This is a genomic window from Bradyrhizobium sp. 187, assembly GCF_023101005.1.
GTDB classification, from domain to species: domain Bacteria; phylum Pseudomonadota; class Alphaproteobacteria; order Rhizobiales; family Xanthobacteraceae; genus Bradyrhizobium; species Bradyrhizobium canariense_D.
Window position 1 is genome coordinate 5,665,711 of sequence record NZ_CP064693.1, and the last position, 457,215, is coordinate 6,122,925.

Genomic DNA, 457,215 nt, shown 5'->3' on the forward strand with positions numbered 1-457,215 from the left:
AGCAGAGTATCCGGATCCAGGCCTCCGGCGGCCTGACCGAAGCGGACATCCAGAGGATGGTCAGGGAGGCCGAAGCCCATGCCGACGAGGACAAGCGGCGCAAGGAGCTCATCGAAACCCGCAACCAGGCCGACGCGGTGATCTACAGCACCGAGAAGGCCCTGAAGGAGTCTGACGGAAAGATCCCTGCCGACGTCAAGAGGGAGATCGAGCAGGCGATCGCCGAGGCAAAGCAACGGCTGGGCGCCGAGGACGTGACAGCGATCCAGCAGGCAACCCAGCGCTTGCAGCAATCGGCATCCAAGATCGGCGAAGCCTTGAACCGCGCAGCGTCCCAAGGCGGCGCTCCCGGCGGCAGACAGGCGGGATCGTCTGGCAGCGGCGAGGACGTCGTCGACGCGGAATTCGAAGAAGTCGATCCCGGCGATCGAAAGGCTTCTTGAAGCCTTCCAATCGGCCCGAACGCCACAGATGGAGCACGACATGGCTACCAAGACCATGGATGATGGGCTCGGCGAGCTTCCCGCGGGTGAGCGCAAGGAAAGCGACCAGCCGCAGGAGACCACCGCCGATCGCGACCGCCTGATGCGTGCGCTTGCGGACGCCGAGAACACGAGACGCGTCGCCGAGCGTCGCGTCCAAGACGCCAGGCAATATGCGATCGCCGACTTTGCCCGCGAACTGCTACAGGTCGCGGATAATCTGCGGCGAGCCATCGACACTGGCTCGCCGAACCCGGGAGCCAAGGACGACGACGGCCTGCTGGGCGGAGTCGTCGCCACCGATCGTATCCTGACACAGATCCTGAAGCGCTTCGGTGTCGAAGAAATCGAGGCTCTGAATCGGCCATTCGACCCGATGAAGCACGAAGCAGTTATGGAAACCGATCGGCCCGATCAGTCTCCCGGGAACGTCGTGGACGTTTTGGAGAACGGCTACATGCTTCACGACCGTCTCTTGCGGCCGGCCCGGGTCGTTGTAGCCAAATCGCCTAGATCACAATCGCCGTCACCCCCGCAACAATGAACGGCCCCCGCTCGGGCCGGCCGACGCATAACAGGAGCTGGTGTTGGCTGCAGACCCATATGCAACGCTGGGCGTCAAGAGAGACGCGACACAGGCTGACATCCAAAAGGCCTACCGGCGGCTCGCGAAGAAGCTGCACCCTGATCTCAACCCCGGCAACAAGACGGCAGAGGACAAATTCAAGGAACTCTCTGCCTCCTACAATCTGCTGAACGATCCGGACAAGCGCGCCCGCTTCGACCGCGGCGAGATCGATGCATCAGGTACCGAGCAGCAACCCCGGCGATACTACCGGGATTTCGCTGATCGGGATGGCGGGTCGGGCTACACCAGTGGTGCCGGCTTTGCCGATTTCAGTGACTTCGCAGGCAGCGATGACATTCTCTCCGAGATCTTTGGACGTGCCGGCCGCGCCACCCGGCGCGGACGCGGGGCTGACGTCCGATATCACCTCGAGCTCAACTTTCTCGATGCCGTCAACGGCGGCAAGCAATCCATTGTCCTGCCCGACGGGAGTACGCTCGAGGTCAACATTCCTCCTGGCACCAGCGACGGCCAGATTCTCCGCCTGAAGGGGAAGGGTCGTCGGGGCGCCGGAGACAGTCCGCCAGGCGACGCCCTGATCGAGATCAGTGTCCTGCCGCACCCCTACTTCGTCCGCAAAGGCGACGACATCCACCTGGACCTGCCGATCTCACTGAAAGAAAGCGTGCTGGGCGCAAAGCTCAAGGTACCAACCGTGAGTGGCGCCGTCGCGGTCTCCGTGCCAAAATGGTCGAGCTCGGGCCGGGTTCTTCGGATCAAGGGACGCGGCGTGCCGCGGGCCGATGGCAGCAGAGGGAACCAGTACGTCACGCTGAAACTGATTCTGCCGAAAAAGCCAGACCCGGATCTCGAACGGTTTGTGAGTGAGTGGCAGCCTTCTGATAGCCCAAGACAGTCGATGGGAGTGTGACAATGCAGCTCCAAGAATTCGCCGATCGATGTCACCTCGATTCCTCTACGATTGAAGCCTGGTTGGATGCAGAATGGCTGGTAGCGCATCGACCAGGGCATCCGTTTTCCGAGCAGGATCTCGCCCGTGCACACCTCATCCAGGATCTCAAGGGCGACCTGGGTGTCAACGACGAAGGTATCGCGCTGGTCCTGTATCTGCTGGATCAATTATATGGGCTACGCTGCCTGCTCCGGGACATCCAGGCCATGCGGAGTACGGCTTCCGAACGCTCCAATTGATGCGTTTGCGGGCTTCGCCAATCTTTTTGAACGCCAGGGATCATGCAGTCACTTCTCTCAACACTTCACGATGCAGCGATGTCACGGGATGCCTGGCCACAAGCGCTTCGAAGGCTGATGGATGAGGCGGGCGTGGCGGGTGCGGCGTTGATTGTCACGAATAAGACAACCGGTACGGTCGATGAAGCCCTCTTTTTCGGTCTCAGCGCCGAGTTCAAATCCCGCTACGTCGACCACTACGCCGCGCTCGATCCATACTCGCCACTGCTGGATGCACACTGGATAATGCTCTCCACATGCCTTCCAGAGGCACTTTTGCGGAGAAGCGAGTGGTACAACGAGTTCGTGTTGCGCTGCGGCGTTCGGGACATCCTGGGAACGCGGCTCACGGACACTGCGGGTCATTCCGTCATACTTGGCGTTCACCAGCGGATCGGACGTCATTTTTCTCAAGATGTTGAACCGCTGATCGCCACGATCACGGAACCCCTGAGGTATGCGGCGCGCTGCTATCTCGATCGCCTGAACGGAGGACAGCAAGTTGGGGATCCGCAAACGACGACACCCGCAGAAGGAGGCCGCTTCTTCTTTCATATTGAGAACGGAGCGAACTATCCCGACGAATGCGGAAGCGTTTTCCAATCGCCCCGCCACGCCGCGGAACAGGGACTGACCATTGCTCGTGAGTTGGCGCGGGATGGTGACTGGTCTGGCTTTTCTGTCGTTGTCACCGATGAACTAGGACGAACGATCACGCGCGTACCAATTGAATCTTGACCGTGAGCCGGGGGCCGGCGAACCAAGCCGCCATCTCAAGCCGGCCTCCTCCACGTCGATGGTCTCTGTCGCCTGCGCGACCACACCTCAATATTCTCCGACGTTAGGGCATTGACGATTGTCAGCGCGATGTACCAATCCGCCGCTAGATTACGGTGTAGAGATCCAGAGATCTTCGGACACTTCGATACTGAAGGCTTGAATCAGGTAACTCCTTCGACGTGAGGCAATATGGTCACCGCTACAACGCACGTCCGCGCGCTCCACGCGGTTCCAAATGGGAAAGCGACCCCCCTCTTCCAAGAATACCGGCTCGGGCCGTTCAGGCTGCCCCATCGAGTGGTCATGGCGCCATTGACCCGTTCAAGAGCACGACAGCCCGGCAATGTGCCGTCCCAGCTCGCGGCCTGTTACTATGCGCAGCGCGCGTCTGCCGCCCTGATCATAAGCGAAGCCACCCAGATCTCGATGCAAGGCCAGGGCTATGCCTGGACGCCGGGTATCCATAGCCGCGAACAAGTCGAAGCCTGGCGACAGGTCACGAAGGCTGTGCACGATGCTGATGGACTGATCTTCAACCAACTTTGGCACGTCGGCCGCATTTCACATCCGGCCCTGCAGCCGGACAACATGCTTCCCGTAGCGCCCTCGGCAATCACGCCCGCGGGCAAGGCCTTCATCGAAAACGAGCGGGGCGAGGGAGAACTGGTTCCATTTGTGCGTCCACGCGCGCTGACTTTTGAGGAGATGCCATACCTTATCAGACAGTATGAGCGCGCGGCGAGGAATGCGGAGGCCGCCGGGTTCGACGGCATCGAGATTCATGCGGCCAACGGCTACCTGATCGACCAGTTCATCGAGAGCAGCACCAACCGTCGCAGCGACGCCTATGGCGGCCCAGTTCAAAATCGGGCGCGTCTTCTGCTTGAAATCACGGAAGCCTTGATTCCCATTCTCGGGGCGGACAGGATCGGCGTCCGCCTCTCGCCTCTCGGCAAGATGAACGACATCAGCGACGACGCTCCGGAATCGACGTTCGCTTACATCGCCGAGCAACTCTCCGGCTATGGTTTGGCCTATCTGCACATCGTCAATCCGGCGCTCGAGCAGATGCAGAAGGGCGAGAAGCCGGAGCCTTACGCCCTCAGCATGGCTCGACTGATCCGGAATAAGTATCAGGGAACACTCATCGTGGCCGGGGGCTTCCACGCCGATAGCGCCACGCAATGGCTGCGCGATGGCCAGGCCGATTTGATCGCCTTCGGCCGCAAGTTCATCGCCAATCCCGACCTGCCTGAACGGCTGCGCGTCGGTGCGCCACTGAACGTGGACGACCCGACGACCTACTATGGTGGCGGCGAGAAAGGTTACACGGACTATCCTTCACTGGAACAGGACCGCGGCGAAAAGGCGAAAGCCTGTGTCGACCAGCGTTGGCGATAATGCAGCAGAGGAGCCGGTCCTCATGAGACTATTGATCGTCCTCACGTCGCACAGCCAGCTCGGAAACACCGGAAGGATGACCGGCTTCTGGTTTGAGGAATTCGCTGCACCATATTACATTTTCAGGAGCTCCGGGGCCGAGCCGACGCTTGCGTCTCCTAATGGAGGCTTGCCTCCAGTGGATCCCAGGAGTGAACGACCTAAGATGCAGACCGACGCGGCCATTCGGTTCCAGGCAGATGGTTACGCACAGGCCGAGCTCGCGAATACCAGAACATTGTCGAGTATTTCAGTCACCGATTATGCCGCTGTCTTCTATCCTGGCGGTCATGGCCTGTTATGGGATCTGGCCAATGACCCGCATTCGATCACAATCATCGAGACCTTATTTTACACGGGGCGTCCCGTCGCACTGGTTTGCCACGGGGCCGGCGCCTTGCGCTACACCAGGGCCGCGAATGGGCGGCCCCTCGACGCCGGCAAATCCGTCACCGGCTTTTCCAACGCCGAGGAGGTCGCGATGGAGCTGACTGAGGTTGTTCCCTTCCTGGTCGAGGACATCCTGAGGAATAACGGCGGCAACTATTCCAAGCACGACAAGTGGCAGCCTTACGCCGTGTCTGATGGCGATCTCATCACAGGACAGAATCCCGCGTCGTCGAACACCGTGGCCAATGCGCTGGTCGAACGGTTGCGGACTAGTCGCGCCAGCGGCAAGCGAGCTGATCGTGCTCCAAAGGGAAACTCGGCCTGACGATCTCGCGCAGTGAGAAACGGCGACATGACACGACGCGTCATGCCTCAACGAGCGCCTTCAAGCGACCGAACTTTTCCAGCGGAAGGAGTTGATCGAAGGCCGCGGCATTCCCTGCCGCGCCTCCTTCCGCTCTTCCGGCCGCTCCTACCCGGCGCGGATCGTCAGCGATCCCTCCTTCCGCGATTTCTTCTTATCTATTGACGGGTATCATGGTCGCAATTTGCGCCTTGCAGAAGAATATCAAAAGATTCAAACAGGCGCGAGCACCACCGATGGGCAGAATCTTCAGGTCAAATCATTGTCCGGAATGCGCGAAGATACTGTGCATGGTTCACAAGCGCGCCGCCGATGCCAAGCGCATAGGCGTCGCTTGCAGTGATCCGATGCAGCGGCGGGATATTTCGAACCTCCTCAACAGCGAATTGCAGCCGCCACGTGAATTCCCCTGGACACCGGCCGAGAGTGGGAGATCACAATAATCAGCGTGTCATTTATCGAAACCTCTGTCAGATACGCATCAATGCGCCAGATACACGCAGCCATGGACCATTTCCATCGCGGTGATTTCGAGTGCGCCGCGACCTTGGCCGCCGCTGCCTCCGGAATGCTGCCGGCTATCGACAATGCCACCCTGCCCGCGTCGGAAGCACGTTCAGCGCGCGCCGAGACCGTTGGTCACTGGCTCGCGCATGGCACGATCCTCGATCGGACCGGCAATCGTCGGCGGAAAGAGAGTATCGTTATACGAACGGCGGAGGTAGGGATTGCGATCCATGTGGCGATCACGAGGTTTGACGTCGCCTTTCCGGATCAGAAAACGCCTCAGATGATCAGCTTCCGGCGCGTGTATCAATTCTGCAAACCGCCCGAGCACGATGAGAAGTCGCGTCATTATCCCGCCCGCCGAATCAGTTCTGACGGCGCTGGCCGAACAATTGCAACAGCATCATGAAGAGATTTATGAAGTCGAGCTAGAGCGCCAGCGCCCCAGGATCGCGGTGCCCGCACTGATGCGTTCAAGCCCGAAGCTTAGAACGAGCACAAAGCCGAGGGGCGCCAGCATGACGAGCCAGAGCAGCGGTGTTCCGGCGATCGCCTGATAGAAGCCGGAAACAGCGGCAGCATAGGCGACGAGGGCGGTCAACATCAGCCCCGCTGACATATAGCCATAGATGCGCTGCATGTGCTGGCGGAGACCGGCTTCGATCCGAGCTTCCGGTGCCGTGCCGAATGTTGATCGTTGATCATTGGCGGCATAGCGGCTCATTACTCGTTCCTGCAAGTTCGTTTCAATGCTGTGGGCGCGATCACGTATGTCGTCTCGGTCATCTCGTTCCTCACGGTTCCGCTCATCGGGCGTGCAGAGCGCGTTCGCAACGGACCTGGTCGGCGGTATAAGATGGCGCATTGGGGTCGAAAGAAAACCACCCCGCCTTGCGATAGAGTTCGCTCCGCTCTGCAAGATCTACGGCGCCGCGGTTCATCAGCGCTCCGATGCGGGGACATCCTCCTGCGGCACTCGTGTGGTGACCAGCGTTCCGCCCCGCCGCACGACCTCGACAAAAACCTGCGCAGCTCCTTCGTTGATTCCCGCGTTCGTCAGCGCGCCCGGGAGGCCACCCGTGACTCCACCGATCGCAATGCTGCACAACATGGGCGCGAGGCAGCCCGCCCCGACCACAGGACCAACCCCGGGCACGGCAACTATTGTAATAAGGCCTGCGGTTGCGGCGGTCGCACTGATCGCCGTACTTTCAATCCCGGTGCCTGCATCGCTGTTTTCGCGCTGCCTGCGCAGTGGCACCGCGTCAGGCCTCGCCGGGCCACGATACCAGGCATCGCAGTTATTGGAAATCAGACCGGTGTCCGAAAGCGGAACGCCGGACACTTCCAATAAGAGGATCACGCGGTTGGCATGTCATAGGCATCGTAGAGGCGACAGATAGTGGTTAGCATGATGCAAACCCTTGCGAAGCCGGCATATCCCGCCGCTCCCCGTTTGTGGGTGCTGCACCTTCACATCGCCATAACTGTCATACTTTGACGGCTATCAACTAAAATCCCCAGAGTCAGCCCCATGCTGCGCAGCCCTCCGGAAAAGCACGCAGTACTTTTCGTGTAGAAGCAAACACTCGAGACAGGATATTCGCCGTCCAGTGGCAACCGTGGAAGGCGCCCAATAGCTGCAGGCACGCCTAGCGTTATTTGCTTACGCCGGAGTGATCTGGCCCGATCATCGTGCGGTGTTTGCCCCGCGCCGTGATATGCGGCCCCTGCCGGGAGCGTGCACGTGGCGTGGCGCCCTGGCATCTTCGTGGCATTGCCCGTCTTCTACGGAATCAACGGCGAAGGCGCCACAGAGACTTTGATCCTCGCGGTTTGGCGAGGCGTAACGCGAGGGCGCGATCAAGCGCTACGCAGACCGGGGGCGGGTAGGCTAAGGTGGGCTGGCTCCTTCTTCCTTCACGCTCTGCGCCGCCGCCAGCCAGTTCTGCCACATCGCCGGATCGACCGGAGACCCATCGGCCCATTTCAAGCCGGCAAGCAGAAACGCGATTTCCTCCTGGGGTTTGTCTACGCGACGCCAGACCGCCTCCACGAATGATGGCCAGACCAGTTATCCTTGACTTTCACTTTATCGACTAGGGCCATAGATGACGTTGACGCCTGTCAAAGCGCGTGCACGGGACCGAGATAGCCCCTTGGCGTGACATGATTTATGCAGTGGCACGTCGTCGCAAGCATCTGAAAGGGGGCGCCTGCTGTTCGGCGGCACCACGAGCCGGTCGCTGGCATAAGGCACCCTCTTCTGCAATTCATGAGGCTGCAGGCGCGGCTGAAGGCGCATGCTGGCGCAACCATTCGCGCAATGCCTCGACGCCCAGTGCGCCGGCGCGTCGAGCGACGACGTTACCTCCGTGGAACAGCATCAGGGTCGGAATGCTTCGAATGTTGTAGCGAGCCGACAGTTCCGCTTCCGCCTCGGTGTCAACCTTCAGGAAGCGAAGCTCGGGTTCGAACTCGCCGGCGGCGCGCTCGAATACGGGCGCCATCGCTTTGCAAGGCCCGCACCATGCCGCCCAAAAATCGACCACAACCGGAATATCGTTGCGCTGGATGTGAGTGGTGAAGCTGCGCGCGGAAACCGGCATCGGATGTCCAGTAAAGAGGTGCTGTCGACAGTGTCCGCATTTCGCTTGGCGCGCATCCCTCCGGGCCGGAATGCGGTTAATGCACGTGCAATGCGGGCAAACGATGTGGCGGTCCTCTTTGCTCATGGCTCAATGTCTCCCGAATCAGTGCGACGCCAGAGGTTGCTTGCGATCGGGCGGCGGAAAGGTTTCATCGAGCTCGGCCAGATCTTGAGGCGTTAGGCGAACGTCGAGTGCGCCACTGTTTTCGCGCACATGCTCCGGCTTGCCTGATTGCGGGATCGCACATACGCCATCCTGGCGCAGCACCCAGGCCAGCGCCACTTGTGCCGGTGTCGCGCCGAGACGCGCTGCAATCGCCTTGAGCGTGACGTGATGCAACACACGACCCTGCTCGATTGGCGAATAGGCCATGACCGGCAAGCCGCTGCGCTGGCACAAAGGCATGAGATCGTACTCGATGCCGCGGTGCGCGAGATTGTAGAGCACCTGATCGGTCGCGACATTTGCACCATTGGGCAAGTCGACCAGCTCCTGGATGTCGGCGACGTCGAAATTGCTGACGCCCCAGTTTCGGATCTTACCCGCGCCCACCAGGGTTTCGAAGGCATCGACGGTCTCTTCGAGCGGAACCGACCCCCGCCAATGCAGCAGATAGAGGTCGATCTCATCCACCCGCAGCCGAGCCAGACTGCGGTCGCAGGCCGCCACGGTGCCGTGCCGCGTGGCGTTCTGAGGTAGCACCTTGCTCACCAGAAAAATCTGGTCACGCCGTCCCTTGATCGCCTCGCCGACGAGACGCTCGGCACCACCGTCCGCATACATCTCAGCCGTATCGATCAGGGTCATGCCGAGATCGATGCCGAGACGCAGCGCGTTGACCTCCTTCGATCGATTCAGCGGATTCTCCGCCATGCGCCAAGTCCCTTGGCCGAGTTTGGGAATATGTTCACCTGAAGGAAGCACGATTGTCCGGGTGGTCTCCATCAGAGTCATAGGGGGCACTCCCTTGTCTTTCACAACAGGACTGATTTTCATGCATGCTCCGGCGTGACCGATATTGCAAAACTTGAACATCGCCCCTGCCGAGATCGATGGACGAGATCACCGGCAGATGACCCCGATATCGATGTTAGGTGCGACAGACTACAGCAGCAGCTCGAAGATCCGCGAGGCGAGTTCCCAGTGCCTGGTCTGCGGATTTTTCAAGTCCGGCTCGATGATCTTCAGTGCTCGTGCGACCGCGACGCCAAGCCCCCCGGCAAGGTCCGGCAGCATTGCTTCGGTCTCGTCGCTATAGGTGAATTGCAGCGGCGGCCGATGAGCGAGACGGTCGAGAATCGGCGCCAGCTCTATCGTTTCATCCATTTTTCTGAATTGCTCGATACATTCCTGGAGCCCGGCGGTGATCGGGAGATTCCAGGGCTCGATCAGGACGTCGCCGCCAGCTTTGGCATCGGCCTCGGCGCGCATTAGCAGCCGATAAATCCTGTGATCGATGAACTGCTCGTAGCGCTTGAGGTCGGCCTTGTCCAAGTTTAGACCAGCCGCCTCGCGAAATAGTCGCTGGAACTGCCGCACGCCCTCTGGGCGCGGCGGCGGCATCTTGTCAGGGGGAAGTTGCGCGATCATCGGACACGTTTGCCATTCTTCACCGCCAGTCGCATTGACAGGCGTCATATCCACGGAGTTCTTTCGCCTCCGGCCGCTTAGTGATCGTCGACGCTGCTACGCCATAGACATCGCTACAGCGGCCGGACAGGTGCGGGCGAGGCATGACATCGGGAGGCTCTCGCGAGCGGATAGGCCATCTCGACCGCTATCTCATCTCCATCATGCCGCGGCGGCCTGCACCGGCTCTCCGCTTCGGCTGGTCCGCGCCGTCTCGAGAAAGGCGTGAATCTGCTGCACAACGGTGGCTCCCTCGCCGATCGCCGCGCCAACGCGCTTGACGGATCCGAAACGCACATCACCCACTGCAAACACACCCACCACGTTCGACTCGAGCGATGCGGGCAGGCTTGCGCCGTCAGCCGATAGAAGGTCGTCAGGAGGTATGTCTGTGCCTGTTCGCACAAACCCCTTGCTGTCGCGGCTGACGTTGCAACCGCTCAGCCACTCTGTTGCGGGCTCCGCACCGATGAACATGAAGACGTTGCGAATCGTTTTCTCGACTTCCGCGTTGGTCCGCTTGTCGCGCCAGCGGACCCGATCGAGTTGGCCCTGCTCCTTACCCGACAACCCTACGATCTCGGTGCAGGTGAGCAACTCGATATTCGCTGTCGCTGCGATCCTGTCGATCAGATATTGCGACATACTCTCGGAGAGGCTGGGTCCCCGCACAAGCATCCACACTTTCTTGGCATAGCGGCTTAGAAACACAGCCGCTTGCCCCGCGGAGTTGCCTCCGCCGACCAGCGCCACCTCCTCGTTTCGGCATAGACGAGCTTCGATCGGCGAGGCCCAGTACCAGACTCCCCGCCCCTCAAAATGCTCCAAATTCGATATGTTTGGCCTACGATAGCGCGCGCCACTCGCGATCACTACGCTCAGCGCGGTGACGCTCCGACCGTCGGAGAGCTCGATCGCGAACGGATGGTGCTCGCAACGAAGGTTCGTGGCCGTCTCGGGGATGATCATCTCGACTCCGAACTTCTGTGCCTGCACATAGGCACGCCCGGCCAGCGCCTGGCCTGAAATTCCCGTCGGAAATCCCAGATAATTTTCGATACAGCTGCTGGCACCGGCCTGCCCCCCGAACGCCCGTGCGTCGAAGACGCCGACTGACAAACCCTCGGATGCCGCATACACGGCAGCCGCAAGTCCTCCTGGGCCGGCACCGACAATTGCTACGTCGTATCGGCGCCCTTCGAGATCCGGGGGTACCATCCCCAGGGCCCGCCCCAAGTCAGCTTCACTCGGATTTTTCAGGATTGCCCCGTTCGGACAGACCACCAGCGGCAATTCTTCCGACTTGCAAGGATAGTGCTTCAAAAATGCTTGCGCATCCGGATCCTTTGTGGGGTCGAGCACCTGGTGCGGATAGGCGTTGCGCGTTAAGAATTCCAGCAGACGCACCATTCCGGGATGGCCGTCGTGCCCGATGAGACAAGGGCCGCCGGCGCCGGCCTCGATAAGGAACACCCGTCGCAAAATAAGAGCGCGCATGATGCGCTCGCCGAGTTGAACATCGGCGATCAGCAAGGCGCGAAGTCTCGCCGGCAGAACAAGCAGCGCTTCAACGGGCTCGGTTGCACGCGCGTCGACCAGGGCGGGTCCACCGGAGAGTTGGGCGACTTCGGCGATGATTTCGCCTGCACCCAATTCCAGAATTTTCTCCGTCCGGCCAGGTCGGTTGCGAGCTTCGATGGATACCCGGCCAGAAATCATGACGAACATGCCCGCCGGACTCTCACCCGTCCGGAATAGATATTGATTGACGTCATAATGCTTTATCTCGCCGAACCGGCGCATGCGATCGATCTCGTCCGGCGCGAACTTGGGAAACATGTGCTCGTGGCGGGACTCAAGCATGCTGTTGCCGCTCGTCTGGAGACCGGCGACAACCGGGTTGGATAGGTCATCCATCCTATGCGCCTTTCAGAACCACGGCCCCTGCACGGCGGAAGCATTCCAGGGAAAACCCCGCGGCGCGTGCTGGGCGCTCAGCCACTGGTCCGTCGTAAAAGCCTCGATCGCCCAAGAGCCATTGAATCGGCCAATGCCGGAATTTTTCTCGCCGCCAAACGGACAGGTCGGCAAGTCAATGACGGGTTGATCATTGACATGAGCCATACCGACCTGCATTCGCTGGGCAAAGTGCACGCCCCGGTGCACATCGCGCGTGAATACGGCGCCGCTCAATCCAAAACTTGTTTCATTGGCCACAGCCAAGGCTTCTTCGGCACTGCCGACCCGGAGGATCGGCGCCACCGGGCCGAATATTTCTTCTGCGGCAAGCTCCATCCGGTTAGTGACGTTTACGAAGACATGCGGCGGCAACACGAGTCCGTCCGGCTCGCCTCCGAGCACCTGTTTGCAGCCGTCCTCGCCGGCGCGGCGAACGCGTTCCATCAGCTTGTGAAGCTGCGAGTTGTTGATGATCGGACCAATCATGGTATCGCCATCGCGGGGATCGCCGGTTTTCAATTTCGCCCACCCGCTCCGTAAAGCGCTCGACGAACGTGTGATAAACGGGCTCCTCGACAATGAGGCGGTTTATGGCGATGCAGATCTGGCCCTGGTGCAGAAACTTGCCGAACACTGCGGCCTCAACGGCCTGATCCAGGTCGGCATCCGCGAGCACAACGAAGGGAGCATTGCCACCGAGCTCCAGATCGACGCGCTTGATGATCGGGGCCTTCGCCGCAAGTTCCGCGATCCCGCGGCCGACCGGCGTCGAGCCGGTGAACGAAATGACCCGTGGAACGGGATGACTGACGAAAGCGTCGCCGATTTCGCTGCCGGCGCCGACAACGACGGTCAGGAGCTCCGCCGGCAGGCCGGCCTCCTCGTAGATTTTGGCCAACAACAATCCGCCTGTTACGGGCGTATCACTTGCCGGTTTCACCACAACGGCATTTCCTACCGCGAGCGCCGGCGCGACAGTGCGATTGCTCAGATGGAGCGGCCAGTTCCAAGGGCTGATCGCCCCGACCACTCCGACCGGCTTGCGCCGCATCTGATTTTCCTTGCCCGGAATGTCGGACGGAATGTAGCGGCCTTCGACGGCATGGGGCACCGAGCTCGCCCACAGCATGACCGTGTGAGTCACTTCCCACTCGAGGTTCGCCTTCAGTCGCGTGCTGCCGGATTCCTTGATCAGCCAATCGACGATTTCGCCACGGCGCACTTCCATCACGTCTGCCGCGCGGCGAAATACCTGCGCCCGCACAGCCGGTGATGAGGCGGCCCACTCCACCTGAGCCTTGGCACCCGCTGCAAACGCCGCATCAAGATCGTGACGATCGGCCTGCTTGATTTCGAGGAGGACATCGCCGGTAAACGGATTCGTGTCGACCAGCCTGTGCTCTGCCTTACCATGGCGCCAGTTCCCGGCGATCGGCAGCAGTTCGAACTGATCATAAGGTTGCGGATCTCTCGTTTGAGCTTTGGTGTCGTCCGATAGTCTGGCTTCGTGTCGGTCGGAACTACGGCTGGCACTGCGCGCGACCATGTCCATCTCCCTAGCAGGTTGGCTTTCTCACCTGACGATGACGCGTAGAGCGACGCTTCACCTTGACAGCCGTCAACGCAAACGCCGGAAAGCATCGTGCATCATCAACTGTCGCCTACGGTTCGCCCACGCGTTGGGGGCATCCGATTGGGCGGCGTGGTGCGGCGCATCAATAAAATCTTGGGATCGGACCTAGTTGCGGCGTCGGCCTGTCCGACAAGTCAAAGATCATTTCGTCGACATAACACCAGCCCCAGCCTTCGGGCGGATCATAAGCTTCGATGATTGGGTGACCGGTTGCACGAAAATGCTTCGTCGCGTGCCGATTGGGCGACTGATCACAGCAACCGACATGACCACAGGTTCGGCAGACGCGCAGGTGCAGCCATGGGTCGCCCAGTTGCAGGCATTCTTCACACCCAAGAGAACTGGGAACAACGTCATGAATTCCGGCCAAGTGCCTGCAACGCTGTGCCATGTCATCCTGCTCAATATCTTTCTGCTGCGTTCTGTCTGATCTCAATCCCCGCCCGTTGCAGAGCGAGCCGCCCCAGCCCTACCAGTTCTGATACTCCCGGCGCAGCACGCTAGCCGCGTCCAGGCAGACCGTTCATTGCAATCTCCGTTTCGGAGATGGCGCGTTGAATTGTGCTATTTCCGCCGTCTGCGGCGCCTTGCCGTTGAACGTCAGGACATTGCCTTCCGCCGAGATCGCGACCTTGTCGCCGTCCTTCACCTCGCCTGCGAGGATCATCTCGGCGAGCGGGTCCTGGACGTAACGCTGGATCACCCGCTTCAGCGGCCGCGCGCCGTAGGCGGGATCCCAGCCCTTGGCTGCGAGCCAATCCCTCGCGTCCGCATCGAGCGTGAGCGTGATCTTGCGATCGTCCAGCAGCTTTTCAAGCCGGGCGAACTGGATCTCGACAATGCGTCCCATCTCGCTGCGCTGCAGCCGGTGGAACAGGATGATCTCGTCGACACGGTTGAGGAATTCGGGGCGGAAATGCCCGCGCACCATCCCCATCACCTGCTCACGCACGGCAGCCGTGTCCTCGCCCTCCGGCTGGTTCACCAAGAACTCCGAACCGAGGTTCGAGGTCATGATGATCAGCGTGTTGCGGAAATCAACGGTGCGGCCCTGACCGTCGGTCAGCCGGCCGTCGTCGAGCACCTGCAGCAGCACGTTGAAGACATCGGGATGCGCCTTCTCGATCTCGTCGAACAGCACGACTTGGTAGGGCCGGCGCCGCACCGCGTCAGTAAGCGCGCCGCCCTCGTCATAGCCGACATAGCCGGGAGGCGCGCCGATCAGCCGCGAGACCGAGTGCTTCTCCATGTATTCGGACATGTCGAGGCGGACCATCGCGGTCTCGTCGTTGAAGAGGTACTCGGCGAGCGCCTTGGTCAGCTCGGTCTTGCCGACGCCGGTCGGCCCCAGGAACATGAACGAGCCCATCGGCCGGTTCGGGTCTTGCAGCCCTGCGCGAGAGCGGCGAACGGCGGTCGCGACCGCACGCACGGCCTCGGCCTGGCCAACGACGCGCTTACTCAGCGCCTCCTCCATCTTCAGAAGCTTGTCCTTCTCGCCCTCGAGCATCTTGTCGACGGGCACGCCAGTCCAGCGCGAGACCACCTGCGCGATGTGGTTGGCGGTGACCGCCTCCTCCACCGTGGCGCCCGCATTCTCGTTGGCCTCGATCTCGGCGAGCTGCTTCTCCAGCGCCGGAATCTTGCCATAGGCGAGCTCGCCGGCCTTCTGGAATTCGCCGCGCCGCTGCGCATTGGCAAGCTCGACGCGGAGCCCATCAAGCTCAGCTTTAAGCTTCTGGGCGTTGGAGAGCTTGTTCTTCTCCGCGCTCCAGCGCGCGGTCAGCGCCGCCGACCTCTCCTCGAGGTCCGCAAGCTCCTTCTCGAGCGATTGCAGCCGCGTCTTGGAGCCGAGATCGCTTTCCTTCTTCAGCGCCTCCTGCTCGATCTTGAGCCGGATGATTTCGCGGTCGAGTGAATCAAGCTCTTCGGGCTTGGAATCGACCTGCATCTTCAGCCGCGCCGCAGCCTCGTCCATGAGGTCGATGGCTTTGTCGGGCAGGAAACGGTCGGTGATGTAGCGGTTGGACAGCGTTGCGGACGCGACAAGCGCGGAATCAGTGATCCGCACGCCGTGATGCTGCTCGTACTTGTCCTTCAGGCCGCGCAGGATCGAGATGGTGTCCTCGACCGAGGGCTCGCTGACGAAGATCGGCTGGAAGCGCCGCGCCAGCGCGGCGTCCTTCTCGACGTGCTTCTGATACTCGTCGAGCGTGGTCGCGCCGATGCAGTGCAGCTCGCCGCGCGCCAGCGCCGGCTTCAGCAGGTTGGAGGCATCCATTGCGCCGTCGGCCTTGCCGGCGCCGATCAGCGTATGCATCTCGTCGATGAACAGGATGAAATTGCCCTCGCTCGCGGTGACCTCCTGGAGCACGGCCTTCAGGCGCTCCTCGAACTCGCCGCGGTACTTTGCGCCCGCGATCAGGGCGCCGAGGTCGAGCGACAGCAGCTTCTTGTCCTTGAGGCTCTCGGGCACGTCGCCATTGACGATGCGCAGCGCCAACCCTTCCGCAATGGCGGTCTTGCCGACGCCGGGCTCGCCGATCAGGACGGGATTGTTCTTGGTCCGGCGCGAGAGCACCTGGATGGTGCGGCGGATCTCCTCGTCGCGGCCGATGACCGGGTCGAGCTTGCCGTCGCGCGCGGCCTGGGTCAGGTCGCGGGCATATTTCTTCAGCGCGTCATAGGCGTTCTCGGCCGTCGCGGAATCCGCGGTGCGGCCCTTGCGCAGGGATTCGATCGCCGCATTTAGGTTCTGTGCGGTGACGCCGCCCTTGGCTAGCAGCTGGCCGGCCTCGCTGTTCCTGTCGATGGCGAGACCGAGCAGGAGACGCTCAACCGTGACAAAGCTGTCACCGGCCTTCTCGGCTGCCTTTTCAGCGGCGTCGAGGGCTCGCGCGAGTTCGGGTGCAAGATAGACCTGCCCGGCACCGCCACCGGAGACCTTTGGCACCTTGTTCAGGGCATCCTCGGTCGCCTTCAGGATTGCACGGGAATTGCCGCCGGCGCGGTCGATCAGACCGCCAGCAAGGCCCTCGCTGTCATCAAGCAGGACCTTCAGCAGATGCAGGGTGGAAAACTGCTGATGACCTTCGCGCATCGCCAGCGACTGCGCGGATTGGATGAAACCGCGCGAGCGCTCGGTATACCGTTCAATATTCATCATCGTCTTCCTTCGGCGATGCCGCTCCGCCTCCGAGTGCGATCAGCAAAAGGAGGGTACCGGTTTTGCGTTCCATCGCGATCAAGGTAGTGAAGATCCACCATCAATCGCCAAACCGCACGCCGTTCAGTGAATTATGCGAAAGGCGCGCATACGGCATGCTCTCTGGGTTTCCGCAAGCTCGCACTGACATTCGTCAACTCGCCAAGCGGCTTTCAGCGCCAACGCTGGCGCTCCACCGCTCTGCGACAAACATGGACTTGAAGCTTCGTCGGGCTATGCGCGATAAGACTGGCCTGGTCCGGTTCGCGACTGCACCTCGCGGATAAAATCATGCGGGCTCGTGAAGAACGAGTTCTCGATCAAGACGCCGCCGACGATGACCATAGGATGCGTTCGCAAAATATCGATGGCATGCGGCGCCGTCAGCAGATTGACGTCGAAGGTGCAAATCACCGGGTCGTCGTAATTCGGCAGAACGCTATTGAGTAGCATCTCGTATTCGGCCCATTCGATGCCGCTCTTCCAGTCGTCCACGGCCATTTCGGCGTGCGCGATCATCCGCGTCAACGGGAAGCCGAGCCCGGCGCCGGCCTTCAAGGCCTCCTGGATTAGGACGAGCATGGCGTCCTGGTCGAAGCGTCCGGTCTTGAGATAGGTGTCCTCCGGCAGCGCGACTTCGAGCTGACGGCTTTTCATCGTCTTCTCCACGTCGACGCCGGCGTTGCGCAACCAATTGAGGTGATCCTCCCTGTGCTGAGAAGGGAGGACATGAAACGCGCGCTGGCCGCAGTTGATGCCGTCGCAAATGAACGGCAGCAACGCGTCGTATTCCTCCACTGCCGAACTGAAGAACGCGCAGACATGCCGGTGCTCGCGCAGCATGGATCGTCTAAAAGGAATGGGCTCGGCAGTTGAATTCATGTCAGCCTCTTGGTTGAGCGTCCTCTGCGACCTGCTTGCCGTGAAAGTGCCGGCTCGGCACCAGGCCCTCTCGTTGCTCCAGGCTGTCCGCAACCTGGACGGCGAGCCGATCCAGCGGAGCATGATCGAACTCGCTCTCTATCTGCCGTTCGCGAAAGTGGGTTGTGAACACGCCCCAGAGGTGGCCGCTGCTGCTGATGAGCGGCGTCGATTGTACGGCAGCAATGCCGCCGGCACGCAGCATATCGAGTTCGCGCGTGCCCACAAACAGGTAGCTCGTTGAGACGTCCTCGACAAACGCGCGCATGCGCCGCATGAGCGCGACAGCGCATGTGGTGTTAGTGTCGCGGCGCACAACGCCGAAAAAAGCCAGGGCTTCGGTCGAGAATCCGCGGCTGGCAACAATTGTCAGGCAGTCAGCTCTTTCGTCGAAGCGCTGCACCGTGCCCATGTCGGCACCCGTTATGCCGATCGCGATATCGAGGACCTGCAGCAGGTCCGCGCCCACATCCTTGGAATTTCTCAGCCGCTGCAGGATGGCGTCGATTTGTTGCCCAGTTGCAGCGTCGAGCGGCTCCTTGAGGTTTGCCATGGCCTTTGCTTCCGCGGGCCGTGCCGCGGCAACATTGTCGCGGCTAAGATGCGGAAATGTAAGGGGAGATAGTGGCCAAGCAGATTAAGTAATTCTACGTAATCATTTATGCCTGCCGGCGAAATCCGACAATAATCAAAGCGCGTTTGCACGACATCTTGCTGGTCAGTCCCCGCGTGACCGCCCATTCCCGTCCAGTTGAGGTTTTTTTAAGAGGTTTGCCTGTCCCTTGGAAACGAAACTAAGGCTCGCTATTCCGGATCAGGAGAGCTAATAGTTCTCATCACTGAGAGACTTAATGGCTTCAGTGGCTGAGAGACGCTCCGGCGCTCCCGCCCAACCTGCACAGGGAGCCTCGTCATGTCTGAGTGCGCCAATCGCATTCTCAACGCGGTCCCGCAAAATTTCTTTGCGAGCATTGAGCCGCACCTCGAGCCGGTGAAGCTATCCTTTGCAGAGCTGGTCGTTGAAACCGATCAGTCGGCAGCATAGTGTACTTCCCCTTCATCGGTGTGGTTGTGGATTTGATCGGGCGACATGCCTTGGGTCAATATGCTTTCCGAGCCGCAAGAACTCAGGCGCTGCATCCGCGATCTCGTCGCGCTTTCGACGCTGCCGGCAATCTGGAAAGACTACGATACGCGGCAGATCGCCGACAGCGCGGCGGCCGCCTTGCTTTCGATGCTCAATGCCGACGTCATTTACGTGACTGTGCCGGGGCTGCGCGACGAGGCTGCGGCCGACGTGATGCGCACGAGCCAAGCGGTACCCGTCGGGTCGTCCGGTCACATTGAACGCATCCTCCGCGGCGCGTCGCGCGGAAGGCACCAGCAGATATCCGCAATCGACAACCCACTCGGGAAGGGAACGTTACGGATCGTGGCCGCGCCGATGGGCTTTGGCGGAGACGCCGGGATCGTCGCAGGTTCCGTCAATCCGCAATTTCCGAGCGAGACGGACCGGCTCCTTCTCGGAATTGCGGCGAACCACGCAACGCTCGCTATCGAACGCCGGCACGCGGAGGCCGAGCAACGGCGTTTGACGACCGTGATCGAACGGTCGTCCGAGTTCATTGGTTTCGCCGATCTAGAGGGCACGCCGCAATATCTCAATAGCGCGGCCTACGAACTCCTCGGCCTTTCAGGCATCGAGGAAGTGCAGCGGCTTAGCATCTTCGATTTCATGGCACCCTATGAGCGGACTCGGGCGCTTCACGAGGCGCTTCCAATGGTGATGAGAACCGGACGCTGGCTCGGGGAACTCCACCTCCGCCACTTCAGAACGGGGGAGATCATTCCATTCCTGGTCGATTGGTTCCGCATCGACGACAAGCGCACGGGCTGTCCTACGAACATGGCGACCGTCAGCCGCGATCTGAGGCCTCAGAAAAAGCTGGAGGGTGATCTTCGACGCCTCAACGGGTCGTTGGAGCAGCGGGTGACGGAACGGACATCGGAATTGGCGGAGGCGCTTGAGCGACTGACGATTGAAGCTGAGGAGCGCGCGCGCGCGGATGCCCGCGCGCAGAAGCTACAAGCGGAGCTCCATCATGCGTCGCGGCTGAGCGCCGCGGGTCAGATGGCCGGCGCGTTGGCGCATGAATTAAACCAGCCGCTGACCGCGCTGACCAATTTGGTCAACGCGGGGCGTCGGATGATGGCAAACGCGCCCTACAGAGTCGACCCTGTACGCGATGTCCTTGGCGAAGCCGCCGAGCAGGCCCTCCGCGCCGGCGAGATCATTCGGCGGCTGCGAGAGTTCGTTGCGCGCGGCGGGACGGACATGCGCATCGAAAACCTGCCGGACCTGATCCGTGAAGCCAGTCATCTTGCCTCGGCAGGAGCCGGACCCAATGGCGTGAAGGTCCGGCTGAGCTTCGATCCTCGCGCCAAGGCAGTGTTTGCAAACCGAATTCAACTACAGCAAGTGATGCTTAATCTGATACGCAATGCGCACGAGGCAATGGGGCAGAGCGAATGGCGCGAGTTGGAAGTGGTCACAGCGCGTCTCGATGACGAGTCGATTGAGATCGCTGTAGCAGATCGTGGCTCGGGCCTGCCAGACGATATTGTCGAACACCTCTTCGAGCCATTCCGCACCACGAAAGTCAATGGCATGGGACTGGGACTCTCGATCTCCCGCTCGATCGTCGAGACCCACCGCGGAAAGCTGGGATATGAGCCCAATTGCGGCGGCGGAGCAATCTTTCGTGTGACGCTGCCCGTCCCGCCGGAGTGATGAGCCCACCGATGGCCGCCGAACGGTTCATTTACGTTGTTGATGACGACCCGGCGATCTGCCGATCGTTGGAGCGGCTGCTGGACGCGGTCGGTTTCCAGGTGGAGTCGTATGCAACGCCAAAAACGTTCCTCGACGTCGCGGGCAGCTTACTCGCGGGCTGCGTCTTGCTGGATCTTCGTATGCAGGAGATGGACGGCTTCGAGGTTCATGCTCGCCTTCGGCTGATAAACCCGGACTTGCCGGTCATTGTGGTGACGGCTCAAGGCGACGTGCAGACCGCGGTCCGAGCGATGAAGGCCGGAGCGGTGGACTTCATTGAAAAGCCCTACAGCGACGACGCCCTGATAGCGGCGATTGAGTCCGCGCTGAAGACCAGCGCGGCGAAGGGCCGGACCGATGAAATTGCTGCGGCGGTAGCGTTGATCAATACGCTCAGTCCACGCGAGCGGCAGGTTCTTGAGGCGCTCGTGGCCGGGCAGCAAAACAAGGTCATCGCGTTCGATCTTGGTATCAGTGTGCGCACGGTCGAGGTTCACCGCTCACGTATGATGGACCGGTTGCGCGTGCATCAGTTCGCCGAGGCTGTCCGGCTTTTAGTCCTCGCGAGCTTTGCAGAGCGGGCGTGAGCGGATATCCGGAATCTCATCGATTCGATGCATTGGTAGCCAGCGGCGGCCGGGTCCCGATATCGATGGTGTGTCCGATGCCCATCAAGCCTGTCCTTCCACGCGCGTTTAAACTTGCGGCCCGCCATAGCAGGTTAGATCGGCCTTGGGTACGGGGCTTTCTTGAAGCCGTTTTATACTGGCGGAGAGGGAGGGATTCGTATCCCTCTTCCGGGGCTCAGCGCCCCTTTTTCATCGGCGGCGACCTACCGTTTAGGAAACTGTGTCACGCCATGGGAAATCAAGAGCTTATCTACCCGTGCTGCGCATCTGTTGCAGCCATTTTCCCCGCCCCCGGCTGGTCCGCGCCGAATGGCAAAAGCGACGTGCAATCGAGGATTGCTGCTCGACCGAGGTCGATTGAAACCGCTAACTCCGCAGGCTCAGCGGGACCTCTAACCACTCGTCGCGGCGACGCCATACCTCGCAGGCAGGTCGACCGTGAGAATTGATCAACGACCAGCTCGGATGTATCAATGAGACATCCCTCGCGTCGAAACATCGATCGGCCAAGTCTGGGAAATCAACGGGTTGCGCTGGATTTAGTAGCGGGAGACCGCTACAGCCCCAAACCCACTGTTTCGGACATCCTGTTTTCTTACGCCGCGGGTTCACATGGGCGCATCTCAAGTTCGCGTGCGGCCCGCTGCCGCCCATTCACGTCATTTCGTTCGCGCCGTCCTCAATCTCCTCGCGCTGCCGGAATACCAGCGCCTCTCTTCCCGCCGGATTCACGTCGAGAGGCCGTCTGCGACCGGAACGCATCAAGCCAAAAGGCCCCGGCGTAAGGCGAGAGCAACGGACAGGGCAATCGAGACCGCTCCAGGTTTGCGGCGTGCGTTCTCGAGATGAAACACGACGGTGCGTCGTCTTTCCCTGCGCCGCCCGTCAAAGCGGTTAGCCTAACTCGGCTCAACGGAACCGATTGGATGTGCAAGCGTTTCAGCTAGCGTCAGCCAACCGATACGCAGGTCACCTCTGCTTCGCACGTCTTCCATTCTCATCCCCGGCGATACTGTCTGGCGACGATGCAGAGCAGACCGCGTCGCGATCCTGAACGATGCTGCCGAATATTTTGCGGCACTGCGGGCCGCGCTGCTCCTCGCCGAGCGCGAGGTATACATAATCGGATGGGACATCCATAGCGAGACACATCTCGTGGGTCCCACCGGTCGCGTGAATGATGGCCTTCCGCCAATGCTTGGACCATTCCTGAAAGCGTTGATCGAGAAGAAGCCAAAGCTCGTTGTCAACGTTTTGGATTGGGACTTTGCTACTCTGTATGCCGCCGAGCGTGAATGGAATTCAGCGGAAAAATTCAGCTCCGGCACCGGTGGCCGCATTCGCTTTTGCCTTGATGACAGCCTGCCGCTTGGATCGGCGCAGCATCAAAAGATCGTCGTGATAGACGATCTCGTCGCCTTCATCGGAGGCCTGGATCTCACGGTGCGGCGCTGGGACACGAGCGAGCACGCCGCCAGCAATCCGCTTCGCCTCGATCACGAAGGAAAGCCCTACCCGCCATTTCACGACGTGCAATGCATGGTCGACAGCGATGCCGCGGCAGCGCTGGGCGAAGTCGTCCGGGCGAGATGGGGCGCCGCCGGTTGCGCCGGGCCGGACGCCCAGCGGCAGAGCGGCAATCGATGGCCGAACTTCGTCGCCGTCGACGGACGCGATCTCATGGTCGGCATCGCCAAGACCGCACCGCAAACCGCCGATCAACCCGGAATCACGGAAGTGTCGCGGTTGTTCGAAGCCTCGATCGCAACGGCCAACCGGCTGATCTACATCGAGAACCAATTCACCAGCGCCAACGAAATCGCGCTTGCTCTGGCGCGTCGCATGGCAATCGTGCCTTCGTTGAAAGTGCTGATCGTCGCGCCGCGGGAGCACTCGTCCTGGTTCGAATCGCAGGCTATGCAGGGAGGCCGGCTCAGCTTCATGTCTCCGTTCGTCGCCGCCGGCATAACCGAACGGCTGCGCATCCTCCATCCCACTACGGAGCAGCCCCAATTTGATGCCGCTGCCATCATGGTTCACAGCAAGGTCATGATCGTCGACGACGGCTTTCTTCGTGTTGGCTCGGCGAACCTCAATAACCGCTCGCTGGGGGCCGATTCCGAATGCGACCTCGCCTTTGAGGCAACCTGCGATGAGCACGAGACGTTCGTCCGCGGCGTACGGCATCGATTAATCGGCCACTTCCTCGGGCTTGAGGCGCGTGAGATCGCCTCCAATGAGCAGGACCTTCTGGGGTTCATCGACCGTCACCGATCGTCCGCGGCCGGCAAGAAGCTGGTGCCGATTGAAGAGGAAAACATCTCCACGCGCGCCATGACGGAGCTTGTGCAGCCGATCGCCGATCCCAGGAGGCCGCTCGAACTGCGGCGCACTGCGCGCCGGATGTGGACGGAACGGACAATGATCGCGGTCGCCGGCATTGCGCTGTCGCTCGTCGGACTGACGCTCGCATGGCAATACACGCCGCTCAATGCCTTCACGGAGGTCGGTTACGTTACCGGCGTCATCTCGCAAAATACACAGTGGAAATTCGCTCCGCTGTTTGCGATCGCAGCGTTCGTGCTGGGCGGGCTCGTCGTGTTTCCGGTCCTCGTTCTCATCGCCGCGACAGCGGCCGCGTTCGGCCCATGGCTCGGCATTGCGAGTTCCCTCGCCGGCGTGCTGCTGAGTGCATCGCTTCTGTTCATGATCGGCCGCTTCATGGGACACAAGCGGCTGCAATCGCTGATGGGCACGCGCGCTCTGCGATTCAGAATCGCATCGTAGGCAAGGGGGTGGTTGCCGTCGCCTTGATCCGCATGGTGCCGCTCGCGCCGTTCTCGCTCGTCAATCTACTTGCCGGGGCCAGTCAGCTGACCCGCGCGATTTTCTGATCGGTAGTATATTGGGAATGGCACCAGGCATTGCCACCATGGCGGCCCTCGGTGCGCAGATCGCGGACTTTGCCCGCAACGCATCATGGTCTAGCGCGGCGCTACTCGGCGTTACCATCGCGGCCTGGATCGGCGTTTGTCTGGGCGCGCAGTTCGTGGTCACCTGGCTTGCCGGGCGCAGGCGGTGACCGGCTCTCTTCGCGTCATGACATGGAACGTGCACGGCACGTTCAACCTCAATCCCGAGTTCGATCTGGAAGGTGTCAGCGCCATCATAAAAAAATGGTCGCCGGATGTGGTCGCCTTGCAGGAGGTCGATTCGCGCGGACGCAGCGACGATCCCTTCACAAAGCTCGCAGATGTAGTGGGAGAACATCGTGCAGAAGCCCGCTCGATCGTTACCGCGGACGGCGACTACGGCCAGGTCCTGCTCAGCAGGCTTCCATTCGCAGCCCCGCCCGTGATTACAGACGTCTCCTATCAGGAACAGGAACCGCGCCGCGCGATCACGGTCCGCATCCGGACATCCCGCGGCGAGGTCACCGTCGTTGCCACCCACCTCGGTCTTTCGATCCATGAGCGCCAGGCGCAGGCCCGCGCGATCGCCCGCCTCGTCGATAGTCCTTGGACAGTGGTGGTCGGCGATTTCAACGACTGGCTTTGGGTTAAATCCGTACGGCGCGCATTGGCTGGGCGTTGCCCGGTGCGTACGCGCCTGCGAACATTTTCGTCATGGCTGCCAATCCTACGCCTCGACCGCATTTACACCACGGCTAACGGCGAAATCCTGGAGGCGTGGACCGATGAGGACGCGAAGGCCTATTCGGATCATCTGCCGGTCATCGCGGATATTGCATTTTCCGGCACTACTGCCTCGGGTAGCGCAAAAGAGCAAAATTGACGAGCAACGCGTAACCGTCCGGCGGCGCCCGGTCTGGAGCGGCACGTTGGTCAGGCAAGTTAGACGCCTGGCCGCAATCGCTACAACCTTCGCAAACCGCGCTGTTGTCGAACACTACTTGTCGGGGTCGGGATGACGGGCGATGCAGATTCAGGATCACGGGCTGGATTTCGGCACTCGACTAGTGGCACGGGTTTCAGGTGAGGCTGGCGGCAAGCGCAGCGGCCTCGGGAACAAGTTCAGCGGCAATTTCAAACGAGCGCAGTCGCGCCGTATGGTCGTAGATCTGGGCCGTCAAAATGAGCTCATCCGCCCGGGTCTCGGCAATGATCCGAACCAGCCCGCTTTTCACGGTGGCGGGGCTGCCCACAGTCGAATAAGCCAGCGCCTCCTTGACCATCGACCGCTCTGCGGGCGAGCTGCGCTGATCCATGTCGTCGACCGGCGGCGGCAGCGGTCCTGGTGAGGCCCGCCTTAAGTTGATGAACTGCTGCTGCCACGATGTGAATAGATACTGCGCCTCCGCATCAGTATCCGCCGCAAAGACATTGACGCCTACCATGGCGTACGGCGCTTGCAGAAATTGCGACGGCTGAAACCGGGCGCGGTATATGTTCAGGGCGTTGAGCAGCTCTCCGGGCGCAAAGTGCGACGCAAATGCAAATGGGAGGCCAAGCGTCGCAGCGAGTTGCGCGCTGTACGTGCTGGAACCCAAGAGCCAGACCGGCACCCTGAGTCCGGCGCCGGGAACGGCCCGCACCGCCTGACCAGGTTGCGCCGGTCCGAGCAGCGCCATCAGTTCCATGACGTCGCGGGGAAAGCTTTCGGCGCCTGCCGCCAGGTTTCGTCGCAAAGCACGCGCCGTTAGCTGGTCCGTTCCGGGAGCGCGGCCGAGACCAAGATCGATGCGGCCCGCGTAAAGGGACTCAAGCGTTCCGAACTGCTCGGCAATGACCAGAGGCGCATGGTTCGGCAGCATGATGCCGCCGGAGCCAACCCGGATTGTCTTGGTGCCCCCGGCAATGTAGCCGATCACCACCGCAGTCGCAGCGCTTGCGATGCCCGGCATGTTGTGATGCTCGGCCAGCCAGAAGCGCCTGTAATTCCAACGCTCGGTATGCCGGGCGAGATCGAGCGAGTTGCGGAAGGCCTGCGCGGTGTCGCTGCCTTGGTTGATCGGCGCAAGGTCCAGTACTGAAAAGGGAATCACAATCGCCTCCAGCTTTCCCTTCCAGGTTCTCAAGCCAGCACGTCGTCAACTTTCGCGGCGCTGGCCGAACAATTGCATCAGCACCATGAACAGGTTGATGAAATCAAGATAGAGCGCGAGCGCGCCCAGCACCGCCTTTTTGCCAGCTGTTTCGCGCGATTCAGTATCGAGATACATCTGCTTGATCCGCTGGGTGTCGTATGCGGTCAAGCCGACGAAAACGATCACGCCGATGATCGAGATCGCGAACTGCAGCGCACTTGAGCCGATAAAGATGTTGACGAGAGACGCGATCACAATGCCGATCAGGCCCATCATCAGGAAGGACCCAAAGCCCGATAGATCGGACCGGGTCGTGTAACCGTAGAGGCTCATCACGCCGAAGGTCGTTGCCGTGATGAAGAACACGCGCGCGATCGAGGCTCCCGTGAACACCAGAAAGATGCCACCCAACGACAGCCCCATGACGGCGGCATAGAGCGCGAACAGCAGCATCGCCGTATCTGCACTCATGCGCTGGATGAGAAAACTTAGGACCAACACGAAGCCGAGCGGCGCCAACATCACCAGCCAGATTAGCGGCGTCCCTGCGATGGCTTGATAGAAGCCGGAAGCCGCGGCGGCATAGGCCACGATACCCGTCAGCGCGAGGCCGCCGGCCATATAGCCGTAGACCCGCTGCATGTGGACGCGCAGCCCTGCCTCGATTTGGGCATCCAGTGACGGCGGAACACCTGCGCCGCGCGACGGTCGTTGCGGGTTGTAGTCGTAATAGCTCATGGCTTGCTCCGCACCTTGGCTTATTGCCGCCGGGGGGCAATCGCGCCTGACGCGCCCGTATTGCGCATGCAGGGCAGCTGCAAACCTCATCGGCGGTGTATGGCGCTTCTCAGTCGAAAGCTTCCCAGCCTGGCTTTCCGGTAAAGCGTGCTCCTGAAGCCCGATGTATCGATGGAGGCCAGTCTCACTCATCGTCCGCAGAGCGCCTTGACGAATGTCAGTAATATCAGCATTTAGTCGCTGCTATGCGATGCGCTTGGCATTCACACGCTGAGCATTCATCTATCCCTGCTCGAGAGCGGCATCGAGTGCGAAGCTTCAGGAAGGAGCGCTTGCGCACGCGCTCGGCACCGTCTCTGTGGAATTGCCGGCGTGGCTGTCTGTACGCAGGTGGTTCAGTCGCTTTTGGCCATTTTGGCAGCGTTCAAGAAGCCAGCCGGGATTTCGCCACTTCCACCGCCCGCAGCCAGTCTTGCCACGCCGCCGGATCAACCGGTGTCCCGTCTGCCCATTTCAGGGCTCCGATAAGGCGCTCCAATTCCGCCGAAGTCCCACCCTCACGCTGCCGTACCTCTTCCAAGAAGACCCGCATCGCATCATATGCCTCGACCAACGTAATGGTCTCAGTCGCATTCATGATAGTCTCGCCCTTCGAGCCTGCTGCATACGATTCATGGCCTCTCTCCGTTAGAGAATTACCTGGTCCATCAACCACGCTACGCTCCTATTTGGGGGGACCGCTGCTTCCCCTGGTGCTGTAAGCACGGGTGTCATTATTGGGCTCGGGCGCCGCAGGAACGGGGCTCACGCTAGGTTGCGTATATGCGCTTCGCGGTGTGTCGGAGGCCTGGCGCTGCCGTCGTCCGCTACTGGTCCCCTCCATAGCCCAGAGCATCAGAACGACGCCAAGGCAAACCATCCCGATCACGAAGATGATCGCATAGGGTACATCTCTGTTCATGCGGTGCTCCTTTTGGTATGGCGCTGCTAACTTCCCTATCGACCATAGCTGTCCGACCGCGAGGCGCATGACCGTATGCAACTGCTGCGGGTGTGAAGAAAAGATCGCCTGCGAGGCATTCCTACACGTTCCCTCACCAGAAGCCGATGGGAGCGATGCCATCGCATGCGATGCGCTTGGGCGCCTTGACGATCGTCAAGGCCGCCGTCGAACTCTCAGCCGACAACGAGACAATGAGGACCGAAACAGCAGAGTTAGGCGAGCGACGAATCCGAATTGCAACTTAGGCGATTGACATTCGTCAACGACACATGAGCCCCGATCACGCACCACAGATGGCAAGCGGAGGTCGTCATGGGCATCGAGAAGATGCATCCACCAAAATACTGGGAGATGCGCGCAGAGGAGTTCCGCGCGAAGTCGGACAAATGCGAGCATAAGCAGGTCAAGGAATCGCTCCGTAAGATCGCCAACACCTATGACGGACTCGCCCAGCGGGCCAAGTTGATCCGCACCGTTCAGGACGCCGCAGAGTAATGCGGCCTCCACCTATTGGGAACTATCGCATTTTCAGCGAGTGTTCATCGCGTCCGCTCTATCGATGGAGATGGTGGTTTCCGGGGTGATCCCTGGTGCACCGGGAGTACCGAGGCCACTGGGACTCCGGCGCTTCGGCGTCGGAGTTTCCCGGCTTACCCCCAAAGTTCACTTTTGAACCAAGCCGCCTACCGTTCGTTAACCCTCGAATGGAGAAGGGCGGCTTCAATGCCTCGCTATTTCTTTCATCAGCATCTGGGTGGCCAAAAGACTGAAGATACGCGTGGGGAACTATTCCCGAGCGATGCCACAGCCTGTCACCAAGCCGCGCAGCGGATGCCGGCCGGCCTGAAAAGAGCTGCGGTGCGTTCCCGCAACACCTATCTCGCCACCGAAGTAACTGACGGCAACCGAACCCTGTTCGTGGTGAGGGGAACAGTCATTATCGAACGGCGGTAAGGCCGCCTCTGCGGCGGCCAACGCTCTTGGCGTCACCGTGCCCGCGACCCGATTCAGTTGTGCTCCTCCAGTTGGGCGGAGCTGCCATGGACCGGACAGTTTGCGTCGGGAGCCGCAAGCATGCCGGCGGGCTCCAACTCCTCCGCCTTGGTCTCGTGGTAAATCACGTGGCATATGCAACCAAGCTGAAGCGCTTCCGTGGTTCCTGGTGGTGGTACGGAGTAGTCCTGTGTGTGCTGTATGAGCTGCTGCCGGTTTGATGGACACCGGGTTAAGCTAATCCCACCTTGCGCTCGAACTCAACAGGGCTGAGGTAACCGATCGTCGAGTGACGTCGGGTCGTGTTGTAGAACCGCTCGATGTAATCGAACACATCTGCTCTGGCCTCGTTCCTGGTGCGATAGGTTTTGCGCTCGGTGCGTTCGGTTTTCAGCGACGAGAAGAAGCTCTCCATCGCCGCGTTGTCCCAGACGTTGCCGGACCGACTCATGCTGCAGACGATGCCGCTATCAGCCATCAAGCGCTGGAACTGCTCGCTGACGTACTGGCTGCCGCGATCGGAATGATGCATCAGGGCATCCGGCTTGCCGCGCCGCCAGACCGCCATCAACAGGGCGTCCGCAACCAACTGGGCGGTCATGCTGGCGTTCATCGACCAGCCGACCACCCGGCGCGAGAACAGGTCGATCACCGCCGACACATAGAGCCAGCCCTCAGCCGTCCAGATGTAGGTGAAGTCGGCGATCCACTTCTGGTTCGGGCGCTCGGCCTCGAACTGCCGATCCAGAAGATTCGACGCCACGTTCGCAATCTGGCGATGGCCTGCGTCCTTCGGCAGACGCCGGCGTCGTGGCCGCGCCCGCAGGGCCTGCAGGCGCATCAGCCGTTCGACCCGGTGCAGGCCGCATTCGACGCCGTCCGCCAGAAGGTCTCGCCAGACGCGCCGCGCGCCGTAAGTCCGGTCACTGGCAAGGAAGCTGACCTTGACCTGCTGGCCTACGGTCTCGTCGCTCCGGGATCTGGCGCTGGGCGATCGGTTCAGCCAGGCATGAAAGCCCGACCGCGACACGCCCATCGCTTCGCATAGCCATGCCACCGGCCAGATGCCCCGGTGCTTCGCGATGAAGCCGAACTTCATGTCGCTTCCTTCGCGAAGTAGGCAGCGGCCTTTTTTAGGATATCCCGCTCCGCCTTCAGCTTGTTGACCTCGCGCCGCAGCCGCTCGATCTCCAATTGCTCAGGCTTCAGTTGCCCGTGGCCGGGGAACGACTGCGCAGCGTCGAAGCCGAACTCCTTCACCCATTTGCGCAGCACGTTCTCATGAACGCCCAGGTCTCGGCCAGCTTGCGCCACAGATACCCCGCGCTCCCTGACGAGCTTGACCGCCTCGATCTTGAACTCTCGACTGAACTTCCGTCTCTGCATGACCCACCTCTGGCTCGATAAAACACCCAATCTCGGTGTCCATCAAACCGGCAGCAGCTCAGTACTCGCATAATAATCTCCGATCGTACCGCAGCGGCAGTCTGCACCGGCTGGTCGCTTCGATTGGTCCGCACCATCTCCAGAAACGCGCGAAGCTGCTGCGCGACGGTCGCCGCCTCACCGATCGCTGTGCCGACGCGCTTGTCGGAACGCACATCGCCCACCGCGAACACGCCTGTCACGTTCGTCTCGAACTATGCTTGCCGATCTTGCGTGAGCAGTAGGCAACAGGCAACCTCATCCCTCCGAAACTGTTCCCATTTTCGTTGATGCGGCAGATCCTCCCCAAAGGTTGCCGGCGCGGTGATTTCGAGCGTGTGGCTACGCATACCGACGCGGTCGCGATCACACCGATTCCTTGGCGGCTACCTGGCGCTCGGCCGCCCGCTCGGCAAGCCGATCGTACTCCTCGGCAATCTTCAGCAGGCGATCGCGCGAGTGTCTCATGCTGAATTGCTCCGCCTTGTCTCTCGTCCTCTCAGCGCGTTCTTGCCAATGTCGCGGATCAAGCACGTCTGTCATGTTCGGCATCTCCGTACTCATTTTTGTAGACAGCAACGTTACGACCCAGCGGCATTTACATGTCGCAACTACAACCGCAATTTGTTGAAACTACTTAACTGCGGTGTAGGCGAAGCGTCATGGCCCGCCTTATCGCCGCCGCGTCCAGCAAGCGGTGGATCGGGAACTGAAATCAGAGAGCGATAGTTGCGCATGACAATGACGGTCAGAGCGGCCGCCAGCTGCGGCCATCGCGCTTCAACAATTCGAATGCCCCCGGGGGACCCTCGCTGCCGGCGGGATAAAATTCCAGCCCCTTCGGGCCCGCTTTTTTCCAGGCATCGAGGAACGGCTGCACCGCCCGCCAGGCGGCTTCGACACCGTCAGCCCGTTGAAACAGAATGTTGTCACCAATCATGCAGTCGTAGATCAGGGTCTCATACCCCGTCGCTGGTTCGATCTTGAAGTAGTCTCGGTAGCGGAACTTCATTTGTACGCCGCCGGTCCTGATCAAGGGCCCCGGCACCTTGGTGTTGAATTGCAGCGTAATGCCCTCTGTTGGCTCGATACAGATGACGAGATAGTTCTCAGCCAGCTGCTGGACGTGCGTAGACTGAAACATCGCAAAGGGCGCCTCGCGGAATTTTATCGCAACTTCCGTGCGTTTCATGGCAAGCGCCTTGCCGGTGCGCAGGTAAAAGGGGACGCCGGCCCACCGCCAGTTGTCTATATGCAGCTTCATGGCGACGTAAGTCTCCGTCACGCTATCCGGCTTTACATTTGGGGTCTTTCGATAATCCGAAATCTCGGTATCGCCAATCGTCCCGGCGATATACTGCCCACGCACGGAGTTGTTCAGCGCATCGTCCTCGCTCTGGGCCTGGATCGCAGCCAGGACCTCGTCCTTTTCTGAACGGACGTTGTGGGCATCGAAACGTGTCGGAGGCTCCATTGCGATCAGCGATAGCAGCTGAAACAGGTGGTTGGGCACCATATCGCGCAGCGCGCCAGTCGCGTCATAGAAGCTGCCACGGTGGCCAACGTCGATCTTCTCAGCCACGGTGACCTGCACATGATCGATATGATGGCGGTTCCAGATCGGCTCAAAAATTCCGTTTGCGAAGCGCAGAACCAGAATATTTTGGACTGTCTCCTTGCCCAGGTAATGATCGATTCGGTAGATCTGGGGTTCATCGAGAATGCTCAGCAGTTCCGCGTTCAGTGCGTGCGCTGACGCTAAGTCCGTCCCAAATGGCTTTTCCACCACCAGCCGTCGCCAGGTGCCGTCTTCTTCCTTCAATAAGCCGACACGACCGAGCTGGCGCGCGATCGGCGCGAAAGCATCAGGCGGTGTCGCTAAATAGAATAGCCGATTGCCGCCGGTATTGCGCGAGGCCTCCAATTGTTCGAGCCGCTCCTTCAACCTGTCGAAGGACAGGGCGTCCCCAGGGTCGGCTGCGACGGAGGTGACACATTCGAGAAGGCGATGCGCGACCTTTTCATCCACGGGGCGGGTTGCGAACTGACGCAACCCCTTCATGAGCTTCTCGCGCAGCGCTTCGTTCGACATGGGATACCGCGCGACGCCGACGACGCAAAATTGTTCCGGCAATAATTCGGCTGCCGAGAGGTTGTACAGCGAAGGGATCACCAGCCGGTTGGTCAGATCCCCAGTCACACCGAAGATGACAAGGGCACAGGATCGTGGCTTCTGGTTGGGCTGGTGGTCTATCACGAACAGCTGACCGTGAATTGGTGAAATGGTGCGGGCTTCCCCGAGCCGAGACCGCCGTGCTGCTGGAGCTGTCGGCGGCCCTCAAACGGGCGGGCGACCGCCATCCACTCTAGTGGAAGGAGTTCAAGCGGCTCTCTCCCGATGCCCTAAAGCGGCGCGCGCTGCCTTGACGGCCGTCAATATATCGAGCGCCTATGGGCGATTGCGACCGAGGCGCACAAAGTGCGCAGACGACAGAGTCAGAGAATACGGAATCGAGAAGGACCGCAGTCCAGATCACGTCATGCTACCCGGCAGGAAGCATCGAATCGTGGTGCCCAACGATCCCTTGATCGGCCAGACCATCGCCCTGCCAGCCCGGTTCGGCTCGGTGAGCACGGCATCATCGGGAACCACGATCCACTCGTTGTCGATGCGGACACGAAAATGACCGTCTTTCGATTCCCAATCCGGGTCGGCAATCGCAAGACCGTCACTAACCGAGCAACATGGACCTTTGCCGGACTTGAGACTATCGAACCATGGCTTGAGTGGAGATTGCGAATAGCGGCCGTCGTCACGGGCTTGGGCGGTGCCGGTCAGCAGCGAGACGAGAATGATAAGGCTCAATCGGCGCAAGGAAGTTTCCATGATTTCGTGCCAAGAGCTGGTAAGGCCGTGAGCTGTTAAGGCCATGGCGAACGCGCCTAGCGGCTCGTGTTTCAAGGGAGCTATATGATCCACCGGGTCCGGCCTTGATAACAGTCAACCTGGCAGATCATTACCGCGGCTGTGCAAACGAGCTTACGGTCTCGCGTGGGTTTTGGCCACGCACCCGCCCTTTGGCCTCGCAGTTCGCCCACCAGAGCGGTCTGGCCGATAGCAAGCGCCGTGTGCAGCTCTGCCCCGACGATGGCGCCCGCGCCGAATGCAACCCCCATTCGCTCCAGGTATCCGCAAGAGTTGGTTGATGAAGCCGCCCTTGCCCAACCGGAGCAAGGTCGACCAGTATCTGCAATGACGAGCGTCAATGCAGCGAGCGCGATTGTAGCGTAGGTGCTGCAATAGAGTGCAAAACCCTTGGGCCAACGATTAGCGAACCGGGGGCCAAGCAACTGAGCTTTGCAAAGGCAGCACGGTTGGCAATGGAGAAGACGATATGGTGACCACAACGCAACGCGCATCCGCGACCGAGCGCGGAACTACATCCTCACTGATCGCAAGTGACCGCGTGGAGGGAACTGCGGTCTACGACGCACAGGGAAAGCGTATCGGAAAGGTCGAACATCTCGTGATCGACAAGTCCGGCGGTCGCGTCATCTACGCCGTCCTGAGTTTTGGAGGCTTCCTTGGTATCGGCGCGAACCACTATCCGATTCCCTGGCAGATGCTGGATTTCGATGAGAAGCTCGGCGGATACCGCGTGGGCATCACCGAACAGCAACTCAAGAACGCTCCGAAAATCGAGCAAGGGGAAAGCTGGGGGCAAGCGAACCGCGACTGCGACGAAGAGGTCTATGGCTATTGGGAGCGACCCGCACCAGAGCAGACTTCGTCTCTCATATCTAGCGACAGCGTCGAAGGAATGCCGGTCTTTGACCTACGCGGCAAGCGCATCGGCAAAGTCGAGCGCCTGATGATCGACAAGCTCACCGGCCAGATCGCCTACGCGATCCTGAGTTTCGGCGGCTTCCTCGGCATCGGCGATGATCAGTATCCGATACCCTGGTCGATGCTGACCTACAACGAAAAGCCCGATGGCTTCCAAGTCGACCTCACCGAAGAGGAGCTCAAGAACGCCCCGAAAATCGAACCAGGCGAAAACTGGGAGCAAACATCTCGGACCCGCAATCAGGACGTCTACGACTATTGGGAGGTCAGGTACTATTGGATTGCCGGATCCGATATTGCGTGAGCCCTATCATTGGCCCAGTCAATGCAGGCATCCGGGCCTAATGCCATGTGGTGGCCAAGCCTCCAGCTGCCACAGCCCAAGACCGCGTGATCTAGCACGAGCGTTATCGACAATCAGCGCATCCGCGGTCGCGGCCCCAGGGCAAAAGTTCAGCGGTAGGATGGCCCAGGAGTAACCTATGGATGGGAAGCGAGCAAAGGCCAAAAAAAGACGGCAGCGCTTCAAACAGGAAGCGCCGCTAAGCGATCGGTTGCTGAAGTTGGCCGCGAACGCTCGGCACGAGGCGGCTCGACTTCCTCTGGGAAGCCAACGTGATCATCTGCTAAGAAAAGCCAAACAAGCCGAGGTTGTCGCATCCCTTGACCAGTGGCTATCACTGCCCCGCAAGCAAGCGCCTCAAGCCCACAGTGAAGGACGCGCGTCTACCACCGCCACTGGATCCTTCTACAATCGCGCGGCTGCTTCCGAAAGTCCACGCGCGCCTTTTTGCGCCGCTGGACTCAAGCGAGTGTGAGGCGCTGATCCCACTTTTGAGCAGGCTGCGGTAGATCAACTCGCCCCGGTTGACCGTCGTCATGGTGGAACCAAACGCAGCAGCCTAGATTACCCAATCCCGACGGGTGGGGGGACCAACAGGAGAGTCTCCCATGAGGATAAATTGGCTTTACACGACGGCGATGGCATTGGTGATTTGCGCCGGTCCCGCGATTGCGCAATCACCGGAAGGTTCGCAGAAGCGCGAGGAGAGCCCACGCGCCCAGTCACCGGCATCTCAGTCTAGGGAAATGGACCGTCCAGCCGCCCAGTCGAAGGAGATGGATCGCGGCGGCGCGGCGGATCGCATCAAGGAGCGCGCGCAGTCCGAGCCGAAGGGCGGCGCCCATGACATGCAGCGCGGTGAGGCCCCGTCGCCGGCCGAGAGCAGCAAGGAGGCGCAGAAGCCGCAGGGCCGCGAGTCCAATGAGCCGACACGGCAGAGTCAGGATCAGCCCAGCCGTGGCAAGCGCGCGCCCTCGAGCACGGCGCAGCAGAAGGACCTGCAGCAGGGCCGCGATGGCAAGCCGGCTGCCGACCAGAGGCAACAGGCTGAGGAAAAGCTGCGGGGCCGCGAGGGTCAGCCCAAGCAGGACCGCGCGCAGGACGCCACCAGGCCGGCCGATGCGAAGCAGCAGCAGACCCAGCAGCAGATCGATCGAGATCGCAAAGAGCAACTCGATCACGCCGCCCAGCCCTCCAAGTCCTCGCCGCAGCAGAGCGCGCGGCCGGCCGACAACACACAGACCCAGCAGACCGGCCGGGCCCCGGATCAATCGAACCGCCAGACTTCCTCGGGTGCGATCAACGACGATCAGCGCAGGCGAGTCGTCGATCAGCTGCGGCAAGACAGGACTGCCACCAGCCAGAATCTCAATGTCCAGGTCAATGTCGGCACGCGGTTGCCGCGGGGTGTACAGGCGCGCCGGTTGCCGCCCGATATCGTGCGGATCATGCCGCAATACCGGGACTACGAGTACACGGTGATCGACAATCGCGTTGCCATTATCGATCCGCGGCGGCGCGAGGTCGTCGATATTCTCGACGAAGGACCGGGTTACAGCAGGGCGGCCGCCTACAGCCGCGACCGTGTTGTCGTCAGCGATGACACGCGTAGGCGGTTCAGGGAATTGGTGCGCAGCTCTTCGACGACGGTCGGCTCGACCTCGCCTTCAGCCGGCGGAGGCGGAACCTCCGCGTCGAACTGCCTGTCGCTACAGCCGGTGCCGGAAGAACTGGCGCGCAACCATCCAGAGCTCGCCAACTACCGCTATCTCGCCATCGGCGACGAAGTTGTGCTGGTTGACCCGCAGCAGCAGAAGGTCGTCCAGGTGATCGACTAAGGCTGGCTGTTCTCCCTCTCTCCGTTCTTCACGGGGAGAGGGAGAAGTGAGAGGCTGCACGTTTCCGCGCTATCGCGGCCCAGCTCGGTGCGTCGATAAGCGTTGGTGTGAACATTGACGGCAAAACTGACGGCCATCAATGAACGTCAAGCAATGATGCCTGATGCTCCAGTGCCAGGGAGGCGCTGAAGAGGAGCAACCCTGAGGTGAAGATATTGATCGTACTAACCTCGCACGACCGACTTGGAGACACTGGCAAGAAGACCGGCTTCTGGTTCGATGAGTTCGCTACGCCCTACTACATCTTTAGGGATGCCGGCATCGTTCTTACACTTGCGTCTCCCGAGGGGGGCCTGCCGCCGGTCGATCCAAGAAGCGAGCGGCCCGAGGCGGAGACCGCAGCGACTATTCGCTTTCGGCGCGACGGTTACGCGCAAGCCGAGTTGGCGAACGCCCGGATGCTGTCTGGCATTTCGGCCCGCGACCATGATGCCGCCTTCTATCCAGGAGGCCACGGCCCCTTGTGGGATCTCGCCAATGACCCCCACTCAATCGCGTTGATCGAAACCATGTTCCGCACGGGTCGTCCTCTAGCGCTCGTCTGCCATGGCCCCGGCGCCTTGCGCTACACCATGGCTTCAAATGGCCGTCCACTTGTCGCCGGCAAATCGGTCACCGGCTTTTCCAACCTCGAGGAGGCCGCAATTGAACTGACGGACGCCGTACCGTTCTTGGTCGAAGATATGCTGAGGAACAACGGCGGCAACTATTGCCGGAAAGACAAGTGGCAGCCCTATGCCGTTTCCGATGGCGATCTGATCACGGGACAAAATCCGGCATCCTCGGAAGCCGTTGCGAAAGCTCTACTTGATCGATTACGGATCAAGGGTCAGGCCACGAAAGGTGGCAAGGCCTCGACCAGGAACACCTGAGTGGTAAGGGAGATGCGACGCCGGCCGATCGGACAAATCAAATGGGAGCTCGTCACCGTGGAAACCAAATCTTTCTTGAGCGCCGAAGACATCCTGCGTTGGCGCCACAACCTTAGGTGACTTACCGCTCGCACTCGCGTTAGAAATAATCCCCCCAGCTAAGGAGAACTTCATGAAATTCCGTCCGCTCCATGACCGCGTCGTGGTCAAGCGCATCGAAGCCGAAGAGAAGACCAAGGGCGGCATCATCATTCCCGACACTGCCAAAGAAAAGCCCTCCCAGGGCGAGATCACCGCCGTAGGCCCGGGCGGCCGCGACGAAGCCGGCAAGCTAATCCCGGTCGATCTCAAGGTGGGCGATCGCGTGCTGTTCGGCAAGTGGTCTGGCAATGAGGTCGTGCTCGACGGCCAGGATCTGCTGATCATGAAGGAGAGCGACATCATGGGCGTCCTCACCGACGTTCCCGCCGCCAAGAAGAGCGCTGCTTAGGCGCTTAGCCCGCTCCCTCATCCTGAGCAGCGAGCTTCTCGCAAGATATGCTGCAAGCTCAAATCTCATCCCTCGAGAACCCGACGAGCCGCTTGGCCTCCAGGCGACGACGCCTGAGCCGTGCGCGAGCAGGTGATGCGAACTGTGCGGGCAAATTTCCAGCCGGAGCTCCTCAAACGCATCGACGGGATCTCCTGTTCCGCCGGTTGCAGAAGAGCGAGACGGGCCCGACTGTCGAGATACAGCTCGGTCGCGTCGAGAAGCTGCTGGAAGCCGGGCCTTAGCGTCGACCCGCAACCTCGTCGATGCGGCTCAGGAGATCTGCTGGATCTTCATAGACGCGGAACGCTCCGGATTGTCGCAACTCGTCAGGCCCGTAGCCGCCGCTTAAAAGACCTATACCCAACGCGCGACATCGGATCGCCGCCAACATGTCCCAGACACTATCGCCAACAACGACTGCGGTTTCGATGGGAACGCTCAGCCGTTCGGCAGCCGTCAAAAACAAATCCGGATCGGGCTTGGCATGTTTGACTTGATCACGCGTCACGACTGGAACCGCATCCCGATCGACCCCAAGCGAAGTCAGATTGACGGCTGCGGTTTCCACGCGGCCGCTGGTCGCAATCGCCCATGGAATGCCGGCCTGCGACAACCACTTCAACAATTCGCGAGCTCCAGGCAACGGCCGAATCCGATTTGACTGCTGTCGGTAGGCCGCAGCATGGGCGTGGCGAAGCCGCTCAACGCGTTCAGTGCCAATTTCGATGCCGGTTTCGCGAAGAAGCTGATTGATGAATAAGCCTCCGCTCATTCCTATCTTGCGATGGATGCGCCAAACCGAGAGTTCGATGCCCTCTGCATCGAGCGCCTCCTTCCATGCAAGAACATGCTGATAGACGCTATCAACCAGCGTGCCATCGAGATCAAACAGGAAGGCGGGTTCGATATTTGATGAGTGTTTCGACATTCTATTCGTCAAGCCTCGACGCCAATCCATTCACACCAAACGGTGAGCAGAGCCGCCATAATCACCGGAAAGCGAAGGTGGACTCTACGTGCCGCTCGACCGAAGCCCACTGCCATCGCTCGGTGTGAGTTCATTGAAGCCGCATAATGACTCGCGAGTGTTTCGCCGAAACAAATGACCGGTTGCAGTAGACAGACTACAATTAAATGCCTCTGCACACATTGACGACTATCAAATGCCAGCGCCGTCGCGCCCCGGTTCCGGGGACGAGCGTGTCTGCGAGTTTAGTCTCGCGATTCCCTGCACCGGCAGAGGCTATGCGCCTGCTCGGCTTGCGGCCGAGGTTTTGATGACCATCAATGACAAGGAGCGCGCGTGGAGTTACTTCAAATCGTCATGAACCCTAGTGCCGCATCCGGCTTAGCCGATGGCACTCTGGTTCTGACGGCGCTGGAGAAGCCGTGATCGAACTCCATCGAGATCTACGGAAATTTACTGCCGACAGCTTGACAACGATCAAGGCTCGATCCCCGCGCCGCGCGGAGATTAGAGTGACAACGGAGCTGACGCGCGTAAGTGTCCCGGCTGCAATGGTCGCCGACACAGCACGTGCTTCACCGACGCAATGGTGTCGTCACTTATTCAGTAGCCATCGCTGTGACGCGCCCGAAAGGTACGGCTCGGATCCATCACAATCGAGGAGACCACCATGAACCGACTTCTCTCTTCCGGCGCTTTACTCGTGATTCTCGGCAGTACCGTCGCCACAGCTCAGAACGCAAGCGACACTACTCAAAGCAACAACGCTCACGGGGCGCTGAACCCGGCACAGCAACAGATGGTCAGCAACAGCCTCTCCAGCACGCCCTCGCAATCCGCGCCATCGGGCGCGCAGCCGCAGGTCGGTGACAAGGTTCCGGAGTCCATGTCGGCGCAATCCATGCCGCATAACGTCGTTGACCAGGTCCCCGAGGCGAAAGAACTGCTCTTTGTCAAGCTGCCAGACCGTATCCTGCTCATCGACCCCGACACCAAGCTGATATCCGAAATTGTTACCGAGCCGGCCACCACAGGATCGACGGCCGGCAACCAGGGTCGGTAGGACTACCAGTGCCTCGGCCAACGGCCTGGCCCAACCTTGAAGGCGAAGGAGTTTTGATGAACATTCCCCACTTCCCGCTGCTCCTGGTAGCCACCTTGGCCGTCGTCACGCTTTCGGAGGAGATCGATCACGCAGCCGCCCAAGAGATCGGGCTGACGCCTCTGGAGGCGACGGAAGTCGCCAAAGGCTATAGTGCCGAGGCGCTCAAATTCCGGTCTGTGGTCGGCGACAAGCACGACAGGATAGGAAGAATCAGCGACTTCATCTTCGGCAAAGACGGCAATATTTATGTGGTCGTTGCGGTAGACGATTCGACGGGCCTGCCTGGCCATCCCGTGGCCATTCCACTCCGTCAATTCAAGCTGGACGAGTCGCCCGACTATGCGGTTCTGCCGGGCGCAAGCCGCACCTCGCTCGCAAAGCTGCCGGTTTATGTCGGGCACTGATAGCGTGGTCCGAACCTTTGCAATGAATCAGAAAAGAACGGCAGCTCCCGACTGCCTCGCCGATATGGGTAAAGGCGGCCCAGGCTAGGCCGTGAGGCCGTCGCGCACGACCCAGACACCGAGCGTCAGGAGACCCACGGCGGCGATGGTCAGCATGCCCCCCCGCAGACGCGATCCAGAAGGTATGCGACTTGTCTGATCGACCAAGCGCGCCGTGATGACGGTCCAACGAGAGGAGCGCATGCCGTTGGCGGGCGTTGATAGCGATCAACTGCAGCTCGTGCCCTTCTGGCGCGGAAACAGCCAATGGGTTGACGGTCGTCAAGGCGCAACTTGCAGCCGGTGGGTTACGGTCTTGGTGAGGCAATCACGCAAAGCACGTCTCAAGTTCGGAGAATGCCATGGCCAGCACCACAATGAATTCACCGTTCGATACTTCCTCCGTCGCTGCCAGCGATGGGCTCGCGCGAAACTGGTGGCTGTTCACACTTCGCGGCATCTTCGGAGTCGTGTTTGGCTTGACTGCTTTGCTCTTTCCCGGACCAACCATGTTGTCCCTCGTGATCTTGTTCTCGGCCTATATGCTGTTAGACGGAGCGGCAGGCATCATTTCCGCGGTCCGTGCAATGCGCCGCCGAGACCAATGGGGCTTCTTGATCTTCGAGGGTCTCCTCAACATTGCCGTTGGCATGGTCGCTTTCCTCTGGCCCGGCGTCACCGTGGTTGCGTTCGTGCTCCTTGTCGCTGCATGGGCCATCATCTCCGGTGGATTGATGATGGCGGCCGCGTTCCGACTGAACATCAGCCACGGGCGATGGTGGTTGGTGCTCGGCGGATTGTGTTCGCTGATTTACGGGGCGCTGCTGATCGCTATGCCGCTCATCGGTGCGGTCGTGCTCACGTGGTGGATGGGCGCATATGCACTCGTATTCGGTATCTCTTTGATCATTCTGTCGTTCCAGCTCCGCTCCAGGCATCGGCATGCGGCCACGCCCAGCACGGCGGGTACTCAGGCATAGGTGTGACATTTATGACTTCCGCCACACCCAAGCCGAGCCAGCCGGATGGTCCGCCACAGGACCGTCTGGTCGGTGTTGCCGAGAAGGCCAATGGCGAAGAGTTACTGGAGGAAAGCCTGATCGAAACCTTCCCGGCAAGCGACGCACCATGCTGGACCGCCTTGACGCGCGTCGGGCCGCCTGACCGAAAAGGCCACCATGTGAAGCGCAAAAAGAAGCGGCTTGATCTCTCTCATAAGAAAGAGGCCGCCAAATGAGGCGCCCTGATAGGACTACTCAGGCGATCGACCTTCACCTGCCCAAGGCCTTATTGATTACTTCCTTTGCCTCCTCAAATGCTGATGAAACGCTAGTGGCTCGAATGTTCAAGGCCACCCAATCAATTTCCGGCAGCGTCGGGTTTGTCCGACAGATCGCGGCGTGCCAAAGTGCGGGGTTGTTCGTGACCCGGATTTCGTAGCCGTGAAAGGTCTGTTGTTCGGTATGCATATGAACTCTCCAAACGCCCCGCTCAGAACATGGGGTTTGGGCGGCGACCGGAAAGGGGCCAACCATTAAATTAGAAAGGGGCCACCACCTAAACAGGAGTGGGAAAGGTGTCACCCCGCAAGCGCATTCAGTAAACGTGCGATTTATTTGAAATGTTAGGCTTTGCGTACGCAGTCAAGATTGGAGGCCGACGACCGAGCCGACCATTTGGAAATGGCGGTCCCGACATGCCGGGGTCCGGGCGTATAGCCCAGCACACCAAGCGGCAGGTTGTTCGGTTACACGATCGGTCTATGAAAGATTCGATGTTCGTCGGCATCTGCAGTGCTTGAGCCGGATCCGTCCATTGCTGGACGCAACCTTCTGCGCGGCGGCAAGGCAGGCGGCCGAGGTGTGTGAATCTGATGCGGGAAAGCGTGCCGAATATTGACGGCCGTCATGGCGCGTCGACGCCAAAACGCGAGACTTAGGGGCGTACCGCAGCGACGATGCACGAGAGCGTGCGCCCGCTCTAGGGAGCCAGCAGGTGACTGCCCGTTTCTCTCGTGCTCACGTCCTAGAGTGGGCCCTGCTCCGAACGAGGTCATGATGATGGCCAGAGGACCAGATGTCACAATAGGGATCCCAGGCGCCACTAGCGAAGGGCACCAAGTCCATGAACACCACAGCCATCATGAACAGAACGCAAATCGGTCGGAAGGATTTCGTGCATTCGAGTGCTGGCCATCCGGACCCCTCCTCTGCGATCGTTAGTCCTTCCCAGAGCGTGATCGAGATCTCAACCTTGCGAGGCGTCCATGCCGAACAAAAAGCCGTACATCAGGTTGCCGAACCGCGCAGTCGTTTTTGTCGGAGACGGCAGCAAGGCCCTGTTTCTTCTTAATGAGGGGAATGGTCTCAAACCACGCCTCGTGGTCCAACAGGCGTTTGAAGATGAGAACCCGCCGACTCATGAACAAGGATCGGACAAGCCCGGACGAGCCCTGTCTGGCACCGAGCCGAACCGCAGCGCGATGGAGCAGACCGACTGGCATGACATCGAGAAGCATAGGTTTACCCGCACCGTCGCCGGTGCTTTGGATCGCTTTCTCAGTGAGCTAAAAGCAGAGCATGTTGTAATCGTAGCACCGCCGCGAACACTCGCAGATCTGGGTCGATCATTATCTCAAACAGTCCAAGACTCCATTGTTGCGGAGCTTGCAAAGGACTTGACCGGCCTGAGCGTCAGCGACATCTCGCAATATCTCGCCGCCCGATCATAGCGGGCTCCAATTGCTGGCCGGCGCCCCCCGCTGCTCCCGAGCCCCGATTTCACGCTGTACCGGGTGATGTTCTCGCTGCTCATCGGCGCCGTGTTGTTGGCGCTAACGTTCTACGGCATGACGAACCGCTGGTCGTGGCATCAGGACAGCGAGCCGAATACCGTCCGCCGGCTGCGGTTAAGTGAATTGAAAGCGAAGGATTGCCGTCAATGGAGCGCGCTCCGGCAATTGTTCTCGCGATGCGGCTAATACCCTCGCCCCAGTGCATAGCGCGCGCCGTGCCACCTCATCGACGACGCTGTAGACCTCCGCATCATCAGAAGCGGCATAAGTCACGCTGCCGTCGATATCGCTGACGAGCCCTGGCACGACGGCGTCGAAGTCGACAAGCAACTGCTCTATCGCACCCGCGGTTGCTGCGTGGGCCGCGTAAGAAATATCCGTTGTGCCGCGCCGCGGCTTCAACTCGTCATACCGCGCGACCAAGTCCCTAATTTCCCGCGCGGTCGAACGATCGAGGATCGGGATCGCCTGGTCCTCTAGCACGGGGTCGGTAGATCGGTCAGGATTGCCCTCTATAACTTCCTCGGATAACTCCGGATAGTCGCAGATCGCACGGAACATCGAAGCCAGCGGCTCGGTCGCCGCGAGGATGAGCGGCGCCGTATGTCCGCGTAATGTATCGCGGACGGCGTGGTCCACTTTCTCAACATACTGGTGTAAGAGCACTTTCTCGCCCTCAAGATTCTGCAAATGCCCGCGCGGCGCGCGGACATGGAATGATGGACGTTGCGTTGCCTCTTCCGCATTCTTTGGCAGTCCTGGCACCCATACCCGCAACGGCGGCAAATTGGCAAAGACGTGAATCAGTCGGACGCTCTCTTTCGCAAGTGCAAGCACGAAGGCATCGTGCCGCGAGGTCATCGCCCGCAACAGCGGCGTCAGGTGCAAGCGATCCGCGACCTCGGCGAGCGGCTTTGGCGCTTCCGCCAGACGGAAGGTGCGCAAGGTTTCAGGCAGCGCGAGCACCGCAAGTCCGTTACCCTGATGGTTCCAGAACGAGAGAGACTCGTCCGCCTTCGCCCGCTGGCGCTGCCGGACTTTGTCTTGATCCGGGTCATGTTGGCCGCCGGCGAACTGATCGAAGCGCTGTTCGAACGCTTCGATCACACGCTTGTCCGCGCCAGCGTCGCGCAATTGCGCGAGCGCCTGCTTCGTCATATCCATGAACAGGGTACGATTCGCCTCGGCCCTCTCGCGCCAAGGCGAGACGTTGGCATGTAAAGGGAAACACAGAACTGGGCCCTTAGCTGCGCTAGATCCCTGAACTCTGCTACGGTTGGTAGATCGATGTGAAGCATCGGGTCCTCGAGGGTGCCGGTAAACAATGCAGATTCTCGCAACATCATCGCCGAATGACGTTGACGAACGTCAATCACGGAAGCTGCTTGAGCGCCTAAGCAAATGCGCCGCAGGCAGCCAATCCGATCAGGGTGTAACCCCACGCCAGCAAACCCCAATCCCGCATCGACTTGCGCGCCGCCGCCGAGCCTTTTCTCAGGTGGAATGGCGCACAGCCAGATGCTCAAGCACGTAGTAATCGTAGGGCCAGCTTGTCAGGATCGTGAGGCCGCCGATGATCCAGCGCACGTCACCGCCGATCCAATACATTCAGTGCGACATGAAGACCGGAACCGTCATCGACTTCAAAATGGCGCGGGTGACCCCGCCAAGAATGATTTCGCGCGGCTTGGCATGACCATAGCCACCCATCACGATCAGGGTTCCGGACTCGTCTGCGACATGAGACAGGATCGCGTCTGCCACCTCGATATCCGGTGCCGGGATGATTTCAATCTCGACCTTGACGTCGTGGCGCGCCAAGTGGCTTGCCATTTCGACCCCGCGAATCTCGGTGGTCTCATTCTTCGTTTTGTCGTTCTCGATGATCAGCAGATCAACCTGGCCCGCCCTCGCCAGCAGCGGTAGCGCATCGTTGATCGCCCGCGCCGCAGTGAGGCTGCCGTCCCAGCAGCATACCACGCGGTCGAGCTTCAATCCGTTCTGATCGATATATGGCACGACGATGACTGGACGTCCCGACTCGAAGAGCGCGCTTTCGATCATGTCGTCATTGCCTACCCCGTCTGGGCTGGACTGAAGAAACGTGCTGAGATCGGAGCGTCGAGCGATCGCCGCGAACAGCGTGGGCGCCTCCGGCCATACGGTCCTGACGAGACGATGTTCCGCCGACAGCAGGCGACTCCTTGCGGCCTCGTCAAACCTCCTGATTGCTGCCTCCGCGGCTTTCTTGCTCTCCTCCACCATCATTGCGACGATATTGGGCGGCATTTCCAGCATCACATAGCCTGGAAAGTCCGGCGCATAGACAAAGGCCACGCCTGCAATATGAGCATCGAATGCTTCGGCGACCGTGATCGCGAACTTGCGCGCTCGGTCTCGTGAAACGTCATGCTCCAGGTTGACGACGATATCCTTGATCATCGAGAAGTTTCCTCTCCGTGAGGCGCACGCTTCAGGCGTCAGTAGCAATCCTCGTCGCGACGAACGCACGTTCCAGCCCCATCCATCCTTAGAAGCGCTCACGCCGGAAGACACAGCGCAGTCCGTGGCGACTCATAGTAATAATGAGGCGCGGCGAGTGCGGCGCCGATCAATACGCCCGCCGCCCAGCCCCTACAACGGGAGCGACGGGAAAACCGTCATGCCATCGCGCCTGTGCCGCGGTCGGAGAAATGGCAGCGCCTGTGGCCCCGCAGCATTCGTGATTAGGTTGTTCTTCGTCACAGAGGTCCACTTGTTTTGACCGCGATCTGATCCGCCTCCGTTGATAATAGTGCGGCATCTTCACATCATTATGCCGGCCGTACCCTGACGGTTATCAATTGCCCTCCCCGGAGTCAGCCCCATGCTTGTTGAGTCCTCTAGAGCAGGGTACTCTTCGTGAAAAATGAAAGCACATCGAGGCAGGATGTTCGACGCACGGCGGCAGCGGTGGAAACGTCCCAGTTGCCGCAGGTACGGCTATCCGGTACCGATCGATTGGAAACCTTCAGCGACGGCGTACTCTCGATAACAATCACGCTACTGGTCGCCGAAATCGTCCGGCCCGAACATGCTCCCGGTCAACTCTTTGACCGACTGGTCGAGCAATGGCCCAGCTACATCGCTTTCCTCGCGTCGTTCTTTTACACGGGGGTCATCTGGCTCAATCATCGCGCGGTGTTTGCCCGCGTGCGCTACTGCGACCGCGGCCTGCATCTTGCCAATCTATTTCTGCTGCTGACATCCGGGCTTATCCCGTTCCCGACCGCGATCCTTTCGTCCTCGATGCAGATCGGCAATGAGTTTGATGCAAAGATTGCCGTCGTGCTCTATGCCGCTATTGCCGGCAGCATGTGCCTGGCGTGGCTCATCTTGTTTCACGTTCTGAGCATTCATCCCTGGCTCGTCGAGCACCACATCGGTTCTGATTTCTTTCCCAAGGAGCGATTGCGCGCCATCCTTGGCGTCGTCTGCTACACGGTGGCGGGCGTGGCGGGGCTGTCGATGCCGAAGCTCGCTTTGGTTATCTTCCTGGCGCTGCCCGTCTTCTACGGGATCACCAGCGAAGGCCTCACGGAGACCCGGATACGCTTGCAGTTTGGCAAGGCCCAGCGCGAGGCTGCGATCAAGCGCGACGCAGACCGCGCCGGATAGCTACTATGGTTTTTTTGACTGTCTCTTCCTTCACCGTCTACGCCGCCGCTAGCCAGTCCTGCCACATCGTCGGATCGACCGGAGTCCCATCGACCCATCTCAAGCCGGCAAGCAGGAACGATCTGCACCTGAGGCGTGCCCAGCCAATGCCAGACGGATTCCAGGAAGATACGCATTGCATCGTAAGCCTCGGCCAGGGTGATTGTGTCGGCGGATTGCATCATGGCCGCATCAGCCATCCTGATCATTCACTTTGCCTGTCGGCTACGCTAAGTGGCTAACGTTGACGCCCGTCAAGGCGCGCGCGCATTGATCGCGGCATTAACCCTCTCGGCTACGGCGATCGGGGAAGAGAGCGCAAGATATCAAAGACAGTTGCGGACGTTCTCGTTGGTGTACTCGAACAGATCGGCGTCAAACACATCTTCGGCTTGATTGGCGACTCGCTCAATCCGCTTGCCGATGCCGTGCGCCGCAGCAAGGTCGAATGGATCGGCGTCAGGCACGAGGAAGGCGCGGCGCTGGCGGCTGCGGGACAAGCAAAGTTGACCGGACAGCTCGCGGTGTGCGCGGGCACGACGGGTCCAGGCAGCAACCACCTTGTCGCCGGCCTCTATGAGGCCTGCCGCGATCACGCTCCAGTGCTGGCGCTCTCAGGCGATATGCCGCGCAAATTCCATGGCACCGACTACATCCAGACCACCGAGCCCGATCTCCTGTTCCGGGACGTGTCGCTTTACACCGAAACGATTGCGTCCGCGGCGCAGGCCGGTCCAGTGATCCATCAGGCGATGGCGGCAGCCTATGCAGGGCCTGGTGTCGCGCATCTGACGCTCCCGCAGGATGTGCTGGCCACGAAGGCCGAGGGCAGTGTTGCCAGCATCGCCACCCTCCGACCGCGGCCGGAGTTTGCAGCAAACGAGCATGACGTTGCCGAGTTGGCGCGCCGAATCGATGCCGTCGACCGCATCGTGATCATGTGCGGCGCCGGCTGCCGCGGTGCGATCGAAGAACTGCAGAAGCTCTCGGACCGTCTCAAGGCACCGCTGGTCCATTCGTTTCGCGGCAAGGAGTTGATGGCCTATGACGATCCCCGCTGGATGGGCGGACTCGGCATCATCGGGACCAGGCCGGTCTACGAAGCGGTGCGGGATTGTGAGCTCTTGCTGATGGTCGGTACCGACTACCTTATTCCAACTTCCTGCCCGACAAAGGAAAGGTGATTCAGGTCGACGTGCGACCGCAAGTTCTGGGCCGGCGCGCGCCGACGACGCTTGGCGTCACCGGCTCTGCGCGGCCAACGCTGGCGCTACTGCTCGGCAAGGTCGCCCCAAAAACTGATGGCCTGTTCTGGGACCTTGTTACGCGAGAACGACGGAAATGGGACGAGATGCTCGACAAGCAGGCCGACCTGCGCCGCAGCAAGGACAAGCTTCATCCACAAGTGGTGGCGCGCGCCGTCAGCGATCTCGCCAACCCCGATGCGATCTTCGCTGTGGACACCGGGCTGAATACGCTGTGGTCTGCCAACTGGATCCGACAGACCGGCTCGCAGCGGATTCTCGGCTCCTTCAACAATGCTGCCGTCGGGAACATGCTGATGGGCGAATTCCTCACGGCAGTTTAACATAAGCTGGCGGTCAAGGTGGTCATCTACAACAACTCATCGCTCGGCCTAATCAAGCTCGAGGCCGAGAGCGTCGGTCTCGTGCCGTTCCGCCGGGCGATCGAATTTCCTAATCCGGATTTTGCCGCACTGGCGCGGGCCTGCGGAGGGCACGGCTTCCTAGCAAGGAAAACCAGAGCGGATCCGCTGAAGGCTAATGACGCCGTACAGCACCTCCGGCATCATGGCATCGATGCCGTCAAATATCGCTCAGTCGGCGAGGAAGATGATACGGCCGACATCCTGGTAGCCGAATGCCGCAGCCTCGGTGCGAACCTGTTAGTGATGGGCAGTTACGGTCACTCAGGCTTGCACTGTCGAGACCGATTCCGATATCCTGATCACCGTTGCTCTCCCCGGCGTCGACGAGAATACGGTGAAGTTATCGGTCGAATCCGACAGCGTTCTTGTGGTGGGATTGCGCCGTCCGAGCTCGATCCCGTGATCGTCGCCGTCGGCCCCGGTGGCCGCGACGAAGCCGGCAAGCTGATCCCGATCGACCTGAAGGTTGGCGATCGCGTGCTGTTCGGCAAGTGGTCCGGCACCGAGGTCGTGCTCGACGGTCAGGAGCTGTTGATCATGAAGGAGAGCGACATCATGGGCGTTCTCACCGACGCCTCGGCAAAAAAGAAGGCCGCCTAACCAACCGCTCTCACCGCTCACCCCTGAGGAGCGCCTGCCGGCGCTCTCGACAAGGGTGAGACAGAACCAAGTACTGAGGGAAACCCATTATGTCAGCCCAAGAAGTCAAATTCGGCGTCGACGCTCGTGACCGCATGCTCCGCGGCGTCGAGATCCTCGCCAATGCCGTGAAGGTCACGCTCGGTCCGAAGGGCCGCAACGTCGTGCTCGACAAGTCGTTCGGCGCTCCCCGCATCACCAAGGACGGCGTCACCGTCGCCAAGGAGATCGAGCTCGAGGACAAGTTCGAGAACATGGGCGCGCAGATGGTGCGCGAAGTCGCCTCCAAGTCCGCTGACGCGGCCGGCGACGGCACCACCACCGCCACCGTGCTCGCGGCCGCGATCGTGAAGGAAGGCGCCAAGTCGGTCGCCGCCGGCATGAACCCGATGGACCTCAAGCGCGGTATCGACCTCGCGGTTGAAGCCGTGGTTGCGGACCTCCAGAAGAACTCCAAGAAGGTCACCTCGAACGACGAGATCGCCCAGGTCGGCACCATCTCGGCCAACGGCGACGCGGAGATCGGCAAGTTCCTCTCCGACGCCATGAAGAAGGTCGGCAACGAGGGTGTCATCACCGTCGAGGAAGCCAAGTCGCTCCAGACCGAGCTCGACGTCGTCGAGGGCATGCAGTTCGACCGCGGCTACATCTCGCCCTACTTCGTCACCAACGCCGACAAGATGCGCGTCGAGATGGACGACGCCTACATGCTCATCAACGAGAAGAAGCTCTCCTCGCTGAACGAGCTGCTGCCGCTGCTCGAGGCCGTGGTGCAGACCGGCAAGCCGCTGGTCATCATCGCCGAGGAGGTCGAAGGCGAGGCTTTGGCCACGCTTGTTGTGAACCGTCTCCGCGGCGGCCTCAAGGTCGCAGCCGTCAAGGCTCCGGGCTTCGGCGATCGCCGCAAGGCACAGCTGCAGGACATCGCGATCCTGACCGGCGGCCAGGCGATCTCGGAAAACCTCGGCATCAAGCTCGAGAACGTCACGCTCAACATGCTCGGTCGCGCCAAGAAGGTGATGATCGACAAGGAGAACACCACCATCGTCAATGGCGCCGGCAAGAAGGCCGACATCGAGGCGCGCGTGGCCCATCAAGGCGCAGATCGAGGAGACCACCTCGGACTACGACCGTGAGAAGCTCCAGGAGCGTCTGGCCAAGCTCGCTGGCGGCGTCGCGGTGATCCGCGTCGGCGGCGCGACCGAGGTCGAGGTGAAGGAGCGCAAGGATCGCGTTGATGACGCGATGCATGCGACCCGCGCGGCTGTCGAGGAAGGCATCGTCGCGGGCGGCGGCGTCGCCCTGCTCCGTGCCTCCGAGCAGCTCAAGGGCCTGCGCACCAAGAACGACGACCAGAAGACCGGCGTCGAGATCGTGCGCAAGGCGCTCTCCGCGCCCGCTCGCCAGATCGCGATCAACGCCGGTGAAGACGGCTCGGTGATCATCGGCAAGATCCTGGAGAACAAGGCCTACAATTACGGCTTCGACTCCCAGACCGGCGAATATGCCGACCTCGTCAAGAAGGGCATCATCGACCCGACCAAGGTGGTCCGTACCGCGATCCAGAACGCTGCCTCGGTTGCAGCGCTGCTGATTACCACGGAAGCCATGGTCGCCGAGCTGCCCAAGAAGGGCGGCGCCGGTCCCGCGATGCCCCCGGGCGGCGGCATGGGCGGCATGGACTTCTGAGCCCAGTCGTTCGCCCCAAATCATATAGGGACAACCTTGTGGTCTGTCAGACCACTCCATGCAGATTTGCAGCGCGGAGCGTCTCGGCCGAGGCGTGTCGTCGTGCTTTGATCTTCAGCTTTTGCGTTTGGCCCAGCATCTGGGGACGTCGAACTCTCATGCGGTTTCCTAGTAAAGGAAGCCCGGAGAACGTTTGCCGAGTCTCATACGCCTCCGGGGGCAGACGTCCGTCCTGCTATGCGCCGCTCGGTGATGCTTTGTGACAACAAAGAACGGGTAAAATAGCCAAATTCTCTCGCTGACGCGCGCCTGTATCCGTCACCCCCCAGCTTGCTATCCGTCAATGCAAACGATCGGACCGCGAGGGATATTGTGCCCTCACAAGCGGAGTGGCAAACATGGATACGGTACAAATTTTTCTAGGTCTATTGCTCCTGCTGTTACTCGGTGGCGTTGCGTATTACCTCTCGCAGCATAGATCGCACGCCCTGCGGCCGGCTCCCGCAACGCGGCGACAAGCCGACTTGGGACGGCAATCTGATATCCAGCGGGATTTTCAGCGCGTCTTTTCCATGACAAGCGCCCAAGGGAAGGAGGGTCTGATCAAGCGCTGGATGGATCGGACCGGCTGCGACCGCACGGAAGCCATGCGGCTGGCAACGGAAGAGTGGCGGCGGGATAACCGCTGAAAGCGGGGTCTGTCTCCAAGTCAGATTGGCAGGCCGAGCTGTGCCTCGTCATCTCGGACAAGCAGGTCATGCGACGGCCGTGTGCCGCGCCAGTTTCGATAACGGTACACCGGCAGTGGCAGATCGCGCGACCGGCTTGCTCAACGAAGAACGATTTTGCGAAGGCAGCTGCGTTTGGGAGCACGCGAAGCTTGTAGGGATTGATGACACCGTCAGGCAGCAGCGCGTCCAAATCTGCTGGCTTAGCCTGCTCAAGCGCCAGATCGAACAGAAATTCCACGCTCCACTTCGACCTTCTCGAAGCCGTCAGTGACCAGGATGGCTACATTCCCTCCTTTGAGAGTGTCTTTCGACAGCCGCGGCGGCTTTCAATCGTCGGCATCTGCAATCTCCCTGTCGGCGTCAGGCGATCTCTTTCCTAGTGCGCCATCAGCAGCGGGATCGGCGATTCATGCATCAGACTGTAGGTCACCCCGCCGAGCAGCCGCTCCAACATGCGCATGTGGCTATATCCGCCCATGACAATAAGGTTGGCCTTGCGGCGCTCGGCCTCCGCCATCAGTTGCGGGCCGACTTCGCTAGAGCGGCACTTGATGCGATGCAGGCTGGCCTCGATTCCATGATGCCGAAGATGATTGACGGCATCGATCCCCATCACGGCATCCTCCTCGGTTGGCCTTTCGCCGGTCGCAACGATGACCGACACCTTTTCGGCCTTGTGCAGAAACGGCATCGCTTCGGCAAGCGCACGAGCGGATTCCCGGCTCCCGTTCCAGGCGACCATAATACGGTCGAATGCGATCTTCAGCCGCTCCGTCTCAGGAACGAGATAGACGTTCCTGCCCGAGCCGAACAGCACGCCTTCGACGAGTTGCTCCGGATCCATCGCGCCATTGGGACGAAGCGCCACGAAGGTGTCGGAGGAGCGCGCTTCTCGCGCGGCAATTCTGGCGACGTCGTCGGAAAGCACATCGAACCGCCGGATCTCGACCGCCCGATCCAGCACACGCAGCCGTTTGGCCAGCGCATCCTCCATCGCGTCGCCAGTTTCGCGCGCATGCTCGACAATCGCGGCGGTGGTGTCGCCCTCGATCGGCCCCGGCAATGGCAGAACGTTGAGATACAGCCCGATGACGACACGGGCCTCGAGCTGGCGGGCTATATCGGCGACGGCTGCCAAGCGGATTTCGTCGGAGGCGCCGCCGTCCAGCCACACCATTACATCCCTGATCATTGCTCTCTCCTTCCTCACGACAGCCGTCGCGATATTTGGCTACTCTGCCGTTCTCGCAGTTCGAGGATCGGCCGCAACTCGATCTCATGCTCGAGCCTCTCGAATTGGTCGATGCATTCGATCAGTCCGGCAGGTCGAACGGCTCCAACAGCAAGCGGCCGTTCGCCTTGGCGGCCGTCCTCGGCGCATGATACAGTGCGCAGGCTGGCCTCCCCATTGATGGTCGTCAGCTACGCGCAATTTTTCTTGCACGGCATACAATCTTTATCGCGCCGCATTTCTCGATGTTGCAATATCATTATGTATTCACGATCGCGGGTTGTCATAAATTACGACTTCCCCGCGACGCGAGCGCGACGCTATTGACGGACTGCTGGCCGGTTCAACCGAACAAGCTGATCGCCTATGATCTCGGAATCAGCGTGCGCACACGGTCAGGGTTCATCGAGCGCGAATGATAGAGCGCCTTAGAATACGCCAAGCCACTGAGCTCATTCGCCCCGGAAGTGTGGCACGGCTAGGTTCGACTACCATCATCAGAGTGTTAGGCTGCGATCAAACCCGGTTTGCGGCCTTGCGGCGTCTTTCCGCCATGCTCCTCCAAGGCAGTTCTGTCGAGAATCTTGATCTTCCGCGTGCCCACCAGGGCAATAATGCCGCGCTGCTGCAGATCTGTGATGGCTCTACAAACCGTTTCGACCGAGACCGACAGGTATTCGGCGATGTCATACCGGGTGATCGGAAGTTCCACCTGTCCCTTTTGATCGGACGCCCGCTTCTCAAGAGCCAGTAAAAACCAGCCGAGTTTTTCAACGGCGGTGACACCCCCAAGAATCATGAGCTGATCCCTGGTTCGCCTCAGCAACTGGGACGAAAGTCCTCGCAATTCCCGCGCAAGCTCCCGGTCACGGTCGGCAAGCAAATCGACACGTTCAGCAGGATAGCTCGCAAGAACCGTCGGTTCCGCGATCGCCTCGACCGTTTCCTCCCTTTGATCGTCAGAAACAAAAAAGAAGTCGCGCGGCAACATGAGTTCGAGAATCTGTCGCCGTCCGTCGGGCCGGATCTTGCTGCGGCGAACTGCTCCAGCGATGAGGTAGCACCAGTGCCCGGCAGTTTCCGGACGATCCGGAATTTCCTGATCACGATGGCATTTCAAGATTGTGGCGGACCCATCAAGTCGCCTCAACGCATGAGGCTCAACCGACAGCATTCGACGATAGTGATCTGCCGCGTGCATTGTAACCTTCATAGGCGTCACCTTTTCTGGCAAGCAGCTCATTTGTGTCCTGAGAAATTCTCACCGAGCGAGACCAAACTATGGTCCGCCCTAACAACCCAGAAATTGAGCAAATCTGCGTAAGTAATAATACCTAACGCTCTCAGGCGTGAGGGGCCGAGCAAAGCCCGCGCGGAGACAAAGATGATCAAGCGCATCCGCACTCCTCCGCCACCGGCGCGAACGGATAAACAATCCAAATTGACAATAGTCAGCGCCGCACTGGACGTGCGGAGCTATTCCCTCCGCATCGCAATCAGACGAGAATTTGGCTGGTGTTGGCAGTAGGCACCCCGTCCTACCTCGTCTTCGACAACAAGTTGATTATGTCCGTTGCGCTTGGGACCGATTTTGATTTGCGTTTTGGCTAGTGGAATTGCCAACAATGCGGTGCGCCGCGCCTGCAGCCAGAACTCGCGCGGGACCGGAAGCGTTCTCTGAGTGGAAGAAGCACAGAGTGTCCGTTCCATTCGCTGCGACGGACACCGGGCGCGGCGATGAACGCCGCGGGAGTGCCCTTAGTGTAGCTTGTGCACTAAGCATGATCGATGCGGGGAAGAAACGAAGTACAGAAGTTGACGGTCGTCATGGCTTCGACAGTTCCCATTTCTAAACTGGGGCGATCGGTAATTTGGTCAGCCGACGCGCAATTGAAGCAACAAGGAGACGGCGAAAATGAAATCCGACAGCGAAATCGAACGTGATGTCCGCGACGAGTTGAAATGGGATCCAGATCTCGACGCCTCCGATATCGCCGTTTCGGTCAAGGATGGCGTGGTGACCCTCACGGGCTTCACCCATAGCTATGCCGACAGGCTTGAAGCGGAGTCGGCAGTAAAGCGCGTGGCCGGCGTCAAGGCTGTGGCGAATGACATTGAGGTTCGGCTGCCTTCGATAGATCAGCGCCCCGATCCGGATATCGCGCGAGATGCGGTCGCGGCGCTGAAGCAGGAGTTGCCGATCTCCCATGAGAAGATCAAGGCTGTCGTCAAGGACGGGTGGATCACATTGGAAGGCGCTGTCGAGTGGCAATATCAAAAGACGGCCGCTGAAAACGCGGTGCGGAAGATCAACGGCGTCAAGGGCGTGACCAACGTCATCACCGTGAAGCCCAATCTTGAGCCGACGGAAATCAAGCGCAAGATCATGGACGCCTTCAAGCGGAATGCGGAGGTTGATGCGGACCATATTTCCGTCGAAGCGAATGGCGGCGAGGTAGTCCTGAAAGGCACCGTTCGCTCCTGGATCGAACGCGAGGAAGCGGAGCGCGTTGCCTGGTCGGCACCGGGCGTCACTACGGTCGACGATCGCATCGTGGTCAGCCCCTACTAAGCCATTGCCCGCGCGCTGTCCGCGGGACTCATATCGCAAGCAAACCACAAGTCGCCCAAACGAATAGGAGAGCCCCCATGAGGTTGAGATCACTGGTCCCGTTTCGAGAACCCGGCGCGCTGATGCAGCCCGATTTCGGTTTGTTCGGCCTGCATCGCGAGATAGACAGGTTGTTCAATGAAGTCGCCCAGGGCATTGGCCAAAACGGCGCGCAGCTTGTCCCGAAGATCGAGGTCTCGGAAAACGATAGGTCGATTGAGGTCAGCGCTGAAATGCCTGGCCTCGAACGCAAGGACGTCGAGATATCGATCGACGACGACTTGCTCACCATTCGCGGCGAGAAGAAAATCGAGGACGACAAGACGGACAAGAACGTCCAGCACAGCGAGCGCAGCTACGGCGTGTTCTTGCGCGTGCTGCAGCTTCCGCCGGGAATCGACCCGTCGAGCGTGCAGGCGACCATGTCAAACGGGGTCCTGAAAATCTCGATTCCCAAGCCGGCCAAACCCGAACCGAAGAAAATCGAGGTCAAGGAAGGTAAGGAAGAAACCAGACAAGCCGCTTGAAGTCCCCAGGCGGCTTGCGGGACGCGCCTGCCGTTTCCCTCCCAACGGGCAGGCGCGCCCCGCCTCGATCCGGAGCTGGGCGCAACAGCACCCGCGAGGGATCGAAGCGCTGCTCGAAAACGGCAATGTCCCTCCTATCGGTTCCAGCCCCCAGCTGCGCCAGCGCTCCCCGGCAAGATCCTCAGAAATAGGACGATCGACCGACCTGGGCGTCCGTACCGAGACGCGACGTGGGCATATAAGGCGGGACACAGTACGTCGGTGATGTGAAGCATGGTTGTCTCATCTCACCAGCGGAAGACCTCCTGTATAGCCGTGCCACAAACTTCGCCTGCGAAGCTGACGAACGTCAATGAGCCGGCAGTTCAAGCACCCAGGCGAACGAGCAACAGGCAGCGAAACCGATCAACGTGGGCCCCCATTCCAGCAATCCCCAATCCCGCATCAGCTTGCGGACAGGGGAGATCACCTGTCCAGGTGGCATGGCGCAGAGCCAAATGTTCATCGGCATCATCACGAAATATGCATATGGCCAGCTCGCCAGGATCGTGATGCCGCCGATGATCCAGCGCACGTCGCCATCAAGTCTGAATTGAATGGAAGCGAGGACTGCGGACGCGACCGCGAGGACGGACAGCGTGAGCTGTGCCGCGACGAAAGCTAAACGTCCATTCCTTTAACATCGCGCGGCCGCCAAGCTTCAGACGGGCTGGCTGCTCGACTACCCCGATATAGAACGTCGCCCCAAGAAAGGCGGCGGCGACAGCGAAGGCGTAAAGACCAGGCCGCATGCTGCGGACTCCCGACACAGATCCAGAAACTGGATGATCAATGCGACATGAACACCGGAACGGTCATCGACTTCAACATGTCACGGGTAACATCGCCGAGAATGAACTCGCGTATCCGGGCCTGGCCATAGCCGCCCATAACGATCAGACTTGCTGAGCCGTAGATTTTCTCCGGCGCACCCGCTCCTAGGCAAAGCTCAGTAGCAGTCCTCTACGCTGCGAAATCGCCAAGCCCATCCATCCCAGACCCGTTCGCGTCTGACGATACAATGCGGTCCGTAGAAGACGGGCTCATAAGCGTAATACGGCCTTGGTGCCGCGAGCGCAGCGCCAATCAGAGCCCCTGCCGCGAGCCCGCCCACCACAGGAGCAACCGGGAAACTATGGTGCCTCCAGTGAGCTTGCGCCGATGACGAACTCGCAATTGCGGCAAGCGCAAAAGACGTTCCAGTGGCGAGCGTGATCAGAGCCTTCTTCATCGCAGATCTCCACTTTGTTTGCATGACGAATTGAGTATCCAACCCGAAAAGCGCAGTTTACGTACACTTAGTCCATCTAGCCCATCGCCATGGAGATGCTACCCGCGTGCTCCGCTCGCGCATTGGCGTTCGTCAACGATTGCCCGGACAATTTCCGAGATCAGAGCACCGATCTTGGGAGCAGACCGCGTTGGTGCTTGTCGTCGCTTGGCAAGTTGAACGAAAAATGCAGAACGGAAAAGAGCTCGGCCGGCGCGCGCTCAAATTGGTCCGCGTACCCTCAAAGAAGTATCAAGACACAATTATCTCCGCCCGCGCGACGACCCCTCGCTGGCGCAGGATCGCGGCGAACAACCGAAAGCCTGCGTCCATCGGCGTTGCGGTGAGCGCGGTGGCTGCCTCGCGCTCGGCGCGCGCCTGCGGCTCAATAGTACCGGGGGATCGGTCCGAGATGCGGCGTCGGCCGGTCCGAAAGATCAAACATGGCCTCGTCGACGTAGCACCAGCCCCAGCCCTCTGGCGGATCATACGCCTCGATGATGGGATGTCCGGTCGCGCGAAAATGCTTGGTCGCGTGCCGATTGGGCGATTCATCGCAGCAGCCGACATGCCCGCACCTTCTGCAGATACGCAGATGCACCCACTGTGAGCCCGTCTTCAAGCATTCCTCACAGCCAGGTGCGCTCGGAACAACGTCGCGGATTGTCGCCAGATGTCGGCAGAAGATCGCCATTGCTCACCTCTCAATCAGAGATCAGTTTATCGCAAGTTGGCGCACGCGAAATTGACGACCGTCAAAGCGCAACGGTTTCCGACAAACGTGAAATGATCGCTACAGGGCGGCAGCGTCAATCAAACGTCCCCCTCGGACGCGATGAACCAGCCGCCTGCATGTCTCTTCCTAAGTAGACGCGGTGCTCAGGAGCGGCAAATGCCACAAACCGTCTCGCAGCGCCTGGTCGGAGTAACCGAGCGCCAAAAACGCCCGCAGATCGGGACTCATGATCTTGCCGCAGTTCATGACATGGATCCAAGAGCATGTCGCAGCCGTGAGCGCGTGAGCCGCGGCGATCGCAAAGATCATTCGCCGAATAGCTTGGATAGCCATCCTTTTGCGACGCTTTTTCGAGTGATTCTTCCGTCAGGAAGATGAATGACAAGGTCGACCGCCCGTTCTTGCGCGATCTGCTGGGCGACCAGCTCCGCCTCTTCGCGCGTAGCACAATGAGCGACTTCACTGCCTGCGTCGGTTCGTACGATCCAGCCCTCGAAATTGGCGCTGGGGATGACATGAATCGCGGCATCTGACATCATCTGAACTCCACGTGGGAATCTGAAAGCTGGATAATGCCAGAAGCGTTGAAGCACGCTGACAGACGTCAATCGTTCACGCGCCGAGGTCCAACGCGCGCGGTAGGTCTGGCGAATTGAGAGGCTCGTTTGAATTCCGGACCGGCTTCATTCCAGTGCTGACGTCTGCAGCGGGAAAGATTTACGTAGCGCGCATCCGCGAGGCCTTCATCCTGCGGCCAATTCCGGTGATCACTTTCCTGTTCGCGCTCGGCATTGGCGCGCACCTGCATGGGCGAGCCAACCAGGCCCTGCCTTATGTCGTGTCCGGAAGCATGGGCGTGCCGATGCTCTATCCAGCGTCGGAATCCTGTCGCAGGCCGTCGAACCTCGGTTCCGCGCCGCGCATGCGGCACGCCGACGTGCTCGCCCTGCTGACGATCAACTAGACTATGTCTTTGAAGCTTTTGGCCTCGCAGGCGACATCAAAATCGTCCCTCGCAACCGGGCGCATTGGAATTTCCTGCCCGCGCGCACGAAAACCTCAGCACGATTCAATCAAATTGGCCCTTGCGGGTAGCAATGTTCAACGCCGTCCCTGCCGTGATAGCCTTGTCGAGTTCTCGCCTCACACCGTTGTCCGGAGTGAACATGAGCTACGTCATTTCACTCCGTTCAAGCTTCGCTCGTTCGCTCGAACAGGCACGCGGATGGTTCCAGCGCTCGTTGCGGCCGCGGACAGGCGGCCCGGACAACAGGCAGGACGATCTCTACGAGATTTTCCTGTTCGGACCTCGCGGCTGACGAAAGGCACTCGCCGCGCGTCTGACTTTTCCGTCACACTGAGGTTTCTGACATGACCAACGCTGCGTTGCAGCTCGCGTACTGGCCGCCGTCTCGACGCCATCGATCGCAAGATTTTGGTGGTTCTCCAGGAGGACGCTTCGCTCTCAGTTGCGGAAATCGGCGAGCGGGTCGGCCTTTCCTCGGCGCCGTGCTGGAAGCGCATCCAGCGCCTCGAGGCCGACAGCGTGATCCTGAGACGGGTTGCGCCGGTCGACCAGAACAAGATCGGGCTTGGCCTTTCGGTGTTCGTCTCGGCGGAAAGCGCCGACCACTCGGATGCCTGGCTGAAGCGCTTCGCCGATGCGGTCCGCGCCATGCCCGAGGTGATGGAATTTTACCGGATGGCCGGCGACGTCGACTACATGCTGCGCGTCGTGATCCCCGATATGCAGAGCTATGACGTGTTCTACAAGGAGCTGATCCACGCCGCGCCGCTCAAGAACGTCACCTCGCGCTTTGCGATGGAGAAGATCAAATCGATTACGGCGCTGCCGATCCCGCCGGTGGCAGCGGATTAAGGTCTCACCTTCCTCGATGCCAGGTCATCTGCGACTAAGGAGCTGTGCGCAATTTTTGCTTCCGGCGCCCCTATCAGACCTTTGCGCGGCCCGCGAAGCTCCGATTAGCATTGTGAACGTTCTGCGTACAACCGCCCAGGACACCAGCTTGAATGCTGCGCACAACTCACTTTGCTGGAGCATCGCCTTCATCGGCATAGTTCCCATAATCTCACCTTCGATGATCAATCCCTCAGCGTGCGGCTTGATCGATCGCACCTCGATCAGCAGGTTCTTGTCGAGCGTATAGAATTTCATCCTTGCCCCTCACACAAATCATCGAATTCGATGCCGAGATCACGACATATCCGGATCGCAGTCGCACGCCCGCCACCGGTGATGCCGCCGGGTGGATGCATGAATGTTCCTGCGAGGTAGAGACCCTCGGCGCCCGGCACGGCATATTGCGACAGCTCCGGCGTCGGCCGGTGACCGCCGATCTGATAGAAGCCCTTGCTGACGCCGCCGACGTCACCGTGCTGGAACGTCGGCGTATAGCGCTCGGCATCGACAGGACTCAGGAAGGCACTGCCAACGATATTGTCTTCGGTCAAATTCGTGCAAAGGGCACTGATCTTTTCATGAATGAAGTCCCGGAACATGGACTTGCGCTCGTCGAAAGCCGCGGCGCCGCCCTCCCGAGGTGCATAGGGACTGAAGCACCCTCCAGCCCCACTGCGGCCATCCCGGACAAATCAGAAGCTGGTTTTCGAATCTTCCGGTGTTCCGACGGTAGAACGCCCCGTTCCGAAAATGGACTCCGTACAAGTACCGGAATTCGCTGTTCAGACGATTGCACCTAGAGAGCGAACATGGCATGGCTCGCTTTCCAGCCCCCATGCTCCCGGCAGCCGATCCAATTGCGGATTAGAGCGCCGGGAGTGCTAGGGCCGCCGGCGTATTTACGGGCCGCGGCGCGCACACACCCGGGCTTCCGCATCCGCCGGAAACCGCGCACATTGCGACAGTTTGTTGGCTTTATCGCGAACACGCGCAAAGGCCGCTGCATTGGCGCAGCGGCCATCCGGGAAAAATGGTTTCGGAATCAAATTACCAGCCCCGGCGCGTCTTGAGTGTGGCGACTTGCTGTCAGCAATTGGAGTCCAAAAACCTGTTCCGCATAGCGGAACAATTGTGACGTTGCTCTCCCGCCACAGCCGCCGTGAAAAGAAGATCCCGCCAGCGTGAACCGGCGGGAGTGGTCTGAAGATGATTCTAGACCGGCGGGCACCGGTCGCTTAGGAATCAAAGCTAGCATGTGGGTCCGCCAGTGTGAACCGACGCATCGCCTGGTTTGGTTTCTGAACAAGATGCGGGATAGGCTCGGTAGCGGCCGGCTCACCTCCAGGCAGATTACCGAGATTTTCGCGGCCTGATTCCAGCAATGAAACACGTCACCGAACGCCCTGTTGCCGATCCGCACGCCGCCGCCCGCCAGCTCGTCCAGCTGGCTTCGAGTCGAGCCGGTCCAGGCCGGCCGGATCCACATCGAGAAGATCAACTATCCTTTCCTCTACACGCTTAAAGGAAGCGGCGCAGAGTTCGGTGCGGGCATCAGGTGCGCTGTCGAAAAGGGTTGGCTCGAGTCGCACGAGAGCGGGACCTACGTCCGGCTGCTGGCGCCCGGGCAGGATGCGTTGTCGCCCCGTTAGGAACCGTGCCCCGATTTCGAGCTGGCGGAGCGGTCCCGGCCTATAATGCTCCAGCCCCCCAGCCCGGGGCCGTCTCTTGTGCTCTGTCCAAACCGATACAATGAAGATACCGAGAGGCAAGTTTACAGGCGAGCGTGTCGACGCTCTTCAGGCCGAACATTTCATCAAGTGCCCGGCTTGCGGCGGCTGGATCGATATGCGCGTCCTAGGATCAGTTTTCAACCATGAGGGGCCGCTGCCCCATCCTGGCCAGGATCAGGCACAATCGGGCCGGAGTAAGCGATCTATGCCCCTAGAGATATCCTCCTTCATCCGACGATTGGAAAACAATGCCAGCTTCTGTTCGTCGAGATTCCAGGCACGCATCGTTGAACACGCCCAGGGTAGGCTTGCTCCGTCCACGGCTGATCCAGGATTTCGATCTCCTGCACATTGGCACTAGCAGGCAGATCCATCCGCCCTGTTCGGATTTGTTTCGCTTCCGAGCGCCATCCAGTGCCAGCGCAAATGCTCGCTCCTCGCCGCCGGCGTGGCCCAGGATATAGGGACAGACGGTTTGCTGCCTTCCGCCGTAGCTCAATCGAACCGGTCTGCGCTGCAATATCGCTGCCCTCAACGTGCGGAAGGCTGGGCTGTGACCTGTCCGTATGATGTTAAATCGGTGCTTGAGATCGCGCCCGTACCGATGTTCCGCAAACTTCGGATTGAACGTTGCGGCGCGGGTGATCTTGCTTCGCTCCATGAAGGCGATGCTGGTGCGATCGACAAAGGAAAGCTCTTGACTGGTTCCGATCTGCGAAGCGGCCTTGAGGTCGTCTGCCGTGAGGGTTGCAACGCGAGCGCCCGTGTCGCGCAGTCCCTCCCAGAATTTGTCGGCAACCTTCGCGCCGAAGTGCGCTCTGAGCAATTGCCAGGTTTCCGCCAGCACCTGATCGGTGAGAACCCAGCCCTCGGTGCTTGAGAGGATTGACTTGGCGAGCTCGTTGTTGCGGTCGCGCTGCGCTGCTGCCGCGAACCAGACGGTGCTGTCGACGAATGTGCTCACGTCTCATTCCTCGATCGGATATTCCGCGATCTTGCCATTCTGGGCATTCTGCTCAAGCCATTGCTCCGCGGCCCGCTTGGAAGCGAACAGCATGATTCCGGGGTCTCCGATCGCTCTGGAGTCCTCGTCCGCCACCAGAATCCAGACGGACTGTTGCCGCGGACCGCCTTCGATTTCGTACTCCCAGGCAACCCCTTCGGGATCGTGCTTGTCGAACCATCTGTCGGCGGCATCCGCGGATGCGAACACTTTCAGCCACTCGGGATCGCCGACGTTCCGCCGCTCTCCCTCATTGAAGTCGTCAAGATAGATCCAGACAGTCCGTCCCGTCCTGCGTAACTTGGCCCAATGCGAAACCGCAGCGTTGACCTTTTGTCGGTCGGTGCGGTCCTCTTCCGGCAGGAGCATTACGCTCGCGTGCACGTCGGACGAAAGCCCGGTCCGGTCGCCCGGCGGCTTGTGGATCCATTCGATCCACTGGTCGAATGCGTCGTTCATGACGGCTGTCTCCTCTTCACCCGAAACGGGTTCTCGATGGTGAAGGCGTCCGGCGCGATCCCGCTCTCGATGCGCTTCCAGGTCACGGGCGCTGCGATCGGAAATCCCTCTCGGGCTCGCGGGGAATGTGAGCAGACAGGAGGTAGCGGTCTGGATGGCGCGCTGCGAGGGCGGAGACCAGCTGATGCGCGACCCAGTGCGCCCTGTCGTGCAGCACCGGCCGATCCACTGGGGCCATCAGGTGAATACCTTTGCCGCCGGTGAGCTTGGGCCAGGTCTCGAAACCCGCGCGCTTCATCAGCGCTCGCAGATCGAGCGCGGTCTCCACGACGGCGTCCCAATCGACGCCCTCTCCGGGATCGAGATCGATCACGATGCGGTCGGCATGTTCGAAGTCCTCGGCTGTCGCATTCCAAGGGTGCAGCTCGACAGCGCCGATCTCGACGAGACCAAGGAGGCCATCGAGGCTGTCGACCCACAGGCGAGTGCCTTGGCCGCCCTCGCGCTTCTGAATGTGGAGCTGGTGCACGGTGGCCGGAATGTCCTTCGGCAGCAGCCCCTTGTGATAGAAGGTCGTGCCGTGCACGTGACGCACCAGCTTGAGCGGACGATGCCCAAGGTGCGGCAGCGCCTTCTTCCAGACCCAGGTCCAATATTCTGCGAGTTGTTCTTTAGACGGAGCAACGGCTTCGGGCAGAAGCTGCAGGATGTTCTCTCGGGGGACGCCCAGCTTCGGCCGGCCCGCGACGGATGGCACCAGCCGCGGCGCCTTGACCTTGCGCACCGTAAGATCATCGCTGCCCGGAAAGGTGAAACTGCGCGGACCTTCTCGCCGGCTTTGAGCGCGTCCTCTATTTCCGTCGAACCACCCAGCGGCTCATAGCTCAGACCCCCGTGCTTCAGTAGCAAATCGAGCTTTGCTTCAACTCTTTCCAGCGAGACCAGTCGCCGCTGCAGGCCTGTTATTCTCAAGCGAAAATAGAACCCCAGCGCCACGAGCATCGCGAGCACAAGGGCGGTAGATGTAGCAATCGTTTCCATGAAGGGCTCAATTTAGCGTCGGGCGATCATCCCTCCGCATACGATTCCAGATAGCCGCAGGCCGAGCACCGATAGGTCGTCACGTAAGCGCCTTCCTGCCGAACATGAACGACTCGCGGTACGTGGCGGGCGGCACTCCCGCAAACCAGAGCAATTGCCCACGCCCCAGGCTGGGAATGAAGCCCAGCTCCATCGTCTTCTCGCATTTCGGGCAAGCTTTCTGCTCTGTCATTTGGGGATCGTAGACGGACTACCGAACGTTACAAGGTCCTGAGCAGCGCGCTCCTCTCATCTGAGCGCCGCCACCGTTCAGTGAGCCGGGGCAACATCGGTCCGTGCTCTTCGCGGCAGCTTTTCCTAGGTCTCGCAGCACGCAGGAACGTCGCCGATTAGGCGCGGTTGTCCAGCGGGGCGGCCGAGAACGCCGACGATGCTTGAAACCGATACCTTGCTGGTTAAGTGCCCGAACTGCGGCGCCTGCCGATGGCCGCAAACCTGCCGAAAAACCTTTCACCCGGTGTCGAGCTCGAGTTCAGATGCTCGCGGTGCGCTCAGCATGAGCTCGGGCGTTTGCGGCGTCCGAGCTTATCAGGCCCAGCCGAGCGGGTGACGTGAGACCAGCAGCAAAATGGATCTACACGAACAATGGCCGCGGAACGGCCATTCACTTCGCGACTTGACCATCGCGAGCGTCGAATTTTCGGAGGAGAGATCATGAAGACCATCTTTGCGGCTGTCTGCCTGCTGTCACTGGCGTTGGCCTCGCCGGTGCAAGCGAAGGGGTGCATCAAGGGCGCGATCGTCGGTGGTGTTGCCGGCCACATGGCGGGCCATGGCAAGCTCGGCGCGGTGGCGGGCTGCGCGGTGGGCCATCATGAGGCTAACAAGCAGAACGGCAACAAGCCGAACAACTCGAACGCGCAAGCTCCGTCCGGGCAGAAGTAATCTATCCAGGTTGCCGCCGGGGCTTCTTCGGCCCCCGGCGAGCGCGAGCCTACCGACCGCGACAACCAGCTCGGGCCGCATCTCTCGCCTGGTCGGGAGAAGGTCGATGGCGGCGTGCGTGGCGCAGGCAGCGGTCGGTCGGTCGCTCCGGATCCAGAGGGACCCTTGTCATCGTACCGTTTCGAGCTCCAGCAGGCGCCGCATGGTGAACGAGTTGGCCTTCTCGGCGAGGGTCAAGACCCGATGGGCGAGACCCGGATAATTGTTGCTCCATGACGCACCCCAGCAACATCACCGATCACAGGAATTGAGTACGTCCGGCGCCGGCGAGTCAAGGCGCCGGAAGATGCCCCGAGCGCGGCGTCGGTCACGTGGTCGACGCTACCCGGAGCACGTCCCGCTCTCGGCAAAGATCGTCCACCTTCGCCCGCATCCTCGAGAGCAGCAGTTCGGCTGAGGCGGTTGCGACGTCGGACCTGGGCAGCGGAAGCGGGGCGCGTTTCGGTCGAGAGCTGCCCAATAACCAGCACGACGGTGTCAGCTCACCTCTCGAAAGGAGACCTCGCAACGCGCCCGGCTGAGGTCAGCCAAGGGCCAACAAGAGAGGTCACCGACGACTTGGCAGCATTCGTTGCATGACGCCGTCTCGGTAAATGAAAATGTGGGCGAAGGCTGCGGCCACATGAACGCCGATTGCGATCAGCAACGCCCACTCCGCAATCTGATGCCAGCCGTCGATCTGATGGATCGCGACCGGGTTTTTCCCGGCCAGCATCGGTAGCGGGATGAGATTGAAATAGGAGACCGACCAGCCCCGGAACGATGTGAACAGCCACCCTGTCATGGTTGCAGCGAGAACCAGGACATAAAGCAGCCAATGCACTGCCTCTGAGGACACTCGCTGCCACGGCGGAAGTGAACTCTCCGGCGCCACCGGATGGGTGATACGCCAGACAAGCCGTAACAAGATCAACGCGAGGATGGTCAGACCCAATGAGATATGGAGCGTCATGGCCCTGCCCGGCGGACCCGCATGAACGTCCGGCATAAGCCAACCAAGCGAAAACTGAACGGCCAGCAGGGCCACGACGAGCCAATGGAGCACTTTGGCCGGGGTACCGTAGCGCAGCCGATTAGTCATAAGGCCCTATCTCGATATCTGGAAGCCGCGCTGCGTGCTGTCTCTCCAGGACGTAGGACGGTACGGCGCCCGGCACAACAGATACCGCCATCTGTCGTTCCCAATAGCCATGATGGCGCGCGCGGCCGCACGATCAACTATTCATTCCGGCGCTCATTCTCGCGCGAAGCGATCGATGCACGGTTCGTGGCCATGGCCATCGACACCGTCTTGTGGTTGTCGTTCGTCAACCTGCACTTCGATCACATTGCAGGAAGGCGAAACCTTCACCAACGCCGTCGTAACAACGAGGTGTCAACGACGCGGTCTTGAAGGGTTAGGTTACGGCGCGAAAGAAGATCAATTGCAAAAAGATCCCTTAGCGTCGCCACGCGGATCTCGCTGCATGAGAGACTCGGCTGGCTACTGCGCCGACTTCTCCGAACTGATGCGCCACACCGCGTTGCCAGTATCGTCGGCGACCAGCAGTGCGCCCGTGCGGTCAAGCCCTACGCCCACGGGTCGCCCTCGCACCGTTCCGTTGTCGTCGCCGAGAAATCCGGTGACGACCGGGACGGGTTTGCCTTCAGGTCGACCGTTCACCAAGGGCACGAAAATGACCTGATAGCCGTTGACAGGGCTGCGATCCCAGCTGCCGTGCTCCCCGACGAAGATGCCGTTGCTGAATTTGGGTGAGAGCTTCTCGCCCTGGCTGAACACAAGGCCAAGCGCAGCCACATGCGAACTCAGGCCGTAGTCGGGCTTGACCGCTTTGGCCACCAGGTCGGGCCTCTGCGGATGGACTCTGACATCAACGTGCTCGCCCCAGTAGCTGTAAGGCCAGCCATAGAAGGCTCCCTCCTGCACCATGGTAAGGTAGTCCGGGACTAGGTCTGGGCCGATCTCGTCCCGCTCGTTCACGACCGCGAACAGCCGGCCTGTCTCCGGATCGATTGCCAGATTGGTTGGGTTACGCGTGCCCGAAGCATAAACGCGCTTGGCACCGGTCAGGCGGTCGACCTCGTAGATCGCAGCCCGGCCTTCTTCGACGTCGAGGCCGTTTTCGGTAATGTTGCTGTTGGATCCGACGCCGACATAGAGCTTGGATCCATCCGCGCTGGCGACCATCGATTTGGTCCAGTGGTGGTCGATTGGTCCCGCCGGAAGGTCAGCAAGCTTCGAGCCTGGCTCCTTGATTTGAGTCTGCCCCAGAGCGTACTTGAACGCCATGATCGCGTCGGTGTTGGCGACATAGAGGGTGCCGTCCACGTAAGTCACGCCGTAAGGCGAGTGAAGGTGGTCGACTAAAACCGTTTGCTCCTCCGGCTTTCCGTCGCCGTCGGCATCGCGAAGCAGGGTGATGCGATTGCCGCCCTTGCCGGCGGTTCCGGCTCTCGCCTTCACCTTGCCTTGGATGAAGTCCTTGGGCCGGAAAGGTGTGGTGCCGGGGCTGTTACCTTCGACGACCAGGATATCACCGTTCGGCAGAGGGTAGACGATGCGCGGATGCAACAGCCCTGTTGCCATCGCCTGAATTTTTAATCCACCCGAAACGGTCGGGGTCTCCCCCGGTTTCCAGCCCACCTCCTTGGGAACGCTCATGGGCGGCAACAGATAGTTCTGAGGCTCAGGGAGATAGGGATCTGCCCCGTACTGCCGTATGGGATCACCGCCTTGATCGCCGCAGGCGGTCAGCGCGACCAAGGCGCAAAGGGCCGGCAAGGCTCTGAGCAGTGCATGAGTCACGGTCTGTCTCCCGTCGCGAAGGTACGAACCGCGGTCACCTTCCAACCGCGGACGGCGGCCATAAGCAGCAGAATCGTCACGATTCCGGAGAGCGACATCCCCTGCGGCACGACCGAGGTCCAGGCGTCGCGGCTGTGGATGAAAACATTCAGGAGAGAGAGAAGGGCGGCCGCCGCGACGAGTAAGAAGGAGATCCAATTGATGCGTCCCGCACGGCCCGTCAGTAAATCGATGATCAGGGCGATCGTGGCGATGAGAGCCAGAACCAGACCGGCAGCAATCAGCCACGCTGACGAGTTGGCCCACTGCCAATTCGATGTGTCCCAGTACATGATGTCGGTGGCCAGCCCGGCGATCAGCAGCGTTGCCCCGGCGGCGATGAAGCTTGGGTGCAGCAGTGATCTCGGACAGGCTTCGGGCCCCGGTCTTGCCATGTACCCTCCGAATTGGATTGACGGCTCGCGCCGAGCGACGTGCGGCGCTCCTCGGAACAGGTGGTCGCCACGTGCTGAAGACCCCGTGGCGAATCCCGTTCAGCGCAGAAGCATGATCAGGATGATGAGCGGGATCGGAATTCCGACGAGCCAAAGCAGAATGGGCATGGTTATATCTCCTTAGTTTCTCGCCAGTGATGATTGAACGGTTGCGTAGCGCTTCTTGCCCCATGTCCCGTCCCGAACTCCGCCGCCTTCCATGGCGGCCAGGGTCCCGGAGAACGTCCCGATGAACAGCGACAGCGCCAGCCAGATTGCCAACTGCATCGCTGCCTTTCGGGCGGCATCCAAATCCGACTTGGCCTGAGTGACGACGTCGTTCACGCGCTTCTCGGCATCGGCCTGGCTGAGGCCGGTGCGCGCGGCCACCACCTTGGCGATATAGGCCTTGTCGTTCGCGTTCACATCGCTTCCGGCACGGAAGTCGGTGGTCAGCAGACGAACCATCTCTGGCCGCGGATCGGATTGGCCCTGTGCCTGTGCGGACGGATCGTTGGGACGCAGCAGCGTGGCGACGTAACCCGCCATAGGCCCGGAGTTCGCCGCGCTTGCCGCGCCCTGAGTGGCGCCGCCGAGGGCGTGGCCGAGAAGTGTGCTGGCGGGCGAGGCCAACAGCACCGCTCCGAGCACGGACGCGACAGCCCAGGCCAGGAAGCCGTGGGCCGTGTCCCGGAACTGAACCTCGGTCGTGTGGACGCCGACCCACTTCGTCCGGAGACGCCCGGCGAGATGGCCGCCGATCGAGGAGGACAGCATCGCCATCACGATGAAGTAAAGCCCCGTACCGATCTTGAATGTCGTCGCCGAAACGCCGGAATTGCCCCACGGCGACACGACCGTGAAGCCCATTCCGGCGCCGAAGGACAGCAGAACGAGGGTCAAGGCCATGGAGGCTGCCGCGCCCGCCAGCACCGCCGCCCAGGAAACACCGGCTACCGTCGGCTCGACATCCTCGGCCGGAGCACGTTCCAATCCTTCAGCCATCGCGATCTCCAGTTTGCTCCTCGTTCTGCCCAAGAAATGCGCAGGTCGTCGGTAAGTTCCTAGAATGAAACTTGGGAGCGGGCTGTATTTTCCCCGATCGGGTCGAGCCCGCCGCACAATCAGAGGTCCTCGCGCAGCCCCTTGAAGAACGGGTGCCGGACTTGCCCTGCGGCAGACTTCGCCCGGTACTCGATCTCGGCCAGCAGCTTTGGCTCGACCCAGACGCCCTTGTGTGCGATCCGCTTGGCGTATGGCTGGGGTTTCCGGACGAGCGGCTCCAGCCGTCTCCGGAGTTCGCCGGCCTTGTCGAAGCCGTGGTCGACCTTGCCCGCTAGACGAGATCGTCGCCTTTGCGGCGGCCGACGTAGAGGCCGTCCCACTCCGCGCCGTCCAAGACGAAGTCGATCTTGGCCACTATTTGAGCCAGATCGCCGCCGCCGTCATGAACACCTGCGCCGTCGAGGGAATTCGGCTCGATCAGAAAACGGACTACGCGCCGGTCTCGGTCAACACCGCGCTGTCAGTGGGACTTGTCGTGAACGAGCTTCTGACCAACTCCTTCAAATATGCCTTCCGTGGCCGCGACCGCGGCGTGATCACGGTCGAATGCGTGCGCCACAGTGAGGACCGCTAACGTGTCGTCATCGCCGACGACGGGCGTCGGGCTGCCGGAAGGCGGCGTTTGGCCGGTTCCGGGAAAGATCGGCGCGCTTATCGTCCAGACTCTGAGAGAAAACGCGAAAACTGACTTCGACGTCCAAAGCACGCCGGGCCGGGCGTTCGAATGACGATGAACGTCGATCGAAAGGCGGCCACGCGCAATCATCCGTGAGGGAGGCTGTTTCCGCCGAGGCCGCCCGGTGGAGCATCGCGCGTCCGCGACAGCGGTTCGTACGTCACCGCAACCAATCATCGCAGGGCAAATCAGAGCACGATCCCAGAGCATGATGGTCGAGATCCGTCTCGGATTGGGGGTCACCGCTTCTACGCCTCAGTCGGATCGAACCTCGTCGTCGCGTGACGCACAGCCAGAACGGCTTGAGAGCGGATAGTCCGTCGTTGGCCCTGATCGCCTCCCGACTCGCCGCGGGTGCCGTTGCCTCCGATCTGCAGTCTCGGGCGCGGCCTGCCGACGAGTTCGTTTGGACCGCCTCTTCTGGGACAATGGGTTCGCGTTGCCGACGGCGGACGATTGACCCTCCGCCGCTTCAACGGCATCGAATTCGCGTCGAAGGTCGGCAATGCCCTGTCCTGTCGATCAATGCGCCAAGCGCGATTTCGTTGCGGCCGCGGCAAGGTCAAATGCAAGGCCGCTGGTCAGCCAAGCGCGGCGCGTTACGCGTCGACGCATGATTCGACCTCATTTAAGAAGACCGTTCGGCGTCCGAGCACCTTCGAGCATTCGCGACCAAGGATCTCGATTCCCGTCGTGACGCAATTACCACTCAATAGCTGGATTTTTACGTATCATTAAATGGCACCGTATTCGCGATCCCGAACGGTCTCTACCGGCAAGTCATGACGGCTTGCACGCCGGCAATAAACACATCAATCGCCTTCTCATATGACTGCTCGTAGGAATAGACGCGCGAAAACGATCCCATGATCTCGTGCAGAACGAAGCCGCGCACAAGACTTTTTAGCATCCCGCTGGCGTCATCCGCGCCGCTACCGTGAACTCCGCATTCGACAAACAGTTCTGCCATGAAGTCCCGGATTTGGTTGTCAGCGGAACGCCATTCCGTACAATCGGTCACAGGCGCGCGAAGCGCTGCTGCCCAAAATGCCGGACGTTCGACCGCGTATTGACGCATCTCTATTGCGACTGACCTGAGGGCCGCAAACGATGTCCTTCCTGCGCGCGCCTTTCGAAGTCGATCCAGCAGATCTCGATGAGCCTTGATTGCAATAAAGCGCCGGACCTCTGCAACCATGGTTCTCTTTTCACCGGAAAACTGCTCTAGCTCCGCCGCGAGATCATTGGCGAGTGCTTTTTCCCACGAGACCGATAGCAGTCGATCGAGAGAAGAGTCGCGTGAACGCATCATCGATCGCCCTCCGATTGAAGCGCGAAACTGGGTTGCGTTCGTTGAAATTCAACCTCAATTTCGGTCCCAAGCGTCCAGACCCGCTTGCATCGTCGTAACACGGACCTCGGCGGCGGTGTAAATAGGAGGAGGAACTCGGTTAGCTCCTTGGGGTTCGCGACATAGAGTCGCGCGCCGTTGTGCCAAACGCTCAAAACCTGGCACTCCATGGACCACGCCTCATCAAGGGACATGCACGTTGCGTAAAGAGGCGGATTGAACGATACCCGTTTCGGGTCCGTTCGAAGTGCGGGGAAGCCGATAGTTTGCCTCCGAGTTCCGGATTGTTCATTGCTGTAGCTGAGGCCTAGTGGGGCCCGTTGGGCAGAGTTGGAACCCAAAGTAGTCTCCGACTTCCCGTCAATCGAATTCACTCGTGACGCATCGTTGGCGCTCATCATTTCCCACCATCATCAGCGAAAACTTTCGTTGGCGCTTTTGTTAATGTACCAATGAAGTGGTCACCCCTTGAAAGGGAAGCGGCCGATCAGGCACAACTGACCATAATGGCCGCCAATGTCAGCCGATCGGTCGTACTGGCGCTATTGATCGGCTGCATCACCGTTAAGGAGTGCTTTCGTGGAAACGATCTTCTCGACTGACCAAGTTCATCCGCGCGAGCGGTACGACTATTGGCATAGCGTCGCGTGCAAGAAGATCGTTGACCATGATTCGGTGCCGGAAGACCGACTTAATTTTGATGCGAGCATCGAGTTGGGCACGCTGGGCAATCTAGGACTTGTCCGATTTCATAATTCGCCGATGCGGGTAAGTCACACGCTAACGCATGTCGCCCAAGTCGAATCCGACCGCCTCTTTGTATGTTTTCAGGTTGAGGGCGCAGTCTTCATCATGCAGAACGGGCGGGAGGTCACTCTTGAAGCCGGGACTCTGACGCTAGTCGATCCAATGCTTTCTTACGATTGTACTTTTTTTCGCGGCTCCAAGCTTCTCGTATTGAAAGTCCCGCGGCGAGAGCTGCGAGCCCGTCTTGGCAGGAACCTCGAATTGATTACGCGGCTCGTTACCCCAGCTCGAGTGGATGACAGCTTGGCACTCTCGCTGACGGCAATGCTGCCGTCGCTTGCAGGAAAAATGAGCACGGTCACCGAAGAAATGGTGGGAAACCATGCGGTGGACCTTATTAGCCTTTCAATCGCGAGGACGATGGAGAGTGATGCCGTTCGCATCTCCTGCCCGAAGACGGTGTTGCTGGCCCGTCTTCGGGCGGTGATCGAAGCGAGGCTGACCAATCCTCATCTGGACGCGCGAGAAGTTGCCGATGCGGTGGGAATCAGCGTGCGATATGCCAACGAGTTGTTCTTTGAACAAGATACCTCGATCAGGCGCTTGATCATCGCACGACGGCTTGGGCGCTGCCGAGATGCGCTTGAAGATGCGACTCAGTTTCATCGAACTGTGAGTGATATTGCGTACGGCTGGGGATTTTCCGACATGACCCACTTTGGGCGCCGCTTCAAAGAAACCTATGGAATTCTGCCAAGCGAATGCCGAATCCTTGCTCGTCAATCTGCAGAACGTGCCAGCTTGTAAGCTTTTGCACTACCGCGGCCACCAGGTCTCACCCGAACGTCTCGGAGAGCTTTGACGCACATATAAGGTAGTATTGCGCGCGCACGTCGTGCTTAACCTTTTTGAGTTCCTGAATCGCATCCTTAAGGTATTCTGTACGGCGCCACTCCGCAGAGGAAGCGTTCGCCCGCGCCCGTTCACGCGCATCGCGCGCGCGCTCCCGACGTTCGCGACGCCGCCTTGACCGCTCGGCCGGCTGCGGCAGCGGCAGCAGCGGCGCGTCTACGGCCGGTACATCCTCTATCGCCTGGTCGGCGACCGGGCGCGCCTCCATGAATTCCAGCACCGTCCGCCCCTTGACGGTGATCTTCCAGCCGCCGCTCTCGCGCGCGACCGGGCCTTGCGAAAAGATGGCCAGGTCCGGCACGCGCGCGGCCAGCCGCTTGGTGCGGTCGGCCCAGTCCCGACCGCTGGTCGCCAGGATCGCCATGTCGCGCTTGAGGTCGGCCATCACGGCAAATCCGTCCGGGTAGCTCTCCGGGATATTCAGCACCGTGACCTGAAAATTCACCCCCGCCTCCCCGCCCGGTCAGCGCCACATGGTCGGGACTTGCGAGAGAGCTTGGCGCCCGACCTGCCTGAGACCTTCGGGCGACACCTCTCCGCGCGTAGCAGCTTCCAGAATCTTCGCAGCGACTTGGGTGCGCACTCCGTTCTCGCGGCGCGGAACGCTCTCGCAGACTTCGTCGAGGACCGCGCGCAAAAGCGCGGTAGTGGAGGTGTCGAACATGAAATGCCCCATGCGGGAAAGCCCGATCCTAGCGCAATTTTTCGCTTTTGGAATTCGGAATCTTGAACACCCGCGAGTGGTCAGAGTAGCTGCCCCAATCCCTACAGGCGATCTCCATCCCCAAGCCGGCCGATCCAACATAGGGGAGAGCAGATGGAGGAGAAGACGCTCGGTCTTCTGCCAATCCGCTTTCAGAACTACGGCGTGAATTTCGCGGCGACCTACATCGGCGAGGTGCTCGGCAACGCGTCCGGAGGATCGAAACAGGGCACGATCTACGAAGGCCGCCTGAACCTCGCCGTGGACGTCGATCTGCAGAAGCTCGTCGGCATCGACAAGCTCACCTTTCACGCCAACATCTTCCAGATCCATGGCGACGGGTTGTCGCGCTCCAATCTCGAAGGAACGAGCATCCGGCAGCCTCCGTTATCTCACATCGATGTTGCCAAAAGGAGGAGACGATGGAAACGGAAAGGCGTGAAACAGGAACGCTGATCGGCAGCGATAAGGTCGAGGGCACCGCGGTGTACGGCGCCGACAATCAGAAGATCGGCTCGTCGAACGCGTGATGATCGACAAGGTCAGCGGCCAAGTGTCGTATGCGGTTCTCAGCTTCGGTGGCTTTCTCGGAATCGGCGACGATCATTACCCGCTGCCCTGGCAATCCTTGAAGTACGATACGGGCCTCGGCGGCTACCGGACCAATCTCACCGCAGAACGGCTGGAGGGAGCGCCGAAATACGGCAACGACAACGATTGGAATTGGGAGGACCCCGGACGGACGAGAGCGGTGAACGATTATTATTCCGGCTTCTAACCGATCCCGGCGACCGGGGCCGCCGCCGGCTTCGAATGACTTCATCAGGAAATGGCTTCGCGACCTGCGACGCGTGGTCGGCGCTAAGCCTGGGCGCGGAACTCGCGGCCGGCTGTGGTTCGCTTGAGTCCGTCGGCAGGCCAGGTGTCAATCGGCTGACGATCGGTTTCGGCGCGCGAGGCTCCCGCCGGGATTTTCTAGCTTCGCCAAACGAGACGCGGAGGCGAGCAGCATCAGCAACAGCGCGCGATTCGCCTGGTACCCGGCGGCCGCCCGGCTGCGCTCCGACCCCTGCATGAGGGCGCGGCCCTCTGTTGTGCAGAGATGCCACCTGCATGCCTGGCGGCGCGGTCTCAGCCGGATTTCAAAAAGCGGCAGCTCGTCCGGCAGCCTCGGATTGGGACGGCGAGATGGAAGTGATGCGCGTTCGTCCATCCCGCGCGGACAGCTATGAACGGTTGTTTCATGACGCCGGCGTGGAGCGGGGCCTGGTTGAATTCCGTCGTCACGAAGCGCTTCGGCGCCGGCTGATCGAGCCTCGCCTCGAACGGTTCATCGGCGTGATCTACCGGCCGGTTGCATTACGCCGAGGCTTCGCTACTCAGCAATTCGATGGCTTCGTCTGGCTGGACGAGACGCGTGCGGTAACGCGTCTTGGGCCGAAACACCGGCGGACCGGGTTCCGGATACCTATCCATTCGGACTTCGACGCGCCGGCGCCCAGCCATGCTCCTCGCGTTTTTGGATGGCGCCGGCCTCCTACAGCAAGAGGATCGCCCTACCGCGTAGCGTGCGAATCGCCCGTGGTCCTTCCTTCGTCCTCAGCATCGAGATCGCTCCTGGGGTTCGTTCCCGGCGGTTAGCATGATGCAAGTTTCGCAATCGGCAGGGCCGGAGCTTGCCCCTAAGATGGGGCCGTTGCGAAGCTCGCCGAAGGGAGCTGTCCGCGATGGAACCCCAACGCGAAGATGGCCGCCGAGCAGTTCGGATACACGACGGCAGGACTATTCGGATATTGGCACACGACGAGTGGCTACTCTGGCGGCGAGGCAGAGTACGCCCGCGTTCCTCTGGCGGACATCGGGCCCATAGTTGTGCCGCAAGGGCGAAGCGCAGCACGCCACGCCCGATCGCTACGTGCTTGCGTCGCATCGTCGTGAGTCCATTACGACTTGTTTTTCTCGGCGTACTCGGCGTTGCCGACGCGGATGAGCGTCTTCTTCAGAAGGCTCACGATCATCGCCAGCACCCAGTTTCATGTCCGCGGCGACGCGGGCACGCAGGGCTGGCAGGACCGCCGCGAACTGCATGACATGTTCGCACTTGTTTTGCTTCCGAAGCTCCGCCATTTCGGATGACAGCGGTACGCTTGCGCCCCGCGCATCCCCCAAGGTCTGCTGTGGCAGAGCTCCGGCCGGAAACAGAACGAGATGTTGTTGCATTTTTCGATTTGCTGAACTAAGACGTGCTCAGGGGAAATGCAGTCTCCCCTTGAGGCCTCGGTCTAAGAACTGTGCAACTCGAATTGTCGAGGAATTGCACATGGACCAGAGCAGACCTCCCATTCCTCCCAGTGTTTTTCTTCTGCGGTCTGCTTCCGAGCGGACTTCTGCAGATATTGAACCGCCGCCCGAATCCTGCCGAAACGATCCAGCCGATGGATCTTCGGTCGCCGTCTATTACCGGAACGAGGATGAAGTACGCGAAGGGTTCCTGATTGCGCTGCGCGCAGCGGGAATTGCTGGTGACGAGCAACACTCCGAGGCGGCAACGCCTCCCTTCTGCGGCACAAAACCATGAGGAGGCTCTATTTCGCCTGTCTCCTACCTATGAGCATGCTCTTGTTTGCGTGCGGACCGACGGCATCGCGTCCTTCGGCCGATGCCGTCACGTTCGATACGGCAGAACGGCTTGCCGATTTTGATTTTGGCGCCTCACGCGACGGCGGCCCTGGCAAATGGTCCGTCATTGATAACGACGCAGGTCGTGGGTTGGCGCAGACCGGCCCCGAGCCAAACGAAAACCGATTGGCGTTCGCCTTTTACCGGCCCTTCTCCGGACGTGACGTCTACGTGTCGACGCGCTTTCTGACTAATTCAGGCAAGAACGAACAAACGGCCGGCCTGGTCGTTCGGTTCAGGTCGCCTGACGACTACTACGCGGTTTGCGCCGACGCGCTCGAGAACAACGTCACCCTGTACCGCGTCGCCTCTGGAAGGCGAGAGACGATCGGAGGCATGGACGTCAACGTGTCGGGCGAAGCGCGGCATACGCTCGGTATCGCGGCGAACGAGGACCGCCTCACGGTGTTTTTCGACGGCAAGGAGCTTTTTGTCGCGATCGACAGAAGGTTTCCGGGCCCACCTGGGAAGGTCGGCTTGTGGACCCATACCGACAGCATGACCCTGTTCGAAGCTCTCGAAGTCTCAGCCCTTCATTAACTGGGAAAACCAGACGACCAAAGGAAAATTACGATGCGCTACCAACTCGCACCGCTTCATTGCCGCCCCTGGACGTTGAACGGGATCTCCGCACGCCTCATCGAAAGCCACTACGAAAACAACTACGGCGGGGCCCTCAATCGCTTGAACGCCATCTCCGAGGAGATCGAGCGCCTCGATCTCGGTGACACTCCCAACCCGTCGCTCGCCCGGCTGAAGCGCGACGAGATTGTCGCGCTCAACTCGACGCTTCTGCACGAATTGTATTTTGCCAGCCTCGGCGGCGACGGACGCGTCGTGCCGGACGACCTCGCAAGCGCCATCGCAAAGGATTTTGGATCGGTCGATCGCTGGCGCCAGGAGTTCGTCGGCATTGCGTCCGCACTGGCCGGCGGCTCGGGCTGGGTGCTGCTGACCTACGTTCCGCGCGACGGACGGCTCATCAATCAGATTGCTTCGGAACACAGTCAAAGCATCGCTGGCGGCGTCCCGATACTGGCCCTCGATATGTACGAGCACGCCTTCCACCTGGAATTCGGCGCGAACGCCGGCGCCTACATCGCTGCCTTCATGCGCAACATCGATTGGCCCGCCGTAAAGCAGCGCTACGAGGATGCCATCAAGGTCTCGCCTCCGCGGCCGCTCGAACAAAAGGAGTTTGGCGACGTGCCGTCGATTTCCGCGGAGGAAGTCCGGGAGATGATGAAGTCGGGGACGCCGGTTCAGATCATCGATACGCGCCCCAAACACTACACAACGAAGGCTCAGGACATCATGGATGGAGCCGTATGGCGCGATCCCGAACGTCTCGACGACTGGATCGGCACCCTGTCGAAGACCGAGCCCGTCGTCACGTTCTGCGTCTACGGCTTCCACATCGGCTGTCAGACGGCCTCGGCGCTGCGCAAGGCCGGTTTCGATGCCCGCTACATGGCGGGCGGACATTATGCCTGGAAGGCAATCAAGGGCCCGGTGAAGTTCTTTGAGTGACCTGGATCTTGTCGGTTCGATATCGCGGGAAGAAGGCCGATGCTGATAAGCGGCGAAAACGAGTCGCAGAACGCAAAGCCAGAGGGTTAGTTGCCCGCCCCAACGTCTGGCTCATCATCCCCTCGGCCCCATAAGAGTGCAAGAGCCGTGCGGGGAGCGGTTCACTTAAGACGATGCGAACCACAGCCCGAGATAGTATTTATCTTCGTTCATTTCGCCCCCTTGTAGTCGACAAGGAAAAGCCAGCACCTTTTCAGTCCATGGCGGTCCACGGATCGACGCTCTCGCTTATTACCTCAACAAGTATAGTCTAACTAAAGGGAGCTATCGCCGAAAGTTGGTGGTGGCGGGAAATGCTTTAATACGGCTCGTTCTTGAAAACGGCGGTCCCGACCAATAGCCGTTTATTGCCCGCTAGGTTCGAGGGATTCCAGCCGAGTCCGGTGACGATCTGCGGTCACTGATAGAACATTCGCACCACCACCACGTCGCCCGGCCCGCCCGGGCTGTATTTGAGATTCGAGCTGGTGAAATTACCGCCGTTGTCGATCGGACTACTTAGGTTGATGCTCGTAAAGGACGAATAACTCTGGACGTCGATGGAGATACCACTGCAGCTAAACAGGGCCGGGATCTGTCCGCAGACGTAGTTCGAGAACTGGCTCGACGTATAGCCAGCTGCTTGAACTTGTCCGGTCAGGACCATCCGTGCCGATTCAACCGTCACGCTCTGGAGCAATTGACCCGCGAGGAACAGGATCCCGGCCTCCAAAATGGCAAACAGGAGCCCGAAGAAAACAGGCGTGATAAATGCAAACTCAACCGCGGTGGACCCCAAGCTGTCGCGTCGGAACCGACGAAGCAAGCGGCGGACCGAAACGGTGGATGAGGCGGCGGCTAATGGCATCAAGCATTCCCTAGCGGAGGCTTAGGCTCAAGAAGTAGCAAGGAATCATTGTCGATTAGTTTGCGATCGTTGCGTAAGCCTGCCAACCTATCAACCTGTCATCGACACCGCTTATTTCGAATGGTCCAGTAAGCGTCGCCGCGTCTAACCGGCGTTTGATCAGGCTTGCGGGCAGCTGGTGGGAAGAGGGCTCGCGGTATTATAGAAGACGCATTGTGACATTCGGGGGCGAGTGTAGGCGAAGTCGCTCAAGACCACTCCGCCCTTGTTCATGAGGTAGCCAATCGTCGGTACGTAGACGTATGTCACGCTTGAGTAAATCACGTACGTGTTGGCGACCTGAAGCGAAGCGGGAATGTTCACTACCGTTCCTGGCGTGGGGGCCGACGAGCCATCGCTATTCACAGCCCATTGGATCCGCGCCTGCAGGCTTGGATTGACCCATAACTGGACGATCGACATCTTGAGATGAGGATCGGTTGGACTCGTCGCGTACGGGTACAAGACCCCGGTCGATGCGGCGAAGAAATTAGTCAAATCCGAATCTTGGACGGACTTAGATTGAGCGGCCGGCCGTGACAGATTTGCGATCGATGGGAACCTAGAAATTCGTCGCTTGGTTAAACTCACGGGTTGAGCGAGCTGAGCGGCCTGGTCTAACCTTCCCCCAGAGCCTTCCCACCGGGCCGCATTTCCACGAGATTGTCGCGATGCCGATGCGAGACACACCAACCATATTGCCCGCAGTTCAGGCGATGATCTGTATTGTTGGGTTGAGCATGGCACTCGTTGGCTCGTGGATGATCTGGGGACCCGCGAGCATTCTCGTTGTGCTCGGAGGTGCGCTCTTTGTTTTCGGTCTCGCGTCGATCGGTTAGCAAATCGGCCCGCGCCGCGGGGTCCGCACCTAGCGTGGCGCCCTGATCGGATATGTCTTTGATTGCGCAGCACCGCCGCCACGTGCCGTCGATCGCCATCATCTGAGCGGAACGCACCGAGGCCTTTCTCGAAGGAGCTGAAGCGCTATTTGTTGACGTCGCCGAGAAGGCGCTTGCGAGCGCGCAACTTGCTGGCAGCGATGTCGACACTGTCCTGACCGTTTCTTCAACGGGAATCGCGACACCAAGTCTCGAGGCGCGCGTCGCCCGCCGGATGGGCTTCCGGTCCGACGTAATGCGTGTACCGGTGTTTGGTCTTGGCTGTGCGGGCGGGGTTTCGGGTTTATCCATTGCGTCGCGCCTGGCCCAGGCGCAGCCAGGCACCAACGTGTTGCTGGTCACGATCGAGCTCTGCTCACTTGCACTTCGCCTGGACGAACTTACCAAGGCTAACATTGTTGCCGTGAGCCTGTTCGGCGACGGCGCTGCTGCAATCGTGCTGCGCGCGGGCGATAGCGGCGCGACGCAGATCGAGGCTGCCGGCGAACACCTTTGGCCGGATACGCTTGGCATCATGGGATGGAGTGTCGACCCGGAAGGATTCGGCGTCATCTTTCGCCGCACTATACCTGACTTCGTCACGAGGCATCTCAACCCCGCCGTCACGGAAATTCTCTCCAGCATGCGCCTTTCGATGGACGACATTGACCGGTTCATCTGCCATCCCGGCGGCGCGAAGGTTATAGATGCATTGGAAAGCGCGCTCGCGCTCGACCAAGGAACGCTTTCCCATGAACGGCAGATTATCGCCGACTTTGGCAACATGTCATCACCCACGGTATTGTTTGTGCTTGAGCAGGCTCGCGCGAAGGGGCTGCCGGCGCGGTCGCTGTTAACGGCGCTCGGACCCGGCTTCACCGCGAGCTGTGTCACGCTACGGCACACTGCGTGACGTCTGCTGAACTCATTCTCGGCGCCATCACGCTGCAGCGCGTGGGCGAACTCGTCATTTCGCGCGCCAACACTCGCAAGCTCCTGGCTGGCGGCGCCGTTGAGGTGGCATCCTGGCATTATCCGTTGATCATCACGGTTCATGCAGCCTGGCTATCGTCGCTGTGGGTGTTGGGACGTGATCAACCGGTGAATGTCGTTGCCTTGGCCGGTTACCTTATCCTTCAGTGCCTTCGCTTCTGGGTCATCTGGACGCTCGGCTCGCGATGGACGACGCGGATAATTGTTCTGCCCGGACAGCCGCTCGTGTCGGCGGGGCCCTATCGATTTTTGTCGCATCCTAACTATGCCGTGGTCGCTGGCGAGATCGCCGTGCTCCCTTTGGTTCTAGGTCTGCCGCGGCTGGCCGTCGTCTTCACCATCCTTAACGCTACGGCTCTCGCGATCCGCATACGGGCCGAAAACCGCGCTCTCGCCGCATCCCGTGAGACATTGTGCGTGGCGCATCATGACTGAGCGGGTTACCGAGCCGAGCGCGGCGACGTGGCTTGGATTCGTCCTGATGTGCCTTGGCATGTTCATGGCGATCCTCGACATTCAGGTCGTCGCCACTTCGCTGCCCACGATCCAGAGTACACTTGCAATATCGCGGGAGGCGATGAGCTGGATTCAAACCGCGTATCTGATCGCCGAGATCATCGCCATTCCACTGACTGGATGGCTTACGCGCGCTTTGACGCTGCGATGGCTGTTCGTTGTTGCGATCACCCTTTTTACCCTCGCCTCTATCGGTTGCGCGTTCAGCCACAGTTTCACGACGCTTGTCAGCTTTCGCGTGCTTCAGGGTTTTGCTGGCGGCATGTTGATCCCGGCGGTTTTTTCCGCTGTCTTCCTGCTGTTTCCGATCCGTTTGCATCCCGTTGCCACCACCATGGCCGGCATCATGGCTGTGCTGGCGCCTACGGTCGGGCCCGTGGTCGGTGGCTGGATCACCGACACATGGTCCTGGCATTGGCTATTTCTGATCAATGTCGCCCCTGGTGTGATCGCCGCGCTCGCCACGCCAATGCTGCTCCCGCGCGAACGACCGCGGTTTTCCGATCTGACCACACTCGACGTGCCTTCTCTCGCACTTCTTGCGGTTTCGCTTGCATGCCTGGAGATCGGCCTGAAGGAAGGCCCGCAATACGGGTGGCTTTCGCCATTCTGCTCTATCCTGATCGTCTTGAGTGCTGCTGCGGCAACTGCCTTCGCGATCCGAACACTCAGAGCCGCACATCCGGTGGTCGAACTGTCGACATTCAGATCTCGCTCCTTTGCGATCGGTTGCGCATTGAGCTTCCTCCTCGGAATTGGATTATTTGGATCGGTCTATCTCATGCCGGTCTTCCTCGCCTATGTTCGACATCATGACGCATTTGAAATCGGCACGATCATGCTCGTCACTGGCGTTTCGCAGCTTGCCACCGCGCCGGTTGCGGGCCTGTTGGAAAGCAGGTTCGATCCCCGTTGGTTGTCGGCGGCGCGGTTTGGGCTGTTCGCCATCGGACTGGGTTGCAGTGCATTCGAGAGCCGTGTCGCCGACTTCCAAGAAATGTTATGGCCGCAAGTTTTGCGCGGCGTTGCGATCATGTTCTGCCTGCTGCCTCCAACCCGGCTGGCGTTGGGTTCGCTGACTGCATCACAGATACCCGACGCAAGCGGCCTGTTCAATCTGATGCGAAACGTCGGGGGCGCAATCGGTATCGCGCTGATCGATACGATCCTTTACGGGCGCACTGGCGGGCACGCCGACGCTTTGCGCGAGCGTCTGATTGCGGGCGATGTAACTGCGGCTCAGGCGATCGGGCTTGACCTGACGTTGTTTACTCATCGCCCTCCCCAGGTCTCCGATGCCACGATTGAAGCCTATTTGCGTCCCATGGTCGAAAGGCGGCTTTCGCGCTCAGTGCCAACGAAGCCTGGGCCTTCCTCGCTTGCGTGGCGCTGCTCGGACTATTGCTCATCCCGTTCGCGGCCGGTCGATCGGCAGGCACTGATGCAGGCACAGACCAACTTGAACATCGAAGCCACATTGCGCTGGGGCCGCCTCCAACGCTGTAAGCAATCAACATGATAAGATGTGATCGTTGGCGCCGTCATTTTGGCTCATCCGGATCAAAAGCTCCGGCCGGCAGCCACGATCCGGTGTGTCGCGCTTCGTGCGTGCCTATCTCAGCTGCCGTGTCAGTCCTGGCATTTGGGTGGGCTCCCTGCTCGCGAGGAGTCTTCCGAATCCGCCAATCCTTGCTTCATTAGCGCAACATCTCTCATCTTATCACCCTGTACCGCCATGATCGTGTCTCGGTCTTTAGGATCGCCTGGAGTGATAAGGCTCCGACCACGACTATAGGAGACTAACAAATTCTTTCACTCCGCTACTTTCCCACCGACATGAGGAGGCGGTCCCTTGCGCCGGAATACCTGACTAGTGGCTCTGCACAGTGATTTTGACAGGTTGGGTCCGGGCGGTCAGATTAGCTCGGGCAGGAGTTTCGGATCAATGAGGACCTCGATACTGCTAGGCGTCCTTGGCTGCCGTCTGATGAGGCCGGCCCGTTTCAGCGTCAGCACCATCTGGTGAACCGAAGGCGGGCTGACGCGGAAATAGTCCTGCATGCGGCTCGACTGTGTACCGGACCAAGCGACGCTTCGTGGAAGGCAATCTGGATCGGGCGCTGAGCGAAGAGATACCTTCTGGGGCGGAACGCAAACTCACGGGCAAGGAAGAAGCCTTGCTAGTGGCGACAGCCTGCGCCAGTCCGCCAAAGGGCCGTACCCGCTGAATGCTCGAGCTGCTGGCGGCTGCGCAGATCAAGCTCACCGAACACAAGAGCCTGTCGCACGAGACGGTTCGGCGGCGCCTGGCCGAGAATGGCCTCAAGCCTGGCGCAAAGACATGTGGTGCATTCTGCAAGTCGACGGCGAATACGTTGCCCGCATGGAGGACGTGCTTGACCTCGATGCCGAGGCGCCCGACCCAAGACGGCCAGCGGTGTGCTACGGCGAAAGCCCGGTGCAACTGATCGGCGAGGCGCGTCAGCCCATAGTGGCGCGACCGTCACGGACGGCACCTGCCGGCCTGCTTCAAGACGCCGCACGGGAGCCAGCTCGATGGAACCTCTAGTCCCCGCGAACGGCCAAGAGGAGGATAACCCGTGGGCAGTTCACGCTATTTACGCTTTTCTTACCCTCGATTGTAACGAGGTCTTCTCGGTTTTGCCGCATCTTGCATCCTTGGGAGGACTCATGAGCACGTCAATCCGAGGGACACGGCTGCGTGCGCTGCTGCGCCGTTGGCGGGGCGCGCCGCTGACCTGGCTGATCGTGGGCGGGTTCGTGCTCATGGCTGCTACCGCCATCGGCACCGCCCTGACCGTCGAGCGTTTCAGACAGAACGCGATCGAAAGTGGTCGCGACAGCCTGGAAAGCGCGGTGCGGCTGCTGGCTGGGCACTTCGATCGCGAATTCGAGCATTTCTCGGTTCTGCCGACGAGCATCATCGCAGAAATGGAAAGCCACGGCATCGAGTCGGCCGATGTTTTCCGCGGCGAGATGGCGACGCTCGCGATGCATGAGATGCTCCGCGCCAAAGCCACCGGCTGGTCCGACGTCGCCGGCGCTAATTTGTTCGATTCCAATGGCGTGCTGATAAACTCATCGAAGCGCTGGCCGATCGCTGATATAAGAATTTCCGACCGGAGGTATTTCAACCGTCTGAAGGATAATCCGGCCTCGAAGGAGGAGGTCGAGCTTGTTCGGGGCCGGTTTGGTAGCGGGCCTGGCATCGTGTTCGCACGGCGTGTATCCGGCCTCAATGGGGAATTCCTCGGCGCCGTGACGCGCGCGATCACACCGGACCAGTTGGAATCGTTCTTCGCCACGACCCGGCTCGGCGAGGAATCCTCCATAGCAATGCACCATCAGAACGGTCAGTTGCTGGCACGCATTCCGCGGGCCGAAGCGATGATTGGACAGAATTTCCGCAAGGCGCCGGCCGGGCAGATCGCGGTGTTCGAGCATCCGTTCGTCACTACGCAGCTCCGAAGCCCAATTGACGGCAGGGAACGCATTGTCGCCTCACGCATGTTAACCCGTGAGCCGCTGGTCGTTGTCGCGACGAAATCGCTTGACGCTACGCTCGCCAGTTGGCGCACGCAGACAAAGTTCTTCGTGGCCCTCGCAGTTCTGTCGAACGCCTTGCTTGTCGCGACGCTTTACTTGGTCTTCCGTCAGATGACGCGCAGGCTCTCGCTAGAGAAGCAGCGGCTCGATACCGCGATGAACACCATGACGCAGGCCCTCCTGATGTTTGACCAGGACGAGCGGCTTATCGTCTGCAATCGTCGCTATCTTGATATGTACGGGCTGTCGGCCGACGTCGTGAAGCCCGGCGTCCATTTCCGAGACGTCATCCAGTACCGGCACGATACTGGATCGTTCCAGGGCAATGTCGAGGCCTATTGCGATGGTATTTTGAGCGCAGCTGGCCGTACGCAGAGCTCAGTGGTCGAGACCAACGACGCCCGTCTGATTGAGATCAGGAATCAGCCAGCGGCCTCCGGCGGTTGGCTTGCTACCCACGAGGACGTCACGGACCGGGTCCGGGCCGAGGAGCGCATTGCGCACATGGCGCATTACGATACCCTCACTGATCTTCCCAACCGCGTATTGTTGCGAGGACATCTAGAGAGCCGGGTCGCGGAGCTTGCCGAAGGCAAGCCGTTTACGATCCTCTACATCGACATCGACGAGTTTAAGGATGTGAATGATTCGCTGGGTCACGAGATCGGAGACGAACTGTTGCGGCAGGTCGCAACCCGCCTGCGCAGCTGTGTCACCGCCAACGACCTGGTAGCGCGGCTCGGGGGCGACGAATTTGCGATCATCAAGGCAGGCACCAGCGATCAGGTCGAGCTGACCATGCTGGCGGAGCGGATCCTGACGGCGCTGCGCGTACCTATGAACTGCAAGGGCCAGGAGATTCCGGTCGAGGCGAGCATCGGCATCGCAATCGCGCCGGATCACGGCGACAATCTTGACGACCTGCTGAAATGCGCGGATCTCGCAATGTACGCGGCGAAATCCGAGGGACGCCGAAGTTTCCGGTACTTCGTGCCCGAATACGACGCCAAAGTCCGTCGGCGACGCGAGCTTGAGTTTGATCTTCGTCAAGCGCTTGCGCGCGACGAGTTCGAGGTGCATTATCAGCCACTGGTCGACCTCGCGGCCAACGTGGTGACCGGCTGCGAGGCGCTGCTACGATGGCGGCATCCTGAGCGCGGCACGGTTTCACCGGCGGAATTTATCCCAGTCGCGGAAGAAACCGGACTGATTGGCGAGATCGGCGAATGGGTGCTGAGGCAGGCTTGCGCGGAGGCAACGATCTGGCCCGACCAAATCCGTGTCGCGGTCAACGTCTCACCGGTGCAGTTCCGCTCCAAGACGTTGGCGTTGAAGGTTGCAGCCGTGCTGGCGGACAGCGGCCTTGCCCCTGGACGACTAGAACTCGAGATTACCGAGATGGTCCTCATTCGTGATGATGAGGAAGCGCTTACGATCCTGAAGCAACTTCGCCAACTCGGCGTACGCATCGCGCTCGACGACTTCGGTACCGGCTATTCGTCACTGAGCTATCTACACCGCTTCCCCTTTGACAAGATAAAGATCGACCGCAGCTTCATCAGTGACATCGGCGAGCCCGACGGCTCCTGCCCGATCGTGCAAGCTGTCGTGACAATGGCCGCGGCTCGCCACATGGCGACGACCGCAGAAGGCGTCGAGACCGAGGCGCAGCGCGAAATCTTGAGACGGCTAGGCTGTAGCCAGATGCAGGGCTACCTGTTTAGTCCGGCCGTACCGGCATTGCAGGTGAGACAATTGCTTTCGGCCCAGCAAGCTTTGCGACCTGAGGGGCCGAGACCTCCTGCGGACTGTCTCCCCTTACGTGGTGTAGCTGGCGGCGGGCCATCCCGTTCACCGGCGAGGGCCGGACAGGTGAGCTGATGATAGCCGGGCGGCTGACGCTTGGATCATCGCTCAACGTGACCAGGCTTCGTGCGCCGCGGCGGTGGAGTTGCTTTCTTTGCTGCAGATTAAACGGCTACTATCCGGATCACCCCATAATCACGAGCTTTGAGCCGGGCGAGCGTTGGTTTTACGACTATCGTACAGGAGAGACCTTCGCCGGCCCAAATCTTCACCCCTAGCTCGCGTCCATTAGATCAAGTTGTGCCCGGACCGCCTGAAGCGCTGCCTTGAAATTGGCAAACGCTACTTCATGAGTAAGTAGCAGCTCCTTGCTGCCATCTCATTGGCCCAGCAACGGCGATATCTCGCTGAAGTGGCTCAGTGGGACATAGCGGACTAGATTTTCCTCTCGCCGACGACATGTAGCTGACATCTGACGCTGCTCAAGAGACGAGCGAGAAACAGGTTAATACCGCTTTGCGCAGTTGATGTACTAAACTTGGGCGACTGACACGTTTTGCCGAGGTTTTTCATAAGTAGACGAGCATCTCAGCACTGATAACCCTTGCTCGAAAAGCTTATCAGTGCGCGAACTGACTCCGTTTTACTCGAAACACTATCAGGTGGCGAACCGAATCCATATGGAGCCCAACATTGCCGCATAAGCCAACAGCACCCTCGCCCGGAAGGGTTACTGCTGAGCATTACCCTTTTGTGTTCACCCACACCGGCAACACCGATCACTCGGCAGCAACGACCCTCGATTTCTTATCGAGCACTGTGTCGATAGTTTCCGGCTCGAGGTCTTCGGTAAAGTCCTTTTCCTGACGATCGCGTCCCGCATGCCGTTTAGGGTTGAACCAGTGCGAGATCCGGTCAAGATAAAGATAAACCACCGGCGTGGTGAAAAGCGTCAGGACCTGACTGACCAGCAGACCGCCGACCATGGAGTACCCGAGCGGTTGACGGAGTTCCGAGCCGGTCCCGTGTCCGAGCATCAGCGGCACGCCGCCCAGCACGGCCGCCATCGTCGTCATCAGAATCGGGCGGAAGCGCAGCAGGCAGGCCCGGCGAATGGCTTCGACCGGCGACAGGCCCTGATCCCGCTCCGCCACGATGGCGAAGTCGACCAGCATAATGCCGTTCTTCTTGACGATTCCGATGAGCAGGACCAGCCCGATGAGCCCGATCAGACTGAAGTCGAAATGGAAGATTAGGAGCGTTGCCAGAGCGCCGACGCCGGCCGACGGCAGGGTCGACAGGATCGTCAGAGGGTGAATGTAGCTCTCGTAGAGCACGCCGAGAATGAGATAGACCACGATCAGCGCCGCCACGATCAGCAAGGGCACGGAGGAGAGCGACTCCTGGAATGCTTTCGCCGTGCCTGCGAAAGTGGAGGTGATGGCGGCCGGCACGTTCATCTGCCTTTGCACCGCATCGATCGCCTGCGTCGCCTGGCCGAGCGCGATGTTGGGCGCGAGGTTGAAGGAGATCGTCACCGCTGGAAACTGGCCCTGATGGTTGATGGCCAGCGGACGCACCGGAGCCGTGGTCCACTTCGTGAACGCCGACAGCGGCACCTCTCCCCCCGTCGTCGGGGAACGCAGGTAGATCTGCTCGAGCGTGGACGGGTTCTTCTGCAGCGAGGGCAGCACTTCGAGGACGACATAGTAGGTGGACAATTGGGTGAAATAAGTCGCGATTTCCCGCTGCCCGAATGCGTCATACAGGGTCGCGTCGATGACGTCGGGGGTGAGCCCGAAGCGGGCGGCCTGATTGCGGTCGATCGACAGCGTCAGCGTGGTGCCTGACGTCTGCTGGTCGGATGCGACGTCGCGCAGCTCAGGCATCTGCTGCATCTTCGCGAGCAGCCTGGGGGCCCATGTGTTGAGCTGGTCCATGTCGGTCGACTGCAATGTGAACTGAAATTGCGTCCGGGACGCCCGGCCGCCGACACGTACGTCCTGCGCCGACTGGAGGAAGAGACGCGCGCCCTGAACCTTCGCCGTCTGGGCCTGCAGGCGACGGATGACCTGGTCGGCCGAGGCGGTGCGCTCGTCGCGCGGCTTCAACGTGATGTACATGGTGCCGTCATTGAGCGTATTGCCGCTTCCGCCCATCCGCATCGCCATGTGGTCGATCGCCGGATCCTTCAGCACGACAGCGCCGATCTCCTGCATGTGCTTCGCCATGTCAGCGATCGACACGTCTTGCGACGTTTCGACGATGCCGGTGATTAGCCCGGTATCCTGTTGCGGAAAGAACCCCTTCGGGATGATCACGAACAGATAGACCGTCAGCGCGATGGTCGCGAAGAAAACCATCAGGGTCGCGAAGCGGAAGCGCAGCACCACGTCGAGGCCGCGCGCATAGCCGTTCACGAGGGCCTGGAACATCCGCTCGCTGAGCATATAGAGCCTGCCGTGATGTTCCTCGTCGTGCGATTTGAGGAAGCGCGAGGCCATCATCGGCGTCAACGTCAGCGACACCAGAGCCGACACGACGATCGTCATCGCGAGCGTCACCGAGAATTCGCGGAACAGGCGGCCGATGATGCCGCTCATCAGCAATAGCGGGATCAGCACCGCGATCAGCGAAATCGAGATCGAGATGATCGTGAAGCCGATTTCGCTCGCGCCCTTGAGCGCGGCGGCCATCGGCGTCTCGCCCTCCTCGGTATAGCGGGTGATGTTCTCCAGCATCACGATGGCATCGTCGACCACGAATCCGACTGCGATGGTGAGGGCCATCAGGGACAAATTGTCGAGGCTGTAGCCGGCTATCCACATCAGCGCGCATGCGCCCAGCAGCGCCAGCGGCACCGTGATCGACGGGATGATGGTGGCCCAGACGCTGCGCAGGAAGACGAAGATCACCATCACGACGAGGCCGATCGTCAGCAGCAGCGTGAACTGCACGTCCTTCACCGCCGCGCGGATCGTCTGCGTGCGGTCCGACAGCACCGAGACCTTGATGGCCGGCGAGATGCCGGCCTGCAGATGCGGCAGTTGCTTCATGACGTTGTCGACGGTGTCGATGACATTGGCGCCGGGCTGCTTGAAGATGACGAGGAAGACGCCGGGCTTGCCATCAACCCAGCCGTATTGGGTATTGTCCAGCGGCGCACTCACGGCATGGCCGATGTCGCCGACGCGGACGGGACTGCCGTTCCGATAGGCGATGACGATGTCGTTCCAGGCCTCGGCCTTGGTGAACTGGTCGTTGGCATAGACGGTGTAGGTGCGGGTGTCTCCGTTGAGGGTTCCCTTGGGATTGTTGACGGTGATGACCGCGAGCGGCGTGCGCACGTCCTCCAGCGACAGGCCCTTGGCGACCAGCTTGGCGGGATTCATCTGGACACGGATCGACGGCGCCTGCTGGCCGCCGACGCTGACCTGGCCGACGCCGCCGATATGGCTGATGGCCTGCACGAGCTTGGTGTAGGTCTCGTCAGACACCTGCGTCATCGGCAGCGTCGTCGATGTGGCGCCGAGCGTGAGAATGGGAGAGTCGGCCGGATTGACCTTCCTGTAGGTCGGCGCGCTCGGCATGTTCTTGGGCAACTGCCCGCTCGCCGCATTGATGGCGGCGAGCACGTCGGACCCCGCACCGTCGATATTGCGCGAGAGATCGAACTGCAGAACGATCTGGGTCGAGCTGGTCTGGCTCGAGGACGTCATCTCCGAGACGCCGGGAATCAGGGCGAATTGCGATTCAAGCGGCTGCGCCACCGAGGACGCCATAGTTTCGGGGTCCGCGCCGGGAAGGCTGGCGGAGACCTGGATGGTGGGGAAATCGACTTCCGGCAGAGGCGCCACCGGCAATTGCGGATAGGCGATGATTCCGACGAAAAGAATGCCGACCATCAGCAGTGACGTCGCGATGGGAAGGCGAATGAAAGGAGCCGAGATACCGCCAGCCATATCAGTCAGCCGATCTGGTCTTGGGCTGGATGGCTGTGGCGCTCGCGTCCATCGTTGGCGCGGCCTGCGGCTTTTCGTCGACCAGCGCACCATCGAACAAGCGCGACTGCCCGGCCACGACGATCCTATCTCCGACGTTCAGGCCTTCGGAGACCACGGCGTTTGGGTCGCCGCTCTGGCTGACCTTGATCGGCCGGGCGCTGACCTTGCCGTTGTCGCCGATCACGTAGGCGAACAGACCCGTCGGCCCGTGCTGCACGCCATCCTGCGGCACGACGATGACCTGCTTGCGCGTGTCGATCAGCATCCGCGTATTGACGGACAGGCCGGGCCACAAGGCGTTGTCCTTGTTGTCGAAACGCGCTTTCAGGCTGATGGTCCCGGTGGCCTGGTTCACCGAATTGTCAATGATCACGAGCTTACCTTGCGACAGCGTCCTGGCTCCGTCCGAGGTCAGCGCCTCGACGGGCACCTCGCCGGCCTCGTAAGCATTGGAAATGGCCTGTAATTGCTCTTCCGGCTCCGTGAATTGCACGGCTATTGGCTGCAGCTGGGCAATGGTGACGATCCCCGTCGTATCCGCGGCATGCACGATGTTGCCGGGGTCAACCAGGCGGAAACCCGTTCGTCCGCTGATCGGCGCCTTGATCGAGGTGTAACCGAGATTGGTCTGCGCATTGTCGATGGCGGCCTGGTCGCCCTTCACCTGCGCAGTCAACTGATCGACCAGCGCTTGCTGGGCATCGAGATTCTGTTGGGTCTCGAATTGTTGTTTCGCGAGCTTCTGAAATCGCTCCAAGTTCAGCTGGTCGTTCCTCAGGTTGGCCTCGTCCTGGGCCTTCTTCGCCACCGCCTGCTCGAGAGCCGCGGTAAAGGGGCGTTGGTCGATCTCCAGAAGCGGATCACCCTCCTTCACCATCTGACCTTGCTTGAAGAACACCTTCGTGATCTGACCGTCGACACGGCTCTTGACCGTTACCGTCCGGAACGGCGAGACGACTCCGAGACCGTAGGTGTGCACGGGAAAGTCGGCCCGCTTCACCTCGAACGAGGTTACGGGAATCTTTACCGCTGCTTGACTGGAAGCACTTTGCGCGGCCGCAGCGACGGCCTTCACGCCTCCGAGGAGCTCATACCACAGGCCGCAGGCGACAGCAGCTATCGCAACGATTCCAAACAGCGCAACGCTAAACTTCGGTCGCCTTGTCAAATCGATAACCCTCTAACTGATTTTACCTGCCTTCAGGTGAACCGACTGATTGCAGGTGAAATCGCCGCCTGGAATTGAAAGTATCGCGTAAAAGATCCTTGCGTCAAAATGACGATCGCGTGGGAGACTCTGTACAAATTTTCATGTTCGCTTGCCGAGAAACGTAGTCGCTCAAATCGAAAAACGTCCAGCGAAGGAAAGGCAGAAACAAACAGAAACTGAGATGTGGAGACACGATGAGATTGCCGCAGCACTCACGTTGAATTGCGGCAGCAATCAAGAATTTCAGGAACGTCCGCCTCAAGTCCGGCCCTATCATCACAATTCAACAAGCGCTGTTTGGCGGGAACGAGGCGCAAGATGAAGGCGAGTCAACCGAACCACCGGGGAAATGTCGAGCTGTTTCGAACGCGATCAGGAGACGGCAGAGATCAAGTTGAAGATGCGCGGTCCGACAACATCTTTCGCATGCTCGACCTCTCGAAGTTCGAGCACAATCGCCACGCTGTCGAGAGTGGCGCCAGCATGCGTGCGAATATCGCGGCAATGGTTTTGCTCGGGCTTCTTGTATTCATTGCAACAGAGGATTTTTCGAAACTCGAGCAATCTAACCTGCGCTTGGATAAATCGGAGTACCGAAATTGAAAAGCAGCCTGTTGCCTCTTCGCCGATCAGCGTCGGCCAAATCTACGGTTACGACGCCGCCAGCGGACAGCAAACTCCGACTAGGTTCATTTCCTAATCCGATAACCCAGATCAGGCGGCGTCGCGATGGGTCTAGCTCGTTCGCCGGCATCCCTTCTGCTCAGCAGAGACTCATGCTGTAGTAGGCAGCGCCGCAACTGATAAGCTTTCGTATGAAACCTTATCAGTCCGCGAACTGACTCCACCGCGGACCAGGACGCGGGCGAAATCCCGACATATCAATAAAACAGAACAAGCTTGGGAGACTTAGGATCAACCTGCTTGCGTGGGCCCGAGCCACACGGGCCAGGCAACTGCCCAACGGAGATGATCGATTCGTCGGTGAAGCCAGTCCCACACAGCACTCAGCATACTTCGAAGCGTACGTATCCTTCCAACGCCGAAGGCAGTCTAATCTGATTTGGTCTTGCTGCCGCCGATGCGCCCCGGTGGTGACTTGACCGGCGGGCTCAGCTTGAGGTCGGTTTTGTGTTGTGAGCAAGTTGGGGCTCGACCGAACGGCAGACGTCACGACAGGAACCGCGCGATTCCTTCGCGGATACAAGCCAGAATTTCGTCCTGTCGCTCCTCGAGACGGGATACCGGGCCGCCGATGCCAAGCACCAGGTCGCGTCCAAAATCGCGTTTTGGCAGCAGGACTGCAATGACTCCGGCATCCTGAACGATGATGTGTCTTGAGAACATGTAGCCGTCGCGCCGGATGCCGTTGACGATCTTCATCAGCCCGTTCAGTTCGAAGTGCTCTTCCCGCGGGCAAACGGCATTGATGCGGCGCAGGAGCCGTTCAATCTCGACGTCGGTATGACCGCTGAGCAGCGTGCGTCCGATTCCGCTGATCGCAAGCGGGCGGATATCGCCGGACTTCACCTCGAAGCGCAGACGCTTGCTGGTCTGCAGAGCGTGAATGTATTGGGCATGCAGATCGGATTGCGTGCTGATGCTGACAAGTTCGTCGAGCTTCTCATGGACGAAATCGACCATCGCAAGGATGGCACTGTCACCGAACAGCCCGGTGTCCAGCCACCGCCCCATCTGGGCGATGCGCATCGTCGGCATGTAGGTGCGATTGTAGCTGTCGTAGAACAGGTATCCCAGCATCGCCATGCTCTTCAGCAACGCCGCGGCGCTGGACGTGGGATAGTCGCACTTCTTCGCGACTTCCTTCAGCGAGATGGGGCGTTTCACATCCTCGAAGTACTCGAGGACTTCGAATATCCGCTTGGCCGATTTGATGCTGGAATTTGTCATTTGCACATATGTGGAAATATTTCTGATCAGCCGATGAGAGGCTTATCTATAAGCTCGAACATAGCACCGTCAGGTCTAGGCATTTAGCGCTTGAGCGCCTCGGCCGCAACAGTTTTACATACATATGGAAATAGAACTACATATCTGTAAGTAATAGACTCGGCGGCCTTCGGCTCCTAATGTTCTTCCCGGCCGGCAAGGCCGCGGCGTCACAGCCGCTCAAAAACAAAAATGCCCACCACGGGTGGCGCATGCCTGCAGGGAGACGTCATGGAGCCGGAAATGAAATTGTCTGCCGCGATCGACTGATGTCGGCCGACTCGGCACGTCGGCGGGCTTGCCGTCGCCACGTCGAACCTCCTCGCGAACATTCTTCCAAAGATCAATCATCGCGCTCGCGACGGCGACGCTTGCCAAACCAGCGTGGCAGCGCCGGCAACACCTCTCAGAACCGAACACGGATTTGCTTGCATGGATTATCGATTGCCCGAAGGCAGCTGCGATTGTCATTTTCACATCTACGGCCCGTTCGATCGCTTTCCGCCCGGAAACGAGGGACGCTTCACCGCCGCGCGGCCGTTCACGATCGAAGACGCCTTTGCCATTTGGGACAAGCTCGGCATCACGCGCGGTGTCATCGTTCATGCGGTGGGATCGGGAGACGACAACGCCGTCACTTACGACGCGCTGCGTCGCTACCCCGACAGGCTTCGTGCCGTCGCGATCCTTCGTCCCGACGTCTCGGATCGGCGGCTCGATGAACTGACCGACGCCGGCTTCAAGGCAGTGCGTGTCACCATGATCCGGCAGGACGGCAAGCCTGTTTCGACGCTCGGCACCAGCTACGACGATCTGGTCAAGCTCGCTCCCCGTATCGCCGAGCGAGGCTGGCATGCCCAGCTCTGGATCGAGAGTTCGGATCTGGCGGCCGCTGCAGCCGAGCTCGAGAAGCTGCCGCTGACCTACGTGATCGACCACATGTCGCGGACCATGGCCGACAAGGGGCACGAGCACCCGGATTTTAGCGCCTTCACCGACCGGCTGAAGACCGGCCGCTACTGGACCAAGATCTCCGGCGCGGACCGCAACACGCGTATCGGCCGTCCGTATGCGGACACGGCACCTTTCATGCGCGCCATCGTTCAGGCGGCGCCCGATCAGGTCGTGTGGGGCAGCGATTGGCCCCATGTCGGCCACAGCGCCGAGACGATGCCGGATCTTCAGGATTTGCTTCGGCTGCTGCACGAATGCGTCCCCGACGAAGCCGTCCGCCGCAAGATCCTGATCGCCAATCCGGCGCGGCTCTACAATTTCTGACAGCACCGAGGAAGCCTTGGACAACAACAAAACCTTGCCGCTCGACGGCGTGATCGTCATCGACCTCGGCCAAGTCTATCAGGGACCGTATGCTGGCTTCCTGCTGGCGCAGGCCGGCGCGACCGTCATCAAGGTCGAACCGCCGAACGGCGAGCCGGTGCGTCATCGCGCCCGCATCAGCAAGGGCAACGCCGTTCCGTTCGCGATGCTCAATGCCAACAAGCGGAACATTAGCCTGAACCTGAAGTCGCCGGACGGGGTCAAGGTCCTGAAGGAGCTCGCGGCGAAGGCCGACGTGCTGATCGAGAACTACGCCCCAGGGGTGCTCGATCGACTGGGCGTCGGCTATTCCGCGCTCAGCGCCATCAATCCGCGGCTGATCTACGGCTCGGCCACCGGCTACGGCCTGTCGGGTCCCAGCCGGGACAATCTGGCGATGGACCTCACGATCCAGGCGGTGTCGGGCATCATGAGCGTAACGGGCTTTGCCGATGGTCCCCCTGTCAAGGCCGGCCCGGCCATCACCGACTTCATCAGCGGCGTGCATCTGTACGCCGGCATCCTCACGGCGCTCTACGATCGGGAGAAGAGCGGCCGCGGCAGGCTGGTCGAGATCGCGATGGTCGAGACCGTCTATCCGGCAATGGCCTCGAACCTGGCCGATGTCTTCAACCGCAAGGCGGCCGGCCCCCGCACCGGCAATCGTCACGGCGGGCTCGCTGAGGCGCCCTACAATGTCTATCCCGCATCCGACGGCTATGTCGCCATCATCAGCGTCAACGAATCCCACTGGGCCGGACTGACCCGCGCGATGGGGCGGCCGGAGCTGGCCGACGATGTCAGGTTCAAGACCGTGCTCGATCGTTTGAAGCATATCGATCTGACCGACCAGGTCGTGTCCGAATGGTCCTCGCAGCTCCCGCGCGACGAGATCGTCGAGCTTTGCCGCGTCAATAGGGTGCCCTGCGCCGCCGTTCGCGACCTGCGCGAGGTGACCGAGGACAAACACCTTCACGCGCGCGGCATGTTGCGCGAGATTGCGCATCCGGAATATGGCGACATCCTCGTTCATCGCAGTCCGCTCGTGCTGCACGATACCGCAGTGCCGGACTACATCCCGTCCGCGCGCCTCGGTCAGCACAATGACGAGATCCTGTCGGAATATCTCGGCTTGTCCGGCGGCGAGATCGATGCGTTGCGCCGCTCCGGCGCCATTGCACAAGCATGACGAACGTCGAGGGGCGAATGACCCGGTCCGCCAATTCAGGGGAAGATCACAATGGTCAAGCTGTTTGAAAGCATTGCATTCCGCGGCGTCGAGCTCAGCAACCGGATCGTCGTCTCGCCAATGGGGATGTATTCGGCGGTAAACGGCTACATCACGCCCTTCCATCTGGTTCACTATGGCAAGTTCGCCATGGGCGGGGCCGGGCTTGTCTTCGTCGAGCAGACGTCGGTCAGCCGAAAGGGTCGCATCACCAACGGCGATCCCGGGCTGTGGGAGGACGGCCAGATCGACGGCATGCGCCAGATCGTTCATGTCATCAAGTCGCAACGCTCAAAGGCCGCAATCCAGATCAATCACGGCGGACGCAAATCGAGCCAGCAGCGCGCGTTCCGGGGCAATAGCCATTTGACGGACCGCGATATCGAAATGGGTGAGGAGACCTGGGTCCCCACGGGGCCGTCGGACGTCGCATTCTCCGATGGCTTCCAGACTCCCATTCCTCTCAGCAAGGACGGACTCACCGGCGTGCGCGATGCCTTCGTCGCGACGGCGCGCCGGGCTGTGCTGGCGGGTTTCGACGTCATCGAGCTTCACATGGCGCACGGCTATCTCCTGCAATCGTTCCTGTCGCCGCTCGCCAATTTCCGCACCGACGAATATGGCGGCAGCCTGGAAAACCGGATGCGGTTTCCGCTCGAAGTCACGCGCGCCGTGCGAGCCGCGCTTCCGTCAGCGACGCCTCTTTTCGTGCGCATCTCGGCCACGGACTGGATCGACGGTGGCTGGGAAATCGAAGACAGCGTCATCTTCTCCCGAAAATTGAAGGAGCTGGGCGTCGATCTGGTCGACTGCTCGACGGGCGGCAATCTGCGCGCCGGATCGACGAACGCTAATCTCGGTCGCGGTCCAGGCTACCAGGTGCCGTTTGCCGAACGAATTCGCCACGAGGCCGACATCGCGACCGGCGCGGTCGGCATGATCCGGACCCCGGATTTTGCCGAGAAGATCCTGCAGGACGGCCGTGCCGACCTTATCTTCATGGCCCGCCAGATGCTCTACGATCCGTTCTGGGCGCTTCACGCCGCAGAGCATTTCGGGCTGACCGGAACTTTCGAGACATGGCCCGAACAATATGGCTGGTGGCTTGCCAAATGGGGCGGAGCGCTTCGCGTCAATGGCGAAAGTCTCGACGGGGTCGAGCGATACCGCGAGGCGGCCGAATAGAACCGCGCGCGGACGCAACATCAATCCTGATTTCGAACGTCAAAAAAATCCAAAGGGAGTGAGAAAATGAGAAGTGTGCTGGCAGCGTCCATGGTTTTCCTGAGTCTTGCTTCGGCTCATGCGCAGGCGCCTGCGTCGAGGCCGGTCAAGCTCGGCGTGCTCAATGATCAGTCCGGTCAATATGCGGATGCCGCGGGCCCTGCGTCGGTTGAGGTTGCCAAGATGGCGATCGCCGATTTCGGCGGCAAGCTGCTGGGGCAGCCGATCGAGCTGGTCGTCGCCGACCACCAGAACAAGACCGACATCGCCTCGGGCATCGCCCGGCGCTGGATCGACACCGAAAACGTCGACGTCATTCTCGACATCGGCAACTCGGCGGTCGCACTCGCACTATCCGATCTGGTCCGCGACAAGAACAAGATGATGATCGTGTCGTCGGCGGGCGCCTCGACGATCACCAACGAAAAGTGTTCGCCCAACACCTTCCAGTGGACCTACAACACCGCCACGCTGGCGCGCAGCACGGCGAAGGCGTTGCTCGGCCAGGGCGGCAACGAATGGTTCTTCCTGACCGCCGACTATGCCTTCGGTCACGCCTTCGAAGCGGATGCGTCGGCCGTGGTCAAGGCGAACGGCGGCAAGGTCGTCGGTTCGGTACGCCACCCCTTCAATACCAGCGACTTCTCGTCGTTCCTGCTTCAGGCCCAGAGCTCCGGCGCCAACGTACTCGCGCTCGCCAACGCTAGCGGTGATACCTCCAACTCGCTCATGCAGGCGCACGAATTCGGCCTGCTCGGCCTCAAGAGCAAGATGAAGGTGGCGGCGCTGCTGTTCCAGATCACGGACGCCAAGTCGGTCGGTCTGAAAAACATGCAGGCTCTGTACACGTCGGAAGCCTTCTACTGGAACCGCAACGACGCCTCGCGCGAATTCGGCAAGCGCTTCTTCGACAAGGTCGGGCGGATGCCGACCATGGTTCAGGCCGGAATGTACTCGGCAACCCTGCACTATCTGAAGGCCGTCGAAGCCGCCGGAACGCTCGACACGGCCGCCGTGCTGGCGAAATTCCGTTCAATGCCGGTGAAGGATTTCTTCTCGGAGAACGGATCTGTCCGCGAGGACGGCATGCACATCCACGACTATTACCTGCTGCGGGCAAAGACGGTGGAGCAGTCCAAGGGGCCGTGGGACTTCTACGAGGTCGTCGCAACGGTCCCGGCCGAAGACGCCAACATTCCGCGCGAACAGAGCAAGTGTTCGCTGATGAAGAAGTCCTGATCTCCAGGCTTCGTGAAGGATCGTTGAGCGGCAGCCCGGTGCTGCCGCTCAACGGGGCGGCTTCCAGCGCTCGGTCGAGTTGAAATGCCCGGCTTGGCTTCCGGTCCCCCAGAATTTGTGCTTATATGGCGACGAGCCTGAATTTAGGATCTCTGACAACACGATCCGGAAAAGGGTGGTCCATGACCGATCAGGCGCGAGAAGCTGTCGAGCTGCTGCTCAAGAACCGTCAATTGGACAATCGGCAATCCTATCTCGTACGCGGCCGCCGGTACGAACAACTCTCGGCCGACGATCTTTGCAAGCTCTGGGCGGAGCAGATGAACCGCTGGGCCGACGACTCGATCGCGTTCGATCAGAGAGCGCTCAACGATCTTGGGGTCGAGATGGGATTGCGGGAGATAGCACCGCCCCTCGATCAGATCGCGGAAGCGAGGCAGAAGATTCTTGCGAAATCGGGCAAAGCGTTGGCGACAATTCTTGCAGACCATCGGGACACAGAATAGCGGTGGTCAAGGGACGCGTGAACGACGCCGTCGAGCCCACAAGGTATCGTCAGCGCCTGTTTCACATCCATAGAAATGCGACGCCGTCCCTGACTTGCATTGGCATATGCGGGCCAGCTCCCTAATCTGAAGTCAACAAGGGAGGTCGGGATGAACGAAACGCTGCTGTTCTCACCACTACGTATCCGCGATGTCGAGCTCAAGAACCGGATAGTCGTCCCGCCGATGCTGCAATACGTTGCAGAGCACGGTTTTCCGACGCCTTGGCATCTCAGCAACGCCGGCAAGTTCGCGGCCGGCGGCGCGGGTCTCGTGATCGTGGAATCGACCAAGGTCGAACGTCGCGGATGCGGGACGGTCGGAGACCTCGGCATCTGGGACGACAAATTCATCGCGCCACTCCGCCAGATCGCCAGCCTCATCAGGTCGAACGGCGCGACGGCCGGCATCCAGCTCGGACATACCGGCCGGAAAGGCAAGGCCAAGCGGCCTTGGGAAGGCGACGGCACGCTGTCCGCGGACGAACTCGCGGGCGTCGAGGACGTCAGCGGTTGGGACCTGATCGGTCCGAGCCCGCTGTCGTTCGGCAAAGGCTATGTGACGCCGCGTGCGCTGGAACGCAGCGAAATTCCTGATGCTATCGACAGCTGGGGCAAGGCGGCGGCGCGCGCCGACCAGGCCGGCTTCGACGTCATCGAGCTACATGCCGCCCACGGCTATCTGATCCATTCGTTCCTGTCGCCGGAGGCGAACCAGCGAACGGACGACTATGGCGGCAACGAAGCCAACCGCATGAGATTTGCCGTCGAGGTCGCCGAGGCCGTCCGCGCCAATTGGCCGGCCTCAAAGCCGCTGTTCGTCCGCCTGTCGATCGAGGACGAGGCTGGCTGGGGACCAGCGGAGAACGCCCGGCTGGTGCAGATCCTGAAGACGAAGGGCGTCGACGTCATCGACTGCAGCACCGGCGGCCTCAACAGCAAGGTCCCCAACTTCTTCCGCCTCAACGAGTACGGCTATCAGGTCCAGTTTGCGGACTATATCCGACGCGAGGCAGACATCATGACCATGGCGGTCGGCCTCATCATTCACGGCGACCAGGCCGAAGCGATCCTTCAGGACAAGAAGGCGGACCTCGTCGCTGTCGGCCGAGAGTTTATCCACAACCCGAACTGGGCGATGGATGCGGCACAGAAGCTCGGCGTCGATCCGACCTTCAGCGCGGTCCCGCCGCAGATGGGCTACTGGCTCGAAAAACGGGCCCGCCGCGGCTTTGGCGGAAATCCCTCCACGTGGCAAAAGGGGATCGCGGCGGATAGCTGATCTCCGCCGGGCGCTGGTTGCACCGCCACACTGCTTGTGCTGATTGTCTGCGAGGCGTGCTGCGGCCCACCTCGTGAACATCCAGCAATTGCAGGCTATCACCAGACATGTCGTACGAAGACTTGATCAAGCAGACCGAGGCGCGACGGCCGGCGGCGTGGGAGTTGCTCGGCGTCGGCGCCGTTTCCTACGATCAGACACGCGATCGTGCCGTGATCGAATGGCACGCCGAGCCCCGGCATTGCCATTCCACCGAAGGGCATCCCAAGGGCGGCATCGTGCAAGGCGGAATCGTGACGGGCTGGCTCGATGCGGCCATGGCGACCGCGAGCCTGCTGCGGGGCGAATACCTGATTACAGTCGCGAGCCTCGAGATCAAGGTCGCATTCCTGCTGCCCGCACACCCGGGCCTGCATCGGGCTTACGGCAAGGTCGTCCGGCAGGGACGCAGCGTCGGCTTCCTAGAAGCCGAGCTGCGGGATTCAAACGACGTGCTCATCGCAACGGCAAGTTCGACCGCGGCTTTACGGCCCAAGAATCCCGCCGGGACCGGCCCGGCGTAATACTTTCGCAGCTCTCGGCTCTCAGAAGCCGTAGAGTCGGGCTGCATTGTCGATCAGGATCTTCCTGCGGACGGCCTGGTCGGGCACGCAGCGCCTGAACAGATCCATCAGCACGGACTCCTTCGGGATGGCGTCGTCGGCGTGGCCGACATGCGGCCAGTCGCTGCCCCAGACCAACCGGTCGGGGTTGGCCGCGACCAGCGCCTTCATGAAGTCCTCGGTGTCCTTGTACGGGCTGCCGACCCGCGTGTTGCGATCCGCACCGGACAGCTTGCACCAATAGCGGCCGCTCTTGAGGCCGCGGTCGCAGAACCATTGGTAGCCACTGTAATTGACGGTCTTGTCTGCCATGGTGCGGCCCTGATGGTCGATGACGAAGTCGAGCGGGAGCTTCTCGATTTCGGGCGCCAGTTGCTGCAGATCGCCGGTCTCGATCCAGAGCTGCGCGTGCCAACCGCGCTCGGCGATGCGCGGCGCCAAGGCCTTCAGGTCGTCCAGATTCATGCCGCCGCCCGACAACACGGGCTTGCCGTCCTGGTACAGGAGATTGATGCGCACGCCCTTGAAGCCGGCATCGGTCAACTCGTCTAGCCGCTTGTCTGTGACGTCCTGATTGAGGATCGCGACCGCGCGCAGCTTGTCCGGAAAGCGCTTCAAGGCCTCGAGCGTCACCTCGTTGTCCGAGCCGGCATTGCCAGCATGGACGATCACGCCGCGCGAAGTGCCCATCGTCTTCCAGACGTCGAACAGCATCTCGACCGGGAACTCCTGCTTCGGAGCGAATTTTCCAGAATAGTCGACGGGGAAGCGATCGAACGGACCGTAGATATGGACGTGGCAATCGCAACTTCCGTCCGGAAATTTTTCAAGCTTTTCCGACATGGTGACCTCACTTGCCGGTGAAATTGGCGGATCGGCGCTCCGCCGTGGATTTGACGCCTTCGCGGAAATCATCGGTCACCCGCAGGCGATTCTGCTCGGTGAGCTCGTGATCAGTCGCATGCTTGACGCGGTCCGCGAGCCCCGCGCGCATGGTGGCGCGGGTCGACAGAAGGCCGAGCGGCGAGCATTCAGCGATTTCCTGCGCGAGCGACATTGCGGCCGCACGGACCTGGTCCTGAGGAACCAGTACGCTGGCCAATCCCATCGCCAGCGCCTGCTCACCGGTGACACGGCGGCTGGTGTAGAACATTAGCTCGGCATTCGACTTGCCGACGGCTTCCGGCAGCGTGACGGTCAATCCAAACCCGGGGTGGAAACCGAGGCGCGTGAAGTTCGCGGCAAACCGGGCCTCGGGACATGTCACGCGGAAATCCGCCGACATCGCTAGGCCGAACCCGCCCCCGATCGCAGCGCCCTGCACGGCGGCGACAATCGGCTTCTTGTTGCGAAAAATACGGACGGCCTCGATATAAAGGTGGCCGCCATCCCGCGGGGCGCCGCTTACTTGAGCCTCTTCGGCCGGCGCATCGAAATTTGCGCCGGCGCAGAACGCCTTGCCCTGAGCTGCAAGGACGACCGCCCGGATTTCGCCGTTCACGTCGACCTTGTCGAGCGCGTCGGCAATATCGCGAATGAGTTGGAGATCGAAGTAGTTCAGCGGGGGCCGCTGGATCTCGATCGTTGCGACGTGACCTTGCGTGGTAACTGCGATATCAGTGCTCATGTGGTGTCACATTCCTCTTGTCTTGATCAGCGAAGTCCAAGTCCGCGGGCGATGATGCCGCGGAGGACTTCCGTAGTGCCGCCCTGGATTGTGAGCTTCGGTGCGATCTTGAGCTCAAAATCCAGCTTGTCGCGGAATGCATCCTCTTCGTCGTCCTCGAGGTCGAACAACGAAGCGAGCTCGCGGACCCGATGCGGCAGGCCTTGCTCCCAGAGCGTGCCGAGGTCCTTGACAATTGCCGCCTCGACGACTGGTTCGCGGCCAGCCTCGAGCATCCCTGCCACCGAGACGGACATGCGGCGCAGCGTGTGCAATTGCGCGACCAGCTTTCCGATGCCGACCGTCACCCGGACGTCCGGCTTCGCGCCTGCCGCACTGATGAGCGCAAACAGCGCGTCGTAGGTCTCGAGAAACCGCTCAGGCCCGGAGCGCTCATAGGCCAGCTCGCTGGTGGCCTGCTTCCAGGCCCCGTCGATCTCTCCGATGACATGATCGTCCGGAATGAAAGCGTCATGGAACACGACCTCGTTGAAGTCACGTTGGCCGCTCATCTGCCCGATCGGCCGGCAGGTGATGCCAGGCGTATTCATGTCGACCAGGAAGGACGTGAGGCCGTGCCGCCGGTTTTCGTTGGTCGAGCCGGAGGTCCGAAACAGGCCAATCATGTAATCCGCGATGTGCGCGCTGCTGGTCCAGACTTTCGTTCCGTTGATCAGCCAGCCTCCGTTCGTTCTGGTCGCCTTCGCGCTCGCCGCGAACAGATCCGAGCCGGAATTCGGCTCGCTCATGCCGATGCAGAAGAACAGCTCGCCGCGGATGATACGGGGAAGCACGTCCTGCTTGATCTTCTCGTGGGCGTAACGAATGAGGGTCGGGCCGCTCTGCCGGTCCGCGACGAAGAAGCGCCGCACCGGAGCATTGGCGATCCGCATCTCCTCGGTCACGACATAGCGCTCAAGGAAGCTGCGCTCCTGCCCGCCATACTTCTTCGGCCAGGTCATGCCGATCCAGCCTTTCGCGCCGACGCGACGGGAGAATTCATCGGCATTCTTCGCGCCGACTTCGGGCTTGTCGGGATCGAACGTGCCGGCTGCGATCTCGCTCTCGAGGAACGCCCGGACCTCCTTGCGCAACTCCTGGCAATGATCCGGCAGGCGCATGGCGTCGAAATGAATGAGAGACATCGCGGCTCCTTTCAGCGAGAGGCCAGCAGGGGCCAGAGTTCTCTCGGGCCTCTGGCGGTGATGAACTCGCCGAGCTTAAGGCTCCAGAACGTTTCGTCACCGAACTCATCCCGCCACGACAGCAGGCGCAGTGTAAATCGGTGCAGGATGTGCTCGTCGGTGAAGCCGATCGCGCCGTGAACCTGGTGAGCGATGCCGGTACCGACTTCAACGGCCTCGCTGCAGCGAATCTTCGCGGCTGCGATCTCAAGTAGCGCGGCGTCGTCATCGAAGCTGGTGTTGGCGATGGTATCCGCGGCCGAAGCCGCGGCGGACGCGGCCGCAGCGACGTCGCCGCCAAGCCGCGCCAGGCTGTGCTGAATTGCCTGGAATTTCGAAATCGGTTTTTCGAACGCAATGCGCTGCTGCGAGTACAACACCGAAAGCTCGAGGATCCTGTCCAGTGCGCCCGCAATCTGCTGCGCTCGCACAGCTGCGCCCATCAGCAGGAGGACGTCCTTCTCGCGCCCTCCCGATTCCTTCAGGCGCGCACGATGAACCGGCAGCACGTTCGCGAACTCCACGGTGTCGCGCGCGTCGCTCGCGAGGCTTTTGCCGGGCTTCAGCTTGCAATCGGCCGTTCGGACCAGAGCGACCGACGGCCCCTCGACGCCAGTGGCCAGCACGACGAGATGCTCGACATCGCTCGCGAAGGGCACCATGCGGGCTTGGCCGTTGACGCGGCCGGTCTTGTCGAGTGTGAGGTGATCTTTTGGCCGAACTGGCGCCACCGTCATCGGCCCGCCCGGCGCGGTCAGACCCGCGCGGTCTAGCAGCCACCCCGCCAGAAGCGTTTCCGCGAGCGGCACTCCCAATGCCGCGCGGCCGGCCTCGCGAATGATGCCGAAGCCATCGCCGAGCGACGCCCCTGCACCGCCGGCGCTCTCGGAAGCCCAGGCGAGGTCCAGTCCTATCTCCTGAAGAGACGACCAGAGCGGCGCCTTCCAGGCATTGTCGCGCTTCTGGACAACGGTCTGCGGATCGGCCAGATCCGCAAGGACACGCGCGGCTGTTTCGACGACGAGGGTTTCGGAAGCTGACATCGTCATTCTCTCACTATGTGGATGGGGGGCGCGGGCCGATCACGCCCTCGCTCCGCAGCGTAGCGATCTCGTGCTCCGACATGTCGAGCATCGACGACAGCACCTCATCGGTGTTCGCGCCCAATCTGGAAGAGACCGCGGCCGGCAGCCTGTCCGCGCCGTGAATGCGGATCGGGCTGTCCGGAATGACGATCCGCCCGAACTGCGGATGCTCGATCCATTCCAGCATGCCGCGTGCATGCATGTGCCGGTCGTTGCACACCTCTTCGAGGTCGCGGACCGGTGCCGACGGCACCTTGAATTTCGCCAGTGCAGCGCAGGCCTCCTCGCGGGTGATCTTCGAACTCCAGTCCGCGATCAACTTGTCGGTTTCGTCCATGTTGCGAACGCGCGCGACCTTGTCGCTGAATCGCGGATCGTCCGCGAGTTCGGTCCGTCCGATCGCTTGCAGCAGATTGCCCCAATGCTTGTCGTTGGTCGCAATGATCGCGATGTAGCCGTCACTCGCCGGATAGACATTGTATGGCGCCGCGGAGAGCCCGCCGTGTCTATTGCCGGTGCGCGGCGGTGCCCTGCCGATGTCGTACATGTAGGCCAGGTTCGAGGCGAGCGCGGGAAACACGGCCTCCTGCATCGCTACTTCCACCAGCCGGCCGACGCCCGTGATCTGCCGCTCGTACAACGCCGTCATCACCCCGGCATAAAGGTGAATTCCGCTCATGAAATCGACCAGCGCCGGACCGGCCTTGACGGGCGGGCTATCCGGAAAGCCGGTAACGCTCATGAGTCCCGACACGGCCTGCACAGTCACGTCCATGGCCAGATTGTCCTTATCCGGGCCCGACAGCCCATAACCGGATCCCGACGCATAGACCAGCCGGGGATTGAGCTCGTGCAGCACGGACCAGCCGATCCCGAGCCGATCCATCACGCCCGGCGCGTAGTTCTCCAGCAAGACATCGGCGTCCTTGACCAGGCGCTTGAGGATCTCCTTGCCCTTCGCGGATTTCAGATCCAGCGTGATGCACTTCTTGTGACCGTTCAGCATCGCGAACGGTGCGCCCGACCCGCGACTGACGCTGTCGCGCTGACGAACCGGTTCTCCGGCAAGCGGCTCGATCTTGATCACCTGGGCCCCGGCCTTGGCCATCAGATAAGTTGCGTAAGGGCCCTGATAGACCTGACCAAGATCGATGACCGTAAGGCCATCGAGCGGAAGATTGCGTCGACCCTGCATGTGTCTGTCTCAAATCCCTTGCAAAGAGCTGTGTCCGCTAAGCGCCGAGATAGGCTTCCTGGATGTCGGGGGCATCAGCGATTTCGCCGGCCGTTCCTTCGCGCACGATCGAGCCCACTCTGAGCACATAGGCACGGTCTGCAATCTTGAGCGCCGCGCGCATGTTCTGTTCGACCAGAAGCGCGGAGAGGCCCTTGGCCCGCAGCGCTCCGATCGCGCCGAGCACGAATTTGGAGAAGAACGGCGACAGACCGAGTGACGGCTCATCGAACAGGATGAGCCGCGGACGCGCCATCAAGCCGCGGCCGATCGCCAGCATCTGCTGCTCACCGCCGCTGAGATTTCCGGCGGCCTGCCGGAAACGCTCGCGCAGGCGCGGAAACATGTTGAGCACGTCATCGACCGTAAACACGGGCCCGCTGCCGAATGCGTCGACGATCTTCAAATTCGCCTCGACCGTCATCGACGGGAATATCTCGCGCCCTTCGGGAACGTGGCTGATGCCGGCCCGGCTGAGCGTCCAGGGCTTGCGCCCGTCGATGCGCTGATCCGCGAACTCGATGCGGCCGGCAGCGATCGGCAGCACACCGGAGATCGCGTTCAACAACGTGGTTTTACCCGCGCCGTTGGCGCCGAGGATGGCGACGATCTCGCCGCGGTTGACGGAGAGCGAGACGCCGCGGAGCGCGACGACCTTACCGTAAGCCGCCGAGACGTCCTTGACGGTCAGCAGCGTGCGATCACTCGTCATCGTCAGCCCCCAGATAAGCGGTCACGACTTCCGGATGACTGAGAACGTGATGCGGCGTGTCGACCACGACAGGCTTGCCGTCGACGACGACGAGCGCGCGGCCGCAGAGCTGCCGGATGACCGCCATGTCGTGTTCGACGATCAGGATGGTCCGCCCCGGTGCGATCGCACGGATCAGGGCGATGAAGTCGGCGGTCTCGCGCCCGTTCATGCCGGCGGCAGGCTCGTCGAGGAACATGATCTTCGGATCGGACATCAATGCGATTCCGACGGCCAGCCGGCGCTGCACGCCATAGGCCAGCACGCCGGCCTTCCGGTGCCACTCTCCGTCGAGGCCGATCAGCGCAAGAACCTCCTCGACGCGGGCCTGGAACGCCTGCTGATCCCGGACATAGGGCTTGCTGCCGACGATGCGGCCAAGGACGCCGTGGTGAAAGCTCGCATGGCGCCCGAACAGGAGATTTTCCAGCACCGTGCTTTCGGCGAACACCGCAGTTCTCTGGAAGGTTCGGGCGACGCCCGAGCGCGCGATGAGATGAGGCGGCATCCCCGAGATCTCGCTTCCCATGATGCGGATCGATCCGCTGGTCGGCACGGTGATGCCACAGAGGATGTCGAACAGCGTCGACTTGCCCGCACCATTCGGGCCGATAATGCCAAAGATTTCGCCTTCCTCGACATCGAGGCTAACGCCGTTCAGGGCCGTCACGCCGCCATATCGTTTGACGATGTCCCGGGCCGAGACGACTGGACGCTCAGCGGCTGCGATCGTCATCTTTCCTCCTTCCGAGCCGGTCACGCAGAACAACGCCCAGTTGATGTAGTCCGCCGGGGGCAAACATCATGATCAGCACGATGATCGACGAGAACACCAGGATCCTCACGTTCGGATCGAGGTTCATAGCCTGCGGTATCAGCGTGAACATCGCAGCGCCGATCACCGGTCCGACCACGAGGTGCGCGCCGCCCAGCAGGACCATCAGGAGCCCGTCCACCGTGTTCGCGACGCTGAAGACTTCGGGCGTGACAATCTGCGTGTAGGGAACGGCGAGCGCACCAGCCAGTGCGGCAAACGGCGCGCTCAGCATGAAAGCCTTCAGCCGGACGCGCGCCACATCGACGCCGACCGAGCGCGCGAGATGGGGATTCTGGCGGACACTGTCCATGGCGGCGCCGAAAGGAGACCGTCGCAGGACCACCAGGAAGACGATCGCAAGCAGAAGAATGGTGGCGGTGACCGCGAAGTAGGTCTGTGGATCCGACAGCTGAAGCGAACCGATCTCGATCGGCGGAAAGCCGAACAGGCCGAGCGGTCCCCCGGTGATCTCCTCGAGATTCGTCGCTGCGACCATGGCGACGCCGGTCAGGCCCCAAGACACGATCGAGAAATAGGCGCCGGTCAGACGCAGCGTGATGGCGCCGATGATGGCGGCCAGCACCACGGAAAGCACGAGCGCGATCAGCACCGCGACCTCGAACGGCAGCCCAAGCTTGCCCATTCCGATCGCCGCGCCGTAAGCGCCGACGCCGAAAAATAGACATTGGCCGAGCGGCACCTCGCCGACGCCGCCGAGGATGATGTTGATGCTCAGGGCAAACAGGGCGAACGCACAGGTGTAGCCGGCGAGGGTCACCACGAACGGATCGGTGAACGCGAAGGCGAACACCGCGATGGTCACGACGGCGCAGGCGACGTAAATGGCCTCTCGCACGGCGCGCGCATCCTTGTTGCCGTTCATGGCGCCGGCCGGCTTCCTGTCCATCATCGTGCCGAAATCCTGGACCGCCATCTCAGTGCCGATGCTGCTGGACTTGGCCAAGCAGTCCTTGCGGTCGGAACAGTAGCGTGGCAATGACGAGGCCCCAGCCCAGCGCGGGCGTCCACGAGACAGAGACGTAAGTTTCGAACAGCGCGTTGGCGACACCGATCAGAAGCGCACCCAGCATCGCGCCTGGAATACTGCCCATCCCGCCCAGGATGACGACCGTGAAGCCGACGATCAGGGCGCTGTATCCCATGGTCGGATAGATCGTCGAGATCGGCGCCAACAGCGCGCCTGCAAGACCAGCGGCGGCGACGCCTAGCACGAAAGCCAGCGCGCGGATCCAGGGAACATCGATGCCGGAATAGAGCGCGCCGCGCGCGTTCTGGGCGACGGCCACGACCTGCTGGCCTTTTATGCTCAGACGGAGCCATAGACCGAGCGCACCAAGCACGAAAACTGAACAGACGAAGATGAACGCGCGTTGCGACGTCACGAAGATACCGAGAAATCGCATCGTGCTTTGTCCGAGCGGCGATGTCACGGGGAGCGGGTCCGGCCCGAAGATGAGGATCAATCCGGCCACCGCCGCCTGACCGAGCGCGAACGTGACGATCAGTGAGCCGTGATGTGAATCGCCATACAGGCTGCGACGGATGACGACCCATTCTGTGACGGCGCCGATGCCCACGACGATCAGCACCGACAACGGAACAGCGATGAAATAGGTCACGCCTCGCGAGGTCAGCAGGTAGCAGGCATAGCCGCCCATGGCGAAGAACGCGCCATGGGCAAAGTTTGCAATGCCCACGATACCGAAGATCAGCGTCAGGCCGACGGCGATGACGGCATAGCCGGCGCCCAGCACCAATCCGTTGACGAGGGTTTGAACCAGAAGTTCCAAAGCCGCACGTGCCTTCTAAATTGATCCGCGCGACCGTCAGTTCGAGCTGACGCGCTCGACCTGGACGACAGCCCCGTTCTCGACTCGCTGAATGTAGAAGTACGGCGCCCGCGCCCTACCCTTCTCATCGAACTTGAGAAGTCCCCTCGGGCTCGGCCAGGAGTTTTCGCGGATGACTTTCGAGATCTTGTCGTAATCGCTGTCGGTACCCGCTTTGTCCATCGCGGCGGCGATAAGATTGATCGCTTCGAAGATCACAAGCTCTCCTTTTCCCGGAGAGGAGTTGAACTTCTTCTGATAGTTCTCGACGAACTCCTTGCCTTCGGCGCCGGGATCTGATGCCATGAAGATCTCTCCCGTAATGACGCCGTTCATGGCGCCCTCCGATGGCTTGATCATGCCCGGCGTCACCACGCCTGGCGACATCACCTCGATTTTGAAGCCGCCGAGCTGGCGCACCTGCTTCCACAGTTGTGCGGCGCGCGCCGGATAGGCGTCGGCGACGTAGATCATGTCCGGATTGCTCGCCTTGATCTTGGTGAGAATGGACGTGAAATCGTTAGTCTCGGCGTCATAAGTAGAGGTGCTCACCAGCTCAATGCCTGCGGCCTGGAGGCTCGCCTTGAGCTTCTCGAGGACCGTCTTGTTGAACTCGGAATTCTCGCCCATGTAGGCGACCGACTTCGGCTTTAGCGTCTTGACGACGTAGGCATTGAATGATTCGGAGTTGAGCGACACCGTGTTGTTGACTTGAAAAAGCCAGGGACTGCCCTGATCGGTGATCGCATCAGCCTGCGCGCCAGCGTTTACTTGCAGGATACGCTTCTTAGTGACCGAAGACTCGGCAAGCACGACCGAGCTGTTCGTCCCCCCGGTTATCGCTTTCACGCGTCCTACCGACATCAGCTTCTGGACCGCGGCGACGCCGCCTTGCGGCGTGCCCTTCTCATCCTCGAAGACCAGTTCGATCTTCCGGCCGCCGAGAATGCCGCCGCGCTGGTTGACGAGGTCGGCTGCATATTCAGCGCCCCGCTGCAATTCCTGCCCATAAGTCGCCGCTGCGCCGCTCAGAGGCAGCGCAAGGCCGATCTTGACCGGGTCAGCCGCCATCGCGCCGGGCGCGTAAGCGAGCTGCACAGTCGCCGCCACGATGGCCCCCAAAGACAACATTACCTTTCGGCGATCCGCACGCTTCATCGTTCTCCCCTTATGGTTTGTCTCACCAGCCCGCGGCAACGCGGCGGCTCCTTCAATTTCTGATGGGCTCAGCATCCGAGCTCAATTCAGATTGCGCTGAAAGAGATCGAACAGGCGCTCCCAATGCCGCTCGGTGCTGGCCTTTTGGTAGAGGCGCCGGGTCGGAAAGGCGAAGCCGTGCTCGGCTTCCGGATAGTATTCCATCCGTCCGTTGATGCCGGTCGTCTTGATCGCCCGCGATACCTGCTCGAGCATCTCGGGAGGCGCGTAGTGATCATGCTCGGCCAGCGCAAAGTAGATCTCGCCCTTGATCTTCTCAGTGACGAGATGCGCGGAGTCCGGCTGGTCAGTGACGAGACGCGCGCCGTAGACGGAGGCGCCGGCGGCCATGCGATCGGGAAACACGCCCATCGCGCGATAGACGTAGCGGCCGCTCATGCAATAGCCGACACATCCCGTCTTGCCCTGCCGCGCAGCCGGATCATTGGCGAGGAAGTCGAATATGGCCTGGGTGTCTTCCATCACCATGGTGTTGGTGAGGTGGCGGTTGAGCTTCCACATGAACTCCAGCTTGTCCGCGCAGGCGGGGTCCCACAGGCGGTTCGCGTCGAGATCGACGCAGCGGACCATGCGGTAGTACATGTTGGGCATGATGACGTAATAGCCGACTGTCGCGAGACGCCGGCACATGTCGGACAGCTCCTCGCGAACGCCGACCGAGTCCATATAGAAGATGACGACAGGGAACGGTCCTGGACGGTCCGGGTGAAACACATACGTGTTCATCATCCCGTCCTTGGTTTTCAGATCGACGACCTTCTCCTGCACCACTCCACCCTTCTAACCATTTTGTATCTCCGCGCGTTCGAGGCGTGGAGTGGCGGAAGCATGTGCCGGGACGAAGCTGAAAGCCAGAGCATTACAGATATGCGTGCGTATTTACAGATATGTGAAAATGGATCTTTTCAGTTGCGGGCTTTTGTGGCGGATGCGCGATCCTCCCGCGTAACGAATTTGTCGATGCCTTCGCGCAGCGATCTCAGGATCTGCGTTCGCTTGGATACCAGCCGTTCGACCGGACCGCCGACGCCGATCGCCAGGATGCGGCCGTGGCGCCGCTCCGGCAACAACATACCGATGACGCCCGCTCCGGCCGTTACAGTGTGAAGGGAAATGACGTAACCATCCTTGCGGATCTTGCGGAGCTTCTGCATTAGCTCCTTCAGGTCGACCTTCTTCTTTCGGTCTTCTTCCTCGAAATTGATGCGACGCACGAGCTTCTCGATGGTCTCGTCCGAACGCGCGCTGAGCAGCATCCACCCGAGGCCCGAGCGCGCGAGCGGACGGATCGTCCCCGGCTTGATCGAAAACTGGATTGTGCGCGGCGAAGGCTGGACGTGGATGTATTGCATGTAGAGGTCGCTCTGGGTCGCGATGCTAACCGTCTCTTCCGTTTCCTTGTTGAGGTGATTGACCAGGGCCGAGATTCCGCGCTCGCCGAAAAGCGCGCCCTGCACCCAGTGCCCCAGCTGAACGATCCGCATTGTCGGCATATACGTTCGCGAGTAACGGTCGAAATCTATATAGCCTAGCACCACCATGCTCTTGAGCACCGCCGAAGCGCTGGAAACGGGATAGCTAAACTGCAGCGCAACATCCTTCAAGCTCAATGGCCGCTGCACTTCGTCGAAATATTCCAGGATCTCGAATAGCCGCTTGGCCGTTTTGATGACGTCTTTGGACATGCACCCTCACTGTCTTTTTCATATAGATAGAAAAGTTTTCTTACCGGCGAAAGCCATTTGGCGGCTTCCCGGCTTTTGCTAGAACGCTCACCAAACGGAGAACGCCCATGGTTGCTGCGGAGCAGATGAAGTTCGATGTGTCCGATCGCGTCGCGACGATCACGTTCGACCGACCGGAAAAGATGAACGCCTGGACGCCCGTCATGGAAAGCGAGCTGCGCCGCCTGATAGCGATCGCGTCCGAGGACGACGACGTGCGAGCGATCGTGATCACCGGCGCGGGCCGGGGCTTCTGCGCGGGCGCCGACATGGGCCGCCTTTCCGACGCGTCGTCGGGAAACGCAGCCGCCGCAGCACCCGTCGTTCCCCCCATAAGCGACGGTGATCTGGCGCAGCGCTACAGCTACCTGCTCGCCGTTCCCAAACCGATCATTGCAGGCATCAATGGCGCGATCGCGGGCGTCGGTCTTTGCATCGCACTCTATTGCGATCTCCGCTTCATGGCAGCTGGCTCAAAGCTGACCACGTCCTTTGCTCGGCGCGGCCTGATCGCAGAGCACGGCAGCGCCTGGATGTTGCGTCAGCTCATCGGACCGATGAATGCGGCGGACCTTCTTCTTTCGGGGCGCGTGGTCGAGGCGGCGGAAGCCGAGCGGCTCGGCCTGGTCAGAATGCTGCCCGCGGATACTTTTCGCGAGACCGTGCAACAGACGGCCTCGGACTTCGCCAAACTCTGCTCCCCCCGTTCGATGCGGATCATCAAGCAGCAACTGACCGCGGCTCCCCGGCAAACACTGGCCGAAGCCACGCAGCTCGCGAACAGCGAAGTCGCGATCTGCCGTGGGACGGAAGACTTCAAAGAGGGCGTTGCCCATTTTGTCGAGAAGCGGGCGCCGCGCTTTACCGGCAGGTGAGCGCGAGGGCGCACGCGTCGTTCAACGAAAACTGCGGTACGGGCCAGTGCTTGCCCCCGTAATCGGGACGGCCGGGCTCGGCTCGGCGGGCGCAATTTCGCGATGGACCACGGCAGGCCGCTCGAGGATCACGAGAAAGCTGCGGCCTTCCTCGGTGATGGTCCACACGCCCGGTTCGCGCACGACCAGCTTCTGGCCGAAGATATCAAGGTCCGGCGCACGTTCGGCGAGCCGCTTCATCCGTCCGGTCCATTCCTGGCCACTCGTATAGAGAATGGCAAGGTGCTGCTTGATGACCTCGAGGCTGGCGCGTCCGTCGCTCTGGCCGTCGAGAATCTTTAGGATCGAAAGCTGGAAACTCACACGCGACTCAGACGCTGTACTTCATCGTCGCCCTATATGTGAGCGGAGGACGATGTGGAAGTCATGACGGATCTGCCGAAACGGGATACTCGCCCTGTCGACGCGCGCTCGACTGGACCTGCCTGCGCAAGGCGATTAACGTGCCGCCAAACGGACACGAAACAAGGATTTCGGCTCGGCTTTAACGGATGTCTGCGGAATTGCCGGCAGAGTCAGACGATGGCCAGAAGAAGCAAGAAAGCAACAGCAGACGATCAGATCACGGAAGCCACGAGCTACGGCCCGCCGGCGGCAGGATCGGTCAAGTCGGCGGGACGTGTGCTGCGAGTTCTGGAGTTCTTCGACGAGATCCAGCGGGACGCGCGCGTTGCCGAAGTGGCTGAGCGGCTGGGATTTCCGCAATCGTCGACCTCGATCCTGCTCAACTGCCTCGTCGAGCTGGGTTACATGGACTATCTTCAGGACAGCCGCAGCTTCCTGCCCTCGCCGCGCGTCACCTTGCTCGGGACCTGGCTCGACAAGGGCCCTGTCAGAAACGGCAGCCTGATGAGGATGCTCGAAGAGCTGTCCCAGAAAACGGGTGACACCGTCATCATCGCCGCGCGGAGCGGGATCTATGCGCAGTATATCCACGTTTTGCAGGCCCGCGCGACGATGCGCTTTCATGTCCCGCCCGGGTCCAGGCGCCTCGTGGTCTGGTCGGCCACCGGGTTTTCGCTACTGACGTCGAGCAGCGACAAGGAGATCCGCAGCCTGTGCACGCGCACCAACGCGGAAGCCGCGCTCGACATATCCCGGATCGACATCAATCAGGTGCTGGAAAACGTCGAGCGCACGCGGCATGAGGGGTTCTTCTTCTCGGCTGGTCTCGTCACCCCCGGCGCCGGATCGATTGCCGTGCCGCTGCCTGAGGGCATCGACGGGTGGAACCGCGCGCTTGCCGTCGCGGTCTCAGGCCCTCTCCAGGATATCACGCGGCGGCAGACGGAGATCGTCACGCTGCTCAACGATGTCGTGCAGCGCTATCTTCGCCCCACAGCCTCGATTTAGGCCGCGCCGGCGGCTGCCGACCGATCGACGAGCAGCGGCCAGAGGCCCTCGCCGCCTTGCGCGCAGATCATCCGGCCGATCTTTTCCTGCCACCAGGGCTCCGCGCCCCATTCGTCGCGCCACGACCAGAGCCGTCGGGTGGCGTAGTGCAGCGGGTGCTCCTGGGTAAACCCCATCGCGCCATGGACCTGATGGCAGAGGGCCGCGACCTGACCGGCAGATTCACCGCATCGTGATTTTGCAATCGCCACGGCCAGCGCGTCATCGCCCAGCCGCGGCGACTCCGTCAGTGCGTCGCCTGCCGCAGACGCCGCGGCAAAGTGGCCTGCCGCAATCGCCAGCATGTGCTGAATGGCCTGGAATTTCGCGATCGGGCGGCCGAACTGCACCCGCTCATTGGCGTAGGACAGCGCATAATCCATGCACCGTTCCATCCCGCCGATCATCTGCTGCACACGGATAGCAGCGCCGAAGGGCATCAGGCCGTCAACTCCGAGACGGGCGGGCGCCGGCAGGACATCGCTCACGGCCAACTGCACGCCGCTGAAGTCGACACCTTCGCGCGGCTCGTAGGCGACGTTGCGCCGCGTCTTGTTCGAACGCGCTCTGGCGGTCGGCACGCGGCAGAGGAAGGCCTTGCCATTCGCGTCGCGTGCAAGGACAAGCGCGGTCGGCGCCTGCTGGCCCCAGGCGACATGCCGGGCGATACCTTGCAAAGTCGTGCCTGCCGCACCCGAGACGAGCGTGATGCGATCCTGCGGATTAACCGGCGCAAGCGTCACCGCGCCTGCGATGACTTCGCCACCCGCGTCGGTCCAGAGCGCGTTGGCGATCATGGTCTCCGCCAGCGGCAGCGGGGCGGAATGAAATGCGGACCTGCGGATCAGGTTTGCCCCAACGTCGGGCGCGAGCCCCGCGCCGCCCTTCAATTCGGGCACCAGCGCCAACGGCAGGCCGGCATCTTCCAGCGCGCCCCAGAGCGCATCGGGCCATTGCCCCGCGTCGGCCGCGGAGAGAACCTTCTTGTCGATGTGTTGCGCAAAGAGGCGATCGGCCTGTTCGAGCACAATGGCGGACATGTCTTCCATGGCATTCTCCCCGTCAGCGCAGGCCAAGACCGCGGGCAATCATCCCGCGCAGGATTTCCGGCGTGCCGCCGCGAATAGTGAATGATGGCGCGTGCAGCAACACATGTGCCATCGCCTGCGAATACTCGTCATCGTCATCGAGACTTGCCTCGACCGGCAACAGCTTCCGCACTGCTTCCGGGACTTCCCGCTCGAATGCCGTGCCGACATCCTTGACCAGTGCAGCTTCGGTGACCGGACTTTCGCCACGCTCCAATAGCCCGGCGATCGACGACGACATCCGGCGCAATGTGGCGAAGTGAGCCGCGAGCCGGCCGATCTCGACCGCCTGCCGCTCATTCGGCTCGCGCCCGATCTTGTCGACGAGTTCGACGAGAAGCCTGATGTCCGACATAAAGCGATCCGGGCCGGCGCGCTCGAACGCCAACTCGCCCGTCACGCGCGTCCAGCCTTCGCCGGGCCTTCCGATCATCATGTCGTCGGGAACGAAGCAGTTCTTGAAGAATACCTCGTTGAACTCGTGCCCTCCCGACAGGTTCATGATCGGCCTGATCTCGATACCTTCCGAGCCCGTATCCACGATGAACTGGGACAAGCCTGCGTGACGGTTCTCGCTGGGCGGCTCGGTGCGGGCCAGCACGATCAGATAGTGAACGCGGTGCGCGTTCGAGGTCCATATCTTGGTACCGTTGATCACCCAGCCGCCTTCGACCTTGTCCGCCTTGGTGCGGGCGGCTGCAAGGTCGGAGCCGGAATCGGGTTCGCTCATGCCAATGCCGAAATAGCACTCGCCCGCGGCGATCCTGGGCAGAATCAGCTCGCGCGCCCGCTCGCTGCCATGCTTGAGAATCTGCGGACCGGATTGCCGATCCGCAATCCAGTGCGCGCCACCCGGCGCGCCGGCCGCCAGCATCTCCTCGGTCACGACGAAGCGCTGCAAGTTGGAGTATTCGCCACCGCCATAGCGTTTCGGCCAGGTCATGCCGATAAAGCCCGCCTTGGCGGCGCGCTTGCTGAACTCCGGATCGAATGTCGACCAGGATGTCCGGTGTGCGGCGTAGCGGCCGTTGTCACGCTCTTCCTTCAGGAAGGCGCGGACCTTGCGCCGCATTGCGTCTGCTTCGGGCGGTAAGGTCAGAGATTCAAACCGGAACGCGCGCATTCAAGCCTCCATTCGTCCAAAGTCGTCGTTTGGCAGAATATTCATCATCAACCCGCCTCACTTGCTCTTGCCGCTCGGGGAGATTGTCTTCGGCACATGCACTCCGATCTCCGCGAGCAACTCGGCCGTATGTTCGCCCAGCCGCGGCGCATGGCGGCGAACTCGGAACGGCGAGGAGCTAAAGGACACCGGCGCCCGTATCGACTTGTATGCTCCCTCCGATGGATGCTCGGCACGGCTGAACATCTGGACCGCCTTCATGTGTTCGTCGTCTGGCAGATCCGCGAGACCCAGGACGGGCATACAGGGAATGCTGACGTCGTCGCAGAACGACACCCATGAGGCCGTAGAATGCCGGGGGGCTTCCTGCTCAATGATCTCGTAGAGTGTCTCAAGATGGGCTACTCGCTCGACCAGCGGAAAGAAGCGGGCGTCGGACTTCATTTCTGGGCGCCCCACGAAGTCGAAGAAGTCGCGCCAGTTGCGATCCGAATAGGGAAGGATGCACATATAACCGTCGCCGGTGCGAAACGGCTTGCGGCGCGGGCTGACGACGCGGGCATAGCCGGGGTCGCCGAGCGACGGCTCGAAGGCAAAGCCGAGCAAATGCTCGATATAGGCGAACTCCGCCGTGGTCTCGAACATCGGCACCTCGATGGCCTGCCCTCCGCCACCACGCTCGCGCTGGAACAGGGCTGCCATCACCGAATAGGCGATCGCTTGCCCGGACAGCTTGTCGCACAGCACCGTCGGCATGAAGGCCGGCTCGCCGCGCGCGACCATATGCAATGCAGCGAGCCCGGAGCCGGCCTGGATGATATCGTCATAGGCAGCCTTGTCGCGGTAGGGTCCCTTCTCGCTGAACCCGTAAGCGCCGCAATAGATGATATCAGGCTTGACGGCGCGGACGGCCTGATAGCCAAGCCCGAGCTTGTCGATGGCCTTAGGCCGCAGCGAGTGAACGAACACGTCGGCCGTCGCGATCAGCTTGCGCAGCGCCTCCATCCCCGAAGGATGCTTCAGGTCGAGCATAACACTGCGCTTGTTGCGGTTCAGATGAAGGAAGCCGCCGGCCATGCCTTCATGGCGATTGGGCCGGTAGGTCCGGAACGAGTCGCCCTCCTCGCTCTCGATCTTGATCACGTCAGCCCCGAGATCGGCCATGATGTGCGTCGCAAACGGTCCCATGATCACGTTGGTCAGGTCGATCACGCGAATTCCGCCCAACGGGCCGTCTGCAGGGGTCGTGTCCATCCCGAAGCTCTTTCGTTCCATTGGCCGCGACGGCTGGCGCGTGCCGCGCGGGACGTCCAACTTCTACGTGATTGCAATTGGATCAATACTGTTCGGCTCGGTCGCGGCAAATATCACATATGCGATTGATTGCGGCCCTCCGCTCTCTTGCTGGGCGGAACGCGATCAAACATAGTTTCGCCCAACCACAAAAAGACTCGGGAGAAAACAATGATATCGACGAGCCGTCGCCAATTTGCGGGCGTGATCGCTGGGGCACTTGCATTGGCGGGCCTTGCAGCACCAGCCGGAGCTGCCGAGAAATGGGATCTCTATATCTACAATCCCGTGGCCACGGTGGCAGCGGCCAAGGGCATGAGTGCCGTCGCTGAACAGATCGAAAAGGACACCGGCGGTGAGCTGTCGGTCCGGCTGCATCTCGGGGGCTCGCTTCCGATCAACACCACCACCATCACCCAAGCCGTCAGCGACGACGTCGTGCAAATGGGCGACGATGGATATTTTCTCGGCAACGTTCCGATCGGCGGCGTCCTGCGACTGCCGATGCTGATCCGCTCGCTCGATGAATACAAGAAGGCGGCGGACATCATGGCGCCGTACCTGGAGAAGGCCTTCGAAAAGAAGGGCCTCCTGGTGCTCGGGCAATATCTCTATCCCTACCAGGTGGCATTCTCGAGCAAGAAGTTGACGTCGCTGGCCGACGTCAAAGGCCAGAAGATCCGCGTGACGTCGCCCGAGCAAGGCGAGTTCATCAAGCGGCTCGGCGGCGTGCCGGTCACGCTCGGCGCCCCGGAAGTTCCGTCCGCACTCGACCGCAGCATCGTCGATGGCGTCCTCACCGCCAACACCGGCGGCGGAAACACCTGGAAGGACCTGCTGAAGTACAACTATCGGCTGGGCATCAACTACTTCAACTCCGTCGTCATCGTGAACAAGGAGCGCTTCAACAAGCTGTCGCCAGAGCTCCAGGGCAAGGTCCGCAAGGCGGTCGCCGACAACATGCCACTGATCACCAAGGCGATGGCCGATGAGGAAGACAACCTCAGCAAGAAATTCGCCGAAGGCGGCATGACGGTGACCGAGCCGCAACCCGGCGATCTCGACGTCGGCACGAAGGCGATTTCGGCCTATTGGGATGAATGGGCAAAATCGAAGGGCCCGGATGCTGCGACCGCGCTCAAGCAGGTTCGTGCGGCGCTTGGCCGGTAATCGATCATGGCTGGCAGCATGGAGATCAAGGAGGTGGCGCCTGACGGCGCCGTCCACTTCATCGACAACGTCTCATCGGGCCCAGGCCCGATCGAGAACGCCTCAGAAGCAATCTGCGCGCTCTTCCTGATGGCCATGATCGTCCTGATCGGGGCCGAGGCGATCGCACGCAATCTATTCGCGACATCGCTCCAGATCACCGACGAGATTGGTGGCTATCTGCTGGTGGCCATGACCTTCCTGAGTATGTCGGTCGCGGAGGCCCACGGTGCATTTCACCGGGTCGAGCTGGTTCAGGCCCGCCTCGGACAATCCGCCCGGTTAGTGTCGCAGATCGTGTTCGACCTGATATCACTGGTCGCCTCCGCATTGATTACCTGGCAGCTGACGCGCCTGGTCATGAACTCGTGGCGCTCGGAGGACGTGGCGCCCACGCCGCTGCAGACGCCGTTGTGGATGCCGCAGACCACCATGGCTATCGGCATGTTCCTGCTCTGCCTCGCCCTTCTCCGAACGATCCTCACCAAGGCTCGCCGCCTTCGCAGGGGTGCGCAGTCATGACTCCGGGCGTCGAACTGATTTTTGTCCTGGCGATCTTCGTCGGCCTGCTTTGCGTGGGAATGACGATCCCGTTTTCGATCACAGTCCCATCTGTCCTTTATCTGCTGCTGCATGCAGGTCTGCCCGGACTGAAGGGCATCGGCCTCGTCAGTTGGGGCAGCATGAACAGCTTCACATTGAGCGCGATCCCGCTGTTCATCCTGATGGCCGAGATCCTGCAAGAGAGCCGGCTGAGCTTGCGGGTGTATCATGGCCTGTCCAAGCTGGTATCCTGGATTCCCGGCGGCCTGCTGCAGACTAACATCGCGGGATGCGCCATCTTTGCGGCCATCAGCGGCTCGAGCGTGGTCACCGCCGCCTCGATCGGGCGGGTGGCGTTGCCCGAATTGCAAAAGCGCAAATACAGTCCGCGCCTGTCCGCGGGCTCGCTGGCGGCGGGCGGCACGCTCGGCATCCTGATCCCGCCGAGCATCGCGATGATCGTGTACGGCACATTCACCGAGACGTCGGTCGCGAAACTGTTCATGGCCGGCGTGATGCCGGGCTTGCTGCTGACCGCGATGTTCATGGCCTATATCGCCATACATGCTTGGTTAAGACCCGGGATCGCTCCGCGCGAGGTTGGCGCTCGTTCGGGTCGAGAACTGCTCGCGGCCCTGCTCGACGTCATCCCGTTCATGGTGCTGATCGGCGGCACCATCGGCAGCATCTATTCGGGGCTGGTCACGCCGACCGAGGCGGCGGCGGTCGGCTGCGTCCTGGCGATGATCATCGCGGCGTTTTGGGGCGAATTCAGCGTCGCGATCCTCTGGCACGCCTTGCAAACCACCGTGCGCGTGTGCGGCAACATCCTGTTCATCGTCTATGCCGCCTTCCTGTTCTCCTACGCCATCAGTTATGCCGGCGTCGGCGAGCAGATCACGCAGTTTCTCGTCAATCTGAAGCTTTCCAGGCTGGAGTTCTTCTTCGCCCTGTTCGTTCTTTACACGGTGTTGGGCTGCCTGGTCGAAAGCCTCGGCATGATCGTGGTGACAGTGCCGCTGCTCTATCCGGTTCTGGTCCAGTACGGCATCGATCCAATCTGGTTCGGCGTAATCCTGGTGCTGTTCATCGAGATGGGCCAGATCTCGCCGCCGATCGGCATCAACCTGTTCGTGATCCAGAGCATATGGTCGGGCAAGCTGAGCGACGTCGTCGCGGGCACGATCCCGTTTCACCTGATCATGTTCGCGCTGCTCGGCCTGCTGGTGATCTTCCCCGAAATCGCAATGTGGCTGCCTTCGCAAGTCACTGCCGTGCCTTGAGGAGATACCCTGATGTATACACCGCCCGAAGAAATCAAGACTGAGGTCTTTGCCCGCCTGCCAGACAAGTTTCGACGCAAAGACCCCGAGAATGCATGGTCGTTAGTCAACCGCCGCGGACTGGTGGCGGATTCCTTCCTTGAAGGCCCGTCATTCGGCCGCGACGGTAATCTGTATATCGTGGACATTCCCTACGGACGCATCTTCCGCATCTCGCCCGCCGGAGAATTCACGCTGGTCGCCGAATATGACGGCGAGCCGAACGGGTTGAAGTTCGCACGCGACGGGCGGATCGTCATCACGGACTACCGCCATGGCCTCATGACGCTCGACCCGGCCAGCGGCAAGGTCACCCCCATGCTGGAGCGGCGCTGGTCGGAGCGCTTCAAGGGCGTCAACGATCTGGTCTTCGCCAGCAATGGCGACATTTATTTCACCGACCAGGGCCAAACAGGCATTCACGACCCGACCGGCCGCGTCTATCGGTTGCGGGTGGACGGAGCGCTCGACCAGATCGTCAGCAACGTCCCCAGCCCGAATGGTCTCGTGCTGAACGGCAGCGAACATATTCTATACGTGGCCGCCACCCGGGGGAATGCCATCTGGCGGATACCGCTGATGCCTGACGGCACCGCATCGAAGGTCGGGATATTCATCCAGCTGTCAGGCAGCCTAGGTGGCCCCGACGGCCTTGCGATGGACGAGCAGGACAACCTTGCGATCGCCCACGCCGGTCTAGGCACCGTCTGGATCTTCAGCCGCCTCGGCGAACCGCTCTATCGGGTTCGCTCTTGCCAGGGCCTCGCCACGACCAACGTGGCCTATGGCGGCTCCGACAACAAGAACCTCTACATCACGGAATCCGAGAGCGGTTGCGTGTTGGTCGCGCGCGTTCCTGTTGCTGGACGGCTCATGGAATCGCATCGGTAATGCCGGACGAGATAGGCAAGGGTTCAGGCCCAGCAGCCGCCAATTGTTCGCTAAGAGGAACGAAAAGAATGGCCTTCATGCTCGGGCAAGTTCGAACAGTCGTACTGATGCTTGGCCTGACGGCCTCGGGGGCGGCGATGGCCGCGTGGCCCGATGACAAGCCGGTCGAGGTCGTCGTTGGCTTCGCCGCGGGTGGCGGGACCGACGTCATGGCTCGGAAGCTGCTTCCCTTCGGCGAGAAGCGGCTCGGCGGAAACGCGCGGTTTGTCGTCCTCACCAAGCCCGGCGCCGGCGGCGAGATCGCGTTCACCGCGATCGCACGCGCCGCTCCCGACGCCTATTCGATGGGGGTGGTCAACGTGCCCGGCTACAACTTTCTGCCGATGACGCGGAAGACCCAGTACACCATCGACGAGATCCGAATGGTCGCGCGCGTGGTCGACGATCCCGGCGTGATCGTCGTTCGCAACGACGCCCGTTCACGACGCTCGCTAGCGTTCTCGACGCGCTGCGCAAGACGCCCGGTTCAGTCACGTTCGGCCATAACGGCGCAGGCACGAACGGGCATCTGGCCCTCCGCATCCTCGCAAAGGCCGCCGGCGTCGAGCCCAATGAGATTTCCTATCGCGGAACAGCAGCGCAGAGGACCGACGTGCTCGGCGGCCATCTGGATGTAGGGATGGTCAGCCTGAGCGAAGTGCCTGAGCTTCACGGCACCAACAAAGGAGAGCTCCGGGCTGTCGCAATCTTGTCTAAGGCTCGCTCCTTATCATTGCCCAGCGTCCCCACGGCCGAGGAAGCCGGCGTTCCCGTCATCATGACCGCCGAACGCGGCTTTGCGCTTCCGAAGGGCGCGCCCGACGACATTGCGAAGAAGCTGGAAGCCGCGATCGCCGAGAGCCTCAGCGATCCCGAATACATCAGGAGCTCACCCGGTGATGCTCCCGTCCTCGCTTTCATGGCCGGAGCCGAATGGCAGAAGCGTCTCGACGATATGACAAAGGGATTGCAGCCGCTTGCGAGCGAACCGGCCGAGCCGAAATAGTTTCAGTCGATCGGACCGCGCCGCTTAGGCCATCCGTAACTGACTGCAAGTCCTACGGACGGTAGGAAGTCATTGAATTCGGGTGGTGTCCGGGTCTCTAGGGGCTCCCCAAAAGCGCTTACCCATACATCCGCTGAGATCGACGATATGCGGTTCGACTTCCGCTCATGGCCGTAGCTGGCTTTCCACAACTCATGCCTGCTAGATGGGCCGGCGGCGTCACCCTATCTACGCCCGGCCACCACTGATAAGCTTTCGGCAATTTCCTTATCAGTTCGCGAAACTGCTCCATTTGCGACCAAGCCATATCGGTTGCCGACTGACCGCTGCGCTCACCAACCCCACTTCGTCTCGGACTCGCTAAATGAGCCCTATCTTCCAGGCGCCTTCGCAGGCTATGAGATTGCGCGCGCGTCTTGATATTCCGTGAGACACCGTTCATTCGATGGGCGCGCGCCGGGTATGCCAGTCCGTCACCGACTGGAAGGCATGACCAGCGCGGGCAAGCACATCCTCGGACAAATGCGGACCCACCAACTGCATGCTGAGCGGCAGGCCGTCCGACGCCATCCCGTTCGGCAGCGTGATAGTGGGGCTGCCCGAGAAGTCGAACACTGCGGTGAAGCGCAGGATACTGAGCAGCACGTTCGGATCAGCACCGTATTCGCCCATCTTGGTCAGCGTTGGCATCGGCACAGGCATTGTCGGGATCAGCAGCAGGTCGATATCGCCGAACAAGGCGGCGAGACTGCCGCAAAACTTCAGTCGCTCATGATGGATCTGCGCGATTTCGACACCGCTCATCGACCTGCCCTGCTCGATCAGCTGCGCCAGATCGGGGCCGTATTCCGATTTTCGCGACGGATAGGTCTCCAGGTGCGCCTCCGCCGTTTCGATCGAACACATCGGGATCCACATGCTGACAAGCTTCTGGTAGGCCGGGAACTTGACCTCGCGGATATCGGCACCGAGCGCTGCCAGCGTGCGTTCGGCTTCCAGCAACGCAGCGACGACCTGGAGATCGACCCCGTCCTGGATGTAGCTGCGGTCCACGCCGACCCGTACGCCCCGGATGCCGTCACCGATACCGGCCAGATAGTTCGGCACCGGCGCCTGCAGGGCCGTGCGATCATTCACGTCGGCGCCCGCCATGACGCCAAGTATAGCGGCGGCATCGGCCGCGCTCCGGCACATCGGCCCGACATGGTCGAGCGAGTCCGCCAGCGGAAACACGCCGTGACGGCTGACGCGTCCCCAGGTAGGCTTGATTCCTGTCAGTCCGCAGGTTGCGGACGGAAACCGGATCGAGCCGCCAGTATCAGTGCCAATCGAACCGAAGCATAGGCCCGCCGAGGTTGCCGCGCCCGATCCGCTTGAGGAAGAGCCGACCCAGTAGTCGACGCCCCAGGGATTGAGAGGTGCCTCGTCGTTCGGATGATGACTAGTGTAGGCGCCCTCAGTCATCTTCAGCTTGCCGAGTATGATGGCGCCGGCATGCTCGAGCCGGTCCACGATGGTCGCGTTGAAGGGCGGGATAAATTTGGCGTGCATCGTCGTGCCGCCCGCAGTCGGCGCAAAGGTCGTGTAGCAGAGATCCTTCAATCCGATCGGCACGCCGTGCAGCGGTCCGCGCCAGATGCCTTTCGCTAGCTCGGCGTCACATAACTTCGCTTGCGCCATGGCGCGCTCAGCGAGAACGAGTGCGTAGCTGTGGAACTTTCCATCGAGCTTGTCGATCCGGCTCACTATGGCCTCGGTTACCTTCGAGGGCAGCAGCTCGCCCCGGCGGAACAGATCGGAGAGTTCGATAATCGATTTGTAGTGAATTGGATCTGCTGACATTTGACAGCCTTCTTATTGTCGAAAGCGGCTTCGGCCACCTACTCCGCAACCCACCCGGTGTGGTGACCATGCGGCTCTCGGTGCTTAGAACTGCACGCCGCGCGTGAGGGCCCCATCGACCACGAGGTTGGTTCCCGTGATGAAGCTCGCCGCCTTGCTGGCGAGGAACACCGCGCCGTTCGCCATCTCCTGTGGCGTGCCCATGCGGCCGGTAGGGTTCAGCGCCAATGCGCTCTTGTACAGCTCGGGATTGCCGTCCTTAATCTGATTCCAGACACCGCCCTCGAAATAGGTGTTGCCCGGCGACACCGAATTGGCGCGGATGCCTTTGCCGGCAAGCTGGAAGGCAAGTCCTTGCGTGTAGTGAATGATTGCGGCCTTGAACGTGCCGTAGGGACCGCTGGCGAAATCGACCTCGCGGCCTGACACGCTGGAGATGGTGACGATCGCGCCGGCCTTGCTCTTCTCCAGATACGGCATCGCTGCATTGACCAGCCGCACCGTACCCATCATGTCGGTCGAAAATTCCTTCTCCCAGCTCTCCTCGTCCTGTCCGATCGACAGCGCACTAACGTTGGCAACGACGATGTCAATGCCGCCTAGCTTGGAGGCCATGTCCTCGACCCAGGCCTTGAGCGCCGGACCGTTCGAGACATCGACCGAGCTACCATACGCGGCGATGCCCTTGGCCTTGATCGCGGTGACTGCGGTATCGACGTCTGCCTGGTTGCGCGCGCAGATTCCGACATCCGCGCCCTCCGCCGCGAATGTATCAGCGATCGCCCTGCCGATCCCCTTGGTGCTGCCGGTGACGAGAACCTTCGCTCCCTTGAGTCCCAGATCCATGTCCATTCCCTCCCTATTGACGACTTGAAAACATGCCATGTGGCCATTCAGAGTAGGAGCTGCTCGCGAACATTGTCCTCGTTGACCTCGCCACCTGCCAGCGATTGCGTGATCTTGCCCTTCTCCATGATGTAACAACGCTCGGCGATCGCCAGGATCGTGTCGAGATTTTGCTCTACGAAGATAATCGTGGTGCCGAGCTCGTTCCGAAACGACCTCAGCGCCTCGCAGATTTGCTGGACGATCGAGGGCTGGATACCCTCGGACGGCTCGTCCAGGATCATCAAGGACGGATTGCCGATCAGCGCACGGCCTATAGCGAGCTGTTGCTGCTCGCCGCCCGACATGGTGCCTGCGGGCTGCCGCCGGCGTTCTTTCAGTCGCGGAAAATACTCATAGACGAGTTCAGGCAGCTTCTTGCCACCGGGACCGCCAATCAACTCTCCTACCTGCAGGTTTTCCTCGACAGTCATCTGCGGAAAGACATCGCGTCCCTGCGGGATGTAGCCAAAGCCTGCCCTCGCCCGCGCGTCGGCTTCGAGCCTTGTGATGTCCTGCCCCATGAAGCTGATCGTGCCACGCCAGGTCTGCAGCAAACCGATCAGGCACCGCATCAGAGTCGATTTGCCTACACCGTTACGGCCGATCACGCCGACGATCTCGCCGCGCGAGACCGACATGGTGACGCCCTGCAGGATCGGCGTCGCACCGTATCCCGCCCACAATTCCGATACGTCGAGAATCTGGTCAGTGGGATTGGGTTTAGCGAGCATGGGTCTTACCGAGATAGATCTGCGCGACCTTTTCGTCCTGCAAAATGCCTTTGAGATCACCGCGCGCGAAAATCTTGCCGAGATGCAACACCGTGACGCGCTGGGCAACCTGACGCACGAAGGCCATGTCATGCTCGACGACAAGCACCGTCATGCCTTCGGCATTGAACGACTTGATCAACTCGCCGGTCTTGAACGTTTCATCCGGAGACATGCCGGCGGTCGGCTCGTCCAGCAGCAGGAGCTGAGGCTTCAGCGCCAGCGCCATCCCGATCTCGAGCCATTGCTGCTGGCCATGGGACAGCGCACCCGCGAGCTTCTCGCTGTCCGGCCCGAGGTTGAGCAGAGTCAGCAGGCGATCCTCCTCGGCGATGCGTTCCGCACCGGATAATCGCTCCTGGAGCGCGATCTGGATGTTCTGCCGAACCGGCAGCTCCTTGAACACGCTCGGAGCCTGCATCTTGATGCTCATGCCCCGCTGCACGCGCGCATATGGACGTTCAGCCGTGATGTCGACGGTATCGAACAGGATGCTGCCTTGGCTCGGCGGGTAAAGACCCACGATCAGCTTGAACAATGTGCTCTTGCCGGCGCCATTGGGTCCGATCAGGCAGTGGACCTCGCCGGCGTTGACCGTGAGGTCAACGTCGGAGACTGCGGTCAATCCGCCAAAACGCTTGGATACGCCTTTGACTTCAACCAGCGCCATGATCAGGTCTCTTCCGATTGCAAGCGACCAGCCTCCGCCATGACGGGGCTCTCCTCGCGCCGCCGATGCCCGCTCCACCAGTCGGCAGCAAACTTGCCGATGCCGAGCACAAAACCCTGCGGCGCCAGCATCACCGTGGCGAGCAGCAGCGCCCCCATCAACACGAGTGCTGCCTGCTGGCTGTAGACCGTGATGGTCTGAAAGCCGAGCAGCAGCAGGAACGATCCGACCAGCGTCGCGGTCAGATCGCTCCGTCCGGAGAACGCTACCCATATGATGGGCATTGCCGCAGCGGGCAGGCCGATGCTGGACGGCGTGATGAACTGTCCCCAGGACGTGTACAACGCGCCGCTGAGGCCGGCGAGGCCGCTGCCAATCACAAAAGTGAGCAGCTGATATTTCCGGACGTCGTAACCTAGCATCTCGGCACGCTGCGGGTTTTCCCGCGTTGCCACGATGACGTTGCCTATGCCCGAATTCACCAGCATGCGCAGCGCGAGGTAGACGATCACGATCAACGCGATCATGACGTAGTACAGCGTCGATCCTTCGATAAACAAGTCGCCCACGGTCAGCGGGTCCATGCCCTTCATGCCGTTGAAGCCGTTGAGCCGAGCCGAGCCTATGTGCCACTCCGGCCCTGCAGTTTGGCCAAGGAAGAAGGCGAGCACGAGGGTCGCGGACAACGTCACGATACCGAAGAAGATGCCGCTGATACCGCCCCAAATCATGAAATAGCCGAGGATGCCCGCCGCCACCATCGCTAGGACAACGGCGAGCATCAGCGCGACGATCGTTGCTGTGCCGCCGCCCATGTTGATCGCGAGCACGCCGTACCCGTAGCCGGCGATGCCGAAGAACAAGGTCTGGCCGAACGATAGCATGCCGCCATAACCCCACATCAAGCATAGGCCGAGCGCCATGAAGATCCAGATCAGAAAGTAGGCGAAATTGCCAACGTCGTAGGATTCAGCGAACAGCGGATATGTCAGCGCGCCCGCGAGCACGACAAGGAAGCTGGACCAGAAGACCTTGCCACGTCCGAGGGTCTGCGGACCTTCCAGCAGCTTCAACATCACGGTTCCCTTTAGCGCCCACGACGAACTAGAACACTGGAGAGTCCCTCGGGCAGAACCCGAATGATCAAAATAACAGCGACCAGCATGCCAATCTGCCCGATGACCTGGCCGTAGCTCGCGTTCAGCGCCATCCGGATCATGGCCAGCAACACGGCCGCTGGCGCTGTTCCGAGCAGCACGTTCGCCCCTCCGATCACGACTGTGACAAAGCTTTCGACCACGAAGGTCGCTCCCATGGTCGGGATCAGCGTCATGGTTGGTGCGTAGAGGGCCCCGCAAAGCCCGGCGAGACCCGTGCCGATTCCGAAACTGATCGCATAGATGCGGCCAGTGCGCGCGCCCAGCGCCTTCGCCATGGCCGCATTCTGCATCGTGGCGCGCGAGATCACGCCGAATCGCGTCTTCATGAAGATGATGTAAAGACCGGCCAGCACCGCTACCGCGCACGCGAACAGCACCAGACGATAGGTCGAAAACGTATAGCCACCGATCGCAAAACTTCCCTCGGGCGTTCCGATGCCCCGCACCGCGGAGCCTACGATCAGAAGCATCGATTGCGTTACGATCAGACTAAGGCCCCAGGTCGCGAGCAGAGAGTCCAGCGGCCGCTTGTAGAAGCGCCGCACGACCAGGAACTCGACGACGACACCGATGAGCCCCGCCGTGAGCGCGGCCAGGATCTGCGCAATTGCGAGCGGAACGCCTAGATTCACAAGGCCGACGGTGACATAAGCGCCGCACATGATGAACTCGCCATGCGCCATGTTGATGACGCCCATCATACCGAACACGATGGCAAGACCTGCGGCCGAGAGAATGAGGAACGCGAACACGTCGGCGAACTGATAGAATACTGAGAATACTTCAGCCGACATCTTGGTCCCTCTGTCGATCCCGGCGCCGCATCGTTACGGCGCCGGCCTTGTCCAGAACGCGACTCTCAATACGAGCAAAATCCGTGCCCGTCAGGTATCACGATTTCTTCGGGAGATGGCTCGGCGTGTATTGGTCCTTGTCGTTCTTCTTGGTGAGATCGCAACCGATTTCGCTAAGCCAGTACGGCTGGATCGTCCCATAGTCCTTCTCGACCTTCACCTCATGCTTCGGCCCGACCGAGATCAGACGCATGCGGTGTGATGTGTGCTGGCTCTTCGGATCGATGCAAACCTTGCCTTCGGGAGCGTCGATGCATGCATCGCCGGTCGCGATCACCTTGCGCATGTCGTCGAGCTTGATCGACTTCGCTTTCTCGACGAGCGCCTTGTACATATAGAGCGCATTATAGGCATTGTAGCCCATGTCGTTGATGTAGAGTTCGTCAGGGAATTTCGCATGCCAGCGCTTCTTGAACTCGGTCGCTTCCGGCGTGTCGATCTCCTCAAACCAATTCGCAGTCGCATGCATGTTGTTAAGCGCAGGCGGCTTGAACCGCTTGTGCTCGAAGCCGAGCATGACCTTGATCGACGATCCCATCGGCAGATTGAGGTTGGCCGCAGCCGCCTGCTCGAAGAATGAATCCTGCGCAGCGCCGACATTGATCGTGAGTAGCCAATCCGGCTTCGCTTTCTGGATGTTCTGGATGGTCTGCGCGAACTGCGACACGCCGAGCGGAATGAACTCCTCGCCTACGACCTCGCCGCCGAGATCCTTCATGATCTTGCGGTTCCACTCGGCCGAGATTTGACCGAAATTGTAGTCAGCGGCGATGACATAGACCTTCTTTCCGAATTTCTCGACCATCCATGGAATCAACGTTGAGAATTGCTGCTCCGGCACTGCGCCCATGCTAATCATGCTGGCGTCACAGACGCCGCCTTCATACTGATTGGTGTAGAAGTACGGTGTCGAGGTGCGATCGACGATGGGACGTAGCGCCTCGCGAGAAGCCGAGGTGATGCCCCCGATCAGAACGTCGACCTTGTCGCGGTTGAGCAGTCGACGGCCGAACTCCTGATAGCGCGCGTTGTCGCCCTGCGGATCAAGGTGAATCAGCTCGATCTGTCGCCCCAGGATGCCACCGGTTTTGTTGATCTCCTCGACTGCCAGCTGCGATCCATGCAGCTTTGGCATTCCCATGAAGGCGAGGTCCCCGGACACGTCCTCGAGCAGACCTACCTTCAACGGCGGTTCCGCCGCCCGACCAACACTCGCGCCTGCCACTGTACCGAGCATGGCGCCAAGCAAGACCATTCTGAGCTTACGTCCCGAATTCATCGTGATATCTCCTGTTCTGAAAGCGTCTGGATGTCATGGCTTGAGGTAATTCTTCAGGATCGATGCCCCCATCGTGTATTTTGGATCGACCATGTTGCCGAGCCGCATGCGGCCGGCTTGGCTGAGCAGCATGTAGGCGTCGATCTCGTCGAAGCCGTAATCGGCCGCCATCCACCGCACGAGTTCGCGATAGGCGATACGCGCCGCGTCCTCAAGCGGACGCGCGCTGCCGATCGTCATGATGAAGTCCTTCGTCTCGAGCCGCGGCCAGGCGAAGCTCCAGTCCTTGATCAGGTCGACCTGCAACGTGACGGTTGCGCGCTGCTCCAGCGCCACGCCCGAGAGCTCACCGTCGCCCTGCGTCGCATGGCAGTCGCCGACGTAAAGCATCCCGCCCTCGGTATGCACCGGGAAATAGATGATCGCTCCGGGAGCGACATCGGGGAGATCCATGTTGCCGCCGTGGTAGTCGGGTTGCAGCGACGAGATCGCCTCGATCTCCGGAGAGACGCCGATTGTGCCGATGAACGGCTCGTAGGGCAGCGTGATCTTATCGTTCCAGCGCACGCCGTTCCTGTCGACATGCAGCTTCTTCACACGCTCCGGCAGCGGCGGATTGAGCAGCGCGGTCGAGCTTGTTCCAACAAGTCCCCCGAACTCCGGAATAATGCAGGTCGTTCCAGCCGGCTGTTCACCCCGCGTCTCGACATCGCGGATATAGATTGCAAGGCAATCGCCCTTCTTGGCGCCTTTGACGGCGATCGGTCCGCATTGCGGGTTGAGATAGGGGAAGTTCAGTTTGGCCGTGGGGCTGTCGCTCTCCTTGGTGAGCACGCCGCCGAAGGCGTCTTCCGTCTCGACGACGACCACTCCGCCCGGATCGATGGACAAGGTCGGCTTGGCATAGGGACCGTAGACGTAGTGGAAGCTACCTTGTTGCTCGATGGTCAGACTATGCGTCGCGCCGATCGCACCCTTGGCGACTGCGCGTTCAGCCATGATGGATGTGTTCAACCAGTCTTCGGACATGTGATCGGCTCCTCAGCTCAGATCGGGGGATGACGCTTGTGCCAGTCGGTAACGCGCTGGAACGCATCGCCTGCGCGAACGAGGCCGGCCTCATCGAAGTGACGGCCGACGAACTGGAAGCCGACCGGACCGCCATTTGCGGTGAAGCCGCCGGGCAGCGTCACGGTCGGGCTTCCCGTCATGTCGAACGGACACGTGAAGCGGAGCAATCCAGAGATGAGGGAGGCGTCCTCGCCGAGGGCCGCCATCTTGGCGAGGGTTGGCGCCGCGAATGCCTGCGCCGGCACCGCGAGGAGATCAACCGACTCGAACAGAAGGCGGACGGCGCCACGAAACGCCTCCCGACGAAGCACGATCTTCTGATAGTCCATGCCGGACTGCTGCCGGCCGAGATCGAGCAGGCCCGCGAGCGCCGGGCCGTACTCGTCCTTGCGCGCAGGATAAGTGTCCTCGTGCGCGACGGCCACCTCGATGCCGCAGAGCGGGAACCAGTCGTCGATCACCGCCTTCGGATCGGGGAACGTGACCTCCTTGATCTTCGCGCCGAGGTCGGCCGCCACACGCAACCCCTCAGTCAACACCATGGCCGCATCGCCGTCGGTGCCTTCGCTGGTCCAGCGCCGGTCGACGCCGATCGTCACGCCACGCAGGTCGCCGGAGAGACCAGCGAGATAGTCGGGCACGGGCAGCGGGACCGACGTCGTGTCCTTGGGGTCCTGACCCGCGATCACGCCGAGGATCGCGCCGCAGTCGACCGCGCTCCTTGCCATCGGGCCGATATGATCCAGCGTCGCCGCAAGCTCGAACGCGCCGTAGCGACTGACTCGTCCCCAGGTCGGCTTGAGCCCGGTGATGCCGTTGGCCGCGGACGGAAAACGGATCGATCCGCCGGTATCGGTGCCGAGCGAGCCGAAGCAGAGCCCTGCCGCGGTGGCGACGCCGGAGCCGCTCGAGGACGCGCCGGGCCAGAGATCCGCGTCCCACGGATTTTTCGGCGGGTCGATCTTCGGGTGATGATCGGCGTAAGCGCCTTCGGTCTGCTGCAGCTTGCCGAGAATGATTGCGCCGGCTTCCTTCAATCGCGCCACGACAGTTGCGTCCTCGGTTGGACGAAAGTCGCGATGGATGGTCATGCCGTGCGCGGCAGGCGCGCCCTTTGCCCAGCAGAGGTCCTTCACCGCCACCGGCACGCCGTGCAGCGGCCCCCTGATCTTGCCGGAAGCGATTTCCTTCTCGGCCGCCCTCGCTTCGGCGAGCGCCGAGTCGGCCATTACATAAGCAAAGCTCTTGAGCTTGCCGTCGAGCTGCTCGATCCGCCCGAGCATCGCTTTGGTCGCTTCGACCGGCGATAGCTCCTTCGCCTGGATCTTCCGCCCGACCTCAACGAGTCCGAGATAGTGGAGATCTGTTGTCGCCATCGCCTATCATCCTCCCACTCGATGTGACACACGGTCGTCTTCACGCATGCTCTATCCTCACTGGCGACGCGGACGCATCGCCAGCTTCCCCGGCGGCAAACGAAAAAAAGCCACCCGTCCCTCCCGAATGAGGCGACGAATGGCTCAAATGCCGCGGCTATGATCTATCGCTTGGGGTCCACAATCGAACGAAGCACTTAATGCAAAGAGCTGGACGTCATCGGCCAGATCGGCGCACGCAAGGTTCGGCAGGTAACCCCTAGGAGAAAAGTCTAAGTAACTGCCCATCGCATTGTCAACGATGCTCTCTGCCTAAATTTCGATAGTGCTGCGCAGCAAAACGGCAGGCTACTTGCACTGCTATCCCCGATGATGATTTCATCGTCACGTTGCACCACCGAAAGTCGGCAATGACAAAACCGTCTGTTCCCGTTGGCATCATCTGCTCGCAGTCCGGCCCCTATCAGGCCATGGGCCGCGAGATCCTCAAGAGCGCCATAATGGCGGTCGACGAGATCAACAACCAGGCGGAGTTTGATTTCTCGATCGCTCCCCACATACGCGATCCCCACGGCGTCATCTCGGAGTATCATACGGTCTGCGACGACCTCATCCGCAATGTCCGCGTCGAGCACATCATCGGCTGCTACACGTCAGCATCGCGCAAACAAGTGCTGCCCATCGTGGAGCGCACCGATCGCCTACTCTGGTATCCTGCGCGCTATGAAGGCTTCGAGTGCTCCGACAACGTGATTTATGTCGGCGCTTCTCCAAATCACAACGTCTTGCCGCTCGTCCAATACGTGCTCGACAATCTGTCACGGGAGATCTTCTGCGTCGGCTCCAACTACGTTTGGACTTGGGAGACAAATCGCGTCACCCGTGAACTGGTCAGCGCGGCAGATGGCCAAATCGTCGCCGAACGGCTACTCGAACTCGGCGAAAGTGCCGTCGATCACATTGTCGACGAAATCGTTCGTCGCAAACCGCCAGTCGTGTTCAATACGTTGGTCGGAAGCTCGAGCTACGACTTCATCCACGCCTTTCACGCCGGCACCAAGGCCGCGGGTCTAGAGATTCCCATGTTGAGCTGCAGCCTCTGCGAGCCGGAACTCGCGATCATCGGACCGGCATCGGCCGGCTGCATCACGTCGTCGGCCTATTTCGAGAGCATCCGCCTGCCGGAGAACCGCGCGTTCGTCGCACGCTGGAAGGCGCGGTATGGTGACGACAGCAGCCCCTCCGTCGACGGGCAATCCGCCTATGTTGCGGTCTATTTGCTGGCGCGCGCGCTGCAGCGCGCCGGCACATCCGACATCGCCGAGGTGCGGCGCGCCGCGGCAGGCTATCGCTACAATTCGCCGCAAGGGCCGGTCTGGATCGACGGCGGCAACAATCATTGCGTCCTTACACCGCGGTTGGCCGTATCCAATCCGCACGGACAATTTGATATCCTCTGGGAAGCCGACTCGCCTGTTAAGCCTGATCCTTACCTGACGCAGCTCGACGTTGCGGTCAGCCCTTCGAGGGAGATCTCGGTGGGCGGCGCATTGCCGAACGCGCCGCATTTGCGGGTTGTGAAATGAGCAGACCGTCTTCGTTTTCGCTGCGCGGACGCAAGGCGCTCGTTGCCATCAAGGACGAACGCGATGCAACCATCGTGCGACGCCAGTTCGAGCGTCTCGGGATCGCGGGTGTCGCATGGACGCCGGGTGAGCCCGTCGGCTTCGCACCGGACCTGTCGCTGATCGATGACGAGTTCCTACCCTTGCTGCAGCCGGCGCAACGCGCGTACCTGGCGCGGTCACCTGTCATCGCACTGGTCGGCACCGAGACCCCAAGCCGTCTGAAGTTGGTGTTCGAGCTCGACCCAGCTTCGTTCCTCATCAAGCCGCTGCGATCGGCCGGCATCTATGCAGCGCTCGTCATGGCGTTCGAGCGAAACGAACGCACAAGCGAATTGAAGCAACAGATCGTCAAACTCGAGCAGCGCCTGCGGTCACGACGTGTCGTATTTGCCGCCGTTCTCCACGTGATGCATTCGCATGCGCTTGCCGAACCTGCCGCCTTTGCGCTGATCCGAAAAGCCGCCATGGAGCAACGCAAGACGATCGAAGAGCTTTCGGCAGAGATTGCGGCAACGGGCATGCTCCCGCGCGCAACAGGTTAGATCGCCTTCTGCGGGCGGGCGTTGCAGGCCGCAATCTCCTGTGCCCGCTGGACTCTTTGCTGTTTGCATCGTCACATCAAGAAGGTGAGCCGTAGCACGCGCATCGCATAGCGCTTGATTAAGCTCTCAACTGATTGGCACCATCGGGCAAACTCTGGTTTTCGCTTCTGGTCCCATAGTTGACATCCCAGCGGTTTTAGCTGCGGTCTGCTATTCGGGCCAATCAGGCATCCACCTTCCGTCCAGCGCCGAACTGATAAGCTTTTGCGTATTACCTTATCAGTTGGCCAACTGACTCCGCTTTGTATGAAAGCTTATCAGTCGATCAACTGACTCCGTTTTGACTCGAAAGCTGATGAGTTCGCCATCTGGCTCTGTTTCGTACGTCTGCTTATCAGTTTTATAGGAAGCAGAACCGTTTAGCATTTTTCGGGTATCGCTCGCTGGAGGGAAAGAATCTATAAAAAAACTCGCTCGAACGCTGCAGCTCAGGTTCTCTCGGGAGGGGAGAGATGGCATTCTCCGACGGGCACGCGTTGAGGACGGACTACGGTACGCCGTAGCGCGCGAATTCCTCGGCGATGTCGCCCCGGACAGCTTTCGCGGCCGCGACATCGGCTTCTCCCGAAGCCGTCTCGCCGCGGCGGATCTTTGCCCGGCCGCGACCGTACAGCGCGGCGGCGAGCGTGGGGTCGATGCGCAGCGCGGCGTCGTAGTCGGCGATGGCCGCATCGGTCCGTCCAGCCTTGAGGTGGGCGAGCGCGCGGGAATCGTAGGTCGCAGCCGTATGCGCGCCCGACCCGATCGCCTTGTCGCAGGCTTCCACCGCGCCTTGCGGGTCGCCCGTGCTCGCCCGGATCCAGCAAAGGCCGCTCCAAGCCACTTCCATGTCGGCGTTCAGACGAGTCGCGGCGGTGTAGTCGCTTTCGGCGCGTACGAGATCGCCCTTCTTCAGCCAGGCCTCGGCGCGGTTGACGAAGGCGCCGGGGTATGCCGGCTGGAGGGCGATGGCTCGGTCGAAATCCTCCATCGCGGCGTCGAAGTCGCCCGTCCTCAGTCTCGCCGCGCCGCGGTTGTTGACGGGCTTGGCGAAGGTCGGATCGATGCCTATGGCCGCGTCGAAGTCGGCGACAGCGCGGTCGTAGTCGACCTTCGCCGCGTAGGCGATGCCGCGGTTGTTGTGGGCCATGGCCAGGGCCTGTGGCCCGCCACGGCCGGCTGCGATGAAGGCAGAGCAGGCCTCGATCCTCCGGTCGGGGGACGAGGCGGTGTTGCAGAGCTCGACGTTCCGGAATTGACCTTCCGGCTTCTGCGCCGACGCGGGGGCGGCCAGCAGCAGGATCATAACTGGCGCCGTCCCGAAGACCTTCAGCATCCCCGGCAGATGCCGAGAGCGCGGTCGGCCCTCCGCTGCCGGGGAGGCGCAACGGTCGGACCGGCCTTCCGCTTCATGACGGCATCCTTGCCCTCCTCGATCAGGGTGGCGAACTTGACCGTGCCGTCGTCCGAAATCTCGATGTGGGGCGTGGTGCCCCGGATCCCCAACGTCGCCACCGGCGTGTCCACCTTCATGCTCCCGGTCTTGGCGACGCTGCCGGCGACGAAGGTGAACGTGCCTCTGGTCAGGCTGATCAGGGTTGAATTGTCCTTGCCGTCCGGATCGTAGACGAACTCGCTCATTTCCATGCTGGCGTTACTCGACAGGCTGAAGGAGCTGCCGTCGGCGAAATTGATACCGAGGCGCCCGTCGGCGCCCGTCCTGACGACGTCGCCCCGATAGACTGGATCGCCGACCTTCGCGCTGGCCGCGTCCTCGGACAGTCTCGCCTGCACAACCGCGGCATCGATATGCTCGATCACTGCCGTGCCAGCGACGGTCACGACCTTGCCGATTGGCTTGACGTCCTGCGCCCGAAGCGGCGCAGGCGGATACGCCACTGCAACGAGCAAAAGGCAGAGAAGCCCTGCGACCGTCCTTAGTCCGTGCATGCGTCCGCTCCCGTCCGTGAAGAGCCCGCTTCGGCGGAATGATGGCAGAGCGCGCCCGGCGCATCATACCGCACGTTGCGACCGCCACTCTTTAGTGGCAACGGACGATGGTCCCGACCGCTCAGCGCCAACAAAAGAGCGCATTTGCGCGCACCCAGTCAACATTTCGTGAAGGGGTCTCGGGACGACAAAGCGTAGTCTGGTGCGCAGAACCGGACCTCGGCGGGTGGACACACACGCGATCAATCGGTCCGGCCGCTTCGGCGGAAGCGGGCAGCATGCGAGGCGTTCAAGATGTCGCTCGCACGTGTCTTCACCGGTCTTTGGCCGGCGCAGAACCAACGCAGTCCGCCGTCCGTTAGCGGCGGGCGCGCTGTAGAGTCGGCGGTTGTCGCGAGACTCGGATGGGCCGGAGGGCTGTCCTTCGTCGCGTTGATCCTTTCGGCTCTGAAAGAAGCGTGGGCCGCCGATCCCGATCTCGCGTTGTTCGACGAGGCCTCCATCACCTACAAGGGCTTCGAGCATGGCACCTTCGAACTCATCACGAAGGAGGCGGTGCCGCGCCACATCATCGTGGACGATCCCGGGCAGACGGTCATCCTCAGCAAGACCGGATCATCCGTCAGCTTCGCGCAGGTCGCCAACAACGCTTCGCGGATGGAGGACCTGCAGAGTCGGCAGCAGGACGTGCTCGACAACTACTCGAAGGATCATGGGCCGTCCGGATCCGGCACGCCTCCGGGCGAAGCGGTCGATCAGACGCTGCAGCCGATCGATTTCCAGGCGCCGGACGGGCCCAATCCACAACATGCCCTCCCCGGGGTGGTGGTGCCGGCCAGCTTCGTGCCGGATGGGCCGTTGATCCATTCGCCACCGACACTGACGCTCGGGTCGGGCCCCGTCGAGATCGACACAGTCGCGTTCGATGAGTTCTCGGCGAGCAGCGGCAGCTTCTCGGCCACGACCTTCGGCTCCGGCACGACCCCGACCTTTGGCATCGCGGGCGGCGCGATCGGCCCTTTCACCGTCGCGGGCGCAAGCTACGACGTCGAGAAGGTCGGTTCCTTCGGAATCCTTTACTTGAACAGCGCGACCGGCGCCTACGCCTACGTACCGAACAACGATGCCATCAACGCGCTGAAGGCGCCGAGCGCCGACAGCTTCACCATCACGGCGTCCGACGGCTTCGCCTCGGCGAGCCAAACCTTCACGATCGACATCGCCGGCACCGACGACGCGGCGGCGATAAGCGGCGGGACCGGTGGATCCGTCGCCGCGATTGCCATGGACGCCGCCGCGATTGCGGCGGCGTCCATGGCGGACGACGTCCCGACCGCGACCGGCAAGCTCACCAACACGGACGTCGACGATCCGGCCAACACGTTCACGGCGGTGAGCTCTCCGCATACCAGCGACAAAGGCTACGGCAGCTTCACGATAACGTCCCACGGGCACTGGACTTACGCACTGGATCCCGCCAGCGCCGCGGTGCTGGCGCTTACGGCGTGCCAGAACCTGACAGACACCTTCACCGTAACCACCATCGGCGGCACGCCGCAGGTCGTCACGGTGACCATCCAAGGCGCCGACGATCCGGCCGTCATCTCCGGGGACACGCATGGTCGCGTGGTCGAAGCAGGCGGAGTCGACAATTCCGCGCACGGCGTCCCAACCGCGTGCGGCCTTTTGACCGCCACCGACGTCGACGGCCCGTCGAACGCGTTCGATCCCGTCAAATGTCCGGAGCCGAGCGACCACGGTTACGGCAGCTTCACCATGACCGCGGATGGGCACTGGACCTTCGCGCTCGACAACGGCAACTGCGCGGTGCAGGCGCTGAACGCAGGTCAATCGCTGACTGACGATTTCACGGTGAGGGCCGCGGACGGTACGGCACAGACGGTGACCGTCACCATCGAGGGCAGCAACGACGCCGCGGTCGTCTGCGGCGATATTTGCGGACGCGTGACCGAGCCAAGAAACTCCTGCGAGCCCCCGCCACGCGCCAGCGGCACCTTGTCCGACAGGGACGTCGATAATCCCGACGACACCTTCACGGCCACGACATGCCCGCAGGCGAGCGACCACGGCTACGGCAGTTTCACGATGACGACCTGCGGCACGTGGACATATGTGCTCAACCCCGAGAACCCCGAGGTCCAGGCCTTGAGGCCTTGCGACGCGCTGACCGATACCTTCACCGTGACCACGATCGACGGCACGCCGCAGGTCGTGACCGTGGTCATTCAGGGCGCCGACGACGAAGGCTTTCACAACCGGGCCGAGCCCGCGTTCCATTTCGAGGCGGGTGCGGAGCAGCAGCATGCCAGCTCGACGGCCCCGGCAGTCGCTTCCTCGATCCCCGTCGCCGCCCTCAATCCGGAGCACGATTCCGCCGCGGCCGCATGGCCCCATCCGGCCGATGCGGCGCCGGAGGGTTGGCGTTTCGACCAGGAGGCTGCTGGCCAGGGCGGACACCTACCCTTCCAACACGATCTGATCCTCTGAGAGCCGCCGACGCCTTCGCGCGTCCGGGCGGATTGGCGTTTTCCGGAGGCGCTCCCATGGTTGCGCCGATCACATTCATGGACCCGCACCGCCATCAGCTGCACGGCCATCAAGAAGCTGCACGGCCATCAAGAGCCATGAAGGGGCGCTACTTCATTTCCGCTCCGAGGCACGATAATAATGAGTCATTGTAACCTCCAAGATCATACTCGGAAAGGCGACAGGAGCAGCACTTGCAGGATTCGCGATGTCCGCTTCGGGTCAATCGCGTCGGTCGGCCGTTCGGTTGACCACTTCTCGTCGGCCCGACAGCAGACATTCGCATCAGGCCGCCGCTCCGAAAAAAGGTCCAGCCGACCACGGCTCGATCGCGGATAGCTGTCCGCTTTGGGTCGCCAGAAGGAAAGCGTCCCGACTAAAGCGTTACGACACCCCGAACCAACTTCGGCTTTAAACCTTTGATTACCGACGGTGAGAATTGGCAGATTGCAGAGTAAAAGCCCCAAAAGGTTTACGTCACTTTGCCGCCTCGAGGCCCCTTGATATTTTCGAGCTACTTGGAACTTATCCTTTCGGAGGTTGTTTACTGCTCTTGTCTAAGTGGGGGAAACAATGAAAGCGTCGGTAGTCTCGACGGATTCGAGCGATAGCTCGACTGCAGGCGAATTTCTGGCCACCGAAATACGAAGATCCCTAAGCACACCGCCTGCTGCCTTGGTGTTATTTGCAGCTCCTCAGCATGACCACGGAGCGATACTTTCTGCCATAAAAAAGGAGCTGCCCGATACCATCGTTGTTGGAGCTTCATCTGCCGGCGAGTTTACGAATGTGAGCAGTGGTCAAGGCTTGGCGTGTGCACTGGGGTTGGTGGGCGACGATGTGGTCTTCTCATATAGTGTTGGACGTAACCTCGCGATGGATGCCACTGCGGCAGCCCAGGAGATAGTTTCGAGGTTTACACCAACACCGCCCGGACGATTTCCGTTTCGGGCTGCTCTCGTTCTAGCTGATGCTCTAGCTGGGCATGCTGATATTTTAGTAGATCAGTTGACGTTAGCTACAGCCGGTCAGTATCAGTTTTTTGGTGGAGGAGCGGGGGACAACGCTCAATTTCAAAAGACCACTGTATTTTGTGGAGAAGAAGTTTTGTCCGACGCCGCGGTGGCATTGGAGATTCTCTCCTCGAAGCCGATCGGCGTGGGTGTTAGTCACGGCTGGAAACCTGCGTCCCGAGCCTATCGCGTCACGGCGAGCGACGGCATGAAAGTGATAAGCCTTGATGGGTTTCCAGCGATCGAAGCGTTCGTAGAACACGCGGAAGAGACTCATCAGAACTTGGATCGGAAAGAACCGTTACCATTCTTCCTGCACAATATTATTGGGGTTGATAGCGGAGCTGAACATCGCTTGCGTGTTCCTCTGGCTGTGGATGAGGAAGGCGCAGTTGTGTGCGCCGCTGAGGTCCCCGTTGGTTCAGTTGTAAGAATTATGAAGACTAGCACGGCATCCGCAGTTTCTGCCGCGAAGCAGGCTGCAAATGCTGCTTTGGATGCATTAGGCGGCCCCCCAGCGGCGGCCCTTTTCTTTGATTGCGTCGCTACTCGCCTCCGTATGGGAGACGAGTTCGGGTTGGAACTCTCAAGCCTGCAAGAACGATTTTCGGAAGTGCCGTTGACGGGGTGTAACACCCACGGTCAAATCGCCCGAGCGGAGGGGCAGTTCAGTGGCTTTCACAACTGCACTGCAGTCGTTTGCGTATTTCCCGAGTAGGTCACTTGAAGGATGACGGGGCTCATCTTTTAAGTGGTTTTGCCAACGCCAACGGGAGGCGAGAAGCTGCCGCGCGATTAGCCAAGTTTATGGGAGGCGATGCTTTCCTCATTTTCTTGAAGGATGAAGAAACGGGGAGTTTTACGCCAGCTCAGGGATTTGACCAGCGCCTGCCTGGCGGCCCGTCTTGGCGAGCGTTTTTGAAGCAAGCATCAAGCTGCTGTGAGTTCTTCGGAGAGGTAGCATTTCCCGACGCTAACACGCTCGTTCCCGCGGTCGCTCGTTCGACCCCTGCGGCAATCCTGGTATTTGTCGGCAGGAACTTGTCTATCCCTTGGAATGATATCGAATCGAGAGTTCCGCTTTTAATTGAACTACTAAAGACTGAAGCGCGGGTTCATATGGCCCTAGCGCGCGCAAGTTCTGCCACGGAGGCGGCTACTCACGCAACGCATCTTGCGAGAGCACTCGATGGTGCGCGTAAAGATGTGTCCGCTACGTCCTTAAAGCTACAGCAACTCAATGCGACGCTGGAACAGCGTGTAGCGGAAGAAATCGCGCGTCGAACGGAGGCCGAAGCAGCGCTGCGCCAAGCTCAAAAGCTTGAGGCCATCGGTCAGCTTACCGGCGGTGTTGCACACGACTTTAACAACCTGCTTACGGTAATCATGGGTGGTCTTGATACGATCGGACGGCAGATCGCAAGCATGTCCGATGCGCCACAGTTTGGGCGCATCATGCGAGCGCAGGCGATGGCGCATCATGCATCCCAGCGCGCGGCCACACTCACCGCCCGCTTGCTAGCTTTTTCACGTCGCCAACCGCTGGATCCAAAGTCCATTGATGTAGATCGCTTGCTCGGGGGAATGAGCGAACTGCTCAAGAGCACTTTAGGAGAGCAAATCAGGATCGAGATAGTTGGCAATGCCGGTTTGTGGAGCGCCTTTGCTGACGCATCGGAACTAGAACATGGCATCCTCAATCTGGCGGTTAACGCGCGGGATGCAATGCCCGGCGGCGGACGACTTACAATCGAGACCGGCAACACCTGGCTGGATGATGAGTATGTTGCCGCACTCCCAGAACCCGTGCCTCCCGGCCAATACGTTTTGGTTGCTGTCACCGACACTGGAACCGGAATGGATAAGGCAACCCTGGATCGCGTGTTCGAGCCGTTCTTCACGACTAAGGAGGTCGGCAAAGGAACTGGGCTGGGGCTAAGTCAAGTTTACGGGTTCGTGCGACAGACGGGTGGCCACATTAGGATTTATAGCGAACCGGGGCATGGCACGACGGTCAAACTCTATCTTCCTCGGTCCAAGACTGAACCCGACAAGCAGGAAGATCGCAGTATTCCGACAGCAACAATGTTACGGGGGAATGAGGCCATCCTCGTTGTGGAAGATCATGACGATTTGCGCGCGTATTCATCCGGTGTGCTCCGCGATCTCGGATATCAAGTTTTCGAAGCAGCCGACGCGGCATCAGCGATTGCTTTCCTTGAATCATCTCGCACCATCGATCTTCTCTTCACCGACGTCGTGCTCCCGGATGGCCTTCACGGACGTAACATCGCAGATCGGGCTAGAAGGTTGCATCCAATGATCAAGGTGCTGTTCACGACGGGCTACACACGGAATGCGATAGTCCACAACGGTCGACTTGATGCGGGGGTCAACTTGTTGAGCAAGCCATTTACCTTTCGCGGTCTGGCGGAGAAAGTACGAAGAATTCTTGACGAACAAACATGACTGAAATCGGATCGAGGCTATTCATTTGCCCGCCTTCGGATGGGTGCCGTCCTTCTCCTCCCGAAGTTGATCGTTTTCCAGATGCCGGAATGCTCAAATCCTCTGCGGAATCGCGAGACATAAATATTCGCCATCATTCGTCCAATAATTTCGGGGTTGCATGCGCAACGACTTACGCGAGACGTATCTGTTTGAAGCCAGGCCAGTTCTGAAATGGCGCTTGCATTTTCAGTGCGAGTCTAATCCGCTGAACCGCAGCCTCCCCTTCACGGTTTCATCGGAAGCAGCCGTTATCGGCCGGCCGGGCAAGCCTTCCGGAATGGATAGGACACTGCCATCTGATTCCCCGCGCTGCCCATCAACGTCCTTCGCCACTGCGATCTCAAGTCGGTCGCAGAAAGTTGCGCGGGGTGCGTCGGCTCTTCTTGACTTCGCAACCATAGCCTACTCAACTGAGAGCAGTGATGTTGCGAGGTGCGTCATGGAGCAGGAATTCTACCAGGGTCTCGCGCAGCGGGTCCGCGCCATCGCCCCGAAGGCCGATCCGTTCACCCGCCGTCGGTTGCTGGATCTCGCCAAGCGATACGATGCGAAGGGCAAGCCGGCGTCCCGGTCCGGAGCAAGCGAGCGGCCGCTCCCGGGGCCGCGCACAACGCCACCGCCATCGATCTTCTCCGGACCGGGCGAGGCCTGAGGCACCGGCGCCAGCAGCCACCTCAAAGGCCGTTTGTGATGAGATCACTCTCACCCGCTCACGAACTCGGCCGGGAATCAAGAGTGCCAGCAGTGCCCCTCGAAGAAATCGAAAATGAGAATTGAGAATATGCTGAAAGCAGCACTCTCCAGGAACGCCGGGGGAGAGGGTGCGATGCCGGAGGCACAGAGCGGAATCAGCCGGCGGATTCGCATTTGAAGCAGCGCCACGTCGAGGGCGCGTTGCAATTGCAACTTTCGGCTTCTTGCAACCCGGACAGGCGGGAATGGAGCGCGGCATCGGGTTCGAGACGCAGGAGCCGTGCAGAGAATTTAGCTGAAGGGATTCGACGCGCTGGCTAACTCAGGAGAACTTCGAATATGATCCTGCGGAGGCTTCCGTGGCAAGCCTTTCGGCCTGTTCGGCGAGTACGGGCCCGCTGATTGCGTATCCGGGATCAGTCTAAGCCCCACTGCGAGGACAAGGCGCACGCCGAGGACCGTATTGGTTGCAGGGTCGAATGGACAGCCTTGCGCGAACGTGCCGCCGCCGACCGCGCCGATCCGAATGATATTGCCGGCACGGTCAAAAGGCATCGGTAGACCATCGAGCAGATCGCAAGCGATCAGTACGACGACGGGCAACGAAATCCCGGTCGTTCGGACCGAGCAGCTCGTGCCGGCCGGCGGACGGCCCAACGACCGGACCGCGGCTCAAGCGCGACACCCTGACGCAGTGAGCCTGACGTATCAGTCAGCTATTTTACCTGTGGTAGTCTTTTACTTTTACTACTCGCGATCTTTTGCTCTGACGCCGTCCTGATAGTGCCTTTTTTGTGCTGGGGAGGACACTTATGCGAGGCTCTCGCGCAATCCTTTACGTCGAACAACTTAGCGAACTCACTTCTCAGCTCTCAGAATTGGAAGATCTTCGAGGTCTGGTCGACGAAGCAGAGCGTCACGCCCGCGGTGTGCCCCCATTTCGCTTCACACGCCCTACTTCGCGCCGCCTTCGAAGTCGCAAACCGAGCGCCCTCTCTGTCCCATTCCGCCGCCTCACGCCACCAAGCTGGAACGCAGGAGCTCTCAGCCCTCCTGACAACAACCAAATCGATCGGACCTTGCTTGAGCCATTCCCCGATGGATGATGGGCTTCCCCCTGAGCCGCTCCAAGCGCGACCTTGACGAACAGATCGATCCATGATGACAGCCGCGCAAGAGGCGTCAAAGGTCCTTGCCGATCGCATCTTGGAACAATGCCCTTTCCACCCTGATTTGCCGGTCCATAAGATGGCTCGTGAGCATTGTGGCGGCGTTCTTGATCTGCCTCTTTATCTATGCCGGGTCCGTCTTCGTTGCGGCCTTGAGCCTAGTTTCGGCCGTGCGAAGCGGAGATGCCGCTGAGGTGATGGCCGTACGAATTTGCCGCGCATCCGGCATTCGATCGTCGACCAGCCACAATTTTTGGTCCGCGCTGCGCACGGGGAACGACCCCGGTCGTCCCGGGGCTGGCGCCGGACGCGCCGGGGCCGCCCGACGTGCCACCGAAGCAGCGCGCCGTTGCCATCTTGCTTCCGGCAATAACTAGCTGGTGTATCATTTGATAGAACGGGCGCTAAATCCCGCTTCCCTCTTTCGAATGAATCCTCGGAGATGCCAGAACGGCACCAATCCCTCCCGACGCAAAAATGAGATATCCTGCCCCGACTCAGGGAGCCTCCCATGGCTAAAAAATCAATAGTCGAACGAATTTCAGACACTGTAAAAGAGATCGTGGACACCGCCTCGACTGCAGCCGCGGATGCTATGAAGCCCGATCCAGAAGCGGTTGCCGGAGTGACCAACGAGCAAGTCTACATTCCTGAAGCGACCGATGCTGCCGCTGTTCCGCCGCCGATCATCACTCGGAAGAAGAAGCGCGTTCCTGCCCCTATGAGAGCTAACAGACGGGTCGCAGCTGCTCGTACAAAGAAGACAGTATCCGCGGCGAAGAAGTCTGCCAAGAAGCCGGCTAAAACGCCACCCAAGGAGGCTGCAAAGAAAGCCGCACCACAGAAGGCGACCAAGAATTCTGCGTCTAAGAAGACCGCGAAGAAGAGCAAGAGTAAATCGAAGCGCTAGCGCTCCTTCGCGGAGCAGTTCGTTGCGACCACCAGAAACGACTCATGCTTTACTTCTGCGGCGCTCGGGTCTTCCTCCCCGTGTTCGTCCTTCACAGCCCGGCCGTCCTGACAGTCGGGGTAGAACCTTGTGATCCCCCAATGCGATGCCTTCACAACGGCTGAAGCTTTCTAGCCGGTTACTTTCACGTCTCGAACTGGGACGGGCGAAACCACATTTCTTTCAGACTCCTCTCCTAAGCATTACGCAGGAGGCCGATGATGAAGCCATCAGAGATTTACAAAGAGAACGCAGACAACTGCGCAACGCTCGCTGAAGGGGAACCATCTAAGAATAGTCCGGCTTACAAGCGGTACCGGCGCATGGAAGAGGCGTGGCGAGCTTTAGCCGAGGAGCAGGAATGGCTAGATGGGGAAGTGCCCCCCGTCGGGTCAAACCGAGCCGACACAACGAAAAAGCGGCCCGGTTAGGGCGGCTACGTCGGAGCATTCAATAGGTTGCGAGGTACTTCCGCTTTGATGGTGGCATGTCCCCTCCTGCTAGACGCCACACGCCAACGCACGCCGACGGCCGAGCGGCTCAAGATCACCTTCGGCGAGATGCGCGAGATGGGCCTACGCGGTGTCCTGGTCTGCTGCCACTCCGGCCACAACGTTGCACTCAGCGCCGCTCGCTGGTCGGACGATGTTCGCCTGTCTGATATCGAGGCGCGTTGTGTATGCGCCGGATGCGGCAACCGAGCGGCTCAGGTCAGACCGGATTTTAGCACCGGCAAGCCGCCGCAGTTTGCGAGATCGAGCGCTCGTTGGAGGAACGAACGCGCAGAGGAAAAATTGCAGGTTTTGTTAGCTCTCTTCTTCGAGCTGGCGGAGCGGCCCCGGCATCAACCCTCAAGCCCCCAAGCCGGGGTCGTCTCTCAGTGCGCCAGCTTCCGCTGCCAACATATCCCGGATAGCTTCCGACCGCCACCCTTTCATCTGCCAAATTGACATAGGCGACCGCTAAATCAAACTGGGCGCCAAGACGGTCCTGGAAAAAGCCGGCCCCAGGCAGATGATTCCTGAGGCCGGAAGTTCTACGCGTCCGCTCCGAGACATCGCCCGGAGCTGGAGGCGAACGCACCCAGATTGCCGAATGTTCCCGATCCCCATGGACCTGAGAGCCGGGGCACTGATGCACGTTAAGCCTTCTGCCGATTGTGAAACTGATCATATTGCGAGCCAGAGATGCTGCGGTACGATCATCGCACCGGGGCTGGCTGCATATTTCACCTAGTCGTTTTTGACCCGGAATTTTTGACCGCGCGGGCCGCAGCAGCAGTCCCCCTGCTGCGGCCTTCGTGATCACGGCTCTTAGTACCAATGACTTCGCGTCCTGTGCCATTGGAGAAGGTATTATGCCCAAAGAGAAAAATTGCCTGATTGTTCGTGCTGCGGGAAGACAACTGGACCTGTTACGCGGCGAAGCCTCCCGCATCGCAAAAGGCAGTAACGTCGATTGGTGGATCGATCAGGCAGAGGTCGGCACTCGCTTTTGCTTCGAGGATACAAAAGCAAAAGAGTCATTCGCTCTCGCTTGTGACAACTTCGGTATTCCCTGCCAAGACGGCTAGTCCGCAGTTGAGCTGTAAGCCAGCGGCAGGGCCGCACAACCATCATAGCAGTCCAGCCCTATCCGGCTCCCGTGCCTGGAGGTCCGCACCTGATCCGAAGCACGTGAACCGAGCCCGTCAGCGCCGGCGCCGACAGCGGGCCATGAAGCAACGCACTGGCCGAGATAAGGGCCAAGCTGTTCCCGTCTGAACTCGTTGTCACCCGCTCTGAGGCCATCGCACTGAGATCAGATTGCGCTGTGTAGAGCGCGCCTGAATGGGGCGCGAGATCAGAACCAGGTGCGGTTATTTTGGAAGCATGCCTGTTTGGTGCGGTCCCAGATGAAATCCCCGCCGCCGCAGGGTGGACGGGGGCGAGCGGTCGCCGGGCATTCGTTCCGAACCTTGGCTCCCGTGCCCCAGCCGTCGACGACACATGCGCCACCGGTTGTCCTATGACAGCCCTCGCCACAGCCACCCGCTGCGTGCGCCCCACTAGCAGCAGCCAGAACCGTGGTCGCGAGGAGCATTCCTTGTAAGATTTTTATCACGCCAGACTCCTTCGAAGCGAATGACCCGAGCGAGAAGGAACAGATCATAACTCCTGCCGTGCCTCTTAGCTACGATCAGCGCGGCGCGAAGTCCCCGGCTCCCCACGAACCGCTCGATGGCTGCGCTCCCCGTTCGAAGCTGTTGATCCAGCATTTTTACAAACTACAACCAGGTCAGCACAGCTGCATTTTTCGAATCATCCACCTGTCTCCGGACTGGAGGGACGTTCTGTTCCCGAGGCGCGTGTGAGCCACTTTGCCTCGGTCCTGCTCTTGCTGGCCAACTTGATGCTAACGCTATGTTTCGGCTTGGCAGCGTGGCGCGTTTCCGACGAGGGGACGCTGGTAAACCCGTAGCATTGGCCTAGGCTGGATGCAAACCTCGGCCAACTGACATATCCGCGTACCCCTCGCATTTTGATCTCGCGGGCTGCTGAGCGCAGGCGACCACCTGCCCCGCTATGCGCCGCGACGCTGCTACGCTCTCAACGGCAAGGCGGTCCTGAAGCATATGACGTCTAGAGTGGGTCACGAGCGGCCTTTGGTGTCCCAGGCTGCTTACTTCCGCTTGAGCTCCGGGGACCATCATCAGCGCCGGTCAGAATGTCCGAGATGGGCCCAACAGCAGACTCGTGCAGCGCAGAAGATCGTTATTCAATCACCTCGGCCGAGCAGCGTCGCAGGGAGATCGATGCCGAGCGCCTTGACCTTCGAGAACATCGGAATGCTCCCGGTCCTCAACCCGGAGGTCTGCAATCGGTGGTCATTAGCGGACAATCAACTCGTCAGCCCTCGCGACCAAATGCTGAGGAACAGATAGGCCCATATCTTTGGCAGCTTTGAGGTTGATCGCAAGATGGAATTCGCTCGGCCCTTCGACGGGCAAATCACTTGGCTTTGCCCCGTTGAGGATCTTCTCGACGAAATATGCGCCCCGACGCCATATTCCATCAATTGTAGGACCAAAGGCAAGCAGTCCGCCGCTCTGCACCCATTCTCGATATTCATGGGCGTTCGGAATTTTGTTTTCTATTCCGAAGTCGACAATCCTCTTCCGATCAAAGACGAACATCGGATCGGTGACGGTAGTCATCGCATCAATCATCGGATCCTGCCTTTTGCGCAGGATTGAAGCAAACGCGACCTCAAATTCCGGCGGTGAACGAACTTCAAACGTTCCACGATCACGTCGACATTCTGCCGGACCAGATCGGCAGCCATCCCAGGCAGAAGTTCCGAATGTCCTTTTGCCTCCCGCCATTCGATGGTGAGATTGTTGCCCTCCGAATAGCCGCGATCACTTAATTCGCGAACGAAGCCGTTTACCCAAGGATAGCTGCTCAAATTAGCCGTCAGATATCCAATGCGGTAAATCTTTTTAGATTGCGCGCTTGAGCCGCCAGCGGCCACACCGCAGCGCCGCCGAGTGCCGTTATGAACTCGCGCCGCTTCATGTCTGATGCCTCGGCAAAGGTAGAGACAACCTATCACTCGCCCCAAACTAACACATTGGGACTGGCCGGCCATGACTTCTGCCACAGAATCTCGAGTACGCCTGCCAGCCGCGCGATGTGCGGTGCGGGTTCAAAAGCGAAAACCTCAACGCGAGCATATTCAGTCCGCTAAGCCCCATGGAACGGACCTCAATGAGACGTGGATGGGCCACTTGCAGACATCGCGCGAGCGGTGTGCATTTCGAGGCAACCGTATTTCGCTTTCGGACGCGTGCAGCAAGATCAAACACCCACCCTCAAAGAGGATGGGCGCGTGGTGACTTACGACATGATGACGTCCTACTTCTTCTCGGCGCTGGCTTCCTTAGCTGGAGGCGGCTTCATGCCGACGGTCAACTGGCGGATTTTTAAAGCGCCGCCTTCACGTATGTCGATGGCGCCCCAGAACACTGTAACCTTGGTGGCGTCGCCGCTCTTAGGGTCCTTACCGAAGATGTCGGTCTCGCCGTTGGCAACGACCAGATCGTTGTTGATGACGACATGTTGCCGACTCTGATCTCTATATGATCGGTGCCGTTCTTGAAGTTGTTTTCGTATACGGTCTTGAGATCGGAAAACACACCGCCCGGGTTGATCTGGACCCCGTCCTTTGTATAGAGCGCAGCGACACAGGCCGCGTCTTTCTTGGCGACGCAGTCGGTGTAGGCGACGGCTAATTTTTCGGCCTCCTGCTTGACCTCATCGGCCAGTGCCGGTGCAGAGATGAAGGCGGAAGAACACAATGCCAAGAGCAATGAACGTCGCTTCATAGCAACTTCCCCTCTGGTTGTGATGCACAATTGCATCGCGACGTCCTCCTGACGTAGGACGTCGCGTTGCATTTGTTCCGAATGAGCTGCTGCCGGTTTGATGGACACCGGGTTAAGCTAATCCCACCTTGCGCTCGAACTCAACAGGGCTGAGGTAACCGATCGTCGAGTGACGTCGGGTCGTGTTGTAGAACCGCTCGATGTAATCGAACACATCTGCTCTGGCCTCGTTCCTGGTGCGATAGGTTTTGCGCTCGGTGCGTTCGGTTTTCAGCGACGAGAAGAAGCTCTCCATCGCCGCGTTGTCCCAGACGTTGCCGGACCGACTCATGCTGCAGACGATGCCGCTATCAGCCATCAAGCGCTGGAACTGCTCGCTGACGTACTGGCTGCCGCGATCGGAATGATGCATCAGGGCATCCGGCTTGCCGCGCCGCCAGACCGCCATCAACAGGGCGTCCGCAACCAACTGGGCGGTCATGCTGGCGTTCATCGACCAGCCGACCACCCGGCGCGAGAACAGGTCGATCACCGCCGACACATAGAGCCAGCCCTCAGCCGTCCAGATGTAGGTGAAGTCGGCGATCCACTTCTGGTTCGGGCGCTCGGCCTCGAACTGCCGATCCAGAAGATTCGACGCCACGTTCGCAATCTGGCGATGGCCTGCGTCCTTCGGCAGACGCCGGCGTCGTGGCCGCGCCCGCAGGGCCTGCAGGCGCATCAGCCGTTCGACCCGGTGCAGGCCGCATTCGACGCCGTCCGCCAGAAGGTCTCGCCAGACGCGCCGCGCGCCGTAAGTCCGGTCACTGGCAAGGAAGCTGACCTTGACCTGCTGGCCTACGGTCTCGTCGCTCCGGGATCTGGCGCTGGGCGATCGGTTCAGCCAGGCATGAAAGCCCGACCGCGACACGCCCATCGCTTCGCATAGCCATGCCACCGGCCAGATGCCCCGGTGCTTCGCGATGAAGCCGAACTTCATGTCGCTTCCTTCGCGAAGTAGGCAGCGGCCTTTTTTAGGATATCCCGCTCCGCCTTCAGCTTGTTGACCTCGCGCCGCAGCCGCTCGATCTCCAATTGCTCAGGCTTCAGTTGCCCGTGGCCGGGGAACGACTGCGCAGCGTCGAAGCCGAACTCCTTCACCCATTTGCGCAGCACGTTCTCATGAACGCCCAGGTCTCGGCCAGCTTGCGCCACAGATACCCCGCGCTCCCTGACGAGCTTGACCGCCTCGATCTTGAACTCTCGACTGAACTTCCGTCTCTGCATGACCCACCTCTGGCTCGATAAAACACCCAATCTCGGTGTCCATCAAACCGGCAGCAGCTCAGAAGAAGAAAACCTTCCTATCGGTCGCCCTAGTGGTGTTGTCGTAGCCAAAGTAAGGCTCCAGTTCCTCGCAGAGGAAATGGGCCCAGCATATCCGTGCCGAGCGACAGACCCTGAGCGGCGTAGGCGACGCCAAAAACTGCGAGACAGAGGGTGCGGCCTTGGACGAATGGAGGATGAACCGTGCGCGTCGTTCTGAAAGGAATTCATAAGGTCAAGAGACGGCTCGCAAATGGCGAGACGAAAGTAGATTGCTACGCATGGCGTGGGGGCCCCGCCATCCATGCGCAGCCCGGTGCGCCAGACTTCGTTCGAGAGTATCACGATGCGCATGCGAGCCTTCGGCAGCCCCGCGCCGGCACCTTCATGACGATCGTTGCGCAGTACAAGGCCGCACCAGAGTTCACCGGACTAGCGGCATCGACCCGTCGTGCGTACCTCGCCTACATTAAGCTGATCGAAGATGAATTCGGCGACCTGCCGGTGGCAGCTCTGGCCGATCGTCGAGTGCGTGGTGAGTTCAAGGCCTGGCGCGACCTGTTCGCCGAGACACCACGTAAGGCGGACTACGCCTGGACCACGTTGGCGCGGATCATGTCGTTCGCAAAAGACCGCGGCATCATCGCGACCAACCCATGCGAGCGCGGGGGCCGCCTCTACGTAGCAGACCGCAGAGACAAGATTTGGACCGAGCAGGACATCGCAGCGGTTCTTGCGATCGCCTCTAGCGAGATCGAGCCCGCCTTAGTCCTGGCGTTGTGGAGTGGCCAGCGCCAAGGCGACTTGCTGCGACTGCCCTGGTCCGCCTACGAGAACCCCTACATTCGCCTGCGCCAGTCTAAAGGCGGGCGGCGCGTCGCGATGCCAGCCGGCGCGCCTTTGCGAACCCTTCTCGATATCACCGAGCGCCGAGGCCCCCTGATCCTGACCAACACGCTCGGTCGGCCATGGACGTCGGACGGCTTTCGCACGTCCTGGGGAAGGGCATGTGAGCGCGCCGGTATCGGTGAACTGACCTTTCACGACCTGCGCGGCACGGCAGTGGTGCGCCTCGCAATCGCAGGCGCCAGCGTGCCACAGATCGCAGCCGTCACAGGTCATTCGTTGAAAGACGTCGAGGCCATTCTCGATGCGCACTACCTCGGTCGCGACATTCAGCTCGCTGAAGCTGCGGTGGTGAAGCTCGAAGCGAGAACAAAACTGTAAACGGTGGTGTAAACGGCGCTGGTTTTGCCGTTTGCTCAGCCCGCTAAGTGTTTGAATTATATGGTGGGCGCACCAGGGCTCGAACCTGGGACCCGCTGATTAAGAGTCAGCTGCTCTACCAACTGAGCTATGCGCCCGAAAGGCGGTTAAAGCCTTGCGAGGCCGGTCGTTTAGCAAAGCGATCCGGGTCTGGCAAGCGATGGCTCGTAAGTTTTCCAAGGGTATGCCAAGGCTTTGCCAAGGGTTTGCCCACATCCCCCAAAAAAGCGAAAAGCCGCTGGATTCCAGCGGCTTCGCCAGGGTTGATCGGGGCAACGCTTGCAGGCTCAGAGCCGGCCCTCGCGGTCCCGGTCCGGGCCATCGTCGCGGTCGAAACGGTCACGGTGGAAGTGGTCCATGCCGCGCTCCATCATGCGGTCCATGCCACGTTCCATGAAGTGGCGGCGCGGGCCGTCTTCGCCGCCACCGAACGGGCCGCGGTGGCGGGTCAGCACGGCGAGGCGCCGCTTCTGGCCCTCGTCGAGGGTCTTGTAGAGCGGATCGGCGGCATCGGCGATCTTCTTCAGGGCCGCCGACGTTGCCCCCATGTCCTCGGCGCGCTGACGCAGGCGGGCGACCGGATCCTCCGGCCTGACGGCGTCCTTGTTAGCGTCCTTGCCGGCATCGCCGGCGCCGGCATTCATCCGCGCATTGGCGCGGTCGATGCGCAGCTTGGCGAAGTCGCGCACGGCGGCCTCGACCGGCGGCCACAGCTTTTCCTGGTCGGCGTTGAGCTTCAGCCCGGCATGGACGGCAGCGATCCGCGCGTCGGCCATGGCGGCGCGGTCTTCCGGGTTCATGCGGATGTGGCGCATGTGCTCGTGCATCCACGGGCGATGATACTGGGCATAGACCGCGCCCGAGCCGGCGATGCTGAGCACGGCGATGGCGGCGATGGTGAATTTCCTCATGCGAACTCTCCTCTGGAAGGATGTCGTGAGGATGAGCGCAGCGCGGCTTGCGCGCAACTTACAACTTGGACAGGGAGCGCGTCCTTTCCAAGATGTAACGCTCCTGAATTTTAGTTCAGTCGCAATCGGAAATCATTCGCAACAAAAAGGGGCTTCCGCGCCCGGCACGGAAGCCCCCATTCATCATCCGTTCAAATCAGTTCGTCGTGCTCTTCGCTTCCTTCTGGAATTCGTCGATCAGCGGCTGGCCGACGCGGCCTGCGGCGTCCTTGTAGACCGGCTCCATGGCCTTGCGCATCGCCTCGTCCTGCTCCGGCGTGAGCTTGATGATCTCGCTCTTGCCGCTCTTCCTGATCTCGGCGAGCGCGTCCTCGTTCTCCTTCTGCGACTGCGTATTGTTGAAGTCGGTCGCTTCCTTCATCGCCTTCGTCAGCTGGTCGCGGATGTCGGCCGGCAAATCGTCCCAGAACTTCTTGTTCACGATCACGACGTAGCCGATGTAGCCGTGGTTGCTCTCGGTGATGTACTTCTGCACCTCGTGCATCTTCTGGGTATAGATGTTCGACCAGGTGTTCTCCTGCCCGTCGACGACGCCGGTCTGCAGCGCCTGGTAGACTTCGCCGAACGCCATCACCTGCGGCAGCGAGCCGAGCGCCTTGAACTGGGCCTGGAGCACGCGCGAGGACTGGATGCGGAACTTGACGCCCTGATAGTCGGCCGGCGTCACCAGCTTCTTGTTGGCGCTCATCTGCTTGAAGCCGTTGTCCCAATAGGCGAGGCCGGTGATGCCCTTCGGTTCGAGCAGCTTGAGCAGCCTGGCACCGAGCGGACCTTCCGTCACCTTCCGCAGCGTCTTCAGATCAGGCAGGATGTAGGGGAGATCGAATACCTCGAACTCGCGGATGCCGAGCGGGCCGAACTTGGAATTGGACGGCGCCAGCATCTGCACGCTGCCGAGCTGGAGCGCCTCGAGTTCTTCCTTGTCCTTGTAAAGCGTCGAGTTCGGGTAGATCTCGACCTTGACCTTGCCGCCGGTGTACTTCTCGGCGAGCTCCTTGAATTTCTCCGACGCCTTGCCCTTCGGCGTGTCGGTGGCCACCACGTGGCTGAACTTGATGATGATGGGCGACTGGGCCGATGCCGGCCCGGTCAAGCCAAGTGCCAGGACCGCGATGGACGCAGCGATCGCGAAGGTGCGCATAATCTCTCCCTGTTGTTATTTGGGCCACCGGGCGCGCGGGTGGCCTATGCCGTCAGCATCAATACAGGTCGACATCACCAGCTGCTATTGGTCGTTAGCAGGGCAGCCATTCATGGTGAACGCCGCAAGCACCGCCTCTCCCGCTTCCGGAAGAGGCGGTAGTAGCAACCTCAGCTCGCCGCCGCGGTCGTTACGGTGTCGCGCTGGCGTTTCATGACGATCTTGTTGAGCGCGCCGAGATAGGCCTTTGCTGAGGCCACCAGCGTATCCGGATCCGCCGCGCGCGCGGTCATCGCGCGTCCCTCGTGCGACAGCCGCACCGAGACTTCGGCCTGCGCGTCGGTGCCTTGGGTCACGGCGTGGACCTGGTACAGCTCGAGCTTGGCTTCGTGCGGCACCAGGCGCTTGATGCAGTTGAACACGGCATCGACCGGCCCGTTGCCTTCGGCCTCCTCGATCTTGATCTGGCCGTCGACATCGAGCTTCATCGTCGCGCGCTGCGGGCCATGGGTACCGGCGATCACGGTCAGCGAGGTCAGCTTGATGCGGTCGTGCGAAGCCGCCATCTCCTCGTCGACCAGCGCCTCGATGTCCTCGTCGTAGATGTCCTTCTTGCGGTCGGCCAGCGCCTTCATCCGCGTGAACGCATCTTCCAGCTGGTTCGGACCGAGCTTGTAGCCCATCTCCTCCAGCTTGTGCACGAAGGCGTGGCGGCCGGAATGCTTGCCCAGCACCAGCGAGGACTGCTTGAGGCCGACCATCTCGGGCCGCATGATCTCGTAAGTGGAAGCGTCCTTCAGCACGCCATCCTGATGGATGCCGCTCTCATGCGCGAACGCGTTGCGGCCGACGATGGCCTTGTTGTACTGCACCGGGAACGAGGTCGCCGCCGACACCACCTTCGAGGCGCGGGTCAGCTGCGTCGTGTCGATCTTATTCCAGAAAGGGAATTTGTCGTTGCGCACGTTGATCGCCATCACGATCTCTTCCAGCGCGGCGTTGCCGGCACGCTCGCCGATGCCGTTGATGGTGCACTCGACCTGGCGCGCGCCGCCAATGACGCCTGCCAGCGAGTTCGCCACCGCCATGCCGAGGTCGTTATGGCAGTGCACGGAGAACACCGCCTTGTCCGAGTTCGGCACGCGCTCGATCAGCGTCTTCATGAAGTGGGTGTATTCGTCGGGCGTGGTGTAACCGACGGTATCAGGAATGTTCACCGTGGTGGCGCCGGCCTTGATGACGGCTTCGACGATGCGGCACAGATAGTCCATCTCGCTGCGAGTGCCGTCTTCGGCCGACCATTCGACGTCGTCGATCTGGTTGCGGGCACGCGCGACCATGGCCACCGAGGTCTCGAGCACCTGCTCCGGGGTCTTGTTCAGCTTCACCCGCATATGCAGCGGCGACGTCGCGATCACGGTGTGGACGCGGCCACGCTTGGCGAATTTCACCGCTTCTGCGCAGCGGTCGATGTCGGCCGGATGGGCACGCGACAGACCGGCGATGACGGCGTTCTTGGAGCGGCGGGCGATCTCGCTGACCGCCTGGAAGTCGCCTTCGGAGGTGATGGGGAAGCCGGCCTCGATGACGTCGACGCCCATATCGTCCAGCATCTCGGCGACCTCGAGCTTCTCCTCGAAGGTCATGGTGGCGCCGGGGCACTGCTCGCCGTCGCGCAGGGTGGTGTCGAAAATGATGACGCGGTCCTTATCGGACTTGTTCACGGGGGCCATTTGAATTTCCTTTTGAGCTTTTTGCGCCGTCAGTCTTCTGGGCGCTTGAGGTGTCCGGTGATCTCGACCAACCCCTGAGCGCCCAGGCGCATGGCGCCCAGCCGGCCCTCAGGGGCAAGTAAGAAGAAGCTCGCCAATCAGGAGGGTGGGCAGCAGCGCGGCCGGGATCGCGGCGGCGGCAAGAGCCACCTCCCCCGAAATCCCATCGATTTGGCCGCGAATCAGCATTACCGGACCCTTTGAGCCCTCAAATCCTCGGTCAAAACCGTTGATGGTTGGTTGCCGGGAGGCTCGATGCGTCGTTTCTAGACGAGAAATGGCAGCAACCGCAACGCCAAAAGATGGACAGAAGGGCTGACATGATCGCAGCGCCGGATGCGTGACGGTGCCAATTGTTTGGCCGACCGAACGCCGGCAAGGCGGTCAAGCTATGCCGAGCGGCGAGCGCGAGCCCTGCTCTCCCAGCGGTTCAGCATCTGACCGAGCTCGCTGGTGGCAACCGGCGTAGCCGTGCCAGCGATCGCGATATCGTTGGTGTTGGCTGGTGCGTTGGCACTGAGCCAATCCGGCTCGCTGTACTCACGCCAGCGCCGCGCCTCGGCTCGTCTTTTTCGGGAGACGTAGTCGCGCGAGAAATAGCCGGCCGCAAATGCAATCCCGAGCAGCAAAACCAGTACGACGACAGCGACCACAGTAAACTCCGACTTACGCCCCGAATGACGTTCTGCCAGCATCGCGCAGGAGGTCAAGGCTTGACATGCTCCACAGCTTGGCAAAGCCCCGAGCGCAGTTCCGGTAACCCCCGTCACGCCGGATGAATTTGTCGTTTCCATGTTCGACGTTGCAGCGCTTTGCCGCCCCGATCTCGCTGAGGATGCTTACCTCCCCCTCGCAACCGTCATCGGACCGGACTAACCTTGCCCTGCTCGGCCGGATCAACCGGCTAGCCGAACATGACCGGGAGGACGCGATGACACGCCAAAAGCAGCGTGACCAGGATGCTGCGCTTTCACGACGAACGCTCGTTCAGGGGTTTGCGCTCGGCGCCGCCACTTTTGCCGGCGCCGGCTCCGCGCTGGCCCAGACCGGACCAGCCGCGCCGCCGACGACGATTACCACCCCGCCACGCGATTTCGGTCCCAACGGCGCGCCGACCACCTATTTCTGGGACCCCGATGTCGTCACAGTCGATCCGTCCTTCAACGATCTCGCGCAGCCCAACACTGCGATCAAGCGTCTCTATACGGGTTTGTTGTGGGCTGAAGGCCCGGCGTGGAGTGCACAGGGCCGCTATCTGCTCTGGAGCGACATTCCCAACAACAGGCAGATGCGCTGGAGCGAAGACGACGGTCGCGTCAGCGTGTTCCGCTCGCCGTCCAACAATTCCAACGGCAACTCGTTCGATTTCCAGGGCCGTCAACTTTCCTGCGAACATTTGACCCGGCGGGTGACGCGTTATGAACATGACGGCACCGCGACCGTGCTTTGCGACAATTACAACGGCAAGAAGCTGAACTCGCCGAACGACGTCGTCGCGCATCCTGACGGCAGCTACTGGTTCACCGATCCGCCCTATGGCGGCCAGCTCTACGAAGGTGAGCCCGATGCCGCGGGCGGTCCGAGCAATTCCGGCGGCAAGCTCAATCCTCGGATTGGACAGCCGGCCGGCTTCGCACCGGGCAAGCGCGAGCTTCCGACCAATTGCTATCGCATCGACCCTAGCGGCCGTGTCGATCTCGTCGTCACCGAGGAGCAGGTGCCCGATCCGAACGGGCTGTGCTTCTCGCCGGACTTCAAGAAGCTCTACGTCGTCTCGACTGGCAAGGGACCCGGCGACACCGGCCCCGGCGGCAAGGGCGAAATATTCGTGTTCGACGTCGGCGCCGACAACAAGCTCACCAACCACAAGCGGTTCAGCGAGTGCGTGATTGACGGTGTGAAGTGCGGACCGGACGGCGTGCGCTGCGACGTCAACGGCAATGTCTGGGCCTCCAGCAATGCCGGCCGCGCCGTCGGCTACAGCGGCGTGACGACGTGGTCGCCGGAGGGCAAGCTGCTCGGCCGCATCCGGTTGCCCGAAGTGTGCGGCAACGTCTGCTTCGGCGGCCCCAAGCGCAATCGCCTGTTCATGGCGGCGAGCCAATCGCTCTATGCGGTGTACACGGCCACGCAAGGCGCCGGACCGGGCTGAGCCCGCGCGCAAGATCGCAAGCACGGGCGTCGGCGTGGATCGCCGGCGCCCGCGGTTCCCTGATCGCAATCAAATTACGCCGCGGGCAAATCTCCGCCATTAATCCAACGAAGATTGAATCGCGCGGCAAGGCCGCAGCGCGGTGCAAAGGCATGATGCTCTTCGTTCTCGCGCCCGACTTGAACCGGGAGTTGCGCGATGCGCCGTATGCCGAACGACACCATCATCGTCAGCGTGGGGAACCAGCAATTCGTGACGGAGTTCGGAGACCCGGGCCTTCCGAACGGAGGCCGCGGCGGCAGCGATAGGATGATCGCGACCGTCGACGGTGGCAACGCGGTCCTGATATTCGTTGGCGACGACCAGACCCTCCAAGGACATTCTCACGGCGGAGGCGACCATCTCGCCGCGACCGTCACAGGCTTCGGGGACTACGTGTTCCTGGACGGCGATGCGCAGGCGATGTCCGGCGACGCCCATGGCGGCAACGATGTACTTCATGTCGATGCATCGACATCGATCTACGCGTCTCTCGGCATTTTTGGCGATGCCGAAAGCGCGATGTCGGCCGACACGAGCGGCGGCAATGACGTCGTCATTGCATCGATGGGAAACAGATCGTCCGGCACGTTCAGCGGAGACTCCGGCAGTTCAATGAGCGATCACGCGCGTGGCGGCAATGATATTCTCAGCGTGACCCAGGTCGGCAGTTACGGCGGCGCTTCGATATCAGGCGATGCCCTCGTCTCCATGAGCGGAGATGCGCACGGCGGCAACGACATCCTCAGCTACACCGTCGGCGCCGGAGCCCAATCCGGCGCCGCGTCTCTGGTCGGAGACGCCGGCTACATGAGCGACGATACCCACGGCGGCAACGATATCCTGATCGCTGCCGTCGACGGCAACCCGGACTCCACGTCCATCGTGCTCGTCGGAGACGCCTCGAACATGTTAGGTAATGCGCATGGCGGAGATGATATCCTCCTCGGCAGCAGCCGCGACGATTTGCTGTATGGCGATGCACAGACCTACGCTCCGTTCACGGCAGGCTCAATCACGGGCGGCAAGGACATGCTGAATGGCGGTGGCGGAAATGACCAGCTCTGGGGCGGACCGAACGACGACAGATTCGTCTTCAACAAAGGTTCAGGCCTGGACGTTATCAACGATTTCGACCAGGGCAACAAGGCTGTCACGGCGCGAGAGCATGATTTGATCAATTTGCACGATTACGGCTTCGCAGACTGGGCGGCGCTGAAAAGCCTGATCAGCGATGACAGCACAGGAAGCGCGGTGATCCACCTGACGGCGACCGATACGATTACGCTGGAGGGGATCCATACCGCGGATCTCCATGCAAAGGATTTCATTGTATGAGAGAGCATTCGTGCGCGTTGTGATCTGCGGCGGCGGCGTCATCGGCGCCTGCACCGCCTGGTTTCTCCGCCGCCGCGGCATCGACGTCATCGTCGTGGAGCGCGCAGACGTCGCGGCCGCAGCATCAGGCAAGGCGGGCGGCTTCCTCGCGCGCGACTGGTGCGAGGGCTCGCCGCTCGATGCGCTGGCGCGACGGAGCTTTGCGATCCATGCGCAGCTGCCGGAACAGATCGCAGGCGATTGGGGCTATCGCCCGATGACCGCTTATAGCGGCTTCGTTGCCGCCGATGGCCACCCGCGCCGGGATGCACCGTCCGCGCTCGGCTGGCTCAGCAACGGCGTCATCATCGCCCAGCGCATCGGCACGATGGAGACCGCCGCAATCGTTCACCCCAAAAAATTCACCGTAGCCGTGATGAACGCGGCGCTCGCGGAAGGCGCCGAGTTTCGTCCCGGCCAGGTGACCGGCATCATGCGCGATGCGAACGGCACCACCGCGACGGGCGTCGAGGTCGACGGCGGCATCGTCGAGGCGGACGCCGTCGTGATCGCGATGGGACCATGGTCGCTGCTCGCGGCGCAATGGATGAGCCTGCCCGCCGTCTACGGCCAGCGCAGCCCGAGCATCGTGTACGACACCGGCACGGATGCGCCGGCCGATGCGCTGTTCCTGGAGTATGAAGAGAATGGCAGTGCCGTGTCGATCGAGGTCTTTCCTCGCGCCGACGGCAGCACGCATATCACCGCTCTCTCCGACATCGCGCCGCTTCCGCTCGATCCGGCGGCCGTGACGCCGGACAAGGACGCGATCGCGCGCCTGCAAACCATGTCCGAGCGGCTGTCGCCGCTGTTCCGCTCCGAGAGGATCATTGCGCAACAAGCCTGCTTCCGGCCGGTGACACAGGACGGCCTGCCGCTGATCGGCAAGGTGCCGCGAAGTGAAGGTCTGTATGTTGCGACGGGGCACAATGTATGGGGCATCCTGAATGCGCCCGCCACGGGCGAGGTCATGGCGCAGCTGATCGCGGAGGGTGCGACGCGCAACGTCGACATCTCGCCATTCGATCCGGCCCGGCTCGCGCCGCTCGATCCATCGCTGCTGCAAGCGCGCTGAGCCGACGCGACGGCATCGCAATTCAGCGTTCCGGTTGCTGTGCGCCCGCGATAGCTGCGCATGCCTACCGACGAAATCTGCATGCCTGCGCGTGAAACGGGTCCGACAGCTTTCCTGCCCGCTATTGCCCAGCGCTAGACTTTAGTTCGTGCCTCACAATCCTGAACGCGGTTTCACTTGCCGAGAATGTCTCCGCCGGTATAGTCGCGGCATAATGGCTCATAAGAGGCCTGTTAAGGGAGAGAACAAGATGAAGAAACCGCTCTCTGTTGCGTTGCGAATAGCACTCGGTACCGCCGCGGCCGCTGTGTTGATGAGCTCAGGCGCGGCGCTTGCGGCCGACCCGATCAGGATCGGCGTGATCGCGGAAGCGCAGGCGATTGCCGGCGCCTCCATCCCCCAGGCGGCACAGCTCGCCGCCGACGAGATCAACGCCAATGGCGGCGTCGACGGCCGCAAGATCGAGATCGTCTCTTACGACAATCATTCCTCCTCGGCAGATTCAGTGCGCGCCTTCCAGCGCGCGGTGAACGAGGACAAGGTCAATGCGGTCATCGCCAGCTACATCAGCGAAGTCGTGCTGGCACTGGAGCCCTGGGCCTCGCGGCTGAAGACGCCGTTCGTCACGCCCGGTGCCGCCTCCAACGAGATCAGCAAGAGCGTCCATGCCGACTACGAGAAGAACAAGTACACCTTCCACGGCTATCTGACCTCCGCCGCGCTGGCGCTTTCCGTCTGCGACGGCGCCAAGGACCTGCTCGTCGACAAGATGCACATGAAGACCGCGGTCATCATGAGCGAGGACGCCGCCTGGACCAAGCCGCTCGACATCGCCTACGAGGAATGCCTGCCCAAGATCGGGCTGAAGGTGCTCGACCACATCCGCTTCTCGCCCGATACCACCGACTTCACGCCGATCTTCAACAAGATCGAAGGCTCCAAGCCCGACGTGATCATCACCGGGATCTCCCATGTCGGCGTGCAGCCGACGGTGCAGTGGAAGAACCAGCAGGTGCCGATCCCGATGTTCGGCATCTCCTCGCAGGCCACCAACGAGACCTTCGGCAAGGACACCAATCAGGCGGCCGAGGGCGTACTCTACCAGGGCGTCTCCGGCCCAGGCGTCGCGGTGACGCCGAAATCAGTGCCGTTCGCCGAAGCCTTCAAGAAGAAGTTCGGCAACTATCCCTCCTATGCCGGCTACACCGCCTATGACGAGGTCTACTACATCGCCGATGCGGTGAAGCGCGCGGGCTCGACCGACGCCGACAAGCTGGTCGCCGCTCTGGAGACGACCGACTGGGAAGGCACGATCGGCCGTGTCCAGTTCTACGGCAAGGACGATCCGTTCACGCACTCGATCAAATACGGCAAGGGCCTGATCACCGGGCTGATGCTGCAATGGCAGGACGGCAAGCAGAGCGCGGTCTGGCCCAAGGAAGTCGCCAAGGTCGACGTCAAGTTCCCGAGCTTCATCAAGCTCTCGAACTAGCAGGACACGCTCCCGGGACCAGCTCCCGGGAGCTTCCACATGCGGCCCCCGCAGCACGTTGCTCCAGCAACATCGTCTCTCATAAATCGGATTGCCAACCCTAGATGCGTGCTTTCCAGATTCTGATCGATGGCTTTGCCATCAGCGCTCTCTATGCTCTCGGTGCCACCGGCTTCACGCTGATCTTCGGCGTCTCCGGCGTCCTCAACCTCTCCCACGGGGCCATCATGGTGGCGGCAGCGGTGGCGGCCTGGGCTGCCGCCAGCATCCTGAATGTCGGCACCTATGCCGGCGCACTGATCGGCGTCGGTGTCGCCCTCCTTACATCCTTTGCGACCTATTTCGCGGTGGTGAAGCCGATCCAGGATTCCCGGCGCATCCCGAATGAAGAGAAGGAGATCTTCGTCCTCACCGGCACGCTGCTATGGGGGATCATGATCCAGGAGGTGATCGCTTATTTGTTCACCAACAACGCCAAGACCGTGCTGCCGATCGTCGAGGGCGTGGTCGAGATTCTCGGCGTCCGCACGCCCAGGAACGAGATCTTTACCGCGATCGTGTGCTGCTTCGTCATCGCTCTGTTGTGGCTCCTGGTGAACCGCACCCGCACCGGCAAGGCGGTGCTGGCGGCCTCGATGAACCCACGCGGCGTCACCCTGCTCGGCCTCGAGCTCACCAACATCTACGTCGTGGTGTGGGCGATCTACGGCATCCTCGCCGGCATCGCCGGCGTGCTGCTCGGAATGTTTCTCGGCGTCAGCTCCTACAGCGTCGGACCGCTGACCGCGAGCGCGTTCTCGATCGTCGTGCTCGGCGGCCTCGGCAGCGTCTCCGGCTCGCTGATCGCAGCCTTCGTGGTCGGCTATCTCGAAACGCTCACGGCCTATCTGGTCTCGCCAGCCTACCGCACCATTCCGGCGCTGCTGCTGCTCGTGTTCGTGATGTACATCCGGCCCCAGGGCCTTCTGGGGAGGCGCTGAGATGGCCAGCTTCTTTACGACACGCCTGTTCTTCATCTCATTCGCGCTCGTCGTCATCGCGGCGACGCTGCCGCTCTACGTCTCCGGCTACGTGCTCGGGCTTCTCACCGTCGCCTTCTATTTCGGCGTGTTTGCAATGGCGTGGGACCTGCTGTTCGGCTTCGCCGGCGAGGTCAATTTCGGGCCGACCTTCCTGATCGGCGTCGGCGCCTACACCGCCGGCATCCTGAATGCCCAGTTCGGCTGGTCAGTCTATCTCTGCATCGTGCTCGGCGCGCTCGCCTCCGTCATCGCCGGCCTCGTGCTGGCGCTGCCGGCGCTTCGGGTGCGCGGACCGTATTTCGGCCTGACCACGCTGGTCGCGGTGCTGATGCTGCAGAATTTCATCGTGGTGTTTGCCGACCTCACCGGCGGCGAGATCGGCTTGACCATTCCCGACGTCATCTCCATCAACGCCGGCGTCAATTACTGGATCGCGCTCGGATTCATGACGATCTCGGCGGCCATTCTCTATGGCCTGTCGCAATCGCCTGTTGGCCTGGTGCTGCAAGCCAGCGGCCAGGACCCGGTCCAGGCCGGCGCGCTCGGCTTCAACATCGTCAAGCACAAGCTCGCCGCCTTCATCGTCAGTGCGTTCTTCTCGGGGTTATCAGGCGCGCTGCTGGTGTTCTACTTCGGCACCGCCTCGGTCGGCACCGTCGTCGACGTCGCGGTCGGCGTCAACGTGATCGTCTCAGCCGTGCTCGGCGGCCGGCGCACCGTGCTTGGCGCGGCACTCGGCGCGATCTTCCTGATCGTCGCCGGCGAATTCCTCAGGCCCACCGGCGAGCTCGCGACCTTCATCGTCTCAGCTGTCGCGCTGCTCGTCGTGCTGTTCTTCCCCGGCGGCTTTCTCGGAGCGGCCCTCTCGCGTGAGGCGCGCTCGTGATGGATATGCGATCTTCAAACCGGGCCGTGCTCGAAGTCCGCGGCCTGACCAAGCGCTTCGGCGGACTGACGGCGGTGAAGAACCTCGGCTTCGAGGTCAATAGCGGCGAGATTTTTGGCCTGATCGGGCCGAACGGCTCGGGCAAATCGACCGCGATGAAGAGCGTCATGGGCATCGAACGCCCGACATCAGGCGAAGTCGTATTCGAGGGCGAGAACGTCGCGGGCTTGCCGGCGCACAAGATCGCGCGCAAGGGCTTTGGCATGGTGTTCCAGCATTCGCGACCGCTGAACCGGCAGACTGTGCTGGAGAACATCATGGTCGCGCTGCTGCCGGACAGCCTGTTCATGCTGTTTCCGGACAAGGCGCTGCTCGAGCGCGCCAAATGGATCGCCGATCGCGTCGGGCTCGGCAACGTGATGAACCGCCGCCCGCCAACGCTGCCCTTCGCCGACTTGCGCCGGCTCGAGCTGGCAAAGGCTATCGCGCGCGATCCCAAGGTCGTGCTGGTGGACGAGCCCTTTGCCGGGCTGACGCGGGCCGAGGTCGAAATGTTTTCCGACCTGATCCGCAGTTTCCGCGACGAGGGCCGCGCGGTGATGCTGATCGACCACAACGTCAAGAGCGTCGCGGCGTTGGTCGACCGCGTGCTCGCGATGTATCTCGGCGAGGAGATCGTCACCGGCAAGGCCGAGGACGTCATGAAGAACGAGACGGTGCGGCGGGTCTATCTCGGCGGCGCCATCGAGACCCATGCGCGGCCCGAGACCAGCTTCAAGGACAAGGTGCCGCTGCTCCAGGTCGAGAATGTCAGCGTGTTCTACGGCAAGGCGCAGGCGCTGGAGAACGTCTCGATCCACGTCCATGAGGGCGAGTTCGTCTCGATCGTCGGTCTCAACGGCGCCGGCAAGACCACATTGTTCAACACCATCTCGGGCTTCCTGCCTTATAGCGGCGAGATCGTGCGCAACGGCGAGAAGCTGCGCGGCACGACGCCGGCGAAGATCGCCCGCAGCGGCCTCGTGCAGTGCCCGGAATCGCGCGAGCTGTTCGGCGAGATGAGCGTGCGCGAAAACCTCGATCTCGGCGGGCAACATCTGGCCGACGACAAGCGCGCGGCACAGCTCGCCTGGCTGTTCGAGCTATTCCCGATCCTGAAAGAGCGTCAGGGCCAGATGGCGCAAACGCTCTCCGGCGGCGAGCAGCAGATGCTTGCGATCGGCCGCGCGCTGATGATGCAGCCGCAGATCCTGATCCTGGATGAACCGACGCTGGGTCTCGCCCCCGTCATCCTCGAACTCCTGTCCAAGGCCCTAACCAGGCTGCGGCAGACGACATCGATCACGGTGTTGCTCGGCGAGCAGAACGTGACCTTCGCGCTTCCGCATGCCGACCGCGTCTATGTGCTCGAGCATGCAAGGATCGTCTGGGAGGGCGATCCGGGCCGCTTCGCCGCGGAGGCTGGCGCCGATTTTCTCTAGTTCGCCCATACCAACAACAAAACAAGCAAAAGGAAACGACCATGCGACCATCGAAGAGTTTGAGCGGCAGCTTCCTCCTCGCCTCCGCGCTGGCGCTGTGCCTTGCTGCTCCCGCCTATGCGCAGTCGAACGATCCTATCAAGATCGGCGTCATCGCCGAGGTGCAGTCGATCGCTGGTGCCGCGACGCCCGGCGGCGCGCAGATCGCCGCCGACGAGATCAACGCCAAGGGTGGCATTCTCGGCCGCAAGATCGAGATCGTGACCTACGACAACAAGAGCTCCTCGGCGGACTCGGTGCGCGCGTTCCAGCGCGCGGTGAGCGAGGACAAGGTCTCCGCCGTGATCGCGAGCTATATCAGCGAGGTCGTGCTGGCGCTCGAGCCCTGGGCAGCGCGGCTGAAGATGCCGCTGATCACCCCCGGCGCGGCCTCGAACGAGATCACCAAGGCGATTCATAACGACTACGAAAAGAACAAATACACCTTCCACGGCTATCTGACCTCGGCCGCACAAGCGCAGCTCGTCTGCGACGCCGCCAAGGATCTGCTGGTCGACAAGCTCAAGTTCAAGACGGCCGCGATCATGAGCGAGGACGCCGCCTGGACCAAGCCGCTCGACGTCGGTTACGAAGCCTGTCTTCCGAAAGCAGGCCTCAAGGTCGTCGAGCACGTGCGGTTCTCGCCCGATACCACCGACTTCACGCCGATCTTCAACAATATCGAGGCCAAGAAGCCGGACGTGATCGTCACCGGCATCTCGCATGTCGGCGTGCAGCCGACGGTGCAGTGGAAGAACCAGCAGGTGCCGATCCCGATGTTCGGTATCAGCGCGCAGGCGCTGAGCCCGACCTTCTGGAAGGACACCAATGGCGCCGCTGACGGCGTGCCGTCGCTGGCGGTCGCAACACCCGACGTCGCCGTGACCTCCAAGACGAAGCCGTTCGCAGCCGCCTTCAAGGCCAAGTTCGGCTCGCCGCCGGCCTACACCGGCTACACCGCCTATGACGAAGTCTACTTCATCACGGAGGCGATCAAGCGCGCCGGCTCGACCGATCCGGACAAGATGGTCGCTGAGCTTGAAAAGACCGACTACGAGGGTACGATCGGCCGCATCCAGTTCTACGGCAAGGACGACGAGTTCACCCACGGCATCAAGTCGGGTCCCACGACCGTATCCGGTCTGGTCTTCCAGTGGCAGGACTCCAAGCAGGTCGTGGTCTGGCCCGAGAAGATCGCGGAGGGCAAGCTGAAGTTTCCGAGCTTCGTGAAGCTGTCGCAGTAACACGCCGGGCTGGGCACCAGGGGCCCGTCCCGAGCGCCCCATCGCCCTTGCATGGCCCGTCGCTTCAATCGCGGCGGGCCTTCGCTTTGTGCAGAACGCAACCGATGCGCTGGCATCTGTGGACCCATCCTGCGATCCTGCCGTTATCTCCCATGCGTGGGCCGGAGCAGCGAGATGGACGACCGATCAAGACAACCCGATGGCCTGATGCAGGACAACGGCTTCGTTCGCGTGCGGGGCGCGCGTGAGCACAATCTCAGGAACGTCGACGTCAGTATTCCGCGCAACGCCCTCGTCGTGTTCACCGGCGTGTCGGGCTCCGGAAAATCCTCGCTCGCCTTCGGAACGGTCTACGCCGAGGCGCAACGGCGATATCTGGAATCGGTGTCGCCTTACGCGCGGCGCCTCTTCCACCAGATGCAGATCCCTGAGGTGGACGACATCGAAGGCCTGCCGCCCGCCGTAGCGCTCCAGCAGCAGCGCGGCGCGCCGACGACGAGGTCGTCCGTGGGCAGCGTGACGACCATCTCGAACCTGCTCAGGATGCTCTATTCCCGTGCCGGCGAATACCCGCGCGGACAAAGGATGCTCTATGCGGAATCGTTCTCGCCGAACACGCCGGAAGGAGCCTGCCCGACCTGTCACGGTATCGGCAGGATGCTCGACGTCACCGAGAAGTCCATGGTGCCCGACGACACCCTCACCATTCGCGAGCGCGCCGTCGCGGCGTGGCCGAGTGCCTGGCAGGGGCAGAACCTCCGGGACATCCTGACCACGCTGGGCTACGACGTGGACAAGCCCTGGCGTGAGCTGCCCAGGAAGGACCGCGACTGGATCCTGTTCACGGAGGAGCAGCCGACCGTTCCGGTCTATGCCGGTTACGACTTGGCCGAGGTCAAACGGGCCCTGCGCCGCAAGGAGGAGCCGAGCTATCAGGGCACGTTCACCGGCGCCAAGCGCTACGTGATGCAGACCTTTGCCAAGTCCGAGAGTGCGATGATGAAGCGCCGCGTCGCGCAATTCATGATCACCCAGGACTGCCCGACCTGCCATGGCACGCGATTGAAGCCCGAGGCACTCAAGGTCAAATTCGCCGGACTTGATATCGCCGAGATGTCTCATCTGCCGCTCGAGAAGCTGCAGGAGGTGATGAACCCTTTCGCGGAGACTTCGACCGTCGGAGCATCGGAGAAAACCATCGTCGCCAGGCGCATCTGCGAGGATCTGTCGGCGCGGCTGGCCGTCCTGCTCGACCTCGGCCTCGGCTATCTCGCCTGCGAGCGCAGCACGCCAACGCTGTCGCCCGGCGAGTTGCAGCGGCTGCGGCTTGCGACCCAGGTTCGCTCCAACCTGTTCGGCGTCGTCTATGTGCTCGACGAACCGTCGGCAGGTCTGCATCCCGCCGACACCGAGGCGCTGCTGCGGGCGCTGGACCGGCTGAAACACGCGGGCAATTCGATCTTCGTGGTCGAGCACGAGATCGAGGTGATCAAGCATGCCGACTGGCTGGTGGATGTCGGGCCTGATGCCGGCGAAGGCGGCGGGAACATCCTCTATAGCGGACCGCCCTCAGGACTCGGGCAGGTCGCGCAATCGCGAACCGCCCATTATCTCGCGCATCCACGAAAGCCGCTGCCGATGGTCCGCCGCCAGCCGAAGGCGCATCTGAAAGTCCGGGGTGTGACCCGGAATAATCTCCGCGGCCTCGACGTCGATATCCCGCTCGGCGTTCTCGCCAGCGTGACCGGCGTGTCGGGCTCCGGCAAATCGAGCCTGATCAGCCAATTCCTCGTCGATGCCATGGCGGAGCATCTCGGCCATGCACGGGCTGCGGACGCGGACGACGATAGCCTGGCACCCACGGTCGAGACATTGGGCGGCGAGATCGTCGCCGGCCTCGACCAGGTCGATCGTCTCGTCGTGGTGGATCAGAGGCCGATCGGCCGCACGCCGCGATCCAACCTTGCAACCTATACCGGCCTGTTCGACCACGTCCGGAAGCTGTTCGCCGTGACGCCGCAGGCAAAGTCCCGCCGCTACGATGCCGGGCGCTTTTCCTTCAATGTCGCGAAGGGCCGATGCAGCACCTGCGAAGGCGAAGGATTTGTCTGCGTCGAGCTTCTGTTTCTTCCCAGCGTCTATGCGCCCTGCCCGACCTGCAAGGGCGCGCGCTACAATGACAAGACGCTGGAGGTGAAGATCCGCGGAAAATCCATCGCGGATGTGCTGGCGATGCGCGTCGACGAAGCCTTCGAATTCTTCCACGAAGATCCAACCCTCAACCGGTCCCTATCGGTCGTCCGCGAGGTCGGGCTCGGCTATATTCGTCTCGGTCAGTCCGCCACCGAATTGTCGGGCGGGGAAGCCCAGCGCATCAAGCTTGCGACCGAGCTCATGCGGCCGCAACGCGGTCACACGCTCTATGTCCTGGACGAGCCGACCACCGGTCTTCATCCCAGGGATGTCGAGCGGCTGATCGCCCAACTCGAGCGCATCGTGGACGCCGGCAACAGCGTGGTCGTGGTCGAGCACGACATGGATGTCGTCTCTCATAGCGACTGGATCATCGACCTCGGTCCCGGCGCCGGCGAGGAAGGCGGCCGTATCGTGTCGTCGGGGACGCCGCGAGAGGTCGCCGCGGCCGGCGGGAAGACCGCTGGCTATCTTGCCCGTCGCTTGAAACAGTAACGGGCGCGCTCATCACCCATTTCGCAATTGCGTTCTGCGTCGCGGAGACCGGACCCCGACTTTCGCCATGTTGACTTTCCGCCGCCCCGCTCCCCATACTTCGAAAAAGAATAACAAGACCAAATCATAAGACGATCTTTGAGGGAGGATAGGATGCCCACTTCACGCAGGCAGCTGCTGAAGAGCTCGGCGGCTGCCGCCGCCGCACTCAGCCTCGATTGGACACGGGCCCAGGCGCAAGCCGAGAATTTGCGCATCGGCTTGATCTACGACCTCACCGGTCCGTTTGCCGCCGGCGGCTCGGTCGCCTCCTCGGTCGGCGCGCAGATCGCCATCGACCTCGTCAACGAAAAGGGCGGCATCGGCGGCAAGACCAAGATCGTGCCGGTCGCGGCGGACTCTCAGAGCAAGGCCGACGTCGCCATCAACGAGGCCGAGCGGCTGATCAGCCAGGAAAAGATCGACATCATCAACGGCGTCTATTCCAGCGCGCATGCGGTGCCGATGGCGGCGAAGGTCGAGCAGCAGAAGAAGATCCTCTGGATCACCACCGCGGTCTCGACCGCCGTGTTCAAGGACAAGAACCTGCAATATGTGTTTCGCGCGCAGATCCATTCCGATCAGTACGGCCAGGCCTTCGCGGGCTTCGTCGCCGAGCACGCGCAAGGCAAGCTCGGCATGGACCCGAAGGACGTCAAGGTCGCGCTGATCCACGAGGACGGCCCTTACGGCGTCGGCGTCGCGGCGGCCGACGAGGCCTATGCCAAGCAGGCGGGCATCCAGGTGGTGATGCGCGAAGGCTATTCGGCTTCCGCGCCCGATCTCTCGGTGCTCGTGACCAAGCTCAAGCGCGCCAAGGTCGATGTGATCTCGCACGCCGGCTACAACCCCGACATCACCCTGTTCCTGCGCCAGGCCCGCGAGAGCGGATTGCGCTTCAAGATGCTGTTCGGCGCGGGCGCCGGCTACAGCCAGCTCGACAAGCTGCGCGCGACCTTCGGCCCCGACATCGACAATTTCTGCAACATCGATCCGGTGCCGGCGCAACTGCTCGATGCCTCCAAGCTCGCGCCTGGAATCGGCGACCTGACCAAGACCATGGTCTCGCGCTACCAGGCCAAGACCAGCGCCACCGACGTGCCGCCGCATTGCTCGATGGGTTTCAACCAGACCTGGATCTTGCTCAACAACGTGCTGCCGGTCGCCAAGGAGAAGTACGGCAGCTTCGAGCCCGAGGCCATTCGCAAGGCCGCGCTCGACGTCGACATTCCAGCCGGCGGCACCATCCAGGGCTATGGCGTGAAATTCTTCCCGCCGGGCACGCCGATGTCCGGCCAGAACGAGCGCTCGACCCCGGTGGTGATGCAGAATGCCGGCGAACACATCTCGGTGGTGTGGCCGACGAACATCCGGACGCGGGACCCGGTGTTTCCGCTGCCGAAGGGCTCGACCTACGGGACGTGAGGCTACGCGCCGCGCCGACGGTGCACCCTTCCCCCTTGTTTGCGGGAGAGGGTGGCTCGCCGCGAAACGGCGAGACGGGTGAGGGGTTGCCTCCGCGAGCAAACCTCTCTCATTTTAAACCGCGGAGAGAACCCTCATCCGGCGCTATAGCCGAAGCTACGCTTCGGCGTTCTTGAGAACGGCGGCCGAAGGCCGCCTATGCCACCTTCTCCCGCAAGGGGAGAAGGATTGGCACCGTGCCTGCGGCTAGCTCAGTGAGTTCATCACGCCCTACATCACCACCTTTCGTCCCTCCTCCGCCGCCCAGTATCCCGCGTAGTTCACCTTGATTGTCTCGTACGCCAGCGCGAGGTCCGACAGCGGCTGCCGTCCCGTCGCGGCGCATTCCATGAAGTCCTGGATCTCCTGGAGATAGCCGCGCGTCCACTCCTCTTCGAGGCAGACATATTGCCAGCCGGTTTTGCGGTCGACCTTCTCAGTGATGTAGACGGAGGCGAGTTTCTCCTCGGAGGTCTGGTAGCTCATCAGATGATTATTCGGCGTGATGTTGGCGAACAGCGAGCCGCCTGACGTGTAGGTCTCGATCAGATTGCGCACGCCGCCCATGATCATGTCGCCGGAGAACACGGTGGCCTTGGTGCCGTCCGAAAACGTCGCGGTCAGCGTGCCCCAATCCTCGACGTCGACAGGATTGGCCTTGATGTAGGTGCGCTCCTCCGGCTTGAGGATGGCCGTGACATTGCCGACATCGCCGCTGACGCTGGCGACGCGGATGGTTTCACCGCGCGCCTTGGCCTCGACCTGCTTGAGATACAGCACCGCCGAGAGCGGATGGCAGCCCATCCGGATCAGCGAGCCGCCCCCGGTCATCGCCCATTGCGCGGCATGGGCCGCATGCGATCCGGAATGGCTCTCCTCGCCCTTCATGAACAGGATTTTGTCCTTGGTCGCTCTCAGAATCTCCGCGGTCTTGGTCACGGCCGGCGCGTAGATCCAGTCCTCGGCATACATGAAGAGCTTTCCGGTGCGCTCGATCGCGGCACGCGTGGCGTCCATCTCTTCCAGCACGCGCTCATACATCAGCGCCTTCGGCACATGCCTGCCGATCGGCTGCCGGTCGCCGTCGCGGCCGAAATAGCCGGCGAACGGCTTTTCGCAGATGACGTGCTTGCCGGCCTGCATGGCGGCGACGATCATCCCCGCATGAAGATTGGGCGGCGTGCAGATGTCGATGACATCGAGCTCGCGGTCTGCGATCAGCTCGGCGAAGCTGCGATAGACCCGTTGGATCTGGTGGCGGCCGGCGAATTCGACGACATGGTCGCCGCGCGCAGCGACCGCCGCGACCTCGACATCCACGCCGTAGACGCGCCGGAACGCGTACATATGCAGCTCCGATACGAAGCCGCAGCCGACGAGTCCCACCCTGATCCTGGCCATAGCGCCCCCCGCTTTGGGCGGCACTATAGCGCGCTGGCAGGTCTATTCCACCGAGACCCGCACCACGCCGGCGCTCATCATGCCCAGCGCCTTGGCAGCCGGCACCGAGAGATCGACGATGCGGCCGCGGATGAAGGGGCCGCGATCGTTGACGCGGCACTGAATCGAGCGGCTGCCGTAGGACACCCTCAGCACGCTTCCGAACGGACGCGTCCGGTGCGCGCAGGTCAGCTCACCTTTCCCGGCTTTTCCGTATCCGTAATAGGAGGCAAGCCCGCTTTCGGCGTGGGCAAAGGAAACTGCAGAAAGCGAAAACGTAGCAAGGCAAGAAAATAACGTGGTCTGCGCTCGCACGGCACCCCTCCGGGTTGGCCTGCCCCGGGCGCAAACGTTTGTCGGTTCCCGTGGGTTCCTGAGCCACTGCCGGGCCGCGCCCGGCAGTGCTATCACAGTTTGTTACTGTTTGTGGAACACGAGCGTCCGAACCTCGATGCTCTCGCGCGGCGCAGCATCGGCCGGCGTCGTCGGATCGGCGAACGCGGCGTGCGGCCCGAAGCGGGTGCGGCCATCGGTCGCGGAATCGTAGCACTTGAGCAGCAGTGCTTCGTCCGCCGTCATCTCGGGGAAATAGAACCAGCGATGGTTCGGATTGTATTTCACCGAATAGATTTCGCCGCGACGGTTGGGATAGATCAGATCCGAGGCGACGAGATCGTCGGGCGCAACCGTCGTGCCGTCGGCCATCGCCAGCGGCGAATCTCGCAACGGACCGCGGATCGGCCGCCACAGATTGATCACTTGGACGCGGCCCTTCAGCAGCTCTTCGGCCTCATCGGGCAGATGCTCGCGCACGCGGTTGGCGCCTGAGACGACGGTCTGATCGACGTGGACGCGCGTTGCCGGCTGACGCGGGCCACCGTCGCGAATATCGAGGGCACCCTCGACGCGCCTACGCACGGTATGGTCGAAGATGACCACGCGGTCGGCTTTCAGCGTTGCGCGCAGGAAGGCCTCGACGGCGGGATAGTAGACCGCCTTGATTTCCTCCTCATTAGAGAAGTCCTTCACCTGATGTGGATGCCGCACCAGCGCAAAGCCTTCGCGGTCGAGCGAGATGTTTTGTGCGATCAGCCGGGCATCGAAGATCGGTACCTGATGCGGCTCCGGCAATGACGTGCTTTTGGGCTCGCCAGGCGGTGGATCGAAGGCGTAAGTGCGCGGCTTGCCCGAAACCGGCGCGAGGTAATTGAGTTCAGCGGTGACGAAGGGAAGCGATTCGATTTTTGTTTCTTGCAGGCCCATGGCCGGTCTCCCGATGTGGTCGTCTGGATGATTTTTGAGGACACCGGGCGTGCTGCAAGGGAGTTGGTGCAAATAGCAATGCGAGTGCTGTCGCTGGCATGAAACGCAGAACAAACGCATCGCGAAATCCGGCCGGGTTGGAATGCGCCCTGCCCGCTTCACGGATGCTTGAGAGCCTTGTGAGATCTCGTGCCCCGGACGCAGCGCATCACGCAGTGGTACGCTGCTGAGCCGGGGCCTATCTCACCGGGAGCATCTGTGCGGCATGGGTCCCGGCTCTGCGCAGTAGCGATCTCGGCCGCCTCGAGCTTCTGCTTGATCAGACCCCAGTGAAGGTAGAGGTCGATTTCGCTCTGCTCGTCCGCGACCAGCCGAACATTATCGCGTCGGCCAGCATGAGACGGATCATTCCGCCGCCTCGCCGCGAACAGCCTGGCGCTTGGCGATCAGCTCGCGCGTCAGCGGGATCAGCTCACGGCCATACTCGATGGCATCGGGAAGCGGATCGAAGCCGCGGATCAGGAAATGGCTGACGCCGAGGTCGTAATAGTCGCCGAAGACCTCGGCGACCTGCTCGGGCGTGCCGACCAGCGCGGTGGTGTTGCTGTTGGCGCCGGTGAGCTTTGCGATCTCGGTCCACAGCCGCTTGTCGATGCGGCTGCCCTGGTCGGCGAGCGAGAGCAGACGCCGCGCGCCAGCGGTGGCATGGCCGTCGGCGGGCTTGCGATAGCCGGTCTTGTCCTGGAGCGCGGTGGCGCGCGCAAGAATCTCGTCCGCCTTTTCCCAGGCCTGCTTCTCGGTCGGAGCGATGATCGGCCGCACCGAGAGGCTGAAGCGCGGCGTCCGACGGCCCTGCCTGACGACCGCATTGTGAACCCGCGAGGTGACGTCGCGCACCTGCGCATAGGATTCACCCCACAGCGCAAAGGTGTCGGCATGCTTGCCCGCGACGTCGATCGCAGCGTCAGAGCCACCACCGACGAAGGTGTAGATGCCGGCCTTCTGCAGCGGCTTCACCTGCGAAAAACCGTTCTCGACGTTGTAGTACTTTCCGCTGTAGTTGAACGGCTTCTCGCTGGTCCATTCCAGCTTCACCACGTCGAGAAACTCGCTGGTGCGGGCGTAACGCTCGTCCTTGTCGTCGAGCGTATTGCCGTCCTGCCTGAGCTCGGCTGCATTGCCGCCGGTGATGACGTGGAGCGAGACGCGGCCTCCATAGAGTTGGTCAAGCGTCGCAAGCTGCCGCGCGAGCAGCGTCGGCGCGGTAAAGCCCGGTCGCTGCGCGATCATCACTTTCAACGATTTGGTGATGGTCAGCACATGCTGTGCGACCTGGAGCGCATCGGGCGTGGTCGAATGGAACGCCAGCAGCGCACGATCGAAACCCGCGAGCTCATGCGCCTTCGCGACCGTCTCGATATAGGCGGCATCGAGCACCGGGCCCTGGCGTACGATGGTCTCGGAAGCATTGCTGTTGGCGATAAAGCCGATGAACTCGACCGACATGATGTTCTCCCTGAATGTTTGGCGGCAGGCTAGAGGCCCAATGCGGCACGGCCGAGGCCGGTGCGCGTGGAATCGTCCTGCGGCGTGTGCACGCGACCGCACAGGACGTCGCGATAGTGCCGCTCCAGCGGATTGGCGTGGGACAGGCCGTGATTGCCGGTCAGCGACAAGGCATCCTCGACCGCGGCGACGGCGTTATTGGTGACGGCCAGCTTGATGACGTTGGACTCGGCCGCGGAAAGCGCGACACCGTCATCGAAATCACCGGCAAAGGATGCGATCAGCCGTGCATTGACGATGAGCCGCGCCTCGATCGCGCCAAGGATCTCCTGCGCCCGCGGCAAGGTCGCAAGCGGCGCGCCCAAGCTGGCAGGGACCCGCTGCTTCAGGAACCCGACCAGCCAGTCGCGTGCAGCCCGCGCAACGCCGTCATAGATCGCGGCGACAAAGATCGTGTGGACCGTCGCCTGCGCCACATCAGGTGCGCGCCAGTCCGCCGGCTCGCGCACATCGATCTCGGCATCGAGGGGTATCACGACGTCCTCGAAGATGACGTCGTGGCTGCCGCTGGCCCGCAGGCCGTGATGATCCCATGTCTCGACGATGCGCGTGCCTGGCAGGCCCGCCGGCATCAGGAACTGTCCAACGCGCGGCTCGGCTTCGTCCGTCCGCGCCCAGACCAGATACCATTTCAGGATCGGCGATCCCGTCGAATAGATCTTGTGCCCCGAGAGCCGCCAGCCGGTCTCGGTCCGACGTGCAATGGTCGCGGGCAGGCCGCCGCGCGCAGGCGAGCCCAGTTCGGGCTCGACGCGGAGCGCATTGACGAGCGCAAGGCCTTCGACGCTCTCGCGTGCAAGCTTGCGCGACAGCCGCGCCGGCCAGGTCGGGCTCCGTGCCATCACCAGATGGTTGATGTAGTGCATCGACAGCACCAGCGCGGTCGACGGATCGGCCTTGCCGATGATGCCGAGGACGCGGGCGGCGTATCGTGCGCCAGCTCCGGCCCCGCCATGGGCGGCAGGCACCGTCAGCGACAGCAGGCCTGCTTCGGAAAGCTCGCGAAAGTTCTCGAACGGGAAGCTGCCGGTGCGATCGTGCTCGGCCGCGCGCGCGGCGAAAGCCTCGGCCAGCGCCTCGGCACGTGCGATGTAGTCGGGCTCGTGATGCGCCGCGCGGCCCTTGGCGATCGAAGTCACCATGTGGCGTCCAATCCGAGCAGGCCAAGGATCTGACGGCGCAAATCCGCGAGATAGGGATCGCCGCGATGGCGCGGATAGGGCCGGTCGACACGAATGTCGGCCTTCACGCGCGCCGGGCGGTCGCTGAACACGATGACGCGGTTGGCGAGCACCAGCGCCTCCTCGGCGTCATGCGTCACCAGCAGCGTGGTAAAACCCTTGCGCTGCCACAGCGAGACCAGCTCGGCCTGCATGGTGATGCGGGTCAGCGAGTCGAGCTTGCCGAGCGGTTCGTCGAGGATGAGGATTTTGGGATCATTGACCAGTGCGCGGGCCAGCGCGACGCGCTGCGCCATGCCGCCCGAGAGCTGGTGCGGATAGGCATTGCGGAAGGACGATAGCCCGACGAGATCGAGCGCGGCATCGACGCGGTGACGCTGGCTCTTCAAGATGCCCTGCGCCTCCAACCCGAGCGCGACGTTGTCCCAGACCGTGCGCCAAGGAAACAAGGTGGGATCCTGGAACACGACGACGCGCGACGGGTGCGGTCGCGTGATGCGCGCCTCGTCCTCGCGCAGCGTTCCGGACCGGGGCTTGTCGAGGCCTGCGACGAGGCGCAGCAGCGTGGACTTGCCGCAGCCGGAGGGGCCGAGCAGCGCAACGAACTCGCCCGGCTCGACGGAGATGCTGACGTCGCTGAGCACCGGCAGCTCGGCGCCGTCGATGTCGAAGGCGTGGCTGACCTGCTCGATGTCGAGCGCGGCACCGGCCGCCGGGTGAGCGTCGAAGTCAGCCAGTGCGGTTGCGGCTACCATTTCACTGTCCCCTTTTGCCAAACCAGCAGGCGATCGCGGATCGCAAACAGCAGCGTGATCGCGCCGGAGCAGAGCAACGACATCACGATCAGCGCCGCATACATGTTGGCATAGGCGGCCCAGCCCTGCGCCCATTGCAGGTACCAGCCGAGCCCTGCCTTGACGCCGATCATCTCGGCGACGACGAGCACGGCAAAGGACGAGCCGAGCCCCATGAACAGGCCGACGAAAACGTGCGGCAAGGCCGCGGGGATCGCGACCTTCAGCACCAGGAAGGAAGGCTTCGCCCCGAGCGTCCGCGCGACGTCGTAATATGCGTTGCTCACGCTCGCGACACCCGACCAAGTCAGCACGGTGACCGGGAAGCCGGTTGCCAGCGCGATCAGAAAGGTCGATGCGCTCCAGCTCGACGGAAAGGTGAAGAAGGCGATCGGCAGCCAGGCGGTCGCCGGCAACGGGCCGATGAAGCGCAGCACCGGATGCACCCAATAGCCGACCGCGCGCGACCAGCCGATCGAGACGCCGGTCAGGAAGCCGACCGTCGCGCCGATCAGATAGCCGCCGAGCTGGAGCTTGACCGAGGCGAACACGCTGTCGAGCAGTTTTGGCAGATCGTCGGTGTAGACCTCGATGATCGATTGCGGCGGCGGAAAGAACGGCAACGGTAGCCAGGCGAATTTTGCCGTCGCGACTTCCCACAGGGTCAGGACAACGCCGAGCACGACGAGCCACGGCGCGCGCTGGCGCAAGGCCCGGCCCGTCGAACCGAGGTAATCGGCACCGACCGTCCCGAACAACGCGATCGCTGCGATGACAAACGCGGCAATGCCGAGCGAATGGGTCCGCGACCAGTCGCCGACGTCCTCCCACCACAGGCAGGACAGGCCGAAGGCAATCCACGCCACGCTGGCGAGAATGCCGGCACCGGAGTCCCGGACCCAGCTCGTCAGCCAGGGTGCGCGCGAGAGGCGCGGCGCGCCGGAGGCAAGGCCGTCAGACAGCGAATACGTCGACATAGATGCGCTCCGCGAATCTGGCCGTATCGGTGCTCTGCTTGAACACCTGCACGCTCTTGAGATCGTCGGCATAGGCCTTGAGCTCGCGCTTTAGCACTTCGCCGACGGGGTGATGGTGATGAGTGTGGTAGCGCACCATGCCCTCGATATCCGTGAGCGACGCCGTCTTCGGCGCGTAAGGCTGGAACGATTTCGCCGTCACAGACGGATTTTGCGCGGTGAACATCGCGGCATCAAGCAGCGCCTGCGTCAGGGCGCGCGCGACCAGCGGCTCCTCGCGCACCAGGCTGCCGCGCAGGCCGAGGATGCAGCAGCTCTTGTCGCGATACTCGCCATCGAGATTGGAGGCGACCTCCTTGTACTGGCTGTCCTTGAGCCAGAGATAACCCAGCGGGTCGGACGACAGGAATGCCTGCACCTCGCCCTTCTCGACGGCGACGTTGAGAAGGTTGCCGGGATAGGCGCGCCAGTCGACATCCTTGTTCGGATCGATACCGAGCTTGGCGAGCTGAATGGAGAAGAAATTCTTGTCTGGGCCGCCGAGATCACCGACCGCGACGATCTTGCCCTTGAGATCGGCAAGCTTGCTCACGCTGGAATCGGCGCGGGTCAGGACCCGCATGCAGCCACCGTGGGTGCCGGCGGCAATCTTGACGTCAAAGCCCTGCTCCAGCGGCTTTAGCCAGCGCAGCGCCATGCCGAGACCGGCATCGCTCTTGCCGGTTGCGATGGCCTCGAGCAGCTGGTCGGTCGAACCGGAATAATTGATGAGCTCGATGTCGAGATTATGCTTCTGGAACAAGCCGTGCTCGATGGCGACCGGCACCGGGGCGAGACAGACCGCGCCCGCGTTCCAGGATAGCTTGAGCTTGCGCGGCGCGCCGGTGAGCGCGGGCACATCCGACGCAGTCCGGCACAGCGGAAACTCCGAGAGATCGACGCCGGGCGCGATTGTCCGCGGCGCAAAGGCCTGTGCCGCACCGAAGGCACCGAGCGGCGCAGCGAATGCCGCAGCTAATCCCGCCTGGAGCAAATGGCGCCGGCCGAGCCTCGATCCGTCGCGCTTGTCGTCGTCGTTCATCCGTCTCCACTCCTGCGCTGGCACGGCTCCGCCATCGGCACAACAGCTTGCGTTGCGCCTGTTCCGTGCGGACCTGCGTCGAGAGAAAATCTTTTCGCCGGCGCCTGCTCGGTGCCTTGATGCGATGCGCAAATCATGCGGCGCGTTCGCCGTATCGTCAATGAAATGGAATTTCGAATGTGGCACGAAGCGAAGTCATTCTCTCCACCGGTGCGTGCGAGGACGACGAAAGGATTTCCGCCGATGGATCGATTGACGGAGCACGGGGCTACTCCCTCTCCTGCTTCATTTTTGCGCAGCATCAGTGGCGCATACCGCACGTTCTCGAAATCGGCGCCTCGCTGAAACGTCCTTGCCGATCGCGCGCGCAATACGGTTAGCCATTTCATTGACCGCGCATCATGCGGCCATAGACTTGATCGTCTCGCTGCATCGTTCGCTCACGCGTCGTGGGCAAAGCAACAAGACAGGCCACATGAGCATCAACTCCCTCGATCATTCCATCGCGCGCCGGCTCGCTGCATCGCTGCTTGCCGCCGCCATCACCCTGTCGACGGCCGCGGCGTCGTTCGCAGCCGATGCCGTCGTGCTGCGGGTCGGCGACCAGAAGGGCGGCAATCGTTCGCTGCTCGAGATCTCGGGCTACGCGAAGGATCTGCCTTACAAGATCGAGTGGTCGGAATTCCCCGCGGCAGCTCCAATCCTGGAGGCGCTCAACGCCGGCGCGCTCGACGTCGGCTATACCGGCGACCTTTCGTTCCTTTCCGTCTACGCGGCCGGCGCGCCGATCAAGGCGATCGGCGGCACAAGGTCTGATGCCAAGACACAAGCCATCCTCGTGCGCCAGGATTCCCCGATCAAATCGGCCGCCGACCTCAAGGGAAAACGCCTCGCCGGCACGCGCGGCGGCTGGGGCCAGTTTCTGATCGACGCCACGCTGGAGAAGGCGCAGATCAGGCTGGAGGACGCGACCTTCGCGCCGCTCGGCCCGGTCGACGCCAAGATCGCGCTGGTTGCGGGCTCGATCGACGCCTGGGCGGTGTGGGAGCCCTACGTCTCGTTCGCGACGCTCAAGGACAAGGCCCGCGTCATCGCCAATGGCGAGGGCCTGACGCCGACCATCACCTTCATCGTCGCTTCCGACAACGCCATCGCCACCAAGCGCGCAGCGGTGCAGGACCTCGTGCAGCGGCTGAACAAGGCGCGGCTGTGGTCGCTGGATCATCTCGGCGAATATGCCAAGAACACGGCCGAGCTGACCAGGCTTCCGGAGGACGTGCTGCTCTCGGCCTACACCGCGCAGCGCACCAGCCCGATTCCGATCGACGAGAACGTCGTGAAGGAGGTGCAGGAAGCTTCCGACCGTTCGACGCGCTACGGCATCCTGCCGAAGAAGCTCGACGTCAGCAAAGCCGTCGACCGCAGCTTCACCGCTGCGGCCGCGGGATCGAACTAGGCGGAGGCGGCGGGATGCGCGGGCTCCGTCTCAACGCTGGCCCGCTGCATCTCGCCGCGATCTTAGTCGCGCATTTGGCCTGCATGAGCCTGATCGTGTGGCTGTCGCTTTAGACGCCAGCCAGGACCCCCGCTCGCCGGCCCGGCCTTAAGGAAAAAATCAGGACAACATAAAGAGCCCATAAGGACTTACGAGACGCCGCTGGCCTAGCATCGACCGTGTGATCGCGTCGGTAACAGGATGCCTCATCCCACGGCTTGTCCAGGCAATCACAACTCGCTCTCGGGTTGCCGATCCCGACTGGACGGGCTTACAGTGATCCGCCCTGCGGCCGTCGACGCTTGCAATGGGAAGGCGACCTTCGGGCTGGAGATCAGCGCCATGTCAGCCGATCAGTATCTTCGTTACGATCCGTCCGTCGAACACATCCTGCCGGAGGAAGCGGCGGCGGTCGAGGAGATCGTTGCTTCGATTTCGCGAACGAGTGATCGCACTTTTCGCAAAGACAAGCATGGGACCCGGCAGCAGCACGCCAAGGGCGCCGGCTATCTCCGGGGCGAACTGATCGTCTACGACAATTTGCCGGATCATCTGCGCCAAGGCCTGTTCAAGCAGGTTGGCCACTTCCCGATCATCGTCCGCCTCTCCACCGCATTCAACAGGAGCGATCGTGTCCGTTCGCCGCGAGGGTTTGCCATCAAGGTTTTGGGCGTGACGGGGGCTAAGGCGCTCGGCGACGACGATTCGACGAACCAGGATCTCCTGCTCGTCAATCACCCCAGCTATTTCGCGGATGCAATGGCCTATATGCGCGCACAGCACAAGGTCGAGCACACCCTGTTCCTGCCTGATCTGGCGTACGGACCCATAGGCTTTTTGGCGCGCGTCCTGGTCGCCGCATCGGACAGAACAGGCATTCCGATCCCGATCGTCTTGAAAGCGCTCGGTGACGCCGGCAGCAACATCCTCGGAGAAACCTTTCACACGGAGGGAGCATTGCGGTTTGGCGATTATATCGCAAGGCTTCGCCTGGTGCCGATGTCGGCGTCGGTTCGCCAACTCACCGGCCGACCCTGCCACGATGCCGATGATGCCGTGCTGAACAGCGTCGTTGCGTTCTTCAAGGATAATGCGACCGAGTACGAATTATTCGCCCAGCTCTGCACCGACCTGGAGCGAACACCGATCGAAGATGCCTCGATCGACTGGCCTGAAGACGTCGCGCCGCCGCAAGCACTCGGCAAGATCACGCTTCCGCGCCAGACCGCCGACAGCCCCGCGCGTCGCGTCTATTCCGACGAGGTGCTTTCGTTCGATCCATGGCGATGTCTCGCCGCGCATCAGCCGCTGGGCTCGATCATGCGATTGCGCAGGGATGCCTACCGTGCCTCCCGCACGCTGCGACAGCAGCAAAATCAATTCAAGGTCAAGCAACGGCCCGGCGAACCGCGAGAGATCGCGGACCTGCCGGATTGAGCCGATCACCGTCCCGCAAGATCGGGCCCGGTGTCCCGGCCTGCGTCGAAAAAGGATGCCGAGCGCAGCGGATCATTGGGATCAAGCGTCTCTGCCAGCGATGCGATCACCTGGCAGGAGCGGTCCCGCCACTTGGCAGCCCTTTGCGCTTGTCCGAGGCTGCCATAGAGCACCGCGGTCGTGCGGTAAACGCGCCAGGTGGCATGCGGCAACCTGGCATGGCGGAGGATCGACATGGCCGCCGACAAATGCCCGCCGGCGAGTTGCGCATTCCGCTTCAGGATCGCAATTCTCGCCATGGCCTCGTAGCACAGCGCGAGAAACGGCCGGTCAGGTGCCGCGCTCGTCACCTCGTGAAACTGGCTGGCCGAGCCCTGGGCACGGTCCAGATCGCCGATCGCGATCCAATAGTCGCAGCAAGTCAGCAGATAATGGGGGATGACCAGCGACTCCATCGGCACCCGGTCGACCTCCATTCGCCGCTCCATCGCATCGAGATGCTGCCGCGCCCGAGCGAGGTCGCCCATCCTGACATAAGCTCGCGCCAGCAGATTTCTGCCAACGAAGAACGTGAACGGATTGGCCTCGATCATCGGGCCGAGCGCATCCTCCGCACGCCGTGACGCGCTGCCATATTCCTCCGCCTCGGAGTACAGCCATCCGATCGCGAGATGACACAGCGCGACGGCCTGCGGATTTGCATTCCGTTCCGAGATAGCCAACGCGGAGACGAGGTTTCGTTGCGCCTGGCCCCATTCGCCGAGATAAATCTGGGCAAACGCCTCGACCGATTCATAAAGCACGAACAGATAGACGTCACCGACCAGGCGGGCGAGCTCCTTTCCCCTGGTCGTCGCATCGCAGCAGGCCGGATAATTCGCGCGCAGAAACTCCAGCACCATCTCCATCGAGCAGCGTCGCAGCCGCATGCTCAGATCCTGCTCTCCGGTGATCAGTGCTGACGCACGCTCGGCAAGGTCCGCATTCTCACGATCCCAGCCGCGGAGCATCAGCTTCAAATTGGCAACGTTGCCCTGGACCAGAGCGCTGAATGCGGCGTCGTCGATCGCCCTGCTTTTGATAAGGGCTTGTTCCGCAACAGGCAGGCTCTGGCGCCGATCGACGTAAAGACAGAATCTGCTGAGATCGACCAGCGCGTTCACCTCTTCGCGCACGTGCCCGTTCTCCGCCGCGTGCGCCACGATAGCGCTGAGATCCTGCAGGGAATTCAGGAAATCTCCACTGGCCCGCCAGGCCCAGGCGCGCTGAAGCAGCAACTTCAGACGTGCCGTCACCCGAAATTCCGGCGGCAGATGCGGCACCAGCTCCAAGGCGCGGGACAGGTAGTTGGCGGCCTCACGTGTGCTGAACCTTCGCGCGGAGCCCTCGGCAGCCGCGCCCAGATAATGCATGGCTTTCGGGAAATCACGGCCCAGTTCGAAATGGCGCGCGATAACGGCGGCGATCTCCGCAGCCTGCGGCCCATATCCCTGCTCGAGCCCCGCCCCGAGCAGTGCATGGGTTTTCGCGCAGCGCGCTGGTGCGAGCCTCTGGTAGAGGATCTCCTGGTAAAGCGCGTGCTGGAACGCATAGCGACCGGAGACGCTTCCGTTCGGCCACTCGGTCATGCCAGCCCCGACGATAATGCGATCGGTCCGCGCCAGGTCCTCGCACATCTGCTCGACATCCAGCACGGGACGGTCCAGCGCACCGGCGATATGGAGCGCGGAAAACTCCGCTCCCGCCGCACTGGCGACCTCGAGCAGGCAGCGCTCGTCCACGGTGAGGTGATCGATCTGCTGCTTGATCATTCCTTCCAGATCGCGCGGCATGCTGTCATGCGAGGCCGCGTCTTCGCTGACCAGCCGCCAGCCCCATTCGTGCTCGACCAGCGCACCCTGCGCCACGAGATGATCGAGCAGAGACGACACGAACAGAGGATGCCCGCCGGTTCGCGCGAAGATGCGCTCGACCAGCTCTCTGGCAAAATCAGCCGAGTTGAAGCGCAGGGACAGATAGCGTTCGACGTCGGTGCCGGTCAATCGATCGAGCGCGAGTTCGGTGGCGTGTCCGTGAATCCGCAAGTCCTGATGAACGGCACGGATAGGATGTCCGCCGACGGCGACTTCCATCGGCCGGTAGGTGGCGAGCACGAGGATAGAAGCCCTCCGATCCCGCCGCGCCAGCCGGGAGAGCACATCCACGGTGGCAAAGTCGCTCCAATGCAGATCTTCCAGGATGATCACCCATGGCCGCGTGACGGCGAGATGTTCCATGAGATCGGAAAATTCGCGCAGCATGCGCTCCCGCGTTGCGCCAAAGACCTCATGCTGGAATGTGGCCCGCTCTGCTTCGCCGAGGAAACCGGGCATCTGCGCGAGCCAGGTCGGCGCGTGCTCGCGGATGGACGTCAGCAGCGATGCTCCATCGGTGCGACGGCAGCACTCGTTCAGCGCTCCGATCAGCGGAAGAAAGGCCTCATGGGTGCCGAACAACTCGTTGCAGCTACAGTGCAGCACGCCAAGTCCCTGCTGGTTCATCCTGTCGAGCGTCATTTGCAAGAGGGTGGTCTTGCCGATCCCGGCCTCACCGGTGATGAAGACGACCTGACGCTGTCCGGTGCGAGCCAGTTGCAATGCCTTGTCCAGCGTGTCGAGTGCCCCGGTGCGCCCGACTCTCCAGTGCCGGCGTCGATCGACGACCTGCTCCGTGACGGAAGCGGCCTCCTCTTCGGGCGCCCGCTCGATCGCGGGCAAGTCGGCGGTCGCGACCGGCGCAATGAAACGATAGCCGCGCCGCGTGACCGTCTCGATGTAGTTGGGGGATTGCCTGTCGTCGCCGAGCACCGAGCGTAGCGCGTTCACGGCAACGGCGAGGCTCGACTCGCTGACGTGCAGATCGGACCAGACCGCGTCGAGCAACTCTTCCTTGGTGACGAGCTCACCGGGCCGACCGACGAGATAGCAAAGAACCTCGAACGGCTTCGGCGCCAGCGCGATCCGCTCCCCGCCTCGCCACAACAGCGCGTTGGCACGGTCGAGGCGGAATTCACCAAAGGCAAGCGCGTCTCTACGCACGGCTCCGACCCCCGGATGCTCGCCCATCTTAAGGGAAAGCTCAGCCAAATGTAAGGACGCGATAAAGACCTGCGCCCTGCGCCGGCACTAGCATTGGCCTGTCCATTTCAGAGACGCCGGCAAGGCGTCGGAGGGCCTTTTCATCACGCTGTCATTTCAGTCGGCAGGCAGTCGATGCCTGAATTTTGGCAAGGAGTTGGCCATGAGCATTCTAAAACATCTGGCGATCTCGCCTCTCGCTTTTGCCATTCGCCATTACGACATCAGGGTCATATTGGGCCTCACCGTCCTCAGCCGCATCTTCCTCGTCGCCATCTACCTTGCGTGCGGCGGCCCGGGCCTGTCCGAGTTCGATCTCGCCAACGCCATCGCGCTGCCATGAGCTCGGGACCGCTCGAATGGTGCATCGAGATCGCGATCATCGTCGCGATCTGCATCGGGATTGTCGTGGGCGGGCATGGCCGGCTCGTCGTGCCGCATCACCGGGTTCAGCGCGCGCAAGCCGATCGGGCCGCTTGCATTCAGCGGCCCTCAAACCTCTTCAGCGTCGTCGCCCTGCGGCGAGCGGGTCCGCCCGTTTGATCGATCACCAATACGCGCGGTGATAGTACCGGTAATACGGCCGGTAGTAGCCGTAACGAGGGCCGAAATACGGGCGGTAAGGCCGATAGTAGCGCGGATAAGCATAGGCCGGACCATAGCCGTAATAGGCCGGCGCATAACCATAGCCGTAGCCCGGGTATCCGTAGCCGCCATAATAGGGCCCGCCGCCATAGTAGCCATAGCCATAGGGCGCGCTGCTGGCGATGGCACCTGCGATGATCGCGCCAGCGGCAAGGCCGCCGAGACCCCATCCAAAACCTCGGCCGCGCCAGTGCACCTGCGTGACATCGTCGCCGACGGCGGCCTTCATGGTTGCGACATTGGTGGGCAGCGGAGCCGCCGCCACCTGCTGAATCCCCCCCGCCATGACCGCGGCGGCGAGCGAACCGGCGACTGCCGTTTTCCAGACCCTCATCGTCTTACTCCTTTCTGACGTTTGGCTCGGACATGGATCGCAGCGCCATCATCGGGCATCCTGGCGCGAGGTCAAAGCCTCGAGTTTTGCGTGCACCGCACAAGACGCATGCCTCCATTCTGATCAACCGGTACCTGACGGGCTCGACAACCTCGCCGCGAGTGACACCGGCAGGACGGTGCCTGGGGCCCGATCACGGCGGCAAAGCATTAAGCTTCCGGCGCATTCGCAACCAACAACCACCTTCCCGATTTACTATTCGTGCCGTTACTATCGGTTCCAATGTGCGCGGCCGGGAGGCTTCTCGCGAGCGCAAGAGTTGTGGAGAATGACATGAGTGCCGCGAGACCCGAGCCGCTTGCCCGTCAGGCGCTGGCGTTTGTCCTGGCCGGCGGACGCGGCAGCCGGCTGCTGGAGCTGACCGACCGGCGCGCCAAGCCTGCGGTCTATTTCGGCGGAAAATCCCGCATCATCGATTTCGCGCTGTCGAACGCGGTGAACTCGGGCATCCGCCGCATCGCCGTCGCCACCCAGTACAAGGCGCACAGCCTGATCCGGCACCTTCAGATGGGTTGGAACTTCTTCCGCCCCGAGCGCAACGAGAGCTTCGACATCCTCCCGGCGAGCCAGCGCGTCTCCGAAAACATGTGGTATGTCGGCACGGCCGATGCAGTCTACCAGAACATCGACATCATCGAATCCCACGCCTGCCGCTTCATCGTCGTTCTCGCCGGCGACCATATCTATAAAATGGATTACGAGGTGATGCTGCGCCAGCACGTCGACAGCGGCGCCGACGTTACCGTCGGCTGCCTGGAGATGCCGCGCCAGGAATCTTCCGGCTTCGGCATCATGCATATCGACGAGAACGGCTGGATCAAAGAGTTCCTGGAAAAGCCGAAAGATCCGCCGCCGATGCCGGGCAAGCCGGACGTCTCGCTCGCCAGCATGGGCATCTACGTGTTCGACGCGAAATTCCTGTTCGAGGAGCTCAAGCGCGACGCCGAGGATCCGAATTCCAACCACGATTTCGGCAAGGACATCATCCCCTACCTCGTCAAGAACGGCCGCGCCATGGCGCACCAGTATTCGACCTCCTGCGTTCGCTCGGGCAGCGACCCCCGCGCCTATTGGCGCGACGTCGGCACGGTCGACGCCTATTGGGCCGCCAATATCGACCTCACCGACGTGGTCCCCGAGCTCGATTTGTTCGACAGCGCCTGGCCGATCTGGTCCTATTCGGAGATCACGCCACCGGCAAAATTCGTCCACGACGAGGAGAGCCGGCGGGGCCAGGCCGTGAGCTCGCTGGTCTCGGGCGGCTGCATCATTTCCGGCGCCTCGCTGCGGCGCTCACTGCTGTTCACCGGCGTGCGCGTCAACTCCTACGCCAATGTCGAGAACGCCGTGATCATGCCCTATGTCAATGTCGGCCGCGGCGCGCGCCTGAAGAACGTCGTGATCGATCGCGGCGTCGAGATCCCGGAAGGGCTCGTCGTCGGCGAAGATCCCGAGCTGGACGCAAGACGCTTCCGCACCACCGAGCAGGGCATTTCGCTCATCACCCAGCCGATGCTCGACAGGCTCAATACATGACGCCTGTTCGCGTCCTCGCGGTCGCCTCTGAAGTCTATCCCATCGTCAAGACCGGCGGCCTCGCCGATGTCGCGGGCGCGCTGCCGATTGCGCTGAAGGCGCATGGCGTCGAGATGCGCACCTTGATGCCGGGCTATCCCGACGTGATGCGGGTGCTGGGGGGAGCCGACGAAATCCGGCGCTGGCCGGATTATTTCGGCGGACCCGGACGTCTGCTCGCCGGCTCGCATGACGGCCTCGATCTGTTCGTGCTCGACGTGCCGCATCTCTACGCACGGCCTGGCAACCCCTATGTGACGCCCGAAGGCGTGGACTGGCCGGACAATGGCGTGCGGTTCGCAGCGCTCTCGCGCATCGCGGCCGATATCGGCCACGGCCTCGTGCCTGCCTTCGTGCCCGACGTGGTGCATGCCCATGACTGGCAGGCCGGGCTCGCGCCAGCCTATCTGCACTACGACAACCGGCCGCGGCCGGCCACCGTGATGACCATCCACAACATGGCCTATCAGGGCAAGTTCGCGCCCGAGCTGATCGGTTCGATTGGCCTGCCGTGGCGTGCTTACGGCGTCAACGACCTCGAATATTTCGGCGGCATCAGTTTCTTGAAGGCCGGCCTGCAATTCGCCGATCGCATCACCACGGTCTCGCCGACCTATGCGCAGGAGATCCAGACCGACGAGGGCGGCATGGGGTTCGGCGGCCTGCTTCGCGCCCGCGCGAACGCGCTGAGCGGAATCCTCAACGGCATCGATGTATCCGTTTGGAATCCGCAAGAAGATCCGCACATCGCCTACCGCTTCGGCGCGGAGGACCTCACGTTCCGGGCCGCGAACAAGGCGGTGCTTCAGCAACAGTTCAATCTGGATTCCTCGGACGAAGCGCCATTGCTCGGCGTCATCAGCCGCCTGTCGTGGCAGAAGGGGCTCGATCTCCTGCTCGAAGCTATTCCGACCATTTTGCGCGAAGGCATGCAGCTCGCTTTGCTCGGCAGCGGCGATCGCGATCTGCAGGATCGCTATCAAGCCGTTGCGCGCGCGAACCCTGGCCGGATCGGGGTCGTGATCGGCTACGACGAGATCATGGCGCATCTGATCCAGGCCGGCTCGGACGCGCTCATCGTGCCCTCGCGGTTCGAGCCATGCGGCCTGACCCAGCTCTGCGCGCTGCGCTACGGCGCCGTGCCCATCGTCTCGCGGGTCGGCGGCCTCGAGGATACCATCGTCGATATCGGCGAGGCCGATAAATCAGGCCGCGATGCCACCGGCTTCAAGTTCGCACCCGTCACCGCGGATGCCCTCGCCAGCACGCTGCGCAAGGCCAACATCGCCTTTCACGACAAGCTGACCTGGCGCCGGCTGCAACTGAGCGGCCTTGCGACCGACGTGTCCTGGCGCAACCGCGCCGGTGACTATGCCGCGCTCTATCGCGGCCTCATGACCGCGCGCGCCTGAGGAGCCGCATGCGCGACCATCCTCGAATCAATGCTATAGAGCCGCCATGGACCCGTTCTTGATCAAGCTGATCGGCTTTGCCGCCGCGACCTGCACCACCGTGGCCTACGCGCCGCAAGCCATCAAAGTGTGGAAGACCCGCTCCACCGGCGATATTTCGCTCGGCATGTTCCTGGTCATGGTGCTTGGGCTGGCGCTCTGGCTCGTCTATGGCCTGCTGTCGGGCGATGCGCCCCTCGTCGCCGCGAACGCCATCACCATGGTGCTCGCCGGCGGCATCCTGTTCATGAAGCTGAAATACGGGTGAGCCACTCTTCTTCACCTCTCCTCGCTTGCGGGAAGAGGAGAAGATCACCCGCCAAACACATACGACGCCATCGCCACATTCGCGACCTCGTCGACGAAGACGCGCTTGCCCGTGTCGCTGCCGGCGGCGCCGGCGGCCACCATCAGCGGCAGCAGATGATCTTCGCGCGGATGGGCCAGGCGCGCACTCGGCGCGTTCTCCCAGTCAACCAGCATCGCGTTGCGCCGCGCCGCGTCCTTGTGGCTGATCGCCTCGTTCAGATAGGCCTCGAAATCATACGAGACCGGCTTCGACTCGGCACGGCCGAACCCGCGCATGTTGTGATAGGTGAGCCCGCTGCCGACGATCAGAACGCCTTCGTCCCGCAGCGAGGCAATCGCCTGCCCCACCCTGATGTGTTCGGCCGCGTCGTAGCTCGATCTCAACGACAGCAGCACGATCGGCATGTCGGCGTTCGGATACATCAGTCCGAGCGGCACGAAGGTGCCGTGATCGAACCCCTGGTTGGGATCCTCCCGGCAATCGACACTCGCGCGCGTGAGCAGCGCCTTCACCTCCGCGGCGAGCTCGGGCCGCCCCGGCGCCGGATATTTGAGGTGATAGGTGTGCTCGGGGAAACCGTGATAATCGTACACCATCGGCGGATGCGCCGAGGTGGACACGGTGAAGGCGTCAGCCTCCCAATGTCCTGATATGACGAGCACGGCCTTCGGTCTTTCGGGCAAGAGCTGTGGCAGCCGGCCGAACGCCTCGGCGGTTTTCGCGTATTGCACCCGCCTGTCTTCCATGAACGGCCACGGACCGCCGCCATGCGACAGGAAGAAGGTGGGAAATCGCACCATGGGTGAAGGCTCGCTTCGTTGGCAACATGCGCGTGCGAACTGCACGCGCGATCTGCCGCGAGCATAGGCAAACCCGGATGGTTAGCAAGACGTTAACGATTTGCTGCCCAGAATCCCGGGCGTAGCCGAAGGAGTCGGCCAGCAGCCAGGGACGTGAAATGAAGAAGTTTGCGTTGGGGGACGTCGTCAACAGTGACAAGGGCCGCCGCGGCGTCGTTCGCGCCGCCTACAAGTCGAAGGAAGGCCAGCAGTTCTACGCCGTCGAGAAAGACGGCGCGATGGACTATCTGGAGGAAGACCGGCTAAGCCCGGCGCCGCGCGTCGAGCTCGCGGCTTAAGTCCAACTCATCCCCTCTAATGCGCGAACCGGTCCAGACGCTCCGACCAGGGGTCGTCTCCGCTCGCGATGCCATCGTTCGCGATCAGCAGCAGGCGATCGCTGCCTGCGGCCGAATCCCAATGCGGCAGGTCCGCACCGTTGGGATCGCCGCTCTTGGCGAAATTGATCCAGTAGGCGCGCATACGATTTGCGGCCTCGCGATCGGCTCGTGACAAGATGCCTGCACCGGGCATACCTTCCACGCCGAAGATGAACTGCAATTCTCGCCCGTGACCGCCCTCGGGGTTTGCGCGCCGTGCCTCCGGCACATAGGCGAAGCGATAGCGAAAGGTCGGCGCACCGCTGGCGGCATGCAGGCGCGCCAGCAGTCTCACTGGCTCGGAGAAGACCCTGTCGGTGTAGAATCTTGCCGCGCGGTCCGAGGGTCTGGCGAAATCGGGATAGAGCCTGCGCAGCTCATCGCTGGTGGTGCCTGACGATGCCAGCTCTTCCCGGATATCCAGCTCGCCGTCGAAACCGGTCTCGTCGTCGTTCGAGCCAATGATCAAGGGGATGCGGCTCTCATGTCCAGCTGCGAAACCCGCGGCGACCTCCTCGCCCACCAGACTCCCATCGATCGTCGGCGCGAAGCTGCGCGGCGATTTTTCCAGTAAATGTTTTTCGACGGCAAGCAGGCGTTGCGGTTCGGCTGTACGTAAATCGGCCTGTCGCCCCAGCACCGCCACGAATTGCCGCCCCACAATTTCGGCCTCTTGTGCCGAACGCAGGCGCGCACGGCCGGGGATCGATTGCAGAATGGCTTTCTGGAAGAGATCGCGCGATTGCTCCGACAGCATCAGCAGCGCGATCGACGTTGCGCCTGCGCCACTGCCGAACAAGGTGACGTTGGTGGGATCACCGCCGAAGGCCGCGATGTTGTCGTGCACCCAATGCAGCGCCGCGATCTGGTCCATCAGGCCGTAATTGCCGGAGCCGCCTTCCGACAGCGCGGGATCGCTGAGCCAGCCGAACGCGCCGAGGCGAAAATTCACGGTGACCACGATGAGGCCAGCCTGCGCGAGCCTGGCACCGTCGAACAGCGGATCATTCGCGGTGCCGCTGACGAAAGCGCCGTCGTGGATGAACATCATCACCGGTAGCGGGCCGTCGACCCCGAACGGACGAAACACGTTCAGCGTGAGGCAATCCTCGCTCGATCCCGGCAGCGAGGGCTGAAGACACGGCGCGCCATAGGCATAGGCGGTGCGCATCTCCGAGCTCTCGGGTGCAGCCTGCGGCGGACGCCAGCGCAGCGGTCCGATCGGCGCGGCCGCATAGGCCAGCCCCTTGAACGAGGCCACCTCGCCTTCGACGGCGCCAAGCATCTGTCCTTCGCGCGTCAGCGCAAATGGAAACTGGCCGACCGGCTGGGCCACGACCGAGCCGGCGCAACAGAGGACGAGAGACGTCGCAAAAAGCGCGAACACAGACCGCATCTTCGGAGCATCTCGACGCGCGGAAGGATTTTGGGCAGGTTATGTCCGTGGCCCGCCGCGAGGCAAGCGCCGCGGCTGCGCCTAGCTCCGCTTGGCGGCAAGCTCCGCCAGTGCGTGCCGTGCGATGATGCCGAGCTCACCGAGCGTGGTGTGACCGGACCGCGCCGCCTCGATCAGCCGCTCGGCGATGAACCTGCGGCTGTCGTGATCGCCGCCGTGAGGCAGTTGGCGGCACGTCTCCTCCAGGACGACGTCCATGTTCGCTTTGGTCCGCTCACTCAACTCTGTCATGACGCCCGTTTGCACGCGTGGCAAAAACAAGAGCATACACAGGTGGATCGACCCTGATTAGCCCGGGAAATCACGGCCCTTGTGCATCGCGATGCGTGTGCCGCCGCAACATTCACGCGGCCATGATGACGCCGCAAATGGCTACCGAAGATTGCACATGCCGTGATGACAAGCCGAACCTGCAGCGATAGCCTGCGGGCAAAACAAAACACACGGGAGGAAATGCCATGCCTGATGCAATGGTTGCTGCACGTGCCTCGGACACGGGGCGCGGAACCAGCCGGCAGGTCGATGTTGCCGTGGTCGGTGCCGGATTTGCCGGCCTCTATCTTCTGCATCGGCTACGCAAGGCCGGCCTGACGGCGGTCGGCCTCGAAGAAGCCGGCGACGTCGGCGGCACCTGGTACTGGAACCGATATCCCGGGGCGCGCTGCGACATCCAGACCATTGATTACAGCTACACCTTCGATCCCGACCTCGAGACCGCATGGACCTGGTCGGAGAAATACGCGACCCAGCCCGAGATCCTGCGCTATCTCGGCTTCGTCGCCGACCGCTACGATCTCAGGCGTGACATCCGCTTCAAGACCAAGGTCACGGAAGCGAAATGGGACGAGGCGATCGAGCGCTGGCAGCTCACCACCGATAATGGCCCGCCGGTCTCCTGCCGCCATTACATCATGGCCACCGGCTGCCTCTCGGCGCCGAAGCCGCCGGAGATCGACGGCGTGAAGGACTTCAAGGGCGAGGTCTATTTCACCGGACGCTGGCCGCATGACGGCGTCAATCTCGCCGGCAAGCGCGTCGCGGTGATCGGCACGGGATCGTCGGCCATTCAGTCGATCCCGCTGATCGCCGAGCAGGCTGCGCACCTGACCGTGTTCCAGCGCACCCCGAATTTCGCGCTTCCGGCGCACAACGGTCCCGCGCCGTCCGATCGCATGAGCCTGCTGCAAGGCGATCGCGCGGCCTATCGCGAGCAGGCACGCCAGTCGATGGCCGGCGTACCCTATCCGCAGCAGACGGTCGTGAGCTGGCAATTAAGCGATGCCGAGCGTCGTGAGCGCTTCGAACGCGCCTGGGCGGCCGGCGACCTCGTCCACATCCTGACCCAGCTCTGGGCCGACCAGGCGGTGGACATCGACGGCAACAAGATCGTCCAGGACCTGATCCGCGAGAAGATCCGCGCCGCCGTCAAAGACCCCGAGACCGCCGCGGCGCTGATGCCGGACGATCATCCGTTCGGCGCCAAACGCCCCTGCCTCGATACCAACTATTACGCGACCTACAACCGGCCGAACGTCACGCTGGTCAATCTGCGTCAGGAGCCGATCAAGGCGATCACCGCAAGTGGGATCACGACGGCCAAGCGCAGCGTCGACGTGGACGTGATCGTGTTCGCGACCGGCTTCGACGCCATGACCGGCGCGATCCGCGCCGTGCATCCGATCACCGGACGTGGCGGCAAGTCGCTCACCGACGTCTGGGCGCAGGGGCCGCAGACCTATCTCGGCCTCACTGTCGCAGGCTTCCCGAACTTCTTCATGATCACCGGTCCCGGCAGCCCGTCGGTGCTGTCGAACATGGCGGTGTCAATCGAGCAGCATGTCGACTGGGTCGTCGACCGGCTCAAAGCATTGCGCGACGGCGGCTTCACCACGATCGAGCCGACCGAGACGGCGCAGGCCGGCTGGAACAGGCACATGGCCGATTGCTCGATGGTGACGCTGCACCGGCTCGCCAACACCTGGTACACGGGCGCCAACGTGCCCGGCAAGGTGCAGGGCCTGATGCCCTATACCGGCGGCGTCGGTCCCTATCGCAGCATCTGCGACGAGGTGGTCAGCCGCGGCATGCTCGGCTTCAAGCTGACCGGCCCCGACGTCGCCGCGCAATGCCATGACGGCGAGGTGGTGCGGCTGCAGCCGGACGTGCGGCTGGTGCTGAACCTGCTGGCGTCACTCAACCTGCCGCCGATCGAGTCGATGGGCGCCCTCGGCGCCCGCGCCTTCGTCGACGAGTTCAACAAGGGCCGCCCGGCGGGACGGCCGATCGGCGAGATGGTCGACGGCACCCTGACAGGCGCCGACGGTCCGCTGCCTTACCGGGTATACCGGCCGGCAACGCCGGGGCCGCATCCGGTGGTGGTCTATTTCCACGGCGGCGGCTGGGTGCTCGGCGACGAGCAGTCGGACGAGCCGTTCTGCCGCGACATGGTGCGGCGGACCGGCATGATGCTGGTCAGCGTCGGCTATCGTCATGCGCCCGAGCATCGTTTCCCGGCCGCGGCCGAAGACGGCTATGCGGCGACGCGCTGGATCGCCGAGCACGCCGCCGAGCTCGGCGGCAGGCCGGGCCCGGTGCTGGTCGCGGGCTGGAGCGCCGGCGGCAACATCGCCGCCGTCACCTGCCAGCTTGCGCGCGATCGCGGCGGCCCTGAGATCGCGGGCCAACTCCTGATCTGCCCGGTCACCGACTGCACCTTCGACCGCCCCTCCTACAACGACAATGCGACCGGCTATTTCCTGACGCGCTCGCTGATGTACTGGTTCTGGGACCTCTACTGCTCGCCGACCGACCGCACCGATCCACGCGCCTCGCCGCTCCGCGGCAAGGTCGAAAGGCTACCGCCGGCCTTCGTCGTCACCTGCGAATTCGATCCCCTGCGCGACGAAGGCATCGCCTATGCCGAGGCGATGGCAGCCGCCGGCGTCCCGGTCGAGCAACTCAAGGCGCGTGGCCATTTCCATTCGTCCTTCACGATGGTGGACGTGATCATCACCGGCGCGCCGGGCCGGGTGCAGATGGCCGAGGCCTTGCGGCGCTTTGCCGGGCTTCCGCCGGAGGTCAGCCGCGGCGATGAGACCAGCCTCGGCCGCACTGGTACGGAGCACAGAATCGCGGCGGCCGCGAGCTGACAGCGAAAATTGGCGGAACCATTTCCCAGCCGCCGCGTTAAGGGGCGTGAGGCACTGAGATGCAGTAATGGGTGTAGGCCCCGGCACGCAGGCTTGTGTGCCGGGGTCTTTTTGCGTGAGGCGGGACGATGGGGGACGTGGTCGGGGATTCAAAGGTCGACTTTGGTGTCCTTGCGGTGCTGCATAAATGGCCGTCGCTTGCGAACCAGCGACGGTCGGACCGAGCGTCCTACCAGGTGATCGAGGGTACGCTCGACGAATGCATCTCGGCGTTCATGGCGAAGCCGGCGGCGACCAGGCATCTCTATGAGATCCGCACCATCGCGCAACCGCCGCTGGTCACGGACATTCTCTCGCCCGAGCACATCACGGAGCTGGCGCGGCTGCGCGAATTTCTCTGATCCTCGCAGAAGCACCGGCTGAGCGCGGGAACCTTCTGCCGGTTTTTCCCGTTGATGGTGATCGGAAGCGATGGCGTGAGTGCCTCACATGCTTGAAGCCGGCGTGCCAGCCCCTGTCGTGCCCTATGGCGCAGACCAGACCCTGTTCGTGGTGATCGACCGCCTCGACAAGGCGACCGAAATTCGTGTCGAGCGAAGCGATCTCGACGCCACGATCGGCGAGCTCGTCGCTGGCTGCTTCAACGACCCCATCAAGGTCATCTCGTTCAACACGCTGGAGCACTGGATGAAGGACATCTCGACCGATGTCGCCGGCGAGATCCGGGCGCGCTGTGACATTGATGGCATGACGCTGCCGGACTATCTCAGCGACTTCGTCGAAAGCCACAGCTGAGCGCGCATGGGGATGAGAATCAGGCGCGCCGGTACTTGCCGGCGATGACCTCGATCTCGCGGCGGCGTTCGTGCGCGAAGGTCAGGAGCTTTTCGATCGTCAATGTATCCGTGATCCGTTTGGCCAGCCGCTCGGCGCGTGCGGCCTGATCTTCGAGATACTGGATCGTGGTCAAACGCCGCCTCCCAAGAGCTTCGATCTGAAGTCCCGAATTGTTTGGGTATCCATCGTGCGATGGAGCGGCTAACAGCCGGTTAAGCACAGCGCTTCGGATCGATGCAGCCGCAAATTATTGCACCACGTCGAGCCGGACATTGGTGACACCCTTGTCGACCATGCCGAGCGCCTCCGCCGCGGAGGGAGAGACGTCGACCACGCGTCCGCGAACATGCGGCCCGCGATCGTTGATCCTGACGGTGACGAAGCGGCCGGATGAGACATCGGTGACGCGCAGCTTGGTGCCGAACGGCAGGCTGGGATGGGCCGCGGTCAATTCGTTCTTGTCGAACCGCTCGCCGCTCGCCGTCTCCGTGTCCGAATAGAAACTGGCGACGCCGTGGGAGACGCTCTGCTTTGCATCACCGTCGGGGATGCGCGCCCGGCTGATCGGACGCGGATGCAGCGCCGCCACCCTGTGCGGTCGTTCGACAGCGGCCTGGCGGTGGGTGCCGAGATCGGCCTTCTGGCGGCCGACCGGCGATTGCGCACACGCCGCAAGCGACGCCGCGCCGATGGTGGCGAGCAGGATCCGGCACAGGCTTGCCGGCGAAATCCGGGCATTTTCGGCACGTGCAAAGCAAGACATGATGCGCCCTCCGAATGGCCCCGAGTTTCGGTGGGCAATGAGGGCAGAACCTTGTCGGAACGAAAGCGCGCCTGAGGCCGCAGCCGTTTCGGGTTAGCTGTGGCGATTCCACCACACTGGCTTGTCCTGAATCGAGACAGGCTCGTGGGATAAGCCCGATACGACGCGCCAGATCGGGCGCGTCTCCGGCGGAACCTCGTCAGGTTCGGCGCCGCTCCTCGAGAGCCGCGCGAGCTCGCGCCGATAGAGCCGCCGCCAGCCGGTCCTCAGGCTGGCGAGAAAGTCGAGCTCCCGTTGTGTCAGCGTGCACATCATGAACCCGATCCGGTTGTGAGAGCCGCGTCGTCAGCCGACGAGGCCTCCCATCGGCTTGACGTCGGTGCTGCCCGGGAAGACTGTTTCTGCGAGCACCTTCTCCTCGACACGCAGGTGATCCCTCAGCAGGCCTTTCAACACCGCGCGCAAATCCGTGGTCGGCTTGAGATCGCGATCCTCGAAGAGTTGCGCCGGCTTCAGACCCGGCCAGTCCGCGATCACGCGACCACCGTTGAGCCCGCCGCCGATCAGGAAAGCGACCGTGCCCGTGCCGTGGTCCGTGCCCTGCGTCCCATTGATGCGCGCGGTTCGCCCGAACTCGGTGACAACGGCCACGACTGTTTCGCGCCACGCGTCGCCCATGTTGCTCTCGATTGCGGCAAAGGCGCCGTCGAGCGCACCGAGCAGATTGTAGAGCTGGCCCGAGGCCACGCCCTCCGCGATGTGCGTATCCCAGCCGACGAAGCCCATAGCGCCGACACGCGGACCGTCGGGCTTGGCGAGATAGCGCGCGGCCGTGCCGGCGGCTTCGGCAAAATAGGCGCGCACGCGCGCGATGCCGGGCGGCGGCAAGGTCGGATCGTCGGACATCGGATCGCCCGCGCCTGGTGCGCCGCCGAGCGAAGCGAGCCTCATGCGGGCCTGGAGCACGGTCGCAAGCTTCGGATCGGTGTGCTGGTAGAGATCGAGCAGGCGGTTCTGCGTGTCCTCGCTCGCCGGCAACAATCTCTGCGGCACCCATGTCATGACGGGCGCCGAACCGCGCACCACCAGCGGCGTCACGGAGCCAATGCCGAGCGCGCGGCTGCCGCGCGGGTCGACGCGCCCGCCGGATTCCAGCGCGAGCAGCGCGCGGTTGAGCCATCCCGAGCTGGTCATGCCCGGCCTGACGAGCCCGCTTTCCAGCACGTCCTGGCCGTCGAAATGCGAACGCTCGCGATAGGGCGTCGCGGTGGCATGGACGATTGCGGCCTTGCCGCTCTTGTAGAGGCGATGCAGATTCGGCATCGCCGGATTGAGCGCGAAGAAGGCATCGAGCGGCAGCGCGGGCGGCTTGCCGTCCAGCACCAGCGCACGATCGCCGCGCAGGGAGATCCAGTCGAGATCGCCGACCGGCGCGACCGCGCCAAGGCCGTCGAGCGCGCCGCGCAGGACGATGACGAGCAGCCGTGGATCGCGCCCTTCGGCACGCGCGATCCGCGGCATCTGGCTCCACGCGAATAGCGCGCCGGAGCCGACCAGAAGCTCGCGCCGCGTGGGCAGATGATGGTCAAAGCCCATGGTCACCTCCTCTGGAAATCCGCCGACATGAACAACAGCGCGAGCGCCTGCTGCCGGCTCTCGGCGCGGCCGACGGCCTGCTTCACCTCGGGCGATATCTCCGATGCGAAGACGTCCTCGATGATCGCCTGCGGATCAGCCGTACCGGCGAGGCGCTCGGCAAAATTGTTGGCGATGTCGAGCCGCCGGCCGATGCCGTCGATCCAGCTCGCCTCGTCGTCCGGATAGCCCTTGGGCGCGGATGGACGCCACAGCGCCTCGCCGAGCAGCTCCAGCCCGCCGGTGAAGCGGACTGGATCGACCGTCGTGGCGCCGGTCGCGCGCACCATGCCAACGCCCCACTCGCTGGGGCGCTTGAGCTTTGACGGCGCCCCGCGCCAGGCCTCGTCCGAGGACACCATCGCGATCGCGACCTGCTTAAGATCGCCCTCGGTGTCGCGAAAAGTCTTCGCCATCTGCTCGATCAGCACAGGCGGCGGCTCGTCGGCGACGAAATGGCGCGCGAGCTTGGTCGCGATATGGGTTGCGGTCGCCGGATGCGCGGCGAGATCGCGCAGCACCGCGCGGCCCTGCTCGGCATCCTCCTGCTCGTAGCGCTTGCCGAGCACGGTTTGCCCGCCGGGCTCGTGCAGCCGCGGATTAAAGGTGAACTCGCCACCGTGCTCGGGATTGTCACCGGGCGGCACCAGCGTCCATCCCGTCAACACATTGGCGAAGCTGATGACGTCGTCCTGGGTGTAGCCGGCGCGCACGCCAAGCGTATGCAGCTCCATGATCTCGCGCGCGATGTTCTCGTTGAGGCCGCGGCTGCGGTTGATGCCGGCGATCGAGTTCGCGCCCATCGAGCCGAGATTGTCGAGATAGAACAGCATCGCCGGATGGCCCTCGACGGCCAACAGGAGATCGACGAACCGGCCGAGCATATTGGCGCGAACGGCTTCGCGCTCATAGGCGCCGGACATGCTCTGAATCTTGTTGGCCGAGATGCAGAAATGGTTGGACCAGAACCACACCAGCCGCTCGGCGAAGCCGATGTCGGCGGCAAGCGCGGCATCCGTGCGCAGCTTGGCTTCCTGCAAATAGATCGGACGCCCGGGATCGGGCACGGCCTCGGCCGCCTGCTTGGCCGCCATCTCGGCGGCGTCCTTGTCCGCACCCTGCCCTTGCGTCTGGTCTTCCGACATTGTCGGCGCGGACGCCGTCTGCTGCTTCTTGGCCTGCTGCTGCGCCTGCTTGGCCCTAGCCGCGCGCCGCGCATTGGCGTCGGCAACAGTGCGATAGGCCTTTGCGCTGGTGGGAAGGACGGCGGCGGCGGTCAGCGTGAGCGGCCGGTCGAGATCGGCGATCAGTGCGCCGCGCGGGTCGGTGCCGACGGCGGCGACCGATCCCGGTCGCGGCCCCATCCCGAAGCGATGAAGCGCCAGCACAGCTTCGGCCTTTGCGGAATTGGTCATCGCGAACGCCTGATTTTCTCGAGGCCTGCCAGCGGCACGCCGCACGAAGCTACGAACCGTAATGCTACAGATTGTAGCATTTCCGGTGCTGGCCCGCAAGCAGAGATTGCGAGGTCCCGTCCGATATCGCGAGCCGCCCATCCGGCGTGACGGATGGACGGCCGCAACGCTCCTAGAAATTTGGGCCGAGCGCGATCTTGGTGATCGTGCCGTTCCTGACGCCGATCCGCCATTCCGCCGAGCCGTTGGCGAACTGGGCGATGTAGATGTCGCTGTCGAGCGCGGTGACGCCGCGGAACGAGACCGCACGCAGCGCGCCGAGCTTCGCCAGGATCGCCTGGTCGAACGGAAGCTGCTGCCGCGTGATGTCGGCGACTTCCGACGTCATGTGCTCGTAGTCCGGCTGGCCCTTGCCGACATCAGCGATATAGCGGCGCAGCATATCCTCGCCATTGGCGATCGGAACGGCGCGGCGGGCCGCGCGCCCCGGCTTCGCGCCGATGTTGGAGGCCTCGACATTGTGGAAGCGCGTCTGCCGGCCCGGCATCAGCACCTCGAGGCACCGTCCGGATTTGTCGGCGATCACCCAGGGATTGTTCACCGTGGTCGTGGCCGCCCAGCTCATGTTGGGCCTGACCACGCTCAGGGCCTTGCGATTGCCGTCGGCATCGAGATTGAAGACGCGGATGTCCTCGCCCATCTCGTTGTAGACCATGATCCGGATCGGCGAAGTGCCGGCGCGGCCGCGCACATTCGCCTCCTCGGCGCACGAGACGATGCCGCCGAGCTCGTCATTGCCGTCGGCCCGGAAGATGACGTCGCCGGCCTTGCCGTCTGGCTCGAGCAGCAGGCGGAATTCCGCTGTGCCGTTCTCGAATTTCGCACCATAGATGTCGTAGCCGCCCGGTCCGACGCCGCGGAAGAACAGCGACTCCACCGGACCGAGGGCGACGAAGGTGGCGTGCAACTCGTCGACCTGGCGGTGGACCTTGGCGGCGAGCAGTGCGCTCATCCGGTCGTAGTTCGGCGTGCCGCTGCGCAGATCCTCGATCCCGCGCAGGATCATTTCCTTGCCGCCGGCGACCGGGACCTGCTCGCGGAAACGATCGGGGACTTCCGCGACGCGACGCGCGAAGTCGGCCTCGATCGCCTGCGCCGCCGCCGCATCGATCCGCGATGCGAGACGGGCACCGAACACCGCGTTCTGGACCAGCACGCGCGAGACCCTGGCCTGCTCGTCGCGCAGGAAAACCAGCAGATTGTCGCCACGGATCGAGAAGGCGTCGGCCCCCTCAGCGAGGAGCGCAGCCCGGCCCTGCACGGTTTCCTGCACCTGGAGCCGATCCCCGTCGCGGCGTACGGTGAGCACGCGGTTCGGTGCGACCCTGTACCAGCCGACATATTGATCGAGTGATCCGGAATCGGTGGCCGCCGTCGGCATCTCGGCGAGGCGAAGGGCGCGGATATCGCGGCCGTTCATGCGCAGCATCAGCTCGGCGGAGCGGCGCTCCGCATCGAGCGGGAACGTGATCTCACCGGACGAGGCGGGGTAGGATGCGATGCCGTCGGTGCCGACCGTCAGGCGCAATTTGCGCTGGCCGGTGAGCTGGCCGTAAACCTCGTCGCCGTCGCGGAAGATCGCGAACACCGAGGTCGGACCCATGGCGTAGAAATTGACGAAGGGGCGGTAATGCTGGGCCGGCACCTCTCCACTATCCGCGGCGAGCGGCGCAGGCTCCGGCGTGCGATAGGCGATCATGCCGGCGGACACGATCGCGGCCGGGACGATCGCAGCCGCGATCCACGCCCGCTTGCGCCAGCCGACCGCGACGGGCATCGCGGCGGCCGCGATGATGCGCTCGACGCGGGCGCGCACGGTCGAGGCCCTCGCCATCGCGAGCTCGACCGGCCGCGGGTTTACCGTGCTTGCAAAATCAAGCAGGATTTCCGCATAGGACAGCCGGTCGTCGATCACCTCGATGGCCTCGGCGTCGCTGATGATCTCGGCAAGTTCGGCCAGACGCGCGAGCTGCCACCACGAGAACGGGCTGAACCAGAACACCGCGCGATTGAGGGAGGCGAGCAGGAGTATATAGAAATCGCGGTTGGCGACATGCGCGCCCTCATGCGCGAGCACCGCGAGACGCTTCTTGGCGTCCCAGCCGGCAAATTGCGGCGGCACCAGAATGGTCGAGCCAAACGTGACGGGACCGCCGACCTCGCGGCTGACGCGCACATCGGCGTCGACCATGTGCGGACCGTTGATCGGCCTTGCCGCGCGCGCGAGGCGCCAGGTCAGACAGAGGCCGATGGCCAGCCGCAGCAGCAACAGGCTGGCGACGCCGGCATGGATGACGGTAGCGATCAGCCACCAATTGATTGAGACGCCGCTCTTCGACGGCGGAACAATCGCCGCGCCGGGCGTCATCGGCTGCATGGGCTGCGGCATCTCGAACGTCGAGATATCAGCCGGCATGACATCAGCCGGCACGGATACCGGCGATGGCAGCCGGGTGATCGTGACAGTCGGCCAATGCATCACGAACGGCATCGCCAGCGATGCCAGCAGCACGACGACCCACGCCGTCATGTGGACGTGCGGATTGCGCACGCGAAACAGGTTGAGGCCGAACCAGACGACGCCTCCCAGCACAAGTGAGCGCAGCGCCGCCTCCGCCAGAGTTGCGATCATTCTTTCTTCACTCCCCTCGCCTTCGCCTTGGCCACCTGGTCGGCCAGTGTGCGCAACTGCTGCTGATCGAGCATCGCATTGTCGACCATGCCGACGAGGACCTCCTCCATCGAGCCGTTGCAGAACCAGTCGACGATGCGCTGCACCGCCTTGGCCGCAACCCGCGCGCGCTCTTCGGCTGCGTGGTAGACATAGGTGCGTCCGTCCACCGTGTGCCGAGCATAGCCCTTTTCTTCCAGCCGGCGCAGCACCGTGCGGACTGTCGATTCCTTCAGCCGACGCGACAGCTTCTCGCGCACAACCTCGGCCGTCACAGGACCATGGGCCCAAACCAGTTGCATTACCTCGTGCTCGAGGTCGCCCAGTTCGGGCAAACGATCGTCCATGGCGGCTTACCTTGATTTCGAATTTCTTGTAACGCTACAGAGCGTCGCATATACGGCCGCGCCGCGCAACCGGGTTTCTACCTGAAATGGTATCGCTGTGCTGACCTAACGTAGCTTGCTTCAAGCGGTCGTCGTGCCCGGGCTTGTCCCGGGCATCCACGTTCTTCGTACCATCCGGCGAGGCGTGGATGGCCGGGACATAGGCGAGCGGAAGCGACGCCGTCCTTCGGACGGCTATGCCCGGCCATGACGAGGCGGAGGCCTCAGTACTGCGGCTCGTACATCTGGGACTGAACCAGTCCCTTCACGTCGTTCGGCGCGGGTCCGTCCGCGAGCCCGCGCTGAAAGGCGACATCGGCGACGGCGGCGGCGATACGCACCGAGACTTCGCGGATGCGTGGCAGCGCCGGGTAGAGGCTGCCTTGCGCGAGATCGTCCTTGCCGACGCAATCGGCGAGCGTATGGGCGGCCGCCATGAACATCTCGTCCGTGACCAGCCGCGAGCGGCTGGCGATGACGCCGAGGCCGACGCCCGGGAAGATGTAGGAGTTGTTGCCCTGGCGCGGCACGAAGGTTCGGCCGTTGAGCTTGACCGGGTCATACGGACTGCCGCAGGCAAACAGCGCGCGGCCTCCGGTGTAGCGGTAGGCGTCCTCCGCCGAACATTCGGCCTTCGAAGTCGGATTGGAGAGCGCGAACACGATCGGCTGCTCGTTGAGCTCGGCCATCGCCTTGAGCACGTCGGGCGTGAAGGCGCCGCCGACCGCGGCAACACCGATGATGGCCGTCGGCTTCAGCGTCCTGATCGCGGTGAGGAAGTCGGCGATCGGCGCCTGACCGGCATGGGCATAACGGAGCTTGTGACCGGACAGGCCTTCGCGGCCGCCGACGACAAGGCCGCGGGTATCCACTAGCCAGTTGCGGCGGAGCGCCTCGGCTTCAGAGGCGCCCTCCGCCATCATCGCGGACGTCACGAGATCGGCGATGCCGGTCGCGGCCTCGCCGGCGCCGAGGAACAGGATGCGCTGGTCCTTCAGCTTGCCGCCGTTCACGCGCAGCGCCGAAAACAAGCCGGCGAGCGCCACCGCAGCCGTGCCCTGGATGTCGTCGTTGAAGACGCAGGCGTCGTCGCGGTATTTGTGCAGCAGCTTGAACGCCGAGTGGTTGGCGAAATCCTCGAACTGGATCAACACTCCCGGAAAGGTCTTACGCGCGGCGACCATGAACTCGTCGACAAAGCTGTCATAGGCCTCGCCCGTGAGCCGCCGCTCGCGCAAGCCGAGATAATACGGGTCCTTCAGCAGCTCTTCGTTGTTGGTGCCGACGTCGAGCACGATCGGCAGGCACGTTTCGGGATGCACGCCGGCGCAGGCGGAATAGAGCGAGAGCTTTCCGACCGGAATGCCCATGCCGTTGGCGCCGAGATCGCCGAGGCCGAGGATGCGCTCGCCATCGGTGACGACGATCAGCTTGGCCGGATAGGGCCAGTTCTTCAGGATCTCGGCGATCTGGCCGCGATCACGCGAGGAGATGAACATGCCGCGTGGGCGCTGGAAGATCAGGCCGTATTTCTGGCAGGCGAGCCCGACCGTCGGCGTGTAGATGATCGGCTGGATCTCGTCGATATTATCGACGACGACGCGGAAGAACAGCGCCTCGTTGCGGTCGTGCAAGGCATTCAGCGCGACATATTTTTCGAGATCGGTCGGGAGCGTGCGCAGGTTGACGAGCACGCGCTCGACCTGGGTCTCCATCGTCAGCACGCAAGGCGGCAGCAGGCCGCGCAGGCCGAGATCGTCGCGCTCCTGCGCGGTGAAGGCGGTGCCCTTGTTGAGCAGGGGATCGCGCAGCAGCGCCATGCCGTGCACGGAATCGGACGATGTCGAATGGGCGCTGACCCGAGCAGGTCTATTCACGAATTCCCCCAGGGAGTTTCTTATTGAAGGGCGGGCATTGTCGGCCAGCGCTCACCTGAGATCAAGGACGCAGAAAACCGCGGCAAGCATTGTGATCCCGCACCGCAGCGAGACTTTCGTGACAGACGGCCGTCGTGTGCGCGAAAGGTTAACGCCGCAAAGCTGATCGTTCCCCTCATGGTGAGGAGCGCGGAACGCGCGTCTCGAACCATGCAGGCCCTGCTCTCTGCGGCGCATCCTTCGAGACGCCCGCTTTCGCGGGCTCCTCAGGATGAGGAAGAGTACTTGTCAGACAGTGAAGTTATTCCGCCTTGATGTCGGCGGCCTTCACGATCGGCCACCATTTCTCGGTCTCGGCCTTCTGGAAGGCTCCGAGTGCCGCGGGTGTTTGCTGATCCGGCGGAGGAATCTCCTGCCCCAATTCGCCAAACCGCTGCTTGACGGTGGGATCGGCAAGCACGGTGACGATGGCCGCGTTGAGCTTTGTGACGATCTCCTTCGGCGTGTTCTTCGGTGCCCAGATGCCGTGCCAGTAGGAGATGTAGAGACCGGGCAACCCCGCCTCGTCGACAGTCGGGATATCGGGCGCGGAGGCGAGCCGCGTCGGCGACGTCACCGCGAACGCCTTGATCGCACCGTTCTTGTAGTGCGGCAGCGAGTTCGAGGCCTGATCGAACATGATGTCGATCTGCCCGGCCACGAGGTCGATCATGGCGGGCCCCGCGCCGCGATACGGCACGAACTGGAAGTCGGTGCCGGTCCTCTCCTTGAAGAAGACACCGGCGACGTGGGCCCCCGTGCCGGCGCCGGCCGTGCCGGCAGTCACCTTGCCGGGGTTGGCCTTCAGCCACGCGATCATCTCTTTCAGAGTGTTGGCTTCGAGCGTCTTCCGGCCGACGATGAGCTGCGTGCCCATCGCGATCGTCGCGACCGGCTCGAAATCGGCGATCACGTCATAGGGCAGCTTGAAGATCGCGCCGTTGAGCACATGCGTGCCCCAATGGCCGATCGTGATCGTCGTGCCATCAGGCGTTGCGCGCGCGACGCGGGCGCCGGCGATGCTGCCGGAGGCGCCCGCCACGTTTTCAACCACGATCGTTGCGTGCAATTCGGCGGCGATGCGTTCGGACAGGATGCGTGCCAGCGTGTCGGTCGGACCGCCCGCCGCGAACGGCACCACGAGGGTGATCGGCCGCGACGGGAACGGCTGGGCGTTTGCCGGTGTGGCCCACGCCGCACATCCGAGCAACGCACAAATGACGATCACATGATCGCGCAGTCCGGCCCACCGCCCCCGCATTCCACCCACCCTTTTCACCGCCCGCATGTCGTCAGCGAGCTGGGGCGAAGTGAACGCTGCCGGTTCGACCAAGGCAAGCGGTAAGTTTACCGGGCGACTATCCTGCCGCTCGACGCGGCGTCAGATGAGCGGCGCTGTCGGCCGGCGGCGCGATGTGCATCAGGATGGTCTGGGTGGCGGATGCGACCTCGATGCCGTGGTGCTGGAAACGCTGCTTCATGCGGCGGTTGAATTCGCGCTGCACCGGCCAGCGGCCGGCCTCGGTGCAACGGATCTGGCCGACGATCGACACCATGGCGCCGTCGACCTTGTCGATGCCCCAGAGCTCGAGATCGCCGCGGATCAGGCTGCGGAATTCCACCTCGCGGCGCATCTCGTCGACGATGTCCTTGAGGATCTGGCCGGCGCGGTCGGTATCCTCCTTGTAGGCGACGTTGACGCTGACGGACGCATTGCCGGCGCCGCGGCTGGCATTGGTGATGGTCGTGACCGCGCTGAACGGCACGATGTGCACGGCACCGTCCCCGGCCCGGAGCCTGATCGTGCGGATCGAGACGTTCTCGACCACGCCCGATAGCCCGGATACGCTGACGCTGTCGCCGACCTGGACGGTGTTCTCCAGCAGCAGGAACAGGCCGGTGATGAGGTCCTGCACCAGCTTTTGCGAACCGAAACCGATGGCGATGCCGACGATGCCGGCGCCCGCCAGCAGCGGCGCGACGTTGACGCCGATCTCGCTGAGCGCCGTGAGGCCGACGACGGTGGCGATCACGCAGAGCAAGGCCGTCCGCAGCATCGGCTGAAAGGTCCGCAGCCGCGCGGCGCGGGCATAGTGCCCGTCGCGCGACAGCGTATTGATCTGGCGGTCCAGCAGCGCGTTGCTGGCTTCCCAGATCGCGGCCGCGATGAATACGGCAAGTCCGATCGTCACCACCGCCGAGATCAGCCGGCTGCCGATCTGGCCGCCGTAGAACCAGACGATCGCGTCCACGCCCCAGACTTCGAGCACGGCCACCAGGCCAATGAAGGCGATCACGCCAGATACGATCTTGCGCAGCAGCGGCAGATAGCGGTTGGCGCGGATCTCGAGGCCCGGAAAGCGCTGGAGGATTTCCGGCTTGATGCGGAAGCCGCGGTCGATCAGGCCCAGCGTCAGCATGATGGCAACGCGCGTGATCAGCGCCACCGCGATGGTGCCGACGAAATATTGCAGCAGCAACGAATAGCCGTTGCGGATGTTCAGCGCCCACACGGCCCACAGCGCGAGGTCGAGCGCGATGGCGAGATAGTGCCAGCCGCCCGCGATACGGTTGCGCAGTCGCGCCGCGATGCCCTGCCGGTCGGCCGGCGCGCGGATGGCCTCGGCGACCTGGCGGCGGCATTGCAGGATGATGACGACGATGAAGAGATGCACGACCAGCATCACCATGCGCAAGAGCGCGGCGTAGCCGGCGCGATGCAGGCCGAGCAGCAGCGCCACATTGGCAAAGGCGATGCCGGAGACGCCGACACCGACGATACGGCGCGCCCAGATCTCGATATAGGCGGCGGTTTCGGCCTTGACCGGAAACAAGCCGAACGGTCCCGCGAGCACACGGACCACACAGATGAGCCCGCGCGAGCACGCATAAGCGTTGACGACCGCGAGGATCACGAGGCGGACGGTGGCGGGCTCGCCAATCTCGGTGCCGAGCAGCGCCGTGGCGACGCCGACAAAGACCAGCACGGGAAGCAGCTCGAGCAGGAAGCGTCCCAGCACGAGCGGCAGCCGCAGCATGATTTGCCAGGCCCGCGCCAAGCTGTGGCGGCGCATGTGCAGTTCGGGCGCGGGGGTGACATCGGCGACCGATGACGGCGGATCGGCAATGGGCAACACCTGCACCGGCAGGCGCGCCGTTTGCGGCATTCGCCCTTCCAGGAACGCGACAGGGCGGCGGATCAGACGGAACATCACCCATTCGGCGCAAAAGGCGCAGCCGAACACCAGCGCGAGCTTCCAGGCGATCTCGATCAGGAGATTGTAGGCCGCGGGATCGTTCGCGGTCCGCACGATCCAGTAATAGAACGCCGGGAAGTGCGTGAGCGTCCTGGCCATATCGGCGACGTCTCGCGAAATTTCGCCGATCTCCTCGGACACGGTGAGCATCAGCTGCGCACCGAGGCCGTCGGCCGCGAGCGGGATCGGCGATTTTGGCTCGGGCGCGGGCTGCTGTGGACCGGACACATTGGCGATCGCGCGCAGCGTGTCGATCATCTGCGCGCGCTTCTTGTCGTCCTGCAGCGTTTCCAGCGCGCGCTTGGCCTCATCGGGCGACAACGCGGCAGCGCTATTTGCTGCCGGCGCAGGCGGCGCGGCGCGGACGCTGGAGAGAGATGAGATCGCGATCAAGAGCGCGGCGAGAAGCGCGGAGGCAAGCTTATGCGACACGAGGGATTCCCTGGGAGAAATGATGCGACGGCGACGTCGGGCCCGTCACCGCCGAAGCACATGCATCATGTCGGATCGACGCTATTCGCCCGGGCGCTGTGTCGGAAGTTGGCCAATGAGGCGACATTCTCTTGGCATTTGCCGCGGTGCAGGAAGCCGGAACAGCAGTCTCAAGGCAGGACGTGCAGCGATCGGAATGCAGGCACGCGGCTGGAAGCTCAACCGCGGCCATTCTTCGAGACGCCCGCCTGCGGCGAGCCCTCAGGATGAGGGATGAATATGCGGCAACATTTCAACGCAGTGGATGCAGCTGAGCCTCATCCTGAGGAGCCGCGGAACGCGGCGTCTCGAAGGACGAGGTGCTCGCTCAGGCGCTGCTCAGACGTCATATGCGACAGCCCTCCGTCATTCCGGGAGTCGGCCCGGAATGACGGCCGTGAGGAGGAGGAAGAGAGAAGCACGATGTCAAAAGCACGGCGGCCGCGTCACGGCCCTCCGACGTGGATGGGTGTGCAATCGATGTGATGCACAATACAGCGCCGGGCAGGTAGGGGCTATGCCACACTGATGCAGCCCTCTAAACCTTGGCCCGGCGTGCCGTTCGCGGTTTTCTGCCGCTATGCGATAGTCCGAACGAGCTCCATCGCACTTAACGCGGCTGGATCTGCGGAGGTGGTGTCATAGACCTCCCCTTGCTCTTGATGTGGACGTTGCGCGTCGCTTGTTTGCGACCATTGAGATGGTCCTCCCGTGACGCAGAACTGTCAAGCAAGATCAACGGCGCGCAAATCACATTTGAGGGCGCGTTCCATCTGACTGCGACGGATTCGCATGCAGCGAAATGCGAGAAGTGGGCGAATTGCGAGGCCGCCCTTCCCGCCAATGTAGAACGCTTCTGCTACCGGTGGACGCGGGTACTGAGGAATTTGGGGATGATGACATCATGCCCCTGTTTTGCCCGACGAGTCAAGCGATTTCGTTAAATCCGCAAGCGCTCGCGCTGACCTTCAAGTCATTGATTTCGCTATCCCCGGCTACTGTGCATGGGGTTGTTTTCGCGTTTTTTGTTTCTTGCCCGCCTTCTCCTCCTTCTCCAGGGCCTTGCGCACCTCGTCGAATTCGCCCAGCGATGCCTTGTCGGCGCGAGGAAAGCGCAGATCGAGCTTTTCGAGCGCCGCGACGATGGCCGACCCGATCACGACGCGCGCGAACCATTTGTGGTCGGCCGGCACGACATACCACGGCGCATGAGGTGTTGCCGTGTGCCGGACGATGTCCTGATAGACGGCCTGGTAGCGCGGCCACAGCGCTCGTTCCTTGATGTCGTCCATGGAGAATTTCCACTGCTTGGACGGATCCTCCAGCCGGTCGAGGAAGCGCTCGCGCTGCTCGTCCTTGGACAGATTGAGGAAGAACTTCAGCACCACGGTGCCGTTGCGACAGAGATAGCGCTCCCACGCACAGATGTCCTCGAACCGCTCCTTCCAGATGTTCTTGGTGACGAGCTTTGGCGGCAGCTTCTCCTTCGCGAGGACCTCCGGGTGCACGCGCGTCACCAGGCATTCCTCGTAATGGGAGCGGTTGAAGATGCCGATATGGCCGCGCTCCGGCAGCGCGACCACGTGGCGCCAGAGGAAATCGTGGTCGAGCTCCTTGCTGCTCGGCGCCTTGAAGGCACTGACTTCGCAGCCCTGCGGATTGATGCCCTCGAAGATCGCCTTGATCGCAGAATCCTTGCCGCCGGCATCCATCGCCTGGAACACGATCAGCACCGACCAGCGGTCCTGGGCGTAGAGCTTCTCCTGAAAGGCGATCAGCCGCTTCATGTTGGCATCGAGAATCTCCTGGGCCTTCTCCTTGTCGAGGTCGCCCTTCTCGTTGGTCTTGTGGTCCTTGAGATGAAACTTGCCCGAACCATCGTAGCGGAACGGCGTGATGTAGCGGTCAAGTTCCTGGGCGAGCGATTTGGACGACTTCTTGCTCATGAGCGCGGGACACCTTGCGTTGCGGCTTCAATCGGTCGAGCAAGCTACCAAGGATACCCTTGGGAAGGAATATGATGAAAAGCACGAGCAACACGCCGTAGACGAGATTGTCCCAGCCGACCGCCTTGGTGCCAAAGCCGATGCGCAGGGTCTCGGCCAGCATAATCGTGATGATAGCGCCGAAGGTCGGGCCGAGCGAGACGAACAGGCCGCCGACGATGGCCGCGAACACCATCTGGAGCGACACCGCGATGCCGCTGACGGTATCAGGCGTGATGAACATCTGGTACTGGCAGTAGAGCGCGCCGGCCAATGCCGTCATCAGCGCGCTGAGCAGCGTGATCTTCAGCTTCTCCGCGGTGACGTCGACGCCGGCGGCCGCCGCGGCGTCCTCGTCCTCCGAGATCGCCTCCAGCGCATAGCGGGCCATGCTGCGGTCGACCCAGTGCCAGACCACGATGCCGAACAGCCAGACCCCGAGCGCGATCAGGTACCAGGTGATCTTGTCGTCGAATTGCAGCGACCAGAGCTTGTTGCCCGCGGCCCGGTTCGGCGTGTAGCCGAGCGAGCCGCCGGTGTAGTCGCGCGTCGCCGTAATGACCTGGAGCACGATGCCGGAGAGCGCGAGCGTCACCAGCACGAAATAGTGCCCGGTGATGCGGAAGCGGAAACAGGGATAGCCGACGATCAGCGCCAGCGCGCCGGCCGCGACCATGCCGATGGGGATGCCGATCCAGGGCGACCAGCCCAGGTGATTCCAGAGTAGCGCGGTGACATACGCGCCGATTCCCATGAAACCGCCGTGGCCGAGCGAGACGAGGCCGAACCGCCCCATCATCGACCAGGACGTATAGGCGAACGACCAGATCAGGATCAGCACCAGGATGTGCAGATGATAGGGATCGCGATAGACGAAAGGCAGCGCGACCAGCGCCGCCAATCCGATCCCCCAGGCTGCAAGCCGTCCCCGCCCCATCATCGGCGCCTCGCGAGCAGGCCCGCGGGCCGGATGAACATCATGACGATGAAGAACGCGAAGGCAAGCACATAGCCCCATTCGAGATCGGAGAACAGGCCGCCGAGCGAGATGATCTCGGCGAACACGAAGGCGGCGATGAAGCCGCCGATGAAATTGCCGAGGCCCCCGAGCACGCAGATCAGGAAGGTGATCGGCCCGAACGACAGGCCGACGAAGGGATGCACGTCATATTGCAGAACCAACAGGCAGGCGGCGAGCCCGGCCAGCCCCCCGCCGATCGCGGAGGTGATGAGATAGATCCGCTTCGTGTCGACGCCCATCAGCGCCATGATCTGCCGGTCCTGCGAGATCGCCCGGATCGCGGTGCCGGTGAAGGTCCGCGTCATGAACAGATAGACCGCGATCATGCCGACTAGCGCGGCCAGGAAGGACAGCAGTCGTGCGTAGCTGAAATTCATGTCGCCGAAAGCGAGCACCGGCAGGCGGATGCCGAGGTTGCGGAAGTCGATGCCGAAGGCGACGGTGGCAAAGCTCTGCAGCACGAACAGCACCCCGCCGGTCGCGAGCAACTGGTTGATCGGCGGCGCAGTGAGCAGCGGCGCGATCACGAGGTAATGCAGCGCCGCGCCGAGCAACGCGACCAGCAGGATGGTGAGCGGCGCGGCGAAGAAATAGCTGATGCCGTAATACTGCACCAGGAAATACATCGCGTACATGCCGATCATCACCAGCTCGGCGTAGCAGATCCAGGTCACGTCGATGACGCCGAAGATCAAATTGAGCCCGAGCGCGAGCAGCGCCAGCACGCCGCCGAGCAGGATGCCGTTGATCACGGCCTCCAGCAGGTAGATGTCGAAAATGTCCAAAAATGCTTGCATGCCTTCATGAACCTCACACCCCGAGATACGCTTCCTTGACCGTGTCGCTCGCCAGCATCTCGGCCGAGGTGCCTGAGGACCTGATCGTACCCGCCTCGATCAGATAGGCGCGATCAACCACTTTCAGCACCTGCTGCACATTCTGCTCGACGATCAGCACGGTCAGCCCGCTGGCGCGGATCCGCTTCACCAGTTCGAACACCTGCTGCACCACGACCGGCGCGAGCCCCGCCGACGGCTCGTCGAGCAGCAGCAGCTTTGGATTCGACATCAGCGCGCGGCCGATCGCGCACATCTGCTGCTCGCCGCCGGACATGGTGCCGGCCATCTGGTGGCGTCGCTCCTTCAGGCGCGGAAACAGCTCGAACACCACGTCCAGCCGCTCGGCATAGTGGCCGCGCGCCTCCTGCATGAAGGCACCCATCTTGAGATTGTCGTCGACCGAGAGCTGCGGAAACAGCCGCCGGTTCTCCGGCACATGCGCGATCCCGAGGCTGACGATCTTGTGCGGCGGCGTGGCCACGACGTCGACGGCTTCCATTCTGATCGAGCCGCGCGAGGGGCGGATCAGCCCGGAGATGACGCGCATCAATGTGGTCTTGCCCGCGCCGTTCGGCCCGATGACGCCGACGGCCTCACCCGCCCTCACGTCGAGATTGACGTCGAACAGTGCCTGGAAGGTACCATAGCCGGCATTGACGCCGCGGAGCTCCAACATCACTGCACCCCCGCGCGGCGGCGCGCTGCGGCGGCCGCAGCCTGCGTGGTCTCGGCATCGGTGCCGAGATAGACCTCGATGACGCGCGGATCGCCGGCAACGGCACTCGGCAAACCTTCGGAGATCTTCTCGCCGTGATCGAGCACCATGACGCGATCGACGACGCGCATCAGCACGCCCATGATGTGCTCGACCCAGATGATGGTGATGCCGAGCTCGTCGCGGATGTTGCGCAGCATGTCGGCCGCCTGACCCATCTCGGCCTCGTCGAGGCCGCCGAGGCTCTCATCGGCCAGCAGAAGTTTTGGCGCGGTGGCGAGTGCTTTCGCCAGTTCGAGCTTTTTCAGGCCGGCTGCGCCGAGGCCGTCGACGCTGGCATGGCGATCTGTCGGCAGACCGACCATCGCCAACGATCGCTCGGCCGCCTCCTCAGCCTTGACGCGGCTGTGGCGGCCCTGGCCGTAGAATCCCGCGAGCGCGACGTTCTCGAAGATCGTCAGGCGGCGGAATGGCCGCGGGATCTGGAAGGTGCGACCGATGCCGCTGTTGATGATCCGGTGCGGCGGAAAGCCCGCGATCTCGGAGCCGTCGAACAGGATCGAACCGGAAGTCGGCGCCAGCGTACCCGAGAGCATATTGAAGATCGTGCTCTTGCCCGAGCCGTTGGGGCCGATCAGGCCGAGGATCTCGCCCTGATCGACTTTGAACGACACATTGTTGACGGCGGTGAAGCCACCAAACCGCTTCACCAGCCCGCTGACTTCCAGCACCGTCCCGCTCTCCTCTCTGCGCGCATTTGCGCTACTGGTTGCTGTAGGTGGTGCCCTTCGGCAGCGGCAGCACGGCCTCGCGCTGCGCCTGGCTCTTGGGCCACACCACGGAGGACTTGTCGTCGATGTACTGGATCACGACCGGGAACGAGCGCTCGTTCTGCCCGGCCATCGGCGTGCCCTCGCCGTAAAACTTCACGCCGAAGCCGAGCATGGTGCCCCCTTCGGGAATATCAGTATCGAGGGCAGCCTTGCGCAGCGCATCCGGATCGACCCCGCCATACTTCTTGATCGCGCGCGGCAGCACGTCATTCATGAACACATAGGTGTTGGACGCACCGATGCCGACATGCGCCGAGCGGATCGCGACGCCGGGCCGGATCTTGTCGAATTCCTCGCCAACCATCTTGATCACAGGCGGGAGCTTGGGATCCATGGTCTTCTGGTTGGCAAGCCAGATCGAGATCGGGTCTGTGTTGAAGATGTAGGTGGCATCGGCTCCCATGCCTTCCTTCAGTTTTTCATAGACGCCGTAACCCGCGCCGTGCCCCATCAGCGCGCCGAACTTCAGCCCCTGCTCGCGCGCCTGACGCAGCAACAGCGTGATATCAGGGTTGTAGCCAGTGTGGAAAATGACATCGGGCTTGGCGCGCTTCAGCTTGGTCACCAGCGCGGAGAGGTCAGGCGCGGTGGCTGAATAACCCTCCTTCATCACGACGTTGAAGCCCGCCTTCTTCGCGCCGGCCTCGTTGCCTCTGGACACGTCGACGCCATAGGCGCCGTCCTCGTGAATGATGGCGACGCGCAGATCCTTCGGCTCCTTGTCGAACTTCGCCTTGGCGTTCTGCGCGATGAAATCCATCGTCATCATGCCGAACTGGTCGCCGCTCGCCTGCGGGCGGAAGACGTATTTATAACCCTTCTCGTTGAACACGGCCGACGAGATGCAGGTCGTCATCCACATGAACTTCTTGAGCTGCTCGACGCGGGCGGCCACCGGCACGCATTGCGCCGAGGAGAAGAAGCCGAGCACCATGTCGACCTTTTCCTGCTCGAGCAGGCGGACGGATTCGTTGATCGCGATGTCGGGCTTGCTCTGCGCGTCGGCATAGACCGCTTCGATCTTGTAACCCTCGACGCCGGTCCTGGCGAAATGGTCGAGGATGATCTTTGCGCCGATATAGCCGAGCTCAGAGCCGCCGCCGGCGAGAGGCCCGGTCAAATCGAAAACGACGCCGATCTTGATCTTCTTCTCTTTGCCTTGATCCTGAGCCTGGGCGGACGCCGCCAAGCCCGTCGCTGATATCGCGACCAACAGCCCACGTACCAAACGGGCAGCCATGCGCACGCGCATCAAAACCTCCCTGGACGATTGTGCATTGCATTCTTTTTGGTTTATATTTTCGCCCATCACATGGGCTGAGCGCAGCGATGTCAAGCCTCGCGCATCAGCGCAACGCGAACTGCTGCTCGACGAAGGCCGTAACAAATCGCGGCATGGACGGCGTGAGATCGCTCACCCCGCGCACGAGATGAATGGCCGAGAGCTCTGGCTCGGCCTCGCCCGCCAGATTGGCTTCGATCCGCGCACGCGCCACATCACCCGGCATGTCCAGGTTGACGATTTGCAACATCGCAATCGTCGGGCCGGTGACGACGCAGTGCCAGTCCGGCTCGACCCGATAGTCGGCGGCGGTCAGGCCGGTCTCTTCCTCGAGTTCGCGGATCACGCTGCCGGGAATGTCCAGCGTGTGGCCCCTGACGTCTTCGAGATCGGGCGTACCGGACGGGAAATAAATCCGGCCCGCATTGGCGGTGTGCTGCGCCATCTCACCCATGACGAAGGCGCCGTCGGAGGCGCGCAACGCGCCCATGCCAAAACCGTTGAACACGGCCTTGTCGGGAAAACCCCAATCGCGCCAGGCGAGGAAGCTCGCGAAATCGGTCTCGAAATAGGTCGCGGAAAGATGCCCGTCGGCGAACGTTGCATCACGCCCGAGCAGGACGCGACCGTTCCAGATCTTTGGCCGCTCGCGCTGCTTCTCGGCGAAATGCGTGGCGATCTCGGCGCGCCGCTCCTCCGCGAACGCCCAGACGATCGGCCGCACGGCAAGTTCAAGCGTCGTGACCCGATGAATGATTGGTGACGTCATGACGCCTGATGACCACGCCTTCGCGTCAGTTATTTGACGCTTCCCGTGGTCTTCTTGGCCTGCTCGACATACTTGTTGGTGAAGGTCTTGCTGACGTCGATCTTGGCGTTGGCGACCTCGGGCGATCCAACGCTGAACACCGCGAGCACGGCGTCTGCACCCTTCGGGTCCATCTTGCCGGTCTCGGAGAACATCGGGATCGTGTTCTTGAGTGCCGCGAGATAGAGGTCCTTGTTCTTGCCAACCGTCTCCTCCGGCATCTTCGCCATGATCTCCTCGGGCGAGTGCGAGTGGATCCAGGCGAGCGTGCCCAGGATCGCGTTGGTCAGCGCCTGCGTCTCCTTCTCGTGCCCGGCGACCCAGGCCGCGGTCGAGTACAGCGCGCCGCCCGGATATTCGCCGCCGAACGTCTCAAGCGTATCCTTTTGCGTGCGGGTGTCCGAGAGGATGCGCAGATCCTTGTGGCTGCCCTGGAGCACGGTCACGGAGGGATCGAGCATCACGGCCGCATCGATCTGGCCCTGCTCCATGGCGGCGACCGCAGTGGCGCCGAGGCCAACGCCGATCACGGCGGTGCTGGCGGGATCGACGCCATTCTTCTTCAGCATATACTTCAGGAAGAAGTCAGTGGAGGAGCCGGGCGCGCTGACGCCGACCTTCTTGCCGGCGAGGTCCTTGATCGACTTGATCTCGTTGGTGTGCGACGGCGAAACCACCAGCACGAGGCCGGGATAACGGTCATAGACCACGAAGGCCTGAAGCTCCTGCTTCTTGGCCGCGAGGTTGACGCAATGGTCGAAATAGCCGGAGACCACGTCGGCGCTGCCGCCGAGCACGGCCTTGAGCGCGTCCGAGCCGCCCTTGAGGTCCACGAGCTCAACGTCGAGACCCGCCTTGTCGTATTCGCCGAGCTGCTTTGCCAGCACCGTCGGCAAATAGCACAAACAGGAGCCGCCGCCGATCGCGATCGTGACCTTGCTTTGCGCCGCGGCAAGACCGGTGGTGAGCGTCAGCGCGAGCAGCGCGCCCGCGAGCCTGGCTATCGTGTTCTTCATTGGTTTCCTCCGTTCGGCTGGCGGCACCATAAAGCAGCCGGGCTGGCTTGAGAAGCAGGACCGAAGGCGCTGGCCATCGGCCTTTCGGCGCAATAGCATGAAGCCCACAAGAACAATTCTTGATGGGGAGGATCATCCATGAATCGCCTTGCAATCGGACTGTCGATCGCCACCGCTTTTGCCGCCGGATGCGGCGCAACCCACCTGCTGCGGCCGGCGCTGGCCGCGGAGAACATCACTCCGCAGATCATCCACACCGGCGAGATGGAGGGCGACGCGCTGGGGAACGCCAACGCCGTCGGCTACCGCTCCAAGACGTTCGCAAGCGCCGATGGCGCCACCATCTCGATCCAGGTCGGCAATGTGCCCAAGCACATGCATCCCAACACCAACGAGATCCAGTACATTTTAGAGGGCACCGGCACGATCTGGTTCGGTGACAAGGAAGTCACGGTGAAGCCGGGCGACCTCGTCATCATCCCGAAGGGGACGCCGCATGGCGGCACCAAGCCGATCAGCGGACAGGTCAAGGCGATCGCGATCAAGACGCCGCCGCAGGCGCCCGATGACACCAAGCTGCTGGACTGATCGATCCGGCGCTCGCGCGTTGCGCCGGCCCCTTGCGGCCTAGCCGCGTCCGTCCACGGTCGGGCGCCACACCAGCAGTCTCCGCTCCACCAACGTCACGCCAAAGTCGATCAGGATGACGAAGGCCGACAGCACGAACATGCCGGCGAACACGCCGGCGACATCGAAGATGCCTTCAGCTTGCTGGATGAGATAGCCGAGCCCCGCCGCCGATCCGAGATATTCGCCGACGACGGCACCGACCACGGCAAAGCCCACCGACGTGTGCAGCGAGGAGAACATCCACGACAGCGCCGAGGGCCAATAGACGTGCTGCATCAGCTGCCGCTCGCTCATGCCGAGCATGCGGCCGTTATCGAGCACGGTGCGGCTGACCTCCTTGACGCCCTGATAGACGTTGAAGAACACGATGAAGAACACCAGCGTCACGCCGAGCGCGACCTTGGACCAGATGCCCAGCCCAAGCCACAGCGCGAAGATTGGCGCCAGCACCACACGCGGCAGAGCGTTGACCATCTTGACGTAGGGATCGAACACCGCGGCGACCAGCGGCTGGCGCGCGAACCAGAAGCCGATCAGCACACCGCCGGCCGATCCAATCACGAAGGCCAGTATCGATTCCGTCAGCGTGATGCCGAGATGCTTCCAGATCACACCGGACGAGAACCATTTGACGATTTGGGCGAGGACATCGACCGGATTGGAGAAGAAGAACGGCGGCAGCAGGATCTTGCCGAACACGGGCACGGTCGACAGCAATTGCCACAGCGCGAGGCAGACCACCGCGACCAGCACTTGCAGCGTAAGCAGCGTGACGCGCGACATCAGACCGCCTCCGCCGCTTGCGTGGACTGCGCATAGCCTTTCATGACCTCGTCCTTGAGCACGCTCCAGATCTCGCGATGAAGCGCATGGAAGTCCTTGTCCAGCCGCACTTCAAAAATGTCGCGCGGGCGCGGCAGGCTCACGCGCCAGTCGCCGATGATGCGGGAGGACGGCCCCGCCGACATGATCACGACGCGGTCGGCGAGCGCGATCGCCTCTTCCAGATCATGGGTGACGAACAGCACGGCCTTGCGGTCGGCGTTCCAGAGGTCGAGTAACAGGTTGCCCATCACCTGCCGGGTCTGTGCATCCAAGGGCCCGAACGGCTCGTCCATCAGCAGGATCTTTGGATCGCGGATCAGCACCTGCGCCAGCGCCACGCGCTTGCGCTGGCCGCCCGAGAGCATGTGCGGATAGCGGTTGGCGAAGGCGCCCAAGCCGACCGAGGTCAGCCATTTCTGCGCCCGCGGCAGTGCCTCGCTGCGCGGCGTGCCGCTGACCTCGAGCCCGATCGCGACGTTGTCGAGCGCGGTCTTCCAGGGGAACAGCGCATCGGCCTGGAACAGGTAGCCGGCGTCCCGGTTCAGCCCGGCAAGTGGCTGGTCGAATATCCTGACGCTCCCGGCAGCCGGCTTCAGCAGCCCGGCCGCGACGTTGAGCAGCGTCGATTTCCCGCAGCCGGTCGGGCCGACGATGGCGACGAACTCGCCCTGCGCCACCGTCAGATGCGCCTTCTCCACCGCCGTATAGACCCGCTCGTCGCCCAGCTGGAACGCGACCTTGGCATCTTCCAGCGCCACTGCCGTAGGCGTTATCATATGCTTCCTCCGAACTTGGCCCGATGCCTTAGCCGCTCGCGCGACCAAGTTCAATCAAGCCGCCAAGCGTGCTACGCATGGGCCTTGTCATCCCCTCCCTTCCCCCTCCCTCCCTGGGGCGGGTCAGCGCAGTGAGCCCCGCCCGATGCCGTCCAGGCCGATGATTGGCTATGCCCACGTCACCAAGAGCTTCGGCGCGCTCAAGGCCGTGGACGATGTGTCACTCGACATCGCCGAAGGCGAATTTGTAGCCGTCGTCGGCGGCTCGGGTTCGGGCAAGACGACGCTACTGCGGCTCGCCAACCGCCTGATCGAGGCGGATGGCGGCACGATCACGGTCGAGGGCGACGACGTGCAATCGGTCGATCCGGTCGCGCTGCGGCGCCGCATCGGCTACGTTTTCCAGAGCGGCGGACTGTTCCCGCATCTGAGCGTCGCCGACAATATCGGGATCACGCCGAAGCTGCTCGGCGTCCCGGCGGCGGATATCGCAACACGGGTCGATGAGTTGCTCGAGCTCGTGCAACTCGACCGGGCCGCCCATCGCGGGCGGTTGCCGGATGCGCTCTCGGGCGGCCAGCGCCAGCGTGTCGGCGTGGCGCGGGCGCTTGCGGCAAGGCCCCGCATCGTGCTGATGGATGAGCCATTCGGCGCGCTCGATCCCCTTACCCGCGATGCGCTCGGCGACGATTTTCGCGAGCTGCACCGCAAGCTCGGCCTGACCACCGTGATGATCACCCACGACATGACGGAAGCGATCCTGCTCGCCGACCGCATCGCGGTGATGCGCAGCGGGAAGCTGCTGGCGCAGGGCACGCCAGTGGAGCTCTCGAAAAGCAGCGACGCCTACGTGCTGGAGCTGCTGCGGACGCCGCGACGCCAGGTCGAGCGATTGAACGCGCTGCTGCTAAAGGGCGGGGCGGCATGAGCCTTTTCACCGATCCGCGTTGGGGCGAAGCGCTGGCGCATTTGCCCGACTATCTCGGCAACCACGTGCGGGTGAGTCTCGCCGCGCTTGCGCTCGGCCTGATCGTCAGCCTGCCGCTGGCGATTCTGACGCGCAACCGTCCCACGCCGCGCGCTGTGCTGCTCGCGCTCGCCAGCATCGTGCAGACGGTGCCCGGGCTGGCGCTGCTCGCGCTGTTCTATCCGCTCCTGCTGCTCGCGGCCTCCGTGGCGCTGGCCTGGTTCGGCGTCTCCTTCTCCGCTTTCGGCTTCCTGCCGGCGATGCTGGCGCTGGCGCTCTATTCGATGCTGCCGGTGCTGCGCAATGGCATCACCGGGCTCAACGGCATCGATCCCGCGCTGATCGAAGCCGCTCAGGGAGTAGGCATGACCGCGCGGCAGTCGCTGGTGATGGTCGAACTGCCGCTGGCGCTGCCCGTCATGATGGCGGGGATCCGCACCGCCGCGGTGTGGGTGATCGGCACCGCGACGCTGTCGACCCCGATCGGGCAGACCAGCCTCGGCAATTATATCTTTGCCGGGCTCCAGACCCAGAACTGGGTGTTCGTGCTGTTCGGCTGCTTTGCCTCGGCCCTGCTGGCGCTCGCCGTCGATCAACTGCTCGGCCTGATCGAGAGCGGCTTGCGCTGGCGCAGCCGCGTGCGTGCGGGGCTTGGCGCGGCCGGGATCGCCGCACTGCTCGCCGCAACACTGGTGCCAACGATGGGGCGCTCGTCACAGAACTATGTCGTCGGCGCCAAGACGTTCGCCGAGCAGTATGTGCTGTCGGCGCTGATGCGGGACCGGCTTCAGGCCGCCGGTCTCTCCGCCGTCGCACGCTCCGGTCTCGGCTCGAGCGTGATCTTCGAGGCGTTGAAAGCCGGCGATATCGATCTCTACGTCGATTATTCCGGCACGCTCTGGGCCAATCAGCTTCACCGCACGGACATCAAGCCGCGCGCGGAGCTGTTGGCGGAGCTGCAGACAACGCTTGCGAAGGAGAACATCACCCTGCTCGGCGAGCTCGGTTTCGAGAACGCCTATGCGCTGGTAATCCCGAAGAAGCGCGCCGAGGCGCTTGGCATCCGCACCATCGCCGACCTCGCCGCGCATGCTTCGACCCTGTCGATCGCCGGCGACTATGAGTTTTTCTCGCGACCCGAATGGGCGGCGCTGCAAAAAGCCTATGGCCTCTCGTTCCGCGCCCAGCGCCAGATGCAGCCGGACTTCATGTATGCGGCCGTCGCCAGCGGCGAGGTCGATGTCATCGCCGGCTACACCAGCGACGGGTTGATCGCAAAATACGATCTCGTTGCGCTCGACGATCCCAGGCACGCGATCCCGCCCTACGATGCGATCCTGTTGCTGGCCCCAAAGCGCGCCGGCGACGAACGGCTGCGGGCCGCGGTGAAGCCGCTGCTCGGCAAGATCGACATCGCGACCATGCGCGAAGCTAATTTGCGCGCCGCCGGCAATGACGCGAATTCGTCGCCGGATGCAGTGGCGAAATGGCTTTGGGAGAAGGTGGGTGGGCGGTAGCCGCGCCATTCGTTCGATGTCGTCCTGGCCTTCGCCAGGACGACGTTGGAGAGACGCTACAGCCCCCTGATCATCCCCGCATCGATCAGCAGCCGGTTAAGCCGGCGCGCTTCGGCCCCGTCCTTGCATCCGTAGAATATGCCCTTGCAGCGGAGCATGATCTCCTTCTGCTCGGCGAAGGACGGATCGAGCGGGATGCCGGCGGCTTCCTGGATGACCAGCGGCAGATACGGGCCGTCGACCGTGTCCATCACGGCCTCGCTTTTCACCGGCTCGAAATTGACGGCGTCGATCGCGTAGTAAGTCGCGTAGAGACGTGCGTCGTAGGCGTCGAGCTTCTTGCCGAGAGCGCCCTCGTCGAGCCCGGGCTCGAGGATACCGGGCGCGAATTCCGGCTGATGATCGCCGTAGCGCACGATCAGGAAGGGTTCGCCGGGAAATTTCTTCTTCAAGCCCGCGAGGAAAGCGTTGTACTGCTCGGCGCTCATCGCCTGCCGCCGCAGGTACTCGTCGATGGACGGCACATTGCCCGGTGCGCGCCAGTTCGGCAGCAGATCCGGGCGGAAGCGCGTCTCCCAGGGGAAATGATTGGCGCCGAGATAGATGAAGGTGAACAGCGGCTTGTTCGGCGTCCGCTCGCCCATCAGCCGGAGCGCCTTGTCGTAGAAGAAGCTATCCGGCTCGACATCCTTGGCGCCGAGATCCTTGGAGTCGAGGAAGCGTTCGATGCCGGTCGTCACCTGAAAGCTGCGCGCGGCCATGAAGCCGCCATAGGCGGGGTAGAGCGACATCGTGTCGTAGCCGCAGCGGCGCAGCGCCAGCGGCAGGCCGCGCTCGACACGGCCTGTTGCAATGCGCGTCACGAAATAGGCGAAGCGGCCGAACGAGCGAGACGACAACCCCGCGAGCACGTTGTATTCGGTGAACCAGCTCGGCCCGCCATTGCTCTCGGCCAGGAACGCGCGCTCCTTGCCGTCCCAGGATTTGAAATGGCTGCCGTAGCCGGCCGGCACCTTGATGCCCTGCGCGGCGCGGATGTCGAAGCTCGATTCATCATGGACCATGATGATGTTCGGCCGCCGGCCGGCAGGATGGCAGGCATCGACCAGCGGCATGTTGAGCCGTTCGTTGGTCGAAGCGGCCGACTCCATGAAGCCGTATTGCGCGAAGTCGGAGACCGCGCTGACGCCGGAGCGGAAGAACTTCGAGAGATAGCCGTCGTCGTAATAGCCGCGCCAAGCCTCGTCCGGATGGTAGAGCGAATAGCCGACCAGCGCGGCGAGGCAGGCGAGCATCGAGGCGAGCGCCGGTAGCCTACGGATGCGGAATGGGTCGAGCCACCACAGCGCATACATCAGCGGCAGCGTGACCAGGCCGGCCCCGATCACCGACCAGCGCAAATTCGGGAAGATCGTGAACAGGAACGCCACCGTGTCGCGGTCGATCATCATCAGGTCGATGAAGTTGGCCGTCATCTGCACGACGTCGTGCTTCAGCCGTGACAGCAGCACCAGCACCACGACCATAGTCAGCGACAGCGCACCCGAGAGCGCCGGCCGCCGCAGCAGCGCGATCCAGAAGAAGTTGAGGATGCCCCAGGCCAGCACGAAGGAGAGCCGTGCGCCGAAATCCGTCTCGGACTCGTACATCAGGACGAGCGCCGCGAGATGCGGCGCTGCAACCGCGAGCAGCCGCCAGATGCCGAGCGCGGCGACGCTTGCCAGCACGGCGGTCGTGGCAGAAGGACCTGGATTGGGCGCGGACGCCATCGACGACACGCAACTGCTGGTCCGGCACGGTGATGCCGAGCCGGCTGACCGGGCCTGCGGCGTTCGGCGCAGCCGGAAGGCCTGCACCGTGTCATAAAACTGTAATTGAACGGTCACGGACAAGCAACGCGTGTCGCGGTCCGACCTTCGCTTAATGTTAGCGGAAGCCGATCGGTCTCCGGGCCCAATTCGTCCCTAGGGCAAATCCCGCAGTGCAGAACCGACTTGCCGTCTAGTCGAGGCCTTCGACGCTGACCAGGCGGGCAGAACTGCAAGCGTCCCGGACCGCTTTGAGTCCCTGGTAGGTCGCGCCTGTGTAAAATGCCTCCCAGGCTGCGACGGATGGGAATTCCAGCAGAACGATCCTGCGGGGCTGCCAGTCTCCCTCGTAGACCTTGTGGGCGCCCCCTCGCGCCAGATATCGAGCTCCAGCGGCCTCCAAGGCGGGCTTCACGCCCAACATGAAGCTTTGGTACTGCTGCAAATCCCTGATCTCGACGTCGAAAATCACATAAGCCGGCATCTCAAGACGCTCCCACGATCGGAAATTGATCACCTGTCCGGCAATGGTCTCACCTCGGAGGCTCAGCCCTGCGGCAGCAGCCCCAGCCGCTTGGCGATGATGCGGTCGACTACACGCTTGGGCAGCGTGGCCGTCATCAAATGCCGCATCCGGTCCGGCGTGATCTGGTAGCGAACCTTGGGCCTCTCGGCGGTGAGCGCCTCGAAAACGACCTCGGCGATCCGCTCGGCCGGCAGCCCGGTCTCGCCGAGTTTCATCATGAACGCCATGACCTTGTTCAGTGCCGGCAGATAAGGCGAGTTCTGGTAGACCGAAAGATCGATCTGCTCGGCCTTGCTCCAGATCGGCGTCTTGACGGCGCCGGGTGCGACGATAATGACGTCGATGCCGAACAGCATCAATTCGCGGCGCAAGCTCTCCGACAGGCCTTCGATGGCATGCTTGGAGGTGCAGTAAGGCGCCGACAACGGATTGCCGTTCTTGCCCGCGACCGAACTGATCATCACGATCCGGCCCTTCGGTCCCTTCAGCGACGGGTCGGCGCCCAGCAGCGGCCCAAAGGCCTGCGTCGCGATGACCGGGCCCATGACGTTGATCTCCATCTGCCGGCGGAAGTCGTCGACCGACAATTCGAGCACGGGACCGGCGACCGCGACGCCGGCGTTGTTGACGAGACCGGCCAGCGTCTCGCCGCCCAGCACCTCGCGGACTTTTCGCGCAGCCGCGAGGACCGCCGCCTCGTCGGTGACGTCGAACAGCAGCGCCGTGAAGTTCGTACCGAATTCACCCATGAGCCGATCCGCATCGGCCTGCTTGCGGACACTACCGAAAACACGATAGCCGCGCCCGATCAGAAACTTCGCAATGGCCCAGCCGATGCCGGTGGACGCGCCGGTGACGACGACGGATCGCATGATCTTCCTCCCCAAGAGCTCCCGCGATCATGCAGGCGAAAGGTGCCGGGGCGCAATGCCGTCCACCGCTCAGTTCTTAAGTTGCAGCGAGGTGCGAACCTCGCGACGTGCGATTGATTGCATCCTGAAGGTATGGATGAAGAGCCGAATCCTTGACCCTGAAGACGCTGGGCTTTTGAGGATCGGAAGCTTCTGAGAAATTCCGAAAACAACGCGAGACCAAGAATGTGGTTTAAGCGTCAGTTCTTCATGCTCAGGGAGCACTTCAGCTCGCGAAGAATTTGAATGAAGCAGCAATGCTTCGCGCGAGACGAAAAGAGCGAGACCGCTGGTTGCGATCTCGCTCGAATATAATCGCGAAGATTTAAGAATTGGTTTGGCGAGCGAAGCTTGTGTTTTCGCTCGCGTGTCCGGATGCGGCGCAACCGATACGCCGCATCCGAACGGCCGCTTAGTTCTTCGACTTGTCGACCAGCGCGCCCTTCTTGATCCAGGGCATCATGTCGCGCAGCTTGGCGCCGACTTCCTCGATCGGGTGCTCGGCGAGCTTGGCGCGGGTCGCCTTGAACGAGGTCTGGTTGACCTTGTTCTCGAGCATCCAGTCGCGGGCGAACTTGCCGGACTGGATGTCGTTCAGAACCCGCTTCATCTCCTTCTTGGTCTCGTCGGTGACGATGCGCGGGCCGGTGACGTACTCACCGTACTCCGCGGTGTTGGAGATCGAGTAGTTCATGTTGGCGATGCCGCCTTCATAGATCAGGTCGACGATCAGCTTCACTTCGTGCAGGCACTCGAAATAGGCCATCTCCGGGGCGTAGCCGGCTTCGACCAGCGTCTCGTAGCCGCCCTTGATCAGCTCGACCAGGCCGCCGCAGAGCACGACCTGCTCGCCGAACAGGTCGGTCTCGCATTCTTCCTTGAAAGTGGTCTCGATGATGCCGGCACGGCCGCCGCCGACGGCGGAGGCGTAGGACAGGCCGAGGTCGTGGGCGTTACCCGAGACGTCCTTGGCGATCGCGATCAGGCAGGGCACGCCGCCGCCACGCTGGTATTCCGAACGCACCGTGTGGCCGGGGCCCTTCGGCGCGATCATCAGAACGTCGAGATCGGCGCGCGGGTCGAGCAGGTTGAAGTGGACGTTGAGACCGTGCGCGAAGACGAGGGCGGCGCCCTTCTTCATGTTGTCGTGCAGGTGCTCGCGGTAGATGTCGCCCTGGAGCTCGTCCGGGGTCAGCATCATGACCAGGTCGGCCCATTTGGCGGCCTCGGCGACTTCCATCACCTTGAAGCCGGCAGCTTCCGCCTTCTTGGCCGAGGCCGAACCCTTGCGGAGCGCAATCGCCACGTCCTTGACGCCGGAATCCTTCAGGTTCAGCGCATGGGCGTGGCCCTGGCTACCATAGCCGACGATGACGACCTTCTTGCCCTTGATCAGGTTCAGGTCGGCGTCGCGATCGTAATAAACACGCATGGTCGTTTCCTCGTTCAGGGGCCGGAATCGGCCGTTGGTCAGGTCTTGTCAGTCAGGTCTCGGACGGTGAAATTTGCGGATTTCGGGGGCTGTCTAGAGCATTTTCGGCCCTCTGGGAAACCCGTTTCTGCATGGAAAGCCGGGGCATCATGCATCCATGACCACGGGATAGAGGGACGCAAGCAGCAGGATGGCCATCAGGATGTTGAAGGCGCGGACCAGCCGCTCGGAGGTCAGCAGCGGCCGCAGTGCAGTGCCGAACAGGACCCAGACCACGGTCGAGACCGCGCCGACGAGTAGGCTGACCAGAGTCTGGATCGCGATATTGATGGGGAATTGGGCAATCGCCGCGTAGGCGGTGATTGTGCCGATCACGATCACCCAGCCCTTGGCGTTGATCCACTGGAACATCGCCGCGCCCCAGAAGGTCATCGGGCCGTGGCCGGTCTCGCTGTCCGGCGTGGTCGGGCCGGACAAAGCAATCACGGCGGCAAGGTAAATCAGATAGGCCGCGCCGGCGTATTTCAGAATGGTCTGAAGGATCGGATAGGTCAGAAACACTGTTCCGAGCCCGAGACCCACGGCGGCGATCATGAAAGCAAAGCCGATGACGATACCGGCGATGTGGGGGATGGTGCGCCGAAAGCCGTAGGTCAGGCCGGAGGCCAGCAGCATGATGTTGTTCGGCCCGGGCGTGAAATACATCACGACCATAAAGGCGAGGAAGGCATAGAAGAGCGAATAGGCCATAGTCACCTCAAGCGGTCTTCGGCAGGACCTGCGGACGCTTCGCGAGCACCATCACCGCGATACCGCCGATCACGGTGAGCATGCCGGCGAGACGCAGCGGGCCGAACCGCTCGCCGAACACGATGCTGGACGCCGCCGAGCCGACGAACGGCACCAGCAGCGCGAACGGCACCACTTGCGCGGTGGGATAGTCACGCAGCAGCCGGCCCCACAGCCAATAGGCGATGCTGGTGGAGATGGCGCCGATCAACAGCAAGCAAATGAGGCCGGTGAGCGACATGTGGACCAGCGACTGCCAGGTCGGCGTCGGTCCGTTGACGACCAGCGTGAGCGCGAACAGCGGCACCGCGGTGGCGAGGCACAACCAGGCGAACAGATCGAACATCGGCACGCCGCGGGCGCCCCGCAACAAGATATTGCCGACTGCAAAGCTGACCGGCGCGATCATCAGCACGGCGAAGGCACCGACGCTGAAATCATAGCCGACCGTGCCGCAGATCATCAAAAGGCCGATTGCTGCGATGACGATGCCCAGCGTCTGCACCGGCGTCGGCCGCTCACCGAATGCGATCGCGGCAAAGCCGATCGTGAACAGCGCCTGGCTCTGCACGACGACGCTGGTCAGCCCCACGGGCACGCCGTGAGCGATGCCATAGGCCTGGCTCAGAAACTGGCCGAGAAAGAGCGTGAAGCTGATCGCGATCAGGAGCGACCAGGCAATCTTCGGTTTGCGAATGAATAGGCACGGCACCGCGGCAATGGTGAAGCGCATCGCCGTCATCAGCTCCGGCGAAAATTCGTCGAGCGCGATCCGGCTCGCCACGAAGGCAAGCCCCCAGATGACCGCCACCAGGATGGCGATGAGGATGTCGGCCGGCTTCATTGTCGTTCCCGGTTCTGCCCTGTCGTGCAGCCCTGTTTGTTGTTCTGGTCGAGCCTTGCTCGCCGGCCGTTACGTGGAGGAATTGGGTTTCCGCAGCAGATAGGTGCCGTGCATCGGGGCGTGGTAATCGGCCGAGACCAGCGTGAAGCCGACGTCGGTCAGCATCCGCTCCATGACCCAGCCAAAAGTGGAATACTCGTCGCGCATGTGGGTGACGACACTTTCACGCGGGACATCGTGGTTCTTGATCTCAAAGTCGGCCCATTGGTCGACGTCGCGCTCGACGGCATCGGGCATCGAGGCGTAGACGATGTCGCGCAAATAGAAAGTGGCACCGGGCTTGAGCGCGCGATAGATCCGCGACATGGCTACCGCCTTCCAGAAATCCGGCAGATGGTGCAGCGTGAACTCGCTGACGATCAGGTCATAGGATTCCGGCCGATAGGCGAAGCTGAGCAGGCCGGCGGACTGCGTGCGCACGGGCGCCTTGCGGTCGCGCGCGTAGATCTCGGCGAGGGCCAGCATCGCGGGCGAGATGTCGATGGCATCGACCTCGGCGCCCATCAGCGCCGCCTCGGTCGCAAGCACGCCGTTGCCGCAACCGATATCGGCGATGCGCCAGCCGCGCTGGACGCCGAGCATTTTCAGCGCGGCGCGCGCGCGTAGATCGGCATCGTCATGACTGTCGTAGATCGAGGCCACTGCAGGCCCGATCCCCATCCGGTTCCGCTCGTTGTAATACCAGTCGCGCGCCAGCATGGCTCACATTCCTTCAGGCCCGCGACCAATCGCGGCAACACCGGTGCGCGACACTTCGACGAGGCCAAGCGGACGCATCAGGTCGATAAACTGATTGATCTTGTCTGTATTGCCTGTGATCTCGAACACGAAGCTCTCGGTGGTGGCGTCGATCACGCGGGCGCGGAACGCATCCGCCAGCCGCAGCGCCTCGACGCGATGCTCGCCCTGCCCGCGCACCTTGACCATCGCCAGCTCGCGCTCGATCGAGCGCTTGGTCAGCGTCATGTCGACGACACGATAGACCGGGATCATGCGGTCGAGCTGGTGCTTGATCTGCTCGATCACCATGGGCGTACCCGTGGTGACGATGGTGATGCGCGAGAGATGCTTCTGGCTCTCGGTCTCCGAGACCGTGAGGCTCTCGATGTTGTAGCCGCGCCCCGAGAACAGGCCGATGACGCGCGCGAGCACGCCAGGCTCGTTCTGCACGAGCACCGAAAGCGTGTGCGTCTCGTTCGGGTCGTGGCGCTCCTCGATGAAATAGGCGGATGCGGGCTGGTTCATTGTCGTCCCCTTCATTCTCGTCGTTACGCCGTCGCCCGATGAGCGACCGGCGCATCCGTTCCGACCCAACCGCGGAACAGATCGAAGTCGATATTGCCGCCGGACAGCACGAGACCGACGCGCTTGCCCGACAATCCTGTCTTGTCCTGAAGCGCCGCGGCGAGCGCGGCGGCGCCGGCGCCTTCGGCGAGATTGTGCGTGTCGGTCCAGAGCGCATGGATCGCGAGCGCGATTTCATCGTCCGTCACCTGGACGATACGCGAGGCGCCATTGAGGATGACCGCGAGCGCTTCCGGATCGGGAATCCGCGTCGCCATGCCGTCCGCGAGCGTGTTGCTGGTCTCGGTGGTCACCACCTGACCCGCCGCGAACGACAGCGCGTAGGACGGCGCCTCGGTCGACTGCACGCCCACGATCTCGGTCTTCAGGCCGAGCAGATCGCGCGCCATGATACAGCCGCAGATCCCCGAACCCTGCCCGATCGGCACATAGAGGATGTCGAGATCGGGCGCGGCCCGGAACAATTCGAGCGCATAGGTCGCCACGCCCAGCACCAGGTCCGTATGGAACGACGGCACCATGTGCAGCCCGGCGAACTGCGCGTGGCGTCCGGCTTCCTCGCGTGCGGCCTGAAAGTCCTCGCCGTGCTCAACGAGTTCGGCGCCGAACGCCTTCATCGCGCGGTTCTTCTCGACCGAATTGCCGCGTGGTACATAGATCACGGCAGGGACGCCATGGCGGCTCGCGGCAAAGGCGAGGCTCTGGCCATGATTGCCGCGCGTCGCCGAGATGATGCCCGGAATGTTCGGCCGTTCGCGCTTCAGCCGATCGAGATAGACCAACCCGCCGCGCACCTTGAAGGCGCCCGTCGGCGTGTGATTCTCGTGCTTGACCACGACCTGCGTGCCGAGCCGCTCGGCGAGCAGCGGCCAGGCGTGCGCCGGCGTTGCCGGCACCGCCTGCCCCACGATCGCATGTGCGCGTTCGAGCTCGTTCAGGTCGAACATCACGCTCACACCAGCGCCTTGCCGCCGGCGAACGCCTTTGCGGTGGCTTCGTCGTTCGCCTGCTCCGGCAACAGCATCTCATTGTGTGCCTTGCCGGAGGGGATCATCGGAAAACAGTTTTCCAGCGACGCGACGCGGCAGTCGAACAGCACCGGGCGCTTGACCGAGATCATCTCCTGGATGGCGCCGTCGAGATCGCCGGGCTTGTGCACCTGGAGGCCGACGCCGCCGTAGGCTTCCGCGAGCTTGACGAAGTCCGGCATCGCCTCCGAATAGGAATGCGACAGGCGGTTGCCATGGAGCAGCTGCTGCCACTGCCGCACCATGCCCATGTACTGGTTGTTCAGGATGAAGATCTTGATCGGCAGCTCGTACTGCACAGCCGTCGACATCTCCTGCATCGTCATCTGCACCGAGGCATCACCCGCGATGTCGATGACGAGGCTGTCGGGATGGGCAACCTGCACGCCAACCGCGGCCGGCAGGCCGTAGCCCATGGTGCCGAGACCGCCCGAGGTCATCCAGCGATGCGGCTCCTCGAAGCCGTAGAACTGCGCGGCCCACATCTGATGCTGGCCAACCTCGGTGGTGATGTAGGTGTCCTTGCCACGCGTCGCCTCGAACAGGCTCTGGATCGCATGCTGCGGCAGGATGACGTCGTTGCTCTTCCTGAAATAGAGCGAGTTGCGGGCGCGCCACTGCGCGATCTGCTGCCACCAGGCCTTGATGTCGGGCTTCTTCGCCTCCGCCTTGAACACCTGGAGAATGTCGCCGAGGATGTTGCCGCAGTCGCCGATGATCGGCACGTCGACGCGGATGTTCTTGTTGATCGAAGACGGGTCGATGTCGATGTGGATCTTCTTCGAGCCCGGCGAGAACGCATCGACGCGGCCGGTGATGCGGTCGTCGAAGCGCGCGCCGACACACAGCATGACGTCGCAATCATGCATGGTCATGTTGGCTTCATAGGTGCCGTGCATGCCGAGCATGCCGAGCCAGCTCTTGCCCGAGGCGGGATATGCGCCGAGGCCCATCAGGGTGGAGGTGATCGGAAAGCCGGTGACCTCGACCAGCTCGCGCAGCAGCCTGGTCGCCTCGGGACCGGAATTGATCACGCCGCCGCCGCTATAGATCACGGGGCGCTTGGCGCCTGCGAGCAGCGCGACGGCCTTGCGGATTTGCGCCGCATCGCCCTTCACGCGCGGCGCGTAGGAGCGATGCACGTCGGATTTGCGCGGCGGATGATAGGTGCCGGTCGCGAACTGCACGTCCTTGGGCACGTCGACGAGCACCGGGCCCGGCCGACCCGTGGTCGCAACGTAAAACGCCTCGTGCAGCACCTTTGCGAGATCGTTGACGTCGCGCACCAGCCAGTTGTGCTTGGTGCAGGGGCGCGTGATGCCGACGGTGTCGCATTCCTGGAACGCGTCGTTGCCGATCAGATGCGTCGGCACCTGGCCGGAGATGCAGACCAGCGGGATCGAGTCCATCAGCGCGTCGGTGAGCGGCGTCACCATGTTGGTGGCGCCGGGGCCGGAGGTCACCAGTGCAACGCCCGGCCTGCCGGTCGACCGCGCATAGCCCTCGGCGGCGTGGCCGGCGCCCTGCTCATGCCGAACCAGGATGTGCTGGACCTCGCTTTGCTGGAAGATCTCGTCGTAGATCGGGAGCACCGCGCCGCCGGGATAGCCGAAAATATCGGTCACGCCATGATCGATGAGCGCGCGGACGATCATCGCGGCGCCGGTCATCTGGTTCGGATCGTGGCTCTTGTCGCTCATTGGCTTGCTCCGGATGCGCTGTTGGCAGCGGCTTCGTTCGTGTCGGTCTCGGGAAATAAAAAAGGCCCCGAAGAGGGCCCATGCACACCGCCTGTCATGTGGATGGCAGCTAGCCATCCCCGGCGGTGTGCCTGGGTACGACGGCGATAAGGAGGTTGGTAATAATGTTACGCATGGCAGGTGCTCGGCTTCCCAAAGGTTGCGCGAAACATAGCGGCCAGCGCCCCGATGTCAAGGCAATGCGGCCGTTCCCGCGCGATTTTGGCAGTGTAGCGGTGTTCCCCGGATTGGGCGAGAGGTAAATTCGGGGCCCGAGGCACAAAAGGGTCAGCCGGGGTCTCGTGCCGCGTTCACGATCGCCGCCAGCCAGCCCCGCGTCTCCTCCGGCTTCACCCATTCGAATTGAGGCAATTGGTGCCGGAACCAGGTGAACTGCCGCTTGGCGTAGTGGCGGGTGTCGGCGCGGCCGATGGTCGCCGCCTGCTCCAGGCTGAGCTCACCGCGCAGATGCCGGATCAGGGCCGGCACACCATGAGCCTTCATCGCCGGCAGGAGCGGATCGAGGTTTCGGGCAGCGAGACGCTCGACCTCCTCCAGCGCGCCGGCACCTAACATAGCCTCGAAGCGGGCATCGATGCGCGCATAGAGCTCGTCGCGCTCGGGCGCGAGGAACACCGCGCGAAAGCTGTCCTTGGGGAGCAACGGCGGCTGGCCCTCATGATGCCAGTCCAGCAGTGAACGGCCAGTGGCTTCGACCACTTCGAGCGCGCGCGCAATGCGCGTGCGATCGCGACGGTTCAAGCGCTCGGCCCCCCGCGGATCGTAGGCTGCGAGTTCGTCGTGCAGCGCTTCGACGCCGTTCCGCTCCAGCCGCGCCCGGACGTCCTCGCGCACCTCGACAGGGATCGGTGGCACCACGGAAAGGCCCGCCGTGAGCGCCTTGAAATAGAGCCCGGTGCCGCCGATGAAGATCGGCAGGCGCCCTTCGGCTTTCGCCGCTTCGAGCGCCTTGGCCGCGTCGCTCACCCAGGCACCGGCCGAAAAATTCACGGCCGCATCGACATGGCCGTAGAGCCGATGAGGCGCCCGCGCCTCGTCGCCAAGGGTGGGGCGCGCGGTGATGATGCGGAGGTCACGGTAGACCTGCATGGAATCGGCATTGATCACGACCCCGCCCGCAGCGAGCGCAAGCTCGAGCGCCAGCGCCGACTTGCCGCTGGCGGTTGGGCCTGCGATAAGCACCGCCTTGCCAACATGCCTCCTGCCGACTTGGCCCTCGCTCACGAAAACCTCAAATGTCCCTCGTCGCCACGCTGATCTGCAACCCGAATAATCCCGCGCTCGACTCGACCATCGTCGACGGCGCCCGCGCCGTGCTGCCTCAGGCAGCTCCCGCGCACTGGCTGTTCGACGGGGTTGCAGTCGACATCCCCTTCGGTGCCGACAGTAACCTCGAAGGCGACCGTCACGCCATCGAGCAGCGGCTCCGCGAGCTTCGCGGCGACCTGCCCATCGACATCGTCGTGCAACCAGTCGGCTTCCGGCGCAAGAAGCTTTTTCTCGCCGACATGGATTCCACCATGATCGGCCAGGAATGCATCGACGAGCTCGCTGATTTCGTCGGGGTGAAGGCCCATGTGGCCGCCATCACCGAGCGCGCGATGCGCGGTGAGGTCGAGTTCGAGCCGGCGCTGCGCGAGCGCGTCGCGCTGCTCAAGGACCTCCCCGCCAGTGCCGTCGATGAAGTTCTGGCCAAGCGGATTACGCTGACCCCGGGTGGCCGCGAACTGGTCGCGACCATGCGCGCCCATGGCGCCTATGCCTGTCTCGTCTCCGGCGGCTTCACGCTGTTCACCAGTGCCGTCGCCGCAAGGATCGGTTTCCAGGAGAACCGCGCCAACGAGCTCGTCGTCCGCGACGGCAAGTTCACCGGCGAGGTGAGGGAGCCGATTTTGGGGCGCGCGGCAAAGCTCGCGACGCTGGTGGATCTGATGGAGTCGTTCGATCTCGACGACGTCGACTCGCTAGCGGTCGGCGACGGCGCCAATGATCTCGCGATGATCCAGGCGGCGGGGCTGGGCGTGGCGTATCATGCGAAGCCGGCGGTCGCGGCCGCAGCCGCGGCGCGGATCGATCATGGCGATCTCACCGCGCTGCTGTATGCGCAGGGGTATCGACGCGACGAGTTCGTGGAGGCGTAGCCTCCTCCTCTCCGCCGTCATGCCCGGGCTTATCCCGGGCATCCACGTTACGCTCGTCCGCATGGCAAGGCGTGGACGGCCGGGTCAAGCCCGGCCATGACGAGAGGTGAAAGCGAGCGCTCTTACTGCACGCTCAGCGCGACAAAACGCAGCTCGCCGTCGGCGTTCGACACCAGCAGCAGCACCGATTTCTTGCCGTCTTTCTTGAGCTGGTCGACCCGTTTCTGGATGTCGGCGCCGCTGGAGACGGCCTCCTGCGCCACCTCGACAATGACGTCGCCGGCCGAGAGGCGCTTCTCGGCGGCATCCGAATTGGCGTCGACATTGGTGACGACCACGCCCTTGACGCTGTCCTTGATCTTGTAGCGCGCACGCAGGTCCTTGCTCAGCGCGGCGAGATCGAGGCCGAGCGCCTTCTGTGTCACGGTCTTTTCAGGCGGAGGCTCGTCGGTCTTCACCGCGGCCTGCACCTTGTCGGCATCCTGCAACCGGCCGAGCGTGACCTTCTTGGTCTCCTCCTGGCTCTTGCGGATGATGACGACGTCGACCTCCTTGCCGACCGCCGTGTCGGCGACCACGCGAGACAGATCCTTCGGGTCCTTGACGTCCTTGCCGTCGAACTTGACGACGACGTCGCCGGGCTCGATGCCGGCCGGTTTGGCCGGGCCCTTGTCGTCGACACCGGCAACCAGCGCGCCGCGCGGCGGCTTGATGTTGAGGCTCTCCGCGATCTCGTCGGTGACGCTCTGGATGCGCACGCCAAGCCAGCCGCGGCGCAATTCGCCGAACTGGCGGAGCTGGTCGACGACACCCGCCACCGTCTTCGACGGTACGGCGAAGCCGATGCCGATCGAGCCGCCGGACGGCGAGATGATCAGCGTGTTGACGCCGATGACGTCGCCATCGAGGTTGAACAGCGGACCGCCGGAATTGCCGCGGTTGATGGAGGCGTCGGTTTGAATGTAGCTGTCGTAAGGACCTGACGAGATGTCACGGTTCTTCGCCGAAACGATACCGGCCGTCACGGTACCGCCAAGGCTGAAAGGATTGCCGATTGCGACCACCCAGTCGCCGAGGCGCAGCTTGTCGGAATCACCGAACTTCACCGAGACCAGCGGCTTCGACGGCTTGAACTTCAGCACGGCAAGGTCGGTCTTCTTGTCGACTCCGACCAGCTCGGCCTTGATCTTGGTCCCGTCGTTGAGAATGACGTTAATCTCATCGGCGTCCGCGATGACATGGTTGTTGGTGACGACGACGCCTGACGTGTCGATGATGAAGCCACTTCCAAGCGAGTTGGTCTTGCGCGGCGCCGGGCTGTTCTCGCCGCCCTTGCTGCCGCCGCCTGGACCCTTGCGGTTCTTGAAGAAGTCGTCGAAGAACTCCTCGAAGGGCGAACCGGGCGGCAGTTGCGGCATGGCATTGCCGCCGCCGCCCCCGCCCTTGGCTTCGACGGTCTGCGAGGTCGAGATGTTGACGACCGCGTCAATCACCTTCTCGGCGACGTCGGCGATGCCATCCGGTCCGCGCGCGTAGGCCGGTGTGCCGAGTGCGCTGAAAGCGCCAACGGCGAGCGCGGCCAGCCCTAAGCGCAAACGGGTCGGGGCAATGGTGGCAGCGGTCATTGTGATCTCCAGGAAACAAGGATTCGACGTCAAGACTGCGCTCGAACGGGGGGACGGCGCAAGCGCGGACCTTAACGGGCCTCAAGACCCGGATAATAAGGCGAAAACCGGTCCTTCGCCTTCACTTTGGCGTTGGTGCGACGGCTAAATTGGACGTCGCATAACCCAGATCAGGACCAGGCCGGCCACGGCCGAACCAATGCCGACCGCCCGCAGGACATTGTCCGGCGTGGCCATCGCGCTTTTCATGGCCTTGCGCATCCAGGCCGGACTTGCCGCGAACATCAAGCCTTCCAGCACGAACAGGATGCCCAAACCGATGAGGAAGTCGGCGAACGCAATGGACCTCATCGGATTGGAACCTCCCGTTGTGCTGTTCTTGTCTGGACGAAGGGCGGCCAGACCTGCCGCCCTTGTCTCACTTACGGCTTCGCTGGCGTCGTTGTCGCCGTCTTGCCGGACGGGTTACCAAAGAACCGGAAGAAATCCGAGTCCGGGCGCAGCAGGAAGCGGGTGTCGTTCGCGCGCAGCCCGGTCTCATAGGCCGCCATCGAACGGTAGAAGGCGAAGAAATCCGCGTCCTGGCCGTAGGCTTCGGCGAACAGACGGTTGCGCTCGGCATCGCCGACGCCGCGCGTCTGCTCGGCCAGCGACCTTGCATCCGCCTCGATCACGGTCGCCTCGCGGTCGGCCTTGGAGCGGATCTCCTGGGCCTTCTGGCCGCCCTGCGCGCGGAACTCGGCGGCTTCGCGCTCGCGTTCCGTCTTCATGCGCTGATAGACCGCCTGGCTGTTCTGCTCCGGCAGATCGGCGCGGCGGATCCGGACGTCGACGACCTGGATGCCGTAGCCGTCGGCCTCGTGGTCGAGCTGATCGCGGATGCGCTGCATCAGCTTCTCGCGGTCGTCGCGGACCACGTTGATGAAGGTGACCTCCCCGAGCACGCGGCGCAGCGCAGCGTTCAAGAGCGTGGTGAGCTGGATGTTGGCGGCCTGGATCGAGCCGATGCTCTGATAGAAGCGGAGCGCGTCCTTGATGCGGTAACGCGCGAAGGCGTCGACCACGAGCCGCTTCTGGTCGGACGCGATCGCTTCCTGCGACGGGTTCTCCAGATCGAGGATGCGCTTGTCGATGTTGATCACCGAATTCCACGGCGCCTTGAAGTGCAGGCCGGGAGCGGTAACGACGTCGACGGGCTTGCCGAACTGCAGCACGATGGTCTGCTCCGTCTGCGCCACCGTGAACAGGGACATGTAGCCCACGATCACGACGAGCAGGAGGCCGAGCAGCGTGACGATACCTGTGACCGGAGATCTCATCGGTTGCCTCCGGTCGTCTGCTGGCCGGTTGCAGGCGGCCGCTTGGCCGTCAACTCGCTGAGCGGCAGATAAGGCACGACGCCCTGGCCCGACTGGCCGCCGTCATAAATGAGCTTTTCCGAACCGCCGAGCACGCGCTCCATAGTCTCCAGATAAATCCGTTCACGCGTCACGTCGGGCGCCTTCTTGTATTCCTCGTAAACCTTCAGGAAGCGCGAGCTCTGGCCCTTGGCCTCGGCGACTGTCTGCTCCCTGTAGCCTTCGGCGGCCTGCATGATCTGCGCCGCACGCCCGCGTGCCTGCGGCACGACCTGGTTGGCATAGGTCTGCGCCTCGTTCTGCAGCTGCTCGAGATTGGCGCGCGCTGCCTGGACGTCGCGGAAGGCGTCGATCACCTGCGCCGGCGGGTCGACCTTCTGCATCTGCACCTGGCTGATCTGAATGCCGGCGCCGTAGCTGTCCAGGGTCTTCTGGATTAGTTCCTGCACGCCTTGTTCGGTAACGTTGCGCGCGCCGGTCAGGATCGGCTGGATCTGCGAGCGGCCGATCACCTCGCGCATCGCGCTCTCGGCGACCGCCTTCACGGTGCCTTCGGGATTCTGGATGTTGAAGAGGAAATCGCCGACTCCGTTGGGCTTGATGCGCCAGAGCACGGTGAAGTCGACGTCGACGATGTTCTCGTCGCCGGTCAGCATCAGGCTCTCTTCCGGCACGTCACGAATGGAGCGGCCGCGCCGCGCCGGGTCGTCGATCAGCGTCATGCCGATGGAGATGGTGGAGACACGCAATGCCTTTGGCAGCAGCACTGTCTCGATCGGATAGGGCAGATGGTAGTTCAGGCCGGGCTCCACGGTGCGGACATGCTTGCCGAAGCGCAGCACGACGCCAAGCTCTTCGGACTGCACCCGGAAGAAGCCCGACAGCAGCCAGAACGCGACGATCAGCAGCACGATCAGCGTGATGCCGATGCCAGAGAAATAGCCACCCGGCATGATCTGCTGGAGGCGATCCTGACCGCGCCGCAGAAGATCTTCCAGATCCGGCGGCCTTGGCCCGACCGGTTGCGGGCCGTTGCCCCATGGTCCCTTCGGACCCGAGCCCCATGGGCCACCGCCCTGATTCTTCCACGGCATTCGACGCTCTCCTCGGCAGGGTGAAATTGCCCCCGCCCGCTTTGTCCGGTCCGGCTTTATAGGGGACAGGCAGGTCCCTTACAACGCAGCCCTCGCCGCCCTCCGAGCTAAGCTTGGGGGCAGAAAAGTCAATGTTAACATTGGCAAATGCGGTTAATGGCCCGCCCGCCGACGATATGTCACATAGGAGTAGTCGGCGCTGTCGTGGGGTCCGGCAGGATGATGGATGCGTTCAACCTCATCCCACTCTGCCCTGTCGATGTCGAAATGCGTGTCGCCTTCGGGGCGGGCATGCACTTCGGTGATCTCGAGGCGATCGGCGCGATCGAGCCATTGCCGAAAGATTTCGGCGCCGCCAATCACGGCGATCTCGGCGACCGAACGCCGCAGGGCATCGCCGCGCGCGATGGCGTCTGCGGCGGCAGTCGATGTCGTCACGATGGCGCCGGCGGCGCGATAATCCGCATCGCGCGTGACGACGATGTTGGTGCGGCCAGGAAGCGGCCGGGGCAGGGATTCGAAGGTCCTGCGGCCCATGATCACGGGCTTGCCAATCGTGAGCGCCTTGAAGCGCGCCATGTCGGATTTCATTCGCCACGGCATTGCGTTGCCGGCCCCGATGACGCCGTTCTCCGCGATCGCGACGACGAAGACGATCTCCATCAGGTCGCGCTCCCGGCAAGCCGCGTCAGCGACGGACCGGTGACGCGGCACAGCGTCCAGTCCTCCAGCATGATGGCACCGAGCGATTTGTAGAACGCGATCGACGGCGCGTTCCAGTCGAGCACCGCCCATTGCAGTCGCGACCAGCCGTTCTCGACGCATTCCCTGGCGAGGTGCACGAGAAGAGCCTTGCCGAGGCCCCTGCTCCGATGCGACGGCCGCACATACAAATCTTCGAGATAGATGCCGTGGCGGCCGCTGAACGTCGAAAAATTCGCAAACCACACCGCGAAGCCGACCGGCTCGCCGTTCCACTCGGCGAGGGCGCAATGGAGTTGCGGTCGTTCGCCGAACAGTGCGTCGGCGATGTCAGCCTCGGTCGCCTCGACCTCGTGCGAAAGTTTTTCGTACTCGGCGAGCTCGCGGATGAAAGCGAGAACCAGCCCGGCCTCACCGGGACGCACACGGCGGATGTTGAGCGACATCGACTTCAGACCGCGACCGCGGCCTTGATGTGCGGATGCGGATCGTAGCCGACGAGCTCGAAGTCCTCGTAACGGAAGGAGAAGATGTCCTTCACGTCGGGGTTGATCCGCATCACCGGCAGCGCGCGCGGTGCGCGCGTGAGCTGGAGCTTCGCCTGCTCCAGATGGTTGGAATAGAGATGGGTGTCACCGAACGAATGCACGAAGTCGCCGGGCTTCAAGCCCGTGACCTGCGCCACCATCATGGTGAGCAGTGCGTAGGAGGCGATGTTGAAGGGGACGCCGAGGAACACGTCGGCCGAACGCTGATAGAGCTGGCACGACAGCTTGCCGTTGGCGACGTAGAACTGGAACAGGCAGTGGCACGGCGGCAGGGCCATCTTGTCGACCTCGGCCGGATTCCAGGCCGAGACGATCAGGCGGCGCGAGTCCGGATTGCGCTTGATCATGTCGATCACGTTCGCGATCTGATCGATGCTGCGTCCGTCCGGCGCGGGCCAGGAGCGCCACTGATGGCCGTAGACGGGGCCCAGATCGCCATTGGCGTCGGCCCACTCGTCCCAGATGGTGACGCCGTTGTCGCGCAGATATTTGATGTTGGTATCGCCTTTCAGGAACCACAACAGTTCGTGCACGATCGCCTTCAGCGGCAGGCGCTTTGTGGTCAGCATCGGAAAACCGGCGGACAGGTTGAAGCGCATCTGATGGCCGAACACCGACAGCGTGCCGGTGCCGGTCCGGTCGGTCTTTTCGGCGCCGTCTGAAAGAATTCGCTCGAGCAGGTCCTGATACTGGTGCATGTGCGTGAGCCTTTGGGGAGGCGGCGAATTTAGCGGCCGCCCCCGCGCTGCGACAGCGGCGATTCGCCATCCATGCGCATTATACCCGGAAAAGTGAGCGCTCCCGGTGCAAACGACAAGGGGCGGAACTCAGCGTCCCGCCCCTTGTCTATCAGATTGATCCTGCTGGCCAACTTGCCGGCTTGGGTTCGGGTCACGGCGCGCCGACGCTGGCGGCGCCCCTAGTTTTCGGATTCGGTGAACACCTCGTCGCGCTTGGCACGCAACGCCGGCAGCACCGTGAGCACCAGGAGGAAAGCGGCGATGCCGAGCAGCACGGCCGACAGCGGACGCGTCAGGAACACGCTCCAGTCGCCGCGCGAGATCAGCAGCGCGCGGCGCAGGTTCTCTTCCATCAGCGGTCCGAGCACCATGCCGAGCAGCAGCGGCGCCGGCTCGAAATCGTGCTTGATCAGCCAGTAGCCGACCAGACCGAACACGCCTGCCAGGATGACGTCGACCGGCGCGTTGTTGACCGAGTAGATGCCGATCGCGCAGAAGATCACGATCGAGGGGAACATCAGCCGGTAAGGGACGCGCAACAGCCGCACCCAGATTCCGACCAGCGGCAGGTTGATGATGATCAGCATCAGATTGCCGATCCACATCGAGGCGATCATGCCCCAAACCAGCTCCGGCTGCTTCTGCATCACCTGCGGACCGGGCACGATGCCGTGGATGGTCATCGCGCCCACCATCAGCGCCATCACGGCATTGGGCGGGATGCCGAGTGTCAGCAGCGGGATGAAGGAGGTCTGCGCCGCGGCATTGTTGGCGCTTTCCGGCGCCGCCACGCCTTCGATCGCACCGCGGCCGAACCGCGACGGGTTCTTGGCGATCTTCTTCTCGAGCGTGTAGGACGCAAAGGACGCGATGACCGCGCCGCCGCCCGGCAGGATACCGAGGATCGATCCGAGCACGGTGCCGCGCAGGATCGCAGGCGCCGAGTCGATCAGGTCTTTCCTGGTCGGCATCAGGCCGGTGATCTTCTGCTGCACGAGGTCGCGGTTCATCTCGGCGCCGGCGTCGAGGTTGCGGATGATCTCGGCGAAACCGAACACGCCCATCGCCACCGTCGCAAAGCCGAGACCGTCGGCAAGCTCCGGAATGTTGAACGCCATGCGCGAGGCGCCGGTCTCGATGTCGGAGCCGACCATCGACAGCATCAGGCCGAACACGATCATCGCGATCGCCTTCAGAACCGAGCCCTTGGCCAGCACCACCGCAAAGATCAGGCCGAGCACCATCAGCGAGAAATATTCCGCCGGGCCGAACGCCAGAGCGAGCTTGGTCAGCGGCGCACCGAGCACGGCGATGAGCACGGTCGCTACGCAGCCGGCGAAGAACGAGCCGATCGCCGCGATCGCTAGCGCCGGGCCGGCACGGCCCTGCTTCGCCATCTGGTGACCGTCGATGGCGGTAACGACCGAGGTCGCCTCACCGGGAATATTGACCAGGATAGAAGTGGTCGAGCCGCCGTACTGGGCGCCGTAATAGATGCCGGCGAGCATGATCAGCGCGCCGACCGGCGGCAGTCCGAACGTGATCGGCAGGAGCATCGCCACGGTTGCGACCGTGCCGATACCGGGCAGCACGCCGACCAGTGTGCCAACCAATGCGCCAATCAGGCACATGAGGATATTGATCGAGATCGGGAGCGACAGACCGTAGAGCCACCAGGGTGACCACCAGGAGATCTGAAACACCACACCGAAACCAAGGCCCAGATTGTGGAAGAGATCGAACATCACACCCTCACTGAACCAGGAAGCGCGGGAACATCGGCATCGGCAGGCCTAGCACGTAGGGGAAGAGCAGCGCGCAGCCGAGCGTCAGGCAGGCGCCGACAATGAGCGCTTCGACCCAGCGTGTCTCATGCGTACCCATCGCCGCGATCATGAAGCTTGCGAACGCCGTTACCACCACCCCAAGCGGACGAATCGCCAGCGCGAAGAAGACGATCGAGAACATCACGAAGAGCGGCCCACGCCAGGCATAGTGCGCCATGCCGGGCCCGTCGGTCAGCAGCCCCGTCAACGCGATGCCGGCGCCAAGTGCGACGAGGAGCCCGCCAAACATCCGCGGCGCCGTGCCAGCGCCAAAGGAGAAGCCCCGCATCCCCTGCAAATCGCTAGAGGCCCACAGTGCGAACAAGGCGAGCGCCATCAGCACGATTCCGCCGACATAGTCCTGCGCGGACCTGATCGTCATGAAGAACGTGAGAATCGCCACCGCAAAGATCGGATAGGAATAGATCAGCGCCAGCAGCACATCGGATGACGCCTTCTTGGTGTCACCGCCGACCGCCCCGAGCAACGCGCCGGGCGCCCCCGCGAGCAGCGCAGTCGCGTGGCTGATCACGACGGCGGCCGGCCCGCGTCCAGCGCCCCAGCCAAAGATCGTCCCGAACGACCAGATGAATTCGAAAATCTGCGGCGCTATGGCCAGCAGACAAAAGCTGATCACCACCGAGGTGTTTCGGTTGGCTGTCGCCGAGTGGCCCATCGTATCGGCCATGCATGTCTCCTCCGCGACCCGTAAGCCACGAGCACTGTTGTTCTAATCGGCTGGAAATCGATGCCCCCGCCCGGATCCCTGCCTAGCCATTTTCATTACACAATGCCAGCAAAACCCAACAAGCCCCCGACGAGCAAAATCCATAGTGGATTGATGCGCGAGACGGATGCGACCACTGCAACCGTCGCGGTCAGAAGCAGCGCAGCAAGCGTACGATCGGTCGACTCGGCGAGGATCAGGGCGCTCGCCGCCATCAGGCCGATCGAGAGCGGAACCAGTGCAGCCTGGATCAGCCCGGGCCAGCGCGATTGGTTCGGCCGGTTGAGGAGCCGGCTGACATAATAGGCAAGCAACGCGGTGGGCAGGCACATGGCCAAGGTCGCCGCCAGGGCGCCGGGGATGCCGGCGACAGCATAGCCGATCAACGTGACGATAAGCACGTTCGGACCTGGTGAGAGCTGCGCGATCGCATAGGCATCGGCGAACTGCTTGTCGGTCATCCAGTGATGCACATCGACCGCGATGCGGTGCATCTCGGGCACCGCCGCCGCGGCACCGCCGACCGCGAACAGCGACATCAGACCGAAGGTCGAGATCAGCGCCCAGATCGGGTTCTCCGCGTTCATGCTGCTACCTTCCGCCGCATCAGGAAAGTGGCGCCGACGCTGACGGGGATCGCGACCAAAAGCACGGCCTGGAGCGGCAGGCGAAGGACGCCGATGGCGAGGAACACGCCCAGCATCAGGATGAGCGCCAAGGCGTCCAGCCGCTTGAGCAGCGGCGTCATCATCCGGAAGACCACCGCGATCAAGAGGCCGACGGCCGCACCGGAGATGCCCGCGAGGATGCGGCGCAGCACGTCCACATCGCCGAACCGGGCGTAGATGATCGCGAGCACCGTCATGATCAGCGTGGGCGGCAGCAACAGCCCTGCAAAGGCGGCAATGCCGCCGGCGATCCCGCGCAGCCGCGCGCCGAACACCATCGAGAGATTGACGATGTTGGGCCCGGGCAGGAAATGGCAGAGCGCAAAAGTCTCGTTGAACTCGTCCGCCATCATCCAGTGGTGCTGCTCGACGATGGCCTGCCGGGCGAATACCAAAACCCCTCCGAAGCCCGCCAGCGACATCCTGGCGAAGGCGAGGAACAGCGCGAGCAAGCCCGGCGGAACGGCGCTGGTGGCTGGACCGTCCGGCTCTTGAACTGGTTGTTGGGCGACCGGTGCGGAATCCTCGGACATGTCAGGAGCTTAGAACGGCGGCCGGCAGGCGGCCAAGCCTGCCGCGATCCTATCCAGAGGGAACCTCGGAATGATCGCTCGAAACACCTGTTATTTGAAACGTTTGCCCCCTATATTGGGAGTGTCGGTTCGCCGGCTATGGAAATAAACGGTCGTCGCAATAAACCATTCGGACCCGGGGGCGGTACCCGGCGCCTCCACCAAAGCCCACCAGCGGGCTGGCCCTGAAAGCGGGCTTTGGCGGGGGCGAAATAGGATCGACGAGGGCGTAAAGGGCGTTCTTTTTCCCGGTATTGTTCCGCCGTTATCGGGCTATGCAATAGTTGCCAACGACAACTTTGCTCCGGTTGCTCAGGCTGCGTAACGCAGTTTGAAAGACCATTCTGAAGTCCTAACGGGTTAAGCTCCGTTAGGCGGGGTTCGGAGGCACCTGGCAACAGAAGCCTCCACTTACCTCTTATTTCCTACCCCGCGGGGACTCCTGCTGACCCGTCAGGCGCGGTACTATTGCGACTTGGCGAGTCGGGCCGGCAGGGCCCAGCTCCTGCAATGCAACAGGACCACCATGGCGACCGATCATATCCGATACGACGTGCTGGCCCGCGACGCGTTGCGCGGCGTGTTGCGCAAGGTGCTGACCGACGCCGCGTCCCAGGGACTACCCGGCGAGCATCATTTCTTCATCACCTTCGTCTCGAAGGCAGAGGGCGTGAAGCTGTCGTCGCGCCTGCTGGCCCAATATCCAGAAGAAATGACGATCATCCTGCAGCATCAGTTCTGGGATTTGACCGTGCTCGAGGACCGCTTCGAGGTCGGCCTGTCTTTCGGCGGCATTCCGGAGCGGCTGATCGTGCCGTTCAGCGCCATCAAGAGCTTCCTCGATCCGTCCGTGAAATTCGGCCTCCAGTTCGACACCTCCGATGTCGCCGACGTCTCGGCCGAGACCTTGCCGGCCGCTCCCGCCCCGTCCGCGGTCGCGGTGGCCCCTGCCACTGACCCTGCGGAAGGCACTGAGGAGCCGGCGGCTCCGAACCAGGGCGGCGCCGAAGTCGTGCGATTGGATCGTTTCCGCAAGAAATGATCTAGATCGGACTGGCGCCGGTCGCAGGCGGCCAAACTCCCTATATAGAGGCACATGATGAGGCCGCGTGGCATTTCGCGCGGCGGAATGGATGTGCTCATGGCCAAAACTTCCCTCTCAAAGACTTCCCCCTCGAAGACCGACGGCTCCTCGCGCCCGGCGACCCGCACCGAGACCGACAGCTTCGGCCCGATCGAGGTCCTCGCCGATCGTTATTGGGGCGCGCAGACCGAACGCTCGCGCCAGAATTTTCGCATCGGCATCGATCGCATGCCGATCTCGCTCGTGCATGCGCTCGGGATCGTCAAGCTCGCCGCAGCGCAGTCCAACCAGGAGCTCGGTTTGCTCGACCAGCGCCGCGCCAACGCCATCATCCGCGCTGCGCGCGAGGTGATCGAGGGCAAGCTGGACGATCATTTTCCGCTGGTGGTGTGGCAGACCGGCTCGGGCACCCAGAGCAACATGAATCTCAACGAGGTCATCGCCAACCGCGCCAATGAGATCCTGGGCGGCGAGCTTGGCGCCAAGAAGCCGGTGCATCCCAACGATCACGTCAACATGAGCCAGTCGTCGAACGACTCGTTCCCGACCGCGATGCATATCGCGGCGGCAAGCCGCATTACCGCCGATCTGGTCCCTGCCCTTGGCGAATTGCTGCGTGCACTGCGCAAGAAGGAGAAGGAGTTCGCAAAGATCGTCAAGATCGGCCGCACCCACACCCAGGACGCGACGCCGCTGACGCTCGGTCAGGAATTTTCCGGCTATGCCGCGCAGGTCGAAAGCGGCATCGCCCGGCTCAAGGTCGCGGTGAAGGAGCTCTATCCGCTGGCGCAGGGCGGCACCGCCGTCGGCACCGGCCTCAATTCGAAGCCGCGCTTTGCAAAACTGTTCGCAAAGCACGTTGCCGGGATTACCAAGCTGCCGTTCACCAGCGCGGCCAACAAATTCGAGGCGCTGGCTTCGAACGACGCCTATGTATCGGGGCACGGCGCCATCAATTCGGTCGCGACAGGCCTGTTCAAGATCGCCAACGACATCCGCCTGCTCGGATCGGGTCCGCGTTCGGGCCTCGGCGAACTCATGCTGCCGGAGAACGAGCCGGGCTCCTCGATCATGCCGGGCAAGGTCAATCCGACGCAGTGCGAGGCGATGACGATGGTGTGCTGCCAGGTGTTCGGCAATCACACCGCGATCACGGTCGCCGGCAGCCAGGGCCATTTCGAGCTCAACGTCTATAAGCCCGTACTGGCCTACAACATGCTGCACTCGATCCGGCTGATGGCGGACGCCGCGCGCTCCTTCACCGAGCATTGCGTCAGCGGCATCCGCGCCGACGAGAAGCGCATCAAGGAACTGATGCAGCGCTCGCTGATGCTGGTGACGGCGCTCGCCCCCAAGATCGGCTACGACAACGCGGCCAAGGTGGCCAAGACGGCGCATGCCAACGGCACCACCCTGAAGGAAGAGGCGCTGCGGCTTGGCTTCGTCTCAAGCGAGGAATTCGACCGCCTGGTGCGCCCCGAGAAGATGACCAGCCCGGGATAAATTCCGAATTCCGATAGCCATCCGTAATGATACGGAGCCCTAGCTCCATTAAATGTAGGGCTTAAAGGACGGGATTTGATTACCGTCAATGTCGCGGCGGGATTGCGTGTTGCGCAGCCCCTCCGCCCCCACGGGGCGGAATTCATCGTTTGATGGCCCAAGGGTCGATTGACGAGGACAAGCGAATGGCGATCAAGTCTCATCGGGCGCAATGCGGCGCACAGTTTCTGAATGTTTCATCCTGCCCACGGAGGATCGGATGATGGAGACGCGACATGGCGAACGTCATCAACCTGAATCGTTTCCGGAAGCGCGCCGAGCGGGAAGCCACGGCGAAGCAGGCGGACGCCAACCGAACGAAGTTCGGCCGCACGAAGGCGGAGCGGTCGGCGGAGGAAACGCGCGCGGATCAGGCGAAGACGCACCTGGACCAGCACCGGATCGATCGCGAGGAGCAGCCATGAAGTCGCCCGTCGTGAAACGGTCGATCGTCGTCGCCGGTCACAAGACCAGCGTCAGCCTGGAAGAGGCGTTCTGGAACGGCATGAAGGAGATCTCCGGGCTGCGCAACATGACGCTGTCCGAGCTGGTCGGCGAGATCGACAGCAACCGCCAGCAGGGCAATCTGTCCTCGGCGATCCGCCTGTTCGTGCTCGACTACTTCAAGAGCCGCGCCATGGCCGCTATCCAGGCGGAAAAGGTCCCGGCCCAGTAGCCGTCTTTGCGCCGATCCTTGGTGCCGATCCTGGCGCCGATCGCCTCTGTCACGAAGCTGGTACTTTAAAATCACTCTAAGGTGCAGTTTCAGCGACCGAGCGCGCTTGACCTCGATGCCCTGCGTTGAAAATACAGGGCATGACCGACATCCATGATACGCGTCCGCAAATGCCGCTGGGCCTGGCCCAGCGCGGCTATACCGGCGTCATCCAGCACCTTTCCCCCAAGGACGCAGGCTCGGCGCTCTCGGACATCGAACTCGAGAGTCGGCTGATCGAGCTCGGCTTCGTCGAGGGCGCGCGGGTCGAGATCCTGCACGAGGGGTTGGTCGGCCGCGACCCGATCGCCGTGCGGGTCGACAGCATCACCATCGCGGTCCGCCGTCGCGAAGCCATGGCCATTATCGTCGCCTGAAGCGACCGGACCCCAATTCCATGGAAGCACCCCTGCTGCATCTCGCCCTGGTCGGCACGCCAAACAGCGGCAAGACCTCGCTGTTCAATGCGCTGACCGGCAGCCGGCAGAAGGTCGCGAACTATCCCGGCGTCACCGTCGAGCGCAAGGAAGGCTTCTTCGTCACGCCCTTGGGGCGCCAGGTCTCCGTGGTCGACCTGCCGGGCACCTATTCGCTGCGCGGACGGAGCCCGGACGAGGAGATCACCCGGGACTTCGTGCTCGGCAAGGCCACCGGCGAGATCTTGCCCGACCTCGTGCTGTGCGTGGCGGACTTGACCAATCTGCGCCTGACCATCCGCCTGCTGCTGGAGCTCAAGCGCACCGGCCGGCCGATGATCCTCGTGCTCAACATGTTCGACATCGCGACCCGCCGCGGTATCACTGTCGACGTCGAGCGGCTCGCCAAGGAGCTCGGCGTGCCCGTGGTCACCTCGATCGCGGTGCGCAAGGGCGGCACGGCCGACCTGCTGTCGCTGACCGACGAGATTTCGGCAAAGCTCGCCGCCGAGCCGGGAGAGAACAATTGGCGGGCGCTCAGCGTGGCCGACTTGCGCGCCACCCAGCGCGAAGCCGACCGCATCATCGCCGACTGCGTCAGCCTGCCCAGCCGGCCCGACACCTGGACGGCGCGGATCGACGCGGTCGTGCTGCATCCCGTCGGGGGGCTAATCGTGCTCGCGGCGATCCTGTTCGTGATGTTCCAGGCGGTGTTCGCCTGGGCGCAGCCGCTGATGGAGTTGCTCAATTCCGGCTTCGACTCCCTCGGCGAGTTCGTGCACGCGACCTTACCCGCCGGCCTGCTGCAGAGCTTCCTTCAGAACGGCGTGATCTCAGGCGTCGGCAGCGTCATCGTGTTCCTGCCGCAGATCATCATCATCTTCCTGTTTATCCTGCTGCTGGAAGATTTCGGCTACATGGCGCGCGCCGCGTTCCTGATGGACCGCATCATGGGCGGCGCCGGCCTGCACGGCCGCGCCTTCATTCCGCTGCTGTCGAGCTTCGCCTGCGCCATCCCCGGCATCATGGCGACGCGCGTGATCGACAACAAGCGCGACCGGCTGACCACGATCCTGATCGCGCCGCTGATGACCTGCTCGGCGCGCATTCCCGTCTACACGCTGATCATCTCCGCCTTCATTCCGGCCAAGGAGGTCTGGGGCTTCATCAACCTCCAGGGCCTCGTGATGTTCGGCCTCTACGCTGCCGGCATCATCAGCGCGCTGCTGGTCTCGTTTCTCATCAAATTCTTCATGCTGCGCGACTATGCGCCGGCGCCGTTCATGCTGGAGCTGCCGGACTACAAGATGCCGCGGCTGAAATCGATCGCGATCGGCGTCTACACGCGGGCCAAGATGTTCCTGCACCGCGCCGGCACCACGATCTTCTCGATGATGGTGCTGATCTGGTTCCTGGCCTCGTTCCCGCAGCCGCCCGCAGGCGCAACCGAACCGGCGATCGATTTCAGCCTCGCTGCGATCATCGGCAAGGCGCTCGAGCCGCTGCTGGCGCCGGTCGGCTTCAATTGGCAGATCGCGGTCGCGCTGATCCCCGGCATGGCAGCGCGCGAGGTCGCGGTCGCGGCGCTCGGCACCGTCTATGCGATCGAAGGCGGCAAGGAAGCGGCCGAGCAGATCGGCCAGGTGCTGGCGACGAAATGGTCGCTCGCGACCGCGCTGTCGATGCTGGCCTGGTACATCTTTGCCCCGCAATGCGCATCGACGCTGGCCGTGATCCGGCGCGAGACCGGAAGCTGGACCTGGATGGCCGTCACCTTCTTCTACATGCTGGTGCTGGCCTATGCCGCGAGCCTTCTGACCTACAATGTCGCGGTCGCGTTCGGGGCGGGGTAGGCCCCAAACAAAAAACTGCGAAAACAACCCCATGCACAGTAGACGGGTGTTGTGAAATCAATGACTTACACTTGTGCGAAAATCGTCCGGCCGCAGGGCCGCGCCAGTTGCTCCGTCGGGCAAAACAGGAGCATGATGCCATCATCGCCACGACCGACCATATCTGGCGTCAAGCCGGTTTATGCGCCAGCACCGTTCCAATCCGCTCCTTCTTGAGCGCGAACTGCGCGGCCAATGCGAGGCCGAATGCCAGACAGAACGTCGTCCCAGCCGCAATGAAGCGCAGCTTATTGGTTTCCCAGATTGCCCCCTCCTGTGCCATCAGCGACAGCAGTTGGGGCAGAAGCAAGAACACATTGGTTGCCGCAAAGCCGAAGCAATTGAACAGTCGCCACGCGACCGTTCGCATCGAATTGTCGATGTCCGGCAGATCGGAGCAGCTCTGCCTGTCGAGATAGTACGAAATATAGACTGTCACGAGCGCCGGCCCGAGGCCCCACCGCAACATCGCAAAGTAAAGGCTGGCAAGGGACATTTCCCGCAAATTGCCCTCGCCAAAGTTATGCACGGCCAACGTCAGACCAGCGGGCCCTACGGCGAGCGCGACCAGGAAGCTCCAGCAATAAGTGGTGAGGTGGGACTGATCTGAATCGCTTCCCAGAGACGACATCGCAAATCGAAGCAAGAGAACGACGACGATTGCCAATCCATAATTGCAAAGCGAATACATGACCCATGCAATGGAGCGATTGGGGTCCTGCGCCCAGACGACGCCTCTGCCTTGCAGCACGTCATAAATCACGGCCGAAATGGTCACGCCCAGATAAACGGAGCAGATCAAGGCAATGATATAGACGATCCAGTACCGTAGCGGATTGTCGTGAATGGGCGCATCGATTTCGATGCCGAATTTGCTGGCCTCGTTGCGCAGGTCGATGCGGGAGCCGTTGCGATAGATCAGGTAACACGCGACAAGCCGGGCAAATCGGTTGTAGAGGTCCTTGATCAGTTGCGTGGCCTGGGGCGCAGCAAGGCCCGTCAACGTCCCAGCCTTCCACTGGCTCATCGTCGGCGCCCCCTGCTGGAAGTCTGCCATCAGCTTGTCGAAACCAAAGCTGTCCTCGGTGAAGAAGGTGGCGTCATCTCCGGTGTCGCGTCCCTGCGTCAGCCACCATTTCATGTAACAGATTTCCGCCCACATCCGATCCGGGGTGTTCGGATCCTTGCGGAAGTCCTGATCGACGACATCCGGAGAATTCGCGATGACTTTCGAGAGCACCTCCTGCGGCACACGCAGCGAAAAGCGGATTTGCGCCATGATCTGCTTCGCGAGCTGAGGCACGCTGATCCAGCTCTGGATCACATCGCGCACCATCAGCAGGACGTTCCATTGAGCCTCCTTCGTCAGGAGGAACAGATACACGATCCCCATTGCGGCGACGACGGTCAGGTACGGAGCAGACTGACTTTTCGCAGCCTCTATGAAGGCTACCGGAAATGCAGGAACCAGCGGCGCCAGGGCAATGACGTCGCGGTTCTCATGGATGAGAAGAAGGAAGAAGCCGCATGAGAATACGACAAAGATGAACCCGCCCAATCGATACTGCTGCCGGGTCGTCATGTATCGCGGGAAAGTCGGGACTTCGGCAATGTTGACCGCGCGGCCAAAAGCCTGCCAGGCCAACCGGCCTGCCACCACCAGGCCCAACAACGTGATGGACCAGCGCACCAGCGAAGGAACCAGGTCGGACGCGGCGTCACCGACCTGATCTGCGGAGGCTTGTGTCGATAGTAAAATGGAAATGACAATTCCCAACACGATGCTAGCCATAGCCTGAACTCCCTCTTGAGCGAGATAGTTCGAACGGGCCGCTCTACGCGGAATTAGGCGTACCGTAAATCCGGAGCGACCACGTGTGTGTGAACCAATTCACATCCTGTGGACGTTTTCGTGCAGCTCTCTCTCTCTCTCTCTCTGAAGAGGCACAATGCCTTGCCCGCAAGAAAATCGCCGGACCGCATCCGGAAAGAGCCTCGCACAATCAGCGCTATCAGCTGTTCGCCGGTTGCACCGTCGCGCAAAACAGGCGCATGATGGTATTGTCGGAGAATTGGCGCGACGCTTCGTGACGGCAAGCTAGGCCGGCGTAGCACGCCTTCTCAGCCGCGGGCCGGGCTCGCCGGAAACGTCGCGGTGAACACCGTTTCATCCCGCATCGACGACGCGACGATCAACCCGCCATGGGCGCGCGCGATCTCTTGGGCAATGTACAGTCCGAGCCCAAGCCCTTTCTGGTTCGGCAGAACGTCGCCGCGATCGAACGCAGTGAAAAGGCGCGGGATCGCATCAGCCGGAATTGGCGCGCCTTTGTTGGCAACGCTGAGATCAAAGCCAGCGCCGGTCGTCTGCGCCAGCACCCTGATCGGCTTGTCGGCGGCGCCATAGGAAATCGCGTTGCCGAGAAGATTGGACAGCATCTGACCTATGCGGTCGGCGTCGATTCTCACAGGTCCCGGAACGTTGACGACCGTTTCGATGACGCGATCCGGGTGCACGTTCTCGAACTCCGCGACAATTTGCCTGATGACAGGCTCGAGTGGCTGTTCTTTCAACTTGAGCTGCATCCCGGCGCCGAGCCGCGCGCGGGCGAAGTCCATGACATTGTCGATCAGGCCCGCCATCCGGCCCACGCTTCCCTGCAGGAGGTTGATCCAGTTCTTCCCCTCGTCATCGACCTTCTTGTTCAGAAGCCGCAGGCCGCCCTGGATCGAGGCAAGAGGGTTTCGGAGGTCGTGACCGAGCACGGCGATGAACTGCTCGCGCAGTTCCGCATTGCGTTGTTCCAGCGCGAGCCTGTTCTCGATCAGTTCGACGCGCTCGGCCGCTTCGAGATGAGACGCGATCAGCTCGGCAAAAAGCTTGAACATGCCGATGACTTGGGGAGTCCGAAGCTTGCGCGGCTTCGGATCGATCGCACAAAGAGTTCCGAAGAATGAACCGTCGGGCAGAATGATCGGCACGGAGATGTAGCTTTGGAAGCCATATTGTGCAGGCGTGTGATGCTTGCAGTAGCCGGCATCTTCGCTGACATTGTCGATGACAACAGCCTCACGGCTCTGCCGAATCTCATGGCAGATCGTGGTCTCGACCTTGAGCTCGTCACCGGGCTTCAGCCCGAACGCAAGTTCGTCACGCGAGGCACATGTGATCCACCTGTCCTCGGTGACGCGCGCAACGGCCGTAAACCCCATACCGGCGGTCCGGCTGACCACGTCGAGGATGGTCGAGACCGCAGCGATCCCGCTGATCTTGGCTATGTCGCGCTCGAAATCCATTGCCACTCCGCGTCGGAACTTCGCTGGACGACCGTGCCCCCCAACAAAGCGCGTCCTTGCAATGGTAAGAAGCACTGCCAGCCAAGTTATTCCGCGTCAATGTTACTCGACCCTCCGCCTTGGAAGGGGCTATCTGTTCCCAATGGAACATTTCAGCACGGCTAGGCTAACCGCCGACAGGCTTCGTGAGGATCACCTGGCCGACCTCGTCGCATTGCATCTCCATGCCGGGGTGTCCCGATATCTCGGCGGCGTGCGTCCGGCGGAGAGGACGAAGACCCACCTCGGAATTCGAAGCGAGCATCCGGCTCAGCGTACTCGCTCAGTGCGCTCGCTCGGTGTGGTGGAGCCTGAGACGCCTTCTTCGTTCGAATCGCTCTTGGGCTCCTGGATCAGCACCGCCGGTTCGTCATAACCCTTGCGGCTGCTGTAGAACACCAGCGCCATCAAGCCGATGCCGACCACCAGCGAAAACACGACACCGAGCACCAGTGCGACATAGCCCGACGCTGGCACCTCCGTTGTCGTGCTGAACCAGCCGAGATAGCCGAGCGCGCCGGCACCGACGAGGAAGGCGCATAGCACCGCTATGACCAGCCATCTGGCGATCTTGCCGTCTCCGGGAACGGGTGATTCAGGTTGCCCGTCTGTACTGTTCATGGATCTCTCCTCATGGCGCACGCGTCGCGCGGTCGTACCATTGCGCTAGGGGGCGGTGACTTTGGTCGCGATCGCGTGCAGGGCCGCCGTCATGGCGACAATTGCAGCCTTGGCCGGCTCGCCGATGTCGTAACGCCCGGCGATATACGCCGGATCATTGTAGGACAACCAGGTCGCGCCTTGTTCGTCCTGCCAGACCAGCGCCTTCAGCGGCAGATCGATGCCGCTGGTCTGCGACTGCTGCATCAATGGCGTACCACCCCTGGCGTTCCCGAAAATGATGAGATTGGTCGGGCGCAACGGCAGGCCGGCAGCGGCGGCGCCCGCGGCATGATCGACATGGGCGAATATTGTGAGGCCCTTGACTATCACTTCCTCTTCCAGCCGCTTCATCGTCTCTTCAGGCCCGAAACTGCTCCTGATCGTGATCAGTCCGTCGACGGCCATTGCATGGGTCTCCCATAAACATGTCGCAGCAACCAAAGCGAGGATCTTGACCAGCGCCGAAACCCTCATGATCACACGCTCATTTCTTGCGGAATAGTTTTGCCGGATCGAATTCCGGGTCCGGAATGAAGCCGTCGCGGTTGGGCATCTTGATCTTCGGCAAGCTGTCCTTATCAACCTTGCCGTCGGCGGAAACGATGCCATTCAGACTCAGGATGTAGGCGGTGACGGCATAGGTGTCGTCGGTGCTGAGCGAACCCGGTGTGGGATATGGCATCGCGCGGTGAATGTAGTCGTACAAGGTCGTCGCATAGGGCCAGAAGCTGCCGACGGTCTTGACCGGCGTGCTGGAGGCGAGTGTGCCCTGCCCACCGGCCAGACGATCCTTGATCCCGCCCTGGCCGTTGTCGCCATGACAGGCCGCGCAATTGTCGGCGAAGACCTGCTTACCCTGCGCAACCGTGCCGCCGCCGACAGGCAGACCCTTGCCATCGGGTGTGACGTCGATGTCCCATAGCTTGATCTCCTCCGGAGTCGCGGGACGGCCGAAATCGAATGCAAATGCGGGCGCCGCGAGCAGGCCGAGCGCGAGAGCCGCTGCGACAAGCCTATTATTATGCGAGGACATTGCGGACCCTCCCGGCCTCGTCGATGCTCCAGGTCTGCTGGGCGTTGTAGTGGAACAGCGCATTGCTCCCCATCGCGGCGATGAAGGACTGCCGGTCCGGCTGAACGTTGCCTTGCTCGTCGGTCGAGCGGCTCACGATCCTTGTCGGCTTACCGTCCCACACCCAGTCCATCTGAAATCGAACCTGGGCCTTCGACAGCACCGGCTGATTCAGCTGCGCCTGTTTCCAGATTTTCGCGCCGTCGGTCGATATCTCGACCCTGGCGATCTTGCCATGGCCGCTCCAGGCGAGACCGGAGATAATGTTGTAGCCGGGCTGGATCTGCATCGTGCCCGAGGGCTGTGTGATGACGGAGTTGGTTTCCATCCTCAGCTGGAACTGGCGGGCCTTGCCGTTGGCGAGCAGCTGCGTGTAGCGCGCCGTCTCCCAGCGGGTCATCCAGGGCTCAGTGCCGAACTTGAGACGGCGCAGCCATTTGATGTTGAGGTTGCCCTCGAAACCCGGCATCACCAGTCGCATTGGAAACCCGTGCGCGGGGCGCAGTGGTTCGCCGTTCTGACCGTAGGCGACAAAGGCCTCGTTCAAGATTTCGTCGGTCAACGGAATGCTGCGGTCGACGCCCGCACCGTCGCCTCCCTCCGCGAGCATCCAGTTCGAGATCTTCTCCTTGCCCGCGAGACCAATGAGGAACTTCAGCGGAACGCCAGTCCACTCATTGGTGCTGACGAGGCCGTGCGTGTTCTGCACCGTCAGGTCAGGGTCTGCCTTCTTCCAGTTTTCCCAGCCGTTTCCGGTACATTCGATGAAGACCACGCGCGTGACGGACGGCATCCGCTTAAGATCGTCGACGCTGAACACCAGCGGCTTCTGAACCAGGCCATGGATGAGCAGACGGTGCTGCGCCGGATCGATGTCCGGCACCCCGGAATGGCTGCGCTCGTAATGCAGATCGGTTGGTGTGATGTTGCCCACCAGCTTCTGATGCGGCGTCTTGGAGTTGATGGCATCACTGGGGTCGACGTTGCGCTTGCCTGGTGTTGCCTCGGGAATGCGATCGATCTTGACGAAGCGCGATCGTTCGCTGTGCGCACCGAGATCGGCCCCGGGCCCGCGATCAGGGATTTCGGCCAGGGTTTGCGCCGCCGCCGCTTCGGTCGCAACCGCCCCCAGAACGCCCGCCGACAGGCCTCCCACGAAGCCGCGGCGCGAGACGCTCGCGGGCCGTTGCAGTGATTCGATTTGCGTTTTGGACGTCATGCAATCTCCGTTGACCTTCGTGCTTGTTAGGAAATTCCACCGCTTTTCCATGGAGACATTGACCGGATGCCGCCGAAATTGCCCGTTAGGATGTGTTAGAAATCATGAGGGGGCGGCGAAGGCGCGTCATCCTGCCCTGCTCCGAAAGCGGCTATCCGGATCCATGGATCATTTCAGCACCGAGAACCTGACGGCCGAGAGGCTGAACGGAAATCATCTCGCCGACCTCGTCGCGTTGCATCTCGATGCCGAGGTTTCGCGCTATCTCGGCGGCGTCCGTTCGGCGGAGAAGACGAAGACCTCTCTCGACGCCAATATGGCGCATTGGGATCAGCATGGCTTCGGTCTGTGGGTGCTGCGAACGAAAGACGGGGCATTCGCCGGGCGAGCGGGCATCAGGCATATCCTCGTGGACGGTGTCGACGAGATCGAGATTGCCTACGCGTTCAAGCGCGAATTCTGGGGCCGTGGCCTTGCAAGCGAGACCGCGACCGCACTCACCGATATTGGACTGTTACACCACGAGCTGCCGTCCCTCATTGGCCTGGTCTATGTCGGAAATGGCGCATCGCGCCGCGTTCTGGAGAAGTCCAACTATCTCCTCGAGCGAACCACGTTCCGTCACGGCGAGAACGGCGTCCTCTACCGGATCCGGCGGTGAGAGACCGCCTGACGATCACCCGGTGCGCAGCCGGACAACCGATTGCGGCAGGGAGGCCAGAAACAACACCGCGCAAACGCACAGCAGGACGATGTCCTTGAACAGAAATTCGCCGGTCAGATTCCACGCCATCGGATCGGATGAAAGGCTCCATTTGACCACGCCGGGCGTCGTGAAGAAGAACGACCAGGTGATCGCAAAGGTCACCATGCCCATGAATGAACCGAGGGCGGACGAAACCGGGCTGAAGCTGCCTGCCGCGAGCAGCGCCGCAATCACGAATTCAGCGACACCGAGGACATAGGCCTCTCCCCTCAGGCCGAACACCGACAGCCAGGAGATGAACGGGCTGTTGCTGATGAACTGCGCGATGCCCTGCGCAGATTGCGGCGTGAATTTCTGCATGCCAAACGATACGAAGATGATCACCATGACCCAGCGCAGAATGGCAAGAGGACGATAGGAACCGCCCCCGACCTCAGCGACGTTGAACTCTTTCATCCGACCATGTCTCCCCGGTTTCACATCCATCAGCTCTGCGAGACTACGCTCGCTGAAGGCTGTACGAAGGGGAGCTTCGGTCGTTACCCGCGTCGGCCGGTTCCGGAGATCACAGCTGCGTGCGATGCGCGTGTTCGCGGGATGGCCGCGCGGTCTGGGGCTGTCGGCGCGTTAATGTGCCATTGAAGGAGCGACGGCGGTGCCCTGCGCTCGCAATGACGGTGTGGAAACAGCCGCTATCGCGCGGATGGAGCGGACGCCCGCGGAGTCTTACCTGAAATACCCGAGCACGAGATCGACATCCGCGCTGCCGGCCGCCGTGCCGTTCAGCTCGGCGTCGATGACGCGGCGGCAAGCCTCGATCGCGGCATGGTCGCCGAGGTCGTTGGCGGCTTCCAGCACGAGCCATGCCGCATCGACCGAGGTCTGGTCCGCTGCTCCGCCGCCGATCTCGCCGGCTGCGGCGTTGTTGAGGTTCTTCTTGCGAACGGCGGTGCCGAATTGAGGCAACATTGCAAATACCAATTCCCGGATGATGCTCGGTGTACCTGTTCGGTGTACCGCTCAGTGCACCTGCAGCTCGGGCTGACGACCCGTGACGGGATCGGCGCCGGTCTTGCGCGACTGGTAGAACTTCAAGACGCTGCGCGAGGTCTCGATCTTGAGCTTGCCGAAATCGCGTTCGTTGTCGTGGAGCTCGCGCGCCGTGATCAGATGATCCTTGGCGCCGAGGAACAGCAGCGACATGGTGGTGTCCCAGGAGAAGTCGAGCGCCTTGCACAGCACCAGGATCATCTCGCGATTGCGGTCCATCATCGCACGCTCGATCACGTCGACCGGCAGCGACGACAACAGCGACAGGCCGATCTGCACCTCGTCGAAGCGGTGCTGGCGCGCATAGTTCGAGATCGAGTCCTGGTTGAGGTTGCCCTGCCGGTACTGCGTCGTCACCACGCGCTTGGCGACGAAATAGCTGCGCGAGGACGGGCCGAACTTGGACTGCAGGTCGCCGGTGACGTCGCTTACCGAGCTCTGGATCTGCGCCATCATTTCCGGGCGCTCGTGCTCGAGCCGGCGGCGGACGTCCTCCGACGCCTTCGAGATCAGCTGCTGGAAGATGTGACGCGGCACGTCCTTGCGCAGGCCAAGCTGCTCGGCGAGAATCGAGTCACCCTCGGCGCGGCGGACCATGTGGAGCAGGCCCGAACCTGAAAAGCGCGCGCCCTCGTTCCGGGCAACCGACGCCACGACCTCCTGGTCGCCGCGCTTGACCAGAACGTCGGTGACGGCCTCGCCGATCGACTTGCGCTGGGCGATCGCGAGCAGATGCGACTGGCTCTTGGTCATGGCGCTCTCGACCAGCAGCTTCTCGTCGATACGATTGGAATCGCGCAGCACGGGACCGGCGACCTCGATTTCGTCGGCGATCGCGAGTTGCGCAACGACATTGAGCGGAGCGTGATCGCAGGCTGCCATCACCTCGGAGAGCTGCACCCGTGCGGCGACCTCGATCTCGTCGGCGAGCCGGCCGATGACTTCGCCGAACGTGCTGATCTCGTCGTCGCTGTAGCGACCGGTGATCAGAATGTCGGTCGCGTGCCACAACGCCTTGGTCCGGCTTTCGTCGGTGCCGCGTGCGATTGCGTCGTCCAGATCCTGCAGAAGTGTTGTCGCGCCGTTCATCCCGATGACCCCAGTTCTTGGCTGGCCATCCTGCTTGTGCCGGCAGGACGCCGAGTTCCTCTGGGAACAGAGGCTAGGGAACAAACGCGAGAATCCGGTAAAGTCGGCAGATCAGTTTTGCCGGGGAAAATTCGATAAAAAGCGAGGGAATGAGTTTACCGGTACGTCACGAGGAAGCTGCGCCCCCTCTCCCGCTTGCGGGAGAGGGTTGGGGTGAGGGTGTCTCTCCGGCGTCATGGCCGGGCTTGTCCCGGCCATCCACGTCTCACCGCCTGGGACGGAGAACGTGGATGCCCGGGACAAGCCCGGGCATGACGGACTATCGCCTACGGATTTGACGGCGTCAGCACCAGCGGCGGCTTTGGCTTGGGCTTTGCGGGCGGCGGGCCCGGGGCCGGCCTCACGTCGATCGGCGGAGGCAACGGCGCGATCTGCGTGCTTGCAAGCGGCGGGCTTGGTGCCGCGGGAGCGGCCTGCGGCGCCTTTGGCGTCGGCGCAACCCTGATATCGGACTTGGGCTTCGGCGGCGGCGCACGGCGCGGATCGCGGCCGGGCATCGGCACATCCGTGAGCGACGGCTCCGGCACCGGGTCTGGGGACACCAGGGTCGGCAACGCGGCGGTCGCCGGCGGCGGTTCGCCGCGCTCGATGGCGTCCAGCCGGCGCGTCTCGCGATCGATCGTGCGTACCGCGAGCCACGACGACAGCGGCCCGAGATCGACGGTGCGATTGAGCCTGTCGGGGGGACCGGCCGCGAACAGCTGGATTTCCGGCGGCGCGCCGGAGAGCCCGGTCATGATCGGCGTCAGGTTGGCGCGGATGTCGGCCTGGTCGGCGGGGATGTCGTAGCCGCCGGAGACGATGGCACGCGCGTTCTTCGCCTCTAGCGACGTTGCGCCGACGCGCAGGCGCCCGTCTCGGATCGTGAACGGGATCTGCGCCGAGGCCACTGCAATCGGACCCGCCGACAGTGCGGGCTCGACCAGCTGCCGCAATCGATTGTCGTCGGCAATTTGGCCGCCGTCGCTGGCGCGGATCGCGATTTCGAAGGCGCGCGGATTGAGGCCGGAGATTTCAGCGGATTCGAGCGTCACCGTGCCGTTGCCGGCGAGCGCACCGGTGAGCGCCGCAACGCTGCGGCCCTGGCTGGTCAGCGCCATCTGCGCCGAGGCGCGTCCCTTCGGCAGCGCGAGGTCGCGGTACCGCAGCGTCGCCGCGTCGACATTGCCGAGCTCGATACGCGCGTTCAGCGTCAGACCATTGGCGACATTGCGCGCATCGAGGCTCGCCGAGATCTCGCCGCCGCCGACGCCGCCCTTCATTGCGTCGAGCGCGAGCGACTGACCGTCGCTCCGGACCGTACCGCCGAAGGGGCGCAGCTCGATGCCGCCGGGCAACGTGCCGTGCAACGCCTGGAAGGCGACGCGGCCGCGCCAGCCGCCGAGAAGCCCGGCACTCAGCGGCGCATTGGCATCGTGTCCGGCCGCGCCGATGGCCATCGCGAGCGCGGGCACGAGGTCGAGCGTATCGAGGCCGACTTCGCCGTCGACGGTCTTCTCCTGATCGAGCGTCACCGCCAGATGACCGCGCAAATGCGAGCCGGCCAGGGTGCTGTCGAGATCGTTGAAGGTCAGGCGGTTGCCGGAGAGGCCGACGCGCGAAGACAGATTGACGCTCTGCACCGATTTATCGGCCGGGCTGGTCCCGAACAGCGGCGCCAGATTGGCGTTGCGCACGCGCAAATTCACGCTGCCTTTCGGCTCCGACAATTCGACGTTGCCTTGTGCGTCCGCGTCCAGCCCGCCGCCGCTAAGCTTTGCATTCAATTGCAGCTGATGGCGCCACGCGCCGCTCAAGCGGCCTTCGAACTGCGAAGCGCCCTCGCCTGCGGCCACCACGCGATCGAGCCCGAGCAACGCCAGCAGTGCACTGGCTTGCGGTGTCGCGACTTTCGAGTCCAGCGTGAAGTCGCTGTTGCGCAAGCGGTCGACGTCGATGCCGTTGACGGCGGCCACCGGCGTCTGCGCAGCCAGCGTCGCGGTGGCCTTGAGCTGGGGCGCGTCGAGTTCGAGGACAGCGCGCGCGTCGTTGCGATCGGCGTGCTCGGCGTTCTTGTCGAGGCTGAGGTCGAGCTTCAGGCGGGTCGCACCCGGCAGCGACGGGATGGCGTCGAAGCGCGCGCGCACCGATGGCGCAAACGGCTCGAGCAGTGCAGTGAGATCGCGCAGCGAATTGGCGGAGGATTTCAGCGCGAGCTTGCCCGTGGCCTTGGCGCGGTCGAAGCTGCCACTTGCTTCCGTGGTCACGCCACTGGCCTGGCCGAACCGCAACTGCTCCAGCGAGAGCGATGCGGGGCCGTAGCCGAGTTTCGCGGTGAACGGCCGCAGCTCCTGCCCGGCCGAGATCGCGCGGCCGATATCGAGCGACAGCTTCGCTTCCTCCGGCCATTCGCCCTGCGGTCCCGAAAGCGCGCGCACAAAACTTGCGGCCGCATCGAGGTCAAGGCGGTCGGCCTTGAGCTCCGCGTCGATCCGCGAGCCCTTGCTCGCGCCGGTCTGGACGAAAGCGATGCGGCCTTCGACCGCGCCGCCGTCGATCTCGGCCTTCAGCCTGTCGATGGCGAAATGGTTGGCAGCGATGGTCACGTCACCGGCAAGGCGCAGCGGCCGCGTGCTGCGGCGGTTGACCTCGCTGCGGCCCTGGAGCCAGGCCACTAGCGTATCGGGATCGGAGGAATCGACGCTGAGACGGCCGCTGAAGCTGTCGGCGCCGGGCGTCGCGCCGTTGAGCGAGAGCTGCGTCTGTCCCGGCGCGCGCAGCTCGAGCCGCTGGAAGGTCCAGGATCGCCCGTCGGTCGCAAGCTCGGCCGTGATGTTCTGGAGCGGGCGTGCGCCGAGCATGATCTGGTCGGAGTTGAACTCGATCTGTGCCGGGATCGGCGCCTGCGGGATTGCGGCGAGGCCTGCGCGGAGCGCCGGAAGGATGCGCTGCGGCTCGTCCTTGCCGGTCAGCTTGTCGGCATCGACCTGGCGCGCCGACAGCACCGCACGCAGCAGCGGCGAAGCCCCGAACCTGATATCGCCGACGCCGCCGAGCTTCAGCGCGGAGTCTTCGGACCCGAAGCTGGCGTCGACCTGCTCGAACTTGGCGCCGGCCGGATCAGCCTTGAGTTTCGTCGTGAGCTTCCAAAGCATCGGCCCCGCCTCGCCCGGCTTCTTCGGCGCCGGCACGGCGAACGTCAGCGCGCCCTCGAATTTCGGCAGGCGGTTGTCGAAGGCGAGCACGCCTTCGAGATCGGCGAGGATCGCGCGCTCGCCGGGATCGATGTTGAGGTGGAGGCGGGTGGCGTTGCCGTCGGCGCTCGGGCCGGAGGAGACGCGGAACGGATAGCGCACGCCGCTGAGGGCAAAACTGCCGTCGCCCCGGACCGAGCCGGCCAGCGAGCGCACATCGCCGGAGAAAGCGATGTCGTTGAGCTCCAGTGTCGAATGGCTGGCGGCATCATGCAGGGCGATGCGGCCGGTGAGGTTCAGCCGCTCGATCGCCAGCGATGCCAGATTGAAGCTGCCGCTCGCGGTGGACGGCAAATCGACCCGCCCGCGCGCGTCGAGACCGAGATCGACCGCCATGCCGTTGACCGAAAGCTCGGTGGCGCGCCATTCGCCGCGCATCAGCGAGCTCAGGCTGAACTCGACGTCGAGCTTGTCGGCGCGCAGGCGGCCGAGATCGTTGTTGCCGCCGAAGGTGACCGCGCGCAGCCGCAGCGTCGGCGCCGGCAGCAGCCGCGCGTCGAGCTCGCCCGCCACCCGCACCGGCACGCCGATGATCCTGCCGGCCTCTGCTTCGAACTGGGGCCTGAACTGGTTCCAGTCGACGAAGTACGGTCCGATCAGAGCGGCCAGCAGCGCTAAGATAAAGGCAATCGCCAATCCGAGCAGCGTCGTCTGCACGGGTCTCCCCTCGGCCAAACCGGATGCGGGCCTTGCCTGAGCCGCAGGGCCTCAGACGTACCGGAACAGCCCCTTATATAGGGGGAAGTGTGGCGAAGTCACAGCGACTGTTGCGCGCGGAGGTTAACGCCGGCGAGCCATCACCAGCTCGCAGGCAGCCGCTTCAGGCCGCGCAGCACGAAGGTCGGCCGCCATTCGGGGTTTTCGACGTCGTCGATGCGCAGGTTGGGCAGCCGACGCAACAGCGTGGCGATGGCGATCTCGGCCTCGAGCCGGGCCAATTGGGCCCCCAGGCAGAAATGGATGCCACCGCCGAACGACAGCGGCCTCACATTCTGGCGGGTGACGTCGAGCCGGTCGGGGCGGTCAGGATAGACCGCCGGGTCGCGGTTGGCCGAGCCCAGCAGGCAGAGCACGGTCTCGCCCTTGGGGATCTTGGCGCCGCCGAGATCGTCGATATCCTCCAGCGCGACCCGCCCGGTCATCTGCACCGAGGAATCGTAGCGCAGAAACTCCTCGATCGCGCCCACCATCAGGTCCGGCCGCGCCTTCAAAAGCGCGAGCTGGTCCGGATTGCGATGCAGCGCCAGCAGGCCGTTGCCGATCAGATTGACCGTGGTCTCGTGGCCGGCGCCGAACAAAAGGATGATGTTGGCGGTCAGTTCCTCGTTGGTGAGCTTGTTGCCGTCTTCCTCGGCCTGCACCAGCTGGGTGATGAGATCGTCGCCGGGATTTCTGCGACGCAGTTCGAACAGCTGCTGGAAATACATCTGCGCCATCATGTTGCCGGCGTTGCCCTTGGCGATCTCCTCCGGCGAGAGCGGCACGGGATCGAGCAGCCGTCCGCCATCGCGCGAGCTGTTATAGAAAGTCTCGCGATGGTCCTCGGGGATGCCGAGCATGTCGCAGATGATGGTCACAGGCAGGCGGAAGGCGAAGTCTTCGATCAGGTCCATGTGGCCGCGGTCGATCACGGCATCGATGGTCTGGTCGACGATCTCCTGGATGCGTGGCCGCATGTCCTCGACGCGGCGGGCGGTGAAGGCCTTCACGACGAGGCCGCGCAGGCGGGTGTGGTCGGGCGGATCGGCCTGCAGCATCCAGTGGCTCATGCTGCGGAAGACCGGCTCCTCCATGATCTTTTCGCTATAGCGGCGCCTGGAGCGCTCGACGAAATCCTTGCCAAAACGCTTGTCGCGCATCACAAGGCTGACATCGGCATGGCGGCTGGCGACGAACTGGCCGAACGGCGTCACGTGAATCGGGTAGATCGCGCGGAGCCGGTCATAATGCGGATAGGGATCGCGGATGAAGTCCGGCGACAGCGGGTTGAACAGCGGACCGCCGGTGCCCTGCACGTGCTCGTTCATGGTGACCTCATATCGGTTGCCGCATGAATCGCATACGCCGCAGCCCCTCTTGCGCAGCGTAACCATCCCGGAATTATCAACTCGATACATTGTTGTATCGAGTTGCATTTTGCCCTAAACTGCCCCGATGTCAAGGGTGAGAACTAGGCCGACCAGGGACGACACGCGCGACAGGCTGTTCGAGGCGGCGGCGCGCGTGTTCGAGCAGGACGGCATCGGCGGCGCCAGCATCGAGGCGATCGCGGCGGCGGCCGGATTTAGCCGCGGCGCGTTCTATTCCAACTTCAAGAGCAAGGACGAGCTGATTATCGCCATGCTCGAGGAGCATGTCGCGCAGTCGATCCGGCGCAACATGGACATCCTCGCGCAGCACGACAATCTCGACGACTTCATCGCGGCGCTGAAGGCGATGGATCGCACAAGGCAGGATCCGCTCGGCCGCTCGCCGCTGCTCCACATGGAGATGATCCTGTTTGTCGCCCGCGCCGAGAAGCGCCGACCGGAGCTTGCAAAGCGCCTGCGCGCGCGGCGCAAGCTGGTCGCCGACATCATCGAGGCAACGCTGAAGAGCAACGCGAAGGGCGACACGCTCAATCCCCCCTGGATGGCCTCCGTCGTGCTGGCATTGGAAGACGGCTTTCGCCTGCACCGCCTGATCGATCCGGAGACGACGCCGGCCGACAGTTTTCTGCGCGCGATCACGGATCTGCGGCGCAGGACGGGATTGTCGTTGAAGTAGCGTTTGTTTTCTTCAGATCGTCGCGCTTCGCTGTTCCCGCTCGGCATCGGCGCGCCGCGCCGCGCCGCTGGAACCTCGTCGCAATTCTCGCGCGCATTTTCCACATCCTCATACCGATCCAAGGAACGTTTCTGCAGCTTGCCACTTTATCCCGTGCCTGTTTTGGCAATTTGATCATTCGAGGAGACAGCGATGAGGATTCTGAAATTGTCTGCGGCCGCAGCTGCGCTGCTGGCCGGTACCGCGCTCGCCGTGGCGCAGTCGAGTTCGACGGTCGGCACTGGCGGGTCGTCAGCCGGCGGTGGCACCAGCAACTCGACCGTAGGCACGGGCGGTTCATCGGCGGGTTCGGGCAGCGGATCGGGCTCGGCCTCGACGCTTGGCACCGGCGGCTCGTCGGCGGGCGGCGGCACCAGCAGTTCGTCGATCGGCACTGGCGGCTCCGCCGCAGGCTCCGGCAGCGGCTCAGGCTCGGCCTCGACGCTCGGCACCGGTGGTTCGTCGGCGGGTGGCGGCAAGAGTTCGTCCAGCGTCGGCACCGGCGGCTCTGCGGCAGGCTCCGGCTCCAACTCGGCATCGACAGTCGGCACGGGCGGCTCGTCGGCCGGCGGCGGCAAGAGCGGCTCGACCGTGGGAGCGGCCGGCTCCTCCGCGGGACATGCCAGCGACATGGGCATGGAAAAGGGCAAAGGCCACCACAAGGACGAGATGAAGAAGGACAAGGACTGACATCCGGCCGGCGGAGCGGCAGCAATGCCGCTCCTTCGTCCTTCCTGAGGAGGACTGGCATGAACAGACCAATCGTTGCGATCGCAGTTTTGACTTTGATGAGCAGCGCCGCTGCGGGGGAAACCATGCAGAAAACCGGCAAGACCGCGTCCGGCGAGACCTGCCGGGTCACGGTGGAAAAACATCCCGACGGCAGCATTACCGCGCTGGGGTCATCGGGTTCGGGCACCACCGGCTCGACCTCATCGAGCGGCTCGCTGTCGAGCTCTAGCTCGGCCGGCGGATCGTCGGTGCACGTCCAGGCCGGTGGCGGCAACGTGTCGAGTTCGTCCTCGACGGCCGGCGGCCCGGGTTCGACCAGCGCGAGCACCGTCACGGTCAACGGCTGCACCATCTCGACATCGTCGCCATAGCAAAAGGATTTCACAGATGAGAATGTTGATCGCGACCTCGTCGGTCGCACTCCTGCTGGCCGTCGCCTCGCCGTTGTCGGCGCAAACCAGCATGACCGGCGGCACCGGGGGCTCGGCCGCGGCCGGCGGCACCTCGGCCAGCACGCTTGGCACCGGCGGCACGTCGACGTCGGGCTCCGGACAGACCGGCTCGTCGATTGCAGCGGGCGGCAGCGCCGCGTCTGCCAACGGCAAGGCGCAGTCCGGCACCAGCATGAACAAGGGCAACGGTCCGGTGCTCAATTCCAATGCGCGCGCGCAGGCGCATGAGGGTGGTACGTTCAGCCGCTCCCACACCCGCACGAAAGTGAAGGCGGGCGAGGAGGTCGGGTCGACCACCAAGACCATGTCGCACGTGCCGGGCTCCAAGCCGACCATGTCGACGACATCGACCAACGTGCGCTGAACATCCTCACGAGACTGCTGCCCGCAACCTGCGGGCAGTTTTTCTTTGTGAGCAGGTTTTTCGCTGGTGAACGGATCAACCGCCGCTCAGCGTGCGGCTGACGCGGGTCACGAGTGCATCCCACTGCCGCTTCTCGGCGGCCGGATAGTTGATCAGCACGCAATGCACGTAGCGGCGGCCAAAGTTGCAGCGGTCGTACCAGATCTTGCCGCCCCGGGTGCTGGAGACCACGAAGAAGCGCGGCGTGATGCGCTTGTAGGTGATGCCGGGCGGCGGATTCTTCCGCGCCAGGAAAGCGGCCGGTGAGCTGCCGTCGTTGGGAACGGCCTGCACCGTCAAATCCGCACGGCCGTCGCTGGTCCGGTACTGCATGCCATAGCCGTCGGGCCGGCCGGCTTGCTCGGTGAAGATGGACGAAGGGATATCGACGCTGGTCCCGGTCTCGGGAATGCGATAGCCGCTCCAGCTGTCCGCGCGGGCGGCCGCCGGAAAGGCACAGAGCATGACAAGGATGGTGGCGATCTTCTTCATCGTATGGCCCGGCTTGTGCTGGTGGGCCGACAACGTGGGGAAACGCCGGACGTTCCTTTCCGCGATGTGAACGCGCGTTGCGCCCAAGCCGGATGATAGTCTCGAGCGCGCCCGCTAGCGAGCGCGTTTGCCCTTGTCCGTGGGCAAGGGGCAATTCGTACAAGCGCTGTCGTCGCACATGCGGCAGATCGTGAAGCGATCTATCTCGGAGGTATCCTGCCGAGCCAACAACTCATGGAGCAGCGTTTCAAGGCGCTTCGTTTCAGCCGGCGACAGTACATCCAGAAGCGACGCGACGGCCGAAATCCGCGAAGTCATCAAATCGTTGCGGGTTGCGGCGCCCTTCGCCGTCAGGTGCAAGGCAACCTCGCGGCCATCCTGTCCGGGCCGACGTTCGACCAGCCGATCCGACACCAGACGATCCACCAGCCGGACCGTTCCTGAATGCGACAGGCCAAGGATCCGCCGCAGCTTGTCGTTGGTCATGCCCTGGCCATAGCCGATGACGACCAGTGCCGCAGGGGTCTCGCCACCGCGGCCGATGACCTCGCGCGCGCCCTGCTCGATCCGATCCATGACGGCGAGCGAAAGCGCCCCCAGCAAATTTGCGATTCCAGTTTCCATACGCCGACAATATGTGCGGAGCGCACAAAAAACAACTTGACGATATGTGCACTCCGCACATAATTTGGATCGCAGGCTCGATCACATGGAGAATGACGATGAATACTCGGAGCGCGGCACGACAAGCGAATGCCCAAGCGGATACCAGGGGCACCGAACCCGCCTTGAAATACGTGCAGGCCAACGGCGTGCGCTTCGCCTATCTCGAACAGGGCGATGGCCCCCTGGTCATGCTCCTGCACGGCTTTCCCGACAATGCCTGGTCGTATCGAAAGCAGCTGAAGGTCTTCGCGGATGCCGGGTATCGTGCCGTCGCGCCGTTCCTGCGTGGCTATGCGCCGACCGAGATTCCGGCGGACGGCATTTTCGATCCGATCGCACTGGGCAAGGATCTCGAAGCCCTCATCGCGGCGCTGAGCGACGACGGACAGGCACGCGTCGTCGGCATGGATTGGGGCGGCACCTCGACCTTTCAGGCGCTGGCCACGGCGCCATCGGCAATCAAGGCCGCCGTGGTCATGAACACCGCGCACCCGATTACAATTTCGAGCATCAGACGGGATCCGGAGCTCGTTCGAGCCGTCTTCCACGTCTATTTTTTCCAGCTGCCCGGCGCCGAATCCGCGGTCAATACCGAGGGCCTCCCCTTTGTCGACTATCTCTGGAAGCTGTGGTCACCGACATTCAACAATGCCGAGCACATCCGTTCGATCAAGGAGACACTCAGCTCGCCCGGCACGATGGCCGCAGCGCTGAAATATTACGGAGGCCTGACCGATGCGGGGCTCACGGGCCGGCTGCCGATCAATGACATGCACACGCCGACGCTGACGATCTATGGCAGCAACGATCCGACAGCGAGGTACTCGGTCAAGGAGGAGCCGCTGTTCAAGGGGCCGCACAAGCGGATTGTCCTGCCCGATGTCGGGCACTTCCCGCACCTCGAGCGTGAGGAAGAAGTCACCGGCCTGATCATGGACTGGTTCAAGACGCACGCGCCTGACTGAACGCAGAGGGCGGTGGCCCACAACATCCTTCGATTTTCTAATCTGGAGTGCGCGCAATGGACGCCAAGACACAACATCAATACGCCGAGACCTTTCATGCCCTTCACAGGAAGGGCGATCCGCTCGTCCTGTTCAACGCCTGGGACGCCGCCACCGCCAAAGCCATCGCGAAGACCGCTCCGGCCATCGCGACCAGCAGCGGCGCGGTCGCCTCCGCACTTGGATACGCCGACGGAGAAAATGTCCCGTTCGACATGGTGACCGGCCTCGTATCGCGGATGACTGCGGCCGTGTCGGTTCCAGTCTCAATCGATCTGGAGGCAGGATATGGCGACACCCCGGAGGCCGCCGCCAGATCGGCGACCGAGATTTTGAAAGCCGGCGCCGTCGGCATCAATATCGAGGACGGGCTATCGGGGGGAAAGCGGCAACTGGTCAATCCCGAACTCCATGCCGCCAAGATCAAGGCCGTGCGCGACGCCGCGAAAGATCTGGGAGTTCAGCTATTCATCAATGCGAGAACAGATCCGTTCCTGCTGAAATTCGGATCGCCGGACGAGTGCATGAACGAAGCGGCAAGGCGGGCGAAGGTCTATGCCGAGGCCGGCGCCGACGGAATTTTCGTCCCCGGCCTCACCGACCTCGCTCTCATTGAAAAGTTCGTTCAGCTCACGCCTCTGCCGGTCAACATCATGGTGACACAAGGCGTTCCCGCACTTCCGGATCTGGCTCGCGTCGGCGTTCGGCGGGTCAGCCTCGGGCCGTGGCCGATGCTGGCAGCGATGCGGGTGATCGGACAGGCCGCGGCCGCGGTCGCCGCGACCAAGCAGTACGGCACGTTCCTGCAACCGGATGCTTGAGTCCGGACATCACCAGCTCGACGCAGTGTTCTGCGCCGACCGCTTCACGCTTTTTCCAATCCACCGGATGGTGTCGAGAACGGTCAGCGCAGTTCCTATGCGCTCCTGTCCATGGCCGCAATCAAGGATGCGATCTCGATGGTCGCGAAATTGCAATAGCTGTCGGAAACCGCGTAGGGGAAGATGATCTTGTCGTGGTGGCGCATCGCGCCGCAAGTGTAGACGACGTTTGGAACATATCCTTCGCGTTCGGAAGGGTCCGGGCGCAATAGTGGCTCGCGCAGGCGGCCGAGCACCTTCGAAGGGTCGTTCTTGTCGAGCAGCGCGGCCCCGATCGAATATTTTCGCAAAGGTCCGACGCCGTGCGTCAGAAGCAGCCACCCGACGTCGAGTTCGATGGGTGATCCGCAATTGCCGATCTGCACAAATTCCCAGGGGTATCGCGGCTTCAGAATCGGCTGGCCGCCATCCCACGTCTGGAGGTCGTCGGAAAAGATCAGATAGAGGTTCTCGTTGTCCTGGCGCGCGATCATCGCATATCTGCCCCCGATCTTGCGCGGGAATAACGCCATGCCCTTGTTGCGCGCGGCACTGCCTTTCAGGGTCGATAGCCGGAACGATACAAAGTCGGACGTCTCGATCAGCTCCGACCGGATCGCCCGTCCGCTATAAGCGGTGTAGGTCGCGTAGTAGATCGTCTCGCCGGCGTTGCTGAAATGCACAAAGCGGGCGTCCTCGATCCCGTTCGACTGCGCTTCAGTGACCGGGAAAATCACCCGCTCGCTCAGATCCTGGCCGGCCGCAAATGTAACATCAATCTCGTCGCCGCCGGCGCCCGATGTCAGCTTGGCGAGATCGGGGCTGGATGCAAGGCGCGCCGTCGGGTCGATGGTCACGGTCCCGTCTGCCGCAATAAGCCCCGAGCGAAATGTCAGGGACGACACGTGACCCTCGCCGACGGCACGAAGACTCAGGATGAAGCGAAGGCTGCCTTCCGGCGTTCCGGATTGATCGGGATGCGGCACGATACTCGGATTGAACAATGCCGAGGCCTCGAACGAATATTCGTTGAGAAAATAGGCGCCCGCGAGTTGGCGCTGCACCTGCGTGAATACAGCATGGTCGGCCAGCGCCTCTTCCATTTCCGCGGCGCGTGTCTCGAATATCTGCAACAGGTTGCGGTGACGGCCGAGGAAATTCTCCAGAACGTCGGCCAATTGCCGGTCAGCCGTCTCGGCATCGAGCGCGAGGACCCGTTCGACGATATGGTTGGCGCGGGTCTTGTCCGTCGGATTGAGGTCGCGCGGCTCTGTTGCCGGCTTGAAAGGCCGAACGATGACACGGGTCGGATCAGGCCGCAGCTGAAGGGCTTGACGTTTGAGGAAGGGAGATTGCGACAAGACGGCCTCGATGGGTTGAAGGAGGAAATCGTAATCCTGCTCCGTCAAGCGACGAGAGGAGCAGGCTTGGCCCGGCTTTCGCTCAGGCGGGCAATTTGCCGAATCTCGGAAAGCCCAAGCAAATAAGACACCACGGATTCCCCTCCCCGGTTCTCATTGGGACGATCGGGATGCAGGCCATCCCGGCAGCTTCCGGTCTCCAGATCGACCAGCGAGGCCGACAGGTCGTTGCTGCCCAGAAACCACGCGAAGACCCGCGCGGCTTCGGCTTTCCACTCGACATCGTGATCGGCCCGCCACGCGGCGAGGCATGCCGCGATGGTCGCCGCGGCCTCCAGCGGCTGCTGGTCGAAGGCTTGCGACGGCTGGCGTCGATCGCCAAACCCCGCCGTGCCGATCGGGCGGAATTGGCCTTTCGCTGAGGTTTGCCGCTTCACAAGCCAGCGCAACGACTCCAGCCCGATATTGACATAGCGCGATGTCTTGCTGGCAAGACCGGTTATGATCAGCGCCTGGGGCAAGCGCGCGTTATCATAGGCCAACCCGTCCTCGAACCAGACCCAATCGCCGGTTGCCACGGTGTCGAAGATCAAGATCAACCGATCGGCAAGCACGGCACGCAGGCGGGTCGCCTGGACATCGCCCGGGACAGCCGAGCAGTAAGCATCGAGGCCCAGCAATACGAACGCCCACGCACGGGGCGAACGAAAATCTTCCACTGTCGCCATTGCTTCGGAAAACAAGGCCCCGGCCCATGAGCGCCGCGACGAGCTGGCGTCGGTCAACGCGCACACCCCCATGGCCCAGAGCGTACGTCCGTGACTGTCCTCCGACCCCTTATCCTCCAACCAGCAGCGGTTGAAGCCCATGAAATTGCGAAATCGTCGTGTATCCGGATTCCAGGCGTGCTGGACGAAAGCGGCAAATCGCGCCGTCAGCGCTTCCGGCAGCCGCTCTTCACCCGGATTGTTGAGCGCACAGGCCACGAGCAGCGCCCGGGCGTTGTCGTCGACGCAATAGCCGTGGGCACGATCCGGCACGCTATGAACGGCATGCTGAAACAGTCCCGTGTCGTCGCACATCGACAGGAAATGGCCGAGCTGCATTTCCGGCGGGGCGCGGCTGTCGCGCAGCAGCGTGCCAGTATCCATACGCGCGATGGTCTTGAGCCGATGCCGGCGGCCGGCGTTCTCGAAGACCGACATATAGCGCTCGGCGGTTCTTTCCCATGTCATCGCGCGGCTGCTCGAATAGGCGCGCTTGCGCATCGCCTGCCGAAGCACGTCGTTGGTGAGCAACTTGGCGATTTCAATGCCGAGCGCTGCCGCGTCGCCAAACGGAACCAGGATGCCGCGGCCCTCGGCCAATAGTTCACGGGCATGCCAATACGGGGTGGACACCACGGCCTTACCGAGGCCAAAACTGTAGGCCAGCGTGCCCGAGGTCATCTGGGCCTCACTGAGGTACGGCGTCACGTAGACGTCAGACATCGAGATGAAATCGAGCAGCGTTTTCTTGTCGACGAACTGATCGAGGAACACGACGTGATCCTCGACGCCAGCCTGGCGCGCGTGCGCCATCAGGGACTCACGATAAGCTTCGCCACGGTCGCGCACGAGGTTGGGATGCGTCGCACCGAGGACGACGTAAACGGCGTCGGGTCGGGTCTTCAGAATCGAAGGCATCGCATCGATCATGACTTCGATGCCCTTGTTCGGCGACAGCAATCCGAAGGTCAGGATGACCGACTTGTTGCTGAATCCGAGCGCAGCCTTGGCCGCGTCGGGTTCGACGAACGCAAATTCCGGGATGCCGTGCGGGATGATCTCGATCTTCTCGTCAGCCACTTGATAGACGGAGCGCAACAACTCCCGGCCTTTTTCAGCCATCACGACGATCTTGGACGAGCACTCGACGATGCGCGTGATGACGTCGCGCTGAGCCTCGGTCGGCTCGGACAAGACCGTATGCAGGGTTGTCACGATCGGTATGGTCAGGCGCGACAGAAGCGCCATGATCTGGCCTCCGGCTTCGCCGCCGAAAATTCCGAATTCGTGTTGCAGCGAAACGGCCTCGAAGCCGCCGCTGTTCAGATAGGCAGCCGCACGGACATAATCATCTTGCCTGTCGTCGTTGATCTCCAGGCCCACGGTGGCAGGATAATCGTAGACCTGGCCGTGATCGGTCATCGCGACGATGACCGTCTCCAGATCACTCCGGGACGCCGCAACGGCGCTCTGCAAGTCAGTAGTGAAGGTCGCGATGCCGCAGCGGCGGGGAAGCGAATTGCCGATGAATGCGATACGATTTACGGCAGCCAATTTGGCGTCTCCGATTGTTTGAGCGTGGCGGTCTCGAAGGGAGACGGGACCAGGGTGCCGGGAAAGGCGTGCGGTGCGAGACTGGCGCTCGCGGCACTGCGCTCTGTTAGCGCAGCAGGGTTTATCTTCGGGCCGGGATAGGCCAGCAGCGCTTTCAAGCCGCTCGCACCGACCTCGATTTCCGCATGGTCGGCTTCCAGGAAGATCGCGTCCCCCGGCGCCAGCCTCGTCGAGCCGAGTTGGGCCTGGCCTTCTATCGCCAGCAGCCAGGTCTCTTTCGGTGCGTCGAGCATCCAAACGGAGCCAGGAGCAAGGTCCGTCTGCTCCAGCGCAAAATAGGAATTGACCGTGAGGACCGTTCGCGCGCCGCTCAGGCGTTCGGACGGCGATTGAATCTGGCGTGGGCCTGCCGTCGCCACCGCGACGGCATGGTCGATGTGCAGTTCGCGCGCTCGTCCATAGTCGAACAGCCGGAACGTGGCGTCGCTGTGCTGCTGGATTTCCACGAGCACGATGCCGGCGCCGATCGCGTGGATCGTTCCAGCAGGAATGAGAATGACGTCGCCTGGATGAACCGGCTGCCAATCCACGATATCGGCGATCGAGCCATCAGTGATCGCGGTTCGCAACTCCGCGGCGGAGCGCAAATGGTTCAATCCCACCGCGACCCGGGCGCCGGGGATCGCGGAGACGATATACCAGGCTTCGGTCTTGCCATTGGCAAGCCCGATCGAGCGCGCGAACGCATCATCCGGATGAACTTGAATCGACAGCGGCTCGGTGGTGAAGAGCATTTTGAGCAGCAACGTCGTCTTGGGCGCAGCAAGACCTGGGCGCTCGAACCACAATTCCCCGATCGGCCCGTCGCTCGTCGACGTCTCACTCCAGGGCCGCAGATCGAGACTGCCCCAGGGCTTCGGCTTGGTTCGCACGATGGCATGTTCGACCGTCAAGCGGGCCTCCCCAAGGCTGTGCGATCAGTCGTTGGCTGTTCGTGCCGGGCGCGGACCGGTCCAGGGCGGAAGCGCATCCCATTCGGCCCTTCGCATGCGGCGCTCTTCATCGCCGACCTTGACGAAGACAAACGGAGCGTCGTCCTGCCCGGTCTTCGATCCCGTGAATGTGGCCGGAAGTCCGTTCGAATTTCGGATCGTTGCTGTGTTTGCCACGTAAACCTCCTGACGATCTGCGTGCGAGATCGCTGCCGCAGATCAATTGAAAATGGATTCCGCTGCATGCAGGCCGACGCAGCGACCCGCACCGGCACCCGAGATACCAATCGGTCCAGGAGATTTGTATTTTGGGATATCGGACATGCGACCGCCTGCGTGGTTGAGGCGGGAGCGAAATGCTCTCAGTCACCGATAACTGCCAAGGGCGGGCGGTGATCTCGAGCATATAGGAACGCCGTCACCCAATAGCGAGACGAGCGCATCAATCCGATCGGCTTTATTAGCTGTATCTTTGTGTTGGCATTGCTCTATGGTCACCCGGCCTGGCGTCTGAGTTGACGGGGTTCCTCGCTCGATTTCATTATTGGCCGGCTGATCCCCCTCTCAGAAGGGTTTTCGGCAATCGGATGTCGCATGGTTTCAACGGATCGTTTCCGGCAAGAGATTCGATCCCGGCTCGAATTGGCGAACGCGCAAGGCCGGCCGAACCTGACCATCGAGTGTGGCGAGCTTTACCGCTCCATGAGCCAGCTGCCCACGTTCAATCGATGGATGATCTTCTGCTGCAACGCGATGCGCGCGGAAATGGCCTTGACCGATCACTTGATTTTCGATGACAGGAACGAAAGCCTGCTGACCGTTCACTATGCATTGCCGCGTCAATGCCGAGCAAAATCAAACCAGACACGATCGAAGTAACGCGTTTCGTTGATTTCGATGACTAGCCAGTCGTTGCTGCCGTGGCGGCTCCGAGGGCAGATGCTCTACGCCGATCGCTTCACCTCGGTCGCGCCGGCCGGTGCAATGTCGAGACGAGCGAGCATCGCCCGCGCCTGCTCAGCGCAGTGCTCGATCAGCCAGCGCTCGAACGCTACGGGCGCGAGCGCGGGCGCGTAGAGGAAGCCTTGCACGACGTCGCAGCCGAGCTCGGCCAGCACTTTGCGCTGCGCCTCGGTCTCAACTCCTTCCCCGACGACAGTCATGCCGAGGCCCTGCCCGACGCGCACCACAGCGGTGGCGATCGCGAGCGCGCCAGCGTCACGCTCGATGTCGCGCATGAAGCTGCGGTCGATCTTGAGCTCGCGGATCGGCAGATGGGCGAGCCGGCTGAGGCTGGAATAGCCGGTGCCGAAATCGTCCACGGAAAGCCCGACGCCGAGCTCCCGGATCGCGTTCATCGTCTCGAGCGCGGCGACGCTGTCCTGCATGAACGCGCCCTCGGTGATCTCGAGCATCAGCGCATCCGCCGCCAGATCGTATTCGGCGAGGATGTCCTTGAGCCGCGCGGCCAGCGTGACGTTGCGGAAATTAATCGGCGACAGATTCACCGACACAGATGGAATGTTCAGCCCGGCGCGGCGCCAGCTCGCCATCTGCCGGCAGGCCTCGCGCACGGACCACAGGCCGATCTGCTCGATCAGGCCGCACTCTTCGGCGAGTGGGATGAATTTTGCCGGCGAGACGTCGCCAAGCTCGGCATCGTGCCAGCGCGCCAGCGCCTCGACGCCATGGATCGCGCCGTCGCAGCTGCGGATCTGCGGCTGATAGCGGAGGGTCAGCGCGCCCTCGGCGATGGCGCGGCGCAGCGCCGCAATCAAGGCCAGCCGCTGCTCGGTGAGCCCGTTCATCTCGGCGCTGAACAGGCGATGGGTCGAGCGGCCGGCCTGCTTGGCCATGTACATGGCCGCGTCCGCCTGCTGCATCAGGGTGTCGATGTCGGTGGCGTGATCGGGATAGAGGCTGACGCCGATGCTCGCCGACATCTGCAGTTGCCTGGAGCCGAGCCGCAGCGGCGCGGCCAGCGCTTCGGTGATTCCGGCCGCGACGCGCTCGGCACCCTCGGCGTTGCGCTGCGGCAGCAGGATCACGAACTCGTCGCCGCCGAGTCGCCCCAGCATGTCCTCGGGCCCGATCTGCTCGCGCAGGCGCTGCGCGAGCTGGATCAGGAGCTCGTCGCCGGCGGCATGACCGAGTGTGTCGTTGACGTCCTTGAAATGATCGACGTCGAGGAAGGCCAGCGCGACGTGGCTGCCGGTCGGGCAGGCATCGATGGCGGTGGTGATCAGGCGCCGCAATTGCGCGCGGTTCGGCAGGCCCGTGAGGATATCGTGATAGGCGAGCCGCGCGATCTCGGCGCGCGCTTCCTTGCGCTCGATCGCGAAAGCGCCGAGATTGACGCAGGCCTCGACGATGCGCCGATGCCAATTGCTCGGCGCGCGCGGCTCCCGGTAGTAGAAGGCGAACGTGGCGATGACCCGTCCGTCCTTGGCCTTGACCGGCGTCGACCAGCATGCGCGCAGGCCAATCGCGAGCGGCATCGCCTTGTACGGCCGCCAGCGCGGATCGGTCTCCAGATCCGTCGCCAGCACCGGCTCGCCGTAGAAGGCCGCGGTTCCGCACGAGCCGACATTGGGGCCGATGGCAACGCCGTCCAGTGCGCGGGAATAGTCCTCGGGCAGACTTGGGCCGCCGAGCGGATGGATCAGGCCCGCGGCATCGATATGAAGCAGCGAACAGACGACGTCGGGCGCGATCTGCTCGACACGGCGGCACAGCCGGTCGGCAATCTCGCCGATCGGAACCTCGTCGGCGAGCGCGCCCATGATGAGCTGCTGCAGCGAGCGCAGCTGCTTGGTCTCGGTGATATCCTCGAGCAGCGCGAAGATGTGCTTGACCTGGCCCTTCCTGTCGCGGAAGGCATCGATGCGGGCGCAGACCCAGATCTCCTCGCCGTCCTTGTCATAGGCGAGCATCTCGACCTCGCCGCGGTGGCCACCCTCCATCAGGCGCTTGACGAGCTTCGCAACGGCCTTGCGATCGGTGTGGCGGCCGGCGAGCAGGCCCCTGGCACGGCGGCCCTCGGCTTCCTCGCTGGTGTAGCCGAACAGCGTCGTGAAGGCGGCATTGACGTAGACGATGCTCTGGTCGGTGTCGGTGATGAGCACCGCGCGGTTGGTCTGGTCGGAGACGGCGTGGAGAAGCCCGATCCTGGCGCGGCGTTCGGCATTCGCGGTGACGTCGCGCGCGAACACGATGCGATAGGTGATGCCTTCACTTGCAATGGATGAAAGCGAGATGGCCGCCCGGATGCGGCTGCCGTCGTTTCGCACGAGGCTGATCTCGTCACGGAATTCTGCAACCGGATCGGCCTGAAGGCATTTGAGGGTGAGAATTTCGGCGTCGTGACCGAGCACATCAGCGCGTGCGAGTTTCCAAATCCGCTCCGCACCGGCATTGAAATGCGTGATGCGATGCGCGCTGTCGACGATGACGATGCCCTCGTCGGCGCGTTCGAGCGCGGCCAACAGCACTTCCGGAGTTTCTGTCATGGCACAATCGGAGGCGGACATCGCTAGACCCGGAGGCATCGGGAAAATATGCAACCGACGCTAGCGCCACCATGGTGTCCAAGTCGTTTTTGCAGTCCCCTCGCACCGCGCCAAGACGCGACATGATTAACATTCCGCGAAAGAAACGAAGGTAATTGGGCGCGCACGGAACCTATTCGGCGCCGGTTTCCACCTGAAGCTTGCCGGCAACGGCGCGCACCTTGCGGGGCGCAGCTTGCCAGATCGAGAGCGCCGACAATCCGCTCACGATGATGGCGACGCCAAAGGCCAGCGTGTAGTCGCCGACCCGATCGTAAAGCAAGCCGGTGACCCAGGGACCGGCAGCGCCGCCGGCCAATGCCGCCAGCATGATCGTGCCGAAAATGCTGCCCTGGTGCTTGCCCTGAAAAATCTCGAACACCACTGCGCCCATGATCGAGGTCAGGCCGTAACCGAGCGCGCCTTGCGTGAACACCATGAGGTAGACCAGCCACAATGACGGCTGGAATTTCAGGGCCATCAGCGCCGCGAAAGAGATCGCAAAACCCGCGCAGCTGATCGCCCACACCCATTCCCGCCCGATCCGGTCGGAGACATGGCCGAGCAGGATCTGGCCGGGAATGCCGAGCAGGCTGACGATGCCGAGCGCCCACACCGCGACACCCGTGCTGAAGCCGATGTCGAGCAGGAATTTGGTCTGGTGCACCTGCACCGCGTACCAGATGTAGAGGCCGCAGAAATAGCCGAGCGCGATCCACCAGAACCGCGTCGTGGCGACCGCTTTCCGGAGTGTCCATTCGGTCCCGGCCCAGACGGGATCGATGATGTTGGAGACGGGTTTTGCGGCGCCTGCGGCCGGGGCCGCATCGCCGTCAGGCCGAAGGCCGATATCCTCGGGACGTCGATGCAGGAACAGATTGATCGGCGCCAGCACGATCAGGATCATCAGGCCCATCGCCGTGCAGGCGGTGCGCCAGCCGGTCCCTTCGATCATGTGTTGCACCCATGGCAGCAGCGTGACCGAGCCGATGCCGACCCCGGCGAAGGCGATGCCGATGGCGAGGCCGCGCGTGCGGATAAACCAGTTCGGCAGGAACAACGACTGCCCGGAATAGCCGAGACACACCGAACCGGCGCCGACCATGACGCCGATGGTGACATAGAGATGCCATGGCTGGCTCGTGAGCGGCGCGAGCAGCAATCCGCCGCCCATCAGAACGACGCCGAGCTCCATCACCGCGCGCGGGCCGGCGCGGTCCATCAGCCGGCCGATCAGCGGGCTGACCATGCCCGACACCACGAAGCCGAAGGAGAAGGCGCCCGCGGTGACGCCGCGCTCCCAGCCGAATTCGGAGATGATGGGAGGGAAGAACAGCGAGAAGGCGGTGCGCGCGTTGACGCCGATGGCCATGGTGACGAAGGTCACCGCGACCACGACCCAGCCGTAGAAGAACGGAAGCCGCATTGTGTGTTTCATCCCTGGACGGTCCTTCCGACCATCCAGGACTGCCCGGGTCAAGCGCTTTTCGCGCATGCCTCATTGAGCGATCCTTGGGCGGCCGCCCTCAGGCCGCGTCGCGTTGCGACGATTTGGCGGGCGCGTCGAACAGGATCCGTTCGATCGGCTGCGGGCGGCCGAACAGATAGCCTTGCGCGAAATTGACGCCGAGCGCCTTCAGCCGCTCGTACTCCTCGCGGGTCTCGACGCCCTCGGCGGTGACCGACATGTCCAGCCCGCGCGCCAACGTCACGATCGAGGAGATGATGGCGGAGCTGCGCGGCTGATGCGTGAGGTTCCGGATGAACGATTTGTCGATCTTGATCTTGTCGAACGGGAAAGCGGTCAGATAGCTGAGCGACGAATAGCCGGTGCCGAAATCGTCGAGTGCGAGCGCGATGCCGATGCTCTTCAGCCGCTCCATGAAGGCGTGGTTCTCGACGCCACGCTCCAGCAGCACGGATTCCGTGATCTCGATCTCCAGCCGCTGCGGCAGCAATCCGGAATCGGCGAGCGCCGCGCTGATCATCTCGAACAGCTCGGCCTCCTTGAACTGGATCGGCGACAGGTTGACGGCGACCGCAAGATCTGACGGCCAGCCGGCCGCGTCCGCGCAGGCGCGCCGCAACACGAATTCGCCGAGCGGCACGATCAGCCCGGTCTCCTCCGCAAGCGGGATGAACTGGTCCGGCGCGATCAAGCCGCGCGTCGGATGCCGCCAGCGCACCAACGCCTCGAAGCCGCGCCGCGTGCCGCTGAGGGCGTCGACGAACGGCTGGTAGTGCACCTCGAGCTGGCACCGCGCGATGGCGTCGCGCAGATCGCCTTCCAGCGTGCTGCGCGCCTCGAGCTCGGCCGACATCGCCTTGTCGTAGATGGTGAAGCAGTTGCGGCCCGACGATTTAGAGCGGTAGAGCGCCAGGTCCGCCTTCTTCAGCAGCTGCTCCTGATCGCTGCCATGATCGGGCGCGATCGCAATGCCGATGCTGGTGCCGATCTCGACGCGGTGTCCGGGAAGAAGGAACGGCTCGGCCACGAGCTTGGCGATCCGCCCCGCCAGTTCGGTCGAGCAGACGCGCTGATCCTCGCAAGCTTCCTGGATGATGGCGAATTCGTCGCCGCCGAGCCGGGCCAGCACGTCGCTGGTGCGCAAAGCGGATTTCAGCCGCTGTGCGACCTGACGCAGCAGCGCATCGCCGGCACCGTGACCGAGCGAGTCGTTGACGTTCTTGAAGCGGTCGAGGTCGAGCATTAGGATCGAGAAGGTCGGACCGGCGTCCTTCAAACGGCCCTTGAGCTCGTCGAGCCGGGCCAGGAAGAAAGCGCGGTTCGGCAATCCGGTCAGGATGTCGGTCTGGGCGAGTTCGAGCACCCGCCGGTTCGCCAGTGACAGCCGCTGCGAATTGCGGCTTGCGAGCATGAGATAGGTCGAAAGCGACAGCGTCAGCAGCATGCCGACGATCAGCACCGCACCCGCGCGATCGTAAGTCGTCTCCAGCGGACCGCCGGCAGCCGGAACCGCCCGCACCTGCCAATCGGTGTCGCCGATCTTGAGATTGCCCGACCAGTGCAGGGTCCGCGCGACGTCCCGCATCGTCTGCGGCGCCGTCGCGGCCGACGAGTAATCCGGCAGCATTTGCTCCAGGCCGACGATCTGACCCGCGAACGGCGGATAGACGTTGACGCTGACCGCGGGGCTTGCCCCGGTGGTCACGCGAATGGACTGGATCAGCAGCGGCAGGTCGAAGACGCCGACGACGAAGCCGGCGAGATTGCGGCGCCGGTCCACGACCGCGTCGCGCGACGTTCCCTTGGCGTAGACGGGAATGGCGACGAGGACGTCGGGCAACCGGCCGCCCTCCTTCGGCTCGTAGAGGCGGGTGCGAATGGCCCCTATCCGGTCGGTGTCGCGCGCGCGCTCGAGGACCGCGCGGCGCTCCGGAACGGTCGCGTAGTCCATTCCGTAGACTGGAGACGTCTTCGGCTGGGTCGAGTAGAACACCGGAAAATATTCGTCGCTCTGCGGCGCGGTCGCGAACGCATCGCCCTGGAGCGACTTGATGCGATAGCCGGACACGCCGTCCGTGATCGCCGCGGCCTCGTATTCGGCGCGCTCCTTGCGGTTCACCCGCGGCACCCAGGAGATGCGCAGCATGCCGGGATGGCGCTCGAACAGGCGGGCGCTGAAGGTCTCGAATTCGCTGCGGGTGATCTCCTGATTGGTCGATTCGAACAGCGTGCGCAGCGCGACGAGCCTGGAGATGTACTCGCTCATGCCGTTCTGCATGACGATCACTTCGGTCTCGGCCGCGTTCTCGAACTCGATCTTGTTGACGCGGCCTTCCCATCGCGCCACGGCGGCTGCAGCCACGACCGAAAACAGAAGACCGACGCCGACTGCGACGAGCGCAGGGCGATAGAGCCCGAGCAGCGGCGCGGCACGCCACCATCCGGTCATACGCCCCCGATCCTGATCGTTCTGATCCCGACCGCCCATTCCAAAAACCGCCGTCCCCTGTCCCGCTCAACCGAACCTGTGGTTGAGCCGCCGGAGCCACTATCGGAACAGGACCGCGGTTAAGAACTGCACAATTTCGGAACCCGGCTTTTCCGCATTACCCGGTTTAGTTAATGAAGTGCAGGATGATGCGGGCTCTGTCGAAGCAAGTTGCCGGTTTTCCCCGGAGTAGTACGGAGCCGTCGATACATCGCCGATTCATCCCGTGGCGATAGCTTTCACGAAGCTACTCACCGCACCCAGCAAGACTTTTCTGATGTATCGATCTCGATCTGCGACATGCATCGTCATGACCGTCGCCGTCCTGGCAGCAATCATGCTGCCGGCGAAAGCCGACGAGATCGGCGTCAGCGAGGATGCGATCCTGTTCGGCCAAGCCGCAGCGCTCGAGGGTCCCTCCTCCACACTCGGACAGCGCATGCGGCAGGGCATCGTCGCAGCCTTCACCGAGATCAACGCCAAAGGCGGCGTCCACGGCCGCAAGCTCCAGCTCATCAGCCGTGACGACGGCTACGACCCCGACCGCTCGCTGGCGCAGACGCTGCGGCTGATCGAGGACGAGAAGGTGTTCGCGCTGATCGGCGCGGTGGGCACGCCGACCGCGGTGGCGACGATACCGATCACCAGCGCCAGGAACGTGCCCTTCATCGGTCCCTTCAGCGGCGCTGAATTCTTGCGCGACTTCGAGCTTGCGAACGTGGTCAACATCCGTGCAAGCTATGGCGCCGAGGCCGAGGCGTGGGTCAAGCATCTCACCGAGGATCGCCATTTCACCCGCATCGCCATTTTCTACCAGGACGACTCGTTCGGGCGCGACGGTCTTTCCGGCGTGAAGCGCGCGCTTGCCAGGCGCGGCCTCGAGCTCGCCGCCGAAGGCACCTTCGAGCGCAACACCCGCGCCGTCGCGTCGGCCTGGCGCACGATCAAGCGCGTCGAACCCGAGGCGATCGTCATGGTCGGGACCTACGATCCCTGCGCCGAGTTCATCAAGCTCGCGCACCGCAGCGGCGCCAATCCGACCTTCGTCAACATCTCCTTTGTCGGCGCCGTTGCGCTCGCCAAGGAGCTCGGCCCCGAGGGCGAAGGCGTCGTCGTCACGCAGGTCGTGCCGTTTCCCTGGGACCGCTCGCTTAAGCTGGTCGCCGACTACCAGGCGGCGCAGACGGCGTTCGACCCGGCGCTGACACCGAATTTCGTGGCGCTCGAAGGCTATATCGCCGGCCGTCTCGCGGCCGCGGCGCTGGAACAAGCCGGACCGCAACCGACGCGCGCGAGCCTGCTGCGCACCATCAACGATGTCGGCCGCTTCGACATCAGCGGCAGCACCATCACCGTCGGCATGCGCATGCTCGACGCGCCGCCGAAGGTGTTTTTGACGGTGATCCAGAAGGACGGGACGTTCAAAGCTGTGGACCGGCTATAGAGCGGATCACGGCCGCCGCGTCCAGCCGTCGGCGTTGACGGCGCCTTGCGGGATCTCGCCTTTGACGATCGCTTCGACCTGGCGCACGGTTTCCAGCGACTGATATTCGATCGCCTGCGGCGTCAGGCCGCCGACATGGGGCGTGGCGATGACGTTGGGAAGCTTCGCAAGCTCCGGGCTTGGCATCTGGTCGGGCGCGCGGCCCACATCCATCGCGGCACCCGCGATTCGATTTTCAAGCAACGCCTTCGCCATCGCCGCTTCATCGACGAGGTTGCCGCGCGAGAGATTGACGAAGACGGCATGCTTCTGCATCCGCGCCAGCGCCGCCTCGCCGATCAGATTTTCGGTCTGCTCGTTGGCGATGGCAAGGCAGACGACATAGTCGGACGCGGCGAGGAGCTCGTCGAGGCTGACCTGCCGGATGGCACCGCCGGTCACGGTCGCAAAGGGATCTGCGACCAGCACCTCCATGCGCATCACCTTGGCGATTTCCCCGAGATAGCGCCCGATGCTGCCATAGCCAATGATGCCGATCTTGCTGCCGGCGAGCTGCCGTCCCATCCGCGCTTCCGGCTTGCGGCCGGCGTGATAATCGGCCGTCGCTCGCGATACGCCGCGGGAGAGATCGACCATGAAGCCAACCGCGAGCTCGGCAACCGCTTGCACGAAGCCAGGCCCGGCGCGGGTCACGAGCACGCCGGCGTTCGAGGCCGCCTCGACATCGACGTTGCGGATGTCGACGGCGCAGCGGACGAAGGCGCGCAGGCGCGGCAGTTGTGCAAAGATCTCGCCGCGTCCCTCGGTCATGCGATCGGCCACGATGATGTCGACATCTTGCGCAGCGCGCACGAGGCTGGCTGAGACCAGCGTCTCATCGCTCTCGTGCAGGATCACCTCGGCGGTCGCGCGCAAGCCGTTCAGGCTGCGATCGCCGTAGTAATTGCGGCGCATCTCCGGCGTGTGGGCCAGCAGGACTTTCACGGCGATACTCCCTCAATAGCCGAACGCGCGCGGCAATGCCGTGCTGAGCCATGGCACAAACGCGATCACGAGCAGGCAAAGGAACAACAGGCCGAGATAGCCCATGATCGGCTTCACCGTCTGCTCGATCGGCACATTGCCGATCAGGCAGGCGCCGTAAAGCCCGAGCCCGAGCGGCGGCGCGAACAGGCCGATGCCCATCGCGATCACAAGCACGACGCCGAAATGCAGGGGATCGATGCCGAGCTGCACGGCCACCGGCAACAGCAACGGCCCGAAAATAATCAGCGCCGCCGCGCCTTCGAGCACCGAGCCCATCACGATCAGCACGGCGATTGCGAGCAGGATGAACAGCCAGGTGCCGCTGGTCTTGGACAATCCCAGCATGAAATCGCCGACCGCATGCGGCACCTGCTGCAGGGTCAGCGTGAACGCCAGCGATTGCGCTGCGGCAACGATGAACAGCACGAGCCCCGCGCGCGTCGCGCCCTGGACGAAGCTGTGCGCAGCCGATGTGAAGCTGAGTTCGCGGAACACCACGCTGCCGACGACGAGTGCATAAGCCACGGCGAAGGCCGAGATTTCCGTGGCGGTGGCAAAGCCGCTCTTGAAGCCGAAGAAGATCATGAAGATCAGGCCGAACGAGGCGATCGCGCCGCTCCACAGGCCCGACACCGGCATCTGCGGCGCGATGTCCTCGGCATCAGCTGGAGACTCAGTTGGAGTCTCAATTGGAGTCTTGCCGAAGATGATGGAGACGGCGATCAAGGCCAGCGCCATCAGCGCCGCGGGCAACAGCCCTGCGACGAACAGACCACCGATCGACAGGTTCGCGACGAAACCCAGGATGATCAGGTTGATGCAGGGCGGAATAGTCTCCGCCATCACCGCGGAGGCTGCGAGCAGCGCCACGGCGCCGCCCGGATTCTGCTTGGAGCGGCGCGCGGCCGGAATCAGCACGGAGCCGACCGCGGCGACGTCGGCCATCTTCGAGCCGGAAATGCCGGAGAACAGCACCATCGAGGCCACCATCACGACGTTCAAACCGCCGCGCATCCGCCCGACGCCCCGCTGCAACAGCTCGATCAGCCGCACCGACATGCCGTTGGCTTCCATGAGGTAGCCCACGAGGATGAAAAACGGAATCGCGAGCAGCACGAAATTGTCGATGCCGCGCGCCATCTGCTGGGCGAAGATCACGCCGGGCAGCGCGCCCTCGACCCAGATGAAGATCAGCGCGGCCAGCGCCAGCGCAAAGCCGATCGGCAAGCCACCGACCAACGTCGCAAAGAAACCGATCAGCATCAGCGTGCCCGCCGACGGCACCGTGGCGGGCGACAGATAATCCCAGGCGAGATAAAGGCCGGTCACGACGGCAATCGCGACGAGGCCTCTGACGATGTCAGGGAGCGGCCTGGCGCAGAGCTGGTCGATCGCAAACACCGTCATGAACAGCGCGCCGGCGCCCATCGGGTAGAAGGTCAGCTCCAGCGGCAGGCCGGATCCGGTGGTCTGGCCCGCCGTCAGCGAGCCGAGCTTGATGGCGTTGTAGGCGACGTAGCCCGAAATCAGCACCACCAGCAGCGCGCTCGCGGCGTCGACCAGCGCGCGCAGCCGTACCGGAGCCAGATCGCGGAAGAAAGAGACGCCGACATTCTCGCCGCGCGCGAGCGCGCTCGCCGCGCCGAAGAAGGCCGATCCGACCATCAGTCCGCGCGCGACGTCGTCGGACCACTCCACCGGCGCGTTGATGCAGAAGCGCAGCAGCACGGAACCGCAGACGACGACGAGATCCGTGGCCAGCAGGATGGCCGCGATCGCGTCGCTGAAGCGAAGCAGCAGGGCGATGCTCCCGTGGCGGCCGCCCGAGAGAGGTACGGCAGCTGTCATTGCCACGTCAGGCCTGCGTGGCGCGGATGATGTCGATCACGGCCTTGGATTCCGGCCGCGCCTTCATGAAGTTCTCGATCTGCGGCGCGACGCGCTTTTTGAACGCCTCGCGGTCGCATTCGGCCACCGTCACGCCCTTCTCGGTCAAGGCCGACAGGGCCTCCTTCTCGACCGCGAGCCCGTGGGTCCGCGTGTCGGCCGCAGCCTTCTTCGCGGCGTCGAGGAAACCCTCGCGCAGCTTCGGATCCATGCGATTGTAGGTCGTGTCGCTGAAATAGATCGCGAGCGGCGAGAAATTGTGCTGCGTCAATGCATAGAATTTCGCCGTTTCGAAGAACTTGCTGGCCAGGATGGTCGGCGGGTCGTGCTCTAGCCCGTCCAGCACGCCGGCCTGCAATGCCGTGTAGATTTCGCCGAACGCCAGCGGCGTCGCGGCAGCTCCCATCAGGCGCAGGCATTCCGTGATGACGGGATTTGGCAGCGTGCGAATCTTGAGACCGGCGAGATCTTCCGGCGTCTTCACCGGCTTCCTCGCAAGTACGCTGCGTGAACCGAAATTATAGGCCCAGGCGATGATGCGGATGTTGCTGCCCTTGAGCAGCGCGTCCTCGATCGGCTTGGCCGCGCCAGCGTCGAACGCCTTGGTCTGCTGCGGAAAGCTCGAGAACAGAAAGCCGAGGTCGTAGGTGCCGACCAGCGGCACCAGATTCGCCGAGATCGAGGAGCCCGACACCATGAGGTCGATGACGCCGAGCTTCACTGAGTTGATGACGTCGATTTCCTGACCCAATTGGTTGTCGGGAAAGAACGCGACCTCGACCTGCTCACCGAGGCCGTTCGCCTTCAGGTTCTTCACCAGATTGTCGTAGTAGACCCGGCCGTTGGCGAATTTGGGATCGTTCGGCAGCGACGAGGAGCATTTCAGCTTCAGCGTCGCGGCTTCGGCGCGGCCGATGAGTGCGGGGGAAAGCACGAGGCCGGCGGCAAGTCCCGTCGACGACTTGATGAACGCGCGACGGTTCACGGGCACGATGGACATAATGCGGTTTCTCCCCAATTATTGTTTTTCGAGCAACGGTCGTTGCCGCAGCCCGTTGCGCGGACTGTATGGCCAAAGCGACGGCGCAGGCAAGGCTTGCGGCCGGCCGTTGCAAAGCGGCGTGTCGCGAGGATCAACGGCATCAGCGCGCGGCAAAACAGCCATGTTTTTGCGGGATTCTCGATCAGATCGGCATGGGGCCGATGCGCGAGAAGATGCTTTCGCGCAGCGTTGGGCATCGATCCAATTGGCGCATGGATCAATGCGCAATTCACATGGATGGCGCCAGAACGATGCCGCACCAGCTCTGGCAGACCTTCTGCCCCATTTTGCCGCAGCTCAACGTGATCCAGTGCACAGACAGACGCATGGCGGCCACCTAGAAAAGGTGACATCATCGCGCGCATTGCCGATGGAGGTGACACCATGCGCCGTCCAGTCTTTCGCAATTTGTTTCTTGCATCCGCTCTTCTCGCGCTCACGCAATTGACGATGCCGACGGGGGCCGCGGCCGAAGCGCGGCTCGCACTGGTGATCGGCCAATCGGCCTATCGCACCGTGCCGGAACTACCCAACGCAGCCAACGACGCCAAGGGCATGACGGAGCTGCTCGGCAATGCCGGCTTCACCGTCACCACGGCATCCAATCTGGCGCAAAACGATATGCGTCAGGCGATCTCGGATTTCGCCGGCAAGGTCAGCGCCAGCGGCGCCGACACCGTCGCGCTGGTGTTCTATGCCGGCCACGGCCTCCAGATCGACGGCGAGAACTATCTCGTTCCCGTCGATCTCGACCCCAAGCGCGAAGCCGACATTCCGCTGCAGGGTGTGCGACTGAACGATTTGCTCAACACGCTCGGCGCACTGCCGACGCGGGCGCGCATCTTCATGCTCGATGCCTGCCGCAACAATCCCTTCCCTGCGCTCAGCGGCGCCGGACACGGGCTTGCGATCGTCGACACCAAGGCCGGCGCGCCGGGCTCCTTCATTTCCTATTCGACCTCGCCGGGCTCCGAAGCCGAGGATGGCTCCGGCATCGACAGCCCCTATACCACCGCGGCGCTGACCGTCGCCAAGCAGCCCAATCTGCCGATCGAGGAAGTGTTCAAGCGCATTCGCGTCGCCGTGGCGCAATCGACCGACGGACGCCAGATCCCCTGGGAAAGCTCGTCGCTGACGACTGACTTCAAGTTCTTCGGCGGCGACAGCAGCGGCAGTCAGACTGCGCTTCCTGGCGCATCCTCCATGGCACTTGCGAGCGGCACGCGCAGCCTCGAGGACTGGCGCAAGGATTTGCAGGGCAAGCCGGCCATGGTCGCCTATGAGATGGTGATCACCGACGACACCGTGCCGGCGTATCAGGCCTATATCGAGTTGTACGCTCAGGATACCCGTACGCCGCGGCTGCGCACGATTGTGGAGCGCCGGCGCCAGATGCTGGCGTGGGAGCGTGCCACCGCGATCAACACCCGCGCCTCGTTCGAGGCGTATCTGGCGAACTGGGACAACAGCGATCTGGCCGCGACCGCACGCCGGCTGCTGCTCCGCGTGCAGAACCGCAACTACGTCTTGCCTGCCGCGGTCGCGGCCGCTCCTGCCCCGGTCGCCGTCGCGATGGCCCCGACCTGCCCGTGCTCGACGCCCACACCACCGGCTTCGCCGATCAACCCGACGATCGCGCCTGTGATCAAGAAGCGCGTCGACGACACACCGCCGAAGCGCAAGGTGGTCGACACGCCGCCCAGGCCGCGCCGGCCGCCGCCTGATGAGGTGATCTACGAGCGCGCGCCGCCACCGGATCGCGGCCCGCCGCCAGAAGCCTTAGGTGTCGGAATAGGCATCGGAATTGGCATGGGCATGGGCGGTCGAGGCGGCAACTACGGCGGCCCGGGACACGGCGATGGCTACCGCAGCCGTTACTGAGACCGCTCGCGCGGCAGCCGGACGCGGACACGGGTGCCGCCACCGGGACGATCCTCAATGGCGACCGTGCCGCCGTTGCTTTCGACAACTTGCCTCACGATTGTGAGTCCCAATCCTGCGCCGCCGCTCTCGCGGCTGCGCGAGGTCTCCAGCCGGTAGAATGGATCGAATACGCGGGTGCGTTCGTCAACCGGGATTCCCGGCCCGCGGTCCTCGACCAGGAGTTCGATCACATCGGTCTTGGCGTACAACGAGATGTCCGCGGCGCCACCATAGAGGATCGCGTTGTTGACGAGATTGGCAACGACCCGAGCCATGCCCGCAGCCGAGCCGCGGATGAGGAGAGCCGGATCTTCGCAGGTGAGCGTCAGCGCTGCGCAGGCGCCCTTGCGCGCTTCGTACTCGGTCCGCGCGACGCGGGCAAGATCGACGGTTTCCGCCGACGGGCCTGCGAACGAGGCGCGGACAAAGGCGAGCGCATCATCCATCAGCGATTGCATGTCGTCGAGATCGACGGTTGCCTTGTCCCGCTGCACGCTTTCGGGCAGCAGCTCGAGACGTAGCCGCAGCCGCGTGACATAAGTGCGCAGATCATGGCTGATCGCGCCGAGCACGAGGGTGCGGCTGCGCAGCAGTTCGGCGATGTTCGCCTGCATGGCGTTGACGGCGCGGATCAGCGCCCGGACGTCGGGAGCACCCCGCTCGCTGACCGGCATGGTCTCCATGGCAGCGCCGAAGCGCTCGATGGCGACGGTCAACTCGGACAGCGGCCTGGTCTCGTGGCGGACCGCGAGCAAGGCCGCCAAAGCGACGACGAAGCCGAGAATTCCGGCCAGCAGGCCGACAGGAATGCCGAGCAGGCGAAGGCTGAGCTCACCTGCGGTCTCGATCACCAGATAGCCGCCGCCAGCAAGTTCAATGACAGCTTGCAGGCGCGAGGTGACGAGATCACGCAAGCGGGCCACCTGTTGGCCGTCCCTGACGTTGACGAAGGACAGTGCGACCAGCCGCTCCGCTGGCACACCGCTCTGCGCGCGCAGCCGTTGCTCCGCGCTGCTCAGGAAACGGCCATGCAACGGGTTGGGCGGCACGTCCTGACGCACGACCGGCTTGAATCGCGCCGTCGTGGCCGCGCGCAGCACCAGGTCGCGATCGTCGCGCGGTACCCTGTCGATAGCCTCCGCCAAGGCGGCGACCTGCGCGAACAAAGCGGCAAATCCGGACGGCTCGCCGCGGCCGCGCTGCTCCACGAAATAGATGGCGACCGACAGCAACTGCACGAGAATGATGGCGCCGACGACGATAAGGCCGAGGCGGGCGGCGATGTGAAGCCTGCTCATCCCGCACAGGCTCCGTGCTCAGAGCGGGCGAACGTCAGCACTGAAGAGATAGCCGCCATTGCGCACGGTCCTGATCGAGAACGCAGCCTTGGGATCCGCGGCGACGAGCTTGCGGCGCAGCCGGCTGACCGACACGTCAATGACGCGGTCGAACGGATCCGCGGTCCGGCCGCGCGTCCAGTCGAGCAACTGGTCGCGGGACAGCACCCGCTTGGGCCGTTCGAGGAAACATGCCAGCAGATCAAACTCCGCTGCCGTCAACTCGACGATATGGTCCTGGTCGTTGGTCAGGCTGCGCCCGTCGAGATCGGCCACCAGCCTGCCGAAAGCAATTCGCCGCGGCGGCGGCATCTCCAGCGGGCCGTCCACACGCCGCAAGACGGCCTTGATGCGCGCCAGCAATTCCCGAGGATTGAAAGGCTTCGGCAGATAATCGTCGGCGCCGAGCTCCAGGCCGATGATGCGGTCGACATCGTCGGCCTTGGCCGTCAGCATCAGGATCGGCGTGCGGCTCTTGCTGCGCAGGCGCTGGCAGATCGACAGTCCGTCCTCGCCCGGCAGCATGATGTCAAGCACGACGAGATCCGGGCATGCCTGCATCAGCGCCCGGTCCATCGCCGCGCCTTTCTCGACGCAAACCGGCGCATAGCCCTCCCGCGTCAGCAGGTCCGCCAAGAGCGCGCGGATCTCGCGGTCGTCCTCCACGATCATGATCGTCCGAGTGTCCATCGCGGCCTCTATCGAGCAGCCCGCTGGCAGGAATGTGGCGACCCCGTCGCTCGTTACAAAACGTTACACTTCCGGCCTCGCCGGCAACATCACGGCAAAAGATCGAGGCGAGATTGGCCCCATGCGGCGACCGGTCTCGTTCCGGCGCGTCCTCACAAACAGGAGTATCCGATGAAACCCATTCTCGCTTCGCTATCACTCGCAACGGTGCTGGCCCTCACGGGAGCCTCCGGTGCAAACGCCTGGGTTCGCAGCGGCAGCGTCACGACTTGGCGAGGTACCTACTACGGCAGCGCCAGCGGCGGATGCGCCGGCGGAACCTGCTCGCGTTCGGCTTCGGTGACGGGACCTTATGGCGGCACGATCGCACGCAGCGGCAGCATCACGCGCGTCGCTCCGCATGCATTCGACTACACGCGCACCGCGACGGGTCCGAACGGCCATAGCGTGACGCGCAGCGGCACGGTCGGGACTCATCCTTATTACGAATACCGGTACTGACCGTCGCGCCGGACGACCGCGAAATTCCGGCCGGGGTCAGAACACTGGCCGCGGACTGCCTTCCTCCAACTTGCAAGCATGGATATCTCGAATGCGACGATTGACGATCTTGGCGTCGGCCGCGGCAGCCGCACTGGCCGCAGGTTCGACCGCGCTAGCCTTCACCCCCAGCCCTCACCCCGGTATGTCCGACGGCCTCACCGAAGTCAGCGGCGGCTGCGGACCCGGCTGGCACCTGACGGCCAACGGCCTGTGCCGGCGGACCATCGTGCCCTACGCCCATCCACCCTATGCCTATGCGGCGCCTCCCTATCCTGGGGCCTGTTGGTGGACCAGCACGCCATTCGGCGTGCGGAGGGTCTGCGCATGGTGAGACCTGTACAGCTACGGGAGCTGCGACGCGCGATCGCGGTCATCATCGCCGCGTTGGTCGCGATATCGTCCGCGGGCGCCGCGTCCGCCCAGCAACCGCGACAGGAGATACGCCAAGCGTGCACCGCGGACATGCGCGCGCTGTGCTCCGGCATCATGCCGGGAGGCGGCCGCGTCAAGCAGTGCATGATCGAGCATTTCAACCAGCTGTCGGATGGCTGCAAGAGCGCGCTGAAGCAGGCGCAGGCGTCGAAGCCATAGGGCGTGCCTCGCGGGAGTGCGCGTGGGGCTCGCAGACGCGATAAGTGCCGCGAGCCCTGCGGTGTCGCACGATATACAGGCGAGGCCGGCAACCCCATGTTTGCCGACGACCGGCAGCTGTGGTCTGGTCGGCCAACGGAACGCTTCGGGGATTCGCTGCTGATGGCGCAGGACGCTCACACCGCAACATCATGGCCGCTGTTTCGCTCACTCGCGTCCTATTCGCTGCCGGGCGATTTGATGGCCGGCCTGACGCTCGCGGCAATCGCGATCCCAGAGCAGATGGCCACGGCGCGGCTCGGCGGCTTCGCGCCGCAGATCGGCTTCTTCGCCTTCATGGCGGGATCGCTCGGCTTTGCGATGCTCGGCGGAAACCGCTTCCTGTCCTGCGGCGCCGATTCCACGATCACGCCGATCTTCGCCGGCGGGCTGGCGGCGCTGGCCGCCGCCGGCTCGCCTGAGTATCAGGGCCTCGCGATCGCGCTGGCACTGATGGTCGGCGCAATGATGCTGGCCGGCGGCGCCTTCCGCCTCGGCGGCATCGCCAATCTCTTGTCCGTGCCCGTCATGGTCGGTTTCCTCGCCGGCATCTCCGTCCACATCATCGTGTCGCAATTACCGGGCGTGCTGGGCCTGGACTCGCCGAACGGGCCGACGCTCGATCGCATCGGTGTGCTCGCAAGCGAGCTCGGCCGCACCAATCCCTTCACGCTGTGCATCGGCTTCGGTGTGCTGGCCGTGGTCTTCGTCGCCGAGAAGGTCAGCGCAAAAATTCCGGGCGCGCTGATCGGGCTCGTCGCCGCGACCCTGGCCACGATCGCGCTCGGCCTCGAGAGCAAGGGCGTCAATGTCGTAGGCCTCGTGCCGGGGACGCTGCCGCGGCCGACCTTCCCCGAGCTTGCAGCGGAGCAATGGGTCCGCCTCGTGCCGCTCGCCTTTGTCATCACGGTCGTGGTGATGGTGCAGACCGCGGCGACGACGCGCTCATTCCCGTCCGATCCCGACAAGCCGGCCGATGTCGATCGCGATTTTCTCGGCGCCGGCGCCGGCAGCGTGCTGTCGGGCCTGTTCGGCGCGTTTCCGGTCAACGCCAGCCCGCCGCGGACGGGCATTGTCGCCGAGACCGGCGGACAATCGCAGCTCGCGGGTCTCGCCGCCGCTGCGATCGTGCTGGCGCTGCTCGCGTTTGGAACGGGATTGCTGCAGCACGTTCCAGACGCAGCCCTCGGCGGCATCCTGCTGTTCGTCGCGCTGCGCATCATCCGCGTGAAGCAGATCGTCACGATCTATCGCCAATCCCCCAGCGAATTCCTGCTGATTGCCGCCACCGCCGCGCTGATCATCGTGCTGCCGATCCAGCAAGGCGCGTTCCTCGGCATCGTGCTGTCGCTGCTGCACGGCATCTGGAGCACGACGCGCGCGCGGCTGGTCGAGTTCGAGCGCGTGCCGGGCACCACGATCTGGTGGCCGGCACATCCGCACATCGCCGGCGAGCGCATCGCCGGCGTCGCCGTGCTCGGGCTGCAGGCGCCGCTGTCCTTCCTCAACGCGCCCGGCTTTCGCAGCGACGTGATCAAGGTGCTCGGCACGACGCCGCCACAGCTGCTGGTGCTGGAGGCGAGCGGCATGGTCGAGATCGACTTCACCGCCGCGCAGATCCTGCTGGACGTGTTCAGGGCGTGCAGCGAACAGGGCGTCACCGTCGCGCTGGCCCGGCTGGAATCGGTGCGCGCGCAGGACGCGTTCGAGCGGTTTAGATTGTTCGACGCCCTGCCGAGAGAGCGTGTCTTCCACAGCGTCGACGAGGCCGTGCGGAAGTTGGCGCGATAACTGGGCTCACTGCGCCAATGGCGGGTGATCGCGCTGGATCGTTTCGCGGATCCAGCTGGCATGGATCGCGCGAAACAGGATTTGCGCCGTCTTAAGGTCGTTCGCCTTCATGCAGAGATCGACGATGCGACGGACTGCGTCGTCGCGCATCAGTCCATCCGAGATCTTCATCGCGATTTCCATCGCGACTTTCGCCGCGCGCTCGTAGCGCTCGCTGTCGCGCTTGTCGCTGCGCGCGCTACCTGCCGCGCTCGCCGCAGCGGCGTCACAGATCGCACGGATGCGCTCGGCGGCCTCGATATCGCCGAGCGGCCGTTCGATCGCTTCGTCCCAGACGTCCTGACGCGTCTTGCGCGCGAACCACTGCATTGCCTGCTCCGTGGTGAGGGAGCGAGCATAAACGGCGGCCACGCCGCGCGCTACGCCTCCGGTACGATCTTCCCGGGATTGAAGATGTTCTGCGGATCGAGCGCCTTTTTCAGCGCCCGCATCGCGTCGATCGCCTCGGGCCCGAGCTCCGCCTTGAGGTATTTCTGCTTGCCCTGACCGATGCCGTGCTCGCCAGTGCAGGTGCCGTCCATCGCCTGCGCGCGCTCGACCAGCCGATGCATGAACTCCTCGCCGCGCGCCATCTCGTCGGCATCGTTGGTGTCGCAGACCAGCGAGCAGTGGAAATTGCCGTCGCCGACATGGCCGACGATCGGCGACAACAGGTTGAGGCGCTTGAGATCTTCCTCGGTCGCGCCGACGCATTCGGCAAGCCGCGAGATCGGCACGCAGACGTCGGTCGCGACCACCCCGATGCTGTCGCCGGGCCGCAGCGCTTTCACCGACCAATAGGCGTCGTGCCGCGCCTGCCACAGTTTTGTGCGGTCCTCCGGCTTGGTGGTCCAGGAGAAATCGCCGCCGCCGCAATCCCTGGCGATCTCGCCGAAGGCCTTGGACTGTTCGGCGACCTCTATCTCGCTGCCGTGGAATTCCATCAGCAGCAGCGGCGTTTCGGGCAGGGTCAACTTCGAATAGGCGTTGCAGGCCCGCACCTGCGCGGCGTTGAGCAGCTCGATGCGCGCCACGGGAATACCGGTCTGGATTGCCAGGATCACGGCCTGACACGCCCCGTGCACGGTCTCGAACGACACCGCTCCGGCCGCGATCGTATCGGGGATGCCGCGCAGGCGGATGGTCAGCTCCGAGATGATGCCGAGCGTGCCCTCGGCGCCGACGAACAGATGCGTCAGGTCGTAGCCGGCGGATGATTTCTTCGCACGCGTGCCGGTCGTGATGATCTCGCCGTCGCCGCGGACCACTTTCAGCGCCAGCACACTGTCGCGCATGGTGCCGTAGCGCACCGCATTGGTGCCGGAAGCGCGGGTCGAGGCCATGCCACCGAGGGAAGCGTCCGCGCCGGGGTCGATCGGGAAGAACAGGCCCTGGTCGCGCAGATGCTCGTTGAGCGCCTTGCGGGTGACCCCGGGCTGGATCACGCAATCGAGGTCCTCGGCATGCACCGCGAGCACCTTGTTCATGTCGCGCAGGTCGATGCAGATTCCGCCGGCGGGTGCGTTGACCTGGCCCTCGAGCGAGGTGCCGGTGCCGAAGGCGATGACGGGCACGCCGTTTTTCGCGCAGATCCGCACCACGTCCTGGATGTCGGCAGTCTCCTGCGCCATCACCACGCCGTCCGGCGGCTGGTTCACGATCCATGTGGTGGTATGGCCGTGCTGCTCGCGGACGGCTTGCGAGGTGATGAGGCGGTTGCCGAACCGCGCGGCAAGTTGCTCCAGCGCGCTCGCGAGGGCTTTCGGCGCCGGCCGCGGCGGATTATTGGTGATGGTCGTACCCACGGACGTTCCTCCCGACGAGACGAACCGTGGCAAAGGACATCTCACCGGTCAAGTCAAGCGACCGGACGCATAGCTGGGGAAGGACACATGCCGGAGACTGCTGCCACAACGATCGAGGGCGTGCCGTTCCGCTCGTCAATCATGCAGATCGAGCCGCAATGGATCGACTACAACGGCCACCTCAACATGGCCTATTACAACGTGATGTTCGACCGCGCGATCGACCAGATGTGGCTGACGCTCGGGATCGGACCGGGCTACATGAAGGAGCGCGGCGGCTCGACCTTCACCGCCGAATGCCACGTGCGGTATTTGCGCGAAATCCACCTCGACGATCCCGTGCAGGTCTCGGTCTGGCTGCTGGAAGCCGACGACAAGCGGCTGCACACCTTCCAGGAGCTGCGGCACGCGACCGAAGGATGGCTGTCCGCCACATCGGAAAACATGTCGCTTCACATCGACATGGGCTCACGAAAGGTGGCGGCTTTTCCCCCAGACATCCGTGAGCGCATCGCAGCGGTGGTCAAGGCCCACAGCGCCGTCCCGCGGCCCGAGGGCATCGGCCGGAACGTGGCGATGCCCTCGAAGCGGTAAGCGCGCTAAACCCTGTTACGACCCCGTGCCAGTCCGACAACGGCCGAGACCAGGAACAACACGACTGCGATGAAGAAGATGATCTTGGCGATTTCGATCGACGCGCCGGCGAGGCCGCCAAAGCCCAGGATACCGGCGATCAGGGCGATAACCAGAAACGTAACTACCCAGCTAAGCATGATCCGAACCTCTGTTTCGATGTCTGTCTGCGATCGGCGCGGCTGACGCGCCTCACTTGCAGAACCAATCGCCAACTCGGAACAATGGTTCCGGGCCGCTGAAGCCGGAAATTCGCCTGACCGACAGGAACAAATTGGCTTTCGGCGCACGTGGAAAACCCCTGTCCGCGGCCCCATATAGGGACCAATCCCTGTTAAGAAGGCTCCCCTTTCACCACCCCGCGGTGCCAACGTGGGGCAAATGATTCGCATGACCGAGCCGAGCAAGATCACGTCCCAGAGCGTCCCCGACCACCAGCCCGCAGCCGGCGGCATCGCCGCGCGTGCGCGCGCCTCGGTAGGCCCGCAATACCTGTCCGGGCTCAATCCGGAGCAGCGCGAGGCTGTGGAGACGCTGGACGGGCCGGTTCTGGTGCTGGCCGGCGCCGGCACCGGCAAGACCCGCGTGCTGACCACGCGCATCGCCCACATCCTGAGCCAGGGCCGCGCCCGCCCATCCGAAATCCTGTCGGTGACCTTCACCAACAAGGCCGCGCGCGAAATGAAACATCGGCTCGGTCAGATGCTCGGCTATGCCGTCGAAGGCATGCCGTGGCTCGGCACCTTCCACTCCATCGGCGGGCGCATCCTGCGCACCCACGCCGAGCTGGCGCAGCTCAAGTCGAACTTCACCGTGCTCGACGTCGACGATCAGGTCCGACTGCTCAAGCAGCTTCTGCAAGCCGACAATATCGACGACAAGCGCTGGCCGGCGCGCATGCTGGCCGGGCTGATCGACGGCTGGAAGAACCGCGGCCTGACGCCGTCGCAGGTGCCGTCGGGCGAAGCCGCCGTGTTCGCCAACGGCAAGGGCGGCAAGCTCTATGCGAGCTACCAGGAGCGGCTGAAGATCCTGAACGCCGCCGATTTCGGCGATCTGCTGCTCGAGGACATCCGCATCTTCCGCGAGCACCCGGATATCCTGCGGCAGTACCAGCAGCGCTTCAAATTCATCCTGGTCGATGAGTATCAAGACACCAACGTCGCTCAATATCTGTGGCTGCGGCTGCTGTCCCAAGCGCCGACTTCTTTTGCCTCTCCCCGCGTGCGGGGAGAGGTCGGATCGCCCGGCAGCGCAATTGCGCGCCCGAGCGATCCGGGTGAGGGGGACTCTCAGCAAGCTGAGCTCGTGGAGGCAGCCCCTCATCCTGACCTTCTCAGCGCGAGCGAAGCTCGTCGCGACCCCGCAAGCGGGGAGAAGGAGCAGACGCGCCACGTCAAAAACATCTGCTGCGTCGGCGACGACGACCAGTCGATCTATGGCTGGCGCGGCGCGGAGGTCGACAACATCCTGCGCTTCGACCATGATTTCCCCGGCGCCAAGGTCATCCGCCTCGAGCGCAACTACCGCTCGACGGGCCACATCCTCGCCGCCGCCTCGCACCTGATCGCCCACAACGAGGGCCGGCTCGGCAAGACGCTGCGCACCGAGGACCAGGACGGCGAGAAGGTCACGGTAACAGGCTCTTGGGATTCGGAAGAGGAAGCCCGCGGCATCGGCGAGGAGATCGAGCAGATCCAGCGCCAGGGCGACAAGCTCAACGAGATCGCGATTCTGGTGCGCGCCTCCTACCAGATGCGCGAGTTCGAGGACCGCTTCGTCACGCTTGGCCTGCCCTATCGCGTCATCGGCGGCCCGCGCTTCTACGAGCGCGCCGAGATCCGCGATGCGCTGGCTTATCTCCGCGTCATCAATTCACCGGCCGACGATCTCGCCTTCGAGCGCATCGTCAACACGCCCAAGCGCGGCCTGGGCGATGCCACCGTGCAGATGCTGCACGATCACGCCCGCAAGCGCCGCATCCCGCTGTTCGAGGCGGCGCGCGCGGTGGTCGAGACCGATGAGCTGAAGCCGAAGGCGCGCGGCTCCTTGCGCGACGTCGTCGCCCAGTTCGACCGCTGGCGCGCCCAGCGCGAGGTCACCTCGCACACCGAGCTCGCCGAGATCGTGCTCGACGAGAGCGGCTACACCGAGATGTGGCAGAAGGACCGTTCGGCGGACGCCGCGGGTCGGCTCGAAAACCTCAAGGAGCTGGTGCGCTCGATGGAGGAGTTCGAGAACCTGCAAGGGTTTTTGGAGCACATCTCACTGGTGATGGACCGCGACAGCGGCGCCGACGAGGACGCGGTGTCGCTGATGACGCTGCATTCGGCCAAGGGGCTGGAATTCGACAACGTGTTCCTGCCCGGCTGGGAGGAAGGCCTGTTTCCGAGCCAGCGCACGTTGGACGAACAGGGCCGCGCCGGCCTCGAGGAAGAGCGCCGGCTCGGTCATGTCGGCCTGACCCGGGCCCGCCGCCGCGCCAAAATCTATTTTGCCACCAACCGCCGGATCCACGGCACCTGGTCGACCACGATCCCCTCGCGCTTTCTCGACGAACTGCCCGCGGCCAATGTCGAGATCACGGAATCCAAGGGCGGCTCGGCCTGGGGCGGCACCGGCGGCTACGGCGCCTCCCGCTTCGACGACATGGAAGCGTTCGGCTCCACCTATTCGACCCCGGGCTGGCAGCGCGCCCAGGCCAATCGCAATCGCGGCGGCGGTGGCGGCGGCAATGGCGGCCGCGGCAGTTTCGAGGAACAGGCCTCGTCGTTTTCGTCCCAGTCGTCCTCGCCCGATTTCGGCAGCTTCTCCTCGCGCCGCCGCGGGCCGCTGACGATCGAGGGCGAGCTGGTGGCCAAATCCACCGGCACGACCTCGGAATTCTCCCTCTCCGACCGCGTCTTCCACCAGAAATTCGGCTATGGCCGCGTCACCAAGATCGACGGCAACAAGCTCACCATCGCCTTCGACAAGGCGGGGGAGAAGAAGGTCGTGGACAGTTTTGTGCAGCGGGCGTGAGGCCTGCATGCCGCACTACATCGCCATCATCGAGGACGCCGGCCCGGACGAAGCCGTCGGCGTGTGGTTTCCGGACCTGCCCGGCTGCATTTCCGGCGGCGACGACGTCGATGAGGCCCTGGAGAATGCGCCCGAGGCACTCGCGTTCTATGCACAGGAACTGACCGCGGACGGCCGCCAGCTTCCCCCGCCGCGGACATTGGACGAGCTCAAGGCCGACCCTGATGTCGCCGACGAGCTCGGGAAGCACACGGTCGCCCTGATCGAATGGCCACCCCTCACTGAGGCCACGGAGTGAGGACTGTTCGCCGCACTGGTCGGACTCTCGACAGTTCAGGTCCGAACAGCCCTTGACCACCGTGAACTTCCCCGTATCAGATGCGGCCATGGTCCGGGGCTCCATCACACTGATCTTGCTGGCATTGGGTATGCCGTCGCTTGCGGCGGCGGAGACCATGAGCTTTGGCGATGCGATCGGGCTGCTGGCGAAAAGTTGCGGCGCGGAAATCGTCGCCAATTGCCGCGGCGTCAACCCGGATTCGACCCGCCTGAAGGAGTGCCTCTCGCGCAACCGCGACGTGCTCTCGCAGCAGTGCCAGAGCGATTATCTCGGTGCCTTCGACGCCATCCAGAAGCGCGTCGCAGCCCGTGTCACCGTGGCGAACGTCTGCCAGCGCGAGATCGTCAAGGTCTGCGGCGGCTCGACCAAGGAGACCAGCAAGGCGGTCCCCTGCCTGGTCTCGACGCCCAAGGGCATCAGCAACAATTGCCTGAAGGCCGTTGACGACGCGGGGTATCGGTGATGCCAGCGACGAGGCTTTCCACCGCCGGAATATGCATCGCGCTCGGCCTCGCTTTGCTCGCGGGCACAGCGGAAGCGCAGACGGCGCCGCCAACCCGCGACGACATCGTCGGCAAGCTCAACCATTTCGAACAAGCCGCCGAGATCGATCTCCCCGCGCTGAAGCTGCAGGTGATGGAGCGGGCCAAGGCCAGGATCAAGAACGATCCCGGTCCGGTGAACCGGCCGCTGATCGCGCCTGATCTGGTCAATCTGCCGACCTTCACTGCGCAGATCCAGTTCGACGCCGACACGCCGATCATCCAGCCGGCGTCCTACCAGACCGTCGGCCGCCTCGCCGATGCGCTGGTCCATGCCTCGCTGCTGCCCTACACGTTCCTGATCGTCGGCCATGTCGAATCCAACGCGAAGACGCGCGAGGCCAACGCGATCCTGAGCCAGCGCCGGGCGGACGCGATACGCGACGTGCTGGTGAACACGTTCAAGATCTCGACCAAGCGGCTGCATCCGATCGGCCTCGGCGAGGAGCAGTTTCTCGACCGGGCCAGGCCGACCTCAGCCGCCAACGCCCAGTTGCAAATCCTGACCTACGCCAAGGTACCGGAGGAAGCGCCTGCGCATCCGGCTGCGACACCTGCGCCTGCGGCGAAAAAGCCCGCCAAGAAGCGCTGAGCGGACGCGCCACGGCGTCTGACGCAACCCTTTGAAGTCACGTTTCTTTTGTGACCTGTCTCACAGCGCAACAGCGCGGTTTCGCGCGACAATTACGCCGGTTTGTGCACCGCCCTATCAGGTGCTATAGGCTTTTTTCGCCCTGCCCGACCCCATGCTGCACGAGACCGAGATGGCCAGTTATTTTCAACGTCAGCTGGCCGACTACGTCGAATATCATCGCGATCCCTGGAACTGCGCGATGCACGTGGTCGGCATCCTCCTGCTCTTCACCGGCGCCGTGCTGCCGCTGACGCTGGTCCATTTCCCGGTGTTCGGGATCGAGGTCAGCCTGGCCATGGTTCTTGCCCTGCCGGTGCTGGCCTACTGGCTGATGCTGGACGCCGGGATCGGGCTCGGCATCCTCGCCTCGATGATCGTGCTGCTTTCGGTCGCAACCGCGATTGGCAATCAGGTCTCGATCGTCATGATGTGGTCGATTTTTGTGGTGCTGATCGGGCTCGGCGTCGCGTCGCAAATCGTCGGTCACAAGGTTTTCGAGGAGCGGCAGCCGTCGATGGTCGACCACCCCACGCATTTTCTGCTTGGACCGATGTTTGTCATGGCAAAATTATTCATTGCATTGGGCTTCCGTCGCGACCTTGCCGCGATTCTGGCGCCTGCTCCGACCAATTCCCTTTCAACCCGATAGTTCTAGACGCGAAACAGCAAACCTACTGCATGGCTCTCGTACTGGTTACCGGTGGCAGCGGCTTCATCGGACATCATCTTGTAGAAGCGCTCCGCGCCCGTGGGCAGCGGGTGCGTGTTCTCGACGTCCGTGCGCCTGCCGCGCCGTATGCCGACGTTGAATATGCCCAAGGCTCGGTGCTCGACGGTGCCGCGGTCGATGCCGCGATTGCTGGGGTCGATCAGGTCTATCACCTCGCGGGCCTGCCCGGCATGTGGGTCGCCGACAAGCAGGCCTTTCACGACGTCAATTGCCGCGGCACCGAGATCGTGCTCGCGGCCGCGATGAAGCGCGGGGTCTCGCGCTTTCTGCACTGCTCGACGGAATCGATCCTATTCCCCTATTCCGACCTCAACGGTGTTCCCGCCGAAGAGGCGCTGCAGCCGGCCGATGCGATGCCGGGCGCCTACACGCGGTCGAAATCGCTGGCCGAGCATTGCGCCGCGAAGGCCGCAGCTGAAGGTTTTCCGCTGGTGATCGGCACCCCGACCATGCCGATCGGTGCTGCCGACCACAATCTGACGCCGCCGACTGCGATGCTGTGGTACTTCCTGCAGAAGAAAGTGCAGCCGCATCTCGACTTCCCGGTCAATCTCGTCGACGTTCGCGACGTTGCCATGGGCCTCGTGCTGACCATGGAACGCGGGCGTAACGGCCAGCGCTACATCCTCGGCGGCGACTGCGTCAGGCTCGGCCAGATTCTGCGGATGATGTCCGCGATGAGCGGCCGCCGGCAATTCCCGGTCGTCGTTCCCGGCAAGATGGCCGAGCTGTCCGGCATCATGCTCGAATATCTCTCTGACCGCATCACGCGCAGGCCGCCCAACGGCACCGCCGAGGGCGTGCGCATTGCGCTCGCCGCGAGCGACCTCTCGATCAGCAAGGCGCGCACCGAACTCGGCTACGCGCCGCGCCCGATCGAGCCGGTCCTGCGCGAAACCATCACCCATCTTCTCGCCCGCGGCGGCGCGCTTGCCTCCGGCGCCATCGAGCATCACGCGCTCTCCTCGCGCGCCAGCTGAGCTGCCGCCCAACCCAAAGAACCTTTCCGCATGTCCTTCGATTTCAGCAAGCTTCTCTCTGTCGCCTGGGGTGGTTGGACCACGACTTGGCCGACGCAACTGCTCGCCCTGATCTGGCTCGCCTGGCTCGCAAGCTGGGTCGGCGCCTCGTTCTGGCAGGGCCGCACCCAGAAGCAGGTAATGACGCTGGAGTCCGGCCGCTATCGCATCCCGATCCTGGTCGGCGGCATCCTGTTCACGCCATGGACCGCGGAAGTGCTCGGCGAGAAGCCGCTCTGGGTGTTCAGCAATACAGCTGTCTACGTGGTGGCGCTGATCGTGCTGGCCGGCATCTCCTTCACCTGGTGGGGACGGCTGCATCTCGGACAATTCTGGTCCAACACCATCACCCACAAGCAAGACCACCGCGTCATCGACACCGGCCCGTACGGCATCGTACGCCATCCGATCTACACCGGCCTGATCCTCGGCATGCTGGTGACCGGCATCGCGGTCGGCACGGTGACCGCGATGCTCGGCGCGATCCTGATCTCGCTCGGCATGTGGCAGAAGGGCCGGATGGAAGAAGTGTTCCTGTCCAAGGAGCTCGGCGAAGACGCCTACGGCGCCTATTGCCGCCGCGTGCCGATGATCATCCCGTTCCTGTCGCCGCGCTGAGAGCGGCGGACGCGCCCCACATTCGCTGTCGTCCCGGCCCCCCGTGCGCAATTGCGCACTAGGCCGGGACGACAGCGAGAGGAACTGCCTTCCCTCCAGGCCGTTAGCCTCTCGATACCTGCCACTGACCGCAGAGCATCGAGCCATGTCCGACGCCTACGATTATTTTCGCGAGCACGCGATCGCCGCCGTCCGCAAGGCGCGGGCGCTGCCGCCGGGGCGGCCGAAGCAGAAGCAGCGCACCGTGGCGCGTGTCTATCATCTCCTGTCCAGGGAGGCCGCGCTCGCGCCGAACATCCATCATCTGGATGATTTTCGCGCGGCGCGCCGGGCAGAGCGGCAGATCGGCCACTGATCTCCGGGCCCCGCTTCCCGGCATTCGTCCCATGCAAATTCGAACGGCTGCCATTCCACGGGAATAGAGCCCCGCGGCCCATCGCACAGGTTGACGTCTGCCCCGCCAGCCCGTTGGATGCGCCCGCAAACAGGGGCTTCTCATGACGTTTTCCAGCATCTTTGCGCAGTTCGTTGCGCTTCTCGGCGGCATCGCGCTGCAATGGCGGAAGCTGTCAGGCACCGTGCCTGCGCCGGCCTGGGGCCAGTCGCCCGCGATTCCCGAAGCAAAACCGCAAGGCGCCATTCCGACACTGAAGATGCCGACGGCGCGGGGCTGGAGCGAAGGACAGAAGCCGACGGTCGCACCCGGGCTCAAGGTCAATGCGTTCGCGACCGGCCTCGACCATCCGCGCTGGATCGAGGTGCTGCCCAATGGCGACGTGCTGATCGCGGAGGCGACGCAGATCGCGGGGGCGCCGCGGTCCGTGTTTCACTACGCAATGCAAGCGACGATGCGGCGCGCCGCCGCGCTCGGCGTCAGCGCCAACCGCATCACGCTGCTGCGCGACAAGGATGGCGACGGCGTCGCGGAGTATCGCGGCGCGTTCATGGAAAACCTCAGCCAGCCGTTCGGCATGGCGCTGGTCGGCGACACCTTCTATGTCGGCAACACCGACGGCGTGATGGCCTTCCCGTACGTGGCGAATGCCGATCGCATCACCGCGCCGGGCAAGCGCCTCACCACTTTCAAGCCGAGCGGCCACTGGACCCGCAGCCTGCTCGCAAGCCCCGACGGCAAGAAACTCTATGCCGGCGTCGGCTCGCTCAGCAACATCGGCGAGATGGGCATGGAGGTCGAGGAAGGCCGCGCCGCGGTCTACGAGCTCGACCTCGTCGCCGGTACGCACCGCATCTTCGCCGCCGGCCTGCGGAACCCGGTTGGTCTCGCCTGGGAGCCGACGACCGGTGTGCTCTGGACCGTCGTCAACGAGCGCGACGGCCTCGGCGACGAAACGCCGCCGGACTACCTGACCTCGGTACGCGACGGCGGGTTCTACGGCTGGCCCTATTGCTACTGGGGCAAGACGGTGGATGACCGCGTGCCGCAGGATCCGGCGATGGTCGCCAAGGCACTCACGCCTGACTACGCGCTCGGCGGCCACACCGCCTCGCTCGGCCTGTGCTGGATGCCCGCGGGCACGCTGCCGGGCTTCCCCGACGGCATGGCGATCGGCCAGCACGGCTCGTGGAATCGCAGCACGCTGTCCGGCTACAAGCTTGTGTTCATCCCGTTCGAGAACGGAAAGCCTTCGGGTCCAGCACGCGACATCCTGTCCGGCTTCCTCGCGCCGGACGAGAAAGAATCCTACGGCCGTCCGGTCGGCGTCGTGATCGGTCCCGACAAGAAATCGCTGCTGATGGCCGACGACGTCGGCAACGTGATCTGGCGCGTGACGGGCGCTTGAAAGTTACGTCCCCACACACAACGTGGCGCGCTGCTTGCGGAGCAGCGCGATCACCGACAGCGCCGTGATCAATCCGGTCTTAGGATTCTCGGAGGGGATGTTCTCGATTGACATCGAGAAGCGCGCCGAATCCGCCTCGACCTCGATGCGGTGAACATTGCGCGTCACAGTCGGGTCGGCCCAGATTTGCACCTGGGTGCGATCCGGCCCGACGCCCGCGAGCGACAGCGCGACCGCGACGTTGAGATTGGCCGGAAAGCCTTTCGCTGCCTCTCGCGCGGTCCCCTCGAACAGCTTGAGCGGCTCGCGCAGATTGTCGATATCGATGTTGTTCTGGACGATGAACGGCGCGCCCTTCAAGCCGTCGATCGGCTTGCGCGTCACCATCTTCACCGAGTGAATTGTGCCGATCGCGGCGGCGTTGACGGCGTCGAGCCCGATCAGCGCGCCGGTCGGCACGAGGATGCGGCCGCCATTGGCCCGGGCGAGATCGACGAGATCAAAATTGTCGAGCAGCCCACCGACGCTGACAACGACCGCGGCCCTGCCGCGTTTCACCGCGGGCTCGACGATCGCGCGGAGTTGGCTGCTCGGCGCGCACTCCACCACGATATCGGCGGCGTCGCCGAGCTGGTCGAGCGGCAGTAGGGATGGCGGACGACGCAGGCTGCCGAGCAATTTCTGATGCTTTGCAGGATCGCGCACCGCCACGGCGGAGAGCGTCAATCCCTCGATGCCCTGATCGAGCGCGGTCGCGATCTTGGTGCCGATCGAGCCGAGCCCCGCGACGGCAACCCGCAATTCGTTCGAAGCTGTCCGTTCAGCCATCGCATCACCCCTCTCGCCAAGTCGATGTCATAGCGCCTCAGGCGTCGCGCGCATAGCTGCGCAGGCGCGTCTCGAGCACGGAGAGCATTGCGTCGCGGGCGGGGTCGCGCGAGCCGCGCAGCCATGCGGCAGCGAGCGGCAGCCGGCCGACGGGCCCGATCTGCTTTGGCCGCAGCGGCACGAAGCGCACGCCTGAAACCGCCATCCGCATGGTCCAGCGCGGCACGATCGCGACCCCGAGCCTGGTTGCGACGAGATTGATGATGGTCTGCTTCTCGTCGGCGACCTGCACGACGCGCGGCGTGAGGCCTGCCTGCTCGAATAGTCTTATCGTGAGGTCGTGGCTGTGCGGCCGCGAGCGACGATCCGGCACCAGCATCGCCTCCTCGGCGATCTCCGCCGGCGTGATCGACTTGCGTTTGGCCAGCGCGTGGCGCTGCGGGAAGGCCACGATGGCTGTTTCCTGCAGCAGATCGCGGAATTCGAGCCGCTTGTCCCGCTGAGCCGGTGGACGCACGAAGGCAAGATCGAGCGCGCCGGTCAGGATCTTCGGCAGCAGCCGGACGGTCTTCTCTTCCAGGAGCTGCACTGCGATATCGGGATGCTTTGCGCGAAAATCGCGCAGCAGCGCCGGTAACAGCCCCGCCGCGGCACTGTCGATGGCGCCGACCCGGAGTTTTCGAGCAGCCCCCGCGCGCGCGCGATTGCGCAGGTTGGTCTCGACCGCCTCGACGCGGGCGAGGATGGCACGGGCATCACGCAGCAGCGTCACGCCATCTTCCGTCAGCGACACCGCACGCGTCGTCCGCGCGAACAGCCGCGTGCCCAGATCCTGCTCCAGCAGCCTGATCTGGCGGCCGAGCGCGGAGGGCAGCATCTGGAGATGCTGCGCCGCGCGGCCGAAATGCAACTGCTCGGCCGCCGCCACGAAGCATCGCAACTGATGCAATTCCATCCACCGGTCCTCTGATCCTGTGACGGGATTATATCATTTTTTTGTATAAACCAGCGCCGATTGAGTCCCGGCCCCTTCCCCGCCTAGGTTCGCTAGCGTTACGCAACCCCACCGACATCTGGACGGAGCCCTTCATGCGTACCCATTCGATTGCAGCGATACCGGCGGACGGCATCGGCCCCGAGGTCATCTCCGCCGGCGTCCGCGTGCTGGAGGCGCTGGCCAACCGCAGCGGTGACCTCGCCTTCAACATCAAGACCTTCGACTGGGGTTCGGACTATTACAAGAAGCACGGCGTGATGATGCCGGCCGACGGTCTCGCGGAGCTCAAGAAATTCGACGCGATCTATTTCGGCGCGGTCGGTGTGCCCGACGTGCCCGATCACATCACGCTGTGGGGCCTGCGGCTGCCGATCTGCCAGGGCTTTGACCAATACGCCAATGTGCGGCCGACCAAGATCTTGCCGGGCGTCGCCTCGCCGCTGCGCAATGTCGGCGTCGGCGACCTCGACTGGGTGATCGTGCGCGAGAATTCCGAGGGCGAATATGCCGGCATGGGCGGCCGCGCCCACAGGGGTCTCCCCGAAGAGGTCGGCACCGAGGTCGCGGTGTTCACCCGCGTCGGCGTGACGCGGATCATGCGCTATGCGTTCGAGCTGGCGCGGTCGCGCCCGCGCAAGTTCCTGACCGTGGTGACCAAGTCGAACGCGCAGCGCCATGGCATGGTGATGTGGGACGAGATCGCCGCCGAAGTCGCGGCCGAATTCCCCGATGTGACCTGGGACAAGATGCTGGTCGACGCCATGACGGTGCGCATGACGCTGCATCCGAAGAGCCTCGACACCATTGTCGCGACCAATTTGCACGCCGACATCCTCTCCGACCTCGCCGGGGCGCTGGCGGGCAGCCTCGGCGTCGCGCCAACCGCCAATATCGACCCGCAGCGCCGCTTCCCCTCGATGTTCGAGCCGATCCACGGCTCGGCCTTCGACATCACCGGCAAGGGCATCGCCAACCCGGTCGCGACGTTCTGGACCGGCGCACAGATGCTGGAGCATCTGGGCGAGAAGGACGCGGCGGTGCGGTTGATGGCGGCGGTGGAGCGCGTCTGCGCGGCCGGCGTGCTGACGCCCGATGTCGGCGGCAAGGCGACGACGAAGGACGTGACCGATGCCGTGATCGAAGCGATCCACGGATCGAACGTGTAATCCGAGCTACGTCAGCGGGAGGCGCCAGGGTTTCCGAAAAATTTTGAGCCCCCCTCTTGAAACCAAAACGGGCTTTTTTTATTTTTCCGCTGCCGCCGAGAGGTGGCGTTCCCGACGCCTGTAGGGTCGGGAAGCTGAGACGGGCACCGGTCGTGTCCGGTGTCGTTCGTATCCATTTTGCTCCTTGGAGGATCTGGCTATGCGCGTTACGACTTCTCTCCCTTGTGGCGTTCGACCGTTGGCTTCGACCGCCTTTTCGACCTCGTTGAAACGGCACAGCGTGCCGGCGAGGACAACTATCCTCCCTACAACATCGAACGTCTCGGCGAGGATCGCTACCAGATTTCGCTTGCGATTGCGGGTTTCTCACCCAACGAGGTCGCGGTGACGGCCGAGCAGAATGCGGTGACCGTCGAGGGAAACAAGCCGGACAGAACCGAACGCGAATATCTCTACCGGGGCATTTCCGCGCGACCGTTCAAGCGGCAGTTTAACCTGGCCGAGTATGTTCAGGTGCACAGCGCCTCGTTCGAGAACGGCTTGCTCAAGATCGAACTGGTCCGAGAAATCCCTGAAGCCATGAAGCCGCGGCGAATTGCCATCAATGCCGCGCCGTCCGGCAACGTGCATCAACTCGAGGGCAAAGCCGCCTGAATTCGGTCTGTCGGAGGCCCGGTGATCCCGCCCGATCGTCGGGCGGGATGGGCCATGGCCTTCGATCGCGTACCCGAATGCAAGTCAGAGGTTTTAGAGAAAGGAGGAGGACCTCTCATGCTCGATCATGCCGACAACATCATCGATCTGAACGCGATATTGCACCCTGGCTCCGTCTATGATCATCCCCGCGACGTCATAGCCGATCCAACTTTGTCGATCGGCGAGAAGCGCGCGATCCTCGCGTCCTGGGCTTCGGACGCAGCCAGTGTCGCCTCGAGCCCGACATTGCGGGAGCTGCCCGGCTCGGACAAAGCCGTCACCATCGACGAAATTCTGGAAGCGCTCGCGAGCCTCGACCATCATCCGAAGGGCCCTCCGGGCGGCAAGCCGGTCCGCACGCGATCGGTCGAACGAACCGGCCTCGCAGCCTAGGCAATGACAGCTCGACGGGGATTGCGATGATGCTTGATGAAGAGCTGGCCTTGTTGCGCGGCCACCGCAGCAACATCAGCCGCTATCAGCGGTTGCTCAAGACCGAGCTGACCGAGTTCGAACGGCGGTTCATCGAGAGACGTGTGTCCGAGGAGCGCTCGGCGATCGAGAAGCTCGCCGTCTCCGCCTTTCCGCTCACCTTTCAGGCTCCGAGCCGGGCGATGGGGAACGCCACCACGCGCCTGACGGCAAGCCGGCACGGGTGATCGACATGCCCGAACACCTCCCGACATTCGAAGTGTTCCTGAAGAAGTGCGGTCGAAGGACATGGCGATGGCGTGTCTGCACGACGGAAGGACGCCTGGTCATGCACGGCTTCGAAAATGGCCGACCCGCTGCCAAATATGCGGCTGACAGGGCATTGTTTATGATGCTTCTCGCCGCGCCCTATCGCCCGGCGGGCCGGGCTTCCGCCACGGCTCGCTCCTCCTTGGCGACACCCGCATCAAGATGGCTGCCGCGGCACAAGATGCGTGAATGACAGGGGCCGCGAGGGATGGTGCCTGCATCAGCCCATCCCGACCATCTCCGTTGCTGACTGCTTACCGCCGTCCCGGCGGGGGGGTCGCCATGGCGGCTGTCGGCTCCGGCGGCGTCAGGTGGCGTGGAACGATGATGGACTGGCCGGGGGTGAGCGTCGCGTTCTCCGGCAGCGAGTTGCTCTGCGCCAGCGACCACAGCGGCACGCGATTGGCTGCCGCGATGCTCTCCATGGTGTCGCCGCGGCGCACCGGTAGCCGCACGCCACTGTCCCACAATTCGACCAGCGTATTCGCCGGCACGAGATAACGCAGCGGCACGGCATCGACCTGCGTCTGGGGCGGAATGCGCGGCAACTGCGTGACCATGTCGACGATCTGACGGTGGATGTCGTCGGACTTCTCGATGTTGATGTGGCTGACCCGCGCGTTCTCCTTCAGGTCATAGCTCGCATAGTGACCGCGATAGCCCGGCACCGCGACCACGTTGCCGCCGCCGAGCACGCTGTCGGAGAGATAGATGTTGATGAAGCGCTCGACATTGAGCGGCACGTCGCCGGTCGCATGCGCGGGATCGATGGTGATGACGAGGCTGATCGGGATGTTCTCCTTGGCCGCCATCTCGGAGATGACGATCGAGCAAAGCCCGCCCATCGAATGCCCCATCAGCACGATCGGCGCCGGCGCTTCCTTGTAGCTGGAGATCGCACGATCGCCGATCCATCGGCAGATGGTGAATTCATAGACGTTGGCCGAAAAGCCGGCCTGCGTCAGCTTCTCTTCGAGCCGGTCCATGCCGGTGGAGAAGAACGGCCCCATGGCGCCACGGAACAGGTAGATCTTCGGCGGCGGCAATGGCTCGAACGGTGGGGGCGGCGGCGCGGCGGGTGCGGCCGCGGCGGGCTTCGTCTTGGCAGGTGAGGCAGCGGTCGTCCCGGTGCTCAAGGCGAGCAGCGCAACGGCTGCCAGCGCGAGAAGTCGCCTCAAATCGATCATCAGTCCAGCAGTCCCACTCCGGGAGGCTGCAGCCTCCCCCAAAGGCGCTTAGTGACGGTCGATTGGGTGGAATTTGGGGCACGGAACCGGGGCTCGATCCGCGCTCATTCCAGCATCTCGCCCCCCAATCACTGCATGCTCTTGAGCCTGCTGCGGTGTGCGGCCTGTTTCGCGCGGTTGCCGCAGACCGCCATGATGCACCATCGCCGCGCGCGTCTGCGCGTGTGGTCGGCGAACAGCATGGTGCAGTTGTGCCCCTCGCACGCCTTGACGTTCGAAAAATCCTCGTCGCAAACGAACTTCGCCATGGCTTCGCCAACCGGCAGCAATAGCGCCTCCGGCGATCGCCAGCGCCGCCTCATTCGCAATGCCAGAGCGCCGCCATCGGCATGGCCCGGCTCGATCCGGCTGAACGCTTCGTCGCGCTCCAGCAGGCTGTTCAACGGATCGAGCTCGCGCAATGCATCCGTCGTGAGCGGTCGGCCTGCATGCTTGCGCACGAAGCCCCTGAACCATTCGCGCAAGGCGCGCGCCTGATCCGCAACCTTGTCCAGCTCGTCCGGCGTGGTGCGCGCCGTCAGCGCGTGCAGATCATCCGCGGGCACCAGCTTCGCCTGCGCCAGCCAGTCGATCAGGGCATGACCATCATCGATCCAGTCGACCGGCGTATCGAGCGGCGTCGCCACCGAGTTGAGGAAGTCGAGGCCGAGAGAGTCGGCGATGAACATGGCGGGCGGGCGGTCCATGAGCGGTCCTTGGCCGGTCGGGAGCATGGACTCAGATAACCTGATAGAACGGCGTTGACAAGTTACGGTAAGGGGACGTAACCTCTTATTTGGCAATTTAGTGGTTACTAAAATGGAGAATGTCATGGCCGCAATCGCGTACCGCACCGCGGATGTCGAGGGCTTCAAGGTGTTCTATCGCGAGGCCGGTCGTGTCGGAGCGCCAAAACTCCTGCTGCTGCACGGCTTCCCCAGCGCAGGCCACATGTTTCGTGACCTCATCCCGCTGCTGGCGGACAGGTTTCATATCGTAGCGCCCGACCTTCCCGGCTTCGGCCAATCCGACATGCCTTCGCGCGAAAGCTTCCGTTACACGTTCGACAATTTCGCGCGCGTGATCGAACGCTTCACCGAAATGATCGGCTTCGACCGTTTCGCGGTCTACGTTTTCGATTACGGCGCGCCGACTGGTTTCCGGCTTGCGCTCAGTCACCCCGAGCGGATCACGGCAATCATCTCACAGAACGGCAACGCCTACGAGGAAGGGCTCAGCGACGACTGGACTCCGCTCAAGACCTATTGGCAGGATCCGTCGCCGGCCAATCGCGACGCGCTACGCGCGCTCCTCACGCCGGAAGCGACGCGCTGGCAGTACACGCATGGCGTCCCCGATCCGATGACCGTGTCACCGGACGGCCAGAACCTCGACAATTTCTACCTTGCGCGCCCGGGCTCGGACGACGTGCAGCTCGACCTGTTCGGCGACTACAAGAGCAACGTCGCGCTCTATCCGGCCTTCCAGGACTATTTCCGCAAGCACACGCCGCCGTTCCTCGCGGTCTGGGGCAAGAACGACCCATTCTTTATTCCGCCCGGCGCCGAAGCGTTCAAGCGCGATAATCCGAACGCCGTGGTGCAGTTCTTTGACACCGGTCATTTCGCGCTGGAGACGCACGCGAAGGAAATCGCGGACAGCATTCGTACCTTCCTGACGTAACGGGGGCTGTCCTCCGCGAAAGTTACGCCGCCAGGCTCTGCTGAGCGCGGAATGCGCTGATCGCCATATGGACGAGATGCAGCTTGCCTTTGACCGCCGGCGATATGTCGAAGGGATATGCATCGCTCATCCCGAGCGAGCGGTTGAGTTCGTTGATGCTGCGAGCAAGCGGCATCCACAGTGCCAAGAGTGCCTCGAAGTCGCTCTCGAGATAGGGATCCGTCAGGGTCTGCCGGGCGCGCTCGTCCAGCGCCAACGGCAAACCTGCCAGCGAGTCGAGCGTCGACACGATATGCAGGAAATGCGCGAACGTTTCCGCCCAATCCTCCCAGGGGTGGGACGTGGCGTACTCGCTGATGAAGCCGCTTCGGTCGTATGAACGATCGGCGCGGCTGTAATAGGAGTTGATCGCGGCCTGATAGTCCTGCGCCTGGTCACCGAAGATCAGCTTGAACGGGGCCTGGAATGTCGTGCCGTCGACGAGCAGGTCCCAATAGAAGTGACCGATCTCGTGCCGGAAATGCCCGAGCAGCGTGCGGTACGGCTCCCGGAACGCCACGCGGCGAGATTCCCGTTCGACATCGTCGGCCTCCGCAAGGTTGAGCGTGATCAGGCCCGAGAGATGCCCCGTCACGATCGGACCGACCTCGTCCGAAAGAATGTCGAAAGCCAATTCTGCGCCGGTGCGCGATGCGAGCGGAAGCTTGAGGCGACTGAGATCATAGAGAAGACGGCGCTTGGCTTCCTCCATACGGCGCCAGAGCATGATGTTTCTGGTGCTGCCGAGGTTTGGAATTGTGCGCGTGAGGCGGCACGAGCCGCAATACCAGTCCGCGCCCTCGACACACCAGTTGCAGCCGATGATCTCGCGGTTACGGCAAGATTGATGGGATGCAAGCCTAGTCATCTCGATGCGCGAGGAGTCGAACGCCAGCTCAGTGCTGCAATTCGCGCACGCGATGTGCTCGAACGAGACAGGATGGCGGCATGACGGGCACTGAAAGATCTTCACGTGGACTGGCCCCAGACAGACGGCACACCGGAAGGCCGGCCTGTCAATTCGAGGAACTCTTGCACTTCGAGGAACTCTTGCGACCGTCGCTGTTGCCGGCGAGCAACGCACGCTGCGTCCGCAGCGCGTGCTGTCTTAACAAGCCGGCTCGCGTCGCGCTCAACTGGCTCGATTGAGGCTGCGGCTTTTTCTCAAGGACATTTTCGGAAACAGGCCGACCGGCCCACGTCCGCTCGGGCTGAACCGCCATGGGGCCGACGTTTCGTCCGCTTGTCATGCTGTAACAACACCAGATCGTACGCCGAGTTCCCTTCCTCGACCGGCAGGTGATCGAGGTTGGCTTGTGCAGATACGACAATGCCGCCGTCGGCGTGACGGCGGCATTGTCAATTCACCTGCTTGCGAACGGCTTAATTCCGGGGAGCCGTTGCCGCCGCCGAGCGCGCCGACCTGGGCGCGCCGGGTTCGGCAACCGGAGCCGGTGCGCGCGAGCGCATGATTGCGGCGTCGATCTCGGCAATCACGCGGCGCTGGATCGCTTCGTTCTTGTCGATCGAGATGTGGCCGACGCCGGAGCCGCGGACGTCGACATTGTCGAGCTTGCCGCGAAAACCGTCCGCGCGCTTCACCGGCTCGCCGGGGCCGTCGCCGATATAGATGTTGATGTAGCGCTCCGCGCCGGTCGACAGCTTGGTCTTGAACACGGAGTCGAGCCCGATCGCGAGTTTCACGGGCACGCCGAGACGGTTGAGCTTGGCGATCATGTCTGGCAGCGCAGTCGCGCCGGAGGAGTGCCCGACCAGTACGATGGTCTTGAGCCGGCCGGCCTTGTAGGCGGTCGCGGCCTCATCCGCGAGCGAGGACCAGGACACGAAATTCGCCACGGTCACCGGGATGCCCTGCGCCTGGAGCCGGGCGCCGATCGTGTCGAGCCCGAGCGAGAAGATGTTGAGCACGCCGCGGAGCAGGTAGACATGCGTGGTCGCGACGGCAGCCTGGCTTGGCGCCGCCTTGGCGGTGGTCGGGCTGATGGCAACAGCTGACAGCAGGAGCAGGCCCATCGCCCAGGCACGGAGGGCGGACAACTGGCTGACGCCAGCGGTGTGACGGCCGTTCGGTCTCATCGATCTTTTCCCTGGGAATATGCTTCGGCCGGAATCGTAGCCATGGCCTGCTCGCAGACGCAACAAAGAGCCGCGTGAACGACGATCTTAGCATCAAGCCGTGACCATCGCGCAACACTTGCCCGAAACCTGCCACGGAAGGAGCTGTTTCGAGGCCATTTTTCTCCCGCTAATTGCAGCCGCGCAAGGGCCTTCCTATGTCAGGGCTCCGCTGACCCGCCCCTCCCGGTAGGTTCCAGCCTCCCCTCCCCAGCCTTAGCCCCTCAGACTTGCGGCCATCATGTCCTCCATCATTTCCGTCGCCAATTTGTCGAAGACCTATGGGTCCGGCTTCAAGGCGCTCAAGAACGTCAATCTCGACATCACGCGCGGCGAAATCTTCGCCTTGCTCGGCCCCAACGGCGCCGGCAAGACCACGCTGATCTCGATCATCTGCGGCATTGCCAATCCGAGCGAAGGCAAGGTCCTCGTCGGCGGCGAGAACATCCAGACCTCCTATCGCAAGGCGCGCTCGCTGATCGGGCTGGTGCCGCAGGAATTGCACACCGATGCCTTCGAGAGCGTGTGGGCGACCGTGAGCTTCTCCCGCGGGCTGTTCGGCAAGCCGAAGAACCCCGATCATATCGAGAAGGTGCTGAAAGACCTCTCGCTGTGGGACAAGAAGGACAGCAAGATCATCACGCTCTCCGGCGGCATGAAGCGCCGCGTGATGATCGCCAAAGCGCTGTCGCACGAGCCGCAGATCCTGTTCCTGGACGAGCCGACCGCCGGGGTCGACGTCGAACTGCGCAAGGGCATGTGGGAGGTGGTGCGCACGCTCCAGCAATCCGGCGTCACCATCATCCTGACCACGCATTACATCGAGGAAGCCGAGGAGATGGCCGACCGCATCGGCGTCATCAACAAGGGCGAGATCGTGCTGATCGAGGACAAGGCCACCTTGATGCAGAAGCTCGGCAAGAAGCGGCTGACGCTGCATCTGCAAGGCAAGCTCGATGCGCTGCCGGAGAGCCTCAGGCATTACGAGCTCGACCTCTGCGACGGCGGCGCGACGCTGGTCTACGACTACGACACCAAGGGCGAGCGCACCGGCATCACCAGCCTGCTCGGCGATCTCCGTACAGCCGGCATCCGCTTCAACGATCTCGACACGACGCAATCGTCGCTCGAGGACATCTTCGTCGATCTCGTGAGGGCGTCATGAACTACCGCGCTGTCCGCGCCATCTACCTGTTCGAAATGGCGCGCACCTGGCGCACGCTGCTGCAAAGCATCGTCTCGCCGGTGGTCTCGACCTCGCTGTATTTCGTGGTGTTCGGCGCCGCGATCGGCTCGCGCATCAGTCAGGTCGAGGGCGTCAGCTACGGCACCTTCATCGTGCCGGGCCTGATCATGCTCTCGGTGCTGACGCAGAGCATCGCCAACGCCTCGTTCGGCATCTACTTCCCGAAATTCACCGGCACGATCTACGAGATCCTGTCGGCGCCGATCTCCTATTTCGAGATCGTGCTCGGCTATGTCGGCGCGGCCGCGACCAAATCGATCATCCTCGGCCTGATCATCCTCGCCACGGCTGGCCTGTTCGTGCCGCTGCACATCCATCATCCGGTCTGGATGCTGGCCTTCCTTGTGCTGACGGCGGTGACGTTCAGCCTGTTCGGCTTCATCATCGGCATCTGGGCCGACGGATTCGAAAAGCTGCAGATGATCCCGATGCTGGTGGTGACGCCGTTGACCTTCCTCGGCGGCAGCTTCTATTCCATCGACATGCTGCCGCCCGCCTGGCGCACGGTGGCGCTGCTCAATCCGGTCGTCTATCTGATCTCCGGCTTCCGCTGGAGCTTCTACGAGATCGCGGACGTCAGCATGGCCGTCAGCATCGGCATGACAACGGCGTTCCTGGTGATCTGCCTGGTCGTGATCTGGTGGATTTTCCGCACGGGATATCGGTTGAAGAACTGATCCGGCCGTCATTCCGGGGGGCACGCGCGCGCCCCGGAATCGCAAGCTCTACCGATAGCAGTGGAAGCGGTTGTATCCGTCGTAATAGCCGCGACACCGACGGTGGCCGCGATGGGGAATGCCGAACACCCCCTCGATCGCGCCGACGGCACCGCCGACACCGGCGCCGACCGCGCCCCCAACCACGCCGCCGACGGGGCCGGCCATCCGGTTGCCTTCATAAGAACCTTCCTGGGCGCCCCGAACGATGCCTTGGGCATGGCCAGGCTGGGGGACGCAGGACAGCGCGGCCAGAACGGCGGCGCCAGCGAAGAGCACACGGAAAGGCAGACCAGCCGGCCGAGAAGCGGCGGCGACGCAGACTTTGTTCATCTTCATTCCCAAAGGTAAAACCGGCCGCGGAAGCGGCCGGTCGAGGCAGCGATCGTCAACGCCGATGCGGCCAAATGGTTGCGCCCCGGATGGTTGCACCATTGTGATGAATTGTCGGCGTTGTGAACGCATCTCCCGCTCGCGAAAATGTCAGCGCTGCCGCTCGCTTTGCGGCACAAAGCGGCCTTGCTTACGCCGGGCGTCCCGTTAACGATGGCAATAAGGTTTGCTTTGCAGGCCGCTGGAACGAAAGCGCGATTGCAGGCATAATGCACGCCGGGGGACGGAGAGCCGCGGCGCCTAGTATGAACAGGCCGGAGGCCACGAGTCAGATGCGTTCGTTTTTTATTGCTTTCACCTCCCTGATGCTTTTGAGCGCGGGCGCCGCGCAGGCCAAGGTCGACATCACCGTCGACAAGGACAATCAGCAGATGACCGTCGCCGTCGACGGCGTCGCGCGCTACCACTGGCCGGTGTCGACAGGCATCCCCTCGCGGGAGACGCCGAACGGCGCGTTCCGCGCCTTCCGCATGGAAGAGGATCACTATTCCAAGGAATTCGACGACGCGCCGATGCCGCACGCGATCTTCTTCACCAAGGTCGGGCACGCCATCCACGGCACCGACTCGGTCGGCCGGCTCGGCACGCCCGCCTCGCATGGCTGCGTGCGGCTGTCGCGCCAGAATGCCACCACGCTCTACGCGCTGGTGCAGCAGCAGGGCGTGCTCAACACCACGGTAACGCTGACCGGCTCGGCGCAGGTGGCGCTCGCCCGCAATCCGCGTGGCCGCAATCCCACGGCAGTGGCCCGCGCGCCGCAGCCCGCCGAAGAGCAGTACGCCACATCAGGCGATCCCGTGAACCTGACGCCTCAGGCCGCACCTGCCCGCCGCTACATGCCGCAAGACGACAACTACATCTATCCGGCCGACGGCAGCGACACCGGCGCGCGCTACCCCGCGCCGCGCGGCAGCCGCCCGCTCTATGACGCGCAGGTCTATCAGCCGCAGCCGCAGCAATACTACAATCAGGGCTACGGCCAGCAGGGCACCTACTATCAGCCGCAGCCCCGGCAGGTTTACCAACCGCGTGGCTATTACTACCAGAACTGACCTACTTGAACGCGGCGTTGCCGCGCCAGCGAATCAGGAAGCCGCTGCCGCGACGGGCGCTTGCCGCAATCGACCGCAGGAAATGGCGCCAGCCCGTGCACGGATTGGGCACCGGCCGACGCAAGGAAGCAACAGTCCACAACCTTCAACGCGGCGGCGTTCCGACCAAATTGACAACCAGGGGGTCGCCCCTATTGTCGTTCCCATTGTTTCTGGGACATGACATGACACGCGAGCAGATTTCGGATTTCTGCGTTACCGCCCTGGCAAATATCCTGCGAATTTCGAGCGACCGCGTCGATATCGGCACGAAATTCAGCCGCCTGGGCCTCGATTCGGCGATGCTGGTCTACCTGATGATGGAACTCGAGGAGAAGCTCGACCTCGAGCTGTCGACGGACGACTTCTACGACCATCCGACCGTTGAGGCGTTGTCGCGGTTTCTCGCCGACAAGCGCGCAATCCGCCCCGCCGCCTGAGGGCGGTTGAAGTCGGCGCAACCCATGGAAACCTTCCGCTCGCTCGTGGCATTGCTGGCCCGGCGTGCGGCGGAGCAGGCCGACGACCGCGCCTATGTCTTCGTCTCCGATCGCGGGACGGAGGACGCTGTCCTCAGCTTTCGACAGCTGCACGATGCCGCGGGCGCGCTCGCGTCGCGACTGACCGTGGCCGCGCGTCCCGGCGATCGCGCCATCCTGGTGTTTCCGCCCGGCATCGAATTCATGGTGGCGTTCTTCGGCTGTCTGATGGCCGGCATCATCGCCGTGCCGATGATGATGCCGCGGCGAAACGGCGCGCGCGATGCCAGCGCCCCGATCCTCGCCAATTGCACGCCGGCGGTGGCGCTGACCAATTCGGCCGTCGCGCTCCGCGGTGATTTGCGGGCACGCTTCGCGCATGAGCACATTCGCTGGATCGAGGTCGATCTCGCCGCGGCCGAAGGTGAGACAATCGAACTACCCGAGCCGGCGCCGGACGACATCGCCTTCCTGCAATACACCTCCGGCTCGACGTCCGCGCCCAAAGGCGTAATGGTGAGCCACGCCAATCTGCTCGCCAATCTCGAGATGATCCGGCTCGCGCTCGGCAACAGCCGGCAATCGACTTACGTCAATTGGGTGCCGCTCTATCACGACATGGGGCTGATCCTGAACGCGCTGCAAGCGCTCTATGTCGGCGCGACCTGCGTACTGATGGCGCCGAACGCGTTCATGCAGCGGCCGCTCGGCTGGCTGCGCGCGATCGCGCGTTATCGCGCGGAAGTGGCATGCAGCCCGAACTTCGGCTTCGATTTCTGCGTCAGCCGCTATCGCGCCGACCAGATGGAAGGCATCGAGCTGTCCTCGCTCAGGATCGCACTGAACGGCGCAGAACCGGTGCATGCGGAAACCATCGAGCGGTTCATCCAGACATTTGCGCCCCACGGCTTCGATCCGCGCGCAATGTATCCCGCCTACGGAATGGCGGAAGCGACGCTTCTGATTTCCGGCGGACGCCGTGGCGGCGGTCATGTCACACGCAGCGTGAGCCGCACGGCGCTGCAGGCGCATGCGGCGCAGGCGCCTTCCGACGCCGAAGATACACAGGTCGCCGTCGGCTGCGGGCGCCCGCTCACCGGCGAACGGATCGCCATCGTGGACGCGGACAACCGCACGCGGCTGCCCGCGGACCGCGTCGGTGAGATATGGGTGAGTGGGGCCAATATTGCCCGCGCCTATTGGCGCAACGACGAGGCGACGCGCGAGGGGCTCAATGCGCAGATTGCCGGCGAAGACGGAGCGTGGCTGCGCACCGGCGACCTCGGCTTCATCGACGTCACAGGCGAATTGTTCGTCACGGGACGGATCAAGGACCTCATCATCATCCGTGGCATCAACCATTATCCGCAGGACGTGGAGCGCACGGTGCAATCGCTCAATGGAGCTTTGCGCGAAAACTGCGGCGCGGCGTTCTCGGTGCCGGACGAGACCGGCGAAGAAATGCTCGTCATCGTCCAGGAAATCGAGCGCACCGCGCGCCACTCGATCGACACCGAAGCGATCAAGGGCCGAATTCGCGAGGCCGTCGCCGACAACCACGAACTCTCCGCGCGTCACATCGCGCTGATCCGGCCCGGCACGCTGCCGAAGACCACCAGCGGCAAGATCCAGCGCAAGCTGGCACGCAAGCTCTGGCTCGATGGCGGGTTCGAACAGCTCGGCTGAGACGATTCAGAAATCGATCTTCGCGCTCTCCCCATCGCGCAGGCTCGCATCGATCCCCTGCTCGATCTTGCGCGCGAGAATTGGGCGATAATGGATGAAGTCGGCAAAATTGGCGCGGTCGCGCGTGAGATCGTTGTCGACGCGATAGCTGATGAAATTGCTGCGCGGTCGGCCCGCGACCACTTTCTTCAGCGCGGCATCGCAGGCGCTGCGCTCCAAGGCGGCTTCCGTACCGGGCTTCGGCACGGTGGTCGCCAAGGTCGGCGGCACGATGATGACGACGGGCACATCGGCCGGCAATGCCCTGACGATATCTGCCAGCGCAGCGATCTCGGGAAATGTCGCCCGCATCTCGGCAGACGAGGCCGGCGCCGGATCCCTGGGCCAGCCGACTTCTTTGAATTGGCCCGGCGGCCAGATGTCCTCGTAGCTGACAAAGCCGTCGGGGTTCATCCTTGGTCGCCGGCCAAGGCCGATGCTGATGCGTTGAAAGGCGTGCTCGATGGCCTGCCAGGAGATCAGGCGTGCAGCGTAAGTGACGACGGTTCTGTCATAGAGCCAGTCGGGGAATGGGACGCCGCCCTCCTCCTTCGCCCGTGCATGCGTGCACCAGCCAGGGTCAGTCACGATCACCAGTGCGCCGACCTCCCGGTGATTCCGCAGGAAGAAGTCCAGCACCGCGAGTTCCTGGCGGGGGAACGCACCGGTCATGTAGAGCTGCACGAATCGCAGGCCGGTTGCGCGCGACAATTCCGCCGGCTCGATCATCTGCGCCGTCGAATTACCCAGGATCGCGGCATTGAAATCCGGATCCCGCGCGCGGCTCGCGGCCGTGATTTTGGTCAGACGATTATCGACGCCGTCGATGCCAAGCAGGCCGAGCTTGCCGCTGTCATAGGGATCGACCGCCACCATCAATGCGAGCACCAGCAGCGCAGCCCCGATCAGCGTGCCCAGACACGCCAGCAAGCTCCGGCCCCAGCCGGGATCGGTCTCAGAACTTGAAGTAGACGAACTCATGGAGATCCCGACCACCCATGTGAAGCAGCAATGCGAATAGCCCAAGACCGAGCAGACCCGCGAGCCACGGATTGGGACGGCGCGTGAGCACCGCCACGATGTCCTGGCTCGCCGGCAGCAGGAAGGCGAACAGCGGCGCTGCGATTAGCGGCCACAAATGCTTTCCGCGCTCGAGCGGGAGCGGCGAAGCCAGTCCGGCGAAGACATGCCAGGCCGCCTCCACCGATCCCGCACGAAAGATCACGCCGGTCGCGAGCACGAACAGCACGGTAAGCGCCCAGCCGAGCCATGACGGGAACTCCGGGCCATAGCGACGCCACAGCGTGCAGGCGACCAGCGCAAGCCCGTGCAGCACGCCCCACAGCACGAAGGTCCAGCTCGCGCCGTGCCAGAGGCCACACAGCGCCATCGTGATCATCATCGCGCCGAAAAACTGCACCGGCAGCCAGCGCCGCGGCAGCAGGCGCAGATTGACCAGCGGATAAAACACGTAATCGCGCAGGAACAGCATCAGGGTGATGTGCCAGCGCTGCCAGAAATCCTGGATGTTGGTCGAGCGCAGCGGCGCATCGAAATTGTACGGCAGCTGCACGCCGAACAGCAGGCCGAGGCCGATCGCGACGTCGGAATAGCCGGAGAAATCGAACAGGATCTGGAAGGAGAAGCAGAAGGCGAGCCAGGCGTCACCGCCCGCGAGCGGCCCGTTCGCGGCCTGCGCGTAGATGGGATCGAGCAGATGCGCGAGGCCGTCGGCGATCACGATTTTCTCGAACAGGCCGATCGCGATGAAGCAGGTGGCGATGCAGAACTGACGCTGCCAGCCCGGAACGTAGACCTGCCTGCCGAACTGATGCATCACCTCCGACCAGCGCGCCAGGGGGCCGGCGATCGCCTGCGGGAAGAAGGCGATGTAGAGCGCATAGCGGTCGAACGCATAGAGCGGCGCCCTGCCGCGCTTCAGGTCGACCAGATACATGATGTGATGGAAGGTGAAGAAGGAGATGCCGAGCGGCAGCCCGACGTCGAGCACCGGCAGCGTCGTACCGAGCACGAGACCCAGATTAGCGAGAACGAAGTTGGCGTATTTGAACAGGGCCAGCACCGCGAGATCGAGCCCGATCACCAGCGTCAGCAGCACCGGCCATTTCACGCGCCCATAGGCAACCGAGGCGAGCCAGTTGATCGCGATCGAGCCGATCAGGAGCAGGATGAAGGACGGACTACCCCAGGCATAGAAGGCGAGCGACAGCGCGACCTGCACGCCGATGCGCAAGCCCGGATAGGGGTCGGCCAAGCGATAGATCAGCAGCGCCGCGGGCAGGAAGACCAGGAGAAAGGGATAGTCGTTGAACAGCATCGGTTCACAGCCGCGCCATCGCCGGCGTGAGCCGGCGATGATGCTCAGCCCGTTTCGAGGTCGGGCGCAGCGTCACCCGGCTGCCGCAGCATGCGTCGCGCAATCTTCTCCTCGCTCGGCACCTTGACGTCCCAGGCCAGTCCCAGCGCTTCCAGCGCCCTGATGAAGACAAAGCCCGGATCGAACTCGAACCAGCGCAAGCCGAAGGCCGCGGAATAGGGAAAGGCGTGGTGGTTGTTGTGCCAGCCCTCGCCCCAGGCAAGCCAGGCCACCACGCCGAGATTGCGGCTGTTGTCGTCGCGGGTGACGAACGGCTGCGCGCCAAAGCTATGCATGACGGAGTTGATGGCGGACATGGTCTGCTCGACCACGAACATGCGCACCACGCCGCCCCAGAGCAAGCCGGTCAGCGCGCCCCACGGGCTCATCGTGGCGAGGCCGCCGATCGCGGCCGGCAGCACCAGGCCGAGACCGACCCAACTGTAATAGTAGCTGTTGACTGCAACCAGCCTGCGATCCGCCATCAGGTCCGGGACATAGTGCGCAACATTGGGATAATCGTGCTCGATCATCCAGGTCAAATGCGCGTGCAGGAAGCCGCGCAGGCGGCCGAATGGGCCCTTGCCGTGCAGCCGCGGCGAATGCAGATCGCCGTCGTGATCGGACAATTCGTGGTGCCGGCGGTGCATTGCCGCCCAGGACAGCATGGCACCGCGGCCGGCCATCGATCCCATCACGACCAGGATCGCACTCATCGCCGTGGAGGTCGCGAAGGCGCGGTGGGTGAAGAGCCGGTGATAGCCGACGGTAAGGCCGAGGCCGGTGACCAGCCAGAAGCCGACGAACAGGCCAAGCTCCATCGCGCCGATCGGGCGGTAGAACAGAAGGACCAGCGCCAGCAGCGTACCGACGAAGGGCAAAACGTCGAAGATCATGAAATGCCGGCGCTGCATCCGGCGAAAATGCCGGCTGCGGATAATTCGATGATCGCGTTGCTGCTGCACGGGCGGGATTCCAGGGCACCGACTATGAGTACATACCCCCGCGGCGGGCGCAACCCAAGCCACCGCCCAAGGTTTCAACAGCCAGGAAAGCCTATACAATAGGACGGACGCGCCAAACGCGTTGAAATATCGCCCCTTTCCCCTTGCCCCATGAGCCACCATGCCGTCACGTGCTGCGACGATCTTGACCGTACTGTCACTTCTCATTGCGGGACCGGCCATGGGATTCGATTCGGCATTTGATTCGGCTTTCGACCTCGAGGCCCATCGCGGCGGGCGGGCACTGCTGCCGGAAAACACGCTTCCGGCCTTCGCCAACGCGCTGTCGATCGGCGTGGACACGCTGGAGCTCGATGTCGGCATCACCGCCGACGGCGAAGTCGTCGTCTCGCATGAGCGCGGGCTCAATCCTGATATCACGCGGGATGCGAGCGGCGCCTACGTCACGCCTCCCGGCACGCCCTTCGTGAAACTGCGGCTCGCCGACGTCAGGACCTATGACGTCGGCCAGATCCGGCCAGACAGCCCTTACGCGAAGCAATTCCCCGACCAGCGCGCCATGCCCGGGACCCGTATTCCGACCTTGAGCGAGCTGTTCGCGCTGGTGCGCAAATCCGGCAATACGCGCGTGCGCTTCAACATCGAGACCAAGATCGATCCGAACCATCCGGACGAGACGCTCGATCCGCAATCTTTCGTCACCAAACTGCTCGGCGTGATCGAAGCCGAGAAATTCTCCGACCGCGTCATGATCCAGTCGTTCGACTGGCGGACCCTGCTGCTCGTCCAGCAGCGGGCACCAAAGATGCCGACGGTGTACCTGACGCTCCAGCGCGGCTCGGGCCAGACGGTGGCGCTGGACAAGGCGACCAATTGGACGGCGGGCTTCAGCCCGGCCGATCACGGCGGGTCGCTGCCGCGGACCATCAAGGCGGCGGGCGGCGCGGTCTGGTCACCCTATTTCGGCGATGTGACCGCGGCACTGATCGCCGAGGCCCATGCGCTCGGGCTGCGTGTCGTGGTCTGGACGGTCAACAAACCCGAAGACATGGCGCGCATGATCGAGATCGGCGTCGACGGGATCATCTCCGACAGGCCCGATTTGTTGCGGCAGGTCGCTGGCGAGAAGGCAATCGCGTTGCCCGCGGGGACGCCGGTGGAGCCGTAGAAGCGGGCCCTACTCCCCGTCCCGCAAGCGCCGGTACAGCGCGCCCAAAATGTTGGAGTAATCGTCGGTCCAGACCCGCACCCGGTCGTCGGCTTCGGTCTGCTCCCATGTTTTCGACGATGCGAGCCTGCCGACGTCGGCATCCTCGCGGGCGGAGATGACGACGTCGGTCGAGAAGATGTAGTCACCATCGCGCCCGGAATCCTCGTTGTAGACCCAGCTCTTGAGATCGTTGGCATCGGCGATACCGACCACGACCGTCTCGAGATCGAGGTGGCGGTTGGAGACGTGCATCACCACGGCGCCGTGCGGAGCGAGCTTGTCCTTGTAGATCTTCATCGCCTCTTCGGTCGCAAGATGGATCGGGATCGCATCCGACGAATAGGCATCGACGATGATGAGATCATAGGCACCGTCCGGCTCCTTCGCGAAGGTGAGGCGGGCATCGCCGATCACCGGCTTCAGGCCCGGCATGCAGCTCGAGATGTAGCGGAAATTCTTCGGATCGCTTGCCGCGTCGACCATGGACTGATCGATCTCGAAGAATGTCCAGCTCTCGCCGGGCTCGGCGGCGCAGGCGAGCGTGCCCGATCCGACGCCGATCGCCGCGACCTTCAGCGGCGCGCCCTTGCGCTCGCGCATCGCGGTCACGGCCTGACCGATGCCGCCGTCCTTGTGATAGTAGGTGATCGGCTCCGGCCGGCCGGTGACCGGCGTGCCGTCATTGTTGAGGAAGCGCTCGGCGCCGTGAATCGTGGTGCCGTGCATCAGCACGTGGAAATAGCCGCCGGGCGTCACCACGATCTTGTGCACGCCGAAGAAGCTGCGCACCGTGGTGACGCGGCCTTCGTCCGCCGGATAAACCCGGATCAACGCCAGCGCGAGCGCGACGGTGGCGAATATCTTCCAGCGGCCGGCGTTGACCGCCAGCGCCAGCAGCGCGGCGAGCACGCCGACGCCGCCGGCCATCCAGACCCGGTGATCCTCGAACCAGGTCGATAGCCCGCCCGTCGTGGTGGACGGCACAACGAGCACGACGGCGAGCGCGGCAAGCGCCAGCCAGTACCATTTGACGATGCCCGCCAGCCGCTCGTTCGCGGGCGGCCGGCACAGCGCGGCAAGCGCAACCAGGATCGGATATTCGGCGATCCAGGAGAATGTGAACGGCGCAAGGAGCCCTGCGAACAGGCCGCCGACCATGCCGCCGAACGATAGCGCGACATAGAATCCGGTGAGATATTTGGCGGCCGGCCGGGTTCGCGCCAATTCGCCGTGGCAGGCCATCGCGATGACGAAGAAGCACAATTGATGACCGCCGAGCGTCAGCAGCAGGTTCTGTTCGCCGCCGAACGCCAGCAGGAAGACGACGCCCGCGATCGCGACCGGCTGGAGCATCAGCATCCATTTGTGCGGCAGTAACGGCCGCGACTGGAACACCACCACCCAGGTCAGGAGATACAGCGACAGCGGCAGCACCCACAGCAGCGGCGCTGCCGCAACATCGGTCGAGATGTGCGCGGTGACGGCGATGAGCAGGCCGGACGGCACTCCGGCGAGGAATATCCAGCGCAGCCGCGTCATGAGACCGGGCGCCGGCGCATTCAAATCCTCGGTTCGCGCATCGACCATGGCCAGTTTCGGCGAGCGCAACAGCAGCACGCCGCAGGCGGCGATCAGGACGATCAGAATGCCGTAACCGCCGGTCCAGAGCCGGTTCTGCGTGTGCAGCGTGAACATCGGCTCCAGCAGGAACGGATAGGACAGCAGGGCGAGGAAGCTGCCGATGTTGGAGGACGCATAGAGGAAATAGGGATCGTGTCCGGCAGGATGCCCGGTGCGGACGAACCAGGCCTGCAGCAACGGATTGTTGGCGGCAAGCGCGAAGAACGGCAGCCCGATCGAGATCACGAACAGACCGAGCAGCCAGATCGCGTAGCCCGAAGCGGGCGGATCGCCATAGGCCGAGGCGATGCCGAGCGGCAACGTGACGAACGCCGTGATCAGCAGCAGGAGATGCACCACCACCGGAACGATGCGGTTCCTCACCTGCATCAACAAATGCGCATAGGCGTAGCCCGCCAGCAGCAGCGACTGGAAGAACACCATCGCCACCGACCACACCGCCGGCGAGCCGCCGAGCCGCGGCAGGACCATTTTCGTGAACAGCGGCTGCACCGAGAACAGCAACAGCGCGCTGACGAAGATCGCGGCGGTGTAGACCGTCAGCAGCAGCCGGTTGCGTGACGAGGACGGCTGCTCCGTGGCGGCGGGTTGCACGATCGAATCCATGGAAGCTCCAGCCCCGGCGGGCGCCGGGCGCGCGCAATGGAGCACAAGGCGCCTGAACGGGCAATAAAGGGTCTCGTGATGTTGCAGCGGGGAATGCTTGATATACAGATGTCCCGAGCCCGGTCGTTCAGACCATCCCGGAATGGGCGTGGAACAGCTGACCCCTTCATGATCGAAACCGACGTCATCATCATCGGCGCTGGCCATAACGGCCTCACCTGCGCGGCCTATCTCGCGATGGCCGGCTTGCGCGTGCGCGTGGTCGAGCGCCGCAAGGTGGTCGGCGGGGCCGCGGTCACGGAGGAATTTCATCCCGGCTTCCGCAATTCGGTCGCGGCCTACACCGTGAGCCTGCTCAATCCGCTGGTGATCCGTGACTTGAAGCTGGCCGAACAGGGCCTGCGCATCGTCGAACGGCGCGCGCAGAATTTTCTGCCCGCCCCCGACGGCAGCTATCTTCTCACCGGCGAGGGGCGGACGCAGGCGTCCGTCGCCCGGCTGAGCCCGCATGACGCAAATGCACTCGACGGGTTTTCGCGCGAACTGGAAGATATCGCCGACGTGCTTCGGCAATTCGTGCTGCGCGCGCCGCCAAACCTGCTCGATGGTTTCGGCACGGCCTCGATCCGCGAAGCCGTGAACGCATTCCAGAGCGCCAACATCCTGCGCGGGCTGTCGCTGGAGCAGAGCCGCAGCCTGCTCGATCTCTTCACCCGCTCGGCCGGCGAGATGCTGGACGAACGTTTCGAGCATGATCTGGTCAAGGCGCTGTTCGGCTTCGATGCCATCGTCGGCAATTATGCCAGCCCCTACGCCGCGGGCTCGGCCTATGTGATGCTGCATCACGCCTTCGGCGAGGTGAACGGCAAGAAGGGCGTCTGGGGTCACGCCATCGGCGGCATGGGTGCGATCACGCAGGCCATGGCGCGCGCCGCACGCGACCGCGGCGTTGTGATCGACACCGATGCAGGCGTGCGCGAGGTCATCGTCGAGCGCGATCGCGCGGTCGGCGTGGCGCTGGAGAACGGTACGACCATCCGCGCGAAATATGTCGCAGCCAACGTCAATCCGAAACTGCTCTACACGCGGCTGGTCGCCGCCGATGCGCTTCCCCAAGACTTCCTCGCCCGCATCCGGCACTGGAAGAACGGCTCCGGCACCTTCCGCATGAACGTGGCGCTGGACCGCCTGCCCTCCTTCACGGCGCTGCCGGGCGACGGCGATCATCTCACCTCCGGCATTATCCTGGCCCCTGATCTCGGCTACATGGACCGCGCCTTTTTCGATGCCCGCGCGCACGGCTGGAGCCGGGAGCCGGTCGTGGAAATGCTGATCCCCTCGACGCTCGACGACACGCTCGCGCCCGCAGGACACCACGTCGCAAGCCTGTTCTGCCAGCACGTCGCGCCGGAGCTTCCCGATGGGAAGTCGTGGGACGACCATCGCGACGAGGTTGCCGACCTCATGATCGCGACGGTGGACAAATACGCGCCGGGTTTTGCGACAAGCGTGCTCGGCCGCCAGATCCTGTCACCGCTCGACCTCGAACGGCAGTTCGGCCTGCTCGGCGGCGACATCTTCCACGGCGCGCTGACGCTGAACCAGCTGTTTTCGGCGCGGCCGATGCTGGGCCACGCCGATTATCGCGGGCCCGTGAAGGGCCTCTATCATTGCGGCTCCGGCGCCCACCCCGGCGGCGGCGTCACCGGCGCGCCTGGCCACAACGCCGCCCAGGCAATCCTGAGGGATCACCGGTCGTTGTTCGGAAGCCGTGGATAAGCCTGTGGATGGGCTGTGGACAGACTGTTGGCAAAGCTGTGAAAGGGCGGTGGGTTATGCCCCTTCAAAGCCTGCTACAAATCGGTGGAAAATCCGGGAATGAGCGGCGGGATAATCCGTGGACAAAGTCCGGACAAACCAGCGGGTAGCCTGTGGGCATTCTGTGAAAACCTCTCCCCAAAACGACTTCGCCCGCCAGGGGGCAATTCCCCCGGCGGGCGCGGCTCGAAAGCAGTCGTATGGAGAATTGCCCCGCCGGGAATGGGAGGCGGAAATTACTTTAAGGAGCTGCTAATCGAAGTGAACTTGTCGTTCATGGTGGTGCCCAGTCCGTTCACGACGGTGATGATCGCCAGCGCGATGCCGGCTGCGATCAGGCCGTACTCGATTGCGGTTGCACCTGAATCGTCGGTCCAGAATTTCAAAATCATGCGCTTCAAGTCTCGCCTCCTTTTCCATTTCAAGCTGTGTGGGTTGCCCAACACCCGCAATTCTACGTGGCACAACCTGCGGTCGGGTTAACCTCATAAATGCAAGTTATTAGAAAAATCGGGAACAAAAGTTCCAAAAATTGAACCGGACGGAACCCTGAGATGCAGCCTGCCCCCACCCATCGCGCCAATTTTTCGATCGGCAGCGAGATCGCCGCAAGGCGCATTGTCGACGTCCTCACCGAAATGTTCTTCGAGGATGATGCGGCGGTCGCCGCCTTCGAGCAGCCGAACGGACAGTGGGACGTCGCGCTGCATTTCGCCCACGCGCCGGACCGGGCGTGGCTGCGCGAACTCGTTGCAACATCAGCAGGAAATGAGATCGCGGACACGCTGGCCTTCGACACCGTCGAAGCCAGGGACTGGGTCAAGTCGAGCCTGGAAGATCTCGTCCCGGTGCCGGCCGGGCGCTTCGTCGTCCACGGCAGCCATGACCGCGACCGCGTGGCCCCGAACAAGCTCGCCATCGAGATCGAGGCGGCTCTCGCCTTCGGCACTGGCCATCACGGCACCACACGCGGCTGTTTACTCCTGCTTGACCATGTCCTGAAACGCACCCGGCCGGACCGCGTGCTCGACCTCGGTACCGGGACCGGCGTGCTCGGGATAGCGGCGGCGAAAGCGCTGCATCGCGCGGTGCTGGCCTCCGACATCGACCCGGCCTCGGTCAAGGTGGCAGCCGAGAACGCCGTGTTGAACGAGGTCGGTCACCATGTGCGAGTGATCCGCGCCATCGGCTTCGCGGCGGCTGATTTCGGCAGACGCGGCCCGTTCGACCTAGTGCTGGCCAACATCCTTGCCAATCCGTTACGGCAATTGGCGGGCCCGATGACGCGCCACCTCGCCCCTGGCGGGCGCGTCATCCTCTCCGGCCTGTTGACGCCCCAGGTCCCCGCCGTGATCGCCGCCTACCGCGCGCGCGGCCTCGTGCCTCTGAAGCACATGCGAATCCAGGGATGGAGCAGCCTGTTGCTGCGGAAGATGGGGTGAGTACGGCTGCTGCCGTAGATGCCGCTACTTTGCCGTCTCTTCGTCCCGGCGCATCGCGCGCTCGGCCTGCGAGGCGCGCCTCGCGCGGCGTTCGGCGAAACGGTCGATCATCTGGCTGATCAGGCCGCGCGGTTTCTTCGGTGTTGCCGCAGCCGGGGCGCGGCGCACCGGCGGCGTAATCTTTTCAAACGTGAACGCTGGCATCGAGTGTCCCCTCGTCGTTGAGATGAACAACTTGCTCGAATTTCCCTGTCATCTGGACGAAGCGCAACTGCCGCATCCTGTACTCCACTCAATTCGAATGGAACTTGTTCAAGCACAGTCCATGCCAGATGCGACCTCAAATGCGTCTACATTGCGGACTGATCCGCATGATCCTAAAGTGATCCACCATGTTCGAAGCGCATTTCCAGACATTCGAGGAGCCCGAGGCCGGCGTCGCATTGACAGCCCGGCTGGCCGCGCTCCGTGAAGAACTCGCCCGCCGCAAGCTGACCGGTTTCGTGATTCCACGCGCCGATCAGCAGCAGAATGAGTACGTGCCGCCGTCCGAAGAACGTCTCGCCTGGCTGACCGGTTTTACGGGCTCGGCGGGACTGGCGGTGGTGCTGACGCACGAGGCCGCGGTCTTCGTCGACGGCCGCTACACGATCCAAGCGGCCAAGCAGGTCGATTCAAGGGCCTGGGCCGTGGAATCTCTGATCGATCCCCCGCCGGAAAGCTGGATGTCGGCACACCTGAAGGCCGGCGACCGCCTAGGATTTGATCCGTGGCTGCACACTTTTGCAGCAGCCGAGCGTTTGGCCGCCGCCTGCACCAAGGCCGGTGCCGAACTGGTCGCCGTCGACAGCAATCCGGTCGATGCGATCTGGCAAGACCGGCCACAGCCGCCGATTGCGCCGGTCACGGTGCACGGAATGCAACATGCCGGCGTGACTGAAGCCGAGAAGCTGACGCAGATCAGGAGCGAGATCGGCAAGCTCGGCGTCGATGCGTTGGTGCTGTCCGACAGCCATGCCGTGGCCTGGACCTTCAACATCCGCGGCGCCGACGTCGCGCATACGCCGCTGCCGCTGTCCTATGCGCTGGTGCCGAAGGACGGCCGTCCCACCATCTTCATCGATCACCGCAAGCTCTCAAATCTGACCCGCGACCATCTCGAGCAGTCCGCCGACGTGCGCGAGCCCGATGCGATGGCGCCGACGCTGATGGCGCTCGCCAAGAGCGGCGGATCGATCGCGCTCGACAATGCGACCGCGGCCGACGCCCTCAGCCGGCTGATCACGGGCGCCGGCGGCAAGCCGGTGCGCGGCAGCGATCCGATCGCGCTGCTCAAGGCGGTCAAGAACACGACCGAGATCAAGGGCACGCAATCGGCGCACCGGCGCGACGCCGTGGCGCTGGCACGCTTCCTCGCCTTTATCGACCGCGAGGCGGCAAGCGGCAAGCTCACCGAGATCGACGCGGTCGAGGCGCTGGAGACATTCCGCCGCGACACCGGCGCGCTCAAAGATGTGTCGTTCCCGACCATATCGGGCACCGGCCCGAATGGCGCGATCGTGCACTACCGCGTCACCCGCAAGAGCAACCGGCGGATCGTCCCCGGCGATCTGCTGCTGATCGATTCAGGTGCACAATACGAAGACGGCACCACCGACGTCACCCGCACCATGGCCGTGGGCGAGCCGACCGACGAGATGCGCGACCGCTTCACGCGTGTGCTGCGCGGCCACATCGCGATTGCGCGGGCGATCTTTCCCGACGGCGCCACCGGCGCGCAGCTCGACACACTCGCACGGCAATATCTCTGGGCCGCCGGCGTCGATTTCGAGCATGGCACCGGCCACGGCGTCGGCAGCTATCTGAGCGTGCATGAGGGGCCGGCGCGAATCTCGAAGCTCGGCACTACGCCGCTGAAGCGCGGCATGATCCTGTCCAACGAGCCCGGCTACTACAAGACAGACGGTTTCGGCATCCGCATCGAGAACCTCGAACTGGTGGTCGAAGCCGATATCAAGGGCGCGGAAAAATCGATGAACGCGTTCGAGACGCTGACCCTGGCGCCGATCGACCGCCGGCTGATCGATGTCGGCATGCTCAGCAAGGACGAGCTCGACTGGCTCAACGCCTACCACGCGCGCGTCAGGGCCGAGGTGCGGCCGGCGCTGGACGAGACGACCAAGGCCTGGCTGGACCAGGCCACGGCGGAGTTGAAGGCGTAAGCGCGTCGTCGCAAAGCCGCATGGCTCCACGCGCTTTGCGCAAGGCTGCTTCTCCACCACAGCTGTCATGCCCCGCGACCCGGCTACGCCGGGGTGAGGTCTAGGGGCGCCGAAGCTTTAGCGAAGGCGGCAGGCGGGGAATCCAGCATTCCAGAGACAGGAAACGCATGCGAAGAAGCCGCGGCGTACTGGATCGCCCGGTCAAGCCGGCGATGACACCGACTTTTTGACGCGAGCAACGCGCCCAAGCGGCGCTATGGCGCCCTCATCATAACCGTCCCGGAATCCGTATAGCCGCATTCCGAAACGCCGATATGCGTCTTGCGCGAGCGCGCTACAGTCCGATTCGAATTTCTACGAGACGGACACGCATGCACGGCATGATCAGCAAGCCGCCGGACACGGCGAAGAACCTCGCGACCTCGCGCGTGGTGTTGCTGCTGCTCGTCGTCATGACCGGCATCGCGCCGATCTCGCTTTACATGCTGGTTCCGGCGCTGCCGGTGCTGGCGACGACCTTTGGCAGCGACATCTCGGTCGCGCAGATGACGGTGTCGCTGTACATGGTCGGCATCGCGCTGTCGCAACTCATCATGGGCCCGCTGTCGGACCGTTTCGGGCGGCGACCGGTGCTGCTCGGAGGACTGGCGCTGATGGTGGTCGCCAGCGCCGCCTCCATCTTCGCGGAAACCCTGCCGCAGCTGGTCGCCGCGCGCTTTTTCCAGGCGTTGGGCGGCGCCGCGGGCATGGTGGTGAGCCGCGCCATCATCCGCGACATCTACGAGCGCGACCGCGTCGCCTCGATGATCAGCCTCGTGGTCGCGGCGCTGATGATCGGGCAGATGGTCTCTCCGCTCACCGGCGGCCTGATCGAAACCGCGTTCGGCTGGCGCGCGATCTTCTACGCCATCACCGTCGCCGCGATCATTGTCGCCGTCGGAATCGCATTCGCGCTGCCCGAGACCCGCCGAGACCGCGTCGCCGGCAGCGGCTTTCGCGGCGATGTCGGCATCCTGATCCGCAACCGCGCCTTCGTCGGCTACGTGATGTGCCAGGTGCTGGCCTCGCAGATCATCTTCACCTTCGCGGGCGGCGGCCCCTATATCGTGGTAACGCAGATGGGCAGGACCAGCGCCGAATACGGCGCGTGGTTCGCGACGACGGGCTTTGCGTATCTCGTCGGCAATCTGCTCTGCGTGCGCTTCGCGCCCAGGCACTCGCTGGAGAAGTTGATCTGGTTCGGCCTCGCGCTTCAGCTTTGCGGCAGCCTGTTGAACCTGCTCTGGAGCTTCACCGGCTGGAACGAGGCGCCCGCCTGGCTGTTCGGCACGCAGATGATCGTGATGGTCGGCAATGCCTTCGTGATGGCGAACTCGGCCGCCGGCGCGATCAGCATCCGTCCCGAGGCCGCCGGCACCGCATCAGGTGCGATGGGCTTTCTCCAGCAAGGCATCGGCGCGCTGATGTCGCAATTCGGCGCCTATCTCGGCGGCCATTCCGCGACCACGCTGCCGCTCACCGCCGCGGTACTGGCGATCTCCCTGCTCTGCGCCTGCACGATGATCTTCGTCGTCCCCCGCCGCGAGGTCATGGTGAGCGAGACGCTGATCGAGCAGGCGGAAGAGGAAGAGAGCGGGATGATGTGATCGGGCGCGGTGAGGCCTTCTTCCTTCTCCCCTTGTGGGAGAAGGTGGCGCGCGTAGCGCGCCGGATGAGGGGTCTCTCTCCGCACGGGTCCCCTCTCAAAGCTTGAATTCGAGGATAGAACCCCTCATCCGGCGCTGCGCGCCACCTTCTCCCACAAGGGGAGAAGGGAAGAGTCACTCCCCGATCAGCGCCAGCCACTCGTCCTCGGTCAGCACCTTGACGCCATGCTTGTTGGCCTCCGCGAGCTTCGAACCTGCGCCGGGGCCTGCGACGACGAGATCGGTTTTCTTGGACACCGATCCGGACACTTTTGCGCCTAGCCGCTCAGCGGTGGCCTTGGCCTCGTCGCGCGTCATCTTCTCCAGCGAGCCCGTGAACACCACGGTCTTGCCGGCGACGGCGGAGTTACTCTTCGGCTTCTCCGCGTCGATGATCTCGACCTCCCTGGTAAGCCGCTCGACGATGCCGCGATTGTGGCTCTCGCCGAAATAATCGGCGATGCTCTTGATCACGGTCTCGCCGATCTGGTCGAGCGCGTCCATCTCGGCCATCGCCTCCTCGTCGCCCTTGGCGACCTTGAGGCTGGCATCGTGGAAGGCGTCCCAGGAGCCGTAGCCGCGGGCCAGCGCCAGCGCCGTGGTCTCGCCGATATGGCGCATGCCGAGCGCGAAGATAAAGCGCTCCAGTGCAATCTTCCGACGGCTCTCGATCGCGCTGAACAGATTGCGCACCGAGGTTGCCCCGTAACCCTCGATGTCCTCGAGCTTGAGTTTCGAATTGCGCTTTTCCAGCGTGAAGATGTCCGCTGGCTCCTTCACAAAGCCCTCGTCGAAGAAATACTGGAGCTGCTTCTCGCCAAGACCGTCGATGTCGAAGGCGCGCCGCGACACGAACAGCTTCAGATGCTCGATCTTCTGGTAGGGGCAGGCGAACTCGCCGGTGCAGCGAGCGCGTGAGCCCTCTTCGCCCGCCGCCGTCTCCTCGCGCGTGACGTCGGTGTGCAACGGGCACGGGCACTTCTTCGGAAACTGGAATTCCCTGGCAGCCTTCGGCCGCTTGTCGAGGACGACGTCGACCACCTGCGGGATGACGTCGCCGGCGCGCTGGATCACGACGGTGTCGCCGATCCTGATGTCGCGGCCCTCGCGCAGCACTTCGCCCTTATTGCCGATACCCTTGATGTAGTCCTCGTTGTGCAGCGTGACGTTCTGCACGATCACGCCGCCGACGCCGACCGGTTCGAGCTTGCCGACCGGCGTGAACGAGCCGGTGCGGCCGACCTGGATCTCGATGTCGCGCAACACCGTCGTGGCGCGTTCGGCCGGGAATTTGTGGGCAATGCCCCAGCGCGGCGTGCGCGAGACGAAGCCGAGCCGCTCCTGCCAGTCGATGCGATCGACCTTGTAGACGACGCCGTCGATGTCGTAGTCGAGCTTTGCGCGCTGCTCCTCGATCGCATGATGAAACGCCAGCAGCTCCTCGACGGAGTGACAGAGCCTGGTCAGCGGGTTGGTCTTGAATCCGCAGCGCTCGAACCAGCCGATCATGCCGCTCTGCGTGGCCTCCGGCATCGCGCTCATCTCGCCCCAGGCATAGGCGAAGAAGCCGAGGGGGCGCGAGGCGGTGATGGTCGGATCCTTCTGCCGGAGCGAGCCCGCGGCCGAATTGCGCGGATTGGCGAAGATGGTGCTGCCTTCCGCCTTCTGCCGCTCGTTGAGCGCGAGGAAGGCCTTCTTGGTCATGTAGACCTCGCCGCGCACCTCGCAGATATCGGGGACGTTGCGGCCCTTCAGCCTCTTCGGCACGTCCTCGAGCGTGCGGATGTTGGCGGTGACGTCCTCGCCGACCGCGCCGTCGCCGCGAGTCGCCGCGGTGACGAGTTCACCGCCCTCGTAGCGCAGCGACATCGAGAGGCCGTCGATCTTCGGCTCGGCCGAGAAATCGATCTTGTCGTCGTCGAGCTTCAGGAAGCGCACGATGCGGCCGACGAAGTCGCGCAGATCCTCTTCCGCAAAGGCGTTGTCGAGCGACAGCATGGGGACGGCATGCCGCACCTTCTTGAAGCGGCCTGATGGTGCAGCACCGACTTTCTGCGACGGAGAGTCCGCGCTGACGAATTCCGGAAAGCGCTTCTCGATCGCGTTGAAGCGCTGGCGTAGCGCGTCATACTCGGCGTCGGTGACGGTGGGCGCGTCGTCCTGGTAGTAGCGTTCGTTATGCCCCTCGATCTCGAGCGCGAGCCGCATGTGCTCGACCTTGGCCTGCGCCTTGGTGAGGTCGGCGACGTCGCGAAGCGGTGTTGGTTTCGATTTTGCTGCTCTGGCCATGGTGCTTGGATACGATGGAGCGGGCGGGAGGGTAAAGGCGTGTTGAGGTCTTGCGCCCCGGACGCAGCGCAGCGCTTCTTTGGCGGTGCGCTGCAGAGCCGGGGCCCATCGGGGCGACATTCTGGGTCCCGGCTCGCGGTTGCGCGCGTCCGGGACACGAAATCAAGCCGTCGCCGCCTTGAGCAGACGGTCCGCGGCAGCCCTCGCCTCGGCGGTGATCTCGGCACCGGCGAGCATCCGCGCGATCTCCTCGCGGCGGTGGTCGGCGGCAAGCGCATTGACGCGGGTCGCAACGCGCTTGCCCTTGTCCAGCGCGTCCTTTGAGATCAGCAAATGCTGGTCGGCACGGGCGGCGACCTGCGGGGCGTGGGTGACGGCCATCACCTGGACCTTGCCGGCGAGCCGCGCCAGCCGCCCGCCGATCGCGTCCGCGACCGCGCCGCCGACGCCGGTGTCGATCTCGTCGAAGACCAGGGTCGGCGCCGAACCGCGGTCGGACAGCACGACCTTCAGCGCCAGCAGGAAACGCGACAGCTCGCCGCCGGAGGCGACCTTCATCAGCGGCCCCGGCTTGGTGCCCGGGTTGGTCTGCACCCAGAACTCGACGCGGTCGAACCCTTGCGGGCCCGGAGCTGCCTCGTCGGTCTCGACCTGGGTCATGAACTTTGCGCGCTCGAGCTTGAGCGGCGCGAGCTCGGCATTGACGGCCTTGTTGAGCTTCTCCGCCGATTTCTGCCGCGCCATCGACAGCTTCTTCGCAGCCGCCGCATAGCGCGCATCGGCCTCGATCGCGGCCTGCTCCAGCTTCTTCAGCCGTGAGGCGCCGGCATCGATCAGAACGACATCGGCGGCGTATTTTGCGGCGAGCGCGGCGAGCCCGTCGACCGGCGTCGAATATTTGCGCGAGGCGGCGCGCAACGCGAACAGGCGCTCCTCGATGCGTTCGAGCTCCGAGGGATCAAAATCGGTTGCCGCAAGCGCCGCCTGGAGATGCTGGTCGGCTTCCTCCAGCGCGTTGATGGCGATGTCGATCGCCCTCACCGCGGGTTCGACCAGCGCCGGCGAGTTGACGCCGCGACGCTCCAGCCGCCGCACGGCCGCCGACAGCGAGGCGACCGGCGAATGGTGGCCGCCGACCGCCTCCTGCGCCTCGCGCAGGTCGGAGGCGATCTTCTCGCCCTGCATCATCGTGGTCCGACGGGAGGCCAGCGAAGTCTCCTCGCCGTCCTTGGGCGCGAGCTGCTTCAATTCGTCGGAGGCGTGGCGGAGGTAATCGGCTTCGCGCGCAGCGCGCTCCATGCCGGCGCGATGCTCCTCCAGCGCAGTGTTGGCGGTGCGGCGCGCGTCCCAGAGCGTCTCGACCGCCGAGACGTCCTTTTCGAGACCTGCGAAGGCATCGAGCAGGCGGCGGTGGGTGGCGGCATCGACCAGCGCGCGCTCATCGTGCTGACCGTGGATCTCGACCAGGGCGGCACCGACAGCCTTCAGCGTCTGCACGCTGATCGCCTGGTCGTTGATGAAGGCGCGGGTGCGGCCGTCGGCGAGCTGGACCCGGCGGAGAATCATCTCGCCGGTATCGTCCAGCCCGTTCTCCGCGAGGATTTTGGCCGCGGGATGGTTTTTTGGGATATCGAATACGGCAGTGACCTGCCCCTGCTCCGCCCCATGCCGCACGAGGCCGGCATCGCCGCGGCCGCCGAGCGCCAACGCAAAGGCATCGAGCAGGATGGATTTGCCCGCACCGGTCTCGCCGGTCAAAACCGCGAGGCCTGGTGCGAATTCGATATCGAGCCGTTCGATCAGGACGATGTCACGGATCGACAGACGCGCCAGCATGGAATTCTATTTCCTAGCCGAGACCCATTTTCTTGAAGGTCTTGCTAATCCAGGACCCCTGATTCTCGCTCGGTTCGAGACCGCCTGATTTTACAAGATTATAGGCGTCCTTGTACCAGCGACTGTCAGGAAAATTGTGCCCGAGCACGGCGGCGGCCGTCTGGGCCTCGCCAACGATGCCGATCGCCATATAGGCCTCGGTCAGGCGGTACAGCGCCTCCTCGACATGGCGGGTGGTCTGGTACTGCGTCACCACGGCCTTGTAGCGGTTGATCGCCGCCGTGTAGTCGCGCTTCTGCGCGTAATAGCGGCCGACGTTCATTTCCTTGCCGGCGAGCTGGTCGCGCGCACCTTCGATCTTGGCCTTGGCCGAGGTCGCATATTCGGAGGTCGGATATTTGCGCACCACCTCTTCCAGCGAGGCGATCGCCTTCTCGGTGCGGGTCTGGTCGCGGCTGATGTCCGGAATCTGGTCGTAATGCGAGGCGGCGATCAGATATTGCGCGTAGGCCGCATCCGGGCTGCCGGGATGCAGCGTGACGTAGCGGGTGGCCGCGCCGATACAATTGTCATAATCCCCGCCCTGGTAGGACGCGTAGGCCGACATCAGCAATGATTTGCGGGCCCAGTCGGAATAAGGATGCTGGCGGTCGACCTCTTCGAACTTCTTGTTCGCCGCCTTCATGTCCTTCTTCTCGTTCATGAGGTACAGGCCCTCATTGTAGATCTTGTCGGCGGGCTCCTCGACGAAGGTGTCGTCCTTGGCGGTGAACTTGTCCCAAAGCGCGCCGGTGCCGCAGCCGGCCAGCGGCAGCGCGAGCACGAAGAGGGCGACAACCTGAAGCAGCCCACGGGCTCGAGACGAGACTTCTCGAGACGGGACTTGAAGATATCCGCGCGTCATACGCTGTGCCGACATGAGTATTGCCCTGACGCCCTGTGGTGCGGTGTCCGCCAGCCCATGAACCCCGTCCTGGGCGCGAAATATAGCCGTGGTGCCTGCCGTGCGACCACGCCGGTGTAACCGAAAAACGATCTTCAACCAACCGGATAGGCAGGCATTCCGCCCGGATTAAGGCGAACGCGCCGCAATCCTAGCCGATCATCGTTACCAGGAGTTTCCCGGGGAAAGCCGCCGCCAAACGCCCGCGGCGACGGGTCTCTTCAGGACGCGTCTCTCGTCTAGGAAACGTCCGCTGCAGGAAACGTCTCTCTTCAGGAAACGTCCGGCCCGTAGACCGCGGCGATCCGGCCACCGACGATGCCGCGACCGGTTTCGGCCACCGGACGCGTGGTGCGGCGGGCTGCCTCGCCCTCGACCACCCGCCAAGCGGTGCGGTCGGCGAGCAGCGCGGTCAGAACGGCGTGGTTGAGCTTGTGGCCGCCACGTACCGAGCGGTAGGCGCCGAGCAGCGGCAGACCCGCCAGCGCGAGGTCGCCGATCACGTCCAGCACCTTGTGGCGGGCGCATTCGTCGGCGTAGCGCAGGCCCTCGGTGTTGAGCAGCCGCTCCTCGTCGAACACGACGGTGTTGTCGAATGAGGCACCGAGCGCATAGCCGGCGCTCCAGAGCCGCGCGACGTCGCACATCAGACCGAAAGTCCGGGCCCGGCCGACTTCGCGGCGGAAACGCTCCGGGTTGAGGTCGAAGGCATAGCTCTGCTGGCCGATGACAGGATTGGTGAAGTCGATCTCGACCTCGGCGCGGAACCCGTCGGCATAGGGCCTGATCTCACCGAAGGAGTCGCCGATCTTGACCGAGATCGGCTTCAAAACCTGGATGAAGCGGCGCTGCGCCGGCTGGGTCACGATGCCGGCCTGGTCGATCGCCGCAACGAAGGCTGCCGCGCTGCCGTCCATGATCGGCACTTCCGGCCCATCGATCTCAATGATGGCGTTGTCGACGCCCATTCCCCGCAGCGCAGCAAGGACATGCTCGGCGGTGGAAACCAGCGGACCGTTGCGATCACCGAGGACGGTGGCGAAATCTGTCGCGATCACCTGCTCGGCGGTGGCCTGAACTTCGCGGTCGCTTCCCTCGAGCCCGGTGCGGATAAAAACAAAGCCCGCGTCGACAGGCGCGGGTCCAAGCGTGAGCGTGACGGGAAGACCGGAATGAACGCCGACGCCTGCCACACTGGCTTGCGCGCGAAGCGTTGTTTGCCGGCTAAATTTCATCAGGAACCGCCCCACTACGACCATCGCGACTTATACTGAACCCGACTGCGGCCTAGACCGCTGTTCCGAATCCGTATCCCCAAGTCACGGCAAACCATAGTCACTGCCCTAAACAGCGCCAACTCACGCTTTTTTACCGATTGTTACCCCAAACCCGCCGTATTCGCGCCAAGGCTTAACCAAATTGGACCGGAGTTCGGGACCGTTTTCGGTAGTTTTACTGAACCATCGAATACGTAATTAATGATTTAAAATCAGTTGTTTGGCCACGCAATCCGGATATGCACGGGGCAAAAGAAAAGGCCCCGGCAAGCTTCCCGCCGGGACCTTTTTTCGTCCGCCTTATTGTAACAATCCTCAGGTCGCCTGCCGCCGCAGGAAGGCCGGGATATCAAGATGGTCATCTCCCTGTGGCGCCGGGGCAACAGGCGCGGGACGGCCGTGCATGTCCAGGCCCTGCGGCGCGGGACGACGTGCATACTCGGACACCGGCTCGGTAGAAGCGATTTGCTGCGCCACGGTCTTCTGGGGGCGGCGATCGGGCAGTGGCGGCATCGCGGGACCGGCGGTGCGGGCCGCGATCGGCGCCTCGGTCTCCTCGTCACGACGGCCGAGGCCGACATTGGCGAGGCGCTGCAGCAGCGACAGCCGGGTCTTCTGCGGGGTCTCCTCCTCGACCTCGCCGCGGGCCTGGCGAAGCTCGGCCTGGGCGGGCATCGGAAGTTCCTCGATCCGCGGCATCCGCGGTGTGCGGACCGGTGCACGCTCGGCCTGCGGAGGGATGAAGGTTTCCGGCGTCATCGGCTCTTGCATGGCCATCGGCGCCTGCTCGGGCTCGGGGAACAGCGTGGGCTTCTGCGCGATCGGGCGCACGGTAACGTCGCCATAGGTCTGCATCGGCGCGGGAGCCTGCGGAACGTCCGCAACGGCGGCGGCGATGGCGGCAAGCGCAGCGCGCTCGACGTTCGGACGCGGAGCCGTGGGAGCGGCGGCAAATTGGCCCGTTCCTGTGGCCGGGGTCTGTCCTTCGAACTTCTGGGCGCGCTCGGCCATGCGCTGATTGTCAGCGCGCAGCCGCGCGGTCAGATCGGCAAGACGGCTCTCGGCAGCCGCGGCGGGAGCGGCGGGAGCCTGCTGCGCCTGCGGAGCAGGATTCGCCACGGGAGCGCTGGTGGCCTGGCTGTTGCGCGCGATCGCGGCCTGTTCGATGCCGGTGGCGACGACCGAGACGCGGATCAGGCCATCGAGGGCCTCGTCGAAGGTGGCGCCGACGATGATGTTGGCGTCCTGGTCGACTTCCTCGCGGATGCGGGTCGCAGCTTCGTCGACCTCGAACAGGGTGAGATCCTTGCCGCCGGTGATGGAGATCAGGAGGCCCTTGGCGCCCTTCATCGAGCTATCGTCGATCAGCGGGTTGGCGATCGCGGCTTCGGCGGCGGTCAGCGCGCGCTTGTCGCCGGAGGCTTCGCCCGTGCCCATCATCGCCTTGCCCATCTCGCGCATGACGGCGCGGACGTCGGCGAAGTCGAGATTGATCAGGCCTTCCTTGACCATCAGGTCGGTGATGCAGGCAACGCCCGAATAGAGCACCTGGTCGGCCATCGCGAAGGCGTCGGCAAAGGTGGTCTTCTCGTTCGCGACCCGGAACAGGTTCTGGTTCGGGATGATCAGCAGCGTATCGACGACCTTGTGCAGCTCGTTGATGCCCGCTTCCGCAGTGCGCATGCGGCGGCCGCCCTCGAAGTGGAAGGGCTTGGTCACGACGCCGACGGTGAGGATGCCCATCTCGCGCGCGATCTTGGCGATCACGGGAGCTGCGCCGGTGCCGGTGCCGCCGCCCATGCCGGCGGTGACGAACACCATGTTGGCGCCCGAGAGATGGTCACGCAGCTCGTCCATGACCTCTTCGGCCGCGGCCGCGCCGACCACCGGTTGCGAACCTGCGCCCAACCCTTGCGTGGCCGCCGTGCCCATTTGCACGATGCGCTGCGCCTTCGACATCGTCAGCGCCTGCGCGTCGGTGTTGGCGACCACGAAGTCGACGCCCTGGAGGCCCGCCGTGATCATGTTGTTGACGGCGTTACCACCGGCGCCGCCGACGCCGAACACGGTGATGCGGGGCTTCAGTTCGTGAATATCAGGAACATTGATGCTGATGGTCATGTTTGCCTCTCGATCACGCGCGCGTGGGTTCGCCCCGGCCGGCGGCCGCGGGAGTTGGTGAAAATCGAATATTGCGGGAAGGAGTCATCAGAAGCCCTCGCGTAGCCATCGTCCGACCTTTCCGAAATACCCGCCGGTCCCCGTCCTGACCTGCTGCCGCGTATGCCGCGGTTCGACATGTTCGTGGTGAACATATTGCGGGTAGACGAGCAGTCCGGCCGGCACCGCGAAGGCGGCGTTCTTCGCCTCGTTGGGCAGCCGGCCGAAACCGAGCGGACGTCCGACCCGCACGGGCCGGCCGAGAATCTGCGTTCCGAGCTCAACGAGACCCGTGAGCTGCGAGGCCCCGCCCGAGAGCACGACGCGGCCGTTCGGCTCCGAGGCGAAGGGCGAATCCTTCAGCTTGTCCCGAACCATTTCGAAGACTTCCTCGGCACGATGCTTGACGATGTTGGCGATGGTAGCGCGGGAGACGATCTGCGGCAGATCCTGCTCGTCACCGGCTGTCGGTACAGACATCAGCTCACGCGAGTCCGATCCGCCGGTGATGACGGTCCCGTATAACGTCTTGATTCGCTCGGCATCGGCAATGGTCGCGGAGAGTCCGCGCGCCAGATCCATCGTGATGTGTTGCCCGCCGACCGCAAAACCCGCGGCATGCACGAAGTGGCCGCCGGAAAAGACCGCGATCGTGGTGGTGCCCGCGCCCATTTCGACCACGGCGGCGCCGAGATCGGCCTCGTCGTCGGTCAGCACCGACAGGCCTGCCACATAGGGGCTTGCCGCCATGGCTTCGACGTTGATGTGGCAGCGTTCGACCGCCAGCATCAAGTTCCGCGCCACCGTGGCGTCGCAGGTGACGACATTCATGTCGATGCCGAACTGATGCGCGACCATGCCGCGGGGGTCGCGGATGCCCTTGACGCCATCGAGCGTGTAGCCGACCGGCAGAGCATGCAGCACGGTGCGGCCCTCGCCGGTGGCGTGGCGCATGCCCGTGGAGGTGACGCGGCTGACATCGGCCGGTGTCACGGCGCCGCCGCGGATGTCGGCCGCAGCTTCGACCAGCTGACCGGAGAGCCGGCCGCCGGAGACCGACAGCAGCACGGACTCGACCCGCACCTTGGCCATTTTCTCTGCAAGCCCGACGGCCTGTCGCACCGCCTGCTCGCATTCGCCGAGATCGATCACGGCGCCGGCCTTCATGCCGCGCGACTGAATCTGGCTGTAGCCGATCAGCTCCACCGCATGGGTCCGGTCGCGTAGGGCTTCGCTCGGCGCCGACGGCTTCAGCCGCGCGATCATGCAGGCGATCTTGCTGGTGCCGATGTCGAGGCAGGCGACGAGGCCGCCGCGCTTGTGCGGCATCGGGCGTGTCTTCGGTGTCTGGGTGCGATCAAGACCGGTCATGCAGCGTCCCCGGCCTTTTTCTTCTTCTTGTCCTTGAACAAATCGTCGCGCGCCTTGGCGGCGTCCTCGGACAGCTGCACGACGAGCCGATCGGGCAGGCGCAGGTCGACGGCGACGATGTCGCGGGAGAACAGCCTGTCCTCCTTGTCGAGCCTGGACAGCATCGCAAGCGCGTTGCCGACGTCCTGTTCGGGCAGGCGGATGTCGAGGCCGTCCTTGAGCCTCAGGTTCCAGCGCCGCTCACCGACGAAGATCGCGGCCTTGGTAATGGAATTGACCTGCGGATAGCGCGCCAGCAAAGCGAGGAAATCGCGGGCCTGCGTCTCGGCGCCCTTGCCGACCACGAGCGGCAGCGACAGGAAGCGGCGCGAGACGTAGGGTTCGAGCACGGCGCCGTCATCGGCGATGACGGAGAGCCGGCCGGCCTCCTGCCACAGCGCGAACGCCTTGCGCTCGGTGAGCTCGATCATGAGCTGGCCCGGATAGAGCTTCAGCACGGTCGCATCCGCGATCCAGGGATTGGCCTTGAGCTTGTCGCGCACGGCGTCGGCGTCGAGGAACAGAAGCGAGGATCGGCCGCTGACGCCGCCGATCGCGAGGATTTCGTCCTGGCTGAGCTGCTTGCGGCCGTTGATCACGACGGAGGTGATGCGGAAGCCGGCGGAATTGGCCAGCGCGTTGCGGGTGTCGTTGACCGCCGTGATGAAATCCTGGAGATGGCCGCCCTTGACGATACCGAAGCCGCAGCTTCCGATCAGGAGCAGCACCGTCATGCTGATCCCGACCCGGCGCGGCAGATAGCGCTCGACCAGCGCGACCAACCGCGGCGGCGGCTCGCGCTCGACGATGGCTTTGGCCCTGGTCTTTTCCTTGGCGGCAGCACGGGCGCCGAGAACTCTTTCCTGACGCTTGTCCTGCACCCACTCGCGCAGAAGCACGACCGCTCCGATAGCGGCCGCCTTCAGGTCAGCTTGGGGCCTCAGCGATCTGAAAAGCGACCGAGTGAGGCTTCCTGCTCCATCCATTGCACGAGCTCGTCAACAGTTTGCCCGCGACATCGCGCGGGTCCTGGCGAACATGACGTCTCGGACTTGCCGGGCCGGGTGCTGGTCTTCAGCAGAAGAAAACCTCTCCCCTTCAGAGCGTTCGCTGGGGGTGACAACACCCGCAACGGTCCACGCGCCGGCAGCCAAAGCGTCATATGCGCCGCCAGCGTTAACCTTCGGACGTCCTGGTAAACAAAAGGTAAAGTTCGTTAACGACGTGAGCTTTTTGCCCAGGCCTGTGAGGCATTTATGCCGCAATATCCGGCATTTTACCGGTTTTGGGTTCCAAAACCGGCCGTTTCGCCAGTTCGGCCGTTAACCAGTCCTAATTATTTTCGCACACCGGCCACAGCGAGCTCGATCAGGCCGCGCAGGAAGTCGACGAACTCGATGCTCTCGGCCTTCAGCGCCTTGGGGTAGAGCGAGGACTTGGTCAGGCCGGGCAGCGTGTTGGTTTCGAGATAGACCAGCCCCTTGTCCGAGACGATGAAGTCCGAACGGGAATAGCCGGTACACGACATCGCCCGGTGCGCCAGCATCGCCTGGTGCTTCAGCGCGGCGGTGATTTCGGGTGCGAAACGGCCGGGACAGATCTCTTGGGTCGACTTCAAAAGATATTTCGCCGCGTAGTCGAAACTGCCCTCGCCCGGAATGATCTCGATCGGCGGCAGCGAGATGATCGAGCCGTCCGGCCGCTCCAGCACGCCGCAGGTCGCCTCGACGCCGGAGATGTAGGGCTCGATCACGTACTCTTCGTGCTTGGCCGCATTGCGAACGGCGACGAGATCCTGCTTGGCGTTGACGAAGATCAGGCCGTAGCTCGAGCCATCCCTGGCGGGCTTTGCGATCAGCCGGCCGTATTCGGCGAAGGCCTCGTCGATCTGGTCCAGCGCAATGTTGGCCGGCGGCGTCACGCCGCCGAGCGCGGCGAAATGCTTGGCCGCGATCTTGTCGAACGCGAGATGCGAGGAGGCCGAGCCCGATCCGGTGAACGGCACGCCGCGCGCTTCGCACATCACCTGCAATTCGCCGTTCTCGGCACGCCCGCCATGCAGGCCGAGCACCAGCACGCGGTCCTCCGCCCTGGCCTGGTCGAGCGCCTGCTCCAACGGAATGCCCGACGTGCCCGGCTTGAACTCGTCCTCGAACGGGCGGGCATGTTCGAGCAGCTGTTTGGACTGCACGACATGCACCTTGTCCTCGACGTCCCACCACCAGAGATCGGCCTCGGGCAGCGCCTGATGCAGCGCCTGGGCTGAGGCGACGGAAACCAGACGTTCGCGGTTGGAGCCGCCGAAGAGGATGGTGATGCGCATGTTCTCTCGTCGCTTGTCCAAATTAGCCGGGAATTCCGATCCGCTTGATTTCCCAGTGTAGCTCAATTCCGGAATTTGCCTTCACCCGTTCACGTACGGTCTCGCCCAGCGTCTCGATATCGTGCGCGGTGGCATTGCCCGTGTTGATCAGGAAATTGCAGTGCATCTCGGAGACTTCTGCACCGCCGACGCGCAAACCGCGGCAGCCGGCGGCATCGACCAGCTTCCAGGCGGAATGGCCGGGCGGATTCTTGAAGGTCGAGCCGCCGGTCTTTTCGCGGATCGGCTGCGCGGTCTCGCGATGGGTTTGCACTTCCGCCATGCGCGCGCGGATCGCCTCGGCATCCCTGAGCTCGCCGCAGAACCGCGCGGAGGTGAAGATGATGGAGGCATCGACGCCGCTGTTGCGGTAGACAAACTTCATGTCGGCATTGGAGAAGATGTGCTTCGTGCCGTCGCGCCCGACGCCACGCGCCTCGATCAACACGTCCTTGGTCTCGCCGCCATTGGCGCCCGCATTCATGCGCAGCGCGCCGCCGATCGTGCCGGGAATGCCGAAGTAAAATTCGAGCCCGCCGATATTGGCCGACGCGGCGACTTCCGCCACGCGCTTGTCGAGCGCGGCTGCGCCCGCGGTGACGACATCGCCGCTCGCGCTCGCCTCGCCAAAGGCGCGCGGCGCAAGCCGGATCACCACGCCCGCCATGCCGCCGTCGCGCACGATCAGGTTGGAGCCGACGCCGACGACATAGACGGGAATGTCGCTTGCGAGATGCGCGAGGAAATAAGAGAGATCGTCCTCATCCGTCGGCGTGAACAGCACCTGCGCGGGACCTCCGACGCGAAACCAGGTGAGCTCGGCGAGCGACTGGTTCGCCAGCAGCCGGCCGCGAAGATCGGGCATCACGGCTTTGAGGTCGGGTGTGATGTCGGGGAAGCTCACTGCGCTACCCCAGCGCCTTCAATTCGCCGGGCAAGGCATACGCCCATTGCGTGATGTTGCCGGCGCCCAGACACACGACGAGATCGCCGGACTTCGCCACGCCCTTGACGATGCCAGCGAGATCGGACGCCGCGGGCAGCGGGATCACCTCGCGGTGGCCGTGGGCGCGCAGGCCCGCGGCGAAATGGTCGCGATCGATGCCTTCGATCGGCGTCTCGCCCGCAGCATAGACCTCGGCGACGATCACCGCATCCGCATCGTTGAAGCAGGTGCAGAATTCCTCGAACAGCGACTGCAGGCGGGTGTAGCGATGCGGCTGCACCACCGCGACGATCTTACCGTTGGTGGATTCCCGCGCCGCCTTCAGCACCGCCGCGATCTCGACCGGATGATGGCCGTAGTCGTCGATGACGGTGACGCCGTTCCACTCGCCGGTCTTGGTGAAGCGGCGCTTGACGCCGCCGAAGCCGGCGATCGCCTTGCGGATCGCCTCGTCCGACACGCCGAGCTCGCGCGCGACCGCAATCGCGGCGGTCGCGTTGGAGGCATTGTGGCGCCCCGGCATCGGCAGCATGAGATCGGAGATCTCGTGCACGGCGCCCGTCTTGCGATCGCGGAAGGCAACCTTGAACTTCGATCCGCCGCCCGCCGGGGTCAGGTCGACGAAGCGCACATCGGCCTGCGGATTCTCACCATAGGTGATGATGCGTCGATCCTCGATCTTGCCGACAAGGGTTTGCACCACGGGATGATCGATGCACATCACGGCGAAGCCATAGAACGGCAGGTTCTCGACGAAATGGCGGAAGGCGTCCTGCACCGCCTCGAAGGTCTTGAAGTGATCGAGATGCTCGGGATCGACATTGGTGACGATCGCGACCTCGGTCGGCAGCTTCAGGAACGTGCCGTCGCTCTCGTCCGCTTCGACCACCATCCAGTCACCCGCACCGAGACGCGCATTGGAGCCGTAGGCATTGATGATGCCGCCGTTGATCACGGTGGGATCGAGGCCGCCGGCGTCGAGCAGCGTCGCGACCATCGTGGTCGTGGTGGTCTTGCCGTGGGTGCCGGCGATGGCGACGCAGCTCTTCAGCCGCATGAGCTCGGCCAGCATCTCGGCGCGGCGCACCACGGGGATGCGCCGTTCGCGCGCCGCCGTCAGTTCCGGATTGTCGCGCTTGATCGCGGTAGAAACCACGACGACCTCGGCCCCGTCGACGTTCTCCGCCTTGTGGCCGACCGAGACCCTCGCACCGTTCTTGCGCAGGCGGTCGAGATTGTAATTGTCGGAGGCGTCCGAACCCTGCACGGAATAGCCGAGATTGAGCAGCACCTCGGCGATTCCGCTCATGCCTATCCCGCCGATCCCGACGAAGTGGATAGGTCCGATCTCGCGCGGCAGTCTCATGGTGTATCCCGCAGTTCCCTTCGTCATGCCCGGGCTCGTCCCGGGCATCCACGAATCCTTACCACTTCTTGCAAGACGTGGATGGCCGGGACAAGCCCGGCCATGACGGCAAAAGTAGGAATTCCGGCCGATTTCGCGTCAGATTCCCGCGATTTTGGCCACCAGATCGGCCAGCCGCTCCGCTGCGTCGAGCCGGCCGGCGCCGCGGGCGGCCTGCGCCATGGCGGCAAGACGCGCGGGCTCGGCGGCGAAGGCGGAGATCTCGGCGGCGAGGCGATCGGAGGAAAACTCGGTCTGCGGAATGCGGATCGCACCGTCGACCTTGGCCAGCACGCCGGCATTGGCGAACTGGTCCTGGTCGATCGCGCCCGGCAGCGGCACCAGGATCGAGGGCCGCCCGATCGCGGCAAGTTCCGCCACGGTGCCGGCGCCTGAGCGCGACACCACCAGATGGTTGGAGGCCAGCCGTGCCGGAAGATCGGTGAAAAACGGCGCGAGCTCGGCCTTGATCTTCAGTCTGTCGTAGACCGCACGCACGCGCGCCATATCCTCGTCGCGCACCTGCTGGGTGAGGACGAGCCGGCTCCACAGCGCAGGCTCGAGGCGCTCGATCGCGCCCGGCACGATGTCGGCCATGATGCGCGCGCCCTGGCTGCCGCCGACGACGAGCAGGCGCAGCGGACCGTTCACTTCAGGCGCAGCATATGGCACGCCAGCTGCGGCGAGGATCGCCGGACGCATCGGCGTGCCGACCGTCGTGGTCTTGCCTGATAGCGCCGGATCGCGATCGAGCACGCCGGGCAACGACGTCGCGATGGCTTGGACGCGGCTCGACAGGAACCGGTTGGCGCGGCCGAGCACCGCATTGGCGTCATGGATGATGCCGGGCACGCCGGCGAATTTTGCGGCGACCAGCGGCGGCAGCGTCGGATAGCCGCCGAAGCCGACGACGGCGACCGGCTTCAGTCGCTTGATCAGGCTGTAGGCGGACAGCGTGCCGGCCGCGAGCGTCAGGCCGGCATAGGCGAGCTGCAGCGGATTGCGTCCGCGCGCAGTCTCGCTCGAGACGACGTCGATCATGTCCTTGGTGAACAGTCCGCTGTAGCGCAGCGCGCGCTCGTCCGTGACGAGGCGGACGCGGAAGCCGCGCCGGATCAGCTCGACGCCGAGCGCCTCGGCCGGAAACAGATGGCCGCCGGTGCCGCCCGCGGCGAGAAGAATCAGGGGGGAGGTGTCCATGGTGGCGAGTTTTACAAGGACTCTTTCGTCATTGCGAGCGCAGCGAAGCAATCCAGACTGCCACCGCGGAGAGATTCTGGATTGCTTCGCTTCGCTCGCAATGACGAAAAACTATGCGTAGCTGCGCATCGCCTCGGCGTGGCCGCTCGCCTCGACTTCGGTGCGCGGGCGCAGCCGCGTCAGCGCGAGCATCATGCCGACACCATAGGCCAGCGACACGATCGAGGAGCCACCATAGGAGATGAAGGGCAGCGTCATGCCCTTGGCGGGGATGAGCTGGAGATTGACCGACATGTTGATGGCGGCCTGCACGCCGAACAGGATCGCCAAGCCCGAGGCCGCGAAGCGCGAGAACATGTCCTCGTTGGCATAGGCGCGCGACAGCGTCCGGATGACGACGAAAGCAAACAGTGCCAGCATCGCGAGGCACAGGATGATGCCGAACTCTTCGGCGGCAACCGCGAACACGAAATCGGTGTGGCTGTCGGGCAGGCTGCGCTTGGCGATGCCCTCGCCCGGTCCGAGGCCGAACCAGCCGCCATTGTAGAAGGCCTCCATGGCGGTATCGACCTGGAAGGTGTCGCCCGAGGCCGGATTCATGAAGCGCTTGATGCGGCCGGCGACGTGGGGAACAAAAAGATAGGCGCTGAACAGTCCGGCGGCGCCGAGGCCGGCGAGCCCGAACACCCAGATCATCCGCATGCCCGCGATGAAGAACAGCGAGCCCCACACCATCAGGATCAGCATGGTCTGGCCGAAGTCGGGCTCCATCACCAGCAGCGAGACCAGCATCAAGAGCAGCACCAGCGCCATCGAGGTCGCCGGCATTTCTGGCCGCCTAGTGGATTCCGCGAACAGCCAGGCGGCCATGACGACGAACGACGGTTTTGCGATCTCGGAGGCCTGGATATTGAGGCCGAGTAGCGTGATCCAGCGCCGCGAGCCCTTTACTTCGGGGCCGATCGCGAGCGTCAGCACGATCAGGACGATGCTGACCGCAAAGATGATCAGCGCCGAGCGACGGATCGCCCGCGGCGACAGGAAGGACACCCCGAGCAGCACGATGCAGGACGGCACCAGGAATAGCACGTGCCGGCTGAAGAAGTGGAAGGGATCGAGCCCGATGCGGGTCGCAACCGGCGGGCTCGCCGCCAGCGACAGGATCACGCCGGTCAGCATCAGCGCCAGGATGGCACCCATCAGCGGCTTGTCGACGGTCCACCACCACTCGGAAAAGGGGGTGCGTTCTTCACGGGAGAGCATGGCGGCCGCTTTCGGACAGAGGTCGGTCCATTGGTCGCCGAGGTTGGTTACCGGGGGGTTAAGGAAACGGGGATGATTGGAGATGAAGGCGAGCGCTTACCTCAAATGCCCGTCATGCCCCGCGAAAGCGGGGCATCCAGTATTCCAGAGACGTCGAGGGTTCATAACCACAGCCGCGGCGTACTGGATCACCCGGTCAAGCCGGGCGACGACAGCGGAGCAACAACCAGCAGCGTCCCTACACCACCGGCTTCATGCCCGGCAGCGCCTGCACCAGCTCGCGGAACCTGGTGCCGCGAATTTCGAAGTTGCGATACTGGTCGAAGGAGGCGCAGGCGGGCGACAGCAGGACGACCGCGTCAGCGATGCCTGACGCCTCCGCATCGCATGCGGCTTGCTCGACGGCGACGTCGAGGGTCTGGCTGATCTCGTGCGGCACCTTCGTGCCGAGCGTGCCCGAAAATTCCTGCGCGGCCTCGCCGATCAGATAGGCTTTTCGGATGCGCGGGAAGTAGCCGGTGAGGCCGGTGATTCCGCCGGCCTTCGGCTTGCCGCCCGCGATCCAGAAGATGTCCGAAAAGGACGACAGCGCATGCGCGGTGGCGTCGGCATTGGTGCCCTTGGAATCGTTGACGAACAGCACGTTGCCGCGGCGGCCGACCTGCTCCATGCGATGCGCAAGGCCGGGGAAGCTGCGCAGGCCGTTCTGCAAGACGTCGAGGCCGATGCCCATCGCGAGCGCGGCGGCTGCCGCGCACGCCGCGTTCTGCGCATTGTGCAAGCCGCGCAGAGAACCGATGCCGCCGAGCGCCGCGATTTCACTGCGCGCGCCGCCCGAATTGCGCACGATATGGCCGTGCTCGACATGGATGCCGCTGGCCAGCGGATTCTTGACGGAGATCCGCACCACGTTCTTGCCGGCGCGATCGAGCCGGTCGGCGATATCGCGGCAAAAGCCGTCGTCGACGCCGACGATCGCGGTGCCGCCGGCCTGCACACCGGCAACGAGTCGCTCCTTCACCGCGGCGTAATGCGCGATGGTGCCGTGGCGATCGATGTGGTCTTCGCTGACATTGAGCAGAATGCCGACGGAGGGATCGAGTGAAGGCGTGAGGTCGATCTGATAGGACGACATCTCGATGACGTGGACGCGGCCCATGCCCGGCGGCTCCAGCGACAGGATTGCGGTGCCGATATTTCCGCCCATCTGGGTGTCATAGCCGGCGACCTTGGTGAGATGCGCGATCAAAGCCGTCGTCGTCGATTTGCCATTGGTGCCGGTGATGGCGACGAACGGCGCATCCGGCGCGTGCCGGCGCCTTTCGCGGCAGAACAGCTCGATGTCGCCGATCACCTCGATAGCGGCCTCGCGCGCCTTCAGCACGCTCCAATGCGGGACTGGGTGGGTCATCGGCACACCGGGCGCGAGCACCAGCGCGGCGAAATTCGCCCATGAGACGTTGCGCAAATCAGCCGTGATGAAGCCCGCTTGCGCGGCCTTGGCGACATTCTCGGCGCTGTCGTCGGCGGCGATCACCTCGGCGCCGCCCGCTTTCAACGCGTGACAGGAGGCGAGTCCCGAGCCGCCGAGGCCGAACACCGCGACCGTCTTGCCGGCAAAGGACGTGACGGGGATCATCGATCGTTCACCGCAGCTTCAGCGTGGATAGGCCAGCGAGCGCCAGCATCACCGAGATGATCCAGAACCGGATCACGATCTGGGGCTCGGTCCAGCCGAGTTGCTCGAAATGGTGATGGATCGGCGCCATCCGGAAGATGCGTTTTCCCGTCATCTTGAACGACACCACCTGCACGATGACGGAGACTGCCTCCAGCACGAACAGGCCGCCGATCACCGCGAGCACGATCTCGTGCTTCACCGCCACTGCGATCGCGCCCAGCATGCCGCCGAGCGCGAGCGAGCCGGTGTCGCCCATGAAGATCGAGGCCGGCGGCGCGTTGAACCAGAGGAAGCCCAGGCCCGCACCCAGCAGCGCGCCGCAGAGCACGGCGAGCTCGCCGGTGCCGGCGACATATTTGATCTGGAGATAATCGGCGAACACCGCGTTGCCGGCGAGATAGGCGATCATGGCAAAGCTCGCAGTCGCGATCATCACGGGCACGATGGCAAGGCCGTCGAGACCGTCGGTCAGGTTCACCGCGTTGCCGGCGCCAACGATGACGAAGGCGCCGAACACGACGAAGAACCAGCCGAAATGCAGCACGGTGTCCTTCAGGAAAGGAATCGTCAGCGCGGTCGACGCGGGATCGCGGTTCAGCCGCACCAGCGCGTAGCAGGCCACCAGCGCGATCGCCGCCTCGATCAGCAGGCGAAGCTTGCTGCCGAACCCGGTCGTGGTCTGCTTCGTCACCTTGAGATAATCGTCATAGAAGCCGACGAAGCCGAAGCCAAGCGTCACCGCCAGCACGATCCAGACGTAAGGGTTGAGCGGATTGGCCCACAGCACCGTGCCGACCGTGAGACCGGACAGGATCATCAGCCCGCCCATGGTGGGCGTGCCTTTCTTGGCGAGATGCGATTGCGGACCATCGGCCCGGATCGGCTGGCCCTTGCCTTGCCGGATGCGCAGATGGTCGATGATCCAGGGTCCGAACAGGAATACGAACAGCGCGCCGGTGACGACGGCGCCGCCGGTGCGGAAGGTGATGTAGCGGAAGACGTTCAGGAAGGTGCGAACGGCACCGAAGCCCGGAAATGTGTTGGAGAGCTCGATCAGCCAGTAAAACATTCAGACGGTCCTATGGCGCCTTTGCACGCGCCTTGATCTTGGCCTTGTCAACCTGCCTCACGCGCATTCGCTGGTCTTCATCATCGGGTCGGGCGACCTCTAAAGAAAACGAACGGCTTCGCGCCGGAAAGGGGATTCGGGAACAGCGCCTTCCAAGCAGTTTACGCCCTTGCCTGCAAGGCGGCCACTAGGCCCGGCACAAACTTGTTGACCCAGAACATCTTCTTGCTGCCCTTGACAACCACGACATCGCCTGCCCTCAGCAGATTTGCGACCTCGCCCGGCTTCAGCGTGACGGGGTCGTCGTGCCAACCGAGACCCTTGCCGGCTGGAAGCACCTCGAACAGGTGACGCATCAGGGGTCCGACGCAATAGACGCCGTCGATGCCGTCGAGATGCCTGGCGAGGTCGATGTGATAGGTTGGTGCGCCGTCGCCCAGCTCCAGCATGTCGCCGAGCACGGCAATGCGGCGGCCACCGGTCGTGTTGCGCGCCTGCAAGCTTTGCAGCGCGGCAGCCACGCTGGCCGGATTACCGTTGAAGCTGTCGTCGATCACGGTGACGCCACCGGCCGCCTGCTCGACGCCACGGCCGCTCATGATACCGACCCGGTCGAGCTTGATCGCAAGCGTCGCCGCATCGAGGTTGGCCGCACGGATCGATGCGAGCGCGGCCAGCGCATTCTGAACGCGATGCGGCGCGCCCGGCGTCAGGCTGAACGCGATCTCCTTCTTGCCGAGCGCGGCCACGACCTGCCAGCTGTCGCCGTGCGGCGCGTGCGCGACTTCATGCACCTCGGCTTTCTCGCCGAAGCGTATGACCTTGCCCTTCCAGTCCGGCGCCTTGATCCCGGCGGGCAGCACCAGCACGCCTTCCGCGGGCAGGCCGAGTGCAATCGACACCTTCTCGCGACGGATGGCTTCGAGCGAGCCGAGCTTCTCCAGATGCACCGGCTGGACGTTGACGACGAGCGCGACCGTCGGCCGCGTCAGTTCGCTGAGCCGCGCGATTTCGCCCGCCTGGTTCATGCCCATCTCGACGACCCAGAGATTGGCATCGGGGCGCGCATTGCACAGCGTCAGCGGCACGCCCCAGAAATTATTGAAACTCGACGGGCTGGCATAGGCATTCGGATAGGCCGCGAGGAATTCCTTGGTGCTGGTTTTGCCCGCGCTGCCGGTGAGCCCGATCACCGGCCCGTTGAAGCGCGCGCGTGCCGCGCGCGCAAGGCCCCAGAGGCCGTCGATCAGCGTGTCCTTCACGACGATCTGGGGAATGCGGATGCCCGCGATCTCGTGCGGCACGATCATCGCGACCGCGCCCGAGGCTTCCGCCTTGTCCGCGAACTCCCAGCCGTCACGCGCGCTGGCGAAGGCCGAGATGAAGCCGCCGCTCGGGGTGCCGCTCAGCGCGACGAAGAGGCTGCCCGGCTTCACCAGCCGGCTGTCCTGGGTGACGAAGTCGATCGGCGTGTCCGGGAACGATCCGGCGGCGCCCAGCGCGCGCGCCACTTCGGCCACCGTCCATATGGGCGCGCTCATGCAATCCTCGACGCTAATGCGGCGGCGACCGCCTCGTGATCACTGAAGGGCAAAACCTCTCCGCCGACGATCTGCCCGGTCTCGTGGCCCTTGCCGGCGATGAGCAGCGCATCGCCATCTTCCAATTCGGCGATCGCGGTGCGGATCGCCGCGGCCCGGTCGCCGATTTCGCGGGCGCCCTTGGCGGCGGCGAGAATTTCGGCGCGGATCGATTCCGGCTTCTCGCTGCGCGGATTGTCGTCGGTGATGATGACACCGTCGGCGTTGCCGGCGGCGATCTCGCCCATGATCGGACGCTTGCCGGCATCGCGGTCGCCGCCGGCGCCGAACACGACGACCAGCCTGCGCCTGGCGTAGGGACGCAGCGCCTGCAGCGCCTTGGCCAGCGCATCGGGCTTGTGCGCATAGTCGACGAAGATCGGCGCACCGTTGCGCTCTCCGACGCGCTCTAACCGGCCCTTGGCGCCTTCGAGATGTTCGAGGCTCGCGAACACGTCCGCGGCGTCGCCGCCGGTGCCGATGGCGAGGCCAGCCGACACCAGCGCATTCTCGATCTGGAACTCGCCGACCAGCGGCAGCCGGATCGTATACCGCTTGCCGCGATGTTCGAGCGCGAGCACTTGCGAAAATCCTTCGACCTCCGCACCGGCGAGACGAATGCCCTCGCCCGCCCCGTCGCCGTTGCGACCGACTGCCATCACGCGCAAGCCGCGCGAATTCGCAGCACTGATCGCCTCCGCCGAGCAATCATGATCGGCGGAGATCACGGCCGCGCCCCCCGGCGGGACAAGTTCGCGGAACAGCCTGAGCTTGGCCGCGAGATAATGCGCGACGGTCGGATGGTAATCCATGTGGTCGCGCGAGAGATTGGTGAAGCCGCCGGCGGACACGCGCACGCCGTCGAGGCGATATTGGTCGAGCCCGTGAGAAGAGGCCTCGAAGGCGAGATGCGTGACGCCCTCGCGCGCGATCTCGTCCAACTGCCGGTGCAGCGCGATCGGATCGGGCGTCGTCAGCGAGCCGTAGACGGTACGTTTCGGCGAGACCAGGCCGATGGTTCCGATACTGGCGGAGGCGTGCCCGAGCCGTTCCCAGATCTGCCGGGTGAATGCGGCGACCGAGGTCTTGCCGCTGGTGCCGGTCACCGCCGCAATTGTCGCAGGCTGCGCGGGAAAAAATCTTGCCGCGGCCAGCGCCAGCGCGCGGCGCGGATTGGCAACTGTGATGAACGGCACCTTGCAGCCGTCAGGCGCATGGTCGCCGACGACCGCCACCGCGCCTGCGGCAATCGCGGCATCGATAAAGCGCGCACCGTCGGTCTTGCTGCCCGCAAGTGCGAAGAAGAGATCGTCTGGCTTGACCGCGCGGCTGTCGAGCGCAACGCCGGTCACGTCGAGCGCCGCGACCGCGGGCTCGATTGCGGCGTCATTGCCCTGAACGTCCTGATCGAGGAGGTCGCGCAGCTTCATGGTCTTCCAGTCGACATGCCGGACCGGATCGCCGAATCTGCAGGGAAATCCCGACTCAGCAGCGGCAACGGCCCACCCGGTTGATTACTGGGTTGTCCTGGATGCTGCAAGAATAAGGCGCTCGGACGGCGGCAGGTCGAACCGCGGCTCGACACCCAGAAGCGGCGCGATCCGCTCGATCACCTTGCCGCCCGTGGGCACCGCGTTCCAGCCCGAGGTGATGAAACCCTTCGTTTCGGGAATGGCCTGGGGCTCGTCCAGCATGATCAGGATCTGATATTTCGGATCGTCGCAGGGCATGATCGCGGTGAAGGAGTTGAGCACCCGTTTCTTGGCATAGCGGCCGTTGATGACCTTCTCGGACGTGCCGGTCTTGCCGCCAACGTAGTAACCCTTGACGTCGGCGGTCTTGGCGGTGCCGATTTCTGCATTGAGCCGCATCAGGAACCGCATCTTGTCGCTGGTCTCCGTCCTGATGACGCGCTTGGCCATCGCCGCCGCTTCGGCCTCGCTGCGCTTCATGAAGGTCGGCGGAATCAAATAGCCGCCGTTCACCAGCGCGTTGATGCCCATCACCGCCTGCAGCGGCGCCACCGACATGCCTTGGCCGAACGCGATGGTCACGGTGTTCAGCTCGCCCCAGCGGCGCGGTATCAGCGGAGCCGCGCTTTCCGGCAGTTCGGTGCGCAGCCGCGTCAACTGGCCCATCTTGCCGAGGAATGCCTTGTGCGCCTCGACGCCCTGCCCGAGCGCGATCCGCGCGGCGCCGATGTTGGACGAGAACGTGAACACTTCCTTGGTGTTGATGAAACGTCCGAGCGCGTGGCTGTCATGGATGGTGAACTTGCCGTAGTGCAGGTTTCCCCGTGCATCCCACATCGAGTTCAAATTGATTTTGCCGGAATCGAGCGCCATCGCCAGCGTGAACGCCTTGAAGGTCGAGCCCATCTCGTAGACGCCGGTGGTCAGGCGATTGATGCGGTCGGGATCGTGCGCTTCCTTCGGATTGTTGGGATCGAAATCCGGCAGCGAGACCATCGCCACGATCTCGCCGGTCTTGACGTTGGAGACGATGCCGGAGGCGGCCTTGGTGTGGTATTTCTCCTTGGCCTTCAGCAGCTCGTCACGCAGTGCGTGCTCGACCCGCAGATCCACCGATAGCTCGATCGGCTTTTGCAGCCGGTCGGTGGCAAAGCCCGCGCGGTGGAGATCGGCGAGCCCCTGATTGTCGAGCCACTTCTCCATGCCGGCGATGCCCTGGTTGTCGATGTTGACGAGACCAATGAGGTGGGCGACCTCGTTGCCGGTCGGATAGACGCGCTTGTTCTCGCGCAGGAAACCGATGCCGGGAATGCCGAGCTTGTGGATGTCCTGCTGCTGCTTCGCCGTAATCTCGCGCTTGAGCCAGACGAAGCCCTTGCGCGTCTTCAGGCGCTCGCGCACCTCGGCCTCGTCGAGGTCGGGCACCGTGGCGGTCAGAAGTTCGATTGCCTCGTCCTTGTCGATGATGCGACGCGGCTCGCCGAACAGGCTCGACGCCTTGACGTCGGTCGCGAGGATCGCGCCGTTGCGATCGACGATGTCGGGCCGCGCGGTCGCGACCACCTCCTGCGCCGCGGCGCGGCGCGCGCCGTGGGCGTCGGCGCCGATCGCGAACATCACTAGCCGGCCGCCGATCAGGGCGTAGACCGCGCCAAAGGCGAGCATCGCCAGGCCGACGCGCGCCCGCGCCTTGGCCGCGCGATCGACGTTGCGCCCGTACAGCAGGCTGCGGATCAGGCGCTGGCGCCAAGGCTCAGTCGGCTTTTCTGCCGGTTTGGCCGGGGTCACAGCATTCATGGCTTGTCCTCGGGCTGAGGTACGGCGCCCGTCACATTATCGGGATCGCTGGCGGCTTCGATGGTGTTGAGCATGGCGCCGATCGGATCCGGCTCGCCCGGCCTGAACATCCGCGGCGGGCGCTCGGGCAGATTCTTCAGTGAGTCATATTGCGTGCCGTTGACCGGCTTGAGCTGCAGATGCCGATCGGACAGGCCCTGCAGGCGCAGGGGCGCATCGAGCTTGGCCCATTCGGAGCGCAGCGCCGCGATCGCATCGCGCTGCTCGCGGATCTCCGCATGCAGCCGCAGCACCTTTTCGGTGCGCGCCGTGGAGTCCATCTTGATCCTATAGACATAGGCTGCCGCGAAGATCAGCGCGCCGATGACGAGGAGGTGGATGAAGCGCATGCGCTAGCCACCTCTCATGAGGTCGGAGAGTTTTGGCCAGGACGATTGCTCGCGCTCGTCATGCGCCGGCGCCGAGGTGCGCTCGCCGGCGCGCAGTTTTGCCGATCGCGCACGCGGGTTATGCGCGACTTCGTTTTCGCCCGCGATCACCGGCCGCCGCGTCAGCAGCTGAAAACTCGGCACCGCCTGAGACACTTCCGGCAAATGGCGTGAGCCGCCACCCGTCTTGCTGCGCAGGCTAAGGAAATTCTTGACGATGCGGTCTTCCAGCGAATGGAACGAGACGACAACGAGGCGACCACCGGGCTTGAGCACGCGCTCGGCAGCGATGAGCGCGCTCTGGAGTTCCTCGAGCTCTTCGTTGACGAAGATGCGCAGGGCCTGGAACGTCCGCGTCGCCGGGTGAATATCGCCGGGCTTGGACCGAACCACCCTGCCGACGAGCTCGGCGAGCGCGCGCGTGGTCGTGAACGGCGTCTCCTGACGGTCCGCGACGATAGCGCGGGCGATCCGGCGCGACTGCCGCTCTTCGCCGAGAAGATAAATGATGTCGGCGAGATCGCCTTCCGAGGCGCGCGCCACGACATCGGCCGCAGTCGGGCCTGCCTGCCCCATCCGCATGTCGAGCGGACCATCGAGGCGGAACGAGAAGCCGCGGCCGGGCTGGTCGAGCTGCATCGAGGATACCCCGACGTCCATCACGACGCCGTCGACGCTATCGATGCCTTGAGCCGCGCAGACCTCGGCGAGGTTGGAGAAACGATCTTCAACGAGGGTCAGCCTGCCCGCCGAGCGTGCGACGAGCTCGGCGCCGCCCTCGATCGCAGTACGGTCGCGATCAATGGCAATCACCTGGGTTCCCGGCAGGTCGAGGATCGCGCGGCTGTAGCCGCCGGCACCAAAGGTCGCGTCGATATAAAGGCCGCCTTCGCGCGGGGCGAGGTGGTCGATGGCCTCGCGGCCAAGAACGGGGATGTGCGGAGCCGAGCTCATGCGCCAGGCCTGCCGATCGCCCCGCCGGACTCCCAAGTGAGATCGGGGACGAACAAGCTCATAACGCCTCGAATGATTCCGCGTCGCGGCGGTTCCACGACCCAACCCCCGTCCGATATGGTTACCGTGCCCGGTGGTCCCGGGCCACCAACCCAGTATTCCCCTTGGAATTTGTCGGGCAGCCATGGGATTTCGAGCCAAAATACGCTTTGGCCGCCTCCGGACGCGGGTCGGCTCTTCATCTCTCAGTAACGGCCCTTAGCGTTAAGAAAGCGTTGATCGGCTCGCGACAAGTCGAAAAGCTGACGCGGCTGGTGATGCTTCATCCACACACATGCGCCAAAATGCATCCGTTAACCTCGTCGCGCGGTTGCGCACGGTGGAGGGTAAAGGAATAGTAAAGAGAAGGGCTTGGCCCACTCTCTGTCTGTCTCGAGCTATTTATGTCGTCCGGTTCGTCCACGCCGTCTGGATCTGATTCGAAGCGTCAACGCGTTCTGCCGGTTCCCAAAGCCGCCGCGAACATGCGGACGTTCGAGCCGGATTCCTCGATCGTCTCCGACATCATCCCCTCACCGAACCATGGCGACCGCAACAAGGGCCGCCAACCCGATATGATTGTGCTGCACTACACCGGCATGCCCGACGTCGAAGGTGCGCTGGCGCGGCTCTGCTCCGCGGGCACCGAGGTGTCGGCACATTATGTCGTGCTGGAAGACGGCCGCATCGTGCAATGCGTGCCGGAGGCCAGGCGCGCCTGGCATGCCGGCGTCTCGTCCTGGTCCGGCGAGGACGACATCAATTCCTGCTCGATCGGGATCGAGATCGTCAATCGCGGCCACGATTGGGGCTATCCGGAGTTTCCGCTGCGCCAGATCGCCGCCGTGATCGCGCTGTGCCGCGGCATCATGCTCCGCCGCAAGGTGCCCGCGCACCGGGTGCTCGGCCATTCCGACGTGGCGCCGGCGCGCAAGAAAGATCCCGGCGAAAAATTTCCGTGGCATTCGCTGGCCAATTCCGGCGTCGGACACTGGGTCACGCCCGCGCCGGTGGTGCGCGGCGAAAGCCTGATGCTCGGCACCATCAGCGATGAGGTGCTGAGCCTGCAGCAAGCGCTCGCCAGATACGGCTACGGCGTTCCCCTCACCGGCAAATACGACGCCGCGACCATGGAAGTCGTCACCGCGTTCCAGCGCCATTTCCGCCCGGCGCGACTGGATGGGGTCGCGGATCACTCGACGCTGTCGACCTTGCAGGCGCTGTTGGGGAGTCTCCCTCAGGAGACAGCGACTATCGCGTCGAAGTGACGGCGACTGCCACACCCCGTCATTGCGAGCGAAGCGAACCAATCCAGACTGCCTCCGCGGAAGCAATCTAGATTGCTTCGTCGCAAGTGCTCCTCGCAATGACGGAGCATGTGGCGGCTACTCCATCTCCCTCACCCTTCGCGCATAAAGCCTTCGCAGCGGTTCCAACTTTGTCGCCTCCGTCGCCGCGCGATAGGCCTCGCGTGCCTCCTCCTTCCGGCCGAGCCGTCGCAATAGATCCGCCCGCACGGCCGGCAACAGCTCGTAGCCACGAAGCCCGCCGCGCGCAGTAGTCGCATCCACGAGATCGAGCGCACGTGCCGGCCCATCGACCATCGACACCGCCGCCGCGTGGTTGAGCTCGATCACCGGCGACGGGTTGATGCGCAATAGCACTTCGTAGAGCCCGGCGATCTGCGGCCAGTCTGTCTGCTCATAGCTCGGCGCGCGCGCATGCAGCGCAGCGATCGCGGCTTGGACTGCATAGGGCTGCGGCCGGCCGGGCACGCGCAGTGCGTCGTCCACCAGATGGAGACCCTCCTCGATCTGTGCATGGTCCCACTGCGAACGATCCTGCTCTTCCAGCAGCACGATGTCGCCGGCGGCGGTCTGGCGCCCTGCGCGGCGCGCATCGTGCAGCAGCATCAGCGCCAGCAGGCCCTTGATCCCGGCTCGATCGGGTAGCAGCCGGTCGAGCAAGCGGCCAAGCCGGATCGCCTCGGCGGCAAGATCGGGTCGCATCAAATCCGCACCGGACGTCGCCACGTAGCCTTCGGTGAAGACGAGATAGATCACGGCAAGCACACCGTCGAGCCGCGGCACCAGCGTGTCGCGCTCGGGGACCTCATAGGGAATGCCGGCGAGCCTGATCTTCTGCTTGGCGCGGACGAGACGCTGCGCCATCGCCTCCTCGCTGACGAGGAAGGCGCGCGCGACCTGCGCCGTGGAGAGCCCGCAGACGGTGCGCAGTGTCAGCGCGACCTGGACTTCGGGCGCGAACGCAGGATGGCAGCAGGTGAAGATCAGCCGCAGCATGTCGTCGTCGAGCATTGCCGGCGGCTCGGCGGGCGCCTGCGCGTTCAGCTCGAGCTCGTGCACGAGCGCCTGCTCCTTGCCGCGGAAAACGGCCTGGCGCCTGATACGGTCGATCGCCTTGTGCCTGGCGACATTGACCAGCCAAGCACGCGGATTGTCGGGGACCTCGCACGCCGGCCAGCGCGCCAGTGCCACCGCAAAGGCGTCCTGGAGCGCGTCCTCGGCGAGATCGAAATCGCCGACGAGGCGGATCAGCGTGGCCAGCGCCCGCCCCGCCTCGTCGCGGAAGATCTTGTCGATCTCGGACAGCGTCATGCGCCGATGCGCGACGGCGCCGTCACTTGTCGTAGACCCAGATCGGCCGCACCTCGATCGAGCCGATACGCGCCGACGGAATCCGCGACGCGATCTCGATCGCAGCATCGAGATCCTTGGCCTCCACCAGGTAATAGCCGCCGAGCTGCTCGCGTGTTTCGGCAAACGGGCCGTCGGTCGTCAGCGTCTTGCCGTCGCGCACGCGGACGGTCGTTGCGGTCGTGGTCGGCTGCAAACGGTCGCCGGCCTTGAAATTGCCGCTCTGGATGATGCCTTGCGTGAAGGTCTGATATTCCGCCGTCATCTGCTGGCCGGCCGCCGGACGCATATTCGCGTACTCGGCTTCGTTCTGGTAGATCATCAGCAAATACTGCATCGCTTAACTCCTGTTGCACGGCTGGATCGCCGACATCCAGTCGAACGGGACACGCGCCCAACGACATCTTCAGGATAAATTATTTCGGGCGAACCGTGCATGGCGATATCGGCTTGCGGAACCGACACAAATGCTTCATGCGTAAGCCGTCAGTCGGCCGGACGGCCGCTCCGGCAAGTGCCGAAAGGCCGCCGGGGAGGAAAGTCCGGGCTCCCTTGACATACGGTGCCGGATAACGTCCGGCGGGGGCGACCCCAGGGAAAGTGCCACAGAGAACGAACCGCCCGCCGTCGCCCCTTCGGGGCTTTGGCGCGGCAAGCCCTCGGGCCTGCCGTGCCGTAGCAGCGCAAGCTGCGTAGGCAGGTAAGGGTGAAAAGGTGCGGTAAGAGCGCACCGCGGCTGCGGCAACGGAGCCGGCATGGTAAACCCCACCGGGAGCAAAACCGAATAGGGACGGCATAGCGGAGTGTTCGCGAAAGCGATAACGCCGCGGGGCGATGTCAGGCCCGCCGTCCGGGTAGGTTGCTCGAGGCCATGTGCAAACATGGTCCCAGAGGAATGGCCGTCACGTATCGTTCGCGCAAGCGGACGGTGCCCTACAGAACCCGGCTTAGAGGCCGGCTGATATCTTCAACGAGGGGTTCGATGCTGACTGCATCGGGCCCCTCACCATTTGGGGGCTTGCTATCCGACGATCTCTTGCAACACACCCATCAGCGCCTCCGGCGCTGTCACATTCGGCGCATGGCTCGCATCGAGTTCGAAAGTGCGCCAGCCATCCTCGGTCTTGGTGCGCTTCGCGAACTGCCCGAACACGTCGCCCGGCGGAATGCGCGTGCAATAGATGTAGCTGCGCGGCATCGCCGGCTCGCCATGTTCGAGCGTTAGCTTCGTCTCGAAGCATTTGATCGGCATGTTGATCCGGCGTGCGTTGAGCCAGTCGAGATCGGCCTGCGGCGTATCCGGCGGCGGCGGGTTCGGCGGGATGCGGTAGCCATCGCCTGAGCTTACAGCCTTGCGCATCGGCTCGCGCCCGCCCTCGTGGAGATCGAACAGCGATTGGCCGTCACGCGGCACGAAGGCGTCGAGGTAGATCAATTGCGTCACCCGCTCGCGCGCGCGATCGGCGACGCCGGTGGCGACCATGCCGCCATAGCTGTGACCGAGCAGCACGATGTCCTCGAGGTCCTCGAACCTGATGACGTTGAGAATGTCCTGGATGTGCGTGCCGAGATCGATCGCGGGACTGGCCAGATGCGCGCGCTCGCCCAGTCCGGTATAGGTCGGCGCAAACAGGCGATGGCCGGCCTGCGCCATCAGCGGATGCATCTTCTTCCAGGCCCACCCGCCGGACCACGCGCCGTGACAAAGCAGGAAGGTTTTTGCGCGTGCGGCCATCGGTGTTTCCATCGTTCTTGTTTGTTCGATGGAGTGTAGCGGCCGACCGCGCGATGTAAACGCTGCTGCCCTTTAAGCCGCGCGCGCGTTCACCTTCACAAGGACGGGTGCAGGCCGACCAGCTTCGCGCCGCAGCTTACCGGCCTCAAAGCCGTGCATGCCGATCTGCCATTGCAGCCCGACGATGGCGCCCTTGGTCGGCTGCAATAGCGCGAGGGAGGCCAACAACGTCACCGGCAGCCACACCGCCAGTTGCAGCCAGACGGCCGGCGCATAGGCGGTTTCGACCGCGAGGATTGCCGGCACCACGAGATGGCCGACGACGACCATCACGAGATAGGCCGGGAAATCGTCGGCGCGCTGGTGGAACAGCTCCTCGCCGCAATGGTCGCAGGTATCCGCCACCTTCAGGAAACGGCCGAACGCATGGCCTTCGCCGCAATTCGGGCACTTGCCGCGAAATCCGCGCCACATCGCCTTTGCCAGAGAGACTGAACCGGTTGCCATGACCCCACCTCTTCCTTTTCTACGATCCATACAATAATATCTTGTATCCATACATTCAAAGGATATAGGCCTTCATTGCATGGATTGGACCCCTACAATCTCGGAGCTGAGCGGGCCGCGCTATCAGCGCATCGTCGAGGCCATGGAGGCCGATATCGCCGCCGGCCGCCTGGTGCGCGGCCAGCAACTGCCGACGCAGCGGGCGCTGGCAAAGGCGCTCGGCATCGACCTCACCACGGTGACACGCGCCTACACCGAGGCGCGGCGCCGCGGCATCATGGAGGCCCGGGTCGGCCAGGGGTCGTTCGTGTCGGAGACCAGCGCGCGCCGCGTGGTCGATCTGCCGCATCCCGTCGCGATCGACCTCTCGATGAACGTGCCGCCGCAGCCACTCGAAGCGCAGCTCGACGAGCGCATCATCGCCGGGATGGAAGCCATCCGCGCGCAATCGGGCCTGACCGCGCATCTCAACTACCAGCCGCCCGGCGGCAGCGCACACGAGCGCGAGGTCGCGGCGCGATGGATGCGCGCCCGCGTGCCGCATGCCCATGCCGACAGGCTCGTGATCTTTCCCGGCGCACAGACGATCCTGTTCAACCTGCTCGCTCATATCGCCAGGCCCGGCGATGTGGTGCTGACGGAGGTCCTCACCTTCCCCGGCATCAGGGCCGCCGCCGCACGCCTCGGCGTCAAACTCGTCGGCGTCGCGATGGACGACGGCGGCATCCTGCCCGACGCGCTGGCAAAGGCTTGCCACATGCATAAGCCGAAAGCGGTCTATCTCATTCCCACGCTGCACAATCCAACCACCGCGACGCTTCTCCCTGAGCGCCGCAGCGCCATCGCCAAGATCATCAACGATGCCGATACGATTCTGATCGAGGACGATGCCTACGGGCTGCTCGATCGCTCGGCATCGCCGATTGCCAATCTCATTCCGGATCGGACATATCTCGCGGCCACGCTGTCAAAATGTATCGCGCCCGCACTACGGGTCGCCTATCTGGTGACGCCCGACGGCAGCTCGCAGCGGGAGATGCGCAACTATTTGCAGGCGACGGTGCAGATGCCGGCGCCGCTGATGGTCGCGCTGGTGACGCATTGGATCGAGACCGGCATCGCCGATCGCATCATCACCGCCATCAGGAACGAGGCGATCGGCCGCCAGCAGCTCGCGCAACGGGCGCTCAAGGGTTTTGAGTTTCAGGCCAAGCCCGCCGCTCACCATCTGTGGCTGCGGCTGCCGGAGGGCCGTGCCGACGTCGCGGCGCATCTGCTGCGGAATGGGCTCGCAGTCGTCGCCGGCGAGGCTTTCACCGTCGACGGGACCGCGCCACACGCGGCACGCGTCTCGCTTGGCGCGGCGCGCAACAGGGCGGAATTGACGGAAGCGCTTCGCATCCTTATCAGCGCGCTGCACAGGCCCGCCGACACCCGGCAGATCGTCTAGCAAATACCTATCGATGCTGCCGGCGATGGTGGGAGCGCACGACCGGCGCAACAGCCGATGGATAAGCTTGCGATGCGTAGGCATCGCTCGGCTGGCCGAGAGCCCCGCGCGCGGCGGGCGTGAGCTGGCCACCATTCAGAACGTCGCGGTCGGGATGGGCAGCCTGATAGGCCGCGGGCTCGGAAAACTGGGCCTGCGCCATTGTCGGCATCAAGGCCGCCGCCGACACTAGCGCGGCCGCGACGGCAATCTTCGTGCGGGTCATCGTCCTTCTCCATATCTCATTCGGGAGACTGGCCGATCGACCGCATGATGGCGTCGAGCGGGCCCCCAATTGAAGTACGAGCATCATGTAGGCCTGTCTTTCGCGAACGCCCGCCACTGGGGATCACGCTTGCGTGCGGTTTTGAAATTGACCTGCACGGCCGCAGCTGTGCTATGCGAGCGATGGCGATCAACAGTTCGGGATCGTCAAGATAACAGGGACAATCTGTTGGAAATACTCACCTACGCGCTGCTGCTGCTCGGCGCACTGGCCGGAGGCTTCGTCTCGGGCCTTGCCGGTTTCGGCACGGCGCTGATGGCGCTCGGCATCTGGCTCTACGTACTGCCGCCCTCGCTCGCGGTGCCGCTGGTGCTGATCTGCTCGGTGATCGCGCAGAGCTCGACGCTGCCGTCGATGTGGAAAAGTTTTGATCTCTCGCTGGTCTGGCCGTTCCTAATTGGAGGACTGATCGGCGTGCCGCTGGGCACCATGCTGGTCGCCTCCGCCGATCCAAAAGTGTTCAAGCTGAGCGTCGGCGTGCTGATCCTGGTGTTTTCGACCGCTCTCTATCTGAACAAGCGGCCGCTCGCCGTCACGTTCGGCGGCCGCATTGCCGACGGCGCGATCGGCTTTGCCGGCGGCATCTTGGGTGGCCTTGCCGGACTGTCGGGGCCGCTGCCGATACTGTGGGCCAACATCCGCGGCTGGAATAAGCACGAGCGGCGCGCCATCTTCCAGCTCTTCAATTTCACCGTGCTCGCCGCCGCTCTGGTGTTGCAGACCGCCTCGGGCCTCGTCGCGTTCAAGGTGGTCTGGCTCGCAGTGATCGCATTTCCGGGCACGCTGATCGGCGCATGGGCCGGCGCGCGCGTCTATCATGCGCTGAGCGACAAGCATTTCGGCGATGTCGTGCTCGGTCTGTTGTTCCTGTCGGGCCTCGGCCTGGTCTGGAACAGTTTGGGCACGCACTAACCCCGTATTGTCTTCGCGGCGAGCGCCATGCCGCCGGCAATGCCGACGCCAAGCACGTAGATCCAGCCCTCGGCGAAATTGAACAGATGCGAGTTGAGCAGCGAGGACAGCATGTTCTGCACCACCACCAGAAGGCCGACCCAGCAGGCCAGCCCCTCTCCGCGAAACAGCGAGAGGTGCGCGAACCAGAGCGCATAGAGGATCACGACGCCCGACGCGCCCCACTGCACGGCGACATTGAGCGTCTGGTTGTGGGGATCACCGACGATTTCCGCTCGAACCCCGCTCTCGCCGATAGCCGCGCGCGCGAACAGGCCGCGGATCGCCCCGGTGCCGTGACCGAGCAGCGGCGCGTCCGCGGTGAACGCCAGCGATTTGCGCCAAAACTCCAGTCGTGACCCCATGCCGCTGACATCATTGCCGGCGATGCTGACCTCATAGTCTCCGTTGAATTTGGCGACTGTTGCGCGCAGACGCGGCGCGGCGGTCCACAGCAGCACGGCCAAAAGCCCCATCGCGCTGACGGCGAAGAGTGCGGTGCGGCGGCGCAAATGCAAAAGCGCGAAGACCACGATCAGGATCGGCAGCGTCACCAGCGCCGTCCGTGAGACCACGACGAACATCATGTTGGCGAGGAATCCGATCGCGAGCGCCACGAACAGCGCTGCGATGCGGTAACGGCCTTGTCGCAGCAGCGACACGGTGGGATAGGCCAGCGCGATCGCACAGAGCGCGAACTCCTGGCTCTGGTCGATATAATTGCGCACCGCGATCCCGCTTTCGACCTTGTAAGGCCCGCGCGACAGATAGAGTTTCAGCGACAATGCGGGATCGACGGCGACGGCGAAGGAATAGAGCATCAGCGCCGTGCTGGATACCAGGAACGCGGAAAACACCCAGCCGCCAAAGGGCCAGCGCTCGAACTGGTAGATCAGAAGCGGAATCACCAGCAGCTTCGCCGCCGGGCCGATCGCATGGATTCGGTCCGGCCAGGGCGCATCCGACCAGAGCGTGCCGATGGCGGCGAGTAGGACCAGCGCAATCGGCAGCAGGCAGATTGCCCGAAGCAGCGAACGCGGAAATTCGCGAAGGTCGAGGAACGCGAACGCGATCAGCCAGGGAATGAGCGCGAAAATGAGCCCGGTCGTGGTCCACGGCAACAGCAACGCGATCAGCGCGACGGAGCGGGCTGGCGTGCGATAGCATGCCGCCCAGATCGCGGCGAGCCAGGAATTGGGCCGCTGCTCATTCAACACCTCGGTCATTTGGCCCCTGCAGCCGATCCCCACGGCGCGGCAAGTTTGCCGGAGCCGTGGGGCGGGGACAAGCGATCGCTACGCTGGCGCGCGTACAGGAGACGCCACGCGCTTGGGCGCAGCCGGCTCCGGGGACTTCTCATGCCGGAGCGTGGCAAGGCGCTTCCTGAATTCACGCCGTAGCAGCCACAAGCTCAGGGCCGCCTGCAGCGTGGTTGCCGCGATCGACAGGTACCAGACGTGCTCGATCCGGAAGCCCGGCCGCGTCGACAGCCAGATCGCCGGCAGCGAATAGGTGAGCACGCGCGTTGCCGAACTCCACAGCACCGGCTTGGTATTGCCGAGGCCCTGGAACATGCTCGAGCAGGTGAAGATCACGCCCTGCGCCACCATGTTGAGCGAGATGATCCGCAGGAACAGGAACGCGATCTCCATGGTTTCGCGGTCGTTCGAGAACCCCGAGAGCAGGAGCTGCGGCTTCAACTGCGCGAGGCACATGAAGCCTATCATCACGACACTGGTGATCAGCGCCGCCTTGACGAAGGTTTCGCGCACGCGCTCGCCTTTTCCGGCGCCCATGTTCTGGCCGGCGATCGGCCCAGCGGCGAGCGCAACTGCAAGCGCCGGCATCTGGATCAGGCCCAGGACCCGTTGTCCGATCCCGAAACCGGCCTGCGCCGCCGCACCGAAATCGCGCAGCACGAAATATACCACCGCCATGAGGATGAACATCATCGCGAACTCGCCGCCGGCAGGCAGGCCGACATTGAGGATGCGCCTCAGATGCTGCGCCTGCGGACGCCACTGCGCCGGATTGAAGGCGACATAGCGTTCGACCTTACGAAAATGCGCAAGCAGCATCACGACGCCGATCAACACCGCGATCGAGCTCGCCAGCCCCGCACCGGCAACGCCGAGCGCATGGCCCGTGCCCAAGCCCGCGATCAGAACCGGCGCCAGCGCGATGTTGATGGCCACCGCAAGCGCCTGCACCAGCATCGTGGGACGCACGATGCCGGTAGCGCGCAGCGCGGATCCCATCACCTGGCTCGCGAATTGCAACGCGAGCGCCGGCATGAACCACAGCAGATACGTGGTCCCCGCCTCGATCGTGGCTTCGTCCGCGGCGATCGCATGCATGTAGGCGCGCGACAGCGCCGCGCCTGCGACCAGGGTCAACAGTCCGAACAGCACCGACAGCACGATCGCCTGATTGAAGATCAAATTGGCATCCGGCCGATCCTTGCGTCCCACGGCATGCGCGATCAACGACACCGCGCCGACGCCGAGCACCTGCATCAGCGCGTTGATGAGAAAGCCGGCATTGCCGGCCGCCGCCACGCCCGCGACCGCGGCATCGCCCAAGCCGGAGACGAAGTACAGATCGACCAGCTGGCAAAGCATGATCGTGACCATACCGACCATGATCGGCGGTGCCATGCCCAGAATGTGCTTCGCGACGGAGCCGTTGGTCAGGTCTTTCATGTCACCCATCCTTGACCGATTCCTTGGCGACGCGGCCGACATTGGTCCGCCGGCCGCGCGCCACTCATTCCGCTGCTGCGATCTGTCCGAGCTCCACCACCTGGCGCTCGAACAGGCCGCGATAGATGCCGCCGGGCCTGGCCGCGAGCTTGGCATGCGTGCCTTGCTCGACGATCTCGCCGCGGTCGAACACCAGGATGCGATCGAGGCTCTTCACCGTCGAGAGCCGGTGCGCGATCACGATCGAGGTGCGGCCTCGCATCAACCGCTCCATCGCCTGCTGGATCAGCGCCTCGGATTCCGAATCGAGGCTCGAGGTCGCTTCGTCCAGGATCAGCACCGGCGCGTCCGCCAGGAAGGCGCGCGCCAGCGCCACGCGCTGTCGCTCGCCGCCGGAGAGCTTGACGCCGCGTTCGCCGACCAGCGTGCCGTAGCCCTTGGGCAGGCGCACGATGAAGTCGTGCGCATTGGCCAGCCGTGCCGCCTGCTCGATCGCCTCCAGGCTGGCGCCGGGCCGGCCATAGGCGATGTTCTCGGCGAGCGAGCGGTGAAACAGGATCGGGTCCTGCTGCACGATCGCGATCTGGCTGCGCAGCGAATGCTGGGTGGCCTTGGCGATGTCTTGCCCATCGATCAGAACGCGGCCGCCGGTGACGTCGTAGAGCCGCTGCACCAGCTTGACGAAGGTGGTCTTGCCGGAGCCGGAGCGGCCGACGAGACCGACGCGTTCGCCGGCGCGGATCGTGACCGACAATCCGTCATAGAGCGGCGCGTGATGGCCGCCATAATGGAACGTGACGTCGTCGAACACGAGCTCGCCGCGCTCGATCGCGATCGACCGCGCGTCCGGCGCATCCGCAATCCCGATTGGCTCGTCGTGGATCGCCACCAGCTCCTCCATGTCGTTGACCGAGCGCTGCAGGTTGTTGATGTGCATTCCGACGTCGCGCAAATAGGCATGGATGACGTAGTAGCTCGTCAACACATAGGTGACGTCGCCGGGCGAGGCTCGCCCCGACATCCACAGCAGCACGGCGCCGCCGATCACGGAGGCACGCAGGGCCAGCAGCACCGAGAGCTGCGCCAGGTTGGTGTAGTTGTAGCGCAGCCAGGTCCGCCGCACGCGCACGCGCCAGCGGTTGACGACACGGGCAAGCCGCGCATCCTCGCGCGCTTCCGCGCCGAACGATTTCACCACCGCGTTGCACGTCAGAGCATCCGCCAGCGTGCCGCCGACCTTGGTGTCCCAGGCATTGGAGATGCGCGCGGCCGGCGCGATGTAGCGCGTCGAGAACAGCACCGTCATCGTGACATAGGCCAGCGCGCCCAGCGCGATCACCGCGCCAAGCGAGGCCCAGTGCAGGCCGAGCAGGATCATCGACCCGATCAGCACCAGCAGCGACGGCGCCAGCGCCATCAAGATGGTGTCGTTCAACAGGTCGAGCGCCCACATGCCGCGGGTGACCTTGCGCACCGTGGATCCCGCAAAGGAGTTGGCGTGCCAGTCGGTCGAGAACCGTTGCACGCGCATGAAGGCTTCCTGCGCGACCTCGGACATGATCTTCAGCGAGAACGGCACGATGGCCTGGAGGCCGGTCAGCCGCAGCACCATGGAGGCTGCGCCCAGCGCCACGATACCGCCCAATGCCATCAGCGCAGCGTCACGCGCGGCGGGATCGGATGGGCCGCGCGTCAGAGCGTCGACCAGATGTCCGGAGAAGACCGGCATGAACAGGTCGGCGATGGTCGCACCCAACAAGCCGCCGGCGACGACGAGGGTACGCCCCGGCTGCTTCAGCCAGTGCCGGAACACGAAGGGCAGCACCACGCGTATCGCCGCGGGCCTTTTTGACAGAGCGGTCATGGCATCATCCGGCCGCTTATGTCGCGGGCCGGCTCCATTGATGGACACAGGCCGGCCGCGAGGGCCGAGACGGCGTCACTTAAAGTTGGTTTTGACTTGGGAAGCGGAGCGATCGGGACTAGGAGCCCAATCGAAGCTGGCGGAAGAGGCCTCTAGGAGGCCGAGCACATACCGAGCCAGAACATCATCGAGCGCGGGCGTGCGATCTGCGAATGCGACGAAATCATGCAAATCCTCCCGGTTCGATGGAATGAGGTGCGCTTTATAGATGTGTCAGTGGTGATTTGCAACGGGGCTCGCGCGAGATCACGCACGAGTGTTGCAAATTAGTGCGCGTCGCCGCTGGCGCCGAACGGCGAGGCCGGCCTTTTCAACAGTGTGACGAGCAGGGTGAGGCCGAGATAGAACAGCGTCAGGATGAAGAAGGCATCGCCGAAGCCCATCACCACGGCCTGGCGATGCACGAGCTGGCTGAGCTGCTTCATCGCCATTAGGGTGGAATCGCCAAGCCCCTGAAACTTCTGCATGAACATAGTCAGGGTTTCGGTCGCGGTCGCGTTGCCCCAGGTCACACGCTCCTGCAGGCGCGTAATGTGCAGGTCGGTGCGGTCATTGAGCACGGTGTTGATGACGGCGAGACCCACGGCGCCGCCGAGATTGCGCATCAGGTTGAAGAGGCCCGAGGCGTTCTTCACCCGGTCGGGCGCCAGCGTGCCGAGCGCGATGTTGTTGGTCGGCACCATCGCGAACATCATGCCGATGCCGCGCAGGATCTGCGGAATCAGCAACTCATAGAAATCGTAGTCGCGCGTGATCCAGGTCATCTGGTAGGAGCCGAGCGCGAACACGACGAGCCCGAACGCGATCATGTAGCGCATGTCGTACTTCGCCATGAGACGCCCGACCACCGGCGCGATCAGGAACATGGTGATGCCCGAGACGAACATGGTCTCGCCGATCATCAGTGCGCTGTAGCCACGCACTTCGGCGAGGTAGCGCGGATAGATGTAGGTCAGGCCGTAGAGGCCGATGCCGATGCAGAACTGAAGGACGCAGCCGATCGCGAAATTGCGGTTGGAAAAGGTGCGTAGATTGACGATCGGCTCGGCCGCCGTGAAGACGCGCCAGAAGAAGGCGATCGCCGAGATGCCGCAGATCCAGGCGCAGATCGCGACCGAGGGGTCCTGCATCCATTCATATTGCGGGCCTTCCTCCAGCACGTATTCCAGCGTGCCGAGGAAGCCGGCCATGAACAGCAGCCCCCACCAGTCGAAACGGTCGAGCAACTCGAAATGCGGCTCGTCGAAATCGACCAGCGCCAGCACGCCGATGGTGATGCCGATGCCAGGCACGATGTTGATGAAGAACAGCCAGTTCCAGGACATCAGGTCGGTGATGTAGCCGCCGACAGTTGGCCCGATGGTCGGAGCCAGCGTTGCGACGAGCCCGATGATGGGACCGACGATGTGGAATTTGGTGCGTGGGAAGACGGTGTAGGCCGAGGCGAACACCGTCGGGATCATGCCGGCGCCGAGAAAACCTTGCAGCGCGCGCCACAGGATCATCTCCTCGATGGTGGTGGCGAAGCCGCAGAGCAGGCTCGATGCGGTAAAGCCTGCCGCCGAGATTGCGAACAACAGCCGCGTGCCGAAGGCGCGCGACAAGAATCCCGACAGCGGGATCGCGATCACTTCGGCGATCAGATAGGCGGTCTGGACCCAGGAGACCTCGCTAGAGCTTGCCGACAGGCCGGCCTGGATTTCACTCAGGGACGCCGAGACGATCTGGATGTCCAGGATCGACATGAACATCCCGAACACCATGATGATGAAAGCGAACAGCCGCTTCGGCGCGATGCGCTCCGAGGCGGGGTCCGCCATCATGGCAGGTAAAGCGGTCGTGACGTTCGCCATGGTCTGACCTCGCGGCGCAGGCGCGCTACTGCGGATGGATCATGGTGGCGTCGTCGAGATCGACCTCGCTGTCGGCGTCGGCCGCGCCCTTGTTGGTGTCGACCGTCGCAGTGACCGACATGCCGGCGCGGAGCAGGTTTTGCTTCGCGACCGACTTCGGCACCCGGATGCGGACCGGCACGCGCTGCACGATCTTGGTGAAGTTGCCGGTGGCGTTGTCAGGCGGCAGCAGCGTGAACACCGAGCCCGCGCCCGCTGCGATGCTGTCGACGACACCGGAGAACTTGCGCATGCCGTAGGCATCGACCTTGATCGTCACAGGCTGGCCGGGGCGGATGCGCTTGAGCTGGGTCTCCTTGAAATTGGCGTCGATATAGACGTTATCGAGCGGCACGACGTTGCCGAGCCGCTGGCCAACCGCGACGAAATCGCCGGCACTGACGAGGCGGTTCGAGAACGTGCCGTCGACCGGCGCGCGCACCGCGGTGAAAGCGAGATCGCGCTCGGCCTTGGCCAGCGTGGTCTTGAGCTCGGCGAGCTGCGCCTGCGCTTCGGCCTGCTGCGCCTTGGCGACGTCGACATTGCTGAGCGCGACGTCGTAAGCGGCCTGCGCGGCCTTGACCGCGGCAGCGCCCTGGTCGCGTCCGGCTTCGGAGCTCTCGAAGGTGGCGCGCGAGGCAAAACCCTTGTTGCTCAGCGCCTGCTGGCGCTCATAATCGAGGTCGGCGCGCTTGAGGCCGGCTTCGGCGGAGACGAGCTGCGCCCTGGCCTGCGCGACCTGGCTGTCGAGCGCCGCGACCTGGCGGCCGATGCGATCGATGGTGGCCTGCTGGGTCGCGATCCTGGTCGCGGCGGCGTCGACCGCGATCTTGTAGTCGCCGTCGTCGATGCGGAAGACGATGTCGCCGGCGCGCACCGTCGTGTTGTCGCCGGCGAGGATCGCGGAGACGTGGCCGGCAACACGCGCGCCCAGCATGGTGTTGTTGGCGCGGACATAGGCGTCGTCGGTCGCAACGTAGAAGCGGCCGACCAGCGTGTAATAGCCGGCATAGCTCGCCGCCGCGAGCGCCAGCACGAGGCCTACTCCCATCATGACGAATTTGCGCTTGCCGGACTTCGGCGCGCCGGCGGCGGGCGCGTCTGGGGCTGCGGCCGGCTTGTCGGTCACGGGCTTCTCCGGCGCCTCGCTGGGACGGCGCTTGGTTTCCTCGGCCACATGAGAGCGCAACTGCTCGGCGAGAGCCACAGACGTCTCGGTGGCAGCGTCACCACCCGCGGGCGTCGGCGTCTCCACGGCGTCCGGGCGAAGGACGCGCGCAGCCTGGTCTCTCACTACGGCCATGGAGGCCTCCCCAAAAAAGCGCGATGAGGGACAACCCCGCCCTACGGCCGGTTCCCTCTCACCCATCCCAAATATCATTGACCGAACGGTTCGGTCAATATAGATAATACCCGAACGGACCCTACCGGCCCGAATCCTTTATTTCGGTTTCATCACCCTGGACCGATGCAAAAACTTTCCGAGACCCTGAACCAATGGTTGTACCCGGCCGCGAACATCTCCACGTCGTCCAGGAGGAGGACAGTTCCAAACGCCGCCAGATCCTGGACGGGGCCCGCAAGGTGTTCATGGATCTCGGGTTTGACGGTGCCAGCATGGGCGAGATCGCCCGCGCTGCGCAGGTCTCCAAGGGCACGCTTTACGTCTACTTCGCCGACAAATGCGCGCTGTTCGAAGCCATCCTCGAGCAGGAGGCGCTCCAGCACGGGCAGGTCGCGTTCAATTTCGATCCGGCACGCGATGTTGAAACCACGCTGAAGGATTTCGGCCGGGCCTACAACCGTCTGCTGTGCCGGCTCGGCGGCGGATCGGCGATCCGCACCGTGATGGCGATCGCCGAGCGCATGCCCGATCTCGGCCGCCGCTACTATGCGCGGGTGCTGGACAAGTCGATCAACCGCCTCTCCGACTATCTCAAAGCCCACGCCGCCGCCGGCGATCTCGATATCGACGATTGCGATCTGGCGGCGTCGCAGTTCATGGAACTGTGCAAGGCCTCGCTGTTCCTGCCCTTCGTCTTCCAGGCCGCGCCCGCACCGTCGGAAGAGCGCATGAGCGAAGTCGTCGACAGCGCGACGCGGATGTTCCTGGCAGCGTATCGGGCGAAGTAGCGGCAAGGCGGGCCTGCGTTGCAGGCCGCTCCGGCGGCATTATATTCGGGCTCATGTCCCGTGATCTCCGCCCGCCCATCGATATCCTCCATTACGAGATTGTCCAGGAACAGGCCTCCGCGCTCGGACGGATGGGCCGCACGCTCGAACAGGCGCTGGCGCGCCTGCGCGAGTTCGACGCCGCCCATGCCCTCCCCGAGGTGCCGGCCGCGATGCAGCCGGCCCGACGCAAGCTGGTGATGGAAGCCGGCCACGCGCTCTGGATGTTGGTGGTGCAGCGTGAGGCATCCGGCTTGCGCGACAGCCGCCACATCATGCGGACCTACAATGTCCCGGCCGAGGTGCAGTGCTGCATGGGGCTGGTGCCGGCAGCGTCGAAGCCGGCCTGAAATGATTTCTACGGGGCGCTAGACAAGGCCAGCCGTTACCACGGCAACGATTGCGATGGCTGCGAGCGCCTAGAAAGAGGCCATGGTCGAATGGCCGCTTGGGCACAGATTCTGATGATGGCAATACGTTTCGATCGCCGAGGTAGCAACAGCTACGCCAAACCTTCATCGGGAATATTGAGAACAGCGCCGCATGCTTTGCAATGCACGGCATCGCTCTCATGCCGCTGCAGTCCGCAAGTTGGGCAAGGAAATCTGACCTTGTTCGGACTCAACAATGCGCGCGCAAGATTGAAGAACAGGGTTACGCCGAAAATCATGATCACGACGGTTATCAAACGACCTATTGTGCCTGGCAGGGTGATATCGCCAAAGCCAGTCGTCGTCAGCGCGGTCACAGTGAAATACAGCGCGTCAGCATAATTCCGAATCTGATCGTTACGAAACTTCTGGGTCTCGTAGACTATCCCCGTCATGACAAATATGAAAACCGCAAGATTGGTGACGGCAAAGATGACCTCCTCGTTGCGACGGAAGAACGACGAATCCATGCGCAACCTGGCGAGCATCTGGTAGTCACGAAGCATTCCCAGCGTCCGCAAAATCCGCAGAAAGCCGCCAGCCTCGCCAGCCAGGGGCGCCAGGAATGAAACGATGGCGACCATGTCAGCCCATGTCGAGAGGCGGCCGAACTTTCGAAGCGGATGCCGGTCGGCGAGTAGCCGTGCTGAAAAATCGGCCAATATCATTGCGCCGAATAGCAGGTCGAAGGTTTCGATGATCTCACTGGGGTGCAGGAACGACGTCCCGATGATGAACAGTATGGTCACAACATCAAACGCGAGCAAAGCATAGCGGAAACCAACGGCGCTGGGCGTTGTACCCTCGTAGAGGCGACGGACGCGGCTTCTCAGGGAGGTGTGGTTCACAGCTGCCATGCTCGCAGTTTGCACAGATGATAGCAGCTGGGACAACCTCGCGCCCTGGGAGATCTAAGTCAGTGCGACGAGTTCGAGCTAGTCGACGCTTCCGTGACAGTCCGCAGCACAAGCGTCAGGTGGCTGTTACCGGGATGGATTGTCGTCGGCACAACCTCGATGCTATCGGCTCCAAGTTCGCCTGCTTTCTTCCACTGAAACGCAGCGCCGGATCTGCTGTAGACATTCACCCTTTTTGTTTCTCTTCCGCGCTTCTTCCATCCGAGCTTTTGGAGCGTTCTTCGAAGCGGTCAGCGCCCTTCGCTAAATCGTGTCCCGTCTTGCTCTCGTTTTTCGCTTCGTCCTTAGCAGCCGCCTCGCGCAGGCCTTCAGCGGCGCGTTCCCCAGCTTTTGACGATTTTCGTTCGTCATCCATGTGAAGCACCTTTCCTGATAAACAACACGCTTCTCCAGGACTAATCCGTGCCTGTCCCAGATTGGCCATAACAAACTTCAACCGGATCGCTTGGAGATTGTTCCAGTTCGGTTGAAGCTAGTGCGTTTGCTGGCCCAAAGCTGATGTCAGACGAGCCGCGCAGTCCCTGTGCGCTAAAGGACTATCGAAGATTACAAACAGCATGTGCGCTCCGGTCACAAGCGCCCATCATGCTCAAGGCGGACACTTCCGTTGCGTCGGTAAGCTGACCTTATTGGTTCACGCCTAGTCCGCCACCTGCTTCCTCAACGCAGCGAGATCGTTGACGACCATCTTGGTCGGGCCGGTCCAGATGATGCCGTCGTTCTGGAGGCGGCTGAGGATCAGGCTGATCGATTGGCGCGTCGCGCCGATCATGCGCGCGAGATTGGCCTGCGTGATGCGACCGAGCGAGATCGGGCCGCTCTCGTCCTGGGCTGCGTTCTCGCACAGCTTGACCAGCAGCAGCACCAACCGTTCCGCCGCCTTCTGCCCGGCCAGCGTCTGCGCCAGCATCGAATAGGTCTCGCCCTTGAAGCCGAGGCACTCGATCAGCGCGACTGCGAACGGCGGCGACTGCGCGATCAACCGGCGGACCGCATCCTGGTCGAGATGCAGTGCTTCGACGCGCCCGAGCGCGCGGGCCGACCAGCTGTGGCGGTGATCGCCGAGGATATAGGGCGCGCCGACGAAGTCGTCGGCCTCCCAGGTCGACAGCATCAGTTCGCGCCCCTGCGTGCCGGCATGGGTGCTTTCGACGATCCCGTTCAGGATGATGTGGATGCCGTTTGCGGGCTCGCCCTCCCGCAGCAGATATTCGCGGTTCTGGTAGGTCGCGAGCCTGCCGGTTCGCATCACGAGCTCCAGATCGGGCTTGTCCAACGCCTTCAGCACATAACGTCCGGTCCCGGGCCGTGGCAGGTCGGCGCGCGGCTCAACTGGATCGGCCACCTCATGCGCATCGCTGCGCCCCACGATCGGTCTCCCTTCGAGTGACGGCTCGAAGGCTAGGAGGTCTCCGCTCGGATTGCAACGCGGCGCAGATGTTCTGGCTCGGCCGAAGCCCCCATGAAAGCGCAAGCCAGATCGGTGAGCAGGCGCTCCCGGCCGGCCGGCGCCAGGAACGTGATGCCATAGGGCACGCCGGCTGCGGTGACGGCGTTCGGAACGGCGATGGCGGCCAGCCCAAGCGGGTTGGCGTAGTTGGTGTAATAGCCGTTGTTGAAGTTGGCCGTCAGCGGATCGCGCGCGACGTCGTCGATGCTCAGCACGGTGCCGACCGTCGGCACGACCAGCGCATCATGAACTTGCCAGAAATCGCGCAGCGACCGCTGGACCTCCTTGACCTTGTAGAGCGCACGATAGGCGTCGGCCGCCGTGAACTTGCGGCTGCCGATGACGAGGTCGCGCACGATCTTCACGCCCGCCTCCGGGTTGGCGTCGAGGAATGCGCCGACCGACACGTCCCGCTCGGCGAGGAAAGGTCCGAAAAACATCAAATCGTTGACCGAAATGAACGGCGCGAAATCGACCAATGCGACCGACAGATCGAGCTGCCGCAGCTTGCGGAGTCCATCGCCGAACAGCGCCTCCGTCTCCGCATTGCCGAAGAACCTGAGCTGATCCGGACGCGGCGTTGCGATGTTGAGCGGCCGCGCCGGAGATGCCTGCTCCGTCCATCCGGCGGAATCCACCGGTGAAAAACAGTCCTCGACATCGCGCCGCGCCAACACGAGATAGATCTCGTGGCCATCGCGGGGATCGCACGTGTAGAGCGAGATGGTATCGAAACTACGGCACGCGTAGACCATGCCGCGCTGACTGAAGGCGCCGGGCGCCGGCTTGAAGCCGGTCACGCCACAATAGGACGCCGGCACCCTGCCCGATCCGCCGGTATCGGTGCCGAACGCAAAGGACGAGGTGCCCGTCGCGACCGATACCGCTGCGCCCGAGCTGGAGCCGCCGGGGATGTAGTCGGGGTTGTGCGGGTTGCGGGCGATGCCATAGGGCGAGCGCACGCCGACGAGGCCGGTCGCGAACTGATCCATATTGGTTTTGCCGAGATAGATCGCGCCGGCGGCGATGGCGTCGGCGACAACCGGGCTCGTGTCTTTCGCGGTGTAGGCGAATTCCGGGCAGGCCGAGGTGGTTTGCTCGTCGGCCACATCGATACAATCCTTGACCGAGAACACAAGGCCGTAGAGCGGCAGCTCGCCGATCTCGCCAATGCGGGCATCGAGCGCGCGGGCCTTCGCCATGACGCCTTGCGGATTTGCCGGCGAGATCCAGACGCCGCTCTGGTCGGCGTCATCGAGGCGCGACAACACGTGCGCGGCGACATCGGACGGCTTGAGCTCGCCGCTGCGATAGGCGGCGCGGAGGTGGCGAGGTGCGAGATTCATGTCGGTCACGTGCTTGCAGGAATTGACAATGTGCCGGCGAGGCAAGCCCGCCGGCACCGACCCTAGCGGCCGATCACCTTCTCCAGATAGGCGGGCTGGATGAAGGCTTCGAAGTCGGCGCGCGGCAGCAGCTTCGGCAGGCGCTCCTGCTTCACCAGGAAATCGGCGGTCGAGATCAGCGTGTCGACGAACTTGCCCTTTTTCGCGGATGTGCCGAGATACTCCTCCGTGAGCTGCGTGCTGCAGGGGATCATCCCGGTGCCCTTCATCATTCGCTGCGCGTCCTCGAGAGGCAGCGAAAGCTCTTCCGCGATGATTTCGGCAGTCTTCTCCGGGTTCTTCAGCCAGAAATCGATGCCTTCGCATTCGGCCTTGATGAACTTGTCGACGTAGGATGGATACTTCTCCGCGAACGCGTTCATGACGACGCCGATGTCCCAGGTCGGGTAGCCGCGCTTGGCCATCTCGCCCGAGGTGACGAGGATCTTGCCGCCGTTCTTCACGGCCTTGCCGAGATTCGGCTCCCAGAACCAGGCCGCGTCGATGTCGCCGCGAAGCCAGGCCGCCGCGATGTCCGACGGCGCGAGGTCCAGAATCTTCATCGAGGCGGGATCGACACCCTCCTCCTTGAGCGCCTGGAGCAGGAGGTAGTGCGTCGTGGAGCCGAACGGCGCCGCCACCGTCTTGCCCTTGAGGTCCTTGAGCGAGGTGATGTTCTTGTCGGCGCGGACCACCATCGACTCGACGTAGTCGAGCATGTTGATCACCAGGATGCCCTTGATCGGCAGGGAGCGCGTCGCGCCGATCGCGGTCGGCGGGTTGCCGAGGCCGCCGAAGTCGACGTCGCTGCCGGCGATCGCGCGCAGCATGTCGCCGCCGCCGCCGATCTTGACGTATTTGATGTCGACGCCCGGCATCTCCTTGGCGAGCAGGCCAAGATGCTTGGTGACCAGTTGCGCATTCACCAGGTTCAGATAGCCGACGGTCACCTTCGCCGGCTTGTCCTCGGCGCGGACTGCGGCCGTGAGCGCCAACGTGGTTACCGCGAGCGTCGCAATCAGTCTCTTCATGGAGGTCTCCCCTACGATCAGAATTGGATTCAGGCCCACGGCATCAACAGTTTCGCGATGCCGCGCATCATGAGGTCGAGCACGACGCCGGTGAGGCCGAGCACGATCAGCCCCATGATCACGACGTCGGAGAGCAGGAATTTCGCGGCGTCCCAGATCATCCAGCCGATGCCGGCGGAGGCGGCGACGATTTCGGCGGCGACGAGAACGGTGTAGGTGAATCCGAGCGAGATACGCATGCCGGCCAGAATCAGCGGTCCCGCCGCCGGCAAATAGACGTGAAACAGCAAATGGCGCCGGGTCGCGCCGAGCGACTGGGCGGCGCGCACATAGACCGGGTCCACGCTGGTGACGGCCTGGATGGTCGAGATGACGATGCCCGGCAAACCGGCAAGAAACAGCAGCGACAGCTTCGAGCTCTCACCGATGCCGAGCCACATCACCAGCAGCGTATAAAGTCCGAGCGGCGGCAGTGGCCGGTAGAACTCGATCAACGGATTGAGCAGCGCGCGTGCGTTGCGCGACACGCCCATGAGGACGCCGAGCGGGATGCCGATCAGGCAGGCCAGCGTGAAAGCCGTGAGGATACGATAGAGGCTTGCGCCGAGATGCTGAAGCAGCGTCGCGCCCTGATATCCCTTCGTCATCGTCTTGACGAACGCGGCCCAGACCGCCTGCGGCTTCGGCAGGAACAGCTCGTTGGCCCAGCCCATCTCCGTGACGATGGCCCAGCCGGCCAGCAGCACGGCCACGGTCAGCGTCGAGAGCAGCACCGATCGCGAGACCTTCGGAAGCCGCAGCCGGAAGCTGCCGCGTCGGGTGCGATCCGGCGAGATTGGAATCGTCATATGGGTCGCCTCGACGCTCATGTCCGCACTCCCAGGATCTGCATGATGGTCAGCGCGTAGATCCGCGTCGCCATCACCGACTTGGTGATCGAGATGTTCTCGTTGTCGACGGCCCAGCCGTCTTCTCCGGGACCGAACGTCACCGCATTGATTCCGGCTTCGCGGAAGCGGATCGTGTCGTTGAAGGCATTCTTGCGGTTGACCCCGGGCTCGCGGCCCATCAGACGCCGGTAAACCGCGCGCAAGGAGCGGCAGGGCTCCTCCTCGACCGGCACCGGTTCGGTCGCGTTGACGAACAGCGAGCCCGGCACCTGGCGCACCTCGACCTTGACGTCGTTCACGCCCGCAAAAGTGTCCCGTCCGAGACGCTCGATGTCCGCAATCACGCTCGATAGCGTCATGCCCGGCACGATGCCGACCACGGCGAGCGTGATGGTGCAGGCATCCGGGGAGAACTGCATCTCGCCGGGCAGGCCGGACCGAATCCGCACCACGGCGCAGCAGGGCGGCGTATGCCCCATGAACTTGCTGGGGACATGGGTGAACGCCATGTCCTTCAACCTCGGCAACAGCTTTGCCGCTTCCATGATGGCGTTGACGCTGATGTCCGGTCGCCAGATGTGCGACTTGATGCCGTGAACGGTGAGCTCGATCAGGCAGTGGCCGGAATTGGCCACCGACAGGTTCATGCCCCAGTCCGTGTTGACGTCGCCCCAGGCGGTCGGCTCGGCGGTGATCTCGTAGTCGGCGGTCAGGCCAATCTTGTTGAGCATGTAGATGGAGCCTTCGGTGCCGTTCCGCTCCTCATCGACGGTGTAGCAGCACATCAAGGTGCCATCGAACTTCACGCCCGCTTCGGTCAGCGCCTGCACGGCGAGCAAGGATGCCGCCAGGTTTCCGCGCGTGTCGGACGTGCCGCGCGCATAGAGCAGATCGCCGTGGCGCGTCGCCTTGAACGGATCGAAATCCGTCATGTGCCATTTCTCGGGCTCGACGGCCGGATAGGTGTCGAGATGGTCGTTGAGAATGAGCGAGGGGGCGCCGTCCCGTCCCTTGAGCACGCCCAGCACGTTCGGCCGGTGCGGCTGCGCGCTGTGCTTGGTGACCTCCATGCCGAGCGCTTCGAGCTTGCCCGCGACCAGCATCGAGATCGCCTCTTCCTCGGCGGGCGGCAAATCGGGATCCAGCGGATTGCCGGAACGGGGCTGACCGGTGCGGATCAGCTCGGATGCCAGCTCAAGCCAGCGCTCCTCCGTGATGCGCGACAGCACGCGCTGTTCGAGATCCGAATAAGGAGGGCTGACAGGCATCTGCATGACGGGATCCGCTGGCTCACGGCGCCGGCAGCGCCGCTTCGTGGCGGCCTCCTCATTGCAGCGACCGTGCCAACTGCGGGAAAAGCCCGTCACGGCAGGATTGTATCGATGATTTCAATGGCTTAGGCGAGATTTGCGCGTGCGCAAATTTTTGCGCCCGAGATGCGCTCTGCCAAAGACGCGGCGTCGACTGAACAGGCAGGGCTCAGCGCGAGGCGGGCCGGCATGGGGTCGTAGCCCGCATGGAGCGAAGCGGAATGCGGGAACGCCTTGCCTGGATTGCGCCGCCCGTAATCCAGGCTACGGGCCACGCGCAATCCTCAATCGTCGGCGTACTCGTCCTCTTCGTGCTTTCGCGCCATGCTCTTGCGCGTACCCAGCGAGCCGGTCACGGGGGGATCGCGTGCATTCGCATAGGGATTGCGCCCGCCCGCGCGCCCGGCGACCTCTTCGCCGGAGACGGCGGCGGGCTGGCAGATCAGCCGGCGGCTGGCGCGGCGCATCAGATCGACGTGGATGTGATCGTAATGATAGACGTTCGAGCCCGGCGCCAGCACCGTGGTGAAATGCACGCACGCGCCCGACTGCACGTCGCGCAGGAAGCCCTGCTCTTCCGGCATGCCGCGCCAGCCATCCTTCACGGTGACGCGGCGGCCGTCGGCGAGCACGAAGGCGGCGATGTCGAGCGCATTGCCGAAGGCGTGCTCGGAAATATGGGCATGCGAATTGCCGTTCATGCCGCGGCAGGAATAGGCGGAGATCTGCTTGATCTCCGCGACGCGGGTGCCGAACCAGCGCATCGCCGAGGGCTGCACGGTGTCGGCGAGCCAGCGGTCGAGCTCGGATACGATCGGACAGGCCAGCGTCGCAACCGGCTTGATCGCAACAGGGCCGACGGCGGTGACGGGATCGCCCCGTGCCGGACCAAGACGCGGCGGCGGTTGCTGCGCGGGCGCCTGCGAATACGGCGCCGGCCGCGCTGGATAGCTCGGCGCATTCATGTAGCGCGACGCGCCCGCGGCATCGGTGCCCTCGGGCGGCAAATCGATCTCGTCCTCCTGCTGCGCCACGCCGGGCGCATTCAACGGCATCGGGCCAGGCGAAGCGCCATAGCCGGAAGGCTGCCGCACCGCGCTCTCGGGATAGTTCGAGCGTTGCGGATAGTTCTGGCTTTGCGGGTAATTCGATCGGGGCTGCGTCACCGGCCAGCGCGGCTGGTTGCCGATGCTCCCGGGTGGTCGCAAATCCTCATCGGCAAAGCCGTAACTGCTCGAGCCTTCGCCGAGGGCGGCGACCTTGAGCGGAAACTCCGCGCCGCACATGCCCGGCCCGGAAATCGGGTCGATGCGGACGAGATCCGGCCCTTCTTTCACCGCGCCTGATTTCAGGCATGCGGCTTCGGCCTCGGCCCGCCACGGTTCACGTTCGGCCTGGAAGACGCCGCGTCCGCAACCCGCAAACGAAACAAGGACGATGGAGCCGACGAGATACAAACGAACTCCGCGCGTCATGCACGCACGTTCGGTGAATTTACTTAAAGACTCTTCAACGTGTTGATTTCAGTGTTCTTTAACCATGTCGGCCGGCGCCAGCAGGAGCGCTGCCGGTGACGAGCGACAGCAAGGCTGACTTTTTCGAAAAGAGACTCTCTGTTAACCATGATCCTCTCGCGCAAGGCGGCGCGACAGCGGGAGCGACCTCATGACGTTCGCCGGGAGACTGAGCGTTATCACCGCGTACCTCGCCATGGCCTTTGTCGGTGCCATCGTGCTCGGCATGATCTAGCGGCTTCAGCCGGAGGTATCGAACGCTTCCCTTACGACCGCGCGCTCCACTGCCGCGACGTCGTGATCAGCTTCTCCGGCCGCTCTTCGGCTCGCGTCCAGTCGTTGCCGGAACACCAGAAATGGCCCAGTGCGCAGGCTTCGACGTGAAGCTTGCCGGAGCTCTTCAGCGTCATCCTCGCATAATAGGTACTGCCGCTGGAGCGGCTGTAGATGTTGCCGGTCCAGACGTCGTGCGTTTTCGGCTTCATGTTGACGAGCACGCTCTCGCCCCTGGTCGATGCTTCAGTCAGCGCGAAGCCGCACAGTGCAGGACCGCAGCGTTCGATGCGGACCGTGCCCTTGGCGCCTGCGCTCTCCCATTCGCCGAGCGGCAAATAGGAGAGTTCGTCGTCGCCGCGCTCAGGGCTCGTCACGGCCTGCTCGAGCTGCGGCCTTGGCGCGACGACGGGTGCCTCCATGCGCGGCGGATCGAGCGCGACGGTCTTCGGCGGATCCGTCTGCGGTAGCTCCACCCGTGGCGGATTGGAGCTTGGCGCCTGCGGCAGGACAATTGGCTGCGAGGTCGTTGAGGCAAGGACAGGAGCCGTCTGCGCCGTCGCAGGCGCGACCGCAATCGCTTGCGCTGGCCTGACCGGAGCCACGGGATAGAGCGGCTGCGGCGGCGGAAGCACCGGCGCAGGGGCTGGCGTCGTGTCGACGTCAGGCCGAAAGCTGCGATGGGAGGAAACCGAGACACAGGAAGCCGATCGGCAATTCCTGGGCGCCTCGACCTGAAATCGATGACCGGCAATCGAGAACGCGTAAGACCCGGCCTCGGCTGCGGGCGCAATCGCCAGCAGCGCGATCAATGTGCCAAGCGAAGTCACAAGCCGCGTCATCGGCGCCTCCCTCTGTGTGGCGACGACGTTACGCAAATGGAATCGCGACCGAATGTGCGCTGCGTCACCCAGCCGCGGCGAGCCGTTGTGACGTCTATCACAGAACGTCCGGCCAGCCCGGCGTAGGGTCGAACCACGCTTCATCCACCCGCGACTTCAGTCCCATCGGGACCACACATCTTCGGAGGTTGTCATGAACAAGCTCACCATCGCCGCCACCGCCCTCTTCCTCGCGTCCACCGCCGCCGCGCATGCCGGCAATGCGATCTCGTTCCAGATCGAAGGCCAGAACATCCGCATCGAGACGCCACGCAACTGCGCCTCGCTCAATTGCGTGACCATCATCGCGCCGGGCCTCTCGGACAAGCCGATCAAGCTGAACAACATCAACCTCAAGGGCCTTGGCTCCAAAGACGATGACGTCGACACCACGCCGGCTCCTGCCACGACCGCGCAGCCCGCGCCGGCTCCGGTGCAGCAGCATCCCGTGCAGCAGCCCCCGGTGCAGGCGACTGCGCCGGCAGCGCCCGCTATCGCAGCACCGAGCACGACGGTTGCCGCTGTTCCGTCCGTCGGTTACGACGCCACGACGCAGACCGCGCCCGTTGCGGCTCCCACTCCTGCGCCCGCGCCGGTCGCGGTTGCTCCGGCCCCGGTGCCCGCCGCGCCTGTCGCGGTTGCCAACACACCGATCGGCGTCTGGGCCACCGAAGAGAACAAGGGCAATGTCCGCGTCGAACAGTGCGGCGTCAATCTCTGCGGCTACGCCGCAAAGACCAACGAGCGCATCCTGATCAACATGAAGCCCGACGGCGCGAAGTGGAGCGGCCGTATCCACGATCCCGACTCCGGCCGCAATTACGACTCGACGATCGCGATGAAGGGCCCGAATGCAATGCGCGTGCAGGGCTGCGCCTTCGGCGGCATGTTCTGCGGCGGCCAGACCTGGAAGCGCGTGAGCTGACGCCGCAGGCGTCGTCTCCAACACATGCACATTCTTCGTCATGCCCGGGCTTGTCCCGCCTGCGCGGCCGAAGCCGCTTCGGCGAGGCGAAGGCCCGGGCATCCACGTTCTTAGTCCCGCGCTTCAAGGCGTGGATGGCCGGGGCAAGCCCGGCCATGACGGTGGAGAGGCTTGGCCGCAAGCTAGCATCGCGTACCGTTTGAACGTTCACCGCCTCCGTGCGATAGACATTCATCCGCCGTTCAGCTGTACGCGGCTGATATCGGTCGATCTCTCACCGGGATTCTTCGTGACTCTTACCGTGGCCTGGCGCCGCTTCATGTTCGCGCTTGTGCTGCTGGCGTCGCCGCCGGCCGGCGCGAGCGTTGCGTTCGGATTCGATGCGATCGAGCTTGCGCAGGCGCAGCCAGAAGCGCAGCCGTCGCCCGCCCCTTCGCCGACGCCATCGGCTTCACCCGCTCCCGCGACCGAGGCGCAGCCCGCTGCCGTCGAGCCGATCGGCAACGTTGCGACGGTGACGGGCATCGCGACCGTGATCCGCGACAAAAATTCCTATCCGCTGCGCGTGCGCGACGACATCTATCTCAACGACGTCGTGCAGACTTCGTCGAACTCATCGCTCGGCATCACCTTCGACGACGCGACCACGTTCAACCTCTCCGCCAGCACGAAGATCACCATCGACACTTACGTCTATGAGGACGGCGGCAAGCACAACGCAGGCATCTTCGACATCGGCAAGGGCACGGTCGCCTTCGTCGCGGCGGCGGTGGCAAAGACCGGCGACATGAAGATCACGACGCCGACGGCCACGCTCGGCATCCGCGGCACCACGGGCGTGGTCGAGGTGCCGGAAGGCGCGGCCGCGAACAAGACCAACAACGTCAACATCAAGCTCTATCCCGACGCCGATGGCCGGGTCGGACACATCGACGTCGACGACCGCACAAGTGGGACCCGGCTCGGCGCGCTGACGCAAGGCGCGAGCGGTTTTGCGATCCGGCCGGGCGCAGCCGCGGCCGGCGTCATGCGCTTTGCCGCGGTGCCGATCACGATTCCCGCACAGCAGATCGCGCGCGACCGCGGCTTCGTCAGCCAGGTGCATCTGGCGCAAACCACGGGCCGGCAGATCGTCACCGAGCAGCGCGACTTCCGCCGCGCCAATCCGACCGCGAGCCCGCGCATTCCGCGGCCGTTCCAGCCGCCGCAACAGCAACAATTGCGGCCGAACACGGCGCCAGGACAACAGCCGCAACAGCCGCAGCGGCAGGGCCAAGCGCCGGGCCAAGGTGGCGCCGTGCAGCCCGGTACGCCGCGCGTAGGTCAGGGTCAGCAGCAACAAGGCCAGAAACAAGGCGCGGGACGTCCGGCAGGCCCACCGCGCGCCGGTCAAGGCACGCAGCCTGACGGCACCCCGCAAACCCGGCCGCGACGCGGTGGACAGAGTCCGACGCAGCCCGGCGGAGTCGCGCCGCCGCAGCCGGGCGGAACGCAACAGCAGCCCGGTCCGCAGCCGCAACTGCCGCGCACCGGCATGCAACCCGGCCAGCCGCCCGCTGCTCAACAGCCGGGCCTGCAACGCCCGGGCGGATTCCAGCAGCGCCTCCCCGCCGCACAACGCCCCGCAGCGCCGCGACGGCCAGCGCCAGTTCCGAAGGAGAAGGAGCGGCGGTGACTTTCTTCCTTCTCCCCTTGTGGGAGAAGGTGGCGCGAAGCGCCGGATGAGGGGTTCTATCGGCGAAAACTCATCGACAGCTTCACGCGTGGAGAGAGACCCCTCACCCGCCTCGCCGCTTCGCGGCGAGCCACCCTCTCCCACAAGGGGCGAGGGTGCACCGTCAACGCGGGGCGAGGTGAAGAAAACTCACGCCTCTCCGCGTAGCCAGGCTTTCATCTTCTGCAACAGACCGTGCCGCAACTCGCCCACCGAGGCTGCTTCAGCCGGTGTCAGTGTCTGCAAAGCCGCATCGACATCGTCGATCGCCAGCGGTGGCGGCTCGGGCGCAGGCGAAGATGTAAGCCCCGCCGCCGCGAGCGCGATCGGGCCAACTTGGGTCAGGAACACGCGCTCGTCCTCGCGCGACAGGCGCGCGAGCGCGTCTTCCAGCGTCAGCCAGTCGACCGCCTTGATGTCGTTCATCAGCTTGCGGACGGGACCGCCCCCGGCCTCCATGCGCCAGAAATGCACGACCTTGGAGCGGCCACCTGACTGATAGACGAGCGTACCCAAAAATTCGTGGATGGCGACGTCGTGGCCGGTCTCTTCCCGCACTTCGCGATGCGCGGCTTGCTTCGGCGTTTCGCCGTCGTCGAGCTTGCCCTTGGGCAAAACCCATTCGTTGCGCTTGCGCTGGCGGACGACGGCAATCAGCGGCGGCGCACCTCGCCGCAGCACAATACCACCCGCCGCCATGACCGGCGCCCGCGCCATCACCCAATCCGTCGTCGTAGAACGTCCCCACGAACGATATAGGCGGTCGGCGCGGCGGATTGAAGGCTAGTTTTTTCTCAGCAACGCTTGACCCGCGCGAATGCGCGTGCCTTCGGCGATGCCGTCGCAGAAGCTGAAATCGCCGGGCGCGAGGATGATGATGGTCGAGCCATGCTCGAACCAGCCGAGCTCCTCGCCCTTGCTCACCTTGACGTCGCAGGGAAAATTGATCGCCCCCCTGGTCTGCGCATTCAGCACCATGTCGAGGAAATGCAGACGGATGCTTGCGACCAGGATCGCGGCGACCGGCACCAGCGTCACGGCTTCGCCCGTCGGCAAACGCGTGCGGATCACCGCGCGCTCGTTCTTGCAAAACAGACGCTCGACCCGCTTCAGCGCGATCGGGTTGACGTTCCAGACATCGCCATGGATCAGCGTGACGCGTTCGATATGCGCGTCAAAGGGCGCGTGGAAGCGGTGATACATGCTCGAGGTCAGCCGCAGCGTGACGAAGGAGCCGTTGCGGTGCTGGTTGACCAGCACGGAATCGCCGAGCAAATCGAGCAGCGAGTACGGCGCGCCCTTGACCTGGAACAGCTCGGTATCGGCGATCCGGCCATGGGCGCCGACGATGCCGTCGGACGGACTGGCGACAATGGAGGGGTCCGGATCAAAGCGCCGCAAGCCAGGCTTGAGCTCCCGGGTGAAGCAGTCGTGCAGGCTCCGGAAATGGGTCTTGCGCGCCTCCGTGAGATCGAGGTCGGAGAACAGCTTCCACAGCGCGATGGAGCCGTCCCGCACCAGCGGGTTCTCGATCTTGGAGAACCAGCCCATGAACCGGGTCAACGCGGCGCGCGGGATGCGGTTGGTCAACAGGAAGTTGAGGTCTTCCTGCTGGGTGAAAGAGGCGATGAGGGCTTTGACTGTCATGAATCTGTCAGCTCACAGTATTAGCGCTTGTTGTCATGGAAACGACACTCCCGATTCTTTCTTTGTCCGTGGCCGCCGCAGCGTCTGCTGCCGCCGCCTTCCCGAAGATCAAGGCGCGGATCGAATTGTCCCGCGCCAAGCACCGCTCGCTCGCCGGACACTCCAAGATGTCGCGCCGGGTGGCAAAGCTGCTTCCGTTCTACGAATTCGAAGGCGATGCCTACTTTGCCTGCGACGGCGCGCCGGCGAACATCGCAGGCCTGCGCAGGGACGGCTTCTTCCGCCTCGCAAGCCTCTACGCCGAGCGCTACCCCAAGGGCCGCGCGATGACGAAGGAAGCGGCGGAAAAGATCTCTGACCTGCACTTCACCGAGACCTACCGCGTGCCTTTCCAGTTCTCGCGTCTCGTTCGCGAGCATTTGGGCACCTCGACCTTCGTGGAGTCCTCGCGCGGCGTCACCGTCACGGATGTCGACGGCAACACCTCCTACGATCTCACGGGGTCCTACGGCGTCAACATCTTCGGCAACGACTTCTACAAGGAGTGCATCGAGGGCTCCGAGAAGCGGGCGCATGCGCTCGGGCCGGTGCTCGGCCCCTACCATCCCGTCATCCTCGAGAACGTGGCGCGGCTGTGCCAGATCTCGGGCCTCGACGAAGTCTCCTTCCACATGTCCGGCACCGAGGCCGTGATGCAGGCAGTGCGGCTCGCGCGCTACCACACCAGGCGCACGCATCTGGTCCGTTTCGCCGGCGCCTATCACGGCTGGTGGGGCGACGTGCAGCCCGGCGTCGGCAATCCGATTCCCGCGCACGAGACCTACACCCTCGCCGAGATGTCGGAGAAGACGCTGCACGTGCTGCGCACGCGCAAGGACATCGCCTGCGTGCTGGTCAATCCACTGCAGGGCCTGCATCCGAACGGCAACGCGCCCGGCGATTCCTCGCTGGTCGATTCCTCCCGGGGCGGTAATTTCGACCGCGCGGCCTACACCGAATGGCTCAAGCAGCTGCGCGAGGTCTGCACTGAGCGCGACATCGTGCTGATCTTCGACGAGGTCTTCGTCGGCTTCCGTCTCGCTGCCGGCGGCGCCCAGGAATACTTTGGCGTCAAGGCCGACATGGTGACCTACGGCAAGAGCCTCGCCGGCGGCCTGCCGGTCGGCGTGGTCTGCGGCAAACGCGAGCTGATGCGCCGCTTCCGCGACGACCGCCCCGCCGACGTCTGCTTCGCCCGCGGCACCTTCAACTCGCACCCCTACGTCATGACGGCGATGGACGAGTTTCTGAGCCGGCTCGCCAGCCCGAATTTCCGCGCCGTCTATGACGGACTGGACGAGACCTGGAACGGCCGCGCGCAAAAGCTCAACCAAATGATGAGCGATGCCGACCTGCCGGTGCGGTTCGCAAACTTCTCGTCGATCTGGACGGTGAAATACACCACGCCGTCCCGCTACAACTGGATGCTGCAATATTACCTGCGCGCTGAAGGCCTGTCCTTGAGCTGGGTCGGCACCGGCAGGCTGATCTTCAGCCTGAACTACACCGACGCCGATTTCACCGAGGTCGCCGAGCGTTTCGTCCGCGCGGCCGAGAAGATGAAGGCCGACGGCTTCTGGTGGCACGATGGCGTCCTCACCAACAAGACCATCAAGCGGCAGATCCTGAAAGAGATGCTGGCCAAGCGCTTCGGGCGCTGAGGCTGGTTCCTCCAACGGCGTCATGGCCGGGCACAGCCGTCCGAAGGACGGCGTCGCTTCCGCTCGCCTATGCCCGGCCAGCCACGCGTCTCCGCGCGAGACCTCCAAGACGTGGATGCCCGGGCCTTCGCCTCGCCGAAGCGGCTTCGGCCGCACAGGCGGGACGAGCCCGGGCATGACGCAACCATCAGACATCGGACGCCTTGGTGAGAACGGCGCGCTCAGGCGTGCTGCTCTTCGAGCGTGGGCTCGCCGATGAGGCCCAGCGTGTGCTCGGGCTTGAGATGCAGGCCGGGATCCATCAGCTCGCCACGCATCAGCGCCAGCGGCGCGTTGCGGTAGAGCATCAAATCGTGGAAGGGGTCGGTCAGGATCTTCGTCATCCAGACAAGACCGGTCTCGATGTCGCGGATGAAGAACAGGTGCACCGTGCGGAACATGAGACCGCCGCCGCCGACGACGAGCCAGATCTTGCCGACCTGCCGCATGAAGTCGGTCGCGCCCGCCCAAGGCGTGAACAGTCCGAACAGAGTCGGATCGACCAACAGCACCACCGGCGACAGCGCCCAGATCGACATCAGTACCACCTTGCGCCGAAGGTTGTAGCCGACCTTGATCTCTTCCTTGTGCTCGTGCGTCGCCTGGTTGATCTGGTCGTAGCCGTGCGGCTCGAAGAAGAAGTGGCCGGCCTGGCGCGAGGTCATCGAGACCAGCCAGCCGACCAGCGCGGAGATCATGGGATCGACGAACAGCCAGACATAGGCGAACAGGAAGCTCAGCGCGCTGACGAAGTGCAGGCTCTGATTGATGCGGCTGTGGTGATAGTAGCGATGGTCGTCCCAGCGCTGGATCCGCAGCTGCTCGAGATAGTTCTTGATCATGCTCTCCCCCAAAATGCTTTCGGGTTCAGGATTTACAGGGATTCGATGTAGGCCGTGTGACATCATCATTTTGTCATGTGACGATGCGCAGCGGCGCGATGACGCACGGGTTACGTGAGCTTGGATCAAGCCGCCTTGGCGACGTCGATCTTGCGGAATCGCACCAGCGAGAAATGACCGAGCGGCGGGATCAGGCGGCGCTCGGCGAGCTCGATGCCGTCGGCACCGGCCAGCCATTTGGCATAACGCGACCAGGCGAACTCGGCGGTGCGGAAACCGAGCGGACGTACCACCGGCTGCAGCTTCTGCTCGATGAAGCGGCGCATGCCGGTATCGGCGCTGACGCGGGTGAGGATGATCAGCTCGCCGCCCGGGCGCAGCACGCGGGCGAATTCGTCCAGCGCGACTTCCGGATTCGGCACGGCGGTGACGACGTATTGCGCCATCACGACGTCGAAGGAGTTGTCGGGGAATTCGAGCTTCTCGGCATCCATCACCGCGAGGCCCTCGACGTTCTCTAGGCCGCCCTCGGCGACGCGCTGGCGCGCCTTGTCGAGCATCGCCTCCGAGATGTCGGTGCCGAAGATGCGCAGATGCGGCGCGTAGAGCGGCAGCGAGATGCCGGTGCCGACGCCGACCTCGAGCACCCGGCCGCCGATCTTGTTGGTGGCCGCGATCGCGGCCTGCCGGCCTTTTGCGAACACGCCTCCGAACACGAGGTCGTAGACCGGCGCCCAGCGGTCATAGGCCTGCTCGACCGTGCCACGGGTGAGGTCGAGCTGCTGGGTGCCGTCAAGGTTCATGATCTTAGCCATCGATGAGGTTCTCGCTGTGGTCGAACGGGATCAGCCGCGCACCGGCCGCCGCGCCATGCGAGGCGAGGCGCGCAAGGCACGGCTGGGCTGAAGTGAAGTGAGGTTGCCGACGAATTGGCGCGCGCTGTTTTCCCAGGAGCGCTCCAGCGCGAAGTTGCGGCAGGTCTCGCGCGACATGGTCAGTGCGCGCAGGCACGCGGCGCGCAAATCGTGGTCGATCGCGCCGATCGGGTGATCTGCGATGACATCCTTCGGACCCGTCACCGGGAACGCCGCAACCGGCGTGCCGCAGGCGAGCGCTTCGAGCTGCACCACGCCGAACGTGTCGGTCAGGCTCGGAAACACGAACACGTCAGCGGCGGCGAGGTGCGCGGTGAGGTCAGCGCCCTTCTTCTCGCCGAGGAAGACCACGTCGGGATATTTCTTTTCAAGGCCGGCCTTCTGCGGACCGTCGCCGATGACGACCTTGGTGCCGGGCAGGTCGAGCGAGAGGAAAGCCTCGAGGTTCTTCTCCACCGCCACGCGGCCCATCGTCATGAAGATCGGCCCGGGCAGATCGAGCTTGGCTGGAGAGTCCGGATGAAACAGCTCGGTGTTGACGCCGCGGGTCCAGAAGCCGAGCCGCTTGAAACCGCGCTCGGACAGCTCCTGCCGCAGCGAGGGCGTCGCGACCATCGTCATCGCGGCGGCATCGTGGAAGTGGCGCAGCACGGCGTAGCCGACGCTCGCGGGGATGCCGGTTCGCACCGAGACGTATTCGGGAAAGCGCGTGGTGTAGGAGGTGGTGAAGGCGAGCCGGTTGCGACGGCAATAAGCCCGCGCCGCCCAGCCGATCGGCCCTTCGGTCGCGATGTGCAGCGCCTCCGGCGCCGCCCTCTCGATCCGCCGCCCAATCTCCCTGCCGCTCGGCAGCGCAATGCGCAGCCCTGGATAGGTCGGCAACGGCCATGACCGAAAGCCGTCCGGCGTCAGGAAGTCGATCTCGACATCCAATGCCTTGGCCGCGCCAGCCAGCGAGGTCAGCGTCCGCACCACACCGTTGACCTGCGGATGCCAGGCGTCAGTCGCGATTAATACCCGCATGGGGAAATCCCGAGATTTTTATGATTCTCGGCTTAGGACCATCAACCACGGATATTTCAGGCGTGTGACGTCATGGAAGTGTCGGCCCGCTGTTTTGTTCGTTAACGGGTCCGCGCAGCCACGAAACCGTCATGAAACAATCCTTTCCGCCACGAAACCGTTTTCGGTTTTCCGCGCAAACGTCCCGAAACTTCTTGCCGTTAGTGATCTAGGCAACAGAGCACCGCAACGGTGCCGGGTGACCAAGAAACACCGCGCAAACAGGGGCGACCGATGATCAATCTGGAGACGTTGAAGACTTATTCGCGCGCCGTTGCGTTTGGCGCAGTGGCTGTCACCGCGATCGCGTTTGCCGGCCCGGCCAAGGCCGCGCCTGTGCAGCTCTTCCCCTTCTTCCGGCCGCTGCCGCCGATCGCAGCGCCGCAGCCGTACCAGCCTTATCAAGCGACGCCCTATCGGGCCGCGCCGTCCGAGGAGCAGGACGCGGTCGAAACGCCGGCCCGCTTCCGCCGCCAGACCGTCTCCTATGCGACGCGTGAGGCGCCGGGCACCATCATCATCGATACGCCCAACACCTATCTCTATCTCGTGCTCGGCAATGGCCAGGCGATGCGCTACGGCATCGGCGTCGGCCGCGACGGTTTCACCTGGTCCGGCACCCAGTCGGTGACCAAGAAGGCGGAGTGGCCGGATTGGACCCCGCCGCCGGAGATGATCGCCCGCCAACCCTATCTGCCGCGCCACATGGCCGGCGGTCCCGGCAATCCGCTCGGCGCCCGCGCCATGTATCTCGGCGGCACCATCTACCGCATCCACGGCACCAACGCACCCGACACCATCGGCAAGCACGTCTCCTCCGGCTGCATCCGCCTGACCAATGACGATGTCGCGGACCTGTACTCCCGCGTCAACGTCGGCACCAAGGTGATCGTGCTGCCGATGACGGAGCGCCGCGCAGAACTCGGAGCCGCAACGCGGTAAGCGACAGGACATTGTGACGCAAACGGCCCCGGAACCCACCGGGGCCGTTTTCGTTGGCCCTCTGCATACCGATGCGCGCGCGTGCTGCGGCGCGATCCCCGATGGAGGCGCGAATGCAATCACGTCCGCAAACGCCGCAAGGCAAATGCCTGCGCGCGATCGCTGCCGCCGTGGCACTGCTGCTGACCGTGCCCACCTCGCGCGCACAGCAGCCGGGGAGCGACGATGCAGCCCAGCAAGCCTTCAACAATTCCTGCCGCACCTGCCACTCGGTGAAAGAGGGCGACAATCGTCTGGGCCCCAACCTCAACAAAATCGTCGGACGCAAGGCCGGCGCGCTGCCGAACTACAACGATTCTTCGTCGATGAAGGAAGCCGGCTTCGTCTGGGACCAGGACAAACTCACCCGCTTCATGCTCAAGCCGGACGAGGTCGTCTCCGGCAACAAGATGCAGCCCTATGGCGGCGTCTCGGCGGAGGAAGCGGGCAAGATCGTTGCCTATTTGCAGGCGGCTTCGCAGTAGGGCCACCGGCCCCGCCGATCTGCGATCAGCCTCAGCCACGCCGCCGAATGAAACGCGCTCATCAGCAGATACATCGGCACCATCCCGCCGAGCATCGCCCCATGTCCGGAGCCACACAGCATGTCCGCCGGGCCATCAAGCATGGCCGTCAGCACGGCCATGATCGCGAAGGTCGGCGTCGCCGCCAGCCCCAACCATCTGGCGAGGTGGCGCGCGGCCACCACACCGTTGCGGCTCGCGCCGGCCATTGCGCTGACGGGACTAGTCACGTCCTTCAGCCGCCTCCTCGCGAAAAGCCTTCTCGCCCGCGGTCGAGATCTCGACCCATTTCTTGTCGGGCGCCGCACCTTCGGTGTAGCTGTCGTGCCAGTTCCACCATTTGTAGGTCGGCGTCTGCGGATAGCCTTTCGGCGAATCCTCCCAGACCTCCTGCCGTCCCAGCGGCGTGATGTCGAGGTAATTCCAGGTGCCGCCCATCTGCTCGTCGCCCCGGCTCTTGACGAAATAGGTGCGGAAGATCCGGTCGCCGTCGCGGAAGAACACGTTGGTCCCGTGCCATTCGTCGACGCCGAAATCCGCATCGAAACTGTCGGTGACGGTGACCCATGGCATGGTCCAGCCCATCTGCTGCTTCAGTCGCGCGATATCGGCCTGCGGTGCGCGCGAGGCGAACACCAGCGTGGTGTCGCGGGCATTGAGGTGCGCGACATGCGCGACCTGGTCGGCCACCATGGAGCAGCCCCGGCAGGCATGATCCGGCCAGCCGAACACGCCCGGCTCGAAGAACGCACGGTAGACGATCAGCTGCCGCCGGCCCTGGAACAGATCGTGCAGACTGACCTTGCCGCCGGGCCCCTCGAACGCATAGGTTTTGGTCACTTCCATCCACGGCATGCGCCGGCGCTCGGCCGCCAGGGCATCGCGGGCACGGGTATGCGCCTTTTCCTTCACGAGCAGTTGCTGACGGGCGGCCTCCCAGTCCTGCGGCGATACCACCGGCGGTGTTTGCATGGCGGCTTGTCCGTTGTTTCCTGCGTTGTCAGCTGATGTCATCATGGCTCTCCAACTTTTCCCGGGCGGCCGTTCCGAATCTCGCTGTGTGAGATGCGGAACCGCTCGCCCCTCGCCGCACATTGTCGGCCGTCAACGATCTCTCGCACCGGACGGTTGCGTGGTGGGAGTAACAAGTGTGGCGGGATTTGAATGGAGTCGCTGATCACGGCCGCGGCGCGCGCGCTCCAAGCCGGCGATCCGCTCGGCGCGCTGAACCGCGTTGCGCTGCGCAACGATGCACCTTCGCTGGCGCTGCGCGGCATCGCGATGGCGCAACTCGGCGATCTCGCCAAGGCGAAGACGTTGCTGCGCAGCGCCGCACGCGCCTTCGGCCCGAAAGAGGCGGTCGCGCGCGCCAGATGCGTGGTGGCGGAGGCCGAGATCGCACTCGTCTCGCGCGACCTGAATTGGCCGGCCAACACGCTCGTGGTCGCGCGGGCGACGCTCGCAAGCCACGGTGACCTCGCCAACGCGGCCTATGCGGGTCACATCGAGGCGCGCAGACTTCTCCTTCTCGGGCGCCTCGACGAGGCCGAGCGCACGCTGGCCGAGATCAAGACCACACCGCTGCCCCCGGCTGCGCAGGTCGCCCGCGAGCTCGTGATTGCCGGCATCGCCATCCGGCGGCTCCGAACGAAAGACGCGCGCGCGGCGCTCGGGCGCGCGGCGAGCGCAGCACGACAGGCCGGCATTCCCGCGCTTGCGGCGGAGGTCGAAGGCACGAGCCGCGTGCTCGACACGCCCGCAGCGCGCTTGATCACGCGCGGGCACGAACGGCCGCTACTGCTCGAGGAGGTCGAGGACCTCGCGACATCGGAGGCGCTCGTGGTGGACACGTTCCATCACGCGGTTCGCAGGCGAGGCATCCTCGTGCCGCTCGGAACGCGGCCGGTGCTGTTCGCGCTCGCGCGCATCCTGGTGCAGGCCTGGCCGGCCGATGTCTCGCGGGAAGCGTTGATCACGGGAGCGTTTCAGGCAAGGCACGTCGACGAATCGCATCGCGCCCGGCTGCGCGTCGAAATCGGGCGGCTCCGCACCAAGCTCAAGCCTCTGGCCGACGTCAGCGCGACCAGGCAAGGTTTTGCGCTGACGCCGCGCAACACGCGGCAGGTTCTCGTCCTCGCACGGCCCGTCGAGGAGAAGCACGCCAATGTGCTCGCCTTCCTCTCTGATGGCGAGCCCTGGTCGAGTTCGGCGCTCGCGCTGGCGCTGGGAACGAGCGCGCGCACCGTGCAACGGGCCCTCGAAGAGCTGGCGCGATCGAACAAGGTGCAGTCCTTCGGACACGGACGGGCGCGGCGCTGGATGACGCCGCCCGTGCCGGGTTTCCCGACAGGCTTGTTACTCCCCGGACCGCTCATGAAGACGTAAAGTGGGATTCACACCGCAGGGACCGAGCAGATGAAACGTTCAGCCGCCGAGATCGTCAGGGAATACGGGCCCTATGCAGGCGTCGAAGCCGTGCACGGCGTCACCTATGACGGCAGCCTTATGTGGTTCGCATCCGGCGACAGATTGAACGCGGTCGACCCGGCCGATGGCAACATCACCCGCTCCATCGATGTCGCCGCGCATGCGGGAACGGCGTTCGACGGCCGCCACCTGTTCCAGATCGCCGAGGACCGCATCCAGAAGATCGACGCTGTGACCGGCAAGGTGCTCGCCACCATCCCGGCACCCGGCGGCGGTGGCGATTCCGGACTGGCCTGGGCCGAGGGCTCGCTCTGGGTCGGACAGTATCGGGAGCGCAAGATCCATCAGGTCGATCCCCAGACGGGAAAAATTCTCCGCACCATCGAAAGCAAGCGCTTCGTCACCGGCGTGACCTGGGTCGACGGCGAGCTCTGGCACGGCACTTGGGAAGGCGAGGACAGCGACATCAGGCGGATCGACCCCGAGACGGGCAAGGTGCTGGAGCAACTCGACCTGCCCGCCGGGACGATGGTGTCAGGATTGGAGTCCGATGGCGGCGACCGTTTCTTCTGCGGTGGCGGAGATCGCGGCAATGTGAGGGCGGTGCGCCGTCCGAAGCGCGGCTAGGTACGCGAGGACGAATGCGCGGCAACGGTGCGTTCGCGGCCGTTAATATGTTTGCCCCAATTCCACCCCATCGGTGGGCTCTAGCGCCCTCCTTGCCTGCCCTGTAGACTTCTGCCCCGGGGCGGCCTGGGGGATTGATGCGACTGACGCTGAACTTAAAAACTGTCCTGATCGCCGTCGCGGTGCTCGCGGCGTCGTTTTTCATCAGCCTGAAGGCGATGGACTGGCTGTCGCCGCGGGCGACGAATTCCGCACCGCCGGTCGCGCAATTGCCGCCGCTGCCGCCGGTCTCGAAGAGCTCGATCGTGGTGGCGCCGGTCGCCATCGCGCTGTCGGCGATCCGCGAGCAGGCCGAGAAGGCCGCTCCGCGCAATTTCGCCGGCAAGGCCGAGAACCCGATTTCGCAAATCCTGGAGAACGGCGACATCGGCTGGTCGGCGGTACGCGGACCGATGGCGACTGCCGGCGACAAGGACGTGCTGACGATCTCGACGCCGCTCACGGGCAAGCTGAACGTGACGGGCTCGCTGTCGTCGAAAGCCACCGGCGCGCTCGGCGAGGCGCTCGGCAGCGTGCTCGGCGGCAATGCCGCGAAACAGATCGGCGCGGTCAACATCAAGAATTTGAACGCCAGCGCCGAGATCAAGGGCAACGTCGTCGTTACCTCGCGGCCGAAGCTCGCCGCCAACTGGCATCTCGAGCCCAATCTCGGCGCCCAGGTCAATCTTGGCGATACCAACCTCAACATTTCGGGCGCCAAGGTCAACGTGCCTGCGCAGGTGAAGCCGCTGATCGACAAGACCGTCGGCGAACAGATCAACGCCGTCTCCGAACGCATGCGCAACGATCCGACCTTGCGGGACAACGCGAAGCTGCAATGGGCCAAGGCCTGCCGCTCGATCCCGCTGCAAGGCTCGGGGTCTTCCGCCGCGCTGCCGCCGCTTTGGCTCGAGATGAAGCCGACCCGCGCCATCGCGGCACAGCCGCGCGTCGACGCACAGAACGTGACGCTGCTGCTTGGCCTCGAGCTCGAGACGCGCGTGATCTCGACGCCGACCAAGCCCGACTGCCCGTTCCCCGACAAGATCTCGATCGTGCCGCCGACCGGCACCGGTGTGAACATTGGCGTGCCGATCGACGTGCCCTTCACCGAGATCAACAAGCTCATCGCGGCGCAGATGGTCGGCCACACCTATCCCGAGGACGGCTCCGGCCCGGTCGATGTCACCGTCAAGAGCGTCAACGTGATCCCGTCGGGCGAGCGCCTCCTGATCTCGCTGCTGGTGCGCGCCAAGGAGAAGAAGAGCTGGCTTGGTCTCGGCGCCGAAGCGACCGTGCACATCTGGGGCCGGCCGATGCTCGACCAGGCGCAGCAGACGCTGCGGCTCGCCGACATCCAGCTCGCCGTGGAATCCGAGGCGGCCTTCGGCCTGCTGGGTGCCGCGGCGCGCGCGGTGGTGCCGCAGATGCAGCAGGCGCTGGTGCAGAAAGCGACGGTCGATCTGAAGCCGATTGCCGCCAATGCACGCGAGAAGATCGCCGCCGCGATCGCCGACTATCAGAAGAACGAGGATGGCATCAAGGTCGAGGCGAAGATCGACAGCCTGAGCCTCGCCGACATCGCCTTCGACTCCAAGACGCTGCGCGTGATCGCGGAAGCCGGGGGCTCGCTGAATGTATCCGTGACGAAGCTGTCGGGGATGTAGCGCGCGCCTTTTCCCGACGGGTCCGTGCGCGCAGTCGCTTGCGCCGCTGGCAATCTGGTCGGACGATGCTAAGCTGTTCCTCGCACCCCGGGGACGGGGTGCTGACAGCACTGTGGCTGACAACGCGAGGACGACATGGAAGCCGGCATGGTTACGCCTGCGCCGGCGCTGGTGCGCTTTTCCGGCATTCAGAAGACCTATGATGGCGAGCACCTCGTGGTGAAAAACCTCGATCTCGACATCAGGAAGGGCGAGTTCGTCACCCTGCTTGGTCCGTCGGGCTCGGGCAAGACGACCACCCTGATGATGCTGGCGGGTTTCGAGGTTCCGACCCATGGCGAGATCTTCCTCGCGGACCGACCGATCAAGAACGTGCCGGCACACAAGCGCGACATCGGCATGGTGTTCCAGAACTATGCCCTGTTTCCGCACCTGACGATTGCGGAGAATATCGCCTTCCCGCTCTCCGTTCGCAACACGAACAAGGCCGAAGCGCAGGATCGTGTCAAAGCGGCATTGCGCATGATCAAGATGGAAACTCTGGCGCAGCGGCGGCCCGGGCAGCTGTCCGGCGGTCAACAGCAGCGCGTGGCACTGGCCCGCGCCCTGGTTTTCAATCCGCAACTCGTGCTGATGGACGAGCCGCTTGGCGCCCTGGACAAGCGCCTGCGGGAGCAGATGCAACTGGAGATCAAGCAACTGCACGAGACGATGGGCATCACCGTCGTCTACGTCACCCACGATCAAAGTGAAGCGCTCACCATGTCGGATCGCATCGCCGTATTCAACGACGGCATCGTGCAGCAGATCGACAGGCCCGCCGCGCTGTATGAGCATCCGGTGAACAGCTTCGTCGCCCATTTCATCGGCGAGAACAATGTGCTGGCCGGCACCGTCGAGACGGTCGAGAAACAATATTGCCGCGTTGTGCTGGCGGGCGGCGGCGCCGTGACCGCACGAGCGGTCAACGTATCAGGCGCGGGCGCATCGACCTCGCTGTCGGTGCGGCCGGAGCGGATCGCCATCATCCCGGATGGCACCTCCGGCGACGAACCGAACCGACTGCCGGCCAAGGTGCAGAACACCATCTACCTCGGCGACCACGCGCTGGCCGTGCTCGACGTCGCCGACAACAGGGAATTCATGGTCAAGCTTCAGCCGGGGACGCATGACAGCCTGAGAGCTGGCAGCCTCACAGCTGACAGCCTGAGACCTGGCGATGACGTGTTCATCACCTTCCGCCCGGAGGATTGCCTGGCCCTCGATCCCGTCTGATCCGACCATGCAGCATCGCTCCACCGTGGGCGGACCTGCACCGACCAAGCTCAACGTCACGTGAAGAAGGAACAAAGACATGCTGAAGCGCAAGATTATTCTGGGTTTGGCCGCGGCATTCACCGCCAGCGCGACGCTGGCCACGGTCGCGCAGGCGCGTGACCTCACCGTTGTGTCGTGGGGCGGCGCCTATCAGGATGCCCAGAAGAAGGTCTATTTCGAGCCCTTCAAGAAAGCGATCGGTGTTCCCTTGAATGACGAGTCCTGGGACGGCGGCGTCGGCGTGTTGCGCGCCAAGGTGCAGGGTGGTGCCGCCACCTGGGACGTCGTCCAGGTCGAGAGCGACGAGCTGGCGGTTGGCTGCGAGGAAGGCCTGTTCGAAAAGCTCGACTATTCGAAGATCGGCGGCGAGGCCGCCTATATCCCACCGTCGGTCAATCCTTGCGGCGTCGGCGCCATCCTCTACGATTTCGTTCTCGGCTACGACAAGGACAAGCTCAAGGAGGCCCCGAAGGGCTGGGCCGACTTCTTCGACACCAAGAGGATCCCGGGCAAGCGTGCCCTGCGTCAGGGGCCGAAGACCACGCTGGAGATCGCCCTCATGGCCGACGGCGTCGCGCCGAAGGACGTCTACAAGGTGCTGGCGACCGACGAGGGCGTCGAGCGCGCGTTCAAGAAGCTGGACACCATCAAGGGCGACATCGTCTGGTGGAAGGCCGGCGCTCAGCCGCCGCAATTGCTCGCCTCCGGCGAGGTGGCAATGACCTCGGTCTACAATGGCCGCATCGACACCGCGAACAAGAACGAGAAGAAGAATTTTGGCATGGTCTGGGACGGAGCGCTCTTCACCCTCGACACTTGGGTGATCCTGAAAGGCAGCCCGAACAAGGACGCGGCCTACAAGTTCCTGGACTTCGTCGGCAAGGCTGAGAACCAGTCGAAACTGTCGGAGAACATTGCTTATGGCACCTCGAACAAGGACGCAGCCGCCCTGCTCGCGCCTGCTGTTCTGAAGGACCTGCCGACAGCGCCTGACAACATCAAGAATGCGGTCGAGATCAATGTTGCCTTCTGGCTCGAGAACATCGACCGCCTGACCGAGCGCTTCAACAAATGGGCCGCGAAATAGCGTCCCACAAAGCTCGACCCAAGGTTAAACCAATGACGGATGCGCTCTTGACCGGCGCCCATGGCCCGACCGAGGTGCCGCTCAAGCGCCGATTGCGGCGGGCGGAGCGAGCACGCCAGGTCAAAGCATTGGCGCTGGTTCTGCCGCTTCTCGTCTTCCTGCTCTTCACCTTCGCTGGGCCCATCGCCGGCATGCTGTGGCGTGCCGTCGATGACCGCGAGGTGCGTCTGGTTCTGCCTCAGACCATCTCGGCTCTCGCCAGTTGGGACGGCAGGGATCTGCCGGACGAAAAGGCCTACGCGGCGCTGGCGGGCGACATCATGGCGGCGCGCGATTCCGGCACCATTGCGATCGCGGCCAAGCGGCTCAACTACGCACTGAACGGCTTCCGCACGATCCTGACCAGCACCGCACGCAATCTGAAGACTGCGCCCGAGCCCGGCACGGCCAGGGAGACGCTGGGCAAGATCAATCCGGCCTGGCGCGAACGCGCCACCTGGACCACGATCAAGGACGCCAGTGGTCCCATGACCGGCTTCTATCTTTTGTCGGCGCTCGATCTGACGCGGAACGTCGACGGCGCGATTGTCGCAGCCCCGCCGGATCAGGCCATCTACCGCGACATTTTCGTCCGCACCTTCCTCATCAGCCTCAGTGTCACGGTGCTGTGCCTGATCCTTGGCTTTCCGGTCGCCTACTTGCTGGCCGCGCTGCCGCCCGGCCGGTCGAATTTGCTGATGATCTTCGTCCTGCTGCCGTTCTGGACGTCGCTGCTGGTCCGCACCTGCGCCTGGATCGTTCTGTTGCAGAGCAAAGGCGTCGTGAACGACAGCCTGCTCTGGCTTGGCATCATCGACGAGCCGTTGCGCCTGATCTACAACCGCTTTGGTGTCTGCGTGGCCATGACCCACGTTCTCCTGCCGTTCATGATCCTGCCGCTGTACAGCAGCATGAAGGCGATCTCGCCTGCTTACATGCGTGCCGCCGCCTCGCTCGGTGCACCACCCCTCACCGCCTTCCTGCGGATCTACCTGCCTCAGACGCTGCCGGGCATCGGCGCGGGAAGCCTGCTCGTCTTCATCCTGGCGCTCGGCTATTACATCACGCCGGCACTCGTCGGGGGCGCCGCCGATCAAATGATCAGCTACTTCATCGCGCTCTACACGACCGAGACGGCCAATTGGGGCCTTGCTTCGGCACTGGGTGCGGTGCTGCTGCTCGCCACTATTCTGCTCGCGCTCGTCTACGGAAAGCTGGTGCAGGGACAGCAGGTCACGGGAGGGATGAAGAATTGAGCGACAATTCCTCCATCCGCACGCCGAGCCAGCGCATTGCGTGGACCGCGACCATCGTGATCTCCACGCTGGTGTTCATCTTCCTGATTGCGCCGATCCTTGCGATCATGCCGCTGTCGTTCAGCTCGGGCTCGTACCTCACCTATCCGCTGCCGGGCCTCTCGCTGCGCTGGTACGACGACTTCATCAATTCGCCGCGCTGGATGAATTCGCTGAAGAACAGCATGATCATCGGTGTCGCCTCGACCCTGCTGTCGATGGTGCTCGGCACGCTGGCGGCGTTAGGGCTGGTGCAGTGGAAGAGCCGGTTCAAGCCGCTCGTGCTGGCCTTCGTGCTGTCGCCGGTCGTCGTGCCCGGGGTCATCACCGCGGTCGGTCTCTATTTCTTCTTCGCGCCGATCGGATTGACCGGCAGCTATCTCGGCTTGATCCTGGCCCACACCGCGCTGGCGACGCCCTTCGTCGTCATCACGGTCGGCGCGACGCTGCAGAGCTTCGACACCAATCTGGCCCGCGCTGCCGCCTCGCTCGGTGCCTCGCCGCTTGACGCCTTCCGCCGCGTGATCCTGCCGCTGATCCTGCCCGGCGTGGCATCGGGGGCCCTGTTCGCCTTCGCGACCAGCTTCGATGAGGTGGTGATCGTGCTGTTCATGGCAGGTCCCGAGCAGCGCACCCTGCCGCGCGAGATGTTCAGCGGCATCCGCGAGAACATCAGCCCGACCATCACGGCGGCAGCGGTGATCCTGACGACGGTCTCGGTCATCCTGCTCGCCACCCTGGAAGGCCTGCGCCGGCGCAACGAACGGCTCAAGGGCAGCAGCGCGTGAGCTTCTTCCTTCTCCCGGGGAGAGGGTGAAAACACTGCCGCGCCCTGCTTATTTCTCAACCCTCCTCGCGCATTCTCGGGCTTTGCTCCGGGGACCGATTGTCGTTAGAACGGTCCCCGCAACAAAACCCAAACAACAACGCTGAGGGAGAAACAAAATGCAAAAGCTCATCGCCGCGATCGCGGCCGGTCTCGCGCTCGCCGCCACGTCAGGCGCCGCCCAGGCGCAGATTTCCGACGACGTCGTCAAGATCGGCGTGCTCACGGACATGTCGAGCCTCTATGCGGACGCGACCGGCAAGGGCTCGCTCGCCGCCGTGGAGATGGCGGTCGCCGATTACGGCGCCAAAGTCGCGGGCAAGCCCGTGCAGGTGGTCTCCGCCGATCACCAGAACAAGCCCGACGTCGGCGTCAACATCGCCCGCAACTGGTACGACAACGACAAGGTCGACGCGATCTTCGACGTGCCGACCTCGTCGGTGGCGCTGCCGATCTCGGCGTTGACGCGCGAGAAGAACAAGATCCACATCAATTCCGGCGGCGGCTCATCCGATATCACGGGCGTCGCCTGCTCGCCCAACACGGTGCACTGGACCTACGACACCTATGCGCTGTCGAACGTCGCCGGCAAGGCGATGGTCAAGCGCGGCGAGGACACCTGGTTCTTCGTCACCGCCGACTACGCCTTCGGCATGGCGCTGCAGCGCGACGCCGCCAACGTCGTCAAGGAGAGCGGCGGCAAGGTGCTCGGCGAGGTCCGCCATCCGCTCAACTCGTCGGACTTCTCCTCCTTCCTGCTCCAGGCCCAGGCCTCCAAGGCCAAGGTGGTCGCACTGGCCAATGCCGGCGGCGACACCACCAATGCGCTGAAACAGGCGGCCGAGTTCGGCCTGACGGAGGGCGGCCAGAAGATGATCGCCTTGCTCATGGAGATCACCGACGTTCATTCGCTCGGCATCAAGTCGACGCAAGGCCTGATCATCACCGACGCGTTCTACTGGGACACCAACGAGGAGACGCGCGCCTTCTCCAAGCGCTTCAACGAGAAGGTCGGTCACATGCCGACCATGATCCAGGCGGGGCTCTATTCCGCGACCATGCATTACCTGAAGGCGATCGACGCCATCAAGACCGACGAGGCACCGAAGGTGATGGAGCAGATGCGCAAGACACCGGTCAACGACTTCTTCGCCAAGAACGGCAAGATCCGCATCGACGGCCGCATGGTCCACGACATGTATCTGTTCGAGGTCAAGAAGCCCGAGGACTCCAAGGGCGAGTGGGACCTCTACAAGCTGATCGCCACCGTGCCCGGCGACGAGGCCTTCCGTCCGCTCGACAAGGGCGGCTGCCCGCTGGTGACGCACTGAAGTTCTTCTCCCTCTTCCCGCTTGCGGGGAGAGGTTGGGAAGAGCACGACAGCGCGCCCGGCAAAAACCGGGCGCGCTTCGTTTAGCCGTTCAGAGCCGCGTTACTCCGAGTATTTGAACTCGGGCATGTTCTTCAACTCGTCCTTGCTCGCATTGAACACGGCGTGGTCCGGATACCATTTCGACGCGGACGTGGCCGTCGTCGTCGTCGCGGGCTTGTTGTCGGTGCCGGTCGCAGCACCCGTCGTGGTAGTCGCCGCGGGCCGGTTGGCTGCGCTGTTCGGGTTGTTCCCGGCAGCGCCGGTGTAGGCAACCGCCTCGTTGACGAATTTCAGCTTCTCAAAGGGCACCGCAACCAGATGCTCGCCCAGGCCGAGGAAGCCGCCGACGCCGATCACGGCGATCTTGATGTTACCGCTCTTGTCCATCAGCAGATCGTTGATCGAGCCGATGTTCTCATTGGCGTCGTTATAGACCTTGATGCCGTCCATCTTGGACGTACGCCACTGTCCCGACGCGGTCGTGGTGGTCGTCGTCGCCGCGGCAGCCGGCGCCTTGTCGGTGGTGGCGGTCGGATTTTGCGCGAACGCAACGGTTGCGAGCAGTGCGGTACCGGCAAGACCGGCCGCGATCGATTTCATCAACATATTGTCCTCTCCTTCAGCAGAAAACTTGTGCGGAGAAAACAGCTCGGATCAGTCCCAGTTCCGCGCGTGCTGCAATTTCGTCGCGTGCTGCGCGAGCATCTGGGCTGCGTTCAATTGTTCCTAAGTCACTCAGGAACATTTCGCAGCGCACGATTTCATCGATAAATTCATGCGGCGCGCGCGATCGCGATCGCCCACGGCGGCGAACTGTCGCTGCACGACCCGGAGCCGCATGGGCCGATCGTGCGGATGCAATTGCCGGTACGGCAGCAGCCGCAGCTTGCGGCTTAAGCCATGATCCGGACCCGAAGGGCCGCGCCAGCGCAAAGTGTGCAGCGGTTTTCCGAAAAGATCATGCCCGAAGACTAAACCTCAGGCCGCAAGCGGCGGGTGCGCGACGGCTCCCTCATCAAAAATCGCAACCGCCTCGAAGCGATAATTGCAAGCACGGCATGTCCAAAGATAGGAGATGCGTCCGTCGCCCGCCTCGATCCAATCAGGTTGGGGGATCGGCGCGCCGCATTGCGCACAGGGATTTTGCCTGGGAATGTCGCCGATGTGTGCCTTCACCACGTTTGCTTTTGTCATGGCACCTCTCCCGATTTGCGCCGCTCTCTTACTCGCTTTCGGGCCCACACGCGAATAGACAGGCCCGCTGTCGCGAATGACGGCTTCGTCTGCATGACAAGCCCTACGCCGGCCTTGCGTCCGAATGACGGCTCTGCGCTGCAAAAACGTAATCGGAGGCGTTTCGCCACATCATCGCCGCGTTCGCGGGGCCTAACGCGAGCGGGCGCAGGTGAGCGGTGCCGAGGAACATTTGATGAAAATTTTACATGTTGCCGCGCTGCTCGCGGCCGGACTGACGTTGCCGCAGGCCGCATTCGCGGGCCAGACGGAGTACGCCGAGATGGTCGCGGTCCATGCGCGCGCCAACGGTGTGCCGGAGGCGCTGGTGCATCGCGTCATCATGCGCGAGAGCCGCTACCAGCCCGGCCTGATCGGCCATGGCGGCACCATCGGGCTGATCCAGATCAAGCTCGCGACCGCGCGCGGGGTCGGCTACACCGGCGACGCCGCCGGCCTGCGCGATCCCAATACCAACCTCACCTATGCCGTGAAATATCTCGCCGGCGCCTATCACGCCGCCAATGGCGATCACGCCCGCGCCGTGCGTTATTTCGCCGGCGGCTATTACTACGCCGCAAAGCGGCAGCGGCAGGAGGCCGTGCAGGTCGCCAATACGAGCGAGGCCAATATGGGCGCCCCTTGGCTCGAGCCGAACGGCAATCCGCAGCCGATATTCGGCGCCGCGCCGCACCGCAAGCTCGCCCAGCGCGTCCGCAACGCCCGGGCGCAGGCGCCCAGGTAAGCGCGGTTCCCGCCCAAGCGCGTTGACCACCCTGCCCTGCTGGCATACATTAGAGCCGTTCCGAGGGGTGCTCCGAGGAGGAGCTGAGATACCGCTAAATGGGCAAATCCGCCCAGGACCGCGGTGACCCTTTGAACCTGATCCGGGTCATGCCGGCGAAGGGACAGGGATGTTGCAGACGACCAAGCGACCGGATTCCCCGGTATCCATCATCGGCGCAGGCATCGCAGGCGCCTGGCAGGCCTTGCTGTTCGCGCAGGCCGGCCACGCCGTCACCTTGCACGAGCGCGGTGAGGCCGACATGACCGATGCCACCAGCCATTGGGCCGGCGGCATGCTCGCGCCCTATTGCGAGGCGGAAGTTTCCGAACCGATCATCTCCAGGCTCGGCCTGCGCTCGCTCGACATCTGGCGGCGCGAATTGCCCGACACGCCTTTCAACGGTTCGCTGGTCGTTGCCCACCCGCGCGAGCGCAACGATTTCGAACGTTTCGCCCGGATGACCGAAGGCCATCGCCGGCTCGATGCCGCCGGCCTTGCCGAGCTCGAGCCGTCGCTCGAAGGCCGCTTCCGCGACGCGTTGTTCTTCCCGACCGAGGGTCATGTCGAGCCGCGCCGCGTGCTGCCGAAACTGCACGAGCGCATCCGCGCCGCCGGCGGCACCATCAAATTCGAAAGCGATGTCGCCCCGGCCGAACTCGCAAAACTTGATCCTAAAGGCATCGTGATCGACTGCCGCGGCCTTGCTGCGCGCGACGAGCAGCCTGGCTTGCGCGGCGTCAAGGGCGAGATGATCCTGATCGAGACCAGCGAGGTGCAGCTTGCGCGGCCGGTGCGGCTGATCCATCCGCGCTGGCCGCTCTATGTGATCCCGCGCGAGGACAATCTGTTCATGCTCGGCGCGACCTCGATCGAGGCCGAGGACACCGGCGTCAGCGTCCGCTCGGCGCTGGAGCTGTTGGGCGCGGCCTATGCCGTGCATCCCGCCTTCGGCGAGGCCCGCATCGTCGAATTCGGCTCCGGCCTGCGCCCCGCTTTTCCCGACAATCTGCCGCGCATCGGCATTCGCGGCAACACGATCAGCGTGAACGGCCTCTACCGCCACGGCTTCCTGCTCGCGCCGGCGCTTGCCGAGCTGACGCTGAGCTTTGTCGAGCGCGGCCAGATCGACAATGAGGTGATGCAATGCGCGTGATCGTGAACGGTGAGCATCGCGAGGTAAACTCGGCCAGCGTCGATGCGCTGCTCGCCGAGCTTGACTACGAGGGCACCCATTTCGCGATCGCACTCAACTATGACGTCGTGCCGAAGAGCCGCTGGGCCGAGACGGCGCTGAAGGCCGGCGACGAGATCGAGATCATCACGCCGCGGCAGGGAGGGTGACGGGGATGCGCTCGCCGTACACTCCGCTGTCATCGCCCGGCTCGACCGGGCGATCCAGTACGCCGCGGCGTCTCGGTTCTAACCGCACCGCCTCTGGAATACTGGATCCCCGCCCCCCGTGCGCAATTTGCGCACTAGGCGGGGATGACAGTGTCATTTGGAGAGACACCCCATGGTGACCTTCTACGGCAAAACCTTCCCCTCCCGCCTCCTGATCGGCAGCGCGCTCTATCCCTCGCCTGCGATCATGCAGTCGGCGATCCGCGCCTCGGGCTCGAACATCGTCACGGTGTCGCTGCGGCGCGAATCCGCTGGTGGCAAGACCGGCGATGCGTTCTGGAATCTGATCCGCGAGCTCGACGTCACCGTGCTGCCGAACACCGCCGGCTGCCGCAGCGTGCGCGAGGCGGTGACGACGGCCAAGCTCGCGCGCGAACTATTCGGCACGAGCTGGATCAAGCTCGAAGTCATCGCCGACAACGACACGCTGCAGCCCGACGTGGTCGGCCTGGTCGAAGCCGCGACCATCCTGATCAAGGACGGTTTTGAGGTGTTCCCCTATTGCACCGAGGATCTCTCGATCGCGAACCGCCTGGTCGATGCCGGCTGCAAGGTGGTGATGCCGTGGGCGGCGCCGATCGGCAGCGCGAAAGGCATTACCAACCGTGACGCGCTCAAGCTGATGCGCGAGCGGCTGCCTGATATCACCCTGGTGGTCGACGCCGGCATCGGTGCGCCCTCGCATGCGGCGCAGGCGCTCGAGCTCGGCTACGACGCCGTGCTGCTCAACACCGCCATCGCAAAAGCCGCCGATCCCGTCGCCATGGCCAACGCCTTCCGCCTCGGGATCGAGGCCGGACGCACCGCTTTTGAGGCCGGGCTGATGAACGCCCGCGATTTCGCTTCCCCCTCCACCCCTGTCGTTGGGACACCGTTCTGGCATGCCGTATCCTGATCGCTTTTATCCCGTCGTCGACAGCCTCGCCTGGGTCGAGCGCCTGACCAAGCTCGGCGTCGGCACCATCCAGCTGCGCGCAAAGGACCTCGACGACTCCCAGTCGCTGCAGATGGTCACCGATGCGCTGGCGATCACCGCGGGCACGCAAGCCAAGCTCGTCGTCAACGACTATTGGCGCGCCGCGATCGTCGCCGGTGCAAAGTATCTGCATCTCGGCCAGGAGGATCTTGCCGACGCAGACCTCGCTGCCATCCGCGAGGCCGGCCTGTCGCTCGGCGTCTCCACCCACGACGATGCCGAGCTGGACACCGCGCTCGCCGCCGAGCCCGACTATGTCGCGCTGGGCCCGATCTTCTTCACCACGCTCAAATCGATGCGCTTCGAACCCCAAGGCATTCCAAAGATCACGGAATGGAAGAAGCGCATCGGCAATATCCCGCTGGTCGCGATCGGCGGCATCAAGTTCGAGCACGCCGCGGAGATCTTTGCCGCGGGCGCGGATTCCATCGCCGTCGTTTCCGACGTCACGCAAAATGCCGACCCGGATGCGCGGGTGCGGCAATGGCTCGGCCTGTCCGCGGAGGCGGCGTGATGCGCCTCACTCTCTCACCCCGCACGCCACTGTCATCGCCCGGCTTGACCGGGCGATCCAGTACGCCGCGGCTTCTCGGCTTCAGCCGCACCGTCTCGGAGTACTGGATCCCCGCTCCCGTGCGCAATTGCGCACTAGGCGGGGATGACAGCGGTATTTGCCTCTCGCACAGCGACATCAACGAATTAAACCGGAGGATCCCATGAACATCCGCTCCAACCCCGACAAGACCGTCCCCGCCGTCACCACCGGCCCGCTGCCCTCGTCGCGAAAAATCTTCGCCTCGCCCGACGCCGCGCCTGACCTGCGCGTGCCGCTGCGCGAGATCATCCTCTCTGAAGGCGCCGGCGAGCCGAACCTGCCCGTCTATGACACCTCCGGTCCCTACACCGACCCGAGCGTGACCATCGATGTCAACGCCGGCCTCGCGCGCGGCCGCAAGGCCTGGGTGCTGGAGCGCGGCGGCGTCGAGGAATATCAGGGCCGGCAGATCAAGCCGGAGGACAATGGCAGCGTCTCCACCGACAAGGCCGCGCGTGCCTTCTCGGCCTATCACCAGCCGCTGCGCGGCCTCGACGGCCACAAAATCACCCAGCTCGAATTCGCCCGCGCCGGCATCATCACCAAGGAGATGATCTACGTCGCCGCGCGTGAAAATCTCGGCCGCAAGGAGCAGCTCGAGCGCGCCGAGGCAGCGCTTGCCGACGGCGAAAGCTTTGGCGCCCAAGTCCCCGCCTTCATCACCCCGGAGTTCGTGCGCAGCGAGATCGCACGGGGACGCGCCATCATTCCCTGCAACATCAACCATGCCGAGCTCGAGCCGATGATCATCGGCCGCAACTTCCTGACCAAGATCAACGCCAATATCGGCAACTCGGCGGTGACGTCATCCGTCGAGGAAGAGGTCGAGAAGATGGTGTGGGCGATCCGCTGGGGCGCCGACACCGTGATGGACCTCTCGACGGGCCGCAACATCCACACCACCCGCGAATGGATTCTGCGCAACGCGCCGGTGCCGATCGGCACCGTTCCGATCTATCAGGCGCTGGAGAAGTGCGACGGTGATCCGGTCAAGCTGACCTGGGAACTCTACAAGGACACGCTGATCGAGCAGTGCGAGCAGGGCGTCGACTATTTCACCATCCACGCCGGCGTGCGCCTGCAATACATCCACCTCACCGCCAACCGCGTCACCGGGATCGTCAGCCGCGGCGGATCGATCATGGCGAAGTGGTGCCTGGCGCATCACAAGGAAAGCTTCCTCTACACCCATTTCGACGAGATCTGCGACCTCATGCGCAAGTATGACGTCTCGTTCTCGCTCGGCGACGGCCTGCGTCCGGGCTCGATTGCGGACGCCAACGACCGCGCGCAATTCGCCGAATTGGAGACGCTCGGAGAACTCACCAAGATCGCGTGGGACAAGGGCTGCCAGGTCATGATCGAAGGCCCCGGCCACGTGCCGATGCACAAGATCAAGATCAACATGGACAAGCAGCTCAAGGAGTGCGGCGAAGCGCCGTTCTACACCCTCGGGCCCCTGACCACCGACATCGCGCCGGGCTACGACCACATCACCTCGGGCATCGGTGCCGCCATGATCGGCTGGTTCGGCTGCGCCATGCTCTGCTACGTCACCCCGAAGGAGCATCTCGGCCTGCCCGATCGCAACGACGTTAAGGTCGGCGTCATCACCTACAAGATCGCCGCCCACGCGAGCGACCTCGCCAAGGGCCACCCGGCAGCCCAGCTGCGCGACGACGCCCTGTCCCGCGCCCGTTTCGACTTCCGCTGGAGCGACCAGTTCAACCTCGGCCTCGACCCCGACACCGCGAAGAACTTCCACGACGAGACCCTGCCCAAGGAAGCCCACAAGGTCGCGCATTTCTGTTCGATGTGCGGCCCGAAGTTCTGCTCGATGAAGATCACCCAGGACGTGCGGGATTATGCGGCGACGCTGAACGACCCGAACGGCGTGGGCATGTCGATGAGCGGGACTGCCGAGGACGGCATGGCTAAGATGAGCGCGAAGTTCAAGGAGATGGGCGAGAACTTGTATCTGGATGCGGAGAAGGTGAAGGAGAGCAATCGGGTGTTGTGAGCGGGCCCGTGCGAACTTTGGGGGCGACGATCGTCGCCCCCAAAGTTGGAAACGCAATGCGAACGGCCCATGCGGTCTGAAATACTACCAAGACTACCACCGTACGGACCTCCGGCCATCTCTTTGACCGGACACGGTGAGCGCGAATTTCGGGAAGGTTTGGTTGTCCGCTTCTATCCCAAGGGTTCCGATCCATGGATCGGCAATTTCGTGGGAGGCATCTTCGATTGCACCACTGTGCTCGATCATCCCAACGGAAGGGACGTGATCGTTGTCGCGTGTGGCGACACCTGCATTATCGATCCGGAAGACCGTGCAGTTAGAGATCACATTGCAAGTGACACCGGACAAGTGATTGCGGTACCGGCTCTTGGACTGGTGGTTTTCCAAGGGTTGGTCGATTTTAGCGCGGTTCGGTCAGATGACCTGTGATGGATTAGTCCGCGGATTTCGTGGGATAGCTTCCGCAGTATCAATGTCCACGAAACCAAACTTACCGGCGAAGCATGGTCTGCAATTGGAGACTCTTGGGTATCATTCAGCCTCGATCTTTTGACAGACCACTGCACCGACGGAGTTTATGAGTTAGATGCGGCTCGGGCGGTGCGTGTGACGCGCAAATCGGACTAGCGCGGGCAAGCGTAGCCCGGATGAGCGCAGCGACATCCGGGTCTTTGCCGCCCCGCATATCACTCCGTTCATGCGGGCTACAGCCGCGGATAATTGACGTGCCCGATACATCCCCTCACCGCCTCCCCGACCAGCTCCGTCCCAACCTCCGCCTCGTCTTCGTCGGCACTGCCGCCAGCACGCGCTCGGCCCAACTCGGGCATTACTACGCCCATCCCGGCAACCGCTTCTGGCGCGCGATTCATGAGGCCGGGATCACGCCGCGGCGCTATCAGCCAGGCGAGTTTGCGGCGCTGCTGGAGCTCGGGATCGGCTTCACCGATCTCTCCAAGTCGGGCGCCGGGATGGATCACCAGATCGCGGCTGAGACAATCGACGTGCCGGGGTTCAGGGCCAAGATCGAGAAGTATCGACCGCGGACAATTGCGTTCACGAGCAAGAAGGCCGCGAGCTTGTTTTACGGCACGCCGTCGAGCGTGATTGCGCTGGGGCGGCAGCCACGCGGTGAGAGTTTGCCGGAGATTTTCGTCCTGCCCTCGCCGTCGGGTGCTGCGTCAGGGCATTGGACGCTGGAGCCGTGGCGCGAGCTTGCGGCGTGGATCGCGGCGTAGCGTGAATTTGCGATAGCGCTCGCCCCCTCAGGCGTCGTCCCGGCGAAGGCCGGGACCCATAACCCCAGGGAGTGGTTTGGCGGGGACTCGAGGTCCGGTACAGTGACCATTCGTAATCGATGGATTCCGCGGTATGGGTCCCGGCCTTCGCCGGGACGACGCTGCCTAATAGGCAACGTATCCCGCGACAAGTTCACCCCGCATACGCCCTATCCAGATCCACAATCACAATCTTTCTCATCTGCATCATCGCCTGCATGACGCGGTTCGCCTTGCTGCGGTCGGGGTCGCCGAGGTAGCGGCCGAGCGCTGATGGGATCACCTGCCAGGACAGGCCGAACTTGTCCTTGAGCCAGCCGCAGCGGGACTCCTCGCCGCCGTCGGCGGTGAGCCTGTCCCAGAAATAATCGACTTCCGCCTGCGTCTCCACGCTGATGAAGAACGACACCGCTTCGTTGAACTTGTATTGCGGGCCCCCGTTGAGCGCGTTGAAGCGCTGGCCTTCGAGCTCGAACACCGCCATGAAGTCGCTGACGGTCTCGACCTTGGCGTTGGGGAACACCGATTTGTAGAAGGCGACGGCCTCCGGCACGTTGTTGTCGAACCAGAGAAACGGCGTGATGGATGTCATTAACGTGTATCCTTTCGCCTCGGCTGGACGCGCCGCAGGGTGCCAGTGTTCCAAGGACGAGGCAGGGGCAACGATCCGACAGTGGCCGCGGGATTTTCTTGTAGCCCGGATGAGCGACAGCGACATCCGGGGCCCGCAGCTGCCCCGCATATCGCTATCGCTCATGGGGCTACGGGGTCCACGAAAACCCATTAACCTGTCGGAATCCACTCATTCCATTCGTCCTCCGAACGCAAAACGCGATCAACCCCGGAGCCCCTCCCGATGCCCCCCACCATCACCGCCTTCGCAAACTCGCCCGACCGCGGCCGCGGACAGGCCCGCGACATGCGGGTGCGCTGGGCGCTTGAAGAGGTGGGGCAGCCTTACGACGTCCGTCTGGTTTCATTCGAGGACATGAAGGCGCCCGCGCATCTCGCCCTGCATCCATTCGGGCAGATTCCGACCTACGAGCACGGCGATCTCGCCCTGTTCGAGTCCGGCGCGATCGTGCTCCATGTCGCCGAGCGTCACGCCGGGCTGCTGCCGACGGAGCCGCACGCCCGCGCCCGCGCGATCGCGTGGGTGTTTGCCGCGCTGAGCACGCTGGAGCCGCCGATCGTCGAGCTCGGGATGGCCATGCTGTTCGAGCGCGACAAGAGCTGGTACGCGCCGCGGCTGCCGATGCTGCAGGATCGCGTCCGTGTCAGGCTCGGTGAATTGTCCCGCCAACTCGGCGATGCCAACTGGCTCGACGGTGCGTTCAGCGCCGGCGATCTCATGATGGTGACGGTGCTGCGCCGGTTGAACACATGAGGCCTGCTGGATGAATATCCCGATATTGCCGCCTATGTGGCTCGCGGCGAAGCGCGGCCCGCGTTCAGGCGGGCGTTCGATGCGCAATTGGCGGTGTTCACCGGGGCACGCTTGGCGCCCTAAAGATCGAAATTGGTCGGCAGCATCACCACGTCGCGAATGGTCATGCCGCGCGGCCGTGTCAGCATGAACATCACGACCTCAGCCACGTCGCTCGCCTCCAGCAGGCTTCCCGCGTCCCTGGCTTCCTTCAGCTTCTCGGGTGGCCAATCCGCCAGCAGTGCGCTGACGACGGGCCCGGGCGAGATCGAGCCGACGCGGATGCCATGCTTGAAGACCTGGCGCCGCACCGTCTGGACGAAGCAGTTCACCGCCCATTTGGACGACGCATAGACCGGCTCCCATGGCGTCGGAAAATGCGCCGCCAGCGAGCTCGTGACGATGATGTCGCCGGTCCCACGCGCGATCATGTGCGGCAGCACGTCATGCACGTTCTTCATCACGACGTTGACATTCAGGTTCAGCATCCGGTCGATCGCCATGGTGTCGGCATCGACCAGATCGCCACCGACATACTTGCCGGCATTCGCATGCAGGATATCGAGCTGGCCGGCCTGCTCCAGAACGCGCGGCAGCAGCGTTGCACAGTCTTTTGGGTCCAGCAGATCGATGAGCAGCGGGATCACCGCGTCGCCGTGCTTGTCGCGGAGCGCCTTCAGCGCGGCCTCAGCGCGGTCGACCATCACCACGCGCGCGCCGGCGGCCAGCATCGCCTCGGTGCTGGCCAATCCGATGCCCGACGCAGCCCCGGTCACGGCCGCCACCTTGCCGTCCAACTCTCTCGCCATGGGATCCCCATCTTGCCGAGGTCACTGGGATCGTGAGTATAGCGACCCCGGCCGGAATTGTCGGGAAGAGATGGTGGGCGCGGCGCTTGCGCCCCATTTCCCCCTACGACATCGGCCTTACCGCAGCGTGATCGCAAGCCCGCTCAGATCCGCATTCGCCATCAGGCCGACCTGCGTGCCGGACAGCTCGAGCACGGCGCCCTTCTGGTTGGTCAGCACGATCGCACGCGCGCCGCGGCCCACTGCGATGCCCGCACCGGCGGCGCCATAGACGCCGGCGATGTCGGAGGGCCGGTTGATGTTGGAGACGCGGCCGCGCAGCACGGTCTTGGAGCCGCCGAAGACGAGGCCGTAGTCGAGCCCGCCGGTCGAGAGCGAATAGGCGCGGCCGCGGAAGTTCAGCACGCCCGAGCCGCCGGAGCCGCCGATGATCCAGCCCGCCTTGTAGATCGTCAGCACCACGGTGCCGCCGTCGGCCAGAGCCGAGGTCGAGAGGCCGGCAAGCGCGGCAATGCCGACCAGCGCGGCGCGGAGGGTGGATGCGAACTTCATGGGAGTCTCCGGGGGCTATTCTTCAAGGAGGGAAACGAATCGAACGAGCGGAATCTATCCGATGGATCGGGGCGGCAACATGATGGGATGGGCGTGAGTCGCGGTCTGTAGCAACACACTCAACTGTCATCGCCCGGTTCAACCGGGCGATCCAGTATTCCAGAGAGAGCGATAGTGAACCGAAAAGCCGCGGCGTACTGGATGCCCCGGTCGAGCCGGGGCATGACGGCGCAGTTTGGCGCGACAAGACGCTCACCCGCCATCATGCCATTCTGCCCCTGTTTTGCCCGACGGGGCAACGATTATTTTGTTTTCCCGAAGTGAAAAAGAAAGCTCAATGATTCCTGCTGGATGCCTACTGTGCATGGGGTTGTTTTCGCGTTTTTTGTTGGAGGCGCCCCGGCCTGCCGCTACGCTTGCGCTTCCAGCCCTCCATCCGAGGTGATCCCATGCCGATCCAGCATTTCGCGCCCCCGCCGCACGTCAAGGCGCCGCCGCTGTCCTTTGCCACGCGCGCAGGCGATCTCCTGTTCGTCTCCGGCATTCCCGGCTTCGACGCGAACGGCGCGCTGCCCGACGGCTTCGAGGCGCAGTTCGCCAATGTCGCCATCAACATCAAGCGCGTGCTGGCGGAGGCCGGCGCCGAGATCCGCGATCTCGTCAAGGTCAACGTGCTGCTGACCCGCGCCTCCGACGTGGCCGCCATGAACGCGCTCTATGCCGGCGCCTTCGGCCCGCCGCCTTACCCTGCCCGCACCACCTGCGTGGTCCACGCACTGCCCGATCCGAAGATGCTGATCGAGATCGAGGCGGTGGCGTCGCTGGCCAAGAGTTAGACGTGTGATCGTCAGGCGATAGTCAAGGGATAAGGGTCGTCCGAACAGCCGACCAACGGCTGACATATCCGTGAACGGTCGCCGCCCCGCTTGCCAGCCACGCAGATTTGCCGCACCAGTTTCCTCTCACGTTCCCATCAGGAGATATTTCATGCGTCGCGTTCTCGCCCTTTGTGCCGTTGCCGGCATCGCCACCTCCGTGTTCGCCGTGCCGGCCTCTGCGGCAGTCGGCTATTACGTGATCCGCTGGGACAACACCGGCATTTGCCAGGTCTGGAACGAGGACCTCAAGTACAAGCCGTTCCAGTGGGGCGTGTCGACCTACAAGGTCGTCAGCAAGCCGCTCCCGACCTTCACGGCCGCCTCGGAGCTCCAGATCAAGCTTCGCGCGGAGCGCCGCTGCACGCTTTAGGCGTGAGGCGACAGACCGGATTTCAAAGGGCGGATCGCGCAAGCGGTCCGCCCTTTTCTTTTGGACGCGCCGCTGGTTTTTCGGCCGAAATCGCGCGTCTTTCCGCGCACCCGCTTTGAACCTGGCCTGCTGGCGGACCCACTCACATCTTGTCCGGGGCGCACCAGCGTCCGACTCCAAGTCTGACGTCCGTAGCCCGGATGAGCGAAGCGATATCCGGGAATTCCGGGTCAGCCTCCCTCGGCTCGCTCACCGAAAGCAATCCCGCTTCCGCCGGCATCGCCCGCCCAGTCTTCCGAGAGCAATCCCGCCCGCACATATCGGTGAAAGGACGAATGTGGCCAATCACAAACGCGCTGGACGTAGCGATGCTTGACGGGGTTGAAGTGAATGTAATCCACATGGCGGGCGAAATCATCTTCGTCGCGAACCGTGTGCTCCCAGTAGCGTCGTTGCCACAGAGCCAATTCTCCATTGGAGTGGCGGGCTACGTCGATACCCGCATGCAGTAGTGCGCTGCTGAAATGCCCCTTGATCCTTCGCCAACGTCCCGCGAAATCGGCGTCATGCGGCGGGAGGCTCATGACGACATGCAAATGGTCCGGAAGGATCACGATCGCATCGACCTCGAACGGGCGCTCCCTGCGAGCGGCCCGGAAGGCATCACGCAGGGCGCCAACGTTTTCAATCAAAATGGTCGATCTGCGGTCGAAGAGCGCTACAGTGAAAAAGTAGGTGCCGCCGGGAAGAAAATTTCTGCGATACAAAACCATGGGCTAGACCCGTCCCGGATCTCGCTTCGCTCATCCGGGCTACAGGATAGCACATGAGCCCTCACGCGTCCTTGTACGCGCCGGGATGGATCAGGAGGTCGCGCGCGGCGGCGAGGTCGATGAACGCTTCCGCGCTGCCGCCCTGGTCGGGGTGCATGCCCTTGGCGGCGCGGCGATACGCCTGATTGATGTCCTCGCAGGTGAGCTGCACCGCGAGCGGCAGGCCGAGCACCTTGCGGGCACGATCCTCGCTGGACAATTTTTTCGGCGCAGCATTGCGGCGCCCGAAGCGCGGCGCGGTCAGGTCGTGAACGACATCGAGCACCACGCCGAGACGGCGCCGTGCCGCCAGCGTGACGCTGTGATCGTCATTGTCCACGGCCTGGCGCAGCACAGGAAGCGCCTGCTCAGCGGCCTGACGCAGCATGGTATCGGTGCTCATCCGCGCGATCTCGGCCACCAGCCGTCCGGCCTCGGCCCAATCGGCGCCGTCCACCGACCGCAGGCGTTCGAGTGCGAGTTTCCAGGATTCGAGCCGTTCCATCATGCGCGCAACGTTTAGCAATCAAGATCAGTATGCCAAGGGCGCCGTTTCCGACCCCTTAATTTCGAGTTAGCCTTTCATGAAACTTCGAAAAGAAATCGGGAGGAAATTGTCATGGCATTGCTCGCAAACCATATCGCCGTCATCACGGGCGCCGGTTCGGGCATCGGCCGGGCCATCGCGGCCGGCTACGCCCGCGAGGGCGCGCAGGTGGTGCTGCTCGACGTCAACGCCGACACGGTCGCGGAAGCCGCCGAGGGGATCCGCAAGTCCGGCGGCAAGGCCGAGAGCTTTGCACTCGACGTCACCAGACGCGACGACTGCTTCGCGCTCGCCAGGCAAGTCGCCGACAAGGTCGGGCAGGTCTCGATCCTCGTCAACAATGCCGGCATCACCCGCCGCAACGCCTTCACCGCGGAGCCGGAAACGGTGGCAAAGGACTGGAACGACATCATCTCGCTCAACCTCAACGGCGTCTTCAACATGACGCAGGCGTTCCTCGCGCCCTTGCGAGCAGCCAAGGGCCGCATCGTCAATATCGGATCGATCCAGTCCTTCGTGCATCTGCGCACGCCGAGCTCGGCGGCCTACACCACCTCGAAACACGGCGTGCTCGGCTTCACCAAGGCGCTCGCGGTCGAGCTCGGCAAGGAGGGCGTGCGCGTCAATGCAATCGGGCCGGGCTTCATCGAGACTAACATCAACGCCAATGTGCGTGCGACCAATCCGGCGCTGGTGCAGGCTTTCGTCGATCACACCCCGCTGGCGCGCACCGGCAAGCCCGAGGACATCGTGGGTCCCGCGATCTTCCTTGCGTCGGACATGTCGGCCTACGTCACGGGAACGATCGTGATGGTGGATGGCGGATACCGGACGGTGTGAGCGGGAGGGATGCCTGCTTTGCGGGGTATGCTCGCAGGAATATGCAATCCGTGCCAATCGCGGCGGCGCGGCGGCATTCCCAAGGTCAATTCGTGCGATCGCCCGCTGTTAACCTTTCGTTAACCAAACCCGCCCACCGTAGATCTACGGCTTGGGGGTCGTTTGTTCTCGATCCGCTTCCAAAGACGGAAGCGGGCGTTGATCGGGGAGTGTGTCGATGACCACTGTTCATGTCGCTGCGTCCGAACCGGGCGCGTATGTCCTTTCACCGAACCAGATCGTTCCGCTGCTGATCGGCGCGACCGTCGACGAGGTCGAGCGTGAGCTCGTGCTGCAGACGCTCGCCCGCTGCGACGGCAATCGCACGCGCGCCTCACGCGTGCTCGGCCTCTCGGTGCGCACGTTGCGCAACAAGATCAGGCTCTACGCCGCCTCCGGCATCGAGGTGCCGGCCTATCACGACTAGCGCGCGACGTGCCGCCGATTGATGTTGATCCAGCCGGCGCGCTGTCCGAGTGGAATTGCTGCTGTCGTCAAAACGCCGCTAATTACTTGCTTCCGGTCAAGGGAGCAGCGGCGTGGCAGACGAACAAAAACGGCAGGGACCTCAGGGACCGCGCGGACGGCAGGGCGAACCGGGGCGGCCGGGACCGCAGGGTCATCCAGGCAAGCGCGGGCCCGATGGCGCGCGTGGCAAGCCAGGTCCGCAGGGCAAGCCGGGCCCGATCGGAAAGCCTGGACCGCTGGGCAAGCGCGGTCCGCAAGGCAAGCAGGGCGAAGCCGGCCCGCGCGGGGCGGCCGGTGCACAGGGACCTGTCGGACCGCAGGGGCCGGCGGGGCCGCAGGGCCCGCGCGGCGAGGCCGGTCCGCCCGGCCAGTTGCCGTCGATCGAACAGGTGCTGCCGTGGCTCGATCAGCTGTTCGACGCCTGGGACGAACGCCGCCGCCAGCGCGAGCATGAGGCTGCCGAGCGCGAGGCGCTGGAAGCCGCGGTGCAGGAGACTGACGACGCGCCCCTCGATGACGAAGACGAGGACAGCGAAGGCGATCACAGGAAGAAGAAGAAAAAGAAGAAGCACGGCCACAAGGACTGACGGACGAATCTATTTCGTCCCATTCTCGCGTCGCGGCAGCATGCCCATGCGCTCGAACTGCCAGCGCATGGCGCGGTACCAGAGATAGCCGACCGCTGCGCCGCACAAGGCCAGGATCACGACGTTCGCGCTCGAGAACGAGCCGCTCCACCACGTCATCCACGCGGTCCACAGCAACGTGAAAACGATGGCACCTGCTTTCAGCGGAAGAAGGGGGCGGCTCATGGTCGTGCTCCGGGGTGTCAAAAGCCCGGCGAACATCATCGCGCGCTGAGACCGTTGTCACCGTGAGGCAGGTCACGGAACGGACCTTCGAGCCGCCTAACCGAACCGCAGCCGCGAACGTTCCTTGGCCTTTTCCGCTTCGACCTCACGATCACGCGCCGGCGCATGGGTGTGCAGCGACGTCAGGAGTTTTCGCGCAGCCTCCGAGACCTCCGCCACCGCACGATCGAAGGCCGCCTCGTTGGCCTGCGACGGCTTGTTGAAGCCGGACAGTTTTCGAACGAACTGGAGCGCGCTGGCGTGGATCTCATCCTCGGTCGCCTCCGGCTCGAAGTTGAACAGCGTCTTGATGTTGCGGCACATGCAGTCTCTCCTGACCTTTCCCCCAAAGGACGACCGGCGAAAACGAAATCCTACATCCTTCCGCACAGTTCTGCTAAGTTCCGCCGCAACGCGGCCGCCGACCAGAGCCGCACGGGGGAAATAGACATGAAAGCTTCCTGCGCGGCGCTGTCAGCCATCCTGTTGTCCGTCTCGTTGGCGGCCATCTCGACGTCCGCATGGGCGGCCGATTATCCGGCGCCGAAGCAGGGCGACTGGATCGCCAAGGATTTCAAGTTCCACACCGGCGAGACCATGCCGGAGCTGAAGCTGCACTACACCATCGTGGGGGAGCCGAGCGGCCAGCCGGTCCTTGTGCTGCACGGCACCGGCGGCTCGGGCGCGAGCATGCTGTCGCCGGCCTTCGGCGGCGAGCTGTTCGGCGCGGGGCAGCCACTGGATGCCTCCAAATATTACATCATCATCCCCGACAACATCGGCCATGGCAAATCGTCAAAACCGTCCGACGGGATGAAGACGAGCTTCCCGAAATACGATTACGACGACATGGTCGAAGCTCAGTATCGCCTGGTGACGGAAGGGCTCGGGGTCAAGCATCTGCGGCTCGTCATCGGCAATTCGATGGGCGGCATGCACACCTGGTTGTGGGGCGAGAAATATCCGAAGGCGATGGACGCGCTGATCCCGATGGCCTCGCAGCCGACCGAGATGGCATCCCGAAACTGGATGCTGCGGCGGATCATGCTCGACACCATCCGCAGCGACCCCGACTACAACGGCGGGAATTACACCAGCCAGCCGCGCATGATGAAATACGCCATCACCGCCTACGGCATCGCGAGCATCGGTGGAACGCTGGCCTATCAATCGCAGGCGCCGACGGCGGCGAAGGCCGACAAGATCGTCGACGAGCGGCTGGCCATGCCGATCACGGCAGATGCCAACGACTTCGTCTACCAGTGGGAGTCTTCGCATAACTACAATGCCGGCGAGAAGCTGGAGGCCATCGAAGCGCCGCTGCTGCTGATCAATTCAGCCGACGACGAACGCAACCCGCCTGAGACCGGCATCACGGACGCTGCGATGACGCGGGTCAAGAACAGCAAACTGTATCTCATTCCGGCAAGCACCGAGACGCGCGGCCACGGCACCACCGGGAACGCCAAATTCTACAGCGAGCAGGTCCAGCAATTTCTGCAAGCCGCGCCGCAGCAAACGATCGAATCTGCGCGCCGCTGATTTTGCATCGCATCAACGGCCGTCTAGCCCGCATATTATTTGAGCATGCATTACACTGACGGCTCGGGCTTAATTGCGTCGATGTCCGAATCGACGCGCGGGATAATCGCGCGCCAACGGCACGACACGCGATGAGGAGGATCGCATGCACAGGCTCGCACTGTGCGTTTGGCTGGCCACGCTGACGAGCGCCGCGTTCGCGTTCGACAACGGGCAATACGATCACGTCCCGCCCGACATCCGCGCCTGGTTCAAGAGCGTGATCGCACCGAACGGCGTGCCCTGCTGTGACGTCTCCGACGGCCATCGCACGGAGTACGACGTGCGCAGCGGCGCCTATTGGGTGCCGATCGAGGGACAATGGATGGAGGTGCCCGAGCGCGCCATCATCCGCGACCGCGGCAATCCGGTCGGTCAGGCCGTTGTGTGGTACGTCCGTCACCGCGGCGCCATCATCATCAGTTGCTTCGTGCCGGCGGATGCGGTGTAGCGCGATAGCGCCTCGACGCGGCGCGTGCTAGCTCGGCCGATAGCTCCTGTGAACGACAGAACGCGAGCTCGCGCTCTATCCGCCTTGCGTGTGGGCGGCAAGCATCAAGCAGGTCCTGGAGGGCATCGACCTTCCACCCATCCCCAACAGCTGGCTCTATCACGGGCCGCGGCTGGCGCTGCAGCCAGTCCTGATCTGGTGGGCTCTGAACTGCGCTGGCGTGATCGACTGGACGCGGCGGCGTGACAAAGGGGGATAGCGATCGGGCCGAGAGATGATATTCTCGGGGCATTCCACCAGGGAGACCTTCGTGACTGATCTTTGCGCCGAAGACCTCGCCACCATCTATGCCCAGCCGAGCCCGCGCGTGATCGCGAAAGCGCGCCCCGCAATCGACACGCATGCGAAGAAATTCATCGAGATGTCGCCGTTCTGCGTGCTCGCGACATCGGGAGCGGACGGCAGCGTCGATGCCTCACCACGCGGCGGCGGCGTTGGCTTCGTCCACGTCGCCGGCCCCAACCAGCTGCTGATGCCTGATCGCTCCGGCAACAACCGGATCGACAGTTTTCGAAATGTCGTCGAGGGCTCGGGCTTCGTGCATCTGTTGTTCTTCGTCCCCGGCATCGACGAGACGCTGCGCGTCGGCGGCCGCGGCTCGCTGTCCGCCGATCCGGACCTGCTCGCCTCGATGGTGGAGTTTGGCAAGTCGCCGCGCGCGGTGCTGAACGTCGCCGTCAGCGAAGTCTATTTCCACTGCGGCAAGGCACTGATGCGCTCGAAGCTTTGGTCGTCCGAGAAGGTGCCGCGCTCGGTGATGCCGAGCATCGTCGAGGTGGTCCACGAGCAGACCGGCCTTGGTGAGCCGCAGAGTCAGGAGATCGTGGAAGAGCTCTACAAGACGCAGTTGTAGCTGGCGTCCAGGCTGTCGTCCCGGCCTGGTGCGCAATCGCGCATCAGGCCGATACGGAGTTGTGCCATCGCTAACGCGCCGAACTAATGCCCGTCCCCCTCGAGCCCGCCAACGTGCTTCTGGGTGTAGAGTTCGAGGCCGATGCGGCCGATCAGGTCGAGCTGGGTCTCGAGGAAGTCGATGTGGTGCTCCTCGTCGCTCATCAGCTTCTCGAACAGATCACGCGTCACGTAGTCCTTGACGCTGTGGCAGTAGGTCGCCGCTTCCTGATAGAGCGCCCGCGCGCTCATCTCGGCGGCGAGATCGCACTCGATGATCTCCTTGACGTTCTGGCCGATGCGCAAGGGATCGAGCACCTGCATGTTCGGGAAGCCGTCGAAGAACAGGATTCGCTCGGTGAGCTTATCAGCGTGCTCCATCTCCTCGATGGACTCCTTGCGCCAGACCTTGGACATGTCCCGCAGGCCCCAATTGTCGAGGAAGCGGTAGTGCAGCCAATACTGGTTGATCGCAGTCAGCTCGTGACGCAGTGCCTTGTTGAGATAGTCGATAACTTTTGCGTCGCCCTGCATGGTTCACTCCAGCTCTTGCAGTCCAAATCGGCCGTAAACCGAATTTAGAACGCTTCTAAATGAGTTTGAAGACTGGAGCAACCGGCTACGGGGACGCAGCCGGGGAAAAGCTCAGCCAGGGTTGCGGAGGATTTCAGCAGGCCGCGAGGGCGAACTCGGCCGGCTGGGCCGTCTCGTCGTTCGCCGCCACAGTGTGGTTGTGCGGGCAGCCGGAGCAGCAGGACGTGGCACAGGTGCCAAGCGCTTCGTCGATAATGGTCTTGATCGTCCGAGCGCAGCGGCCGCATTCGGCGCTACAGCCGAGACACCCATAGACCTGCTTGGCATGGCGCACAGCGTCGTCGGACTCGGCGACGGCGGCGCGGATGTCGTCATCGCTCAGCACGTTACAGGAACAAACGATCATGGAAGCGGCAGGCCCTTTGGTGATGCGCCATCATCGATATTTAAGGGGCCGGCCGGATGCAAAAGGAAAAAGCGGAATTTGAAGCTATTCCAAACTAGCCCGGAAACAGCCTAGAACGGCTCTAAAATAGGGCCTTGCACTGGATCAAGATTGCGGCGGACCTAGTCGCCCCCACCGCCTCCACCATCGCCGCCGCCCCCGCAATCTCCGCCACTACTGCCGCTATCGCTGCTGGAACAGCTGCCGCCGTCGGTCGCGCAGCCGGAACTATCGCTGGAAAACCAACTCCCAAACGAGAAGCCGTCGCTCGTGCCGGTGGCGGTGTCGCCGCCGCCATTGACGCTGGCCCCGGCGCGGGAGCCGCGCTGGCCGCGGTTCTGGAGATGGGTAATCCAGCCGTAGCCGATCGCGAAGACGATCCCGGCAGCGATCAATGCATTTATCATCGCGTTACCCATCATCGCCCTCCCCTGGCTGGGCTGCGGTCCTTACCGATTGGTCGCCCCGGCAAAGGTGCCGTTCATTGATCATTCAAACGAAGTATGGAACTTTACCCTCAAAGAGTTCCCGCGTGTTTGCTCGAAAGGTCAGCCAATGAAGAAGTCGCTCCTGGCAATTGCTGCCGTCGCCGCTGTGGCCCTTAGCGCCATTACACCAGCCCAGGCGCAACGCGGCGTCGCCGCGGGTGTGGCAGCCGGAATCATCGGCGGCGCCATTGTCGGTGGGGCGCTGGCCTCTCCGTATTATTACGGTCCAGGCCCTGGCCCGGGCTACGCATATGGTCCCGGATATGGCGCCGGCTACTATCCGCCGCGCTACTATGCGCCGGGCCCGGGCTACGTCGCGGACGACTATTACGGCAACGGCTGCGTCTGGCAGAAGCAGCGCTTCTGGGACGGTTATGCCTGGCGCGTCCGCCGCGCCAGAGTCTGTGGCTGAAGTCGCCCCAACTGGCTCATTCCAGATGCGCCGTTCATTTAGGGGCCTGAAAAAGACCGCTTTTTCTCGTCACAGCTCCGTGTGCGTTTACCGCGGATTGACCATTTGCGCGCTTCCTAGCTGCAAGGCCAATTCCATCAGAGTCTGCGTGAACCTTTGAACCCCGGGCGCTCCTAACAAGGAGCATCCATCTCTCAGGAGAGCCAAGAGTATGAAGAAGACTTTAGTTGCCGCCCTCACGGTTGCGACGATCGCCGGTTCGCTGGTGACCGCCACGCCGTCCGCCCAGGCCCATGACGGGGTCGGCGTCGGCATCGCAGCCGGCCTGATCGGCGGCGCGATCGTCGGCGGCGCCATCGCATCGAGCCGTCCCGCCTATGGTGGACCGGTTTATGTGGCCGAGCCCGGCCCGCCGCCCCCGCCCTGCTACTGGCAGCGCCAGCGCTACTGGGATGGCTACGGCTGGACCGTCCGCCCGGTTCGCGTTTGCTACTGATCTGATCGCATGGCGCTCATGAGCGCCGCGATCGAAGCCCGGCCGAGCACCTCGGCCGGGCTTTTTCTTTTGCCAACCCTGCGTTATCAGCCCTGCGCACCTATCGCGCCGCCTGGATCGAGCGCAGCACCTCTTCGCTCGGCCAGCAATCGACCTTGAGGCCTGCCGACTTCTGGTAGGCGCCGAGCGCAGCGCGCGTCTGCATGCCGGCCTTGCCGTCGACCTTGTCCTTGTAGAGCCCGACGCGCGTGAGCCCCCGCTGCATCGCCTCGACGTCCTTGGTCCGCAATTGCTTCGAGGCAGACCATGGGGTCGCGAACGGTTGCGGGCTCGTCATGCGGTCGGCGAGATGTCCGACGAACAGCACGTAGAGGTCGGAAAAATTGTATTCCTTGATCACGAAGTAGTTCTTCGTGGTCAGGAAGGACGGGCCGTAGATGCCTTCAGGCTGCAGCAGGGAGGCCGGCTGTGCCTGCTCGGCGGCAGTGAGCTTTTGTCCACGCACCGGTACAAAGCCTTCGCGCAGCCATTGGCCGATCGGCTTCGTCACCTCGGGCACGCCGGCGGTGCAATCGACTTTGGCCGGTGCCTGCACCTCGTAGGCCCAGCGTACACCGCTCTGCCAGCCCTTGTTGACGAGCTGCTGCGCGGCGGAGGCCAGCGCATCCGGCACCGAGTGCCAGATGTCGATGCGGCCGTCGCGGTCGAAATCGACGCCATGCTTGTAATATTCGGACGGCAGGAATTGCGTGAGCCCAGTCGCACCGGCCCAGGACGAGCGCATGTCCTTGCGTGTCACTACGCCGTCACCGAGAATTTTCAGCGAGAGGATGAACTCGTTGCGATAGCTGTCCTTGCGGCGGCCGACATAGGCCTGCGTCGCCAGCACGCGGACGAGATCGTAAGGCAGCGTATAGCGGCCATAGTCGGTCTCGCGGCCCCAGATCGCCAGCATCACGGTAGCAGGCACGCCGGAGTTTTTCTCGATCTCGGTCAGCGCCTGACGATATTTTTGCAGCAACCGCTGCCCCTCGCCCGCAAGCCGCGCGATCGAGGCTTCCCTGACATAGTCAGCCGGCACCTGCACGAACTCGGCCTGCGACGGCGCCCCCGTTGCAGGACGCCCCGGCAGGATCAGATCCGGCAGCTTGTAGTCCGGCTCGAGCCCGCGCGTCTCTCGCTCGAACGTCGCGCGCGACACGCCGGCGGCCTCCGCCTCCGGCCACAGCGAGGCGATGAACTGCGCGAAGGCGGCGTCGGCAGCGCCGGCGGGCGACAGGCCGCAGGTGATAGCGATCACCGCAGCTATCAGCACCCGCCGCATCATGCTGAGATCACCGCGTCAGCTTCTTGTACTTCACGCGGTGCGGGATGATGCTGTCCTGGCCGAGCCGGCGCATCTTGTCCTTCTCGTAGTCCTGGAAGTTGCCCTCGAACCATTCGACATGACTGTCGCCTTCGAAGGCCAGGATGTGGGTCGCGATGCGATCGAGGAACCAGCGATCATGGCTGATGATGACGGCGCAGCCGGCGAAATCCTCCAGCGCCTCTTCGAGCGCACGCAGCGTGTCAACGTCGAGGTCGTTGGTCGGCTCGTCGAGCAGCAGAACGTTGGCGCCGGATTTCAGCATTTTCGCAAGGTGCACGCGGTTGCGTTCACCGCCCGAGAGCGCGCCGACTTTCTTCTGCTGGTCGGCGCCCTTGAAATTGAACGACGAACAATAGCCGCGTGAATTGACTTCTCTCTTGCCGAGCAGGATCAGCTCGTTGCCGCCGGAGATCTCCTCCCACACGTTCTTGCTGCCGTCGAGCGCGTCGCGCGACTGGTCGACGTAACCGAGATGAACGCTCTCGCCGATCGTGATGGTGCCCTTGTCCGGCTCCTCCTGCTTGGTGATCATCCTGAACAGCGTGGTCTTGCCGGCGCCGTTGGCGCCGATCACGCCGACGATACCGCCGGGCGGCAGCTTGAAAGTGAGATCGTCGATCAGCATGCGATCGCCGAAACCTTTGCTGAGCCCTTCGAAGTCGACCACGTTCTGACCGAGTCGCTCGGCCACCGGAATCGTGATTTGCGCGGTCTGTGTCTGCTTTTCGCTCGCCTGTTTCAGCAGTTCGTCATAGCGCTGATAGCGCGCCTTGGACTTGGCCTGGCGGGCTTTCGGCGAGGACGCGATCCATTCCTGCTCGCGGGCCAGCGTCTTCTGATGCGCAGCGTCCTCGCGGCCCTCCTGCTCGAGCCGCTTCTGCTTCTGCTGCAGCCAGGACGAGTAATTGCCCTCATAGGGAATGCCCTTGCCGCGATCGAGCTCGAGAATCCAGCTCGTGACGTTGTCGAGGAAGTAGCGGTCATGGGTGACGATCAGGATCGCGCCGGGATAGTTGCGCAGATGGCCTTCCAGCCACGACACCGACTCCGCGTCGAGATGGTTGGTCGGTTCGTCCAGCAGCAGAAGCTCGGGTTGGTCGAGCAGCAGCTTGCAGAGCGCGACGCGGCGGCGCTCACCGCCGGAGAGTTTCGACACGTCGGCATCGTCGGGCGGACAGCGCAGCGCGTCCATGGCCTGGTCGACCTTGCTGTCGAGATCCCAGAGGCCCTGGGCCTCGATCTCGTCCTGCAGCTTGGTCATCTCGTCGGCGGTCTCCTCGGAGTAGTTCATCGCCAGCTCGTTGTAGCGATCGAGGATGGCCTTCTGCTTGGCGACGCCCAGCATGACGTTCTCGCGCACGCTCAATGCCGGATCGAGATGCGGCTCCTGCTCGAGATAGCCGACGCGGGCGCCCTGGGCGACCCAGGCCTCGCCGTTGTACTCCTTGTCGAGGCCGGCCATGATTTTGAGCAGCGTCGACTTGCCCGAGCCGTTGACACCGAGCACGCCGATCTTGGCGTCCGGGTAGAAGCTCAGATGGATGTTATCGAGCACCTTCCGAGTCGGGTAGCTCTTGGTCAGGCCCTGCATGAAATAGATGAACTGGCGCGCCATCGGTCCCGAAAACCTTCGATTTGAGGAAATTTGCTTGCCGCCGATGTAGCGACCCCGCCCCCAAAGGGCAATGTTTTCCCTCCGTTCACCACGGATGAATACGGAACGGACACCATCCCACCGCCGATCCGGACAATTGAAACCATCTTTTAATAAATCAGGCCAAAGCTCGGTTTCGCGCGGAAACAGCGCCACCCGCTCAGAATGAACGGGAGCACAGCGAGACAGCGTCATGGCCATGATCGAGACCAACTCCCTTCCCGTTCCGGCGGAAGCCGGCAGCGCCTCCGCATTTGCCTCGGAGATCAAGGGCTTCTGGAAGCGCTTCTTTGCCACCGCTTTCAACCCCTACCGGCCCGAACTGCATTACATGCGCGGCCCCGGCCCGGCCTGGCGCGCCAAGCACGGCATGAATGCGCCGTTCCGGCTCAAGCCCCGCGACCTCTGAGCCTTTATCACCTGTCGGATTTTTGAAGACGCGAACGGCTTGCGCACGGTCCTGATTGCGCGCAACCATGGCCTGGTTCCACCTCTCGCCATGGAAGAACGCTGATGACGCGGCTGCGCTGTGCAATTCTCGACGACTATTTCAACCTCGCCCTCGACGTCGCCGATTGGCAAAGCCTGTCCGACCGCATCGACGTCACCGTGTTCAGCCATCCCTTCGCCTCCGAGCAGGCCGCGGCGAGCGCGCTGGCCGATTTCGAGATCGTCTGCGCGATGCGCGAGCGCACCGCGTTCCCCAAGAGCCTGTTCGAAAGCCTGCCGAAGCTGAAGCTCCTGCTGACGTCAGGCATGCGCAACGCCTCGATCGACATGGAGGCCGCCAAGGCGCGGGGCGTCACGATCGGCGGCACGCAATATTCGCGCGATCCGACCGCGCCCCTCACCATGGGCCTGATCCTGGAACTGACCCGCGGCATCGGCCGCGAGAACGCGCGCATGCATGCGGGCGAGCCCTGGCAGGCCTTTGCCGGCGTCGAGATCGAGGGATTGACGCTCGGCGTCGTCGGGCTCGGCAAGCTCGGCAGCAAGATGGCTGATATCGCGAAGGCGTTCGGCATGAACGTGATCGCCTGGAGCCCGAACCTGACCCCGGAGAAGTGCAAGGACGCCGGCGTCGGCTACGCCACCAAGGAGGAGCTGTTCGCCAAGGCCGACATCGTCAGCATCCATGTGGTGCTGAGCGAGCGCTCGCGCGGGCTGGTCGGGGCTTCCGATCTCGCGCGGATGAAACCGACGGCCTTCCTCGTCAACACCGCGCGCGGGCCGATCGTGGACGAGCAGGCACTGCTCGAGGCGTTGCAGCAGAAGAGGATTGCAGGCGCCGGCATCGACGTATTCTCGGTCGAGCCGCTGCCGACGGACCATCCCTTCCGCAAGCTCGACAACCTCGTGCTGACGCCGCACCTCGGCTACGCCACCGAGGACGGCTTGCGCATCCATTACGGCCAGATGGTCGAGGCGATCGACGCCTTCACCAAGGGCAGTGAGCTGCCGCGCAAGCTGGCGTGATGCCTCAGGCCGCCGAGCGCTGGCTGGTGGGCTGCCGTGCCGCATCGGCAAAGCCGTCGCGCCAGGAGGCATGCGCCGGCAGCCAACCGAGCTCGCGCTTGGCCTTGCCGTTGGAGGCTCCACGCACCTCCGTCATCATCGCAACCATATGCTCGCCCGCAAGCAGGCGCCCGAGCCAGGCGGGGATGTGACGCGGCGGCTTGGCACGGAGGAGTTCGGCCAGCGCGGGCAACCAATCCTTCACCGGCGCCGGATGATCGTCGACGATATTGTAGATGCTGCCGGTGCGTCCGCGTTCAAGCGCGGCGAGCGTGGCAGAGGCTGCATCTTCGGTGTGAATGAACGACCACGTGCCGCCGCCGTCACCGATCACCGGCACACGCCGGTGGCGCAGCTGGTCGATCATCGCCGGCGAGAGCGTGCCGGTGCCGGGTCCATAGAAGAATCCATAGCGCAGCACGATTCCCTCCGGCTTCGTCGAAGCGGTGATGATTCGCTCCAGATAGCGGATTGCCTCGAGCGTGCGTCGTAGCTCTCGCGGTGGATTCGAGTCGAGTTCATCGGTCTCGATCTTCACCGTTCCGCCGGCGCGACTGAAGGTCCAGCCGCAGAAGCTTTGCGCGATGAAGCGCTTGGCGCCGGCCTCGCGCGCGGCGTTGAGCAGAATGTCGGTTCCGCGGGTGCGGAGCTCGTTGGTTCGCTTGAAAGCCCGATCGAAATGCCGGAGGTCCGTGGCGGCCGCGAGATCTGTCATCTGGTGGATGACGGCGTTGGGCTTTGCCGCAATCACCGCAGCGCGCATGCTGTCGGCATCGAGGCCGTCGGCAACGACCGGCTCCGCACCCAATCGCCGTACAAGGTCTGTTTTTGCCGCACTCCGTGTCGTGCCGATCACCGAATGACCCGCGGCGACCAGCGCCGGAACAAGATACTGACCGACCGCGCCGGTCGCGCCCGCAACAAAGATGCGCATCCTGTGCTCCTCAATTCGTTGCAATCCTCCCGGACGTAGTCGAGCTGCGGAGCCGTTCAAGTATGCGCAAGTGCGACCTGCACGCATGCGTCAAATGATGACGGCGCGTGACCGAAGGTCACGCGCCGTCATCAGATCAATTCTTGCGAGGCCGATTCAGCGCACGGTGACGGGTGCGGGCAACGGCGGCACCACTGTCGGCTGGGTGCCTCCGACCGGACCGGTCTGCGCGGCCATTGGCGCGGGGCCTGCAGCGACGGGCACGGGCGCGGCGGATGCGGTCGCAGTTCCCGGCGACGGACCACCCGGCATCACGACCACGCGGGTGCCGACCTTGACGCGATCGAACAGGTCGGAGACGTCCTCGTTCAGCATGCCGATGCAGCCGGAGGACACGAACTTGCCGATGGTCGAGGGCTGGTTGGTGCCGTGAATGCGGTAGACGGTCGAGCCGAGATACATCGCGCGGGCGCCGAGCGGATTGCCGGGACCGCCGGCCATGAAACGCGGCAGATAGGGCTGGCGCTCGATCATCTCGGTCGGCGGATGCCAATCCGGCCACTCGGCCTTGCGGGTGATCTTCTGCACGCCGGTCCAGGTGAAGCCGTCCCGGCCAACGCGGACGCCGTAGCGGATCGCACGGCCGTTGCCCAGCACGTAATAGAGGTAGGTGTTCGGGGTATCGACGATGAGTGTTCCGGCCGGCTCCTTGGTCGCCAGCGAGACCTCCTGACGGCGCAGGTTCTGCGGCAGCTGCGCCGGAGCAGCGTCAGGCTGCTCCTCGGGCGGCAGCGAGGCGATCGCCATCGGCCGACCGTCGGCACCAACGGGTGGCTGCCCGGCTTGGACCGTTCCGGTCGCGGCGGGACCACCGACCGCCTCGGGCGGACGCAGGCCGTCACTGCCGGGCGCCTGAGTCGGACGATCGGCGTAGATCACCGCGGGCGGGCCGGCAGGGCGGCCGTAGCGCGGGTCGTCGGGCGACGTCACGGGACCCTGCGGCGGCGCGGCCGAGTAGACGGGGGCACCTGCGGGACGGCCATAACGCGGATCATCGGGCGACATCACCGGACCCTGCGGCGGCGCGGCGGAATACACCGGGGGAGCGCCGGGCGGACGGCCGTAACGCGGATCCGGACCGGGCGGCGGCAGCGCTGCCTGCGGCATCGCATCATCTTCATCGTCGAGCGCGTCGAAACTCGGCGCGCGGTCGCCGGGCCGATATTCGGCCGGCGGCGCGCCATAGCTCGGCGCCTGCTGGACCGGATAGCTCTGGGCCTGTGCGAGCGAGGTTCCCGCCGCAGCGACTGTTGCGGCAGCGCATATCGTCAGAAAATGTTTGATCATCATCGCTCTTGTATAGTCCCCGGGCCCCGTCCGGACCGTTAACGGCCAGATGACGGAAGATAGCGGCACATTCAAGACATTACAGGCGGATTTGTGCCTGATTTGCCGATTTGTGATCCGCAAGACTACCGTTGCCTCCTTGCATCACGGGGCGAAAATCAGCCCACGCCCGAGATCGCCGGAGTCGCCGGCTCCGTTTTTTACGGAACGGCGCGGAATCGTTGCGGTATGTTCGAATCAGCCTGATTCGCCTCCGCTTTGAGCTTCGATCCCCGCGTGGCGAACGCGGCAAGCAGTACCGTCACCGCGTTCAGATGGCTCATGGGCCCTGGCCACTTCACCGCCGGGGCGGAAATTCGCAATCCCTCGATGCTTCCCGGCTTTCGCTTCCTGTTTGCCGCGATCCTGCTGTCAGCCTCCATCCTGGTATTCGGCCTGGGCGCCGCCGCGCTGCTGCGGGCGAGCCACGAGCAGTATGTCAGCAACCCCTCCTGGCGGAACGGCCCGCAGGAGCAGGTGTTTGCACAAGCTCCCGAGCCGGCCCAGCCGGTGCTCGCGGTCCTCCGCGCCGAGCCGGAAGCGGCCACCGATCCGACGCCGTCGCTGCGCGATCAAGTCCCGACCATCGCACTGCCGATGAGCGAGCCCGAACAAGTGGTCGCGCTGACGACTGAGACCGACGGTCAGCCGCAGGTCGTTGCCCCTCCGGCTGACGTCCCGGCCGAACCGGCCAATGCGAAGACCAAGGCCGAGACGACGACGGACGCCGCGGTGCAGGCCTCAAGCAACACGCTTACTCCGGCCGACGCCAGCGCATCCATCGCCGAGGCCAAGCCCGTTTCGATCGCTCTCGCGAGCAAACCAACACCTGCCGCCCCCAGCGGAGCCTCGGCTTCGTCCAGGTTCGACATGGCGAGCGCGAAGTTCGCCGCATTGAACGACCCGGCGACCACGGCCTGGGAGGGTCCGCCGGCGAAGGCCAAGGCCGGCTCTAAGGCCGACAGCAGGTCGCCGGAGAGCAAGGCGACCAAGCCGCGGGCGCATCGCGTCAAGAAGCGCCGCCGCATTGTCTGGCGCGCGCCGCCGCCGGTTCAGCAACTCGATCCGTTCGGACAACCGCAACCCACGCTCGCCGCAACGACGACCGCGCGCGCACGTCAGTAGGGTTACGCCGGCCCGGTTGCGATCGGCGGTCCCTTTTCCTGGCCCCATTCCGACCATGAGCCATCGTAGAGCGCGGTGTCGGTGATGCCGAGGCGATAGAGCGCCAATGTCAGCACGCCGGCGGAGACCCCGGAGCCGCAGCTCGTCACGATCGGCGCATCGAGCCTGACGCCGGCGTTGGTAAAGGCAGCGCGGAGATCATCAAGCGGCTTCATCGTGCCGGTCGCGGCGTCGAACAGGAGATTGTAGGGCACGTTGCGCGCGCCCGGGATATGGCCGGAGCGGATGCCTGCGCGCGGCTCCGGCGCCCGGCCCTCGAACCGGTCGGCGGCGCGCGCGTCGATCACCTGCTCGGCACGGCTTTCGACGTTGGCGATCAATTGCTGCATGCTGCGCACGCGTTTTGAATCGTAGCTGGCCGTGAACGTCGCAGGCTTCGGCTTCGCCTCGCCACTCTCGACCGGACGCCCCTCGGCGCGCCACTTCTTCAGGCCGCCATTGAGGATGCGCACATTGCCGTGCCCGAAAGCCAGGAACATCCACCACGCGCGGGGAGCAGCGACCCAGCCGCCGGCATCATAGATCACGACGGTGTCGGCATTGGAGATGCCGAGATGACCGACGTCGCGGCCGAACTGCTCGGCACTCGGATACATGTGCGGCAGCGGGTTGGAATGGTCCGAGATCGCATCGACGTCGAAGAACACCGCGCCCGGCAGATGCGCGGCGAGATAATCGTCCTTCGGCAATGGCAGCACACCCGGCAGCTTGAAGCTGGCGTCGAGCACCTTGACGTTGGCGTCATTGATGTGGGCGGCGAGCCATTCGGTAGAGATGAGGGGATCGGTGGGCATGCGAGATCTTTCTATTATTCCGCGCGAGCGCAACGTGAGCGAGGTTGAAGCAGTGCGCATCCAACTCCGCTGTCATCGCCCGGCCAGTGCGCAATTGCGCACTAGGACCGGGCGATCCAGTATTCCAGAGGCGATTGTAATTGAGCCGAGAGGCCGCGGCGTACTGGATTCCCCGCTTTCGCGGGGAATGACGCCGGAGATTGGAGCGGCAGCGCAGCACCCTCACCCCTTCTTCTTCGGCTCCCACTGTTGGGTCGGCCCGCCGGCGTCGCGCCAGGCGGCGTAGCCGCCCGCGATGTGGGCGACGGGCTTGAGGCCCATGTCCTGCGCAGTCTTGGCGGCGAGCGCAGAGCGCAAGCCGCCGGCGCAATGGAAGACGAACTTCTTGTCCTCCTGGAACACCGGCTTGGCATAAGGGCTCTGCGGATCGATCCAGAATTCGAGCATGCCGCGGGTGCAGGCGAACGCGCCGGGGATGCGGCCGTCGCGCTCGATCTCGCGGGGATCGCGGATGTCGACGATGACGACGTCGCCGTTCTTGGAGATCTCGATGGCGTCTTTGGCGGTGAGCGTCTCGATCTCGGCATTGGCCTCGTCGATCAGCGCCTTGATGCCACGGGTGATGGTCTGGGGCACGTGGTTCTCCCTCTTGTAGTCATTCCCGGCGCGGAGCGCGAGCTAGTGCGTTAATTCCTTCATCGCACCTTCAAGTCCCTCGATCGTGATCGGATACATGCGGTTGGCGAAAATGCGTTTGATGATGGTGGTGGATTCCGAATAGTCCCAGTGCTTCTGTTGCACGGGGTTCAGCCACACCGAATGCGGATAGGTACGGATGATGCGGTCGAGCCAGACCGAGCCGGGCTCCTCGTTGACGTGCTCGACCGAGCCGCCGGGCACCATGATCTCGTAGGGCGACATCGAGGCGTCGCCGACGAACACGATCTTGTAATCGTGCGGGTATTTGTGCAGCACGTCCCAGGTCGGGGTGCGGTCGGTAAAGCGCCGCTTGTTCTGCTTCCACACGCCTTCATAGAGGCAATTGTGGAAGTAGAAATACTCCATGTGCTTGAACTCGCTCTTCGCCGCCGAGAACAACTCCTCGACCTGCTCGATATGCGCGTCCATCGAGCCGCCGATGTCGAAGAACACTAGCAGCTTCACCGCGTTGCGGCGCTCGGGCCGCATGTGCACGTCGAGATAGCCGTGATTGGCGGTCTCGCGGATGGTGGTGTCGAGATCGAGTTCATCCGGCGCGCCGGTGCGCGCGAATTTGCGCAGGCGGCGCAATGCCACCTTGATGTTGCGGATGCCGAGCTCGACATTGCCGTCCAGATCCTTGAACTCGCGCTTGTCCCACACCTTGACGGCGCGGTTGTTGCGGTTCTTGTCCTGGCCGATGCGAATGCCTTCGGGATTGTAACCATGAGCGCCGAACGGCGAGGTGCCGGCGGTGCCGATCCACTTCGAGCCGCCCTGATGACGGCCCTTCTGCTCCTCGAGACGCTTCTTCAGGGTCTCCATGAGCTTGTCCCAGCCCATGGCCTCGATCTGCTTCTTCTCTTCGTCGGTCAGGTATTTCTCGGCGAGCTTCTTCAGCCACTCCTCGGGGATCTCGGCCCCCTCCATGGCGTCGAGCAGGCTTTCCAGCCCCTTGAAGACGGTGCCGAAGACGCGGTCGAACTTGTCGAGGTTGCGCTCGTCCTTCACCAGGGAGGTGCGCGAGAGATAGTAGAAATTCTCGACCGAGTAGTCCGCGAGGTCGGCGTCGAGCGCCTCCATCAGCGTGAGGTATTCGCGCAGCGTCACGGGGACCTGCGCATCGCGCAGAGAAGTGAAGAATTGCAGGAACATGGGTGACAGATTGCCCTTTGGATTGTCGGCGTCAAGGGGCGCCTCGGAGACCCCACCCGACGAGCTCTGGGCAGGATTGTCCGCCAGGCGGGATTGGCGGAGCGATTGTGCTCGTCATCCTTTCGCTGATAAAACGGGTCTGAAAGCCTGACCGAACCAGGAACGGCCGCCACGCGCGGCCGTTCCGTTTGTTGGACCAGGGCCATGAAACTGGCAATTCCTGGGACGACGACCAACAAGGACGCGCGATGAAATTTACCGGCACCAAGGACTATGTTGCGACCGACGATCTCAAGGTCGCGGTCAATGCCTCGATCGTGCTGGAGCGCCCGCTGCTCATCAAGGGCGAGCCCGGCACCGGCAAGACGGTGCTGGCGGAGGAAGTGGCGAAGGCGCTGAACGCCCCGCTTCTGACCTGGCACATCAAGTCCACCACCAAGGCACAGCAAGGCCTCTATGAATACGACGCGGTATCGCGCCTTCGCGACAGCCAGCTTGGCGATGCCCGCGTGTCCGACATCAAGAACTACATCAAGCGCGGCAAGCTGTGGGATGCCTTCACCGCCGAGCAGCGCCCGGTGCTGCTGATCGACGAGATCGACAAGGCCGACATCGAATTCCCAAATGATCTCCTGCTTGAGCTCGACCGCATGGAATTCCACGTCTACGAGACCGGCGAGACGATCAAGGCCAAGCAGCGCCCGATCATGATGATCACCTCCAACAACGAGAAGGAGCTGCCGGACGCGTTCCTGCGCCGCTGCTTCTTCCACTACATCAAGTTCCCCGATGCCGACACCATGACCCGGATCGTCGACGTCCACTTCCCCGGCATCAAGAAGCGGCTGGTCGAGGAAGCCCTGCGCATCTTCTTCGAGGTCCGCGAAGTGCCCGGGTTGAAGAAGAAGCCCTCCACCTCAGAGCTTCTGGACTGGCTCAAACTGCTGCTCAACGAAGACATGAGCGTCGAGCAGTTGCGCGAGCGCGACCCGCGCAAGCTGATCCCACCACTGCACGGTGCGCTGCTCAAGAACGAGCAGGACGTGCATCTGTTCGAGCGATTGGCGTTCCTGAGCCGGAGGGAAGTGTAGGTTCGAGCGCACTCCGCTGCCGCCCCACCTTCCGGTGTCATTCCCCGCGAAGGCGGGGAATCCAGTACGCCGCGGCTTCTCGAATCAATCATAACCGCCTCTGGAATACTGGATCGCCAGGTCAAACCGGGCGATGACACCGAGAGTGTGGCGCACTCTCTCCACCTCGTCATTGCGAGCGCAGCGAAGCAATCCAGGCTGCCTCCGCGGAAAGATCCTGGATTGCATCGCTGCGCTCGCGATGACGGAGCAAGGGTGAGCATCGCCCTCTCCAACTCGCGCTTCAAATCGCGAGGGGCGACCAAGGTCGCGTGAGATGGGCCTCCGGCTCTGCAGCGCACAGCTGCACCGGACGATGCTTCGCATCGCCGGGGAAGCGCAGCGCTGCGTCCGGAGCACGAGACCTTGCTACGCCACCGCCGCATCCGGCACGCGCGCGGCTTCCATCGGCTTCTTGCCGCGGATCAAGTCCGAGGCGCGGTCGGCGATCATCATGGTTGAGGCATTGAGGTTCGCCGAGATCATGCGCGGCATCACGGAGGCATCGATGACGCGGAGACCTTGCAACCCGTGAACGCGGAGCTGATCGTCGACCACCGCCCAGGTGGAATCCGCCGGGCCCATGCGGCAGGTGCAGCCGGGGTGGAAGGTGGTGGTGCCGCGCTCGGTGGCGGCCGCCAAAAACTCGTCGTCGGTATTGACGTTGGGTCCGGGGAAATCCTCGTAGGCGTAATAGGGCGACAGCGGCGCGCTCTTCAAAAGCCTGCGCGCGAGCTTCATGCCGCCGACGATGACCCGGCGGTCGAGCTCGGCGTCAAGATAGTTGGTCTGGATGATCGGCGGCGCAAACGGATCTGCCGAGCGGATGCGGACATAGCCGCGGCTCTCGGGGCGCTGCTGCCAGGACGCCACCGTCATGCCGGGCTCGTCCTCGAGCTGGCCCTGCACGCCTTCCTTGTAGCTCGCCGGTGTGAAGGTGAGCTGGAGGTCGGAGCTCTCCGCACTCTCGCCGGAGTGCCAGAAGCAGTAGACCATGGTCGGCGACAGCGACAGCAGGCCATTGCGCGCGGTCGCCCATTTCATCGCCTCGACCCAGAGACGCCAGCCGCGGCGGAGCTCGTTGATGGTCCTGATGTCCTTGACGCGCGCGACCGTGCGCGGGGCGTAGTGATCTTGCAGGCCTTCGCCGACCGGAAGCGCGTGACGCACGGCGATGCCGTGGGCCTGCAACAGATCCGGTGAGCCGATGCCGGACAACTGGAGCAGCTGCGGCGAATTATAGGTGCCGCCGGAGAGGATCACTTCCTTGTTGGCGCGGACCTCGACCGGCGTGCCGCCATGACCGCCCTTCATGTAGCGCACGCCGACGGCGCGCTTGCCCTCGAAGATGATCTCGGTCGCATGCGCGTGGGTGCGGACATGCACGTTCGGCCGCTTCATCGCGGGCTTGAGGAAAGCGGTGGCGCCGGAGACGCGCAAGCCCTTGTCGATGGTGCGCTGGCAATAGGAGACGCCTTCCTGGGTCTTGCCGTTGTAGTCGGGGTTGCGCGGAATGCCGAGGCTCACCGCGCCTTCCATGAAGGCTTCGCAAAGCGGATCGCGCCAGTTCATGGTGGTGACGGTGAGATTGCCTTCGCGGCCGCGATAAATGTCCTCGCCCTCGCCGACCCGCTTCTCCAGCCGCCGGAAGTAGGGCAGCACGTCGGCATAGCCCCAGCCGCGATTGCCCATCTGCGCCCAGGTGTCGAAATCCATGCGCTGGCCGCGGTTGTAGATGTGGCCGTTGATCGAGGACGAACCGCCGAGCGTCTTGCCGCGCGGCGCGTAGATGCTGCGGCCGCCGGTCCAGGGTCCGACCTCCTGCTGGTAGGCCCAGTTGATGCTCTTCATGTGGAAGGTCTTGATGAAGCCGGCCGGCAGATGGATGTAGGGATGCCAGTCGCTCGGGCCGGCCTCGAGCACGCAAACGCTGGTCGCAGGGTTTTCGCTCAGCCGGCTGGTGAGCACGCAACCGGCGGAGCCCGCGCCGACGATCACATAATCAAATCTGTCCATGGTGCCTCGGCCGCCTCTAGCGCGGCTTGTCGTTGAGTTGATAATTCAAATGCGTTCGCACCGTAGGCCATTCGGCCGCGGTGATGCTGTAGACCACGGTGTCGCGTAGCGTGCCGTTCGGCGCGACCTGGTGGCTGCGCAGGATGCCGTCCTGCTTGGCGCCTAGGCGCTCGATGGCGCGGCGGCTCTGGTGATTGAAGAAGTGGGTGCGGAATTCCACCGCGATGCAGTCCAGGGTTTCGAAGGCGTGGGTGAGCAGCAGCAATTTGCACTGCGTGTTGAGCGGGCCGCGTTGCGCGCTCTTACCATACCAGGTCGAGCCGATCTCGACGCGGCGGTTGGCCGCATCGATGTTCATGTAGGTCGTCATGCCCACGATCTTGCCGCTGCCATCGAATACGGTGAAGGGGAGCATCGAGCCGGCGGCCTGAAGACCGAGCCGGCGGTCGATTTCCTTGCCCATGTTGTCCGGCGTCGGGATTGCGGTGTACCAGATGGTGGAGAGCTCACCATCCTTCACGGCCTCGCTCAGCCCCTCGCGGTGCTGATGCGACAGCGGCTCCAGAGCGGCATGCTGTCCGCGCAGGGTGATGGGATCAGGCCAGGGCATTTGAAACTCTCTCCTTTGTCATTGCGAGGAGCGAAGCGACGAAGCAATCCAGACTGTCACCGCGGACGCATTCCTGGATTGCTTCGCTTCGGTTGCAATGATGGTCACTAGCACCGTTTACTTGTTAAGGAAATTCAACGGCAAACCGCTGCGCGGCCAGTCCATGGCGATCAGCTCGCCCTTGCCGGAGAGGGTGATGTAGGCGGTCTTCAGCTCGGGGCCGCCGAAGGCGATGTTGGTGGTGACGCGGTCGCCGGTCGGGATCTGCTCGACCAGCGTGCCATCGGGCGCGATCACCGAGATGCAGCCGGAGACGAGGGTGGCGACGCAGACATTGCCGTTGGCTTCGACCGCCAGCGAATCGAACATCTGGTAGCCGCCGAGGCCGCAGATCGGTTTGCCCCGCTCGCCGCGATAGATCGCGTCGCGCGGCTTGAGCGTGCCGGGCGCGGAGAGCTCGTAGGCCCAGAGCCGGCCCGTCGGCGTCTCCGCGATGTAGACGGTGGTCTCGTCCGGCGAGAGGCCGATGCCGTTCGCCGGCAACACGCCGTGGACGACCTCGACGATCTCCTTCATGCCGGGCTTGAGATAGTACATGCCGCCGACGTCCATCTCGCGCGCGCGGCGCTTGCCGAGATCGGAGAACCAGAGGCCGCCCTGCTTGTCGAACACCAGATCGTTCGGCCCGCGCAGATCGTGCTCGCCGCATCTGGTCACGACGGTTTCGATCTGGCCGGATTGCAGATCGACGCGCTGGATCGAGCCGCCGAGATAGCCGTCGGGCTGCGGACCCGGCATGATCATGTTGCGGGTCGGGATCCAGGAGAAGCCGCCATTGTTGCAGATGTAGATCTTGCCGTCGGGGCCGAGGGCTGCGCCGTTCGGGCCGCCCGGAATCTTCGCGACGACCTCCTTGCGCCCGTCGGGATGGATTCGGGTCAGGCGCTGGCCGCGGATTTCCACCAGCACGACCGAGCCGTCCGGCATCACGACCGGCCCTTCGGGAAATTCGAGGTCGGTGGCGAGAACGCGGACGTTGGACATGTGGGGACCCTCCCGGCTGCTTGTTATGACTTGCGCGGGATGTCCGGCACGGGCCCCACACGCAAGATTGCCTGCGGTTATGACAAAGTCACCGGGGCTTGCCAAGCAAGCCGGATGGTATGCCAGCGTTGCGCGCTAATCTCGCACGGGTATCCAAATCTCCAGGCCGCCATTGCCGGTGGCGGGATCGAATTTCTCGTCGTAGCGCTCGAAGTTCGGCGCATCGGCAGCCTTCAGGCCGGAGGCCGGCAGCCACTGATTCCAGATCGCGTTGACGGTGCGCCTGATCGAGGCGACGTGGTCGGTGTGGGTGAACACCGCATAGCGCTGCTCGGGGATGCGGATACGGCCGAAGGGGCGCGGCAGTTCGGAGAAATCGGCGACCTCGACGCCGGCAATGTAGTCGAAATTGCCGGCATCGTCGCCGTTGCAGCAGACGCCATAGGCGACCGCTCCAACGCGCGTGGGAATGGCGGCGACCTCCTGGTGGAAGCGCTGCCACAGTCCAGGAATGGCCGCGCCGTTGTCGCAGGAGATGCGCTCGATGATGCCTGCGACGAGGAAGGCCTTTGTGGTTTCGAAGCGCGGCCTGGCGAGTTTGTCCGAGATGGTTGAATCCATGAGGATCGGCTCCTGGAGCTTGAGATGGCCGGTGCATTGCGCGGCGCGCACCGCTTCGGGCGTGGTGCCGAACTGGTCGCGGAACGCACGGGTGAATGCTTCGTGCGAGCCGTAATCGGCCTCCAGCGCCAGCGACAGGATGTCCGGCGCGCCATTCGCAAGACTGCGCGCCGCTTCGCTCAGCCGCCGCGCGCGCACGTACCGCATCACCGGCAGGCCGGTGGCTACGGCAAACGCGCGCACGATGTGGAACCGCGACACGCCCGATATCGCAGCGATCTCGTCGAGCGTCATCGGCTCGGCCAGATGGCTCTCGACATACCAGAGCGCGCGCTGGGCTGGGTTCATGGCGTTTCTCGTTCGAAGCGCGACCATGATGCACGGAAGTCCGCGGGTTTCGCTTGATCGGCGTTGCGGTCCCGCAGGAGGATAACGCCGGAACAGCCACTGGCAACGTCCGGGCGTTCATGGCTACACTCGGGACGTCCTTGAAACCGCTCACAAGAAAGCAGGAGGAACCGCGTCATGAAAATCACCGATGTGCGGGCGCACCATATCCGCATCCCCTATGACGCTGGTGTCGCGAGCTTCCGTCAGGGCGCCTCCGCCATCACCGCCCTCGACATGGTGATCCTCGAGGTCACCACCGACGCCGGGCTCACCGGCTGGGGCGATGCCTTCGCCTATGTCTGCCCCCGCACCACGCGCAGTGCCGTCGAGGAAATGATCGCACCACAAGCCCATGGGCTGGAGGTTCCCGATGCCGCCGGCATCCCCGCGGTGATGGACCAGATCCAGCGCAATCTGCATCTGTTCGGCCGTTACGGCATCACCATGTTCGCGATCTCCGGGCTCGACATCGCGCTGTGGGACCTCGCCGCCAAGATCGAGGGCGTCCCGCTGAACCGCCTGCTCGGCGACACCAGGCGCTCGGCCATTCCGGCCTATGCGAGCCTGTTGCGGATCGGTTCGCCCGACAACATCGCCGCCGAATGCAAGAAGGCGCTCGCACTCGGCTATGGCGCCATCAAGCTGCACGAGACCACGGCGCCGGCGGTGTTTGCCGCGCGCGCGGCGATCGGGCCCGGCATTCCGCTGATGGTGGACATGAACTGCCCGCTGTCAGGCGAGCAGGCGGTCGCGTTCGCCAGGACATGCGGGGACGCGCAGCCGATGTTCCTGGAAGAGCCGGTCTGGCCGCCGGAGGATTTTGCGGCGCTCGCCGAGGTCCGCAGCAAGGGCGGGCTCGGCGTCGCCGCCGGCGAGAACGCCTGCACGGAATATCAATTCCGCCAGATGATGGAGGCGGGCGCGGTCAGCCACGCCCAGCCGTCGGTGATCAAGGTCGGCGGCATCACGGAATTTCTGAAGGTTGCGGCGCTCGCGGATCGGCAAGGCGTCAAGATCGTTCCGCACTCCCCGTATTTCGGCCCCGGCCTGCTGGCGACCTTGCATCTCCTGGCGGGGCGCAACGACGGGTTGGTCGAGATGTTTTACCTGAAGCGCGAGGCCTGCCTCTGGGGCGGCCGCGCCGATGTCGATGCCACCGGCCATGTCGCGGTGCCGACCGGACCTGGGCTCGGCTATGAGCCCGACCGCAGCGTCATGGAGCGATATCGCGTCGCCTGAGCGCGGCGCCTATTTCGCCGCATCCTTCGGCGGCGGCGCATCCTGTTTCTTCTTCACATCCTCCGCGGTCTTCGCCTGCGCGGCCTGGAGATCGCCGAGCATCTTCTGCAAGCCGGCCACGGTCGTCTTCAACGCATCGATCTGGCGAGCCGCGGCGTCCAGCTTCTGCTGGTGATCGAGGTTGAGCTTGGTGATCGTCTTCTGGAGGAAGTCGACGTTGCTCTGGAGGCAGCTGGTGCGGCGCTCCATGGTCTTCTCGACGGTGCAGATCTCGATACCGGGCACGTCCTGCGCGCGGACCGGCACAATCGCCAGCGTAGCGAGCAGCAACATCGCGAAACAAACGACGGCGCTTCGAAGCAGCATACAGGTTCCTCGTCAAATCAATCACGGCAATGTGCGCTTTTTGCACGCAGCCTGTCGAGGCTACCACACTCGCACCGCATTCTCGCGTTGAGCTTGCGGCTGTTCCCTCGCACGGGGAGCGATGATCTGCACGCGGAGGAAATGGGCACTCTTTCCGCGGCTTTGTTTAAGGGAGTTTTTTGATGGCAACGCGCGACAGACGACTGGCGGAATTCGACGGCGCCGGAGAACCGCCGCCCGGCCTTGCAGTCGAAGTGCTGTGCGAGGACCACAGCGGAACGTATCAGCTGCCGTTCGCCTGCCGCTATATCGAGGGACGCTGGCAGAACCACGCGGCCGGCGTCGCAGTTGAAGCAACCGTCATCGGCTGGCGCGTCCCGCGCATGAAGCATTCGGGCGTGGCCTGAGCACTGATTTCTGTCTCAAAATGCAACGGGGCCGCGTCCCGGCTTTAACCTTCGGAACGCGGCCCGAACGAATCACGTCCGAATCAGCCGTAGCGCCCCGTACGCGCCTGTTCACGGCTAGATGTCGCAACCGGCCAGCGCGCGCATACAATATCTGCACAGCGCGTGAGCGGGCTCAGCCCACCACGGGCGTCAAACGTTAACGCCTTCAATGACACGACCGCGGGGTGCGGCGGTTGGATGCTCGCTCCCAAAACAGGCAGATGGCACCCGGCCTGCCTAATATTCGACCTCGAGCTCCTCGATCTCGGCCGGCTCATCCCGTGCCGCCGCGATCCATTCCTTCATCTCCGGCATGGCCATGATGGTATCGGCATAGGCCTGCAGCTGTGGCTCGAGCTTGACGTTATAGGTCACGAAGCGCGTCACCACCGGGGCGTACATCGCGTCAGCCATGGTGCGGGTCTCGCCGAACAGGAAGGGCCCGCCCGATTTGTCCAGGCAGTCGCGCCAGATCGCCCAGACGCGATCGATGTCGGCCTGCGCGCGCGACCAGATCTTGAAGCCGGGGAAGTGCCCCTTCAGATTGACCGGCAGCGAGGCGCGCAAGGTGGTGAAGCCGGAATGGATTTCGCCGCAGATCGAGCGGCAATGCGCGCGCTGAACGCGATCCGCGGGCAGCAGCCCGGCATCCGGCATCGCCTCGTTGAGATATTCGGCGATCGCCAGCGTATCCCAGACGATCGCGCCGTCGTGCCGCAGGCACGGCACCAGGATCGACGACGACAACAGCAGGATTTCGGCACGCGCCGACGCGTCGTCCGGCGCGGTGACGATCTCCTCGAAATCGAGCCCGGAAAATTTCGTCAGCAGCCAGCCACGCAGCGACCAGGACGAATAGTTCTTGCTGCTGATGGTCAGTGTCGCCTTCGCCATATGGCCTTCCCTCACGCCTAAGACTTGCACCCCGCCTGGACTGCGGGAGTGCGCACCGCCTGTGCTTCCCGCCAAAAGAGCAGCAAGCGACGTGCCAATCTTGAGGACGGCCCATCTCCGGTTTGGCTCCGATATTGCATAGCAGCACGGGGACAGGTGGGCTTTTCAGTATGATGTCGATGTATTATCAGGCCTTTCAGAACCATATGGACCTGACGGCGCCGTGGCGGTCGGGGGCTTCGTCCGCACTCAAATTCCTCAATCTGGTGCCGCAGGGCTTATCGGATCAGGTCGTCGGCCGGCTGTCGGCCGCGCTGGAGTTGATCTCCCGCTCCACCCTCACCTATCACCGCCCCGCCTACGGCATCGACAGCGTCATGGTCGGCAATCGCGAGGTCGCCGTAACCGAGGAGATCGCTTACGCGACCCCGTTCGGCTCGCTGCTGCGTTTCAAGAAGGAAGGCGTGGGCGAGCAGCCGCGCATGCTCCTGGTGGCGCCGATGTCCGGCCATTTTTCGACGCTGCTGCGCGGCACCGTGAAGACGCTGCTGCAGGATCACGACGTCTACATCACCGACTGGCACAATCCACGCGACATTCCCCGCAGCGAGGGCCGTTTCGGGCTCGACGACTACACCGAGCATCTCATCGACTTCCTCGGCCAATTAGGCCCCCGCCCGCATATGGTCGCGATCTGCCAGCCCTCGGTCTCCGCGCTCGCGGCCGCCGCGATCATGTGCGAGGGCAACCATCCTTCGCGGCCGGCGACGCTGACGCTGATGGCCGGCCCGATCGACACGCGCATCCAGCCGACGAGGGTCAACGAATTCGCCAAGAGCAGGCCAATCGACTGGTTCGAGCAGAACCTGATCAACTACGTGCCGATGCAGTGCCGCGGTGCCCTGCGGAAAGTCTATCCCGGCTTCGTGCAGCTCACCGCCTTCGTCTCGATGAATCTCGAGCGCCATATCAAGCAGCACATCGATCTCGCCGATCACATCGCCAAGGGCGAGAAGGAGAAGGCGGCCAGCATCAAGACCTTCTACGACGAATATTTCGCCGTGATGGACCTGCCCGCGGAATTCTACATCGAGACCGTGCGAGACGTGTTCCAGGAGCATCTTCTGCCCCAGGGCAAGCTGATGCATCGGGGACGTCCGGTGAACACCAAGGCCGTCAGCCGCATGGGGCTGATGACGGTCGAGGGCGAGAAGGACGACATCTGCTCGATCGGCCAGACGCTGGCCGCGCAAGACCTCTGCACCGGCGTACGCGCCTACCGCCGCGTCCACCACATGCAGGCCGGCGTCGGCCATTACGGCGTGTTCTCGGGCAAACGCTGGAACAACGAGATCTACCCGCTCTTGCGGGATTTCGTGCACGTGAATTCGTAACCCGTCAGCCCCTGGCCCGTACGTCACGTGCGAACCTCAACGCGCAATTGCAGTGAGGCGACCGGAGATGGGTCAGGATCGAGACGTCTCTCCTGACCAAACGGCTAGCTAAACAAACCGCACGTGCCTAATGCACTTGCTTGAGCAGCTCTCTGGCTTCAACGACTTCGGGAAGATTGCGCTCCGCATCGAATTCAGCGAGCACGGGAGCGAGCACCTCGGATACCGCGCCCGCTCCGCCATTTGTCTTATGCAGGCGTGCAAGTCCAATGGCGCTGCGCAGCTCGAAAGTCTTCACCCGTTGGTGCCGTGCGATTTCAAGCGCTCGGCTTAGCGCAGTTTCGGCCCTGGCTAGGTCCGAAGGATCATGACGCAACAAAAGCTCCCCGTAGACGCGATGCAGCTCGGCATCAAGCCAATGCTGACCGGATTGCCCCGCCCATGCGATCAATCCGCTCAAGATTTCCAGCCCGTTTTCGAGTTGGCCCGACTCTGCATCCGCCATGGCGACATGCATCCCCCAAAACGGCTCACAGAGGTAGCAGTCATTCTCGTGCAGCAAGGTCCAGCCGCGACGCATTTCCGTTAGCCCGGCCATTCCGTCGCCAGCGCGCCACTTGGCCAGGCCATTCAGGTAAGTGCCGGCGGCCACATACAGCGGCATCGTGTGGTCGCGAGCGAGACCAAGCGCCAGGATCGTCTCTGTTTGCTGCAACATGCCCCCGCATAGTCCGTCGAACACAGCTCGATGAACAAGCGCATTGGCCTGAGAAAGCGCCCGTTTTTCTCCGGAAGCACTTATCGCTTCCGCGGCGAGGCGGCGTGCGCGGGCGATCCTGCCAAGGGGCCAAAGCACCAGGGCAAGGAACCTCATGATCACGAATGGGAGATCCAGCGCCGAGCCCCTGAACGTCGCGGGATCCGGCTCGTCACCATAGATCTCTAGTGCCTTCTCAAGATGTACTCTCGCGTTCAAGTAGTCGCCCCCGAACCAGCAGGTAACCCCGCCCGTCCAATGTGCAACGACGGCGGCCACCGGTGAGGCCGGTCGCCGGTCAGCGGCGTTCACGATGGCATCCACCAGCGCCTGCATCGGCGCGAGTTCGCCGTGTGTCAGGCAGGCATTGAAGAGACCCGAATGGACCGGCGCAAGTTCAACCGGATCATTGATGTCGGCTGCGAACTGTCGGGCGCGCGTCCATGCGGCGACCGTTTCGGGAGCGCTGTGCCCGAGGCTGCCCCGTAATGCACGGCCATATGCGATTTGAAGATGTAGCCTACCCATCATCCGGTCGTGCTCATCGGGCAGGTCATCGGCGATGGCAATCGCCTTGCCGAGATGTGCAATCGCCTCGGAATAAGCGGAGCGTTTCAGCGCCTGCAGGCCCGCCTTGCGCCACCATTCGAGGGCGACCTCGCTCAGCCCCGCCTCAGTGAAGTGGTGTGCCAGAACTTCCGGCTCAGTCTCGGCGACGACTGGAAACTTCTCGCGCAGGACATCGCCGATGCGCTTGTGAAGCACCTGCCGTTTGCTCTTGAGCAGGCTCTCGTAGGCCGCTTCCTGAACGAGGGCGTGCTTGAAACTATAGTTTGCTTCGGGCGGAGCCCCGCGACGCACCAGCAGTTCGGCCTCTTCGAGTTGCGCTAGCGCAGCGCTCAGCGTCAGATCATCGCGTCCCGCCACATATCTCAGCAGCGCGTATGAAAAGTCGCGACCGATGGCGGCGCCTATCTGCGCTAACTCCTTGACGGGGGCCAGCCGGTCAAGCCGCGCCATCAGCGAATCCTGCAGCGTCGCGGGAATAGCGAGCGGCGGGAGCGGATTATCGAGACGATAGCGCCCGGCATCTTCGACGAGTAGCCCGGACTCCAGCACCATCTTGGTCAATTCCTCGACGAATAGTGGGATGCCATCCGTCCTATCGATGATCTGCTTCATCATCTCGCGTGGCAGCTGGCGACCAACGGCCACCTGTTCGACCAGCGCGCGCGAGTCCCGCCGATCGAGTCGGTCGAGCCGCAACAGACTGACGTTGGCAAGGCCCGACCAGGAGGGCTCGAACTCTGGCCGGGATGTCATGAGCACGAGTATCGGCAGTCCTCTGATACGATCGACCGCGAGATCGAACAGTTCAAGTGTCGTGGCATCGGCCCAATGCATATCCTCGCAGATAATCAGCAGGGGTTGCTCTCGCGCCAACCCCTCAAGCTGATCCAGAAGGGCGGCAAATGTCTGTCGCCGCTGCTGCGCCGGGCTCAAAGCCAGCGGCGGACAATGGTCGCCGGTGGGAATCGAAAGGAGAGCCGCAATGAGCGGTGTCGCTTGGGCGACCTGCTGTGTTCCAAGCGACAGCATTGCCTCGAGCTTGTCGAGCTTTTGCCCAGGCGTGTCGTGCGACCGGATGCCGGCGGCGCGCTCGAGCTGCGCGACAAAGGGATGGAGCACACTGTTGGTATGGTAGGGCGAACACTGATATCGCACCCGGCGGTGCGCCCCCAACGAGGGGCTTTCGGACAGGGTTGCGACAATGCGCGACTTGCCGATGCCCGCTTCGCCAGAAATCAATACCATCTGGCCCTGCCCCTGCCATGCCAGCCGCTGGCGCGAGAGAGTGAACTCGATCTCGTCCCTGCGGCCGACAAAACCGATCGAGCGTACCGCGCGGACCGCCTCGAAGCGACTCTCGGATGCGATCGCCCCCTCCACCGCCCAGACTGCGATTGGTTCGGCTATCCCCTTGACCTCACGGCGGCCGAGATTGCGAAACGTGAAGAGATCACCAAGCAGCCGGCGCGTCGACGAAGCAACGACGACCGCGCCCGGTTCCGCCAGGCTCTGGAGCCGAGCGGCGAGGTTTGGTGTGTCGCCGACGGTTGCCTGCTCCTCTGATGCATCTCCACTGATGAGGTCACCGACCACCACAAGCCCTGTCGCAATTGCGATGCGCAGTTCAACCCGTTCGTCGGCGCCCGTTTTGAGCTGCCCAATTGCGGAGATAGTGTCGAGGGCAGCTCGTACTGCGCGCTCCGCATCATCCTCATGCGCGCGAGGATAGCCGAAATAGACGAGTATTCCGTCGCCAACGAACCTGGCTATCCTGCCGTCATAAGCGGCAATGACGCTCGCGCAGGCGGCGCGGTAGGCCCGGATCACTTCCCACATATCCTCGGGATCGAGACGCGCCGAGAGCGCGGTCGAGCCGACCAGATCGCAAAACATAACAGTGAGGTGGCGCCGCTCGGCGTCCTGAGGAGGGGTCGGCGATGCGATCAACGCGGCTGGATCGAGGTCGGCAATAGCACGCAGCATTTTGCGGCGATGGCCTAGCAGGACTCCGAGCTTTTCAAAGTCCTCGTCCATCAGTTCGGGGAGGACGCCCACGTCGATTCCATTCTGGGCAAAACGCTCTGCGTATTGCCCAAGCCCCAGTTTCTCGAGCCACTCCGCAATCTGCATTGGCTCCACCGATCGTGTGGTTGGCGGTTAGCAGGATTTTGGACCACGGCGCGGGGACGATATCCCAACACCGCCATGATGGCACGTCTTGTTTGTTGTGCGATAATTTAGGTTACTCAGTACCGACACGGCTTCCAAGCCGGGTCGCCGCCCGATGCGAACGACTGCGCTACCAAAAATCGTCTTCCCGCAGCGTTGGACGACAGAGGTTGCGATGAGTGGTCACTACTCACTCCGGACCTGAAATCGAATCCAACACTGCGGCTTGTGCACTCGTCATGACGCCAAGCAGACGTTCTTGCGTGAGCACAATTCCTTCATTGCTTGTCCATGCGCGCTTCGTAGTTGCGAGCCATCATGCCCGCCGCAACTTGGAGCGAGGAACCAACCACCCAACAGCCGGCAACAAAGGTTATCAGGCCATTGGCTGGGTTTTGATCAAGGACAAGGATGCTGACGGACAGAGTTGCGGCAATCGCGGCGCCGAACGTTCCAGCCGCACTCATGATCTCAGCCGGCTCGGAACCATTCCACTCTTCCAAGTTGCTCGAGATCGACTTCCGCGCGACACTGCGAGACAAATCAATTCCGACATAATAGCTGAGAGCTCCGTAGAGCATCGTTATCAGCACGATCCAGCCGCTTTCAAACAGTCCGCCTTTCTCACGCAACAGGGTCGCACCCACATAGAGGCCACAGGAGGCCCCAACGGCTGCGAGCCCAATTCTTTCAAGAAGATGGGCCGACCTGATCAGACCGGAACGAGCGATCCGAAGATTGCCGGAGCCCCTCGTTAGGGAAAATGCGCTGGAAACTGCATCACTAATTTTCATTGGGGGTCTCCTTCTTAGGTAAGTAGCGGCCTACCGGCCGACCCCGAATAGAGGCAGCCTCGTGGACGCGTTTTGCGATTGCCTTGATTCCAATTTCTGAAAAATCTGTGCTGAGTGATGGGGCTGGCTTGCTCGTGAGCAAGACGAGAGCCAATCCAAAGCTGCGAGCACGCGGCTACGCAGGCATTGCATCTCACCCGTGTCGGTCAGTTAGGTCCGGGTGCGGCAATTTCTTGCGGGAGTGATAGCTCGAAAGAGAGTGATGAAATATGAGACGGTTCACATAACGCGGTTCCCCGTCGCTCTATCCGATCACAATTTCCGGAGGACAAGTCTGCATCGTCGCGAGACCCGGGAGCACGGGAGCTGAATCAGTAAACAAGTTGTCCCGCGTCTCGCCGACATCAGATCTATCCCCTCATACCGTGTTTCGTGCACGTGAATTCCTGAAGCGCGAGCAAGCAATCAGCAGGATCGGACAAGGCAGCGCGGCTTTAGGAAAGACGCCGGCGCTCCGCCAGCCCTAACACACGGACATGCCGCTTTTGCCGGAGGCCAAGCCATGTCCGAACTTCCCACCCCCGCTGCAACACCCGCCGCGGTCGTCGATGCATTGAAGGCGGTCGCAGGCAATCCGCCGAAGGTGCGCGCGAGCTTCGCCAAGGGTCGATGTGTGCGCGGGACCTATGCCCCGTCCGACCGCGCGGCAGAGATTACGCGATCGCTGAGCTTCACAAAACCGTCGCGCGTGCTGGCGCGCT

At 63.2% G+C, this 457,215-nt stretch carries 428 protein-coding genes, 1 tRNA gene, 2 other RNA genes, 20 pseudogenes and 1 riboswitch (2 of these 452 cut by a window edge); of the genes and pseudogenes, 198 read left to right on the forward strand and 253 right to left on the reverse strand.

The features are described 5' to 3' along the window. The 9 genes from dnaK to IVB19_RS27470 all read left to right on the forward strand — a co-directional run. A protein-coding gene (gene dnaK / locus IVB19_RS27430; RefSeq protein ID WP_247820172.1) for a molecular chaperone DnaK crosses the window boundary here: on the forward strand, positions 1–443 show its 3' end. Its footprint begins 1,471 nt before the window's first position; only the last 443 of its 1,914 coding nucleotides appear in the window; its start codon lies beyond the left edge, outside the window; the stop codon is at positions 441–443. 40 nt (positions 444–483) lie between these two features. Beyond that, positions 484–1,026: a nucleotide exchange factor GrpE gene (locus IVB19_RS27435; RefSeq protein ID WP_247820173.1), complete on the forward strand. Its 543-nt coding sequence runs from the start codon at positions 484–486 to the stop codon at positions 1,024–1,026. A 43-nt stretch (positions 1,027–1,069) separates the two neighbouring features. Next, on the forward strand, positions 1,070–1,981 hold the full coding sequence (locus tag IVB19_RS27440; RefSeq protein WP_247820174.1) for a DnaJ C-terminal domain-containing protein: 912 nt from the start codon (positions 1,070–1,072) through the stop codon (positions 1,979–1,981). A 2-nt stretch (positions 1,982–1,983) separates the two neighbouring features. Then, positions 1,984–2,262: a chaperone modulator CbpM gene (locus IVB19_RS27445; protein WP_247820175.1), complete on the forward strand. Its 279-nt coding sequence runs from the start codon at positions 1,984–1,986 to the stop codon at positions 2,260–2,262. Between the two features lie 117 nt (positions 2,263–2,379). Further along, positions 2,380–3,039 carry a DUF6894 family protein gene (locus tag IVB19_RS27450; protein ID WP_247820176.1) on the forward strand — a complete coding sequence of 220 codons (660 nt, stop codon included), beginning with the start codon at positions 2,380–2,382 and terminating at the stop codon, positions 3,037–3,039. A gap of 231 nt (positions 3,040–3,270) precedes the next feature. Then, positions 3,271–4,482 carry an alkene reductase gene (locus IVB19_RS27455; RefSeq protein WP_256474566.1) on the forward strand — a complete coding sequence of 404 codons (1,212 nt, stop codon included), beginning with the start codon at positions 3,271–3,273 and terminating at the stop codon, positions 4,480–4,482. Positions 4,483–4,504: 22 nt separating this feature from the next. Beyond that, positions 4,505–5,236: a type 1 glutamine amidotransferase domain-containing protein gene (locus tag IVB19_RS27460; RefSeq protein WP_247820178.1), complete on the forward strand. Its 732-nt coding sequence runs from the start codon at positions 4,505–4,507 to the stop codon at positions 5,234–5,236. A 91-nt stretch (positions 5,237–5,327) separates the two neighbouring features. Further along, a complete protein-coding gene (locus IVB19_RS27465; RefSeq protein WP_247820179.1) occupies positions 5,328–5,618 on the forward strand; it encodes a hypothetical protein in 291 nt (96 codons plus the stop codon). Positions 5,619–5,780: 162 nt separating this feature from the next. After that, complete coding sequence (locus IVB19_RS27470) at positions 5,781–6,191, forward strand: hypothetical protein (RefSeq protein WP_247820180.1); 411 nt, start codon at positions 5,781–5,783, stop codon at positions 6,189–6,191. A gap of 6 nt (positions 6,192–6,197) precedes the next feature. On the opposite strand, the gene IVB19_RS27475 is transcribed toward IVB19_RS27470, so the two are convergent. The 12 genes and pseudogenes from IVB19_RS27475 to IVB19_RS27530 all read right to left on the reverse strand — a co-directional run bounded on the left by IVB19_RS27475 (position 6,198) and on the right by IVB19_RS27530 (position 18,333). Further along, a complete protein-coding gene (locus IVB19_RS27475; protein ID WP_247820181.1) occupies positions 6,198–6,506 on the reverse strand; it encodes a Bax inhibitor-1 family protein in 309 nt (102 codons plus the stop codon). A 216-nt stretch (positions 6,507–6,722) separates the two neighbouring features. Continuing rightward, positions 6,723–7,145: a hypothetical protein gene (locus tag IVB19_RS27480; RefSeq protein WP_247820182.1), complete on the reverse strand. Its 423-nt coding sequence runs from the start codon at positions 7,143–7,145 to the stop codon at positions 6,723–6,725. Between the two features lie 910 nt (positions 7,146–8,055). Beyond that, positions 8,056–8,517, reverse strand: coding sequence for a thioredoxin TrxC (trxC, locus tag IVB19_RS27485; protein ID WP_247820183.1), 462 nt, complete (start codon positions 8,515–8,517; stop codon positions 8,056–8,058). An 18-nt stretch (positions 8,518–8,535) separates the two neighbouring features. Next, a complete protein-coding gene (locus IVB19_RS27490) occupies positions 8,536–9,381 on the reverse strand; it encodes an aldo/keto reductase (protein WP_524536766.1) in 846 nt (281 codons plus the stop codon). Positions 9,382–9,537: 156 nt separating this feature from the next. Continuing rightward, entirely contained in the window at positions 9,538–10,071 is a 534-nt protein-coding gene (locus IVB19_RS27495; RefSeq protein ID WP_247821712.1) for a DUF1931 family protein, read from the reverse strand. Between the two features lie 153 nt (positions 10,072–10,224). Then, entirely contained in the window at positions 10,225–11,979 is a 1,755-nt protein-coding gene (locus tag IVB19_RS27500) for an FAD-dependent oxidoreductase (protein WP_247820184.1), read from the reverse strand. A 12-nt stretch (positions 11,980–11,991) separates the two neighbouring features. Further along, positions 11,992–12,507: an aldehyde dehydrogenase family protein gene (locus IVB19_RS27505; protein ID WP_247820190.1), complete on the reverse strand. Its 516-nt coding sequence runs from the start codon at positions 12,505–12,507 to the stop codon at positions 11,992–11,994. Positions 12,508–12,598: 91 nt separating this feature from the next. Beyond that, positions 12,599–13,573: pseudogene (locus IVB19_RS27510) on the reverse strand (aldehyde dehydrogenase family protein); the annotation flags it as partial. Between the two features lie 163 nt (positions 13,574–13,736). Then, positions 13,737–14,045: a UBP-type zinc finger domain-containing protein gene (locus IVB19_RS27515; protein ID WP_247821713.1), complete on the reverse strand. Its 309-nt coding sequence runs from the start codon at positions 14,043–14,045 to the stop codon at positions 13,737–13,739. A 132-nt stretch (positions 14,046–14,177) separates the two neighbouring features. Then, on the reverse strand, positions 14,178–16,817 hold the full coding sequence (clpB, locus tag IVB19_RS27520; protein WP_247820192.1) for an ATP-dependent chaperone ClpB: 2,640 nt from the start codon (positions 16,815–16,817) through the stop codon (positions 14,178–14,180). 276 nt (positions 16,818–17,093) lie between these two features. After that, positions 17,094–17,741 (reverse strand): MEDS domain-containing protein, encoded by a 648-nt coding sequence (locus tag IVB19_RS27525; protein ID WP_247820193.1) that lies wholly within the window; start codon positions 17,739–17,741, stop codon positions 17,094–17,096. A 1-nt stretch (position 17,742) separates the two neighbouring features. After that, positions 17,743–18,333: a GAF domain-containing protein gene (locus tag IVB19_RS27530; protein ID WP_247820194.1), complete on the reverse strand. Its 591-nt coding sequence runs from the start codon at positions 18,331–18,333 to the stop codon at positions 17,743–17,745. 360 nt (positions 18,334–18,693) lie between these two features. Here IVB19_RS27530 and IVB19_RS40275 point away from each other — a divergent pair, with 360 nt between their 5' ends. From IVB19_RS40275 to IVB19_RS27555, 6 genes are all read left to right on the forward strand, one after another. Next, positions 18,694–18,825: a hypothetical protein gene (locus IVB19_RS40275; protein ID WP_256474567.1), complete on the forward strand. Its 132-nt coding sequence runs from the start codon at positions 18,694–18,696 to the stop codon at positions 18,823–18,825. Between the two features lie 45 nt (positions 18,826–18,870). Beyond that, the gene (locus tag IVB19_RS27535; protein WP_247820195.1) at positions 18,871–20,571 is read left to right on the forward strand and encodes a sensor histidine kinase; all 1,701 of its coding nucleotides are present in this window, start codon (positions 18,871–18,873) and stop codon (positions 20,569–20,571) included. Between the two features lie 11 nt (positions 20,572–20,582). Continuing rightward, entirely contained in the window at positions 20,583–21,200 is a 618-nt protein-coding gene (locus tag IVB19_RS27540; RefSeq protein ID WP_247820197.1) for a response regulator transcription factor, read from the forward strand. A gap of 1,176 nt (positions 21,201–22,376) precedes the next feature. Beyond that, positions 22,377–24,029 carry a VTT domain-containing protein gene (locus IVB19_RS27545; protein WP_524536767.1) on the forward strand — a complete coding sequence of 551 codons (1,653 nt, stop codon included), beginning with the start codon at positions 22,377–22,379 and terminating at the stop codon, positions 24,027–24,029. Positions 24,030–24,153: 124 nt separating this feature from the next. After that, positions 24,154–24,324 (forward strand): hypothetical protein, encoded by a 171-nt coding sequence (locus IVB19_RS27550; protein ID WP_247820200.1) that lies wholly within the window; start codon positions 24,154–24,156, stop codon positions 24,322–24,324. Next, a complete protein-coding gene (locus IVB19_RS27555; protein WP_247820201.1) occupies positions 24,321–25,037 on the forward strand; it encodes an endonuclease/exonuclease/phosphatase family protein in 717 nt (238 codons plus the stop codon). Before IVB19_RS27550 ends, IVB19_RS27555 begins: the two co-directional genes overlap by 4 nt. 196 nt (positions 25,038–25,233) lie before the next feature. Here the strand turns inward: IVB19_RS27555 and IVB19_RS27560 are convergent, their stop codons facing one another. From IVB19_RS27560 to IVB19_RS27570, 3 genes are all read right to left on the reverse strand, one after another. Then, entirely contained in the window at positions 25,234–26,247 is a 1,014-nt protein-coding gene (locus IVB19_RS27560; RefSeq protein ID WP_247821714.1) for an LLM class flavin-dependent oxidoreductase, read from the reverse strand. Between the two features lie 45 nt (positions 26,248–26,292). Then, positions 26,293–27,027 carry a Bax inhibitor-1/YccA family protein gene (locus IVB19_RS27565; protein ID WP_524536697.1) on the reverse strand — a complete coding sequence of 245 codons (735 nt, stop codon included), beginning with the start codon at positions 27,025–27,027 and terminating at the stop codon, positions 26,293–26,295. 424 nt (positions 27,028–27,451) lie between these two features. Beyond that, positions 27,452–27,664, reverse strand: a complete 213-nt coding sequence (locus IVB19_RS27570) for a hypothetical protein (protein WP_247820202.1) — start codon at positions 27,662–27,664, stop codon at positions 27,452–27,454. A 678-nt stretch (positions 27,665–28,342) separates the two neighbouring features. Here IVB19_RS27570 and IVB19_RS27575 point away from each other — a divergent pair. Together IVB19_RS27575 and IVB19_RS27580 are read left to right on the forward strand one after the other, a co-directional pair. After that, the gene (locus IVB19_RS27575; protein ID WP_247820203.1) at positions 28,343–28,525 is read left to right on the forward strand and encodes a hypothetical protein; all 183 of its coding nucleotides are present in this window, start codon (positions 28,343–28,345) and stop codon (positions 28,523–28,525) included. 228 nt (positions 28,526–28,753) lie between these two features. Then, positions 28,754–28,984, forward strand: a complete 231-nt coding sequence (locus IVB19_RS27580) for a DUF6894 family protein (RefSeq protein ID WP_247820204.1) — start codon at positions 28,754–28,756, stop codon at positions 28,982–28,984. 271 nt (positions 28,985–29,255) lie between these two features. Here the strand turns inward: IVB19_RS27580 and IVB19_RS27585 are convergent. From IVB19_RS27585 to IVB19_RS27600, 4 genes are all read right to left on the reverse strand, one after another. Then, positions 29,256–30,409, reverse strand: a protein-coding gene (locus IVB19_RS27585; RefSeq protein WP_088930867.1) for an IS3 family transposase whose coding sequence is annotated in 2 segments (ribosomal slippage) — positions 29,256–30,160 and positions 30,160–30,409 — 1,155 coding nt in all. Because the reading frame shifts where the segments join, the coding sequence is not laid out codon by codon here. Between the two features lie 405 nt (positions 30,410–30,814). Further along, positions 30,815–30,991 (reverse strand): hypothetical protein, encoded by a 177-nt coding sequence (locus IVB19_RS27590; RefSeq protein WP_247820206.1) that lies wholly within the window; start codon positions 30,989–30,991, stop codon positions 30,815–30,817. Between the two features lie 205 nt (positions 30,992–31,196). Beyond that, the gene (gene zwf, locus IVB19_RS27595) at positions 31,197–32,705 is read right to left on the reverse strand and encodes a glucose-6-phosphate dehydrogenase (protein WP_247820211.1); all 1,509 of its coding nucleotides are present in this window, start codon (positions 32,703–32,705) and stop codon (positions 31,197–31,199) included. Positions 32,706–32,981: 276 nt separating this feature from the next. Next, positions 32,982–33,335, reverse strand: a complete 354-nt coding sequence (locus tag IVB19_RS27600) for a hypothetical protein (RefSeq protein WP_524536768.1) — start codon at positions 33,333–33,335, stop codon at positions 32,982–32,984. A gap of 508 nt (positions 33,336–33,843) precedes the next feature. Between IVB19_RS27600 and IVB19_RS27605 the strand changes: the two are divergent. From IVB19_RS27605 to IVB19_RS27625, 5 genes and pseudogenes are all read left to right on the forward strand, one after another. Next, positions 33,844–34,212 (forward strand): annotated as a pseudogene (locus IVB19_RS27605) (PRC-barrel domain-containing protein); the annotation flags it as partial. Between the two features lie 48 nt (positions 34,213–34,260). Next, positions 34,261–34,599: pseudogene (locus IVB19_RS27610) on the forward strand (PRC-barrel domain-containing protein); the annotation flags it as partial. Between the two features lie 815 nt (positions 34,600–35,414). Beyond that, positions 35,415–36,476: a DUF1236 domain-containing protein gene (locus tag IVB19_RS27615; protein ID WP_247820215.1), complete on the forward strand. Its 1,062-nt coding sequence runs from the start codon at positions 35,415–35,417 to the stop codon at positions 36,474–36,476. A 206-nt stretch (positions 36,477–36,682) separates the two neighbouring features. Beyond that, the gene (locus IVB19_RS27620) at positions 36,683–37,408 is read left to right on the forward strand and encodes a type 1 glutamine amidotransferase domain-containing protein (RefSeq protein ID WP_247820220.1); all 726 of its coding nucleotides are present in this window, start codon (positions 36,683–36,685) and stop codon (positions 37,406–37,408) included. Between the two features lie 172 nt (positions 37,409–37,580). After that, positions 37,581–37,898, forward strand: a complete 318-nt coding sequence (locus IVB19_RS27625) for a co-chaperone GroES (protein ID WP_247820222.1) — start codon at positions 37,581–37,583, stop codon at positions 37,896–37,898. Positions 37,899–38,178: 280 nt separating this feature from the next. On the opposite strand, the gene IVB19_RS27630 is transcribed toward IVB19_RS27625, so the two are convergent. Next, positions 38,179–38,868 (reverse strand): HAD family hydrolase, encoded by a 690-nt coding sequence (locus IVB19_RS27630; protein WP_247820223.1) that lies wholly within the window; start codon positions 38,866–38,868, stop codon positions 38,179–38,181. A gap of 709 nt (positions 38,869–39,577) precedes the next feature. On the opposite strand from IVB19_RS27630, the gene IVB19_RS27635 reads away from it, so the two are divergent. The 4 genes from IVB19_RS27635 to IVB19_RS27650 all read left to right on the forward strand — a co-directional run bounded on the left by IVB19_RS27635 (position 39,578) and on the right by IVB19_RS27650 (position 41,692). Next, positions 39,578–39,970, forward strand: coding sequence for a hypothetical protein (locus IVB19_RS27635; RefSeq protein WP_247820225.1), 393 nt, complete (start codon positions 39,578–39,580; stop codon positions 39,968–39,970). 56 nt (positions 39,971–40,026) lie between these two features. Further along, the gene (locus tag IVB19_RS27640) at positions 40,027–40,416 is read left to right on the forward strand and encodes a PRC-barrel domain-containing protein (protein ID WP_247820227.1); all 390 of its coding nucleotides are present in this window, start codon (positions 40,027–40,029) and stop codon (positions 40,414–40,416) included. A gap of 401 nt (positions 40,417–40,817) precedes the next feature. Beyond that, complete coding sequence (locus tag IVB19_RS27645) at positions 40,818–41,435, forward strand: HdeD family acid-resistance protein (RefSeq protein WP_247820228.1); 618 nt, start codon at positions 40,818–40,820, stop codon at positions 41,433–41,435. A gap of 11 nt (positions 41,436–41,446) precedes the next feature. Next, complete coding sequence (locus IVB19_RS27650; protein WP_247820230.1) at positions 41,447–41,692, forward strand: hypothetical protein; 246 nt, start codon at positions 41,447–41,449, stop codon at positions 41,690–41,692. A gap of 34 nt (positions 41,693–41,726) precedes the next feature. On the opposite strand, the gene IVB19_RS27655 is transcribed toward IVB19_RS27650, so the two are convergent. Next, positions 41,727–41,924: a hypothetical protein gene (locus IVB19_RS27655; protein ID WP_247820232.1), complete on the reverse strand. Its 198-nt coding sequence runs from the start codon at positions 41,922–41,924 to the stop codon at positions 41,727–41,729. Positions 41,925–42,721: 797 nt separating this feature from the next. Here IVB19_RS27655 and IVB19_RS27660 point away from each other — a divergent pair. After that, on the forward strand, positions 42,722–43,186 hold the full coding sequence (locus IVB19_RS27660) for a baeRF12 domain-containing protein (RefSeq protein ID WP_247820234.1): 465 nt from the start codon (positions 42,722–42,724) through the stop codon (positions 43,184–43,186). 177 nt (positions 43,187–43,363) lie between these two features. Here the strand turns inward: IVB19_RS27660 and IVB19_RS27665 are convergent, their stop codons facing one another. Together IVB19_RS27665 and IVB19_RS27670 are read right to left on the reverse strand one after the other, a co-directional pair. Next, positions 43,364–44,413: a baeRF11 domain-containing protein gene (locus IVB19_RS27665; protein WP_247820235.1), complete on the reverse strand. Its 1,050-nt coding sequence runs from the start codon at positions 44,411–44,413 to the stop codon at positions 43,364–43,366. Between the two features lie 444 nt (positions 44,414–44,857). Next, positions 44,858–45,691 (reverse strand): universal stress protein, encoded by an 834-nt coding sequence (locus IVB19_RS27670; protein ID WP_247820237.1) that lies wholly within the window; start codon positions 45,689–45,691, stop codon positions 44,858–44,860. Positions 45,692–46,150: 459 nt separating this feature from the next. On the opposite strand from IVB19_RS27670, the gene IVB19_RS27675 reads away from it, so the two are divergent. The 7 genes and pseudogenes from IVB19_RS27675 (at position 46,151) to IVB19_RS27705 (ending at position 51,631) form a co-directional block, all read left to right on the forward strand. Then, entirely contained in the window at positions 46,151–46,906 is a 756-nt protein-coding gene (locus IVB19_RS27675; RefSeq protein ID WP_247820238.1) for a TMEM175 family protein, read from the forward strand. A 362-nt stretch (positions 46,907–47,268) separates the two neighbouring features. Continuing rightward, positions 47,269–48,129 carry a thiamine pyrophosphate-binding protein gene (locus tag IVB19_RS27680; RefSeq protein ID WP_256474618.1) on the forward strand — a complete coding sequence of 287 codons (861 nt, stop codon included), beginning with the start codon at positions 47,269–47,271 and terminating at the stop codon, positions 48,127–48,129. Further along, positions 48,126–48,533 carry a ubiquinone-dependent pyruvate dehydrogenase family protein gene (locus IVB19_RS27685; protein ID WP_247820241.1) on the forward strand — a complete coding sequence of 136 codons (408 nt, stop codon included), beginning with the start codon at positions 48,126–48,128 and terminating at the stop codon, positions 48,531–48,533. Before IVB19_RS27680 ends, IVB19_RS27685 begins: the two co-directional genes overlap by 4 nt. A 6-nt stretch (positions 48,534–48,539) precedes the next feature. Further along, a pseudogene (locus IVB19_RS27690) lies at positions 48,540–48,704 on the forward strand (thiamine pyrophosphate-dependent enzyme); the annotation flags it as partial. Between the two features lie 312 nt (positions 48,705–49,016). Beyond that, positions 49,017–49,214 (forward strand): annotated as a pseudogene (locus IVB19_RS27695) (co-chaperone GroES); the annotation flags it as partial. Positions 49,215–49,303: 89 nt separating this feature from the next. Continuing rightward, positions 49,304–50,942 (forward strand): annotated as a pseudogene (gene groL, locus IVB19_RS27700) (chaperonin GroEL). A gap of 398 nt (positions 50,943–51,340) precedes the next feature. Beyond that, entirely contained in the window at positions 51,341–51,631 is a 291-nt protein-coding gene (locus tag IVB19_RS27705) for a hypothetical protein (protein WP_247821748.1), read from the forward strand. Here the strand turns inward: IVB19_RS27705 and IVB19_RS27710 are convergent. The 3 genes from IVB19_RS27710 to IVB19_RS27720 form a co-directional block, all read right to left on the reverse strand. Beyond that, positions 51,546–51,911 (reverse strand): DJ-1/PfpI family protein, encoded by a 366-nt coding sequence (locus IVB19_RS27710; RefSeq protein ID WP_247820243.1) that lies wholly within the window; start codon positions 51,909–51,911, stop codon positions 51,546–51,548. The two genes, IVB19_RS27705 and IVB19_RS27710, sit on opposite strands and share 86 nt — an antisense overlap. A 138-nt stretch (positions 51,912–52,049) precedes the next feature. Beyond that, a complete protein-coding gene (locus IVB19_RS27715) occupies positions 52,050–52,865 on the reverse strand; it encodes a universal stress protein (RefSeq protein WP_247820245.1) in 816 nt (271 codons plus the stop codon). Positions 52,866–53,409: 544 nt separating this feature from the next. Beyond that, on the reverse strand, positions 53,410–54,117 hold the full coding sequence (locus tag IVB19_RS27720) for a helix-turn-helix domain-containing protein (RefSeq protein WP_247820247.1): 708 nt from the start codon (positions 54,115–54,117) through the stop codon (positions 53,410–53,412). Positions 54,118–54,819: 702 nt separating this feature from the next. Between IVB19_RS27720 and IVB19_RS27725 the strand changes: the two genes are divergently transcribed. Both IVB19_RS27725 and IVB19_RS27730 read left to right on the forward strand, forming a co-directional pair. After that, entirely contained in the window at positions 54,820–55,476 is a 657-nt protein-coding gene (locus IVB19_RS27725) for a BON domain-containing protein (protein ID WP_247820249.1), read from the forward strand. A gap of 122 nt (positions 55,477–55,598) precedes the next feature. Next, complete coding sequence (locus IVB19_RS27730; protein WP_247820250.1) at positions 55,599–56,042, forward strand: Hsp20/alpha crystallin family protein; 444 nt, start codon at positions 55,599–55,601, stop codon at positions 56,040–56,042. Positions 56,043–56,391: 349 nt separating this feature from the next. Here IVB19_RS27730 and IVB19_RS27735 read toward each other — a convergent pair whose 3' ends face one another. From IVB19_RS27735 to IVB19_RS27750, 4 genes are all read right to left on the reverse strand, one after another. Next, the gene (locus IVB19_RS27735; RefSeq protein ID WP_346283664.1) at positions 56,392–56,679 is read right to left on the reverse strand and encodes a hypothetical protein; all 288 of its coding nucleotides are present in this window, start codon (positions 56,677–56,679) and stop codon (positions 56,392–56,394) included. Positions 56,680–56,870: 191 nt separating this feature from the next. After that, positions 56,871–56,999, reverse strand: coding sequence for a universal stress protein (locus tag IVB19_RS27740; protein WP_524536769.1), 129 nt, complete (start codon positions 56,997–56,999; stop codon positions 56,871–56,873). A gap of 737 nt (positions 57,000–57,736) precedes the next feature. Beyond that, positions 57,737–58,045 carry a UBP-type zinc finger domain-containing protein gene (locus IVB19_RS27745; RefSeq protein WP_247820253.1) on the reverse strand — a complete coding sequence of 103 codons (309 nt, stop codon included), beginning with the start codon at positions 58,043–58,045 and terminating at the stop codon, positions 57,737–57,739. Between the two features lie 347 nt (positions 58,046–58,392). Beyond that, positions 58,393–58,626 carry a DUF2188 domain-containing protein gene (locus tag IVB19_RS27750; protein WP_247820255.1) on the reverse strand — a complete coding sequence of 78 codons (234 nt, stop codon included), beginning with the start codon at positions 58,624–58,626 and terminating at the stop codon, positions 58,393–58,395. Between the two features lie 152 nt (positions 58,627–58,778). On the opposite strand from IVB19_RS27750, the gene IVB19_RS27755 reads away from it, so the two are divergent. The 3 genes from IVB19_RS27755 (at position 58,779) to IVB19_RS27765 (ending at position 59,966) form a co-directional block, all read left to right on the forward strand. Continuing rightward, entirely contained in the window at positions 58,779–59,051 is a 273-nt protein-coding gene (locus tag IVB19_RS27755; protein ID WP_247820257.1) for a hypothetical protein, read from the forward strand. A gap of 202 nt (positions 59,052–59,253) precedes the next feature. After that, positions 59,254–59,406 carry a hypothetical protein gene (locus tag IVB19_RS27760; protein WP_247820258.1) on the forward strand — a complete coding sequence of 51 codons (153 nt, stop codon included), beginning with the start codon at positions 59,254–59,256 and terminating at the stop codon, positions 59,404–59,406. A gap of 62 nt (positions 59,407–59,468) precedes the next feature. Continuing rightward, positions 59,469–59,966 carry an Lrp/AsnC family transcriptional regulator gene (locus IVB19_RS27765; protein WP_247821718.1) on the forward strand — a complete coding sequence of 166 codons (498 nt, stop codon included), beginning with the start codon at positions 59,469–59,471 and terminating at the stop codon, positions 59,964–59,966. A gap of 24 nt (positions 59,967–59,990) precedes the next feature. Here IVB19_RS27765 and IVB19_RS27770 read toward each other — a convergent pair whose 3' ends face one another. Then, complete coding sequence (locus IVB19_RS27770) at positions 59,991–60,263, reverse strand: hypothetical protein (protein ID WP_247820260.1); 273 nt, start codon at positions 60,261–60,263, stop codon at positions 59,991–59,993. Then, entirely contained in the window at positions 60,260–60,607 is a 348-nt protein-coding gene (locus IVB19_RS27775) for a hypothetical protein (RefSeq protein ID WP_247820262.1), read from the reverse strand. Before IVB19_RS27775 ends, IVB19_RS27770 begins: the two co-directional genes overlap by 4 nt. A gap of 782 nt (positions 60,608–61,389) precedes the next feature. Here IVB19_RS27775 and IVB19_RS27780 point away from each other — a divergent pair. Beyond that, a pseudogene (locus IVB19_RS27780) lies at positions 61,390–61,657 on the forward strand (hypothetical protein). A 292-nt stretch (positions 61,658–61,949) separates the two neighbouring features. Here IVB19_RS27780 and IVB19_RS27785 read toward each other — a convergent pair. From IVB19_RS27785 to IVB19_RS27800, 4 genes and pseudogenes are all read right to left on the reverse strand, one after another. Continuing rightward, positions 61,950–62,702: a PIN domain-containing protein gene (locus IVB19_RS27785; RefSeq protein WP_247820266.1), complete on the reverse strand. Its 753-nt coding sequence runs from the start codon at positions 62,700–62,702 to the stop codon at positions 61,950–61,952. Between the two features lie 3 nt (positions 62,703–62,705). After that, positions 62,706–63,200 carry a hypothetical protein gene (locus tag IVB19_RS27790; protein WP_247820268.1) on the reverse strand — a complete coding sequence of 165 codons (495 nt, stop codon included), beginning with the start codon at positions 63,198–63,200 and terminating at the stop codon, positions 62,706–62,708. Continuing rightward, positions 63,197–63,957, reverse strand: a pseudogene (gene ligD, locus IVB19_RS27795) (non-homologous end-joining DNA ligase LigD); the annotation flags it as partial. The gene IVB19_RS27790 and the pseudogene ligD, both read right to left, overlap by 4 nt. 363 nt (positions 63,958–64,320) lie before the next feature. After that, positions 64,321–64,473 (reverse strand): hypothetical protein, encoded by a 153-nt coding sequence (locus IVB19_RS27800; RefSeq protein ID WP_247820269.1) that lies wholly within the window; start codon positions 64,471–64,473, stop codon positions 64,321–64,323. Between the two features lie 482 nt (positions 64,474–64,955). Here IVB19_RS27800 and IVB19_RS27805 point away from each other — a divergent pair, with 482 nt between their 5' ends. Beyond that, positions 64,956–65,186, forward strand: coding sequence for a hypothetical protein (locus IVB19_RS27805; protein ID WP_247820270.1), 231 nt, complete (start codon positions 64,956–64,958; stop codon positions 65,184–65,186). Positions 65,187–65,793: 607 nt separating this feature from the next. Here the strand turns inward: IVB19_RS27805 and IVB19_RS27810 are convergent. From IVB19_RS27810 to IVB19_RS27830, 5 genes and pseudogenes are all read right to left on the reverse strand, one after another. Beyond that, positions 65,794–66,327: a cytochrome b gene (locus tag IVB19_RS27810; protein ID WP_247820271.1), complete on the reverse strand. Its 534-nt coding sequence runs from the start codon at positions 66,325–66,327 to the stop codon at positions 65,794–65,796. A gap of 402 nt (positions 66,328–66,729) precedes the next feature. After that, a complete protein-coding gene (locus IVB19_RS27815; protein ID WP_247820273.1) occupies positions 66,730–68,052 on the reverse strand; it encodes a PQQ-dependent sugar dehydrogenase in 1,323 nt (440 codons plus the stop codon). Next, positions 68,049–68,486 (reverse strand): DUF2231 domain-containing protein, encoded by a 438-nt coding sequence (locus IVB19_RS27820; RefSeq protein WP_247820275.1) that lies wholly within the window; start codon positions 68,484–68,486, stop codon positions 68,049–68,051. The genes IVB19_RS27815 and IVB19_RS27820 overlap by 4 nt, the downstream gene beginning before the upstream one ends. Positions 68,487–68,666: 180 nt before the next feature. Beyond that, complete coding sequence (locus IVB19_RS27825; RefSeq protein ID WP_247820276.1) at positions 68,667–69,530, reverse strand: hypothetical protein; 864 nt, start codon at positions 69,528–69,530, stop codon at positions 68,667–68,669. Between the two features lie 119 nt (positions 69,531–69,649). Beyond that, positions 69,650–69,930: pseudogene (locus IVB19_RS27830) on the reverse strand (ATP dependent DNA ligase); the annotation flags it as partial. An 18-nt stretch (positions 69,931–69,948) separates the two neighbouring features. Here IVB19_RS27830 and IVB19_RS40500 point away from each other — a divergent pair. Beyond that, positions 69,949–70,164 carry an ATP-binding protein gene (locus IVB19_RS40500; RefSeq protein ID WP_346283631.1) on the forward strand — a complete coding sequence of 72 codons (216 nt, stop codon included), beginning with the start codon at positions 69,949–69,951 and terminating at the stop codon, positions 70,162–70,164. Between the two features lie 871 nt (positions 70,165–71,035). On the opposite strand, the gene IVB19_RS27840 is transcribed toward IVB19_RS40500, so the two are convergent. After that, complete coding sequence (locus IVB19_RS27840; protein ID WP_247820277.1) at positions 71,036–71,578, reverse strand: TetR-like C-terminal domain-containing protein; 543 nt, start codon at positions 71,576–71,578, stop codon at positions 71,036–71,038. Between the two features lie 618 nt (positions 71,579–72,196). Here IVB19_RS27840 and IVB19_RS27845 point away from each other — a divergent pair. Beyond that, entirely contained in the window at positions 72,197–73,171 is a 975-nt protein-coding gene (locus IVB19_RS27845; protein ID WP_247820279.1) for an AraC-like ligand-binding domain-containing protein, read from the forward strand. Positions 73,172–73,325: 154 nt separating this feature from the next. Here IVB19_RS27845 and IVB19_RS27850 read toward each other — a convergent pair. Further along, positions 73,326–73,721 (reverse strand): annotated as a pseudogene (locus IVB19_RS27850) (hypothetical protein); the annotation flags it as partial. A gap of 18 nt (positions 73,722–73,739) precedes the next feature. Further along, a complete protein-coding gene (locus IVB19_RS27855; RefSeq protein WP_247820281.1) occupies positions 73,740–73,940 on the reverse strand; it encodes a hypothetical protein in 201 nt (66 codons plus the stop codon). Between the two features lie 122 nt (positions 73,941–74,062). On the opposite strand from IVB19_RS27855, the pseudogene IVB19_RS27860 reads away from it, so the two are divergent. The 8 genes and pseudogenes from IVB19_RS27860 to IVB19_RS27895 all read left to right on the forward strand — a co-directional run. Next, positions 74,063–74,339: pseudogene (locus IVB19_RS27860) on the forward strand (carbohydrate porin); the annotation flags it as partial. Positions 74,340–74,401: 62 nt separating this feature from the next. Beyond that, positions 74,402–74,757: pseudogene (locus IVB19_RS27865) on the forward strand (PRC-barrel domain-containing protein). Between the two features lie 419 nt (positions 74,758–75,176). Further along, positions 75,177–75,620, forward strand: a complete 444-nt coding sequence (locus tag IVB19_RS40780) for an erythromycin esterase family protein (protein ID WP_524536770.1) — start codon at positions 75,177–75,179, stop codon at positions 75,618–75,620. A 78-nt stretch (positions 75,621–75,698) separates the two neighbouring features. Next, positions 75,699–75,863 (forward strand): annotated as a pseudogene (locus IVB19_RS27875) (glutathione-dependent formaldehyde dehydrogenase); the annotation flags it as partial. 102 nt (positions 75,864–75,965) lie between these two features. Next, positions 75,966–76,115, forward strand: a complete 150-nt coding sequence (locus IVB19_RS27880) for a hypothetical protein (protein WP_247820282.1) — start codon at positions 75,966–75,968, stop codon at positions 76,113–76,115. A gap of 184 nt (positions 76,116–76,299) precedes the next feature. Beyond that, positions 76,300–76,557, forward strand: a complete 258-nt coding sequence (locus IVB19_RS27885; protein ID WP_247820284.1) for a hypothetical protein — start codon at positions 76,300–76,302, stop codon at positions 76,555–76,557. Positions 76,558–76,586: 29 nt separating this feature from the next. Beyond that, complete coding sequence (locus tag IVB19_RS27890; RefSeq protein WP_247820285.1) at positions 76,587–77,198, forward strand: hypothetical protein; 612 nt, start codon at positions 76,587–76,589, stop codon at positions 77,196–77,198. A gap of 33 nt (positions 77,199–77,231) precedes the next feature. Then, positions 77,232–78,188, forward strand: coding sequence for a Fe-Mn family superoxide dismutase (locus IVB19_RS27895; RefSeq protein WP_247820287.1), 957 nt, complete (start codon positions 77,232–77,234; stop codon positions 78,186–78,188). A 358-nt stretch (positions 78,189–78,546) separates the two neighbouring features. Here the strand turns inward: IVB19_RS27895 and IVB19_RS27900 are convergent. Then, positions 78,547–79,095: pseudogene (locus tag IVB19_RS27900) on the reverse strand (TadE/TadG family type IV pilus assembly protein). Positions 79,096–80,082: 987 nt separating this feature from the next. Between IVB19_RS27900 and IVB19_RS27905 the strand changes: the two are divergent. The 5 genes and pseudogenes from IVB19_RS27905 to IVB19_RS27925 form a co-directional block, all read left to right on the forward strand. Further along, positions 80,083–80,925: pseudogene (locus tag IVB19_RS27905) on the forward strand (type III polyketide synthase); the annotation flags it as partial. After that, the gene (locus tag IVB19_RS27910) at positions 80,922–81,440 is read left to right on the forward strand and encodes an isoprenylcysteine carboxyl methyltransferase family protein (protein ID WP_247820289.1); all 519 of its coding nucleotides are present in this window, start codon (positions 80,922–80,924) and stop codon (positions 81,438–81,440) included. The pseudogene IVB19_RS27905 and the gene IVB19_RS27910, both read left to right, overlap by 4 nt. Next, positions 81,433–83,027, forward strand: a pseudogene (locus IVB19_RS27915) (DHA2 family efflux MFS transporter permease subunit). The gene IVB19_RS27910 and the pseudogene IVB19_RS27915 overlap by 8 nt, the downstream one beginning before the upstream one ends. A 560-nt stretch (positions 83,028–83,587) precedes the next feature. Continuing rightward, a pseudogene (locus tag IVB19_RS27920) lies at positions 83,588–84,030 on the forward strand (helix-turn-helix domain-containing protein); the annotation flags it as partial. Positions 84,031–84,212: 182 nt separating this feature from the next. Further along, entirely contained in the window at positions 84,213–86,969 is a 2,757-nt protein-coding gene (locus IVB19_RS27925) for a bifunctional diguanylate cyclase/phosphodiesterase (RefSeq protein WP_247820291.1), read from the forward strand. Between the two features lie 704 nt (positions 86,970–87,673). Here the strand turns inward: IVB19_RS27925 and IVB19_RS27930 are convergent. Together IVB19_RS27930 and IVB19_RS27935 are read right to left on the reverse strand one after the other, a co-directional pair. Continuing rightward, positions 87,674–90,856, reverse strand: a complete 3,183-nt coding sequence (locus IVB19_RS27930) for an efflux RND transporter permease subunit (RefSeq protein WP_247820297.1) — start codon at positions 90,854–90,856, stop codon at positions 87,674–87,676. 1 nt (position 90,857) lies between these two features. Beyond that, on the reverse strand, positions 90,858–92,066 hold the full coding sequence (locus IVB19_RS27935) for an efflux RND transporter periplasmic adaptor subunit (protein WP_524536700.1): 1,209 nt from the start codon (positions 92,064–92,066) through the stop codon (positions 90,858–90,860). 360 nt (positions 92,067–92,426) lie between these two features. Between IVB19_RS27935 and IVB19_RS27940 the strand changes: the two genes are divergently transcribed. After that, on the forward strand, positions 92,427–92,711 hold the full coding sequence (locus IVB19_RS27940; RefSeq protein ID WP_247820299.1) for a hypothetical protein: 285 nt from the start codon (positions 92,427–92,429) through the stop codon (positions 92,709–92,711). Positions 92,712–93,278: 567 nt separating this feature from the next. Here the strand turns inward: IVB19_RS27940 and IVB19_RS27945 are convergent. Then, positions 93,279–94,019 carry an IclR family transcriptional regulator gene (locus tag IVB19_RS27945; RefSeq protein ID WP_247820301.1) on the reverse strand — a complete coding sequence of 247 codons (741 nt, stop codon included), beginning with the start codon at positions 94,017–94,019 and terminating at the stop codon, positions 93,279–93,281. Positions 94,020–94,490: 471 nt separating this feature from the next. Between IVB19_RS27945 and IVB19_RS27950 the strand changes: the two genes are divergently transcribed. The 7 genes from IVB19_RS27950 to IVB19_RS27980 all read left to right on the forward strand — a co-directional run bounded on the left by IVB19_RS27950 (position 94,491) and on the right by IVB19_RS27980 (position 101,455). Then, positions 94,491–95,336, forward strand: a complete 846-nt coding sequence (locus IVB19_RS27950) for an amidohydrolase family protein (protein WP_247820303.1) — start codon at positions 94,491–94,493, stop codon at positions 95,334–95,336. A 16-nt stretch (positions 95,337–95,352) separates the two neighbouring features. Beyond that, positions 95,353–96,564 carry a CaiB/BaiF CoA transferase family protein gene (locus IVB19_RS27955; RefSeq protein WP_018457334.1) on the forward strand — a complete coding sequence of 404 codons (1,212 nt, stop codon included), beginning with the start codon at positions 95,353–95,355 and terminating at the stop codon, positions 96,562–96,564. 51 nt (positions 96,565–96,615) lie between these two features. Then, entirely contained in the window at positions 96,616–97,788 is a 1,173-nt protein-coding gene (locus IVB19_RS27960; RefSeq protein WP_247820304.1) for an NADH:flavin oxidoreductase/NADH oxidase, read from the forward strand. Between the two features lie 66 nt (positions 97,789–97,854). Next, positions 97,855–99,066, forward strand: coding sequence for an ABC transporter substrate-binding protein (locus tag IVB19_RS27965; protein WP_247820306.1), 1,212 nt, complete (start codon positions 97,855–97,857; stop codon positions 99,064–99,066). A 182-nt stretch (positions 99,067–99,248) separates the two neighbouring features. Beyond that, entirely contained in the window at positions 99,249–99,572 is a 324-nt protein-coding gene (locus IVB19_RS27970) for a hypothetical protein (protein WP_018457337.1), read from the forward strand. Positions 99,573–99,722: 150 nt separating this feature from the next. Next, positions 99,723–100,892 carry an NADH:flavin oxidoreductase/NADH oxidase gene (locus IVB19_RS27975; RefSeq protein WP_247820307.1) on the forward strand — a complete coding sequence of 390 codons (1,170 nt, stop codon included), beginning with the start codon at positions 99,723–99,725 and terminating at the stop codon, positions 100,890–100,892. Between the two features lie 107 nt (positions 100,893–100,999). After that, positions 101,000–101,455 carry a PaaI family thioesterase gene (locus tag IVB19_RS27980; protein WP_247820309.1) on the forward strand — a complete coding sequence of 152 codons (456 nt, stop codon included), beginning with the start codon at positions 101,000–101,002 and terminating at the stop codon, positions 101,453–101,455. Positions 101,456–101,476: 21 nt separating this feature from the next. On the opposite strand, the gene IVB19_RS27985 is transcribed toward IVB19_RS27980, so the two are convergent. From IVB19_RS27985 to IVB19_RS28040, 12 genes are all read right to left on the reverse strand, one after another. Beyond that, positions 101,477–102,337 carry an amidohydrolase family protein gene (locus IVB19_RS27985; RefSeq protein ID WP_247820310.1) on the reverse strand — a complete coding sequence of 287 codons (861 nt, stop codon included), beginning with the start codon at positions 102,335–102,337 and terminating at the stop codon, positions 101,477–101,479. Between the two features lie 7 nt (positions 102,338–102,344). Next, positions 102,345–103,121, reverse strand: a complete 777-nt coding sequence (locus tag IVB19_RS27990) for an enoyl-CoA hydratase/isomerase family protein (protein WP_247820312.1) — start codon at positions 103,119–103,121, stop codon at positions 102,345–102,347. Positions 103,122–103,147: 26 nt separating this feature from the next. Continuing rightward, complete coding sequence (locus IVB19_RS27995) at positions 103,148–104,305, reverse strand: acyl-CoA dehydrogenase family protein (protein WP_247820314.1); 1,158 nt, start codon at positions 104,303–104,305, stop codon at positions 103,148–103,150. 11 nt (positions 104,306–104,316) lie between these two features. Continuing rightward, positions 104,317–105,387: an acyl-CoA dehydrogenase family protein gene (locus IVB19_RS28000; RefSeq protein ID WP_247820315.1), complete on the reverse strand. Its 1,071-nt coding sequence runs from the start codon at positions 105,385–105,387 to the stop codon at positions 104,317–104,319. 13 nt (positions 105,388–105,400) lie between these two features. Continuing rightward, a complete protein-coding gene (locus IVB19_RS28005; RefSeq protein WP_247820317.1) occupies positions 105,401–106,624 on the reverse strand; it encodes a CaiB/BaiF CoA transferase family protein in 1,224 nt (407 codons plus the stop codon). Between the two features lie 37 nt (positions 106,625–106,661). Next, a complete protein-coding gene (locus IVB19_RS28010) occupies positions 106,662–107,375 on the reverse strand; it encodes an ABC transporter ATP-binding protein (RefSeq protein ID WP_247820319.1) in 714 nt (237 codons plus the stop codon). Next, positions 107,365–108,150, reverse strand: coding sequence for an ABC transporter ATP-binding protein (locus tag IVB19_RS28015; RefSeq protein ID WP_247820320.1), 786 nt, complete (start codon positions 108,148–108,150; stop codon positions 107,365–107,367). The genes IVB19_RS28010 and IVB19_RS28015 overlap by 11 nt, the downstream gene beginning before the upstream one ends. Further along, positions 108,131–109,195 (reverse strand): branched-chain amino acid ABC transporter permease, encoded by a 1,065-nt coding sequence (locus tag IVB19_RS28020; RefSeq protein WP_247820321.1) that lies wholly within the window; start codon positions 109,193–109,195, stop codon positions 108,131–108,133. The genes IVB19_RS28015 and IVB19_RS28020 overlap by 20 nt, the downstream gene beginning before the upstream one ends. Then, positions 109,167–110,009 carry a branched-chain amino acid ABC transporter permease gene (locus IVB19_RS28025; protein WP_256474568.1) on the reverse strand — a complete coding sequence of 281 codons (843 nt, stop codon included), beginning with the start codon at positions 110,007–110,009 and terminating at the stop codon, positions 109,167–109,169. The genes IVB19_RS28020 and IVB19_RS28025 overlap by 29 nt, the downstream gene beginning before the upstream one ends. A gap of 69 nt (positions 110,010–110,078) precedes the next feature. Next, entirely contained in the window at positions 110,079–111,314 is a 1,236-nt protein-coding gene (locus IVB19_RS28030) for an ABC transporter substrate-binding protein (RefSeq protein ID WP_247820323.1), read from the reverse strand. Positions 111,315–111,320: 6 nt separating this feature from the next. Further along, positions 111,321–112,070, reverse strand: coding sequence for a dienelactone hydrolase family protein (locus IVB19_RS28035; RefSeq protein WP_247820324.1), 750 nt, complete (start codon positions 112,068–112,070; stop codon positions 111,321–111,323). 134 nt (positions 112,071–112,204) lie between these two features. Continuing rightward, a complete protein-coding gene (locus IVB19_RS28040) occupies positions 112,205–112,984 on the reverse strand; it encodes an IclR family transcriptional regulator (protein WP_247820326.1) in 780 nt (259 codons plus the stop codon). A gap of 107 nt (positions 112,985–113,091) precedes the next feature. Here IVB19_RS28040 and IVB19_RS28045 point away from each other — a divergent pair, with 107 nt between their 5' ends. Further along, the gene (locus IVB19_RS28045; RefSeq protein WP_247820330.1) at positions 113,092–113,898 is read left to right on the forward strand and encodes an enoyl-CoA hydratase-related protein; all 807 of its coding nucleotides are present in this window, start codon (positions 113,092–113,094) and stop codon (positions 113,896–113,898) included. 21 nt (positions 113,899–113,919) lie between these two features. On the opposite strand, the gene IVB19_RS28050 is transcribed toward IVB19_RS28045, so the two are convergent. After that, positions 113,920–114,261, reverse strand: a complete 342-nt coding sequence (locus IVB19_RS28050) for a hypothetical protein (protein WP_247820336.1) — start codon at positions 114,259–114,261, stop codon at positions 113,920–113,922. 219 nt (positions 114,262–114,480) lie between these two features. On the opposite strand from IVB19_RS28050, the gene IVB19_RS28055 reads away from it, so the two are divergent. Continuing rightward, the gene (locus IVB19_RS28055) at positions 114,481–115,311 is read left to right on the forward strand and encodes an IclR family transcriptional regulator (protein WP_247820338.1); all 831 of its coding nucleotides are present in this window, start codon (positions 114,481–114,483) and stop codon (positions 115,309–115,311) included. On the opposite strand, the gene IVB19_RS28060 is transcribed toward IVB19_RS28055, so the two are convergent. From IVB19_RS28060 to IVB19_RS28070, 3 genes are read right to left on the reverse strand one after another with little or no spacing between them, the layout of a single operon-like run. Beyond that, positions 115,308–116,399: an acyl-CoA dehydrogenase family protein gene (locus tag IVB19_RS28060; protein ID WP_247820340.1), complete on the reverse strand. Its 1,092-nt coding sequence runs from the start codon at positions 116,397–116,399 to the stop codon at positions 115,308–115,310. The genes IVB19_RS28055 and IVB19_RS28060 overlap by 4 nt on opposite strands. Before the next feature lie 13 nt (positions 116,400–116,412). Beyond that, the gene (locus tag IVB19_RS28065) at positions 116,413–117,561 is read right to left on the reverse strand and encodes an acyl-CoA dehydrogenase family protein (protein ID WP_247820341.1); all 1,149 of its coding nucleotides are present in this window, start codon (positions 117,559–117,561) and stop codon (positions 116,413–116,415) included. A gap of 57 nt (positions 117,562–117,618) precedes the next feature. Continuing rightward, positions 117,619–118,815 carry a CaiB/BaiF CoA transferase family protein gene (locus IVB19_RS28070; protein WP_247820343.1) on the reverse strand — a complete coding sequence of 399 codons (1,197 nt, stop codon included), beginning with the start codon at positions 118,813–118,815 and terminating at the stop codon, positions 117,619–117,621. Positions 118,816–119,025: 210 nt separating this feature from the next. Here IVB19_RS28070 and dctP point away from each other — a divergent pair, with 210 nt between their 5' ends. From dctP to IVB19_RS28095, 5 genes and pseudogenes are all read left to right on the forward strand, one after another. Next, positions 119,026–120,024, forward strand: a complete 999-nt coding sequence (gene dctP / locus IVB19_RS28075; RefSeq protein ID WP_247820344.1) for a TRAP transporter substrate-binding protein DctP — start codon at positions 119,026–119,028, stop codon at positions 120,022–120,024. 6 nt (positions 120,025–120,030) lie between these two features. Further along, positions 120,031–120,585, forward strand: coding sequence for a TRAP transporter small permease (locus tag IVB19_RS28080; RefSeq protein WP_247820346.1), 555 nt, complete (start codon positions 120,031–120,033; stop codon positions 120,583–120,585). After that, the gene (locus tag IVB19_RS28085) at positions 120,582–121,889 is read left to right on the forward strand and encodes a TRAP transporter large permease (RefSeq protein WP_247820347.1); all 1,308 of its coding nucleotides are present in this window, start codon (positions 120,582–120,584) and stop codon (positions 121,887–121,889) included. The genes IVB19_RS28080 and IVB19_RS28085 overlap by 4 nt, the downstream gene beginning before the upstream one ends. A gap of 12 nt (positions 121,890–121,901) precedes the next feature. After that, positions 121,902–122,819, forward strand: coding sequence for an SMP-30/gluconolactonase/LRE family protein (locus IVB19_RS28090; protein ID WP_247820349.1), 918 nt, complete (start codon positions 121,902–121,904; stop codon positions 122,817–122,819). Between the two features lie 209 nt (positions 122,820–123,028). Beyond that, a pseudogene (locus IVB19_RS28095) lies at positions 123,029–123,864 on the forward strand (tripartite tricarboxylate transporter substrate binding protein). A gap of 438 nt (positions 123,865–124,302) precedes the next feature. Here the strand turns inward: IVB19_RS28095 and IVB19_RS28100 are convergent. The 9 genes from IVB19_RS28100 to IVB19_RS28140 all read right to left on the reverse strand — a co-directional run bounded on the left by IVB19_RS28100 (position 124,303) and on the right by IVB19_RS28140 (position 133,774). Continuing rightward, entirely contained in the window at positions 124,303–125,706 is a 1,404-nt protein-coding gene (locus IVB19_RS28100) for an amidase (protein WP_247820350.1), read from the reverse strand. Between the two features lie 84 nt (positions 125,707–125,790). After that, positions 125,791–126,552, reverse strand: coding sequence for an SDR family NAD(P)-dependent oxidoreductase (locus IVB19_RS28105; RefSeq protein WP_247288220.1), 762 nt, complete (start codon positions 126,550–126,552; stop codon positions 125,791–125,793). A 47-nt stretch (positions 126,553–126,599) separates the two neighbouring features. Further along, on the reverse strand, positions 126,600–127,325 hold the full coding sequence (locus IVB19_RS28110) for an ABC transporter ATP-binding protein (protein WP_247820352.1): 726 nt from the start codon (positions 127,323–127,325) through the stop codon (positions 126,600–126,602). After that, on the reverse strand, positions 127,315–128,034 hold the full coding sequence (locus IVB19_RS28115) for an ABC transporter ATP-binding protein (protein WP_247820354.1): 720 nt from the start codon (positions 128,032–128,034) through the stop codon (positions 127,315–127,317). The genes IVB19_RS28110 and IVB19_RS28115 overlap by 11 nt, the downstream gene beginning before the upstream one ends. A gap of 2 nt (positions 128,035–128,036) precedes the next feature. Beyond that, positions 128,037–129,110, reverse strand: coding sequence for a branched-chain amino acid ABC transporter permease (locus IVB19_RS28120; protein WP_247820355.1), 1,074 nt, complete (start codon positions 129,108–129,110; stop codon positions 128,037–128,039). A gap of 11 nt (positions 129,111–129,121) precedes the next feature. Next, on the reverse strand, positions 129,122–129,988 hold the full coding sequence (locus tag IVB19_RS28125; protein ID WP_247820357.1) for an ABC transporter permease subunit: 867 nt from the start codon (positions 129,986–129,988) through the stop codon (positions 129,122–129,124). Positions 129,989–130,085: 97 nt separating this feature from the next. Further along, positions 130,086–131,303 (reverse strand): urea ABC transporter substrate-binding protein, encoded by a 1,218-nt coding sequence (locus IVB19_RS28130; RefSeq protein ID WP_247821720.1) that lies wholly within the window; start codon positions 131,301–131,303, stop codon positions 130,086–130,088. A gap of 57 nt (positions 131,304–131,360) precedes the next feature. Further along, positions 131,361–132,356 (reverse strand): acetamidase/formamidase family protein, encoded by a 996-nt coding sequence (locus IVB19_RS28135; protein WP_247820359.1) that lies wholly within the window; start codon positions 132,354–132,356, stop codon positions 131,361–131,363. Between the two features lie 17 nt (positions 132,357–132,373). Continuing rightward, positions 132,374–133,774 (reverse strand): amidase, encoded by a 1,401-nt coding sequence (locus tag IVB19_RS28140; protein ID WP_247820360.1) that lies wholly within the window; start codon positions 133,772–133,774, stop codon positions 132,374–132,376. Between the two features lie 410 nt (positions 133,775–134,184). Between IVB19_RS28140 and IVB19_RS28145 the strand changes: the two genes are divergently transcribed. Both IVB19_RS28145 and IVB19_RS28150 read left to right on the forward strand, forming a co-directional pair. Then, a complete protein-coding gene (locus IVB19_RS28145) occupies positions 134,185–135,360 on the forward strand; it encodes a transporter substrate-binding domain-containing protein (protein ID WP_247820362.1) in 1,176 nt (391 codons plus the stop codon). Continuing rightward, positions 135,357–135,944 (forward strand): ANTAR domain-containing response regulator, encoded by a 588-nt coding sequence (locus IVB19_RS28150; RefSeq protein WP_247288211.1) that lies wholly within the window; start codon positions 135,357–135,359, stop codon positions 135,942–135,944. Before IVB19_RS28145 ends, IVB19_RS28150 begins: the two co-directional genes overlap by 4 nt. A gap of 547 nt (positions 135,945–136,491) precedes the next feature. Here the strand turns inward: IVB19_RS28150 and IVB19_RS28155 are convergent. Next, positions 136,492–137,319: a tetratricopeptide repeat protein gene (locus IVB19_RS28155; protein ID WP_524536703.1), complete on the reverse strand. Its 828-nt coding sequence runs from the start codon at positions 137,317–137,319 to the stop codon at positions 136,492–136,494. Beyond that, a complete protein-coding gene (locus IVB19_RS28160) occupies positions 137,313–137,933 on the reverse strand; it encodes a FecR family protein (RefSeq protein WP_247820366.1) in 621 nt (206 codons plus the stop codon). The genes IVB19_RS28155 and IVB19_RS28160 overlap by 7 nt, the downstream gene beginning before the upstream one ends. Before the next feature lie 294 nt (positions 137,934–138,227). Here IVB19_RS28160 and IVB19_RS28165 point away from each other — a divergent pair, with 294 nt between their 5' ends. The 6 genes from IVB19_RS28165 (at position 138,228) to IVB19_RS28195 (ending at position 148,388) form a co-directional block, all read left to right on the forward strand. Next, complete coding sequence (locus tag IVB19_RS28165) at positions 138,228–140,441, forward strand: VCBS domain-containing protein (RefSeq protein ID WP_247820368.1); 2,214 nt, start codon at positions 138,228–138,230, stop codon at positions 140,439–140,441. 612 nt (positions 140,442–141,053) lie between these two features. Next, positions 141,054–142,211, forward strand: coding sequence for an FIST signal transduction protein (locus IVB19_RS28170; protein WP_026234039.1), 1,158 nt, complete (start codon positions 141,054–141,056; stop codon positions 142,209–142,211). 5 nt (positions 142,212–142,216) lie between these two features. Continuing rightward, on the forward strand, positions 142,217–143,962 hold the full coding sequence (locus IVB19_RS28175) for an ATP-binding protein (RefSeq protein ID WP_245288581.1): 1,746 nt from the start codon (positions 142,217–142,219) through the stop codon (positions 143,960–143,962). 481 nt (positions 143,963–144,443) lie between these two features. Then, positions 144,444–144,656: a hypothetical protein gene (locus IVB19_RS28180; RefSeq protein ID WP_204512002.1), complete on the forward strand. Its 213-nt coding sequence runs from the start codon at positions 144,444–144,446 to the stop codon at positions 144,654–144,656. 1,721 nt (positions 144,657–146,377) lie between these two features. Continuing rightward, the gene (locus IVB19_RS28185; RefSeq protein WP_094183477.1) at positions 146,378–146,776 is read left to right on the forward strand and encodes a hypothetical protein; all 399 of its coding nucleotides are present in this window, start codon (positions 146,378–146,380) and stop codon (positions 146,774–146,776) included. A gap of 1,396 nt (positions 146,777–148,172) precedes the next feature. Continuing rightward, on the forward strand, positions 148,173–148,388 hold the full coding sequence (locus tag IVB19_RS28195) for a hypothetical protein (protein ID WP_083926613.1): 216 nt from the start codon (positions 148,173–148,175) through the stop codon (positions 148,386–148,388). A 269-nt stretch (positions 148,389–148,657) separates the two neighbouring features. Here IVB19_RS28195 and IVB19_RS40785 read toward each other — a convergent pair whose 3' ends face one another. The 5 genes from IVB19_RS40785 to IVB19_RS28215 all read right to left on the reverse strand — a co-directional run bounded on the left by IVB19_RS40785 (position 148,658) and on the right by IVB19_RS28215 (position 152,447). Next, positions 148,658–148,897 (reverse strand): hypothetical protein, encoded by a 240-nt coding sequence (locus IVB19_RS40785; protein WP_083926619.1) that lies wholly within the window; start codon positions 148,895–148,897, stop codon positions 148,658–148,660. A gap of 787 nt (positions 148,898–149,684) precedes the next feature. Further along, positions 149,685–150,023 (reverse strand): ABC transporter substrate binding protein, encoded by a 339-nt coding sequence (locus IVB19_RS28200; RefSeq protein ID WP_018460464.1) that lies wholly within the window; start codon positions 150,021–150,023, stop codon positions 149,685–149,687. Next, entirely contained in the window at positions 150,020–150,328 is a 309-nt protein-coding gene (locus IVB19_RS28205; protein ID WP_157643160.1) for a type 1 periplasmic-binding domain-containing protein, read from the reverse strand. Before IVB19_RS28205 ends, IVB19_RS28200 begins: the two co-directional genes overlap by 4 nt. A 451-nt stretch (positions 150,329–150,779) precedes the next feature. Then, entirely contained in the window at positions 150,780–151,289 is a 510-nt protein-coding gene (locus IVB19_RS28210; protein WP_247820370.1) for a Cif family virulence factor, read from the reverse strand. 4 nt (positions 151,290–151,293) lie between these two features. Further along, positions 151,294–152,447, reverse strand: a protein-coding gene (locus tag IVB19_RS28215; protein WP_088930867.1) for an IS3 family transposase whose coding sequence is annotated in 2 segments (ribosomal slippage) — positions 151,294–152,198 and positions 152,198–152,447 — 1,155 coding nt in all. Because the reading frame shifts where the segments join, the coding sequence is not laid out codon by codon here. A gap of 243 nt (positions 152,448–152,690) precedes the next feature. Between IVB19_RS28215 and IVB19_RS28220 the strand changes: the two genes are divergently transcribed. Beyond that, positions 152,691–153,713, forward strand: coding sequence for a tyrosine-type recombinase/integrase (locus IVB19_RS28220; protein WP_247820372.1), 1,023 nt, complete (start codon positions 152,691–152,693; stop codon positions 153,711–153,713). 61 nt (positions 153,714–153,774) lie between these two features. Here the strand turns inward: IVB19_RS28220 and IVB19_RS28225 are convergent. The 5 genes from IVB19_RS28225 to IVB19_RS28245 form a co-directional block, all read right to left on the reverse strand. Next, positions 153,775–153,850 (reverse strand) — tRNA-Lys (locus IVB19_RS28225). A 189-nt stretch (positions 153,851–154,039) separates the two neighbouring features. Then, positions 154,040–154,663: a Spy/CpxP family protein refolding chaperone gene (locus IVB19_RS28230; protein WP_085350207.1), complete on the reverse strand. Its 624-nt coding sequence runs from the start codon at positions 154,661–154,663 to the stop codon at positions 154,040–154,042. 196 nt (positions 154,664–154,859) lie between these two features. Next, on the reverse strand, positions 154,860–155,864 hold the full coding sequence (locus tag IVB19_RS28235; protein WP_085350209.1) for a TRAP transporter substrate-binding protein: 1,005 nt from the start codon (positions 155,862–155,864) through the stop codon (positions 154,860–154,862). 170 nt (positions 155,865–156,034) lie between these two features. Further along, entirely contained in the window at positions 156,035–157,597 is a 1,563-nt protein-coding gene (locus IVB19_RS28240) for a 2-isopropylmalate synthase (RefSeq protein ID WP_018457500.1), read from the reverse strand. A gap of 428 nt (positions 157,598–158,025) precedes the next feature. Next, positions 158,026–158,289, reverse strand: coding sequence for a hypothetical protein (locus IVB19_RS28245; RefSeq protein ID WP_247820373.1), 264 nt, complete (start codon positions 158,287–158,289; stop codon positions 158,026–158,028). Between the two features lie 278 nt (positions 158,290–158,567). Between IVB19_RS28245 and IVB19_RS28250 the strand changes: the two genes are divergently transcribed. The 10 genes from IVB19_RS28250 to IVB19_RS28295 all read left to right on the forward strand — a co-directional run bounded on the left by IVB19_RS28250 (position 158,568) and on the right by IVB19_RS28295 (position 172,595). Continuing rightward, positions 158,568–159,788 carry an SMP-30/gluconolactonase/LRE family protein gene (locus IVB19_RS28250; protein ID WP_085350211.1) on the forward strand — a complete coding sequence of 407 codons (1,221 nt, stop codon included), beginning with the start codon at positions 158,568–158,570 and terminating at the stop codon, positions 159,786–159,788. A gap of 198 nt (positions 159,789–159,986) precedes the next feature. Then, positions 159,987–161,165, forward strand: a complete 1,179-nt coding sequence (locus tag IVB19_RS28255; protein WP_204512007.1) for a calcium-binding protein — start codon at positions 159,987–159,989, stop codon at positions 161,163–161,165. A 10-nt stretch (positions 161,166–161,175) separates the two neighbouring features. Then, the gene (locus tag IVB19_RS28260; protein ID WP_247820374.1) at positions 161,176–162,279 is read left to right on the forward strand and encodes an NAD(P)/FAD-dependent oxidoreductase; all 1,104 of its coding nucleotides are present in this window, start codon (positions 161,176–161,178) and stop codon (positions 162,277–162,279) included. Between the two features lie 250 nt (positions 162,280–162,529). After that, a complete protein-coding gene (locus tag IVB19_RS28265; RefSeq protein WP_247820375.1) occupies positions 162,530–163,771 on the forward strand; it encodes an ABC transporter substrate-binding protein in 1,242 nt (413 codons plus the stop codon). A gap of 104 nt (positions 163,772–163,875) precedes the next feature. After that, on the forward strand, positions 163,876–164,751 hold the full coding sequence (locus tag IVB19_RS28270; RefSeq protein WP_018457493.1) for a branched-chain amino acid ABC transporter permease: 876 nt from the start codon (positions 163,876–163,878) through the stop codon (positions 164,749–164,751). A 1-nt stretch (position 164,752) separates the two neighbouring features. After that, a complete protein-coding gene (locus IVB19_RS28275) occupies positions 164,753–165,679 on the forward strand; it encodes a branched-chain amino acid ABC transporter permease (RefSeq protein ID WP_085350215.1) in 927 nt (308 codons plus the stop codon). Beyond that, the gene (locus tag IVB19_RS28280; RefSeq protein ID WP_247820376.1) at positions 165,679–167,160 is read left to right on the forward strand and encodes an ATP-binding cassette domain-containing protein; all 1,482 of its coding nucleotides are present in this window, start codon (positions 165,679–165,681) and stop codon (positions 167,158–167,160) included. The genes IVB19_RS28275 and IVB19_RS28280 overlap by 1 nt, the downstream gene beginning before the upstream one ends. 41 nt (positions 167,161–167,201) lie before the next feature. Next, the gene (locus tag IVB19_RS28285; protein ID WP_247368912.1) at positions 167,202–168,443 is read left to right on the forward strand and encodes an ABC transporter substrate-binding protein; all 1,242 of its coding nucleotides are present in this window, start codon (positions 167,202–167,204) and stop codon (positions 168,441–168,443) included. A gap of 174 nt (positions 168,444–168,617) precedes the next feature. Then, positions 168,618–171,131 (forward strand): excinuclease ABC subunit UvrA, encoded by a 2,514-nt coding sequence (gene uvrA / locus IVB19_RS28290; RefSeq protein WP_247820377.1) that lies wholly within the window; start codon positions 168,618–168,620, stop codon positions 171,129–171,131. Positions 171,132–171,284: 153 nt separating this feature from the next. Continuing rightward, positions 171,285–172,595 (forward strand): ABC transporter substrate-binding protein, encoded by a 1,311-nt coding sequence (locus tag IVB19_RS28295; RefSeq protein WP_018457488.1) that lies wholly within the window; start codon positions 171,285–171,287, stop codon positions 172,593–172,595. Positions 172,596–172,865: 270 nt separating this feature from the next. Here IVB19_RS28295 and IVB19_RS28300 read toward each other — a convergent pair whose 3' ends face one another. From IVB19_RS28300 to IVB19_RS28335, 8 genes are all read right to left on the reverse strand, one after another. Continuing rightward, the gene (locus IVB19_RS28300; RefSeq protein ID WP_204512011.1) at positions 172,866–174,035 is read right to left on the reverse strand and encodes a Gfo/Idh/MocA family protein; all 1,170 of its coding nucleotides are present in this window, start codon (positions 174,033–174,035) and stop codon (positions 172,866–172,868) included. A gap of 42 nt (positions 174,036–174,077) precedes the next feature. After that, positions 174,078–174,389, reverse strand: coding sequence for a septal ring lytic transglycosylase RlpA family protein (locus IVB19_RS28305; RefSeq protein ID WP_085350223.1), 312 nt, complete (start codon positions 174,387–174,389; stop codon positions 174,078–174,080). A 102-nt stretch (positions 174,390–174,491) separates the two neighbouring features. Further along, positions 174,492–175,337: a CmcJ/NvfI family oxidoreductase gene (locus tag IVB19_RS28310; RefSeq protein ID WP_085350225.1), complete on the reverse strand. Its 846-nt coding sequence runs from the start codon at positions 175,335–175,337 to the stop codon at positions 174,492–174,494. A gap of 405 nt (positions 175,338–175,742) precedes the next feature. After that, positions 175,743–176,843, reverse strand: coding sequence for an LLM class flavin-dependent oxidoreductase (locus tag IVB19_RS28315; protein ID WP_247820378.1), 1,101 nt, complete (start codon positions 176,841–176,843; stop codon positions 175,743–175,745). 29 nt (positions 176,844–176,872) lie between these two features. After that, the gene (locus IVB19_RS28320) at positions 176,873–178,045 is read right to left on the reverse strand and encodes an acyl-CoA dehydrogenase family protein (protein WP_247820379.1); all 1,173 of its coding nucleotides are present in this window, start codon (positions 178,043–178,045) and stop codon (positions 176,873–176,875) included. Then, positions 178,039–178,839, reverse strand: a complete 801-nt coding sequence (locus tag IVB19_RS28325) for an ABC transporter ATP-binding protein (protein WP_247820380.1) — start codon at positions 178,837–178,839, stop codon at positions 178,039–178,041. The genes IVB19_RS28320 and IVB19_RS28325 overlap by 7 nt, the downstream gene beginning before the upstream one ends. Further along, on the reverse strand, positions 178,833–179,855 hold the full coding sequence (locus IVB19_RS28330; RefSeq protein ID WP_085360715.1) for an ABC transporter permease: 1,023 nt from the start codon (positions 179,853–179,855) through the stop codon (positions 178,833–178,835). The genes IVB19_RS28325 and IVB19_RS28330 overlap by 7 nt, the downstream gene beginning before the upstream one ends. Continuing rightward, entirely contained in the window at positions 179,833–180,936 is a 1,104-nt protein-coding gene (locus IVB19_RS28335) for an ABC transporter substrate-binding protein (protein WP_247820381.1), read from the reverse strand. The genes IVB19_RS28330 and IVB19_RS28335 overlap by 23 nt, the downstream gene beginning before the upstream one ends. 475 nt (positions 180,937–181,411) lie before the next feature. Here IVB19_RS28335 and IVB19_RS28340 point away from each other — a divergent pair, with 475 nt between their 5' ends. Together IVB19_RS28340 and IVB19_RS28345 are read left to right on the forward strand one after the other, a co-directional pair. After that, positions 181,412–182,392 (forward strand): ABC transporter substrate-binding protein, encoded by a 981-nt coding sequence (locus IVB19_RS28340; protein WP_247820382.1) that lies wholly within the window; start codon positions 181,412–181,414, stop codon positions 182,390–182,392. Positions 182,393–182,773: 381 nt separating this feature from the next. Next, on the forward strand, positions 182,774–183,868 hold the full coding sequence (locus tag IVB19_RS28345) for a catalase family protein (RefSeq protein ID WP_247820383.1): 1,095 nt from the start codon (positions 182,774–182,776) through the stop codon (positions 183,866–183,868). 5 nt (positions 183,869–183,873) lie between these two features. On the opposite strand, the gene IVB19_RS28350 is transcribed toward IVB19_RS28345, so the two are convergent. Next, positions 183,874–186,945, reverse strand: a complete 3,072-nt coding sequence (locus tag IVB19_RS28350) for an ATP-binding protein (RefSeq protein ID WP_247820384.1) — start codon at positions 186,943–186,945, stop codon at positions 183,874–183,876. A gap of 202 nt (positions 186,946–187,147) precedes the next feature. Between IVB19_RS28350 and IVB19_RS28355 the strand changes: the two genes are divergently transcribed. Next, a complete protein-coding gene (locus tag IVB19_RS28355) occupies positions 187,148–187,327 on the forward strand; it encodes a hypothetical protein (protein WP_018457475.1) in 180 nt (59 codons plus the stop codon). A gap of 204 nt (positions 187,328–187,531) precedes the next feature. Here the strand turns inward: IVB19_RS28355 and IVB19_RS28360 are convergent, their stop codons facing one another. Continuing rightward, on the reverse strand, positions 187,532–187,963 hold the full coding sequence (locus IVB19_RS28360; protein ID WP_247820385.1) for a hypothetical protein: 432 nt from the start codon (positions 187,961–187,963) through the stop codon (positions 187,532–187,534). Between the two features lie 333 nt (positions 187,964–188,296). Between IVB19_RS28360 and glgC the strand changes: the two genes are divergently transcribed. Genes glgC through IVB19_RS28375 form a run of 3 tightly spaced genes read left to right on the forward strand, consistent with a single transcriptional unit; the run spans position 188,297 to position 191,317 of the window. Continuing rightward, positions 188,297–189,559: a glucose-1-phosphate adenylyltransferase gene (gene glgC, locus IVB19_RS28365; protein ID WP_007613273.1), complete on the forward strand. Its 1,263-nt coding sequence runs from the start codon at positions 188,297–188,299 to the stop codon at positions 189,557–189,559. After that, positions 189,556–191,010, forward strand: coding sequence for a glycogen synthase GlgA (gene glgA, locus IVB19_RS28370; RefSeq protein WP_247820386.1), 1,455 nt, complete (start codon positions 189,556–189,558; stop codon positions 191,008–191,010). Before glgC ends, glgA begins: the two co-directional genes overlap by 4 nt. A gap of 46 nt (positions 191,011–191,056) precedes the next feature. Continuing rightward, positions 191,057–191,317 carry an SWEET family sugar transporter gene (locus IVB19_RS28375; RefSeq protein WP_018457471.1) on the forward strand — a complete coding sequence of 87 codons (261 nt, stop codon included), beginning with the start codon at positions 191,057–191,059 and terminating at the stop codon, positions 191,315–191,317. Between the two features lie 44 nt (positions 191,318–191,361). Here IVB19_RS28375 and IVB19_RS28380 read toward each other — a convergent pair whose 3' ends face one another. Further along, positions 191,362–192,159, reverse strand: a complete 798-nt coding sequence (locus tag IVB19_RS28380; RefSeq protein ID WP_247820387.1) for a DODA-type extradiol aromatic ring-opening family dioxygenase — start codon at positions 192,157–192,159, stop codon at positions 191,362–191,364. A gap of 158 nt (positions 192,160–192,317) precedes the next feature. Between IVB19_RS28380 and IVB19_RS28385 the strand changes: the two genes are divergently transcribed. Continuing rightward, positions 192,318–192,497: a hypothetical protein gene (locus IVB19_RS28385; RefSeq protein WP_007601069.1), complete on the forward strand. Its 180-nt coding sequence runs from the start codon at positions 192,318–192,320 to the stop codon at positions 192,495–192,497. A 16-nt stretch (positions 192,498–192,513) separates the two neighbouring features. Here the strand turns inward: IVB19_RS28385 and IVB19_RS28390 are convergent, their stop codons facing one another. Both IVB19_RS28390 and IVB19_RS28395 read right to left on the reverse strand, forming a co-directional pair. Then, positions 192,514–193,974 (reverse strand): carboxylesterase/lipase family protein, encoded by a 1,461-nt coding sequence (locus tag IVB19_RS28390; protein WP_247820388.1) that lies wholly within the window; start codon positions 193,972–193,974, stop codon positions 192,514–192,516. 81 nt (positions 193,975–194,055) lie between these two features. Then, complete coding sequence (locus tag IVB19_RS28395; protein ID WP_247820389.1) at positions 194,056–194,301, reverse strand: hypothetical protein; 246 nt, start codon at positions 194,299–194,301, stop codon at positions 194,056–194,058. 191 nt (positions 194,302–194,492) lie between these two features. Between IVB19_RS28395 and IVB19_RS28400 the strand changes: the two genes are divergently transcribed. The 3 genes from IVB19_RS28400 to IVB19_RS28410 all read left to right on the forward strand — a co-directional run bounded on the left by IVB19_RS28400 (position 194,493) and on the right by IVB19_RS28410 (position 197,978). Then, the gene (locus IVB19_RS28400; protein ID WP_247820390.1) at positions 194,493–197,183 is read left to right on the forward strand and encodes a flavin-containing monooxygenase; all 2,691 of its coding nucleotides are present in this window, start codon (positions 194,493–194,495) and stop codon (positions 197,181–197,183) included. Between the two features lie 128 nt (positions 197,184–197,311). Beyond that, complete coding sequence (locus tag IVB19_RS28405; protein WP_018457466.1) at positions 197,312–197,584, forward strand: hypothetical protein; 273 nt, start codon at positions 197,312–197,314, stop codon at positions 197,582–197,584. 88 nt (positions 197,585–197,672) lie between these two features. Next, the gene (locus IVB19_RS28410) at positions 197,673–197,978 is read left to right on the forward strand and encodes a hypothetical protein (protein ID WP_018457465.1); all 306 of its coding nucleotides are present in this window, start codon (positions 197,673–197,675) and stop codon (positions 197,976–197,978) included. Positions 197,979–197,997: 19 nt separating this feature from the next. On the opposite strand, the gene IVB19_RS28415 is transcribed toward IVB19_RS28410, so the two are convergent. The 18 genes from IVB19_RS28415 to IVB19_RS28500 form a co-directional block, all read right to left on the reverse strand. Further along, complete coding sequence (locus IVB19_RS28415) at positions 197,998–198,153, reverse strand: hypothetical protein (RefSeq protein ID WP_018457464.1); 156 nt, start codon at positions 198,151–198,153, stop codon at positions 197,998–198,000. A gap of 114 nt (positions 198,154–198,267) precedes the next feature. Beyond that, entirely contained in the window at positions 198,268–198,783 is a 516-nt protein-coding gene (locus IVB19_RS28420; RefSeq protein WP_247820391.1) for a septal ring lytic transglycosylase RlpA family protein, read from the reverse strand. A gap of 93 nt (positions 198,784–198,876) precedes the next feature. Then, positions 198,877–199,098: a hypothetical protein gene (locus IVB19_RS28425; RefSeq protein ID WP_247820392.1), complete on the reverse strand. Its 222-nt coding sequence runs from the start codon at positions 199,096–199,098 to the stop codon at positions 198,877–198,879. Positions 199,099–199,128: 30 nt separating this feature from the next. Beyond that, positions 199,129–200,379 carry a DUF1501 domain-containing protein gene (locus IVB19_RS28430; RefSeq protein ID WP_247820393.1) on the reverse strand — a complete coding sequence of 417 codons (1,251 nt, stop codon included), beginning with the start codon at positions 200,377–200,379 and terminating at the stop codon, positions 199,129–199,131. A 2-nt stretch (positions 200,380–200,381) separates the two neighbouring features. Next, on the reverse strand, positions 200,382–201,833 hold the full coding sequence (locus IVB19_RS28435) for a DUF1800 domain-containing protein (RefSeq protein ID WP_247820394.1): 1,452 nt from the start codon (positions 201,831–201,833) through the stop codon (positions 200,382–200,384). A gap of 172 nt (positions 201,834–202,005) precedes the next feature. Continuing rightward, complete coding sequence (locus tag IVB19_RS28440) at positions 202,006–204,525, reverse strand: M56 family metallopeptidase (RefSeq protein WP_247820395.1); 2,520 nt, start codon at positions 204,523–204,525, stop codon at positions 202,006–202,008. Further along, positions 204,522–204,911 (reverse strand): BlaI/MecI/CopY family transcriptional regulator, encoded by a 390-nt coding sequence (locus tag IVB19_RS28445; protein WP_247820396.1) that lies wholly within the window; start codon positions 204,909–204,911, stop codon positions 204,522–204,524. Before IVB19_RS28445 ends, IVB19_RS28440 begins: the two co-directional genes overlap by 4 nt. A 263-nt stretch (positions 204,912–205,174) precedes the next feature. Further along, positions 205,175–206,827: an NAD-dependent malic enzyme gene (locus IVB19_RS28450; RefSeq protein WP_256474570.1), complete on the reverse strand. Its 1,653-nt coding sequence runs from the start codon at positions 206,825–206,827 to the stop codon at positions 205,175–205,177. A gap of 301 nt (positions 206,828–207,128) precedes the next feature. Further along, the gene (locus tag IVB19_RS28455; RefSeq protein ID WP_247820397.1) at positions 207,129–208,127 is read right to left on the reverse strand and encodes a Bug family tripartite tricarboxylate transporter substrate binding protein; all 999 of its coding nucleotides are present in this window, start codon (positions 208,125–208,127) and stop codon (positions 207,129–207,131) included. Positions 208,128–208,224: 97 nt separating this feature from the next. Continuing rightward, entirely contained in the window at positions 208,225–210,555 is a 2,331-nt protein-coding gene (locus IVB19_RS28460) for a mechanosensitive ion channel domain-containing protein (RefSeq protein ID WP_247820398.1), read from the reverse strand. A gap of 1,034 nt (positions 210,556–211,589) precedes the next feature. Then, a complete protein-coding gene (locus tag IVB19_RS28465; RefSeq protein ID WP_247820399.1) occupies positions 211,590–212,540 on the reverse strand; it encodes a polyphosphate kinase 2 family protein in 951 nt (316 codons plus the stop codon). After that, positions 212,500–213,519, reverse strand: a complete 1,020-nt coding sequence (locus tag IVB19_RS28470; protein WP_026232717.1) for a branched-chain amino acid ABC transporter permease — start codon at positions 213,517–213,519, stop codon at positions 212,500–212,502. Before IVB19_RS28470 ends, IVB19_RS28465 begins: the two co-directional genes overlap by 41 nt. Next, entirely contained in the window at positions 213,516–214,397 is an 882-nt protein-coding gene (locus tag IVB19_RS28475; protein WP_247820400.1) for a branched-chain amino acid ABC transporter permease, read from the reverse strand. Before IVB19_RS28475 ends, IVB19_RS28470 begins: the two co-directional genes overlap by 4 nt. A 13-nt stretch (positions 214,398–214,410) precedes the next feature. Continuing rightward, complete coding sequence (locus IVB19_RS28480) at positions 214,411–215,115, reverse strand: ABC transporter ATP-binding protein (protein WP_085350252.1); 705 nt, start codon at positions 215,113–215,115, stop codon at positions 214,411–214,413. After that, a complete protein-coding gene (locus IVB19_RS28485) occupies positions 215,115–215,885 on the reverse strand; it encodes an ABC transporter ATP-binding protein (RefSeq protein WP_247820401.1) in 771 nt (256 codons plus the stop codon). Before IVB19_RS28485 ends, IVB19_RS28480 begins: the two co-directional genes overlap by 1 nt. Before the next feature lie 31 nt (positions 215,886–215,916). Continuing rightward, positions 215,917–217,239, reverse strand: coding sequence for an ABC transporter substrate-binding protein (locus IVB19_RS28490; protein WP_085385128.1), 1,323 nt, complete (start codon positions 217,237–217,239; stop codon positions 215,917–215,919). 94 nt (positions 217,240–217,333) lie between these two features. After that, complete coding sequence (locus tag IVB19_RS28495) at positions 217,334–218,038, reverse strand: hypothetical protein (protein ID WP_085385127.1); 705 nt, start codon at positions 218,036–218,038, stop codon at positions 217,334–217,336. A 29-nt stretch (positions 218,039–218,067) separates the two neighbouring features. Beyond that, positions 218,068–219,093 (reverse strand): ABC transporter substrate-binding protein, encoded by a 1,026-nt coding sequence (locus tag IVB19_RS28500; protein ID WP_018454353.1) that lies wholly within the window; start codon positions 219,091–219,093, stop codon positions 218,068–218,070. Between the two features lie 138 nt (positions 219,094–219,231). On the opposite strand from IVB19_RS28500, the gene IVB19_RS28505 reads away from it, so the two are divergent. After that, complete coding sequence (locus IVB19_RS28505) at positions 219,232–219,681, forward strand: cupin domain-containing protein (RefSeq protein ID WP_085350257.1); 450 nt, start codon at positions 219,232–219,234, stop codon at positions 219,679–219,681. A gap of 39 nt (positions 219,682–219,720) precedes the next feature. On the opposite strand, the gene IVB19_RS28510 is transcribed toward IVB19_RS28505, so the two are convergent. Together IVB19_RS28510 and IVB19_RS28515 are read right to left on the reverse strand one after the other, a co-directional pair. Beyond that, positions 219,721–220,506: an ABC transporter permease gene (locus IVB19_RS28510; protein ID WP_247820402.1), complete on the reverse strand. Its 786-nt coding sequence runs from the start codon at positions 220,504–220,506 to the stop codon at positions 219,721–219,723. Next, the gene (locus IVB19_RS28515; protein ID WP_247820403.1) at positions 220,506–221,324 is read right to left on the reverse strand and encodes an ABC transporter ATP-binding protein; all 819 of its coding nucleotides are present in this window, start codon (positions 221,322–221,324) and stop codon (positions 220,506–220,508) included. The genes IVB19_RS28510 and IVB19_RS28515 overlap by 1 nt, the downstream gene beginning before the upstream one ends. Before the next feature lie 145 nt (positions 221,325–221,469). Between IVB19_RS28515 and IVB19_RS28520 the strand changes: the two genes are divergently transcribed. Continuing rightward, positions 221,470–222,252, forward strand: a complete 783-nt coding sequence (locus tag IVB19_RS28520) for an ATP-binding cassette domain-containing protein (protein WP_247820404.1) — start codon at positions 221,470–221,472, stop codon at positions 222,250–222,252. After that, positions 222,249–223,808, forward strand: coding sequence for a glycine betaine ABC transporter substrate-binding protein (locus IVB19_RS28525; protein ID WP_247820405.1), 1,560 nt, complete (start codon positions 222,249–222,251; stop codon positions 223,806–223,808). Before IVB19_RS28520 ends, IVB19_RS28525 begins: the two co-directional genes overlap by 4 nt. 56 nt (positions 223,809–223,864) lie before the next feature. Here IVB19_RS28525 and IVB19_RS28530 read toward each other — a convergent pair whose 3' ends face one another. From IVB19_RS28530 to miaA, 11 genes are all read right to left on the reverse strand, one after another. Next, a complete protein-coding gene (locus tag IVB19_RS28530) occupies positions 223,865–225,577 on the reverse strand; it encodes a sulfatase-like hydrolase/transferase (RefSeq protein WP_247820406.1) in 1,713 nt (570 codons plus the stop codon). A gap of 232 nt (positions 225,578–225,809) precedes the next feature. After that, positions 225,810–226,100, reverse strand: a complete 291-nt coding sequence (locus tag IVB19_RS28535; protein WP_018454346.1) for a DUF1330 domain-containing protein — start codon at positions 226,098–226,100, stop codon at positions 225,810–225,812. A 62-nt stretch (positions 226,101–226,162) separates the two neighbouring features. Then, positions 226,163–227,014, reverse strand: coding sequence for an SDR family oxidoreductase (locus tag IVB19_RS28540; RefSeq protein WP_247820407.1), 852 nt, complete (start codon positions 227,012–227,014; stop codon positions 226,163–226,165). A 451-nt stretch (positions 227,015–227,465) separates the two neighbouring features. Then, the gene (ilvC, locus tag IVB19_RS28545) at positions 227,466–228,485 is read right to left on the reverse strand and encodes a ketol-acid reductoisomerase (protein ID WP_007600992.1); all 1,020 of its coding nucleotides are present in this window, start codon (positions 228,483–228,485) and stop codon (positions 227,466–227,468) included. Between the two features lie 147 nt (positions 228,486–228,632). After that, positions 228,633–229,235 (reverse strand): LysE family translocator, encoded by a 603-nt coding sequence (locus IVB19_RS28550; RefSeq protein ID WP_247820408.1) that lies wholly within the window; start codon positions 229,233–229,235, stop codon positions 228,633–228,635. Between the two features lie 7 nt (positions 229,236–229,242). Further along, positions 229,243–230,118 carry an EamA family transporter gene (locus IVB19_RS28555; RefSeq protein ID WP_247820409.1) on the reverse strand — a complete coding sequence of 292 codons (876 nt, stop codon included), beginning with the start codon at positions 230,116–230,118 and terminating at the stop codon, positions 229,243–229,245. 69 nt (positions 230,119–230,187) lie between these two features. Next, on the reverse strand, positions 230,188–230,877 hold the full coding sequence (locus IVB19_RS28560; protein WP_007613338.1) for a class I SAM-dependent methyltransferase: 690 nt from the start codon (positions 230,875–230,877) through the stop codon (positions 230,188–230,190). A 3-nt stretch (positions 230,878–230,880) separates the two neighbouring features. After that, entirely contained in the window at positions 230,881–231,423 is a 543-nt protein-coding gene (gene ilvN, locus IVB19_RS28565) for an acetolactate synthase small subunit (protein ID WP_007613340.1), read from the reverse strand. 23 nt (positions 231,424–231,446) lie between these two features. Further along, positions 231,447–232,430 (reverse strand): threonine dehydratase, encoded by a 984-nt coding sequence (locus IVB19_RS28570; protein WP_247820410.1) that lies wholly within the window; start codon positions 232,428–232,430, stop codon positions 231,447–231,449. Positions 232,431–232,435: 5 nt separating this feature from the next. Beyond that, entirely contained in the window at positions 232,436–234,211 is a 1,776-nt protein-coding gene (locus tag IVB19_RS28575) for an acetolactate synthase 3 large subunit (protein ID WP_247820411.1), read from the reverse strand. Positions 234,212–234,538: 327 nt separating this feature from the next. Next, positions 234,539–235,495, reverse strand: a complete 957-nt coding sequence (gene miaA / locus IVB19_RS28580; RefSeq protein ID WP_247820412.1) for a tRNA (adenosine(37)-N6)-dimethylallyltransferase MiaA — start codon at positions 235,493–235,495, stop codon at positions 234,539–234,541. Between the two features lie 11 nt (positions 235,496–235,506). Between miaA and serB the strand changes: the two genes are divergently transcribed. After that, on the forward strand, positions 235,507–236,412 hold the full coding sequence (gene serB, locus IVB19_RS28585) for a phosphoserine phosphatase SerB (protein ID WP_247820413.1): 906 nt from the start codon (positions 235,507–235,509) through the stop codon (positions 236,410–236,412). Between the two features lie 122 nt (positions 236,413–236,534). Here serB and IVB19_RS28590 read toward each other — a convergent pair whose 3' ends face one another. The 11 genes from IVB19_RS28590 to IVB19_RS28640 form a co-directional block, all read right to left on the reverse strand. Further along, the gene (locus IVB19_RS28590; RefSeq protein WP_247820414.1) at positions 236,535–238,037 is read right to left on the reverse strand and encodes a Do family serine endopeptidase; all 1,503 of its coding nucleotides are present in this window, start codon (positions 238,035–238,037) and stop codon (positions 236,535–236,537) included. 144 nt (positions 238,038–238,181) lie between these two features. Beyond that, a complete protein-coding gene (locus IVB19_RS28595; RefSeq protein WP_018454337.1) occupies positions 238,182–238,388 on the reverse strand; it encodes a DUF2065 domain-containing protein in 207 nt (68 codons plus the stop codon). 71 nt (positions 238,389–238,459) lie between these two features. After that, positions 238,460–239,356: a protease modulator HflC gene (gene hflC / locus IVB19_RS28600; RefSeq protein ID WP_018454336.1), complete on the reverse strand. Its 897-nt coding sequence runs from the start codon at positions 239,354–239,356 to the stop codon at positions 238,460–238,462. Continuing rightward, positions 239,353–240,489, reverse strand: coding sequence for an FtsH protease activity modulator HflK (gene hflK / locus IVB19_RS28605; RefSeq protein WP_007600977.1), 1,137 nt, complete (start codon positions 240,487–240,489; stop codon positions 239,353–239,355). Before hflK ends, hflC begins: the two co-directional genes overlap by 4 nt. Before the next feature lie 153 nt (positions 240,490–240,642). Beyond that, positions 240,643–241,152 (reverse strand): dihydrofolate reductase, encoded by a 510-nt coding sequence (locus IVB19_RS28610; protein WP_247820415.1) that lies wholly within the window; start codon positions 241,150–241,152, stop codon positions 240,643–240,645. Then, positions 241,152–241,637: a GNAT family N-acetyltransferase gene (locus IVB19_RS28615; protein WP_247820416.1), complete on the reverse strand. Its 486-nt coding sequence runs from the start codon at positions 241,635–241,637 to the stop codon at positions 241,152–241,154. Before IVB19_RS28615 ends, IVB19_RS28610 begins: the two co-directional genes overlap by 1 nt. A 5-nt stretch (positions 241,638–241,642) precedes the next feature. Then, positions 241,643–242,437: a thymidylate synthase gene (locus IVB19_RS28620; protein WP_007613362.1), complete on the reverse strand. Its 795-nt coding sequence runs from the start codon at positions 242,435–242,437 to the stop codon at positions 241,643–241,645. Between the two features lie 221 nt (positions 242,438–242,658). After that, positions 242,659–244,224: a tripartite tricarboxylate transporter permease gene (locus IVB19_RS28625; RefSeq protein WP_018454333.1), complete on the reverse strand. Its 1,566-nt coding sequence runs from the start codon at positions 244,222–244,224 to the stop codon at positions 242,659–242,661. A 7-nt stretch (positions 244,225–244,231) separates the two neighbouring features. Further along, on the reverse strand, positions 244,232–244,993 hold the full coding sequence (locus IVB19_RS28630; protein WP_085350264.1) for a tripartite tricarboxylate transporter TctB family protein: 762 nt from the start codon (positions 244,991–244,993) through the stop codon (positions 244,232–244,234). Between the two features lie 95 nt (positions 244,994–245,088). Further along, positions 245,089–245,619: a chromate transporter gene (locus IVB19_RS28635; RefSeq protein WP_247820417.1), complete on the reverse strand. Its 531-nt coding sequence runs from the start codon at positions 245,617–245,619 to the stop codon at positions 245,089–245,091. Then, positions 245,616–246,233 (reverse strand): chromate transporter, encoded by a 618-nt coding sequence (locus tag IVB19_RS28640; RefSeq protein WP_247820418.1) that lies wholly within the window; start codon positions 246,231–246,233, stop codon positions 245,616–245,618. The genes IVB19_RS28635 and IVB19_RS28640 overlap by 4 nt, the downstream gene beginning before the upstream one ends. An 84-nt stretch (positions 246,234–246,317) precedes the next feature. On the opposite strand from IVB19_RS28640, the gene ssrA reads away from it, so the two are divergent. The 7 genes from ssrA (at position 246,318) to feoB (ending at position 251,882) form a co-directional block, all read left to right on the forward strand. Further along, positions 246,318–246,684: a transfer-messenger RNA gene (gene ssrA / locus IVB19_RS28645) on the forward strand. A 114-nt stretch (positions 246,685–246,798) separates the two neighbouring features. Next, entirely contained in the window at positions 246,799–247,314 is a 516-nt protein-coding gene (locus IVB19_RS28650) for an SspB family protein (RefSeq protein ID WP_018454329.1), read from the forward strand. Positions 247,315–247,413: 99 nt separating this feature from the next. Then, positions 247,414–248,859, forward strand: a complete 1,446-nt coding sequence (fumC, locus tag IVB19_RS28655; protein ID WP_247820419.1) for a class II fumarate hydratase — start codon at positions 247,414–247,416, stop codon at positions 248,857–248,859. 275 nt (positions 248,860–249,134) lie between these two features. Further along, positions 249,135–249,323: a DUF4169 family protein gene (locus tag IVB19_RS28660; protein WP_085350267.1), complete on the forward strand. Its 189-nt coding sequence runs from the start codon at positions 249,135–249,137 to the stop codon at positions 249,321–249,323. Continuing rightward, entirely contained in the window at positions 249,320–249,574 is a 255-nt protein-coding gene (locus tag IVB19_RS28665) for a ribbon-helix-helix domain-containing protein (protein WP_018454326.1), read from the forward strand. Before IVB19_RS28660 ends, IVB19_RS28665 begins: the two co-directional genes overlap by 4 nt. Before the next feature lie 140 nt (positions 249,575–249,714). Beyond that, positions 249,715–249,990: a FeoA family protein gene (locus IVB19_RS28670; protein WP_018454325.1), complete on the forward strand. Its 276-nt coding sequence runs from the start codon at positions 249,715–249,717 to the stop codon at positions 249,988–249,990. A gap of 20 nt (positions 249,991–250,010) precedes the next feature. Next, a complete protein-coding gene (feoB, locus tag IVB19_RS28675) occupies positions 250,011–251,882 on the forward strand; it encodes a ferrous iron transporter B (protein ID WP_247820420.1) in 1,872 nt (623 codons plus the stop codon). A gap of 169 nt (positions 251,883–252,051) precedes the next feature. Here feoB and IVB19_RS28680 read toward each other — a convergent pair whose 3' ends face one another. The 6 genes from IVB19_RS28680 to soxC all read right to left on the reverse strand — a co-directional run bounded on the left by IVB19_RS28680 (position 252,052) and on the right by soxC (position 258,211). Next, a complete protein-coding gene (locus IVB19_RS28680) occupies positions 252,052–253,713 on the reverse strand; it encodes a hypothetical protein (RefSeq protein ID WP_247475476.1) in 1,662 nt (553 codons plus the stop codon). A 329-nt stretch (positions 253,714–254,042) separates the two neighbouring features. After that, entirely contained in the window at positions 254,043–255,218 is a 1,176-nt protein-coding gene (locus IVB19_RS28685) for a GAF domain-containing sensor histidine kinase (protein WP_247820421.1), read from the reverse strand. A 309-nt stretch (positions 255,219–255,527) separates the two neighbouring features. Next, positions 255,528–255,878: a hypothetical protein gene (locus IVB19_RS28695; RefSeq protein ID WP_247820422.1), complete on the reverse strand. Its 351-nt coding sequence runs from the start codon at positions 255,876–255,878 to the stop codon at positions 255,528–255,530. Positions 255,879–255,923: 45 nt separating this feature from the next. After that, entirely contained in the window at positions 255,924–256,394 is a 471-nt protein-coding gene (locus IVB19_RS28700; protein ID WP_247820423.1) for a DUF302 domain-containing protein, read from the reverse strand. Between the two features lie 10 nt (positions 256,395–256,404). Further along, complete coding sequence (locus IVB19_RS28705; protein WP_247820424.1) at positions 256,405–256,953, reverse strand: c-type cytochrome; 549 nt, start codon at positions 256,951–256,953, stop codon at positions 256,405–256,407. Then, on the reverse strand, positions 256,940–258,211 hold the full coding sequence (gene soxC / locus IVB19_RS28710) for a sulfite dehydrogenase (protein WP_247820425.1): 1,272 nt from the start codon (positions 258,209–258,211) through the stop codon (positions 256,940–256,942). The genes IVB19_RS28705 and soxC overlap by 14 nt, the downstream gene beginning before the upstream one ends. 163 nt (positions 258,212–258,374) lie before the next feature. Between soxC and IVB19_RS28715 the strand changes: the two genes are divergently transcribed. Beyond that, entirely contained in the window at positions 258,375–258,872 is a 498-nt protein-coding gene (locus IVB19_RS28715; RefSeq protein ID WP_247820426.1) for a GNAT family N-acetyltransferase, read from the forward strand. Positions 258,873–258,887: 15 nt separating this feature from the next. Here IVB19_RS28715 and IVB19_RS28720 read toward each other — a convergent pair whose 3' ends face one another. The 5 genes from IVB19_RS28720 to IVB19_RS28740 form a co-directional block, all read right to left on the reverse strand. After that, positions 258,888–259,373 carry a YkgB family protein gene (locus IVB19_RS28720; RefSeq protein ID WP_085360657.1) on the reverse strand — a complete coding sequence of 162 codons (486 nt, stop codon included), beginning with the start codon at positions 259,371–259,373 and terminating at the stop codon, positions 258,888–258,890. 270 nt (positions 259,374–259,643) lie between these two features. Beyond that, on the reverse strand, positions 259,644–259,886 hold the full coding sequence (locus IVB19_RS28725; protein ID WP_247820427.1) for a hypothetical protein: 243 nt from the start codon (positions 259,884–259,886) through the stop codon (positions 259,644–259,646). A 51-nt stretch (positions 259,887–259,937) separates the two neighbouring features. Further along, entirely contained in the window at positions 259,938–261,056 is a 1,119-nt protein-coding gene (locus IVB19_RS28730; protein ID WP_085350272.1) for a DUF2336 domain-containing protein, read from the reverse strand. A gap of 326 nt (positions 261,057–261,382) precedes the next feature. Continuing rightward, the gene (locus IVB19_RS28735) at positions 261,383–265,006 is read right to left on the reverse strand and encodes an AsmA family protein (protein ID WP_247820428.1); all 3,624 of its coding nucleotides are present in this window, start codon (positions 265,004–265,006) and stop codon (positions 261,383–261,385) included. 140 nt (positions 265,007–265,146) lie between these two features. Further along, positions 265,147–266,376, reverse strand: coding sequence for a cytochrome P450 (locus IVB19_RS28740; protein ID WP_247820429.1), 1,230 nt, complete (start codon positions 266,374–266,376; stop codon positions 265,147–265,149). Between the two features lie 127 nt (positions 266,377–266,503). Between IVB19_RS28740 and IVB19_RS28745 the strand changes: the two genes are divergently transcribed. The 4 genes from IVB19_RS28745 (at position 266,504) to IVB19_RS28760 (ending at position 268,702) form a co-directional block, all read left to right on the forward strand. Beyond that, positions 266,504–267,115, forward strand: coding sequence for a TetR/AcrR family transcriptional regulator (locus IVB19_RS28745; RefSeq protein ID WP_018454315.1), 612 nt, complete (start codon positions 266,504–266,506; stop codon positions 267,113–267,115). 192 nt (positions 267,116–267,307) lie between these two features. Next, a complete protein-coding gene (locus IVB19_RS28750) occupies positions 267,308–267,844 on the forward strand; it encodes a hypothetical protein (protein ID WP_018454314.1) in 537 nt (178 codons plus the stop codon). 59 nt (positions 267,845–267,903) lie between these two features. Then, positions 267,904–268,257 (forward strand): hypothetical protein, encoded by a 354-nt coding sequence (locus tag IVB19_RS28755; protein ID WP_026232714.1) that lies wholly within the window; start codon positions 267,904–267,906, stop codon positions 268,255–268,257. A 22-nt stretch (positions 268,258–268,279) separates the two neighbouring features. Beyond that, positions 268,280–268,702, forward strand: a complete 423-nt coding sequence (locus tag IVB19_RS28760) for a hypothetical protein (RefSeq protein WP_524536771.1) — start codon at positions 268,280–268,282, stop codon at positions 268,700–268,702. A gap of 75 nt (positions 268,703–268,777) precedes the next feature. On the opposite strand, the gene IVB19_RS28765 is transcribed toward IVB19_RS28760, so the two are convergent. Next, positions 268,778–269,233, reverse strand: coding sequence for a hypothetical protein (locus IVB19_RS28765; RefSeq protein WP_026232713.1), 456 nt, complete (start codon positions 269,231–269,233; stop codon positions 268,778–268,780). A 114-nt stretch (positions 269,234–269,347) separates the two neighbouring features. Further along, entirely contained in the window at positions 269,348–269,809 is a 462-nt protein-coding gene (locus IVB19_RS28770) for a MarR family winged helix-turn-helix transcriptional regulator (RefSeq protein WP_247820431.1), read from the reverse strand. 146 nt (positions 269,810–269,955) lie between these two features. On the opposite strand from IVB19_RS28770, the gene IVB19_RS28775 reads away from it, so the two are divergent. Together IVB19_RS28775 and IVB19_RS28780 are read left to right on the forward strand one after the other, a co-directional pair. Continuing rightward, a complete protein-coding gene (locus IVB19_RS28775; protein WP_247820432.1) occupies positions 269,956–270,864 on the forward strand; it encodes an alpha/beta fold hydrolase in 909 nt (302 codons plus the stop codon). Positions 270,865–270,920: 56 nt separating this feature from the next. Then, positions 270,921–271,724: an isocitrate lyase/PEP mutase family protein gene (locus IVB19_RS28780; RefSeq protein WP_085360645.1), complete on the forward strand. Its 804-nt coding sequence runs from the start codon at positions 270,921–270,923 to the stop codon at positions 271,722–271,724. Positions 271,725–271,819: 95 nt separating this feature from the next. On the opposite strand, the gene IVB19_RS28785 is transcribed toward IVB19_RS28780, so the two are convergent. The 4 genes from IVB19_RS28785 to IVB19_RS28800 are packed head-to-tail and all read right to left on the reverse strand — an operon-like array spanning position 271,820 to position 276,614. Continuing rightward, entirely contained in the window at positions 271,820–273,124 is a 1,305-nt protein-coding gene (locus IVB19_RS28785) for a glycoside hydrolase family 130 protein (protein ID WP_085360783.1), read from the reverse strand. A 44-nt stretch (positions 273,125–273,168) separates the two neighbouring features. Next, positions 273,169–275,445 carry a glycosyltransferase family 4 protein gene (locus tag IVB19_RS28790; RefSeq protein WP_247821722.1) on the reverse strand — a complete coding sequence of 759 codons (2,277 nt, stop codon included), beginning with the start codon at positions 275,443–275,445 and terminating at the stop codon, positions 273,169–273,171. Then, the gene (locus IVB19_RS28795) at positions 275,433–276,398 is read right to left on the reverse strand and encodes a cupin domain-containing protein (RefSeq protein WP_018454305.1); all 966 of its coding nucleotides are present in this window, start codon (positions 276,396–276,398) and stop codon (positions 275,433–275,435) included. The genes IVB19_RS28790 and IVB19_RS28795 overlap by 13 nt, the downstream gene beginning before the upstream one ends. 24 nt (positions 276,399–276,422) lie before the next feature. After that, entirely contained in the window at positions 276,423–276,614 is a 192-nt protein-coding gene (locus IVB19_RS28800) for a hypothetical protein (protein ID WP_018454304.1), read from the reverse strand. 417 nt (positions 276,615–277,031) lie between these two features. Between IVB19_RS28800 and IVB19_RS28805 the strand changes: the two genes are divergently transcribed. Further along, entirely contained in the window at positions 277,032–277,316 is a 285-nt protein-coding gene (locus IVB19_RS28805; protein WP_143273233.1) for a hypothetical protein, read from the forward strand. A 65-nt stretch (positions 277,317–277,381) separates the two neighbouring features. On the opposite strand, the gene IVB19_RS28810 is transcribed toward IVB19_RS28805, so the two are convergent. From IVB19_RS28810 to IVB19_RS28820, 3 genes are all read right to left on the reverse strand, one after another. After that, the gene (locus tag IVB19_RS28810; protein ID WP_247820433.1) at positions 277,382–279,967 is read right to left on the reverse strand and encodes an EAL domain-containing protein; all 2,586 of its coding nucleotides are present in this window, start codon (positions 279,965–279,967) and stop codon (positions 277,382–277,384) included. A gap of 151 nt (positions 279,968–280,118) precedes the next feature. Further along, positions 280,119–281,411 carry an MFS transporter gene (locus IVB19_RS28815; RefSeq protein WP_247821723.1) on the reverse strand — a complete coding sequence of 431 codons (1,293 nt, stop codon included), beginning with the start codon at positions 281,409–281,411 and terminating at the stop codon, positions 280,119–280,121. A 100-nt stretch (positions 281,412–281,511) separates the two neighbouring features. Further along, on the reverse strand, positions 281,512–283,902 hold the full coding sequence (locus IVB19_RS28820) for a bifunctional diguanylate cyclase/phosphodiesterase (protein WP_247820434.1): 2,391 nt from the start codon (positions 283,900–283,902) through the stop codon (positions 281,512–281,514). A 316-nt stretch (positions 283,903–284,218) separates the two neighbouring features. On the opposite strand from IVB19_RS28820, the gene IVB19_RS28825 reads away from it, so the two are divergent. After that, complete coding sequence (locus IVB19_RS28825) at positions 284,219–285,385, forward strand: ABC transporter substrate-binding protein (protein WP_524536705.1); 1,167 nt, start codon at positions 284,219–284,221, stop codon at positions 285,383–285,385. 6 nt (positions 285,386–285,391) lie between these two features. Here the strand turns inward: IVB19_RS28825 and IVB19_RS28830 are convergent, their stop codons facing one another. The 3 genes from IVB19_RS28830 to IVB19_RS28840 are packed head-to-tail and all read right to left on the reverse strand — an operon-like array spanning position 285,392 to position 289,298. After that, a complete protein-coding gene (locus IVB19_RS28830) occupies positions 285,392–286,369 on the reverse strand; it encodes a hydroxyacid dehydrogenase (RefSeq protein WP_247820436.1) in 978 nt (325 codons plus the stop codon). Positions 286,370–286,381: 12 nt separating this feature from the next. Continuing rightward, positions 286,382–288,259 carry a TRAP transporter large permease gene (locus tag IVB19_RS28835; RefSeq protein WP_247820437.1) on the reverse strand — a complete coding sequence of 626 codons (1,878 nt, stop codon included), beginning with the start codon at positions 288,257–288,259 and terminating at the stop codon, positions 286,382–286,384. Positions 288,260–288,266: 7 nt separating this feature from the next. Next, positions 288,267–289,298, reverse strand: coding sequence for a TRAP transporter substrate-binding protein (locus IVB19_RS28840; protein WP_085350285.1), 1,032 nt, complete (start codon positions 289,296–289,298; stop codon positions 288,267–288,269). A 68-nt stretch (positions 289,299–289,366) separates the two neighbouring features. Here IVB19_RS28840 and IVB19_RS28845 point away from each other — a divergent pair, with 68 nt between their 5' ends. Together IVB19_RS28845 and IVB19_RS28850 are read left to right on the forward strand one after the other, a co-directional pair. Continuing rightward, complete coding sequence (locus tag IVB19_RS28845; protein WP_026232707.1) at positions 289,367–289,681, forward strand: hypothetical protein; 315 nt, start codon at positions 289,367–289,369, stop codon at positions 289,679–289,681. A 43-nt stretch (positions 289,682–289,724) separates the two neighbouring features. Next, on the forward strand, positions 289,725–291,221 hold the full coding sequence (locus tag IVB19_RS28850; RefSeq protein WP_247820438.1) for a caspase family protein: 1,497 nt from the start codon (positions 289,725–289,727) through the stop codon (positions 291,219–291,221). Here IVB19_RS28850 and IVB19_RS28855 read toward each other — a convergent pair. Both IVB19_RS28855 and IVB19_RS28860 read right to left on the reverse strand, forming a co-directional pair. After that, a complete protein-coding gene (locus IVB19_RS28855; protein WP_247820439.1) occupies positions 291,215–292,561 on the reverse strand; it encodes a sensor histidine kinase in 1,347 nt (448 codons plus the stop codon). The genes IVB19_RS28850 and IVB19_RS28855 overlap by 7 nt on opposite strands. A gap of 18 nt (positions 292,562–292,579) precedes the next feature. Next, a complete protein-coding gene (locus tag IVB19_RS28860) occupies positions 292,580–293,290 on the reverse strand; it encodes a response regulator (protein ID WP_247820440.1) in 711 nt (236 codons plus the stop codon). 171 nt (positions 293,291–293,461) lie between these two features. Between IVB19_RS28860 and IVB19_RS28865 the strand changes: the two genes are divergently transcribed. The 4 genes from IVB19_RS28865 to IVB19_RS28880 all read left to right on the forward strand — a co-directional run bounded on the left by IVB19_RS28865 (position 293,462) and on the right by IVB19_RS28880 (position 296,254). Next, positions 293,462–293,791, forward strand: a complete 330-nt coding sequence (locus tag IVB19_RS28865) for a hypothetical protein (protein ID WP_085385102.1) — start codon at positions 293,462–293,464, stop codon at positions 293,789–293,791. Positions 293,792–293,882: 91 nt separating this feature from the next. Then, complete coding sequence (locus tag IVB19_RS28870) at positions 293,883–294,164, forward strand: GCG_CRPN prefix-to-repeats domain-containing protein (protein WP_143273231.1); 282 nt, start codon at positions 293,883–293,885, stop codon at positions 294,162–294,164. Then, a complete protein-coding gene (locus tag IVB19_RS28875) occupies positions 294,158–294,424 on the forward strand; it encodes a cysteine rich repeat-containing protein (protein ID WP_247820441.1) in 267 nt (88 codons plus the stop codon). Before IVB19_RS28870 ends, IVB19_RS28875 begins: the two co-directional genes overlap by 7 nt. 162 nt (positions 294,425–294,586) lie before the next feature. Next, positions 294,587–296,254: a SulP family inorganic anion transporter gene (locus tag IVB19_RS28880; RefSeq protein WP_247820442.1), complete on the forward strand. Its 1,668-nt coding sequence runs from the start codon at positions 294,587–294,589 to the stop codon at positions 296,252–296,254. A 6-nt stretch (positions 296,255–296,260) separates the two neighbouring features. On the opposite strand, the gene IVB19_RS28885 is transcribed toward IVB19_RS28880, so the two are convergent. Then, positions 296,261–296,623, reverse strand: coding sequence for a hypothetical protein (locus tag IVB19_RS28885; RefSeq protein ID WP_026232706.1), 363 nt, complete (start codon positions 296,621–296,623; stop codon positions 296,261–296,263). 50 nt (positions 296,624–296,673) lie between these two features. Then, positions 296,674–298,098: an FAD-binding oxidoreductase gene (locus IVB19_RS28890; protein WP_018454288.1), complete on the reverse strand. Its 1,425-nt coding sequence runs from the start codon at positions 298,096–298,098 to the stop codon at positions 296,674–296,676. An 87-nt stretch (positions 298,099–298,185) separates the two neighbouring features. On the opposite strand from IVB19_RS28890, the gene IVB19_RS28895 reads away from it, so the two are divergent. Next, the gene (locus IVB19_RS28895; RefSeq protein WP_018454287.1) at positions 298,186–298,692 is read left to right on the forward strand and encodes a thioesterase family protein; all 507 of its coding nucleotides are present in this window, start codon (positions 298,186–298,188) and stop codon (positions 298,690–298,692) included. Positions 298,693–298,697: 5 nt separating this feature from the next. Here the strand turns inward: IVB19_RS28895 and IVB19_RS28900 are convergent, their stop codons facing one another. Next, complete coding sequence (locus tag IVB19_RS28900) at positions 298,698–298,871, reverse strand: DUF1328 domain-containing protein (protein ID WP_007600914.1); 174 nt, start codon at positions 298,869–298,871, stop codon at positions 298,698–298,700. 241 nt (positions 298,872–299,112) lie between these two features. Here IVB19_RS28900 and IVB19_RS28905 point away from each other — a divergent pair, with 241 nt between their 5' ends. The 9 genes from IVB19_RS28905 to IVB19_RS28945 all read left to right on the forward strand — a co-directional run bounded on the left by IVB19_RS28905 (position 299,113) and on the right by IVB19_RS28945 (position 307,437). Continuing rightward, positions 299,113–301,752, forward strand: a complete 2,640-nt coding sequence (locus IVB19_RS28905) for an ATP-dependent helicase (protein WP_247820443.1) — start codon at positions 299,113–299,115, stop codon at positions 301,750–301,752. 7 nt (positions 301,753–301,759) lie between these two features. Next, the gene (locus tag IVB19_RS28910; RefSeq protein WP_018454285.1) at positions 301,760–302,050 is read left to right on the forward strand and encodes a type II toxin-antitoxin system HicB family antitoxin; all 291 of its coding nucleotides are present in this window, start codon (positions 301,760–301,762) and stop codon (positions 302,048–302,050) included. Positions 302,051–302,138: 88 nt separating this feature from the next. After that, entirely contained in the window at positions 302,139–302,555 is a 417-nt protein-coding gene (locus IVB19_RS28915) for a hypothetical protein (protein WP_018454284.1), read from the forward strand. Continuing rightward, positions 302,555–303,226 (forward strand): OmpA family protein, encoded by a 672-nt coding sequence (locus IVB19_RS28920; protein WP_018454283.1) that lies wholly within the window; start codon positions 302,555–302,557, stop codon positions 303,224–303,226. Before IVB19_RS28915 ends, IVB19_RS28920 begins: the two co-directional genes overlap by 1 nt. 154 nt (positions 303,227–303,380) lie before the next feature. Further along, a complete protein-coding gene (locus IVB19_RS28925; protein ID WP_018454282.1) occupies positions 303,381–303,917 on the forward strand; it encodes an Mpo1 family 2-hydroxy fatty acid dioxygenase in 537 nt (178 codons plus the stop codon). 29 nt (positions 303,918–303,946) lie between these two features. Then, positions 303,947–304,978, forward strand: a complete 1,032-nt coding sequence (locus IVB19_RS28930; RefSeq protein WP_018454281.1) for an NAD-dependent epimerase/dehydratase family protein — start codon at positions 303,947–303,949, stop codon at positions 304,976–304,978. Between the two features lie 30 nt (positions 304,979–305,008). Further along, positions 305,009–305,635 (forward strand): methyltransferase family protein, encoded by a 627-nt coding sequence (locus IVB19_RS28935; RefSeq protein ID WP_007600907.1) that lies wholly within the window; start codon positions 305,009–305,011, stop codon positions 305,633–305,635. 145 nt (positions 305,636–305,780) lie between these two features. Continuing rightward, positions 305,781–305,990: a hypothetical protein gene (locus tag IVB19_RS28940; protein ID WP_018454280.1), complete on the forward strand. Its 210-nt coding sequence runs from the start codon at positions 305,781–305,783 to the stop codon at positions 305,988–305,990. Between the two features lie 142 nt (positions 305,991–306,132). Continuing rightward, positions 306,133–307,437: a PQQ-dependent sugar dehydrogenase gene (locus tag IVB19_RS28945; protein ID WP_018454279.1), complete on the forward strand. Its 1,305-nt coding sequence runs from the start codon at positions 306,133–306,135 to the stop codon at positions 307,435–307,437. Between the two features lie 3 nt (positions 307,438–307,440). Here the strand turns inward: IVB19_RS28945 and IVB19_RS28950 are convergent, their stop codons facing one another. Both IVB19_RS28950 and IVB19_RS28955 read right to left on the reverse strand, forming a co-directional pair. Next, positions 307,441–308,265: an aspartate dehydrogenase gene (locus IVB19_RS28950; protein WP_018454278.1), complete on the reverse strand. Its 825-nt coding sequence runs from the start codon at positions 308,263–308,265 to the stop codon at positions 307,441–307,443. A gap of 37 nt (positions 308,266–308,302) precedes the next feature. After that, positions 308,303–309,220: a LysR family transcriptional regulator gene (locus tag IVB19_RS28955; RefSeq protein WP_018454277.1), complete on the reverse strand. Its 918-nt coding sequence runs from the start codon at positions 309,218–309,220 to the stop codon at positions 308,303–308,305. Between the two features lie 134 nt (positions 309,221–309,354). Here IVB19_RS28955 and IVB19_RS28960 point away from each other — a divergent pair, with 134 nt between their 5' ends. The 4 genes from IVB19_RS28960 to IVB19_RS28975 all read left to right on the forward strand — a co-directional run bounded on the left by IVB19_RS28960 (position 309,355) and on the right by IVB19_RS28975 (position 311,783). Beyond that, positions 309,355–310,428, forward strand: a complete 1,074-nt coding sequence (locus IVB19_RS28960; protein ID WP_018454276.1) for a tartrate dehydrogenase — start codon at positions 309,355–309,357, stop codon at positions 310,426–310,428. A gap of 159 nt (positions 310,429–310,587) precedes the next feature. Further along, positions 310,588–311,082, forward strand: coding sequence for a small heat shock protein HspD (gene hspD / locus IVB19_RS28965; RefSeq protein ID WP_247820444.1), 495 nt, complete (start codon positions 310,588–310,590; stop codon positions 311,080–311,082). A 117-nt stretch (positions 311,083–311,199) separates the two neighbouring features. Further along, positions 311,200–311,517: a hypothetical protein gene (locus IVB19_RS28970; RefSeq protein WP_018454274.1), complete on the forward strand. Its 318-nt coding sequence runs from the start codon at positions 311,200–311,202 to the stop codon at positions 311,515–311,517. Positions 311,518–311,543: 26 nt separating this feature from the next. Continuing rightward, on the forward strand, positions 311,544–311,783 hold the full coding sequence (locus IVB19_RS28975; RefSeq protein ID WP_018454273.1) for a hypothetical protein: 240 nt from the start codon (positions 311,544–311,546) through the stop codon (positions 311,781–311,783). Positions 311,784–312,119: 336 nt separating this feature from the next. On the opposite strand, the gene IVB19_RS28980 is transcribed toward IVB19_RS28975, so the two are convergent. Then, the gene (locus tag IVB19_RS28980; protein WP_018454272.1) at positions 312,120–313,052 is read right to left on the reverse strand and encodes a LysM peptidoglycan-binding domain-containing protein; all 933 of its coding nucleotides are present in this window, start codon (positions 313,050–313,052) and stop codon (positions 312,120–312,122) included. Positions 313,053–313,180: 128 nt separating this feature from the next. Next, a complete protein-coding gene (locus IVB19_RS28985) occupies positions 313,181–313,798 on the reverse strand; it encodes a CGNR zinc finger domain-containing protein (protein WP_247821724.1) in 618 nt (205 codons plus the stop codon). 124 nt (positions 313,799–313,922) lie between these two features. Here IVB19_RS28985 and IVB19_RS28990 point away from each other — a divergent pair, with 124 nt between their 5' ends. Continuing rightward, positions 313,923–314,774 carry an alpha/beta fold hydrolase gene (locus tag IVB19_RS28990; protein ID WP_026232703.1) on the forward strand — a complete coding sequence of 284 codons (852 nt, stop codon included), beginning with the start codon at positions 313,923–313,925 and terminating at the stop codon, positions 314,772–314,774. Positions 314,775–314,796: 22 nt separating this feature from the next. On the opposite strand, the gene IVB19_RS28995 is transcribed toward IVB19_RS28990, so the two are convergent. Together IVB19_RS28995 and IVB19_RS29000 are read right to left on the reverse strand one after the other, a co-directional pair. Then, positions 314,797–315,897 (reverse strand): zinc-binding metallopeptidase family protein, encoded by a 1,101-nt coding sequence (locus IVB19_RS28995; RefSeq protein ID WP_346016060.1) that lies wholly within the window; start codon positions 315,895–315,897, stop codon positions 314,797–314,799. Between the two features lie 299 nt (positions 315,898–316,196). Next, positions 316,197–316,910 (reverse strand): hypothetical protein, encoded by a 714-nt coding sequence (locus IVB19_RS29000; protein ID WP_018454268.1) that lies wholly within the window; start codon positions 316,908–316,910, stop codon positions 316,197–316,199. A 280-nt stretch (positions 316,911–317,190) separates the two neighbouring features. Between IVB19_RS29000 and IVB19_RS29005 the strand changes: the two genes are divergently transcribed. Next, a complete protein-coding gene (locus IVB19_RS29005; RefSeq protein ID WP_018454267.1) occupies positions 317,191–318,114 on the forward strand; it encodes an ABC transporter ATP-binding protein in 924 nt (307 codons plus the stop codon). Next, on the forward strand, positions 318,111–318,872 hold the full coding sequence (locus IVB19_RS29010) for an ABC transporter permease (protein WP_018454266.1): 762 nt from the start codon (positions 318,111–318,113) through the stop codon (positions 318,870–318,872). Before IVB19_RS29005 ends, IVB19_RS29010 begins: the two co-directional genes overlap by 4 nt. A gap of 48 nt (positions 318,873–318,920) precedes the next feature. On the opposite strand, the gene IVB19_RS29015 is transcribed toward IVB19_RS29010, so the two are convergent. Beyond that, positions 318,921–319,244, reverse strand: a complete 324-nt coding sequence (locus IVB19_RS29015; RefSeq protein ID WP_247821725.1) for a hypothetical protein — start codon at positions 319,242–319,244, stop codon at positions 318,921–318,923. Between the two features lie 305 nt (positions 319,245–319,549). Here IVB19_RS29015 and IVB19_RS29020 point away from each other — a divergent pair, with 305 nt between their 5' ends. From IVB19_RS29020 to IVB19_RS29030, 3 genes are read left to right on the forward strand one after another with little or no spacing between them, the layout of a single operon-like run. Beyond that, positions 319,550–320,356 (forward strand): L,D-transpeptidase, encoded by an 807-nt coding sequence (locus IVB19_RS29020; RefSeq protein WP_085349071.1) that lies wholly within the window; start codon positions 319,550–319,552, stop codon positions 320,354–320,356. A gap of 5 nt (positions 320,357–320,361) precedes the next feature. Next, the gene (locus tag IVB19_RS29025) at positions 320,362–320,835 is read left to right on the forward strand and encodes an acyl carrier protein (protein WP_245288381.1); all 474 of its coding nucleotides are present in this window, start codon (positions 320,362–320,364) and stop codon (positions 320,833–320,835) included. 24 nt (positions 320,836–320,859) lie between these two features. Further along, complete coding sequence (locus IVB19_RS29030; protein ID WP_026232700.1) at positions 320,860–322,560, forward strand: fatty acyl-AMP ligase; 1,701 nt, start codon at positions 320,860–320,862, stop codon at positions 322,558–322,560. Between the two features lie 6 nt (positions 322,561–322,566). Here the strand turns inward: IVB19_RS29030 and IVB19_RS29035 are convergent, their stop codons facing one another. The 3 genes from IVB19_RS29035 to IVB19_RS29045 are packed head-to-tail and all read right to left on the reverse strand — an operon-like array spanning position 322,567 to position 325,941. After that, entirely contained in the window at positions 322,567–323,529 is a 963-nt protein-coding gene (locus IVB19_RS29035) for a hypothetical protein (RefSeq protein WP_018454260.1), read from the reverse strand. Between the two features lie 25 nt (positions 323,530–323,554). Then, positions 323,555–324,937: an MBOAT family O-acyltransferase gene (locus IVB19_RS29040; protein WP_018454259.1), complete on the reverse strand. Its 1,383-nt coding sequence runs from the start codon at positions 324,935–324,937 to the stop codon at positions 323,555–323,557. Between the two features lie 44 nt (positions 324,938–324,981). After that, entirely contained in the window at positions 324,982–325,941 is a 960-nt protein-coding gene (locus IVB19_RS29045) for an acyl-CoA desaturase (RefSeq protein ID WP_245288380.1), read from the reverse strand. Positions 325,942–326,161: 220 nt separating this feature from the next. On the opposite strand from IVB19_RS29045, the gene IVB19_RS29050 reads away from it, so the two are divergent. Next, positions 326,162–327,109, forward strand: a complete 948-nt coding sequence (locus IVB19_RS29050; RefSeq protein ID WP_018454257.1) for a glycerophosphodiester phosphodiesterase — start codon at positions 326,162–326,164, stop codon at positions 327,107–327,109. 9 nt (positions 327,110–327,118) lie between these two features. Here the strand turns inward: IVB19_RS29050 and IVB19_RS29055 are convergent, their stop codons facing one another. Next, complete coding sequence (locus tag IVB19_RS29055) at positions 327,119–329,398, reverse strand: spermidine synthase (RefSeq protein ID WP_018454256.1); 2,280 nt, start codon at positions 329,396–329,398, stop codon at positions 327,119–327,121. Positions 329,399–329,566: 168 nt separating this feature from the next. Here IVB19_RS29055 and IVB19_RS29060 point away from each other — a divergent pair, with 168 nt between their 5' ends. Continuing rightward, the gene (locus IVB19_RS29060; protein WP_085385411.1) at positions 329,567–331,177 is read left to right on the forward strand and encodes a phytoene desaturase family protein; all 1,611 of its coding nucleotides are present in this window, start codon (positions 329,567–329,569) and stop codon (positions 331,175–331,177) included. Between the two features lie 275 nt (positions 331,178–331,452). Here IVB19_RS29060 and IVB19_RS29065 read toward each other — a convergent pair whose 3' ends face one another. Further along, positions 331,453–331,608, reverse strand: coding sequence for a Flp family type IVb pilin (locus tag IVB19_RS29065; protein ID WP_085395715.1), 156 nt, complete (start codon positions 331,606–331,608; stop codon positions 331,453–331,455). A 162-nt stretch (positions 331,609–331,770) separates the two neighbouring features. Here IVB19_RS29065 and IVB19_RS29070 point away from each other — a divergent pair, with 162 nt between their 5' ends. Then, the gene (locus IVB19_RS29070; RefSeq protein WP_018454253.1) at positions 331,771–332,658 is read left to right on the forward strand and encodes a 50S ribosomal protein L11 methyltransferase; all 888 of its coding nucleotides are present in this window, start codon (positions 331,771–331,773) and stop codon (positions 332,656–332,658) included. Between the two features lie 24 nt (positions 332,659–332,682). On the opposite strand, the gene IVB19_RS29075 is transcribed toward IVB19_RS29070, so the two are convergent. Next, positions 332,683–332,862, reverse strand: coding sequence for a hypothetical protein (locus tag IVB19_RS29075; RefSeq protein WP_018454252.1), 180 nt, complete (start codon positions 332,860–332,862; stop codon positions 332,683–332,685). 188 nt (positions 332,863–333,050) lie between these two features. Here IVB19_RS29075 and IVB19_RS29080 point away from each other — a divergent pair, with 188 nt between their 5' ends. Beyond that, positions 333,051–334,880: an aminopeptidase P family protein gene (locus IVB19_RS29080; RefSeq protein ID WP_018454251.1), complete on the forward strand. Its 1,830-nt coding sequence runs from the start codon at positions 333,051–333,053 to the stop codon at positions 334,878–334,880. Positions 334,881–335,251: 371 nt separating this feature from the next. Further along, a complete protein-coding gene (locus IVB19_RS29085) occupies positions 335,252–336,526 on the forward strand; it encodes a multidrug effflux MFS transporter (protein WP_247820445.1) in 1,275 nt (424 codons plus the stop codon). Positions 336,527–336,700: 174 nt separating this feature from the next. Here IVB19_RS29085 and ligA read toward each other — a convergent pair whose 3' ends face one another. The 19 genes from ligA to rsmH all read right to left on the reverse strand — a co-directional run bounded on the left by ligA (position 336,701) and on the right by rsmH (position 362,637). Further along, on the reverse strand, positions 336,701–338,854 hold the full coding sequence (ligA, locus tag IVB19_RS29090; RefSeq protein ID WP_018454249.1) for an NAD-dependent DNA ligase LigA: 2,154 nt from the start codon (positions 338,852–338,854) through the stop codon (positions 336,701–336,703). Between the two features lie 162 nt (positions 338,855–339,016). Continuing rightward, positions 339,017–340,690 (reverse strand): DNA repair protein RecN, encoded by a 1,674-nt coding sequence (recN, locus tag IVB19_RS29095; RefSeq protein ID WP_018454248.1) that lies wholly within the window; start codon positions 340,688–340,690, stop codon positions 339,017–339,019. Positions 340,691–340,703: 13 nt separating this feature from the next. Then, entirely contained in the window at positions 340,704–341,609 is a 906-nt protein-coding gene (gene bamD / locus IVB19_RS29100) for an outer membrane protein assembly factor BamD (protein WP_026232697.1), read from the reverse strand. 296 nt (positions 341,610–341,905) lie between these two features. Next, positions 341,906–342,868 (reverse strand): UDP-3-O-acyl-N-acetylglucosamine deacetylase, encoded by a 963-nt coding sequence (gene lpxC / locus IVB19_RS29105; protein ID WP_026232696.1) that lies wholly within the window; start codon positions 342,866–342,868, stop codon positions 341,906–341,908. Between the two features lie 357 nt (positions 342,869–343,225). Continuing rightward, positions 343,226–345,031 (reverse strand): cell division protein FtsZ, encoded by a 1,806-nt coding sequence (gene ftsZ / locus IVB19_RS29110; protein ID WP_018454245.1) that lies wholly within the window; start codon positions 345,029–345,031, stop codon positions 343,226–343,228. A gap of 87 nt (positions 345,032–345,118) precedes the next feature. Next, entirely contained in the window at positions 345,119–346,441 is a 1,323-nt protein-coding gene (gene ftsA, locus IVB19_RS29115; protein ID WP_018454244.1) for a cell division protein FtsA, read from the reverse strand. Further along, positions 346,438–347,466, reverse strand: a complete 1,029-nt coding sequence (locus tag IVB19_RS29120) for a cell division protein FtsQ/DivIB (protein WP_026232695.1) — start codon at positions 347,464–347,466, stop codon at positions 346,438–346,440. The genes ftsA and IVB19_RS29120 overlap by 4 nt, the downstream gene beginning before the upstream one ends. A 350-nt stretch (positions 347,467–347,816) precedes the next feature. Then, entirely contained in the window at positions 347,817–348,803 is a 987-nt protein-coding gene (locus tag IVB19_RS29125; protein WP_085349138.1) for a D-alanine--D-alanine ligase family protein, read from the reverse strand. Positions 348,804–348,825: 22 nt separating this feature from the next. Next, entirely contained in the window at positions 348,826–349,746 is a 921-nt protein-coding gene (gene murB, locus IVB19_RS29130) for a UDP-N-acetylmuramate dehydrogenase (RefSeq protein WP_247294863.1), read from the reverse strand. Positions 349,747–349,750: 4 nt separating this feature from the next. Continuing rightward, on the reverse strand, positions 349,751–351,154 hold the full coding sequence (gene murC / locus IVB19_RS29135; protein ID WP_204513990.1) for a UDP-N-acetylmuramate--L-alanine ligase: 1,404 nt from the start codon (positions 351,152–351,154) through the stop codon (positions 349,751–349,753). 138 nt (positions 351,155–351,292) lie between these two features. Next, positions 351,293–352,393, reverse strand: coding sequence for an undecaprenyldiphospho-muramoylpentapeptide beta-N-acetylglucosaminyltransferase (murG, locus tag IVB19_RS29140; RefSeq protein WP_085349085.1), 1,101 nt, complete (start codon positions 352,391–352,393; stop codon positions 351,293–351,295). A gap of 111 nt (positions 352,394–352,504) precedes the next feature. After that, complete coding sequence (gene ftsW / locus IVB19_RS29145) at positions 352,505–353,656, reverse strand: putative lipid II flippase FtsW (RefSeq protein ID WP_018454238.1); 1,152 nt, start codon at positions 353,654–353,656, stop codon at positions 352,505–352,507. A gap of 238 nt (positions 353,657–353,894) precedes the next feature. Next, on the reverse strand, positions 353,895–355,295 hold the full coding sequence (gene murD / locus IVB19_RS29150) for a UDP-N-acetylmuramoyl-L-alanine--D-glutamate ligase (RefSeq protein WP_018454237.1): 1,401 nt from the start codon (positions 355,293–355,295) through the stop codon (positions 353,895–353,897). A gap of 7 nt (positions 355,296–355,302) precedes the next feature. Beyond that, complete coding sequence (gene mraY, locus IVB19_RS29155) at positions 355,303–356,406, reverse strand: phospho-N-acetylmuramoyl-pentapeptide-transferase (RefSeq protein WP_007600847.1); 1,104 nt, start codon at positions 356,404–356,406, stop codon at positions 355,303–355,305. A gap of 161 nt (positions 356,407–356,567) precedes the next feature. Further along, entirely contained in the window at positions 356,568–357,947 is a 1,380-nt protein-coding gene (locus IVB19_RS29160; RefSeq protein ID WP_018454236.1) for a UDP-N-acetylmuramoyl-tripeptide--D-alanyl-D-alanine ligase, read from the reverse strand. After that, positions 357,944–359,416: a UDP-N-acetylmuramoyl-L-alanyl-D-glutamate--2,6-diaminopimelate ligase gene (locus tag IVB19_RS29165; RefSeq protein WP_018454235.1), complete on the reverse strand. Its 1,473-nt coding sequence runs from the start codon at positions 359,414–359,416 to the stop codon at positions 357,944–357,946. Before IVB19_RS29165 ends, IVB19_RS29160 begins: the two co-directional genes overlap by 4 nt. A gap of 84 nt (positions 359,417–359,500) precedes the next feature. Further along, positions 359,501–361,255 (reverse strand): peptidoglycan D,D-transpeptidase FtsI family protein, encoded by a 1,755-nt coding sequence (locus IVB19_RS29170; protein ID WP_018454234.1) that lies wholly within the window; start codon positions 361,253–361,255, stop codon positions 359,501–359,503. Continuing rightward, a complete protein-coding gene (gene ftsL, locus IVB19_RS29175) occupies positions 361,252–361,644 on the reverse strand; it encodes a cell division protein FtsL (protein WP_018454233.1) in 393 nt (130 codons plus the stop codon). Before ftsL ends, IVB19_RS29170 begins: the two co-directional genes overlap by 4 nt. A gap of 3 nt (positions 361,645–361,647) precedes the next feature. Then, positions 361,648–362,637 (reverse strand): 16S rRNA (cytosine(1402)-N(4))-methyltransferase RsmH, encoded by a 990-nt coding sequence (gene rsmH, locus IVB19_RS29180; protein ID WP_018454232.1) that lies wholly within the window; start codon positions 362,635–362,637, stop codon positions 361,648–361,650. Between the two features lie 524 nt (positions 362,638–363,161). On the opposite strand from rsmH, the gene IVB19_RS29185 reads away from it, so the two are divergent. Further along, positions 363,162–363,944, forward strand: coding sequence for an N-acetylmuramoyl-L-alanine amidase (locus tag IVB19_RS29185; RefSeq protein ID WP_018454231.1), 783 nt, complete (start codon positions 363,162–363,164; stop codon positions 363,942–363,944). A gap of 117 nt (positions 363,945–364,061) precedes the next feature. On the opposite strand, the gene IVB19_RS29190 is transcribed toward IVB19_RS29185, so the two are convergent. Beyond that, positions 364,062–365,294, reverse strand: a complete 1,233-nt coding sequence (locus IVB19_RS29190) for an RNA polymerase sigma factor (RefSeq protein ID WP_018454230.1) — start codon at positions 365,292–365,294, stop codon at positions 364,062–364,064. A 22-nt stretch (positions 365,295–365,316) separates the two neighbouring features. Continuing rightward, a complete protein-coding gene (locus IVB19_RS29195; RefSeq protein ID WP_018454229.1) occupies positions 365,317–365,670 on the reverse strand; it encodes a YciI family protein in 354 nt (117 codons plus the stop codon). Positions 365,671–365,819: 149 nt separating this feature from the next. On the opposite strand from IVB19_RS29195, the gene rnpB reads away from it, so the two are divergent. Further along, positions 365,820–366,299, forward strand: an RNA gene (gene rnpB / locus IVB19_RS29200) — RNase P RNA component class A. A 55-nt stretch (positions 366,300–366,354) separates the two neighbouring features. On the opposite strand, the gene IVB19_RS29205 is transcribed toward rnpB, so the two are convergent. Beyond that, entirely contained in the window at positions 366,355–367,068 is a 714-nt protein-coding gene (locus tag IVB19_RS29205) for an alpha/beta fold hydrolase (RefSeq protein WP_018454228.1), read from the reverse strand. A gap of 72 nt (positions 367,069–367,140) precedes the next feature. Further along, entirely contained in the window at positions 367,141–367,605 is a 465-nt protein-coding gene (locus IVB19_RS29210) for a DUF983 domain-containing protein (protein WP_449257540.1), read from the reverse strand. A 49-nt stretch (positions 367,606–367,654) separates the two neighbouring features. On the opposite strand from IVB19_RS29210, the gene IVB19_RS29215 reads away from it, so the two are divergent. Beyond that, entirely contained in the window at positions 367,655–369,025 is a 1,371-nt protein-coding gene (locus tag IVB19_RS29215; protein WP_018454226.1) for an aminotransferase-like domain-containing protein, read from the forward strand. A gap of 7 nt (positions 369,026–369,032) precedes the next feature. On the opposite strand, the gene IVB19_RS29220 is transcribed toward IVB19_RS29215, so the two are convergent. Continuing rightward, the gene (locus IVB19_RS29220; protein WP_018454225.1) at positions 369,033–369,290 is read right to left on the reverse strand and encodes a hypothetical protein; all 258 of its coding nucleotides are present in this window, start codon (positions 369,288–369,290) and stop codon (positions 369,033–369,035) included. A gap of 228 nt (positions 369,291–369,518) precedes the next feature. Here IVB19_RS29220 and IVB19_RS29225 point away from each other — a divergent pair, with 228 nt between their 5' ends. Next, on the forward strand, positions 369,519–370,262 hold the full coding sequence (locus IVB19_RS29225) for a sulfite exporter TauE/SafE family protein (protein ID WP_018454224.1): 744 nt from the start codon (positions 369,519–369,521) through the stop codon (positions 370,260–370,262). Here IVB19_RS29225 and IVB19_RS29230 read toward each other — a convergent pair. From IVB19_RS29230 to IVB19_RS29250, 5 genes are all read right to left on the reverse strand, one after another. Continuing rightward, positions 370,259–371,527, reverse strand: coding sequence for an O-antigen ligase family protein (locus IVB19_RS29230; RefSeq protein ID WP_247820446.1), 1,269 nt, complete (start codon positions 371,525–371,527; stop codon positions 370,259–370,261). The genes IVB19_RS29225 and IVB19_RS29230 overlap by 4 nt on opposite strands. A gap of 69 nt (positions 371,528–371,596) precedes the next feature. Further along, positions 371,597–373,003: an MATE family efflux transporter gene (locus IVB19_RS29235; RefSeq protein WP_018454222.1), complete on the reverse strand. Its 1,407-nt coding sequence runs from the start codon at positions 373,001–373,003 to the stop codon at positions 371,597–371,599. A gap of 64 nt (positions 373,004–373,067) precedes the next feature. Next, positions 373,068–374,867, reverse strand: coding sequence for an ABC transporter ATP-binding protein (locus IVB19_RS29240; RefSeq protein ID WP_247337753.1), 1,800 nt, complete (start codon positions 374,865–374,867; stop codon positions 373,068–373,070). Positions 374,868–375,193: 326 nt separating this feature from the next. After that, positions 375,194–376,780 carry a DHA2 family efflux MFS transporter permease subunit gene (locus IVB19_RS29245; RefSeq protein ID WP_026232690.1) on the reverse strand — a complete coding sequence of 529 codons (1,587 nt, stop codon included), beginning with the start codon at positions 376,778–376,780 and terminating at the stop codon, positions 375,194–375,196. 25 nt (positions 376,781–376,805) lie between these two features. After that, complete coding sequence (locus IVB19_RS29250) at positions 376,806–378,122, reverse strand: HlyD family secretion protein (protein ID WP_026232689.1); 1,317 nt, start codon at positions 378,120–378,122, stop codon at positions 376,806–376,808. A 194-nt stretch (positions 378,123–378,316) separates the two neighbouring features. On the opposite strand from IVB19_RS29250, the gene IVB19_RS29255 reads away from it, so the two are divergent. Together IVB19_RS29255 and IVB19_RS29260 are read left to right on the forward strand one after the other, a co-directional pair. Then, positions 378,317–378,952 (forward strand): TetR/AcrR family transcriptional regulator, encoded by a 636-nt coding sequence (locus IVB19_RS29255; protein WP_247820447.1) that lies wholly within the window; start codon positions 378,317–378,319, stop codon positions 378,950–378,952. A gap of 53 nt (positions 378,953–379,005) precedes the next feature. Next, a complete protein-coding gene (locus IVB19_RS29260) occupies positions 379,006–379,341 on the forward strand; it encodes a DUF6665 family protein (protein WP_018454217.1) in 336 nt (111 codons plus the stop codon). A gap of 152 nt (positions 379,342–379,493) precedes the next feature. Here the strand turns inward: IVB19_RS29260 and IVB19_RS29265 are convergent, their stop codons facing one another. The 9 genes from IVB19_RS29265 to IVB19_RS29305 form a co-directional block, all read right to left on the reverse strand. After that, the gene (locus IVB19_RS29265) at positions 379,494–380,279 is read right to left on the reverse strand and encodes a potassium channel family protein (protein WP_247820448.1); all 786 of its coding nucleotides are present in this window, start codon (positions 380,277–380,279) and stop codon (positions 379,494–379,496) included. A 226-nt stretch (positions 380,280–380,505) separates the two neighbouring features. After that, positions 380,506–380,694: a hypothetical protein gene (locus IVB19_RS29270; RefSeq protein ID WP_085385390.1), complete on the reverse strand. Its 189-nt coding sequence runs from the start codon at positions 380,692–380,694 to the stop codon at positions 380,506–380,508. A gap of 285 nt (positions 380,695–380,979) precedes the next feature. Next, positions 380,980–381,708, reverse strand: a complete 729-nt coding sequence (locus IVB19_RS29275; RefSeq protein ID WP_018454215.1) for a Crp/Fnr family transcriptional regulator — start codon at positions 381,706–381,708, stop codon at positions 380,980–380,982. A gap of 32 nt (positions 381,709–381,740) precedes the next feature. After that, a complete protein-coding gene (locus IVB19_RS29280; protein WP_247820449.1) occupies positions 381,741–383,135 on the reverse strand; it encodes an amidase family protein in 1,395 nt (464 codons plus the stop codon). Positions 383,136–383,197: 62 nt separating this feature from the next. Continuing rightward, a complete protein-coding gene (locus IVB19_RS29285) occupies positions 383,198–384,205 on the reverse strand; it encodes a taurine ABC transporter substrate-binding protein (protein WP_026232686.1) in 1,008 nt (335 codons plus the stop codon). Positions 384,206–384,234: 29 nt separating this feature from the next. Next, positions 384,235–385,074: an ABC transporter permease gene (locus IVB19_RS29290; RefSeq protein WP_085349106.1), complete on the reverse strand. Its 840-nt coding sequence runs from the start codon at positions 385,072–385,074 to the stop codon at positions 384,235–384,237. Beyond that, positions 385,071–386,369, reverse strand: a complete 1,299-nt coding sequence (locus IVB19_RS29295; protein ID WP_018454213.1) for a M20 family metallopeptidase — start codon at positions 386,367–386,369, stop codon at positions 385,071–385,073. Before IVB19_RS29295 ends, IVB19_RS29290 begins: the two co-directional genes overlap by 4 nt. A 320-nt stretch (positions 386,370–386,689) precedes the next feature. Continuing rightward, positions 386,690–387,880, reverse strand: coding sequence for an extensin-like domain-containing protein (locus IVB19_RS29300; protein WP_247820450.1), 1,191 nt, complete (start codon positions 387,878–387,880; stop codon positions 386,690–386,692). 305 nt (positions 387,881–388,185) lie between these two features. Beyond that, positions 388,186–389,034, reverse strand: coding sequence for a DUF2147 domain-containing protein (locus IVB19_RS29305; protein ID WP_247820451.1), 849 nt, complete (start codon positions 389,032–389,034; stop codon positions 388,186–388,188). Positions 389,035–389,227: 193 nt separating this feature from the next. Between IVB19_RS29305 and IVB19_RS29310 the strand changes: the two genes are divergently transcribed. Beyond that, positions 389,228–389,998, forward strand: coding sequence for a DUF2147 domain-containing protein (locus tag IVB19_RS29310; RefSeq protein ID WP_247294890.1), 771 nt, complete (start codon positions 389,228–389,230; stop codon positions 389,996–389,998). Positions 389,999–390,317: 319 nt separating this feature from the next. Then, positions 390,318–391,673: a FecR family protein gene (locus IVB19_RS29315; protein ID WP_085349141.1), complete on the forward strand. Its 1,356-nt coding sequence runs from the start codon at positions 390,318–390,320 to the stop codon at positions 391,671–391,673. A gap of 189 nt (positions 391,674–391,862) precedes the next feature. On the opposite strand, the gene IVB19_RS29320 is transcribed toward IVB19_RS29315, so the two are convergent. Together IVB19_RS29320 and asd are read right to left on the reverse strand one after the other, a co-directional pair. Continuing rightward, positions 391,863–392,429: an NUDIX hydrolase gene (locus IVB19_RS29320; RefSeq protein WP_018454178.1), complete on the reverse strand. Its 567-nt coding sequence runs from the start codon at positions 392,427–392,429 to the stop codon at positions 391,863–391,865. A gap of 66 nt (positions 392,430–392,495) precedes the next feature. After that, positions 392,496–393,359: an archaetidylserine decarboxylase gene (gene asd, locus IVB19_RS29325; RefSeq protein ID WP_018454177.1), complete on the reverse strand. Its 864-nt coding sequence runs from the start codon at positions 393,357–393,359 to the stop codon at positions 392,496–392,498. Between the two features lie 35 nt (positions 393,360–393,394). Between asd and IVB19_RS29330 the strand changes: the two genes are divergently transcribed. Beyond that, entirely contained in the window at positions 393,395–395,059 is a 1,665-nt protein-coding gene (locus IVB19_RS29330; protein WP_026232679.1) for an aminotransferase class III-fold pyridoxal phosphate-dependent enzyme, read from the forward strand. A gap of 221 nt (positions 395,060–395,280) precedes the next feature. Here IVB19_RS29330 and IVB19_RS29335 read toward each other — a convergent pair whose 3' ends face one another. The 3 genes from IVB19_RS29335 to IVB19_RS29345 form a co-directional block, all read right to left on the reverse strand. After that, positions 395,281–395,940: a hypothetical protein gene (locus IVB19_RS29335; RefSeq protein ID WP_247337748.1), complete on the reverse strand. Its 660-nt coding sequence runs from the start codon at positions 395,938–395,940 to the stop codon at positions 395,281–395,283. Between the two features lie 125 nt (positions 395,941–396,065). Next, on the reverse strand, positions 396,066–396,755 hold the full coding sequence (locus IVB19_RS29340) for a class I SAM-dependent methyltransferase (protein ID WP_026232678.1): 690 nt from the start codon (positions 396,753–396,755) through the stop codon (positions 396,066–396,068). Positions 396,756–396,785: 30 nt separating this feature from the next. Continuing rightward, complete coding sequence (locus IVB19_RS29345) at positions 396,786–397,838, reverse strand: glycosyltransferase family 4 protein (protein ID WP_018454173.1); 1,053 nt, start codon at positions 397,836–397,838, stop codon at positions 396,786–396,788. Positions 397,839–398,111: 273 nt separating this feature from the next. Here IVB19_RS29345 and IVB19_RS29350 point away from each other — a divergent pair, with 273 nt between their 5' ends. Further along, complete coding sequence (locus IVB19_RS29350; protein ID WP_247820452.1) at positions 398,112–398,819, forward strand: L,D-transpeptidase; 708 nt, start codon at positions 398,112–398,114, stop codon at positions 398,817–398,819. A gap of 113 nt (positions 398,820–398,932) precedes the next feature. Continuing rightward, on the forward strand, positions 398,933–399,343 hold the full coding sequence (locus tag IVB19_RS29355; RefSeq protein WP_247820453.1) for a c-type cytochrome: 411 nt from the start codon (positions 398,933–398,935) through the stop codon (positions 399,341–399,343). Here IVB19_RS29355 and IVB19_RS29360 read toward each other — a convergent pair. Together IVB19_RS29360 and IVB19_RS29365 are read right to left on the reverse strand one after the other, a co-directional pair. Then, entirely contained in the window at positions 399,319–399,612 is a 294-nt protein-coding gene (locus IVB19_RS29360; RefSeq protein ID WP_039798961.1) for a hypothetical protein, read from the reverse strand. The two genes, IVB19_RS29355 and IVB19_RS29360, sit on opposite strands and share 25 nt — an antisense overlap. Continuing rightward, entirely contained in the window at positions 399,605–400,399 is a 795-nt protein-coding gene (locus tag IVB19_RS29365; protein ID WP_018454169.1) for a DUF899 domain-containing protein, read from the reverse strand. Before IVB19_RS29365 ends, IVB19_RS29360 begins: the two co-directional genes overlap by 8 nt. A gap of 147 nt (positions 400,400–400,546) precedes the next feature. Here IVB19_RS29365 and IVB19_RS29370 point away from each other — a divergent pair, with 147 nt between their 5' ends. From IVB19_RS29370 to IVB19_RS29405, 8 genes are all read left to right on the forward strand, one after another. Further along, complete coding sequence (locus IVB19_RS29370; protein WP_018454168.1) at positions 400,547–401,767, forward strand: hypothetical protein; 1,221 nt, start codon at positions 400,547–400,549, stop codon at positions 401,765–401,767. 30 nt (positions 401,768–401,797) lie between these two features. Beyond that, entirely contained in the window at positions 401,798–402,436 is a 639-nt protein-coding gene (locus IVB19_RS29375; RefSeq protein ID WP_018454167.1) for a Vgb family protein, read from the forward strand. A 137-nt stretch (positions 402,437–402,573) separates the two neighbouring features. Then, positions 402,574–404,142: a DUF4403 family protein gene (locus tag IVB19_RS29380; protein ID WP_018454166.1), complete on the forward strand. Its 1,569-nt coding sequence runs from the start codon at positions 402,574–402,576 to the stop codon at positions 404,140–404,142. A 135-nt stretch (positions 404,143–404,277) separates the two neighbouring features. Continuing rightward, on the forward strand, positions 404,278–405,417 hold the full coding sequence (locus IVB19_RS29385) for an ABC transporter ATP-binding protein (RefSeq protein WP_247337744.1): 1,140 nt from the start codon (positions 404,278–404,280) through the stop codon (positions 405,415–405,417). A gap of 79 nt (positions 405,418–405,496) precedes the next feature. Continuing rightward, positions 405,497–406,546 carry an ABC transporter substrate-binding protein gene (locus IVB19_RS29390; RefSeq protein WP_018454164.1) on the forward strand — a complete coding sequence of 350 codons (1,050 nt, stop codon included), beginning with the start codon at positions 405,497–405,499 and terminating at the stop codon, positions 406,544–406,546. Between the two features lie 32 nt (positions 406,547–406,578). Then, positions 406,579–407,841, forward strand: coding sequence for an ABC transporter permease (locus IVB19_RS29395; RefSeq protein ID WP_247337743.1), 1,263 nt, complete (start codon positions 406,579–406,581; stop codon positions 407,839–407,841). Next, on the forward strand, positions 407,838–408,668 hold the full coding sequence (locus IVB19_RS29400; RefSeq protein WP_247820454.1) for an ABC transporter permease: 831 nt from the start codon (positions 407,838–407,840) through the stop codon (positions 408,666–408,668). Before IVB19_RS29395 ends, IVB19_RS29400 begins: the two co-directional genes overlap by 4 nt. Positions 408,669–408,825: 157 nt before the next feature. After that, on the forward strand, positions 408,826–410,037 hold the full coding sequence (locus IVB19_RS29405; RefSeq protein ID WP_018454161.1) for an ABC transporter substrate-binding protein: 1,212 nt from the start codon (positions 408,826–408,828) through the stop codon (positions 410,035–410,037). A 101-nt stretch (positions 410,038–410,138) separates the two neighbouring features. Here IVB19_RS29405 and IVB19_RS29410 read toward each other — a convergent pair whose 3' ends face one another. Next, a complete protein-coding gene (locus IVB19_RS29410; RefSeq protein WP_018454160.1) occupies positions 410,139–410,684 on the reverse strand; it encodes a PRC-barrel domain-containing protein in 546 nt (181 codons plus the stop codon). 372 nt (positions 410,685–411,056) lie between these two features. After that, positions 411,057–411,272 carry a hypothetical protein gene (locus IVB19_RS29415; RefSeq protein ID WP_018454159.1) on the reverse strand — a complete coding sequence of 72 codons (216 nt, stop codon included), beginning with the start codon at positions 411,270–411,272 and terminating at the stop codon, positions 411,057–411,059. Positions 411,273–411,507: 235 nt separating this feature from the next. Between IVB19_RS29415 and IVB19_RS29420 the strand changes: the two genes are divergently transcribed. The 8 genes from IVB19_RS29420 (at position 411,508) to IVB19_RS29455 (ending at position 418,331) form a co-directional block, all read left to right on the forward strand. Beyond that, positions 411,508–412,056 (forward strand): lytic transglycosylase domain-containing protein, encoded by a 549-nt coding sequence (locus IVB19_RS29420; RefSeq protein ID WP_247820455.1) that lies wholly within the window; start codon positions 411,508–411,510, stop codon positions 412,054–412,056. Between the two features lie 53 nt (positions 412,057–412,109). After that, a riboswitch (TPP riboswitch) is annotated at positions 412,110–412,238 on the forward strand. Further along, positions 412,226–413,251, forward strand: a complete 1,026-nt coding sequence (locus IVB19_RS29425; protein ID WP_018454157.1) for an FAD-dependent oxidoreductase — start codon at positions 412,226–412,228, stop codon at positions 413,249–413,251. (Overlaps the previous riboswitch by 13 nt.) After that, entirely contained in the window at positions 413,242–413,439 is a 198-nt protein-coding gene (thiS, locus tag IVB19_RS29430; protein WP_018454156.1) for a sulfur carrier protein ThiS, read from the forward strand. The genes IVB19_RS29425 and thiS overlap by 10 nt, the downstream gene beginning before the upstream one ends. A 172-nt stretch (positions 413,440–413,611) precedes the next feature. Further along, positions 413,612–414,394, forward strand: coding sequence for a thiazole synthase (locus tag IVB19_RS29435; protein ID WP_018454155.1), 783 nt, complete (start codon positions 413,612–413,614; stop codon positions 414,392–414,394). Beyond that, the gene (locus tag IVB19_RS29440; protein ID WP_018454154.1) at positions 414,381–414,989 is read left to right on the forward strand and encodes a thiamine phosphate synthase; all 609 of its coding nucleotides are present in this window, start codon (positions 414,381–414,383) and stop codon (positions 414,987–414,989) included. The genes IVB19_RS29435 and IVB19_RS29440 overlap by 14 nt, the downstream gene beginning before the upstream one ends. Before the next feature lie 202 nt (positions 414,990–415,191). Further along, on the forward strand, positions 415,192–417,090 hold the full coding sequence (gene thiC, locus IVB19_RS29445; RefSeq protein WP_018454153.1) for a phosphomethylpyrimidine synthase ThiC: 1,899 nt from the start codon (positions 415,192–415,194) through the stop codon (positions 417,088–417,090). A 123-nt stretch (positions 417,091–417,213) separates the two neighbouring features. Next, entirely contained in the window at positions 417,214–417,522 is a 309-nt protein-coding gene (locus IVB19_RS29450) for a hypothetical protein (RefSeq protein WP_018454152.1), read from the forward strand. 296 nt (positions 417,523–417,818) lie between these two features. Then, on the forward strand, positions 417,819–418,331 hold the full coding sequence (locus IVB19_RS29455; RefSeq protein ID WP_247820456.1) for a mismatch-specific DNA-glycosylase: 513 nt from the start codon (positions 417,819–417,821) through the stop codon (positions 418,329–418,331). A gap of 193 nt (positions 418,332–418,524) precedes the next feature. Here IVB19_RS29455 and IVB19_RS29460 read toward each other — a convergent pair whose 3' ends face one another. Beyond that, positions 418,525–418,962: a VOC family protein gene (locus tag IVB19_RS29460; RefSeq protein WP_018454150.1), complete on the reverse strand. Its 438-nt coding sequence runs from the start codon at positions 418,960–418,962 to the stop codon at positions 418,525–418,527. A 264-nt stretch (positions 418,963–419,226) separates the two neighbouring features. Between IVB19_RS29460 and IVB19_RS29465 the strand changes: the two are divergent. After that, positions 419,227–419,880: pseudogene (locus IVB19_RS29465) on the forward strand (glutathione S-transferase N-terminal domain-containing protein). Here the strand turns inward: IVB19_RS29465 and IVB19_RS29470 are convergent. Both IVB19_RS29470 and IVB19_RS29475 read right to left on the reverse strand, forming a co-directional pair. Then, on the reverse strand, positions 419,877–420,605 hold the full coding sequence (locus IVB19_RS29470) for an SDR family oxidoreductase (protein WP_026232675.1): 729 nt from the start codon (positions 420,603–420,605) through the stop codon (positions 419,877–419,879). The pseudogene IVB19_RS29465 and the gene IVB19_RS29470 sit on opposite strands and share 4 nt — an antisense overlap. A 117-nt stretch (positions 420,606–420,722) precedes the next feature. Beyond that, on the reverse strand, positions 420,723–421,157 hold the full coding sequence (locus IVB19_RS29475; RefSeq protein WP_018454147.1) for a hypothetical protein: 435 nt from the start codon (positions 421,155–421,157) through the stop codon (positions 420,723–420,725). A 449-nt stretch (positions 421,158–421,606) separates the two neighbouring features. On the opposite strand from IVB19_RS29475, the gene IVB19_RS29480 reads away from it, so the two are divergent. Both IVB19_RS29480 and IVB19_RS29485 read left to right on the forward strand, forming a co-directional pair. Next, positions 421,607–421,993, forward strand: coding sequence for a RidA family protein (locus IVB19_RS29480; protein WP_018454145.1), 387 nt, complete (start codon positions 421,607–421,609; stop codon positions 421,991–421,993). Positions 421,994–422,144: 151 nt separating this feature from the next. After that, positions 422,145–422,405 carry a hypothetical protein gene (locus IVB19_RS29485; protein ID WP_007613673.1) on the forward strand — a complete coding sequence of 87 codons (261 nt, stop codon included), beginning with the start codon at positions 422,145–422,147 and terminating at the stop codon, positions 422,403–422,405. A gap of 230 nt (positions 422,406–422,635) precedes the next feature. Here the strand turns inward: IVB19_RS29485 and IVB19_RS29490 are convergent, their stop codons facing one another. Together IVB19_RS29490 and IVB19_RS29495 are read right to left on the reverse strand one after the other, a co-directional pair. Then, the gene (locus IVB19_RS29490) at positions 422,636–423,178 is read right to left on the reverse strand and encodes an REP-associated tyrosine transposase (protein WP_247475544.1); all 543 of its coding nucleotides are present in this window, start codon (positions 423,176–423,178) and stop codon (positions 422,636–422,638) included. Positions 423,179–423,239: 61 nt separating this feature from the next. Beyond that, positions 423,240–423,725: a molecular chaperone DnaJ gene (locus IVB19_RS29495; RefSeq protein WP_018454143.1), complete on the reverse strand. Its 486-nt coding sequence runs from the start codon at positions 423,723–423,725 to the stop codon at positions 423,240–423,242. Positions 423,726–423,836: 111 nt separating this feature from the next. Between IVB19_RS29495 and IVB19_RS29500 the strand changes: the two genes are divergently transcribed. The 3 genes from IVB19_RS29500 (at position 423,837) to IVB19_RS29510 (ending at position 425,698) form a co-directional block, all read left to right on the forward strand. Beyond that, a complete protein-coding gene (locus IVB19_RS29500) occupies positions 423,837–424,604 on the forward strand; it encodes an SDR family NAD(P)-dependent oxidoreductase (protein ID WP_018454142.1) in 768 nt (255 codons plus the stop codon). Positions 424,605–424,821: 217 nt separating this feature from the next. Continuing rightward, on the forward strand, positions 424,822–425,070 hold the full coding sequence (locus IVB19_RS29505) for a helix-turn-helix domain-containing protein (RefSeq protein ID WP_018454141.1): 249 nt from the start codon (positions 424,822–424,824) through the stop codon (positions 425,068–425,070). A 112-nt stretch (positions 425,071–425,182) separates the two neighbouring features. Further along, positions 425,183–425,698: a collagen-like domain-containing protein gene (locus IVB19_RS29510; RefSeq protein ID WP_247820457.1), complete on the forward strand. Its 516-nt coding sequence runs from the start codon at positions 425,183–425,185 to the stop codon at positions 425,696–425,698. 9 nt (positions 425,699–425,707) lie between these two features. On the opposite strand, the gene IVB19_RS29515 is transcribed toward IVB19_RS29510, so the two are convergent. Together IVB19_RS29515 and IVB19_RS29520 are read right to left on the reverse strand one after the other, a co-directional pair. Next, a complete protein-coding gene (locus IVB19_RS29515) occupies positions 425,708–425,923 on the reverse strand; it encodes a hypothetical protein (RefSeq protein WP_018454140.1) in 216 nt (71 codons plus the stop codon). A gap of 96 nt (positions 425,924–426,019) precedes the next feature. Further along, positions 426,020–426,286, reverse strand: a complete 267-nt coding sequence (locus IVB19_RS29520; RefSeq protein WP_018454139.1) for a DUF2277 domain-containing protein — start codon at positions 426,284–426,286, stop codon at positions 426,020–426,022. A 126-nt stretch (positions 426,287–426,412) separates the two neighbouring features. Between IVB19_RS29520 and IVB19_RS29525 the strand changes: the two genes are divergently transcribed. The 4 genes and pseudogenes from IVB19_RS29525 to IVB19_RS29540 all read left to right on the forward strand — a co-directional run bounded on the left by IVB19_RS29525 (position 426,413) and on the right by IVB19_RS29540 (position 428,907). Further along, a complete protein-coding gene (locus IVB19_RS29525; protein ID WP_247820458.1) occupies positions 426,413–427,504 on the forward strand; it encodes an alpha/beta fold hydrolase in 1,092 nt (363 codons plus the stop codon). A 145-nt stretch (positions 427,505–427,649) separates the two neighbouring features. Then, positions 427,650–427,994, forward strand: a complete 345-nt coding sequence (locus IVB19_RS29530) for a hypothetical protein (RefSeq protein ID WP_018454137.1) — start codon at positions 427,650–427,652, stop codon at positions 427,992–427,994. 67 nt (positions 427,995–428,061) lie between these two features. Then, positions 428,062–428,253, forward strand: a pseudogene (locus tag IVB19_RS29535) (hypothetical protein); the annotation flags it as partial. A gap of 51 nt (positions 428,254–428,304) precedes the next feature. Continuing rightward, the gene (locus IVB19_RS29540; RefSeq protein ID WP_026232674.1) at positions 428,305–428,907 is read left to right on the forward strand and encodes an MSMEG_1061 family FMN-dependent PPOX-type flavoprotein; all 603 of its coding nucleotides are present in this window, start codon (positions 428,305–428,307) and stop codon (positions 428,905–428,907) included. Between the two features lie 83 nt (positions 428,908–428,990). Here IVB19_RS29540 and bfr read toward each other — a convergent pair whose 3' ends face one another. From bfr to IVB19_RS29555, 3 genes are all read right to left on the reverse strand, one after another. Beyond that, complete coding sequence (gene bfr / locus IVB19_RS29545; RefSeq protein ID WP_018454135.1) at positions 428,991–429,479, reverse strand: bacterioferritin; 489 nt, start codon at positions 429,477–429,479, stop codon at positions 428,991–428,993. 133 nt (positions 429,480–429,612) lie between these two features. Continuing rightward, positions 429,613–429,885: a (2Fe-2S)-binding protein gene (locus IVB19_RS29550; RefSeq protein ID WP_026232673.1), complete on the reverse strand. Its 273-nt coding sequence runs from the start codon at positions 429,883–429,885 to the stop codon at positions 429,613–429,615. A gap of 161 nt (positions 429,886–430,046) precedes the next feature. Beyond that, the gene (locus IVB19_RS29555; RefSeq protein WP_018454133.1) at positions 430,047–430,346 is read right to left on the reverse strand and encodes a hypothetical protein; all 300 of its coding nucleotides are present in this window, start codon (positions 430,344–430,346) and stop codon (positions 430,047–430,049) included. Positions 430,347–430,479: 133 nt separating this feature from the next. Between IVB19_RS29555 and IVB19_RS29560 the strand changes: the two genes are divergently transcribed. Next, positions 430,480–430,824 (forward strand): hypothetical protein, encoded by a 345-nt coding sequence (locus tag IVB19_RS29560; RefSeq protein ID WP_018454132.1) that lies wholly within the window; start codon positions 430,480–430,482, stop codon positions 430,822–430,824. Between the two features lie 211 nt (positions 430,825–431,035). Continuing rightward, positions 431,036–431,320: a hypothetical protein gene (locus IVB19_RS29565; protein ID WP_007613695.1), complete on the forward strand. Its 285-nt coding sequence runs from the start codon at positions 431,036–431,038 to the stop codon at positions 431,318–431,320. Positions 431,321–431,420: 100 nt separating this feature from the next. Here the strand turns inward: IVB19_RS29565 and IVB19_RS29570 are convergent, their stop codons facing one another. Both IVB19_RS29570 and ettA read right to left on the reverse strand, forming a co-directional pair. Continuing rightward, positions 431,421–432,647, reverse strand: coding sequence for a lytic murein transglycosylase (locus tag IVB19_RS29570; protein ID WP_018454131.1), 1,227 nt, complete (start codon positions 432,645–432,647; stop codon positions 431,421–431,423). A gap of 7 nt (positions 432,648–432,654) precedes the next feature. Next, on the reverse strand, positions 432,655–434,304 hold the full coding sequence (gene ettA / locus IVB19_RS29575; RefSeq protein ID WP_018454130.1) for an energy-dependent translational throttle protein EttA: 1,650 nt from the start codon (positions 434,302–434,304) through the stop codon (positions 432,655–432,657). A gap of 232 nt (positions 434,305–434,536) precedes the next feature. Between ettA and IVB19_RS29580 the strand changes: the two genes are divergently transcribed. Then, complete coding sequence (locus IVB19_RS29580; RefSeq protein ID WP_018454129.1) at positions 434,537–434,752, forward strand: hypothetical protein; 216 nt, start codon at positions 434,537–434,539, stop codon at positions 434,750–434,752. A 104-nt stretch (positions 434,753–434,856) separates the two neighbouring features. Further along, the gene (locus IVB19_RS29585) at positions 434,857–435,819 is read left to right on the forward strand and encodes a D-2-hydroxyacid dehydrogenase family protein (protein WP_247337742.1); all 963 of its coding nucleotides are present in this window, start codon (positions 434,857–434,859) and stop codon (positions 435,817–435,819) included. Between the two features lie 4 nt (positions 435,820–435,823). Here the strand turns inward: IVB19_RS29585 and IVB19_RS29590 are convergent, their stop codons facing one another. Continuing rightward, complete coding sequence (locus IVB19_RS29590) at positions 435,824–436,792, reverse strand: NAD-dependent epimerase/dehydratase family protein (protein ID WP_018454127.1); 969 nt, start codon at positions 436,790–436,792, stop codon at positions 435,824–435,826. Positions 436,793–436,948: 156 nt separating this feature from the next. Continuing rightward, complete coding sequence (locus tag IVB19_RS29595) at positions 436,949–438,139, reverse strand: L,D-transpeptidase family protein (protein WP_018454126.1); 1,191 nt, start codon at positions 438,137–438,139, stop codon at positions 436,949–436,951. A gap of 321 nt (positions 438,140–438,460) precedes the next feature. Here IVB19_RS29595 and IVB19_RS29600 point away from each other — a divergent pair, with 321 nt between their 5' ends. Continuing rightward, positions 438,461–439,303: a hypothetical protein gene (locus tag IVB19_RS29600; protein ID WP_018454124.1), complete on the forward strand. Its 843-nt coding sequence runs from the start codon at positions 438,461–438,463 to the stop codon at positions 439,301–439,303. Positions 439,304–439,305: 2 nt separating this feature from the next. Here the strand turns inward: IVB19_RS29600 and sseA are convergent, their stop codons facing one another. The 3 genes from sseA to IVB19_RS29615 form a co-directional block, all read right to left on the reverse strand. Further along, positions 439,306–440,157: a 3-mercaptopyruvate sulfurtransferase gene (sseA, locus tag IVB19_RS29605; RefSeq protein ID WP_018454123.1), complete on the reverse strand. Its 852-nt coding sequence runs from the start codon at positions 440,155–440,157 to the stop codon at positions 439,306–439,308. A 222-nt stretch (positions 440,158–440,379) separates the two neighbouring features. Continuing rightward, positions 440,380–440,793 (reverse strand): rhodanese-like domain-containing protein, encoded by a 414-nt coding sequence (locus IVB19_RS29610; RefSeq protein WP_018454122.1) that lies wholly within the window; start codon positions 440,791–440,793, stop codon positions 440,380–440,382. Positions 440,794–440,835: 42 nt separating this feature from the next. After that, the gene (locus IVB19_RS29615) at positions 440,836–442,011 is read right to left on the reverse strand and encodes a vWA domain-containing protein (RefSeq protein WP_018454121.1); all 1,176 of its coding nucleotides are present in this window, start codon (positions 442,009–442,011) and stop codon (positions 440,836–440,838) included. 248 nt (positions 442,012–442,259) lie between these two features. Between IVB19_RS29615 and IVB19_RS29620 the strand changes: the two genes are divergently transcribed. After that, on the forward strand, positions 442,260–443,102 hold the full coding sequence (locus IVB19_RS29620; RefSeq protein WP_007600695.1) for an AAA family ATPase: 843 nt from the start codon (positions 442,260–442,262) through the stop codon (positions 443,100–443,102). Positions 443,103–443,510: 408 nt separating this feature from the next. Here the strand turns inward: IVB19_RS29620 and IVB19_RS29625 are convergent, their stop codons facing one another. From IVB19_RS29625 to IVB19_RS29640, 4 genes are all read right to left on the reverse strand, one after another. Continuing rightward, positions 443,511–445,157 (reverse strand): GMC family oxidoreductase, encoded by a 1,647-nt coding sequence (locus IVB19_RS29625; protein WP_247820459.1) that lies wholly within the window; start codon positions 445,155–445,157, stop codon positions 443,511–443,513. A gap of 16 nt (positions 445,158–445,173) precedes the next feature. Then, complete coding sequence (locus IVB19_RS29630) at positions 445,174–445,767, reverse strand: GNAT family N-acetyltransferase (protein WP_018454118.1); 594 nt, start codon at positions 445,765–445,767, stop codon at positions 445,174–445,176. A gap of 117 nt (positions 445,768–445,884) precedes the next feature. Continuing rightward, complete coding sequence (locus IVB19_RS29635; protein ID WP_018454117.1) at positions 445,885–446,811, reverse strand: SMP-30/gluconolactonase/LRE family protein; 927 nt, start codon at positions 446,809–446,811, stop codon at positions 445,885–445,887. A gap of 135 nt (positions 446,812–446,946) precedes the next feature. Continuing rightward, positions 446,947–447,780 (reverse strand): AraC family transcriptional regulator, encoded by an 834-nt coding sequence (locus tag IVB19_RS29640; RefSeq protein ID WP_247820460.1) that lies wholly within the window; start codon positions 447,778–447,780, stop codon positions 446,947–446,949. Between the two features lie 177 nt (positions 447,781–447,957). On the opposite strand from IVB19_RS29640, the gene IVB19_RS29645 reads away from it, so the two are divergent. After that, a complete protein-coding gene (locus tag IVB19_RS29645) occupies positions 447,958–449,061 on the forward strand; it encodes a mandelate racemase/muconate lactonizing enzyme family protein (RefSeq protein WP_018454115.1) in 1,104 nt (367 codons plus the stop codon). A gap of 9 nt (positions 449,062–449,070) precedes the next feature. On the opposite strand, the gene IVB19_RS29650 is transcribed toward IVB19_RS29645, so the two are convergent. Next, the gene (locus tag IVB19_RS29650; protein WP_018454114.1) at positions 449,071–449,427 is read right to left on the reverse strand and encodes a hypothetical protein; all 357 of its coding nucleotides are present in this window, start codon (positions 449,425–449,427) and stop codon (positions 449,071–449,073) included. A gap of 182 nt (positions 449,428–449,609) precedes the next feature. Here IVB19_RS29650 and IVB19_RS29655 point away from each other — a divergent pair, with 182 nt between their 5' ends. Then, positions 449,610–449,834 (forward strand): hypothetical protein, encoded by a 225-nt coding sequence (locus tag IVB19_RS29655; protein WP_018454113.1) that lies wholly within the window; start codon positions 449,610–449,612, stop codon positions 449,832–449,834. 279 nt (positions 449,835–450,113) lie between these two features. Here the strand turns inward: IVB19_RS29655 and IVB19_RS29660 are convergent, their stop codons facing one another. Further along, positions 450,114–450,770 carry a glutathione S-transferase family protein gene (locus IVB19_RS29660; protein WP_018454112.1) on the reverse strand — a complete coding sequence of 219 codons (657 nt, stop codon included), beginning with the start codon at positions 450,768–450,770 and terminating at the stop codon, positions 450,114–450,116. Between the two features lie 170 nt (positions 450,771–450,940). On the opposite strand from IVB19_RS29660, the gene IVB19_RS29665 reads away from it, so the two are divergent. Continuing rightward, complete coding sequence (locus IVB19_RS29665; RefSeq protein ID WP_018454111.1) at positions 450,941–452,164, forward strand: polyhydroxyalkanoate depolymerase; 1,224 nt, start codon at positions 450,941–450,943, stop codon at positions 452,162–452,164. Positions 452,165–452,291: 127 nt separating this feature from the next. Here the strand turns inward: IVB19_RS29665 and IVB19_RS29670 are convergent, their stop codons facing one another. Both IVB19_RS29670 and IVB19_RS29675 read right to left on the reverse strand, forming a co-directional pair. Next, positions 452,292–455,621, reverse strand: coding sequence for an adenylate/guanylate cyclase domain-containing protein (locus tag IVB19_RS29670; protein ID WP_018454110.1), 3,330 nt, complete (start codon positions 455,619–455,621; stop codon positions 452,292–452,294). Positions 455,622–455,938: 317 nt separating this feature from the next. Then, positions 455,939–456,454 (reverse strand): hypothetical protein, encoded by a 516-nt coding sequence (locus IVB19_RS29675; protein ID WP_018454109.1) that lies wholly within the window; start codon positions 456,452–456,454, stop codon positions 455,939–455,941. 562 nt (positions 456,455–457,016) lie between these two features. Here IVB19_RS29675 and IVB19_RS29680 point away from each other — a divergent pair. Further along, on the forward strand, positions 457,017–457,215 hold the beginning of the coding sequence (locus IVB19_RS29680; RefSeq protein ID WP_018454108.1) for a catalase family peroxidase. Its footprint extends 728 nt past the window's final position; the window shows 199 of its 927 coding nt (coding positions 1–199); it begins with the start codon at positions 457,017–457,019; its stop codon lies beyond the right edge, outside the window.

Coding starts and splice junctions, on each gene's coding strand:
- IVB19_RS29520 (WP_018454139.1), bottom strand. CDS start 426,286: ATGTGCCGCAACATCAAGACGCTGTTCAACTTCGAGCCGGAGGCGACC.
- IVB19_RS27995 (WP_247820314.1), bottom strand. CDS start 104,305: ATGTCTCTCATTCATTTCGACGCCATGCGCCTGCCGGATCATTGCCAG.
- sseA (WP_018454123.1), bottom strand. CDS start 440,157: ATGCCCACCGATCCCCTCATCTCTACCGAATGGCTCGCCGCCCACATC.
- IVB19_RS28660 (WP_085350267.1), top strand. CDS start 249,135: ATGGCGAACGTCATCAACCTGAATCGTTTCCGGAAGCGCGCCGAGCGG.
- IVB19_RS29410 (WP_018454160.1), bottom strand. CDS start 410,684: ATGTTGATGAAATCGATCGCGGCCGGTCTTGCCGGTACCGCACTGCTC.
- IVB19_RS27725 (WP_247820249.1), top strand. CDS start 54,820: ATGAAATCCGACAGCGAAATCGAACGTGATGTCCGCGACGAGTTGAAA.
- thiC (WP_018454153.1), top strand. CDS start 415,192: ATGAACATCCGCTCCAACCCCGACAAGACCGTCCCCGCCGTCACCACC.
- IVB19_RS28895 (WP_018454287.1), top strand. CDS start 298,186: ATGCCGGAGACTGCTGCCACAACGATCGAGGGCGTGCCGTTCCGCTCG.
- IVB19_RS29365 (WP_018454169.1), bottom strand. CDS start 400,399: ATGATGACATCAGCTGACAACGCAGGAAACAACGGACAAGCCGCCATG.
- IVB19_RS28500 (WP_018454353.1), bottom strand. CDS start 219,093: ATGAAGAACACGATAGCCAGGCTCGCGGGCGCGCTGCTCGCGCTGACG.
- IVB19_RS28955 (WP_018454277.1), bottom strand. CDS start 309,220: ATGGAATTGCATCAGTTGCGATGCTTCGTGGCGGCGGCCGAGCAGTTG.
- IVB19_RS28440 (WP_247820395.1), bottom strand. CDS start 204,525: ATGATCGCAACTCTGGCGGAGGCGGCGCTGCGCTCACTTGTGCTGGGA.
- IVB19_RS28575 (WP_247820411.1), bottom strand. CDS start 234,211: ATGAGCGACAAGAGCCACGATCCGAACCAGATGACCGGCGCCGCGATG.
- IVB19_RS28385 (WP_007601069.1), top strand. CDS start 192,318: ATGAAGAAGTTTGCGTTGGGGGACGTCGTCAACAGTGACAAGGGCCGC.
- IVB19_RS28695 (WP_247820422.1), bottom strand. CDS start 255,878: ATGAACAGTACAGACGGGCAACCTGAATCACCCGTTCCCGGAGACGGC.
- IVB19_RS28820 (WP_247820434.1), bottom strand. CDS start 283,902: ATGACCGGATGGTGGCGTGCCGCGCCGCTGCTCGGGCTCTATCGCCCT.
- IVB19_RS28725 (WP_247820427.1), bottom strand. CDS start 259,886: ATGTTGCCTCAATTCGGCACCGCCGTTCGCAAGAAGAACCTCAACAAC.
- IVB19_RS28915 (WP_018454284.1), top strand. CDS start 302,139: ATGGTCCGGGGCTCCATCACACTGATCTTGCTGGCATTGGGTATGCCG.
- IVB19_RS28970 (WP_018454274.1), top strand. CDS start 311,200: ATGCTCGATCATGCCGACAACATCATCGATCTGAACGCGATATTGCAC.
- IVB19_RS27975 (WP_247820307.1), top strand. CDS start 99,723: ATGAACGAAACGCTGCTGTTCTCACCACTACGTATCCGCGATGTCGAG.
- IVB19_RS27460 (WP_247820178.1), top strand. CDS start 4,505: ATGAGACTATTGATCGTCCTCACGTCGCACAGCCAGCTCGGAAACACC.
- IVB19_RS29565 (WP_007613695.1), top strand. CDS start 431,036: ATGAAGAAGACTTTAGTTGCCGCCCTCACGGTTGCGACGATCGCCGGT.
- IVB19_RS29215 (WP_018454226.1), top strand. CDS start 367,655: ATGGATTGGACCCCTACAATCTCGGAGCTGAGCGGGCCGCGCTATCAG.
- IVB19_RS29055 (WP_018454256.1), bottom strand. CDS start 329,398: ATGGATTCGATCGTGCAACCCGCCGCCACGGAGCAGCCGTCCTCGTCA.
- IVB19_RS28700 (WP_247820423.1), bottom strand. CDS start 256,394: ATGAGGGTTTCGGCGCTGGTCAAGATCCTCGCTTTGGTTGCTGCGACA.
- serB (WP_247820413.1), top strand. CDS start 235,507: ATGTCCCTCGTCGCCACGCTGATCTGCAACCCGAATAATCCCGCGCTC.
- IVB19_RS27720 (WP_247820247.1), bottom strand. CDS start 54,117: ATGAAGGTTACAATGCACGCGGCAGATCACTATCGTCGAATGCTGTCG.
- IVB19_RS28475 (WP_247820400.1), bottom strand. CDS start 214,397: ATGCAAGCATTTTTGGACATTTTCGACATCTACCTGCTGGAGGCCGTG.
- IVB19_RS29675 (WP_018454109.1), bottom strand. CDS start 456,454: ATGAAAATTAGTGATGCAGTTTCCAGCGCATTTTCCCTAACGAGGGGC.
- IVB19_RS40275 (WP_256474567.1), top strand. CDS start 18,694: ATGTCTGAGTGCGCCAATCGCATTCTCAACGCGGTCCCGCAAAATTTC.
- IVB19_RS29550 (WP_026232673.1), bottom strand. CDS start 429,885: ATGATCGTTTGTTCCTGTAACGTGCTGAGCGATGACGACATCCGCGCC.
- IVB19_RS27505 (WP_247820190.1), bottom strand. CDS start 12,507: ATGATTGGTCCGATCATCAACAACTCGCAGCTTCACAAGCTGATGGAA.
- IVB19_RS28520 (WP_247820404.1), top strand. CDS start 221,470: ATGCCGTCCAGGCCGATGATTGGCTATGCCCACGTCACCAAGAGCTTC.
- IVB19_RS28850 (WP_247820438.1), top strand. CDS start 289,725: ATGCGCCGTCCAGTCTTTCGCAATTTGTTTCTTGCATCCGCTCTTCTC.
- IVB19_RS29490 (WP_247475544.1), bottom strand. CDS start 423,178: ATGGTTTTGTATCGCAGAAATTTTCTTCCCGGCGGCACCTACTTTTTC.
- IVB19_RS27925 (WP_247820291.1), top strand. CDS start 84,213: ATGAGCACGTCAATCCGAGGGACACGGCTGCGTGCGCTGCTGCGCCGT.
- IVB19_RS28015 (WP_247820320.1), bottom strand. CDS start 108,150: ATGACGATCGCAGCCGCTGAGCGTCCAGTCGTCTCGGCCCGGGACATC.
- IVB19_RS28120 (WP_247820355.1), bottom strand. CDS start 129,110: ATGTTGAAGCTGCTGGAAGGTCCGCAGACCCTCGGACGTGGCAAGGTC.
- IVB19_RS29640 (WP_247820460.1), bottom strand. CDS start 447,780: ATGAACCCAGCCCAGCGCGCGCTCTGGTATGTCGAGAGCCATCTGGCC.
- IVB19_RS29370 (WP_018454168.1), top strand. CDS start 400,547: ATGGAGTCGCTGATCACGGCCGCGGCGCGCGCGCTCCAAGCCGGCGAT.
- IVB19_RS28125 (WP_247820357.1), bottom strand. CDS start 129,988: ATGTCGGCTGAAGTATTCTCAGTATTCTATCAGTTCGCCGACGTGTTC.
- IVB19_RS29125 (WP_085349138.1), bottom strand. CDS start 348,803: ATGCGCATCACCATCCTCTTCGGCGGCTCCAACCGCGAACGTCTGGTT.
- IVB19_RS29015 (WP_247821725.1), bottom strand. CDS start 319,244: ATGAACAAAGTCTGCGTCGCCGCCGCTTCTCGGCCGGCTGGTCTGCCT.
- IVB19_RS28195 (WP_083926613.1), top strand. CDS start 148,173: ATGCCCAAAGAGAAAAATTGCCTGATTGTTCGTGCTGCGGGAAGACAA.
- murG (WP_085349085.1), bottom strand. CDS start 352,393: ATGGACACCTCCCCCCTGATTCTTCTCGCCGCGGGCGGCACCGGCGGC.
- IVB19_RS28000 (WP_247820315.1), bottom strand. CDS start 105,387: ATGTCAGCTTCCGAAACCCTCGTCGTCGAAACAGCCGCGCGTGTCCTT.
- IVB19_RS29005 (WP_018454267.1), top strand. CDS start 317,191: ATGTCCTCCATCATTTCCGTCGCCAATTTGTCGAAGACCTATGGGTCC.
- IVB19_RS29270 (WP_085385390.1), bottom strand. CDS start 380,694: ATGGATGACGAACGAAAATCGTCAAAAGCTGGGGAACGCGCCGCTGAA.
- IVB19_RS28505 (WP_085350257.1), top strand. CDS start 219,232: ATGAATCGCCTTGCAATCGGACTGTCGATCGCCACCGCTTTTGCCGCC.
- ligA (WP_018454249.1), bottom strand. CDS start 338,854: ATGGCCAGAGCAGCAAAATCGAAACCAACACCGCTTCGCGACGTCGCC.
- IVB19_RS27840 (WP_247820277.1), bottom strand. CDS start 71,578: ATGATGCGTTCACGCGACTCTTCTCTCGATCGACTGCTATCGGTCTCG.
- IVB19_RS29285 (WP_026232686.1), bottom strand. CDS start 384,205: ATGAAGAGACTGATTGCGACGCTCGCGGTAACCACGTTGGCGCTCACG.
- IVB19_RS29170 (WP_018454234.1), bottom strand. CDS start 361,255: ATGAATGCTGTGACCCCGGCCAAACCGGCAGAAAAGCCGACTGAGCCT.
- IVB19_RS28230 (WP_085350207.1), bottom strand. CDS start 154,663: ATGAGGAAATTCACCATCGCCGCCATCGCCGTGCTCAGCATCGCCGGC.
- IVB19_RS28720 (WP_085360657.1), bottom strand. CDS start 259,373: ATGAAAGAGTTCAACGTCGCTGAGGTCGGGGGCGGTTCCTATCGTCCT.
- IVB19_RS27495 (WP_247821712.1), bottom strand. CDS start 10,071: ATGACGCCTGTCAATGCGACTGGCGGTGAAGAATGGCAAACGTGTCCG.
- IVB19_RS29460 (WP_018454150.1), bottom strand. CDS start 418,962: ATGACATCCATCACGCCGTTTCTCTGGTTCGACAACAACGTGCCGGAG.
- IVB19_RS28145 (WP_247820362.1), top strand. CDS start 134,185: ATGACAAAACCGTCTGTTCCCGTTGGCATCATCTGCTCGCAGTCCGGC.
- IVB19_RS29375 (WP_018454167.1), top strand. CDS start 401,798: ATGAAACGTTCAGCCGCCGAGATCGTCAGGGAATACGGGCCCTATGCA.
- IVB19_RS27660 (WP_247820234.1), top strand. CDS start 42,722: ATGCCGAACAAAAAGCCGTACATCAGGTTGCCGAACCGCGCAGTCGTT.
- IVB19_RS29590 (WP_018454127.1), bottom strand. CDS start 436,792: ATGCGCATCTTTGTTGCGGGCGCGACCGGCGCGGTCGGTCAGTATCTT.
- IVB19_RS28555 (WP_247820409.1), bottom strand. CDS start 230,118: ATGAAGCCGGCCGACATCCTCATCGCCATCCTGGTGGCGGTCATCTGG.
- IVB19_RS28845 (WP_026232707.1), top strand. CDS start 289,367: ATGGCCAAAGCGACGGCGCAGGCAAGGCTTGCGGCCGGCCGTTGCAAA.
- IVB19_RS28945 (WP_018454279.1), top strand. CDS start 306,133: ATGACGTTTTCCAGCATCTTTGCGCAGTTCGTTGCGCTTCTCGGCGGC.
- IVB19_RS29440 (WP_018454154.1), top strand. CDS start 414,381: ATGCCGTATCCTGATCGCTTTTATCCCGTCGTCGACAGCCTCGCCTGG.
- IVB19_RS29615 (WP_018454121.1), bottom strand. CDS start 442,011: ATGTTCCTGCAATTCTTCACTTCTCTGCGCGATGCGCAGGTCCCCGTG.
- IVB19_RS28045 (WP_247820330.1), top strand. CDS start 113,092: ATGGTTGCTGCGGAGCAGATGAAGTTCGATGTGTCCGATCGCGTCGCG.
- IVB19_RS28960 (WP_018454276.1), top strand. CDS start 309,355: ATGCGTACCCATTCGATTGCAGCGATACCGGCGGACGGCATCGGCCCC.
- IVB19_RS27500 (WP_247820184.1), bottom strand. CDS start 11,979: ATGGATGACCTATCCAACCCGGTTGTCGCCGGTCTCCAGACGAGCGGC.
- IVB19_RS28345 (WP_247820383.1), top strand. CDS start 182,774: ATGTCAGCCGATCAGTATCTTCGTTACGATCCGTCCGTCGAACACATC.
- IVB19_RS29495 (WP_018454143.1), bottom strand. CDS start 423,725: ATGATGGAACGGCTCGAATCCTGGAAACTCGCACTCGAACGCCTGCGG.
- IVB19_RS28760 (WP_524536771.1), top strand. CDS start 268,280: ATGTTGATCGCGACCTCGTCGGTCGCACTCCTGCTGGCCGTCGCCTCG.
- IVB19_RS28620 (WP_007613362.1), bottom strand. CDS start 242,437: ATGCACCAGTATCAGGACCTGCTCGAGCGAATTCTTTCAGACGGCGCC.
- IVB19_RS28525 (WP_247820405.1), top strand. CDS start 222,249: ATGAGCCTTTTCACCGATCCGCGTTGGGGCGAAGCGCTGGCGCATTTG.
- IVB19_RS27985 (WP_247820310.1), bottom strand. CDS start 102,337: ATGTCGGAAAAGCTTGAAAAATTTCCGGACGGAAGTTGCGATTGCCAC.
- IVB19_RS29010 (WP_018454266.1), top strand. CDS start 318,111: ATGAACTACCGCGCTGTCCGCGCCATCTACCTGTTCGAAATGGCGCGC.
- IVB19_RS27940 (WP_247820299.1), top strand. CDS start 92,427: ATGAAGGCGAGTCAACCGAACCACCGGGGAAATGTCGAGCTGTTTCGA.
- IVB19_RS27670 (WP_247820237.1), bottom strand. CDS start 45,691: ATGATCAAGGATATCGTCGTCAACCTGGAGCATGACGTTTCACGAGAC.
- IVB19_RS27600 (WP_524536768.1), bottom strand. CDS start 33,335: ATGGAAACTTCCTTGCGCCGATTGAGCCTTATCATTCTCGTCTCGCTG.
- IVB19_RS28530 (WP_247820406.1), bottom strand. CDS start 225,577: ATGGCGTCCGCGCCCAATCCAGGTCCTTCTGCCACGACCGCCGTGCTG.
- IVB19_RS29600 (WP_018454124.1), top strand. CDS start 438,461: ATGGGCCCTGGCCACTTCACCGCCGGGGCGGAAATTCGCAATCCCTCG.
- IVB19_RS28270 (WP_018457493.1), top strand. CDS start 163,876: ATGCGTGCTTTCCAGATTCTGATCGATGGCTTTGCCATCAGCGCTCTC.
- IVB19_RS29420 (WP_247820455.1), top strand. CDS start 411,508: ATGAAAATTTTACATGTTGCCGCGCTGCTCGCGGCCGGACTGACGTTG.
- IVB19_RS28255 (WP_204512007.1), top strand. CDS start 159,987: ATGCGCCGTATGCCGAACGACACCATCATCGTCAGCGTGGGGAACCAG.
- ettA (WP_018454130.1), bottom strand. CDS start 434,304: ATGGCGCGCCAGTTCATCTATTTCATGCAGGGCCTGACCAAGAGCTAC.
- IVB19_RS29350 (WP_247820452.1), top strand. CDS start 398,112: ATGATCAATCTGGAGACGTTGAAGACTTATTCGCGCGCCGTTGCGTTT.
- IVB19_RS29075 (WP_018454252.1), bottom strand. CDS start 332,862: ATGCCAGCGTTCACGTTTGAAAAGATTACGCCGCCGGTGCGCCGCGCC.
- IVB19_RS28250 (WP_085350211.1), top strand. CDS start 158,568: ATGACACGCCAAAAGCAGCGTGACCAGGATGCTGCGCTTTCACGACGA.
- IVB19_RS27825 (WP_247820276.1), bottom strand. CDS start 69,530: ATGGCTGAAGGATTGGAACGTGCTCCGGCCGAGGATGTCGAGCCGACG.
- IVB19_RS29260 (WP_018454217.1), top strand. CDS start 379,006: ATGTCCCGTGATCTCCGCCCGCCCATCGATATCCTCCATTACGAGATT.
- IVB19_RS28155 (WP_524536703.1), bottom strand. CDS start 137,319: ATGCTGAAGGTCTTCGGGACGGCGCCAGTTATGATCCTGCTGCTGGCC.
- IVB19_RS27625 (WP_247820222.1), top strand. CDS start 37,581: ATGAAATTCCGTCCGCTCCATGACCGCGTCGTGGTCAAGCGCATCGAA.
- IVB19_RS27890 (WP_247820285.1), top strand. CDS start 76,587: ATGAGCATGCTCTTGTTTGCGTGCGGACCGACGGCATCGCGTCCTTCG.
- IVB19_RS27930 (WP_247820297.1), bottom strand. CDS start 90,856: ATGGCTGGCGGTATCTCGGCTCCTTTCATTCGCCTTCCCATCGCGACG.
- IVB19_RS27945 (WP_247820301.1), bottom strand. CDS start 94,019: ATGACAAATTCCAGCATCAAATCGGCCAAGCGGATATTCGAAGTCCTC.
- IVB19_RS28730 (WP_085350272.1), bottom strand. CDS start 261,056: ATGAACGGCGCGACAACACTTCTGCAGGATCTGGACGACGCAATCGCA.
- dctP (WP_247820344.1), top strand. CDS start 119,026: ATGATATCGACGAGCCGTCGCCAATTTGCGGGCGTGATCGCTGGGGCA.
- IVB19_RS29380 (WP_018454166.1), top strand. CDS start 402,574: ATGCGACTGACGCTGAACTTAAAAACTGTCCTGATCGCCGTCGCGGTG.
- IVB19_RS27525 (WP_247820193.1), bottom strand. CDS start 17,741: ATGAATTCAACTGCCGAGCCCATTCCTTTTAGACGATCCATGCTGCGC.
- mraY (WP_007600847.1), bottom strand. CDS start 356,406: ATGTTTTACTGGCTGATCGAGCTCTCCAACACATTTCCGGGCTTCGGT.
- IVB19_RS28750 (WP_018454314.1), top strand. CDS start 267,308: ATGAGGATTCTGAAATTGTCTGCGGCCGCAGCTGCGCTGCTGGCCGGT.
- IVB19_RS29660 (WP_018454112.1), bottom strand. CDS start 450,770: ATGGCGAAGGCGACACTGACCATCAGCAGCAAGAACTATTCGTCCTGG.
- IVB19_RS28740 (WP_247820429.1), bottom strand. CDS start 266,376: ATGAACGAGCACGTGCAGGGCACCGGCGGTCCGCTGTTCAACCCGCTG.
- IVB19_RS28130 (WP_247821720.1), bottom strand. CDS start 131,303: ATGGTCTTGCTTGGCGCCATGCTCGGTACAGTGGCAGGCGCGAGTGTT.
- IVB19_RS28040 (WP_247820326.1), bottom strand. CDS start 112,984: ATGTCCAAAGACGTCATCAAAACGGCCAAGCGGCTATTCGAGATCCTG.
- IVB19_RS27960 (WP_247820304.1), top strand. CDS start 96,616: ATGGTCAAGCTGTTTGAAAGCATTGCATTCCGCGGCGTCGAGCTCAGC.
- hflK (WP_007600977.1), bottom strand. CDS start 240,489: ATGCCGTGGAAGAATCAGGGCGGTGGCCCATGGGGCTCGGGTCCGAAG.
- recN (WP_018454248.1), bottom strand. CDS start 340,690: ATGCTGGCGCGTCTGTCGATCCGTGACATCGTCCTGATCGAACGGCTC.
- IVB19_RS28640 (WP_247820418.1), bottom strand. CDS start 246,233: ATGTCCGAGGATTCCGCACCGGTCGCCCAACAACCAGTTCAAGAGCCG.
- IVB19_RS29205 (WP_018454228.1), bottom strand. CDS start 367,068: ATGGCCGCACGCGCAAAAACCTTCCTGCTTTGTCACGGCGCGTGGTCC.
- bamD (WP_026232697.1), bottom strand. CDS start 341,609: ATGTCGGCACAGCGTATGACGCGCGGATATCTTCAAGTCCCGTCTCGA.
- IVB19_RS28630 (WP_085350264.1), bottom strand. CDS start 244,993: ATGGCCGATACGATGGGCCACTCGGCGACAGCCAACCGAAACACCTCG.
- IVB19_RS29475 (WP_018454147.1), bottom strand. CDS start 421,157: ATGAAGTTCGCATCCACCCTCCGCGCCGCGCTGGTCGGCATTGCCGCG.
- IVB19_RS28715 (WP_247820426.1), top strand. CDS start 258,375: ATGGATCATTTCAGCACCGAGAACCTGACGGCCGAGAGGCTGAACGGA.
- IVB19_RS27445 (WP_247820175.1), top strand. CDS start 1,984: ATGCAGCTCCAAGAATTCGCCGATCGATGTCACCTCGATTCCTCTACG.
- IVB19_RS28080 (WP_247820346.1), top strand. CDS start 120,031: ATGGCTGGCAGCATGGAGATCAAGGAGGTGGCGCCTGACGGCGCCGTC.
- IVB19_RS28010 (WP_247820319.1), bottom strand. CDS start 107,375: ATGACGAGTGATCGCACGCTGCTGACCGTCAAGGACGTCTCGGCGGCT.
- IVB19_RS28335 (WP_247820381.1), bottom strand. CDS start 180,936: ATGAACGACGACGACAAGCGCGACGGATCGAGGCTCGGCCGGCGCCAT.
- IVB19_RS27655 (WP_247820232.1), bottom strand. CDS start 41,924: ATGCATACCGAACAACAGACCTTTCACGGCTACGAAATCCGGGTCACG.
- IVB19_RS29040 (WP_018454259.1), bottom strand. CDS start 324,937: ATGCTGTTCAACGACTATCCCTTTCTCCTGGTCTTCCTGCCCGCGGCG.
- rsmH (WP_018454232.1), bottom strand. CDS start 362,637: ATGAGCTCGGCTCCGCACATCCCCGTTCTTGGCCGCGAGGCCATCGAC.
- IVB19_RS28680 (WP_247475476.1), bottom strand. CDS start 253,713: ATGGCTAGCATCGTGTTGGGAATTGTCATTTCCATTTTACTATCGACA.
- ilvN (WP_007613340.1), bottom strand. CDS start 231,423: ATGAACCAGCCCGCATCCGCCTATTTCATCGAGGAGCGCCACGACCCG.
- IVB19_RS28285 (WP_247368912.1), top strand. CDS start 167,202: ATGCGACCATCGAAGAGTTTGAGCGGCAGCTTCCTCCTCGCCTCCGCG.
- IVB19_RS29625 (WP_247820459.1), bottom strand. CDS start 445,157: ATGGACAGATTTGATTATGTGATCGTCGGCGCGGGCTCCGCCGGTTGC.
- IVB19_RS27810 (WP_247820271.1), bottom strand. CDS start 66,327: ATGACTAATCGGCTGCGCTACGGTACCCCGGCCAAAGTGCTCCATTGG.
- IVB19_RS29570 (WP_018454131.1), bottom strand. CDS start 432,647: ATGATGCGGCGGGTGCTGATAGCTGCGGTGATCGCTATCACCTGCGGC.
- IVB19_RS28355 (WP_018457475.1), top strand. CDS start 187,148: ATGAGCATTCTAAAACATCTGGCGATCTCGCCTCTCGCTTTTGCCATT.
- IVB19_RS29190 (WP_018454230.1), bottom strand. CDS start 365,294: ATGACGCTGTCCGAGATCGACAAGATCTTCCGCGACGAGGCGGGGCGG.
- IVB19_RS28395 (WP_247820389.1), bottom strand. CDS start 194,301: ATGCTCTTGTTTTTGCCACGCGTGCAAACGGGCGTCATGACAGAGTTG.
- IVB19_RS29665 (WP_018454111.1), top strand. CDS start 450,941: ATGATGTCGATGTATTATCAGGCCTTTCAGAACCATATGGACCTGACG.
- IVB19_RS29335 (WP_247337748.1), bottom strand. CDS start 395,940: ATGATCAAGAACTATCTCGAGCAGCTGCGGATCCAGCGCTGGGACGAC.
- IVB19_RS28465 (WP_247820399.1), bottom strand. CDS start 212,540: ATGAGCAAGAAGTCGTCCAAATCGCTCGCCCAGGAACTTGACCGCTAC.
- IVB19_RS29305 (WP_247820451.1), bottom strand. CDS start 389,034: ATGACGCGGCTTGTGACTTCGCTTGGCACATTGATCGCGCTGCTGGCG.
- IVB19_RS27715 (WP_247820245.1), bottom strand. CDS start 52,865: ATGATCAGGGATGTAATGGTGTGGCTGGACGGCGGCGCCTCCGACGAA.
- IVB19_RS28755 (WP_026232714.1), top strand. CDS start 267,904: ATGAACAGACCAATCGTTGCGATCGCAGTTTTGACTTTGATGAGCAGC.
- IVB19_RS28865 (WP_085385102.1), top strand. CDS start 293,462: ATGAAACCCATTCTCGCTTCGCTATCACTCGCAACGGTGCTGGCCCTC.
- IVB19_RS29185 (WP_018454231.1), top strand. CDS start 363,162: ATGCGGACGTTCGAGCCGGATTCCTCGATCGTCTCCGACATCATCCCC.
- IVB19_RS28635 (WP_247820417.1), bottom strand. CDS start 245,619: ATGAACGCGGAGAACCCGATCTGGGCGCTGATCTCGACCTTCGGTCTG.
- IVB19_RS29500 (WP_018454142.1), top strand. CDS start 423,837: ATGGCATTGCTCGCAAACCATATCGCCGTCATCACGGGCGCCGGTTCG.
- IVB19_RS28990 (WP_026232703.1), top strand. CDS start 313,923: ATGGCCGCAATCGCGTACCGCACCGCGGATGTCGAGGGCTTCAAGGTG.
- IVB19_RS28925 (WP_018454282.1), top strand. CDS start 303,381: ATGCTGCACGAGACCGAGATGGCCAGTTATTTTCAACGTCAGCTGGCC.
- IVB19_RS28870 (WP_143273231.1), top strand. CDS start 293,883: ATGCGACGATTGACGATCTTGGCGTCGGCCGCGGCAGCCGCACTGGCC.
- IVB19_RS29390 (WP_018454164.1), top strand. CDS start 405,497: ATGCTGAAGCGCAAGATTATTCTGGGTTTGGCCGCGGCATTCACCGCC.
- IVB19_RS29000 (WP_018454268.1), bottom strand. CDS start 316,910: ATGAGACCGAACGGCCGTCACACCGCTGGCGTCAGCCAGTTGTCCGCC.
- IVB19_RS28900 (WP_007600914.1), bottom strand. CDS start 298,871: ATGCTTAGCTGGGTAGTTACGTTTCTGGTTATCGCCCTGATCGCCGGT.
- IVB19_RS28185 (WP_094183477.1), top strand. CDS start 146,378: ATGGCTAAAAAATCAATAGTCGAACGAATTTCAGACACTGTAAAAGAG.
- IVB19_RS28495 (WP_085385127.1), bottom strand. CDS start 218,038: ATGACGTCACCAATCATTCATCGGGTCACGACGCTTGAACTTGCCGTG.
- IVB19_RS28595 (WP_018454337.1), bottom strand. CDS start 238,388: ATGAGGTCCATTGCGTTCGCCGACTTCCTCATCGGTTTGGGCATCCTG.
- IVB19_RS29405 (WP_018454161.1), top strand. CDS start 408,826: ATGCAAAAGCTCATCGCCGCGATCGCGGCCGGTCTCGCGCTCGCCGCC.
- fumC (WP_247820419.1), top strand. CDS start 247,414: ATGGCCAAAACTTCCCTCTCAAAGACTTCCCCCTCGAAGACCGACGGC.
- IVB19_RS29480 (WP_018454145.1), top strand. CDS start 421,607: ATGCCGATCCAGCATTTCGCGCCCCCGCCGCACGTCAAGGCGCCGCCG.
- IVB19_RS29560 (WP_018454132.1), top strand. CDS start 430,480: ATGAAGAAGTCGCTCCTGGCAATTGCTGCCGTCGCCGCTGTGGCCCTT.
- IVB19_RS29295 (WP_018454213.1), bottom strand. CDS start 386,369: ATGCAGATGCCTGTCAGCCCTCCTTATTCGGATCTCGAACAGCGCGTG.
- IVB19_RS27470 (WP_247820180.1), top strand. CDS start 5,781: ATGGACCATTTCCATCGCGGTGATTTCGAGTGCGCCGCGACCTTGGCC.
- IVB19_RS28030 (WP_247820323.1), bottom strand. CDS start 111,314: ATGCTGAGCCCATCAGAAATTGAAGGAGCCGCCGCGTTGCCGCGGGCT.
- IVB19_RS28670 (WP_018454325.1), top strand. CDS start 249,715: ATGACCGACATCCATGATACGCGTCCGCAAATGCCGCTGGGCCTGGCC.
- IVB19_RS28515 (WP_247820403.1), bottom strand. CDS start 221,324: ATGATAACGCCTACGGCAGTGGCGCTGGAAGATGCCAAGGTCGCGTTC.
- IVB19_RS29395 (WP_247337743.1), top strand. CDS start 406,579: ATGACGGATGCGCTCTTGACCGGCGCCCATGGCCCGACCGAGGTGCCG.
- IVB19_RS28835 (WP_247820437.1), bottom strand. CDS start 288,259: ATGACAGCTGCCGTACCTCTCTCGGGCGGCCGCCACGGGAGCATCGCC.
- IVB19_RS28375 (WP_018457471.1), top strand. CDS start 191,057: ATGGACCCGTTCTTGATCAAGCTGATCGGCTTTGCCGCCGCGACCTGC.
- IVB19_RS29280 (WP_247820449.1), bottom strand. CDS start 383,135: ATGAATCTCGCACCTCGCCACCTCCGCGCCGCCTATCGCAGCGGCGAG.
- IVB19_RS29425 (WP_018454157.1), top strand. CDS start 412,226: ATGTTGCAGACGACCAAGCGACCGGATTCCCCGGTATCCATCATCGGC.
- IVB19_RS29655 (WP_018454113.1), top strand. CDS start 449,610: ATGGCAACGCGCGACAGACGACTGGCGGAATTCGACGGCGCCGGAGAA.
- IVB19_RS28570 (WP_247820410.1), bottom strand. CDS start 232,430: ATGTTCGACCTGAACGAGCTCGAACGCGCACATGCGATCGTGGGGCAG.
- IVB19_RS28200 (WP_018460464.1), bottom strand. CDS start 150,023: ATGATTGATGCGATGACTACCGTCACCGATCCGATGTTCGTCTTTGAT.
- IVB19_RS27630 (WP_247820223.1), bottom strand. CDS start 38,868: ATGTCGAAACACTCATCAAATATCGAACCCGCCTTCCTGTTTGATCTC.
- IVB19_RS27650 (WP_247820230.1), top strand. CDS start 41,447: ATGACTTCCGCCACACCCAAGCCGAGCCAGCCGGATGGTCCGCCACAG.
- IVB19_RS29165 (WP_018454235.1), bottom strand. CDS start 359,416: ATGAAGCTGCGCGACCTCCTCGATCAGGACGTTCAGGGCAATGACGCC.
- IVB19_RS28295 (WP_018457488.1), top strand. CDS start 171,285: ATGCCCACTTCACGCAGGCAGCTGCTGAAGAGCTCGGCGGCTGCCGCC.
- IVB19_RS28325 (WP_247820380.1), bottom strand. CDS start 178,839: ATGGTAGCCGCAACCGCACTGGCTGACTTCGACGCTCACCCGGCGGCC.
- IVB19_RS29160 (WP_018454236.1), bottom strand. CDS start 357,947: ATGAGCGCGCCCATATGGACGGTGGCCGAAGTGGCGCGCGCGCTGGGC.
- IVB19_RS29290 (WP_085349106.1), bottom strand. CDS start 385,074: ATGAGCGTCGAGGCGACCCATATGACGATTCCAATCTCGCCGGATCGC.
- IVB19_RS29585 (WP_247337742.1), top strand. CDS start 434,857: ATGACGCGGCTGCGCTGTGCAATTCTCGACGACTATTTCAACCTCGCC.
- IVB19_RS28650 (WP_018454329.1), top strand. CDS start 246,799: ATGGCGACCGATCATATCCGATACGACGTGCTGGCCCGCGACGCGTTG.
- IVB19_RS28455 (WP_247820397.1), bottom strand. CDS start 208,127: ATGCGGGGGCGGTGGGCCGGACTGCGCGATCATGTGATCGTCATTTGT.
- IVB19_RS28360 (WP_247820385.1), bottom strand. CDS start 187,963: ATGAGGGTCTGGAAAACGGCAGTCGCCGGTTCGCTCGCCGCCGCGGTC.
- IVB19_RS27970 (WP_018457337.1), top strand. CDS start 99,249: ATGACCGATCAGGCGCGAGAAGCTGTCGAGCTGCTGCTCAAGAACCGT.
- glgC (WP_007613273.1), top strand. CDS start 188,297: ATGAGTGCCGCGAGACCCGAGCCGCTTGCCCGTCAGGCGCTGGCGTTT.
- IVB19_RS28625 (WP_018454333.1), bottom strand. CDS start 244,224: ATGTTCGATCTCTTCCACAATCTGGGCCTTGGTTTCGGTGTGGTGTTT.
- IVB19_RS29530 (WP_018454137.1), top strand. CDS start 427,650: ATGCACAGGCTCGCACTGTGCGTTTGGCTGGCCACGCTGACGAGCGCC.
- IVB19_RS28380 (WP_247820387.1), bottom strand. CDS start 192,159: ATGGTGCGATTTCCCACCTTCTTCCTGTCGCATGGCGGCGGTCCGTGG.
- IVB19_RS28780 (WP_085360645.1), top strand. CDS start 270,921: ATGGACGCCAAGACACAACATCAATACGCCGAGACCTTTCATGCCCTT.
- IVB19_RS29080 (WP_018454251.1), top strand. CDS start 333,051: ATGTTCGAAGCGCATTTCCAGACATTCGAGGAGCCCGAGGCCGGCGTC.
- IVB19_RS27590 (WP_247820206.1), bottom strand. CDS start 30,991: ATGACAGACGTGCTTGATCCGCGACATTGGCAAGAACGCGCTGAGAGG.
- IVB19_RS28490 (WP_085385128.1), bottom strand. CDS start 217,239: ATGCGCGTGCGCATGGCTGCCCGTTTGGTACGTGGGCTGTTGGTCGCG.
- IVB19_RS28320 (WP_247820379.1), bottom strand. CDS start 178,045: ATGGTGACTTCGATCGCCAAGGGCCGCGCGGCGCATCACGAGCCCGAC.
- IVB19_RS28610 (WP_247820415.1), bottom strand. CDS start 241,152: ATGGAGATCGTCTTCGTCGTCGCGATCGCGGAGAACGGCGTCATCGGG.
- hflC (WP_018454336.1), bottom strand. CDS start 239,356: ATGAGATCTCCGGTCACAGGTATCGTCACGCTGCTCGGCCTCCTGCTC.
- IVB19_RS28980 (WP_018454272.1), bottom strand. CDS start 313,052: ATGATCGATTTGAGGCGACTTCTCGCGCTGGCAGCCGTTGCGCTGCTC.
- IVB19_RS28425 (WP_247820392.1), bottom strand. CDS start 199,098: ATGATGTGCACGCTGACACAACGGGAGCTCGACTTTCTCGCCAGCCTG.
- IVB19_RS27435 (WP_247820173.1), top strand. CDS start 484: ATGGCTACCAAGACCATGGATGATGGGCTCGGCGAGCTTCCCGCGGGT.
- IVB19_RS29330 (WP_026232679.1), top strand. CDS start 393,395: ATGGAAACGACACTCCCGATTCTTTCTTTGTCCGTGGCCGCCGCAGCG.
- IVB19_RS29355 (WP_247820453.1), top strand. CDS start 398,933: ATGCAATCACGTCCGCAAACGCCGCAAGGCAAATGCCTGCGCGCGATC.
- IVB19_RS27455 (WP_256474566.1), top strand. CDS start 3,271: ATGGTCACCGCTACAACGCACGTCCGCGCGCTCCACGCGGTTCCAAAT.
- IVB19_RS28510 (WP_247820402.1), bottom strand. CDS start 220,506: ATGTCGCGCGTCACGCTGCTTACGCTGCAAGTGCTGGTCGCGGTGGTC.
- murC (WP_204513990.1), bottom strand. CDS start 351,154: ATGAGACTGCCGCGCGAGATCGGACCTATCCACTTCGTCGGGATCGGC.
- IVB19_RS29085 (WP_247820445.1), top strand. CDS start 335,252: ATGCACGGCATGATCAGCAAGCCGCCGGACACGGCGAAGAACCTCGCG.
- IVB19_RS28300 (WP_204512011.1), bottom strand. CDS start 174,035: ATGGCCAGGATCAGGGTGGGACTCGTCGGCTGCGGCTTCGTATCGGAG.
- IVB19_RS29235 (WP_018454222.1), bottom strand. CDS start 373,003: ATGAAAGACCTGACCAACGGCTCCGTCGCGAAGCACATTCTGGGCATG.
- IVB19_RS27760 (WP_247820258.1), top strand. CDS start 59,254: ATGAGCTACGTCATTTCACTCCGTTCAAGCTTCGCTCGTTCGCTCGAA.
- IVB19_RS29195 (WP_018454229.1), bottom strand. CDS start 365,670: ATGCAGTATTTGCTGATGATCTACCAGAACGAAGCCGAGTACGCGAAT.
- IVB19_RS29320 (WP_018454178.1), bottom strand. CDS start 392,429: ATGGCGCGGGCGCCGGTCATGGCGGCGGGTGGTATTGTGCTGCGGCGA.
- IVB19_RS28940 (WP_018454280.1), top strand. CDS start 305,781: ATGTCCGACGCCTACGATTATTTTCGCGAGCACGCGATCGCCGCCGTC.
- trxC (WP_247820183.1), bottom strand. CDS start 8,517: ATGAGCAAAGAGGACCGCCACATCGTTTGCCCGCATTGCACGTGCATT.
- asd (WP_018454177.1), bottom strand. CDS start 393,359: ATGACAGTCAAAGCCCTCATCGCCTCTTTCACCCAGCAGGAAGACCTC.
- IVB19_RS29505 (WP_018454141.1), top strand. CDS start 424,822: ATGACCACTGTTCATGTCGCTGCGTCCGAACCGGGCGCGTATGTCCTT.
- IVB19_RS27565 (WP_524536697.1), bottom strand. CDS start 27,027: ATGAGCTATTACGACTACAACCCGCAACGACCGTCGCGCGGCGCAGGT.
- IVB19_RS28765 (WP_026232713.1), bottom strand. CDS start 269,233: ATGAAGAAGATCGCCACCATCCTTGTCATGCTCTGTGCCTTTCCGGCG.
- IVB19_RS27730 (WP_247820250.1), top strand. CDS start 55,599: ATGCAGCCCGATTTCGGTTTGTTCGGCCTGCATCGCGAGATAGACAGG.
- IVB19_RS29595 (WP_018454126.1), bottom strand. CDS start 438,139: ATGATCAAACATTTTCTGACGATATGCGCTGCCGCAACAGTCGCTGCG.
- IVB19_RS29210 (WP_449257540.1), bottom strand. CDS start 367,605: ATGGATCGTAGAAAAGGAAGAGGTGGGGTCATGGCAACCGGTTCAGTC.
- IVB19_RS29555 (WP_018454133.1), bottom strand. CDS start 430,346: ATGATGGGTAACGCGATGATAAATGCATTGATCGCTGCCGGGATCGTC.
- IVB19_RS28005 (WP_247820317.1), bottom strand. CDS start 106,624: ATGCAGGGTCGACGCAATCTTCCGCTCGATGGCCTTACGGTCATCGAT.
- IVB19_RS29310 (WP_247294890.1), top strand. CDS start 389,228: ATGAACAAGCTCACCATCGCCGCCACCGCCCTCTTCCTCGCGTCCACC.
- IVB19_RS29630 (WP_018454118.1), bottom strand. CDS start 445,767: ATGCCCTGGCCTGATCCCATCACCCTGCGCGGACAGCATGCCGCTCTG.
- IVB19_RS28110 (WP_247820352.1), bottom strand. CDS start 127,325: ATGCTCGCTAAACCCAATCCCACTGACCAGATTCTCGACGTATCGGAA.
- IVB19_RS27575 (WP_247820203.1), top strand. CDS start 28,343: ATGGGCATCGAGAAGATGCATCCACCAAAATACTGGGAGATGCGCGCA.
- IVB19_RS27475 (WP_247820181.1), bottom strand. CDS start 6,506: ATGAGCCGCTATGCCGCCAATGATCAACGATCAACATTCGGCACGGCA.
- IVB19_RS27980 (WP_247820309.1), top strand. CDS start 101,000: ATGTCGTACGAAGACTTGATCAAGCAGACCGAGGCGCGACGGCCGGCG.
- IVB19_RS29065 (WP_085395715.1), bottom strand. CDS start 331,608: ATGATTTTGAAATTCTGGACCGACGATTCAGGTGCAACCGCAATCGAG.
- IVB19_RS29220 (WP_018454225.1), bottom strand. CDS start 369,290: ATGACCCGCACGAAGATTGCCGTCGCGGCCGCGCTAGTGTCGGCGGCG.
- IVB19_RS40785 (WP_083926619.1), bottom strand. CDS start 148,897: ATGCTCCTCGCGACCACGGTTCTGGCTGCTGCTAGTGGGGCGCACGCA.
- IVB19_RS28160 (WP_247820366.1), bottom strand. CDS start 137,933: ATGCACGGACTAAGGACGGTCGCAGGGCTTCTCTGCCTTTTGCTCGTT.
- IVB19_RS28390 (WP_247820388.1), bottom strand. CDS start 193,974: ATGCGGTCTGTGTTCGCGCTTTTTGCGACGTCTCTCGTCCTCTGTTGC.
- IVB19_RS28885 (WP_026232706.1), bottom strand. CDS start 296,623: ATGCAGTGGTTCGCGCGCAAGACGCGTCAGGACGTCTGGGACGAAGCG.
- IVB19_RS29525 (WP_247820458.1), top strand. CDS start 426,413: ATGAAAGCTTCCTGCGCGGCGCTGTCAGCCATCCTGTTGTCCGTCTCG.
- IVB19_RS28950 (WP_018454278.1), bottom strand. CDS start 308,265: ATGGCTGAACGGACAGCTTCGAACGAATTGCGGGTTGCCGTCGCGGGG.
- clpB (WP_247820192.1), bottom strand. CDS start 16,817: ATGAATATTGAACGGTATACCGAGCGCTCGCGCGGTTTCATCCAATCC.
- IVB19_RS28705 (WP_247820424.1), bottom strand. CDS start 256,953: ATGTCCTCGCATAATAATAGGCTTGTCGCAGCGGCTCTCGCGCTCGGC.
- IVB19_RS27705 (WP_247821748.1), top strand. CDS start 51,341: ATGGATACGGTACAAATTTTTCTAGGTCTATTGCTCCTGCTGTTACTC.
- IVB19_RS29515 (WP_018454140.1), bottom strand. CDS start 425,923: ATGAGCCGCCCCCTTCTTCCGCTGAAAGCAGGTGCCATCGTTTTCACG.
- IVB19_RS28825 (WP_524536705.1), top strand. CDS start 284,219: ATGTATCGATCTCGATCTGCGACATGCATCGTCATGACCGTCGCCGTC.
- IVB19_RS28055 (WP_247820338.1), top strand. CDS start 114,481: ATGGCCAGAAGAAGCAAGAAAGCAACAGCAGACGATCAGATCACGGAA.
- IVB19_RS28770 (WP_247820431.1), bottom strand. CDS start 269,809: ATGGATCGGATCGAGCAGGGCGCGCGCGAGGTCATCGGCCGCGGTGGC.
- IVB19_RS28930 (WP_018454281.1), top strand. CDS start 303,947: ATGGCTCTCGTACTGGTTACCGGTGGCAGCGGCTTCATCGGACATCAT.
- IVB19_RS28540 (WP_247820407.1), bottom strand. CDS start 227,014: ATGCGATCCGTCGTCGTCACCGGCGCGTCCACCGGCATCGGCTGGGCC.
- IVB19_RS27540 (WP_247820197.1), top strand. CDS start 20,583: ATGGCCGCCGAACGGTTCATTTACGTTGTTGATGACGACCCGGCGATC.
- IVB19_RS29620 (WP_007600695.1), top strand. CDS start 442,260: ATGAAATTTACCGGCACCAAGGACTATGTTGCGACCGACGATCTCAAG.
- IVB19_RS28535 (WP_018454346.1), bottom strand. CDS start 226,100: ATGCCGGCTTATGTGATTTTCGACGTCGAGATCAGGGATTTGCAGCAG.
- IVB19_RS28470 (WP_026232717.1), bottom strand. CDS start 213,519: ATGATGGGGCGGGGACGGCTTGCAGCCTGGGGGATCGGATTGGCGGCG.
- IVB19_RS27855 (WP_247820281.1), bottom strand. CDS start 73,940: ATGTTCGACACCTCCACTACCGCGCTTTTGCGCGCGGTCCTCGACGAA.
- IVB19_RS28435 (WP_247820394.1), bottom strand. CDS start 201,833: ATGACCAATTCCGCAAAGGCCGAAGCTGTGCTGGCGCTTCATCGCTTC.
- IVB19_RS28840 (WP_085350285.1), bottom strand. CDS start 289,298: ATGTCCATCGTGCCCGTGAACCGTCGCGCGTTCATCAAGTCGTCGACG.
- IVB19_RS28070 (WP_247820343.1), bottom strand. CDS start 118,815: ATGGACACGACCCCTGCAGACGGCCCGTTGGGCGGAATTCGCGTGATC.
- IVB19_RS29340 (WP_026232678.1), bottom strand. CDS start 396,755: ATGGCTAAGATCATGAACCTTGACGGCACCCAGCAGCTCGACCTCACC.
- IVB19_RS28560 (WP_007613338.1), bottom strand. CDS start 230,877: ATGCTGGCGCGCGACTGGTATTACAACGAGCGGAACCGGATGGGGATC.
- IVB19_RS28140 (WP_247820360.1), bottom strand. CDS start 133,774: ATGGCGACAACAGATCTCCACTATCTCGGACTCGTTGAGGTCGGGCGG.
- IVB19_RS27820 (WP_247820275.1), bottom strand. CDS start 68,486: ATGGCAAGACCGGGGCCCGAAGCCTGTCCGAGATCACTGCTGCACCCA.
- murD (WP_018454237.1), bottom strand. CDS start 355,295: ATGATCCCCGTCACGTCCTTTGCCGGCAAGACGGTCGCGGTGTTCGGC.
- ftsZ (WP_018454245.1), bottom strand. CDS start 345,031: ATGACCATCAGCATCAATGTTCCTGATATTCACGAACTGAAGCCCCGC.
- IVB19_RS28065 (WP_247820341.1), bottom strand. CDS start 117,561: ATGCGCGCGTTCCGGTTTGAATCTCTGACCTTACCGCCCGAAGCAGAC.
- IVB19_RS28085 (WP_247820347.1), top strand. CDS start 120,582: ATGACTCCGGGCGTCGAACTGATTTTTGTCCTGGCGATCTTCGTCGGC.
- thiS (WP_018454156.1), top strand. CDS start 413,242: ATGCGCGTGATCGTGAACGGTGAGCATCGCGAGGTAAACTCGGCCAGC.
- IVB19_RS29265 (WP_247820448.1), bottom strand. CDS start 380,279: ATGGCAGCTGTGAACCACACCTCCCTGAGAAGCCGCGTCCGTCGCCTC.
- IVB19_RS27880 (WP_247820282.1), top strand. CDS start 75,966: ATGAGCGTCTTCTTCAGAAGGCTCACGATCATCGCCAGCACCCAGTTT.
- IVB19_RS27615 (WP_247820215.1), top strand. CDS start 35,415: ATGGATCGCGGCGGCGCGGCGGATCGCATCAAGGAGCGCGCGCAGTCC.
- IVB19_RS28920 (WP_018454283.1), top strand. CDS start 302,555: ATGCCAGCGACGAGGCTTTCCACCGCCGGAATATGCATCGCGCTCGGC.
- IVB19_RS28150 (WP_247288211.1), top strand. CDS start 135,357: ATGAGCAGACCGTCTTCGTTTTCGCTGCGCGGACGCAAGGCGCTCGTT.
- IVB19_RS27775 (WP_247820262.1), bottom strand. CDS start 60,607: ATGTTCCGGGACTTCATTCATGAAAAGATCAGTGCCCTTTGCACGAAT.
- IVB19_RS28235 (WP_085350209.1), bottom strand. CDS start 155,864: ATGCGCACCTTCGCGATCGCTGCGTCCATCGCGGTCCTGGCACTTGGC.
- IVB19_RS29245 (WP_026232690.1), bottom strand. CDS start 376,780: ATGGCGAACGTCACGACCGCTTTACCTGCCATGATGGCGGACCCCGCC.
- IVB19_RS27745 (WP_247820253.1), bottom strand. CDS start 58,045: ATGGCGATCTTCTGCCGACATCTGGCGACAATCCGCGACGTTGTTCCG.
- IVB19_RS29050 (WP_018454257.1), top strand. CDS start 326,162: ATGGGATTCGATTCGGCATTTGATTCGGCTTTCGACCTCGAGGCCCAT.
- IVB19_RS29020 (WP_085349071.1), top strand. CDS start 319,550: ATGAACAGGCCGGAGGCCACGAGTCAGATGCGTTCGTTTTTTATTGCT.
- IVB19_RS28180 (WP_204512002.1), top strand. CDS start 144,444: ATGGAGCAGGAATTCTACCAGGGTCTCGCGCAGCGGGTCCGCGCCATC.
- IVB19_RS27515 (WP_247821713.1), bottom strand. CDS start 14,045: ATGGCACAGCGTTGCAGGCACTTGGCCGGAATTCATGACGTTGTTCCC.
- IVB19_RS28880 (WP_247820442.1), top strand. CDS start 294,587: ATGGCGCAGGACGCTCACACCGCAACATCATGGCCGCTGTTTCGCTCA.
- IVB19_RS29345 (WP_018454173.1), bottom strand. CDS start 397,838: ATGCGGGTATTAATCGCGACTGACGCCTGGCATCCGCAGGTCAACGGT.
- IVB19_RS28240 (WP_018457500.1), bottom strand. CDS start 157,597: ATGGCCCCCGTGAACAAGTCCGATAAGGACCGCGTCATCATTTTCGAC.
- IVB19_RS29030 (WP_026232700.1), top strand. CDS start 320,860: ATGGAAACCTTCCGCTCGCTCGTGGCATTGCTGGCCCGGCGTGCGGCG.
- ftsA (WP_018454244.1), bottom strand. CDS start 346,441: ATGACCGGTCTTGATCGCACCCAGACACCGAAGACACGCCCGATGCCG.
- IVB19_RS27550 (WP_247820200.1), top strand. CDS start 24,154: ATGGCACCAGGCATTGCCACCATGGCGGCCCTCGGTGCGCAGATCGCG.
- IVB19_RS27895 (WP_247820287.1), top strand. CDS start 77,232: ATGCGCTACCAACTCGCACCGCTTCATTGCCGCCCCTGGACGTTGAAC.
- IVB19_RS28480 (WP_085350252.1), bottom strand. CDS start 215,115: ATGTTGGAGCTCCGCGGCGTCAATGCCGGCTATGGTACCTTCCAGGCA.
- IVB19_RS29580 (WP_018454129.1), top strand. CDS start 434,537: ATGGCCATGATCGAGACCAACTCCCTTCCCGTTCCGGCGGAAGCCGGC.
- IVB19_RS27535 (WP_247820195.1), top strand. CDS start 18,871: ATGCCTTGGGTCAATATGCTTTCCGAGCCGCAAGAACTCAGGCGCTGC.
- IVB19_RS29415 (WP_018454159.1), bottom strand. CDS start 411,272: ATGACAAAAGCAAACGTGGTGAAGGCACACATCGGCGACATTCCCAGG.
- IVB19_RS27750 (WP_247820255.1), bottom strand. CDS start 58,626: ATGATGTCAGATGCCGCGATTCATGTCATCCCCAGCGCCAATTTCGAG.
- IVB19_RS28410 (WP_018457465.1), top strand. CDS start 197,673: ATGCTTGAAGCCGGCGTGCCAGCCCCTGTCGTGCCCTATGGCGCAGAC.
- glgA (WP_247820386.1), top strand. CDS start 189,556: ATGACGCCTGTTCGCGTCCTCGCGGTCGCCTCTGAAGTCTATCCCATC.
- IVB19_RS28910 (WP_018454285.1), top strand. CDS start 301,760: ATGCCGCACTACATCGCCATCATCGAGGACGCCGGCCCGGACGAAGCC.
- IVB19_RS29240 (WP_247337753.1), bottom strand. CDS start 374,867: ATGACCGCTCTGTCAAAAAGGCCCGCGGCGATACGCGTGGTGCTGCCC.
- IVB19_RS28810 (WP_247820433.1), bottom strand. CDS start 279,967: ATGTCCGCCTCCGATTGTGCCATGACAGAAACTCCGGAAGTGCTGTTG.
- ftsL (WP_018454233.1), bottom strand. CDS start 361,644: ATGCGCTTCATCCACCTCCTCGTCATCGGCGCGCTGATCTTCGCGGCA.
- IVB19_RS29435 (WP_018454155.1), top strand. CDS start 413,612: ATGGTGACCTTCTACGGCAAAACCTTCCCCTCCCGCCTCCTGATCGGC.
- IVB19_RS29470 (WP_026232675.1), bottom strand. CDS start 420,605: ATGGCGAGAGAGTTGGACGGCAAGGTGGCGGCCGTGACCGGGGCTGCG.
- IVB19_RS27530 (WP_247820194.1), bottom strand. CDS start 18,333: ATGGCAAACCTCAAGGAGCCGCTCGACGCTGCAACTGGGCAACAAATC.
- IVB19_RS28665 (WP_018454326.1), top strand. CDS start 249,320: ATGAAGTCGCCCGTCGTGAAACGGTCGATCGTCGTCGCCGGTCACAAG.
- IVB19_RS27770 (WP_247820260.1), bottom strand. CDS start 60,263: ATGAAATTCTATACGCTCGACAAGAACCTGCTGATCGAGGTGCGATCG.
- IVB19_RS28315 (WP_247820378.1), bottom strand. CDS start 176,843: ATGTCGGTCGAGTTCATCGGCTTTATCGCCAACAGCAATGCTTCCGAG.
- bfr (WP_018454135.1), bottom strand. CDS start 429,479: ATGCAGGGCGACGCAAAAGTTATCGACTATCTCAACAAGGCACTGCGT.
- IVB19_RS28975 (WP_018454273.1), top strand. CDS start 311,544: ATGATGCTTGATGAAGAGCTGGCCTTGTTGCGCGGCCACCGCAGCAAC.
- IVB19_RS27800 (WP_247820269.1), bottom strand. CDS start 64,473: ATGACAGAGCAGAAAGCTTGCCCGAAATGCGAGAAGACGATGGAGCTG.
- IVB19_RS28280 (WP_247820376.1), top strand. CDS start 165,679: ATGGATATGCGATCTTCAAACCGGGCCGTGCTCGAAGTCCGCGGCCTG.
- IVB19_RS27950 (WP_247820303.1), top strand. CDS start 94,491: ATGGATTATCGATTGCCCGAAGGCAGCTGCGATTGTCATTTTCACATC.
- IVB19_RS28805 (WP_143273233.1), top strand. CDS start 277,032: ATGGTTTCAACGGATCGTTTCCGGCAAGAGATTCGATCCCGGCTCGAA.
- IVB19_RS28405 (WP_018457466.1), top strand. CDS start 197,312: ATGGGGGACGTGGTCGGGGATTCAAAGGTCGACTTTGGTGTCCTTGCG.
- IVB19_RS28090 (WP_247820349.1), top strand. CDS start 121,902: ATGTATACACCGCCCGAAGAAATCAAGACTGAGGTCTTTGCCCGCCTG.
- IVB19_RS27580 (WP_247820204.1), top strand. CDS start 28,754: ATGCCTCGCTATTTCTTTCATCAGCATCTGGGTGGCCAAAAGACTGAA.
- IVB19_RS29670 (WP_018454110.1), bottom strand. CDS start 455,621: ATGCAGATTGCGGAGTGGCTCGAGAAACTGGGGCTTGGGCAATACGCA.
- ftsW (WP_018454238.1), bottom strand. CDS start 353,656: ATGCTCTCCCGTGAAGAACGCACCCCCTTTTCCGAGTGGTGGTGGACC.
- IVB19_RS28340 (WP_247820382.1), top strand. CDS start 181,412: ATGAGCATCAACTCCCTCGATCATTCCATCGCGCGCCGGCTCGCTGCA.
- IVB19_RS28330 (WP_085360715.1), bottom strand. CDS start 179,855: ATGTCGACGTATTCGCTGTCTGACGGCCTTGCCTCCGGCGCGCCGCGC.
- IVB19_RS27790 (WP_247820268.1), bottom strand. CDS start 63,200: ATGAACGACGCATTCGACCAGTGGATCGAATGGATCCACAAGCCGCCG.
- IVB19_RS27635 (WP_247820225.1), top strand. CDS start 39,578: ATGAACCGACTTCTCTCTTCCGGCGCTTTACTCGTGATTCTCGGCAGT.
- IVB19_RS28855 (WP_247820439.1), bottom strand. CDS start 292,561: ATGAGCAGGCTTCACATCGCCGCCCGCCTCGGCCTTATCGTCGTCGGC.
- IVB19_RS29300 (WP_247820450.1), bottom strand. CDS start 387,880: ATGACGCGCGGAGTTCGTTTGTATCTCGTCGGCTCCATCGTCCTTGTT.
- IVB19_RS29070 (WP_018454253.1), top strand. CDS start 331,771: ATGCAGCCTGCCCCCACCCATCGCGCCAATTTTTCGATCGGCAGCGAG.
- IVB19_RS28165 (WP_247820368.1), top strand. CDS start 138,228: ATGTCGCTCGCACGTGTCTTCACCGGTCTTTGGCCGGCGCAGAACCAA.
- IVB19_RS27645 (WP_247820228.1), top strand. CDS start 40,818: ATGGCCAGCACCACAATGAATTCACCGTTCGATACTTCCTCCGTCGCT.
- IVB19_RS28100 (WP_247820350.1), bottom strand. CDS start 125,706: ATGTCAGCAGATCCAATTCACTACAAATCGATTATCGAACTCTCCGAT.
- IVB19_RS29120 (WP_026232695.1), bottom strand. CDS start 347,466: ATGGATGGAGCAGGAAGCCTCACTCGGTCGCTTTTCAGATCGCTGAGG.
- IVB19_RS28685 (WP_247820421.1), bottom strand. CDS start 255,218: ATGGATTTCGAGCGCGACATAGCCAAGATCAGCGGGATCGCTGCGGTC.
- ilvC (WP_007600992.1), bottom strand. CDS start 228,485: ATGCGTGTTTATTACGATCGCGACGCCGACCTGAACCTGATCAAGGGC.
- IVB19_RS27990 (WP_247820312.1), bottom strand. CDS start 103,121: ATGAGCACTGATATCGCAGTTACCACGCAAGGTCACGTCGCAACGATC.
- IVB19_RS29250 (WP_026232689.1), bottom strand. CDS start 378,122: ATGGCCGTAGTGAGAGACCAGGCTGCGCGCGTCCTTCGCCCGGACGCC.
- IVB19_RS28105 (WP_247288220.1), bottom strand. CDS start 126,552: ATGGATCTGGGACTCAAGGGAGCGAAGGTTCTCGTCACCGGCAGCACC.
- IVB19_RS28170 (WP_026234039.1), top strand. CDS start 141,054: ATGAAAGCGTCGGTAGTCTCGACGGATTCGAGCGATAGCTCGACTGCA.
- IVB19_RS29230 (WP_247820446.1), bottom strand. CDS start 371,527: ATGACCGAGGTGTTGAATGAGCAGCGGCCCAATTCCTGGCTCGCCGCG.
- IVB19_RS27450 (WP_247820176.1), top strand. CDS start 2,380: ATGGATGAGGCGGGCGTGGCGGGTGCGGCGTTGATTGTCACGAATAAG.
- IVB19_RS28745 (WP_018454315.1), top strand. CDS start 266,504: ATGTCAAGGGTGAGAACTAGGCCGACCAGGGACGACACGCGCGACAGG.
- IVB19_RS28905 (WP_247820443.1), top strand. CDS start 299,113: ATGATTCGCATGACCGAGCCGAGCAAGATCACGTCCCAGAGCGTCCCC.
- IVB19_RS28550 (WP_247820408.1), bottom strand. CDS start 229,235: ATGGCCTATTCGCTCTTCTATGCCTTCCTCGCCTTTATGGTCGTGATG.
- IVB19_RS28775 (WP_247820432.1), top strand. CDS start 269,956: ATGAATACTCGGAGCGCGGCACGACAAGCGAATGCCCAAGCGGATACC.
- IVB19_RS28310 (WP_085350225.1), bottom strand. CDS start 175,337: ATGGGCCTGCAAGAAACAAAAATCGAATCGCTTCCCTTCGTCACCGCT.
- IVB19_RS27965 (WP_247820306.1), top strand. CDS start 97,855: ATGAGAAGTGTGCTGGCAGCGTCCATGGTTTTCCTGAGTCTTGCTTCG.
- IVB19_RS28400 (WP_247820390.1), top strand. CDS start 194,493: ATGCCTGATGCAATGGTTGCTGCACGTGCCTCGGACACGGGGCGCGGA.
- IVB19_RS29645 (WP_018454115.1), top strand. CDS start 447,958: ATGAAAATCACCGATGTGCGGGCGCACCATATCCGCATCCCCTATGAC.
- IVB19_RS29385 (WP_247337744.1), top strand. CDS start 404,278: ATGGAAGCCGGCATGGTTACGCCTGCGCCGGCGCTGGTGCGCTTTTCC.
- IVB19_RS28615 (WP_247820416.1), bottom strand. CDS start 241,637: ATGTCGCTCAACATCCGCCGTGTGCGTCCCGGTGAGGCCGGGCTGGTT.
- IVB19_RS29650 (WP_018454114.1), bottom strand. CDS start 449,427: ATGCTGCTTCGAAGCGCCGTCGTTTGTTTCGCGATGTTGCTGCTCGCT.
- IVB19_RS27885 (WP_247820284.1), top strand. CDS start 76,300: ATGGACCAGAGCAGACCTCCCATTCCTCCCAGTGTTTTTCTTCTGCGG.
- IVB19_RS29635 (WP_018454117.1), bottom strand. CDS start 446,811: ATGTCCAACGTCCGCGTTCTCGCCACCGACCTCGAATTTCCCGAAGGG.
- IVB19_RS29485 (WP_007613673.1), top strand. CDS start 422,145: ATGCGTCGCGTTCTCGCCCTTTGTGCCGTTGCCGGCATCGCCACCTCC.
- IVB19_RS28115 (WP_247820354.1), bottom strand. CDS start 128,034: ATGGCGCTGGTTGAAGTCAAAGGCGTATCCAAGCGTTTTGGCGGATTG.
- IVB19_RS28935 (WP_007600907.1), top strand. CDS start 305,009: ATGTCCTTCGATTTCAGCAAGCTTCTCTCTGTCGCCTGGGGTGGTTGG.
- IVB19_RS29060 (WP_085385411.1), top strand. CDS start 329,567: ATGATCGAAACCGACGTCATCATCATCGGCGCTGGCCATAACGGCCTC.
- IVB19_RS29315 (WP_085349141.1), top strand. CDS start 390,318: ATGTTCGCGCTTGTGCTGCTGGCGTCGCCGCCGGCCGGCGCGAGCGTT.
- IVB19_RS28135 (WP_247820359.1), bottom strand. CDS start 132,356: ATGTCCGAAGACTGGTTGAACACATCCATCATGGCTGAACGCGCAGTC.
- IVB19_RS28275 (WP_085350215.1), top strand. CDS start 164,753: ATGGCCAGCTTCTTTACGACACGCCTGTTCTTCATCTCATTCGCGCTC.
- IVB19_RS27665 (WP_247820235.1), bottom strand. CDS start 44,413: ATGGATATGACGAAGCAGGCGCTCGCGCAATTGCGCGACGCTGGCGCG.
- IVB19_RS28060 (WP_247820340.1), bottom strand. CDS start 116,399: ATGGAAGACATGTCCGCCATTGTGCTCGAACAGGCCGATCGCCTCTTT.
- IVB19_RS27570 (WP_247820202.1), bottom strand. CDS start 27,664: ATGAATGCGACTGAGACCATTACGTTGGTCGAGGCATATGATGCGATG.
- IVB19_RS28420 (WP_247820391.1), bottom strand. CDS start 198,783: ATGTCTTGCTTTGCACGTGCCGAAAATGCCCGGATTTCGCCGGCAAGC.
- IVB19_RS28815 (WP_247821723.1), bottom strand. CDS start 281,411: ATGCGGCTTCCGTTCTTCTACGGCTGGGTCGTGGTCGCGGTGACCTTC.
- IVB19_RS28445 (WP_247820396.1), bottom strand. CDS start 204,911: ATGGACGATCGTTTGCCCGAACTGGGCGACCTCGAGCACGAGGTAATG.
- IVB19_RS27640 (WP_247820227.1), top strand. CDS start 40,027: ATGAACATTCCCCACTTCCCGCTGCTCCTGGTAGCCACCTTGGCCGTC.
- IVB19_RS28590 (WP_247820414.1), bottom strand. CDS start 238,037: ATGACCGCTGCCACCATTGCCCCGACCCGTTTGCGCTTAGGGCTGGCC.
- IVB19_RS28430 (WP_247820393.1), bottom strand. CDS start 200,379: ATGGGCTTTGACCATCATCTGCCCACGCGGCGCGAGCTTCTGGTCGGC.
- IVB19_RS40780 (WP_524536770.1), top strand. CDS start 75,177: ATGCGCGTTCGTCCATCCCGCGCGGACAGCTATGAACGGTTGTTTCAT.
- IVB19_RS28860 (WP_247820440.1), bottom strand. CDS start 293,290: ATGGACACTCGGACGATCATGATCGTGGAGGACGACCGCGAGATCCGC.
- IVB19_RS28985 (WP_247821724.1), bottom strand. CDS start 313,798: ATGGACCGCCCGCCCGCCATGTTCATCGCCGACTCTCTCGGCCTCGAC.
- IVB19_RS27805 (WP_247820270.1), top strand. CDS start 64,956: ATGAAGACCATCTTTGCGGCTGTCTGCCTGCTGTCACTGGCGTTGGCC.
- lpxC (WP_026232696.1), bottom strand. CDS start 342,868: ATGAAATTTAGCCGGCAAACAACGCTTCGCGCGCAAGCCAGTGTGGCA.
- feoB (WP_247820420.1), top strand. CDS start 250,011: ATGGAAGCACCCCTGCTGCATCTCGCCCTGGTCGGCACGCCAAACAGC.
- uvrA (WP_247820377.1), top strand. CDS start 168,618: ATGGACGACCGATCAAGACAACCCGATGGCCTGATGCAGGACAACGGC.
- IVB19_RS29255 (WP_247820447.1), top strand. CDS start 378,317: ATGGTTGTACCCGGCCGCGAACATCTCCACGTCGTCCAGGAGGAGGAC.
- IVB19_RS28875 (WP_247820441.1), top strand. CDS start 294,158: ATGGTGAGACCTGTACAGCTACGGGAGCTGCGACGCGCGATCGCGGTC.
- soxC (WP_247820425.1), bottom strand. CDS start 258,211: ATGACGTCCAAAACGCAAATCGAATCACTGCAACGGCCCGCGAGCGTC.
- IVB19_RS28265 (WP_247820375.1), top strand. CDS start 162,530: ATGAAGAAACCGCTCTCTGTTGCGTTGCGAATAGCACTCGGTACCGCC.